Annotated in this window: 377 protein-coding genes and 28 pseudogenes (2 of these 405 cut by a window edge); 253 read left to right on the forward strand and 152 right to left on the reverse strand. The window is 71.9% G+C overall.

Annotated features, from left to right (window positions below):
- Together V4Y03_RS30965 and V4Y03_RS30970 are read left to right on the forward strand one after the other, a co-directional pair.
- Positions 1–711: the 3' portion of a lamin tail domain-containing protein gene (locus V4Y03_RS30965; RefSeq protein ID WP_332437353.1), read on the forward strand. It extends 633 nt beyond the left edge of the window; the window shows 711 of its 1,344 coding nt (coding positions 634–1,344); its start codon lies off the left edge, out of view; it ends in the stop codon at positions 709–711.
- A gap of 193 nt (positions 712–904) precedes the next feature.
- Positions 905–1,855, forward strand: a complete 951-nt coding sequence (locus V4Y03_RS30970; protein ID WP_332437753.1) for an endonuclease/exonuclease/phosphatase family protein — start codon at positions 905–907, stop codon at positions 1,853–1,855.
- 50 nt (positions 1,856–1,905) lie between these two features.
- Here the strand turns inward: V4Y03_RS30970 and ligA are convergent, their stop codons facing one another.
- A complete protein-coding gene (ligA, locus tag V4Y03_RS30975) occupies positions 1,906–3,993 on the reverse strand; it encodes an NAD-dependent DNA ligase LigA (RefSeq protein ID WP_332437355.1) in 2,088 nt (695 codons plus the stop codon).
- Positions 3,994–4,248: 255 nt separating this feature from the next.
- On the opposite strand from ligA, the gene V4Y03_RS30980 reads away from it, so the two are divergent.
- The 20 genes from V4Y03_RS30980 to V4Y03_RS31075 all read left to right on the forward strand — a co-directional run bounded on the left by V4Y03_RS30980 (position 4,249) and on the right by V4Y03_RS31075 (position 35,955).
- A complete protein-coding gene (locus V4Y03_RS30980; RefSeq protein ID WP_317874038.1) occupies positions 4,249–5,001 on the forward strand; it encodes a D-Ala-D-Ala carboxypeptidase family metallohydrolase in 753 nt (250 codons plus the stop codon).
- 325 nt (positions 5,002–5,326) lie between these two features.
- Positions 5,327–6,184: a DUF4132 domain-containing protein gene (locus tag V4Y03_RS30985; protein WP_332437356.1), complete on the forward strand. Its 858-nt coding sequence runs from the start codon at positions 5,327–5,329 to the stop codon at positions 6,182–6,184.
- Positions 6,181–11,103, forward strand: coding sequence for a DNA-binding protein (locus V4Y03_RS30990; protein ID WP_332437357.1), 4,923 nt, complete (start codon positions 6,181–6,183; stop codon positions 11,101–11,103). The genes V4Y03_RS30985 and V4Y03_RS30990 overlap by 4 nt, the downstream gene beginning before the upstream one ends.
- 343 nt (positions 11,104–11,446) lie before the next feature.
- Positions 11,447–12,601 (forward strand): ATP-binding protein, encoded by a 1,155-nt coding sequence (locus V4Y03_RS30995; protein ID WP_317878869.1) that lies wholly within the window; start codon positions 11,447–11,449, stop codon positions 12,599–12,601.
- Entirely contained in the window at positions 12,598–16,551 is a 3,954-nt protein-coding gene (locus V4Y03_RS31000; protein ID WP_332437358.1) for a DUF5682 family protein, read from the forward strand. The genes V4Y03_RS30995 and V4Y03_RS31000 overlap by 4 nt, the downstream gene beginning before the upstream one ends.
- On the forward strand, positions 16,548–18,482 hold the full coding sequence (locus tag V4Y03_RS31005; protein ID WP_332437359.1) for a hypothetical protein: 1,935 nt from the start codon (positions 16,548–16,550) through the stop codon (positions 18,480–18,482). The genes V4Y03_RS31000 and V4Y03_RS31005 overlap by 4 nt, the downstream gene beginning before the upstream one ends.
- 158 nt (positions 18,483–18,640) lie before the next feature.
- Positions 18,641–19,273, forward strand: a complete 633-nt coding sequence (locus tag V4Y03_RS31010; protein ID WP_332437360.1) for a maleylpyruvate isomerase family mycothiol-dependent enzyme — start codon at positions 18,641–18,643, stop codon at positions 19,271–19,273.
- A gap of 170 nt (positions 19,274–19,443) precedes the next feature.
- Positions 19,444–20,253: a hypothetical protein gene (locus V4Y03_RS31015; protein WP_332437361.1), complete on the forward strand. Its 810-nt coding sequence runs from the start codon at positions 19,444–19,446 to the stop codon at positions 20,251–20,253.
- 294 nt (positions 20,254–20,547) lie between these two features.
- Entirely contained in the window at positions 20,548–23,352 is a 2,805-nt protein-coding gene (locus V4Y03_RS31020; RefSeq protein ID WP_332437362.1) for a hypothetical protein, read from the forward strand.
- 476 nt (positions 23,353–23,828) lie between these two features.
- Positions 23,829–26,141, forward strand: coding sequence for an ATP-binding protein (locus tag V4Y03_RS31025; protein WP_332437363.1), 2,313 nt, complete (start codon positions 23,829–23,831; stop codon positions 26,139–26,141).
- Between the two features lie 473 nt (positions 26,142–26,614).
- The gene (gene ectA / locus V4Y03_RS31030; protein WP_332437364.1) at positions 26,615–27,223 is read left to right on the forward strand and encodes a diaminobutyrate acetyltransferase; all 609 of its coding nucleotides are present in this window, start codon (positions 26,615–26,617) and stop codon (positions 27,221–27,223) included.
- A 58-nt stretch (positions 27,224–27,281) separates the two neighbouring features.
- Entirely contained in the window at positions 27,282–28,589 is a 1,308-nt protein-coding gene (gene ectB / locus V4Y03_RS31035; protein ID WP_317877043.1) for a diaminobutyrate--2-oxoglutarate transaminase, read from the forward strand.
- A gap of 122 nt (positions 28,590–28,711) precedes the next feature.
- Positions 28,712–29,119: an ectoine synthase gene (locus V4Y03_RS31040; protein WP_317877042.1), complete on the forward strand. Its 408-nt coding sequence runs from the start codon at positions 28,712–28,714 to the stop codon at positions 29,117–29,119.
- A gap of 89 nt (positions 29,120–29,208) precedes the next feature.
- Positions 29,209–30,108, forward strand: a complete 900-nt coding sequence (gene thpD / locus V4Y03_RS31045) for an ectoine hydroxylase (RefSeq protein ID WP_332437365.1) — start codon at positions 29,209–29,211, stop codon at positions 30,106–30,108.
- Positions 30,109–30,150: 42 nt separating this feature from the next.
- A complete protein-coding gene (gene ehuB, locus V4Y03_RS31050; RefSeq protein ID WP_332437366.1) occupies positions 30,151–31,086 on the forward strand; it encodes an ectoine/hydroxyectoine ABC transporter substrate-binding protein EhuB in 936 nt (311 codons plus the stop codon).
- A gap of 19 nt (positions 31,087–31,105) precedes the next feature.
- Positions 31,106–31,906, forward strand: coding sequence for an ectoine/hydroxyectoine ABC transporter permease subunit EhuC (ehuC, locus tag V4Y03_RS31055; protein WP_332437367.1), 801 nt, complete (start codon positions 31,106–31,108; stop codon positions 31,904–31,906).
- Positions 31,906–32,541 carry an ectoine/hydroxyectoine ABC transporter permease subunit EhuD gene (ehuD, locus tag V4Y03_RS31060; protein WP_317877047.1) on the forward strand — a complete coding sequence of 212 codons (636 nt, stop codon included), beginning with the start codon at positions 31,906–31,908 and terminating at the stop codon, positions 32,539–32,541. The genes ehuC and ehuD overlap by 1 nt, the downstream gene beginning before the upstream one ends.
- On the forward strand, positions 32,531–33,367 hold the full coding sequence (ehuA, locus tag V4Y03_RS31065) for an ectoine/hydroxyectoine ABC transporter ATP-binding protein EhuA (protein WP_443079900.1): 837 nt from the start codon (positions 32,531–32,533) through the stop codon (positions 33,365–33,367). The genes ehuD and ehuA overlap by 11 nt, the downstream gene beginning before the upstream one ends.
- A 554-nt stretch (positions 33,368–33,921) precedes the next feature.
- Positions 33,922–35,445, forward strand: coding sequence for a SulP family inorganic anion transporter (locus V4Y03_RS31070; protein ID WP_332437368.1), 1,524 nt, complete (start codon positions 33,922–33,924; stop codon positions 35,443–35,445).
- A gap of 318 nt (positions 35,446–35,763) precedes the next feature.
- On the forward strand, positions 35,764–35,955 hold the full coding sequence (locus V4Y03_RS31075) for a hypothetical protein (RefSeq protein WP_332437369.1): 192 nt from the start codon (positions 35,764–35,766) through the stop codon (positions 35,953–35,955).
- Positions 35,956–36,014: 59 nt separating this feature from the next.
- Here V4Y03_RS31075 and V4Y03_RS31080 read toward each other — a convergent pair whose 3' ends face one another.
- Positions 36,015–37,274 carry a sensor histidine kinase gene (locus tag V4Y03_RS31080; protein ID WP_443079901.1) on the reverse strand — a complete coding sequence of 420 codons (1,260 nt, stop codon included), beginning with the start codon at positions 37,272–37,274 and terminating at the stop codon, positions 36,015–36,017.
- A gap of 193 nt (positions 37,275–37,467) precedes the next feature.
- Between V4Y03_RS31080 and V4Y03_RS31085 the strand changes: the two genes are divergently transcribed.
- From V4Y03_RS31085 to V4Y03_RS31095, 3 genes are all read left to right on the forward strand, one after another.
- Entirely contained in the window at positions 37,468–37,746 is a 279-nt protein-coding gene (locus V4Y03_RS31085) for a polyprenyl synthetase (protein ID WP_317878624.1), read from the forward strand.
- A complete protein-coding gene (locus V4Y03_RS31090) occupies positions 37,736–38,791 on the forward strand; it encodes a polyprenyl synthetase family protein (RefSeq protein WP_332437370.1) in 1,056 nt (351 codons plus the stop codon). The genes V4Y03_RS31085 and V4Y03_RS31090 overlap by 11 nt, the downstream gene beginning before the upstream one ends.
- Positions 38,792–38,908: 117 nt before the next feature.
- Positions 38,909–40,072 carry an oxygenase MpaB family protein gene (locus tag V4Y03_RS31095; protein WP_317878843.1) on the forward strand — a complete coding sequence of 388 codons (1,164 nt, stop codon included), beginning with the start codon at positions 38,909–38,911 and terminating at the stop codon, positions 40,070–40,072.
- A 216-nt stretch (positions 40,073–40,288) separates the two neighbouring features.
- Here the strand turns inward: V4Y03_RS31095 and V4Y03_RS31100 are convergent, their stop codons facing one another.
- The 18 genes from V4Y03_RS31100 to V4Y03_RS31185 all read right to left on the reverse strand — a co-directional run bounded on the left by V4Y03_RS31100 (position 40,289) and on the right by V4Y03_RS31185 (position 59,671).
- Positions 40,289–41,146: an amidohydrolase family protein gene (locus V4Y03_RS31100; RefSeq protein ID WP_332437371.1), complete on the reverse strand. Its 858-nt coding sequence runs from the start codon at positions 41,144–41,146 to the stop codon at positions 40,289–40,291.
- Positions 41,143–41,454, reverse strand: a complete 312-nt coding sequence (locus V4Y03_RS31105; protein ID WP_332437372.1) for an L-rhamnose mutarotase — start codon at positions 41,452–41,454, stop codon at positions 41,143–41,145. The genes V4Y03_RS31100 and V4Y03_RS31105 overlap by 4 nt, the downstream gene beginning before the upstream one ends.
- Positions 41,451–42,239 (reverse strand): LutC/YkgG family protein, encoded by a 789-nt coding sequence (locus V4Y03_RS31110; protein ID WP_332437373.1) that lies wholly within the window; start codon positions 42,237–42,239, stop codon positions 41,451–41,453. Before V4Y03_RS31110 ends, V4Y03_RS31105 begins: the two co-directional genes overlap by 4 nt.
- Complete coding sequence (locus V4Y03_RS31115; RefSeq protein WP_332437374.1) at positions 42,236–43,717, reverse strand: LutB/LldF family L-lactate oxidation iron-sulfur protein; 1,482 nt, start codon at positions 43,715–43,717, stop codon at positions 42,236–42,238. The genes V4Y03_RS31110 and V4Y03_RS31115 overlap by 4 nt, the downstream gene beginning before the upstream one ends.
- A gap of 55 nt (positions 43,718–43,772) precedes the next feature.
- Positions 43,773–44,510, reverse strand: coding sequence for a (Fe-S)-binding protein (locus tag V4Y03_RS31120; protein ID WP_332437375.1), 738 nt, complete (start codon positions 44,508–44,510; stop codon positions 43,773–43,775).
- Positions 44,507–45,562, reverse strand: coding sequence for an aldo/keto reductase (locus tag V4Y03_RS31125; protein WP_332437376.1), 1,056 nt, complete (start codon positions 45,560–45,562; stop codon positions 44,507–44,509). The genes V4Y03_RS31120 and V4Y03_RS31125 overlap by 4 nt, the downstream gene beginning before the upstream one ends.
- Entirely contained in the window at positions 45,559–46,323 is a 765-nt protein-coding gene (locus V4Y03_RS31130; protein ID WP_332437377.1) for an SDR family NAD(P)-dependent oxidoreductase, read from the reverse strand. The genes V4Y03_RS31125 and V4Y03_RS31130 overlap by 4 nt, the downstream gene beginning before the upstream one ends.
- Positions 46,320–47,714 carry an enolase C-terminal domain-like protein gene (locus V4Y03_RS31135; protein ID WP_332437756.1) on the reverse strand — a complete coding sequence of 465 codons (1,395 nt, stop codon included), beginning with the start codon at positions 47,712–47,714 and terminating at the stop codon, positions 46,320–46,322. Before V4Y03_RS31135 ends, V4Y03_RS31130 begins: the two co-directional genes overlap by 4 nt.
- A gap of 286 nt (positions 47,715–48,000) precedes the next feature.
- The gene (locus V4Y03_RS31140) at positions 48,001–48,672 is read right to left on the reverse strand and encodes a FadR/GntR family transcriptional regulator (RefSeq protein WP_317875346.1); all 672 of its coding nucleotides are present in this window, start codon (positions 48,670–48,672) and stop codon (positions 48,001–48,003) included.
- Positions 48,673–48,725: 53 nt separating this feature from the next.
- On the reverse strand, positions 48,726–49,619 hold the full coding sequence (locus V4Y03_RS31145) for a sugar phosphate isomerase/epimerase family protein (protein ID WP_332437378.1): 894 nt from the start codon (positions 49,617–49,619) through the stop codon (positions 48,726–48,728).
- A 104-nt stretch (positions 49,620–49,723) separates the two neighbouring features.
- Positions 49,724–51,181 (reverse strand): polysaccharide lyase 6 family protein, encoded by a 1,458-nt coding sequence (locus V4Y03_RS31150; RefSeq protein WP_332437379.1) that lies wholly within the window; start codon positions 51,179–51,181, stop codon positions 49,724–49,726.
- A 132-nt stretch (positions 51,182–51,313) separates the two neighbouring features.
- The gene (locus tag V4Y03_RS31155; protein WP_332437380.1) at positions 51,314–52,696 is read right to left on the reverse strand and encodes an alpha-L-fucosidase; all 1,383 of its coding nucleotides are present in this window, start codon (positions 52,694–52,696) and stop codon (positions 51,314–51,316) included.
- A gap of 79 nt (positions 52,697–52,775) precedes the next feature.
- The gene (locus V4Y03_RS31160) at positions 52,776–54,044 is read right to left on the reverse strand and encodes an enolase C-terminal domain-like protein (RefSeq protein ID WP_332437381.1); all 1,269 of its coding nucleotides are present in this window, start codon (positions 54,042–54,044) and stop codon (positions 52,776–52,778) included.
- Positions 54,041–55,012, reverse strand: a complete 972-nt coding sequence (locus V4Y03_RS31165) for a 5-dehydro-4-deoxyglucarate dehydratase (protein WP_332437382.1) — start codon at positions 55,010–55,012, stop codon at positions 54,041–54,043. Before V4Y03_RS31165 ends, V4Y03_RS31160 begins: the two co-directional genes overlap by 4 nt.
- A 50-nt stretch (positions 55,013–55,062) precedes the next feature.
- Positions 55,063–55,929, reverse strand: coding sequence for a carbohydrate ABC transporter permease (locus tag V4Y03_RS31170; protein WP_317875341.1), 867 nt, complete (start codon positions 55,927–55,929; stop codon positions 55,063–55,065).
- Complete coding sequence (locus V4Y03_RS31175; protein ID WP_332437383.1) at positions 55,926–56,927, reverse strand: carbohydrate ABC transporter permease; 1,002 nt, start codon at positions 56,925–56,927, stop codon at positions 55,926–55,928. The genes V4Y03_RS31170 and V4Y03_RS31175 overlap by 4 nt, the downstream gene beginning before the upstream one ends.
- On the reverse strand, positions 56,924–58,249 hold the full coding sequence (locus V4Y03_RS31180; protein WP_317875339.1) for a sugar ABC transporter substrate-binding protein: 1,326 nt from the start codon (positions 58,247–58,249) through the stop codon (positions 56,924–56,926). Before V4Y03_RS31180 ends, V4Y03_RS31175 begins: the two co-directional genes overlap by 4 nt.
- A gap of 411 nt (positions 58,250–58,660) precedes the next feature.
- Positions 58,661–59,671 (reverse strand): hydroxyacid dehydrogenase, encoded by a 1,011-nt coding sequence (locus V4Y03_RS31185; protein ID WP_332437384.1) that lies wholly within the window; start codon positions 59,669–59,671, stop codon positions 58,661–58,663.
- Between the two features lie 259 nt (positions 59,672–59,930).
- Here V4Y03_RS31185 and V4Y03_RS31190 point away from each other — a divergent pair, with 259 nt between their 5' ends.
- Together V4Y03_RS31190 and V4Y03_RS31195 are read left to right on the forward strand one after the other, a co-directional pair.
- Positions 59,931–60,812 carry a fumarylacetoacetate hydrolase family protein gene (locus V4Y03_RS31190; RefSeq protein WP_317877546.1) on the forward strand — a complete coding sequence of 294 codons (882 nt, stop codon included), beginning with the start codon at positions 59,931–59,933 and terminating at the stop codon, positions 60,810–60,812.
- Positions 60,813–60,824: 12 nt separating this feature from the next.
- Positions 60,825–61,439, forward strand: a complete 615-nt coding sequence (locus V4Y03_RS31195; protein WP_332437385.1) for an SGNH/GDSL hydrolase family protein — start codon at positions 60,825–60,827, stop codon at positions 61,437–61,439.
- A gap of 21 nt (positions 61,440–61,460) precedes the next feature.
- On the opposite strand, the gene V4Y03_RS31200 is transcribed toward V4Y03_RS31195, so the two are convergent.
- Positions 61,461–61,805: a calcium-binding protein gene (locus tag V4Y03_RS31200; protein ID WP_332437386.1), complete on the reverse strand. Its 345-nt coding sequence runs from the start codon at positions 61,803–61,805 to the stop codon at positions 61,461–61,463.
- Between the two features lie 349 nt (positions 61,806–62,154).
- Here V4Y03_RS31200 and thpR point away from each other — a divergent pair, with 349 nt between their 5' ends.
- Positions 62,155–62,772 carry an RNA 2',3'-cyclic phosphodiesterase gene (thpR, locus tag V4Y03_RS31205; protein ID WP_317877550.1) on the forward strand — a complete coding sequence of 206 codons (618 nt, stop codon included), beginning with the start codon at positions 62,155–62,157 and terminating at the stop codon, positions 62,770–62,772.
- Between the two features lie 121 nt (positions 62,773–62,893).
- The gene (bla, locus tag V4Y03_RS31210; RefSeq protein WP_332437387.1) at positions 62,894–63,826 is read left to right on the forward strand and encodes a class A beta-lactamase; all 933 of its coding nucleotides are present in this window, start codon (positions 62,894–62,896) and stop codon (positions 63,824–63,826) included.
- Between the two features lie 457 nt (positions 63,827–64,283).
- Here bla and V4Y03_RS31215 read toward each other — a convergent pair whose 3' ends face one another.
- The 5 genes from V4Y03_RS31215 to V4Y03_RS31235 form a co-directional block, all read right to left on the reverse strand.
- The gene (locus V4Y03_RS31215) at positions 64,284–65,417 is read right to left on the reverse strand and encodes an FAD-dependent monooxygenase (RefSeq protein WP_332437388.1); all 1,134 of its coding nucleotides are present in this window, start codon (positions 65,415–65,417) and stop codon (positions 64,284–64,286) included.
- A gap of 136 nt (positions 65,418–65,553) precedes the next feature.
- Positions 65,554–66,120 (reverse strand): GTP-binding protein, encoded by a 567-nt coding sequence (locus V4Y03_RS31220; RefSeq protein ID WP_332437389.1) that lies wholly within the window; start codon positions 66,118–66,120, stop codon positions 65,554–65,556.
- A gap of 6 nt (positions 66,121–66,126) precedes the next feature.
- The gene (locus V4Y03_RS31225) at positions 66,127–66,483 is read right to left on the reverse strand and encodes a DUF742 domain-containing protein (RefSeq protein WP_317877555.1); all 357 of its coding nucleotides are present in this window, start codon (positions 66,481–66,483) and stop codon (positions 66,127–66,129) included.
- Between the two features lie 65 nt (positions 66,484–66,548).
- Positions 66,549–66,986 (reverse strand): roadblock/LC7 domain-containing protein, encoded by a 438-nt coding sequence (locus V4Y03_RS31230; protein WP_317877554.1) that lies wholly within the window; start codon positions 66,984–66,986, stop codon positions 66,549–66,551.
- Positions 66,983–69,748, reverse strand: a complete 2,766-nt coding sequence (locus tag V4Y03_RS31235; protein WP_332437390.1) for a sensor histidine kinase — start codon at positions 69,746–69,748, stop codon at positions 66,983–66,985. The genes V4Y03_RS31230 and V4Y03_RS31235 overlap by 4 nt, the downstream gene beginning before the upstream one ends.
- A 511-nt stretch (positions 69,749–70,259) precedes the next feature.
- On the opposite strand from V4Y03_RS31235, the gene V4Y03_RS31240 reads away from it, so the two are divergent.
- From V4Y03_RS31240 to V4Y03_RS31265, 6 genes are read left to right on the forward strand one after another with little or no spacing between them, the layout of a single operon-like run.
- Positions 70,260–70,640 carry a hypothetical protein gene (locus tag V4Y03_RS31240; protein ID WP_332437391.1) on the forward strand — a complete coding sequence of 127 codons (381 nt, stop codon included), beginning with the start codon at positions 70,260–70,262 and terminating at the stop codon, positions 70,638–70,640.
- A complete protein-coding gene (locus V4Y03_RS31245; RefSeq protein WP_332437392.1) occupies positions 70,633–71,100 on the forward strand; it encodes a hypothetical protein in 468 nt (155 codons plus the stop codon). The genes V4Y03_RS31240 and V4Y03_RS31245 overlap by 8 nt, the downstream gene beginning before the upstream one ends.
- Complete coding sequence (locus V4Y03_RS31250) at positions 71,097–71,882, forward strand: methyltransferase domain-containing protein (RefSeq protein WP_332437393.1); 786 nt, start codon at positions 71,097–71,099, stop codon at positions 71,880–71,882. The genes V4Y03_RS31245 and V4Y03_RS31250 overlap by 4 nt, the downstream gene beginning before the upstream one ends.
- Positions 71,879–72,241: a hypothetical protein gene (locus V4Y03_RS31255; protein WP_332437394.1), complete on the forward strand. Its 363-nt coding sequence runs from the start codon at positions 71,879–71,881 to the stop codon at positions 72,239–72,241. The genes V4Y03_RS31250 and V4Y03_RS31255 overlap by 4 nt, the downstream gene beginning before the upstream one ends.
- Positions 72,241–72,888, forward strand: a complete 648-nt coding sequence (locus V4Y03_RS31260) for a hypothetical protein (RefSeq protein WP_332437395.1) — start codon at positions 72,241–72,243, stop codon at positions 72,886–72,888. The genes V4Y03_RS31255 and V4Y03_RS31260 overlap by 1 nt, the downstream gene beginning before the upstream one ends.
- 17 nt (positions 72,889–72,905) lie before the next feature.
- Entirely contained in the window at positions 72,906–74,381 is a 1,476-nt protein-coding gene (locus tag V4Y03_RS31265) for a radical SAM protein (RefSeq protein WP_332437396.1), read from the forward strand.
- A 58-nt stretch (positions 74,382–74,439) separates the two neighbouring features.
- Here the strand turns inward: V4Y03_RS31265 and V4Y03_RS31270 are convergent, their stop codons facing one another.
- A complete protein-coding gene (locus V4Y03_RS31270) occupies positions 74,440–75,030 on the reverse strand; it encodes a hypothetical protein (RefSeq protein ID WP_332437397.1) in 591 nt (196 codons plus the stop codon).
- A gap of 222 nt (positions 75,031–75,252) precedes the next feature.
- On the opposite strand from V4Y03_RS31270, the pseudogene V4Y03_RS31275 reads away from it, so the two are divergent.
- The 11 genes and pseudogenes from V4Y03_RS31275 to V4Y03_RS31325 form a co-directional block, all read left to right on the forward strand.
- A pseudogene (locus V4Y03_RS31275) lies at positions 75,253–75,624 on the forward strand (aldo/keto reductase); the annotation flags it as partial.
- A 241-nt stretch (positions 75,625–75,865) separates the two neighbouring features.
- A complete protein-coding gene (locus V4Y03_RS31280; RefSeq protein ID WP_332437757.1) occupies positions 75,866–76,240 on the forward strand; it encodes a hypothetical protein in 375 nt (124 codons plus the stop codon).
- Between the two features lie 433 nt (positions 76,241–76,673).
- Entirely contained in the window at positions 76,674–77,138 is a 465-nt protein-coding gene (locus tag V4Y03_RS31285) for a hypothetical protein (protein WP_332437786.1), read from the forward strand.
- A gap of 212 nt (positions 77,139–77,350) precedes the next feature.
- The gene (locus V4Y03_RS31290; protein ID WP_443079902.1) at positions 77,351–79,384 is read left to right on the forward strand and encodes an ATP-binding cassette domain-containing protein; all 2,034 of its coding nucleotides are present in this window, start codon (positions 77,351–77,353) and stop codon (positions 79,382–79,384) included.
- Between the two features lie 77 nt (positions 79,385–79,461).
- The gene (locus V4Y03_RS31295) at positions 79,462–80,931 is read left to right on the forward strand and encodes an NUDIX domain-containing protein (RefSeq protein WP_332437399.1); all 1,470 of its coding nucleotides are present in this window, start codon (positions 79,462–79,464) and stop codon (positions 80,929–80,931) included.
- A 249-nt stretch (positions 80,932–81,180) separates the two neighbouring features.
- On the forward strand, positions 81,181–82,440 hold the full coding sequence (locus V4Y03_RS31300; protein WP_332437400.1) for a protein-L-isoaspartate O-methyltransferase: 1,260 nt from the start codon (positions 81,181–81,183) through the stop codon (positions 82,438–82,440).
- A gap of 26 nt (positions 82,441–82,466) precedes the next feature.
- Positions 82,467–83,288 (forward strand): class I SAM-dependent methyltransferase, encoded by an 822-nt coding sequence (locus V4Y03_RS31305; protein WP_332437401.1) that lies wholly within the window; start codon positions 82,467–82,469, stop codon positions 83,286–83,288.
- A gap of 101 nt (positions 83,289–83,389) precedes the next feature.
- Positions 83,390–83,542: pseudogene (locus V4Y03_RS31310) on the forward strand (NUDIX domain-containing protein); the annotation flags it as partial.
- 47 nt (positions 83,543–83,589) lie between these two features.
- Positions 83,590–84,513 carry a phosphotransferase gene (locus V4Y03_RS31315; protein WP_332437402.1) on the forward strand — a complete coding sequence of 308 codons (924 nt, stop codon included), beginning with the start codon at positions 83,590–83,592 and terminating at the stop codon, positions 84,511–84,513.
- Positions 84,514–84,545: 32 nt separating this feature from the next.
- Positions 84,546–86,918 (forward strand): methyltransferase, FxLD system, encoded by a 2,373-nt coding sequence (gene fxlM / locus V4Y03_RS31320; RefSeq protein ID WP_332437403.1) that lies wholly within the window; start codon positions 84,546–84,548, stop codon positions 86,916–86,918.
- The gene (locus V4Y03_RS31325) at positions 86,915–87,244 is read left to right on the forward strand and encodes a hypothetical protein (protein ID WP_332437404.1); all 330 of its coding nucleotides are present in this window, start codon (positions 86,915–86,917) and stop codon (positions 87,242–87,244) included. The genes fxlM and V4Y03_RS31325 overlap by 4 nt, the downstream gene beginning before the upstream one ends.
- Positions 87,245–87,407: 163 nt before the next feature.
- Here the strand turns inward: V4Y03_RS31325 and V4Y03_RS31330 are convergent, their stop codons facing one another.
- Complete coding sequence (locus V4Y03_RS31330) at positions 87,408–87,611, reverse strand: hypothetical protein (RefSeq protein WP_332437405.1); 204 nt, start codon at positions 87,609–87,611, stop codon at positions 87,408–87,410.
- Positions 87,612–87,646: 35 nt separating this feature from the next.
- Here V4Y03_RS31330 and V4Y03_RS31335 point away from each other — a divergent pair, with 35 nt between their 5' ends.
- Positions 87,647–88,444 (forward strand): hypothetical protein, encoded by a 798-nt coding sequence (locus tag V4Y03_RS31335; RefSeq protein ID WP_332437406.1) that lies wholly within the window; start codon positions 87,647–87,649, stop codon positions 88,442–88,444.
- Between the two features lie 73 nt (positions 88,445–88,517).
- Here V4Y03_RS31335 and V4Y03_RS31340 read toward each other — a convergent pair whose 3' ends face one another.
- The 3 genes and pseudogenes from V4Y03_RS31340 to V4Y03_RS31350 all read right to left on the reverse strand — a co-directional run bounded on the left by V4Y03_RS31340 (position 88,518) and on the right by V4Y03_RS31350 (position 92,244).
- A complete protein-coding gene (locus tag V4Y03_RS31340; RefSeq protein ID WP_332437407.1) occupies positions 88,518–90,410 on the reverse strand; it encodes a pentapeptide repeat-containing protein in 1,893 nt (630 codons plus the stop codon).
- Between the two features lie 78 nt (positions 90,411–90,488).
- A complete protein-coding gene (locus tag V4Y03_RS31345) occupies positions 90,489–90,701 on the reverse strand; it encodes a hypothetical protein (protein ID WP_317873812.1) in 213 nt (70 codons plus the stop codon).
- A 713-nt stretch (positions 90,702–91,414) separates the two neighbouring features.
- Positions 91,415–92,244 (reverse strand): annotated as a pseudogene (locus V4Y03_RS31350) (IS5 family transposase).
- Positions 92,245–92,325: 81 nt separating this feature from the next.
- On the opposite strand from V4Y03_RS31350, the gene V4Y03_RS31355 reads away from it, so the two are divergent.
- Entirely contained in the window at positions 92,326–92,847 is a 522-nt protein-coding gene (locus V4Y03_RS31355; protein ID WP_332437408.1) for a hypothetical protein, read from the forward strand.
- A gap of 10 nt (positions 92,848–92,857) precedes the next feature.
- On the opposite strand, the gene V4Y03_RS31360 is transcribed toward V4Y03_RS31355, so the two are convergent.
- Entirely contained in the window at positions 92,858–93,733 is an 876-nt protein-coding gene (locus V4Y03_RS31360; protein ID WP_317879112.1) for an IS5 family transposase, read from the reverse strand.
- Between the two features lie 99 nt (positions 93,734–93,832).
- On the opposite strand from V4Y03_RS31360, the gene V4Y03_RS31365 reads away from it, so the two are divergent.
- The 5 genes from V4Y03_RS31365 to V4Y03_RS31385 all read left to right on the forward strand — a co-directional run bounded on the left by V4Y03_RS31365 (position 93,833) and on the right by V4Y03_RS31385 (position 100,869).
- A complete protein-coding gene (locus V4Y03_RS31365; protein WP_332437409.1) occupies positions 93,833–94,765 on the forward strand; it encodes an NUDIX hydrolase in 933 nt (310 codons plus the stop codon).
- Positions 94,766–95,700: 935 nt separating this feature from the next.
- On the forward strand, positions 95,701–96,597 hold the full coding sequence (locus V4Y03_RS31370) for a hypothetical protein (RefSeq protein WP_332437410.1): 897 nt from the start codon (positions 95,701–95,703) through the stop codon (positions 96,595–96,597).
- On the forward strand, positions 96,594–98,327 hold the full coding sequence (locus V4Y03_RS31375; protein WP_332437411.1) for a hypothetical protein: 1,734 nt from the start codon (positions 96,594–96,596) through the stop codon (positions 98,325–98,327). Before V4Y03_RS31370 ends, V4Y03_RS31375 begins: the two co-directional genes overlap by 4 nt.
- Positions 98,324–100,465 (forward strand): integrase, encoded by a 2,142-nt coding sequence (locus V4Y03_RS31380; RefSeq protein WP_332437412.1) that lies wholly within the window; start codon positions 98,324–98,326, stop codon positions 100,463–100,465. Before V4Y03_RS31375 ends, V4Y03_RS31380 begins: the two co-directional genes overlap by 4 nt.
- A complete protein-coding gene (locus V4Y03_RS31385) occupies positions 100,462–100,869 on the forward strand; it encodes a hypothetical protein (protein ID WP_332437413.1) in 408 nt (135 codons plus the stop codon). Before V4Y03_RS31380 ends, V4Y03_RS31385 begins: the two co-directional genes overlap by 4 nt.
- A 76-nt stretch (positions 100,870–100,945) precedes the next feature.
- Here the strand turns inward: V4Y03_RS31385 and V4Y03_RS31390 are convergent.
- Positions 100,946–101,059, reverse strand: a pseudogene (locus V4Y03_RS31390) (transcriptional regulator); the annotation flags it as partial.
- A gap of 38 nt (positions 101,060–101,097) precedes the next feature.
- Between V4Y03_RS31390 and V4Y03_RS31395 the strand changes: the two are divergent.
- The 7 genes from V4Y03_RS31395 (at position 101,098) to V4Y03_RS31420 (ending at position 107,187) form a co-directional block, all read left to right on the forward strand.
- Positions 101,098–101,838 carry a hypothetical protein gene (locus V4Y03_RS31395; RefSeq protein WP_332437414.1) on the forward strand — a complete coding sequence of 247 codons (741 nt, stop codon included), beginning with the start codon at positions 101,098–101,100 and terminating at the stop codon, positions 101,836–101,838.
- 129 nt (positions 101,839–101,967) lie between these two features.
- Positions 101,968–103,158: a permease gene (locus tag V4Y03_RS31400; RefSeq protein ID WP_332437760.1), complete on the forward strand. Its 1,191-nt coding sequence runs from the start codon at positions 101,968–101,970 to the stop codon at positions 103,156–103,158.
- Between the two features lie 93 nt (positions 103,159–103,251).
- Positions 103,252–103,959, forward strand: a complete 708-nt coding sequence (locus tag V4Y03_RS33985) for a methyltransferase domain-containing protein (RefSeq protein ID WP_443079903.1) — start codon at positions 103,252–103,254, stop codon at positions 103,957–103,959.
- 313 nt (positions 103,960–104,272) lie between these two features.
- Positions 104,273–104,707 (forward strand): GFA family protein, encoded by a 435-nt coding sequence (locus tag V4Y03_RS31405; RefSeq protein WP_332437415.1) that lies wholly within the window; start codon positions 104,273–104,275, stop codon positions 104,705–104,707.
- Positions 104,708–105,020: 313 nt separating this feature from the next.
- Positions 105,021–105,173, forward strand: coding sequence for a hypothetical protein (locus V4Y03_RS31410; protein ID WP_332437416.1), 153 nt, complete (start codon positions 105,021–105,023; stop codon positions 105,171–105,173).
- A gap of 114 nt (positions 105,174–105,287) precedes the next feature.
- Positions 105,288–105,620, forward strand: coding sequence for a GFA family protein (locus V4Y03_RS31415; RefSeq protein ID WP_332437761.1), 333 nt, complete (start codon positions 105,288–105,290; stop codon positions 105,618–105,620).
- A 466-nt stretch (positions 105,621–106,086) separates the two neighbouring features.
- Positions 106,087–107,187, forward strand: a complete 1,101-nt coding sequence (locus V4Y03_RS31420) for an ISL3 family transposase (RefSeq protein ID WP_332437417.1) — start codon at positions 106,087–106,089, stop codon at positions 107,185–107,187.
- Here V4Y03_RS31420 and V4Y03_RS31425 read toward each other — a convergent pair.
- Both V4Y03_RS31425 and V4Y03_RS31430 read right to left on the reverse strand, forming a co-directional pair.
- Complete coding sequence (locus V4Y03_RS31425; protein WP_332437418.1) at positions 107,087–108,556, reverse strand: MFS transporter; 1,470 nt, start codon at positions 108,554–108,556, stop codon at positions 107,087–107,089. The genes V4Y03_RS31420 and V4Y03_RS31425 overlap by 101 nt on opposite strands.
- Complete coding sequence (locus V4Y03_RS31430; protein WP_332437419.1) at positions 108,553–109,755, reverse strand: M20 metallopeptidase family protein; 1,203 nt, start codon at positions 109,753–109,755, stop codon at positions 108,553–108,555. The genes V4Y03_RS31425 and V4Y03_RS31430 overlap by 4 nt, the downstream gene beginning before the upstream one ends.
- 104 nt (positions 109,756–109,859) lie before the next feature.
- Here V4Y03_RS31430 and V4Y03_RS31435 point away from each other — a divergent pair, with 104 nt between their 5' ends.
- On the forward strand, positions 109,860–110,960 hold the full coding sequence (locus V4Y03_RS31435) for an Lrp/AsnC family transcriptional regulator (protein WP_332437420.1): 1,101 nt from the start codon (positions 109,860–109,862) through the stop codon (positions 110,958–110,960).
- On the opposite strand, the gene V4Y03_RS31440 is transcribed toward V4Y03_RS31435, so the two are convergent.
- The 3 genes and pseudogenes from V4Y03_RS31440 to V4Y03_RS31450 all read right to left on the reverse strand — a co-directional run.
- The gene (locus tag V4Y03_RS31440; protein WP_332437421.1) at positions 110,917–112,059 is read right to left on the reverse strand and encodes an RNA-binding protein; all 1,143 of its coding nucleotides are present in this window, start codon (positions 112,057–112,059) and stop codon (positions 110,917–110,919) included. The genes V4Y03_RS31435 and V4Y03_RS31440 overlap by 44 nt on opposite strands.
- Before the next feature lie 75 nt (positions 112,060–112,134).
- Complete coding sequence (locus V4Y03_RS31445; protein ID WP_332437422.1) at positions 112,135–112,395, reverse strand: hypothetical protein; 261 nt, start codon at positions 112,393–112,395, stop codon at positions 112,135–112,137.
- A gap of 362 nt (positions 112,396–112,757) precedes the next feature.
- Positions 112,758–112,892: pseudogene (locus tag V4Y03_RS31450) on the reverse strand (transposase); the annotation flags it as partial.
- A gap of 173 nt (positions 112,893–113,065) precedes the next feature.
- On the opposite strand from V4Y03_RS31450, the gene V4Y03_RS31455 reads away from it, so the two are divergent.
- A complete protein-coding gene (locus V4Y03_RS31455) occupies positions 113,066–113,560 on the forward strand; it encodes a DUF3237 domain-containing protein (protein ID WP_332437424.1) in 495 nt (164 codons plus the stop codon).
- 137 nt (positions 113,561–113,697) lie between these two features.
- Here the strand turns inward: V4Y03_RS31455 and V4Y03_RS31460 are convergent, their stop codons facing one another.
- Positions 113,698–114,642: a transposase family protein gene (locus V4Y03_RS31460; protein WP_332437425.1), complete on the reverse strand. Its 945-nt coding sequence runs from the start codon at positions 114,640–114,642 to the stop codon at positions 113,698–113,700.
- Positions 114,643–114,793: 151 nt separating this feature from the next.
- Here V4Y03_RS31460 and V4Y03_RS31465 point away from each other — a divergent pair, with 151 nt between their 5' ends.
- On the forward strand, positions 114,794–115,606 hold the full coding sequence (locus V4Y03_RS31465) for a phytanoyl-CoA dioxygenase family protein (protein WP_317872967.1): 813 nt from the start codon (positions 114,794–114,796) through the stop codon (positions 115,604–115,606).
- A 645-nt stretch (positions 115,607–116,251) separates the two neighbouring features.
- Here V4Y03_RS31465 and V4Y03_RS31470 read toward each other — a convergent pair.
- Positions 116,252–116,941, reverse strand: a complete 690-nt coding sequence (locus V4Y03_RS31470; RefSeq protein ID WP_332437426.1) for a TetR/AcrR family transcriptional regulator — start codon at positions 116,939–116,941, stop codon at positions 116,252–116,254.
- Between the two features lie 107 nt (positions 116,942–117,048).
- Between V4Y03_RS31470 and V4Y03_RS31475 the strand changes: the two genes are divergently transcribed.
- Positions 117,049–118,482 (forward strand): amidase, encoded by a 1,434-nt coding sequence (locus V4Y03_RS31475; protein WP_332437427.1) that lies wholly within the window; start codon positions 117,049–117,051, stop codon positions 118,480–118,482.
- 251 nt (positions 118,483–118,733) lie between these two features.
- On the opposite strand, the gene V4Y03_RS31480 is transcribed toward V4Y03_RS31475, so the two are convergent.
- Positions 118,734–119,045 carry a hypothetical protein gene (locus V4Y03_RS31480; RefSeq protein ID WP_332437428.1) on the reverse strand — a complete coding sequence of 104 codons (312 nt, stop codon included), beginning with the start codon at positions 119,043–119,045 and terminating at the stop codon, positions 118,734–118,736.
- 144 nt (positions 119,046–119,189) lie between these two features.
- On the opposite strand from V4Y03_RS31480, the gene V4Y03_RS31485 reads away from it, so the two are divergent.
- Together V4Y03_RS31485 and V4Y03_RS31490 are read left to right on the forward strand one after the other, a co-directional pair.
- The gene (locus V4Y03_RS31485; RefSeq protein WP_332437429.1) at positions 119,190–119,459 is read left to right on the forward strand and encodes a DUF6204 family protein; all 270 of its coding nucleotides are present in this window, start codon (positions 119,190–119,192) and stop codon (positions 119,457–119,459) included.
- Positions 119,460–119,530: 71 nt separating this feature from the next.
- Positions 119,531–120,079 (forward strand): DUF2087 domain-containing protein, encoded by a 549-nt coding sequence (locus V4Y03_RS31490; RefSeq protein WP_332437430.1) that lies wholly within the window; start codon positions 119,531–119,533, stop codon positions 120,077–120,079.
- Positions 120,080–120,517: 438 nt separating this feature from the next.
- Here the strand turns inward: V4Y03_RS31490 and V4Y03_RS31495 are convergent, their stop codons facing one another.
- Entirely contained in the window at positions 120,518–120,886 is a 369-nt protein-coding gene (locus V4Y03_RS31495; protein WP_332437431.1) for an esterase-like activity of phytase family protein, read from the reverse strand.
- Positions 120,887–121,148: 262 nt separating this feature from the next.
- On the opposite strand from V4Y03_RS31495, the pseudogene V4Y03_RS31500 reads away from it, so the two are divergent.
- Positions 121,149–121,978 (forward strand): annotated as a pseudogene (locus V4Y03_RS31500) (IS5 family transposase).
- A gap of 112 nt (positions 121,979–122,090) precedes the next feature.
- The gene (locus tag V4Y03_RS31505; protein WP_332437432.1) at positions 122,091–122,321 is read left to right on the forward strand and encodes a hypothetical protein; all 231 of its coding nucleotides are present in this window, start codon (positions 122,091–122,093) and stop codon (positions 122,319–122,321) included.
- A gap of 229 nt (positions 122,322–122,550) precedes the next feature.
- On the opposite strand, the gene ltrA is transcribed toward V4Y03_RS31505, so the two are convergent.
- Both ltrA and V4Y03_RS31515 read right to left on the reverse strand, forming a co-directional pair.
- Positions 122,551–124,311 (reverse strand): group II intron reverse transcriptase/maturase, encoded by a 1,761-nt coding sequence (gene ltrA / locus V4Y03_RS31510; RefSeq protein ID WP_332437433.1) that lies wholly within the window; start codon positions 124,309–124,311, stop codon positions 122,551–122,553.
- A gap of 869 nt (positions 124,312–125,180) precedes the next feature.
- Positions 125,181–125,642, reverse strand: a complete 462-nt coding sequence (locus V4Y03_RS31515) for a MarR family winged helix-turn-helix transcriptional regulator (protein ID WP_443079904.1) — start codon at positions 125,640–125,642, stop codon at positions 125,181–125,183.
- A gap of 90 nt (positions 125,643–125,732) precedes the next feature.
- Between V4Y03_RS31515 and V4Y03_RS31520 the strand changes: the two genes are divergently transcribed.
- The 5 genes from V4Y03_RS31520 to V4Y03_RS31540 all read left to right on the forward strand — a co-directional run bounded on the left by V4Y03_RS31520 (position 125,733) and on the right by V4Y03_RS31540 (position 129,660).
- The gene (locus V4Y03_RS31520) at positions 125,733–126,452 is read left to right on the forward strand and encodes an SgcJ/EcaC family oxidoreductase (protein ID WP_332437434.1); all 720 of its coding nucleotides are present in this window, start codon (positions 125,733–125,735) and stop codon (positions 126,450–126,452) included.
- Positions 126,453–126,531: 79 nt separating this feature from the next.
- On the forward strand, positions 126,532–127,011 hold the full coding sequence (locus V4Y03_RS31525; protein WP_332437435.1) for an SgcJ/EcaC family oxidoreductase: 480 nt from the start codon (positions 126,532–126,534) through the stop codon (positions 127,009–127,011).
- Between the two features lie 12 nt (positions 127,012–127,023).
- The gene (locus V4Y03_RS31530) at positions 127,024–127,803 is read left to right on the forward strand and encodes an SDR family NAD(P)-dependent oxidoreductase (RefSeq protein WP_332437436.1); all 780 of its coding nucleotides are present in this window, start codon (positions 127,024–127,026) and stop codon (positions 127,801–127,803) included.
- Between the two features lie 523 nt (positions 127,804–128,326).
- Positions 128,327–128,782 carry a hypothetical protein gene (locus V4Y03_RS31535; protein ID WP_332437437.1) on the forward strand — a complete coding sequence of 152 codons (456 nt, stop codon included), beginning with the start codon at positions 128,327–128,329 and terminating at the stop codon, positions 128,780–128,782.
- Positions 128,783–128,820: 38 nt separating this feature from the next.
- Positions 128,821–129,660 (forward strand): transposase family protein, encoded by an 840-nt coding sequence (locus tag V4Y03_RS31540; protein ID WP_332437438.1) that lies wholly within the window; start codon positions 128,821–128,823, stop codon positions 129,658–129,660.
- Between the two features lie 48 nt (positions 129,661–129,708).
- Here the strand turns inward: V4Y03_RS31540 and V4Y03_RS31545 are convergent, their stop codons facing one another.
- Positions 129,709–130,077, reverse strand: coding sequence for a VOC family protein (locus V4Y03_RS31545; protein WP_332437439.1), 369 nt, complete (start codon positions 130,075–130,077; stop codon positions 129,709–129,711).
- 201 nt (positions 130,078–130,278) lie between these two features.
- Here V4Y03_RS31545 and V4Y03_RS31550 point away from each other — a divergent pair, with 201 nt between their 5' ends.
- From V4Y03_RS31550 to V4Y03_RS31565, 4 genes and pseudogenes are all read left to right on the forward strand, one after another.
- A complete protein-coding gene (locus V4Y03_RS31550) occupies positions 130,279–130,749 on the forward strand; it encodes a hypothetical protein (protein WP_332437440.1) in 471 nt (156 codons plus the stop codon).
- Between the two features lie 17 nt (positions 130,750–130,766).
- Complete coding sequence (locus V4Y03_RS31555; RefSeq protein WP_332437441.1) at positions 130,767–131,132, forward strand: hypothetical protein; 366 nt, start codon at positions 130,767–130,769, stop codon at positions 131,130–131,132.
- Between the two features lie 31 nt (positions 131,133–131,163).
- Positions 131,164–131,259 (forward strand): annotated as a pseudogene (locus V4Y03_RS31560) (IS5/IS1182 family transposase); the annotation flags it as partial.
- A gap of 110 nt (positions 131,260–131,369) precedes the next feature.
- Positions 131,370–131,849, forward strand: a pseudogene (locus V4Y03_RS31565) (ISAzo13-like element transposase-related protein); the annotation flags it as partial.
- A 2-nt stretch (positions 131,850–131,851) separates the two neighbouring features.
- Here the strand turns inward: V4Y03_RS31565 and V4Y03_RS31570 are convergent.
- From V4Y03_RS31570 to V4Y03_RS31580, 3 genes and pseudogenes are all read right to left on the reverse strand, one after another.
- Positions 131,852–132,394, reverse strand: a pseudogene (locus V4Y03_RS31570) (transposase); the annotation flags it as partial.
- Positions 132,395–132,941: 547 nt separating this feature from the next.
- The gene (locus V4Y03_RS31575; protein ID WP_332437763.1) at positions 132,942–133,787 is read right to left on the reverse strand and encodes a PaaX family transcriptional regulator C-terminal domain-containing protein; all 846 of its coding nucleotides are present in this window, start codon (positions 133,785–133,787) and stop codon (positions 132,942–132,944) included.
- Positions 133,788–133,822: 35 nt separating this feature from the next.
- On the reverse strand, positions 133,823–134,458 hold the full coding sequence (locus V4Y03_RS31580) for a GNAT family N-acetyltransferase (RefSeq protein WP_332437442.1): 636 nt from the start codon (positions 134,456–134,458) through the stop codon (positions 133,823–133,825).
- A gap of 112 nt (positions 134,459–134,570) precedes the next feature.
- Here V4Y03_RS31580 and V4Y03_RS31585 point away from each other — a divergent pair, with 112 nt between their 5' ends.
- The 4 genes from V4Y03_RS31585 (at position 134,571) to V4Y03_RS31600 (ending at position 137,202) form a co-directional block, all read left to right on the forward strand.
- Positions 134,571–135,683: an alpha/beta hydrolase family protein gene (locus V4Y03_RS31585; RefSeq protein ID WP_332437443.1), complete on the forward strand. Its 1,113-nt coding sequence runs from the start codon at positions 134,571–134,573 to the stop codon at positions 135,681–135,683.
- 342 nt (positions 135,684–136,025) lie between these two features.
- Complete coding sequence (locus V4Y03_RS31590) at positions 136,026–136,253, forward strand: hypothetical protein (protein ID WP_332437444.1); 228 nt, start codon at positions 136,026–136,028, stop codon at positions 136,251–136,253.
- Positions 136,246–136,818, forward strand: a complete 573-nt coding sequence (locus V4Y03_RS31595; RefSeq protein WP_332437445.1) for a transposase — start codon at positions 136,246–136,248, stop codon at positions 136,816–136,818. Before V4Y03_RS31590 ends, V4Y03_RS31595 begins: the two co-directional genes overlap by 8 nt.
- Before the next feature lie 81 nt (positions 136,819–136,899).
- On the forward strand, positions 136,900–137,202 hold the full coding sequence (locus V4Y03_RS31600; RefSeq protein WP_332437446.1) for a hypothetical protein: 303 nt from the start codon (positions 136,900–136,902) through the stop codon (positions 137,200–137,202).
- Between the two features lie 263 nt (positions 137,203–137,465).
- On the opposite strand, the pseudogene V4Y03_RS31605 reads toward V4Y03_RS31600, so the two are convergent.
- Together V4Y03_RS31605 and V4Y03_RS31610 are read right to left on the reverse strand one after the other, a co-directional pair.
- Positions 137,466–137,969: pseudogene (locus V4Y03_RS31605) on the reverse strand (IS630 family transposase); the annotation flags it as partial.
- A 77-nt stretch (positions 137,970–138,046) separates the two neighbouring features.
- Complete coding sequence (locus V4Y03_RS31610; protein ID WP_332437447.1) at positions 138,047–139,531, reverse strand: insulinase family protein; 1,485 nt, start codon at positions 139,529–139,531, stop codon at positions 138,047–138,049.
- A 70-nt stretch (positions 139,532–139,601) separates the two neighbouring features.
- Here V4Y03_RS31610 and V4Y03_RS31615 point away from each other — a divergent pair.
- Positions 139,602–139,862: pseudogene (locus V4Y03_RS31615) on the forward strand (HNH endonuclease); the annotation flags it as partial.
- 1,173 nt (positions 139,863–141,035) lie between these two features.
- Positions 141,036–141,554 (forward strand): hypothetical protein, encoded by a 519-nt coding sequence (locus V4Y03_RS31620; protein ID WP_332437448.1) that lies wholly within the window; start codon positions 141,036–141,038, stop codon positions 141,552–141,554.
- Positions 141,555–141,612: 58 nt separating this feature from the next.
- Here V4Y03_RS31620 and V4Y03_RS31625 read toward each other — a convergent pair whose 3' ends face one another.
- Positions 141,613–142,368: a transposase family protein gene (locus V4Y03_RS31625; RefSeq protein WP_332437449.1), complete on the reverse strand. Its 756-nt coding sequence runs from the start codon at positions 142,366–142,368 to the stop codon at positions 141,613–141,615.
- A 170-nt stretch (positions 142,369–142,538) separates the two neighbouring features.
- Complete coding sequence (locus V4Y03_RS31630; protein ID WP_332437450.1) at positions 142,539–142,802, reverse strand: hypothetical protein; 264 nt, start codon at positions 142,800–142,802, stop codon at positions 142,539–142,541.
- Positions 142,803–143,135: 333 nt separating this feature from the next.
- Between V4Y03_RS31630 and V4Y03_RS31635 the strand changes: the two genes are divergently transcribed.
- Positions 143,136–144,464: a hypothetical protein gene (locus V4Y03_RS31635; protein WP_332437451.1), complete on the forward strand. Its 1,329-nt coding sequence runs from the start codon at positions 143,136–143,138 to the stop codon at positions 144,462–144,464.
- A 26-nt stretch (positions 144,465–144,490) separates the two neighbouring features.
- Here V4Y03_RS31635 and V4Y03_RS31640 read toward each other — a convergent pair whose 3' ends face one another.
- Positions 144,491–144,634 carry a hypothetical protein gene (locus V4Y03_RS31640; RefSeq protein ID WP_332437452.1) on the reverse strand — a complete coding sequence of 48 codons (144 nt, stop codon included), beginning with the start codon at positions 144,632–144,634 and terminating at the stop codon, positions 144,491–144,493.
- Between the two features lie 846 nt (positions 144,635–145,480).
- Here V4Y03_RS31640 and V4Y03_RS31645 point away from each other — a divergent pair.
- The 3 genes and pseudogenes from V4Y03_RS31645 to V4Y03_RS33990 all read left to right on the forward strand — a co-directional run.
- Entirely contained in the window at positions 145,481–147,175 is a 1,695-nt protein-coding gene (locus tag V4Y03_RS31645) for an alpha/beta fold hydrolase (RefSeq protein ID WP_332437453.1), read from the forward strand.
- A 309-nt stretch (positions 147,176–147,484) separates the two neighbouring features.
- The gene (locus V4Y03_RS31650; RefSeq protein ID WP_332437454.1) at positions 147,485–147,829 is read left to right on the forward strand and encodes a hypothetical protein; all 345 of its coding nucleotides are present in this window, start codon (positions 147,485–147,487) and stop codon (positions 147,827–147,829) included.
- Between the two features lie 116 nt (positions 147,830–147,945).
- A pseudogene (locus V4Y03_RS33990) lies at positions 147,946–148,597 on the forward strand (IS3 family transposase); the annotation flags it as partial.
- A gap of 203 nt (positions 148,598–148,800) precedes the next feature.
- On the opposite strand, the gene V4Y03_RS31665 reads toward V4Y03_RS33990, so the two are convergent.
- The 8 genes and pseudogenes from V4Y03_RS31665 to V4Y03_RS33995 all read right to left on the reverse strand — a co-directional run.
- Positions 148,801–150,120 carry a phthiocerol/phthiodiolone dimycocerosyl transferase family protein gene (locus V4Y03_RS31665; protein ID WP_332437455.1) on the reverse strand — a complete coding sequence of 440 codons (1,320 nt, stop codon included), beginning with the start codon at positions 150,118–150,120 and terminating at the stop codon, positions 148,801–148,803.
- Positions 150,121–150,702: 582 nt separating this feature from the next.
- Positions 150,703–151,208 (reverse strand): annotated as a pseudogene (locus tag V4Y03_RS31670) (ISAzo13 family transposase); the annotation flags it as partial.
- 156 nt (positions 151,209–151,364) lie between these two features.
- Positions 151,365–151,688, reverse strand: coding sequence for a hypothetical protein (locus V4Y03_RS31675; RefSeq protein WP_332437456.1), 324 nt, complete (start codon positions 151,686–151,688; stop codon positions 151,365–151,367).
- Positions 151,689–151,696: 8 nt separating this feature from the next.
- A protein-coding gene (locus tag V4Y03_RS31680) for an IS5 family transposase (protein WP_332437764.1) occupies positions 151,697–152,523 on the reverse strand; the annotation gives its coding sequence in 2 pieces (ribosomal slippage) (positions 151,697–152,184 and positions 152,184–152,523; 828 coding nt in all).
- A gap of 687 nt (positions 152,524–153,210) precedes the next feature.
- Positions 153,211–158,850 (reverse strand): glycosyl hydrolase family 18 protein, encoded by a 5,640-nt coding sequence (locus tag V4Y03_RS31685; protein ID WP_332437457.1) that lies wholly within the window; start codon positions 158,848–158,850, stop codon positions 153,211–153,213.
- A gap of 1,584 nt (positions 158,851–160,434) precedes the next feature.
- Positions 160,435–161,610 carry an FAD-dependent monooxygenase gene (locus tag V4Y03_RS31695; RefSeq protein WP_332437458.1) on the reverse strand — a complete coding sequence of 392 codons (1,176 nt, stop codon included), beginning with the start codon at positions 161,608–161,610 and terminating at the stop codon, positions 160,435–160,437.
- Positions 161,611–161,959: 349 nt separating this feature from the next.
- Positions 161,960–162,658: an alpha/beta fold hydrolase gene (locus tag V4Y03_RS31700; RefSeq protein WP_332437459.1), complete on the reverse strand. Its 699-nt coding sequence runs from the start codon at positions 162,656–162,658 to the stop codon at positions 161,960–161,962.
- Between the two features lie 772 nt (positions 162,659–163,430).
- Positions 163,431–164,495: pseudogene (locus V4Y03_RS33995) on the reverse strand (helix-turn-helix domain-containing protein); the annotation flags it as partial.
- On the opposite strand from V4Y03_RS33995, the gene V4Y03_RS31710 reads away from it, so the two are divergent.
- Positions 164,437–167,202, forward strand: a complete 2,766-nt coding sequence (locus V4Y03_RS31710; protein ID WP_332437461.1) for a helix-turn-helix transcriptional regulator — start codon at positions 164,437–164,439, stop codon at positions 167,200–167,202. The pseudogene V4Y03_RS33995 and the gene V4Y03_RS31710 sit on opposite strands and share 59 nt — an antisense overlap.
- A gap of 178 nt (positions 167,203–167,380) precedes the next feature.
- On the opposite strand, the gene V4Y03_RS31715 is transcribed toward V4Y03_RS31710, so the two are convergent.
- Positions 167,381–169,621 (reverse strand): MMPL family transporter, encoded by a 2,241-nt coding sequence (locus V4Y03_RS31715; RefSeq protein WP_332437462.1) that lies wholly within the window; start codon positions 169,619–169,621, stop codon positions 167,381–167,383.
- 124 nt (positions 169,622–169,745) lie between these two features.
- Between V4Y03_RS31715 and V4Y03_RS31720 the strand changes: the two genes are divergently transcribed.
- The 4 genes and pseudogenes from V4Y03_RS31720 (at position 169,746) to V4Y03_RS34005 (ending at position 171,309) form a co-directional block, all read left to right on the forward strand.
- Positions 169,746–170,336, forward strand: a complete 591-nt coding sequence (locus V4Y03_RS31720) for a TetR/AcrR family transcriptional regulator (RefSeq protein WP_317873108.1) — start codon at positions 169,746–169,748, stop codon at positions 170,334–170,336.
- A 150-nt stretch (positions 170,337–170,486) separates the two neighbouring features.
- Positions 170,487–170,714: pseudogene (locus V4Y03_RS31725) on the forward strand (DedA family protein); the annotation flags it as partial.
- Positions 170,702–170,932 carry a hypothetical protein gene (locus V4Y03_RS34000; protein WP_443079905.1) on the forward strand — a complete coding sequence of 77 codons (231 nt, stop codon included), beginning with the start codon at positions 170,702–170,704 and terminating at the stop codon, positions 170,930–170,932. The pseudogene V4Y03_RS31725 and the gene V4Y03_RS34000, both read left to right, overlap by 13 nt.
- Positions 170,929–171,309 (forward strand): hypothetical protein, encoded by a 381-nt coding sequence (locus tag V4Y03_RS34005; protein WP_443079906.1) that lies wholly within the window; start codon positions 170,929–170,931, stop codon positions 171,307–171,309. The genes V4Y03_RS34000 and V4Y03_RS34005 overlap by 4 nt, the downstream gene beginning before the upstream one ends.
- Positions 171,310–171,423: 114 nt before the next feature.
- Here the strand turns inward: V4Y03_RS34005 and V4Y03_RS31735 are convergent, their stop codons facing one another.
- The 3 genes from V4Y03_RS31735 to V4Y03_RS31745 all read right to left on the reverse strand — a co-directional run bounded on the left by V4Y03_RS31735 (position 171,424) and on the right by V4Y03_RS31745 (position 174,422).
- Positions 171,424–171,966, reverse strand: a complete 543-nt coding sequence (locus tag V4Y03_RS31735) for a flavodoxin domain-containing protein (RefSeq protein ID WP_332437463.1) — start codon at positions 171,964–171,966, stop codon at positions 171,424–171,426.
- A 262-nt stretch (positions 171,967–172,228) separates the two neighbouring features.
- Positions 172,229–173,383: a site-2 protease family protein gene (locus V4Y03_RS31740; RefSeq protein WP_332437464.1), complete on the reverse strand. Its 1,155-nt coding sequence runs from the start codon at positions 173,381–173,383 to the stop codon at positions 172,229–172,231.
- A 160-nt stretch (positions 173,384–173,543) separates the two neighbouring features.
- Positions 173,544–174,422 (reverse strand): slipin family protein, encoded by an 879-nt coding sequence (locus V4Y03_RS31745; RefSeq protein ID WP_317873111.1) that lies wholly within the window; start codon positions 174,420–174,422, stop codon positions 173,544–173,546.
- A 462-nt stretch (positions 174,423–174,884) separates the two neighbouring features.
- Here V4Y03_RS31745 and V4Y03_RS31750 point away from each other — a divergent pair, with 462 nt between their 5' ends.
- From V4Y03_RS31750 to V4Y03_RS31765, 4 genes are all read left to right on the forward strand, one after another.
- On the forward strand, positions 174,885–175,820 hold the full coding sequence (locus V4Y03_RS31750; protein WP_317873112.1) for an ATP-binding cassette domain-containing protein: 936 nt from the start codon (positions 174,885–174,887) through the stop codon (positions 175,818–175,820).
- The gene (locus V4Y03_RS31755) at positions 175,817–176,644 is read left to right on the forward strand and encodes an ABC transporter permease (RefSeq protein ID WP_332437465.1); all 828 of its coding nucleotides are present in this window, start codon (positions 175,817–175,819) and stop codon (positions 176,642–176,644) included. The genes V4Y03_RS31750 and V4Y03_RS31755 overlap by 4 nt, the downstream gene beginning before the upstream one ends.
- A 496-nt stretch (positions 176,645–177,140) precedes the next feature.
- On the forward strand, positions 177,141–177,335 hold the full coding sequence (locus V4Y03_RS31760) for a hypothetical protein (protein ID WP_332437466.1): 195 nt from the start codon (positions 177,141–177,143) through the stop codon (positions 177,333–177,335).
- 26 nt (positions 177,336–177,361) lie between these two features.
- Positions 177,362–177,802 (forward strand): CBS domain-containing protein, encoded by a 441-nt coding sequence (locus tag V4Y03_RS31765; RefSeq protein ID WP_332437467.1) that lies wholly within the window; start codon positions 177,362–177,364, stop codon positions 177,800–177,802.
- 291 nt (positions 177,803–178,093) lie between these two features.
- Here the strand turns inward: V4Y03_RS31765 and V4Y03_RS31770 are convergent, their stop codons facing one another.
- On the reverse strand, positions 178,094–178,984 hold the full coding sequence (locus V4Y03_RS31770; protein ID WP_332437468.1) for a UbiA family prenyltransferase: 891 nt from the start codon (positions 178,982–178,984) through the stop codon (positions 178,094–178,096).
- A gap of 79 nt (positions 178,985–179,063) precedes the next feature.
- Here V4Y03_RS31770 and V4Y03_RS31775 point away from each other — a divergent pair, with 79 nt between their 5' ends.
- The 5 genes from V4Y03_RS31775 (at position 179,064) to V4Y03_RS31795 (ending at position 183,413) form a co-directional block, all read left to right on the forward strand.
- Positions 179,064–180,128, forward strand: coding sequence for a type III polyketide synthase (locus V4Y03_RS31775; protein ID WP_332437469.1), 1,065 nt, complete (start codon positions 179,064–179,066; stop codon positions 180,126–180,128).
- A gap of 6 nt (positions 180,129–180,134) precedes the next feature.
- Positions 180,135–180,656, forward strand: coding sequence for an isoprenylcysteine carboxyl methyltransferase family protein (locus V4Y03_RS31780; RefSeq protein ID WP_332437471.1), 522 nt, complete (start codon positions 180,135–180,137; stop codon positions 180,654–180,656).
- On the forward strand, positions 180,653–181,666 hold the full coding sequence (locus V4Y03_RS31785) for an NAD(P)/FAD-dependent oxidoreductase (protein WP_332437472.1): 1,014 nt from the start codon (positions 180,653–180,655) through the stop codon (positions 181,664–181,666). Before V4Y03_RS31780 ends, V4Y03_RS31785 begins: the two co-directional genes overlap by 4 nt.
- A gap of 314 nt (positions 181,667–181,980) precedes the next feature.
- Positions 181,981–182,556 (forward strand): DUF6529 family protein, encoded by a 576-nt coding sequence (locus V4Y03_RS31790; RefSeq protein WP_332437473.1) that lies wholly within the window; start codon positions 181,981–181,983, stop codon positions 182,554–182,556.
- Between the two features lie 266 nt (positions 182,557–182,822).
- On the forward strand, positions 182,823–183,413 hold the full coding sequence (locus V4Y03_RS31795; protein ID WP_332437474.1) for a COG4315 family predicted lipoprotein: 591 nt from the start codon (positions 182,823–182,825) through the stop codon (positions 183,411–183,413).
- Positions 183,414–183,575: 162 nt separating this feature from the next.
- Here V4Y03_RS31795 and V4Y03_RS31800 read toward each other — a convergent pair whose 3' ends face one another.
- The 3 genes from V4Y03_RS31800 to V4Y03_RS31810 form a co-directional block, all read right to left on the reverse strand.
- On the reverse strand, positions 183,576–183,776 hold the full coding sequence (locus V4Y03_RS31800) for a hypothetical protein (protein ID WP_332437475.1): 201 nt from the start codon (positions 183,774–183,776) through the stop codon (positions 183,576–183,578).
- A 91-nt stretch (positions 183,777–183,867) separates the two neighbouring features.
- Positions 183,868–184,233 carry a UBP-type zinc finger domain-containing protein gene (locus V4Y03_RS31805; protein ID WP_332437476.1) on the reverse strand — a complete coding sequence of 122 codons (366 nt, stop codon included), beginning with the start codon at positions 184,231–184,233 and terminating at the stop codon, positions 183,868–183,870.
- Between the two features lie 36 nt (positions 184,234–184,269).
- Positions 184,270–185,274, reverse strand: coding sequence for a LysR substrate-binding domain-containing protein (locus V4Y03_RS31810; protein WP_332437477.1), 1,005 nt, complete (start codon positions 185,272–185,274; stop codon positions 184,270–184,272).
- A 261-nt stretch (positions 185,275–185,535) separates the two neighbouring features.
- Here V4Y03_RS31810 and V4Y03_RS31815 point away from each other — a divergent pair, with 261 nt between their 5' ends.
- The 11 genes from V4Y03_RS31815 (at position 185,536) to V4Y03_RS31865 (ending at position 197,387) form a co-directional block, all read left to right on the forward strand.
- The gene (locus tag V4Y03_RS31815) at positions 185,536–186,951 is read left to right on the forward strand and encodes a 2-hydroxymuconic semialdehyde dehydrogenase (protein WP_332437478.1); all 1,416 of its coding nucleotides are present in this window, start codon (positions 185,536–185,538) and stop codon (positions 186,949–186,951) included.
- Positions 186,948–187,763 (forward strand): 2-keto-4-pentenoate hydratase, encoded by an 816-nt coding sequence (locus V4Y03_RS31820; protein ID WP_332437479.1) that lies wholly within the window; start codon positions 186,948–186,950, stop codon positions 187,761–187,763. Before V4Y03_RS31815 ends, V4Y03_RS31820 begins: the two co-directional genes overlap by 4 nt.
- Positions 187,760–188,503, forward strand: a complete 744-nt coding sequence (locus tag V4Y03_RS31825; RefSeq protein WP_332437480.1) for a 2-keto-4-pentenoate hydratase — start codon at positions 187,760–187,762, stop codon at positions 188,501–188,503. The genes V4Y03_RS31820 and V4Y03_RS31825 overlap by 4 nt, the downstream gene beginning before the upstream one ends.
- Positions 188,500–188,943 (forward strand): RidA family protein, encoded by a 444-nt coding sequence (locus tag V4Y03_RS31830; RefSeq protein ID WP_332437481.1) that lies wholly within the window; start codon positions 188,500–188,502, stop codon positions 188,941–188,943. Before V4Y03_RS31825 ends, V4Y03_RS31830 begins: the two co-directional genes overlap by 4 nt.
- A complete protein-coding gene (locus V4Y03_RS31835) occupies positions 188,940–189,512 on the forward strand; it encodes a 3-hydroxyanthranilate 3,4-dioxygenase (protein ID WP_332437482.1) in 573 nt (190 codons plus the stop codon). The genes V4Y03_RS31830 and V4Y03_RS31835 overlap by 4 nt, the downstream gene beginning before the upstream one ends.
- On the forward strand, positions 189,509–190,531 hold the full coding sequence (locus V4Y03_RS31840) for an amidohydrolase family protein (protein ID WP_332437483.1): 1,023 nt from the start codon (positions 189,509–189,511) through the stop codon (positions 190,529–190,531). Before V4Y03_RS31835 ends, V4Y03_RS31840 begins: the two co-directional genes overlap by 4 nt.
- The gene (locus V4Y03_RS31845; RefSeq protein ID WP_317875097.1) at positions 190,528–191,442 is read left to right on the forward strand and encodes an acetaldehyde dehydrogenase (acetylating); all 915 of its coding nucleotides are present in this window, start codon (positions 190,528–190,530) and stop codon (positions 191,440–191,442) included. The genes V4Y03_RS31840 and V4Y03_RS31845 overlap by 4 nt, the downstream gene beginning before the upstream one ends.
- A complete protein-coding gene (gene dmpG, locus V4Y03_RS31850; protein ID WP_332437485.1) occupies positions 191,439–192,530 on the forward strand; it encodes a 4-hydroxy-2-oxovalerate aldolase in 1,092 nt (363 codons plus the stop codon). Before V4Y03_RS31845 ends, dmpG begins: the two co-directional genes overlap by 4 nt.
- A 131-nt stretch (positions 192,531–192,661) precedes the next feature.
- A complete protein-coding gene (kynU, locus tag V4Y03_RS31855; protein WP_332437765.1) occupies positions 192,662–193,891 on the forward strand; it encodes a kynureninase in 1,230 nt (409 codons plus the stop codon).
- Positions 193,892–194,071: 180 nt separating this feature from the next.
- On the forward strand, positions 194,072–195,841 hold the full coding sequence (locus V4Y03_RS31860) for a hypothetical protein (RefSeq protein WP_332437486.1): 1,770 nt from the start codon (positions 194,072–194,074) through the stop codon (positions 195,839–195,841).
- Positions 195,842–196,013: 172 nt separating this feature from the next.
- On the forward strand, positions 196,014–197,387 hold the full coding sequence (locus tag V4Y03_RS31865; protein ID WP_317875100.1) for an amino acid permease: 1,374 nt from the start codon (positions 196,014–196,016) through the stop codon (positions 197,385–197,387).
- 224 nt (positions 197,388–197,611) lie between these two features.
- On the opposite strand, the gene V4Y03_RS31870 is transcribed toward V4Y03_RS31865, so the two are convergent.
- Complete coding sequence (locus V4Y03_RS31870) at positions 197,612–198,664, reverse strand: protein kinase family protein (protein WP_332437487.1); 1,053 nt, start codon at positions 198,662–198,664, stop codon at positions 197,612–197,614.
- Between the two features lie 366 nt (positions 198,665–199,030).
- On the opposite strand from V4Y03_RS31870, the gene V4Y03_RS31880 reads away from it, so the two are divergent.
- Positions 199,031–199,180, forward strand: coding sequence for a hypothetical protein (locus V4Y03_RS31880; RefSeq protein WP_317875102.1), 150 nt, complete (start codon positions 199,031–199,033; stop codon positions 199,178–199,180).
- Between the two features lie 324 nt (positions 199,181–199,504).
- Here the strand turns inward: V4Y03_RS31880 and V4Y03_RS31885 are convergent, their stop codons facing one another.
- A complete protein-coding gene (locus V4Y03_RS31885) occupies positions 199,505–200,080 on the reverse strand; it encodes a hypothetical protein (RefSeq protein WP_332437488.1) in 576 nt (191 codons plus the stop codon).
- Between the two features lie 1,302 nt (positions 200,081–201,382).
- Between V4Y03_RS31885 and V4Y03_RS31890 the strand changes: the two genes are divergently transcribed.
- Positions 201,383–204,004, forward strand: coding sequence for an SdrD B-like domain-containing protein (locus V4Y03_RS31890; RefSeq protein WP_332437489.1), 2,622 nt, complete (start codon positions 201,383–201,385; stop codon positions 204,002–204,004).
- A 113-nt stretch (positions 204,005–204,117) separates the two neighbouring features.
- Positions 204,118–204,960 (forward strand): hypothetical protein, encoded by an 843-nt coding sequence (locus V4Y03_RS31895; RefSeq protein WP_332437490.1) that lies wholly within the window; start codon positions 204,118–204,120, stop codon positions 204,958–204,960.
- A gap of 176 nt (positions 204,961–205,136) precedes the next feature.
- Here V4Y03_RS31895 and V4Y03_RS31900 read toward each other — a convergent pair whose 3' ends face one another.
- A complete protein-coding gene (locus V4Y03_RS31900) occupies positions 205,137–206,426 on the reverse strand; it encodes a right-handed parallel beta-helix repeat-containing protein (protein WP_332437491.1) in 1,290 nt (429 codons plus the stop codon).
- 111 nt (positions 206,427–206,537) lie between these two features.
- Here V4Y03_RS31900 and V4Y03_RS31905 point away from each other — a divergent pair, with 111 nt between their 5' ends.
- From V4Y03_RS31905 to V4Y03_RS31925, 5 genes are all read left to right on the forward strand, one after another.
- Entirely contained in the window at positions 206,538–207,740 is a 1,203-nt protein-coding gene (locus tag V4Y03_RS31905) for a Dyp-type peroxidase (RefSeq protein ID WP_332437492.1), read from the forward strand.
- Positions 207,741–208,412: 672 nt separating this feature from the next.
- Positions 208,413–209,507, forward strand: a complete 1,095-nt coding sequence (locus V4Y03_RS31910; protein ID WP_332437493.1) for a UDP-glucuronic acid decarboxylase family protein — start codon at positions 208,413–208,415, stop codon at positions 209,505–209,507.
- A 108-nt stretch (positions 209,508–209,615) separates the two neighbouring features.
- Positions 209,616–211,505: a glycosyltransferase family 2 protein gene (locus V4Y03_RS31915; protein ID WP_332437494.1), complete on the forward strand. Its 1,890-nt coding sequence runs from the start codon at positions 209,616–209,618 to the stop codon at positions 211,503–211,505.
- Between the two features lie 34 nt (positions 211,506–211,539).
- Positions 211,540–212,562 (forward strand): UDP-glucose 4-epimerase GalE, encoded by a 1,023-nt coding sequence (galE, locus tag V4Y03_RS31920; RefSeq protein WP_332437495.1) that lies wholly within the window; start codon positions 211,540–211,542, stop codon positions 212,560–212,562.
- Between the two features lie 47 nt (positions 212,563–212,609).
- Positions 212,610–214,046, forward strand: coding sequence for a UDP-glucose dehydrogenase family protein (locus V4Y03_RS31925; protein WP_332437496.1), 1,437 nt, complete (start codon positions 212,610–212,612; stop codon positions 214,044–214,046).
- 208 nt (positions 214,047–214,254) lie between these two features.
- On the opposite strand, the gene V4Y03_RS31930 is transcribed toward V4Y03_RS31925, so the two are convergent.
- From V4Y03_RS31930 to V4Y03_RS31940, 3 genes are all read right to left on the reverse strand, one after another.
- Entirely contained in the window at positions 214,255–215,877 is a 1,623-nt protein-coding gene (locus V4Y03_RS31930) for a right-handed parallel beta-helix repeat-containing protein (protein WP_332437497.1), read from the reverse strand.
- Between the two features lie 179 nt (positions 215,878–216,056).
- Positions 216,057–216,998, reverse strand: a complete 942-nt coding sequence (locus V4Y03_RS31935; RefSeq protein ID WP_332437498.1) for a hypothetical protein — start codon at positions 216,996–216,998, stop codon at positions 216,057–216,059.
- A gap of 201 nt (positions 216,999–217,199) precedes the next feature.
- Positions 217,200–217,511: a hypothetical protein gene (locus V4Y03_RS31940; RefSeq protein ID WP_332437499.1), complete on the reverse strand. Its 312-nt coding sequence runs from the start codon at positions 217,509–217,511 to the stop codon at positions 217,200–217,202.
- 66 nt (positions 217,512–217,577) lie between these two features.
- On the opposite strand from V4Y03_RS31940, the gene V4Y03_RS31945 reads away from it, so the two are divergent.
- Positions 217,578–218,264 (forward strand): response regulator transcription factor, encoded by a 687-nt coding sequence (locus tag V4Y03_RS31945; RefSeq protein WP_332437500.1) that lies wholly within the window; start codon positions 217,578–217,580, stop codon positions 218,262–218,264.
- A gap of 6 nt (positions 218,265–218,270) precedes the next feature.
- Here V4Y03_RS31945 and V4Y03_RS31950 read toward each other — a convergent pair whose 3' ends face one another.
- The 4 genes from V4Y03_RS31950 to V4Y03_RS31965 are packed head-to-tail and all read right to left on the reverse strand — an operon-like array spanning position 218,271 to position 223,895.
- Positions 218,271–220,004, reverse strand: coding sequence for a sensor histidine kinase (locus V4Y03_RS31950; RefSeq protein WP_332437766.1), 1,734 nt, complete (start codon positions 220,002–220,004; stop codon positions 218,271–218,273).
- A 51-nt stretch (positions 220,005–220,055) separates the two neighbouring features.
- Positions 220,056–222,677 carry a cation-translocating P-type ATPase gene (locus V4Y03_RS31955; RefSeq protein WP_332437501.1) on the reverse strand — a complete coding sequence of 874 codons (2,622 nt, stop codon included), beginning with the start codon at positions 222,675–222,677 and terminating at the stop codon, positions 220,056–220,058.
- Between the two features lie 7 nt (positions 222,678–222,684).
- Entirely contained in the window at positions 222,685–223,221 is a 537-nt protein-coding gene (locus tag V4Y03_RS31960) for a universal stress protein (RefSeq protein WP_332437502.1), read from the reverse strand.
- The gene (locus V4Y03_RS31965; protein WP_332437503.1) at positions 223,218–223,895 is read right to left on the reverse strand and encodes a universal stress protein; all 678 of its coding nucleotides are present in this window, start codon (positions 223,893–223,895) and stop codon (positions 223,218–223,220) included. The genes V4Y03_RS31960 and V4Y03_RS31965 overlap by 4 nt, the downstream gene beginning before the upstream one ends.
- Before the next feature lie 247 nt (positions 223,896–224,142).
- Here V4Y03_RS31965 and V4Y03_RS31970 point away from each other — a divergent pair, with 247 nt between their 5' ends.
- From V4Y03_RS31970 to V4Y03_RS31990, 5 genes are all read left to right on the forward strand, one after another.
- Positions 224,143–224,766 (forward strand): CBS domain-containing protein, encoded by a 624-nt coding sequence (locus V4Y03_RS31970; RefSeq protein WP_332437504.1) that lies wholly within the window; start codon positions 224,143–224,145, stop codon positions 224,764–224,766.
- Between the two features lie 637 nt (positions 224,767–225,403).
- A complete protein-coding gene (locus V4Y03_RS31975) occupies positions 225,404–226,057 on the forward strand; it encodes a CBS domain-containing protein (RefSeq protein ID WP_332437505.1) in 654 nt (217 codons plus the stop codon).
- Between the two features lie 53 nt (positions 226,058–226,110).
- Positions 226,111–227,445 (forward strand): nicotinate phosphoribosyltransferase, encoded by a 1,335-nt coding sequence (locus V4Y03_RS31980; RefSeq protein ID WP_317872826.1) that lies wholly within the window; start codon positions 226,111–226,113, stop codon positions 227,443–227,445.
- Between the two features lie 504 nt (positions 227,446–227,949).
- Positions 227,950–228,555, forward strand: a complete 606-nt coding sequence (locus V4Y03_RS31985) for a CBS domain-containing protein (protein WP_332437506.1) — start codon at positions 227,950–227,952, stop codon at positions 228,553–228,555.
- A 5-nt stretch (positions 228,556–228,560) separates the two neighbouring features.
- Entirely contained in the window at positions 228,561–229,220 is a 660-nt protein-coding gene (locus tag V4Y03_RS31990) for a DUF4389 domain-containing protein (RefSeq protein WP_332437507.1), read from the forward strand.
- A gap of 252 nt (positions 229,221–229,472) precedes the next feature.
- Here V4Y03_RS31990 and V4Y03_RS31995 read toward each other — a convergent pair whose 3' ends face one another.
- From V4Y03_RS31995 to V4Y03_RS32020, 7 genes and pseudogenes are all read right to left on the reverse strand, one after another.
- A complete protein-coding gene (locus V4Y03_RS31995) occupies positions 229,473–229,610 on the reverse strand; it encodes an HAD family hydrolase (protein ID WP_332437767.1) in 138 nt (45 codons plus the stop codon).
- A gap of 44 nt (positions 229,611–229,654) precedes the next feature.
- A pseudogene (locus V4Y03_RS34010) lies at positions 229,655–229,723 on the reverse strand (hypothetical protein); the annotation flags it as partial.
- Between the two features lie 670 nt (positions 229,724–230,393).
- Complete coding sequence (locus V4Y03_RS32000; RefSeq protein WP_332437509.1) at positions 230,394–230,897, reverse strand: flavodoxin domain-containing protein; 504 nt, start codon at positions 230,895–230,897, stop codon at positions 230,394–230,396.
- Entirely contained in the window at positions 230,894–231,355 is a 462-nt protein-coding gene (locus V4Y03_RS32005) for an Hsp20/alpha crystallin family protein (RefSeq protein WP_332437510.1), read from the reverse strand. Before V4Y03_RS32005 ends, V4Y03_RS32000 begins: the two co-directional genes overlap by 4 nt.
- A gap of 64 nt (positions 231,356–231,419) precedes the next feature.
- A pseudogene (locus V4Y03_RS32010) lies at positions 231,420–231,845 on the reverse strand (PEP/pyruvate-binding domain-containing protein); the annotation flags it as partial.
- A gap of 128 nt (positions 231,846–231,973) precedes the next feature.
- On the reverse strand, positions 231,974–232,981 hold the full coding sequence (locus V4Y03_RS32015) for a universal stress protein (protein WP_332437511.1): 1,008 nt from the start codon (positions 232,979–232,981) through the stop codon (positions 231,974–231,976).
- Complete coding sequence (locus V4Y03_RS32020) at positions 232,978–233,883, reverse strand: universal stress protein (protein WP_332437512.1); 906 nt, start codon at positions 233,881–233,883, stop codon at positions 232,978–232,980. Before V4Y03_RS32020 ends, V4Y03_RS32015 begins: the two co-directional genes overlap by 4 nt.
- A 224-nt stretch (positions 233,884–234,107) precedes the next feature.
- Between V4Y03_RS32020 and V4Y03_RS32025 the strand changes: the two genes are divergently transcribed.
- The gene (locus V4Y03_RS32025) at positions 234,108–234,965 is read left to right on the forward strand and encodes a universal stress protein (RefSeq protein ID WP_332437513.1); all 858 of its coding nucleotides are present in this window, start codon (positions 234,108–234,110) and stop codon (positions 234,963–234,965) included.
- A 233-nt stretch (positions 234,966–235,198) separates the two neighbouring features.
- On the opposite strand, the gene V4Y03_RS32030 is transcribed toward V4Y03_RS32025, so the two are convergent.
- Both V4Y03_RS32030 and V4Y03_RS34015 read right to left on the reverse strand, forming a co-directional pair.
- Positions 235,199–236,098, reverse strand: coding sequence for a universal stress protein (locus V4Y03_RS32030; protein WP_332437514.1), 900 nt, complete (start codon positions 236,096–236,098; stop codon positions 235,199–235,201).
- Positions 236,099–236,230: 132 nt separating this feature from the next.
- A complete protein-coding gene (locus V4Y03_RS34015) occupies positions 236,231–236,515 on the reverse strand; it encodes a DUF1918 domain-containing protein (protein ID WP_442809460.1) in 285 nt (94 codons plus the stop codon).
- Positions 236,516–236,713: 198 nt separating this feature from the next.
- Between V4Y03_RS34015 and V4Y03_RS32040 the strand changes: the two genes are divergently transcribed.
- The 6 genes and pseudogenes from V4Y03_RS32040 to V4Y03_RS32065 all read left to right on the forward strand — a co-directional run bounded on the left by V4Y03_RS32040 (position 236,714) and on the right by V4Y03_RS32065 (position 241,675).
- Positions 236,714–237,391, forward strand: a complete 678-nt coding sequence (locus tag V4Y03_RS32040; protein ID WP_332437516.1) for a CBS domain-containing protein — start codon at positions 236,714–236,716, stop codon at positions 237,389–237,391.
- A 23-nt stretch (positions 237,392–237,414) separates the two neighbouring features.
- Positions 237,415–239,082: pseudogene (gene acsA / locus V4Y03_RS32045) on the forward strand (acetate--CoA ligase); the annotation flags it as partial.
- 172 nt (positions 239,083–239,254) lie between these two features.
- Complete coding sequence (locus tag V4Y03_RS32050; protein WP_332437768.1) at positions 239,255–239,875, forward strand: 2-oxo acid dehydrogenase subunit E2; 621 nt, start codon at positions 239,255–239,257, stop codon at positions 239,873–239,875.
- Positions 239,872–240,141 carry a phosphopantetheine-binding protein gene (locus V4Y03_RS32055; RefSeq protein WP_030319842.1) on the forward strand — a complete coding sequence of 90 codons (270 nt, stop codon included), beginning with the start codon at positions 239,872–239,874 and terminating at the stop codon, positions 240,139–240,141. The genes V4Y03_RS32050 and V4Y03_RS32055 overlap by 4 nt, the downstream gene beginning before the upstream one ends.
- Positions 240,141–240,821 carry a CBS domain-containing protein gene (locus V4Y03_RS32060; RefSeq protein ID WP_317872815.1) on the forward strand — a complete coding sequence of 227 codons (681 nt, stop codon included), beginning with the start codon at positions 240,141–240,143 and terminating at the stop codon, positions 240,819–240,821. The genes V4Y03_RS32055 and V4Y03_RS32060 overlap by 1 nt, the downstream gene beginning before the upstream one ends.
- The gene (locus V4Y03_RS32065; RefSeq protein WP_317872814.1) at positions 240,818–241,675 is read left to right on the forward strand and encodes a universal stress protein; all 858 of its coding nucleotides are present in this window, start codon (positions 240,818–240,820) and stop codon (positions 241,673–241,675) included. The genes V4Y03_RS32060 and V4Y03_RS32065 overlap by 4 nt, the downstream gene beginning before the upstream one ends.
- Positions 241,676–241,685: 10 nt before the next feature.
- Here V4Y03_RS32065 and fdhF read toward each other — a convergent pair whose 3' ends face one another.
- The 3 genes from fdhF to V4Y03_RS34020 are packed head-to-tail and all read right to left on the reverse strand — an operon-like array spanning position 241,686 to position 246,306.
- Entirely contained in the window at positions 241,686–244,379 is a 2,694-nt protein-coding gene (gene fdhF, locus V4Y03_RS32070) for a formate dehydrogenase subunit alpha (protein WP_332437517.1), read from the reverse strand.
- Positions 244,376–246,070 (reverse strand): NADH-ubiquinone oxidoreductase-F iron-sulfur binding region domain-containing protein, encoded by a 1,695-nt coding sequence (locus V4Y03_RS32075; protein WP_332437518.1) that lies wholly within the window; start codon positions 246,068–246,070, stop codon positions 244,376–244,378. Before V4Y03_RS32075 ends, fdhF begins: the two co-directional genes overlap by 4 nt.
- 53 nt (positions 246,071–246,123) lie before the next feature.
- Complete coding sequence (locus V4Y03_RS34020) at positions 246,124–246,306, reverse strand: SHOCT domain-containing protein (protein ID WP_443079907.1); 183 nt, start codon at positions 246,304–246,306, stop codon at positions 246,124–246,126.
- Between the two features lie 217 nt (positions 246,307–246,523).
- Here V4Y03_RS34020 and V4Y03_RS32085 point away from each other — a divergent pair, with 217 nt between their 5' ends.
- Both V4Y03_RS32085 and V4Y03_RS32090 read left to right on the forward strand, forming a co-directional pair.
- Positions 246,524–247,270 (forward strand): ABC transporter ATP-binding protein, encoded by a 747-nt coding sequence (locus V4Y03_RS32085; RefSeq protein WP_332437519.1) that lies wholly within the window; start codon positions 246,524–246,526, stop codon positions 247,268–247,270.
- Between the two features lie 2 nt (positions 247,271–247,272).
- Positions 247,273–250,209, forward strand: coding sequence for an FtsX-like permease family protein (locus V4Y03_RS32090; protein WP_332437520.1), 2,937 nt, complete (start codon positions 247,273–247,275; stop codon positions 250,207–250,209).
- 188 nt (positions 250,210–250,397) lie between these two features.
- Here V4Y03_RS32090 and V4Y03_RS32095 read toward each other — a convergent pair.
- Positions 250,398–252,133 (reverse strand): annotated as a pseudogene (locus V4Y03_RS32095) (SulP family inorganic anion transporter).
- Between the two features lie 355 nt (positions 252,134–252,488).
- Here V4Y03_RS32095 and V4Y03_RS32100 point away from each other — a divergent pair.
- Positions 252,489–252,976, forward strand: a pseudogene (locus tag V4Y03_RS32100) (transposase family protein); the annotation flags it as partial.
- A 17-nt stretch (positions 252,977–252,993) separates the two neighbouring features.
- Here V4Y03_RS32100 and V4Y03_RS32105 read toward each other — a convergent pair.
- The gene (locus tag V4Y03_RS32105; RefSeq protein WP_317872807.1) at positions 252,994–253,290 is read right to left on the reverse strand and encodes a DUF2188 domain-containing protein; all 297 of its coding nucleotides are present in this window, start codon (positions 253,288–253,290) and stop codon (positions 252,994–252,996) included.
- Between V4Y03_RS32105 and V4Y03_RS32110 the strand changes: the two genes are divergently transcribed.
- The gene (locus tag V4Y03_RS32110) at positions 253,289–253,429 is read left to right on the forward strand and encodes a hypothetical protein (protein WP_332437521.1); all 141 of its coding nucleotides are present in this window, start codon (positions 253,289–253,291) and stop codon (positions 253,427–253,429) included. The genes V4Y03_RS32105 and V4Y03_RS32110 overlap by 2 nt on opposite strands.
- Here the strand turns inward: V4Y03_RS32110 and V4Y03_RS32115 are convergent.
- The 3 genes from V4Y03_RS32115 to V4Y03_RS32125 all read right to left on the reverse strand — a co-directional run bounded on the left by V4Y03_RS32115 (position 253,407) and on the right by V4Y03_RS32125 (position 255,056).
- Entirely contained in the window at positions 253,407–254,528 is a 1,122-nt protein-coding gene (locus V4Y03_RS32115) for a glutamate--cysteine ligase (RefSeq protein WP_332437522.1), read from the reverse strand. The genes V4Y03_RS32110 and V4Y03_RS32115 overlap by 23 nt on opposite strands.
- A gap of 154 nt (positions 254,529–254,682) precedes the next feature.
- On the reverse strand, positions 254,683–254,856 hold the full coding sequence (locus V4Y03_RS32120; RefSeq protein ID WP_332437523.1) for a CsbD family protein: 174 nt from the start codon (positions 254,854–254,856) through the stop codon (positions 254,683–254,685).
- A gap of 41 nt (positions 254,857–254,897) precedes the next feature.
- A complete protein-coding gene (locus V4Y03_RS32125; protein WP_332437524.1) occupies positions 254,898–255,056 on the reverse strand; it encodes a hypothetical protein in 159 nt (52 codons plus the stop codon).
- Between the two features lie 385 nt (positions 255,057–255,441).
- Here V4Y03_RS32125 and V4Y03_RS32130 point away from each other — a divergent pair, with 385 nt between their 5' ends.
- The 6 genes from V4Y03_RS32130 to pspAB all read left to right on the forward strand — a co-directional run bounded on the left by V4Y03_RS32130 (position 255,442) and on the right by pspAB (position 260,065).
- Complete coding sequence (locus V4Y03_RS32130) at positions 255,442–256,131, forward strand: HemK2/MTQ2 family protein methyltransferase (protein WP_332437525.1); 690 nt, start codon at positions 255,442–255,444, stop codon at positions 256,129–256,131.
- On the forward strand, positions 256,115–256,441 hold the full coding sequence (locus V4Y03_RS32135) for a CDGSH iron-sulfur domain-containing protein (RefSeq protein ID WP_443079908.1): 327 nt from the start codon (positions 256,115–256,117) through the stop codon (positions 256,439–256,441). The genes V4Y03_RS32130 and V4Y03_RS32135 overlap by 17 nt, the downstream gene beginning before the upstream one ends.
- Positions 256,438–257,484, forward strand: a complete 1,047-nt coding sequence (locus V4Y03_RS32140; protein ID WP_332437526.1) for an iron-containing redox enzyme family protein — start codon at positions 256,438–256,440, stop codon at positions 257,482–257,484. The genes V4Y03_RS32135 and V4Y03_RS32140 overlap by 4 nt, the downstream gene beginning before the upstream one ends.
- Before the next feature lie 345 nt (positions 257,485–257,829).
- On the forward strand, positions 257,830–257,985 hold the full coding sequence (locus V4Y03_RS32145) for a DUF6131 family protein (protein WP_317872800.1): 156 nt from the start codon (positions 257,830–257,832) through the stop codon (positions 257,983–257,985).
- Between the two features lie 483 nt (positions 257,986–258,468).
- The gene (gene htpX / locus V4Y03_RS32150; RefSeq protein WP_332437527.1) at positions 258,469–259,380 is read left to right on the forward strand and encodes a zinc metalloprotease HtpX; all 912 of its coding nucleotides are present in this window, start codon (positions 258,469–258,471) and stop codon (positions 259,378–259,380) included.
- A gap of 28 nt (positions 259,381–259,408) precedes the next feature.
- Positions 259,409–260,065 carry a PspA-associated protein PspAB gene (pspAB, locus tag V4Y03_RS32155; protein ID WP_332437528.1) on the forward strand — a complete coding sequence of 219 codons (657 nt, stop codon included), beginning with the start codon at positions 259,409–259,411 and terminating at the stop codon, positions 260,063–260,065.
- A 210-nt stretch (positions 260,066–260,275) separates the two neighbouring features.
- On the opposite strand, the gene V4Y03_RS32160 is transcribed toward pspAB, so the two are convergent.
- Positions 260,276–261,568, reverse strand: a complete 1,293-nt coding sequence (locus V4Y03_RS32160) for an MFS transporter (RefSeq protein ID WP_332437529.1) — start codon at positions 261,566–261,568, stop codon at positions 260,276–260,278.
- A gap of 188 nt (positions 261,569–261,756) precedes the next feature.
- Here V4Y03_RS32160 and V4Y03_RS32165 point away from each other — a divergent pair, with 188 nt between their 5' ends.
- The 8 genes from V4Y03_RS32165 (at position 261,757) to V4Y03_RS32200 (ending at position 268,467) form a co-directional block, all read left to right on the forward strand.
- Entirely contained in the window at positions 261,757–262,080 is a 324-nt protein-coding gene (locus V4Y03_RS32165; protein ID WP_332437530.1) for a rhodanese-like domain-containing protein, read from the forward strand.
- A gap of 85 nt (positions 262,081–262,165) precedes the next feature.
- Positions 262,166–263,554, forward strand: coding sequence for an MBL fold metallo-hydrolase (locus V4Y03_RS32170; RefSeq protein ID WP_317872795.1), 1,389 nt, complete (start codon positions 262,166–262,168; stop codon positions 263,552–263,554).
- Between the two features lie 323 nt (positions 263,555–263,877).
- Positions 263,878–264,459: a rhodanese-like domain-containing protein gene (locus V4Y03_RS32175; RefSeq protein ID WP_317872794.1), complete on the forward strand. Its 582-nt coding sequence runs from the start codon at positions 263,878–263,880 to the stop codon at positions 264,457–264,459.
- Positions 264,456–265,349, forward strand: coding sequence for a sulfite exporter TauE/SafE family protein (locus V4Y03_RS32180; protein WP_317872793.1), 894 nt, complete (start codon positions 264,456–264,458; stop codon positions 265,347–265,349). The genes V4Y03_RS32175 and V4Y03_RS32180 overlap by 4 nt, the downstream gene beginning before the upstream one ends.
- 76 nt (positions 265,350–265,425) lie before the next feature.
- Positions 265,426–265,668, forward strand: coding sequence for a metal-sensitive transcriptional regulator (locus tag V4Y03_RS32185; protein WP_332437769.1), 243 nt, complete (start codon positions 265,426–265,428; stop codon positions 265,666–265,668).
- 200 nt (positions 265,669–265,868) lie between these two features.
- Entirely contained in the window at positions 265,869–266,495 is a 627-nt protein-coding gene (locus V4Y03_RS32190; protein ID WP_332437531.1) for a CBS domain-containing protein, read from the forward strand.
- A gap of 336 nt (positions 266,496–266,831) precedes the next feature.
- Positions 266,832–267,455 (forward strand): CBS domain-containing protein, encoded by a 624-nt coding sequence (locus tag V4Y03_RS32195; RefSeq protein ID WP_332437532.1) that lies wholly within the window; start codon positions 266,832–266,834, stop codon positions 267,453–267,455.
- Positions 267,456–267,477: 22 nt separating this feature from the next.
- Complete coding sequence (locus tag V4Y03_RS32200; RefSeq protein ID WP_332437533.1) at positions 267,478–268,467, forward strand: Acg family FMN-binding oxidoreductase; 990 nt, start codon at positions 267,478–267,480, stop codon at positions 268,465–268,467.
- Positions 268,468–268,501: 34 nt separating this feature from the next.
- Here V4Y03_RS32200 and V4Y03_RS32205 read toward each other — a convergent pair whose 3' ends face one another.
- Genes V4Y03_RS32205 through V4Y03_RS32215 form a run of 3 tightly spaced genes read right to left on the reverse strand, consistent with a single transcriptional unit; the run spans position 268,502 to position 272,741 of the window.
- Positions 268,502–270,892, reverse strand: a complete 2,391-nt coding sequence (locus V4Y03_RS32205; RefSeq protein ID WP_332437534.1) for a glycoside hydrolase family 65 protein — start codon at positions 270,890–270,892, stop codon at positions 268,502–268,504.
- On the reverse strand, positions 270,889–271,662 hold the full coding sequence (locus V4Y03_RS32210) for an HAD family hydrolase (RefSeq protein WP_332437535.1): 774 nt from the start codon (positions 271,660–271,662) through the stop codon (positions 270,889–270,891). The genes V4Y03_RS32205 and V4Y03_RS32210 overlap by 4 nt, the downstream gene beginning before the upstream one ends.
- Positions 271,662–272,741 (reverse strand): zinc-dependent alcohol dehydrogenase family protein, encoded by a 1,080-nt coding sequence (locus tag V4Y03_RS32215; protein ID WP_332437770.1) that lies wholly within the window; start codon positions 272,739–272,741, stop codon positions 271,662–271,664. The genes V4Y03_RS32210 and V4Y03_RS32215 overlap by 1 nt, the downstream gene beginning before the upstream one ends.
- A 173-nt stretch (positions 272,742–272,914) precedes the next feature.
- Here V4Y03_RS32215 and V4Y03_RS32220 point away from each other — a divergent pair, with 173 nt between their 5' ends.
- Complete coding sequence (locus V4Y03_RS32220) at positions 272,915–273,142, forward strand: hypothetical protein (protein WP_332437788.1); 228 nt, start codon at positions 272,915–272,917, stop codon at positions 273,140–273,142.
- 61 nt (positions 273,143–273,203) lie between these two features.
- Positions 273,204–274,055: an MBL fold metallo-hydrolase gene (locus V4Y03_RS32225; protein ID WP_332437536.1), complete on the forward strand. Its 852-nt coding sequence runs from the start codon at positions 273,204–273,206 to the stop codon at positions 274,053–274,055.
- A gap of 3 nt (positions 274,056–274,058) precedes the next feature.
- Here the strand turns inward: V4Y03_RS32225 and V4Y03_RS32230 are convergent, their stop codons facing one another.
- The 8 genes from V4Y03_RS32230 to V4Y03_RS32265 all read right to left on the reverse strand — a co-directional run bounded on the left by V4Y03_RS32230 (position 274,059) and on the right by V4Y03_RS32265 (position 281,203).
- A complete protein-coding gene (locus tag V4Y03_RS32230; RefSeq protein WP_317872784.1) occupies positions 274,059–274,652 on the reverse strand; it encodes an Rv1733c family protein in 594 nt (197 codons plus the stop codon).
- 48 nt (positions 274,653–274,700) lie between these two features.
- Positions 274,701–275,660, reverse strand: coding sequence for an Hsp20 family protein (locus V4Y03_RS32235; RefSeq protein WP_332437537.1), 960 nt, complete (start codon positions 275,658–275,660; stop codon positions 274,701–274,703).
- Between the two features lie 312 nt (positions 275,661–275,972).
- Positions 275,973–276,878 carry a universal stress protein gene (locus tag V4Y03_RS32240; RefSeq protein WP_332437538.1) on the reverse strand — a complete coding sequence of 302 codons (906 nt, stop codon included), beginning with the start codon at positions 276,876–276,878 and terminating at the stop codon, positions 275,973–275,975.
- Between the two features lie 270 nt (positions 276,879–277,148).
- Positions 277,149–277,874: a helix-turn-helix domain-containing protein gene (locus V4Y03_RS32245; protein ID WP_332437539.1), complete on the reverse strand. Its 726-nt coding sequence runs from the start codon at positions 277,872–277,874 to the stop codon at positions 277,149–277,151.
- A complete protein-coding gene (locus V4Y03_RS32250) occupies positions 277,874–278,527 on the reverse strand; it encodes a universal stress protein (protein WP_332437540.1) in 654 nt (217 codons plus the stop codon). The genes V4Y03_RS32245 and V4Y03_RS32250 overlap by 1 nt, the downstream gene beginning before the upstream one ends.
- 158 nt (positions 278,528–278,685) lie before the next feature.
- Positions 278,686–278,910, reverse strand: a complete 225-nt coding sequence (locus V4Y03_RS32255; RefSeq protein WP_332437541.1) for a transposase — start codon at positions 278,908–278,910, stop codon at positions 278,686–278,688.
- Between the two features lie 20 nt (positions 278,911–278,930).
- On the reverse strand, positions 278,931–280,469 hold the full coding sequence (locus V4Y03_RS32260; RefSeq protein WP_332437542.1) for a HAMP domain-containing sensor histidine kinase: 1,539 nt from the start codon (positions 280,467–280,469) through the stop codon (positions 278,931–278,933).
- On the reverse strand, positions 280,466–281,203 hold the full coding sequence (locus V4Y03_RS32265; RefSeq protein ID WP_317872777.1) for a response regulator transcription factor: 738 nt from the start codon (positions 281,201–281,203) through the stop codon (positions 280,466–280,468). Before V4Y03_RS32265 ends, V4Y03_RS32260 begins: the two co-directional genes overlap by 4 nt.
- A gap of 287 nt (positions 281,204–281,490) precedes the next feature.
- Here V4Y03_RS32265 and V4Y03_RS32270 point away from each other — a divergent pair, with 287 nt between their 5' ends.
- The 6 genes from V4Y03_RS32270 to V4Y03_RS32295 all read left to right on the forward strand — a co-directional run bounded on the left by V4Y03_RS32270 (position 281,491) and on the right by V4Y03_RS32295 (position 287,143).
- Positions 281,491–282,861 (forward strand): ferredoxin reductase family protein, encoded by a 1,371-nt coding sequence (locus V4Y03_RS32270; protein WP_332437543.1) that lies wholly within the window; start codon positions 281,491–281,493, stop codon positions 282,859–282,861.
- 54 nt (positions 282,862–282,915) lie between these two features.
- The gene (locus V4Y03_RS32275; RefSeq protein ID WP_332437544.1) at positions 282,916–283,329 is read left to right on the forward strand and encodes an FMN-binding protein; all 414 of its coding nucleotides are present in this window, start codon (positions 282,916–282,918) and stop codon (positions 283,327–283,329) included.
- Positions 283,322–284,107 carry an FAD:protein FMN transferase gene (locus V4Y03_RS32280; protein ID WP_332437545.1) on the forward strand — a complete coding sequence of 262 codons (786 nt, stop codon included), beginning with the start codon at positions 283,322–283,324 and terminating at the stop codon, positions 284,105–284,107. The genes V4Y03_RS32275 and V4Y03_RS32280 overlap by 8 nt, the downstream gene beginning before the upstream one ends.
- Positions 284,108–284,168: 61 nt before the next feature.
- Positions 284,169–284,402, forward strand: coding sequence for a hypothetical protein (locus V4Y03_RS32285; protein WP_332437546.1), 234 nt, complete (start codon positions 284,169–284,171; stop codon positions 284,400–284,402).
- Positions 284,403–284,489: 87 nt separating this feature from the next.
- Positions 284,490–285,881: a GH1 family beta-glucosidase gene (locus tag V4Y03_RS32290; protein WP_332437547.1), complete on the forward strand. Its 1,392-nt coding sequence runs from the start codon at positions 284,490–284,492 to the stop codon at positions 285,879–285,881.
- Positions 285,878–287,143 (forward strand): MFS transporter, encoded by a 1,266-nt coding sequence (locus V4Y03_RS32295; RefSeq protein WP_443079909.1) that lies wholly within the window; start codon positions 285,878–285,880, stop codon positions 287,141–287,143. Before V4Y03_RS32290 ends, V4Y03_RS32295 begins: the two co-directional genes overlap by 4 nt.
- A 91-nt stretch (positions 287,144–287,234) precedes the next feature.
- On the opposite strand, the gene V4Y03_RS32300 is transcribed toward V4Y03_RS32295, so the two are convergent.
- Complete coding sequence (locus V4Y03_RS32300; protein WP_317875507.1) at positions 287,235–287,429, reverse strand: lipopolysaccharide assembly protein LapA domain-containing protein; 195 nt, start codon at positions 287,427–287,429, stop codon at positions 287,235–287,237.
- Between the two features lie 270 nt (positions 287,430–287,699).
- On the opposite strand from V4Y03_RS32300, the gene V4Y03_RS32305 reads away from it, so the two are divergent.
- From V4Y03_RS32305 to V4Y03_RS32420, 24 genes and pseudogenes are all read left to right on the forward strand, one after another.
- Positions 287,700–288,413, forward strand: coding sequence for a response regulator transcription factor (locus V4Y03_RS32305; RefSeq protein WP_332437548.1), 714 nt, complete (start codon positions 287,700–287,702; stop codon positions 288,411–288,413).
- A 141-nt stretch (positions 288,414–288,554) separates the two neighbouring features.
- A pseudogene (locus tag V4Y03_RS32310) lies at positions 288,555–288,892 on the forward strand (agmatine deiminase family protein); the annotation flags it as partial.
- Between the two features lie 168 nt (positions 288,893–289,060).
- Positions 289,061–291,376 (forward strand): M9 family metallopeptidase, encoded by a 2,316-nt coding sequence (locus tag V4Y03_RS32315; protein ID WP_332437549.1) that lies wholly within the window; start codon positions 289,061–289,063, stop codon positions 291,374–291,376.
- A gap of 468 nt (positions 291,377–291,844) precedes the next feature.
- Positions 291,845–293,323, forward strand: a complete 1,479-nt coding sequence (locus V4Y03_RS32320; protein WP_317875504.1) for a sugar transferase — start codon at positions 291,845–291,847, stop codon at positions 293,321–293,323.
- An 82-nt stretch (positions 293,324–293,405) separates the two neighbouring features.
- Entirely contained in the window at positions 293,406–294,722 is a 1,317-nt protein-coding gene (locus V4Y03_RS32325; RefSeq protein ID WP_332437550.1) for a nucleotide sugar dehydrogenase, read from the forward strand.
- The gene (locus V4Y03_RS32330) at positions 294,712–295,977 is read left to right on the forward strand and encodes a glycosyltransferase family 4 protein (protein ID WP_332437551.1); all 1,266 of its coding nucleotides are present in this window, start codon (positions 294,712–294,714) and stop codon (positions 295,975–295,977) included. The genes V4Y03_RS32325 and V4Y03_RS32330 overlap by 11 nt, the downstream gene beginning before the upstream one ends.
- Positions 295,974–297,374, forward strand: a complete 1,401-nt coding sequence (locus tag V4Y03_RS32335; RefSeq protein ID WP_332437552.1) for a polysaccharide biosynthesis protein — start codon at positions 295,974–295,976, stop codon at positions 297,372–297,374. The genes V4Y03_RS32330 and V4Y03_RS32335 overlap by 4 nt, the downstream gene beginning before the upstream one ends.
- The gene (locus tag V4Y03_RS32340; RefSeq protein WP_332437553.1) at positions 297,371–298,900 is read left to right on the forward strand and encodes a Wzz/FepE/Etk N-terminal domain-containing protein; all 1,530 of its coding nucleotides are present in this window, start codon (positions 297,371–297,373) and stop codon (positions 298,898–298,900) included. The genes V4Y03_RS32335 and V4Y03_RS32340 overlap by 4 nt, the downstream gene beginning before the upstream one ends.
- Positions 298,901–298,903: 3 nt before the next feature.
- Positions 298,904–300,838, forward strand: a complete 1,935-nt coding sequence (gene asnB / locus V4Y03_RS32345) for an asparagine synthase (glutamine-hydrolyzing) (protein WP_332437554.1) — start codon at positions 298,904–298,906, stop codon at positions 300,836–300,838.
- Between the two features lie 16 nt (positions 300,839–300,854).
- Positions 300,855–303,044, forward strand: coding sequence for a bi-domain-containing oxidoreductase (locus V4Y03_RS32350; protein ID WP_332437555.1), 2,190 nt, complete (start codon positions 300,855–300,857; stop codon positions 303,042–303,044).
- Positions 303,041–305,029, forward strand: coding sequence for a heparinase II/III family protein (locus tag V4Y03_RS32355; RefSeq protein WP_332437556.1), 1,989 nt, complete (start codon positions 303,041–303,043; stop codon positions 305,027–305,029). Before V4Y03_RS32350 ends, V4Y03_RS32355 begins: the two co-directional genes overlap by 4 nt.
- Entirely contained in the window at positions 305,029–306,603 is a 1,575-nt protein-coding gene (locus V4Y03_RS32360; protein WP_332437557.1) for a right-handed parallel beta-helix repeat-containing protein, read from the forward strand. Before V4Y03_RS32355 ends, V4Y03_RS32360 begins: the two co-directional genes overlap by 1 nt.
- Before the next feature lies 1 nt (position 306,604).
- Positions 306,605–307,828, forward strand: coding sequence for an O-antigen ligase domain-containing protein (locus tag V4Y03_RS32365; protein WP_317877024.1), 1,224 nt, complete (start codon positions 306,605–306,607; stop codon positions 307,826–307,828).
- A gap of 7 nt (positions 307,829–307,835) precedes the next feature.
- Positions 307,836–309,047: a glycosyltransferase gene (locus V4Y03_RS32370; RefSeq protein WP_332437558.1), complete on the forward strand. Its 1,212-nt coding sequence runs from the start codon at positions 307,836–307,838 to the stop codon at positions 309,045–309,047.
- Entirely contained in the window at positions 309,044–310,279 is a 1,236-nt protein-coding gene (locus tag V4Y03_RS32375) for a class I SAM-dependent methyltransferase (RefSeq protein ID WP_317877022.1), read from the forward strand. The genes V4Y03_RS32370 and V4Y03_RS32375 overlap by 4 nt, the downstream gene beginning before the upstream one ends.
- Entirely contained in the window at positions 310,276–311,091 is an 816-nt protein-coding gene (locus tag V4Y03_RS32380) for a glucose-1-phosphate cytidylyltransferase (protein ID WP_317877021.1), read from the forward strand. The genes V4Y03_RS32375 and V4Y03_RS32380 overlap by 4 nt, the downstream gene beginning before the upstream one ends.
- Positions 311,088–311,735 carry a PIG-L deacetylase family protein gene (locus tag V4Y03_RS32385; protein ID WP_317877020.1) on the forward strand — a complete coding sequence of 216 codons (648 nt, stop codon included), beginning with the start codon at positions 311,088–311,090 and terminating at the stop codon, positions 311,733–311,735. Before V4Y03_RS32380 ends, V4Y03_RS32385 begins: the two co-directional genes overlap by 4 nt.
- Positions 311,736–311,738: 3 nt before the next feature.
- A complete protein-coding gene (locus V4Y03_RS32390; protein WP_317877019.1) occupies positions 311,739–312,764 on the forward strand; it encodes an NAD-dependent epimerase/dehydratase family protein in 1,026 nt (341 codons plus the stop codon).
- Between the two features lie 59 nt (positions 312,765–312,823).
- Positions 312,824–314,077, forward strand: a complete 1,254-nt coding sequence (locus tag V4Y03_RS32395; protein ID WP_332437772.1) for a DUF4910 domain-containing protein — start codon at positions 312,824–312,826, stop codon at positions 314,075–314,077.
- A gap of 5 nt (positions 314,078–314,082) precedes the next feature.
- Positions 314,083–315,393 carry a hypothetical protein gene (locus tag V4Y03_RS32400; RefSeq protein WP_332437559.1) on the forward strand — a complete coding sequence of 437 codons (1,311 nt, stop codon included), beginning with the start codon at positions 314,083–314,085 and terminating at the stop codon, positions 315,391–315,393.
- Positions 315,390–316,337: a glycosyltransferase family 2 protein gene (locus tag V4Y03_RS32405; RefSeq protein WP_317878345.1), complete on the forward strand. Its 948-nt coding sequence runs from the start codon at positions 315,390–315,392 to the stop codon at positions 316,335–316,337. Before V4Y03_RS32400 ends, V4Y03_RS32405 begins: the two co-directional genes overlap by 4 nt.
- Positions 316,334–317,557 (forward strand): polysaccharide pyruvyl transferase family protein, encoded by a 1,224-nt coding sequence (locus V4Y03_RS32410; RefSeq protein WP_332437560.1) that lies wholly within the window; start codon positions 316,334–316,336, stop codon positions 317,555–317,557. Before V4Y03_RS32405 ends, V4Y03_RS32410 begins: the two co-directional genes overlap by 4 nt.
- Positions 317,554–318,105, forward strand: a complete 552-nt coding sequence (rfbC, locus tag V4Y03_RS32415; protein WP_317878347.1) for a dTDP-4-dehydrorhamnose 3,5-epimerase — start codon at positions 317,554–317,556, stop codon at positions 318,103–318,105. Before V4Y03_RS32410 ends, rfbC begins: the two co-directional genes overlap by 4 nt.
- A 7-nt stretch (positions 318,106–318,112) precedes the next feature.
- Entirely contained in the window at positions 318,113–319,432 is a 1,320-nt protein-coding gene (locus V4Y03_RS32420) for a glutamate-1-semialdehyde 2,1-aminomutase (RefSeq protein ID WP_332437561.1), read from the forward strand.
- Positions 319,433–319,475: 43 nt separating this feature from the next.
- Here V4Y03_RS32420 and V4Y03_RS32425 read toward each other — a convergent pair whose 3' ends face one another.
- A complete protein-coding gene (locus V4Y03_RS32425; RefSeq protein WP_332437562.1) occupies positions 319,476–320,171 on the reverse strand; it encodes a phosphatase PAP2 family protein in 696 nt (231 codons plus the stop codon).
- Between the two features lie 209 nt (positions 320,172–320,380).
- Here V4Y03_RS32425 and V4Y03_RS32430 point away from each other — a divergent pair, with 209 nt between their 5' ends.
- A complete protein-coding gene (locus V4Y03_RS32430; RefSeq protein WP_332437563.1) occupies positions 320,381–320,932 on the forward strand; it encodes an NADPH-dependent FMN reductase in 552 nt (183 codons plus the stop codon).
- On the opposite strand, the gene V4Y03_RS32435 is transcribed toward V4Y03_RS32430, so the two are convergent.
- Together V4Y03_RS32435 and V4Y03_RS32440 are read right to left on the reverse strand one after the other, a co-directional pair.
- Positions 320,929–321,216: an SHOCT domain-containing protein gene (locus V4Y03_RS32435; RefSeq protein ID WP_332437564.1), complete on the reverse strand. Its 288-nt coding sequence runs from the start codon at positions 321,214–321,216 to the stop codon at positions 320,929–320,931. The two genes, V4Y03_RS32430 and V4Y03_RS32435, sit on opposite strands and share 4 nt — an antisense overlap.
- A 56-nt stretch (positions 321,217–321,272) precedes the next feature.
- Positions 321,273–321,719 carry a DUF6325 family protein gene (locus V4Y03_RS32440; protein WP_332437565.1) on the reverse strand — a complete coding sequence of 149 codons (447 nt, stop codon included), beginning with the start codon at positions 321,717–321,719 and terminating at the stop codon, positions 321,273–321,275.
- Positions 321,720–321,935: 216 nt separating this feature from the next.
- Between V4Y03_RS32440 and V4Y03_RS32445 the strand changes: the two genes are divergently transcribed.
- The 6 genes from V4Y03_RS32445 (at position 321,936) to V4Y03_RS32470 (ending at position 328,722) form a co-directional block, all read left to right on the forward strand.
- Positions 321,936–324,806 (forward strand): LuxR C-terminal-related transcriptional regulator, encoded by a 2,871-nt coding sequence (locus tag V4Y03_RS32445; RefSeq protein WP_443079910.1) that lies wholly within the window; start codon positions 321,936–321,938, stop codon positions 324,804–324,806.
- 182 nt (positions 324,807–324,988) lie between these two features.
- Positions 324,989–326,656: an MFS transporter gene (locus V4Y03_RS32450; protein ID WP_332437566.1), complete on the forward strand. Its 1,668-nt coding sequence runs from the start codon at positions 324,989–324,991 to the stop codon at positions 326,654–326,656.
- A gap of 114 nt (positions 326,657–326,770) precedes the next feature.
- Positions 326,771–326,971, forward strand: a complete 201-nt coding sequence (locus V4Y03_RS32455) for a hypothetical protein (RefSeq protein WP_332437567.1) — start codon at positions 326,771–326,773, stop codon at positions 326,969–326,971.
- Between the two features lie 59 nt (positions 326,972–327,030).
- A complete protein-coding gene (locus V4Y03_RS32460; RefSeq protein WP_317876420.1) occupies positions 327,031–327,693 on the forward strand; it encodes an HdeD family acid-resistance protein in 663 nt (220 codons plus the stop codon).
- A gap of 114 nt (positions 327,694–327,807) precedes the next feature.
- Positions 327,808–328,263 carry an SHOCT domain-containing protein gene (locus V4Y03_RS32465; RefSeq protein ID WP_317876421.1) on the forward strand — a complete coding sequence of 152 codons (456 nt, stop codon included), beginning with the start codon at positions 327,808–327,810 and terminating at the stop codon, positions 328,261–328,263.
- A gap of 33 nt (positions 328,264–328,296) precedes the next feature.
- On the forward strand, positions 328,297–328,722 hold the full coding sequence (locus tag V4Y03_RS32470) for a DUF7144 family membrane protein (protein ID WP_332437568.1): 426 nt from the start codon (positions 328,297–328,299) through the stop codon (positions 328,720–328,722).
- Between the two features lie 191 nt (positions 328,723–328,913).
- On the opposite strand, the gene V4Y03_RS32475 is transcribed toward V4Y03_RS32470, so the two are convergent.
- The 5 genes from V4Y03_RS32475 to V4Y03_RS32495 form a co-directional block, all read right to left on the reverse strand.
- Positions 328,914–329,708, reverse strand: a complete 795-nt coding sequence (locus tag V4Y03_RS32475; RefSeq protein ID WP_332437569.1) for a DUF4389 domain-containing protein — start codon at positions 329,706–329,708, stop codon at positions 328,914–328,916.
- A 170-nt stretch (positions 329,709–329,878) separates the two neighbouring features.
- Complete coding sequence (locus V4Y03_RS32480; RefSeq protein ID WP_332437570.1) at positions 329,879–331,603, reverse strand: acyl-CoA dehydrogenase family protein; 1,725 nt, start codon at positions 331,601–331,603, stop codon at positions 329,879–329,881.
- A gap of 59 nt (positions 331,604–331,662) precedes the next feature.
- On the reverse strand, positions 331,663–332,232 hold the full coding sequence (locus V4Y03_RS32485; RefSeq protein WP_317876426.1) for a PadR family transcriptional regulator: 570 nt from the start codon (positions 332,230–332,232) through the stop codon (positions 331,663–331,665).
- Positions 332,233–332,317: 85 nt separating this feature from the next.
- Positions 332,318–333,454, reverse strand: a complete 1,137-nt coding sequence (gene zapE / locus V4Y03_RS32490; RefSeq protein ID WP_332437571.1) for a cell division protein ZapE — start codon at positions 333,452–333,454, stop codon at positions 332,318–332,320.
- 247 nt (positions 333,455–333,701) lie between these two features.
- Positions 333,702–335,180 (reverse strand): glutamate-cysteine ligase family protein, encoded by a 1,479-nt coding sequence (locus tag V4Y03_RS32495; RefSeq protein WP_317876428.1) that lies wholly within the window; start codon positions 335,178–335,180, stop codon positions 333,702–333,704.
- A 267-nt stretch (positions 335,181–335,447) separates the two neighbouring features.
- On the opposite strand from V4Y03_RS32495, the gene V4Y03_RS32500 reads away from it, so the two are divergent.
- The 3 genes from V4Y03_RS32500 (at position 335,448) to katG (ending at position 341,589) form a co-directional block, all read left to right on the forward strand.
- Complete coding sequence (locus V4Y03_RS32500; protein WP_332437572.1) at positions 335,448–337,598, forward strand: DUF4139 domain-containing protein; 2,151 nt, start codon at positions 335,448–335,450, stop codon at positions 337,596–337,598.
- 6 nt (positions 337,599–337,604) lie between these two features.
- Positions 337,605–339,185: a mucoidy inhibitor MuiA family protein gene (locus V4Y03_RS32505; RefSeq protein WP_332437573.1), complete on the forward strand. Its 1,581-nt coding sequence runs from the start codon at positions 337,605–337,607 to the stop codon at positions 339,183–339,185.
- Positions 339,186–339,399: 214 nt separating this feature from the next.
- The gene (gene katG / locus V4Y03_RS32510) at positions 339,400–341,589 is read left to right on the forward strand and encodes a catalase/peroxidase HPI (protein WP_332437574.1); all 2,190 of its coding nucleotides are present in this window, start codon (positions 339,400–339,402) and stop codon (positions 341,587–341,589) included.
- Positions 341,590–341,739: 150 nt separating this feature from the next.
- On the opposite strand, the gene V4Y03_RS32515 is transcribed toward katG, so the two are convergent.
- On the reverse strand, positions 341,740–342,579 hold the full coding sequence (locus tag V4Y03_RS32515) for a DUF1684 domain-containing protein (protein WP_332437575.1): 840 nt from the start codon (positions 342,577–342,579) through the stop codon (positions 341,740–341,742).
- Between the two features lie 327 nt (positions 342,580–342,906).
- Positions 342,907–343,968 carry a GlxA family transcriptional regulator gene (locus V4Y03_RS32520; protein WP_332437576.1) on the reverse strand — a complete coding sequence of 354 codons (1,062 nt, stop codon included), beginning with the start codon at positions 343,966–343,968 and terminating at the stop codon, positions 342,907–342,909.
- A gap of 99 nt (positions 343,969–344,067) precedes the next feature.
- Here V4Y03_RS32520 and V4Y03_RS32525 point away from each other — a divergent pair, with 99 nt between their 5' ends.
- Complete coding sequence (locus tag V4Y03_RS32525) at positions 344,068–344,904, forward strand: dienelactone hydrolase family protein (RefSeq protein ID WP_332437577.1); 837 nt, start codon at positions 344,068–344,070, stop codon at positions 344,902–344,904.
- A 15-nt stretch (positions 344,905–344,919) separates the two neighbouring features.
- Here the strand turns inward: V4Y03_RS32525 and V4Y03_RS32530 are convergent, their stop codons facing one another.
- Complete coding sequence (locus V4Y03_RS32530) at positions 344,920–345,993, reverse strand: chitinase (protein ID WP_332437578.1); 1,074 nt, start codon at positions 345,991–345,993, stop codon at positions 344,920–344,922.
- Positions 345,994–346,310: 317 nt separating this feature from the next.
- Between V4Y03_RS32530 and rox the strand changes: the two genes are divergently transcribed.
- On the forward strand, positions 346,311–347,741 hold the full coding sequence (gene rox / locus V4Y03_RS32535) for a rifampin monooxygenase (RefSeq protein ID WP_332437579.1): 1,431 nt from the start codon (positions 346,311–346,313) through the stop codon (positions 347,739–347,741).
- A gap of 83 nt (positions 347,742–347,824) precedes the next feature.
- Here rox and V4Y03_RS32540 read toward each other — a convergent pair whose 3' ends face one another.
- From V4Y03_RS32540 to V4Y03_RS32555, 4 genes are all read right to left on the reverse strand, one after another.
- Positions 347,825–348,709 carry a geranyl diphosphate 2-C-methyltransferase gene (locus tag V4Y03_RS32540; RefSeq protein ID WP_317876243.1) on the reverse strand — a complete coding sequence of 295 codons (885 nt, stop codon included), beginning with the start codon at positions 348,707–348,709 and terminating at the stop codon, positions 347,825–347,827.
- Between the two features lie 15 nt (positions 348,710–348,724).
- On the reverse strand, positions 348,725–350,050 hold the full coding sequence (locus V4Y03_RS32545) for a family 2 encapsulin nanocompartment cargo protein terpene cyclase (protein WP_332437580.1): 1,326 nt from the start codon (positions 350,048–350,050) through the stop codon (positions 348,725–348,727).
- Positions 350,051–350,344: 294 nt separating this feature from the next.
- Positions 350,345–351,757, reverse strand: coding sequence for a family 2B encapsulin nanocompartment shell protein (locus V4Y03_RS32550; RefSeq protein WP_332437581.1), 1,413 nt, complete (start codon positions 351,755–351,757; stop codon positions 350,345–350,347).
- Positions 351,758–352,113: 356 nt separating this feature from the next.
- Positions 352,114–353,034, reverse strand: a complete 921-nt coding sequence (locus V4Y03_RS32555; RefSeq protein WP_332437582.1) for an SMP-30/gluconolactonase/LRE family protein — start codon at positions 353,032–353,034, stop codon at positions 352,114–352,116.
- A 76-nt stretch (positions 353,035–353,110) separates the two neighbouring features.
- On the opposite strand from V4Y03_RS32555, the gene V4Y03_RS32560 reads away from it, so the two are divergent.
- The gene (locus V4Y03_RS32560; RefSeq protein ID WP_317874670.1) at positions 353,111–353,569 is read left to right on the forward strand and encodes an Lrp/AsnC family transcriptional regulator; all 459 of its coding nucleotides are present in this window, start codon (positions 353,111–353,113) and stop codon (positions 353,567–353,569) included.
- A gap of 23 nt (positions 353,570–353,592) precedes the next feature.
- On the opposite strand, the gene V4Y03_RS32565 is transcribed toward V4Y03_RS32560, so the two are convergent.
- A complete protein-coding gene (locus V4Y03_RS32565) occupies positions 353,593–354,045 on the reverse strand; it encodes an SRPBCC family protein (protein ID WP_332437583.1) in 453 nt (150 codons plus the stop codon).
- A 234-nt stretch (positions 354,046–354,279) separates the two neighbouring features.
- Between V4Y03_RS32565 and V4Y03_RS32570 the strand changes: the two genes are divergently transcribed.
- The 4 genes from V4Y03_RS32570 (at position 354,280) to V4Y03_RS32585 (ending at position 358,440) form a co-directional block, all read left to right on the forward strand.
- Complete coding sequence (locus tag V4Y03_RS32570) at positions 354,280–355,059, forward strand: hypothetical protein (protein WP_332437584.1); 780 nt, start codon at positions 354,280–354,282, stop codon at positions 355,057–355,059.
- Between the two features lie 121 nt (positions 355,060–355,180).
- The gene (locus V4Y03_RS32575) at positions 355,181–356,272 is read left to right on the forward strand and encodes a sugar ABC transporter substrate-binding protein (protein WP_317874667.1); all 1,092 of its coding nucleotides are present in this window, start codon (positions 355,181–355,183) and stop codon (positions 356,270–356,272) included.
- A 102-nt stretch (positions 356,273–356,374) separates the two neighbouring features.
- Positions 356,375–357,154 carry an ATP-binding cassette domain-containing protein gene (locus tag V4Y03_RS32580; protein ID WP_317874666.1) on the forward strand — a complete coding sequence of 260 codons (780 nt, stop codon included), beginning with the start codon at positions 356,375–356,377 and terminating at the stop codon, positions 357,152–357,154.
- Positions 357,151–358,440 (forward strand): sugar ABC transporter permease, encoded by a 1,290-nt coding sequence (locus tag V4Y03_RS32585; protein WP_317874665.1) that lies wholly within the window; start codon positions 357,151–357,153, stop codon positions 358,438–358,440. Before V4Y03_RS32580 ends, V4Y03_RS32585 begins: the two co-directional genes overlap by 4 nt.
- Before the next feature lie 237 nt (positions 358,441–358,677).
- Here V4Y03_RS32585 and V4Y03_RS32590 read toward each other — a convergent pair whose 3' ends face one another.
- Together V4Y03_RS32590 and V4Y03_RS32595 are read right to left on the reverse strand one after the other, a co-directional pair.
- Complete coding sequence (locus V4Y03_RS32590; RefSeq protein ID WP_332437585.1) at positions 358,678–360,417, reverse strand: BCCT family transporter; 1,740 nt, start codon at positions 360,415–360,417, stop codon at positions 358,678–358,680.
- A 140-nt stretch (positions 360,418–360,557) separates the two neighbouring features.
- The gene (locus V4Y03_RS32595; protein ID WP_332437586.1) at positions 360,558–361,580 is read right to left on the reverse strand and encodes an aminoglycoside phosphotransferase family protein; all 1,023 of its coding nucleotides are present in this window, start codon (positions 361,578–361,580) and stop codon (positions 360,558–360,560) included.
- Between the two features lie 168 nt (positions 361,581–361,748).
- On the opposite strand from V4Y03_RS32595, the pseudogene V4Y03_RS34025 reads away from it, so the two are divergent.
- From V4Y03_RS34025 to V4Y03_RS32610, 3 genes and pseudogenes are all read left to right on the forward strand, one after another.
- Positions 361,749–361,961: pseudogene (locus V4Y03_RS34025) on the forward strand (GntR family transcriptional regulator); the annotation flags it as partial.
- A pseudogene (locus tag V4Y03_RS32605) lies at positions 361,954–362,805 on the forward strand (amidohydrolase family protein); the annotation flags it as partial. The pseudogenes V4Y03_RS34025 and V4Y03_RS32605, both read left to right, overlap by 8 nt.
- A 30-nt stretch (positions 362,806–362,835) precedes the next feature.
- A complete protein-coding gene (locus V4Y03_RS32610) occupies positions 362,836–363,093 on the forward strand; it encodes a hypothetical protein (RefSeq protein ID WP_332437789.1) in 258 nt (85 codons plus the stop codon).
- Here the strand turns inward: V4Y03_RS32610 and V4Y03_RS32615 are convergent.
- Both V4Y03_RS32615 and V4Y03_RS32620 read right to left on the reverse strand, forming a co-directional pair.
- Positions 363,049–363,492, reverse strand: a pseudogene (locus V4Y03_RS32615) (phosphoribosyltransferase family protein); the annotation flags it as partial. The gene V4Y03_RS32610 and the pseudogene V4Y03_RS32615 sit on opposite strands and share 45 nt — an antisense overlap.
- A 296-nt stretch (positions 363,493–363,788) precedes the next feature.
- Positions 363,789–364,337, reverse strand: coding sequence for a hypothetical protein (locus V4Y03_RS32620; RefSeq protein ID WP_332437587.1), 549 nt, complete (start codon positions 364,335–364,337; stop codon positions 363,789–363,791).
- Positions 364,338–364,400: 63 nt separating this feature from the next.
- Here V4Y03_RS32620 and V4Y03_RS32625 point away from each other — a divergent pair.
- Positions 364,401–364,745, forward strand: a pseudogene (locus V4Y03_RS32625) (transposase); the annotation flags it as partial.
- Positions 364,746–365,068: 323 nt separating this feature from the next.
- Here the strand turns inward: V4Y03_RS32625 and V4Y03_RS32630 are convergent.
- A complete protein-coding gene (locus V4Y03_RS32630) occupies positions 365,069–365,935 on the reverse strand; it encodes a GNAT family N-acetyltransferase (RefSeq protein ID WP_332437588.1) in 867 nt (288 codons plus the stop codon).
- Between the two features lie 76 nt (positions 365,936–366,011).
- On the opposite strand from V4Y03_RS32630, the pseudogene V4Y03_RS34030 reads away from it, so the two are divergent.
- Positions 366,012–366,323, forward strand: a pseudogene (locus tag V4Y03_RS34030) (hypothetical protein); the annotation flags it as partial.
- A gap of 155 nt (positions 366,324–366,478) precedes the next feature.
- Here V4Y03_RS34030 and V4Y03_RS32635 read toward each other — a convergent pair.
- Entirely contained in the window at positions 366,479–366,853 is a 375-nt protein-coding gene (locus V4Y03_RS32635) for a VOC family protein (protein WP_317874660.1), read from the reverse strand.
- Positions 366,854–367,213: 360 nt separating this feature from the next.
- Between V4Y03_RS32635 and V4Y03_RS32640 the strand changes: the two are divergent.
- Positions 367,214–367,951: pseudogene (locus tag V4Y03_RS32640) on the forward strand (hypothetical protein); the annotation flags it as partial.
- Positions 367,952–368,057: 106 nt separating this feature from the next.
- Here the strand turns inward: V4Y03_RS32640 and V4Y03_RS32645 are convergent.
- From V4Y03_RS32645 to V4Y03_RS32660, 4 genes are all read right to left on the reverse strand, one after another.
- Positions 368,058–368,735 (reverse strand): hypothetical protein, encoded by a 678-nt coding sequence (locus V4Y03_RS32645; RefSeq protein ID WP_332437589.1) that lies wholly within the window; start codon positions 368,733–368,735, stop codon positions 368,058–368,060.
- Positions 368,736–368,965: 230 nt separating this feature from the next.
- Positions 368,966–370,006, reverse strand: a complete 1,041-nt coding sequence (locus V4Y03_RS32650) for an NAD(P)-dependent alcohol dehydrogenase (RefSeq protein ID WP_332437590.1) — start codon at positions 370,004–370,006, stop codon at positions 368,966–368,968.
- A gap of 53 nt (positions 370,007–370,059) precedes the next feature.
- On the reverse strand, positions 370,060–370,833 hold the full coding sequence (locus V4Y03_RS32655) for an SDR family NAD(P)-dependent oxidoreductase (protein ID WP_332437591.1): 774 nt from the start codon (positions 370,831–370,833) through the stop codon (positions 370,060–370,062).
- Positions 370,834–370,962: 129 nt separating this feature from the next.
- On the reverse strand, positions 370,963–371,610 hold the full coding sequence (locus V4Y03_RS32660; RefSeq protein ID WP_332437592.1) for a TetR/AcrR family transcriptional regulator: 648 nt from the start codon (positions 371,608–371,610) through the stop codon (positions 370,963–370,965).
- A gap of 240 nt (positions 371,611–371,850) precedes the next feature.
- On the opposite strand from V4Y03_RS32660, the gene V4Y03_RS32665 reads away from it, so the two are divergent.
- The 6 genes from V4Y03_RS32665 to V4Y03_RS32690 all read left to right on the forward strand — a co-directional run bounded on the left by V4Y03_RS32665 (position 371,851) and on the right by V4Y03_RS32690 (position 378,079).
- Positions 371,851–372,519, forward strand: coding sequence for a beta-glucanase (locus tag V4Y03_RS32665; protein WP_332437774.1), 669 nt, complete (start codon positions 371,851–371,853; stop codon positions 372,517–372,519).
- Between the two features lie 119 nt (positions 372,520–372,638).
- Positions 372,639–373,391 (forward strand): hypothetical protein, encoded by a 753-nt coding sequence (locus V4Y03_RS32670; RefSeq protein ID WP_332437593.1) that lies wholly within the window; start codon positions 372,639–372,641, stop codon positions 373,389–373,391.
- 254 nt (positions 373,392–373,645) lie between these two features.
- On the forward strand, positions 373,646–374,548 hold the full coding sequence (gene argB / locus V4Y03_RS32675; RefSeq protein ID WP_332437775.1) for an acetylglutamate kinase: 903 nt from the start codon (positions 373,646–373,648) through the stop codon (positions 374,546–374,548).
- Between the two features lie 262 nt (positions 374,549–374,810).
- Complete coding sequence (locus tag V4Y03_RS32680) at positions 374,811–375,863, forward strand: iron-siderophore ABC transporter substrate-binding protein (protein ID WP_332437594.1); 1,053 nt, start codon at positions 374,811–374,813, stop codon at positions 375,861–375,863.
- A 15-nt stretch (positions 375,864–375,878) separates the two neighbouring features.
- Positions 375,879–376,913 (forward strand): FecCD family ABC transporter permease, encoded by a 1,035-nt coding sequence (locus V4Y03_RS32685; protein ID WP_443079911.1) that lies wholly within the window; start codon positions 375,879–375,881, stop codon positions 376,911–376,913.
- Positions 376,910–378,079 (forward strand): FecCD family ABC transporter permease, encoded by a 1,170-nt coding sequence (locus tag V4Y03_RS32690; protein WP_332437595.1) that lies wholly within the window; start codon positions 376,910–376,912, stop codon positions 378,077–378,079. Before V4Y03_RS32685 ends, V4Y03_RS32690 begins: the two co-directional genes overlap by 4 nt.
- Before the next feature lie 104 nt (positions 378,080–378,183).
- Here V4Y03_RS32690 and V4Y03_RS32695 read toward each other — a convergent pair whose 3' ends face one another.
- A complete protein-coding gene (locus V4Y03_RS32695; RefSeq protein ID WP_332437596.1) occupies positions 378,184–378,762 on the reverse strand; it encodes a histidine phosphatase family protein in 579 nt (192 codons plus the stop codon).
- A 343-nt stretch (positions 378,763–379,105) separates the two neighbouring features.
- Here V4Y03_RS32695 and V4Y03_RS32700 point away from each other — a divergent pair, with 343 nt between their 5' ends.
- The 5 genes from V4Y03_RS32700 (at position 379,106) to V4Y03_RS32720 (ending at position 386,272) form a co-directional block, all read left to right on the forward strand.
- Positions 379,106–379,333 carry a CbtB domain-containing protein gene (locus V4Y03_RS32700; protein ID WP_317878483.1) on the forward strand — a complete coding sequence of 76 codons (228 nt, stop codon included), beginning with the start codon at positions 379,106–379,108 and terminating at the stop codon, positions 379,331–379,333.
- A gap of 14 nt (positions 379,334–379,347) precedes the next feature.
- A complete protein-coding gene (locus V4Y03_RS32705) occupies positions 379,348–380,214 on the forward strand; it encodes a CbtA family protein (protein WP_332437597.1) in 867 nt (288 codons plus the stop codon).
- Positions 380,215–380,433: 219 nt separating this feature from the next.
- Positions 380,434–384,903 carry a DEAD/DEAH box helicase gene (locus V4Y03_RS32710; protein ID WP_332437598.1) on the forward strand — a complete coding sequence of 1,490 codons (4,470 nt, stop codon included), beginning with the start codon at positions 380,434–380,436 and terminating at the stop codon, positions 384,901–384,903.
- A 104-nt stretch (positions 384,904–385,007) separates the two neighbouring features.
- Positions 385,008–385,610 carry a hypothetical protein gene (locus V4Y03_RS32715; RefSeq protein WP_332437599.1) on the forward strand — a complete coding sequence of 201 codons (603 nt, stop codon included), beginning with the start codon at positions 385,008–385,010 and terminating at the stop codon, positions 385,608–385,610.
- 197 nt (positions 385,611–385,807) lie between these two features.
- Entirely contained in the window at positions 385,808–386,272 is a 465-nt protein-coding gene (locus tag V4Y03_RS32720) for a nuclear transport factor 2 family protein (RefSeq protein ID WP_332437600.1), read from the forward strand.
- Here V4Y03_RS32720 and V4Y03_RS32725 read toward each other — a convergent pair.
- On the reverse strand, positions 386,256–387,230 hold the full coding sequence (locus V4Y03_RS32725; protein ID WP_332437601.1) for a MerR family transcriptional regulator: 975 nt from the start codon (positions 387,228–387,230) through the stop codon (positions 386,256–386,258). The two genes, V4Y03_RS32720 and V4Y03_RS32725, sit on opposite strands and share 17 nt — an antisense overlap.
- Before the next feature lie 169 nt (positions 387,231–387,399).
- Positions 387,400–387,966, reverse strand: a complete 567-nt coding sequence (locus V4Y03_RS32730; protein WP_332437602.1) for a GNAT family N-acetyltransferase — start codon at positions 387,964–387,966, stop codon at positions 387,400–387,402.
- A gap of 89 nt (positions 387,967–388,055) precedes the next feature.
- On the opposite strand from V4Y03_RS32730, the gene V4Y03_RS32735 reads away from it, so the two are divergent.
- Positions 388,056–388,580: an AAA family ATPase gene (locus V4Y03_RS32735; RefSeq protein WP_317877454.1), complete on the forward strand. Its 525-nt coding sequence runs from the start codon at positions 388,056–388,058 to the stop codon at positions 388,578–388,580.
- 100 nt (positions 388,581–388,680) lie between these two features.
- Here the strand turns inward: V4Y03_RS32735 and V4Y03_RS32740 are convergent, their stop codons facing one another.
- The 4 genes and pseudogenes from V4Y03_RS32740 to V4Y03_RS32755 all read right to left on the reverse strand — a co-directional run bounded on the left by V4Y03_RS32740 (position 388,681) and on the right by V4Y03_RS32755 (position 396,498).
- A complete protein-coding gene (locus V4Y03_RS32740; protein ID WP_332437603.1) occupies positions 388,681–393,546 on the reverse strand; it encodes a hypothetical protein in 4,866 nt (1,621 codons plus the stop codon).
- A 90-nt stretch (positions 393,547–393,636) separates the two neighbouring features.
- The gene (locus tag V4Y03_RS32745; RefSeq protein ID WP_332437604.1) at positions 393,637–394,377 is read right to left on the reverse strand and encodes a hypothetical protein; all 741 of its coding nucleotides are present in this window, start codon (positions 394,375–394,377) and stop codon (positions 393,637–393,639) included.
- A 127-nt stretch (positions 394,378–394,504) separates the two neighbouring features.
- Positions 394,505–394,942 (reverse strand): annotated as a pseudogene (locus V4Y03_RS32750) (LysR family transcriptional regulator); the annotation flags it as partial.
- Between the two features lie 119 nt (positions 394,943–395,061).
- Positions 395,062–396,498, reverse strand: coding sequence for a polysaccharide lyase 6 family protein (locus tag V4Y03_RS32755; protein ID WP_332437605.1), 1,437 nt, complete (start codon positions 396,496–396,498; stop codon positions 395,062–395,064).
- A 476-nt stretch (positions 396,499–396,974) separates the two neighbouring features.
- Between V4Y03_RS32755 and V4Y03_RS32760 the strand changes: the two genes are divergently transcribed.
- From V4Y03_RS32760 to V4Y03_RS32775, 4 genes are all read left to right on the forward strand, one after another.
- Entirely contained in the window at positions 396,975–398,630 is a 1,656-nt protein-coding gene (locus tag V4Y03_RS32760) for an outer membrane protein assembly factor BamB family protein (RefSeq protein ID WP_332437606.1), read from the forward strand.
- 4 nt (positions 398,631–398,634) lie between these two features.
- Positions 398,635–398,889, forward strand: a complete 255-nt coding sequence (locus tag V4Y03_RS32765; RefSeq protein WP_332437607.1) for a hypothetical protein — start codon at positions 398,635–398,637, stop codon at positions 398,887–398,889.
- Between the two features lie 44 nt (positions 398,890–398,933).
- Complete coding sequence (locus V4Y03_RS32770) at positions 398,934–400,730, forward strand: choice-of-anchor D domain-containing protein (protein WP_332437778.1); 1,797 nt, start codon at positions 398,934–398,936, stop codon at positions 400,728–400,730.
- Between the two features lie 83 nt (positions 400,731–400,813).
- Positions 400,814–402,193 carry a hypothetical protein gene (locus V4Y03_RS32775; RefSeq protein WP_332437608.1) on the forward strand — a complete coding sequence of 460 codons (1,380 nt, stop codon included), beginning with the start codon at positions 400,814–400,816 and terminating at the stop codon, positions 402,191–402,193.
- A gap of 164 nt (positions 402,194–402,357) precedes the next feature.
- On the opposite strand, the gene V4Y03_RS32780 is transcribed toward V4Y03_RS32775, so the two are convergent.
- Positions 402,358–402,738 (reverse strand): nuclear transport factor 2 family protein, encoded by a 381-nt coding sequence (locus V4Y03_RS32780; RefSeq protein ID WP_242426965.1) that lies wholly within the window; start codon positions 402,736–402,738, stop codon positions 402,358–402,360.
- Positions 402,739–402,941: 203 nt separating this feature from the next.
- Here V4Y03_RS32780 and V4Y03_RS32785 point away from each other — a divergent pair, with 203 nt between their 5' ends.
- Entirely contained in the window at positions 402,942–406,382 is a 3,441-nt protein-coding gene (locus V4Y03_RS32785; RefSeq protein ID WP_332437609.1) for an AfsR/SARP family transcriptional regulator, read from the forward strand.
- A gap of 89 nt (positions 406,383–406,471) precedes the next feature.
- Here the strand turns inward: V4Y03_RS32785 and V4Y03_RS32790 are convergent, their stop codons facing one another.
- Positions 406,472–406,678, reverse strand: a complete 207-nt coding sequence (locus V4Y03_RS32790) for a hypothetical protein (RefSeq protein WP_317876203.1) — start codon at positions 406,676–406,678, stop codon at positions 406,472–406,474.
- 314 nt (positions 406,679–406,992) lie between these two features.
- Between V4Y03_RS32790 and V4Y03_RS32795 the strand changes: the two genes are divergently transcribed.
- The 17 genes from V4Y03_RS32795 to V4Y03_RS32875 all read left to right on the forward strand — a co-directional run bounded on the left by V4Y03_RS32795 (position 406,993) and on the right by V4Y03_RS32875 (position 439,202).
- Entirely contained in the window at positions 406,993–408,516 is a 1,524-nt protein-coding gene (locus V4Y03_RS32795; RefSeq protein ID WP_332437610.1) for a helix-turn-helix domain-containing protein, read from the forward strand.
- A 135-nt stretch (positions 408,517–408,651) separates the two neighbouring features.
- Positions 408,652–415,215, forward strand: coding sequence for an amino acid adenylation domain-containing protein (locus tag V4Y03_RS32800; RefSeq protein WP_332437611.1), 6,564 nt, complete (start codon positions 408,652–408,654; stop codon positions 415,213–415,215).
- On the forward strand, positions 415,212–416,003 hold the full coding sequence (locus tag V4Y03_RS32805) for a thioesterase II family protein (RefSeq protein ID WP_056557895.1): 792 nt from the start codon (positions 415,212–415,214) through the stop codon (positions 416,001–416,003). The genes V4Y03_RS32800 and V4Y03_RS32805 overlap by 4 nt, the downstream gene beginning before the upstream one ends.
- A gap of 80 nt (positions 416,004–416,083) precedes the next feature.
- Positions 416,084–417,118: a TauD/TfdA family dioxygenase gene (locus V4Y03_RS32810; protein WP_317878801.1), complete on the forward strand. Its 1,035-nt coding sequence runs from the start codon at positions 416,084–416,086 to the stop codon at positions 417,116–417,118.
- A 7-nt stretch (positions 417,119–417,125) separates the two neighbouring features.
- Positions 417,126–418,994, forward strand: a complete 1,869-nt coding sequence (locus tag V4Y03_RS32815) for a non-ribosomal peptide synthetase (RefSeq protein ID WP_332437612.1) — start codon at positions 417,126–417,128, stop codon at positions 418,992–418,994.
- A gap of 201 nt (positions 418,995–419,195) precedes the next feature.
- On the forward strand, positions 419,196–423,047 hold the full coding sequence (locus V4Y03_RS32820) for a condensation domain-containing protein (RefSeq protein ID WP_443079917.1): 3,852 nt from the start codon (positions 419,196–419,198) through the stop codon (positions 423,045–423,047).
- A 130-nt stretch (positions 423,048–423,177) separates the two neighbouring features.
- Positions 423,178–423,519, forward strand: a complete 342-nt coding sequence (locus V4Y03_RS32825) for a hypothetical protein (RefSeq protein ID WP_332437614.1) — start codon at positions 423,178–423,180, stop codon at positions 423,517–423,519.
- A gap of 256 nt (positions 423,520–423,775) precedes the next feature.
- Entirely contained in the window at positions 423,776–431,011 is a 7,236-nt protein-coding gene (locus V4Y03_RS32830; RefSeq protein WP_332437615.1) for an amino acid adenylation domain-containing protein, read from the forward strand.
- A 61-nt stretch (positions 431,012–431,072) separates the two neighbouring features.
- Positions 431,073–431,279 (forward strand): MbtH family protein, encoded by a 207-nt coding sequence (locus tag V4Y03_RS32835; protein ID WP_317878765.1) that lies wholly within the window; start codon positions 431,073–431,075, stop codon positions 431,277–431,279.
- 153 nt (positions 431,280–431,432) lie between these two features.
- Positions 431,433–431,855 (forward strand): cobalamin B12-binding domain-containing protein, encoded by a 423-nt coding sequence (locus tag V4Y03_RS32840; RefSeq protein ID WP_317878764.1) that lies wholly within the window; start codon positions 431,433–431,435, stop codon positions 431,853–431,855.
- A complete protein-coding gene (locus V4Y03_RS32845) occupies positions 431,852–433,219 on the forward strand; it encodes a methylaspartate mutase (RefSeq protein WP_332437616.1) in 1,368 nt (455 codons plus the stop codon). Before V4Y03_RS32840 ends, V4Y03_RS32845 begins: the two co-directional genes overlap by 4 nt.
- Positions 433,220–433,302: 83 nt before the next feature.
- Positions 433,303–434,313, forward strand: a complete 1,011-nt coding sequence (locus tag V4Y03_RS32850; protein WP_317878831.1) for an asparagine synthetase A — start codon at positions 433,303–433,305, stop codon at positions 434,311–434,313.
- Entirely contained in the window at positions 434,310–435,689 is a 1,380-nt protein-coding gene (locus V4Y03_RS32855; RefSeq protein ID WP_332437617.1) for a glutamate synthase-related protein, read from the forward strand. Before V4Y03_RS32850 ends, V4Y03_RS32855 begins: the two co-directional genes overlap by 4 nt.
- Positions 435,686–436,102, forward strand: a complete 417-nt coding sequence (locus V4Y03_RS32860; RefSeq protein ID WP_332437618.1) for a hypothetical protein — start codon at positions 435,686–435,688, stop codon at positions 436,100–436,102. The genes V4Y03_RS32855 and V4Y03_RS32860 overlap by 4 nt, the downstream gene beginning before the upstream one ends.
- Positions 436,103–436,264: 162 nt before the next feature.
- Positions 436,265–437,521, forward strand: coding sequence for an MFS transporter (locus V4Y03_RS32865; protein ID WP_317877890.1), 1,257 nt, complete (start codon positions 436,265–436,267; stop codon positions 437,519–437,521).
- 7 nt (positions 437,522–437,528) lie between these two features.
- Positions 437,529–438,290, forward strand: coding sequence for a 4'-phosphopantetheinyl transferase family protein (locus tag V4Y03_RS32870; protein ID WP_317877889.1), 762 nt, complete (start codon positions 437,529–437,531; stop codon positions 438,288–438,290).
- Positions 438,291–438,452: 162 nt separating this feature from the next.
- Positions 438,453–439,202: a dienelactone hydrolase family protein gene (locus V4Y03_RS32875; RefSeq protein WP_332437620.1), complete on the forward strand. Its 750-nt coding sequence runs from the start codon at positions 438,453–438,455 to the stop codon at positions 439,200–439,202.
- Positions 439,203–439,226: 24 nt separating this feature from the next.
- On the opposite strand, the gene V4Y03_RS32880 is transcribed toward V4Y03_RS32875, so the two are convergent.
- The 3 genes from V4Y03_RS32880 to V4Y03_RS32890 form a co-directional block, all read right to left on the reverse strand.
- Positions 439,227–439,532 (reverse strand): hypothetical protein, encoded by a 306-nt coding sequence (locus V4Y03_RS32880; protein ID WP_332437621.1) that lies wholly within the window; start codon positions 439,530–439,532, stop codon positions 439,227–439,229.
- Positions 439,533–439,723: 191 nt separating this feature from the next.
- The gene (locus V4Y03_RS32885; protein WP_332437622.1) at positions 439,724–441,118 is read right to left on the reverse strand and encodes an NAD(P)/FAD-dependent oxidoreductase; all 1,395 of its coding nucleotides are present in this window, start codon (positions 441,116–441,118) and stop codon (positions 439,724–439,726) included.
- Between the two features lie 184 nt (positions 441,119–441,302).
- Positions 441,303–442,226 carry a PaaX family transcriptional regulator gene (locus V4Y03_RS32890; RefSeq protein ID WP_332437623.1) on the reverse strand — a complete coding sequence of 308 codons (924 nt, stop codon included), beginning with the start codon at positions 442,224–442,226 and terminating at the stop codon, positions 441,303–441,305.
- A 157-nt stretch (positions 442,227–442,383) separates the two neighbouring features.
- Between V4Y03_RS32890 and V4Y03_RS32895 the strand changes: the two genes are divergently transcribed.
- The 4 genes from V4Y03_RS32895 to V4Y03_RS32910 are packed head-to-tail and all read left to right on the forward strand — an operon-like array spanning position 442,384 to position 446,231.
- Complete coding sequence (locus V4Y03_RS32895) at positions 442,384–443,322, forward strand: SDR family NAD(P)-dependent oxidoreductase (protein ID WP_332437624.1); 939 nt, start codon at positions 442,384–442,386, stop codon at positions 443,320–443,322.
- Positions 443,323–443,333: 11 nt separating this feature from the next.
- Entirely contained in the window at positions 443,334–444,206 is an 873-nt protein-coding gene (locus V4Y03_RS32900; protein WP_317876089.1) for an amidohydrolase family protein, read from the forward strand.
- A 9-nt stretch (positions 444,207–444,215) separates the two neighbouring features.
- The gene (locus tag V4Y03_RS32905) at positions 444,216–445,742 is read left to right on the forward strand and encodes an acyl-CoA synthetase (protein WP_332437625.1); all 1,527 of its coding nucleotides are present in this window, start codon (positions 444,216–444,218) and stop codon (positions 445,740–445,742) included.
- A 33-nt stretch (positions 445,743–445,775) separates the two neighbouring features.
- A complete protein-coding gene (locus tag V4Y03_RS32910) occupies positions 445,776–446,231 on the forward strand; it encodes a MaoC family dehydratase (RefSeq protein WP_317876091.1) in 456 nt (151 codons plus the stop codon).
- A 115-nt stretch (positions 446,232–446,346) separates the two neighbouring features.
- On the opposite strand, the gene V4Y03_RS32915 is transcribed toward V4Y03_RS32910, so the two are convergent.
- Positions 446,347–447,069 (reverse strand): TetR/AcrR family transcriptional regulator, encoded by a 723-nt coding sequence (locus V4Y03_RS32915; RefSeq protein WP_332437626.1) that lies wholly within the window; start codon positions 447,067–447,069, stop codon positions 446,347–446,349.
- A gap of 95 nt (positions 447,070–447,164) precedes the next feature.
- Here V4Y03_RS32915 and V4Y03_RS32920 point away from each other — a divergent pair, with 95 nt between their 5' ends.
- Complete coding sequence (locus V4Y03_RS32920; protein WP_332437779.1) at positions 447,165–448,799, forward strand: amidohydrolase; 1,635 nt, start codon at positions 447,165–447,167, stop codon at positions 448,797–448,799.
- Here V4Y03_RS32920 and V4Y03_RS32925 read toward each other — a convergent pair.
- The gene (locus V4Y03_RS32925; protein ID WP_332437627.1) at positions 448,766–449,848 is read right to left on the reverse strand and encodes a LacI family DNA-binding transcriptional regulator; all 1,083 of its coding nucleotides are present in this window, start codon (positions 449,846–449,848) and stop codon (positions 448,766–448,768) included. The genes V4Y03_RS32920 and V4Y03_RS32925 overlap by 34 nt on opposite strands.
- A gap of 131 nt (positions 449,849–449,979) precedes the next feature.
- On the opposite strand from V4Y03_RS32925, the gene V4Y03_RS32930 reads away from it, so the two are divergent.
- Genes V4Y03_RS32930 through V4Y03_RS32950 form a run of 5 tightly spaced genes read left to right on the forward strand, consistent with a single transcriptional unit; the run spans position 449,980 to position 455,243 of the window.
- Positions 449,980–451,620 (forward strand): ABC transporter substrate-binding protein, encoded by a 1,641-nt coding sequence (locus V4Y03_RS32930; RefSeq protein ID WP_332437628.1) that lies wholly within the window; start codon positions 449,980–449,982, stop codon positions 451,618–451,620.
- On the forward strand, positions 451,620–452,573 hold the full coding sequence (locus tag V4Y03_RS32935) for an ABC transporter permease (RefSeq protein WP_317876095.1): 954 nt from the start codon (positions 451,620–451,622) through the stop codon (positions 452,571–452,573). The genes V4Y03_RS32930 and V4Y03_RS32935 overlap by 1 nt, the downstream gene beginning before the upstream one ends.
- A complete protein-coding gene (locus V4Y03_RS32940; protein ID WP_317876096.1) occupies positions 452,570–453,442 on the forward strand; it encodes an ABC transporter permease in 873 nt (290 codons plus the stop codon). Before V4Y03_RS32935 ends, V4Y03_RS32940 begins: the two co-directional genes overlap by 4 nt.
- Positions 453,443–453,447: 5 nt before the next feature.
- Positions 453,448–454,434, forward strand: coding sequence for an ABC transporter ATP-binding protein (locus V4Y03_RS32945; protein ID WP_317876097.1), 987 nt, complete (start codon positions 453,448–453,450; stop codon positions 454,432–454,434).
- Positions 454,435–454,439: 5 nt separating this feature from the next.
- A complete protein-coding gene (locus V4Y03_RS32950) occupies positions 454,440–455,243 on the forward strand; it encodes an ABC transporter ATP-binding protein (RefSeq protein ID WP_332437780.1) in 804 nt (267 codons plus the stop codon).
- A 36-nt stretch (positions 455,244–455,279) separates the two neighbouring features.
- Here the strand turns inward: V4Y03_RS32950 and V4Y03_RS32955 are convergent, their stop codons facing one another.
- Positions 455,280–456,794, reverse strand: coding sequence for an alpha/beta fold hydrolase (locus V4Y03_RS32955; RefSeq protein WP_332437629.1), 1,515 nt, complete (start codon positions 456,792–456,794; stop codon positions 455,280–455,282).
- 187 nt (positions 456,795–456,981) lie between these two features.
- Here V4Y03_RS32955 and V4Y03_RS32960 point away from each other — a divergent pair, with 187 nt between their 5' ends.
- Positions 456,982–457,905, forward strand: a complete 924-nt coding sequence (locus tag V4Y03_RS32960; RefSeq protein WP_332437630.1) for a helix-turn-helix domain-containing protein — start codon at positions 456,982–456,984, stop codon at positions 457,903–457,905.
- Between the two features lie 27 nt (positions 457,906–457,932).
- Here V4Y03_RS32960 and V4Y03_RS32965 read toward each other — a convergent pair whose 3' ends face one another.
- The gene (locus V4Y03_RS32965; protein WP_332437631.1) at positions 457,933–458,565 is read right to left on the reverse strand and encodes a GNAT family N-acetyltransferase; all 633 of its coding nucleotides are present in this window, start codon (positions 458,563–458,565) and stop codon (positions 457,933–457,935) included.
- A gap of 173 nt (positions 458,566–458,738) precedes the next feature.
- Between V4Y03_RS32965 and V4Y03_RS32970 the strand changes: the two genes are divergently transcribed.
- Positions 458,739–459,545, forward strand: a complete 807-nt coding sequence (locus V4Y03_RS32970; protein ID WP_443079918.1) for a VOC family protein — start codon at positions 458,739–458,741, stop codon at positions 459,543–459,545.
- A gap of 91 nt (positions 459,546–459,636) precedes the next feature.
- Here the strand turns inward: V4Y03_RS32970 and V4Y03_RS32975 are convergent, their stop codons facing one another.
- A complete protein-coding gene (locus V4Y03_RS32975) occupies positions 459,637–461,103 on the reverse strand; it encodes an MFS transporter (RefSeq protein ID WP_332437633.1) in 1,467 nt (488 codons plus the stop codon).
- A gap of 120 nt (positions 461,104–461,223) precedes the next feature.
- On the opposite strand from V4Y03_RS32975, the gene V4Y03_RS32980 reads away from it, so the two are divergent.
- A protein-coding gene (locus V4Y03_RS32980; protein ID WP_317877757.1) for a MarR family winged helix-turn-helix transcriptional regulator crosses the window boundary here: on the forward strand, positions 461,224–461,373 show its start. 306 nt of this gene lie beyond the right edge of the window; 150 of the gene's 456 nt are visible here — the first part of the coding sequence; the start codon lies at positions 461,224–461,226; its stop codon lies off the right edge, out of view.

A 461,373-nucleotide genomic window follows, 5' to 3' on the forward strand; every position in this document is an offset into this window, starting at 1 on the left:
CCGACGGGGTCAGGAAGCCCCGACAGCGAGGGCGTCACGCTCACGGGTACGGGCTCGGCGGGTGGCGTGTTCGTGGCGAGCGAGCGGAACGGTGACGCCTCCGGCACCAGCCGTCTGTCGGTGCTCCGCTACGACGCGACCGGGACGGCGGGCACCCTCACCGCGGCCAAGGAGTGGAACCTGACCTCCGACCTGTCCTCGGTGGGGTCCAACCTCGGCTTCGAGGGCATCACCTGGGTTCCCGACGCCGCCCTGACCGGTGCCGGGTTCAAGGACGCGTCGACCGGCGCGGCCTACGACCCGGCCCGGTACGGCGCCCACACCGGCGGGGTGTTCTTCGTCGGCGTCGAGGGAACCGGCACGGTCCACGGCTATGTCCTCGCGGACTCCGGAGCCTTCACCCGGGTCGCCACCGTCAGCAGCGGGATGAGCGGGGTCATGGAGGTGCAGTGGGAGCCGGGAGCCTCCCGCCTGTGGGCGGTCTGCGACGACACGTGCGGCGGGCAGCACCGGACGCTCCAGGTGAACGCGGCCGGCGCCTTCGCCGTCACCGCGGTCTACAACCGTCCCGCCGGCATGGCGGACCTCAACAACGAGGGCTTCTCCGTGAGCGGCGCCGAGGCGTGTGCCGGTGGCTCCAAGCCGGTGTACTGGTCGGACGACAGCAACACCGGCGGTCACGCCCTGCGCAGGGGCACCATCACCTGCTGACCGGTGGCCGTACGGCTACGTACCCCTTGCCGGAGCCGTAGCGGAACCCGATCCCTCTCTCGGTTCGTCCTGATCAACGACGCCGAGGGAGGGAACGAGGGTGGGGACGAAGGAGACGGGGGCGGACCGGGAGCCGGAGAAGGACCGGGAGCAGCGCCGGGGCAGGGGCCGTCCGGGCCGGCTCCGGGGCTGGGTGCGTGGACCGGGAGGCTGGACGCGCGGTCGCGGTTCCGGGCGGGTGATCGCCGCACTGGCCTGTGTCACGGCGGGGCTCCTCGCCTTCCATTCCGTCCTGCCCAACTCCCCCGGTCGGCTGGGCAGTCTGCTGGAGTCCTTCCTGCCGTGGCTGGGGCCGGTGGTCGTCCTCCTCGTCGTCCTGGCGCTGATCCGCCGGTCCGTCGTGGCGCTGGTGGCCCTGCTGCTGCCCGTCGCCGTCTGGAGTCATTCGTACGGCGTGCTGCTGCTCCCCTCCGGCTCGCCGAACGGGCGCGAGCTCGTCGTCGTACAGCACAACGTCAGTGACGAGAACCCCGATCCGGCGGGAACCGCCCGTGCCCTCGCCGCCGCCGGGCCCGATCTGATCGCGCTCCAGGAGCTGGTGGATCCGGCACGGCGGGAGTACGAGGCGGTGCTCACCCCGGAGTACCCGTACCACGTGGTGCATGGCACGGTCGGCCTCTGGTCCCGCCATCCGCTCGCCGATGCGCGGCCGTTGGACATCAAGCCCCGGGACATCGCGGAGGGCTGGAGCCGCGCGCTGCGCGCCGTGGTGCGCACGCCGTCCGGGGACGTCGTCGCGTACGTGGCGCATCTGCCGTCCGTACGGGTGGGGGCCGGCGGCCTCGCCTCCGCCCGGCGCGACGAGAGCGCCGGACTGCTGGGCCGGGTGCTGGCCGCCGAGAGGGCGGACAGGGTGGTCCTTCTCGGCGACCTCAACGGGACGGTCGACGATCGTGGCCTGGCGCCCCTGACCTCGCGGCTGGGCGCTCCCGAGCGCGGCTTCGCGTTCAGCTTCCCGGCCGGTCTGCCGGTGGCCCGCATCGACCAGGTCCTGGCGCGCGGGGCCGTGGTCCGGTCGATCCGCACGCTGCCCGCCACCGGCAGTGACCATCTTCCCGTGACCGCGAGGATCGCCCCGCGCTGACGCCCCGCCGCGGCCGTCCGCCCGTGATGGAACGTGCTTGTGGCCTCACCTCACGTCAGGCAGTCCGCGACCAGTTCGGCGAAGGCTTCCGGTGCGAGCACCTCCACTCCGAGTTCGGCGGCCTTGACCGCCTTCGAGCTGGGCTTGCCGTTCGCGGACGGGGCGGCGACGAGGATGGACGTCTTGGCGTTGACGCTGCTTCCCGCTCGCCCGCCGGCCTTCTCGATCAGGGCGTTCATCTCGGAGCGGCCGAACCCCTCCAGCGGTCCGGCCATCTTGCCGGTGACCACGACGACCTTGCCCTCCAGCGGTCCGCCGCCCTGGCCGGCCGACGGGTCCTCGGGCTCGGTCATGTTGACCCCCGCCGCGATCAGCTTGTCGATGACGGGGGCCAGCGCGGCCACCTGCTCGACGATGACCGGGGCCTTCTCCGGGCCGATGCCCTCCACGTCCTGCATCTCCGCCGCGTCGGCCCGGCGTATCGCGTCCATGGTGCGGAAGTGACGGGCGATACGGCGGGACATGCTGCGGCCCGTGCCCAGGACGCCCAGGGCACAGAAGACCCGGTTGAGGGGGCGGGTCCTGGCGGTCTCGATCTGCTCGGCGAGCTTCGCGGCCCGCTTGGCGCTGCCGGAGGCGGCGGTGAGCTGGTCGACGGTCAGGGTGAAGAGATCCGCGATGTCCGTGACGTCACAGGAGCCGACCAGGGCGGCCACGTACGTCCTGCCGAGGCCGTCGATGTCGAGCATCTCGCGCCCGGCGGCGTACTCGATCAACGCCGGGAGGGCGCAGGCGGTGCCCTTGGCGCAGCGCCACCGTTCCTGGCGCTTGTCGATCGCGCCGTCGCAGTGGGGGCAGGTCTCCGGCAGCGGCACCTCGCGCGCTCCGGCGGGGCGGAGCGCGACCACGGCGGCCTGGACGCGCGGGATGATGTCACCGGCCTTGTAGACGGTGACGGTGTCGCCGAGGTGGAGGTCGCGCCGGCGGATGTCGGCGGGGTTGTGCAGGGTGGCCCGGGTCACGGTGGAGCCGTCGATCTCGACGGGGGCGAGGATCGCGGTCGGTGCCAGGACCCCGGTGCGCCCGACCTCCCACACGACATCCTCCAGGACGGTCTGCCGCTCGACCGCGGGCAGTTTGACCGCGATGGCCCAGTAGGGGAACCGCGTACCTGTGCCGGCCGCCGTCTGCTCGGCGGTGTCGTTCAGTTTGACGACCACGCCGTCGATGCCGACCGGCAGCTCCGCGCGCGTGGCGGCGATCGCGTCGATCCTCCGCTGGGCCTCGGCGAGGTCGGGGACGACGGCGAGGCCCGCGGGGGAGGCCGCCGTCGTGCACACGCCGGCGGTGGCCACCGCGGACAGCGTCTCGGCGTGCGTCGCCGCCGCGTCCTCGGGCGGGAAGGGTGTCCCGTCCAGTTCGACCGCGCCGTAGGCCCAGAAGGTCATGCGGAGCCGGTACGGGCGGTCCTTCGCCCTCAGGGTGCCCGCGGTGCCGTTGCGGGGGTTGGCGAAGACCTGCGCGCCGTGGGCGGTGCGGACCTCGTTCGCCGTCTCGAACTGCTCCTGGGTGAAGGCGACCTCGCCCCTGACCTCGACGGTGACCTCCTGCTCGAGCTGTTCGGGGAGGCCGTCGATCTGGCCGATGACATGGCTGACGTCCTCGCCGTGGCTGCCGTCCCCCCGGGTGATGACCTGGACGAGGCGTCCGGCGCGGTACCGGGCGGCCACGGCCGCGCCGTCGATCTTGGGCTCGACGGTGAAGCCGCCGGCAGGAGCACGGCCCAGCCGGCGCTGGACGGAGGCGCCCCAGGCCACCAGCCCTTCGGCGTCGAAGACGTTGTCCAGGCTCAGCAGCCGGGTGGTGTGCGCGATGTCGCCGGCCGGGGCGGCGCCGTCGGCGACAAGCCCGGTGGGAGAGTCCGTGGCGACCTCGTCGGGGTTCTCGCGCTCCCAGGCCAGCACGGCCAGCCGAAGCCGGTCGTACGCGGTGTCGTCCATGACGCTGTCACCGTCGTCGTAGTACTGCCGCGAGGCTTCGCGCAGGCTTCGGAGCGCGGCCTCGTACTCGTCACGGTCGGTCAGCACGGGCAGGTCGGGCAGGCCGGACATCGCCTCAGCGGCGGGAGAAGTCGTCATGGAGAGATCTTCTCGTGGGGGTCTGACATCGGTGCCCGGAGCGGGTTCGGCGGCCCTGGCCCCGGCGGTCCGCATGCCACTCGCCACCTCCCGATCCCCCACTCGCGGACGTCGTGTGCGGGCGGTTGCCCCGGCGTCGTCGGAACGACGAACGGCGGTCGGCTCGGCGTGGTTGACGCGCGTCGACCGGGGCGTCAATCTCGGGGGGACTCTCATCCCTGGGTCATCTCGGATCCGTAAGGCCATGGAGGATCGATGTTCCGACGCTCCCCGAGTTTTCCGCCCCTGCGCCTACTGCTCTCGATTGTCATGATCATGACTGCATCCTTGACCGGGGTGATGGCGACCGCCGGCGCCGCCCAGGCCGACGGCTGCTACACGTGGTCGCGCACCCTCTCCCAAGGCACTTCCGGCGCCGACGTCACAGCCCTGCAGGTCCGGGTGGCCGGATACCCCGGCTACGGCGGGGTGCTCGCCATCGACGGCGACTACGGACCGGGCACGGCAGCCGCCGTCAAGCGCTTCCAGAGCGCCTACGGACTCGCCGCCGACGGCGTCGCCGGACCCGCGACGTTCAGCAAGATCTACGCGCTCCAGGACGACGACTGCACCCCGATCCACTTCACCTACGCCGAACTCAACACCTGCAACACCACCTGGGCCGGAGGAGCGGTGAGCGCGGCGACCGCCAAGTCGAACGCCCTGCGCACCATGTGGAAGCTGGAGGCCCTGCGGCACGCCCTCGGCGACCAGAGCATCCGCGTCACCAGCGGCTTCCGCAGCCAGGCCTGCAACGCCGCCGTCGGCGGTGCCTCGTCGAGCCGCCACCTCTACGGAGACGCGGCCGACCTCGGCTCCGGACCGCACTCACTGTGCCTCCTCGCACAGCAGGCCCGCAACCACGGCTTCAACGGAATCCTCGGCCCGGGCTATCCGGGGCACAGCGATCACACCCACGTCGACCACCGGGACGGCCGCTTCTGGTCCGCTTCCAGCTGCGGCATCTGACGCGTACTCACCCGCCCCTCGTACGCCCCTCGTACGCCCCTGAATCTCCCCTGATTCGTCCCTGCCTCATCCCTGGCTCATCCCTGGGCCGGTCCCCGACCATCCCTGATCCCGCGTCTCCCGCCGCGCCTCCGCCCACCCCTCCCCCGCCTGGCGGGGGAGGGGGTGGGCCCGCGTCACGAGGGGAGTCCGCCGTCTTCTCCGGCACCCGGGCGGGCGTTGTCAGTGGCTCTGGATAGTGTCCCGGCATACCGCAGTTCAGGGGCGTCGTCCCCATGGTTCGAGCTGCGCGGATTCTGACCGGACAGGCGGAGGGGCACGGCTCATGGCGTGGCTTGCAGCGGGTGAGGGATACGAGATCACCCTTGATGACGGACGGGTGGTCGCCCGGCGTTCCGGGGGGCGGCAGTTGAAGAGCCTCCCGAAGGCCTTGCGCGACCATCCGGAGACCGACCGGCTGCGGCAGCTCGGCGAATGGCTGGACCGGCACGCGGCCGCGTGCGTGGCGCAGGTCGACACCTGGATGGTGTCCTCGCTGCCGGTGCCGACCGAGCTGATCGCCCGGGTGTGGCCGGACGAGGCGTGGCAGTCCGCCCTCCGTGACATGGCCGTGGTCGGCGACGACCCGGACGAGGTCGGCTTCCTCCGCGACGTCACCGCGGACGGTGAGCTGAAGACGGTGGACCTCGACGGCGAGACCGTACGGCTCTCCCCGCGCACGGTGACCCTCCCCCATCCCGTGCGTCTGCCCGACCTGGACGACGTCCGGGACTTCGCGGCCGAACTGGGCATCACCCAGCGGGTGGAGCAGATCCACCGCGCCACCTGGGCGAGGCCCACCGCCGGGCACGCGGAGACGGCGACGGAGGTACGGGACTACGCGGGAGGGAAGTTCGCCTCGCGCTTCGGGCTCGCGGCGCGGGCCACCGGGCTCGGCTACCGCGTGTCCGGCGGCTACGCCACGTGCAAGGTGCGCGACGGGGGCCGCGGCACGGAGGCGTCCGTCTGGATCGGCGAACCGTACTGGGAAGGGGAGTCGGAGACCGGCGCCCTGAGCTGGCACGACGAGGAAGGCCGCGCGGTGCGGCTGAGCGAGGTCGGGCCGGTGGCCTGGTCCGAGGGGATGCGCATGGCCGCGGCGCTGTACGCCGGCCGCACGATCGAAGAGGGTGAGAACGCGTGACCGGCACGACCGTTTCCGTCAACACGGAGCTGCTGAAGGCCGGAGCCGTGCTCCCGGCCGACACCGAAGGGGCGGGCGAGGCGGCTGTCGAGCTGACCGCGCGGACCTACCGCCACGCGGTGCTCGGGGAGGAGCGGGTCGTCGTCCGGCTCGCCGCCGCCGAACTCGGCCCCGCCGAGGACCTCGCCACGGGTTTCCTCGGACTCGAACCGCACGGGAACCCGGTCGTGGTGGGCCTCGGCCAGCGCCAGGAACTGGGCTTCCCGGAGTGGGTACTCGTCCACCACCCGGCGGACGGACACCACGCGCTGGCGGTCGTGCCGGAGCTGGACCGGCTGGCCCGGCAGGCGAAGACCAAGCCGAAGGCCGCCCTCGACGCCTGCCACGAGCTGGCCGGACGCCTCGCCTCCGCCGTCCCGCACTTCCTGCCCGTCTTCTACGAGCAGAGCGCCCGGGTCTTCCTCGGCGTCGAGAACACGACGTACGCGGGCCAGTTGTTCGGGCGCGCCCGCACCAGCGAGGCGCAGCACGGTCTGTCGGTCGACGAGGACCGGCTCGACGCCGTGTTCCTCGAGTTCGCCCTGGCCGGCGCGCTGCCGGTGAAGGTCCTCACGAGCTACGGCAAGGAGCTGTCCGCCCGGCTGTCGCCCGCCGAGGCCTACGCGCGCTTCCGGCGGCTGTGCGTGCGCCGGACCGCCGGCGGACTCGCACCGTCCGCCCAGGCCGCCGTGGAGCTGCGGCGGCTGGCCCGCGCCGCGGGTCTGTCCGCGAGCGAGGAGGAGCAGGAGTACCTCGGCGAACTCCTCCCCCTGCCGGCGACGCTGCGGGCGGCTGCCGGCTGGTGGAAGGCGCACCGCGCCGCGCTGGTCGCGCTCGCCCACCGCGTCCCGTCGGTGCGGGGCACGCTGCTGTCGATGACGCCGCCGGGGGGTGAGACCGAACTCAGCGACCTGTGGCTGGACATCCTGGTGGAGTCCGGGGCCGACGCGGGTCTCACCGACGCGGGCGTGCCGCAGGAGGAGAGCTGCGCCGACGGTGCGGCCGGCTGGCTGGAGCGCTTCCACAACGCCCGGCACCAGGGCTGGGGCACCCGTCCGACTCCGGCGGTCCTGCTGGAACTGGTGACCCGGGCGGCCGGGCGGCTGCGGGCCGATCTGGCGGCCCGGCCCGAGGGCGGGGACGCCCTGCGGATGGGCGTCGAGGACGTGAACCTGCTGGATCTGCTGCTCGCGCTGGAGATCCCGGTCGCCGACCCGGCGGCGCCCGGCCGCAACCGGAGCCACGAGGCCCTGGGCCTGGCGGACTGGGCGCGCGGCGAGCACCGCCGGGACCTGGTCGCCCTCGCCGCCGACCCCCGTTTCCGTCCCGCGTTCCGCGCCGGCGCGAACAAATTCAACGACGCGAGCACCGGGGCGTACGTGCTGCGGCGGCTCGCCGAGACGGACGGTGGCCGCCCGATGCTCGCCGAGTGGGTGCGCGAGGTCGCCCGCGATTCGGCGGCGGCCGGACTGCCGGGACTTCCGGGCGCGATCGCGCGCCTGACGTGGCTGCCCGTCGAGGCCCTCGCGCTCGCGCCGCAGGAGGTCGCGGCGGCGGCCGCCGCCGATCTCGGCGAGACGTTCGCGCGCACCCTGCGCGGCGGTCTGTGGGAGGAGCTGCACTGGCCGGCGTGGGAGGAGGCGCTCGCGGAGCTGGCTCCCGGGCGCGACCGCAGCGACAGGTTCGACGGTCTGACGGTCGTCGAGGCCTGGCCGTACCTGATCGTGGCCAATGCCGTGCAGGTACGGGTCATCGACGCCGACTCCACCGTGCTCACGCACGATCTGCGCGTACCTTCGGGGCAGTCCCACCGGTTCGGGTTCCACTACGTGGACGGCGCCCTGCTGGTGTTCTGGCGCTCCTACGGGCGGAGCGAGGAGCCGCAGGGCTACTGGCACACCGCGCCCGACAGGGTGTTCCCCCTGGACGGCGGCGCCGACTACTGGTCCATGCGTTCCTCTCACGTCAGTCTGCCGCTGCCCGGCGGTGGCCGCACCACCGGCGGCGGAGTGCTGCACCGCGGCGACACGAAGGTGCCCCCGGAGCGACCGCTGGTGTCCGACGGCACGGCGTACTGGGTGTGGCAGGCGGAGGACCGGCACGGCGAGAGCGGTTGGGTCGAGTACGACCCGGTGCGGGGCGGGTACGGCCGGCGGTCGCAGCCCGGGTTCCTCGCCGACGCGCTGGGTGCCCACGGTACGGGGGCCGAACTGGTCGCCCACGTGTCGTGGCTGCGCCCGGCACCGGCGGTCGGGGGATCGGCGCTCGGCACGTCGAAGGACGGGCTGATGGGCTGGCGCGTCGTACGGCTGCCCCGCAACGGCTGGCAGGCCGAGGACACCGCCGGGCGGCGCGTCGTGCTGCCCGAGGGCTCCGACATGCCGCTCGCGGCGCTCACGTTCCCCGGCGACGACCGGCCGAGGGCCGTGAGCCAGCAGTGGCGGGTGCTGTCGCTCAGCGACCCGGAGGGCGTGGTCACGGCGAAGACCGACGGCACCCTCAACCAGTTGTACGGGACGGCCGCCGCACCGCTGCCGCCCCTGTCCCACCTGTACGCGCTGCGCACACGGGACGCGGCGGGATCGGCCGTGCTGCGCGGGGCGGACGCCGGGACGGCCGGCACCCTCCTGAAGGCGGCTGCCGCCGCGGAGCGCGCGGCGGACCTGCCGGAGCTCGTGAGCAGCGCTCTGCCGGAGATCTCCGCGCCCGAACTGATCGCGGGTGTGGTGAAGGTGCTGCACTTCGCCGTCCAGCAGCAGAAGGCCCTCGACTCCGTGGCCGAGCGGCTCGACCCGGCGGCCGAGCCTGAGGAGGTCCGCCGGGAAGGCCCGGCCGACCGTCTGCTCGGCACGGCGCTGAGCGGCCTCGCCGACTCCGGGTACTACCATCGGGGCTCCGACGCGGACCTCGCCCACCGCTTCCTGGAGGAGCTGGCCTCGGTACGGGCCGATGCCACCACCGTGGCCCGACCGGGCCGGACGCACTTCGACCTGCCGTCCCTGCCGTACTCGGGGCTGACCTTCACCTCCCTCCTCGACGAGCCGGCGGCGATCGCGTACCGCGCCTTCGCCCCCGGCAGTGCGGACGAACACCGGGCCGCGCTGCTCGACGTCCTCGGTCGGATCGACGCGCTGGGACTGGCCTCCACGGCGGGCTCGGCCGCGCACTGGCGAAGGGTGACGGTCCACCTCGGCTCGTCGCACCTGCACAACCCGGACGGCCGGGAGCACGGGATGTGGCACCGCTGCGTCCTGCCGCTCGGCGGCGGGTCGGTGCTCGGGGTCACCGAGCGCAACCAGAGCGTGCCCGACGGGCGGGAGTTCGGGGCGCTGCTGTACGACCCCGCCGGCCGATTCGAGGTGCCCGGCCCCTACTCCCTGCGCGCTGCCGCGCCGGTCGGTGACCGCGCGCGTGACGCCGAGTGGCTGACCGCCTTCCTGCGGGAGGCGTCGTCCCGTGCGGCGGTCCCCTTCCTGCCGGAGGCGGCGGAGGAGTTCGGGCGGCTCACCGGGGCGTCCGGGGCGCTGGCCCGGCTCGTGCTCGTGGGCATGCCCGACGTGGACAGCTGGGAGGACAACTTCCTTCCGGCGGACCTGCGCAAGACCCTCGGCCTGAAGGTGGCTGAGGCGCGGCAGGCGCGCGACGAACTGCGGACGCTCTCCGTCGAGGTGCGCCGGGCCGTGGTCGCGGCGCTGCTTCCCGAGGACCCGGCGCGGCTGTGGAGCGTGGGGCCCGACGTGGCGGCGGCGGCAGCCGTGTGGAACGCGCGCGTGGGACGTCGTGCGCAGGTCCCCGACTGGCTCGCCGCGGAGGCCTCGCGCGGTGCGCGCGTCGGCTGGCCCGTGCACCGGGCCCTCCCGGCACTGATCGACCCCGCGACGGCGCCGGAGCTGAGCGTCGACGTCGCGTGGCACATCGCGGGCGACCGTCCGGCGACCGTGGCCCCGGCCGAGGATCCGTTCACCTCGTCGGTGCTCACGGGCTCGATGGGCCTCGCGGCCTGGATGGCTCACCGGCTGCCCGCCGGCGATCCCCTGCGAGCGGCGCTCCCCAGTGCGCTCACCGCCGTTCGGCAGCGGCTCGCCTCACCCGACCTGCTGGTGGCCGTGGGCCACTACACGAGCCTCCCGGCGTTCCGCAAGGTGGCGGGCGCGCCGACCGAGAAGGCACCGGGTCACGAGCGGTACGGCGCCGTGCTGATGGCCACGCAGGACGACCAGCCCCAGCCGGCGCTGCGGACCGCCCTGCTCGACTCCACCGGGTCCGACCCGTACCTGGTGGCGCTGCGGGACCCGGACCAGGAGGAGACCGCGGTGGAGGTGGCGCTGCGGCGCGCGCACGATCCGGTGTTCGCGCGGCTGCTGGCCGATCCGGGCGCGCCCGCGGCCGGCGAGACGGGCCCGGACGGCACCTGGTGGCCGCAGGATCCGTCCCGCTCGGTGCCCGCGCTCGTGGCGGAGGTCGCCGAGGCCCACGGTCTGGGGGCGGACGCGGCCGTGCTGTACCTGATGCTGCTGGCCATGCCCGACCCGACCGACCGCAACACGGCACGGTGGACGGGGTGGAAGCCGGCCCGTCTCAAGACGGCGCGCGCCGAACTGGAGGCCGGAGACCTGGTCGTCTCGGCCGTACGGGCCCGGGCCGGCCGCTCCCTGTTCCTGCCCGGCGCGTGGGCCGAACAGTCGGCGCCGGTGCTGCCCGTGGAGCAGTGGAAGCTGTCGATGTACGGGCCGGTGGCGGGCAGTCGCCCGGTGCTGGGTGCCCTGGTGCCGGTCGAACCCGTCGCGGAGCTGTTCGCCCGCGCGTGGCAGCGGATCCTGGACGGGGACGTTCCGCGGTTCGAGGAGCTGAAGGTGCGGCGGACCAGACGGCGTCGCTGAGGGGGCCGTGGGCCCGGGACCGGCGGGTCGTCGCCCGCCGGTCCCGGTGAGGTGGCCGTTCCGTGAGACTTCGGGCACGGGCCACCTGGTGCGGCGGTGCGGGTTCGCGCGGTCGTACCGCGCGGACCCGGCATCGGCGCGGCACTCCGCTCTCGGAGTGCCGCGCCGGGCCGCCCGCCTCCGTTCCATTCGCTTCGCCTCTCCCTACCCCTCCGCACGCCCCCGGTCCGTGGCTGTACGACGGCCCGTGACCGAGGTGAGTTCGCACCCGCACCGGTTCTCGTGCTCGTATCCGCACGCGTAGCTGTATCTCTTTCGTCTCGCACACCCGGAGGACTTCCGTATGACCGTCACCGAACAGGCCGTGCCGGCCCGGCAGGTTCAGCCGGCCGAGGAGCGCCATGCCGCCGAGCTCGCCTTCCTCGCCGCTCAGGACCCGGGCCCGCGCCCGCCCGGCTGGGCGCTCACCCCGCGCGCCGTCGTCACCTTCGTGTGCGGCAGCGACGGCGTGGAGCTCGCTCTGCCCGGGCGTCGGGCCGGACTGCCGTCGAAGCTGGCGATCGCGCCGAAGTTCGTCGGTGAGCGCGCCCTGGTGGAGCGCTGCGTCGTCACCCTCGCCGGGGAGCGCGGACTGCTGCTCACCGGCGAACCCGGTACCGCCAAGTCGATGCTGTCGGAGCTGCTCGCGGCCGCCGTCAGCGGGACGAGTGCCCTGACCGTTCAGGGCACGGCGGGCACCACGGAGGACGCTTTCCGCTACGGCTGGAACTACGCCCTCCTGCTCGCGCAGGGTCCGACCCCGCAGGCCCTGGTCGACTCCCCCGTGCTCGCCGCCATGCGTACCGGGCGCGTGGTGCGCGTGGAGGAGATCACCCGCTGCCTGCCCGAGGTGCAGGACGCCCTCGTGTCCATCCTGTCCGACCGCCGGATCACCGTGCCCGAACTGACCGCCACCGAGGACGCGGTGGTCGGCGCCGCACCCGGCTTCACCGTCATCGCCACCGCCAACCTGCGCGACCGCGGGGTCTCCGAGATGTCCGCCGCGCTGAAGCGCCGGTTCAACTTCGAGACGGTGGGCCCGATCGCGGACGCCGACGCCGAGGCCGTCCTGATCCGGCGTCAGGCGGTCGCGGCGGTCCAGCGGGCGGGCGCGTCCTTCGGGGTCGACGACGCCGTCCTCGACGCCCTCGTCACCGTCTTCCGGGACCTCCGTTCCGGTCGGTCCACCGAAGGCTGGGACGTCGAACGGCCCGGCACGGTGATGTCCACCGCCGAGGCCGTGCAGGTGGCGGCGTCGTTGGGCGTCGCGGCCGCTTACCTCCCGGGCGGTGATGTCCTCGACCTGCTGCCGGGCCACCTGCTGGGTGTCGTACGGAAGGACGATCCGGCCGACCACGCCCGGCTCCTGGGGTACTGGGACGGCCCGGTCCGGCGCCGGGCCGAGGGCGGCTCGGCGATGTGGCGTCGGCTCTGGGACCTGCGCGGGAGCCTGCGTTGACGACCGTCGATCCGCGGGCGGCCGTGGACGCGCTGGCCGCGTCGCGCGAGCCGTACCTGCTCGGAGTGCGCCACCACAGTCCGGCGCTGGCCGCCGTGGTGCCCGCCCTGCTGGACGAGGCGGGCGCCGAGGTCGTCTGCGTGGAACTCCCGGCCGACTTCCAACCGTGGCTGGAGCATCTGGCGGACCCGGAGACCGTCGCCCCGGTCGCCCTGGCCGGGGCGGGCGAGGGCGGAGGCCTGGCGTTCTACCCGTTCGCCGACTTCTCCCCGGAGCTGGCGGCGGTGCGGTGGGCGCGGGAGCGCGGGGCGGAGGTCGTGTGCTGCGACCTGCCGTTGGGCGATCCGGGCTGGTCACGGGAGACCGTGCCGGCTACGGGTCCTTCGGGTTCCGGCGAGGACGGGGACTCCGTGGATGTCGCGGGCTCTGTGGATGTCACAGATTCCGACGATGTCGCGGGGTCTGCGGATGTCGCGGGTTCCGACGATGCGGCCGGCACCGGGGCGGGTGGGGATGCCGAGGAGAGTGCGCGTCGCGAAGGGCCGGGCACGGACGGGCGGGAGGGACGCCGTTCCTTCGCCGCCGCGCTCGCCGCCGCCGGCACGGGCCGGGACGGTGAGGACATGTGGGACCGGGCCGTGGAGGTCCTCGCTCCCGGCTGCCCCGCCGAGGCCGTGCGCCGCGCGGCCCTGGGCGTGGGCTGGGCCCTGCGTGCCGACGCCGACGTGCCCGCGACCGATCTGGCCCGCGAGGCCCGGATGCGGCAGGTCGTCGCGGCGGCCTCGGTGGGAGGGCGCCGGGTCGCCGCCGTGATCGGCGCGTTCCACGCCCCCGCGCTGATGGCCCACCCGGAGCCGGACGCGGATACGGATACGCGTACGGAGCCGACTGCCAGCACGGCTACGGAACTGACCACGGACGCGGGCAGCGACACCGGCAATGGCACGGACATCGGCACCGGCACCGGCACCGGCACCGCCTCGGACGGGGTGAACGTCCGGCGTCCGGGGGCGGCCGACGCCGGACGCCCCGGCGGCCCGCCTGACCGGAGCGGGTCGGGGGGAACGAGCGCACTCGCGCCCCGTGGCGCGAGCAGCGCCGCGGTGACCTCCTTCGTCCCCTACTCGTTCGATCTGCTCGACTCCCGGTCCGGCTACCCCGCCGGTATCCGTGACCCGCTCTGGCAGCAGGCCGTACTCGCCGCCGCCGGTGACGCGGACCGTATCCGTGAGGCGGCCGCCGTCGCGGTGACGGGCGTCTGCCGGGAGATGCGGCGCGCCGGCCACACCGCCGGTACCGGTGAGGCCGCCGAGACCCTGCGGCTCGCCTGCGACCTGGCCACGCTGCGCGGGCTGCCCGCCCCCGGGCGCGGCGAACTGCTGGAGGCGGTCACCACCGTCCTCGGCCAGGGTGAGCCCCTCGGCCGTGGCCGGGCGCTGGCCCGGGCCCTGGAGGCCGTGTTCGTCGGCACCGCGCGGGGGCGGATCACCCCGCGCGCGCCCCGTTCCGGTCTGGGCCCCTCGGTCGAGGACGAACTCGCCCGGCTACGGCTGCCCGGCGCGGGCGAGCGGGAGCCGCGCGAGGTCCGCCTCGATCCACTCCGGTCGCCGCTCGACAGCCGGCGTGAGGTCCTGCTGCAACGTCTGCTGGTCATCGGTGCCTCGTACGGCGAACCCCTCACGGTGGCCGCCACCGGCGACGGCACCGCGCTCGGCACCAAGTGGCGTCTGCGGTGGACGCCCTCCGTGTCGGCGCGCCTCGATCTCGCCGGAGTCCGCGGGGTGACCGCGGCGCAGGCCGCCGCCGGCGCGCTGGGCGAGACCGCGCGTCGTGAGGCGGCCGACGGTGGACCGACCCCCGCGCAGACCCTGACCGGGCTCACCGCCGCCGTCCGCTGCGACCTGCCCGACCTGGTCGACGCACGGCTGCGCGAGGCCGGCGCCGTACTGCCCGACACTGCCGAGCTGCCCGAACTTCTCGAAGCACTGGACCTCCTGGAGGGCATACGGCGCGGACACCACCCCGGCACCACCCAGGACGCCCGCGCCATGGCCGAGGCGCTCACGGGCGAACTCCTCGACGCCGCCGTACGGTCCCTGCCGGGTCTGGCCGGAAGCGAAAGCGCCACGGACGCGCGGGCGCTGGTGGCGCTGGCGGACCGGACGGCCGCCCGGCACCTGGGCCTCCGGCTCGACCGGGCCCTGGCCGAACTCACCTCGGGGGCCGGGCCGTTGATGCAGGGCGCCGCCCTCGCCGTACGGGTCATGCTCGACCTGGATCCGGCCGCCGGGCTGGGCGCGCGCGTGGCCGACTGGCTCGACGGTGCGACCGCGCCCGCCGCCCGGCGTGCGCTCACCAAGCGCCTCGCGGGACTGCTGATGGCCGCCGGACCGCTACTCCAGGCGTCTCCGGACGCGCTGACCCCGCTGCTCGACGGGGTCGAGGCCCTGGTCGACCAGGAGTTCCTGGACCGGCTCCCGGCCCTGCGGGGCGGGTTCGACGCTCTGACGCCCGCCGCGCGGGACCGGCTGCTGACGACCGTGACCGAGCGGCTCGGCGACCGGCTCGACCTCTCGCTCGACGCGCCACCCGAGTTGCTCGCCCTCTGGGCCGCCGCCGACGCGGCGGGACTCGCCGCGCTGAAGAGGCTGGCCCTGGCCGTGCCGGACGCGTCCGGGGGTCCACGTCTCGCGACGGATGCCCGCGACGCGGCGGTCACCGGGGCGAGGACGGGGTCGTCGTCGGGGTCGTTGTCGGGGTCGTCCCAGCGGTCGGTGCCGAAGGGGGAGTCTGAGCAGGCCGAGCAGGACCGAGGCCAGGGGCCTGAGCGGCTGCTCGGGCATGCCGATCGGTGGCGGCTCCTCCTCGGCCGCCACAAGGAACGGCTCTCGGCGGACGCACGCCGATACGCCCATGCGCTGGACGAGCTGTACGGCGGCGGGCGGGGCGAGGGCACCGACGACGTCGACGGCGGGTCGGGTCAGGGCGGAGGGCAGGACGCCTCCTTCCCCACCGCCCGGGAGTGGTCGCAGGAGCTGGAGGCCCTCTTCGGAGCCGACGTACGGGAAGAGGTCCTCGCCGAGGCGGCGGACGCGGGACGCTCCGACGTCCTCACCCAGCTGGACCCGGCGGCGGTACGCCCGTCCGTCGAGCTGCTGAGTTCCGTCCTCTCCCTGGCCGGCGGGATGCCCGAGGCGCAACTCGCCCGGCTGCGCCCGCTGGTGAAGCGGCTCGTCGACGAACTCGCACGGGAACTGGCCACCCGGCTGCGCCCGGCGCTCTCCGGTCTGGCCACGCCGCGCCCGACGCGGCGCCCCGGCGGTCGGCTCGACCTCGCCCGTACCCTGCGCGCCAACCTCGCCCACACGCGGCGTACGGACGACGGCCGCGTCGTGGTCGTACCGGAGCGTCCGGTCTTCAGCACACGGGCGAGCAAGGAGGCGGACTGGCGGCTGGTCCTGGTCGTCGACGTCTCCGGGTCGATGGAGGCGTCGGTGATCTGGTCGGCGCTGACCGCCGCGGTGCTGGGCGGCGTTCCGACGCTGTCGACGCACTTCCTGGCCTTCTCCACCCAGGTGGTGGACCTCACCGACCGGGTCGACGACCCGCTGTCACTCCTGTTGGAGGTCCGGGTCGGCGGCGGGACGCACATCGCGGCGGGGCTCGCGCACGCCCGCTCTCTGATCACCGTGCCGAGCCGCACCCTCGTCGTCGTGGTCAGCGACTTCGAGGAGGGCGCGCCGCTGTCTGGGCTGCTGGGCGAGGTGCGCGCGCTCGCCTCCTCCGGTGCGCATCTGTTGGGCTGCGCGGCGCTCGACGACGCCGGCACGCCTCGCTACTCGGTCCCCGTGGCACGCCAACTCGTCGCCGCCGGTATGCCGGTGGCCGCCCTCAGTCCGCTCGCCCTCGCCCGCTGGGTGGGCGACCGCCTCCGTGGAGAAGCCCGTTGAGCACCGATGCCCTGCCTCCCGTCGCCCCCGAGGTCCTCGCCGAGGCCGTCGAACAGCTCAGCGCGAGGCTGCGCAAGAAACTCGACGCCGCGATCGAGAGCTGCACGGCGAACATCGCCGCGGCGGCCGACGGATCCGTGGACGTGCCCTTCGGTGAGGACGCTGTCGTCAGTCTGCGCCCCGGCCCGTCCGGAGCGATCGTCGACGCCGGGCAGGCGGTCTGTACGTGTCTGCTGGCCCCGCGCTGCCTGCACCGGGCGGCCGTCCTGGGAGCGGCGCCGATCGCGGAGATGGGGGCGCCGGGCGAGCTGGGGGCTTCGGACGAGCTGAACGGTTCGAGCGGGACGGACCGGTCGGACGGGTCGAGCGGGTCGAGCGGGACGGACGGCTCGGAGGGCGCCGGGGGCCGTCGGCTGGAGTCGGGCGGCGATTCGTCGGCTCGGGGCGGCTGTGCGGGCGGCGACGTCCTCGCCGTCGGTGCCGAAGCGCCGCACGAGCCGGCCCCCGCGCTCACCACCGCTCAGGTCCGGGCCGCGACCGCGTTGTGGCAGGCGGCGGCCGAGGCACTGGCCGCAGGTGTCACCGCTGGCGGGGCCGTGGTCCAGGCCGAGTTGCTGCGCGCCGCCCACACCGCGCGGCTGGCAGGGCTGCCCCGGGCCGAGGCCGCCGCTCTGCGCGTCGTACGGGGGTTGCGGGCCGCGCGGGAGAGCAGTCAGGGCCAGCGGCTCGGGGACCTCACGGGCGCCTTCCGTGAGCTCCTCTCCGAGGCCGCTCTGCTCGCCTCGGGATCGGCCGGTGCCGGTGCGACCGGCTCCGTGCGCCGTGCGTACGGGGAGGGCGGCAGCCTGCGGGTGTACGGCCTGTGCCGGGAGCCGGTGCTGTCCGCCACCGGGTACGGGGGTGTCGCGACCCATCTGGTGGACCCTGCCGGTGCCTGCTACACGGTGTCCGACGTACGTCCGGGAGGCCTGGCCCGCGCCAAGGGGGCGGGGACCGCGTCCGTGGCGCTCGGTGGGGCCGTCCTCGACCACGGCGGGCTGGCGCGCGGTGGGCTGCGGATCGTCGGCGCCACCGTGTCCCCGGACGGGCGGCTCGGGGCGGGCCGGGGCGTGAGCGCGACGCCGGTGCGCGGGGTGGAGTGGTCCGAGGAGCCCGTCGCCGCGCTGTTCGCGCGACCGGTGCACGAGGCGATGGCCGCCGCGCTCGACGCCGGTTCCTCCGAGGGCGACGGGACCGCGGCGCCTCTGCTGGGCTGTGATGTCGTGGTAGTCGGCGCGGCCGGGGAGTATCTGGTGGCCCGCGTGGCCGATGACGGTCCGCTGCTGCGGCTGCGCCCCGCGCACCCTCATCCGGGGCTGCCGCACGCCGCGAACCTGCGCAGGCTCGCGCAGTGTCCGGGGCTCGCGTTGCGGGTGCTCGGCCGCCCGGACCTGGAGCGGGCCGCGACGCTCCGGCCGCTGGCCGTCGGCCCGGTGCCGGGGGCCTCGCACACACTGCGACTGCCGGAGGAGTGGCTCGGTCGGGCCGATCTGGGATACGACCGCCTTCAGGGCGGCCACTTCCCGGCCGAGGGGACCGGAGCCGAGCCGACGGGGCCGGTGACCGCAGGGCCGGATCCGCTGGCGGACGCGCCGTTGTGGCGGGTGCGGCGCCTTCTGGAGACGGGGGTCGCGGGCGGGAGACGCGCCGTGGCCGAGGCCGGTCGCGGTGCGGAGACGGCCGCCTTCGTCGTACCGCTGCGCAGGGCGGGACTCGGCGGGGCGGCGCAGCTGGCGGAGGCCGTGATGGCGGAGGCGGACCGTCGCCCCCGCGACGCCTTCGGCCGGCTCACCGACGCCTCGGCCGAAGGATACGCCCGGGCGTGGCTGGCCTCGGCGGTCCATCTCGCGGCGGCGGAAAGGTCGCTGGTGGCGGCTTCGTGGTCCCGATGAGTGGGGAGGCGCGCGCTGCCACTGCTGGCGCGTCCTGTGCGGGACAGTGCGCCCATCGGGCCCGCCGCAGGGCGGCGCCGCGCCTCCGGGCGATGATTTTCCGCCACCTCGGAAGTCCTACGGGCAGACGCTGCGGGCCACGAGGACAGGAAGAGGTCATGACGGAGGACGTGTGGACACTGGTGCACGCCGAGCGGGCGGCCCTGATCGGGGACCTCGTACACCTCGATGACGAACAGTGGCGGCAGCCGTCGCTCTGTGACGGCTGGACCGTGCACGACGTGCTCGCCCATCTGATCGACACCGCCCGGACGACGCGCCTCGGGTTCGTGATCGCTCTCGCCCGTGCGCGGCTCGACTTCGACCGCCAGAACACGATCGGCGTGGAGCGTGAGCGCGGGGACACGCCGCAGGAGACCTTGGAGCGGTTCCGCCGGGTGGCGTCGCGCAGGTCGACGCCTCCGGCGCCCCTCGACAGCCGGCTCGTCGAGGAGGTCGTGCACGGCGAGGACATTCGCCGGCCGCTGGGGCTGAGTCGTTCCTACCCGACGGAGGTCGTCATCAGGTCGCTGCGGCTGCAGGCGCGGACGCCGGCGGCGTTCGGCGGAGCGAAGGAGTTGGTGGCCCGTGCCCGGCTCACGGCGACGGACGCCGACCTGTCGGTCGGCGCCGGGCCCGACGTGCGGGGGCCAGTTCTCTCCCTGCTTCTGGCCGTCTCGGGACGCGGGGTGGCCCTGGAGGATCTGGAGGGGCCCGGCGTCAGCACACTGGCGGCGGGCCGACCTTCGTAACGGGGAAGTCGCCGTACGCCCCCGGACCCGGACGCGGGCCCGGATCCGGACGGCGGAATGATCAAGCCGAGGAAGAGTTCCTCGGCGGCAGGGAAGGGGGCTGCGGTGGTGCTGCGGCGGCCATCGGCGCCCCTGGTCGGCGTATCCGCGAGTGAGGGAGGGGAACCGTCATGAGTGTGCGCCTCTATCTGGACAGCGCCCTGGAGCCCCGTACACCGGACGGGTCGGCGGGTGAACGGGCCGGTTCCTTCGACGGGGCGATGGAGCTGGAGGCCAAGAACTGGCCTCCGCTGCTGTGGTGGGCGATGTTCGGCCCCGGCGACCTCATGGAGGCGAGGATCGCCGACACCGAGGACGCCGGTACCGAGGAGCACGCGGAGTTGCTGAGCGAGTGGGGCGATGCCACGTACCCCTACCTGGTGGTCGACCAGCGGACGGCGCTGTCGCGGCTGCACGCCCGGCGACAGGGACTCGTCGGTCGGCTCGGCGAGCGGTACTCGCCCCTCTACGACGAGTTCGCCGGGCTCATCGAGGCCCGGTTCGGCCCCTACGTTCTGCTGCGCACCGAGGCCTTGGCCGACGGCGGTGACGGCGGCATCCGCCTGCTGTTCGAGGAGACCCTGTCCGAAATGGAGCGCCTCGACGCCGATCCCACCACGACGGCCGGACGGCGCGTGGACGGACTGATCTCGGATTTTCAGCGGTGGCAGCACATGGATCCGGTCTGGCTCCTGGCAGGCGCGGGCGACGGATGGCCGAGCGCCGCGCTGCGGGAGCACTTCGCCGCCAACTCGGGCAGGCGGTCGTCCAGCGGGGGTTCCGGGCGGTCGACCGCTGTGGGGTGGTTGTGGGGCGTCCTCTTCGTGGTCTGCGCCATCGGTGCGTACTGGCTCACCGAGCATGTCTGGCCCGTCGTCACGGTTGGTGCGGTCCTGGCCGTGGTGGTGGTCGCGCGGTTTGTCCGGCAGCGGCAGGGCTGAGCGGGCAGACCCGCTCAGCAGGTCAGTGCTCAGTGCATCGGCCACCCGCCACCCGCCACGATTCGGCCACCTCGCACCCCATGAGGCAACCCCCGAAGCCCCGTTGCCCTCTCTCGGACGGGGCTCTGTTCGTTCCCGGGCACCCGGCACCCCGTACCCGGGCCCCGGGCCAACGGCGGCGGCTGCGGCTGCGGCTGCGGCTGCGGCTGCCCCATCGGCGCCGGAGGCGCCCCCTGCCTCCATGAGATCGATCGAATCGCGAGGAAGACCACTTTGATACGTGTCATACGTGGCATGACCGCCACGACCGCCTCCTTACTCGCCCTTGCCCTCGTGTCACCCGGGTCCGCTCACGCCCTGCCCGCCCCCGGCGGGTCGTCCGTCGCCCCGTCCGTGGGCCGGTACGGGGAGTCCGAGCTTCCCGAGGGCTGGCAGGTCGTCGGTGGCGGTACGGGTCGGCAGTTGGTCTGGACGGCGTCCGAGCCCGTGCCCATGGGCGATGCCCGGGTCGAGTTCCACGCGGGTGACCGGCTGCTCGGCATACCCGTGGCCCAGCGGGACGGCCGGTCCTTCCGGTTGCCGCTGGGGGACTTCCGGCTCACCGAGGGGACGCGGTTGCGGGTGACGGCCGGTGGGCGTCGGCTGGACGCGACCGGACCCGCCCGTTCCGCAGGCGCCCGGCCGCCCGCTCCCGCCGCGCCGCCGGAGGCGCCGCTTCCCGCGAACCGGGTGGATCCCGGGACACCGGGCCGCTACCGCACCGTCAGCGGCTCCTACGATCTACCGTCCGTGCGGCTTCCCGGGTTCCCCGAGCCCGTCGAGATGCGCGCCACGGTGGTGGGACCGGCCGACGCACCGGGCAAGCGGCCGGTGGCCCTCTTCCTGCACGGCCGCCACGACACCTGCTACGCCCCTGGAACCGAGGAGATGAACGGTTCCTGGCCCTGCGCGGACGGAACCCGGCCGATACCGAGCCACGAGGGGTACCTGCGCGCCCAGCGGCTCCTGGCCTCGCAGGGGTACGTGACGCTGTCCGTCTCCGCGAACGGCATCAACGGCCAGGACTACCGGGCCGAGGACGGCGGCGCCCAGGCCCGCTCCTCGCTCGTACGGCTGCATCTGGCCCGTTGGGCGGCCTGGTCCGCGAACAGGTCGGCCGCTCCGGCCGCCGTACGCCGCACTTCCCCCGCCGACCTGTCGCGGGTGCTGCTCGTCGGCCACTCCCGGGGCGGCGAGGGAGTCAACCGGGCCGCCCTCGACAGCCTCAACCCGGCGCCCGCCGACCAGGACGGCTACCGGGGTCCCGTCCGGTGGAAGATCCGCGGCACCGTCCTGATCGGCCCCACGATCTTCGGCAACAACCCGGCCCCCGACGTGCCCTCGCTGACCGTCCTGCCCGGCTGTGACGGCGACGTGTCCGACCTCCAGGGCCAGAACTTCGTCGACGGGACCCGGGGCGTCAGCCGGGGTGCGGCTCTGCACAGCGCCGTCTACGTGGTCGGCGCCAACCACAACTTCTTCAACAGCGAGTGGACCCCCGGCCAGGCCGAGGCGCCGGCCTACGACGACTTCTCCTCCGAGGACGGCGCCGACCCGGTCTGCTCGCCGGGGGCGCGGACCCGTCTGACGGCCACACAGCAGCAGGCCGCCGGCGCCACCTATGTCGCGGCGGCGGCCCGGCTGTTCGTCGGCGGTGACGACCGGGTCCGTCCGCTCCTCGACGGCACGGGCCGCCGCGCGCCCTCCGCCGGCCCGGCCCGCGTCCTCGCCCATGCCGTCGGCGCGAACCGTACGCCGGCCTTCCTGCCGGGTCCCTCGGTGACCGTGTCCGGCGGCGGCAGGCTCTGCGCCCAGGTCGACCCCGACGCCGCCCGCGCCTGCCTGTCCCCGGAGGCGGGTGGTCTTTCGCCGCACTTCGCGTATTGGGAGGCCAATCCCGAACCGGGCCGTGACGCCGTCGCGATGGCGTGGTCGAGGCCTGGTGCGCCCGTGAGGGTGCGCTCCACCCGGCCCGTCTCCCTGGCGGGTGCCGAGTCCCTGGCCCTGCGGCTGATCGTCCCGCCCAACAGTGCGGGCACCGAACTGGACGTGAGCGTCACTGACGGCTCGGGGCGCCGCGCGCACCTGGGCCGTACCCGGATCGACGGACTGCCCGGCAGCGAGCGGACCGCCTCCTCCTGGGCACGCGAGGTGCGGGTGCCGCTGTCGGCCGCGGTGCGCTCCCGTCTCGATCTGAAGCGCGTCACGACGCTGGAGCTGACCCCGCGTGGTGGCGCCGGTCGCGCCTGGCTGATGGACGCGTGGGGCTGGCGCCCCGGCACCCCCGCCGTGCGCCCCGCCGCCCTCGCGCGTGTCGACATCGGCCGTCTCAGGGTCGCGGAGGGCGACTCCGGCGTCCGCACCTACCGGGTGCCGGTGCGGGTCTCGGGCCAAGGCAGCGGTCAGATCCGTCTGTTCGTCCCCCGGCCCGACACGGGCGAGTTCACATCCCGTGTCGTGACGGTGCGTCCCGGACGCCACGACATCGACGTGCCGGTCGAGGTGCGCGGCAACACCCGTTACGGCTACGACGTCACACACGACGCGTTCGTCAAGGCCGTGCGCGGGACGGTGGTCGGCGCGCACCGGGGCGGGGTGACCGCGCTGAACGACGACGCCGTACCGGCGGTGAGCCTCACTCCCGTCGCGGACGACGTGCCCGAGGGCTCCGCCCTCACCTGGCGCGTGACGCTCTCCGAGCCCGCCGATGTCGACATCTCCGGCGGCATCACCTTCCTCCCGCCGGCCGCCGGTACGGGACCGTCTCCGGGGCAAGCGCCGGAACTGTCCACGGCGGACGTCGACCGGGCGTGGCTGCTGGACCACCTCGGCGAGGTTCCGGAGCCGGCCGTCCCGCTCTCGCGCATCGAGAACGGCGGCCTGTACCTCGGCGTCGACATCCCCGCGGGCGCCACGAGCGCGGAGGTGACCGTGCCGACGGTCGAGGACGGCGTCAGCGAGCCGGTGGAGTCGATGCGGGGGCAGCTCACCACGTACGACGGGGCTTGGGAGCCCGTGCCGGGCCCGGAGTTCACAGGACGGGTGCGGGACGAGCCATGACGTGCGCGGGTCGGGAGGGACGACTGTCTCGCGTGCGCCCCGTCGGGACTTACGCCTGTCGGGACTTACGCCTGTCTCGCGTGCGCCCGTCGGGACGTACGCCCGTCGTCACGTACCCGTAGTGCCGTACGGCGTGCCTGAGGCACGCGCGGGCGCCTGCGCGCCCTGACGTACGCGCCGCGACCTGCCACGGAGGCGGGCAGCGGGCCCCGGGAAAGGGTCCGTTGCCCGCCTCCGTCGCTTCCCGACGCGCCTGCGGCGCGATTCACGCACAGGCATACGACCGCTCCCCCTGGGGTGTGATCCGGAGCGTACCCGCGCCACTCGGCGTACCGCTCGCGCGTTGTGGTTGCCGTGACGCCTCTTGCAGTGACGGTTCTGCAAGCTGGGCCTGCGGCTTTCCCGCCGCACGGCGAGGCCTCCGAGGTGGCGTCCTCAAGGGAAGCGATGGCACCGAGGTCGTGAGGTACCCCCATGTGTGGACACGCGCCGAAGGCTTCGACGACGGGCCCGGCAGCCCGTCGGGCCTGGAGGCGGGCGGCCTGCTGGGCCGCTCCGGGGAACTCGCGGAACTGCGTGCCGCCCTGGCCGGACACCGGCAGGTGACCGTGACGGGGGCGGCCGGGGTCGGCAAGAGCCGACTCGCCGTGGCCGTCGCGGCACCCTTCGCCGACGGTCCCTGGCAGGACATGGTCCGGGTGCGGTGGCACGACGGCGTGCCCGTCGGACCGGGCGCCCTGGCCGCGCGGGTGGCCCGGGCGCTCACCGCCGCCGCGGGAGCGCCGCCGGGCACGAAGCCCGGGCACGTCACCGCCGCCGCGTACGCCGCGGCCTCGCACGGACTCCTGCTGGTCCTGGACGATGTCGACCCCGTGCACGCCGAGTGCGCGGGCCTGGTGCAGCGCCTGCTCATGGCCGCGCCCACGCTGCGAGTCCTCGTGACCGCGCGCCGCGCGCTCGGACTCGGCGACGAACGGGTGGTGCGGGTGGCGCCGTTGGCCGTCAATGCGCCTTCGGGTTCGCCGGATCACGCACCCGCCGTCGAGCTCTTCCTCGCCCGCGCGCACGGCTGCCCGCCGGTGGCGGAGGGAGACATGCCGGACGTGCGGCGGGTGTGCAGACTCCTGGAAGGGGTTCCGCTGGCGATCGAGCTGGCGGCCGGCCGGCTGGGCGACCGTACGGTACGACAACTCGCCGACCGCCTGGAGACGGACCAGTGCTGGCTGGCCGGTCCGGGTCCGGCCCTCCGGCGCCACCGGTCCCTGCGGGCCTCCATCGGCGCGGTGCACGCGCTGTGCGATCCGGCGGTACGCAAGGTCTGGCACCGCGCGAGTGTCTTCGCCGGGTCGTTCACCGAGGAGGCGGCGGTTCGTCTGTGCGCGGGCGGCGAAGTCGAGCCGCAGCACGTGCCGTCCTGCCTGGCGCTGCTCAGCGCGACGGGGGTGCTCCAGGTGATCGGCGAGCCGGGTGCGGTACGCCGTCCGCGCTATCGCATGGCGCGTGCGGCGCGCGACTTCGGGGCCGAACGGCTTCGCGGGGCAGGGGAGTCGCAGCATGCGCTCGCCCGGCACGCGATCCACTTCCGGGGGGTCGCGGCGGTCGCCGAGACACTGTGGCACATGGGGCTCCAGCGCCAGGCGGTGCGGATCGTCCTCGACGAGCACGACGAGCTGATGGCCTTGGCCGAGGGGGCGCTCGCGGGCGCCGCCCACGCGCACGACATGCCTCGCGCCGAACACGCGGCCGGTGCCGGGCACTCCGACGGCGCCGGGGGCGCGGCCACCGCCGTAGACACGGCGGATGCGGACGCCGCGCACCCAGCCGATGCCGGGCACACGACCGCCCCCGACACGACGGCCGATCCCGAGAACACGACCGACCCCGCCCCGACGGCCGATCCCGAGAACACGACCGGCTCCGCCCCGACGGGCGATGTCGAGCACGCAGCGGGCTTCGACCGTTCAACCGGTTTCGAGCACACGGCCGATGCCGATCGCACGGTCGAGGCCTGCCACGCCGCCTGCGCCGAGCGTGTCGAGGCGGCGGTGGAAGCCGTCCTGCACCTGTGGTTCTGGTGGGCGGTGCACGATCGCGGCTCGGAGGGTGGCCGTCTCCTGCTCGGTCTGCTCCCCCACCTCCCCGCCGGCAGTCCTCTGACGGCGCGTGGGCGATGGCTGGCGGCCTGGCTGGTCGCGGCGCAGGACCCCCGGACGGCACATCGGCTGCTTGACCTCGCATGGCCGGCCGCCGTCATGGCCGGGGACGACGCCCTCGTGGGCCGTATCGCCCACGTCCACGGAGCGCTCGCCTGGCAGCGGCGCGACCGGGAGGCGGCCTCCCGCTCCTACCGCCTGGCCGCCGACACCACTCCGGAAGGGGCTTACGGCGGCCCGTCGCCCGCCGTCAGCCTGGCGGCCCTGTCAGTCGTACAGGCAGATCATGATCCCGAGGCCGCCGCGCGCACGGCGGACCTCGCGCTGGCCCGGCCGAGCGGCGCCGACGACCTGTGGGCCGCCGCCCTCGCCCAGTACGCCCGCGCCTTCGCCGACCACCGCGCGGGCCGCACGGGCCGCGCGTGGCACCGCATCCGGCGGACGCTGGCGCGCCTGGCCGACGAACCCGGTGCCGCGCCACAGGCCGTCACGGCGCTCCGTCAGTTGCTCGACCACATCGAAAGCGCCCGGGACGGCTCCCACAACCCGTCGGATCGGCACCGGCCGTTCGTCCCGACCCCACGCACCGGGGCATGGCCGGCACACACCGCCGAGGACGGCGCCGGCCGCCTTTGACCCGCCGCTCGCAAGCCCGCCTGAACGGACGGCAGGACGGCGAGGTGGCACGGCGACGCCCCGCCCGGGTTCCACGCCGGCGGGGCGCCGGTCCCGAGCAGCAACGAGCAGCCAGCACGCGTGACTAAGGACCCCTCCACGGTAGGTCCAGGGTCTGACAATCCCGCTCCCCCGACCGGTGTCCGCGTGGTCGGAGCAGCCGCCCCCGAACCCGTACACCTGACCCCGTACGGGCGTCCCAAACCCGAAATGCGGGACTGTCTCACATCAGATGGGGAGGCGAGCAGTCCATCGACAATGCGTTATCCAGCCGTTATAAACACAAGATATTCGCTGGTTTGGGGTGGTTTTCCTTGCCTTCGGGGGTGCATTGGCGCCGGTGAGCGTCGTCGTGCATCTATCACGCGCGCTCTTGGGCACACAACCCCTCCGCCCCAGGAAGTTCCCCTCTTCGCTCGGTAGCTTCGGCGCACATGACCACCGCCCATGTGACCTCCCCGATCACCGGCCCCGGCCACTCCGCCGGATCCGAACGCGACCCCCGACGCGACCCCCGACGCGGCCCCGAGGCCAGGCCCGATCTCGGCGTCGGCCTCGGACGGGCCCGTGTGAGCGACGGTTCCGGGCTGTGGCGGATCGCCCGTGACTCGGGGGAACTGGACGTCAACTCGCCCTACAGCTACCTGCTGTGGTGCCGGGACTTCGCCGACACGACCGCCGTCGCCCGCGACGCCGAGGGGCGGCCGGTCGGCTTCGTCACCGGGTATCTGCGCCCCGACGCCCCCCGCACGCTCTTCGTGTGGCAGGTCGCCGTCGATGGTTCGCACCGCGGAACCGGGGTAGCCGGAGCACTGCTCGACTCCCTGGCCGCCCGCGTCGCGGCCGAGCACGGGCTCGACCGGATGGAGGCGACCGTCACCCCGGGCAACGCGCCCTCCGACCGGATGTTCCGCTCGTACGCGCGCCGCCACGGCGCGACCGTGACCCAGGAGGTCCTGTTCCCGTCCACGGCCTTCCCCGGCCCCGACGGCACCGGACACGAGCCCGAAGTCCTCTACCGCATCGGGCCCCTGACGTACTGACCCCCGGCACGGCCCCCCGACCAGCATTCACCCGCACCCGCACCGATCCTGGAGAGACGTGACCGCCCTCACCGACATCATCGCCGCCCCTTCCGTCTTCGAGACCGTCGAATCCGAGGTCCGCAGCTACTGCCGCGCCTGGCCCGTCGTCTTCGAGCGCGCGAGCGGGAGCCGGCTCTACGACGAGGACGGGCGTCCCTTCCTCGACTTCTTCGCCGGCGCGGGCTCCCTCAACTACGGCCACAACAACCCCGTCCTGAAGCGCGCGCTCCTCGACTACCTCGCGCGTGACGGCGTCACCCACGGCCTGGACATGTCGACGACCGCCAAACGGGACTTCCTCGAAGCGTTCCGTACGACGGTCCTGGAGCCGCGCTCCCTGCCCTACAAGGTCATGTTCCCCGGCCCCACCGGCACCAACGCCGTCGAGGCCGCCCTCAAACTCGCCCGCAAGGTCACCGGGCGCGAGACCGTCGTCTCGTTCACCAACGCCTTCCACGGCATGTCCCTCGGCTCACTCGCCGTCACCGGCAACGCCGCCAAGCGCGCCGGCGCGGGCGTCCCGCTCAACCACGCCACCCAGATGCCGTTCGACCACTACCTCGGTGGGCGGATGCCGGACTTCCTCTGGTTCGAGCGGCTCCTCGGCGACCCCGGCTCCGGTCTCGACCACCCCGCCGCCGTCATCGTCGAGACCGTCCAGGGAGAGGGCGGCGTCAACGTCGCCCGCGTGGAGTGGCTGCGGCAGCTCGCCGACCTGTGCCGCCGTTGGGACATGCTCCTCATCGTGGACGACGTCCAGATGGGCTGCGGCCGCACGGGCGACTTCTTCTCCTTCGAGGAGGCGGGCATCGTGCCCGACATCGTCACCCTGTCGAAGTCCATCAGCGGCTACGGGCTCCCCATGGCCCTGTGCCTGTTCCGCCCCGAGCTGGACGTCTGGCAGCCGGGCGAGCACAACGGCACGTTCCGCGGCAACAACCCCGCCTTCGTGACCGCGACCAAGGCCCTGGAGACGTTCTGGGCCGACGGCACCCTGCGCGAGCGCACCCTGACCCGCGCCGGACGCGTCGAGCACGCGCTCCTCGACCTGTGCGGCGAGGACGGCCGCACGGCGCTCCGGACCCGGGGCCGCGGTCTGGTCTGGGGCCTGGAGTTCGGCGACGGCGAGCGGGCCGAGGCCGTGTGCCGGCGCGCCTTCGAGCTGGGTCTGCTCCTGGAGACGTCCGGGCCGCACGGCGAGGTGGTCAAGCTGCTGCCGCCGCTGACGGTGACGGACGACGAACTCGACGAGGGCCTCGGCATCCTGGCCCGCTCCGTCCGGCACACGGCCGACCTCCGCACGTCAGACCGCCGCGCCGCCTGACCCCGGCACCCGACACCCCACGTCGCGCCCGGCTCCACATCGCCGACCCCGAGCGCGCCGCAACGCGTCAGGCCCCGGCGTCCGTTCCCCCCACCCCACCCCCGACAGAAAGGCGATCCCTCGTGATCGTGCGTTCCTTCGACGAACTCGACGGCACTGAAAGGCATGTGAAGGCCGCCTCCGGCACCTGGGAGAGCAAGCGCATCGTCCTGGCCCGTGAACGGGTCGGGTTCTCCCTGCACGAGACCGTGCTGTACGCGGGCACCCGTACCTCCATGTGGTACGCGAACCACGTCGAGGCCGTCGTCTGCACCGCCGGTGAGGCCGAGCTCACGGACCTCGAGACGGGCCGTACGTACACGATCGTGCCCGGAACGATGTACCTGCTCGACGGGCACGAGCGGCACACCCTCGACGTCAAGCGGGACTTCCGCTGCCTCTGCGTCTTCAACCCGCCGGTCACCGGCCGTGAGGACCACGACGAGAACGGCGTCTACCCGCTGCTCACCGAGCCCGAGCCCACTGCCTGAGCCCACCCGCCCGAACCCCGGCACCCCCGCACCCTCGCACCCTCGCACCCGACGACCCCCCGCACGAGACAAGGAAGGCACCGCCTCTCATGACCTCCGCCCCCGCCCGTCCCGTCGACCTCTACCCGACCCGTGGCACCGAGGAGCAGCTGATCGGCCGCAAGGACCCCGTCGTGTGGTCCGCGCCCGGCACCGCCGGGCCCTTCTGGGCGCGGGAGCTCGAGGAGTACGAGCGCGACGGGTTCGTCACCGTCGACGAGCTCGTCACCCCGGAGGAGGTGGAGGTGCTCCGTGACGAGCTCGACCGGCTCGTCACGGACCCGGCGGTCCGGCAGGACGAGCGCGCCGTCGTCGAGCCCGACTCGCGGGAGATCCGGTCCGTGTTCGAGGTGCACCGGATCAGCGAGGTGTTCGCCCGGCTCGCGGCCGACCCGCGCGTCGTCGGGCGCGCCCGTCAGATCCTCGGTTCCGATGTGTACGTCCACCAGTCGCGGGTCAACGTCAAGCCGGGCTTCGGCGCCAGCGGCTTCTACTGGCACTCCGACTTCGAGACCTGGCACGCGGAGGACGGTCTGCCGCGGATGCGGACGGTCTCCGTGTCGATCGCCCTCACCCCGAACCACAGCACCAACGGCAGCCTGATGATCATGCCGGGTTCGCACCGGACGTTCCTGGGCTGCGCCGGCGAGACGCCGCGCGACAACTACAAGAAGTCGCTCCGTATGCAGGACGCGGGGACGCCGTCCCACGAGGCCCTCACCACGTTCGCCGACGCCTGCGGCATCCGCCAGTTCACCGGCCCCGCGGGCTCGGCGACCTGGTTCGACTGCAACGCCCTGCACGGTTCGGGCGACAACATCACCCCGTACCCGCGCAGCAACGTGTTCCTCGTGTTCAACAGCGTCGAGAACCAGCCGGAACTGCCCTTCGCGGCGCCGGTGCGGCGGCCGTCGTTCATCGCCGCGCGGGACATCGCTCCCGTCGGATGACCCTCGCCGCCCATGGTCCGCACGACAAGGAAGGGGACGTCCATGTCCCGTCAGGATGACGGCCGGGGCCGCTCGCCCCTCGACCGCCGCGGATTCCTCACCAGATCGGCGCTGCTCGGTGCTGCCGCCCTCACCCCGGCGTTCGTGACGGCCTGCAGCCGCACCGAGGCGGGCACCGGGGCACCGAAGGGCGACGCGGACCTGCTGGCGAAGCTGCGGAAGCAGGGCTTCGTGCGGGTGGGGTTCGCCGGTGAGGCGCCGTACGGGTTCCAGGACGGCGGCGAGCTCGCCGGCGAGGCCCCGACGCTCCACCGGGAGATCTTCACGGCGCTGGGCGTCCGCGAACTGCGCCCGACGCTCACCGAGTTCGGCACGCTCATCCCTGGTCTGCTGGCGGACCGGTTCGACGTCGTGAGCGCGGGCATGGCCATCACGCCCGAGAGGTGCGCGAAAGTCCTGTTCTCCGAGCCGGAGTTCATCTCGCCGACGGCGCTGATGGTCCGCGAGGGGAACCCGAAGGGGCTGAGCGACTTCGCGTCCTGTGTGGCGCGGGGCGCCACCGTGGGGGTGCTCACAGCGGCCGTGGAGGCCTCGTACGCCAAGGCGGCCGGCGTGCCGGACGGCTCGGTGAAGACGCTGGCCAAGCAGCAGGACGGTCTCGACGCGCTGCTCGCCGGCCGGATCGACGCCTTCGCGCTGACCGGCATCTCGCTGCGCTGGCTGGCCCGTACGAACCGGGGTGCGGCGGTGCAGGTGGGCGCGCCGTTCGTGCCCGTGGTGGACGGGGTCGAGCAGTTCAGCGCGGGTGGCGCGGTGTTCCGGCAGGGGGCGACCGGGCTGCGGGACGCCTTCGACCGGGAGCTGGCGAGGATAACCGGCGACCCGGCCCGGTACGTACGGCTCGTCGGCCGCTACGGGTTCACCGAGCGCGAGGTCCCGCCCCGCTCCCTGCGGACGGCCGATCTCTGTGCGGCCTGAGCAGGTGACAGAAACCCTCATGTCGCACGGGCAGTGGGCCGAAACCCTCGTGTCGCACGGGCCGTCGGCCGGAGCCCTCTCGCTTCCCGAGCAGGTGGCCGGGACTCCTCTGCCCCCTGCGCGGGCGTCCGGCGCCACCGAGGCCGCTCCCGGGTTCCTCGCCGAGCTGGGGAGCGCCCTGCCCCGGCTCGGGGAGGGCCTGCTCGTCACGGTGGAGGCGACGGTCCTCGGGGCCGCGCTCGCCCTCGTCCTGTCCTACGCGCTGGGGCTCGCGGCCGGTTCCTCGCGCGGGCTCGTACGCGGCGGGGCGCGGGTGGTCGTCGAGTTCTTCCGGGGCACCTCGCTGTACGTGCAGCTGTTCTGGCTGTTCTTCGCGCTGCCCATGCTCGGCTTCCGGCTGGAACCGCTCGCGTGCGGTGTCCTCGCGCTCGGGCTCAACTTCGGGGCGTACGGGGCGGAGGTGGTGCGGGGCGCGGTCGCTGCGGTGCCGGCCTCGCAGAGCGAGGCGGCGGTCGCGCTCGGCATGCGGCCGGGGCTGCGGCTGAGGCGGGTGGTGCTGCCGCAGGCACAGGCGCTGATGATCGCGCCGTTCAAGAACCTGCTGGTCCAGCTGCTGAAGGCGACCCCCTTGCTGTCGCTCGTCACCGTGCCCGATCTGACCTTCGAGATCGACCAGTTGCGGTCCGCGACCGGTGACACGGCCGCCGCCTATCTGCTGCTCCTCGCGGTCTACGGCGCCGTGGCCGCCGTACTGAGTCTGCTGATGAACGCCCTGGAGCGGTCCGCGAAGGCCCGCCTCGGGCAGGGAGGTGGTGCGTGATGTGGGACGGTGACGCGGCCCTGACCGCGCTGCCCGTCGTGCTCAAGGGCTTCGGGGTGACCCTGGCCGCGACCGTCCTCGGTTTCGTCGTCGCGGCCGTCCTCGGCCTGGTCCTGGCCGTCGTGGGGCGTGCGGCGCCCCGGTGGGTGGCCGCGCCGGTCGGCGGTGCGGCGGCGTTCGTCCGCTCGACGCCGCTGCTCGTGCAGCTGTTCGCGGCCTGGGTGCTGATCCCCGCCCTCGACCCGCTGGCGCTCGGCGTGCTCGTCCTGGGCGTGCACTACGCCACGTACCTCTCCGAGGTGTACCGCACGGGCATCGACGCCGTACCGAAGGGGCAGTGGGAGGCGTGCACGGCGCTCTCGCTGCCGCGTCACCGGACGTGGCGGGCGGTGGTGCTGCCGCAGGCGGTGCGGAACGTCCTGCCGCCGCTCGGGAACTACGCCGTCTCCCTCTTCAAGGAGACGCCGCTGCTGTCGGTGATCACCGTGCACGAGATGGTCCACGAGGCGAACACCTTCGGCAGCACGCACTTCGCCTATCTGGAGAGTTTCACCCTGGCCGCCGCGGTGTTCCTGCTCGCGAGCTGGCCCACGTCCCTGCTCGTACGACGACTGGAGGCACGCCTTGCCCACTGAGCGGCTCTCGAAGACCCCGGGGCCACGGCCGGACCCGCCCGCCGTGGACGCGGTCCCGGACGCGGTCCGCTTCGAACGGGTCACCAAGCGGTACGGGGACCACACCGTGCTCGACGGCCTCGACCTGTCCGTGGGGCGCGGCGAACGCGTGACGCTGATCGGGCCGAGCGGCTCGGGCAAGACCACCATCCTGCGGCTGCTCATGACGCTGGAGCGGGTCACCGAGGGCGTCATCCACGTCGACGGGCTCCCCTACTCCCACACGCCCTCGGGTTCCGACGGCGGCAAGCCGGTGCCGACGAGCGAGCGGGAGCTCGCGACGCGGCGGCGCCGGGTCGGCATGGTCTTCCAGCAGTTCAACCTGTTCCCCCACATGAACGTGCTGGAGAACGTCGTCGAGGCGCCCGTCCACGTGCTCGGCGAGAGCCGGGAGGCGGCGGAGGCACACGCCCGCGACCTGCTCGGGCTGGTCGGCCTCGACGACAAGATCGACGCCCGGCCCACCCGGCTCTCCGGCGGGCAGCAGCAGCGGGTGGCCATCGCCCGCGCGCTCGCGATGCGGCCGGAGATCCTGCTGCTCGACGAGGTGACGTCCGCGCTCGACCCGGAGCTGGTGGCGGAGGTCCTGGACGTGCTGCGGGGCATCGCGCGCGACACCGAGATCACACTGCTCTGCGTCACGCACGAGATGGGCTTCGCCCGTGATGTGTCGGACCGCATCCTGATGTTCGACCAGGGCCGGATCATCGAGTCGGGAGCGGCGGCCCGACTGCTCGACGCACCGGAACACGAACGGACGAGGTCGTTCCTGCGCTCGGTGAGGTGAGATCTCGTACGGGAAGACGGTTCGTGCGGTCCGGGTCCGTCTCGTACAGGGTGCCGGATCGTACGAGATCACGGTCGCGCGGGGTGGCGGCCCGCACGAGGGGCGGGCCCGAACGGCGTGGCGGCTCGTACGAAGGGCGGGACCGTACGGCGTGGCGGCCCGTACGAAGGGCGGGACCGTACGGCGTGGCCGCCTGTACGAGGTGACGGCTCCCGCGGGTGACGGCGAGCGGCCGACGGGGATCCCGGTCGCCCCGAGTCCGGCGTACGCGCTCCCCAGGTAGAGTCGGCGGTCGGCGAGGCCGGTGGACCGGCTGCGCGCCGTTGCTGTGGCCGGGCCGACGACGCTCCTGGTGAAGACCCGACCCCGCTGGAGAGAAGCGTGCGCGACCCCGTGGCCTCCGGCGCCGCCGTCTGCCCTCCGTGAGGGCCTGCCCTCGGCCGTGAGCCCGGGCCGTGCTCACTCCCGCACGGCTCCTCGTCCCCCGCGTTTCCTTCCCGCACCTCCCGGCCTGCCGTACGGGGGTGTGCCCGAGCACGACAGGTTCCCTCTCCTTGCCCTCCCTCGCTTCCCGCCCGGCCGTCGCGCCGCGCACCAGCTCGCGCCTGCGTCGTCTCGGGCCGGACTGGCTGTCCGATCCGAAGGTCTGGCGTACCGAGGTGCTGGCCGGTCTGGTCGTCGCCCTCGCGTTGATTCCCGAGGCGATCTCGTTCTCGATCATCGCCGGTGTCGACCCGGCACTCGGTCTCTTCGCCTCCTTCACCATGGCGGTGACGATCTCCGTCGTCGGTGGCCGACGGGCGATGATCTCCGCCGCGACCGGCGCCGTCGCCCTCGTCATCGCGCCGCTGAACCGTGAGCACGGGCTCGGGTACCTGATCGCCGCCGTCATCCTCGCGGGCGTCTTCCAGATCGTGCTGGGGCTGCTCGGGGTCGCGAAGCTGGTGCGGTTCGTGCCCCGCTCGGTGATGGTCGGGTTCGTGAACTCGCTCGCGATCCTGGTCTTCATGACCCAGCTGCACGAGCTGACGGACGTGCCCTGGGCCGTCTACCCGCTGCTCGCCGCCGGCCTGGCGCTGATGGTGTTCCTGCCGAAGGTCACCACGCTGGTGCCCGCGCCGCTCGTCTCCATCGTGGCCCTCACCTCGCTGACCGTAGCCGCCGGGATCGCGGTGCCGACCGTGGGCGACAAGGGCGCCCTGCCGACCTCCCTGCCGGTGCCCGGTCTGCCGGACGTCCCCTTCACCACGGACACGCTGACGACGATCGCGCCGTACGCCTTCGCGATGGCCCTGGTCGGGCTGATGGAGTCGCTGATGACCGCCAAGCTGGTGGACGACATCACCGACACGCCGTCCGACAAGAAGCGCGAGTCCGTCGGCCAGGGCATCGCCAACATCGTCACCGGCTTCTTCGGCGGCATCGGCGGCTGCGCCATGATCGGCCAGACGATGATCAACGTGAAGGTCTCCGGCGCCCGAACGAGGCTCTCGACCTTCCTCGCCGGCGCGTTCCTGATGGTGCTGTGCCTCGCGTTCGGCCCGGTCGTCTCCGACATCCCGATGGCCGTCCTGGTCGCCGTCATGATCATGGTGTCGTTCGCGACGTTCGACTGGCACTCGATCGCCCCGAAGACGCTCCGCCGGATGCCCACCGGTGAGATCGTCGTCATGGTCCTCACGGTCGTGGCCGTGCTCGCCACCCACAACCTCGCCGTCGGCGTCGTCCTCGGCTGCCTGACGGCCGTGGTGATCTTCGCCCGGCGCGTCGCCCACCAGGCCGAGCTGACCGCCGTCCCCGATCCCACCGGCACGACCGTGGTCTACCGGATCAGCGGCGAACTGTTCTTCGCCTCGGCGGGCGAGCTGGTCGGCCGTTTCGACTACGCCACCGACGCCGGCAGGATCGTCATCGACCTGTCCGGCGCGCACGTCTGGGACGCCTCGTCCGTCGCCGCCCTCGACATCGTCGAGAGCAAGTACGCGCAGCGCGGGAAGACCGTCGAGATCGTCGGCCTCAACGACCCCAGCGCCCGGCTCCACGGCAGACTGAGCGGCGAACTCGCGGTCGGCCACTGACCGTCACTCCGCGCGTCGAAGGTGAACGGCTGCGGGCGTGACCGGTGGCCGGGTCGCGCGCCGCCCCTCGCGGGGCGGCGGTCGGCGGCCCGGCCGGTCGCCGGTCACGCCCGGTGGGTCAGATCCTCGTCGACAGCGGGACCGTGATCTGCTTCAGCCAGCTGCCGGCCGCGAAGTCGCCGGGGGTACGGAGGGGAGCGGATCCGCCGTCAGAAGCGGGTGAAGCCCGAGGGCGGGGCCTCGTGCGGGGCGCCGGGCAGGAAGTCGAGCGCGCCTCGTGCTGCGCTCCCTCGACGGGTCCGGGTGCCGGAGGACACGATGGCGGTCGCGGGCTCCGGCTCCGAGCACGCCCGCAACAGCCGCCCGGCCAACTCGGCGCTTGAGCTGAATCCGGTCGACAGCTCGGCGGCCCTGCTGGACATCCTCCAGTGCCTCATCGCCGGGACCCCCGCCACGGCGCCCCGCCTCACCGAGGCGCGCTTCCGGCCGAGGGCGTCCACACGAAGGTGACGTGACGGGTCTCGGCCGGGGACCCGGCGCCTCCGGCTCCCCCCTGCTCACGCCCCCGCTCAGACCTCCGGTGACGGATGGAGCGGGATCGCGGCCGACAGTACGGTGCCCTCCCCCGGGGCGGATTCGACGGTGAGTTCGCCGCCGAGCTGCCGGACGCGGGTCCGGATGGCGGGGAGGCCGTGGCCGCGGGACGGGGACGGCTCGCCCTGGTCCGGGGCGGCCGGGTCGAAGCCGTGGCCGTCGTCGGAGACGTCCAGGACGACCTGGTCGTCGAGGTAGGTCAGGGCGAGGGCGGCGGTGGTGGCGCCGGAGTGTTCGCGGACGTTGGCGAGGGCGCCCTGCGCGATGCGCAGCAGGGCGGACTGGACGCGGTCGGGCAGCGGCGCGGTCGGGGTGCCGTCGATGTGGCAGTGGACGGTGAGCCGGTCGCCGTTCTCGCGTGCGGCGAGGGTCCGCAGGGCGTCGTCGAGGCCGCCGCCGTCGGCGAGGTCGGCGGGGGCGAGGTCGTGGACGAAGCGGCGGGCCTCGGTGAGGTTGTGCTCCGCGATGGCGGTGGCGGTCAGCACATGGGTACGGGCCGTCGAGGGGTTCGCGTCCCAGACCCGGTCGGCGGCCTGGAGCAGCATCTGCTGGCTGGACAGGCCCTGGGCGAGGCTGTCGTGGATCTCCATCGAGAGGCGCTGGCGCTCGGCGAGGGTGCCCTCGCGGCGTTCGGTGGCGGCGAGTTCGCGCCGGGTGCGGATCAGGTCGTCGATCAGTTCGCGCTGGCGGCGGGCCTGGCGGTCCATCTGGACGAAGACGGCGATGGCGATGGCCGCGATGGCGGGAGGGGCGAGGAGGACGTCGATGTCGACCCGTCCCGCGAGCCGCAGGTGGGCGATGACGGAGGTGGCGGTGACCAGGGCGATGAGGGCGATCGCGGCCGGCATCGGCAGGGTGCGCAGTCCGATGAGGAAGAGCGGGACGGCGCACCAGCCGAAGCTGGGCGCCAGGATCACCAGGGCGAGCCAGACGGCCACGATCGCCCCGAGCCAGACGTATCGGCGCCGGGTCGGTCCCGGTCCCAGGAGCGGTTCGAGTACGTAGAGGAGGGCCAGGGCCGCCGCGAGGGAGACCACCCAGGGGGCGAGGTTCTCGCCCGTGTGGCGGACCAGGAAGCGGGTGAGGGCGGCGCCCAGGAGCAGGAGGAACGCCACGTACAGCAAGGCGCGGAGCCGGACGTCGCCCGGTGCCGTGGTGTCCTCGGGGTAGCCGCCACCGGTCCTCACGATGCCCTGCCTTCTAAGCTCATGGGGTGAATGCACCAAACATCCCATGAGGCGTGGCCGACGGCGGTGCAGGGGTGGCCCCGTGCCCTCGCCGTCGGCGGGGCCGTCCCGCCCGTCAGCGGTCGAGCGAGGTGATCACTCGTTCGTGAGTTTCCGCGTGGTGCGGGCCCGCGCGCCGCCACACTGCCCACGGCGGCGCGTGACCTGCGCCGTTCCGAAGCACTGTGGGTGGGGAGACGGAATGACGCGGGATGGGGGGCGGCGCGAGGGGCCCGGCGAGCAGGCGGTGCTGCTCGTGGCGGGACTGGCGGACGTGGCGGTGAGCACGCTCGGTTCGGCCCTGGGGCTGGTACGGGGTCTGGCGCGCCGCTCGGACACGGCGGAGCTGGTGGCGGACGCCGAGCAGGACCTGATGGCGCGCGGCCGGCTCGTACGGGACCGCTACGCGGCCGTCCCTCCGGCCCACCTGGAGGTCCTCGCCCGGCACGTGCTGGCCACGCGGGTGCGCGATGGCGACTGAGCAGTGGGAGCCGGCCGCGTTCAAGGCGCGGGTCGACGAGGTGCTGCACCGGTTCGTCGCCGACGAGGCCGACCTGCTCGCGGCCGTCGATCCGGCACTGGGGCCGGTGGCCGAGCAGGTGGAGGCGGCGGTCGCGGTCGGCAAGCGGCTGCGGGCGGCGTTCTGCTACTGGGGCTGGCGCGCCGCGCGGCAGCCCGACAGCGAGGCCCTGCTGCGGGCGGCTGCCTCCATGGAGCTGGTGCACGCGGCGGCGGTCGTACACGACGACCTCATCGACGACAGCCCGTTGCGCCATGGGAGGCCCACGGCGCACATGGCCCTCGGCGCCGCCGTGGGCCACCATCCCCGGGCGCCCGAGGCGGCCCGGTCGCTCGCGATGCTCGTCGGCGACCTGCTGATGTCGCTGGCCGGGCAGTTGTTCGCGACCAGCGGTCTGCCGGCCGCCTACCTCGGCCGGGCGCGCCCCCTGTGGGCGGCGCTGGCCCGCGAGCTGATCGCCGGTGAGTGCCTGGAGATCCTCCACACCGGTGCCGTCCCTGACACGGCGGCCTCGCTGAAGGTCATCCGCTACAAGACCGCCAAGTACACCGTCGAACAGCCGCTGCTGATCGGCGGCGTCCTGGCCGGGGCGGGCGGGCGGCTGCGCGAGGGGTTCAGCGCGTACGGGCTTCCGCTGGGCGAGGCCTTCCAGCTGAGGGACGATCTGCTGGGCCTGTTCGGTGACCCGCGCCACACCGGGAAGGCCAACGCCGACGACGTACGCGGTCACCGCCCGACGGCCCTCCTCGCCGAGACCTGGCGCGTCGCGGGAGCCGACGAGCGCGCGCGGTTGCGTGCCCTGCTGGGCCGGCCCGATCCGGACGAGGACGGTCTGGAGGCCGTACGGGAGGTGATGCGCCGCCTCGGGACGCCCGACCGGGTCGAGGGCATGATCACCGCCCGGGTCGAGGAGGCGCTCGGCGCCCTCCACGAGCTGGACGTGCCCGCGCCGGCCGCCTCGGCGCTGACCGGGCTGGCCCATTCGGCGGCGGTCCGCCTGTCCTGACCACGTGACCCGGGCGCCTCGCGGGGACGGCCGGTGCCGCCCGCCGCCACGGCTCCTCCCCCTTCACCCGCGCCCCACCCCGTCCGTACCCCTCGCCCCCGTTCAAGGAGTCCTGTCATGTCCCCCACCGAGGCGTCGATGAACGCCCTGCGGCAGAGCGGCGACGAGCTCGCCGACGCCACCGTCGCCGCGCTCTTCGAGCGCGGCGAGTCGGGCACCTTCAACACCCTGATGCGCTTCGTCTCCACCGCCGGCGCTCCGCTGCCGGACGGGCTGCCCGAGGTCGCGAAGGAGTACCTGCGGGCCACCGAAGCCCCACCGTCCTGGGTGGACTGGGACGAGATGGAGAAGGCGCGGCTGTTCTTCATCGACAACAACGTGCACATCTCGACCGCCCTGTCCTTCGCGTCGATGCCCGCCTGCTACCTCGTCCCGCACGTGGCGAAGCTGCTGTCGACGACACACGGACTGAACTACCCGTCCAACAGGATGGCGGCGACCGGCCAGTTCACCGTCCAGCTGATGCGGCCCGACGCCTTCGAGGCGGGCAGCCGCTTCATCCCCGCCGCGCAGAAGGTCCGTCTGCTCCACGCCTCCATCCGTCACCACCTGGTCCGCGAGAACCGCTGGGACGTGGAAGCGGCGGGGGTGCCGATCTGCCAGGAGGACATGATCGGCGGGCAGATGTTCTTCTCGATGCTCGTACTGGACAGCCTGCACCGGCTCGGCATCCACATGTCCGAGGAGGGGGCGGCCGCCTACTACTACGCGTGGCGGGTGGTCGGGGCCATGCTCGGCGTCGACCAGGAGGCCGTGCCGAAGACCCTCGACGAGGCGCGGGACTTCCTCGACCGCTACATGGTGCGGCACATGGGGCCGTCCCCGGAGGGCGCCCATCTGACCCGGCAGCTGATCGACCTCTACGAGGACATCGTGCCCGGCACCCTGTTCGACCCGGTGGTCCCCGCCCTGGTCCGCTACCTCGTCGGGGACACCTGCGCCGACTGGCTGGAGGTCGCCGCCACGCCCTGGGACACCGTCGTGAAGGCGGTGCCGCACCTCCTGGGCGTCCTGGAGACCATCGAGGACCGTTCCCCGCTGGGCGGCTGGGCCCTGGACCGGCTCGGCCATCTCACCACCCTCTTCGAACTGTCCTCGCTCACGCGCGGGCGGGTCATGCACTACGCCGTCCCCGAGAACCTCAGGGAGGAGTACGGCATCGCGGGCGCGGCGCCCCGCACCCGGCGCTGGACCCCACCGGCGGCGACGGTCTCCCCCTGACCGCTCGCCGGCCGCGGGTGACACCCACGTCGACGGCCCTGGATACCGCTGCGAGGGCAGCAGACGCGATCAGCATGGCCGTCGGCGAGCGGGTCGAGGAGCCCACGGAGCTGGAGCACCTCCTGACCGCCCGCTGGGGCCTGCACAACTCGTACTTGGGCCGGTCGCTCTACCTTCCGAACACCCACCCCCGCCGGCCACACTGCGCGGCGCCGGCTACGTCTCCAGTCGGTACGTCTCCACGGCCGTGCCCCCGAACACCGCCCGGCGTTCCGTGCCGCTCAGCGCGTCCGTGAGTTCCCCGGCGGTCGCGAGCGTCCGGCCGTAGGACGCCGCCAGGGTGCACACCGGCCAGTCCGAGCCGAACATGAGCCGGTGCGGGCCGAAGGCGTCGAGGAGGGTGTCGGTGTACGGGCGCAGGTCCGGCACCATCCACGTCCGCGGGTCGGCCTCGGTGAGCAGGCCCGACAGTTTGCACACGGTGTTCGGCAGATCGGCGAAGGCGCGCAGCCGGGCCGCCCAGGGTTCGAGCCCGCCGCTCGCGATCGGCGGCTTCGCCGCGTGGTCGAGCACGAAGGTCAGTCCGGGCAGCTCCGACACCGCCGCGGTCGCGGCCGGCAGTTGGTGCGGGAGGATCACGAGGTCGTACGCGAGACCGGCGGCGGCCACCGCCCTCAGGCCGCGCAGGACGTCGGGGCGCAGCAGCCACTCCGCGTCGGGTTCCGACTGGACCTGGTGGCGGATGCCCACCAGGTGCCGGCCGCCGGGCCGTTCCCGTAGCGCGGCCAGGGTGTCGGTGACGCCGGGGGCCGTGAGGTCCGTCCAGCCCACCACCCCGGCGACGAGGTCGCTGTCGCGGGCCACGAGCAGCATCTCCGGGGTCTCGTCGGCCACGGTCACCGTCTGTACGAGCACGGTGGCCGTCACCCCCGAGGCATCGGCCTCCGCCTTCAGATCGCTCTCCGCGAAGGTGCGGCGCAGCGGGGCGAGCGAGGGACCGGTGATCCAGTCCTGGTCGCGTACGGAGAGGTCCCAGAGGTGGTGGTGGGCGTCGACGAGCAGGGGGGCGTTCACAGCTGCCACACCACCGGCAGCCCGGCCCCCGCGCCTTCCTCGGAGTAGTCGTGCACGACGTCGAGCAGTTCGGCCATGCGCGTCTGCCAGGCGATGTTGACGGGCAGCTTCTCCAGTTCGGCGAGGAGCCGGGCGTAGTCCTCGCAGTCGATCAGGTGGAAGAGGTCCGTGCCGCTGCGCCAGATCGTCCAGGAGGTACAGCCGGCGGCGCGGATCGCCACGGTCAGCTCGGCGGGTACGTCGCGGTGCGCCTCCTCGTAGGCGGCTACGCGGTCCTCCCGTACGCGGGTGTGCAGGGCGATCCTCATGTGCGGGCTCCAGGGGTGTCGGGCGTCTCGGGGGTCTCAGGCGTCTCGGAGGTCTCCGGAGTCTCAGGCCGCGCTGGGGTCCCAGAGGTGACCAGGACGATGTCGAGGATCCGGGGCCCGTGCACGCCTTCGACGCGGCGCAGCTCGATGTCGCTGGTGGCCGAGGGGCCGGAGACGAGGGTCAGGGGCCGTCGGGGGTCCAGGCGCGCGAGGGCTTCCGGCACGTCGGGGACGATCTGCTCGGGGTGGACCACGCAGAGGTGGTGGTCGGGGACCAGGGTCAGCGCCCTGCGGCCCTGGCCGGGGCCGGCGTCCAGGACGACGGTGCCGGTCTCCGCGATGGCGACGGCCACCGTGGTCAGCGTGCTGTCGACGGCGTCGAGCTGTCGCACGGTCAGGGGCGGGGCGTCCCGGACGAGGTCCGCGTCGGTACGGGTCAGGAATTCCGGCGGGAAGCCGTCGGGGACGACGACACGCCGTACGCCCCGGCGTTCGAGGAGGGCGGCCACGGTCCGCGCCACCTCCTCCGGGGCGCAGCGCACGACGGTGGCGCGGTAGTCGCCGACGCGTTCGGCGAACAGGGTGACGATGTCGTCCGGCGGCGTGGTCCGGAGGTACGCGCGCGGGACGGGGACGTCCGCGGGTGTCTCGTCGGCGGGGACGTCGCCGAGGGCGGCCCGGATACGTCCGAGTACGGCCGCGCGGCCGGTGTCCGTCCGGTCGTGGCGGTCGTCCTCGGCGGGGCTGGTCCCGGGGCGGGGTCGGTCCGTCCGTTCGTCGGTCATCGGCGCTCCCTGTTCTCTCGCCACCAGGTGCGGAAGGTCTCTCGTGCGGGCGGTGGGGTGTCCCTCGTCGCCGACCAGCGGCGCAGGGGGCCGGGCAGGCGTCGGATGCGTCCGCCGCGGGTCGTCAGCCGCCCGCCTGCGGCGGCGGCGCGCTGGGCGATGCCGAGGAGCGTGGGCGAGTCGAGGACCGCCGACGCGGCGGCCATGGCCAGGGCCTCCGGCGTGGGCAGGGCGCGGCGGTCCCGATCCGCCTCGACGACCCGGGCCCGCAGGTGGACGAGTACCTCCGGGATGTCGATCTTCACCGGGCAGGCGTCGTAGCAGGCGCCGCAGAGGGTGGAGGCGAACGGCAGGGACGGGGCCTTGTCGACGCCCACGAGCTGCGGGGTGAGCACCGCGCCGATGGGCCCGGGGTACACGGAGCCGTAGGCGTGCCCGCCGGTGCGCTCGTACACGGGGCAGACGTTGAGGCAGGCCGAGCAGCGGATGCAGGCGAGGGTCTGCCGGCCGACGGTGTCCTTGAGGACGTCGGTGCGGCCGTTGTCGAGGAGGACGAGATGGAAGTCCTGGGGACCGTCGCCCGGGGTCACACCCGTCCACAGCGAGGTGTACGGGTTCATCCGCTCGCCCGTCGAGCTGCGGGGCAGCAGCTGCAGGAAGACCTCCAGGTCGGCGAAGCGCGGGACGACCTTCTCGATGCCCATGACCGTGATGAGGGTCCTGGGCAGGGTCAGGCACATGCGGCCGTTGCCCTCGGACTCGACGACGGCGACCGTGCCGGTGTCGGCGGCGGCGAAGTTCGCCCCGGAGATCGCCACTTCTGCCGTGAGGAACTTCTCCCTCAGATGGAGTCTGGCCGCCTCGGCGAGCGCCTTGGGGTCGTCGTCGAGGTCCTGCGGCGCGGCTCTGCCCCAGTCCCCCATGCGCGCGGCGAAGACGTCCCTGATCTCGGCGCGGTTGCGGTGGATCGCGGGGACGAGGATGTGCGACGGCCGGTCCTCGCCGAGCTGCACGATGAGTTCGGCGAGGTCGGTCTCGTACGCCGTGATCCCGGCGGCTCCGAGCGCCTCGTTGAGGCCGATCTCCTGGGTGGCCATCGACTTGACCTTGACGACCTCGCGGGCGCCGGTGGCGGTCACCAGGCGGGCGACGATGCGGTTGGCCTCGGCGGCGTCGCCGGCCCAGTGGACGGTGCCGCCCGCCTCGGTGACGCTGCGTTCCAGTTGTTCGAGGTAGTGGTCGAGATGGCGTGCGGTGCGGCGTTTGATCGCGGCGCCGGCCTCGCGCAGCTCCTCCCAGTGCGGTACTTCACCGGTCGCGTCGAGCCTTTTCGCGCGGATGGTCGTCGTGGCGTGCCGGAGGTTGTGGCGGAGCTGAGTGTCCGCGAGGGCGGTGCGGGCCGCCTCCGGGAAGGCGGGGGTGCCGAGCCAGACCCGGCCGTCGTTCGCGTCCAGGCCGCCGCCGCTTCCCCGGCTCACCGCGCTCCCCTGTCCCGTTTCGCCGTGCTCGTCCGGTTCACGGCGCTCTTCCGGTTCACGGCGCTCCCTCGGTCGTTGCCAGGATCTCCGCCAGGTGCATGATGCGTACCCCGCTGTTCAGCCGGTCGAGGCCGCCGCCGATGTGCATCAGGCACGAGTTGTCGGCGGCGCACAGCACTTCGGCCCCGGTGCCCAGGACCCGGCTCATCTTGTCGGCCAGCATGGTGGTGGAGGTGTCGGCGTTCTTGAGGGCGAACGTTCCGCCGAAACCGCAGCAGGAGTCCGCCCCGGGCAGTTCGACCAGCTCGATGCCCTTGACCGCGCGCAGCAGACGCAGCGGCCGGTCCTCCAGTTGTACTCCGCGCAGCGAATGACAGGTGGGGTGGTAGGTGACGCGGTGCGGGAACGCGGCGCCCACGTCGGTCACGCCGAGCACGTCGACGAGGAACTCCGTCAGTTCGTGGACCGCGGGGACGACGGCGGCCACCGCGTCCCGCAGGGCCGCGCCGCCGAGCTGCGCGGCGATCACGGGGTGGTTGTGCCGGATCATCGCCGCGCAGGAGGCGGAGGGCGTCACGATCGCGTCGTAGCCGGCGAAGACGCGGGCGAAGCGCTCCACCAGGGGAAGGGATTCGGGGCGGTAGCCCGTGTTGAAGTGCATCTGCGCGCAGCAGGTCTGTTCCTGGGGGAACTCGACGGTGTGGCCGAGCCGTTCGAGGAGGGTCACCACCGCTCTGCCGGTGCCGGGGAACAGGGTGTCGTTGACGCAGGTCACGAAGAGCGCGATCCTCATCGGCGCCTCACCCCCGCCCCCGGGAGGGGGGCTTCGGAGGGCAGGTGGCCCTCGCCGCGCAGCTCGTCCCAGAGCGCCGCGGGGATGTCCAGGGCCAGCAGGTCGACGGCGTCGGTGACCTCCGCGTCGCTGCGGAGCCCGAGGAGGACGCCCGCCACGGCGGGGTGGCCGAGCGGGAAGCGGGCCGCCACCGCCCTCAGGGGCACGCCGTGGCGGTCGCAGATCTCCCGCATCCGGACGGCTCGCCGCAGCGTGTCGGCCGGGGCCGTGGCGTAGTCGTACGTCGCACCTGGGCGGGGGTCCGCGAGCAGGCCCGAGTTGAAGACCCCGCCGGCGACGATCGACACGCCCCGGCGGCGGGCCTCCGGGAGGAGTTCGGCCAGGCCGCTCTGGTCGAGCAGGGTGTAGCGCCCGGCGAGCAGGACGACGTCGATGTCCGTCTCGGTGACGAACCGGGTGGGCACCGCGGTCTGGTTCATGCCGACGCCGACGGCCCGTACGGTCCCTTCGGACCGCAGGCGTTCCAGGGCGGGGCAGGCCTCGCGCAGGGCCTGTTCGGCGTGGTCGTCGGGGTCGTGCAGGTAGACGGTGTCGACGCGGTCGAGTCCGAGCCGTTCGAGGCTCTCTTCGAGACCGCGGCGGACGCCGTCCGCGCTGAAGTCCCACACCCTGCGGTACGCGGCGGGCACCGCGAAGCCGTGGGCGAGGTCGTCGCCGGTGGCGTCGGGGGCGGGCACGAGGAGGCGGCCGACCTTCGTCGAGACGGTGTACGAGTCCCGGGGCCGGTCCCTGAGGAAGGCGCCGAGGCGGCGCTCGGACAGGCCGAGGCCGTAGTGGGGTGCCGTGTCGAACGAGCGGACGCCCCGGTCCCAGGCGGCCTCCAGGGCGCGGGTCGCGTCCTCGTCGGTGACGTGCCGGTAGAGGTTGCCCAGGCCGGCCGCCCCGAAGGCCAGACGGGTCGTCCAGGCGGTGGACCGGCCCAGGGGGACGCGAACGGGTCGGGTCGGGTCGGCGGGACCGACGGGTTCGGTGTCCTGCTCCCGGGTGCTCATGTGGTGGCCTGCCGCAGCCGGAGTCCCGCCATGCCGCCGTCGACGGCGAGGGCGGTGCCCGTCACCGAGCCGGCGGCCGGGGAGGCGAGGTAGACGACGGCTGCCGCGACCTCGTCCGCGCTGACGAGACGGCCGGTGGGCTGGCGGGCGCTGAGCGCCGCGCGCTCGGCCGCCGGGTCCTCGGCCGCGTCCAGGAGGCGGGCGACCCAGGGGGTGTCCACCGTGCCGGGGTTGACGCAGTTGACCCGGATGCCCTCCCGGACGTGGTCGGCGGCCATGGCGAGCGTCAGCGAGAGCACCGCGCCCTTGCTCGCCGAGTACAGGGCCCGCTGGGGGAGGCCCGCGGTGGCCGCGATGGAGCAGATGTTGACGACGGCGGCGTGCTCGGAGCGGCGTAGATGGGGCAGTGCGGCGCGGGTCGTCCGGACGACACCGAGGACGTTCACGTCGAGGACACCGTGCCACTGGTCGTCGGGGTTGTCCTCGACGGTCCCGGCCGCGCCGATGCCCGCGTTGTTGACGAGGATGTCGATGCCGCCGAGGGTGGCGGCGGCCGATTCGACCGCCGTACGCACGGAGGTGTCGTCGGCCACGTCGGCGCGGACGGCGGTGAGCGTGTCGGGGGCGGCGTCCGGGTTCAGATCGAGGACGGCGACGGCGACGCCCTGGGCGTCCAGCAGGCGGGCGACGGCGAGTCCGATGCCGGAGGCGCCGCCGGTGACGACGGCCCGCAGGCCGGCGAGCGGGGATGCGGTGGTCATGCCGTCACCTCCACGGCGTCCGCAGCCACGGCGCCCACGACGGCGGCTCCTTCGGCCGCCGAGTCGTCGGCTCTCGTGTCGTCGGCCGTGCCTTCGGCCTGGTGTGCGAGGTCGGCGGCCCAGAAGTCGCCGTCGGGGAAGGCGAACGTGGCGATCGACTCGGCCCGCATGTCCGCCGAGAACCCCGGGGCCAGGGGTGCCGTGTAGCTACCCTCGCGTACGACGGCCGGGTGGGCGAAGTGCTCGTGGAGGTGGTCGACGAACTCGATGACCCGGTCCTCGGTGGTCCGGCTGAGCGCCACATAGTCGAACATCGCCAGGTGCTGGACGAGTTCGCAGAGTCCGACGCCTCCGGCGTGCGGGCAGACGGGCACGTCGAACTTCGCGGCGAGGAGCAGTATCGCGAGGTTCTCGTTCACCCCGCCGACCCGGGCCGCGTCCAGCTGGACGATGTCGACGGCGTCCGCCTGGAGGAGTTGTTTGAACACGATGCGGTTCTGTACGTGCTCCCCCGTGGCCACCTTGACGGGGGCGACCGCGGCCCGTACGCGCGCGTGCCCCAGGATGTCGTCGGGGCTGGTGGGCTCCTCGACCCAGTAGGGGTCGAACTCGGCGAGCGCCCGGGTCCAGTCGATCGCCTCGGCCACGTTCCACCGCTGGTTGGCGTCGACGGCGAGGCGTACGTCCGGGCCGACGGCCGCCCGCGCGGCACGGCAGCGGCGTACGTCGTCGGCGAGGTCCGCCCCCACCTTCAGCTTGATCTGGGTGAAGCCGGCGGCGACGGCCTCCTTGGCCAGCCGGGTCAGCTTCTCGTCCGAGTAGCCGAGCCAACCCGGCGAGGTCGTGTACGCGGGGTACCCCTGGGCGCGCAGCGTCCGCTCGCGCTCGGCGCGGCCCTCCTTGCCGCGCCGCAGCAGGTCGAGCGCCTCCTCGGGGGTGAGCGCGTCGGTGATGTACCGGAAGTCCACCTGCGAGACGAGCCATTCGGGTTCGGCGTCGGCCAGGAGCTGCCACAGCGGCTTGCGCTGCCGCTTGGCGGCCAGGTCCCACACGGCGTTCACCACGGCGCCTACGGCCATGTGCATGACGCCCTTCTCGGGTCCGAGCCAGCGGAGCTGGCTGTCGCCGATCAGCGCGCGGCTGACAAGGCCCGGGTCGGCGCAAAGCTCCTCCACGGAGCGGCCGATGATGTGCGGGCGCAGTGCTTCGATCGCGGCGACCTGGACATCGTTGCCACGTCCGATGGTGAAGGTGAAGCCGTGCCCCTGGGGGCCGTCGGGCTCGTCCGTGCGCAGCACGAGGTAGGCCGCGGAGTAGTCGGGGTCCGGGTTCATCGCGTCGGACCCGTCGAGTTGGCGGGAGGTCGGGAAGCGGATGTCGTAGGTGTCCATCGCGATGACCCGCGTGATGTCAGTGGACAACGGGGTTCCTTTCACACCTGGGCTGCGCGCCCGGCGTTCGGCTTCGTCTGCACGAGCTACGCGGGGCGGCCCCAACCATCAGCACAGATCGGGTGATTGGCCTGTCGAGCGAGAACGATACGGCGCCCGCGAGAGGTCAGGCAAGTAGACATCGGATGTTTCTTTCGCTCTCCGGGTGTCGTCGACACCGGGAACGACAAAGGGCGTTCGCCCCCCGAGGAGCGAACGCCCGGTCTCCGGCCGTGTGCGACCGGCCTCACAGCACGCTGTCGAGCCACCTCACCACATTGGAGATGTGGATCGTCGCCCACGCCTCCGCCGTGCGCGCGTCGCGCGCGGCGAGGGCGTCCAGGATCGCCCGGTGCTCCGAGATCGTCCTGGCCACGGCCGTCTCCTCGGTGATGCCGCGCCACAGCCGGGCCCGTACGGTCGCCCCGGAGATGCTGTCGAGCAGCGAGCACAGCAACGGGATCCCGGAGGCCGCCGCGATGCGCCGGTGGAACTCCAGGTCGCCGGCGACGAGTTCGTCCAGGCTCGGCGAGTCCCCGAGCCCGTCGAGCAGTTCACCCAGCTCCCGGATCTCGTCCTCGGGTATGCGGTCCGCCGCCAGGGCCGTCGCCGCCGGCTCCAGGATGCCCCGTACCTTCAGGGCCTGGAGCGCCTGGTCGTCCTGGTGGAAGTCCAGGACGAACGAGACCGCTTCGAGCAGCAGGGGCGGTTCCAGGCTGGAGACGTACGTGCCGTCCCCCTGCCGTACGTCCAGGATGTTCAGCAGGGAGAGCGCCTTCACCGCCTCCCGCAGGGAGTTGCGGGAGAGGCCCAGTCCGGCGGCGAGGTCGGCTTCCTTGGGAAGCCGGTCCCCCGGGCGCAGCGCACCGGAGACGATCATCTCCTTGATCTTCCCGATCGCCTCGTCGGTCACTGCCAAGGCATCCTCCTGTGCGCGGCAAAATACATCGGATGTGTCTGTCGGCCGCCACCCTACTCCAGGGCGGATCGGAGCCGACCGGAACCGGCGGCACCGGCCCCCCTGCGTACGGGGGCGGGTGCCGCCGTACGCCGTAGCGTCGCCGCCTCGCGTCCCAGGACGGCGGGATCGTCGTCCGGCACGAACTCCAGGAGCGCTTCCCTCGGCCGTGGCCGGCCGGCGAGCAGGCCGAAGGCCCGCGTCCAGAGCTCGTCACGGGCGTCCAGGGGCAGCCGGTGGTTGTCCGGCCACCAGGAGAAGACGTGGACGGCGCTGACGCGTTCGGCCAGCGCGGCGAGTCCCGCGAGCGCCTCGTCGTCGGGGGCGTTCAGGGGCGGCTGCCAGTAGGTGGTGATGTTGTCCACCGACGCGGCACGGGGGTCGCGCGGTTCCTCCAGTTCCTCCAGGAGCCGGAGCGTGGAGGACACCGAGTCGGTCAGTGTCCTGATGTGGAACTCCAGGGCGAGTTCCAGGCCCTGGTCCCGCGCGATCAGCGCCGCCGCCCGCAGGCCCTCGGTGATGCGGGCGCGCTCGCCCTCCGTCACCTCGGCCGATCCGGCCTCCCCCGCCCAGACCCGGACGCGCGGCGCTCCGAGCGTCACCGCCGCGCGGGCGACCTCCGCGAACCCGGGGAGTTCGTCCGGGAGTCCGTGGAAGTACGAGCCGTAGGAGCAGCACGTCATGCCGTGGCGTTCGGTGGCTTCGCGGACGGCGCCGAGGGCCTCGGGGTCTCCCGGTGGCGCGTGGACGTCCGCTCCCCACTCGATCACCGCGAGACCCGCGTCCGCGGCACGACGGACGACCTCCAGGGCGGGCAGCCGCCGGAAGGTGACGGAGCAGAGGCCGAGCGGGGGCGCGGGAACGGCGGCCGGCCCGCACGAGAGGTGGCGCGGTGGGTCCTCGGGCACGTGCGGGCCTTCCGGTCGAAGGGGCGGGCGGGTCGGGCGGGAAAGGCGGAGGGAAGAGGCGGCCGGTACGCGCGCGTACCGGCCGCCCTGCGGCACTGGTCCGGTCAGGGTGCGTGCGGGCCCACGTCCGCCGGTGTCAGCGGCCGGTTCTTCGCGGGCACGGTCGCGTACTCGTCGGCGCCGACGTCGCGACGGCCGCCGCGCGGGTCGCCGTCGATGTCGTGGGTGACGGGTGCCGGGTACAGGGTGGCCGCCCCGATCGCCCGGCTCGTACGGGAGAGGCGGTGGACGCCGTCGGGACCCGCGACGAGCCGGGGGTCGGCCCGCAGGAAGCCTCCGGCGGGGATGTTCCCGTCGCCCGCGGCCCCGAACAGGATGTTGCCCTGCCAGGTGAAGCGGACCGTGTTCGCCATCTCGACCAGGTTTCCGCTCCCGCCGACGAAAAGGTTGTCGGCGACCGTGACGTCACGGGGTTCGTGCGGGCGGTGGCTCTCGCCCGAGAGCCCGCCCGCGTTGTCCAGGAGCGTGTTGTGGGCGATGAGGATCCGGTCGGGCGCGTCGTTGCCCCGGCGGTCCGCGGCCGATTCGCCGGGGACGTGGTCGCGCTCCGAACCGCTGCCGATCACCATGGCGCGCCCGGAGAGGCCGGCGAGGTAGTTGTTGACGATGACGTGGTCGTTTCCGTAGATCCGCAGTCCCTCCTCGCCACCGATCAGGTAGTTGCTGTCGACGAGGGTGCCGTTGCCGTGGCGCAGGACGATCCCGCCGAGGCTGTCGCGGATGGTGTTGTGCCGGATGACGTTGTCGGAGCTCTTCACGGAGATCGCCTCGGGATCGCCGTTCGCCCGCTCGAACAGGTTGTACTCGACGACCGCGTGCGCGCTGGAGAGGGCGCGGGGGCTGACGCCGAGGCGGATCGGTTCGCCGCCGTTGGAGCCGGCGAAGGTGTGGTCGGAGAAGTGGTTGCGGTGGATGTGGACGCGCTGGGCCATGCCCTCGCTGCCGTCGCCCTCGATGCCGAGGTAGATGCCGAGCGTGCTCTTGCCGTGGAAGTGGTTGCGGTCCACGACGGTGTCGTCGGCGCGCACCATGACCCAGTGCAGGCCCTCGATGTCGGCGAGCTGGAGGTCGTTGCGGGTCAGCCTGATGTGCGAGCAGCTCGGCGGGAGGTCCAGGGTGGTGCTCTGGCGGAAGGAGAAGCCACTCAGGGTGATGTGGCTGGAGTCGTCGAGGACGAAGCTCCGCTCCCCGCGCAGCACGACGCCGCCCCGGGACGCGGCGACGATCGTGATCGGCGCGCCCCTGGAGCCGTGCCGGCCACGGACGGTCAGGGGCCGGTCCGCGGGGACGGTGTAGTCACCGTCCGCGACGACGATCCGGGTTGCCGGACCGGCGGCGTCGATCGCCTTCTGGAGTGCGTCGAGGGAGCGGACCTCGACGGCACGGCCCCGGTGGTGGGCGTGTGTGGCCGACGTGGCGCTCGCGTACGCGGGCCCGGCGAGGGGCAGGGCGGCCGCGGCCGCCCCCACCGCGGTGCCGGTGAGGAACGTGCGTCGTTGCATGGTGCCTCCGTGATCGGTCGGAAGGGGTTCCCGGGCGGGATCGGTGCCGGGACGGGGTGGAGCTGGACGGGCGGGCCGTTCTCCGACGGATCCGTCACGTAGTGCCCTGCGACGGGTCCGTCACGACGTGCCTTACGACGGGTCCGTCAGGAAGAGTTCGATGACGGGTACCGGGGTGTCGGGCCGCCGTACGGGGAGCTGGAGGGTGAGGGTGCCGGCCGGCTGCCCGCCCATCTGGGTGTTCATCGCGGGGCGGTCCGGGGCCGGCGGGAGCCGCACGATCTCGGAGGCGTCGTTCAGGAGCTGGGCGTGGCGCACCCGGCCTTCGAGTCCGGGCAGGTGCAGATGGCGCAGCGGCCAGGCGAAGAGGTGGACGTAGAGGCGGTCGCCGCGCTGCGTGTACCGGCAGTCGGCGGGCGGAGTGAACGCGGAGGGGCCGCAGCCGCGGACGGACCGTTCGTGCAGGTCCGTCCAGCGCCCGATCTCCTCAAGGGCGGCGGTATCGCGGGGGTCGAGGTCGCCGCGGCCGGTGGGGCCGACGTTCAGGAGGAGGTTGCCGCCCTTGGAGACGCCGTCGACGAGCATCCGGACGAGGAGGTCGGGGCTCTTGTGGTCGAGGTTGTCGCGGTCGTAGCCCCAGCTGCCGTTGAGCGTCTGGCAGGCCTCCCAGAGCACCGGCCGGCCGTCGGCGGTCATCGGCTCGGACGGCTGGTACTGCTCGGGGGTGACGAAGTCCCCGGGGAGGCCGGCGCGGTCGTTGACGAGGATGTGCGGCTGGAGTTCGCGGACCATGGCCAGGAGGCGGGTGGCGTCCCAGTCGTCGGGGCCCTTGCCGCCCCACCATTCGGGGCGGCCCGCGTAGGAGAAGTCGAAGAAGAGGTAGTCGATCCGCCCGTACTCCGTGAGGAGCTCGCGGACCTGGCCGTGCAGATAGCGCTGGTACTCGCGGATGTCGCGGTCCGCCGCCGCGGCCTTGAACTCCTCGTCGTCGCGCTGCGGGTGCGTGCCGTCGACGGGGAAGGAGGGGTGGTGCCAGTCGATCAGGGAGTGGTAGAAGCCGACCTTGAGTCCTTCGGCCCTGCACGCCTCGACGAACGGCCCGACCAGGTCGCGGCCGTGCGGGGTCTTCGTCACCTTGTACTCGGTGAGGGCGCTGTCCCAGAGGCAGAAGCCGTCGTGGTGCTTGGTGGTCAGCACGACGTACCGCATGCCGGCGGCCTTGGCCGCCCTGGCCCAGCGGACCGGGTCGTAGCGGTCGGGCTCGAAGTGGTCGAAGTACACCTGGTACTGCTCGTCCGTCAGCCTCTCCCGGTTCTTCACCCACTCGTGGCGGGCGGCGAGGGAGTACAGGCCCCAGTGGACGAACATGCCGAAGCGGTCGTGGGTGAACCAGGTCGTGTCCGGCGCGGCGCCCGCTTCGGAGGCGGAGGTGGCCGCGGGCGCGCCGGGGACTGCGGCTGCGCCATCGGCGGTCGAGGGAGCGGTCGACGCGTCGTCGGCGCTGGTGGTGGTCATCGGGCATCGCTCCTGTGCGGTCGGAGGCGGTCGGGGCGCAGACGTCAGCGGGTTCCCGGAGACGGGCGGGGCGGCGGGCTCAGCGGGGTTCGTGGACGTCCTCGCGCAGCCGTACGGAGGGCGCCACGCGCGCGAGGTACCCGGTGTCGTCGCGGCGGGTCAGTCCGCAGGCCAGGTACTGATCGTGCAGCCGGGCGAGCGCTTCGCGGTCGAGTTCCACGCCGAGGCCGGGGGTGCGCGGGACGGTGATCGCGCCGTCGACGAACTGCCAGGGCACGGTGACGACGTCGTCCTCGGGCCGCTTCCACGGCCAGTGGGTGTCGAGGTCGTGGCCGATGGCGGGGGTCGCGGCGGCCAGGTGGACCATCGCGGCCAGGCTGATGCCCAGGTGGGAGTTGGAGTGCATGGACATCTCGATGCCGAAGTTCCGGCAGCAGGTGGCCAGGTGCTGCGAGGCCTTGAGTCCGCCCCAGAAGTGGTGGTCGCCGAGCAGTACACCGACCGCGCCGACCGGGACGGCCCGGGTCAGCTGCTCCCAGGTGACCACGCACATGTTGGTGGCGAGCGGCATCGGGGCGACGCGGGCGAGGTCGGCCATCGCGGGGATGCCCGCGACCGGGTCCTCCAGGTACTCCAGTACGCCCGACAGCTCCTCGGCGACCCCGACGGCGGTCTCCGGGTCCCAGCTCGCGTTGGGGTCGAGCCGCAGCGGGTGGTCCGGGAACGCCTCGCGGAGCGCCCGGATCGCGGCGACCTCCTCGTCCGGGGGGAGCACACCGCCCTTGAGCTTGAAGGAGCGGAAGCCGAACCGGTCCGCCATGAGACGGGCCTGTGCGACCAGCCCCTGGGCGTCCAGGGCCGGCCCCCAGGCGTCGGGTGACTGCCCGGGGTGTGCGGCCCACTTCGCGAACAGGTAGCCGCAGAAGTCGATCCGGTCGCGGGTCGCCCCGCCGAGCAGGTCGGAGACGGGCCTGCCCAGGTGCTTGCCCTGGAGGTCGTGGCAGGCGACCTCGAACGGTGAGGTGACGCTCGCGACGGTCTTCTCGGCGCCGCCTTCGCCGATGAGGCCGTGGGCATCGCGTGCGACCCGGCCGCCGACGACCGCGCCGACCCGCCGGGACAGTTCGTTGAGGTCGAAGGGGTCGAGGCCGGTCAGTTCGTCGGCGGCGGCGCGCAGCAGTTCGAGGTGGGCGGCGTCGCCGTAGCTCTCACCGAGCCCGTACGCGCCGGTGTCGGTCCGCACCTCGATCACGGCGCGGAGTGCGTACGGCTCGTGGACTCCGACGGCGTTGAGGAGCGGCGGGTCGGCGAAGGCGACGGGGGTGATGACGACGGTGGTGATCTTCACGAGGCCACCGCCACGGACTCGTCCAGGGCAGCGGCGGAGGCGGCGGGGCCCTGTGCCTCGGCCAGTGCGCGGCGTCCCTCGTGGAGCAGCTCCCGCAGTCGTTCGACGTCGTCCGGGGCAGCGTCCACCAGGGGCGCCCTGACGTGTCCGACGTCGAGCGAGCGGAGTCGGGCTCCGGCCTTGACGAGGGCGACGGCGTAGCCGGGGACCTTGTCGCGGAGTTCGGTCAGCGGCAGGTAGAAGCGGGCGAGGAGGCGTTCGGTCGTGGCGGTGTCGCCGGCCGTCAGGGCCGTGTGGAAGGCGCGGGCGATGTCGGGGGCGAAGCACAGGACGGCGGAGGAGTAGTCGCGGACGCCGATGGCCCGGCAGGCCGCGGCGCTCACCTCGGCGGTGGGGAGGCCGTTGAGGAAGGCGAAGGACTCGGCGCGCGGGTGGCCGCTGGTGCGTACCGCAGTGACCATGCGGGCCAGCATGTCGAGGTCGCCGTTGCCGTCCTTGATCCCGGCGATCCCGGGGACGGAGAGGAGGCGGAGGGCGGTGGACACGCCGATCCCGGCCAGTCCCCGGCGGTAGACGACGACGGGCAGCCGGCCGGCGCGGGCCACGGACTCCGCGTAGGCGAGGTAGCCGTCCTCGGTGCCGCCGACGAGGTACGGCGGGAGCAGCAGGATCCCCTCGGCGCCGGCGTCCGCGGCGGCGGTGGCCGCCGCCCTGGCGTTGCCGAGGCCGCCCCCGGCGCCGGCGTACACGGGTACGCGCCCGGCGACGACCTCGACGGCGCGTCGTACGACCTGGGTGTACTCGGGTCCGCTGAGCGAGGAGTACTCCCCCGTGCCGCAGGCGACGAAGAGCGCCGCCGGTCCGTGGGCGAGCTGGTCCTCTAGGTGGTCGGCGAGCACGGTCGTGTCGACCTCGTCGGCCGGGGTGAACGGCGTGAGCGGGAAGGACATCAGGCCGGACGGGATCACGGGAGGTGGTCCTTTCGTGAGTTCGGCGGTACGGGGGGGGGAAAGCCGGGTCAGCCCTTGAGGGCGCCGCTGGACAGGCCGTGGACGAAGGATCGCTGGAAGAAGAGGAAGACGATCACGGACGGCAGCAGGGCGAGGAGGGACGCGGCCATGACGACGCCGGGGGTGACGAGGGGGTCGACCCTGAGGGTGCGCAGGGCCAGCGGCAGCGTGTAGGAGGACGAGTCGGTGGCCACGAGGAGGGGCAGCAGGTACTGGTCCCAGATCATGGTGAAGCCGAAGACGCCGATGACGCCGAGCGCGGGCTTGCACATCGGGAGGATGATCTGCGCGAAGATCCGCAGGTCTCCGGCGCCGTCGATGCGCGCCGCCTCCTCCAGTTCCTTGGGCACCTCCTTCATGAACTCGGTCATGACGAGGATGGAGAACGCCCAGGCGCCGACGGGGACGATCATGCCGGCCAGGGTGCCGATCAGGTTGAAGTGGACGACCGGCAGGTCGGCGAGGATGACGGACAGCGGGATGGCCAGGATCTCTTCCGGCAGCATCAGCGTCGCCAGGATCGCGACGAACACCAGGCTCATCCCCCGGAACCGCTTCCGGGCGAGCGCGTAGCCCGCGAGGACGGAGACGGCCACCTGGAGCAGCAGCCCGAACCCGACGACGAAGAACGAGTTGAGCAGGTACTTCAGGACTCCCTGGTCGAACGCGACCGTGAAGTTGTCCACGGTGGGGTCGGAGGGGATGACGCTGAGCTGGGTCGGGTCCTTGACGTGGTTGAACGCGCTGACCAGGAGGGCCAGGAGCGGGCCCGCGAACAGCAGCAGGACCATGAGGTAGGTGACGGCCTTGAGGACGCGGCCACCGGCGCTCCGGCTCTCGGTGAGACCCAGCGCGGTCTCGGTCGGCGCGCTCATTCGTTACCCCTCCGTCGGAACAGGTGGACGCCGACCGTCAGGAGCAGCGTCGCCAGGAACAGCAGTACCGCTCCGGCGGCGCCGACGCCGAGCCGGTTCTGTTCGAGGCCCAGCTTGTAGATGACGGTCATGACGACCTCGGTCGAGCCGTCGGGGCCGCCGTTGGTGAGCAGGAAGACCTCGGTGAAGACCCGCAGGCCGCGGATGGCCGCCAGGATGAAGAGGATCGTGAGGACGGCCCGCAGTCCGGGGACGGTCACGTGGCGGATGCGCTGGAACCTGGACGCGCCGTCGACCTTGGCCGCCTCGTACAGGCCGCGGTCGACGCCGGCGAGACCCGCGAGGAAGATCATCATGTCGTAGGGCGCGCCGCGCCAGATGCCGGTGATCATGATGGAGACCATCGAGCTGTCGGGGTCGTTGATGAATCCCGACGGGCCGAACCCCACGAGGCCGAGGATGGAGTTGAGCATGCCGTCCTGGGTGGGGTGGTACATGATCCGCCAGAGTTCGGCGACGACCGCGATCGGCACGACGACCGGCAGGAACGCCGCCGAGCGTACGAAGCCGAGCTTGCGGCCCTGTCCCTCCATGAGCAGGGCGAGGGTGAGGCCGAGCAGCATCGACCCGAGGGTCTGGCCGACCGCGAGGACGACGGTGTGCCAGGCTGCCTCACGGAAGCCGTCGGAGGTCAGGACGGTGGCGTAGTTCTCGCCGCCGACCCACCGGTTGCCCAGATAGGGCCGGACGTCCTGGAAGGACATGGCCAGCGCGCTGGCCATGGGGATGAACTTGAAGTACAGGAAGAGGATCAGGGCCGGGGCCAGGAACAGCCACGGCGTCCACCACCGGCCGCCGCGGCGGCTGCGCACCCGTCGGGAGACGGGCCGTCCGCCGGGGGGCGCGGTCGTGGACCCCGCCTCCGGCAGGCCGTCCGCCCGGGCGGTGGAGCCGGCCGCCGCGGGGGCGGCCGACTTCACCTGGTCGACGCTCGTCATCCGGCGATTCCCTGCTCCTGGAGGATGTCGGCGAGCTTCTTGTCGAGTTCGCGCAGCTTGGCGCCGGCGTCGAGGGAGCAGTCGGCCATCAGGGCGTTGACGGTCTCGGCGGTGACCTGTCGTACGGGGGTCCAGTTGGGGATGGACGGGGCGTAGCGCCCGGAGGCGCGGTAGACCTCGGCGTACGTCTTCCAGCGCGGGTCGGGACGGACCTCGGTGACGTCCACCGTCTTGTTCACGGGGAGCTGGACGGTGGAGCCGTCCTCGCCCTGCATGCCGAGCTTCTGGCCATCGGCGGAGATGGCGTAGCCGGCGAAGGCGTCCTGTCCTGCCATGTTCTCGGAGCCGGCCATCAGGTAGACGGAGCCGCCCTCCGCGAGCACGGTGGCGTCCTTGGGGCCCTTGGGCATGGGGACGACCTCGTACTTGTCCTTGCCGAGCGACTTGTCGAAGCGGGGCATCAGATAGGGGCCGACGACGAACATGCCGGTCCTGCCCGCCTCGAACGTCTCGTTCGTCGGCGGGGTGTCCATGGTGACGGCGCCGGGCTGGATGGCCTTGCTGTCGCAGCCGAGGGCCCGGAACCAGCGCACCGCCTCCATGGACTCCTTGCTGGTCATGGACGGCTTGTACTTCCCCTGGCCGGCCTCGGTGATGAAGTCGCCGCCGGCGGCCCAGAGGAAGTTGGAGAAGTACCAGGAGGCGTAGCCGCGCTTGGTGGAGAGCGGGGCGGCGAGTCCGTACGTGTCCTGCTTGCCGTTGCCGTCGGGGTCCCGGGTGGTGAAGGCCTCGGCCATCGCGGCGAGGTCGTCCCAGCTCTGCGGGGCTCCGAGCTTCAGCTTCTCGCGCCAGTCCTTGCGGATGAGGAGGGCGCCGGCCTGGGCGGAGTACGGGATGCCGAACTGCTTCCCGTCGACGCTCTTGCCGGAGTTGAGGCCCTGCTCGACGAGGTCCCCGCTGCTCTTGATCTTGCTGAGGTCGATCTCCCTGAGCAGCCCCTGACTGTGCATGGAGCCGAGCTGGGTGACGTCGTTCATGACGATGTCGGGCAGGTTCCGCTGGGCGGCCCGCTGCTGGAGCTTCGTCTCGAAGTCGTCGAAGATCGCCGTGACCTTCACCTTGTGGCCGGTGGCCTTCTCGAATCCGGCGACCAGCCGCAGCGTGGCCTTCTCGCCGGCGCCGCCGGGGGTGGTCCTGGTCCACAGCTCCAGTTCCGCCTTGGCGTCCTGCTTGGCGTCCGTACCGGCAGGGCCGGACGTACAGCTCGTGAGGGCCAACGCCGAGGCGAGAATACCCGCGCCGATCCATCGCGTTCTCTGCATCACCACTCCTGTTCGCCGCCCTCGGCAGCTGGCCTGTAAGCGCTTGCCGGGGACGCTAACGCGCGGCCGATCGGGGGTCAATAGTCCGATGACTGAAAAGAGTTGGGGGTGGGATATTCATGTTGCGCCGGAAGCGCACCGAAGGCCCTTCGGAGTGCCCATCACCCGCTTGAGCAGTCAGGGAGCGGGGGTTGAGGGCGAGGTGCCGTACGACGGTGACGGGACGACGGTCGGGCGACCGCCGGCCAAGCTTCCGTCAAAGATCCGATGTATGTCCGGGGCAGAGGCTCCCGGGCCTCGATATTCAAGCCAGCACAGGCGCGAGGGCCCGGCTGACGGGTCTCCGCGCCCGGGGCGCGGCTCTCACTGCGGGGCCCTGTTCGCGGCTCTCCGGGCCCGGCGCGCGGCTTCCTACGCCCTGGTCGCGGCCCTGGTCGGTTCCACGGCGTGGCGCAGGGGCTCGCCGTTCACCAGTCGGCGCAGTTCGTCACGGACGAGTTCGCCGAGACGGGCCCGCTCCCCGCCCATGGCGCCTGCGAGATGGGGGGTGAGGACGACGTTCGGCAGGGTGAACAGTGCCGAACCGGGGTCGGGCGGCTCGGGCCAGGTGACGTCGAGCACGGCGGTGAGGTCGGAGCGGTCCCAGAGGACCCCGATCACCTCCGGCTCGTTCAGGACGGCGCCGCGGGCCGTGTTGATCAGGGTGGCACCCTCGGGGAGGAGGGACACCAGCCGTCTGCCGACGAGGCCTTCGGTCTCGGGGAGCAGCGGGGCGTGCACGCTCACGACGTCACACGTCGAGAACAGTTCCTCGACGCCGGTGAGCCGGACGCCCAGCCCGCCGGCGAGGGCCGGGTCGATCACGGGGTCGCAGGCCAGCACCTCGACGTCGAAGTGCCGCAGGTGCTCCGCGACGAGCCGGCCGATCTCGCCCAGACCGAGCAGGCCGACCCGGGAGCCGTATCCGCCGGCCACCCGGGGGTCGTGCGGGAACTTCCCGCGGGCGGCCACCTCGCGGGCCTGCCGGTGGACCTGTTTGAGGCCGAGCAGGATCTGGGCGAGGCTGAATTCGGCGACCGGGACGGCGTTGGCCGCCGCCGCGGTGACGATCGGGACGCCCCTGGCCCAGAACTCCGGTGTGGTCAGATGGCGCACCGAACCGGCGGCCACCATGACCGCCCTCAAGCGTGGCGCGTGGGCGAGGAGTTCCGCGTCGAGGACCGGCGCTCCCCAGCCGGTGAGCAGCACGTCGACCTCCTCCAGGACGCTCGGATCGCGCCGGAGGGCTTCGCGGGTGAGGGCGGGGGTCCGGAGGTTCACCAGGCGCCCGATGTCCTGGAGGACCGGCGCCGGGTAGACATCGGCCCTGCGCCCTTCTTCCATGACCAGTTGGGCGTTGAGCATCCTCGTCGTGTCTGCCATCGGCTCGGCCTCCTGGGGCGTGGCGGTCTGGGCGCCGGCCGGCCGCTCCCCCGGGGTCGGGGCGCCGTGAGGCGCGTCGGCGCGGTACGGGAGCGGGTGCCGGGAGCGGCCGTCGGCGCGCCACACGATACATCGGATGACACCTCGGGGCGATGGGTGGATCGCTCCCCCGCCAGTAACTACCTCTGGACAAAACGCCAGTTGATTGGTTGCATTCCCGGGTCGATACATCCGATGTATAACGTGAAGGGTGGCTGGCATGCGCGTGCTGAGAGTCGGAGAGGCGGGGGCCGAGCGCCCCGCGGTCCTCGGTGGGTCGGGTGAACTCCTCGACGCGTCCGGCGTCCTCGACGACATCGACCACCGCTCCCTCGCCGACGGCGCCCTCGACCGCCTCGCGGGCGCGGTGGCCGCCGGGGAGCTGCCCGTACTGGACTCCGGAATGCCGCCCGCTCCCGGCGCCGCGACCGGCGTACGGATCGGGGCGCCGGTGGCACGCCCCGGAAAGGTGGTGTGCATAGGCCTCAACTACCGTGACCACGCCGAGGAGACGGGCGCCGCGATCCCGGCCGAGCCGGTCGTGTTCATGAAGGACCCCTGGACGGTCTCGGGGCCGTACGACGACGTGCTGGTCCCCCGCGACAGCGTCAAGACCGACTACGAGGTCGAGCTCGCCGTGGTGATCGGCAGGACCGCGCGCTACCTGGAGAGCGACGAGGACGCCCTCGCGTGCGTCGCCGGGTACGCCGTCTCCCATGACGTCTCCGAGCGCGCCTTCCAGCTGGAGCGCGGCGGCCAGTGGGACAAGGGCAAGAGCTGCGAGACCTTCAACCCGCTCGGTCCGTGGCTCGTCACCCCCGACGAGATCCCCGACCCGGGCAAGCTCGCCCTCCGGCTGTCGGTGAACGGCGTCGAGCGCCAGAACGGCACGACGGCGGACATGGTGTTCCCGGTCGCCGAGATCATCCGCTACCTGAGCCGGTTCATGGTGCTGTACCCCGGCGACGTCATCAACACCGGGACCCCGGCCGGTGTCGCCCTCGGCCGTCCGGAGCCGCGCCCGTACCTCCGCCACGGGGATGTCGTCGAGTGCGGGATCGACGGGCTCGGCATCATGCGCCACACCTTCCGACAGGCCTGAGAGGACGCCCACGTGCAGTTCACCCCGTCCGACCGGCTGCTCTTCGTCGGAGACTCCGTCACCGACACCGGGCGCGACCGCGAGGACCCCTCGTCCCTCGGCGCCGGCTATGTACGGCTGGTCTCCGAGGCGCTTCCCCCCTCGGTGACGGTCCTCAACCGGGGGGTCAACGGGAACCGCGTCCGGGACCTGGAGGCGCGCTGGTCCACCGATGTCCTCGCGCTCGGTCCGACGGTGGTCACCGTGCTGATCGGCATCAACGACACCTGGCGCCGCTACGACCGGGGCCTTCCCAGTCCGTTGCCGGAGTTCGAGGCCGCCCTCGGCCGGGTTCTGGCCCTCGCCGAGGAGAAGTGCGCCGCGCGGCTCTTCGTGATGACGCCGTTCCTGCTCCCGGCCACCCCCGAGCAGGAGACCTGGTTCGAGGACCTCGGTCCTCGGACGGACGCCGTCCTGCGGGCCGCCGCCGCCCGGGGCGCGACGGTGGTACGCACGGACCTGGCGCTGCACCGCGCCGCCGAGGAGCACGGGGCGGCGGCCCTCGCCCCGGACGGCGTCCACCCGACCCCGCTCGGCCACCGCGTGGTGGCGAAGGCCTGGCTGACGGCGGCGGGGGCGGGGGTGTGACGACCGGTCGGGGCGGAGGGATCAGGGGCAGCTGATGCGGATGCCGCCCGGGGCGGTGGTGCGGGTGTCCGTGCCCATGCCTCCGCCGGCGGTGCCGTTGCCCGCGACGCCGTCGGTGGCGATGAGCCGGTCGTTGCCGTAGGAGCCGGTCAGAAGGTCGTGGCCCGGGCCTCCGTCGAGGGTGTCGTCGCCGTAGCCGCCGTCCTCGTCGTCGTTCCCGTATCCGCCGTGGACGGTGTCGTTGCCGTAGCTCGCGCGGATGATGTCGTTACCGCCGAGGCCGCAGATCACGTCGTTGCCTAAGCCGCCGTTCAGGGTGTCCGCGCCGCTCGTGCCGATGATCGTGCAGCCGCGTGCGTTGTTCACGGAAGTCGTCGCGGTGGCGGCGGGCCCCTCTGGGGCCGGTCCGACGGTCTCAGCTCTACGTGGGTCATGGCGTTGCGTGGGGATACGGGGGGGGCAGCGCACAGCTTCCTGGTGGCGGGCGACCCGTTCCCGTCGGCCGTCCCGGACCAGGCTCACCGGACCCCGGGAACCACCCCCGCGAGGGAGCGCGCGGGGCGCGGTCCGACAGCCCGCTCTTCATACGGTGGGAGTCCCCCGAGACCGGTGTCCCGGGCGGCTGACCGGCCGGGACACCGCGTACCCTCACATCGCGGGAGTGGCGTGCGGGACCGGGGTTCCGGGCGCGGGCAGGGCGAGCGGGGAACGGAAGATGACTCAGGCACACGGGCGGGCGACGGACTCCGAAGGAGACGGACGGGACCGGGCGGCCACCGTACGCGTGTTCATCGCCCTCGCCCCGCCCGACGTGGCGAAGGACGAGCTCGCGCGCGAGCTGGGGCCGGCGTACGAGACGTACCCGCGCATGCGATGGAACCGGATCGAGGACTGGCACATCACGCTGGCGTTCCTCGGCGAGCTTCCGGCCGCGACCGTTCCGTCCCTGCGGCCACCGCTCGCGGAGCTCGCCGCCTCGCACCGGCCGGTCGAGCTGGCGCTGCGGGGCGGCGGGCACTTCGACGAACGGGTGCTGTGGAGCGGGATCGACGGGGACCTGGAGGGACTGCACCGGCTGGCCACCGATGTCCGCACGGTGGTCAGGGAGTGCGGTGTCGCCTTCGAGGACCGGCCGCTGCGGCCCCATCTGACCCTGGCGCGGGCACGGCGGGACGATTTGTCCAGCGTGGTGACGGTGGCCGCCGGACTGGCCGGGTTCACGGGGCACGGCTGGCGGGCGGAGCGGCTGCATCTGGTGGGCAGCGACTTCGGACGCGGTCCGGGACCGATCCGGTACCGCGACATCGAGGCCTGGAGCTTCGACGGGCGTTGAGACCCGCTCGGGGCGGCGGTGGGGCTGTCGGTGCGCCGCCATGCCATGCGGTCCTGCGAAACCGGACGGGGGGCCGTGTGCGTGGTTGCCTGTGCAGTGATCGCTCTGGAAGGGAAACTCCTTGTCCACCTCGTCCAGCACAGGTTTCGGCTCGTCCCGTCGTGCCGCTCTCGCTCTCGGAGCCGGCGCGGCCCTGACCCTGGCTCTGCCTCTCGGCGGCTCCGCGTACGCCTCCACCCCCGGGAGCGAAGACATCGGCGCCCGGCTGCGGGAGCTCGAAGCGCGGCACTCCGCGCGCCTCGGGGTCTACGCCCATGACGTACGCGCGGGGCGCACGATCACGTACCGCGCCGGAGAGCGGTTCCCGATGTGCTCGCTCTTCAAGACGCTCGCCGTCGCGGCGGTGCTGCGCGACCTCGACCACGACGGTACGTTCCTGGCGCGGCGCATCCGGTACACCGAGGCCTACGTCCGGCGGTCGGGCTGGTCCCCGGTGACCGGGAAGTCCGAGAACCTCGCCCACGGCATGACGGTCTCCGCGCTCTGCGACGCCACCCTCAGATTCAGCGACAACACCGCCGCCAACCTCCTGCTGCGCGAGCTGGGCGGTCCGACGGCCGTCACACGGTTCGCGCGGTCGGTCGGGGACCGCACGACGCGCCTCGACCGCTGGGAGCCCGAGCTGAACTCGGCGGAGCCGTCGCGGGAGACCGACACGACCACCCCCCGGGCCATCGGCCGGACCTACGGGCGCCTCGTCCTCGGCGGCGCGCTCGCGCCCCGGGACCGGGAGCGGCTCACCGGCTGGATGCTCGGCAACACGACGAGCGTCGAGCGGTTCCGCAAGGGGCTCCCCGCCGACTGGGCGCTCGCCGACAAGACCGGCGGCGGACGGTACGGCACCAACAACGACGCGGGCGTCACCTGGCCGCCGGACGGCGGGCCGATCGTGCTGGCGGTGATGACCACCCGGGACGCGGAGGACGCGCCTCCCGTCGACGCGCTGGTCGCCGAGGCGGCCTCGGCGGTGGCGGCGGAGCTGCGGTCCCGGTAGCCCGGAAAGAGGCCGCGATAAATGGGTTGAGCGTCGTCCCGGGCTTTCCTAGGCTGTGGTCACACGCTGAAAGGAGGTGATCCGAGAACATGGTTTCTTTTCGGATTCGTGAGGTGACTGCGGGCTAACGGCCTGCCGTCGCACTCTGTGCACCTCGGCAGGCCGCCTGCCGAAAACCACGCAGTCACCCGACCCGTGGGCCGCCGGTACTCCGGCCGGCTCCCGTCCGAACTCGAGCGGACGGGACCAAGGCCCACGGGTCGTCTGCGTTCCCGGACCGACCGGCTCCGGCCCCGGCCCGGCGGCGAGGCCGAAGATCTCGCGGACGGTCGTGCCGTACGTGATCAGGTCCATGGTCCCGATCGACGCCCGGGCGGCCGGCGAAGGAGAGCTACCCGCATGCGCGTCGCGCCCCGGTCTCGGGCACCGGGGCGCCGACGCGCATCCGGAGCCCCTGCTAGTAGGGCTTCGCCAGGACGTGCGCGGCGCCCGGGATGCCGATCTCCAGGAGGGCGTTCTCGTCCGCCGTGGTCGACGCACCCATCTCCTGCTTGAGGATCGCGCGCGACATCGCCTGCACCCACATCGCCCGGGGGCGGCGCCGGGCCTCCCAGGCCTCCAGCGCGGCCGGCACGGAGTCCGCCTCGTCGAGGGACAGGGCCAGCACGAGGGCGTCCTCGACGGCCATCGCCGCACCCTGGGCCAGGTGCGGGGTGGAGGCGTGGGCGGCGTCGCCCGCGAGGACCACCCGGCCCACGTGCCAGGGCTCCTCGACGGTCACCTGGGAGATGCGGGAGTAGACGACGGCCGAGGGGTCGGTGACGGCGGCGAGCGCCTCGGCGACGGGGCCGGAGAACATGGCGAGCCGCTTCGCGAGCTCCTCGTGCGCGTGCTCCGGGTCCGGACGGAAGTCCTCGGCCTCGGCGAACACGGCTCCCAGGTACATGAGTTCGTCCGTGATCGGGGTGAGCAGGGCCTTGGCCTCCTGGCCGGCCGTGCCCATCACGACGCCCTGGACGTCGGCATGGCGCGGCATGGTGACCCGCCAGTTGGCGAATCCGGTGTACTCGGGCGCGTACCGGTCCCCGTAGAGGCGGGTGCGCAGGGGGGAGCCGATGCCGTCGAAGCCGACGACGAGGTCCCAGCGGCCGGTGGAGCCGTCGGAGAGCCTCACGTCGACGCCGGTGCCGTCGTCGTCGAGCTCGGTGATCGTCGCGGCGAACCGGACCGTGGCGCCGGCGGCGACGGCGGCGTCGCCGAGGACCTTGGCGAGAGCGGGGCGCGGTATGCCGTTGCTCGCCGGGACGTCCTCCATGCGCGGCTGCGGAATGCGGGCGAGAGTGTTGCCGGCCGGGTCGGCGATCGTCAGGGCCTCCCACTCGAAGCCCGCTTCGAGGCAGGCGTCGAGGACGCCGATCTCACGCATGACGTGAAGGGCGTTGGACGGCTGGATGATGCCGACGCCGAGCGCGTCGAGTTCGTCGCGGAGTTCGACGACCTCCACGGTGTGGCCGCGCCGGGCGAGGGCGGTGGCGAGCGCGAGGCCGCCGATGCCTCCGCCGTGGATCAGGACGCGCAGGTGTGATGCCATCTCGGATGTCTCCAGAACGTGACGGTGAAGGGGAGGGGTGGTCGCGGAGGTGGAGGTCCGCGGGGCGGGGGCCTTGTCTCGGGGGGCCTGGCCGCGAGGAGGGGGCGGTCGCGGGGTGGGCCCGGGCCCGGGTCGGTCAGACCGGCGCCGGGAGCCTCATCAGGTGGTCGACCAGGGCCAGGAGCACGTCCTTGTCGAAGGAGCGCTGCCGGACGTCGCCGATGAGCAGCGGAACGTGCGGATCGAGGTCGAGCGCGGTCCTGATCTCCTCGACCGTACGGGTGTTGTGGCCGTCGAAGCAGTTGATGGCGACGACGAAGGGGATCGCCCGGCTCTCGAAGAAGTCGATGGACGCGAAGCTGGTGTCGAGGCGCCTGGTGTCGGCGATGACCACGCCGCCGAGAGCGCCGTTGACCAGGTCGTTCCACATGAACCAGAAGCGTTCCTGGCCGGGCGTGCCGAAGAGGTACACGACGAGTTCGTCGCTGACCGTGATGCGCCCGAAGTCCAGGGCGACGGTCGTCGTCTCCTTGGCTCCGATACCGGCCAGGTCGTCCACGCCGACGCTGGCGGTGGTGAGGTACTCCTCGGTGCGCAGCGGTGCGACCTCGCTGACCGCGCCGACGAGGGTGGTCTTGCCGACGCCGAATCCGCCGGCGACGAGGATCTTGACGGCGGCAGGGGCCGCCTGAGTGCTGATCATGGGATTTCAGAGTCTCCGGAGTCCGTCACGGACGGCGGCCAGCAGGCCGCCGTCGGCGCCCCCCGCCGCCCGCGCCACGACAAGTGGCGCCCGAGCGGACAGCAGGCGCTGGCCGACGAGGTCGGCCAGCAGGATCTTGGTCACCGACACGGGGAGGTCGAGACCCGCAGCGACCTCCGCGACCGCGGCCGGCCGGCGGCAGAGTTCGAGGATCAGCCGGTGTTCCGGCTGGAGGCGCCCCGGACGCAGCGGCCGGCCGCGCTCGTCGAGGGGCTGCTCCACCGTCGTGAGGACCGTGATGAGGGTGAAGTCGTCCCGCTCGGGGGCGGTACGGCCGCGGGTGATGGTGTACGGGCGCACCATCGTGCCCGAGGCGTCCTCCTCGGACTCTTCGGTGTACTCGGTGGACCCGTACTCCCAGCCGGTGTTCACACGCCCTGCCCGACCCCGGTGCCGAAGGCGTCGAACTCGGAGCGCACGGGGGTGGCGAGCTTCTGGCCGACCTGCTGGACCAGGTTGTGCATGGCGAGCGACATGACCTCGGCGTCCACCTCCTGCGAGGCGACGACGGCCAGGTGGGTGCCCTGCCCGGCCGAGATGATGAAGAGCCAGAGGTCGGCCAGCTCCACGATCACCTGGTGGACCACGCCGCCGTGGAAGAGCTGTCCGACACCACGGGCGAGGCTCTGCTGACCGGTGCAGATCGCGGCGAGGCGCTCGGCGTCGGCGCGGTCGATGGTCCGCGAGTGGCTGACGACCAGGCCGTCGTCGGAGAGCAGTACGGCGTTGCGGGTCTCGGCCACGGAGTCCACCAGGCCGTCGAGCAGCCAGTCCAGGTCCTGGTGGGTGGCGGTTGTGCGAGTCATGACCGTTCTTCTTCTCTCGTGGTGCGGGTGGGTGCGGGGGGCTCGGGCGCGGATCCGGGTGCGGGGAGCTGTCCGGTGTCCTGGTCCGTGTGCGTACGGGTGGCGCGCGACCGGCGCTGGAAGGCTCCGATCGTGGCGCTCGCGCGGCGCGGGACGGGCCTGAGCAGGGGGTCGTCCTGCCAGTTGAGGGGCGGTGCCGGGGTGGCCGCGGGGGCGGGAGTGGGAGCGATGCGGAGCTCGTCCACCAGGCTGGCCTGGCGCACCCGGCGCGGAAGCGGCGCGTCCGCGACCGGCGGATGCTGCTCGGGCGACCCGTAGGGGTGGTTCCCGGCGTACGAGGGGGGCGTGGGCGGCGCGTACGCCGGGACGCCCTGCGGGAGGGCGTGCGGACCGGGCTGCGCACCGAACGGCTGCCCGGCCTGCGCCGGGGCCTGCGGGACGGCGTGCGGCGAGGGCGCGGCGTGGCGTGGCGCGGTCCGCGCCGGCGGGAAGGGCTGCGGCGCGGAGTGGTGCTCCGGCGACGGGTGGGGCAGGGCCTGCGACAGGGGCTGGGGCGCGGGCTGCGCCTGGACCTCGTCCTGGGCCTGCTGGTGGGGCCTGTTCAGAGCAGTCACATCGGCCAGCGCTCGTCCCTGTACTCGGGTGGGCAGGGCGTCGTCCCGCGTGTCCGCGGACTGCGTGGGCAGCAGCGGCGTGATCACGGGAGCGGGTTCGGAAGGGGACATGGGCATGGGCTCGGGCGCCGGCTGTCCGGGAAGCGGGGTGACGACCGCCCGGGGAGCGGGGCCCGGCACGGAGGCGTCATCGGGGACGGCCACCGGGCCGATGCCGGCCGCGTGGCCGCTCTCGGCTCCGGGTCCGGTGACCACGTACTCCTGGGGTACGAGCACGACGACCCGCGTGCCTCCGTACGCCGAGACACGGAACTCGACCCGCAGCCCGTACTGGTTCGCGAGCCGCGCGACGACGTGCAGTCCGAGCCGGATGTCGTCGCTGTGGGCGAGCAGGTCCATCCGGGCCGGCCGGACCATCAGCTCGTTGGCCTCGGCCAGCTGCTCCGCGTCCATGCCCAGGCCGCGGTCCTCGACCTCGATGGCCAGTCCGTGGCTGACCTGGGCGACCCTGATCTCGACGGGGCTGGGCGGGCGGGAGAAGACGAGCGCGTTCTCGGCGAGTTCGGCGAGGACGTGCGCGACGGGTCCGACGGCTCGCGCCGCGAGCCAGGGGCTGCCGTCGAGGTCCACCACGACGCGGCGGTAGTCCTGCACCTCGCCCTGGGCGGAGCGCAGCACGTCGAGCAGCGGGACCGGCTTGCGCCAGCGCCGGTGCGGGGCGCCGCCCGCGAGGATCACGAGGTTCTCCTCGTAGCGGCGCAGGCGCGCGGTCAGGTGGTCGAGGTCGAAGAGGCCGTCGAGGATCTCGGGGTCCTCGTGCCGGCGCTCCAGCTCGTCCAGCTTCTTGAGCTGCTGGCCGATGAGCTGCTGGGTGCGGCGGGCGATGCGCTGGAGGAGCCGTTCGAAGCCGCGGTGCTGGTCGGCCTGCCGGACGGCGGCCTCGATGGCGCTGGTGCGGGCGAGGTTGAACGCCTCTCCCAGGCGGGTCAGTTCGTCGGAGGCGCGGTCGCCCACGTCCTGCCGGACGGCCTGCGCCTCGGCCTCGACGTCGATGCGCTCGCCCTGGCCGAGTCGTTCGACGACCTCGGGCAGCGCCTTCTCCAGGGCCTCGGCCTGCTCCTGGAGCCGGCCGATGCGCAGCCGCAGGGTGCGGGTGAGGCGCCAGGTCGTCCAGATGACCGCGATGACGGCGAGCAGGCCGATGATCGTGGTGAGCGCCATCCGGGTGAGCAGCGAGAGGACGCTGCCCTTGCCCTCCTCGACGACGAGGGCGGTGCGGTGCTGGAGGAGCTTCTCGATCTCGGGCGTCAGGGAGTCCATGGCGCCGCGCCAGCGCTGCTCGCCCGCCGGGAGGGCGACCGAGCCGTCCTCGGCCGGCGGGGCCGGGCGCAGGACGGCGTTCTCGATGTCCGTCTTGGCCTTCCACGCGGGGCTGTCGACGATCGCGCTCCACATGGCCTTCTCCTCGGCCGGGAGGAGCGGTACGACATGGGTCGAGGACAGGAACGTCTGGCCGGACACCGCCTGCCGGAACTCCTTGACCTCCTCGGGGGTCAGCTTCCGGTCGCGCCAGCCGCGGGCGAGGAGGGCGTCCGAGCGGGACACCATCTCCTTGACCCAGAAGAGGTCGACGAGGGGCTGCGAGAGGGTCGTGATGCGGCCGTTGTCGACCCGGCTGAGCGCGGCGAAGAGTTCGAGGTCGACGGCGATCAGATCGGTGTAGTAGTCGTACACGGCCTTCTGCTGGTCACTGTCGCCCCCGTCCACGAGGGAACGCTGCACCGGCAGCTGGCCGATCGCGTCGCGCGCGGTGGCGACGGCGTCCAGGACCTCGGCGGGGGCGTCGCCCTCGCCGACGTCGGAGAGCACGCGGAAGCGCTCGACCGCCTCGTCGGTCCGTGCCCGCTGTCCGGTCAGCGCGTCGGCGGCGCCGGGGGTGCGGGCGAGGACCTCGGCGCTGAGCCGCCGCTCCTCCTGGAGGCTGAAGTACACGAGGTTGGAGGGCTGGCCGGCCTTCTCGGCCAACAGTCCTTGGCCAGCCTGCCTTTGGAAGTCGAGGAAGGTCTGGCCGCTGGTGACGCCCCAGAGGGCGACCAGAGCGATACCGGGGACGAAGGCGAGGATGAGCAGGGCGGTCCCCAGCGACATCGATGATGTCGCACGGGTCCGCCGTGACGCGCGCGTGCGCAGGGCATGCTCCTTGGGGTGGAGCAGTCTGACGACTACTCAGGTACTCGGGTGCTCGTGCTCGAAGACTCGGTGATCGGGCGTGGCGGCACTCGGCCGAAGTCGATGTCCTGACAGATGCCACGCCCCAACGCGTGCATATTAATCACGCCTTGATTACACGTGATCCCCGGGTCCACCACAAGCGATCACAAGTCGACTCACTTCGACGCACGTTCACCCCGCCGCCACGCACCCGACAGCATGTCAGCCCCCATGCACGGGCAGGACAAAGCGCCTCATTCCGTGTGATCACCGGCGCCTCCACGCGGCCACGGTCGACTCCCGTGCGCCCACCACCCACTCCCGCACACGTCACCACCACCGCCACCGCCCCCCCTGCAGATTATCCGCGTTTACGCTTATGGCGCGCATGCAATTATTGCGAAGGCATAAAAACGGCCGAATCAAGCAACTTCGAAAGGGGTGAGCCATGCCGCTCGCACTCCTCGCCCTGGCCGTCGGCACCACCAGCCGGAGCTTCGAGTTCGCGCTGGACGAGCTGCGCGAGGGCAGCGCCCAGGTCACCGACCGGGGCGTACTCGGCACCAGCTACCAGCTCGCCGACGGCCCCGAGATCGTCGTCCTCGGGCACGGCATGCCGATCAATTTCCACTACGCCGAGTCCCTGTCCAACCGCTACGTCGACCTGGTCTTGGCAGGGCACGCGGTCGGCGCGGTGGCCCTGGCCGGCGGGGACGATCGGCTGCATCCGGGCCACAACGTGGCCGCCACGAACCAGATCCTCGCCGAGTCGGGCATCGTCGACGACTACTACCGTCTCTACGGACCGGCCGGCGGCGGACGTGGCTGAGCGGATCTTCACCCTCGACGACCTCACCGGCGTCCGATCGGTGTGCGGGTGTCTGGCGTGTCACTTCGGCGCCGTGTTCGCCGAGCACCTCACCGTCCTGCGCACCGGATACCCCGGCACCGTCACCACGCTGGGTCACCGCGGAGCCGCACCGGGCAGGACCGCCGTGCCGCCCTTCCTCGCCGTACGCCTGAGTGACGCGCCCGTGGACATCGTGGTGTGGGAGGAGATGCGCCCGGACCAGCTGAGGGCCTGGCTCCCGTCCGTCGACGCCCGGGCCCGGGTGCCGCAGCTGGCCGGCCGGATCCCGCGCCTCGTCCGTATCCGCCAGGCCATCCGCGCGGGCACGTTCACCCCCTCGGGCCCGGCGGGCGACGCCCTGGCCACCGGCGGCCGTTACTCCTCGTTCCGTTTCCTCGTCGAGCACTGGACCACTCTCAAGAAGGAGTTCACCCCATGACCACTGCCCCCTCCTCCGACTTCGCGACCGTCGGCACCGGCTACGCCGCCTACTCCCGGGCCGGCCGCGGGCGCCTGCGGCACGACATCACCGCACGCCGTGTCCTGGCCGAGCTCGGCGACCGGCAGGCCCGGGTCCTGGACGTCGGCTGCGGCGACGGGGAGATGGTGCTGCGCCTGGCCACCGCCGGACACCTCGTCTCCGGCGTGGAGAAGTCGCCCGGCATGCTCGCCTCTGCCGCCAAGCGGATCGCCACCGTCCCGGAGATCGCCGACCGGGTCACCCTGACCGAGGGCGACATCTACAACCTGCCCTTCGACGACGCCACCTTCGACGTGGTGGTCTGCCACGGCGTCGTGATGTACCTGCCCGACTCCGTTGCCCCGCTCGCCCACCTCGCCCGTCTCGTCGCCGCCGGCGGCGTCCTCAGCGTCCTGACGAAGAACCAGCTGGCCGTGGGCGTGCGCGAGGCCCTGTCCGGCGACTACGCGTCGGCCCGTGCGCAGATCGAGAGCGGGCAGGCCGCCAGCGTGGGCAACCTCGGCATCACCACCCGGGGCGACACCCCCGAGCACCTGGACGACCTCGCCCACGCGAACGGGCTCACGCCGCTGCCGTGGCAGGGCGTGCGGATCTTCCACGACCACCGCAACGACTGGAAGCCCACCGAGAACGAGTACCGGGAGGCGCTCGAGACGGAGTGGGCGGCCTCCAGCCGCAGCCCGTACCGCGAGCTGGGCCGCCTGGTGCACGCCGTGGCCCGCCGCGAGGCCACCGCATGAACACGCCATCGGCCATCACGCCGCTGCCGATCGGCCACCTCGCCCGGGACCTCGCGTCCCGGGCGGGGCAGCCCATGCCGGCCCTGCGCTGCTACGAGTCGCTGGCCGCCCTGTGGATCCGCTCTTGCGACACCGGCCTGCCGGGAGCGAGGGTCCTGCGGGACATGACCCTGCGCGCGGGCCGACGGCTCGCGGCCGGCGAGGACACCCTCATCGCGCCCGAGATCGACCGCATCCCCAGCGTGCTGGCGAGGGACGAGTCATTCGTGCGGATGCCGGCGTCCGCCGCGACAAGCAGCCCCCGACCTGGAGCTGAGCGCACCGGCCCACGATCCGCACTCTCTGAAGGGCACTCCTGATGAAAGACTCCCCGGTCCGGGAACAGGCCGTACGGCTGGCCACTGTCCTGGAGCACGCGTTCCCCTCGGCGCCGCCGATCGACCCCGGCGACACCCAGGAGATCGGTGCTCTGGAGCTCCTGCTCCTGACCCCCAACGACCTTCGCACCTTCATCGAGGACCGCTACGCCGGGCACGCCCTGCGGGTCCGCGTCACCGGCACCCTCGACCGGCGGCTGGTGCTCCTGGAGGCCAGCGGCGGCTGGTGGACCCTGGCAGACCTGTCCGGCCGGCCGCACTCCGGCAGGGCCTGGTCGGAGTGGCCCCGCTCCCGCCTCCTGATCGACGAGCCGGACTCCTGGCTCTCGGCCGCCGTGCTCGACGAGAGCGCGGTGGAACGCCTCAGCAAGCCCGACGTGCTGCTCGCGAACTTCCCCCTGCCCCGCTTCCCGCTCGGCATCAGCGACGTGGCCCGAGCCGCGCGTGCCACCATGACCGGCACCGTTTCCCTGGTCGACATGCAGCTGGGCACCACCCTGGAGGACCTCCTCAAGCAGGTCACCACCGCGCCCCGGACATCCTCGGCATCAGCGCTACCTTCGGCCAGCACGACCTCCTCGAAGAAGTCCTCGACGCGGCCTACGCGTTACCCGAGCCGCCTCTGGTGATCGCCGGGGGCAGTCTGGTGGCCCGCAACGAGGGCCTGCTCCTGGCGAAGTACCCGAAGCTCCTCATCGCACGGTCGGCCGGCGAGCCCACCATGCAGGGCCTCCTGGGCTACTGGCACGGTGAGATCGCCCTCACCGACATACCCGGGCTCGGCTACAACGGCGCCCCGCGCGGAGGCGGACTCGGCATCGCCGCCCGCCGGACGGCCAAGCTCCGCGCCGCCGTCGCCGCCGCCGACATCCTGCCCGAGCTCGACCTCCTCCGCCTCACCCTCCAGATGCACGGCGTGGCCCAGCTGGAGATGAGCCGGGGCTGCACCAACACCTGCTCCTTCTGCCCGCGGGGGCACAAGGGCATCTGGAACGGCCCCGACCCGCTGGCCGGCTGCTGGATCCTGGACTGGATCCGTCGCGTCTTCGAGGAGATCCCCCAGGTCTCGCGGACCGCGTACCTGGTCGACGAGGAGATCATCGGCCGCGGCGAACAGGTCGTGCCCCGCATCCTGGCCGCCGCGTTCCACCGGGCGGGCTTCCGCTGGGAGTCGAGCTGCCGCATCGACCAGGTCACGCACCCCGACATGGACGAGACCTGGCACATCGAGCGGGTCGCCATGTGGCGCACGCTGATGGACCTGGGGCTGCGCCGGATGCTCTTCGGCGTGGAGTCGTGCGTGGACTCCATCCTCGACCGGTTCAACAAGGAGAACACCGCCGAGCAGAACGCGGTCGCGATCCGCACACTGTCCGCGCTGGACGTGCCCACCCGCTACACCTACATCACCTTCGACCCGCTGATGACGCTGGAGGAGCTGAAGGAGACGCACGCCTTCCAGGGCCGCACCGATCTGCTGCTGCGGCCGCAGCCCGGACTGCCGGCTGCCGACATCGTGCACGGAGTCCGCGACGAGACGTGGGTCGCCGAGCACACCACCGGCCGGGCGCTGCACACCGGGATCAGCTACATGCTCGTCAGCATGGAGTCCCTCATCGGCGCCGCCTACACCCGGATGGCCGCCGCCGAGGGCCCCACCGGGGCGGAAGAGCCCCTGATGGGCCGGGTCGCCTGCCGGTACCTGGACTGGCGCATCGGCGTGGCCAGCAACTGGGCCCAGCGCTGGGTCGACCGCCACTTCTCCCTCGACTACACCTTCAAGAGCCTGGAGAAGGTCCTCGACAATGCACCGCGGCATGCCGTCCGGCAGGCCCGCGTCGTGCTGAAGGACGCCGCCTACCAGGTTCTGGGCGACCTGATCGCCGCGATCGAGCACCACGATCTGGAGCAACCGGAGCAGGAACAGGTGCTCGCCTCGCGGATCGAGGCGGCGCTGGAAGAGCGGGCCGGAAGTCTGCGCGGGCAGATGGCGTCCACGGTGCGCGAGGTCACGACCTACCTCACCGGAGAGCACGCGGCCACGCTGGCCCGGGTGCACAGCCGGTGGGAGGCGGCGAGCGGCTGGGAGCTGATCAACGCAGGGGACTCGTGCGCGGACTGAGCCGGCGCCGAGCCTGGGTGCCCCGCCGCACTGCCGCGGGGCACCCAGGCCGTCGCGCTCACGCGCCGCCGGTCTTCTCCGGGATCGGCACCCAGTTGAACTCCGGACAGAAGCGGGCGTACGTCGTCAGCTTCCAGGTCGCGTACTCCTCGCTCCGGCCCGAGCTGCGCAGCAGGTGCTTGACCCAGGTGTGCGCGATGCGCTCGTCCAAGGTCATGGTCACGTCGATCTGATCGAGCATCCGGCAGGCGACGGCGAAGTCCTCGACCTCGAGCGCGCTCAGGTCGATCTCGATGCCGTCCAGCCCGAAGGAGAAGACGAGCCGGGAGGTGGAGTAGCGGGTCTTGCGCTCGCCCAGGAACGTCGTGTGCGGCGCGAGAGCCGCCCGCAGGCGGTCGCGGTCCTCGACCGGGTAACCGATGCCCAGGTCCAGGTCCGAGGTCTCCAGATTCAGGCGGGTGCCGAAGGAGCCGACATCGCGCGGCTTGTGCCCGGTCCACTCGCTGATCATGGCGGCCGCGTCGGCGCGCACCCGCTCCAGGCGGTCGTCGTGGACGCGCATCTCCTCGTAGAAGGCGCGGGCGCGGGCGAACTCGGCGTCGGTGAAGTCGCCGCGGTCGACCCAGCGCCGCTCGGCGATCGCGTTCAAGTCAAGTTCGGTGAAGGGGGGGTTGTGTCGTCACGCGAGGCACCATACTCACTCCCCGAAGCGAATCATCAGTGTTTGCTACTAATTGAGAATTAAGAGGTACTTCCTGTGAGTGCTCCCTCCTCCATCGCGCGCCGCACGCTCGCCCGCGGCTTGTCCGTTCATCCGACCGGGATCGGCGCCTGGGCCGTGGGCGGCTCCGACGACAACCTCGGGCTGCCCATGGGCTGGGGCACGGCCGACGACACCTCCTCCCGCCGCGGCCTGGAGAGGGCCCACGAGCTCGGCGCCAACCTCATCGACACCGCCGACGTGTACGGGCACGGGCACTCCGAGCGGATCATCGGTGATCTCGTCGCCACCGTCCCCCGCGACACCGTGGTGCTGTCCTCCAAGGTCGGCTACCACCGGGGCACCGCCCGGCACGCCTACCTCCCCTCGGCCATGCGCCGCCAGCTCAAGACGAGCCTGGAGAACCTGCGCACCGACCGTCTCGACATCTACTTCTTCCACAACGCCGACTTCGGCGAAGACGACCGCTACCTGGACGAGGCCGTCGCCCAGATGCGCGACTTCCAGCGCCAGGGCCTGGTCACCGCAGTCGGGATGCGCGGCCCGCACCGCCACGCCACCGAGCGGGTCACCGTTGCCAAGGAGAAGCGCGAGGACAAGTACGCCCGGTTCGCCTACCTCGCCGAGCAGATCCGCCCGGACTACCTCGCGGCCCGATACAACGCCCTGACCCCACCGCCCGCCGACGGCCGGCCCGACATCTTCGCCCTCGCCTCCTCACTCGACGCGAGTCGTACTGATCAACAAACCGCTCGCCCAGGGCCTGCTCACCGGCAAGTACGACCCCGAGCACCCGCCCGTCTTCACGCCCGGCGACCACCGGCTACGCAAAGCCTGGTTCACCCCGCAGGCGCTGCAGATCATCCAGGACGGTCTCGGCCCGCTCCGGGAGCACTTCGGCGACAGCCCGGCCGCCCTGACGCGTGTCGCGCTCCAGGCGTGCCTCCAGCGAGCCGAGAACGCCGCGGTCCTCGTCGGCTTCACCCGCCCCGAGCAGGTCACCGAGAACCTGACGGCCGTCGGCCTCCCTCTGACCGGCGACGAGCTCGCCTTCGTCCGCGACACCCTCGGCCGCCTCCAGCAGACCCTGGACGCGCACAGCGAGGTCTTCCTCGACGAGAAGGAAGCCGGCCGATGAACCCCGCCGCGGAGCAGCTGTCCCTGCTCGCCACCGACGAGCCCGCCCACCAGCCGGCCACCGACGCCGTGCTGCTGCTGCTGCTGCTGCTGCTGCTGCTGCTGCTGCTGCTGCTGTTCAACGCCCAGCACGCCTCTGCGGAACGCTCGTGCCGCCAGGCCGCATGGATCGCCGGCCAGGAGGACGCCGATATCGCAGTCCTCACCGAGGTGTCCTCCACCCAGGGCGGCGACGCCCTCGTCACCGCGCTCACCGAGCGCGGGTACGCCACCGTGATCGCTCCCCAGCCGTCCACGCCCGACTACCGCACGGTCATCGCCTGCCGGACCAGTACCGTCCGGCCTGTCCCCAGCCCGGTCACCGTCACACCCCATCGCGCCCCGGCGGCCCGCGTCACCGTCGGCGGCCACGACATCGGAGTGCTGGCCTGTATGTGCCCTCTCGCGGCCCGAAGGAGCAGCGCAACATCGCCAAGCGCGCCTTCCAGGAGGCGGTCACCGAGAGCCTGCCGCGGCTGCGCGCCGCGTTCCCGGACATGCCCGTCATCGTGGCCGGGGACCTCAACGTCATCGAGCGCGGGCACCAGCCCCCGCACAAGGTGTTCGGCGAGTGGGAGTACGCCTTCTACGACTCCTTCCAGGCCGCCGGCCTCATCGACGCCTTCCGCCATCTCCGCCCCGACGAGGTCGCCCACTCCTGGTTCGGGCTCACGGGCAACGGCTTCCGCTTCGACCACCTCTTCGTCTCCACACCCCACGCTGACCGCGCCCTGGCCTGCGACTACCACCAGGAAGCCCGCGAAGCGGGGCTGACCGACCACGCGGTCATGACGCTGCGCCTGGGCCTGCCGTCCACCCCGGGCGAACAAGGCGAAGCCCCAGCGACGGGCGCTGGCTGACAGCCGACCGCCGCAGCGACCGAACGTCGGCGTTTCGGCCAATCGCCCCCGAGCCGTGGGCCCTTGCGCGGCAAGGGTCGGTGCACTGCGCACCCTCGGAAAACCGCTGAATCACAGGGCACACAACGCGTCCGAAAGGAACAGATGCTCGAAATCATGCGGCGTCGTTGAACACACCGACGCCACCACCACGTCCACGAGGGGGGAACGCATTGCCGTCAGTCGAATCAGGCAGCGACAAGAGCGCGAGCGGACCGAAGGCCGAAGCCACGGACAACATCTCGGACGCCGAGCGGGAGCTGTACGGGGGCCGGCTGCGCTACGACCAGTCCTACATCCGGCACGAAGGCGCGCTGACCCGGCTGAAGTTCGGGCACATGGCGGCCGCGCTGCCGCACATGGTGGGCATGGTGCTGCGCACCGGCTGGAAGGCGGACCGGCGCGCGCTGATGGGGGTCGTTGCGGCCGAGATCGGGCAGGGCGTGACGGCCGCGTTGGGCCTGGTGGCGGTCAACGGCGCCCTGGCGCAGTTGTTCGCCGACGGTCCGACCGTGGACAAGCTCCGCGACGCCCTGCCGTCCCTGGTAGTGCTGGCGGTCGCGGCGGTGGCCGGCGCCGTGCTGTCGGCGTGGTCCACGGCGATGTCGGGCCGGCTGGAGCCGCAGGTGGAGCGGGCGGTCTCCGCCCGTTACTACACGGCCGTCACCGGTGTGGAGGTGGAGGCGACCGAGCGGCCTGAGGTCCAGCGGGTCCTGGAGGCGGGGAAGTTCGGCACGGACTCGGCCCGCAGCATGCTGCGGCTGTCGGTCGGGGTCGGCAATGTGGTGATCGGCATGGCGGCGGCCGCGGCTGTGCTCGCGTCGCTGCACTGGGCGTTGTTGCCGATGTTGCTGGCGATCGCCCTGCCCAAGGGGTGGGGCGCGGTCCGCAGCGCGCGCCGTGACTACCTCTCCCGGATGAACTGGGTCGACCACCGCAGGGCGATCGCGTCCCTGCTCGCCTATCTGACCCGCCCGCACGCCGCCGGTGAGCTCCGCGTGCACGCCGCCGGCGCGAAGCTGCTGTCCAGCTACGAGGAGATGTCACGGCAGACGGAGACGGAGCAGCGGCGCCTCGCCCGGGCGCAGGCATCGACGGACCTGGTCGCGGGAGCGTTCGCCGGTGTGGCGTCGCTGGCCTGCTACGGGCTGCTGTGGTGGCTGCTGTCGACCGGTGGCCTGCCGCTCGCCGTCGGCGGGACCGCGGTGATCGCCATCCGGACCTCGACAGCGCGGCTCACGTCGCTGGTGCAGCAGGTCAACCGGCTGTACGAGGAACTGCTGTTCCTCACCGACACCGAGGACGCCATCAAGGTGGCAGGCGAGAACGCGATTCCGCTCACCGGTGCCCCGCTGCCCGCATCTGTGCGGGAGGTGAGGACGGAGGCGGTCTCCTTCACCTATCCGGGCGCCGACGGTCCTTCCCTGCAGGGCGTGAGCGTGCGCGTGCCGCGGGGGAAGGTGACGGCCCTGGTGGGCGCGAACGGCTCGGGGAAGACCACCCTCACGAAGGTGCTGGCCGGACTGCTGCTCCCCTCCGAGGGAGACGTGTGGTGGCTGGGCGAGTCGGGCGAGCAGGTCGAGCTGCGTGAAGCCGACCGCGCCCAGATCTTCGCCGAAGTCGGACTGCTGGCACAGGACTTCCCGCGATGGGAGATGACGGCGGCCGCGAACGTGGCCATCGGTGCCGGCGACCGCCCCCGCGACATGGACCGCGTCCGCAAGGCCGCCGACGAGGTGGACGTGCTCGAACTGGTCGAGGGCCTGCCGCACGGCTGGGACTCGATCGTGTTCAAGGGCTACGAGCGCGGTGTCCAGCTCTCGGGAGGCCAGTGGCAGAAGCTGGGGACAGCTCGAACAAGATACCGCCAGGCGCCGTTCCTGCTGGTCGACGAGCCGACCAGCGCCCTCGATCCCCATGCGGAGATCGCCGCGTTCAAGGGGCTGTGGTCCCTGGCCGAGGAGGGGCACGCGGTCGTGCTCGTCACCCACCGGCTCGCCGCGACCATGCACGCCGACCACATCTACGTCCTCGATCAGGGCAGCGTCGTCGAGGACGGCACCCACGAGGACCTGATGGCCCGCACGGGCGGCCTGTACCAGGGGATGTTCACCGCCCAGGCCGCGCAGTACGGGATCGCGGCGGCACCCGACGGCGTTCCCGGCCCCCGCGGCGCCCATCCGTCCGGCCACGAGACGGCGAGCTGACCCACCCGAGCGCCCCCCTTTTTCCCTCAGCCTGCCCGCCACCCCGCCCCCACGACTTCGAAGGCGAGACGACGACCATGTCCCCCAGCTCCACCGCGATCCGCAGGACCGTCGAGGCGTACCTCGGCCGACACCCCGGCGAGCGTGACGCCCTGGCCGAGCTCCTCGCCGCACTGGACCGGCCTGTCGACGCGACCGCCCGGACGACGCAGCCCGGGCACGTCACATGCAGCGCCGTCATCATCGACCGGCAGGGCCGGGTCCTGCACATCCGGCACCGGGCCACCGGCGGTCTCATGCTCACCCCGGGTGGCCACATCGAGCCCGAGAACCGCACCCTGCTCGCCGCGGCGCTGCGCGAGGCGGCGGAGGAGACCGGGATCGCGAAGGGCGCCCTGTGCCTGACCCGGCAGCTGCTCGGCTCTCCGATCGACATCGACGTCCACGACATTGACGCCAGCCCGTCCAAGGGGGAACCGGCTCACCGCCACTACGACTTCCGCTACGCCTTCTACCTCGCCGGCGAGGAGCCGCCGACGATCGTGCTGCAGGACGAGGAGGTGTCCGGTGCCCAGTGGCTCCCGCAGCCGGAAGTCACCTCGCCGACGCTGCGCGCGAAACTCCTCGCGGCACGGCTGGACGGCAGGCCGGCGCCGGTGAACGCTTCCGCGCTGATCCAGGACGGGACCGGTCGGTACCTGCTTCATCTGCGTGACCACAAGCCCGGCGTCATCTGGCAGTCGGGGGCGTTCGCCCTTCTCGGCGGCGGCCGCACGCACGACGACCAGAGCCTTGAGGACACCCTGCTGCGGGAGCTGTCCGAGGAGGTGCCCGACCTCCGCCTCGAGGACTTGAAGCCCTACACCGTGGAGTCCGCCACCAGCGTCGACGGCCTCAGCGTCCCGCTCCAGGTCTTCGCCGGCCGGTGGCGCGGCAACCCCGACCGACTCGCGCTGCACGAAGGTGTGCTTCTACGCTGGTTCGCGGTCGACGAACTGGACCGGCTGCGCCTGAGCCCGGCCACCCGGAACCTGATTCGTCGGCACGCGGCCGAGAATCCCCCGGGCAGCGAGCCGGCCGTGGCTCCTCCCGTCTGGGACGGGGGTAGCAGGGTGGTGTTGAACGGCGTCGGCGTCCACCTCCACCTCGAAGACGCCGAAGGCCGGGTGCTTCTCGGCCTGCGTCACCCCAAGTCGAAGTACGCGGGCGACACCTGGCACTACCTCGCCGGGCGGTGCGAGCAGGAGTCCGCGCTCTCATGCCTGGTCCGCGAGGCGTGGGAGGAAGCGGGGCTGGTCATCGACCCCGCGGACGTGGAGCTAGTGCACATCGTGCACGTCGTCGACACTCCGGGCAGCCTGCCCCTGATGCAGCTCGTCTTCCGGGCTCGCCGGTGGGAGGGCACCCCTGAGGTTCGCGAGCCCGACAAGTGTCTGACCTGGCGGTGGTGGCCGCGGCACGAGCTCCCGGACCGCCTCGTCTCATACACCCGCACGGCCATCACCGCGATCTCCGAAGGCCACCTCTATTCCCAGCTGGGCTGGTGAGCAGGGTGAGCACACCCGCCGGTAGCGGACCCGGCCAGCGGGCCCAGGCCACGCCCACGCACGTGCTGCGGGAGCGCCTGGCGGAGCCGAGGGAGGTACTGCGTGCCGTCCTGCACTGAGACCCCTTCCGCCACCTGGTACGTACGGACGACGCCCACGATCACTCGCTCGGAGGCGATGCCACGTGAACAAGATGCCGAACTCGGGGCCAACCCCGCTGCCGCAGCCTCCGCTCCCTTGGAGTGCACCGTGGTGACGGACTCCGCCGCGCCCACCGTGCCCTTCCTTCCGCCGCAGTCCGCCCGCGACACATCCGCGGCTGTGGCCGGCCGGGTGGCGATGGTCGCCCGGCTTGAGGAGAGCGGAGAGCTCGGCCCCGGACCGGTGCGGGAGGCCCTGCTCGCGCTGCCGCGCCAGATCCTGATGCCCCAGGCGTACGTGCGGCGCAGCACCCCGGACGAGATGCCGTCGCGCTGGGATCTGCTGGACTGGTCCCGTCCGGGTGACCGGAACGAGCTGCTGGAGCGGCTGCACAGCGGGGACAGTGTCGCGATCCAGCACGGCGGCGAGCCGGTCCTCGGGCGTGCTGCCGAACCGCGCCGTGGGGGCGTGATGACCGCGATGTCGAGCACGATGGGCCTGACCGCCAGCCTGCTCCAGCAGCTGGACCTGCGGCCCGGGCAGCGTGTGCTGGACGTCGGGACCGGCGCCGGGGTGACTGCGGCGGTTGAGTGCTTCGTGTGCGGCGACGCGGGTGTCGTCACCCTCGACATCGACCCGCACGTCACCGCGGCCGCCCGCGATCGTCTGTATGCCCTGGGCTTCCGACCGGCCGCGGTGACCGGGGACGGCACCGCCGGGTGGGCCGACGAGGGTGCGTACGACCGGATCTTCGTCTCCTTCGCCGTCCGCCGTGTGCCGAAGGCCCTGGTGGCGCAGCTGACGCCGGGCGGGCTCGCGCTGATGACGCTCGGCACGTCGTCGCCGTCGTGGCCGGGCCTGGCCGTGATCCGCAGGCTGCCGGACAGGACCGTGGAGGCGGAGCTGCGGGCGGTCGAGTTCGGGCACCGCGCCGGTGCCGGCTTCGACCGGCTGTTCCTGTCCGCCCGGTTCCGGGCGACGATCGCCGCGGCCGACGGGTGGACTCAGCGCAGCCGGCTCGCGCCGCCAGCGGACACGGCGCGCGGCATGTGGCTGGCTCTGGACCACCTGCACCCGGGCTTGGTGCGCCACTTCGGTGCCGAGGACCTGACGATCGGCGCGCCCGAGTGCCGGTCGTGGATGCGCGTGAACGAGGCCGGCTACCGCCGGTGGGACGTGACGACCTGTGGCCCCCGGGACATCTGGGCGGAGATCCAGGATGTCGCCGGCCGGTGGCGGGCGGCCGGTGAACCGGACGTCTACCGCCTCCACTTCGACACCGACGGCATCCAGCGGGCCACGAGCCTGAACGGCGCCCTGACCTGGCAGCTTCCCCCCGTTCCTGGCGAGACTGGAGATTCGCGATGACACGCCCCGACCAACCGGCCTCTGCGGTGGTTTCGGACGATGCCCTGTTCGGGCCCGAGGCCGCCGACTACGCCCGCTATCGTCCCGGCCTTCCGGACGCCGCGGTCCGTCTCCTGGCCGCCACTCAGCACGGCGTGCCCGACCCCGTCCTGTTGGACCTGGGGACCGGTACTGGCCAGGTACCGCGCGCGCTGCTGCCCGTCCTGCACCGGCTGGTGCACATCGACCTGGTCGACGTGAACGAGTCGATGCTGGAGGCGGCCCGCGCCGCACTCGAACCGGTCAACAGCGTGTGCACGGTCGACGTCTTCACCGGCGCCGCCCACACCTTCACCCCCGCCGCGCCCGGCCGGGCGCCCACTCTGATCACCTGCTCCCGGTCCTTCCACTGGATGTCCCGCCCGCAGGTCCTGTCCATGGCCGGCCGGGTGGCCGCACCGCACGCCGTCGTGGCGATCATGGGTGACGGCAGCCTCTGGACCCACCAGGCCGACTGGACGGCCGCCCTGCGGGAGCTGATCCAGAGCTACCTCGGCGAAGACCGGCGCGCTGGCACCCGTGGCACGTACGCCGGGCCGGGCCGCTCCTACGAGGACGACCTCGCCGACTCGGCGTTCAGCGAGGTGACCGAGCATGCCTTCCCCGTCGCCCGCACATGGAAGTCCGAGGACGTCCTCGGATATCTGCGCACCACCAGCTTCGCCCGCCCCGCCCTGTTCGCCGGCCGTCACTCCGCGTTCGAGGCCGCCGCTCTCCGGCTGCTCCAGGAGCATGCCCGCGGCGGCGTCCTGAAGGAGGACGCAGTGTTCACCGTGCTGCTCGCGCGCCGCCCCGGCGGTGACGCGTGAGCGACACCCAGCGGCACACCGAACCGCTCGACGTCCACCTAATCGCCGTGCGCGACGGCCCGGCGGGCCCTGAGGTGCTGCTGTCCCGGCGGGCCGGAAATGTGTACGCGCCGGGCTGCTGGCATCTCGTGTCGGGGCACTTGGACGGCCCGTGGGAGGACATGGTCACCGCCCTGGTGCGCGAGACCCGGGAGGAGTCCGGTGCCGTCGTCGACCCGGCAGACGTCCGGGCGGCCGTCACCGTGCACCACCGATCCCCCGCCGACGGCGCCCGGATGGGAGTGTTCTTCGAGGTGAAGCGGTGGGACGGCACCCGGCGGTCATGGAACACCATGTGTGCGACGCCATGGGCTGGTTCTCCTTCGATGCCCTACCTGATCCGATGGTGGCGTACTGCCGGGCCGGGTTGGATGCCTACCGGGCCGGCGCGCGGATGGCCGTGCACTTCCAGGACCGGGGGGAGAGCCGTGTGTGGCGGGTGGACGGTGCCGAGGGCGGCGAGTGGTACATCAAGACCCACCAGAACGACCGCTTCCACCAACGTGAAGTGGCCGCCCTCCGCAGCTGGGTCCCCGGCCTCGGGGCGGCCGCACCCCGGCTGGTGGCCGCCGACCCCACGCTGCGGGCCGTCGTGCTCACTGCGGTGGGCGGCCGAACCCTGCACGGTACCGTCCACCCGCCCGAGCAGCAGTGCCGGATCTTCCACCGCATCGGGCAACTCGCGGCGGCCATCCACCACAGCGCCCCGCCCCGGCCGGCCGCCGACAGCCTGCCTCTGGGGAAGCTGGAGCGCCACCTCGCGGGCGCCCTGCCCCACCTCGCGCCCAGCGACGAGAAGTTCATCCGCGCCACCGCCGAGAGGGCTGCCGGCCTGGCCCCTTTGAAGACGGTGCCCACACACGCCGACTTCCAGCTCCGCAATCTGCGATGGGACGAGACCGCTGACGCCCTCTACGTAATCGACTTCGAGCGGTCGGAAGACGGCCCGGCCGTGCGGGACTTCGTACGGCTCTCCGACGCCTGGCACGGCCGGCCCGACCTCTTCCAGGCCGTGATGGACGGCTACGGCCGCCTCTTCACTCCGGAGGAAGAGGCCCAGCTGACGGTCTTGTCCTTCCTCGATGCCGTCTCCGGCATCTCCTACGGCACCGCCCACGGTGATCCCGAGCTGGTGGAGCGCGGCCTGCGCACCCTGGCCCGGCTGCGCACCACCTCACGCCCCTGACCACCGCCCCGTCCACCACGAGGAGCAGCACGTTGACGTACACAGCCCGCGACGAGTGGGAGCAGCACTACGGCGAGGGGAAGGGGTGGCGGCAGCTCGGTGAGCGCGAACAGCAACTTCTTGCCGAGCACGCCCCGGTCCCCGAGGGCGGGGGCCGGGCCCTCGATGTGGGCTGCGGGACGGGAGAGCTGGCCGTCCACCTGGCCAGGGTGGGTTACACCGTGGACGCCCTCGACTTCGCGGACAGCGCGATCGCCCGGGCCCGCGAGGAGTACGCCGGCATCGAGGGCGTGCGCTGGCTGCAGCTCGACATCGAGCGCGATGACCCGGCCCCGCTGCACGAGGAGGGGTACGACCTGATCACGCTGCGGCTGGTGTACCCGTTCGTGAGGGACCGCGGCCGGACCGTTCACGGGCTGCGCGGGCGGTTGCGCGACGGCGGCGCGCTCGTCGTCATCACCCCGATCGTCGAGAGCACGCCGGAGGAGCGGCGCGGGATCGCCCTGGACGAGGATGAGATCACGCTGCTCGGTGCGGGCTGGGCGACGGTGGAGCGGCTGGACGCGGACGGTCTGGCCTTCCTGGTCATGCGCGGGCCGTGCCACCTGGACACTCGGGCCGTCGAGAAGCGGCCGACCACCGGCCACGCCCTGACCGGAGCGCTTGCCGTCGTCACCGACGACGCCGGCCGGGTCCTGCTGGGCCGCTCCCGGCGCGGCATGCTCGAGCTGCCCGGCGGCAAACCGACGGGCCCGGAGGACTTCGCCGCCGCAGCGGTCCGTGAACTCGCCGAGGAGACCGGGCTGGTCGCCGATCCGGCCGACGCGCACGTGGTGACGATGCTGGCCGACGACAGCCACGGGGTCCCGCGGCTCACGGCCGTCGTCCGCGTCACCGCGTGGACGGGCAGACTCACCAACCCAGAACCACAGTTGTTCGACCGCTGGGAGTTCTTCGACCTCCACGCCCTCGCCCGCGTCGGGGACGTGTTCGTCCCGGCCGCGCTCGCGCTCGATGCCGTGTGGCCCGGCGTCATTCCCGGCCTGCCGTCCGTCGTGTCCTACTCCATCGCCTCCGATCAGCCGACCATGCCGGGGGAACCGACCGAGGCCGGCCGGCTGCGCGCGGCGATGGCCCAGACCGTCATCGACGGCGGCTGGGCCCCGTCCCAGCGGGTCCAGGAGGCGCTGCGGGCCGTGCCCCGGCATCGTTTCGCGCCGGAGGTGAACCTCGCGGACGCGTACGAAGGCGGCGACCGGGCTTTCATCACCCGCCGCGACGAGGCCGGGGCGGTGATCAGCTCGGTGTCCGCGGCCTGGTTGCAGGCAGACATGATCGAGCACCTGCGGTTGAAGCCGGGCGCGGTCGTGTTCGAGGCGGGGTCCGGGGGCTACAACGCCGAGCTGATCGCCCACGTTGCCGGATCCGGCGGGCGGGTGGTCACCGTCGACATCGACCCGTGGGTGGTGCGCCGTACGCGCCGGTTCCTCACGGAGGCCGGCAGCGGCCGCGTCACGGCCGTCGAGACGGACGCGGCCCTCGGCGCGCCCGCCCTTCTCGTGCCGCGCGGCGGCTTCGACGGCAGCGTGATCACCTACAACTGCTGGGACGTTGCCCCGGCCTGGCGGGAGCAACTGGCCGAGGGCGGGCGTCTGGTCCTGCCGCTGGAGATGGGCGGCTACACCCGGGCGGTCACCTTCGAGCGGCGCGGGCAGGTGCTGCACGCCGCCCACTTCACCTACTGCGGCTTCGTCCGCGACCAGGGGCAGCAGGCTCGCGCCATCCCGGTCGTCCCTCTTCTCGACGGGGGGCTGACGCTCCGCTTCGAACACGGCACCGCAGCCCAGACGGCGGGCCTGGAGGAGGCGCTGCGCGGACCGCGGCACGAGGTCGCCACCGGCATCACGATGGGGGCGAACTCCTACTTCGGCTCCCTGCAGCTGTACGCGGCCACCACCCTGTCCGGCTTCTGCCGCCTGGCTTCCCACAGGGAACCGGACGAGGGCGTGACCGGCATCGCGAAGGACCGCGACGCCCCCGCGATCGTCGGCGACGCCTCGCTCGCCTACCTGATCCACGTCCAGACCAAGTACGGCGACAGTCCGGAGCACAAGGAGTGGGAGTGGGTCGCCCATGCCTTCGGCGAGCAGGGACCTGAACTCGCCGAGCGGCTGGCGGCCACGGTCCGGGCCTGGGACCGCCATGTGCGCGCCGAGGACAACGATGAGCATGCCGAACCCGTCCTGACGGTCCACCCGGCCGGCACTCCTGACGACCTGCTGCCTGCTGGTGATGTCCTCGACAAGGAGACCAGCCGCTTGGTGTTCCGGTGGCCGGGGCGTGACCTGGTGCTGCCCCGGCCCGGCGAGCACCCTGTGGCCGGCGTCGTGACGGAGGGGGCGTGACCGTGGAGCAGCCGGTTCGGGACGCGGTGTTCGTCGCTCCGGCGGAGCGCGACGAGAAGGACCGGATGCGGCGCGTGCACGCGGCAGCCGCCCGGCAGTTCCAGGTGTCCGCGTCGGGCCCGGAGGTGTGGGGGTGGCAGGGCCGCACCCTGGGACGCCGGGCCGGGGACTGCTGGCTGCGAGTCGTCTCCACCACGAAGGACAAGGCCGGCGGACGCTCTACTTGGCGACAACTACGGTTCGCCGGACCGTCCTTGGCGAACGACAGCGCGAGCCGTCGCGATCTTCGCGGATCGCCCGGAGCTCAGTCCGCCAGCCGTACTTGAAGGTCAGGCGACGATCTTCGATGTTGAGCGGGACTGGCGCCCGCTGGCTGGAGCCGTGCTGCCGGCCCCGCTGCCGCCGGTGAAGTCCCTGCTGGCGGACTTCGCCCAGTACACCACCGAGAACCGCTGGAACCGGTCAGTCCACGAGTCCAGTGCTCGGGTTCTACGAGTGGCCGCCACCTGGCTGGGCGCCGACACCGTCTTCCGCGAGGACGATCTTCAGGCGTTGCACCGCGTGCTCGGCAGCCTGGGACGCATTCGCGGGCTTGTCGCCTTCCTGGATCAACGTGGACAGCTCGTCACCTCGTCGCCGCGGCGCAGCGGCGATGAGGCTTTCGTCCAGCGCACCATCGCCGCCCTCCTCCACGAATCAGCGATGAAATCGGCACGTGGGTCGGGGTCTTGCGTGGCGCTAGCAGGCCCCACCACCGCGTCACCGACTACGCCACCCTGCGCCGCTACCTCATCTACCTGGCCAAGCCACTCACCGACTGGACCACCCGCTACACCACCTTGCGCCAGGTGACGGAGGCCGACGTCACGGCCGCTGTCACTGCGGTCAAAGGCCCACGCGCCCACGAGCGCGCAGTGGCGGCCCGGTCGCTCTTTCGAGCCCTAAAACACGCCAAGCTCGTCTTCGTCGACCCCACCCGTGGCCTCCGCATCACCCGTCAGGAACTGCTGCCCACAACCCTGGCCACCGACCGGCTGGCCGGGCTCTTGGAGACCAGCTCCAACCCTGCTACCCGCCTAGTTCTCGCCCTGGTCGCCCTCCACGCAACCAGCGGCACTGACCTGCGCAACCTCGTCCTCTCCGACGTGCTGCTTACCCGACGGCAACTTCTGATCCGCCGCCCCCACGGCCGTCACGTCGTCCACCTCGACGACACCACAGCCGCCCTACTGCACGCCTGGCTCCGCTACCGCCATCAGCGTTGGCCACGCACCGTCAACTCACACCTTCTGGTCACTCAACAGACGGCCAACTCGACCGATCCGATCTCTGCGGACTACGTCTCCAGGCGCTTCGATCCCGCTGGTCTGACTCTGCGCGCAGTTCGCGCCGACAGGATCCTGGACGAGGCCCGCGAGACCGAAGATCCCGTCCACCTCGTCCGTGTCTTCGGAATCTCCATCACCACTGCCATGAAATACATCCACACGGCCCACCCCCACCGCGGCGGCACCATCCCTCGATGACGACCTTGGGGAGTATCGGCTCGGTGGATAGCGGTTGGGTGTTCAGTTTGCTGAACACTCTCGGGTCGGGTGATCAGCGTTTGATGCGTCCACGGATGGCGAGGACGGCGAGGGCGAGGAGGGCGGGTTCGAGGATGCGGGAGGTCATCTCGATGTAGGTGCCGGTGGTGGTGAGGTCCTGGCCGCTGGAGCGGAAGACCACGGAGTTGAGCGTGACATTCAGGGCTTTGTCGAAGCGTTTACTGGTGAACCTGTCCCCGGTGGGGTTCTTCACGTCCTGCTTGTCGATGATGAAGGTGACGGTGCCGCCGCCCACCGGGACGGTGCCGGTGGCTTCCTGTTTCGGGGACGACATCGGCAGGCCGAAGGCCATCAGCAGCACGATGGTGGCGAGCATGGCGGCGGCGAGCCAGCCCAGGGCGCGGCCGGCACGCAGACCGTAGCCGGAGAGCAGCCAGTAGGCCCATAGCAGGCGGCGTTCGGCTTTCGGGGTGCCGGTGCGGTCGTGGCGGCGCATCTCGCACTCGCCGTAGTAGAAGTCGGCGGCGCCGGGTTCGTTCTTGCCGTCCTCGAACGCCTTGCGGAGCTGCCGGTACAGGGAAGCGATGTCGTCGGGGTCGGGGGTCCGGGCGGGGTCGGGGTGGTGCGGGCCGGTGCGCCACCGGCGGGGCTCGGGCGGGGTGCCGGCGGGGGCAGAGGACTGTCCAGCGGTCTGCGCCCGCCAGTGCTGCTCCTCTGCCAGCGTGCGCCGACGGGTCCAGCGGACCGGGGATAAGCCCTTGCGGTGCCAGCCGGTGGGGGTGAAAGCTAGGGCGGTGCGGCCCTCCAGTCGGAGCTGGTCGAGGTGGAAAGCCCCGGAGAACAGGCAGTCGGACAGGTCGGTGTCGGTCAGGACCAGATGCGCGGCGTCCACGCCCTGCACCGACACCACCCGCACCGCCCCGCTGCCCGACAGCGTGCTCTCATCCGCAACCGTGCCACCTGCGGTGGTGAACGGGGTGGGGTGAGCGGTGACGGCGAGCGGGGCCTCCAGCACCGCATGCCCAAGATCCACGGAAGCATGGCGAACCCGGACGGCTGCGGTCGACTGCCAACGGGCACGCGTACACCGCACCTGCCTCGCCGCTACCTCCAGCGTCACCGGCGCCCCGAACATCGCTCCCGACAAATCCACGGTCCCCCCGCACACCACCGGCCCCCACCAGGAAGCCACCAAGAACTGCGCGTCGCTGAACCAGACGTCGCCGGAGAACTGGGTCCTTCTGAACTTGGCGTCGCCGGAGAACTGCACCTCGCTGAACTCGGCGTCGCCGGAGAACCGCGCCGCTATAAACCCGGCGTCGCCCGAGAACTGCGCCCGCTTGAACACGGCGTCGCCGGAGAACCGCGCCCCGCCGAACCAAGCATCGCCGGAGAACCGCGCCCTGCCGAACCAGGCGTCGTCGGAGAACTGCGCCGAGCTGAATCCGGCGTCGCCGGAGAACCGCGCCCCGCCGAACCTGGCGTGGCCGGAGAACCGCGCCCTGCCGAACCAGATGTCGCCGGAGAACTGCGCGCCGTCGAACCCTGCGGCGCCGGAGAACTGCGCGCCGTTGAACCCTGCGGCGCCGGAGAACTGCGCCCCGTTGAACCCTGCGGCGCCGGAGAACTGCGCCCCGTTGAACCCTGCGGCGCCGGAGAACTGCGCCCCGTCAAACCAGGCGTCGCCGAGGTGGGGGTATGCGGTGGTGGGGTCGCGGACGGCGTCGAGGAGGCGGTTGAGGAGATCTTCGGTGAAGGGGGTGCCGCGGTGGTCGATGTCAGCGCCGGGGGCCAGGCCGGCCAGGTAGGTGTCGCGGGCGGTGTCGGTCAGGTGGGCGAGGCAGGTGGTGTGACCAGGGACCCAGATGCCGCGGCAGCCGACTGGATCGGTGGGGTGGGCGCCGTGGGCGCAGTGCAGCCAGGACGGTGCGGGCGGGGTACTCATGGGGTGACGGCTCCAGGAGGGAAGAGTGCCGGGTTGCTGCCCGAGCAGATAGCAGCGGGGCGGGACGGAGGTGCGGGGTCAGTCGCGCCCAGGGCGGAACGGGTTGTAGGCGGTGTACGGGTTCTCGTCTGTCTCGCCGCGGCGGTGGCGCTCGGCCTGGTAGGCGGTCCAGGCATCCGCGCCCTGGCGGATGGACTGCGCGGGCGTGCCGGTCCGGGCGCAGAACTCGGCGTAACCGAGGTCCGGCTCGGCCAGTCGCCGGCGCCGCTCCGCTCGGCTCGTCCCGGACACGCGCCGCATCAAGGTCCTCGACCGCGCGGGCGCGGGCCAGTTCTTCGACGTCGAACGCGACACGCCGCAGCACGGCCGCCACCCTCGCCAGATCCACGACCACCGCGTGTCGGTCGGGAAAATCGGCTTCGGGCCGCAGGTTCACCACCGGCGGGAAGCTCTCCTGTTGAAGGGGCTCGACCCACTGCGCGCACTGGAGGATCCAGCCGGCCTCGTCCACCAGTCGCCCCGCCACAGCCGCCCGCCCCACCAGCTCCGTGTCGTCACCGGCATCCAGGTCCTCCGGCGGGCCAGCCCGCCGCCCGCAGTTCCCCCAGTTCGGCATCCAGCACATCCACCGCAGCATCCCGGGTGAGCTGATGCACCCGGGTCGGCGACAGACCCGCCGCCTCCGCGGCCTTCCGCACCGACACACCCTCGGCCCGCGCCGCAACAAGCGCCCAGAGCCGTTCCTGCTCCGCCTGATCCAACCGCCACGTGGCCCGCCGCACCCGCGCCAGCACCCGCCGCTCCCGCCGGAACTTCCCCAGCCAGTCACCCCTCACCCGCCACAGCCTGCCAGCCTCACACGGCTCCGTACGGGCCGTTCAGCAAACTGAACACCCAACCGCTACCCGCCACAGCGATACTCCCCAAGGCCGGATGACAGGCGGGTGTCTCTGAACTCGTCGGTGCAGAGCGCCCTGCTGCCGACTAGGCCCTGTCGTCAAATGTCACGCCCACATCAGGAGTGAGGCGAGGGTGACAGCTGCTTCGTAGGACTGGGCGGTCTTGTCGTATCGGGTGGCGATGCCCCGCCACTGCTTCAGGCGGTTGAAGCAGCGTTCCACGACGTTGCGGTGCTTGTATGCCTCGCGGTCGAAGGCCGGCGGGCGGCCTCCGCGGCTGCCTCGCCGGGCCCGGTTGCGGACCTGGTCGGCCCGCTCGGGAATCGTGTGCGGGATCCCGCGGCGGCGGAGCCAGGCACGGATCGCCTTCGAGCTGTAGCCCTTGTCTCCCAGCACGTGATCGGGCCGGACCCGGGGCCGTCCCGGACCGATCCGGGGCACCCGGATCGCCTCCATCACCGCGGTGAACCGGGTGCAGTCGTTGGTGTTGCCGCCCGTGACGACGAAGCCGAGCGGACGGCCCCGCCCGTCGCAGGCCAGGTGGATCTTGCTGGTCAGGCCGCCTCGGGACCGGCCGAGGGCCGGGTCGCGGAGCCCCTTTTTCGGGCCCCGGCCGCGTGCTGATGGGCGCGGACGACCGTGGAGTCCACCGACACCAGCCACTCGATGTCGCCCGCCGCGTCCGCCTTCGCCTGCGCGGCCCGCAGCATCCGGTCGAACGTCCCGTCCGCCGCCCACCTGCGAAAACGCGTGTGGAGCGTGGCCCACGGCCCATAACACTCGGGCACATCCCGCCAGGCCGTCCCGGTCCGGAACTTCCACACGATCCCGTTCAACACCCTGCGATCGTCCAGCCGCTTCCGCCCCCGCAACGACACGGGAAGCAACGGCCGGACGAACTCCCACTCGGCATCAGACAGCTCATGACGACGTATCACGCAACCATGATCCACCAGCGGTGATCATTTGAAGACACCGCCTAGGGCGTGTGTCGGAAGTGCTCTAGGTTGGCTGATGTGAGTGCGCGGGGGCGGAGTTATCGATACGTCGGACCGGTCGATCTGGAGGATGCCGTCCGGCCTGGCAGCGGCGGGTGCCGGATCAGCTCGACAGCTGAATTCGGCGATTGGATCGCTGGGCGATCGGCGGCGGAGCTGGCCGAGCCGTTCACCTTCGTGGTCGGCACGGACGGTGCGCTTCGGCTGGCGCCACGTCGGAGCGAGCACGTGGCCTGTGCCGGCGGAGACATGGTTCTGAGTGCCGGCGAGATCGGTTTCGTGCGCGAGGCCGACCAGTGGGCCGTGAGCGAGATCAGCAACCAGTCCACCGGCTATTGCCCCGACATCGGCTCCTGGTCGGAAGTCGCTCGTGCTCTGGACGACGTAGGGCTCGAACGACCCTCCGGCTTCACCCACGAAGTGGTGTTCCGGCGGTGCCCCGACTGCCAGGAACACAACATCGTGCGCGAGGACGACTTCGTCTGCGTCTTCTGCGGCAGCAATCTGCCGGAGACGTGGAACGTGGATCCCGCCGTATGACGGCCGAGGTTCACAGCCACTCGTTGATGGCAGCGACGAGGACAGTCGCCTCGTAGCGGACCGCGAGTTTGTCGTACCGCGTGGCGACGGCGCGGTGTCTCTTGAGCCGGTTGATCCCGCACTCGACCGCGTGGCGTTCGCGGTAGTCAACCGGGTCGAAGCGCGGCGGTCGGCCGCCGCGAGAGCCGAGCTTCCGACGGTTGCGGGCATGGTCGGCCTTGTCCGGGATGGTGCAGCGGATCCCGCGGCGGCGCAGGTAGGCACGGTTCTTGCGGGAGGCGTACGCCTTGTCGGCCCGCACGCGATCGGGCCGGACGCGTGGCCGGCCTGGTCCGATGCGGGGCACGCGGACCTTGTCCAGCACGGGTTCGAACTGCGGCGAGTCCCCGCGCTGTCCTGCCGTGATCACGATCGCCATGGGCTTCTGGCCCTGCTCAACCGCCAGGTGCAGCTTGGTGGTGAACCCGCCGCGCGAGCGTCCCAGCCCGTGATCAGGGAGCTCGGTGAAGATGCCGCCCGGTGGTTCCTTCTGCCGGTCGCCCTGCTTGCGGGCCCCGGCCGCATGCTGGTGGGCGCGGCAGACCGTGGAGTCGACGCTCAGGTCCCACGTGATCGCCCCCTTCGCCTCCGCCAGGGCCTGGAGTCGGCTGAGGATCCGGTGCCAGGTGCCGTTCCGCTGCCATCGGCGGAACAGGTCATAGACCCGGCCCCACGGCCCGTACTCGACGGGGACGTCCCGCCACGGGACACCGGTCCGGACCCGGAACCGTATGCCGTCGATCAACTGCCGCCGGGGCCAGACAGGCGGCCGACCTGCCTTCGTGCCCTTCGGTAGCAGCGGCTCCAGCACCGCCCACTGCTCGTCCGTGAGATCTCCCCGCCCCATGAACCGTGATCATTCACAGTCCAAGATCCACTTTCGATACACGGCCTAACGCGCGGGTTCGCGCGACTGAGCGGCCAGAAATTCGCGAACCCGCCCGCTTTGCCGGGCGGCGCCGTCGACGAGAACGAGTCCCCTGCCCAGGGCGCCGCGCGGGAACTGCGCGAAGAACTCGGCGTCACCATGACCGTCGACCGCGGACTGGCCGTGGACTGGGGCAGCGCCGACAGTATCGACGCGCCCGCCGACATGCGCTTCCCCGGCGAGCTCCTCCATGTCTTCGACGGCGGAGTCTGGGACGACGACCGGATTGGAGAAATCCGTCTACCGCCCAGCGAGATCACCGCGGTCGAGTTCGTCGAACCCGCACGGCTGCCCGAGCTGCTCTCCCCGGCCGACGCCCGACGCGCCCTGTCCGCGCTGCGGGCCCGGATCAACTCCGCCGGCACGGCACTCCTTGAGAACGGCCAACCCATCGCCCCCGGGGTCTTGGACCGCCTCGGCGTCTTGCGGACCGCCCGCCCGTTCTACCGCTACACCTGGCACCCCGGACCGGCCCCGCACGACCTCACCGTCACGCAGGTGTGGGGCTGGCTGTTCGCGCCGGACGGACGCGTCCTGGTCCTCCTCGAACCCGACACCGCAGTCGCCATCCTGCCCGGCGGCGCACCCGAGGAGCAGGACCACGACGACGCTGTAGCCACCCTGCGCCGCGAAACCGAAGATGAAGCAGCCGCCAGGATCATCAACCCGCTGCTCCTGGGACACGTCACCGACCCCGCCGCCCAGCGCGGATACCTGCGCTACGCCGCCGCACTCACCGAAATCGGTCCCGCCCAGCCCGACCCCGCCACCGGCCACACCCACACCCACACCCGCATCCTGGCCACTCCCGAACAAGCCGCCGAACTCTTCGACTGGGGGGCGGCCACCGCACACCAACTCGCCGCGGTCCACCAGGCCCGCCGACAACTCGGGCTCCCCCGGGCCACCCGCCAGCCCGTCACCGAACTCACCGACCCCATCACCCGGTAGTCCGTCCGCTTCCGCTCTCCCCCACCTTCCCGAGGAACCCATGAACCCCTTGCTCCGCACGACAACGCCCGCCTCTGATGACCCCGCTCTGCCACCTGCAGCTCTTCCGGTCCGGCCCGCGCCCGCTCCGGGTGCCGCGGCGGCAGGGCTGGAACTGGAGCGCCGCACGGGACACTGCCAGTGCGGTGACATCGCATACGAGGTGCTCGGCACGCCGGACGACCCGCACACCTGCTTCCCTGATGATTGAGTAAGTTCAAGGGACTCGTAGGGGTGGCAGATGGACGAGTGGTGGCTGGTGTTCGTGCCGGATCCGGATCGGTGGGGGCCGCTGCCGAAGGAGGGGGTGCTGGGGGTCCGCGACCTGCCAACCGCCTTGGACGCGGTGGGACTTCGCCCGGGCGATCCGGTCTTTGTACGGCCTGATTTCGTCGTGGACGCAGAATTGCTGCAGTTCGCTCTCTGGCCCGATTTCCGCGACCTTGAGAGAGAATCGCGTCGGAATTACGCGACGGATATCCGGCTGCTGCTGTCGTGGCTTTGGCGGCGGGGGAGTTCACTGGCGGGCGGCGACCGACACGGATTTGCGGGCGTACAAGGAATGGCGCGTCGATTCGCCGTTGAATCCGCAGCGAGTCGGCGGTGCGAAGTGGAATCGGGAGGCAGCTGCGCTGACCCAGCTCTACAAATGGGCGAAGGTGAGTCCTCTCCCGTTGGACGTGGGGCGTCGCGCGGACCGTGAGGCAAGTGCGCGTAGCTCTCGGGTGTCGTGGCTGACGCCGCGGACCTGGGGTCTGTGGCAGGACCTGGGGCTGCGAGGACTTGGCCGCGATGGGGCACCGTTGCCCGGTTGGGACGGCAGAACCGAACTGCGGAACGCCTCGTTCGTTGGGCTGGCGCTTAGCTCGGGCCTGCGGCGGCAGGAAGCCGGGGCGATGCTGACGTTCGAGGTGCCGACCCGGCGCCTTCGGTCTGGACGTTACTGCCATGGCCAGGTGGCCAGCGCGCTGTCGCGGTCGAAGCGTGACCGCACGTACTACACCTCGGTCGAGTCGGTGCGCCAGCTCGGTGCCTACAGCGAGTCCGAGCGGACGTGGGCTATCCAGCGTGCCCAGCAGGAGGGCCGTTACGAGAAGCTGTCGCTGATGCGTCTGGTCACGAAGGTGACGCACGGCCGGGCTCCGGTCGTGCACTGGGTGGACCGGGCCGGGGTGGCAGGCCGGCGAGAGTTGAGCCTGATGGACTGGCGCGAGCGGCAGTGGCTGTTCGTCGAGGGGGCGCACGGGCCGGAGCCGGCGTGGCTGTGGTTGACCGAGCAGGGCATGCCGATGTTGCCGGACCGATGGAACACGGTGTTCTGGCAGGCCAATCAGCGGTGCGAGGAAGCTCTGTTGACGCCGGAGGAGCGAGAGATCCCGCGCCCGCTGAGGTCGGCTGCGGTACGGGGGAAAGCTCCGTACGCGAGCCCGCATGCCGCGCGCCACTCCATGGCGCTCTACATGCTGATCGTGCTGAACGAGCTCATGGACAAGAAGTACGGGCTGACCGTGGCGGACCGACGCGACTTCGCTCAGCTCTACGGCGACCCGTGGTGGCTGGTGAAGACCTTGTTGGGGCACCGGGACGTCGAAACGACGAAGGAGCACTACCTCAACCCGGTCATGCACATGCAGCTGGAGTCGATCCTCGCCTTCGACAACGAGGACGAGCACGGTGAGACGGACCGGACGAAGGATCTGAACGGCCTGTTCGCCCAGCTGGCCCGGGAAACCTCCGGGATCCAGGACATTGAGCTGCTGGTCGACGCCCTGCCCATCGCGGCGGCATCGTGAGCGGGCGGGGACGCAAAGCCGTCCTGCCGCCGCCGGACTTCCAGGCAACCGAGCGAATAGCCGCCGACGGACTGCAGGCCACCGTGGTGAATAAGGAAGGCTTCGAGCGCGTCTTCGATTTCGCCGCGATCGCCGTGCCGCAGCCGATGCGCTGCTCCCTTGCGCGAGCGTTCGCCGCGCAGTCCATGGGGTGGAACAGCCACGCGAGCGGTGAGTCATATTGGCGATCCATCGAGGTCTTCGCCCGGTTCCTCAAGGACCAGGGCCAGCCGGCCGAGGACCTGGGCGACCTCACCTCCGCCACGCTCCGGCTCTGGCGCAACAACCACAAGGACACGCCCGGCGGGCGCGAGGCCCTGGGCAAGATACGTACGCTGTTGAAACGCGAGCCGCGGCTGTCGCAGGGCCTGGCTGCGGAGGAACTGGCCCGCCCCGTTCCGAAGAAGGGCAAGCCGTCCAAGCAGTCCTACCGGCCGTCGGAGCGCGACCAGGTGCTGCTGGCCGCCGAACGGCAGTTCCGGGCCGCGCTGCTGCGGATCCGGGAGAACACCACGTGGCTCGCCCGCTACCGGGCGGGTGCACTGGACCCGGACAGCCGTGACTGGAGGATCGGGGCGACCCTCGAACACATCGCCGCCACGGGCGAACTGCCCGGATACCCGGACAAAAGCGGGAAGGTCTACACCCGAGCCGAAGGGCTGCTGCGCGGAAAGAACCGCGGGAAGACGACGGGCCGGCTGTTCCTGAGCCGGTCGGAACTGACGGCCCTGGCCGTGATGATGACGGACCGCTACGGCTGGAATCTGTCGGTCTTCGACCGTCTGCACGTGCCCGTCACGACCCCGTCCGCGGGAGAGATCGCCACGGTCACCTACGAGGTCCTGGTGGAGAAGCGCCGCTCGGGCGAGGGGCGCTGGTTCGACACGGAGAACTACACCGACTCCGGTGCGGACTCGCCGGGCCGACTCATCACCCAGGCCCTGGAAGCCACGGAGCCCGGGCGAACCTTGGCCGCCACGCTGTCACCGGGACACGACCTTCTGATGGTCGCCCGCAACCGGCGTCGTACCGACGTGGACTCCAATCTGGACCGGCCCCGGAACGTCGGCCCGCTGTGCTTCGGGGTGTCCAAGGCCGATGCACGAGTATGGGCGAGCTCTCACAAGATCGGCTCGCCCTTCCAACGCGCCCGCAGGACCACCGTCACCACAACGGGCAAGCCGCTGCAGCACAAACGTGGCACCCACGAGAGCGTCTACGTCCTGCCCGACGAGAACGTCCAGCAAGCCGCTGTGGACGTGATTGCGGCCGGCGCCGAGGAAGCCCTCGAACAGGCCCGCGACTACACCTTCAAGGGGCGCCTCGCGAACGCGGCCGACGCGACCCACCTGGAGACCGCGACCGCGGACTGCTCGGACGAGGAGACCAGCCCCTGGCCAAATCCAAGCGGCGGCTGCGGCGCCGACTTCCTACTCTGCCTGTCCTGCGAGAACTCCCGGGTCCACACCGGCCACCACCCGCGTCTCGCGCTCCTACGCCGCCAGTTGATATCGCTCCGCTCCAGCTGGCCGGAGAAACTCTGGCGCAAGCGATGGGACGAACATCTCCAGCGACTCGATGACCTGCGGATAAAGGTCAACGAGAACACCTGGGACGCCGCTCTGGCCCGGATCACCGACCGCGACCAAATGATCGTCGACCACCTACTCAAGGGAGACCTCGCCCCGTGACGACAGCCCTGACCCTCGAGGCCGATCCCTACATCCTTCCCCTCCCGGGGCTGGAGAGCCCGGTGGTCCTGGACCGGTGGATCAGCGCCGGCAACACCCACCCCAACTCCCCCTACAGCGAAGACGTCTGGTCGATGGGACCGCTGACCGACAATCCCGGGGACAGCGTCCACAAGATCAATTTGAAGAGGTGCCCCGCCTCCCTGCGAACCGAGTTCAGGCGCCTCATCTGGGTCCTGATCAACGGCGAGCTACGCCCCACCTACGTGCAGGAACGGGGCTTTCAGAACCGGGGACGCGACGGCGTGATCAGCATGCGCGACAACATCCTGCAGTGGTTGAAGTTCGCGCGCTGGCTCGACCGGCAAGGCGTGTCCCAGCTCAGCGACTGCACCGTGGAGGATTGGAAGGCGTACGCCGCCGCGCGCACCAGCGGCTGCACTCGCGATCATGCCCTGACGGTTCTGCGCTGGCTCTCGGACCTGTGGGCCTTCGACCAGCTGTCCGTCAGCCCCTGCGGTATTACGCAGCCGCCCTGGGAGAGCGAGGGCATCGACGACTACCTGCCGGCCGCGAAGGGGGAGGCGGGCGGGGAGAACAAAACGGAGCCACTGGACCCGACGGTGATCGGTCCCTTGCTGACGTGGTCGATCCGCCTGGTCGAGGACTTCTCCGACGACATCCTGGCCGCCTGGGCCGAGCGCCGCCGCATGCACGCCCGTGTGAAGGCCACCCCGAGCACCCGAGTGGGCCTCGCGGCCGTCAAAAGCTACCTTCAGCCGCTGCTCGCTTCCGGGGCTCTCCTACCTGCCACCGTGAGCCGAAAGCACGGCATCACCCTGGCCCACCACTACGTCGCCGCGGTCACGGGAGCCAGCTGGAACCAGGTCCACGCATTCGTTACTCGGCGCGGGCTCCGTGCGCTCGCCGCCCGGCGGCCCGGCCCCAGCCCGATGCAGGTGCCGGTGATGGGTCGGATCGAGGGGCGGCCCTGGCGCGAGTTCATGGACTATGAGGAGACGCCGATCCTGGTGCGTCACCTGGCCACGGCCGCCGCCATCGTGATCTTGTATTTGACCGGGATGCGCCCCCAGGAGGCTCAATCGCTGCGGTCCGGCTGCTGCCCCGATCCGGAACCCCACGAGGACGGCTCCATGCCGCGGCATCTGATCCGAGCCCACCACTACAAGAACGTCCGCGACTCCGACGGCCACCACGTCTCCGCTGGTGAGGAGCGGGCCGTCCCCTGGGTCGCGATCACCCCCGTCGTCAACGCCATCCGGGTCCTGGAACGCATCGTCCCCAAGGGCGAGCTCCTGTTCAGCTCCACCCACCACGATGTCGTCTCCCAGCGCAAGCACCACGGTGCGCTGAAGCGCGCCAGCCTGGGCCGCCGCGTCGAGAATCTCGTGTCGTGGATGAACCAGGAGGCCACCGCCCAGGGCCTGCCCGCCCAGATGGTGCCGGAGGACCCGCACGGCAACCTTGGCTTGAGCCGTCTGCGCAGAACTTTGGCTTGGCATATCGCCCGCCGCCCCGGCGGTCTGGTCGCCCTCGCCATCCAGTACGGACACATGCGCACCGCCCTGGACGCCCGCACCTCCACCGGCTACGGCAACCGCGGTCGTCGGGGGTTCCACGGGGAGCTCGACGTCGAGACCGCTCTCGCCGCCGCGCAGACCGCAGCGCGGCTGCGCGACGCCGCGGCGGCCGGCGAGAAGATCTCCGGTCCCGCCGCTCGACGGGCTCTCATCGGAGCAACCTCGATCCCCAGCTTCGAAGGCGCCTTGACCACCCCGAAGGCCGCCGCCAAGTTCCTCGCGCGCGACGGCCTCATACTCTTCGACAACCCGGACGCGTTCCTCATCTGCGCCTTCAAGCGCGACACCGCCCTGTGCGACCCGGATCCCGGGGCGACGGCACCCAACCAGTTCGCCTGCGAGCTCGGCTGCGGCAACGCGGTCCGCACCGACAGTCACGCGCAGGCGGCGCGAGAGCACGCTGATCGTCTCGATGCGAGGGCAGCCCTGATGCCCCAGCCCCTGGGCGACCGGCTTCGCCTGACCGCCGCCCGGTTCCGCGCTCTCGCCGACGCCCACGACTCTGCCGCCCAGTCCGTCGAGGAGGCCATCGCATGAACCAGCAAGACGAGGACGAGCGTTCCCGCATCCGCTCGGCCATGGACCGCCTCCTGGCCGGCCAGCCCACCTGCTCCAACGGCAGCCTCACAGTGGTCGCGCTCGCCGCCGAGGCCGGTGTCCACCGCATGGCGCTGCAAAAGCGCCACGCCGACCTCAAGGAGGAGTTCTACGCGCGGGTGCGTACGGAAACGCACCAGACGCCGGAGGTCGAAAGGCGGCTTCGCAAAGAGGTGGTCCGCCTGAAGGGAGCTCTCAAGGACTCCCGGGCCGCTGAGGCCCAGTCCCGGCATCGAGCGGAGCAAATGGCCCTCGCGGCAGCCGTTCTCATCCTCCGGCAACCCGATGGCCAAGACCAGCCCGTCCCCGACAACGTCATCCCGCTCCGCCCGTCCGGCGATTAGAGAATAGAGCGCCTCTTCACTCTCCATCGTGAATGCCGATGCTGAAGGCCAGACGCAGGGTGCTGAGGGGTCCGCGCTACTTCGTCGCGGCTGATGGCTCCGTGCCCGGCGTGTCCCGTAGCCCCAGACGGAGGTGCTCGACGTGGAAGAGTGCCTGGTCGAGGAGTTCGGCGACGTGGTGGTCGTACAGAGTCCGCCTCGGCGACGGCATCCCCGTCCATGGGCGACATGCCCGGCATGGACCACATGGCTGCCGGCAACGGCCTGTCCGACACCAAGGACGGCTACCGCCTCACCAGCACGGACACGACCCTGACGGCCGGAAAGCCGGCCGCTTACCGGTTCACCGTCACCGGCCCGGACGGCAAGCCGGTCACCGGCTTCGCCGTCGACCAGACCAAGCGGATGCACTTCTACGCCATCCGCTCCGACCTGACCGGCTTCCAGCACATCCACCCGACCATGGCCGCCGACGGCACCTGGACCGCCGACCTGGACACGCTCGCGCCCGGAGCGTGGCGCATGTTCACCTCCTTCACCCCCGACAGCGGAGCCGGCAAGGACACCGCGTTCGTCCTGTCCCGCACCGTCTCCGTCCCGGGCACGGCGACGAAGACCCCGCTGCCGGCCGCCGCCAAGACCGCCGAGGTCGACGGCTACACCGTCACCGTCAAGGGCGAGCCGATGGCCAAGATGGCGCACCCGCTGACGGTCACCGTCACCAAGGACGGCAAGCCCGTCACCGATCTCCAGCCCTACCTCGACACGTACGCGCACCTGACCGCCCTCCACGAGGGCGACACCGCGTTCGCGCACCTGCACCCGACCACCAAGGTCAACGGAGACCACGGCGGACCGGAACTGTCCTTCAACGCGGAGCTGCCGACCTCGGGGAACTGGCAGCTGTTCCTGCAGTTCCAGACCGGCGGCAATCTCCACACCGCGGCCCTGACCCTCAACGTCGGCTGAACCCCAGCGGGGCGCCACCCACCGGGTGGCGCCCCGCCCTTCCCGACCCTCTCGCCCGGCGCCGTGCCGTACAGGTGCGACGTGTCGATGGGCCCCATGCCGTGCTCTTCTCGGAAGGCTTCAGGGATGATCCACGCCGTACTACACGCACTGTCGATCGCCGGTTCCATGACCTGGGAAATCACCTGGGCCCTGATCCTGGGCTTCGCCCTGTCCGCGGTCGTCCAGGCCGTCGTCCGCAAATCCACCGTCGTCTCCCTGCTCGGCGACGACCGGCCCCGCACCCTGGCGATCGCCGCCGGCCTCGGCGCGGCGTCCTCCTCGTGCTCGTACGCCGCGGTGGCGCTGGCCCGCTCGCTGTTCCGCAAGGCCGCGAACTTCACCGCCGCGATGGCCTTCGAGATCGCCTCCACCAACCTCGTCGTCGAACTCGGCGTCATCCTGGCGCTGCTGATGGGATGGCAGTTCACCGCGGCGGAGTTCGTCGGCGGCCCAATCATGATCGTCGTCCTGGCAGTGCTCTTCCGGCTGTTCCTGCGCGACAAGCTCCTGCGCGAAGCCCGCGAGCAGTCCGAACGCGGGCTGGCCGGCTCCATGGAGGGACACGCCGCGATGGACATGTCCGTCCAGCGGGAAGGCTCTTTCGCCCGGCGGCTGCTGTCGCGCGAGGGCTTCACCTCCACAAGCCACGTCTTCGTCATGGAGTGGGCCGCGATCCTGCGCGACCTGGTCATCGGCCTGCTCATCGCCGGCGCCATCGCCGCCTGGGTGCCCGACTCCTTCTGGCGCACCTTCTTCTTCGACGGCCACCCGCTGGCTTCCAAACTGTGGGGTCCGATCATCGGCCCGCTGGTCGCCATCGCCTCGTTCGTCTGCTCGATCGGCAACGTGCCGCTCGCGGTGGTGCTGTGGAAGGGCGGCATCAGCTTCGGCGGCGTCGTCGCGTTCATCTTCGCCGACCTGCTGATCCTGCCGATCCTGAACATCTACCGGAAGTACTACGGCGCGAGGATGGCCCTCTTCCTGCTCGGCACGTTCTACCTCGCCACCGTCATCGCCGGGTACATCGTCGAGTTCACCTTCGGCGGCCTGGGCCTCATCCCCGACCAAGCCGACGCGAAGATCCCCACGGAAGGCATCACCTGGAACTACACCACCTGGCTCAACATCGTCTTCCTCCTGCTGGCAGCCGCCCTCCTGGTGCGGTTCTTCCACACCGGCGGCAGGGCGATGCTCCGCATGATGGGCGGATCCCCCACCGCCGAACACGACCACTCAGCACACCACCCCGGGGAGCAGCACGAAGGCCACCACCGCTGACCGCCACCGCCGGCTCCACCCAGGGGTGGAGCCGGCGCTCCGTCCCCGGGCCGTTCCGCCCGCGCCCCCGCCGTGCTCAACTGGCACCCGTGATTGCCACATTGCCCCGGATCCTGCCCAGCCCGGAGGACAAGCCGCTCCCGCCCGAGGGAACGGCGAACGCCTTCCGGGCCTTCGCCCGCGACCTGGCTTCCGGCCGGCGCGCCTGGACCGCCGCAGAAGCCGGCTTTCTCGGCGGACTCTTCGACCAGCTCGCCGCAGACTGGGACAGCACCCAAGCTCGCGACCGCCTTCACGTCCGTACTCAGCCTCGACCTGTCCGAGCAGATGCTCCACCAGGCCACGGGCCGATCCCCGGCCCGCGTACGCGGCGACGCCAGCGCCCTGCCCGTGGCCGACGCGTCCATCGCCGCCGTCGCCGCCATCGACATGCTGCTGTTCCCCCACCGAAACCGCCCGGGTCCTGGCCCCGGGGGGCGTGCTCCTGTGGATCAACCAGCTCGGCCAAGACGGCCCGCTGTACCTGTCGGCCGAAGATGTCAAGGCGGCTCTACCTGGACGCTGGACGGCAAGAGAAGCCGAAGCCGGCTGGGGAACCTGGGCCCTGCTGCGACGGCCGTCACCGTGAGCCGCAGGTCCCGGCGGATCAGTAGTCGACGTGTGCAACGAGAACAGCAGCGAGGAGCCGATCGCGATCAGCATGCGCGCCAGACTGGGCCGCTCTCCTCCGGGGTGAGGAGGAACTCGTTGAGGACGGTTGTTGCGAGGAAGACGAGCGCGCGGCATCGAAGCCCCCGGTAGCCCTTGCTGCTGCACCTCACCGAGTGGCCGCGGTTCTCCCCACATCGACCCGCGCCGCCTCGCCACCGAACCACCACCCCGCGCGTCATCGACGGCCGCGGCACCCTGAACGCTGGCACCTGGCGCGACGCGGGATGGACCGTCCGCGCCCTCGGACGCCCCTGAGCCGCGGGTTCGTCGCCCGGCCCGTGACGCCCTCCGCAATCGGCGCACGCCGGGGCCACGCCAGAGCCTCCAACGGCGTCCTGGCGATCATGGAAGCGATGGCACACTGATGGGCCCAACTTGCCTATTTTGCCCGGGAGATCACCTGATGAACGCCACCCCCGCCGACGCCCCGGTAGCCGAAACAGCCGGGGAACGTACCGGCGGCTGCCTGTGCGGCCACATCCGCTTCACCACCCGAGGGCCGGCAGTTTTTGCCCACACTTGTGCATGTGGGCACTGCCAGAAGCTCGGCGGTGCCCCCTTGATGTGGTGGGTGGGATTCGAGACGGTCACCTGGACCGGAGAGAGCGAGCCGACCTGGTACGAGACCTTCGAATGCGAGGCGAAGCGCGGCTTCTGCCCGACCTGTGGCAGCCGCGTCGCGGCGATCGACAGCGACATCCCGGAGATTGGCATCAACGTCACCGCCCTCGACGACACCAGTGGCCCAGACCTCGTGCCGATCCACGCGTCCTTCCGTGACAACGCCGTGCACTGGCTGCGCCCGGTGCCAGAGACCGAGCACAGTACGGCCGGTTGACCGCCCGTCCACTGGTCGGCAACGTCACCTGCTCCCTCGATGGCCCCGGCCGGCATCCCGTTCTCGCTCGCGAGCAGGGCGCGAACTCCCGGGCCGGGGCCCGCCGGGGGACATGCTCAGCCAGGACGACGGAGAACGCTGCGAGCGCCGTGCGGCGGTCCAAGACAGTCCAGGGGATGCTCAACCGGAGCGACTCCAGAAAGGAGTTGGGCTACTTCCTAGAGGAATTCTGGCCGTCGACGCCTGCCGAGACGAAAACGTGAGACCACAACCCAGGACTTTGAGAATTCCGGGCGGCTACGAAGCTGAGTGAGTGAAGCACCGGGCCATCAGTGATGAATTGAGAGCCGCCCGCCACATGTTCCTCTCCATCGGAAACATGCTCCGCAACGGGAACGCGAACAGGTTCATCAATTTCATCGAAGCGGCCTACATCACGCCGGTGAACAAGGCACAGTCGACCTGACAGGAACCCGCTAGTCCAGACCGTTGGGTGGCCGTCCCATCCCTTCCACAGCCACCACCACGCGCCACCATGCCGAGGAGGCACAGGAGGTGAACACTTGCACTTAACAGGGAACTGTGTTCCTGTGAACATGAAACCCGCATCTCCGGCGGCCCCGCCGTGCTCTGGGTCGGCTTCCACAAGAACGGACTGAAGTGGACCGGTCCCAGCGGTGAACCCACCTGGTTCGCGACCTACCCCACCCTCAAGCGGGGCTTCTGCCCACGCTGCGGGACCCATCTCGTCTCCGTCGCCAACGGCTCGGACACGGTCATGGTGACCGGCTTCAGCCTCGACGACCGCAGCGGCACCGATCCCGTTGGGCACTCCTTCCGCGAGGAAGCCGTGCCGTGGATGAACATCACCCTCGCCCCTGATCCGTGCGCCTCGCAGCCTGCCGCACCCTGACCCCTGCTCCGCTCAACCGCGCGACCACCGACATCTGTTGACCGTTACCTGGCTGGCCTGCGTCGCGCACCCGGCACGAAGGCATCGCCGACTGCAGCGGTGCCGGCGCCTGGCCAGATGAGATCGGCGATCAGAGCGTCCCGTATGAGGGTGTGGCGGCCGTGAGGAAGGCGGGTGGGTATGGACAGCCACCGGGTCCGTTGCGGATCTGCCAGGGCGGCCAGGCGGGTGCCGTGCTGATAGTCGCGGCGGTTGTTCGCGGGGGCCTCCTGCTGTGGCGCGGGCCCAGGATCCGTCGTCGTGCAGCATGTAGGCGGTGCGGGAGCTGGCTTTGTTCACTTCAAGCGGTTCTGGCTCAGCTTTCGTGCAGGGGCCACGGTGAGTGACAGCTGAGCATCCCTGGGCGGCTTGCGAAGTCGCCCGAAAATAGGCGTTGGTCAGTACTGCTGGGCTGACAGTCCGGACCGTGGAAGAGGTCGTGCTCCGGTTGAAGGAGTTGTTGTTCCCGGCGATCGCGGACGTCGCGGTGGTGTCGGTGGACGTGGATATCGAGATAGTGCGTGTTGACGCGCTATGCACCACGGTCGGCGCCGCCTGCCCGGGATGCGGAGCCTGGTCGACCCGGGTTCACAGCTCCTACCTGCGGTTTCCCGCTGACGCGCCGAGCGCCGGACGACGCGTCGTACTCCAGTTACGAGTTCGGCGCTTCCGATGCGGGAACAACGTGTGCCCCCGCGGGACCTTCGCGGAACAGATACCCGGCCTCACCCGCAGGCACAGCCAGCGCACCGAGCGACAACGTTCCACCCTGGCCGCAGTCGGTCTCGCCCTGGCCGGCCGGGCCGGTGCCCGGCTGGCTGCCGTCCTCGGCGTGGCCGTCAGCCGGAGCACGGTGTTGCGCCTGATCGATGCTCTTCCCGAGCCGGAGGTGCCAGCGCCGCGGGTAGTCGGCGTCGACGAGTACGCCACCCGCAAGGGCCGCCACTACGGCACCGTCCTGGTCGATGTCGAAACCCGCCGCCCGATCGACCTGCTCCCCGACCGGGAAGCATCAAGTCTGGCCGCGTGGCTCGCCGAGCGTCCCGGCGTAGAGGTCGTCTGCCGGGACCGTGCGCCCTTCTTCGCAGAAGGCGCCACAGTCGGAGCGCCTCAGGCGATCCAGGTCGCGGACCGATGGGACCTCTGGCGTAACCTGAGCGAAGCCGCCGAACGAACCGTCGCCCAGCACCGCCAGTGCCTCCGAGCCCTCGTTCCTGAGACCGCCAGCCTTGGGCCGGAGCCCGCGTCGGAAAGTAAGCCGTCCAGTTCTCCCTGGCCGATGGGCCACCGGTTCGCCGAACGCACACGCGCCAAGCACGCCACCATTCACGCACTGCTGGACGCTGGGCACAGCAAGCGGTCCGTGGCCCGGCAACTCGGCATGAGCCAACCAGCAAGGCAACCGCCTCCCGGCTCGCAACGCTCAGTCACTGCTGCACGGAACCTGTGCCAGAACCAGTGTCTGAACGGCGGTTCTTCGCCGCACCCGAGGCATCCGTCCGACGATTGGTCAGGACGTGGAGTATGAGCGCGCCCACGCACAGCAGCGCGCCCAGTCCCCAGATCGTCAGATAGGCGGAGAGCGCTGGGACGTCCGTGTCCCTGACGACCAGGGAGCCGAGGACGACGGCCGAGCCCGCGCCCGCGACGCTGCCGCCCAGGGTCTTGAGGTTGTTGTAGACGGCGGTCGCACTCGCCGTGCGGTCCGGGGTGCTGCGCTCCACGATCAGTGTGGGCAGGCCGCCCATGGCCAGGCCCATGCCGAAGCCGGAAACCGCGGAAGCCAGGGCGAACAGCGGCAGCGTGGTGTGGCCGGCGATCAGCCCCACGTTGCCTGCGGCCATCAGCGCGAAGGCGAGCAGCAGGACGCGACGGTAGCCGGTGCGGGCCGCCACTCGGGCCACGAGGCTCGCCCCGGCGAAGGCCAGGACGTGGGGCACCGCGCCCCACGCGCTGATCTCCCAGGTCGTGAGCCCGAATCCGTACCCCTCGTCGGCCGTCGACGCGGCAATGTACGAGATGGCGACTGCCTGCCCACCCAGCATCACGGCGCCGAAGACGAAACCGGAGACGTAGTACGGCGCGGACCGGGGGTGGGCCACCGCCCGGACGTCGACCAGGGCGTGCGGCCGGTCCCGTTCGAGCCGGACCCACCAGGCGAGCAGAGACAGGGAGAGAACGAGGCCGCCCAGGGTGAGCGGCGAGGTCCAGCCCCACGCCTGGCCGCGCGCCGTCGTGCCGAGGAACAGCAGCAGCGCCAGACCGAGCAGCAGTGCTCCTGTCCAGTCCATCCGGCCGGGCGCTCGCGTCCGGGACTCGGGGATCGCGCAGTACGACAGGACCACACAGGCGCACGCGATCGCGACGAGGACGCAGAGCGTCGCCTGGACGCCACCGGTGAGTTCGAGCAGGGGGCCCGCCAGGCCGTGGCCGAGGAGCGAGCCGAGGGTGAGCGCGCCGACGAGAAGCCCTACCGCCCGCCGCGCGCCCTCGAGGTCGAGCCGGTCCCGCACGAGACCGATCTCCAGTGGCAGCAGCGCCGCCAGCGGACCCATCAGGGCACGACCCACCAGCAGCACCGTCAGATTCGGTGCGAGGGCCACCAGGACGGTGCCCGCAGCGACACAGACCAGCGCGATCCGGACCAGTCGACGGTGCCCGTACAGATCGCCGAGGCGCCCGAACACCGGCACCCCCACCGCGGCGGCCAGGAACTGGACCGCCATGTACCACTGCGCCTGCGACGCACTGATGGACTGCCAGTCCTGCACGGCGGGCACCAGCGCCGGGCCCGATCCCTGGAGGAAGCCACTGACCAGCTCGAAGACGACCAGCAGACCCACGACGGCGGTGACCCGGGGCGCCGCCGCCTCCTCCGTCCCGCGCGGCGCCCTCACGCGGACGCCCCGGCGGCGAGCCGCCGCTCCGCGAGCTCGGCGAGCAGCGCCGCCTGGCGGTGGAGCACCCGGTCGTCGAACATGGCCCGCGGGGAATGGTTCTGCGGCGCCTTTTCCACGTCCACGCCCTCGGGCGCCGCGCCGACCAGCAGCATCGCGCCGGGCACCTTGTTCAGCACCAGGGAGAAGTCCTCCGAACCGCTCGCGGGCTGGGGGGCGTGCCACACCTCGCCCGGGCCGAACAGGTCGCGCGCCGTCTCCAGGGCGAACTCCGTCGCGGCCGGCTCGTTGACCGTGACCGGGTAGAGCATCTCGTACTCCACGTCCGCCTCCAGGCCGTGCGCGGCCGCGATCCCGCGCACCAGGCGCGGCAGCCCCTGGGCCAGCCGCTCGTGGTTGGCTTCCGAGTAGCTGCGTACGGTCGCCTCGAACTCGGCCGTGTCCGGGATGACGTTGTGCTGCGTACCTGCGTGCAAGCGTCCGACGGTCACCACCACCGGGTCGAAGATGTCGAAGGTACGCGTCACCCAGTTCTGCAGCGCGGTCACCATCTCGCAGACCGCGGGCACCGGGTCCTTGGTGTGGTGCGGGGCCGAACCGTGCCCGCCTTCGCCCCGCACCGTCACCCGCAGGACGTCGGATGCCGTCATGACGGTGCCGGGCCGGGACGCGACCCAGCCGCCCGGCAGGCGGTTGGCCGACACATGGAGCGCGAAGGCCGCGTCGAGCCGCTTGCCCGCCGCGTCCAGGACACCCTCGTCGATCATCGCGCCCGCGCCGTTGTGCCCCTCCTCGCCCGGCTGGAACATGAACACCACATCGCCCTGGAGGCTCTCCCGGCGGTCCGCGAGCAGCGTCGCCGCGCCGACGAGTCCGGCGGTGTGCAGATCGTGCCCGCAGCCGTGCATCCGGCCCGGCACCTCGGAGGCGTACTCCACCCCGGTGAGTTCGTTCACCGGCAGTGCGTCCATGTCGCCCCGCAGCAGGACCGCCCCGCCGGGACGGCCACCCCGCAGCACGGCCGTGACGGAGGTCAGCTCCCGGCCGAGCGTGATGTCGAGCGGGAGACCGTCGAGCGCGGCGAGGACCTTCTCCTGCGTACGCGGCAGCCGCAGACCGAGCTCCGGCTCGCGGTGGAGCGAGCGGCGCAGCCGCACGAGATCGGGCTGGAGTTCCCTGGCGCGTTCCAGTACGGACATGCTGCGTCAACCTCCTGGTACGGTTCCGGCTTTCGGTGAGGCAAGACTGAAGTACTCACCATCCTGTCGGCTCTGAATCGCAGGAAACACGCAAGGAGCATCGAATGACGCAGCATTCCGCACACGGCGTGGTACGGGCGCTCGACGACGTCGACCAGGCCCTGGTGCACGCGCTGCAGATCGCCCCACGGGCCGGGTGGAACGAGATCGGCGCCGTACTCGGCCTCGACGCCGTGACCGTGGCCCGCCGCTGGCACCGGCTCACCGAAGCCGGCGCCGCCTGGATCAGCTGCTCCCCGTCCCCCGCCCTCGCCGCGGCGGGACAGGGACTGCTCGCCTTCGTCGAGGTGGACTGCGCCAGCGGCAGCCTGCTGACCGTGGCCCAGGCTCTCGCCCAGCTGCCCCACGTCACTGCCGTCGAACACGTCAGCGGAGACCGCGACCTGCTGCTCACCGTGATGGCCCCGGACCTCGCGGCACTCACCCACTGGATGACCCGCGGCATCGGCACCATGGCGGGCATCGTCGCCAGCCGCACCCACCTCGCCAGCACCGTCTACACAGAGGGCAGCCGCTGGCGGCTGCGCGCCCTCGACCGCACCCAGATCGCCCGCCTCACCGACACCGACACCGCCCGCACCGAGGCACCCGTCTTCCCGCTCACCGACCTGGACCACGCCCTCGTCGCCGCCCTATCCATGAACGGCCGCGCCACCTACCGCGCGCTCGCCGACGCCTGCGGGGCGAGCCCGGACACGGTCCGCCGACGACTCGGCCGGCTCTTCGCCGCCGGCACGCTCCAGACCCGCTGCGAGGTCGCACGCCCCCTGTCTGAGTGGCCGGTCACGGTGATCCAATGGGGGCGCGCGGCCGCGGGGGAGCTGGAACGCGTCTCGCGCGGAGTCACCGGCGCCCGGGAGGTACGGCTGTGCGCCGGCGTCACCGGCCGGAACAACGTCCTCATCATCGCCTGGGTGAAGTCCCTCACCGACGTGCAGCGCTTCGAGGTACGACTCGCCCAGCGCGTTCCCGGCCTGGAGATCACCGACCGGGCCGTGGCCCTGTGGCCGCTGAAGCTCAGCGGCCATCTCCTCGACGAACAGGGCTACCGCATCGGCGGCGTCCCTCTGGACGTTCGCACCGCCGGAGCAACCCCCGGCCCTAGCCTGGAAGGCTGGGAGTCCAGCCGCTCTCTGTGGCCGTGAGGGGGTTGCATGGGACCCCCTGGGCCAAGTCGCCGAGGGATCGCTCGGCCTGCCAGCGGGCCCGCACCACGCCGTCGCTGTCAGGCACGACAGCGGAGAACAGAGGAACACGATCATCGGCGTACACGGACAGAAGCGCTGCAGCGTCGGCACCGGCTATCCGAGCAGCCAGCTCCGGTAACTCGTCTTTGTCAGCGACGGCGCTGTGGATCTGGCCGTCCTCGCCCTGCCAGACACCCTCGATGAGGCCCTCGGCAGGGAGGGCTTCGAGGACGGCAGCGATGTCGGAGGACAGGTCCGGCCACACGGCCAGGCGGGCGCGGGGAGCGAGAGCGGCGCGAACCGTATCGATGGTGTCGCTGGTGAGGCGATGCCATCGCGAGGCGTTCTGGACGTACACCTCTTCCAGGAGTCCCGCGCGACCGCAGGCAACTGCCCCGTGCAGACCAGCCCAGAAATCGTCGTCGCCCGGCCGTAGGACGCCGTCCTCCTCGGGTACGAAGTCGTAAGGGGAAGCGTCCAGGCGTTCTGGGAACAGCCCGAGCTCACGGGTGCGGGCAAGTGCTACGTGGCAGGGCCGACTGCTGCCGACGTAGAGGTACTGGTCCCACCCGACGTGCACAGCGAACGCCCCCTCCGCCTCCAGTCGGCACCAGGCACCGCTGTCCCGCAGCATGAGCCGCACCAGCTCTACCCCGGTGTCCAGCGACACCTCTGCTCCGTCGTGGAAGCCGGCGAGACCGCCCGGGAGGAGCGTGCCGAGACCGAAGCCGTCCAGAGGCGCCTCAACACCGAAATGGACGAGCGACGAAACCTCTGGCTCGCGGACAGACAGACGGTCGATACCGGCATCCGCGGCAAACGCCTGAAGATAGGCCGCCTCGACCTCGCCGTGATCGCTGATGGTGTCCTCGGCGCCGGTGTAGTGCCCGTGAACGTCAAGCTCGACGGGGTCGTACTTACTGACGCGATGGACGTAGGGGAGTTGCACGCCGCCATCTTCCAGCGCTCCCTGAGGAAGTGCCACGGATTTGAGACAGGGCGTCGGCACGCGCTCTGAGACCCCACCCAGAACCTGCTGGTCAGTACGCCGCTCCATGACACGAGCCCCGAGACCCTACAGGCGTGCTCCCAGGCTATGCAGAACCCGCCCGTGATCGCACGCCCCCTGCGGCTATCCGGTGACGCGGACCCGAAGCTCGTACCGGGCGCCGCCGCTGATCGCCTCCGCCTGCTCGGTGAGGTCGGCGGTCGTAAAGCCGAGGAGAGCGCGGTCGGCGGCCGCGCGGAGCAGAGGCACGATCTCGTTGACCGGCCGGCCCCGGTGCGAGACGGCGAGGTCGGCGAAGGCCTGCTGATATGAGGTGCCGTATCTGCGGGTGGGGTCGGCGAGGAGGTGGTGCATGTCGCTCGCGGGGATGGTGATGTCGCCCATGACGGCTCCCGTACGTCCGCTCGTCTGCGGTGTGGACGCGGTTGTTCCGTCGGGGCTGCGGGCACCCCACACGTATGGACGAGTAGAAGATACGGCGGGCGATACGGGACGCACAGAGGGACTCAGGCTTCCCTCAGACCCCCTTCGAAGCCTGGATTTTGATCATCGTGATAGCAGTCGTGGTCTACCGCCATGGCTGGCCCTGGAACTGGTAACCGCAGGCGAGGACTTCACGGCGCCCCCTGGCTGAGCCAGGTGTGGGCGACGGCGATGGTGACGATGAACGCCCAGTCGGCGTCCCAGCGGCCGTAGGACCAACCACAAGGGCAGGTGGCTACGTACTGCCACCTGCCCTGGAATTGGAGATCGGCGCGTCGTTCGTAGCGGTTGCGGAGCCGTTTGAACTGGTGCAGCCAGGCGAAGGCGCGCTCGACCACCCAGCGCACCTTTCCCAGTCCGGAACCGTGAGCGACGCCGCGCCGGGCGATCAACGCCGTACGGAGCACCGGCCCAGGACGGAGAGGTCTGAGGGTTCTGTCCTCTGGGGTCGATGGCCGCTGAGCTGCAACGGTGCAGAGCCGCACTATGTCAACACCATTGACCGGGCTGAGCATGGCTTGTCTAGGATCTGGCATACCGCCACGCCAGCCCCACAGCCTTACGGAGTACCGTGATTTCCCCAGAGCCACAGACCGCCGCATGGCCGGGTTTCACCCCCGCCCTCAACTTCGCCTTCGAGGTCCGCGCCTTCCTCGCCCCCTCACTGCACATCGGGCACGGTTCCGGCGAAATTACCGAGTACGTCCCCATCACCGGTGGCACTGTCGATGGCCCCCGCCTGCGCGGCACTGTCCTGGCCGGCGGCGGCGACTGGTGCGACAGACGCGGCGGGGTCTACCAGCTCGACGCCCGATACCTCCTTCAGGCCGATGACGGCGCGGTCATCGACATCACCAACCGCGGTTACTACCACGAGGACGACCCCACCGCCCCCGCCCAGTACGACGGCGCCCTGCAGGTGTCCGAGGCAGGTGTGTACTACCGAACCTCCCCCGTCTTCCGCACCGCCGCCCCCGCCCATCTCTGGCTCGCCCGCACCGTCTTCATCGGCCTCGCCCGCGGCGACGACTCCGAAGTCGCCATCCGCTTCTACTCCGTGACCTGACCGCCGTCGCGACAAGCCGCAGAGGAAAGCCTCCCGGGAGCGTCCAGCTGGAACAGCCGCCGATCGTGCCGGCGGGCCCTAACGAGCTCGTGCATGGTTAGCGGTGGTGCGTCGAGGGGTGCGGTTCCGCCTCGTATTCACATTCGCTCATCGGCTGCGAGGGTGATGGTTTGCTGGTGTGACAGCAGATCGGCGATGGCTTGGACGGTGTCGGTCATGTGCTCGCGGCGGCCGTGGTGGCGGGCGAGCGCTCGCCACTTCTTCAGGTGCGCGATGCCGTGCTCGACCCGGATGCGGCGGGAGGAGTGAGCTTTGCGCCGGCGTTCGTGCATCTCCTCATACCAGTCGGGGGCGTCCTTCTTGAACTTGCGGTGTGGCGGCGTCACGACTCCACCGCCGGTCTGGGCGCCGAGCCCTTGATAGCCGGCATCGGCAAGGATTTCGACAACGGGCCCGTCCGCCAGGAGTTTGACCAGCCCTAACTGGCGGGCATGGGTGATGTCCGCGCAGCTGGCCGGCTGGGCCGGGCTGCAGAACAGCAGCCTTCCGCCGGCGTCCGTGACGACCATGGACTTCACCACGTTCTGTCCATTCTTGCCGGAGATGAACTTCTCCCGGTCCTTGCTTCCCGCGGCGGGTCTTCGGACCCGGATCTCGGTGCCGTCGATGATCCCGGTCTGCCCGCTCGCGCCGAGATAATCGACGACCTCGGCGAGACTACGGAGCCGGACGCCAGGCGCGATGGTGCAGCCTCTTTCGGAGAGCAGTGGCCGCACCTCACCGATTGCACGCGTGACGGTGGAACGGTCGACACCGAACCAGCAGGCCAGTACATCGTGGGTGGCACCGTGGCGAAGGTGGACGAGCGTGGCCAGCAGCCGATCGACGAAGACCAGCTTGCGCTTCGCCCCGGCGCCCACCGCCCGGCGCCGCGCTCGCGACGCGAGCCCAGCCTGATGCCGTTCATGCCACAACGGGCCTACCTCGGCAACGAGTTCAGCCATCACCTCGGACGCCAGCCCCGTGATCTGTCGACCTCGGATGATCGCCGCACGTACCCGGTTCCCCACCACACAGACCATGTCAACAATCACAGCCTCGACGCACCACCGCTAACCACGCACGAGCTCGTTGGGCGGCGCACGCCGCCTGACCGCGCTGCGGTGATCACCCGACAAAGGCGGTACGGAGAATGTCGGGTGATCGGGGCAGGTATCGCCGCACGATGGGGGCATGGATGACACGACCTTGGTTTCCCGTTTCCTCCGCGACGGTTTCGTGAAGTTGGAGGGCGCCGTCGCGCCGCGCGTGGCCGCAGACTGTGCGCGGCTGCTGTGGCGGGAGACGGGCTGCGACCCGGACGACCCGTCGACGTGGACGCAGCCCGTGCACTGGGTGGGCGGCATGGCTCAGGGACCGTTTGCCGCCGCTCCCAACTCCCCGTCCCTGCAACACGCGTACGACCTGCTCGTCGGCACGGAACGCTGGGAGCCGCGCTACTCGCTGGGCACGTTCCCGCTGCGCTTTCCGCACGAGGAGGAGCCGGACGACGCGGGCTGGCACATCGAGGGAAGCTATCTGCCGGAGGGCGAGAGCTGGTACTTCACGAATCTGCGCTCCCGGGGCCGGGCGCTGCTGATGCTGTTCCTGTTCAGCGAGGTCGGCGAGGAGGACGCCCCGACCCGGATCCGGGTCGGTTCACACCTCGACGTGCCGAAGGTGTTGGAGAAGTACGGGGAGGACGGGGCGAGCGGCCTGACCCTCGCCCCCGATCTGGTGGCGGCGTCCGACCACCGGCCACTCGCCCTTGCGACCGGGTCCCCGGGCGACGTCTTCCTGTGCCATCCGTTCCTAGTGCACGCGGCGCAACCGCACCGTGGGGTGCGGCCACGCTTTATGGCGCAGCCGCCGCTGATGCCGGCAGCACCGTACGAACTGGAGCGGGCCGACGGCGCGTACTCACCCGTGGAGATTGCGATCCGCCGGGGTCTTGGACAGGACGCTCCCGGTCCAGACAGAGACCGCACCGACCGCAGCCCCGGATAGACAGGCTTCGCGACCATCGCCGGCAAGGTGGTCGTGAAAGGGGAAAGAGAAAGGAGGCCGGGCATGCTGGAGCGGCTGAACCAGGCCATGGAGCACATCGAGGGCCATCTCGACCAGGACCTCCAAATGGGTCAGCTCGCGGGCGGCGGCCAGGACGTGAGTGGAGTCGGTGCGCTGCCGCCCGTGCTCCCTGAGCACCCGACGGACCTCACCCGCTCCAGGGCCAGGTCGAGAAGGCTGTCGGCTCGATCGCCCTCGCGCAGACGGTCACGACGGGTTCGGACCCGTGCAGCACAAGTCCAGCGTGGTCAAGAAAGCCTGACCGCGCACGACCTCGGACCATCGCGGGCCGAGCACCGATACAGGTGGTCCTGTCCTCGGCGGAGGATGGGACCACCTGTCTGTTTGCACCTTGGTTCGCGCGGTGGGCCCACACGTCCTTGCGTCTGAAGGCGGCAAGCTGGAGCGAGAGGGCGTGGACAGCCATGGTGACGGCGTTCGATCACGGCAACGAGTACACCTACGCCGTCAGACGGTAGCCCTCATGATCGCGAGGACCTCGTCGCGCAGAGAGTCCGCGTGGGCCGGCTGCCAGCCGGGCACATTTCCATAGAAAGCAGGACAGGTCGCTCTCGACTCGCCGCCCTATGTCTGGACCGGGGTGCTCGAATGGTGGACAGTGAGTGAGTTGGCGGGCCGACTGCCCGGGGCGTGCGCGGCGGTGTGACCCGATGCGGCATGGCGGTCCCAGAGGTTGTCCAGGTGCGCGTGGAGGACGTCCTGTGCCTCCTGCGAGGTGAGGCGGCCGATGAGGACATGGGCGGTGAGGCCGTCGGCGAGGGCGAGGAGGGCGTGGGCCTCGCGCCGCGGGTCGACGGGCACGGTGCTTCCGGTGCTCTCGCCGACTTCCCGGATGAGCCGGGTGAACGTATCCAGCAGGGGTGCATAGCCGGCCTTCAGAGTGTCCGCGAGCGGCTCGCTGACCGCGGCCTGTGCGAGGAAGGCGAGCCAGACCCGTGCCTCGGCGTGGCGCTCCTCCCGGAGCAGCGCGACTTCGGTGACCGCGTACCCCAGGGCGGTGGCGGGCGACTGGGCCGGGCTCCGGACCAGACTCGCCCGGGCGCGTTCGGTGACCCGCTCGCCGATGCTCCCGAGGGTGAACACGAGCATCTCCTCCTTGCTGCGGAAGCAGCGCTGCACGGCGCCCATCGACACCCGCGCGCGAGCAGCGACGTCGCGCAGGGTCACGCCCTCAAGGCCGTGCTCGTCGGCGAGGAGGCAGACCGCCTCGGCGATGCGATGGCGCCGTTCCTCGTGGTCAACCTGCCTGGGCATGCCCGGGACCTCCATGGTGCGGCGCTCTATTCGATGCGGTCGTATCGGTTCCCAGGATGCAGTTCCGATGCAAGCGCATCGGAACGTGAACGAGGAGGACGGGAGTCATGGGGGATGCCCTGTTGAAGCTGACGGCTGCGGCGCAGGCGGAGGCGGTGCGCGGAGGCGAGGTCTCCGCCGCCGAACTGGTGGAGAGTCATCTGGAACGCGTCGCCGAGATCAATCCGGAGGTGAACGCGATCACCCAACTGCTGGCGGAGCGCGCCCGGGAGGCAGCCGGACGGACGGACCGGCGGCGGGCGGCCGGTGAGGAGCTGGGGCCGCTCGCGGGCGTGCCGTTCACAGTGAAGGAGTCCACGGCCGTCGAAGGCGTGCCGACCACCTTCGGCACCCCGCGCTTCCGTGATCTGGTCGCGCCGGCGGACGCGCCGCCGGTGGCCCGGCTGCGGGCGGCCGGGGCGATCCCGATCGGGCACAGCAACCTCCCCACCCTGATCCTGGCCGGGATGCACACGCGCAGCGAGCTGTTCGGGGACACGGTCAATCCCTGGGACCGCGGCCGGACTCCCGGCGGATCGAGCGGGGGTGACGCGGTGGCCGTCGCCACGGGCATGGCCGCCCTCGGGCTCGGCAACGACTCCGGCGGATCGGTGCGGGTCCCGGCCCAGTTCTGCGGTGTGACCGGACTGAAGCCCACCACAGGCCGCTTCCCTGCCGACCACCGGATCCCCGGCCAGGGCGACCCCGGACCCGCCTCACAACTCCTCGTCACCGACGGGCCGTTCGCCCGGAGCGTGGGCGATCTGAGGCTGGCGTACGAGGTGCTGTCCGGTGCCGATCCGAGGGACCCCCGGGCCGTGCCCGTGCCCGCGTACGGGGAGGCCCTCCCCGGGCCGGTGAAGGTCGCGGTCGTGGCGGACCCCGGCGGGCACGGCGTCCACCCCACGGTGCGCGCGGCCGTCGCGGCCGCGGCCGACGCGCTGCGGGACGCCGGGTACGACGTACGCGAAGTGCCGGACGTGCCACGGCTGGACGAGGCGCTGGACGTCTACGGGCGGCTCACCGTGACCGAGTTCGCCCCGAGCTGGCCGGTGGTGCGCGAGCTGCTCGGGGAGGGCGGCGACCGCTACGTCGGGAGGATACTGGAGCGGACCCCGCCCGCGAGCGCGGACGAGTTCATGAAGCTCATGGGCGTCTGGCTGAACATCCGCCGCTCCTGGGCCGAATTCCTCGACGAGCACCCGCTCCTGCTCGGCCCGTCGTTCACCGAACCGCCCGTCGAGCCCGGTCTGGAGTCGCGCGACCGGGCTGGGTGGGACCGTGTCGAGTCGGGAAAGCGCCTGTGTACGGTGACCAGCTTCGTGGGCGTGCCGGGAGTGGCCGTGCCGACCGGAACGGCCGACGGGCTGCCGACCGGGGTCCAGATCATCGGGCGCGCGTTCCGCGAGGACCTGTGTCTGGCCGCGGCCGAGTCGATCGAGGACCGGCTCGGGGTCCTCACGCCGGTCGACCCGCGAAGGGGCGCTCGGACCGCCGGATGAGCCCCCGGGGCCACAGCGACCCCGCGGGCGGCCGAACTGACCGACCCAGCCGCCGTTTCCCAGGTCCGCACGTCCTTCTAACACGATATCTCCGCCAGATGGGAGAAGGCCCAGAAGATCACCGACCCGGCCGCCCTGGAAGAGGCCGGGTCGGGATGCCTCGCGGACTACGTGCGCTGATCTCGGGATTCGTCCCACCGGTCATCCCCGGGGGCTTCTGCCGGCCCCCTTGTCTCGTATCCGACGATGCATCAGGAGGCGACACCCGTCAGCAGAGCCGGGAACTCACCCGCGAGCAGCTGCTGCAGGCCGCGGCCGAACTCTTTGCAGAGCACGGCGTCAACGACACCTCGGTCGAGTAGATCGTCGAGCACGCCAGCTACACCCGCGGCGCGTTCATCGCCGCCTACAGCGAGGCTCTGTACTGGGGGGCCGGCGGCCTGGTGCTCGTCACTGGCCTGCTGTTCCTCCTGCCGCACCGGACGCGCGACCGGAGCAGGGTGACCCTCCACCCCCAAGGAGTGCTCGCCCCCGGCCGCCAGGCCGGCCTGCTGCTCTGCCATCGACTGACGCCCGGCCAACTCGGCTTCGCGCTCATGGGAAGCGGGCCGATGACCGAATCCACGCTTGGAGAAACACAGTTATGAGCGCCACGACCTACCAGGTCAACACGCACGGCAAGTTCGCCGAGCTCACGGATGAACAGCGTGCGTCCCCTGATCGCAGGGGCGGGCGAGCACGACCTGTTCAAGGCCCGGTTCACCGAGGAGGGCACCATCACCTACGAGCCGTCCCTGCGCACCTTCGCCTTCCGGGTCCTCATCCCGGCGGGCGAGGAGGACACCGAGGACCTTGTGATGGGCCAGGCCGAGGAACTGGCCGCAGCCGCCATCCGCAAGCTCGGGGGCGAGTACCGCGACCTCAGATCGGTCACCACCGACCTGTCCAAGATCAAGGTCAAGCGGAAGGGCCGTTGAGCCCCTTACGGAACCGGCCACGGCCGGGCCCACGGGCCGGGCAGGCCCTCAGAAAGGATGCGTTCCCTCTGATGACACCCGAGCAACTCGCCATCGAGCTGGCCGATCCGGTGCTGCGCCGGGTCTTCTCAGCAGCCGCCCTCGGCGCGTCGACCTCCGCGGAGATCCTCTCCGCCTCGGGGCTCGGCGCACCGCAGGCCGCCCCGGCCATCGGCCGGCTCGTCCGCAGCGGACTGCTCGTCCAGGGGCGCGGCTCGCTGGCCCTGCAGGACGACGCACTCACCGCGGCCGCGGAGACCGCCGCCCAGCGTGTGGCGGAGGAGACCGCCGCCGACCAGCCCGACCCGCAACTGCGCGGCCACATCCGCGGCGGCGTCCTGGTCAACGTGCCAGAGGAGGACGCCGCCGCCCGTCGCGCGGTCCTCGGGCACGTCGCCGAAAGTACTCTCGCCGTCGGCGACGACTACGACGAGCGGACCGTGACCGACCGCCTGCAGCCGTGGTGCGAGGGCGGCGCACTGGACGCCGTCTCGTTGCGGCGCGCCCTCGTCGACGACGGACTCCTGGCCCGCGAGTCCGGATGCTACCGGCTCGCCGCCCCTGTGGGCACCGCCCAATGAAGACCGAGGACGGGCCGCGCGGGAGCTCGGGCCGTCAATTCGGCTGCGGCAACACGGCGGGTCCTCGACCGTGTGACCATGGCCGGGTTCGCTTCGGAAGCGGAACTGCCGTTCGCGTCCACCCGGCCATTTCCCACCCAGCTCGACGGCATGCTCAGCCGGACAACCTACAGACCTGCTGCGCTCGGCCGATTGAAGTCAGGGGCTCAGGACGGTCCCATTGCCGGGACTCAGTACAGTGGCCATGCTCCGTCGCCACCAGAATCCATTGTGCTCGCAGGGGTCGGCGGCGGTCACCAACGGCGCTCGGAAGGAGCGCTTCCGCACAGCAAGTGCCGTGGTCATGGGCTGTCTGGACGAGTGCCTCGCTACAGGGGTTGGTCGGGATCGGCTCGGGTGAGATGGACGGTCAGGGCCGGTGGTGCCATGGAACTCATGTCATGGCGGTACGGCTGTCGAGCCAGGTGCCCCGGTTCCAGCACCTCGGTTGTCTTGCGCTCTGGCGCACGCGGGCGTGGCCCTCGGCGTTCGACGAAGGACGAGCGCGACGATCTGAGTGACCTCTTCCTGCGCGAAGTTGTCGTCGCTGGCCAAGAGCAGAGTTCGTTCGCCGCCCGGCAGGGTCGGGCCCCAGGTCATGCCCTCGGTGTTGTCGACCGTGGACAGGCCCAGGTCGTGGAAGTCCGCGACCAGCTTCTTGCGCATCGGCACGACCTTCTGTCCGGCCAGGGAGTCCATGTCCCGCACCTCGAACGCGCCGTGGGTGGTGGTGTCATTGACGCGGATCTCGAAACCCGCGCCTGCCACCCAGGTACGTTCGAGTACGAGGTAGCGGCCGGGGGTCTTCGGGGAAGGCGAGGATCGCGGGCCGGCCGGTGTCTGTGGCCCCAGGGCTGGACGGGTCGGGCGCGGCAAAGATCTCCTCAAGGGGGTAGGCGAACTGGCCGAGCACGTCGCCCTTCCGGATCTGCTGGGCGAAGCGGATCAGGGCGCCGTGATTCAGGTCGGGCTCCGAGCCGTCCTAGGCAGTGTCTTCAAATGATCACCGCTGGTGGATCATGGTGTCGTGATACGCCGCCATGAGCTGTTTGATGCCGAGTGGGAGTTCGTCCGGCCGCCGCTGCCCGAGTCGTTGCGGGGGCGGAAGCGGCTGGACGACCGCAGGGTGCTGAACGGGATCGTGTGGAAGTTCCGGACCGGGACGGCCTGGCGGGACGTGCCCGAGCGTTACGGCCCGTGGGCCACACTCCACACGCGTTTTCGCAGGTGAGCGGCTGACGGAACGTTCGACCGGATGCTACGGGCCGCGCAGGCGAAGGCGGACGCGGCGGGCGACATCGAATGGCTGGTGTCGGTGGACTCCACGGTCGCCCGCGCCCATCAGCACGCGGCCGGGGCCCGAAAAAGGGGCTCCGCGACCCGGCCCTCGGCCGGTCCCGAGGCGGCCTGACCAGCAAGATCCACCTGGCCTGCGACGGGCGGGGCCGTCCGCTCGCCTTCGTCGTCACGAGCGGCAACACCAACGACTGCACCCGGTTCACCACGGTCATGGAAGCGATCCGGGTGCCCCGGATCGGACCGGGACGGCCCCGGACCCGGCCCGATCACGTCCTGGGCGACAAGGGCTACAGCTCGAAGGCGATCCGCGCCTGGCTCCGCCGCCGCGGGATCCCGCACACGATTCCCGAGCGGGCCGACCAGGCCCGCAACCGGGCCCGGCGAGGCAGCCGCGGAGGCCGCCCGCCGGCCTTCGACCGCGAGGCATACAAGCACCGCAACGTCGTGGAACGCTGCTTCAACCGCCTGAAGCAGTGGCGGGGCATCGCCACCCGATACGACAAGACCGCCCAGTCCTACGAAGCCGCCGTCGCCCTCGCCTCACTCCTGATGTGGGCGTGACATTTGACGACAGACCCTAGCCCGGCCGGGCCCGACCTGGCTCGCTGTCCTCATCTTCAGCGGCTACCTGCAGTGGGCGACGGCGACATGCATTGGCACCACCCAGCGCTCCGTGCAGCAGCAGACCAGTCCCGGGCGACTCCGCTCTCGAGTCCAGCAGACCGGCCTGTGGCTGACCACCGGCACACTGCCGGTGACCGCCCTGGCCGCCGGCGCCCTCACCGCCCTTATCAGCGTCCGCACCGTGATGGCCATCGGCACGCTCGTCCTCATGCTGTCCGTGGGGCTCCTGTGGCGCTCACCTGTCCGGCATCTGCCCGCCATGGACGAGGGAGCCCGGTGAAGGGCTGTCCCCTCCGCAGGCGGGGGCGTGTCTCTCCCGACCTCCGCAGCGGCATCGTCGGCGTTTCGGCCAACCACCCTTCACTGCACTCCTGTTGCGGGAAGCGGGTCGATGCTGTGGTCGGGTAGCCGGATCACGTTGCCGTGACCCGGCCCCCTCAGAACCGGACGTGCGAGCTTTCCCCGCATCCGGCTCAAGCAAGCCCCATGGGCTTCGCAGGCCAGCAGGGCTATGCGGTCCGATTACTGTCGCCAGCGTGGTGCTGGCGGTGGCATTCGGAGTGCACGAGGCGAAGGTTGTTCCGCTCGTCCGTGCCGCCGTCTCGCCGGTAGGTGAAGTGATGCTTGTGGAGCATCTTCTTCGAGGCCGCGAACCAGTTGATCCACTCGCGTGGGCTGTCCGGTTCGTACTCGGCTCCGACGATCAGCGCCTGCTTGCAGAGAGGACAGAGCCCCTGCTGCCGGACCGCCAGGAGAAGACTCGTCTTGTCCATCGGCGGCGGCGCTTTCCTGCGGCGGCGGTCCCGCCAGTACTCGGTCAGCTCGGGGTCGTCCGGGGACGCTCCGCCCTTGACGAGCTGGTGGCGGACGATGCCGGTCCAGGCGAATTTGATGAGGAAGGCGCCGCTGTCACGGTCGCCGAACACCCACCGGTCTCGCCGGGACGGGTGGAATCTGCCGAAGTACCGGGCCGCGACCCAGTGACTCGACTTGTTGCGGTGTCGGCGCCTGGCCCATTTGAAGGTCAGCCGCCACATGTAGTGATCCAGCGACGAGAACGTCGTCGTGGACGCCACCGCCCGGTAGTAGGCCGCCCAACCGCGAACGATCGGGATCAGCCTGCGCAACACAGCCTCGGCATTGGACCCATGTAGGGCCTTCGCCTCGGTCCGCAGTCGCGCCCGGAGCCTCGCGCAAGCCGCTGTGCTCGGCTTGATGATCAGCCTTCCGCCCGTGCGGCGGACGGTGAAACCGAGGAAGTCGAACCCCTTATCGAGGTGGACGACATGGGTCTTCTCCTCGTTGAGGCGAAGACCCCTCGGCTCCAGCCAGTCCTCCAGCCGGGCCCTGACCTGGTGCACCTGTTCCTCGTCGTGACAGAGCACGACGAAGTCGTCGGCAAACCTCACCAGCACCGGAGTGCCCGGCATGGCGCCGGGCTCACGCCCGGCCCGCACCGTGTATTGGCACCCTGCGGCCTGTTCCAGTCCGTGCAGAGCAACGTTCAGCAACAGCGGGCTGATCACACCGCCTTGAGGAGTTCCCTCCTCGGTCGGTGCGAACCGGCCGCGGTCGATCACGCCCGCCTTCAGCCAGCCTGCGATCAGGTCCCTGGCGGGGAACTGGCCGAGCATGGTCATCAGGTGGTCGTGGTCAATACGGTCGAACGCCGCCGACAGGTCCGCGTCCAGGACCCACAGACGCTTCGGGTTCTTGCCCTTCACCGTCCAGAAGATCGCGGATATCGCGTCCTGACAGCTGCGGCCGGGCCGGAAGCCGTAAGACCTCGGCTCGAACCGCGCTTCCCACTCAGGCTCCAGCGCGTTCTTCACGCGAGCCTGGAGAACCCGGTCACGGATGACCGGAATACCGAGCGGTCGTTGCTTCCCGTTGCTCTTCGGGATGAACACTCGCTTGACCGGCCTGGCCTTCCAGGGCTTCGACGACCGATGGATCTCGGCCGCCAAGGTGCCTCTCGCCTTCGGCGTGAGGGCCAGTTCCCCGTCGATACCAGCGGTCATGCGACCACTGCTCTGCTGCGTCACCCGCTTCACGCTGACCAGCGTGTTGCTGCGGCTCCGCAGCATGAGCTTCTGCAAGTTGCGGACCTTCTTCAGGTCCCCGTCCTGCGTCGCCTTGAAGATCCTCTGCCTCAGCCGCCGTACGTTCTCCTCGCAGGTGGCCCAGTCGATGCCGTGCCAGTCGAGCAAGTCGTCCTCGGGTCCGTTCACCGCAGACGAGGGCATCACGACAGGTGCCGTGATCTCCATGTCCGCCTCCGGTGTCTAACTTGTCCCTTGGTTCGAGCGTCGTTGCAATGGTGACTTCAAAGGCTCACCTGATCCACGTGGGCGCCCTTTCGGGCCGGGCCACCAGGACCCGTATCCGGCGAGTTATGCGAGAGCGGGTGAAGGTCCCAACTCTCGGTTTCCTCCGGCCTTTCGGCCCGCCGGCCTTCGCTTCTTCGATCTTCCTTCGCCCGCCGGGGACTTCAGCCTCCCTTGCGGTCGGCCTACCAAGCCAGTGGCTTGGACCCCGTCGGGGTTTCCACGTTCCGCACCAGTAAGACGCGGCTGGGGTGGGCGCCCCCTCTACCCCGGGACCAGCGGTGTCCTCCCTCCGGGCTCAGTTACCCGAAGGTCGCTTGGCGCCTTCCAGCACCGGGTCCGGTGGCCGCCGCCAACACGCCATCGACGCGGCCTTAACGTCACGGGGCATCATCGAGGGTTCACTTGCGTTCACCCGTCCAGCCTTCCCCTCGCCTGTTGCACCCCGATGGCCGGGACGCTCTTGGGCTTGAACGCTCCGCTTCACACCCCGCCGTTACCAGCGACGCATGGGAGCGCGAGGACGGACCTTGGACACTGGCCCGAAGTTCAGCCGATCGATACCTCCTTCACGTGGCTGTCCTTACTTACCTGGAGCGACTTCGTGTCGCACACCGAGTGCGCTAGTTGGCGGGTGATATTCCCTTCGGTGCAGGTCGCCAGCATGCGGAGGGAACTGGTTGGCGGATCTTGAAGGCGATAGTTGACGGGCGGGCATCCGTCCACGAATCCCTCACCGTCCGCGTGGAGTTCGACCACGAGACCCGGCACCGCACCGACGTCGCCTGGACGATCGCCGAGGCGTCGGCGCTTCAGTCGGCGTTGTGGGTGCGCAGCTGCTCGGCGGCTTCCTGGTAGGCGTCGGCGGCGCGGGCGAAGTAGTCGAAGAGGACTTCGAGCTGCTCGGGCGAGTAGCCCCTGAGGAGCTGGCCGATCCGCTGCCGGGCCGGGGTCATGACCCGGTCGAGGTCGGCGGGCTTGCCGATCGGTTCGACGATCACCTTGCGGCGGTCTCCGGGGTCCGGGGCCCGGCGCACGTAGCCGGCCTGTTCGAGGCGGTCGATGAGGCGGGTGGTCGGCCCGGTGGTGAGGCCGGTGCGGGTGCCGAGCTCGCCGGGGGTCATCGGGCCGGTCAGTTGAAGGATGTTCAGCGCGTAGAGGTCGGTGGCGCCGAGCTCGCAGGCCTTGGCGCTGGCATGGCCGTGCAGCATCACGGCGCTCAGGTACCGGCGGTAGACCTCACTCGCATCGGATGGCACGGCAGGCGTTGACACGGGCTCCTCCACTCCCTAATCTCTTCCTTAGCGAAGAGAAATCCTCAACGAAGAAACTTCTTCAAAGAAGTTACCATGGAAGGGGAGACCATGAGCACCGTCACCACCACCGAGGCGACCGACCCGACGGGCGAGCCGACCGACCTGAAGAGCGCCCCGACCAGTACCGGGAACGACCGGCGCACCAACCGTCGGCGCACCGTCAAGCGCACCCTCGGCATCACCGCCCTCACCCTCGCCGTCGCCGCGGCCGGCGGGTACTTCTGGCTGGACGCCACGTCCGACGTCCGCAACCTCGGCCAGACCGACTGCACCGCCGTCATCCCCGCCGTCACCGCCACCCCGGCCGGCACGCCCACCACCGACGATCACCGTGCCGTCTGCGACACCATCCGCGCTCTCACCGACGCCTGGGGCCGGGGCGACGCCACCGCGTACGGCGAACAGTTCACCGTCGACGCCACCTACACCACCTACGTCGGCACCCACTACCAGGGCCGCCGCGACATCGCCGACGCCCACCGCGCCCTGTTCGACGGATTCGTCAAGGACACCAAGCTCGCCGACTCCTTCCTCGGCGTCCGCTTCTACGGGCCGGACACCGCCGTCGTCACCAGCCGCGGCGACACCTACAAGGGCGGTACGCCCAAGAAGCCGTCCGAGCTGACCAAGACGCAGTCCTACACGCTGGTCCGCCAGAGCGACCACAGCTGGCGCATCGCCTCCTTCCACAACACCCAGCGCCAGAACGTGATGGAGCGGCTCTCCTTCCTCTGGGACTCGGCGACCATGCCCGAGGCCGAGAAGTGACCGACCGGCTCCGCCCGCACACTGGCACCCCGCGCCTGCACGCCACCACCGCCGCACACCCCACCCGGAGGACGGCACGATGACCGCCAACCACCACACCACCGACCCCCGCGCGACCGACGCGGCCGCGATCCGCGCCCTGCTGGAGCGCGGCGCCGCAGCCTGGGCCGACGGCGACGGCACCGCGTACGGCGCCTGCTTCACCGAGGACGCCACCGACGTCACCTACGTCGGCACCGTCTACCACGGCGGCAAGGAGATCGGCCGCGCTCACCAGGCCCTGTTCGACAGCTTCCTCAAGGGCACCCGGCTGATCCTCGACATCACCGACCTGCGCTTCTACGGCACCGGCGCGGCTGTGGTCGTCACCCGCGGCGACGTCCGCAAGGGCGGCACCCCGAAGCAGGACGGCAAGCAGAGCAAGCTCGCCACGTACACGGTAGTGCGCGAGGCCGACGGCCGGTGGCGGATCGCCGCCGTCCAGAAGACCCAGCGCAAGCCCCTGATGGAGGCCGTCTCCTTCCGCTTCCAGCCGGCCACCCGACCCACCGCGAACTGAGACGCAGCCATCATGACCACCACCCAGCCGACCGCCGCGACACTCCGGCCGTCCGACACCGCCCACCGCCCCACCGCCCTGGTCACCGGAGCCAGCGCCGGCATCGGCCGCGCCTTCGCCCGCCGCCTGGCCGCGAGCGGCCACCGGGTGATCGCCGTCGCCCGGAACGAGGAGCGACTCCAAGCCCTGATGGCCGACCTCGGCCCCGGCCACGACCACCTGGCCGCCGACCTCGGCGACCCCGACGGCCTCCACAAGGCCGCCCAACTCCTTGCCGACCGACGCGTCCACCTCCTGGTCAACAACGTGGGAACCGCCACCACCGGCCCTTTCGCCACGACCCCACTCACCCACGCCCACGAGATGCTGCGCCTCAACTGCGAGGCCCTCGTCACCCTCTCCCACGCCTTCCTCGCCCAGGCCCGCCCCGGCGACGCCCTGCTGAACGTCTCCTCCACCCTTGGCCACACCCCGCTGCCGGACCTCGCCGTCTACAGCGCCACCAAGGCGTTCGTCACCGCCTTCTCCGAGGCACTCTGGTCCGAGCTCCGGGCATCCGGCATCCACGTCCTCGCGCTCTGCCCGGGCATGACCGCCACCGAGTCGCAGTCGCACGACGAAGCACCGGCCGCCCTGGTGCAGACCCCCGAGCAGGTCGTCGACACCGCCCTACGCGCCCTGCGCCGCCGCAGCCGCCCCACGGTCGTGCCCGGCACGGCCAACCGCCTCCTCCTCGCCGCCGCCCGCACCCTCCCCCGCCACCGCACACTCACCGCCCTCGCCCGCACCTGAACCACCCGCACAAACGCGAAACAGGCCGGATCTCCGAGCAGCCCAAGACACCGGCCGAGCGGTAGTCCGGCAGGCCGCCGCGGAGGCGACGGCACCATCCCAAGGCGCTCCCCTACCGCTGCTCGAGGGACGCATGGACGGGGATGAACGACGAGCCGGCCAGCGGGCTCACCAACGTCATATACCGGGGCGAACAGTACGAGGACGACGCGCATGCGCAGTTCGGTGGCGAGCGGATCGCGCAGTACGGCGTCGACGGACCGCACGGCTGGCTCAAACCTTGCGCTGGCCGAGGCAGCCGCCCGCGAGGCCGGGGGCCAGGCAAAGGGGCCCCGGCCTCGCCTCATGGCCTGACCTTAATGAAGCTCCGCCATCTTGAAGTAGCTGTTCAGGGGTCTGGTGTGACGTTGTTCCGGGGTGCTCGTGCTGGTCGTGGGCGGAAGTCTGGGGTGTAGATCGTCAGGCAGGGCGGGTTTGCGGATTCCCGCCCGTCGTCGAGCGGGCCGCTCCTACGATCCGGCGCATGATGGACCCCGAGGTGCTGAAGCGGATCACCGCGCGACGTGCAGAGCTGGACGAACTCGAAGAACAACTGGCCAAGCAGCTGGCGGAGGTGCGGGCCGAGCGGGACGAGCTCGCCGTGGCCGAGCGGGTATTGCAGCGGATGAGCGAACAGATCGCTAACGAACGAGCCGAGGCCGGGTCGCCGGTCGTTCACGTGGCCGGTCGGGCGGTGCGACTGGTCCCGGACCGTGGTCCGGGGGTGGCTGAGTCCGCACTGCCGGCGGAGTACCAGCGCATCCTGGCCACCGTGCGGCAGGCCGCCGGCCCGGTCGCAACCCGGCAGATCGGCGAGATGCTGGGCCTGGACACCGGGGTGCGAGGCAAGCTGGAGCCGCTGCGCGGGAAGCTGACGAAGCTGGCCGACCGCGGCTGGCTGCACAAACTGCCCGACGGACGGTTCACCATCCGCGCATGACGCGTAACCGGGGTGCCCCCGGCGGCCGTTGGAATTGTGTGACGAAAACCAAAGAGCACGCCGGGGACACCTTGTCCCTGGTCTACCAGTGCCGCCTGCCGCTGTCCACGCACACCGTCAACCACCTCGCCGACCTGCTGCGACGCCACTTGAAGGCGATACGGTCGAGGTGGCGGACACTGTCGCCCGGGAGGATCGCGGTGATCGTCCTGGCCTTGCTGCGGCACGACCAGCGCCTGGCCGACATGGCCAGCGGCAACGACGTCTCCGCCACCACCGTCCGCCGCTGGCGAGACGAGCTGATCGCCCTGCTCGCCGCGAAGGCCCCGCGCCTGGACCGCGCCCTGAAGAAGATCGCACGGCGGGGCGGGGAGGTCGTCCTGATCGACGGCACCCTCATCCCCACCCAGCGCCGCACCGGGACGGCGAACCTGCCCAACTACTCCGGCAAACACCACCGCCACGGCCTGCACGTCCTCGCCCTCACTGACGAGCGCGGCCGCCTGATCTGGATCTCCGCCGCCCGGCCCGGCCGCACCCACGACATCACCGCCGCCCGCCGCGACCACATCCTCGACCATCTCCGCGCCGCCGGCCTGGGCGCCCTGGCCGACCTCGGCTTCATCGGCCTGGACGACGATCCGGACGACCCCGTGGTCGTCACCGGCTTCAAGGCCACCCGCGCCCACAAGCTCAACCCCGCCGAGAAACAAGCCAACCGGGTCCTGGCCGCCGGACGCGTCCCCGCCGAACGCGGCTTTGCCCACCTGAAGAACTGGCGGATCCTCACCAAGCTCCGTACTGACCCCGCCCGCGCCACCCACCTGTTTCGCGCGGTGCTCGTCCTGACGAACATCGAGGCCACTACCGACAACTGATCTCTACCGCAGGTAGCCCACGATCAGCACATGCCCTCCGGAACAGCGTCACCGGGCCGGGATCGGCTGAGTGAGGTTCACCGGGTTGCCGTCGGGGTCCTGGACGTGGGCGACGCGCTGTCCCCACGGCATGTCGTTGGGGCCGCTGCGGACCGAGCCGCCCAGCGCCGCCACCCGGCCGAGCGTCTCGTCGACGTCGTCGACACCGATGCTGAGCAGGATCCGCGACGCCGCCCCAGTCCCCGGGTCCGCCTTGGCCACCAGCCCGAGGTCGGTGTCGCCGATGCGCAAGCCGAGGTAGAAGAACGGGCCTTCCGCCGGTACCCGAAAGATCTCCTCAGCGCCGAACAATTTCGTATAGAAGCCGATCAGAACGTCAAGGTCGGCAGACAGGATCACTGGCTGGATGGTGGACATGGCACTCCTGTCGAGAACGGTCGTGTCGCTGGGTAGACCGTTCGAGGACGGTGAACTCATCGGCACAACCACCCCGCCGGACGATCTACACCCCAGGCTTCCGCCCACGACCAGCACGAGCACCCCGAAACGGGGTCACACCAGACCCCTGACCAGCCACTTCAAGATGGCGGAGCTTCATTCCTTGCATGCGCAGCCGAAGTGGCTCGCCTGCTGGACCTTGAGGCCGCGGCCGACATGCCTGAAGACCGACGTGCGCGGCACCTGGCCGGAGCCGCACGAAGGTCACTGCTGGAACGCGCCACCCTGCCCGAGGAGTTCTTCCATCCGCTGATGGCTGCTGCTGTCTACGACCCGGATCCGAGCTTCTGCCGCTGGTTCGTCGAGCCGGCGCTCTACGCATTCGGACGGCGCAGGGTCATGACAGCATTGCTCGGCTATCTCCGCACGGGCACAACCGCGGAGCAAGCAGGTGCCCGGCGCGCCTGGTACTGCGCCCACCTGCCACTACGCGCTGACCGGTCACCGGCCTACGCGCCCCGCGGAAGTCGCGAACCGGCCCTGGATGAAGTGGACGACGTGGTGAACCAGTGGCGGAAGTCGTCCAGTACCCAGCAGCGTGATCACAGTGCCTCAGAGAGCCACAGGGGCCCTCGTCAGGCGTTCTCCTGAGCTGCGACACTCTGTGCGTGAGCTATCCCGCGCCAGACCAGCTGTCCTCCGCCGAACGCGCCTTCATGATCAACGCCACCGAGATCGACATCCTCCCCGGTGTTTGGGGTGACCTCGACGAGCCGCTGGTCTCAGGGCCTGCCTCGGCTCTCGTCCCGATCCTCCTCCCCCTCGTCGACAGAGGATGGATCGAAGTGTGCCGGGTCGTTCCCTGGACAGCGGCGGATGGCACTCTCGGAGCGCAGCCTGGTTCCCCTATACCGAAGCAGGACCTTCCCGCTGTCCTGGCGGACGCCGAGAACTGGGAGTACCCGCCATCCGGCACGTGGCTGGGGCGCCTCACACTGAACCTCACCGAAGCGGGACAGAGGATCCCCCGCTGACACGCAGCCTCAACGACACCCCTCCGCTCCCTGGAAGATCCTCCGCGACTGCCGCCTCAAGGACGAGGGCGTTCACCACCCCGTGCTCGGCATCGCCCGCCTACACAACCTCACCCTCGCCGGATGAGGCACAGCGTCGCTGGTCAATCGGCATGCCGTAGATCATTTACGGGACAGCCCTTAGGGTCTGCCGATCATCAAGGTGTTGCTTCCAGAGCTGGGGCTCGTTGGTGTCGTATGCGCATCCCGGACGAGACTCGTGATCAACTTGCCGTGAAGTTCGCGGTGTTGTTCCCACACCTGGACGAACGACAGCGGCGGCTGCTGATGGCCGCGGAGGCCCGAGGACTGGGCCATGGCGGCATTCGGGCCGTGGCCCGGGCGGCCGGGGTGAGCGGGACGACGATTCGCAAGGGCATGTCCGACCTGGAGACAGGCCAGTTCCTGGCCGGGCGGGTGCGGCGGCCGGGCGGCGGACGCAAACGCGTCGCGGACCTCGACCCTGGACTGCGGGGTGCCCTGCTGAGCCTGGTCGAGCCGGACGAACGTGGTGATCCGATGTCGCCGTTGCGGTGGACGACGAAGTCGACCCGCACGCTGGCGGCCGAGCTGACCCGTCAGGGTCACCGGGTCGGTGCGGACACCGTTGCCGGTCTGCTGCGGCAGGAGGGGTTCCGGCTGCAGGCCAATGCCAAGACGCTCGAGGGCAGCCAGCATGCACGTTGGACGACGTCGCGGACCTGGCTGGCGGTGACCGCGGCCAAGTCGGCGCCGGGCTCCAGCCGGATTGCGTCCAGCAGCGCGGTCCACGAGGTCCAGCCGGTCTCCAGCGCGGCGACGATCGAGTACGGCCAGCCGGGCACCATCTGGTGCTTGCCCAGGCCCCATCCGAAGGTATGACAGAAGGAGCGGTCCGAGGAGGTGTCGGCGTCCGGCCGCAACCAAGGGGAGACGTCTACCGCCAGCACCAGCCGACCGTCGCCGGCTCAGGGAAGCGGGACATTGGTCAGTGCCCGCCGCAGCCGGGCGACGTCGATCCGTCCGTGGTTGATCCCGGAGTACAAGGCCCCGTGCCCGCGCCGATGCTCGGGAGCGAGCGCCAGGTCCACGAGGGTGCGGACCGGACCGTCGGTGCACAATAGCGCGTCGCGGAGCTCGAACAGGGCGTCGCTCCGCGCGGTCAGGCACGCGTATAACTCCGACCGGAACTCCGCCACCACCGTGAACGCGTCTCGTTGAACCTCCTGCTCGACCAGTCCCACGATCCCGGCCTCCGTGCTCCGTTGTCGCTCAGCACAGGATCGGCCCGCGGCCCCTCACACATCTGGTGAACTGGGGAAATATCGAACAAGTTCGAGCCCCGTTCGACGGCGGACCTTAAACGGCAAGCTGAGTACCTGTGTCTATAGGTCCGGGCGGCGTTTTGCCAGGTCAGGAATCGAACAGGGCTGAGCGCAGAGGCTGTCGGCGAGCCGGATCGCCCTCGTGAGGAGGAACGGACGGCTGGCTGGCGCGGCTTGGAAGTCGAAGACGCGGATGAACGGGCCGGTGAACAGCGGCAGAGGCCAGGTGTAGGCGGCGGCGTGGGCGAATCCGCTGACAGGCTGGTCGGGGCCGTGGGAATGTGGGGAGACGATCCGGTTCCGGGAGGTCCGGGCCGCGCTCTTCCTGTAGGCGTACACCCGAACATGCACCGGTCGGTACGAATCAAAGTGCACAACCTTGATCTGACGCCTGTCCGTCCGCAAGGGCAGGTGGCCTCGCGGTGCCTTCGCCCATCAGGCACGACCCGCGCCGTCCGTTCCGTCTTCAGTGCGTGGTCTGGTCTGCTGCTTCTCGGGTGATGTCGGCGTAGAGGCGAAAGAGAGTCGGGCGGGCTTCGCCCTGGTCACGTTCGTGCAGGGCCGCCCAGCACTGGGCGATGAGCTCCCGGGCCTGGGTGCCGGGCCAGGGCCGGGGCAGGAGCTGAGGCGGCAGCAGCGGGTCGGGCTCTATGGCGCGGGTGAGTTCGGCAGCCAGCTCGACAGCGATGGTGAGGAGTGCGGATGAGGAGAGTTCGGCAGGGCCGGTGAGCCGGGCGAGGCGGGGCTGGGCGATACGGCTGAGGCGGTGGTAGCGGTCGGCGATCTCCTGCAGGGGCCATAGACGTCTGGCGAGTTCGGCAGGCTCTTGGGTGTCGCCCCTGCGCAGGTCCGTCGTGGTGAGAAGGGTGAGCGCGCCGTGGGTGCCGAGGCGGTGGGCGGCTTCTTCGACGTACGGTTCCCATGTGTTGGCGCAGACGTACAGTCCGCCCTGGAGCGGGGCGCCACCGAGGTGGACGAGCGTCTCGCGCAGGGCGTCCCGGGCGGTGCGCGCCGATTCGGGCACCGCGAAGGCGGCCAGGTGCCAGACGCCGTCCCAGGGCGCGAGCCCGGCGTCCTGTTGGAATGCGTGCCGCAGGAAGTCCACGTTGGGGGCGAGGGCACGCTTGGTGTCCGTGGTCGCGTGCAGCTCCGCCTTGCGGCCTCGGCCCTCGTGGGTGAATCGGCCTTCGGACACGAGGCGTTTGATGCACAGCCGTACCTGCTGGTCGCTCATGCCCAGGGTGTTGGCGACGGTATACAGCTCGTCCGCGTCGACGGTGCCGTCCTCGCGGATCAGCGCGTGGACGAGCATGCGGGTGGGGACCTCGACGTGGTCGGTCTCAGCGCTCACAGTTCTCTCACTCCTTTTGTTCCGACCGGGCGGTGCATGGGGGTCACCGCGCCGAATCCGAGCAGTCCGCGCAGGTAGGGCGTGTGCTCGGTCCGTACGGCCGTGAAGCCGCGCCGCTCGTACAGGGCCCTGGCGCGCGGGTTGGTGTCGATCACGTCCAGTCTGATCTCCCGGCAGTCCTGCTCCGCCGCGACGGCGGCTACTTCCTCGATGAGCAGGCTCCCGACGCCCCGGCCGCGCATGTCCGGATCCACGGCGATGCCGTCCATGACGAGCTGTCCGGGGGCCGGGTGACGTTCGAACAGGGCGAGGAGCAGGAGTCGGTGCAGTCCTCGCAGGTGTCCGTATGCGCGCAGTACGGCGCAGGCCGATCCTCCGGTGAGGGCCCGCCCGTTGTGCTGGTAGCCGGCGAGGCCGACGAGCTGCCCGTCCAGGAGTGCGCAGACCGCGCGATCGGCGTTCAGATGGGCGGCGATGAAGGGCACCGCCTTGCCCGGCGGGTTCAGGGCGGGACCGAGTTTGCGGCCGAAGGCGTCCCAGTACAGCTCGGCCGCCCGCCGCTCGGCTCCGGCCGGAACGCCCCGCCGCACTGTCACCGGTCCAGTGCCGGTGCCTGTCACGTCCAGTCCCATGCCGTGCCCCTTTTCTCGCTGCAACCCCCACCTAAAACTACCATTCTCGTGACGATCGTGCTGGCCGTGATAGTTTTAGTGTGCCCGGACCCGAACAAAGGGGACAGATCCCATGTGTCCAAAGATCCGGCCCGGACGGCGCGGACTCCGTATCGCCGTGTGGTCACTCGTCACGGCCCTGGTCGTGACTGCCGGCCTCGTCGGTGTGGTGCTGTGGCAGAACTCCTACGACATGGACGAGCAGCGGGTCACGATCCGCCACGGCGGCCACACCCTCAACGGCGTACTGGCCATCCCCAGGGACGGCCGCAAGCACCACGGCCTGGTCGTGTACGTCCACGGCGACGGCCCCGTCGACGCCACCCACGACGACGGTTACAAGCCCATGTGGGAGGCGAACGCCAAGGCCGGGTACGCCTCCCTGTCCTGGGACAAGCCCGGCGTCGCGGGTGCATCCGGCGACTGGCTCGACCAGTCCATGGACGACCGGGCCAACGAGGCAGCCGCCGCCATCGCCTGGGCCCGCGCCCGCCCGGACATCGACGGCGACCGGATCGGGCTCTGGGGCGCCAGCCAGGCGGGCTGGGTCCTGCCGAAGATCGCCGCCAAGACGTCCGTGAGCTTCGTCATCGCCGTCTCGCCCGCCATCAACTGGCTCCAGCAGGGCCGCTACAACCTCCTCGCCGAGCTGCGCGCCGACGGCGCATCAGCAGCCCGCACCAAGGCGGAGGTCGCCAAGAGCGACACCACCCTCCGGCTGCTGGAACGCCAGGCGACCTTCGAGGAGTACGTCAAGGCGATGCGCGGCGACGCGGACGGCATGACCGCCGACCGCTGGGGCTTCATCTCCAAGAACTACACCGCGGACGCCACACAAGACCTCCGCGCCCTGCGCGGCGTACCGGTGCTGCTGACCCTCGCAGGCCATGACATCAACGTGGACACCGCCGACACGGAGCGCATCTACCACAAGGTGCTGGACGCAGGTGGCGCATTGACGGTCAAGCATTACCCGGACGCGACCCATTCACTGCTCAAGCAGTCCATTGAGCAGTCGGACCTCAAGATCACGCTCACCGCGCTCTTCTCCCCACACTCGCTCTTCGCGGACGGATTCCTGGACAGCCAACGACAGTTCCTCAAGGAACTCGGCCGAGGCAGCCACGCCACTCCCGCAAGCTCGGCCCGTGGTGCACGTTCACGTGTACCACCTGGTGCACTTTGACGGCTCTGGCAAGATTTTCGTAGCCGGAGATCATCTCGGTGACACGGTCAGCCGGTCCGCAACGCGGGCAGCCTGTGGCTGTGCTCTGTTGAACTGGCATCACTGCTACCGCAGTTAGCTGATGTGCTGGTCGTGTCGGTTGATGTCTCTGATACTGGTGTGGTGGTTCGCGCCCGTACGAGGTCCGGTGTTCCCGCGGCATGTACGGGGTGCGGCTGGCTCAGCGAGTGGTGCCATAGCCGCTATGTACGGCGCCTGGCCGACGTCTGTCTCGGGGGCCGACCTGTGCGCATCGACTTGTCCGTACGCCGTCCGTACTGCGAAAACGCAGTGTGCCCGAAGGTGACCTTCGCCGAACAGACAGCGGGGCTGACCGTGCGCTACCAACGGCGGACGCCGCAGTTGCAGAGTCTGGTGGAGGATGTCGGTGTGGTGCTGGCGGGCCGTGGCGGTGCCCGGATGTTGCGGATCTTGAACATCCGGCTCTCGCGGTGCACCGTCCTGTCCCAGCTGATGCGGGTGCCGCTTCCGCCGCTGGAGACGCCCCGGGTGCTGGGGGGGGGTGGATGACTTCGCGCTCTACGGCGACACCTACGGCACCCTCCTGGTCGACGCCACCACCCGGCTCCCGCTCACTCTCTGGGAAGGCCGCGATGCCGACCAGCTCAGCCGGTGGCTCCGCGAGCACCCCGGTGTCGAGGTCGCCTGCCGCGACGGGTCCCTCACCTACCGGCAGGGCATCGCGGGCGGAGCGCCCGATGCGGTGCAGGTCAGCGACCGCTTCCACCTCTGGCAGGGCCTCTCCCGCCGCGTCCAGGACATCGCCTCCGCCCACCGCGGTTGCCTGCTCGCGGCACTGCCCCCGGCCGACGAGAGCGATTCCGCACCGGCCGAGGTTGCCGGGAACACCGCGAAGGACACCCGGGCCGCACGCCACGCCCGCAGACTGTTCGAGGCCGTTCAGGCCCTGACCCGCACCGGCCGGAGCCACAGCTCCCTGGCCCGCGAGCTCGGCCTGGACCGCCGCACGGTCGGCAAATACGCCCGGGCCCGGACCTGGCAGGAGGTGATGCGTCGCCCGCCCCGCAAGCCCTCCACCCTGGACCCCTACCTCGACTACCTGCAGCAACGCTGAGACGAGGGACAGCACAGCGCGAAGATCCTGCACGAGGAGCTCCAGACCAAGGGCTACCTCGGCCACTACCAGCGCGTGAAGATGGCCGTCGCGCCTCTCAGACGGGGCCTGCCCCTGGACGAACCACGCGAGCGACCGCCCTCACCACGCGAAGCGGCCCGCTGGATCACCACCCACCCGCACCGACGAAACCTCCACCTCAACGACCGCCTGCCCCGGCTCCTGGAGCACTGCCCTGAACTCAGGCAGACTCCCGACCTGGTCCGCCGGTTCGCCGCCATGCTCGACAACCACGACGGGACACCCCTCCAGGACTGGCTGGACGGCCTTGCAGGCAGCGGCCTGGCCCCACTCTCCGGCCTCGCCGGAGCCCTTCGCGACTAGCCTCGGCGCCGCTGTTCACGTACGAGTCGATGCTGACCGAGTAGCCGGCCCCGGTGGTGAGGTCGGGGCGGCTTCCGTGACCGTCCTCCGCGAGGCGCTCAGCGGTGAGGAAGACGATCGACAGGGCCCTGCCCTCTCTGGTGAAGCACAGGTCGACGGGCAAGAGAGTCATCCGTGCCGACTCCGGAGCGGGCACGGGCCAGTTCTACCAGCATCCGTGACCCTCGCTCCTGACGGTGAGCGTGGCACTTTGGCGACAGACCCTAGTCTTCTGAGTCAGGAATTCTGTTCAGATATGAGGCGAGGCGTTCGAGGATCTCATCTGCGGTCGTGGTCCAGACGTAGGGTCTGGGGTCGGTGTTCCAGGCGGCGGTCCAGGTCCGGATGTTCTGTTCCAGGGCCTGGACGGTCTTGTGGACCCCTCGCCGTATCTGTTTGTTCGTCAGCTCGGCGAACGATCGCTCCACGAGGTTGAGCCAGGACGATCCGGTCGGTGTGAAGTACAGGTGGAACCGGGGGTGGGCCAGGAGCCAGGTCTTGATGGCCGGGGTCTTGTGGGTGGCGTAGTTGTCGAGCACCAGGTGGACCTCGAGACCGTCCGGCACTTCCCGGTCGAGCTTGACGAGGAACTTCTTGAACTCCTCGGCCCGGTGGCGGCGGTGGAGTGAGCCGATGACCTTGCCGGTGGCGACCTCTAGGGCGGCGAACAGGGTGGTGGTGCCGGCACGGACATAATCGTGCGTGACGCGTTACGGCACTCCGGGCAGGTGGATCGTCCGCAGCCATGACCGCGTTGCGATCGATGACCTGCGACTCGTCGTGCACCAGCCGGAACTTCCCCTGTTCAGTCGTCCTCGTGGGTACGGAGGCTGGAGGTCTCGTAGCAGAGCGAGGCCGGTATGGCGGCGTCGATGGCGGCGACGGCCGGGCCGGTCTTCGCCCACAGGTCGGGGACGACCGGGATGTGACAGCCACTGCGACCGAAGACCACGCGCCCCGAACCCTGGATCTCCACGCCGACCACCTCTCTGAACGGCACATGATGCACCTCGCCCTCGCCGTCGCGTGACCACAGGCCGGTGGCGCCGACGCCGAGCCGGGCCGTGCGGGCGGCGGACGAGATGGCCCGGTCAAACAACGAGGGCTTGAACACGCGTACGTCCGAGGGGAGCTCCTGGAAGTCGGCGCAGCCTCCGCGGGGCAGCGGGGTGCCGTCGGGCTGCCGCAGCTCCACATCCACCTCGCACGGGACGACGAGCAGGGCAGTGGCGAGTGCGGTGCTGAACGCCTGCACCGCCTGTTCCGGAGTGACCTTCGTCAGGGCGTCCAGCCGGGTCGGCGCGTCCTTGTAGTCGAGGCCCCGCAGCAGACACGCCGCCGCTTCGGTGAGCTCGGAGGTTGTCGACCGTGGGTCCAGCCAGACCTCACGGAATCCGGCCACCTCCTCCGCGAGTTCCTCCGCGGTGACTCCTGTGGCGGCCATGCGCAGCGCCTCCTCCCAGATCAGCTCGGCGACGCGCTGCTCCTGACCCTTTCGGGTGTCCAGGCTGAGGGTGAACTCGCCGGACTCTGGCCCTGCGTGGGTGCGCGTGGCGTCCACCTCGTACGACAGGCCCTCCTGATGCCGGGCCCTCTGCCTGAGCCGTTCCTGGAGCACCGCGTGGGCGAGTACGAGCGCGGGGTCGTCGAGATCACCGCTGAGCGCGATTCCGGGACCGGGCACTTCGGCCTGGAACCAGGCCGGTCCTGACTGCACCGGCTGTGCGGTGCCGCGGTCGGGGCGCGTGCCCCGTGGCAGCGGAAGGCGAAGTCCCGTCGGGGGCGGGCCTGTCAGGAGCAGGACAGCGTTGTCCGCGTGGAAGCACCGGACGGCTGCGTCCCGGACCGCCTCGGCGGGAATGCGGTCGGGGCCCGGCCCGGCCCAGGAGGCCAGTCCCACGCCGACCGCGCCGTATCGGAACGACAACAGCTCCGCGGTGGTCGGGTCGGTCGGGCTGGAGCCCTCGGCGGCGAGCACGCCGGCCTCGCGGTCCATCCGGTCCAGCGGCAGGTCGGAGAGCGTCTCGCAGACGCTGGTGAGGAACTCGGCGACCTGCTTGTTGCTCCCCGAAGCGGTGAAATCCGTGAGGAAGAGCGTCACCGACGCGTTGTGTTCGTGATGCAGCCTCGGCAGCGTGCTCATCGCCAGGTGCTCGATGAGGTGTGTGACGCCGATGGTTCGGAAGGTCTCGTCGCCCGCACCGCGGCCGAACACGAGGGCCGCTTCGAGAGGGCCGGGAGTCTTCACCCAGAGGACGGGCACACCATCGATCACATCACGTTGCAGCACAGTGCGATCATATGACCAGTGGGCGGGAGGTCGGGGCGGGACCATCCCACGGTCCCCCGTGGAGCCCGGCCGCCGCGAGGCCTACGCGAACGACCAGTCCAGCCCGGACACCCTGATCGCGGTGACCGCCGCCTCCAACCGGTCCAAGGCGGACAAGGACCCGGCCCAGTGGCTGCCGTCCGACGGCTCCTACCACTGCACCTACGCCGCGACCTGGGTCGCCACCAAGCTCCGCTGGGACCCGGCCGCCGACGAAGCCGAGCAGCAGGCCCTCCTCGGCCTCGCCGAGGACTGCCCCACCACCACCGTCACCTACGAACCCATCCCGTAACGCCCCCGCGAGACGAGGAACGGCCTCGCCGAGACCGGAACGCACTGTGCCCCCGCCGAGGGCGCGAGGGGTCACACGGGAGGCGCACCAACGACCAGTCGGCCCGACCACCCAAGCTCACCGTAGCGGGGTCCCGCCACCGGCCCGAAGCTGCCGGACGTCGATGACCCGGACGGACGACAGCACGCATCACGCCCTTGACGGACTACGGAAGCCCCGGCGCCTCGACGGGCCAGCAGCGGGTTGGGCATCGGCTGACAAGGGAGACCTCTCGGACTCCATCAACAGACGCATCCCGGACCGGACACAATCAGGGGCCTCGGGGTCGCCGGAAATTGGGTCTGACGCGGTCCCCGCAGGCCTCCGGCCGCCCTCCGACAGTGGTGCGCGATCCCTGGGCCGACCTTCTCCAAGCAGGTGCCCACCCGCCCGTTCACGCCTTCGGCGAATAGGGCCTGACCTGGTGTTTTCAGAGATCCGCCTAGGCTGGGGGCTCCGCTGGAGACACCATTGGGGGGACTTGATGAGTGACAACGACAACCCGTACGACGCCAGCCGCATCCAGGTGCTGGAGGGATTGGAAGCCGTTCGGAAGCGGCCTGGAATGTACGTCGGCTCGACCAGCCAGCGTGGCCTGCACCAGATCGTGTTCGATGTCGCCGAACGGGCGGTGAACGAAGTCCTGGCCGGCCGTGCCAGCGCCGTCGAGGTCACCATCACGTCCGACGGCGGCGTACGTGTCGCCGACGACGGGCCCGGTGTCCCCTTCGAGGCCGCCGGGGACACCAGCGGTCCCGGCCTCGAAGCTCTGCTGACCCGCATGCACCTCGGGGTGGCGGAGCCGGGCGGCCGCCACGCTGTGGCCATGAGCCTCTTCGGCATCGGGCCCTGTGTCACCAACGCCTTGTCGAGTCGCCTGACAGCCGAGGTGCGGTGCGATGGAGTCCACTGGGTCCAGGAGTACGCGCGGGGCGTCGCGCTCGCCCCGCCCACCAGCGCAGGACCGACGACCAGAAGCGGGACCACCATCGTCTTCTGGCCCGACACCGACATCTTCGAGACGACGGAGTGCTCGTTCGCGGTGCTGGCAGAACGCTTCAGAGAACTGGCCTTCCTCAACCGGGACCTGGACATCTCGCTGACCGACGAACGCCCCCGGGCCGGTCCCGATCAGTGCGGTACCGGTTCCCGGGCGGGGCTCGGGACTTCGTCGCCTTCCTCGACGCGCAGGAAGGAGCGTCCGTTCACCCGGACATCATCGGCTTCGAGCGCGAAGACCCGAGGATCGCCGGGACAGTCGAGGTGGCCCTGCGGTGGCGTGACTCCCCCGAGGAGTGGCTCCAGGGCTACGCCAACAGCGAGCCCACACCCCACGGCGGCACGCACATGACAGGATTCCGCGACGGGGCGGCGGCTGCGGTCAACGCGCACGTGCGGGAGCGGCGGCTCCTGGCGGAGGCAGCCCCCGATCTCAGCATCGACCAGATCGGCGCCGGGCTGACGGCGGTCGTGTCGGTGAAGCTGGACCGGCCCGAGTTCTCGGGCTCCACGCGCGGCGTACTGGACGGCGCCGCTGTGCGCACCAGCGTCGCCGATGCCGTACGGGAACACCTCGGCACATGGCTGGAGAGGCACCCGGAGCAGGCCGCGGCCATCATCGGCCGGATCATCCAGGGCGCCCGCCAGGACTAGCTAACGAGCTCGTGCACGGTTGGCGGTGAGACGTCGGGGTTCCCAGCGAGGCTGGTGTTCACATCTGTCGTGCAGGCGTCAGGTCTGCGGTCTGCTGGTGGGAGAGCAGGTCGGCGACGGCCTGGACCGTGTCGCTCATGTGCTCACGGCGGCCGAGGTGGCGGGCGAGAGCCCGCCAGTTCTTCAGATGGGCGATGCCGTGCTCGACGCGGATCCGCCTGGAGGAATGGGCCTTGCGCTGCCGCTCGTGCATTTCCTCGTACCAGTCCGGAGCGTTCTTCTTGAACTTGCGATGTGGTGGCGTCACCACGCGTCCGCCGGTCTGGGCGCCGAGGCCCTGGTAGCCGGCGTCCGCGAGGATCTCCACCGCTGGACCGTCCGCCAGGAGCTTGACCAGGCCCAACTGGCGGGCATGGGTGATGTCCGCGCAGCTGCCTGGCGTGGCTGGACTGCTGAACAGCACCCGTCCGTTCTGGTCGGTCAGGACCATGGTCTTGACGGCGTTCTGCTTGTTCTTCCCGGAGATGAAGGTGTCCCGGTCCTCGCGTCCGGCGGCCGGACGGCGGACCCGGATCTCAGTGTCGTCGATGATGCCGGTCTGCCCACTGGCGCCGAGGTGGTCGATGACTTCCGCCAGTGTCCGCAGCCGGACGCCGCGGCTGATCGTGCACCCACGCTCGGCAAGCAAGGGCCGCACCTCGCCGATGGCCCGGGTGATGGTGGAACGGTCCACGCCGAACCAACAGGCCAGCACGTCATGGGTGACTGCGTGACGGAGATGGACGAGCGTATCCAGGAGCCGGTCGATGAACACCAGCCGGTGCTTCGCGCCGGCCCGGCCCCGGCCGCCCTCCCGGCTCGAAAAACCGGCGACCGGCTCCCCGCTACGACGTCGGACGCGTCCTTGCCACCGGCGAGTCCTCCACCCGACCCGCACACCACAAGGTCGGCACGAAGCCCCGACGCACTGGCGGGTCGGCAAGCTCAGACTGATAGCAGGAATCCACCGATCTGGTATTCCAGCCTTTCACGGAACTCCAGGTGCGGGATGGCACTCCGCATCGCCGAGTACAGCGCGGGCGGCACTTCGTAGACCGCGGTCTCGAGGAAGTCGTCGTCCCGAGCGGGGAACAGGTCCCTGACCCTCAGGATCTCAACTCGGTTGAGGCCAGCGACATGTGCGGCTTGCTCGTCGCTGCCCCAGCCGATGAGGTCCCACCCAAGGGTTTCGGTGTTGATGTCGTTCACGCACCTGCGGTAAGCGCGAACTGCCCATGAGGTTAAACGGCAAGCTTACCGCTCCTGGTACAGGCCGGCCGCGGCCGCATGCTCCAGGAGGGTGCCGCATGTGGGGGGGGCGCCGGCCGGGAGAGTTCGGCGGCGGTCATCAGGGCGTGCCGTACCTCCCTGCTCAGCTGGAACAGCTGTCGGCAGCAGGTAACTGGCCACTTCGTAGTGCCGGAGTGGCCAATCTACCTTTTTCAGAGAGCAGTTGGCCGGTTGCGCCCCGGACGGTCTCTCCTCTCGGGCACCATACGCAGCGGAAGTGATCAACTACTTTAAGCAACGTTTGGAGGAGAGATGCCTCGGAAGCCCGGTCTCCCCGAGATGGTGACCATGCTGCACGCCGCCGTTCTGCACGGGGACCAGAGCCTGCGGGAAGTCCTCACCGAGAGCTTCGACAAGGTCGACGGTTCCGGTCGTACCGCCCAGGCGGCGACCTCCCGGGCCGTCACGGACGGGCTCACCCGGGTGTTCGACGAGGTCAACCGATTGCGCAAAGACGTCAACAGCGCCGTCAAGCCCGCCTCCAGCGACATCTTCACCAGCAAGGCCGAGGAGGTCACCGGCCTGCTGCGCGCCGAGCTGACCGAACTGCGCACCACCCTCAACCACCTCAGCGCCCTCACCCTCACCCCACCACCCCTCGCCTCATCCGGAACGCCCGCCGCCTTCACCGGCCCGGACGTTCCGGGCACACTCCTTCAGCCGTCGGTCCCCGCCCAGCGCGGCCCCGACCAGGAAGACCTCGCCCACGGCTCCCCCGCCGTACCCGGGCACGGGACCAGCGGCGGGCAGGAGGTCGGCTCGGAGACCATCGGCACGGCCGGGGCACAGGGGCCGGGTGACGGCACGGCCGGGGAGGATCCGGCAGCCGAGACCGCGCCGGAGGTGACCGCGACGGCGTTGTCGGAGGAGTCCGTGCGCCAGACCGTCCGCGAGGTCTTCGCCCAGGAGCTCGCTCCCCTCATCGAGCGGCTCACCACCCAGGCCTGCGCCGAGGCCGACAAGCAGCCTGACGGCGACGTCGCCGAGCAGCTGCGCGAGACGGTCCGCGAGGCCGTCGGCCAGGCCAAGGAAGAACTCACCACCGTGCTCGGGGAGACCCGCGCCGGCTTCAGCGCCCTGACGCAGGAGCTCGCCGGACTGCGTACGGTCGTCGACCAGCTTCAGGCCCGCCCCGCCGAAACCCCCGAGCCGGTACAGGTGAGCGAGGAGCACACCGCCCTGCTGCGGTCCGCAGCCCTCATCTCCTCCGCCGATCTGCGCTGCCACCGCGACACCTGGGAGTTCCTCACCACCCGCACCGCCGGCCACCCCCACTTCCGCGTCCCGCCCCGCGTCACCGACGAGGCCGACGAGCGCGTCTTCGCCCCGCTGTCCGGCCGCTCGCTGATCGCCCTGCTGATCAGCCTGCACAACGTCACCAGCAGCCCCTCGGACGGCAGCGGCGACCACGAACTCGCCGCCACGCTCTACGAGCGGATCGAGCAGTGCCTGACACACCTCAGCCCCGGCGACGGCGACCGCATCACCATCACCCTCGACGACCGCGTCACCCCCGAACCGGACGCCGACGGCGACGACCAGGACGGCGAGAGGCGGACGCAGAACGGCTGGGGAGCGTAAAGGGGAGCCCCGGCCTGCGAAAGCGCTCATCCGGCCTGGCGAAGTGCGGGCGCGGCGGCCGGTACCGGTCGTCCTGCGCGTTCGGCGCGGGCCCGCAGGATCGCGGCGACGCGGACGGCTTCGTTGGCCTGGCGCTGCTGGTCGCAGATGTCCTCGAGCGACGTCGGCACCTCCTCCTGGTCCTCCTCGACATCGGGGAAAACCTGCTCGGCGAGCTCGCGGCGGGCCCGTTCCTGCCGAACGACGGCCGCGGCGAGGTCCCAGGGTGCTCATGGGCGGCTCAACGAGAGGGCCGGTCAGCGGATGCCTTGGAACCCGGGACCGAGCCCGCGCCGTCGGGGCCGGCGTTCGGTACGCGCGGTCCGGGCGCGCCCTGCGTCGTCGTGGACGGCTCCGGTTCCGGCTCCGTCTCGGCGTCGACCGGCAGCCCCAGGCGCCGGCGGGCCGCAGTGGTCGGGGCCGTCACTGCAGTCAGGGCCTCGCGGACCTCCGGGCCGAGCCCGGCGAGCGCGTCGGCCAGGGTGTCGATCGCGACCAGGGCGTCGTCGGCTGCCGCCGGACTCCAGCCGGAGCCGGCCGTGGCGTCCGCGAGCTCGCACGCCGCCTCCGCGACCTGGTTGGCCTACTTCTCGACGCCGGGTCCTGCCCGGTCCACCAGCCCCATGCCGACCACAACACCACGAACGGCCCCGAGGACACTCACCCGGCCCGGCGCGCTCGTCGCGAGCCCGCTGGATCGCGGCCGCACAGACCTCTTCGGCGTCCCGGCGCTGCTGGGCACGGACTTCCCGGAGACCGACGCCTTCCTTGCGTGCGTGGGCCCCTGGCTGGCGCCTCCGGCTGCGCCCGGCCATCCTCGGCCAAGCTCTGGCATGTTGTCCGTCTGGAGGTTTGCACGGCGCCAATCATCCGTTCGGGTGGCCGGCGTGGAACATTTCCCCAAGGTGATCTTGGCGGTGTGAGCATGTGTCTGGCACTTTGTCGCCATCCCAATTTCACAGAAGGTGGGTACAGCCATGTCTGTCGACGGAACCCCGGAGACGCCGTTCGCGCTCAGCGCCGACGACCTCGCGAAGCTCGACGCGATCCGTGAGGCGCTGCTGGACCCGTCGCCGCGCCGGATCGGCCGCCTGGATCAGTGGGGTCTGGCCGACGAGTACGAGGTGTACGCGGAGATCGGCCTGTACTCGGAGGTCTCCCTCACGATGGCGGACGGGACGGTCCTGGACGCGTCGCTGAGCGTCCCGCGGAACCTCGCCCCCGGGCAGACCTGTCCCGCGGTCGTTCTGCCCGCCCCGCTGGTCGGCATCGGGCATCGGGCCTACCTCGGCATGATCGGCCGCTGGGCGCTGGGCGGCTATGTCGTCCTGGCCTACAGTCAGCGCGGTCTGGCCAACTCCACGGGCGAGATCCACGTCGCAGGTCCGCAGGACGTCGCCGACGCCACCGAGGTGATCGACTGGCTGGTCCAGCAGGACGCGGTCGACGCGGACCGGATCGGTTTCTTCGGCGCCTCCTATGGCGCCGGCACGAGCCTCCTCGCGGCCGCCAAGGACCAGCGGATCAAGGCCGTCGCGGGCACCAGCGCCTGGACCGACCTGTTCGCCTCCCTGTACGAGAACAGCACTCGTCACCTCAAGGCGTTCGAAGCGCTCGTGGGGCTCTTCGGCGAGGACCGGTGCTCGCAGGAGTTCCGCGAGATCATCCAGAAGATCCGCGCCAACACCATCGACGACGAGGTCAGGAAGTTCGCCGAGGCACGGTCGCCCAAGAACCACCTCAAGGCGTTCAACGACGCCGCGACGCCTATCCTCCTGACAACCGCCTGGCACGAGACCATCTTCTCGGTGCCCGCAGTCATCGACTTCCACAGCCGTCTGACCGGACCCAAGACGCTCCTCGTCCAGGTCGGCGACCACGGCAACGCCGAGCTCCCGGGCCTGTTCGGCCTCCCCGCCAAGCCCACGGACATGGCCTACCGGTGGATGGACCACCACCTCGGCGGCACCGCCGGCGACGGATTGACTCCACGGTTCGACGTCCGCTCGGAGTACATGTTCAACACCCTCTCCGACCTCCGCCACGCCTCCTGGGCCGACTACGCCCTGCCGAAGAAGCGGTTCCACCTCGCCGACGCGGCCTCCGGACAGAGCGACGGACAACTGGTCGAGGGCACCGCGGCGGCGGGCTGGACCCGTTCGGTGAAGGCCACCGGCACGGGCACCGACGTCCTCGTCGCCCCCCAGCTCATCCAGACCGGCCTCGCCGAACGCCTGGGCCTGCCCCACGTCTACAAGACGGCCGACATCGACCGCGGCCTCGCGGCGGTCTTCGCCACCACGCCGCTGGAAACGGCCGCGCGCGTACGCGGCGATCTGGAACTGCGGGTGACGGTGAAGCCGCAGCAGCCGGACGCCACGATCGTCGCCTACCTGCTCGACCACAACCCGGCCACCGGCAGGGCGCACATCATCACCCACGCCCCCTACACCTTCACCGCCGAGCAGGCTGGCCAGGCCACCACCGCGACCTTCCCCCTCCAGCCCGCCGACTACGTCCTGGCCAAGGGCCACCAGCTCCAACTGGTCATCGACACCCACGACCCCCTCTTCACCGCCCCCAACACCACCACCCCGGTGTTCACCATCGACATCACCTCCCCCAAGGGCACCGAGTCCTACCTCGACATCCCCCTCCACCCCGTCGACTGACTCCGCCCCCGGCACACCGGTGCGGCCCGCCCGAACACGAACGGGCCAGCCGCACCGTCACCGCCGGTGGTGTTGGTGGCGAACGCGATGAGCCGTAGTCCGTCGGCGTCGGTGAAACGCAACTGGGCTCCGGGGTGGGGCCGTTCCTTGCGGACGATCAGTCGCATCCCGTGTCCCACGCGCCTCGGGTAGCGGGGAAGGCGGGAGGGGGCGCCCTGGGTGGGCCCTCCCGGGATCCCGGTCCTGCTCTGCGGTCTCCTGGATGAGGTAGCCAGCCCCGCGGCTCTGCCCGTACTGGAGAACGTCCTGATGAACAGCGTCTTCCACGTAAGCGCCGTGATGCCGGCCATCCTGCCCTTCCTAATTCGCCTGGCAGCTGTCCCTGACATCGCGGTGCGGTCTGACCTGGTAGCACTCTTGATTCTCGCCGCAGATCTGTCTTTGCCCGTCGACATCGACGATGAACGCCAGGTGCTGCTGTTTGGGAAGGACTGCGATCACCCGGAACGCGAGTGGTGCAGGGCCGCCTTCGCCGCCCACGCTTCCGACCTGCGCGCGTTGCTGGAGGAGGGAACCCTTCCGGACGGACTGATCAGCGTGGACGACCGCGAGTGCCTGCTCAGGGCTGTGGAACCGCAGCGATGTCCATCCTGACTGTCCGCAGGGCGGCACCGCGGCCCGTGAAAAGATCTTGCGGTGTCTGGTGTGATTACGGCGTCGGAGCCTTCCTGGATAGCCCCGTTCACTGGGCTGAGCCCCCGCTGTTTTGGCAGCGTGTCGCCAGGATCATGCGGACGTCCGGAATCCAAGGGGTCCGCCTGCGCCGCCGGCACCGCACCACCGTCCCCGACACGGCCGCAGCCAAGGCACCGGACCTGATCGGCCGCGACTTCACCGCCGACAGCCCGAACACGAAGTACGTCGGCGACATCACCTACCTGCCCATCGAGGGCGGGAAGTTCTGCTATCTCGCGACCGTCATCGACCTTGCCTCGCGCCGTCTGGCCGGGTGGGGCCATCGCCGACCACATGCGCGCGGACCTCGTCACCGACGCCTTGGCGGCAGCGGTCCGGACCTGCGGCAGCCTCGCCGGATCGATCGTGTACACCGACCACGGAGCCCAGTACACGAGCAGGGCATTCGCCGAAGCCTGCAGGTCAGCAGGGGTTCGACGAAGCATGAGTGCGGTCGGGTCCAGTGCGGACAACGCTCTCGCGGAGTCCTTCAACGCGGCCTTCAAACGCGAGAAGCTCCAGGGCCGAAGGAGCTGGCCCAACCAGCGCCAGGCCCGACTCGACGCCTTCCGATGGCTCAACCGCTACAACACCCGACGCCAGCACTCCCGCCTCGGACACCGCAGCCCCATCACCTACGAAGCCACACTCGAAGCACCACCAACTACGCTGGCATCAGCCGCATAACCCGTGTTCAGGATTCGGGGTCAAGGCCCGTACTCCTCACCGGGACGGGAGGCCCGTTGGCCGGCGATGAACGCTCGGTGGGCCTCGATCGTCTCGGCAGGGTAGACCGCTATCGGTAAGTCCGGCTATTGGAACTTGCGGAATGCCTTCCGACGACCGTGTTTCCGAGGCAGTCCGGGGCGGGTTGCCCGCGCGTTCGGTGTTCACGTCGTCGGCAAGTCGGTGCGGACGGCCGTAGCCGAGGTGACGGCGTCCCGAGCTGCTCGCATCGTTGGCCGCGGCTGCCATGCTCTCGGATCGTGCAGGGCGGCGCGCACTGTGCGGGCCACTTCGTCGATCTGAGTGTCGGTGTACCAGGCCCTGCTGTAGGTCAGGTCGATGGCCAGGCGGCTGCGGTAGCGGCTGACGACCGCGAAGACCATCGGCACGTGGCCGAGCGGTGCCAGCCGCACGTCGGCGATCCGCAGCCCGTCGGGCAGGATCGGTTCGGCGATGGTTCCCACGTTGGTGATGACCAGGCTGGGCGGGTGCTGGTCGAGCATGTAGGGGAAGGCGGCCAGTTCCATCGCCGCGGCCCCGCTCTCCAGATCGGCGCGCAGCCGGGTATCCAGGTCGCGTCCGGCTTCGACCGGGTGCGCGTGGTCGTCGACCATGAGGCGGATGGAGGTGGTGGTGGCCGCAGACTGCAGGACCTCGGCCGGCATCGGCGGGGAGAGTCTGCGGCGCATGTCCACGGCCGTGGTGCACAGCAGCCGTACCGGCCCGCGTGCGGGGAACAGGGTGCGCAGGCTGGTCAGCAGGATGCCGCTGACCAGTGCGTTGACGGTGAGTGAGGCGTCACGGGCACACTGCACGAGCCGCTCGCAGCGGTCGGCATCGGCTTCGATGCCGATGACACGGAAGCTCGGATCGCTGCCGGGGCCGCCGTTGCGGGAGGCCGGGGCGGGCAGGAGCGCGGGCGGGGACTGGATGTCCAGCCGGGCGCGTTCGGCGACGAAGTCGCGCAACTGCCGTGGGGAGAAGCGGGCCGCGAGGACGTCGTCCAGTGCCGGGCCCAGCACCGGCTGGACGGGATCGGCGGACACCTGCCGACCAGCGGACAGGTCGGCGTAGAGGGCCCACAGGCGCTGGTGGAGGGCCTGGTAGCTCATCGCGTCGGCGAACGCCCGCGGCAGCGTCATCACCACCCGGGCGCGACCGGGACGGTCCGGCTCACGCAGCACCGTGACCCGCAGCAGCGGGCCCCGCTCCCAGGTGAGGGGCGCGTTGATCTCCTCGTTCAGATCAGCACCGTGTCCCAGGACCGGCCCTGGGCCCGACTGGCCAGTACGGACCAGCTGCCGGCCCTGCTCGTCCCCGGCGGTGATCGTGCCGGCCAGTAGCGGATAGCAGGCCACCAGCCGGGCCAGCGCCCGCGACAGGACCTCCTCGTCCAGTTCGCCGACGACCTCACTGTGCAGGACCAGCCGAACACCGGCCGCCGCGATGGCTGCCTCGTGCGGCGCCAGGAAACGCTCCACCATGCTCTACCCCTCTGCCCGACAGACAGCAGCACCATCACTCCTGACGGGAACCCCGGGCGCGGAATCGGCCCCTGCTTCACCTGGACGGGTGACAGAGCCGCAATGCGATCCCGCTCCTTCGGCACCGCAACCAGGAGCCGATCCCCGGCAGGGCCGCCCCAACAGCACATATGTGCGGCTCCGCGTCCGGGGTTGTCGGCGCGTCAACCTCGACGCACCATCCGCCCCCGCGGCCGGAGCCCACTCCGTGGCGCAGCCCGAATCGCTCGCCCCGATCCGCCTTCTGATCGCGCGACACCTGGCGCCCGGTGGTAGTGCCGAGCCGGTCAGCTGATCCCGCCACAGGAGTCGAACGGGTCGTGGCGGGAGGATCGGGCGCCCGTGTTCCGCGCCGTCCCGGTCGCGAAGATTGACGCCGTGCGCACCGCGTACCGGAGGGCCGCTCGATCGCCGCCCGCGACCACACCGTCAGGCGCGTCATCCGTACTGCCGTCGCCGACCCTGCCTGAGCACGCCGTCGTCGACCAGGACGCACCCGCTCCGGAGCTGCCGGTCGTCGGGCCTTGACCCAAGGCCCTAGATGTACTGCCCCACCAGTTCCTTCTTCTTGGTATCCACGCTGATCACCGCGTCTGCCGCGTCCCGGTGGGCGCGGGCCTGCTCGTTGATGTAGCGGAACTGGGCGTCGCGGTCCGGATGCTAGGCACCCTCGATGGTCTTGGCGTTGGACTGCAGACTGAAGCCCACCTCGCGCACCAGGTCACCGACAGTGTCCGCGCAGACGCGGTGCCCCTGGCGGGTGAGCTCGGCGGCGAGGTTACGCGTTGACTTCGTCGTCCAGCGCAGCGGCGACATCGGGTCCCCACGCATGTCCGGCTGGACCAGCTCAAGCAGCCCGCGGTCCGCAGGCCCGCGTCCAGGTCAGCGGCCTTCTTCCGCCCGCCGCCAGAACGGCGCACCCGGCCCAGCGGCGCCTCGCCCGCCTCCAACTCGTCCACGCCTTTGCGTACCGTCGCCTCGCTGACGCCGGCCACCCGCGCGACGGCCCGGATCCCGCCGTGCCCGAGGATCCGAGCCTCGGCGCCCATCAGTAGCCGACGCTGGCGCTCGTCCAGATGCGGGAACAACACCGCTAACTTCGGGGCGAGTTGCTCACGAGTCGACTCGGATATGCGCGTACCACATCAACGAGCCGAATCACGGGAAGCAACACCTTGATTCTCTGCGAGCCCTTAGAGGTCATCTCATTTGGTGGCTACGTGTGGGGAATCCGCGACAAGTTGAGCCATCTCGCGCAGGCGGTGCCAGTACTCAGGGTCGTCCGCTTCGCTGAGTACAGGTATGACCCGGTCTAGACGGGCGATGCAGCGAAGCAGAATGCTTCGACCCCGCGCTTCGAGCTCGCCGCCGTTCTTGGTCCACGTGAGAACACAACCTGCGGTGTCCGAGTCCAGCATCACCAGGTCGAAGCCGGCCCGGTCCGCGCCACCCAATCTAGAAGGAAAGGGAAGTTCCATAAACTCTTGGTACAGGCGTGATACGGCCTCAACCGCAGTTTCTTCGCTCACGCGGACCATCATGGCGCAGCTTTCACAACGCCTGGAGTCGTCTTGAGTCTGCGGTAGCAGATGAGGGTGCAGGCGATGCTGGTGAAGGCGAGGAAGTGGTCGGCTTTGCGTTCGTAGCGTCGGTGGAGGCGCCGGCAGCCGGCGAGCCAGGCCATGGTGCGTTCGATGGTCCAGCGATGACGGCCCAGCCGCTGCGAGGACTCGACGCCCTCGCGGGCTATGCGATGGGTGATGCCACGCTCGCGTAGCCATCGCCGCAGGTGGGAGTAGTCGTAGCCCTTGTCGCCGTGGAGCTTGCCCGGTTTGCGCCGCCGGGGCCCGCGGCGGGAGCGGATCGGCGGTATGCCCTTCACCAGCGGGATCAGGGCCTGCCTGTCGTGCAGATTCGCCGCCGAGATCCCGACAGAGATGGGCAGACCGGTCCGCTCAGTGATCAAGTGGATCTTCGAGCCGTACTTGCCCCGGTCCACAGGATTCGGACCTGTCAGGTCCCCCTTTTCAAGGCCCGCATGTTCACCGAGTCGATCGCGCAGCGGGACCAGTCCAGCTCGCCCCGGGACCCGAGCTCGTCGAGGACCAGGCGGTAGAGCTTGGCCCACACCCTGGCCTTCGTCCACTCGGAGAAGCGCCGGTGGGCTGTCGCTCCCGACGGCCCGAACGACGCGGACGGCAGCTGCTGCCACGTACAGCCCGACGTGGCCACGAACACGATCGCGGCCAGCACCTCCCGGTCACCATGCCGACGCCGACCACCACTCTGAGGCCGCGAAGGAGCCTCCGGCACCACCCGCTGGAACAGCTCCCACAACTCGTCCGGCACCAGCCGCTCAACAATCCCCACCACGGCCTGCAGCCTACCGAGCCAGCCAAATGAGATGACCTCTTAGTCGGGCTTGGATCCACCACGAGGCCAAGGTGGGTCCAGGCTCCGAGCTGCGGCGACGTCGTTGCGTTGATCCTCTGGGTCGAGAGGGAGGCCGAGTCGGAGTCCGCGTCGGGCAGCCGGACGCACCAGGTCTTCACGTTCGCGCAGTAGCCCATGTAGAAGGCGCTGTGCCGGTTGCCGTTCTGCCCGAGGACAGTGGCATTGAGGGAGCCAGCAGCGTCGAGCCGGGCCCAGGCCGTGACGGTGTAAGGCGACAATGTTTCGACCACCTGCTTGGCGGTGGATGCGGCCCCCTGGCTCGCGGTCGACAAAGACAGGGCCTTGTCCTGAGTCTTTGTACCGTCTGACGCCGCGAATTCTCCGCGGCGGCCGTGGTCGGTTCGTGTGGCTCCAGATGTGGTGAGCGTCAGGTTGTTTTGCAGTGCGGGATCCGTCGTCGAACTGTCGTACGCGACACCGTCCGCCGAGCGCCATGCTCCTGGAGGGGACGGGCGGGCGCGGCAGGGAGCTGGTCCCCGGTTTCGCGCAGCAGTTCGGAGGCGTTGCCGTAGGTGCGGGTCCAGCCGATGGGGCCCGCTGACCACGGGGCGCACCGAGGGTGGGCCGCGGCAGTGCCGTGACCCACCCTCGGATCCCTCAGGAGGTCGGGCCGAGCTTCTTCCAGGGCCGCCCACCGTTGGCCTCGGCCGTTCCGGGCACGGCGGTCGTATACCACTGCGCGTACCAGCGGAAACCCTGGTACGTCACGAACGCCGCCGTGGAAGCGGCCGAGTCCCCGCTGAGCAGCCGCGTGCCGCGGTCGGTGGAACCCCCCGAAGCCTCGAGGTCGTGGCCGCCGGTGCGCGAGCGGAGCTTGAACAGCCCATTGTGCCGGGGGCTGCTGGGCGCCGCTTCGGAGCCGTCGTCGTTGACCGGGACAAGCTGCCATGTCTGCTCGGCGCGCCCGTCGCACTCTTGGGAGGCGACATCCTGACGCCCACTCGTGGCGGTCAGACACAGTGCGCCGCTGCTCACGCTGTACAGGCCCTCGCCCACCGAAGTGAAGCTCCAGTACTGGTTCGGGTTGTCCTCCATCAGCTCGACGAGGTGGGCGCGGTTCTCCGCAGGGTAATTGTCGACCATCATGGGGCGGCCGGCGGGGCTGTCGCCGTATTCGAGCATCCAGCCCTTGCCTCCCTTGTCGTACATCCGCCACAGGCGGCCGCCGTCCGGGCGGTAGACCTGTCCCTGCTTCCATTCGGGTGCCTGGCAAGCAGACCCGGCGGTCGGGGCCAGCGGGCTGACCGCATTGATCTCTCGGCGCCGGTCACCGGTGGAGCCGTACTGCCTGCCCCCGATGGTGAACGTGACATTGGCGGGGCCGGTGATCGGCAGGTAGTAGGTGAGGTCGATGTCCTGGGATCTGCCGGATGGCAGGTCCTCGCAGTAGCCGAGCGTGAAGGTGAGTCGGTGGAAGTCGCCTTTCAGACCACCCTCGTTGGGGCCGGTGTGGCCGGGGGTTAGGGTGGTGATCGCCTTGTAGTTGCCGTCCTTGATGTTGGGCGGGGTGGATGTGGGCAGGTCGAGGGCGATCTCGGTGCCCTGGGCGAGGGTGACGCCGGAGTTGTTGGTGATGCGCAGCTTCGGGCGGACGGGGTAGAAGTCGTTCTCCCCTGTGGGGAAGTCCACGAGTTCGGCCGTCACGTCGATCACCTCCCGCGGCTGGGCCCTACCGCCGGCCTTCGCGTTCCCATAGGCCGCGGATCCTCTCAGAGCCTGGTCGAGACGGGCGGTCAGGTCGTACCCCATGCCCCACTCACCGCCCGCCCGGAGCGTGTAGTCGCCCGCGAGTTCCCAGATCATGGCTCCGCCGATGCCCCGGTCGGCGATGTAACTGGCCTTCGCGTCGACGGATCGCTCGTTCTCGGTGGACAGGAACACCTTCTTCGAGCTGTTCCACAGCCATGATGCCTGCAGTGCGTCCGCGTACTGCTCGGCGTAGGTGCCGGTCAGCCGGCCCGTGGCGCTGCCGGGGTCCACTCCATAGGACCGCAGATATCCGGGCGAGACACCCGCCTGAAGGTTCTTCGTGTGCCACAGGGGGTTCGACCCGGACGCGACCTCGCGGCCGTCCTCCGTGTCGTGCCAGATGTTGTCGATGCCCACGGCGCCGAGCCCGCACGCCTGCGCGTTGGCGGGGCCTCTGCCTCCCGTGCCGCGTGGGCAGTTGGCCTGGTCGGGCATGGCGGCGGTGCCCCACAGCCCGTCCGTGCCGCCCTGGACGTCGCGCCAGCCCCGGGTGTAGTACGGGATGCCGAGGTTGATACGGCCCGGGGGCAACGCTCCGCGGTAGTAGTGGTAGGCCCAGTCGACGTTGAAGTATCCGTGCTTCTGGAAGTCCTTCGTGTTCGCCCCTTGGTCGTCATAGATCCCGGCGGCGGCGAGTTCATTGTCCCGCCCGTCGTCGTACAGCGGCGCCTGCGGGCCGACAAAGCTGTTCCACGCGCCGTGCAGGTCGTACGTCATGACGTTGACGAAGTCCTGGTACTGCAGGGCCTGTCCGGCGTCCAGGCCGCGGAGCAGGTAGCCGGAGCCCGAGCCCGCCGAGGCGAGGAGATAATACCGGCCCTTCTCCGCTCCTGCCCGGTCCAGCTTCTCCCGCAGTGTCTTCATCAGCGCGTTGTACCCCGCGGTGAGGCCCTTGCGGCGCGGGTTGGAGACGTCCCAGTCGGCGGGGTTGCCGGTGTTGGGCAGGGCGGTGGGGTACTCGTAGTCGATGTCGACGCCGTTGAATCCGTACCGGTCGAGGAAAGCGGTCACCGAGTCGGCGAACGTGTCGATCCCCGCGCGGTTCACGCTGCCGTCGGCGTTCGTGGCCATGGCGTAGAAGTTCCGCGTGTCCGCCCAGCCGCCGACCGAGATCAGTGTCTTCACGGCCGGATGCTTCTTCTTGTAGCCGTTCAGCAGATTGAAGTGCCCCTGGTAGGGCAGTGCGGGATCCATCCTGTTCTTCTCACCCGGCCAGGTCATGCCGGTGGCGGGGTTCTTGGGATCGGCTGGGTCCCCGATGCTGATCCGGTCGTCCTCGACCCGGGCGAACGCGTAGTTGATGTGGCTCACCTTCGACCACGGAATGTTCGACACCAGGTACTTCGGGTCGCCGCCGGCGCCCGTGCGCCACCCGGTGAAGTAGCCAACCACGCGCCGGGTCCGCCCGTTGCCCACCCATTCACGGCCGTCGGTGTCGTACACGTCGCAGTAACGGGTCGCCACGCCCTCGGTGGCCGCCATGCCCTCGGGCCGGCAGTCGCCCGAGACCGGCGGCTTGGTGCCCCGGTCTTCGGGAGAGGCGTCGAAGGGGTCGCCCGCGTCCCCGTCCGGCCTGGGCTCCGCCCCTGTGGGAGGAGTCACGGTCCACTGCTGGGCGGGCGAGGCGTTGCAGCCCCACAGCTGGAGCTGCCGCCCGTCGCCCGACACGGAGTCCGGCACATCGAGGCAGAGACCGGCGTTGACGTTCCGCAGCCCCCGGTCGGCGGTGCGGACCCACTTCTGGGCCGGGCTGTCGTTACACACCCACAGCTGCACCTTCGTGCGGTACGCCGTGCCGGAGTGGTCGGCGTCCAGGCACTTGCCGAGCGCCTCGACCGTGCCCGGCTCCGTGAGCTGCCAGGTCCTGGCGGCGCCCGCGGCGCAGCCGCCGAGCCGGACCGGGGTGCCGTCGGTGTCGACGTCGCCCGCGACCTCCAGACACCGGTCGTCGAGCCCCTTCAGCCACCCGGTCGCCGGTTCCGGCTTCGACTCCGGGTCCGCCTGAAGACCCGGAGCGCGCCACCGCTGCACGGCGCTGTCCGCCGCACACGCGTCGAGACGCAAAGTGACATCGGCGCCCGCCGCGGTCAGGCACCGCCCGCCGCCGCGCACCGTCGCCCAGCCGTCCCCGGCGTCCTCGATCTGCCACCACTGGTCGGGATCGGCGTCCGTGGCCTCGGCGAGCACCGCCTCGTGCCCCTCCGTCTCGTGCGCGAGCACCGGACCGCCGTCCAGTGCACTCCGGATCCGCCAGCCGTGCGGGCTCGACTCCAGCGTCCAGGTCTGCGCCGGATGATCCTTCCCCTCCTTCGCCTTGACCCGGGTGCCCGGCGTCGGGTCCGCCTGGTCGACGTCGGCGACCAGGCCGTCCACGGCGGACTCCAGATGTCCGCTCACCTCGCCGTCCCCGCCGGATTCGGGATCCCGCGGCGGAACGGTCGCCAGGGTGACGTACCAACGCTGTTTCGGGTCGGCGCCGTCGCACCGGTCGAAACTGACCCAGTGCTTCGCGCTGGTGCTGGACTGCGCCATGCAGAAGACTGCGTCACCGTCGCGTGCCTCGAACACCGCCGACCCGTCGGGCTCGCCGGAGTCGCGGACACGCCACTCCCAACCCTCTTTGCCCTTGTCGATGGTGGCCCACTGCCAGTTCGTGCCGCCGTCCCCGTGCAGGACCTTGCGGTGAAAGGCGTTGATCAGCCGCGCCGGGGTGGTCGAGGTGTCCCACAGCCAGCGCTCCAGACCGAGCCCGGACTCCTGCCGCCAGGTGTGCGCCCAGACCGAGGCCCTGTTGACCGGCCGCAGCTTCTCGCCGTTCGCCACGTTCGTGATGAACAGCGGACGGCCCTCGGACTGCTGGAAGACGTCCGCGGAGCCGGGCGCCTGCAGGCTGACGCCCGGCGGCAGCGGATCCTCGTCGTCGCACCGCAGGGGGACGTACTCCCACAGAGCACCGGGAGCATGGTCCTTCTTCTCCCAGACACAGTGGCGCCAGGGAGAAGCGACCGGCTGGTCGCTGTCGTTGGCCGGCTCCGTCCCCGGCGGGCCCAGGTGCAGGGGACCCGTATGGTCCGTCACCACGGCCTGGTCGCTGATGTTGAAGAGGTTGCCGTTCACGTCGAAGCGCCACAGCTGCGCGTCGGACGGGGTACCGCTGTCGCAGCCCGTCACCGCGATCTCAGGGGCGTCCGCGGCCGCCTCGGTCGCCCGTCCGCTGCCCAGGGCCGTCAGGCACCGCCGTCCGCCCGCTCCGCCTGCCTGTAACTGGCGGTAGAGCCGACCACTGCGCCGTACCGTGGAATTTCCCGCCTGCCAGAAGGCGCCGAGGCGATCCAGCTGGCCCTCGTCGACGGTGCCGTCACGATCGCCCATGTACTGCCCGTCCCTGCGGTGCATGAGCGTGCTGACCGTCTGGGTGGCGTCGTCCTGCGTGGCCACCGGAACGATATTGAAGGCCACAGGGCGGTGGTCCAGGCGGTTCGGGTCGCCGATGACGCGGGCCTCTGGCTCGGTAGGGTCGGCGTCGGCCTCGATCCGACCGGCCACGCCGAAGTCGTACTCCTGGTTCGCCCCGCCGTTGCGGGGGAAGTAGGTGGGCTGCCCCGCCGTGACGAGCCTCTCGTCGGCACCTAGCTCGGTGTTGCCCAGGAACTGCTGGGGCGTGATGTTGAAGTCTCCGGCGATGAAGACGGGCTGGGTCGGGACCGCCGCGGTGATCGCCTGGATGAGTACGCTGGCGTCGTTTCGGCGCCTCCCGGCAGCGTCGGGGGACGTTGCGTTGTCCGCGTGGATGGTGTAATACCAGACACCCTCCACCTGGATGCCGAATGCAGGACGGGGGGAGTTGGCGCTGCGCCAGAGGAGTTGCCCGTCCGGGTCGGTCGGGCCGCCGGGCGGGATCACGGCCGGGAGAACATCCACGGCCGTCGCCTCGGTGTCGGTGATGATGACACGTGCCCGGTGATCGTTCGCGGCATCGAGCATGTACACGTAGTAGGTCGGCCCGCCACCTTGTGGCTGCCAGCGGAAGTTCACCCGCGCGACGGTCGTGGCCGTCGTGATGTCCCTGAACCGGGTGCCGTCCGGGACCATGCTGAGGGTGATCCGGTCCGCCGATCCCCGGCCGTTGCCTGCGGCGAAGAACTGCTGGACGTCGGCGACGGTGCTGCCGATGCCGTTGGGAGCGCCGAGGTCGGTGTGCTCCTGCAGCATCAGGATGTTGGCTGGCCGGGGCTCTCCCCCGACCGGCTGACCTGTATGTGTGCCAGCCAGCAGCCGGGGTATCTCGTCCCGCCACTTGTCCGACGCGCCCATGTTCATGTTCCACGAGACGACGCGCTTACCGCCGCCGTCGGCGGCCCGCGCGGGGCCGGCCGCAGGAACGAGGGCAAGCAGGCCCGCGAGAACAGACAGCGCGGCCAGCAGGGCGAGTTGGCGTACCCGGTGCAGGTCGGGGCGCGACGAGGCGCCCGGGATTCTTCTTCTCACAGCTCTCTCACTTCGGGTGACGTCGGACGCCGAACCGTTTCACCTGGTGCTCGACAACGAATAAACGTCCGTTCAACGCGTAGGAATGCGTCACGCCCCGCAGTCCACTGAGGCACTCGGGTCCCGGATACTCGAAGATCGAACTGCGCGCGCTGGCGGGGGCCTGGACTCGCTGCCCCGCGGGATCGCGATGCACCCATGCGGCGTGATCCTCTCCCCCAGCACCACTCCAAGGACGAGGCCGAGGTGCCCGTCTGCCTGGCACCCTGGCTGCCCCATCGACGTGACACTGCCTTCCGGCCGCACGGCGCCCGTACTCGCTGCGCGGCGACACCGCCGACGGCGTTCCGTATCGCGGTACGCCGCCCGATCGGCCAAAGCTGCACGGCCGCGCTTGGGAAGCGGGCGAACTGTCAGGTCGCGGTCAGCGTCCACGCCGCCACCGACACCGCTTCGTGCCGCTGGACCGGGAGTTGTACCTGCCTCGGGAGTGGACGGATGAACCGGGCCGTTGTCGCCGGGCCGGGGTCCCGGACGGCACCGCGAGCACTTTCCGTCCACGCGGCCGAGGCCGCTGCCGCGGGCCACTTCGCCGAGGTGGCTTGGCGGCAGGGCAGCAAAGGCACGATGACCTCACGGTTCGCGGTCCTGGCCCTGCGCGCGGCGGGCAGGCAGTAACTGGCCGCCGCCCAGGCGGCAGGCGGCAGGCGGCAGGCGGCAGGCGGCAGGCGGCAGGCGGCAGGCGGCAGGCGGCAGGCGGCAGGCGGCAGGCGGCAGGCGGCAGGCGGCAGGCGGCAGGCGGCAGGCGGCAGGCGGCAGGCGGCAGGCGGCAGGCGGCGCACGCAACCAGTGGGACGGTGTCCTGCCCGTTTCCACCGTGCTGGTCGAGTGGCCTGCTGACCAGGAGATTCCGACCGGCTTCTGGATATCGAACCTGCCGCCGGAAACTCCCCGTCACCCTGCGACGGCTCGACCCCGAAGCCCACACTCCGGCCTGACCCTCTACCAGGTCCTCGACACCCTCCACGACCTGCTGCGGTGCTGGACCGGCACCTGCACCACCTGCCGGCCGACCCCTGCCCCGCAACCGAACCAGACGAAGAACCTAACGAAGGACTACTAGCCTCGCCGTTTCGGTTGCGGTGATGAGGCGTCGTTGAGGGGCAACTGTCGGGTGACCGACGCGATTTCGGTGTTCGGGCATGGCGGAGCCCCGGCGACTTTCTCTCTCGTGGCGCGTTGGATCGCGGCATGCGCCGTGGCGACCTGTCGGCCCGCCCCTCGCTTGTGTGCCAACTCGCCGCCGCCTCGGGCCATCGGCCAGAGGTCCTCTCCGTGCCGACCAAGATCCGGGCCATACGCGGACCAGCCGCCTGCAGCTTGGCCGAATCGTGGCCGTTTCCGCTGGCCAGCGGCCATGCGAGGCGTGTACCACCAGTGGACCAAGAACCTGCTGGTCTCGTACTCGCCGAAGAAGCCGGGCTTCTTCCAAGGATATGGAAAGAGGCGCCTCACCCCGATTGACGCGGTCCCACTCCCCCAGCGGCTCTCGCGGTCAAGCCCGCTCGGCCTCTTGCGCGGCCCTCACCGCATCAGGTCTGCGGCATCACCGGGGACCGTCCACGTCGGGTGAGTATTGACCTGCGCCACCATGGCCTGGGCCAGGTCCTTGTAGCGGTTCACGATCGACTCCGCCTGGCCGACAGGCAGGGGCTCGCCGTGCTCCGCGGCTCGCGCGATGATCGCTTCCGGTCCCAGGTCCCGGTTGGCCAGCACGACCGCGTTCACGGTGTCTCGCCGCATGCGGTCGTAGCGGCGGAGCGCCGCCGCCGGGTCGCCTTCCCGCGCCAGGTACCAGGCCAGGACTCGGGCGTCGACGATGGACTGCGATCCGCCGTTCATGCCCATCGGGAACATCGGGTGGGCAGCATCGCCAAGCAGGGTGACGCGCCCGGAACTCCAGCTCGGTAGCGGGTCGCGGTCGAGCATGGGGTACTCGAACACCGCCGAGGAGCGCTCGACCAGCGTCTCCAGGTCAACCCACGGCAGGTTCCATTCCGTCACGCCGACGCGGGCCTCCGCCGGCGTGATGCGGCGGTTCGTGCGATCCAGCGGCGCGGCCGACCGCTCGCGCCGTACTTCCAGGACCCAGTTCAGCAAGGCGTCGCCGCCTTCGACGGCCGGGTCCTCGATCGGGTAGGCGACGAACTTCGCTCCGGGGGTGCCTCCGGCCACCACGATCGAACGGCCGTCGAGGACGTGCGGGTACCGCGCGATTCCGCGCCACATGTGGACGCCGTTCCAGTGAGAGGGGCCCTCGTCCGGGTAGAGCTGGGCGCGGACGGCGGAGTCGATCCCGTCGGCGCCGATCAGCACGTCGGCATCCTCCCTGATCGGCCCGCCGCTGGTGCGGTCCACGAAGTGGGCCCGGACGCCGTCCGCCGTCTGCTCGAAGCACCGGAACAGCCGGCCGGTGCGAAGGAAGTCCGGCCCCAGGCGCTCGTGAACAGCTGCCAGCAGCATCAGGTGCAGGCGGCCGCGGTGGACGGAGTACTGCGGCCAGTGGTAGCCGGCCGCGAGTCCGAGCGGTTCCTCCCACACCGGATCGCCCGCCCGATCGCGGTAACTGAGGCGGTGCGGGGGCAAGGCGACCGCGGCCAGTTCCTCGGCCAAGCCGAGTTCGGTGAGTTCCCGGACGGCGTGGGGCAGCAGGTTGATCCCCACACCGACCGCCTCGATCGACCGTGCCGCCTCGTTCACCCGAGGCCGGAAGCCCGCGGCGTGCAGGCTCAGGGCGCAGGTCAGCCCTGCGATCCCCCCCGCCCACGATGCTGACCCTCATCGGTTGCTCCTGCCTTTCGTCTGCGGTGGTACGAGGCACCCGGGTATGTACGACCGTGACCGCGGTCTTCCGTGGTGCCCGTGATCCGGCCCGATCCTGCGGACCGGATCCGGTCGAAGAAGGCACAGCCGGTGGCCTCGGCGGCGTCTTCGATGAGCCGGTCGGTGATGCCCGGGTGGCTGATCATGGGGACGTGGGACGCCCCCGGCACCTCGACGACGCCGCGGGGCCGCCTCTCGGGCGACGACGGGAGTTCGACGACAGGCCCTAGGCCTGGCCGTTGACTCCCCGGGTGGCCTGGGCGATGGCAGCCGCCACCACGGCGGGGCGAGACACGTAGACGGCGTGGCTGCCGGGGGTCTCGGTGACCGTGGCCTTCGCCCGCTCGGACATGGCGCGCTGGGCGGGTGGCGGGATCATGCGGTCGTCCGTGGCGACCAGGTACCAGGACGGCTTGGTCTGCCAGGCCGGCTCGGAGACCGTGCCGCCCAAGGCGTCGACGCCCCAGGGGACCTGGGAGTCGGCCATGAACGCCGCCACGTTCTCGGGCACGTCGGCGGCGAAGGATGCCGCGAAGCGGTCCCGGTCCAGGAACAGGAATCCGTCCTGAGGCGGCAGGATCGGCGGGACCGGCGCCCCGGGCGGCGGGTCGGCGATCAGGGAACTCACGGACTCGCCCTCGTCCGGGGCGAACGCGGCGATGTAGGCGAGCGCCGCGACGTTCGCGTGGGTGCCGGCCTCGGTGATGACGACACCGCCATAGGAGTGGCCGACCAGCACGGCCGGCCCGTCGAGGGCGTCGAGGACCTGGTGGGTGGCGGCGACGTCGCCGGCCAGCGTCAGGGTCGGGTTCTGCACGACGGCCACCCGGTAGCCGTCGGCGGTCAGGTGGTCGTAGACCCCCTGCCATCCCGATCCGTCCACGAAGCCACCGTGCACGAGCACGATGTTCCTGATGGTTGCCATGATCGCTCCTGAGTCGGAGGGACAGACCATTCCGTCTGTCCCGGTGCACCCGAGCCAAGTCGCGGGGAGGAGGAAAGGCCATGCAGAACAGCACGCAGAAGTACGCCCGGAATCCCGGCGATCCGTGTCGATCGCGTGCCTCGATCGGCCGCCGGCGAGCTGGGCTGCACCGAAAGGACCGGGCCGGAGGGCTGCTACGGGGCGCCCGCCGCGTCAGGTCGCCGAAAGCAGCGGGAGTCACCGCAGAGCACGGTACGACGGCATCAGAGGCGGGACGGCCCTGACCGCGCCGGGACGGCCGGCCGGACAGCGAGGCCGTCCGCAGCAGCCACGACGTCACCCTCCCCGTCACCGCCTCCCGCTCGGCCGCGTCCTCGTCCTCATGGAGCCGGTCGCGGGCGAACAGGCGGACCAGGTCGTGGAAGCGGTAGCGGCCCGCGGCACCGTCGTGGAGCAGGCCGAGGTCGACGAGCTCGTCGAGTGCCTCCCAGGCGTCCTCGATCGACACCCCGGAGGCGGCTGCGGCCAGGGCGGCGTCGAAGCCCTCTCCCGGTACTGCGGCCAGCCGCCGGAACATCCGCCGGGACGAATCGGCGAGTTGCTCGTACGACATCCGGAACGCCTGGGCGATCTTGAGGTCCCCCGCCTTGAACTGATGCAGCCTGCTCTCCTCGTCCACCAACCGTTCGGCAAGCTCGGCGGCGTCCCATCCGGGCCGGCTGACCAGCCTGTTTCCGATGATCCGCAGGGCAAGCGGCAGACCGCCGCACAGCTCGGCCAGCCGCGTGAGGGCCGGTTCCCCGTCGGATGCGGCACGTCCGCCCAGGATCCCGGTCAGCAGTGCGGTGGACTCCGGCATCGCCAGGGGTCCGAGGGCAAGCCTGCGTACGCCTTCCAGACCGGCGAGCAACCGTCGGGTGGTGATCAGGGCCCGGCCCGCGCCCCCTCCCGGCAGCAGCGGACGCACCTGCTCCTCCGACGCGGCATTGTCGAGGACGACCAGCACCCGTTTGTCGCGCAGCAGCGACCGGTACAGGGAGGCGCGCCCCGGCACGTCGTCCGGGACCTGCCGCTCAGGGGCACCCAGGGCACGAAGGAGCGACCGCAGCGCGTCGCCGGCGGGCAGCGGCTGCCGGGACATGCCGCACAGATCGAGGAAGAGCACTCCGTCAGGAAAGCTCGGCCGGACGGCATGGGCAGCACGGATCGCAAGGGCGGTCTTGCCCAGCCCCGCTGAGCCGGTGATCAGTCCCACCAGTCCGACACCCGGCGAACTCTCGTCGTACACGAGTTCGCTCAGCCACACCATCTCGGCTGTTCGGCCGGTGAAGTCCGGTAGCGATCGTGGCAGTTCGCCCAACCCGCTCGGGCGCGTCCGGCGGTCGCGTACCCGGCCTTCACGAGCCAGTTCGGCGAACTGCTCCCAGGCGTTCCCCGTCAGCACGAGTGCGTCCGCCACGGCGGCCACGGTCCTCTGCTGGGGCCCCTTGCTCCGCCCGCGCTCCATGTCCGAGAGCGCCCGGGCACTGACCCCCGACATGCCGGCCAGCTGTTCCAACGTCAGTCGTGCAGCGCGTCGATGACCGCGCAGCACTTCTCCGAAACCGTGGCGTCCAGAAATGGAGCACACTTCCTCTCCCCTGCACGACGTGGTCCGCCGGGCGGACGAAGTCACGTCGAGAACGGTAGAATCCGGGCGGACATTGCCGCTTCCGTCATGTGACGTAGGCCCGATCGACACGTCGTGCGGCCCTCTCCGGGCGCGGTAGGGGGCGAACGTGACCGACCGGCCCCGCGGAGATGCGGACGGCTCCCTGATCGGCCGGGAAGCCGACATGGAACGGTTCGGCTCCTTCCTGGCGGGCGTCCCGCTCCACGGCGGATCGCTGGCTCTGGTCGGAGACCCCGGTGTCGGGAAGACGGCACTTCTGACCGCTGTCGTACGGCAAGCCGAAGCCGCGGGAATGAGGGTGCTGCAAACCGTCGGCGTGCAGTACCGGGCGCAGGCCGGTTACGGCGCGCTTCGGCAGTTGTTGGCCTCGTTGGCCGAGGTCCACTCCACAGCGATGCGGATGCCTGACCTCGCCGGAGTTCTCGGCTCCGAGCGGTGCGCGGCACCCGGCCACGACGTCGTCACCGAAGCTGTGGTGTCGCTGGTGGCGGGACTCTCCCGTGACGCCCCCACCCTCCTTGTGCTGGACGACGCGCAGTGGCTGGACCGGCCGAGTTCCGTCGTCCTAGGGCATGTGGCACGGCGTCTCCCGAATACTGGCACGGGGTTTCTGTGCACGGTCAGACTGGGAGAGGAGAGCTTCTTCGACCACAGCGGGCTTCCCCTGCACGAACTGGGTCCGCTCAGCGAGACCGCCTCCGACGAACTGCTCCGCCGCCGCTTCCCGGCACTCGCCACACGGGTCCGGCGGCGTCTGATCGCCGAAGCCGAGGGAAATCCCCTGGCCCTGCTGGAACTTCCCACAGCGCTCACGGAGTCCCAGCGGATCACTGTCCGGGCCCTGCCGAGCCACATCCCGCTGACCCGGCGGCTCCAGTCGACGTTCGCCTCCCGCATCAGCGCCCTGCCGCCGGCCACGCGGCACCTGCTCCTCGTCGCCGCGCTGGAGGGCAGCGGGAACATGCTCGTCGTGCGCCGCGCGGTGTCCGGGCGGTGCAGCCTGAAGCACCTGGCTCCGGCCGAGCACACGCAACTCGTCCGAATCGACGACTCGACCGGCCGATTGAGCTTCCGTCACTCGCTCATACGTTCCGCTGTGGTGGAGCTGTCGACCAGCGCACAACGTCGCAACGTCCACCGTGCACTCGCGGAAGCCTGGACGGCAGTCCCCGAGCAGCGGGCCTGGCACCTGGCGCAGGCAGCTGAGGGACCCGACGAACGGATCGCCGCCCTGCTCGAAGAGGTCGCCGACATCAGCGCCCGTCGAGGTGACGGCCCGAATGCGGTGTCAGCACTGGTACGCGCCGCCGAACTCAGCCCGGACGCGACCTCGTACGCCCGGCGGCTGGCCAAGGCGGCGTACATGGGCGCGAACCTCACCGGCGATGTCGGCGACGTACCGAGACTGCTCGAAGACGCCCGCCAGGCCGCCCCCGGCGCGGAGTCCCCGGCGGTCGCGGTGGCCGCGGCCATGTACCTGCTCAACAGCTACGGGGACATCGACACGGCCCACCGTCTGCTGTCCGGCGCTATCGCCCTGCAGCCCGAACCGTACGATCTCACCGACGCCACCCTGTACGAAGCGGTGTCCACCCTGTTGATGGTGTGCGTCCACGGCGGTCGACGCGAGCTGTGGACGGACTTCGACAGGGCGCTGGCGAAATGCGCTGCGGTGCCGGACACCCTGGAACTGCTGCGGTCCACCTTCGCCGACCCCGCCCGTGCCCGCCCCACCGACTGGGAACGGCTCGACGCCGCCATCCGCGCCCTTCCCGGCACGTCGGATCCGGTGCGGATCGTACGGATCGCTACGGCCGGCGCTTACGCGGACCGCCTCGGCGAGATGGAGGAGCCGCTGCGGCTCACGGCCCGCGGCGGCCTGAGCGGGCAGAACATCTTCCCCGCCATCCAGGCTTCGTTCCTGTGGAGCAGCCATGCCTGGTTCACCGGCCAGTGGCCGGAGCTGCGGCAGGTGGCCCAGCAGGGACTGCGCTGGTGCGAGGAACTCGACTATCCGCTGCGTTCCTGGACCGGCAAGTTCGTGCTGGCCTGCGTACACGCGGCCTGCGGCGAGTACGCGGCTGCCCGCGCCCTCGCCGATCAGATGGACCAGTGGGCCGGCTCCCGCCGCGGCCATGCCGTCAGTTGCTACGCCGCCCATGCCCGCACCCTGATCGCCCTGTCACAAGGCGACTTCGAACAGGCCCACCGCCACGCCGGCAAGGTCACACCGGCCGGAGCATTCGCGCCCTTCGCCGGGCACGCGGTGTGGACGATCCTCGACCAGGTGGAGGCGGAGGTCCACACGGGCCGCCGCGCGAAGGCCGCCGAACACGTGAGGGCGGCCCGCGCCGCCCACCTCGAAGCGGTGTCACCACGGCTGAACATGGTGCTGCTCGCCTCGGCCGCCATGGCGGCAGAGCACGACGACGAGGCCGTACGGGGCCTGAGCGCGGCCCTGGCCGTCGACGGTGCCGGACGCTGGCCCTTCGACAACGCCCGCATTCACCTGTACCTCGGCGAGCGACTCCGCCGCAGCAAGGCGCCGGCCCGGGCCCGCACGCACCTGAGCGCCGCCGCAGAAGCATTCGAACGGCTTGGCGCCCACCCGTGGGCGGACCGGGCCCGCAAAGAGCTCCGCGCCTGCGGCACCCCCGTGCCCCCGCCCGGAGGGTCCACTTTGACACCGCAGCAGCGGGAGATCGCCCGCCTGGCGGCAACCGGCCTGACCAACAAGCAGATCGGAGAGAAGCTCCGACTGTCACCACGGACCGTCTCGACCCATCTCTACCAGCTCTTCCCCAAGCTGGGCATCACCACCAGGGCCGCACTGCACGACGCCCTGGAACAGCTGGACCACTTCCCGGACTAGCCAGTCCCTGTCGCGACTACGGCGAGCACGCCGTTCCGTGGGTGCAGCAGACCGGCACCCGCTGGACACCGGCTTGCTCGCCGATCTGACACGCATCGACAACAACCCGCGAAGAGGCGGAGTCGGCCAGAGCTGCCCGGCGCCGGTGCGGCGCCGGGGGCTGTATGCGGGTGCTCCGCTAGCGAGAAGGAGTGGGACGCGGGCCCGCGGCCGGTGTGGCAGCGGGCTCGGCGGGTGTGGCAGGCGTCCTGGGATGTGTGGGGCGTGCGGGCCACAGGGCGTGGTCGCCGAAGAGGTGGACGAGGGCGGGAACCAGGAGTGGCCGGATGAGGAAGGTGTCCAGCAGGATGCCGAAGGCCATGGCGAAGCCGAACTGGAAGAGTTCGCGGATCGGTTGGGTCATCAGGACGGCGAATGTCGCCGCGAGGATGAGGCCCGCCGAGGAGACGACGCCGCCGGTGCGAGTGAGGGCGGCGCTGATGGCCTTGGCCGGGGGCAGGGTGCGCAGTTCCTGCTTGAACCGGCTCATGATGAAGATGTTGTAGTCGATGCCCAGTGCCACGAGGAACACGAAGATGTATGCGGTGACCCGGTTGCCGATGCCTTCGTCGCCGAGGACGGTCAGGGTGAAGAAGGTGGTGGCGCCCAGGGTGGCAAGGAACGACAGGATGAGCGTCGCGACCAGGTAGAGCGGCGCGAGGAGCGAGCGCAGCAGGAGGACGAGCACCGCTGTGACGACGGCCAGGACCAGAAGCACGATGAACGTCGTGTCGCGGTCGAGGGCGGAGCGGATGTCGGCGTTCTGCGCCGTTTCACCAGCGATGAGCACCGTGGTGTCCTCCACGTCGGCCGCGTCGGCCGCGGCCCGCGCGGCCTCCTTGAGCGGACCGATCGCGTCGAGCGCCTTCGAGCTGTACGGGTCGAGGTCGAGGACGACCTCGTAGAAGACGGTTCTGCCGTCCTCCCCGAAGCGGGGACGTTCTCCGACCCGGCTGACACCGTCGGCTTCTGCCAGCGCGGCGCCGATGGCAGCGGCCGCGGGGGTGGAGCGCAGGTCGTCCTGGGAACGGACGACGACGGTGCTGGGCGCGATCTCGCCGGGCCCGAAATCCTCCTGGATCAGCCGCTGCCCGCGCTCCGACTCGGTGGCGGTGCGAAATCCGCTGAGGGTGTTGAAGCTCTCGTGGTAGCCCAGCAAGCCGGCGCTCATCACCACGAGCAGCGCGACCACGGCCGAGGCGACCCGGACCGGGGCCCGCGCGACAAGAGCGGCGATGCGGTGCCAGACGCCCGCGCCGCGACCGCGTTCGGCGGCCTTGTCCACGCCCCCCGGCCAGAAGACGCTTCCGCCCAGCAGGAGGATGAGCGCGGGAACGAAGGTGAACGCCACCAGAGCCATGGCAGCCACGCCGAGGGCAAGGTACGGCCCGAAGCCGCGCAGCGCCGGGGAGACGGCCACGAGCAGGGCGAACATGGCGAGCACGATGGTGGACGCACTGGCGAGGACGGATTCGGCGGTGCGCCGCACGGCGGTCTGCATGGCACGTGGGCGGTTCGGCTCGTCGAAGAGGGCCTCGCGGTAGCGGGCGGTGATGATCAGCGCGTAGTCCGTGCCCACTCCGAACAGTAGCACGGTCATGATCGAGGCCGTTTGGGAGCTGACCGTGATGATTCCGGCGTCCGCGAGGAGCGCGCCGGTCGTCTCCGACACCCGCATCGCCACACCGACGGCGAGGAGGGGCACGAGGGCCATCAGAGGTGAGCGGTAGATGGCCAGGAGGATGACGAGAACGAGCAGGACGGTGGCCAGAAGCATGACCTTGTCACCGCCGCTGAAGACCTTCACGGTGTCGGTGGCGATTCCGGCGGGGCCGGTCACGGCGACTTCAGTGGGCCCGGCACGGTCGGACGCGAGGGAACGCACCCGGTCGACAGCGTGCTGAAACGACTCGTCCGAAGGACTGCCGGTGATGGGCACGATGACCAGCTGACTGCCGCGGTCCCGCGAGACCAGTTCGGCTGCGGCGTCGGGAGTGGTGACCGTGGAGATCACGCTCGTCACCTGGTCGGGCCGGGCGGTTTCCGACAGGGCCGAGGTGATCCGGGAGACGGCGTTCCTGGCGCTCGCCGCAGCGTCGGCGCCCTCGCCGCGCACCACGATGACCGCCGGCGTCGCGTCCTGGCCCGGAAGCTGTGCGCGGACGAGGTCGCGGGCCTTCATGGAGTCCGAAGCGGCGGGTGGAAGGTTGGCGGAGGCGTTGTCCTCGACGGATTCGAGAGAGGGAGCAGCCCCGGCGAGAAGGCTCGCGATCAGAACCCAGAAGGCCACCACGACGGCGGCACGTCTCTTCGATCCCAGGAGACATCGGACCATGCGGAAGTACATCGGTTGCATCAGGAAGCCCTCGGCCGGAAGCACGGACAGAACTTAGAGACAGGGGTGTCTCTAAGTTGGCGCCAAGCTAACACGCGCTCCCGCGGCGTCCCGGACGAGGGGGTAGATTGCGGTGAGACGGCGCAATGCCCGAGGCGGAGCGGAGAGAATGCCCAGAATCGAAGCCGACAGTGTCCGCGAGCACCGGGCCCAGCGGCTCGCTCAGCTGATCGACGCGGCTGAGGCGATCCTGAACGAGGCCGGCGTCGAGGGCCTCACCGCCGGCGCGGTCGCCGCGCGGGCCGGCATCGCCCGCAACAGCATCTACCGTTACTTCGACTCCATCGACGACCTGCTCGAACTCGTCGTGACCCGCGGGTTCCCCGCCTGGGTCGACGCCGTGGAGAGGGCCATCGCGGCCGAGACCACCCCCGTGGACCAGGCGGCCGCCTACGTCAGGGCCAACCTCGAACAGGCCGCGCGCGGCGCCCACCGTTGGTGGGCCTCGCTCTCACGAGGCTCGCTCTCCGCGTCGGCGCGGGAGCGCGTGAGGAACCTGCACACCTCGCTGCACGAGGCACTCGCCGAGGTTGTCCGCGAGCTGGGCCATCCGCAGCCGGAGCTGACCGTCGCCGTGCTCCAGGCCGTCGTCGACGCCTGCATCCGCAGAATCGACCAGGGTGACGAACTGGCGGCCGTGTCCGACTTCGCGGCGAGTGCCACGCGTCGACTGCTCGCGACCGAGGGCCGCACCGCGTAGGACCAGATCTGGATGCGTCCATCGCGTGCTGCCTTACGCCACCTGCATCGCGTGCGGCGGCACCACGGGTGTTCCGGGGTGGTGCCGCCGTACGGGATTCTCTCTGTCCGATGGGACGGAACGGGTCACGCGAGGGTGAGGAAGAGTCTCCTTCCGGCGCGCGCCTTCACGACATGGCAGGTGCTCGGTGGCCTGATGTGGACGGTAGGGCTGGTGCTTGCCGGATACGCGCTCGGCGCTTCGGTGCCGGACATCGACCACTGACTCCTGCCGATCATCGCCGTGACCGTCGCCATCTCCCTGATCCCCGTCGGCCTGGAGCTCGCCCGCTCCCGGCGTGCCCGCCGGACCAGAGGGAGCACCCGATGCCCGAGCTGATCGCCGGAGCAACCGTCCACGCGAGCCCGGTGGCCTTCGACTGCTCGGGCATCGACGGGACGGCCCACCTCGACGTCGTCCACACCGCGCAGGCCACCCCGACGTGGCTCGACCACTTCATCAGCGGCCACTCCGCGTACGGCCTGGTCCTGTTCGCCTGGTGGCGGGCCCGCAACCAGGGCCTGAGGGGGCCGCCCGGGCACTCGCCGTACCGTTGATCACCGTCGCGGCGTTCGCCGTCAGCAGCCGGCTGAAGCTGGTCGTGCGCGAAGCCCTCCCCTGCCAGTCGCTCCATGTGACGGCCCTGGAGGCGTGCCCGGCCCCGGGCGACTGGTCCTTCCCCAGCAACCACCACCCTCGCGGCGGCGGCGGCCGTCGCGCTGCTGTTCGTCTCGCGGCGGCTGGGCAAAGAAGCTCCGGTTCTTCTGAGCACCGTCGCCAGACCATGCCGTACGACCGCACCGGCGGAACCTTCGAGGTGACCGTGGAGCCCGTCCGTCGTGAGCCGGCCGATCAAGGCTTCGGCATTCTGTCCGAGATCGACGTCCCGGCCAGGCTCAAGGCGAAGCCGGCGACGACATGGAGTCTTACCTGATCCCCCAGGGTGCGACGCCGCACTCGCCTCCCGCGCGGAAGGCGGTGCGTGAGCGGGCGAACGCCGTTCCGGCCGACCTGCCCTCCGCGAGGGCCGGTCGGCCGTGGGAGGCCGTCAGTCTGCGGGGCCGCGTGCGGGCAGAGCCGTGAGCTGCCTTGCGATGTCGTCCGCCCATGCCTCGACCGCCGCCCAGTCCCGGTGGTCTCCGTAACGGCAGCCGAGCAGACGGAAGAGCACAGCCCCCTTGCGGTCCAGGTGTTCGCGCCGGATCACGCCCGAGAAGCGCCGATGCTCCCGGGGACGGACGACGTCGACGAGCGCGGCGACACGCGGCTGCACGGCGCGGTCGGCCAGCAGGCGCAGGAGCCTGGGCAGGGCGGCGGTCATCCCGACGCTGAACATCCACACCGGCTGCTCACGCAACCCCTCGGCGCCGGCCCGGACGGCGGCTTCCGCCTTCGGCAGCCAGGCTCCGTCATGAACCGCGCTCCCCATGACGAACGCGTCAGCCTTCGGAAGCCCCTGCCCGCCGAGGGCCGAGGCCAGCGCCCGCACGTCGACATGGTGACCGTGGGTTCTCAGCCGAGTGCCGATCCGCGAGGCGATCTCCTGCGTGGAGTGATGCTCGGAGGCGTACAGGATGCGTACGAATACCATGGTTCTGCCTCCGTGTCCGGGGCCCGCCGCGAAGGCGGCGGCACGAAGCGGAAGAAGTAGGTCCGGGAAGTCCTCTCTGGAGGGCCGCGCAGGCGACCGCCGCATCAGCCCGGACTGCCTGCGGCTCTTCCATGATCGCCTCCTGGGTCGCATGAGTCCGGACACGTAGAGGCGGACGTCCCACGTGCAGGATCGGCGTTTCCTGATCCATCGGCAGGACAGTGCACGCGTTCGCCGGACCTCTGCACGCCGACGTAGGGCATCACGTACCCCGGCCGCCGCCGCGCCCGCGCGGAATGGTCTTCATCAGCCACGTGACGGTGCGGCTGACGTCCGACGCGGAGACGATGCCGACCAGCGCGTCCTCGTCGAGCACCAGGACGCGATGCTCGGCGCCCGGCTGCATACGTGGCAGCAGGTCAGCCAGGGGATCGTCCGCCTCGACGACCGTGACCTCCGCCAGCGGCATCATGACCTGCTCCACGGTCACGGCGTGCCGCTGCTCCTCCGGTTGCCTCTTGGCCAGGTCCAGGGTCATGAGGCCGACGGGCGCGGCGCCCTCGCCGGTCACCGGGAACGCCGAATGGCGATACCGGTACCGCGGATCGGCCAGGAAGGCAGCCACCGTGAGACCGGCGGGAACCGTGACCGGATCCGGTGTCATGGCCTGCCGGACCGGGATGCCCGAGAGAACGGCACGCAGCTGCGCCTGCTGTCCCTCCACGGTGGCCGCGGCGACCAGGAACCAGCCGATCATCGCCAGCCACAGCCCGCCGAAGACGTCTCCCCGCACGAACAGGAACAGTCCCAGCACCATCAGGAACCAGCCGAAGGCACGGCCGGCCGACGTCGCCCCCGCGGTCGCGCGGAGCCGGTCCCCCGTTCGCCACCACAGGAAGGCGCGCAGCAGACGCCCGCCGTCCAGCGGAGCGGCCGGAACGACGTTGAAAACCGCCAGCAGGATATTGATCGCCGCGAGCCAGGCCAGCGCCTCGACCGCCAGCCCCGGCGCGGACGTCGTGTCGAGCAGCCACGCGGCGAGCGTGAAGAGCCCGCCGAGGAGGAGACTGACCAAGGGACCGACGCCCGCGATCCGCAGCTCCGCGCCCGGGTTCGGCGCCTCCGACTTGAGCCGTGCCACGCCGCCGAGCAGCCACAGGACGATGTCGTCCACCTCGACCCCGTTACGCCGGGCGACGATCGCGTGCGCCAGCTCGTGCGCGAGCAGGGAAGCGAAGAAGACCACGGCGGTCAGGATCCCGACCGCCCAGTACACCGGCCAGCCGTGGCCCGGATGGGTATCGGGGAGGCGGCCTCGTGCGAGCCCGAAGGCGATCACGGCGAAAATGAGCAGAACGCTCCAGTGGACCCCGATCCGGACTCCGGCGATCCGCCCCAGAACGAACGTCGGCCGCATGCTGCTCTCCCAACGTCGGATGTGTGACGGGTCCACGGCCGCCGCGCCCGCTGGTGCGGACGTCGACGTCTGCGGACGGACTCCTCGTGTTCGGTCTTCTCCAGAATCTCTTCGGCTCTCCGTCGGGCACCGCGTGCCGCGTGTCACTCCGTGATCGGGTCTACGCGGAGCGCTTGGCTTCGGTCGCCTCGTCCGGTGCCGCTACGCCGGCCGGCTTGCCCAGGTCGAATGCCGATACGGCCTTGGGGGCGGGCGGCGCCGTGGCGGCGGCGTTCGCTTCGCGGGCGAGGAAGGCGCCGAGGTCCCCGATGGTGCTCATCAGCGGTGCGGGGAAGACCACGGTGGTGTTCTTGTCCACACCGATCTCGATCAGGCTCTGCAGGTTACGGAGTTGCAGGGCGATCGGGTGATCCATCATCGTGTCGGAGGCGTCACCCAGAGCGGCAGCGGCCTGGGCCTCGCCCTCAGCGCTGATGATCTTGGCGCGCTTCTCCCGCTCGGCCTCGGCCTGCCTGGCCATCGCGCGCTTCATGGACTCCGGCAGCTGGATGTCCTTGAGCTCGACCAGCGTCACTTCGACACCCCACTCCACGGTGGTCACGTCGAGCATCTGACGGATGTTCAGGTTGATACGGTCCGTCTCGGAAAGAGTCTGGTCCAGCGTGTGCTGTCCGACGACCTTACGAAGAGTGGTCTGGGCGATCTGGTTGATCGCAGCGTTCACATTCTCGATCGCGACGACCGACTTGACCGCGTCGACCACACGGAAATAGGCCACGGCCGAGACATCGACGCTGACGTTGTCCTGGGTGATGATGCCCTGGGACTGGATGGGCATCGTGACGATGCGCAGCGAGACCCGGTGCAGGACGTCGACGAACGGGATGATGAACCGCAGCCCGGGCTCGCGCGTGCCGATCAGCCGGCCGAACCGGAACAGGACGCCCCGCTCGTACTGCCGGACGACACGTATCGCCATCGCGATCGTGATCAGCACCAAGACGACCAGAATCACCACGACGGTGATCAGAATGGTCATGTCTCGCTCCCTCCGAGGATGCGCTGCGGCGGGCGGTCGCGAGAACGAAGCATCGCCTCGGTCGGCGTCTGGCAAGGGACCGCTTGCCCGGTCACACTGCGAGGCTGCCCCATTCGGCCCGCCGCACGGTAGGGCCGACCGGGCCTGTGTCGGCCCCACCCGGCCCCCGTACCCGCTCGTCCGCCGCCGAGGAGTCGGCGGCGGCATACGGTACGGTCCGCGGGCGTCCGGCGGCTCCGGGCTCCGCCATGACGCGCGGTGGCACATGACGCCGTCCCGGGCAGCTGTGGGACCGCTGGCCGGCGCCTTGCTCGCCACGCCCGTGGCCTGCGTCGTGCGCGAGCCTCCGAGCCCGGAGGGGCAACGGTGACGGCCCAGGGCCGGCTCTCCCTGTAGGCGTCAGCGGGCCGCCGGGCGAGAATGGAAAGGGACAGGTTCTCCGCTAGGCCGGAAGGTGAGCCGGTGGACCAGGCAGCGATCAGCGTGACCGGTCTGGGCAAGCGATTCGGGACGGTGACGGCACTGGAATCAGTGGACTTCGATGTCCGGCCCGGTACGGTGTTCGGCCTCCTGGGACCCAACGGCGCGGGCAAGAGCACCGCGATCCGGATCCTGACGACGATCCTGCGCCCCAGCTCGGGCCACGCGGAAGTCCTCGGGCACGACGTGGTCGGCGAGGCGGCGGCCGTGCGGGACCTGATCGGGCTCGCCGGGCAGTACGCGGCGGTGGACAAGAACCTCACCGGCCGGGAGAACCTGCGGATGATCGGACTCCTCACCCACCTGCGGCATTCCCGAATCCGCGCGCGGGCGGCCGAGCTGCTGGAGCGGTTCGACCTCACCACCGCGGGCGACCGCCCGGCGCGGACCTATTCCGGCGGTATGCGACGACGTCTGGACGTCGCCGCCGCGCTCGTCCCCGACCCGCCGGTCCTCTTCCTGGACGAGCCCACCACGGGCCTCGATCCCCACAGCCGCAACGCCCTGTGGGACATGATCCGTGAACTCGTCGATGACGGAACGACCGTCCTTCTGACCACGCAGTACCTGGAGGAGGCCGATCGCCTCGCGGAGCGGGTGGTCGTCATCGACCGAGGCAGGGTGATCGCCGACGACACCCCTGCCCTTCTCAAGGCGCGCCTGGGCGGCACCGTCATCGAGTTCGCCATGGGGGAGGCGGCGCGCGCCACGTCGGCGGTCGAACTGCTGCGGGGACACTTCGCCGGTTCACCCCGTGCCGAGGGACCGCGGGTCCGCCTGACCTCAGCCGACGGATCCCGCCAACTGCTGGACGTGCTGCGACTGCTCGAGGCGCACGGCCTGGTTCCCCACAGCGTCTCCGTACGGGAAGCCAGCCTCGACGACGTGTTCCTCCAGCTGACCGGCGGACGCCCATGACCCGCTCGGCCACCGAACTCGCGCGGCGCCCCGCACCGCTCGTCCCCTTCGGGACGCGATGCGCGCGGGCCGCCCAGGACGGCCTGACCGTCGCCTGGCGGAACCTGATCGCCCTGCGACGCGTACCGCGACTGCTGGTGTTCTCCACCATCCAGCCGCTGGTCTTCGTGCTGATGTTCCGGTACGTCTTCGGCGGCGTCGTCACCCCGTCCCTTCACGGAGTCAGCTACGTCGACTTCCTGATCCCGGGCATCTTCGTGCAAACGGCGGTCTTCGGGGCGATGAACACGGCCATCGGCCTGGCCACCGACATGCAGACCGGTCTGATGGAGCGATTCCGGTCGCTGCCGATGGCCCGGTCGGCGGTGCTCGTGGGGCGCACCACCGCGGACCTCGTGCGCAACGTCTTCGTGGTCTCGCTGATGACGGGGGTGGGGTTCGCCATCGGGTTCCGCATTCACGCGGGCGTGCCGGCTCTTCTGGGCGGCATCGTGCTGGTGCTCGCCTTCGGTTTCGCGATGTCCTGGATCTTCGCGGTGGTCGGCATGGCGGTGGGGGACCCGGAATCCGCTCAGGCCGCCGCGTTCCCCGTGCTGGCCCCCCTGGTCTTCGCCTCCGCGGCGTTCGTCCCGGTCAGCACCATGCCCGGATGGCTGCAGACCTTCGCACAACACCAGCCGGTGTCGCAGACGGCCGAAGCCGTCCGGATCCTGGTTCTCGGAGGGCCGGCCGCACATGCCGTCTGGCAGGCGCTCGCCTGGGACGCGGCCATCGTCCTGGCATTCGCACCACTGGGCGTCCGGCTCTACCGCAAGGCCGTGTGATCCCCGGCGAGACGGGAAGCGCCCAGAGCTGCCCGGCGATGGCGTCCGCCCGGGTCCCGACCGCCGTCCGGTCCCCCTCGTCTCCCTCGCGACACCCGAGCGGACCAAAGAGCACGGCCCCCGTGCGGCCGGGCATCCGCGCCGGCCGCACACCCGTCCGGCGCCGATGCTCCCGGGGACGGAGGACGTCGACGAGGGCGGCGGCACGCGGCATCGGACCCACCGCGTTCCAGAGGCGTGCCACGTCGTGGCAGCCCGCATGCGCGACAGGACGCCATGGGGTACTTCTCGGAGAGGAGAGCGGTGTGGTTCAGCGGTCAGGTGCCGACGCCCGCGTGTACGTCCATCCCGGCGTCGTACGAGACCGCCATGACACGGACGCTGACGCCCGTACGGCACCGGACCTCCGGTCTTGCGCCGCCCTCGTCCCGATCCGGACGAGCGCCCTCTCCCCCTCGCGCAAGAATTCGTCACCCGCAAGGAAGGGAAACCTGTCGTGACCGAGGACAACGCCCCGAGCGAGCACGAGAGACTGCGCGTCCTGGAGGCCCAGGTGCAGGTACTGGCTCAGGCCGTCAGAGCACTGGCCGACGGCCTGACGGAGATTCCCTCGGAGGACCCCGACAGGGAGAAACAGGCGGCCCGCGGGGCCCGGCTGGCCCATGAGCTCCTGCTCTCCGAAGGGCTGTAGGCCGGCGGATGAAGGTCTCCGAGTCGATGAGCCGTCCGGCTGTGTCCGTCCCGACGGAGACGCTCGTCGGGCAGGTCGCCCGGGAGATGGCCGAGTACGAGGTCGGCTCCGTGCTCGTCACAGAGGGCGGCACACTCCGTGGCATCGTCACCGATCGGGACCTCGCGGTGCGCGCTCTCGCCCGAGGCCTGGACGCGGACGAGCGGGTGGACGCGGTGATGACCTCGCCCGTGATCACGGTGAGCGTCACCGACGACATCCATGTGGTCTACCGGACCTTCCGTACGTCCGGGTTCCGACGCCTGCCCGTCCTCGACGGTCACCGGATCGTGGGCATCCTGACCGTGGACGACATGCTCATCGATGTCTTCCAGCGGCTGGCCGATCTGCTCGGCCCGGTCGCCTGGAGCGTCCTTGAGGAACCACACGGGCTTCCCTCGGCCGACGCGGACCCGGAGGAGACCTGAGCGACCCCGTCCGCCGGTGTCCTGGCGGTCATCCCGTCGGCCGATCGCATCGGTCATCCCGGTCGGTCGCACAGGGATACCGTGGGACTCCGGTTCGTCGCAAAGGTGCTCGCCGCCGGCCGTCCTCGAACTCCACGACCACCGAGGTCGCTCTGCTCCAGCTGTATGTGGTCCTCCTCCTGCTCTGCGCGGCCAGGGTGGTGCACGAGGCCGCAGCGATCAGCCTGGGAGTAGCCGCGGTCACCGCACCCCGGGCCGGATCGGTCACGTGACCGCCGCGTGCGCACCTTGTCAGGTGAGAGCGGCGCCGCGCAGCAGGAGCAGGGCGACGTCGAGGGCAGCCAGGGCGAGGGTGGCCAGGAAGGGCAGCCGGCTGTGCGGATCGGAGCCGGTCGGCAACGCGACGGCAAGCGCCAGCGCGCCGGTGACGGCGAGGGAGACCCAGCCAACGGTGCCAATCCGCTCGCTCGGTCCCAGGATAAGAACGACCGCCCCGGCGAGCAGCAAGCCAGCGGCCAGGAACCTCGCGCGTAGCGGCCCGAGGCGCTGAGGCAGGCCGCGAACGCCTGTCCGCAGATCCCCGTCGATGTCAGGCAGGACGTTGGTGACGTGGGCGCCCATACCGAGCAGTGCGCCGGCCGCCACTGCCCATCCCGCGGGCCGGGGGTGGCCGGGCGATGCGAGGGTGACGAAGGCGGGGAGCAGCCCGAAGGCCACGGCGTAGGGCAGCCAGGAGAGCACCGTGCGCTTGATGCCCAGGTTGTACGACCAGGCCGCAGCGACCCCGACCAGGTGGGCCGTACCGGCTGCGAGGCCGTTCGCCAGCGACAGTGGGACGCACAGCGCGAGCGCGCACCCGGCGGCGACGGCCACGGTCCGCGGGTGCGCCGCGCCGGTCACGAGCGGCTTGTCGCTCCGGCCGGTGGCGAGATCCCGGCTCAGATCGACACGGTCGTTGCACCAGCCCACGGACAGCTGCCCGGTGAGCACCGCCGAGGCCACCAGTGCGCTTCCCGCCACGCTCCGCCCCGAGGTGGCGGCCAGTGCGGTGATCACGACGGTGACGGCGATCGACGGGGCAGCGTGGGAGGCGGCCAGCAGCCCCCGGACCGGCCCGCCCTGTCTGAGAGGCGATGCTACGGCCGCGGCTTCGCGCGCCCGCTGGGCTCTGGCGGTGTACACGTCCCCATGCTAGATCGAGCAAACCGCCGAATCCCGGTCATTTTGTGATGAATAGTCAGGTCGAACCTATTCTGGCCCGATGACCAGAATCGCGGCTGTCCACGGGGTGCTCCCGTCGCACCGGTACGAACAGGGCGAGATCGCAGAAGCCCTGGCGGCGATGTACCTGCCACAGGACTCGGAGCGTGGTGTCCTGGAGCGGCTGCACGCCACCTCCACGGTCGGCACCCGTCACTTGGTCCTGCCGCTGGAGCGCTACCGGGAGCTGAGCAGTTTCGGGCAGGCCAACGACCTGTTCATCGAAGCCGGGCTGCGGCTCGCCGAGCAGGCACTGACCGGCGCCCTGGCGGCGGCCGGGCTGGCGGCCCAGGACGTCGACCTGGTGATCTCCACCTCCGTGACGGGCATCGCCGCGCCCTCGTTGGAGGCCCGGCTGGCCGGGCGCGTGGGCCTGCGGCCGGACGTGAAGCGCGTGCCGATCTTCGGTCTCGGCTGTGTCGCAGGTGCCGCCGGCCTGGCCAGGCTGCACGACTACCTTCAGGGCCATCCCGAGCAGGTCGCGGTCCTGCTCTCGGTCGAGCTCTGCTCGCTCACCCTGCAACGCACCGACACCTCCGTACAGAACATGGTGGCCGGTGCGCTCTTCGGGGACGGCGCCGCAGCGCTGGTGGCCGTCGGCCGTGAGCACCCACGCCGCCAGGAGTACGCGGGCCCGCAGGTGCTGGCCACCCGCAGCCGGCTGTACCCGGGCACCGAACGCGCGCTGGGCTGGGACATCGGCGACACCGGCTTCAAAATCGTGCTCGGCGCCGAACTGCCCGAACTGGTCCGCCTGCACGTCGGCGAGGACGTCCGGTCCTTCCTCGCCGAGCACGACCTGAAGCCGCCGGACATCACCGGCTGGGTCGCCCATCCGGGCGGGCCCAAGGTCCTGGACGCCCTGCGCGAGACACTCGGACTGGACGGCGCCGCACTTGAGCTGACCCGACGTTCGCTGGCCGAGGTCGGCAACCTCTCCTCGGCCTCCGTGCTGCACATCCTGCGCGACACCCTCGCCCAGCGCCCGCCGGAGCACGGCAGCCCTGGCCTGCTCCTCGCCATGGGGCCCGGCTTCTGCTCCGAACTCGTCCTGCTGCGCTGGTAGGCCCGCGTGCTCCCCTACACCCTGCTGATCCTCCTGGTCGCCGGCGAACGCCTCGCCGAACTCGTCGTCGCGCAACGCAACGCCACCTGGAGCCGGGCGCGCGGCGGCGTCGAGTACGGCCGCGGCCACTACCCCGTGATGGTCCTGCTCCACACCGGCCTGCTGGTCGGCTGCCTGGCCGAGGTCCACCTCGCCCACCGCTCGTTTCTGCCCGCCCTCGGCTGGCTCATGCTCGCCCTGGCGCTGGGCGCCCAGGCCCTGCGCTGGTGGTGCATCGGCACACTGGGGCCACGCTGGAACACCCGAGTCATCGTGGTGCCCGGCCTGCCGCTGGTCACCAGGGGGCCCTACCGGCTGCTCAGCCATCCCAACTACCTCGCCGTCGTAGCCGAAGGGGTCGCCCTGCCCCTCGTCCACAGCGCCTGGCTCACCGCGACCGCCTTCACCCTGCTCAACCTGCCGCTTCTCGCCACCCGACTGCGCTGCGAGAACACCGCCCTGACCCGCTGCGCCCCGGTGCCGGCGTGATCGACCTGCTGATCGCCGGCGGCGGACCCGCCGGTCTCGCCACCGCGATCCACGCCGCCACGGCCGGACTGGAGGTGGTGATCGTCGAACCGCGACCGACTCCGATCGACAAGGCATGCGGCGAGGGCCTGATGCCCGGGGGCGTCCGTGCCCTGGCCGAGCTGGGCATCACGGCGGCCGGGCAACCACTGCGCGGCATCCGCTATCTGGACGGCCACCGGCTCGCCGAGGGGCGTTTCCGGCACGGTACGGGCCTGGGCGTGCGGCGGACCGCTCTGCACGCGGCGCTTTCCCGACGAGCGGCGGAACTCGGGATCCCGGTCCTGTCGCTGAAGGTCGGCACCGTCCGGCAGGACGCCCGAAGCGTCACCGCTGCCGGTCTCACCGCCCGGTACCTGGCCGCCGCGGACGGCCTGCACTCCCCCATCAGACGGCAGCTGGGCCTCGAACTCCCCGACCCGCGAGCACCCCGGCACGGGCTGAGGCGGCACTTCGCGGTGGCGCCCTGGACGGACTGCGTCGAGGTGCACTGGTCCGCGCTCGGCGAGGCATACGTCACCCCACTGGGCCCGGACTTGATCGGCGTGGCCGTCCTGACCGGCGAGCGAATGCCGTTCGACGCACTGCTGACGGCGTTCCCCGCGGTCCTCCGCCGCCTTCCCGCTCGGGCCGCCTCCGCCGTCCGCGGTGCCGGACCGATGCGCCGACGGGTCCGGGCCAGAGTGGCCGGGCGGGTCCTGCTTGTCGGTGACGCCGCCGGCTACATCGACGCGCTCACCGGCGAGGGCATCTCCCTCGCACTCGCCGGCGCCGCACACCTGGTGCGCTGTGTACGCGCCGACCGGCCGCAGGAGTACGAGCAGGCATGGCGACGCACCACCCGACGCCACCGCCTGCTCACCGAGGCGCTGCTCCGGATCCGCGCCAGCCCCTTGTTGGCCCCGCGGATCGTCCCGCTGGCCACCCGCGCTCCCACGGCATTCACCGCCCTGGTCAACCACCTCAGCTGACTGTGACGGCTCCGGCCGCCCGACAGGCGCACGAGCGACAGGCCGGCCGCGTCCCGGAACAACCGCTCCAGGTCGCCGCCGCCAACACAGGTCGGGCCCGTCGGCTATTCGGCGTCGCCCTCAGAACAATTGACTTCCGGCCCCGCACCGATTGAAAAGCGGTCCGGCACGCGTTGCAGGTTCGCGCCGCATTCGCGTTGTATAACTGACTTACCGTCAAAAAGCATCCAGGCAGAAGGCGAGTTCCGCCCGAGCCGAGTTCGCGTGCTCAGGGCGGCCACCGCGCGCACAGACTGTTGGATGGAGGGCCCGTCGTGAACGGGAAAGCGAAGCGAAACACCCACCAGATCACCACGCTGGCCACGGCGGTGGGTCTGGCCGGCGCCGTGACGCTGGCCTTGTTCCTGATCGGCCGCAACGTGACGCCGGATTATGCGGCCGGGCTGTTCGGACAGCACCTGACCGACGCAGTTCGACTCAAAGCCCGGCTGGCCACGGTGATCCTCGGCCTGGCGGTCGTCCAGCTCGTGCTCGCACTGTGGATGTATCGTCGACTTCCAGGCACCGCGAGGGAATCGACAGTTCCGGCAGCTGTCCCACGCACGCACCGGGTGATCGGGGCACTGGCGTTTCTGGGCACCCTCCCCATCACCGCCCACTGCATTCAGACCTACGGAGTCGAGCTCACCCCTGTTCGCGCCGCGATCCACTCCCTGTCCGCATGCTTCTTCTACGGGGCGTTCGCGGCCAAGGTGGTGTTCGTCCGCTCTCGGCGATTGGCGGGCTGGATGCTGCCGCTAGCGGGCGGCACGCTGGTGGTGACTGTTGTTGTCGTCTGGTACACAAGCGCGTTGTGGTTCTTCGACGGCTTCCACGTGCCAGGTTTCTGAATTCGAATGCCCGCGGACCCTTCGGTGTGATCAGGATCCAGCCGATTGGGTCCGGGCCGTATCACTGTCCTCCCACGCCGATGTCAACGGACCTCGCAGTGAGGGCAGTCGGGCGCATTTGCTGCCTCTTGGTCACCCGCACGAGTGAAGGTCGCCGCGGGGCGGATCGCCTGGGGGAGCGGGTCGGGCATCGGTACGTAACGTGCTTCGGAGAGTCGCCGTCGGCGATCCGTGCCACCGCATCCCCCAGGGCCAAGAGGTCTGTCATGAATCGTGTCATCACCCTTGCTGTCGGTATGGCCGCCGTTGCGGTCTGTGTCTCCGGATGCAGCAGTTCCAGTACCACGTCTTCATCGACCCCGAATCCGAGCGCCAGCACCCCGACGACCACCGCAGGCTCCGCCTCCGCCGCTGCCAGCAGTAGCGCCTCCGCATCGACCGGCAGCGCCGCCACGGTGAAGACGGCGAGTTCGCCGCTGGGTCAGATCCTGGTCGACGGCTCCGGCAGGACGTTGTATCTGTTCAAGGCCGATACCGGGACGACCTCGACCTGCAACGGCGCCTGTGCGCAGGCTTGGCCGCCGCTGACCACGACCGGGACACCTCACATCAGTGGGCTGTCCTCGTCCTTGGTCGCGACGACCGCCCGATCGGACAACTCGACCCAGGTGACCTTCAACGGCCACCCGCTCTACTACTTCGCCGAGGACAAGAAGCCCGGAGAAACCAACGGTCAGGATGTCAGCGCCTTCGGCAATTCGTGGTACGTGGTCAGCCCCAGTGGTGACGCGGTCACCAGCGAGGCCTCTGCGTCGGCTTCACCGTCGGCCAGCTCCAAGAGCGGCAACGGCTACTGAGCAGGGTCGGGGACCGGCGTACTGACTGATGCTCCGTCCGAGACGCCATCAACCGGTTTGGCCGGCACCATCCGTCGAGACATGTCGATCGGTTCCCTACTTCTCGGGGACACCGGAACGCCCCGGCCGGAATCTGGGCTCCGGCCGGGGCGAGGGGCGTCGTCAGACGCTCCAGATCTCCTTCATCGTGTCCACTTCGCCCTGGGCGTTCAGCGTGACCTCGTAGACGTTGCCGTAGCAGCCGTAGGGCTCTTCCACCTTGGGGTAGTCGTCGGTGGGAGCTCCGATCTCCTGGGCATGGCAGCGGTCGATATGCAGCGCCAGCTGCTCGCCCCGGATGAGAGAGCTCAGTGACGTGATCATGATTGATCGACGGAGCTTTCTACACCACGGCGTTGTTGAAAGGCCAATCGACGGGGCACGGTGCGATCCGCTCCGCTCCCCGACAGCGCGGCTAGCGCGGCGTCCGCCCTGGCTGCCCCAGCCGGTTCTCGGTGCGGCGAACGAGGAACACCTCGTCGGTGAAGCACCAGGCCCAGTCCTCGTCCGGAGCGAGTGAGCGAACGACCGGATGTCCGCTGAGGACGTGGTGGTCGTACGCGTGCGTGCCCCGGGAACTGTCACAGCACCCGACATGTCCGCAGGTCGCACACCACCGCAGCCGCACCCAGGTCCAGCCGCGCGCCTCACACTCCGGGCAGACGGCCGGCCCGGCCGGCAGTGGCGCGTCGGACCCTGCGAGGAGGTCCAGGTGCGTGCAGGGACGCCCGTACGGCCGACCACCGTCGGGCGCGACCACCCATCCGCCGTCACCTGCCATCCGCCCGCCTCTCCCTCGTCAGACCGCCTCCGGTCCTCAGGCCGAACCGTCCGTACATGATGCGTTCGGCGCGAGGGGCCGTGACAGATGCACCCCCTGGGCTTCCGGCGGCCCGCAGAGGGTCTCGCGCAGCAGGGCCGCTTCGCGGTCGAGGTGGTGCAGCAGGGCCTGCAGGGCCGGGGTGCGGGTGCGGTGCGCCGCCTCCGTGGTACCCACCGTGCGCCCCACCGAGGGGAGTTCGACCGGCAGAGCGGCGAGGTGTTCGTCGGCGCGCAGGACCAGCTCGGGGAGCAGCGCGACCATGTCCGTCTGGAGCAGCAGCGCCCGCATGGTCAGGATCGACGTGCACTCGACCCGGTCCGCGGGCAGGGCGAGGCCCCGGTCCGCGAAGAGGGCGCCGAGCTCCTGACGCAGGGCGGTCTGTTCGACCGGGAGGATCCACGGGAAGGCGAGGGTGTCCGTGAGCGTGACGTCGGAGGCCTCCGAGAGCGGGTGGCCGGACCGGACGGCGAGCCGGATGCGTTCCCGGTACAGCCGCCGCTGGCGCAGTCCGTCCCCCTCCTTGGGGGCCGGTCCCACCCGGCCGACGATGACGTCCAGTTCGCCTGCCAGCAGTGCCGGATGGAGGACGTCCGGTGTCCCCTCCCGTACGACGACGGTGACCCGGGGCCGTTCCCGCTTGAGCTGGGCGACGGCACGGGGCAGCAGCACGTTGGTGCCCGCGAGGAGCGCGCCGACGGTCACCGTTCCCTCCCGGCCCTGGCGCAGCCCGGTGAGGTGTTCCCCGGCCCGCCGCATCTCGGCGATCACCGCGCGGGCGTGCTCGGCGAGTGCCTCTCCGTAGAGCGTCGTCCGCATGCCGCGCGGCATGCGGACGAAGAGCGGCAGGTCGGCGATGCCCTCCAGTTCGCGGAGGGTGCGGGTGGCGGCGGGCTGGGTGAGGTGGAGGGTCTCGGCCGCCCGGCCCACGCTGCCGTGGTCGACGATCGCGACAAGGAGGGTGAGGTGCCGGAACTTCAGCCGGCCGTCCAGGAGATCCATCGCCGGGGACTCCTTCCGTTTCCGTGAGCGGTCGGACGCTCGGGCCGATCGTACGGTCAGGCCGGTCAGGCCGGTCAGGCCGGTCAGGCCAGCCGTGCCGCCGTCGGGCCCGCCGGATTCCCTCATACCCGAATCGGTATGAGTCCAGCGCCTTTTGGCATTGGTTCGGTATGGCTCGGTGGGCGCAAGATACCGGCACACGCCGGGGGCCGATTCCGAGGCCCCGGCCTGGCGACGGAGGTCTGCAAGGTGCGCTCACCTGTGCGGCATTACGTGGGGGGCGGGTTCGACGCGTCGGGCGTCCCCTTCCCGCTCTTCGATCCGGCCCGTGGGATCGTCGTCGGCGAAGCGCCGTCGGCTTCCCGGGAGTTGGTCGACCGTGCGGTGGGCGCGGCGCGCGAGGCACTGCGCGGCCCGTGGGCATCCCGGAGCCCGGCGGACCGTTCGCGGCTGCTGCACCGGATCGCGGACGGCATCGAGCGGCGCTTCGACGAGTTCGTCGATGCCGAGTGCGCGGACACGGGGAAGCCCCGCGAGCTCGCCTCGACGGTCGACATCCCGCGTGCGATCGCCAACTTCCGGTCGTACGCGGACCTCCTGGCCGGTCGCGGCGAGCGGTCCTGGCACACGGCCACCCCGGACGGCCGTGGCGCGCTGAACTACACGGTGCGCAAGCCGCTGGGCGTGGTAGCGGTGATCTCGCCGTGGAACCTGCCGCTGCTGCTGCTCACCTGGAAGGTGGCGCCCGCCCTCGCCACGGGGAACACCCTCGTCGCCAAGCCCTCCGAGCTGACCCCGGGCACGGCGTGCCTGCTGGCGGAGGTGATGGCGGAGGCCGACGTGCCGGCGGGCGTCTTCAACGTCGTCCACGGCGGTGGTGCGGACGCCGCGGGGCAGTGGCTCACCGAGCATCCCGGGGTGGACGCCATCGCCTTCACCGGGGAGTCGCGCACGGGCGGGGCGATCATGCGCGCCGCCGCCGCGCGGCTGGCCCCCGTCTCGTTCGAGCTGGGCGGCAAGAACGCCGGGCTCGTCTTCGCCGACGCGGATCTGGAGCAGGCCGTGGCGGGCACCCTCCGCTCGTCGTTCACCCACAGCGGGCAGGTATGTCTGTGCACCGAGCGGGTGTACGTGGAGCGGTCGGTGTTCGACGCGTTCGCCGAGGCGCTGGCCGCCGGTGCCCGCGCGTTGAGCGGCTACGGCCCGATGGTCTCGGCAGCGCACCGCGACAAGGTCCTGGGCTACCTCGACAAGGCCGCGGCCGACGGCGAGGTGCTCGCGGGAGGTGGCGCGCCACGGTTCTCCGACGACCGGGACGGTGGCTTCTGGGTGGAACCGACCGTGCTGGCGGGGCTCCCGGAGGACCACCCGGTGGTACGGGAGGAGATCTTCGGGCCCGTCGTCCATCTGGCGCCGTTCGACACCGAGGAGGAGGCGCTGGCGTACGCGAACGCCGGGCCGTACGGGCTGGCCGCCACCGTGTGGACGGGAGACGTCGGCCGGGCGCACCGTGTCGCCCCCGCCCTCGACGTCGGAATCGCCTGGGTCAACACCTGGAACCTGCGCGACCTCCGCACCCCCTTCGGAGGCGTGAAGGCCTCCGGGATCGGCCGCGAGGGCGGCGATCACTCCCTGGACTTCTTCTCCGAGCCGATGAATGTGTGCGTGAAGCTGTGAGCACGGTGGACGAAGCGGTGGCGAGGGCCGCGGCGCGCCTCGACACGGCGCGCCTGACGGGCGTTCCCTGCGAGCCCGTCCGTGATCTGCTGCCCTCGGGGGACCTGGCGGCCGCCTATGCCGTCCAGACCGTCCTCGGCGAGCGCCGGATCGCGGAGGGACGCCGGGTCACCGGCTGGAAGATCGGTCTGACCTCGGCGGCCGTGCAGGCCCAGCTCGGCGTCGACACGCCGGACTTCGGCCGTCTGACGGACGACACGGCCGTGCCGGACGGCGCGGAGATCCCCTGGGGCACGGTGCTCCAGGCGCGGGCCGAGGCCGAGGTCGCCCTGGTTCTCGAACACGACCTCACCCATGAGCGGCACACCGTGGCCGACGTGATCCGGGCGACCGCGTTCGCGGTGCCCGCCGTCGAGGTGGTGGGCAGCCGGATCCGTGACTGGGACATCTCGGCCGTGGACACGATCGCCGACAACGCCTCCAGCGGCGCGTACGTCCTGGGCACCCGCCCCGTACCGCTGCGGGAACTCGATCTGCGGACCGTCGGCATGGTCCTTGAGCGGCGCGGTGAGCCCGTATCCACCGGGGCCGGTGCCGCCTGCCTGGGGAATCCACTGCACGCCGCCGTGTGGCTGGCCGACACGCTCGCGCGGCTCGGCCATCCGCTGCGCGCCGGGGACACCGTGCTCACCGGCGCGCTCGGCCCCATGACCACCGTCGAGCCCGGTGACGTGCTCGAAGCCCGCATCGACGGCCTCGGTTCGGTGCGCGCGGCCTTCGGGCGCACCGGGCGGGAGGGAGACACCCGATGAGCATCACGGCACTGGCCGAGGCGCTCGACTCGGCGGCGTGCGAAGGCCGTCCGCTGGCCGGCGGCGGAAGCGGTCTGAAGGACGTCGGGGAGGCGTACGCCGTCCAGGAGGCCCTGGTCGCCCGGCGGCTGGCCCGCGGCGAGCGGCTGACCGGCTTCAAGCTGGGCTTCACCAGCGTGGCCAAGATGCGGCAGATGGGCGTGTCCGACCTGATCCACGGGCGGCTGACGGACCGGATGGAGATTCCCGACGGTGGACGGTTCGACGCCTCCGGTCTCATCCACCCCCGGGTCGAGCCCGAGGTGGCCTTCCTGCTCGGCGACACGCTGCGCCCCGGAGCCGACCCCATGGCGGCGGTCGCGGCCGTGGCCCCCGCGCTGGAGGTCATCGACTCCCGGTACGACGGCTTCCGGTTCTCGCTTCCCGAGGTGATCGCCGACAACACCTCCGCCGCGGGGTACGCCCTGGGGCCCTGGAGCGCCCCGGGCGACCTGGGCAACCGCGGTGTCCTGCTGGAGCTCGACGGTCGCCTGGCCGAGGCCGGTTCCACCGCCGCGATCCTCGGGCATCCGCTGCGGGCCCTCGCCGCCGCGGCCCGGCTCGCCGGTGCGCTGGAGCCCGGCACGGTGATCCTGGCCGGTGCGGCGACCGCCGCCGTACCGCTGCCGGCCGGGACGCATGTACGGGCCACGGTCGCCGGCCTCGGCAGCGTCCGGTTCACCACCGGGGAGGGCGCGTGATCGTGCCCGGCGCCGCGCCGCCCCGCGGCCGATTCCCCCACTTCCGGCGTGCGGGCGACCTGGTCTTCGTCTCCGGTACGAGCGCGCGGCGCCCCGACGGCACGTTCGTCGGCGCGAGCGCCGACGCGATGGGGGTCACGGACCTCGACATCCGTGCCCAGACCCGTGCCGTGCTCGACAACATCGCGCGTCTGCTGGCCGCGGCGGGCGGCGGCCTGGAAGACCTGGTCTCCGTCACCACGTACCTGGTCGGCATGAACGACTTCGGCGGCTACAACGAGGTCTACGGCGAGTACTTCGACGAGGGCGGTCCGGCCCGCACCACCGTCGCCGTCCACCAGCTCCCCCACCCGCACCTGCTGATCGAGATCAGCGGCGTCGCCCACATCCCGCAGCACACCCCCGTGTCCCCCTCCCGGAGCAAGGAACCGCGCCCATGACCATGAGACCGTTCAACCTCCAGTCCTGGATCGAGGAACACCGCCACCTGCTCAGGCCGCCGGTCGGCAACGTCCAGATCTGGCAGGACGCCGAGCTGATGGTGACGGTCGTGGGCGGTCCGAACCGCCGCACCGACTTCCACGACGACCCGATCGAGGAGTTCTTCTACCAGCTCAAGGGCGACATGGTGCTCCGCGTCATGGACGAGGAGGGGAGCCCGCCGCGCGACATCCACATCCGTGAGGGGGACGTCTTCCTCCTCCCGCCGCACGTGCGGCACTCCCCGCAGCGGCCGGAGGAGGACAGCATCGGCCTGGTCGTCGAGTTCGCCAGGCCGCACGGTCAGCGCGACGCCTTCGAGTGGTACTGCACCGAGTGCCACCACCTGGTGCACCGCAGCGAGGTGCAGCTCACCTCGATCGTCGACGACCTCCCGCCGGTGTTCGACTCCTTCTACGGCGACGAGGCCGCGCGCGCATGCGGGAACTGCGGCGCCGTGCACCCGGGCAGGGACTGGCCCGAGGAGCTGCGTCCGCGCACCCGTCGCGACGAGGCGGGCGGCGCATGACCGTCGTCGACATCCACGCCCACGTCTTCCCGGAGATCGGCCGTGCCGAGTCGCGGCGGCTCACCGGCGCCGACGACGGCCCCTGGCTGCGGACCACGGACGGTCCCGACGCCGGGATGATGATGTCCGGATCCGTCGAGTACCGGCCGGTCCGCCGCACCCTGTGGGACCCGGCGGAGCGCGTCGCCGACCTGGACCGGCTCGGCGTGGACATCCAGGTGCTGTCCAGCACCCCGCTGCTCTTCGGTTACGGACTGGAGTCCGGGCGCGCCACCGACTGGTGCCGTACGGTCAACTCCCGCCTCCTCACGTACGGTGCGTACGCCCCGCACCGGCTGGCCCCGCTGTGCCAGGTGCCGCTCCAGGACACCGAGGCCGCCTGCGCCCTGCTCAGCGAGGCGATGCGCGAGGGGTTCCACGGTGTCCACATCGGCAACCACCTCGGCGACCTCGACCTCGACCACGGGGCGCTCCTGGAGTTCCTCACGCACTGCGCCGACGAGAACGCGGCCGTCCTGGTCCATCCCTGGGACCTGCCGGCCGGCCCGCGTTTCTCCCGTTACATGCTGGCCTGGCTGGCGGGCATGGCCGCCGAGACCCATCTGACCATCCTGTCGCTGATCCTGTCCGGCGCCTTCGAGCGTCTGCCGGCCTCGCTGCGGCTGCTGTTCGCCCACGGAGGCGGCAGCTTCCCGTACCTCCTGGGCCGGGCCGACAACGCGTGGCACCGCCGTGACCTCGTCCGCGCCGACAGCCCCCACCCGCCCTCGCACTACACCCGGCGCTTCTCCGTCGACTCGGCCGTCTTCGACCCCGGCGCGCTGCGCCTGCTCGTGGACGTGATGGGCGCGGAGCGGGTCCTGCTCGGCTCCGACCATCCCTTCCCGCTCGGCGAGGAGGAGATCGGCCGGCTGGTGCGGGACAGCGCGCTCACCCCGGACGAGACCGAGGCCGTCCTCGGCGGCAACGCCGTCCGCTTCTTCGGTCTCGCCCCGCTGCTGAAGGAGGCCGTCCGATGAGAGCAGCCGTGATCGGATCGGGCAACATCGGCACCGATCTCCTCATCAAGATCGTCCGGGGCTCGGGGAACGTCACCGCCGCCGCGATGATCGGCATCGACCCGGAGTCGGAGGGGCTCGCACGGGCCCGCCGGCTCGGTGTGCGGACCAGCGCGGACGGTGTGGCGGGGCTGCTGGCGCTCGACGACTTCGACGACATCGGCATCGTCTTCGACGCCACGTCGGCAGCCGCCCACCACCGGAACGCCGCCGCGCTCGCGCCGTACGGCAAGCGGATCGTCGACCTCACCCCGGCGGCCCTCGGCCCGTACGTCGTCCCGCCCGTCAATCTCGACGAGCACCTCGACGCCCCCAACCTGAACATGGTCACCTGCGGTGGCCAGGCCACCGTCCCGATCGTCGCCGCCGTCTCGGCGGTGGCACCGGTGCACTACGCGGAGATCGTCGCGTCGATCGCCTCGCGGTCGGCGGGCCCCGGCACCCGGGCGAACATCGACGAGTTCACCGAGACCACCGCCCGCGCCCTGGAGCGGGTGGGCGGCGCGGCCCGGGGCAAGGCGATCATCGTCCTCAACCCGGCGGAGCCGGCACTGCTGATGCGCGACACCGTGCACTGCGTCGTCGACGACTGCGACACGGATCGGGTGGCCGCCTCGGTGCACGCGATGGCCGCGTCCGTCGCCGCGTACGTGCCCGGCTACCGGCTCAAGCAGGAACCGCAGTTCCGCGCGCTGCCGGACGGTGATCCGCACACGCGCCTGGCCGGGGGCGGGCGGCTGCTCGTCTCCGTCTACCTGGAGGTGGAGGGCGCCGCCCACTACCTCCCGGCCTACGCCGGAAACCTCGACATCATGACCTCCGCCGCGCTGCGCACCGCCGAGCGCCTGGCCGAACGGAGTCCGGCCCGATGACCTCGGTCTACGTCCAGGACGTCACCCTTCGCGACGGCATGCACGCCGTGTCGCACCGCTACACCCTCGACCAGGTGCGGGCCGTCGCGGCCGCGCTGGAGGCCGCCGGTGTGGACGCCGTCGAGGTCGCCCACGGCGACGGCCTCTCCGGCTCCTCCGTCACCTACGGCCCCGGCGCGCACACCGACTGGGAATGGCTGGAGACGGCGGCCGAGGTGCTCGACCGGGCCAGGCTCACCACCCTCCTGCTGCCCGGTGTCGGCACGGCGGGCGATCTGCGCCGCGCCCACGCCCTCGGGGTCACGTCCGTGCGCGTCGCCACCCACTGCACGGAGGCGGACATCTCCGCCCAGCACATCGGTCTGGCCCGGGAGCTGGGGATGGACGTGGCGGGCTTCCTCATGATGTCCCACATGGCCCCGCCGGCCGAACTGGCCGCCCAGGCACGCCTCATGGAGTCGTACGGCGCGCACTGCGTCTACGTCACGGACTCCGGCGGCCGGCTGACCATGGACGGCGTACGGGACCGGGTCCGCGCGTACCGCGACGTCCTCGACCCCGCCACCGAGATCGGCATCCACGCCCACCACAACCTCGGCCTGGGCGTGGCCAACAGCGTCACCGCGGTGGAGGCGGGCGCGTACCGCGTGGACGCCTCGCTCGCGGGCCAGGGCGCCGGCGCGGGGAACGCGCCGCTGGAGCCGACGGTGGCCGTCTTCGACCTGATGGGCTGGGAGCACGGCTGCGACCTGTTCCCGCTGATGGACGCGGCGGAGGAGCTCGTACGGCCGACGCAGGACCGGCCCGTACGGGTGGACCGGGAGACGCTGACCCTGGGATACGCCGGGGTGTACTCCAGCTTCCTGAGGCACGCGGAGGCCACCGCCCTGCGACACGGTGTCGACACCCGGGACCTGCTCGTCGCGGCCGGACGGCGGCGGCTCGTCGGCGGGCAGGAGGACCTGCTCACGGACATCGCGCTGGATCTCGTCCGCGACCGTGACGCCGCCGCGCCCGCCCTCGCCCTGGCCGCCGCCTCCCTCTCCCGTACCCCCTCCCCCGCCGCTTCTCTCGCACCCACGGAGTGAACCTCGTGCCGACCGGAAGACCGATCGAACACCTCGCCGGAGCATGCTTCGCCCACCGCACCGCGACGCCTGCCGCACCCACCGAGGCGCTCGACGCCGCCGCACTGGACACCACCGCGCTGGAGGCCGCCATGCTCGACGCCGCCGCGCTGGACGCCGCCGACCCGCTCGCCCACGTCCGCGACCGCTTCCTCCTCCCCGAGGGAGTCGTCTACCTCGACGGCAACTCCCTCGGCGCCCTTCCCGCCGCCGTCCCCCCGGCGGTCGAGGACGCCGTGCACCGGCAGTGGGGCACCGACCTGATCCGCTCCTGGAACGCCAACGGCTGGTGGGAGGCCCCGGTACGGACCGGCGACGCCATCGGCCGGCTGATCGGCGCGGCCCCGGGGCAGGTGGTGGCCGGGGACTCCACCAGCGTCCAGCTGTTCAACACCCTGCTCGCCGCCGCCCGGATGCGCCCCGGCCGACGGCTGCTGCTGACCGATCCCGACCACTTCCCCACCGACCAGTACATCGCCGACTCGGTGGGGCGGCTCCTCGGCCTGGAGGTCCGCCGGGTGCCCGCACGCGAGGCCGCCGCGGTGCTGGCCGCCGAGGGGACGGACGTCGCCGTCGCCGCCTACGCCCCGGTGGACTACCGCACCGGCGAGCTGTACGACATGGCCGCGCTCACCGCCGCCGCGCACGCCGCGGGAGCCCTCGCGCACTGGGACCTGTGCCACGCGGCGGGCGCCCTGCCGATCGCACTCGACGCCGTGGCGGCGGACTTCGCGGTCGGCTGCGGCTACAAGTACCTCTCCGGCGGTCCCGGGGCCCCTGCGTTCGCCTACGTCGCCGACCGTCACCAGCGGGCCTTCGATCACCCGGTCACCGGCTGGCACGGGCACGCGGAGCCGTTCGCCATGGCCGGTACGTACGCCCCCGCCGCGGGCATCACCCGGGCCCGCATCGGAACGCCGGCCCTCCTCTCGCTGGTCGCCCTGGAGGCCGCGCTGACGGCGTACGACGGTGTGGACATGGAGTCCGTGCGGGCCAAGAGCCTCTCGCTGACCGGGTTCTTCCAGCAGTGCGCCGACACCCTCCTCGACGGGATGGGCTTCACCATGGCCACCCCGCGCGAGCCCGGGCGCCGGGGCAGCCAGGTCGCCCTGCGGCACCCGGAGGCGTACCCGCTGGTCGCCGCGCTCACCGCGCGCGGGATCATCGGCGACATGCGCGCCCCGGACCTGCTGCGGTTCGGCTTCAACGCCCTCTACGTCACGCACGCGGACGTGCTGCACGCCGTGTGCGCGCTGCGGGACATCGTGTCCACGGGTGCCCACCGGGCCGCCGCGTTCCAGCAGCGGGCGACGGTCACCTGACCGGTTCGCACGACCACCCGGCTCGCGCGATCCCCGAGGTCACCGCATCCGCGTGACCGCCGCGCGACCGGGTCCACGCCGGTCGGTCCCTTTCCGTACCGGCGGGCCGTGCCGTGCCTCCGCGCGGCCGGCGCCCCTTCGCACGTCCACTCTCCGCCGCCGAGAACCCGAGGACAGCCCATGCGATCCCTCCGCACACGAACGACCCTGGCCGCGGCAGTCGCCGCCGCCACCGCCGCGACCCTGCTCGTGCCGGGCGCTTCCGGCGCCACCACCGCGACCGCCGCCACCCGCGATCCGAACATCCCCGAGGTCTGCGCCGACCGCCGCCCGGAGCCGGCGGACCCCGGCGCGTACGGCATGCAGTTGGACGACACCTTCCGCCACCCGGCCCTCACCCCGGTCGACGAGGAGCACGAGCACTCCTTCCCGGGCCGCAACGAGGCGTACGACACCCGCTCGTACATCAAGAACATGAAGGTCGAAGCCGCTTACGAGGGAGAGGACTTCACCCCCGACTACTTCCACACCTGGCAGAACATCGTCGACTTCGACGGCCGCCGCTACATGTTCCAGTACGACCGCTCCGAGGGTCGCGTCTACGACATCACCGACGTGAGGAAGGTGAAGGTCGTCGAGCGGATGAGCCGCGGGGACGTGGACGGCGACGAGACGAGGTCCAACGGCGACTGGGCGGCCAACGACTACTGGGGCGCCTCCACCATCCAGTGGAACGACAAGCTCCGCGCGTACGTCATGGTGCAGAGCTTCGAGGACAAGCGGCAGATCCAGGAGCTCACCGACGACCCCGCGCACGACAAGTACAGCAACCCGGAGGGCGTCAGGAAGCTGCGGGAGAAGCCGGGGCTCAAGGGCTTCAAGGTCTTCCGCCTGGACGGTCCCCGCAAGAAGGACTGGAAGCTCCTCGCGACCGTCTCCACCGACGCCACCCAGAAGGACCCCCTCGGGAGCGACCCCGACACGGCGCAGCAGGGCTCCGGCTCCCTCGACACGCCGTACTGGACCGGCCGGCGGTACATGTTCATCGCGACGGCTCCCGACGACACGTACTCCCGCACGGAGTACCCCACCAACCTGCACTCGGCGGGCTACCAGTCCTGGGACATGGCCGACCCGGCCCACCCGAAGCTCCTCGACACCTGGCACCTGCCGGGCCAGCGGACGGGTGAGGACGCGGCGTACCGGAAGAACCCGCGCTGCGGCAACCGGACCAGCTGGATGGGCGCGCGGATGCCGCTGTTCATTCCCAAGCCCGTGGAACAGGGCGGGCGTTACGCGTTCGCGGCCATGGGCGGCTACGGCCTGACCGTCCTCGACATCTCGAACCCGTCCGACATGAGGACCGTGAGCCACCTGGACCTGCCGCCGTCCGTCTCGGGCACCGAGGGCGACAACATCGACGTCTCCCAGTACGAGAGGACCGGAATCATCTACTACTCCGGCTACCCCCTCACCGAGGACTGTTACGAGCCGTACAAGGACGTCTACCAGATCGACGCCAAGGACCCGAAGAACCCCCGCGTCGTCGGCGTCCTGCCCCGCCCGACCCCGCCGCCGTCGGCCGGCTTCACCGACTTCTGCCAGCGCCGCGGCAGCTTCGGCCCCAAGCGGACCGGCTCCTACACGAACCCCGGACGGCACACCCCCGGCGTGCTCGGCTACGGCTTCTACAACGCGGGCGTCCAGTTCTTCGACGTCTCCGACCCGGCCGCGCCGAAGATCGACGCGTACTTCGTGCCGAAGGCGTACGGCACCGGGACGCCGGACTACGCGTACGGCAACCAGACGCACGGCGTGTACGTGGAGTGGGACCGCAACATCGCCTGGGTGCTGACCAACCACGGCATCTACGCGCTGTCCTCGCCGAAGGTGCTGGGCAAGCCCGACCTGAACCGGCCCGAGAAGCCTTTCCGCACCAGCGAGTTCTGATCGCGGATCCGCCCCGTCCGCTCCCGCCCCCCGCAGCACTCCCGCCCCGCACCCGTACGGAAGGACACCCGCCATGGCCGCTCCGGAAAGACCCGCCCAGGCCCCCACGCCCTCTCAGGCTCCCGCCTCGCCTCCCCCTCCCGCCTCATCTGTCGGCGCGCACGGCGAGCCCGTGAAGGACACGGGCCTCGTCCGCTCCCTCACCCATCGTCAGACGACGATGATCGGCCTGGGCTCCGCGCTCGGGACGGGCCTGTTCCTCGGCTCCGGGTCGGCGATATCCGCCGCGGGACCCGCGGTGATCATCTCGTACGCGATCGGCGCCGTCCTGGTCGCCGTCATCGCGGTCCTGCTCGGCGAGATGTCCGCCGCGCATCCGGTGCAGGGCTCGTTCGGCGCCATCGCGCACCGGTACCTGGGCCCCTGGGCCGGCTTCGTCACCCGCTGGACGTACTGGTTCAGCGCGGTCGTGGTCATCGGTACGGAGGTCGTCGCCTCCGCGCTCTACATCCGCTGGTGGTGGCCCGGCGTGCCGATGTCGGCGGCCATCCTCGCGATCGCGACGCTGGTGCTCGCGGTCAACATCATCAACGTGAAGTCCTTCGGCACCACCGAGTTCTGGCTGTCCGCCATCAAGGTGACCGCGCTCGGAGCGTTCATCCTGTGTGCCGCCTTCCTCGTGTTCTTCGGCCTGCCGGACCACGAGGCCACCGGCTTCGCGCACCTCACCGACGACGGCGGGTTCGTGCCGCACGGTCCCAAGTCCGTCTGGATCGCCATGTCCGTGGTGATGTTCGCGTACGCCGGATTCGAGGTCGTCGCCATCGCGTCGGCCGAGGCCACCGACCCGCAGCGCTCCATCCGCACCGCGATGCGCCAGCTCGCCTGGCGGCTCAGCGTCTTCTACGTCCTGGCGATCACCCTGGTCGTGGCTCTGATCCCGTGGCAGCGTCTGGCCGCCGGTGACGGCAGTGTCGAGGCGAGCCCGTTCGTACGGGTCTTCTCCGACATCGGCGTGCCCGCCGCCGCGACACTCACCAACCTCGTCGTGCTCGTCGCGGCCGTCTCCGCCGCGAACGCCCACCTGTACGGTGCCTCCCGGCTCCTGCACTCCCTCGGCGACGACGGCCTCGCCCCGGCGCCCCTGGCCCGTCTCACCTCGCGCGGCGTCCCGGCCAACGCCCTCGCCGCCTCCACCCTGGGCATCGCGGCCGCCGCGCTGCTCGCCTTCTACGACGTCGCCGGCGTTTTCGGCATCCTGATGTCGATCGCGCTCTTCGCCGTACTGCTCGTCTGGCTGCTGATCCTCGCCTCGTACGTCGCCTTCCGGCGCCACCGGGACGCGCATCCCGAAGAGTTCACGGGGTTCAGCATCCCCGGAGGGAGCAGGCTCGCCCTCGTGGCCGGGGCCGGCGTGCTGGCCGTCGCCGCCACCGCGATCGAGGTCCCGGACATGCGCCAGGCGGCGGGCGTCGGGCTCACCTTCACCGTGGTCCTGCTCGGCTGCTACGCCCTGACCGTCTTCCGCCGGTCCCGAAGGACCTGAGGGACGGCAGGCCGAAGACCGGCGGTGCCGCCGTCGCACCGGTGACGCCCGTGGGGCCCCCGCAGCACTGCGGGGGCCCCGTGTCACGCTCGGTGAGCCACGTCGGTCAGAAGCGGTCCTGCCGCTCGGGGAGGCCCGGAGGCGTCTGCGGCGGGAGGTCCAGACGGTTCTGCGCCTGGGCGGGCGCGGCCCGGCAGGTCTGCGGAAGCTACCCGACGGCGGGTTCACCACCCGCCTGTGACCGGCTGCCGCGCCAGCGGATGGGGAGCTGCTCGGCTCTCCTGTTGAAACTCGCGATAGAAGTTGCCCATCACCGCGGCGACGGGTGCGTGACGGACAAGGAGCGACGCGACCGACGCGGGAACCCCCTCCGGAGGCACCCCTTGGGCGCACGCATTCACAAACGTTCTGCGTTCTTCCGGTGTGTGTCCGTAGAGAGCGACGGCCAGCCAGTTCACCAGGTGGGTGACGGCGTAGTACTGGTCGTAGGTGCGGTGCTGGTCGAAGAACTCGGCCTCGTCCCGTGTGAGGTCGAAGCGTGAGGAGATCGCGAGGCCGTAGTCGGTGAAGAAGAGCTGTCGGCCGTCGGTCAGGATGTTCTCGAAGTGGGCGTCGAAGTGCAGAAGCCCGCGGGCGTTCATGAACGAGATGCCGGCTTTCAGCTCGTCGTCGACCATGGCGCAGGACCGCTCGGCCGCCTCGTCGCTGGCGCCGATCTGGACGCCCAACCAGTCGTGCAGGTTCTGCGGGATGTATTCCAGGAACAGCACAAGGCTTGCCGTGGAATGCTGGAGAGCTTCGATCCGCCGGCGTACCGCTGATCCGCCTCCCCAGTAGGCGACAGCTCGATCCACATCGGCCAGTTCCTCGGGCAACGGCCGGCCGGAGTCTGGGATCACCCGCCAGTGGTGCATCAGGGGAAATCCCTCGTAGTCTCCCGCGACCACCCAGTTCGTCGTCATGGTGTGCGCGGCCAACTCCCGCCAGGCCCCGAACCCCGGGCCGCCGACGGTACCGATGCCGTAGTGACAGAAGGCCGGGAGTCCGAACAGGTCTGCGGTGGACTGAACATGTTCCGGCCGTCGCTCCAGATCGGTCAGCCGTACCTGCTTGACGAAGACCCGGGTTCCCTCGACGTCCAGCAGGACCGTTCTCCCGCCGATGCCCGACCCCAGCGGTGCGCCGGCGTCCACGAACTCCCGCAGACCGCGGTCGCTGTACAGCGCCAGCGATGTGGAAACGGCGCCGTGGGCGGCCAGACGCGCACCGCGGGACATATCAGGGCCCTTCACTCACGCCTCCAACCGTGCCCCGCCTCTTGTTCAACGGCTCCGGACGGGGGCCAAAGACCACCCTCCCACGTCGGAGCCGATGAGATGCGGCGTAACTGGTGCTGTTTCAGGTGCCGTTGAGGCCATGTGAAGAAGACCGAAGAGCCTGCCGAGAATTCCTGCGCACCTACTACCAGTGCCGTATATCGCTGTCCACGCGCACCGTCATCCACCTCGCCGGTCTGCTGCGACGCCATCCGAAGCTGATCCGTTCCGGGTGGCGGATCCTGCCGCCTGGAAGGATCGCGGTGATCGTCCTAGCCGTGCTGCGTCACGACACCAGCGCCTGGCCGACATGGCCGGCGCAACAACGTGTCCGAGTCCACCGTCCGCCGCTGGCGCGACGAGCTGATCGGCCTGCTCGCCGCGCAGGCCCCACGCCTGGACCGTGCCTTGAAGAAGGCCGCCAAGAAGGGCGGGGAGATCCAACCGCGTCCTCGCCATCGGACGCGCACCGGTTGAACACGGCTTCGCCCACCTCAAGAACTGGCGGATCCTCACCAAACGCCGCGCCGATCCCGCCCGCGCCACCCGCCTCCTGCGCGCGTTGCTCGTCCTGACGAACCTCGAAGTCAATCATGTCCGACGGGTACCGCCGGCGGCAGGTGGTGGCGCCCCGACCGAACCGACAGCCCACGCGAGAACATGCTTCTTCTGAAGCGGAGTTGACACCCGGAGCTCGGGCAGGGTGGAACGACGCGGGGCTCCTGGCGGCGCGGCCGGATCGACAACCGCTGCATCCGCCGGAAGCCCCGCCGCGTTTCCGCAGCCTGCCCGACAGCATCCTCAGGCGCCCAGAAGCCGTTCCGACAGCTCTTCGGCGAAGCGTGTCCGGTAGACGCTGTAGACGATGGTCTCGGGGGACTGACAGCCCCTGTGCTCCGGGTCCGTGACAGCCCCGTCCCAGGGAGCCACCTCGTCAGGGAGCAGTGACGTACGGCCGAGATACGCCTGCGCGACCTCTTCCAGGCCGAGTTCCCCTGCCGTCACCAGCCGCCACAGTCCGCGGCCCTGCCCGACCACCCACATGCACAGGTCTTCGGTACTGTCCTCGGACCAGATGTCCCCGTCGACGCTCACGCCTTTCGAGAAGTCGACCAGCGCCTCTGCCGCGTCCAGGTAGGCGAGCGCGAAGTCCTCGAGAACCTCCCGGGGCTGCGACCCCAGCCACGACTCCAGGGCAGACAGACGCGGTCGTGTCGCTTCCAGGACTTCCCAGAACCAGTCGGGAACATGATCCGATTCCACTTCGGCTCCCACCTCGACGGCTGCGGTATCCGCCCGACCGTACAGCGGGCCGGAGCCCGCGGTCACTCCAGCCCTCCCGTCGCCGGACAGCGCGCTGACCGTCCGCGCGGTCACCGGTCTACAGTCAGGTGCCGAGGCATGCGAACCGTTCCTAACGGCCGTCACAACGAGCCAGGTGACCAGGAGCTTCCCAGTGCCGCCCCGCGCTCCGGACCGAAGAGGTCAGCGGCTTCGAGTGGTGGTCGTTCGAGGACTCTGCCTCGCCGACCGTCCGCGCCGGCGCGGCTAGCGTCAGCCGTCGTGGTGGCCGTAGGCACCGAGAATCTGCTCGGCGTTCTCGCCCCGGAAGACCTCGTGCACATGCAGGTGCTTGGAATCCTGGTACAGACGGGGTTCGTGGTCACCGAGCACGACCCGTGCTCCTTATCGGCCCTTGCGGCCGTCTCGCGTACCGGACCGAAGACAGCGACGAGCACTTCGCGTGCATCGTGCGAGGGCGGACGTTCGCGGACCGTGCACCGACGCATCGACCACCGCCCTTCCGCCGTGGCAGCACGGCCCGCGTCACCTGCGGAACGAGGTGGAGACCGCGTACGCCTGGTGGACCCACACCGGCCGGCCCGGACCCGACCGGTTCGGCCTGACGGTCAACGCCACCAGTGGAACCACATGGTTGGACAACCCGGATCAGCCCGTCCCGCTGGCCGACTGACCGCATGACACCCCGCTCGGGCGCTGCCCCTCCCCGTGGCGCACGAGCGGGGTTCTCGACGTCTGGATCGCGGTCATGCGGTGAGCAGGACACGCCGACGCCATGCTCCCCGAACTCGGCGACATATTGTCGTCAGTCAATCAATCGCCGCTTTCTACAGCGACCGATACGCACTCTCGTTTCTCGGTTCTGGCACAGATCTTGGGGAGCGGTCGCGGAGTCACCGGGGCAACAGCATGGGTCGGGTCAGCCCCAGGGCCCTTCCGGAGTTCCGGACCACCTCGCGGGCGTCAGAATGTTCTAAGGGCGAACAGTGTGGCGTCAATCGCGTAGCGGAACATCCCCTGAAATCGCTTTCGCGCCTGCGGCCTGGGAAAAGGCCGCCGAAGGAGGGGCGTGCGGAGGATGTTTTCTTCATTCCTTCACGATGTTATGTAAAGCCCCCCTAAGATCGCTGACGAGACGGTTATCCGCATCTCTGTGTACTCCCTCATGAGCCGGGCGAAAGCCCCTTACAGTGCTGAGAGCAGGGGATGACATTCACATATGACGCCGCCAAGAGAGCCACGCCCGACCCGCGAAGGCCTCGGTGGGGCGTGCTCGGCCGCCGTACCGTCGGCTGTCTGGGCCTGCTCGCCTTGGGAATCGGCAGTGGCACGTTAGCCGTGGCTCCTGCGGCGTATTCGCAGGCAGATGAAGGATCCGTGACGGTCCGGGTGATCCGGGCCGTGGACGACAGCGGTGTGTGGACACCCGCGCTGGAGCCGGGCATCGCCGGCGTCAGGGTGACCCTCACCGACGACGCGGGAGTGGGCGTCGAGGAGGTCACGGCGGCCGACGGCACCGTGACGCTCACTCCTCCGGAGGCCGGGGCCGCCAACGGCAAGTACCGCGTCCAGGTGGTCAACCCGAAGCCGGGTGTGCTGTTCCCGGCCTTCGCCTCCCGTCAGGGGCTGGAGGGTGCGCCCGACCGGCTCAGCAGCAACGAGGAGTTCGTCGACCTCTCCGGCGGCAAGAGCGTGGCCTACACCACCGGACTGTGGAGCCCCGCCGACTACTGCCAGAAGAACGCGCCCTTGGTGACGACCTGCCAGCCCGCCACGCGTGAGGGCGGGACACAGCGCACGCTGGTCTCCTTCCCCTACTCGGCGCGCGGCCAGGACGGCGTCGACGTCAACGTTACGAACGTCGCCACCAACGCCGAGACCGGCACCCTGTACGGCATCGCGTGGAGCAAGGCCGACAAGCGGGTGTTCTCCTCGGCGGTGGCCAAGCGCACCACGGACTACGGTCCGGGCGGCGCCGGGGGAATCTACGTGACCGACCTGGCGCAGAAGAAGACCACCCTCTTCACGGTCGTCCCGGACGCGGGCACCACCGCGCACGGCCCGGGCACCGACGACGCCTTCCTGACCGTGCCGGGAAAGGAGAGCCTGGGCGGCATCAAGGTCACCGACGACGGGCAGGACCTGCTCGTCGTCAACCTCAACAACCGCAAGCTCTACCGCTACGACGCCAAGGCGGCGACGGCGTCGGCGCCCGAGGCCGCCACGGCCATCCCCGATCCGGGCTGTCCGGCGGCGGCGGACTGGCGTCCGTTCGGCCTCGGCCTGCACGACGGCGTCGGCTATGTCGGCGGGGTGTGCTCCGGTGAGTCAACCGGGAAGTCCTCGGATCTGCGTGCCGTGGTCCTCCCCTTCGACATCGCCACCGGCGCGTTCCAGCGGCCGGTCCTCGACCAGCCACTGGACTACCCGCGCCAGTCCACGGTCGGCGCGCCGCCGTGCGACGGAGCGGGCTGGTTCCCCTGGACCGGGACCTACCCGACCTCCCAGAACGGCCAGGCGTGCGCGACCTACATCGCCCAGCCCGAACCGCAGCTGGGCGAGGTCGACTTCGAGTCCGACGGCTCCATGCTGCTGGCGTTCCGCGACCGCTTCGCCGACCGCGCACCGGCGGGACCCGCTTCCGGCTCGGTCGGCACCGTGATGTCCGGCGGCGACCTGAACAAGGCCTGCCTGGTGGACGGCGCGTACGTGATGGACACCAACAACGGCTGCGGGCTCTCCCCTCGGGGCACCCGGTTCTTCGACACCAGCCGGATGGGTTCCCACCACAACGCCTCCTTCGCGGGCATGGCGTTCTCCAAGGTCGAGGACACCATCGCGACCTCGGGTTTCGACCCCAACAGCACCGCCTTCGGATACGGCACCACCTTCAACAAGCGGGACGGCAGCCAGGACCCCAAGTCCGGTCTGCGTCTCAACCCGGCCCGCTCGGTGGCCCCGTTCGGCAAGGGCGCCTCGATGGGCGACCTGGAGGTGCTCTGCGACCGCGCCCCGCTCCAGATCGGCAACCGGGTCTGGTACGACCCCGAGCGCACCGGCCTCCAGAAACCGGGCCAGCGGCCGGTCGCGGGCGCGACCGTCCACCTGTACGACGAGACCGGCAAGCTCGTGGGGACGACGGTGACGTCGCCGCGCGGCGAGTACTACTTCGACGACTCCAACGTCGCCGGCGGCCTCCAGCCGAAGACCAAGTACACCATCCGGCTCGACAACCCGGCCGACTACGCCAAGGACGGGCCGCTCCATCAGTGGGTGCCCACCAAGGCGGGCGTCGGCGACAACCGCTTCATCGACTCCAAGGGCGTCGTCCCGCCAGGGGGGAGGTTCCCCGAACGGGCGCTGACCACCGGCGGGCCGGGGCAGAACGACCACACGTACGACTTCGGCTTCCGGCAGCAGGAGGGCGCGCTGCGCCTGGTCAAACAGGACCAGGGCGGCAAGACCCTGGCCCGTGCCACGTTCCAGCTGTGGAAGGAGACGAACGGCTCCGAGGGCCTGCAGATTTCCGGCGCCGCACCGGACACCCGGGTGGGCGGACCCTGCGTGACCCGTGGCGACGGACGCTGCGGGGGTACCGGCACGACGGGCACCTACTACTGGCAGGAGGTCAAGGCGCCGGACGGCTACGCCCTTCCGAAGGAGCCGGTGTTCGGGCCGCTGGTGCTGACCTCCGACAACCTCGACCGCGGGGTCTCGGTGACGGCGGTCAACAAGCGGCTCTCCAAGCCGACGCCCAAGCCGACACCGACGTCGAAGCCCAAGCCGACCACGCCGGCACCGGGCGCTCCCGGTGAACCGGGACCCCCTGGTGCGCCGGGGGCACCGGGCGCCCCGGGTGACGGCTCCGGCTCGGGTGGTCTGGCGGCCACCGGCACCAGCCTGGCGGGTCCGTTGGCGGCGGGCTGCGGTGCGCTCGTCGTCCTCGGCGCGGCGCTGGTCGTGACGATGCGGCGCAAGCGAAAGGGACAGCAGCCCTAGCGCTTGAGCGGGGCGACCGGCACCGGTGACCATCCGGTCCGGCTCGGGCGGGTTCACGGACCAGAGGTCCGTGAACCCGCCCTCCTGTGCGACCGACGAGGGAGAGCGAGCACATGATGAGGAAGAAGAGGAAGCCCGGCGTCCGTGAGCCGCGCCGGGCCCTCTGGTTCAGAACGCTGGCCGCGATCACGGCGTGCGGCGCCGTGGTGGGCGGCCTGGTGGCCTGGCGCGCCTTCTCCGCCGGCACCGTCACGGACCGGCCGGTGACGACGGAGGAGGCGTCCAGGCTGGCGCTGTCCCGGCTGGGCCTCTACCGGGCCAGTCCCGTGGCGGTGACCCTCACCACCGCCGAGGGCGGCGACGTGGTGGTGCGGGTCCAGGGGGTCGTGGACTACCGGAACCACAGGGCCGTGGGGACGTACCGGGTCACCGGTGCCTCAGGGACATCGCGGCCCTCGGGAGCCGCAGGCCCCCCGTCGAAGCGGCTCGACCAGGGGCTGATCGTCTGGGACGCGGGCGGCCTCGGCCTGGCACCCGCGCCCGAGGGCGACGGCAGCCCGTTCTGGCAGCAGGCCGAGCGTGTCCCGCGCTCCGGCTGGTCCGGGCGCTCCTATACGTCCGACCCGCTGGACGCGGGGCTCCAGTTGCTGATCGGGCTGGGCGCGGACCGCCCCGACAACCCGCTGCTGCTCGCGCAGTCCGGGGCGCGCTGGCTGGCGCGCGAACGCCTCGACGGCCGTGACTACGACCGGTTCGCGGGGCCGCGGGCCCAGGGTGCCGCCCGGGGCACGGGACCGGACGGCGGACGGTCGCCGCTGACGTACTGGGTCGACGGCGACGGCGGGCTGCGACGGGTGACGATGCGGATGCCGGGACTGGGTGTCCCGGCCACCCTGGAGTTCTTCGGACGCGACGGCCGCGCGAAGCTCCCCGAGGCGCCGTGGATCACGCGTTGATCCGGCTCCTGGCCCCGGCACGTCCCTCCACCCTGGAACGGGGTGCCGCGGACCTGCCGGACCGGGCTCGGGGCGGTGGGGGCGACCGGTCGAGCCCCGTCTCGGACCGCCCGGGCCGGCTCGGGGCCGTGGGAGACGACCGGTCGAACCCCCGCCTCGGACCGCCCGGATCGTACTCAGCGGGCGCGCGGCACGGCCTCCGCGTTCTCCGGGAGCGGGTAGGCGGCCGGGTCGACGGCCCCGGGCAGACCGGTCGCCGGACGGCCCGGGGCCCCTGGGTCCGACAGGGGCGGCTGGGCGGGCGGGGCCGGTACCTCGTCGAACGGGATGCCGGGTGGTACCTGCACCGGGGTCGTCCGGCCCTCGGACGGCACCTCACCGCGGCGGGGGGTGCCGCAGCCCGCGAGACGCTCCAGGGAGGCGGGGCTCTGCGTGGCGGGCCGGTTGCCCGTGAAGCAGTTGCCGGGGTCGGCCGAGGCCAGGACGAGATCGGTGCCGTTGCCGGTGGCGCGGTTGTCCTCGACGCGGTTGCCGCTCGCCGGATGGCCCGGCGGATCGGTCACGACCACCCCGGCCGCCCGGTTGCCCCGGACCAGGTTGCGCTGGACGCGGTTCCCGGTGCCGCCGCCGATCCCGATCCCGATGCCGAAGCCCCCGTCCGCCTGCTCGGGCGTGTCGGGCGCGTTGTTGTCGACGACCGCGTTACCGGCGATCACCGCGCCGCGCTGCGGGGCGAGGGCCTCCAGGTCATTGGAGTTGACCGTGATGCCGACCCGGTTACGGGCGACCCGGTTGCCCAGCACGAACAACCGGTCCGACGCGTTGGTCAGTTCGACGCCGACGGCGTTGCGCTCCACGGTGTTGTCCCGGACGACGGTGTCGCAGGGCTTGCACTGGCCGACGTAGATGCCGGAGTCGGCGTGCCCGGAGGCGTACGAGCCCTCGATCACGCCGTCGCGCGCGTCGAAGGCGTAGATGCCGTACAGGCCGTTGTCGTACGCCGTCACCCGGCTCGCGCGGAAGCCCCGGAGAGCGGGGAAGCGCTTGGTGTCCAGCGGGTCGTAGGCGGAGCCTCCGGCGCCGCGCTGTTGCAGTCGTTCGTCGGTCACGCCGGTGAACAGCACGCCGTTGGCGAGATAGCCGCGCACGGTGAGGTTCTCGACCACCGAGCCCGCACCGGTCACGGTGATGCCGTTGGCCAGTCGCACACCGCCGTCGAAGACCACCTTGTTGCGGTCCGTTCCGCGCAGCACCACACGGGGCTTGGTGACGCGCACGCTCTCCCGGTACACGCCCGGACCGATCAGCACCGTCTCGCCCTCGCGCGCGGCGTCCGCCGCCTCCTGCACGGTGGGGTAGTCCCCCGGGACACGCAGCACGCTCCCGGCGGGATGCCGCGCGTCGGAGGACGCCGTCTCCGGACCGGAGCAGCCGGTGGCGGCCAACGCGACCGCGACGACGAGCACCGACAGCCGCCGAGCCGTCCTCCACCCGCCCGATGGGCCGCCCGGACGTGCCAACGGGCCTCGTGAACACAGGATTTGCATGGATGTTGTTTTATCGTCTCCAATGAGCCCATGCCCACCGATCAGGGAAAAGAACAGGATTCATCCCGGCCCTCGGCCCGGGTGGGGCGGCGCCGGGCACTTCTGGCCGGCGGAGCGGTGCTCGCGGCCGGGATCGGCGCGGCGGGCGGTGAACTGGCGCGCGGCGACCGCGCGGACGGCCGATCCTCCGACGGCGCCCCCGCGGGTCCGATCCCCTTCCACGGTCCCCGGCAGCTGGGCGTCACGGCCCCTCAGCAACCGGCCACGCAGCTGCTCTCCCTGGACCTCCCGCGGACCTCCGCCACCGCCGACCGGACGACCCTGCGCGACGTCCTCGGCGCGCTGACCGGCACGCTCGCCGCCGCCGCGTCCGGCGCCCCGCCGGACCCCCGGCTCCAGGGCGGTGACACGACCCGGCTCACCTCGCTGGTCGGCGTCGGGCCCGCGCTCGCCGCCCGCCTCCGTCTCGGCGTCCCCGCTTCCCTCACCGAACTGCCGTCCTTCCCCGACGACCGCCTCGACCCGCGCCGCAGCGACGGCGACCTCCTGGTCCAGCTGTGCGCGGTCGACCGCTGGACCCTCACCGTCGTCGCCGAGCTCGTCGCCGCCGCCGCGCACGGCGCCGGAGCCACGACGCGCTGGACCCAGTCCGGTTTCCTCCCTCACACGGCCCCCGGCACCACCCCCCGCAACCTCTTCGGCTCCAAGGACGGCACCGCCAATCCCGACCGGACGGCGGCCGAGCGGTGGGTCTGGGGCCCACCCGGAGCCCACCGGAACGGCACCGTGCTGGTCTACCGCAGGATCCACATGGACGTCGCGGGCTTCGCGGCCCTCCCGGAGGCGCACCGCGACCGGGCGATGGGGCGCCGTATGCGCGACGGAGCCCCGCTCAGCGGCACGGCGGAGCACGACGAGCCGGACGTCTACGCCAAGAACCCGAACGGCTCCTACGTCATCCCCGCCACCGCCCATGTGCGTCTCGCCAGCCCGCGCTTCGACCGCGGCGCCCGTATGCTCCGGCGCAGCTACAGCTACGACGACGGCCCGGCCGACCGCGGACTCCTCTTCTGCGCGTTCATGCGCGACCCGGAGCAGTTCACCCGCGTCCAGAACCGCCTGTCCGCCCGCGACGCCCTCAACCCCTTCCTCGAACACCGGGCCTCGGCCGTGGCCTACGTCCTGCCCGGCGCCCCGAGCACCGCAGTCCTCGGCGAACAGCTCTGGACCTGAAGCCGGCCGGGGCGAAGTGCCCGGAGATCCGAGGGCGCCGTGCCGGCATCCGAGCCGGTCAGAGCGATCCCCACTCGCTCCGGGGCGTGGTTGAGCCGCGTGGTGAACCGTGCGTACGGGGCGGCCAGCCGGGAGAACGGCTCGGCGAACGTCCGGCGCGGGCAGTCCGCCGACCACCTCGACCGTACCGAACGCGGCCGTGCCGCCTCGGCCTCCACCTCGTCGATCCCTTCGAACACCAGCGAGCCCCAGAACGGTGCGTCGGTCCGCATGACCAGCACCCCTCACCGTCCACAACCGACCGCATCAGCTGTCGACAGGCACCTGAGGGAGCGTCGATTCCGACCGTCCTCCGACGCGGCGGGCACGAGGGTTGTCCGAGGGCGGTCTCGCACACCGATTCAGACACGTGCGGGTGACACCGTCTGATTACGCCGTTCGGCATGCGACCTAACCACGAACTGCGCGGTGGAGCCGAACGCTCCCCCGCACGTCACCCGCCGATCAGCCCAGCCGGCGAATCGCTTCCGCAGAAATGACCACACATGCCCATACTCTCGTTCTGCGTCTTCCGGGATGGCTCTGTTTTTCGGATCTTCAGGTCATTCCGTCGTTCGATTATCCGTGCGAGCGGATCTTTAATTCATTCCGCTTCTCATCCCTGGAGAACACATGCGCGTTGCCGTGACCGGTGGCGGTGGTTTCCTTGGGTCACACCTGTGCGAGGCGCTTCTGCGGCGCGGCGACTCCGTGGTGTGCCTCGACAATTTCTCGACGGGCGACCCCGAGAACATCGCTCCTCTCCTGGCCCACCCGGCCTTCGAGTTCCAGCACGCCGACGTGAGCGAGTCCGTGAAGGTCGCCGGCCACGTCGATGCCGTCGCCCACCTGGCCTCCCCGGCCTCCCCTCCCGACTATCTGCGCCACCCGCTGGAGACGCTCGCGGTCGGAAGCCGCGGCACCGAGAACGCCCTCCACCTGGCCCTGCGTCACAGCGCGCGCTTCATCCTCGCGTCGACGAGTGAGATCTACGGCGATCCGCTGGTCCACCCGCAGGAGGAGACGTACTGGGGCAACGTCAACTCCATCGGCCCCCGCAGCGTCTACGACGAGGCGAAACGATACGCCGAGGCAGTCTCCGCCGCGTACCGCCGCACGCACGGAGTCGACGTCGGCATCGCCCGGATCTTCAACACCTACGGCCCCCGCATGCGCCCGCACGACGGTCGTGTGGTGTCCAGCTTCATCACCCAGGCCCTGACCGGCGAACCGCTCACCATCTACGGCGACGGCGGGCAGACCCGAAGCTTCTGCTACGTCGACGACCTGGTCCGAGGCCTGGTCGCGCTGCTCGACTCCTCCGAACTGGGACCCTTCAACCTCGGGAACCCGGTCGAGCGCTCCGTCTCCGAACTCGCCCGCATCGTACTGGAGATGACCGGCTCGTCCTCCGAGGTGAAGCACCACCCGCTGCCGGTCGACGACCCGGTCCGCCGCCGCCCGGTCATCACCCGCGCCCGCGAGGTACTGGGCTGGGAGCCGGAGATCGACATCACCGAGGGCCTGCGTCGCACCGTCGCGTACTTCGGCGCCCACCCGGATCGCCTCGTCGCCTCGGCCGCGTCGATCCGCGGCGGCCAGGACGAGACGGTCCCCCTGGCCGCGGCGACGCCGGCGCCCCTCACGCCGCAGTCGATCCCCGGCCCGGCCGGCGCCGCCACCGGCGTCGCGGCCTCCGCGCCCGGGGCCACCGTCGCGGGTGGCTGACCCAAGGGCCGCGGCGGGCCTCCTGCCGGTCCCGCCGCGGCCCCGAGCCCGCCGGGCCTCCTCCCCCGGGCCTCTCACCCCGTCGCAACGCCTGGAGAACCTGCTGCCATGACGTCGTTGGAGCAAGGTCCCGCCCATGGGACCGGCACCGCCCAGGAACCCCCGCTCCCCTCACCGGCTCCCGGCTCGCCGGCGGAGTGGGAGGCGCTGGGCGCGGAGATCCACAGCCTGTCGAACGGCGCGGTGGCCTCCATCGGCCCGGACGGCCCCGTCCTCGCGCGCCCGGCACACGGATTCACCACCCGCCCGTCCAGCTTCGTCCGGGCGTTCTCACGCTCCGACCGCTTCCTGGTCGCGCTGCTGTCCCTCGGCTGGGCGGCCTGCCTGGTCTGGTTCTGGGTCTGGTGGTTCGAACCGTCCCACCGCATCGGCTGGACAGGGCTGATCATCAACAGCGCCCTCCTGCTGTACCTGACCTATCTGCCGCTGCACTTCCTCGTCGCGCTGCTACGGATGCGCCGCTTCGATCCGGCCGTCGAGGTGCCCGGCCTCCGCACCGCGTTCGTGGTCACCCGCGCCCCGTCCGAGGGCTGGGACATCGCCCGCCGCACCCTGGAGGCGATGCTCCACCAGGACTTCCCGCACACCTACGACGTCTGGCTCTGCGACGAGGACCCCACCGAGGAGATCCTCCACTGGTGCCGCGCCCATGACGTGAACGTCTCCAGCCGGCGTGGCCGCGCCGACTACCACCGGGCCCAATGGCCCCGGCGCACGCGGTGCAAGGAGGGCAACCTCGCCTTCTTCTACGACCACTGGGGCTACGACCTGTACGACGTGGTCGCCCAGCTCGACTGCGATCACGTCCCCGCGCCCACGTACCTCACCGAGGTCGTCCGCCCCTTCGCCGACCCTGCCGTCGGCTACGTCGCGGCCCCCAGCGTCTGCGACTCCAACGCCGACGAGTCCTGGGCGGCCCGCGGCCGGCTGCACCGTGAGGCCATGTTCCACGGGCCCGTGCAGCTGGGCCACTCCGCCGGCCTCGCCCCGGTCTGCATCGGCTCGCACTATGCCGTCCGGACGAAGGCGCTGCGGGACATCGGCGGTCTGGGCCCCGAACTCGCCGAGGACTTCTCCACCTCCTTCCTGCTGACCTCGGCCGGCTGGCAGGGCGCGTTCGCCATCGACGCGGACGCGCACGGCGAAGGTCCCCTCACCTTCGGTGCGATGATCACCCAGGAGTTCCAGTGGTCCCGCAGCCTGGCCGTCATGCTCCTGGGCATGCTGCCGCGCCACCTGGGCCGGATGCCCCTGAGGCTCCGGGCGCGCTTCGCCGCGGCGCTGATGTACTACCCGCTGCTCGCCGGCGCCACGGTCATGGGCGTCCTGCTGCCGCCGATCGCCGCGATCACCGGCGCTCCCTGGATCGACGTCAACTACTTCGCCTTCCTGACGCACTTCTGGAGCCTGTCCGTCTGGCTGATCCTGCTGACGCTGCTCTGCCGCCGCCGGGGCCTGACGCGCCCCAAGGACGCCCCGGTCTTCAGCTGGGAGATCTGGCTCTTCGGGCTCTCCCGGTGGCCGTACGTGGCCTGGGGCGTGCTGGCCGCGGTGATCCAGAAGCTGCGGCCCCGCCAGGTCACCTTCAAGGTCACCCCGAAGAGGCGCGACGGCCTGGAGCCGCTTCCGCTGCGCGCCGTCGCCCCGTACCTGCTCATCACGGTCTTCCTGTCGGGCTCGGCCCTCGTCGGCCAGTTCACCGGTCCCGCCGTCGGCTACGTCTTCCTCTGCCTCCTCGGCTCCGCCTCGTACACCGCGGTGACGCTGGCGATCGGCGCGCTGCACGTCAAGGAGACCGCGCGAGCCACCGGGGTCCCCGCCGTCCGGGCGCTGCGCACGGCCGCACTGCCGCTCCTCGCGGGCCTGCTGTCGCTGTTCCCGCTGGGGCTCGCGGCCGTCGTCTTCCCCGCCTACCTCACCGGCTTCTACGCCTGGTGAAGGCCCCTGCGACCGATCGAGAAATGAGGTTCCCGTGCCCCAGACCGTCCTGGTCACCGGCGGCGCCGGTTTCATCGGCAGCCACACCTGCGTCGAGCTCCTCCGCGCCGGACACGAGGTCGTCGTGCTCGACGACCACTCCAACAGCTCGCCCGAGGTCCTCGAACGGGTCGCGAAGATCGCGGGCCGCCCCATCGCGGCGGCCCACGTCGCGGACGTACGGGACCGGCGGGCCCTCGACAGCGTCTTCACGAGCCACCCGATCGACGCGGTGATCCACTTCGCCGCGAAGAAGGCGGTCGGCGAGTCGGTGCGGATCCCGCTCGCGTACTACGACATCAACGTCGGCGGCACGACGGCCCTGGTCTCGGCCATGCACGACCACGGCGTGCACCGGCTGGTGTTCTCGTCCTCCTGCTCGATCTACGGCGACGTCACGACCGTCCCGCTGACCGAGGAGTCGCCGGCGGCGCCGACCAACCCGTACGCCACCACCAAGTGGACCTGCGAGCAGATCCTCGCGGACGTCTGCCGGCATGTGCCCGAGCTCCGGGTACTCGCCCTGCGGTACTTCAACCCGGCCGGCGCCCACCCCACCGGACTCCTCGGCGAGGACCCGAGCGGCGTGCCGAACAACATCATGCCGTTCCTCACCCAGATCGCCGTGGGCCGCCGCGACGAACTCAGCGTCTTCGGCGACGACTTCCCCACCCCCGACGGCACCGGGATCCGCGACTACGTCCACGTCGTGGACGTCGCCGAAGGGCACCGCACCGCCCTGGACCACATCGACGACGAGCCGGGCATGAGGGTCTTCAACCTGGGCACCGGGCGCGGCGCGTCCGTCCTGGAGCTCGTACGCACCTTCGAGGAGGTGTCGGGGCAGCCGATCCCGCACAGCGTCACCGGGCGCCGACCCGGCGACGTCGCCGAACTCGTCGCCGACCCCACGAAGGTCGCCTCGGCCTGGAACTGGACCGCCCGGCACGACCTGGCCGCCATGTGCCGTGACGCGTGGACCTTCCAGCAGCAGAATCCGCACGGCTACGCGCCTTGACCCGTCGCGTCGTACACCCCACCCGCGCTCAGACAGGAGAACACCGTATGCGGTTGACCGTCATCGGAACGGGCTACCTCGGAGCTGTGCACGCCGCGTGCATGGCCGACATCGGACACGACGTCCTCGGTGTCGACGTCGACGCCGAGAAGATCGCCGCCCTTGCCGAGGGCCGGCCCCCCTTCTACGAACCCGGCTTCGACGAGGTCCTCACCCGCGCCCTCGCCTCCGGACGGCTACGCTTCGGAACCAGTCTGCGCGAGGCGGCGGTACACGGCGAGGTCCACTTCATCTGCGTGGGCACGCCGCAGCAGGCCGGCTCCCACGCGGCCGACCTGCGATACGTCGACGCCGTCGTCGACGGGCTCGTGCCGCATCTGCCGGCCTCGTGTCTGGTGGTCGGCAAGTCGACCGTGCCGGTGGGCACGACCGCGCGCCTGACCGCCCGCATCGCGGGGCTCGTCCCGTCGGGCGTACGGGCCGACGTGGCGTGGAACCCCGAGTTCCTGCGTGAGGGCTTCGCGGTCGAGGACACCTTGCGGCCGGACCGGATCGTCGTCGGCACGGTCGGCCGGGAGCCGGACGAGACGCTGCGCCGGCTGTACGCCCCGATGCTGGACGCGGGCGTCCCGTACATCGGCACCGACCCGAGCACGGCCGAGCTCGTGAAGGTCGCGGCCAACTCCTTCCTCGCCACGAAGATCTCCTTCATCAACGCGATGGCCGAGGTCTGCGACGCCGCGGGCGCGGACGTGGTCACCCTCGCCGACGCCCTCGGCCACGACACCCGGATCGGCCGACGGTTCCTCAACGCCGGCCTCGGCTTCGGCGGCGGCTGCCTGCCCAAGGACATCCGGGCCTTCACCGCTCGCGCCCAGGAGCTCGGCGTCGGCCCCGCGGTGGCCTTCCTGGACGAGGTCGACGAGATCAACGAACGGCAGCGGACGCGGACCGTCGCCCTCGCCCGCCGGCTGGCCGGGGGCGACCTGACCAACCGCCGGGTGACCGTCCTGGGCGCCACCTTCAAGCCGAACAGCGACGACGTGCGTGACTCGCCGGCGCTGGCGGTGGCGGCGGCGCTGCACCGGCAGGGCGCCGACATCCGGGTGCACGATCCGGAGGGCACCGCGAACGCGCGCCGCACCCACCCGGAACTGCGCTGCGAGGCAGACCTCCTGACGGCCTGCCAGGGAGCGGAGCTCGTTCTGCACCTCACCGAGTGGGAGCAGTACCGCGAGCTGGACCCGGTGAAGCTGGCCCTGGTGGTCCGCACGCCGGTCCTCGTCGACGCGCGCAACGCGCTACCGCACGACGAGTGGCGGGCCGCCGGCTGGACCGTCAAGGCGCTCGGCCGTCCCGCGCCGGCGGACCGGCCGCCGGCCGCTCGGGCGGGGGAGCCGCTGCGGGCCACGATCGCCTCGCCGGCCGTCGAGGCGGACCGCACCACCACCCTGTCCCCGGCGCTGCCGACCGGCAGGGCCTAGACCGCCTCCAGTACGCCGACGCCGCCCCGCCCGCCCGGTCCTGGACCGGGCGGGCGGGGCGGCGTCGGCGTACTGGACCGGGCGGGCGGATCGGCGCCATGGCACGTCCGGCCGCCGAGGACGTCGCGGGGAACGCGCCGGGGAGATCGAGGGGAGCCGGCCCGCGCCGGCTCCGGAGGCCTCGGTGTCCGGCTCGGTGGGCGGTGCGCTACTGCGCGGCGCCGGGCCGCAGGACGTCCGGGAGCCGGTTGCCGAAGTAGTCGACGGGGCCCGCGTCGACGCCGGATGCCTGCGGGCCCATGCTCACGGACACCTCGCCCTCGCACCGCGGCACCAGGTTCTCGGCCCCGGCGGGGTCGGCGACGGGTACGGTCAGAGCGCGCAGGCACGGGTCGTCGCCGGTGCCGGTCGGCTCACCGTCGAGGAGCTCCTGACCGGAGGCGGTACGCCAGTCAGCGAGGTCGGTGTAGCGCCGACTCCCCCAGCCCAGAGACCAGGGGCCCTCGCTGTAGTAGACGTTGCCCCGCAACTGGTGCGTGCCGGGGAGGTACGACGACTCGGTCTCGATCAGGGGACCCCCGTCGGTGGCGAGGATGTTGTCGTGGACACTCACGCCGGTCATGCCGTCGCGCAGCCGCAGAGCCGGGGGCCGGCTTCCCGCCGCCTCCGCGGAGGCGAGATCCCTGGTCCGCATCACGACCGTGTTGTTGTAGATGTCCACGTTCTTCATCCGGGAGCCGTAGGCGACGATGCCACCGTACTCGGGGAGCTTCCGCGCGTCGTCCCAGCTCATGTTGAAACGGACGACGTTGTCCCGGTGGGCGCCGGTCGCCTTTCCGGAATAGACGAGGAACCCCGGCCCGTCGTTGCCGTAGGCGAGGTTGTACTGCATGACCGATCGGGACACATTGTTGTCGAGGCCGAAACCGCCGCCGTCCACCCGGGATCCGGTCCGGTTTCGGTAGGAGCGGTTGTTCTCCAGAACCACGCCGGTGGCGTCGTACACCCAGATGCCCTCGGGGCCCTCTTCGGCGTCGGCCGCGGAGCGCGCGCCGTTGTCATGGGCCACCGAGCGCAGCACCGTCGCGTCCCGGACGCTGCCGAGGGCGATGCCGCTTCCGGTGTTGCGGCTGTCACTGCCCGGGTCACCGGTGTTGGAGGACGCCGTGACCCGCTCGATCCGCAGCCCGGAGTGCGCGTAGACCGGACTGTCCGCCTTGAACTCCGGTCCGTAGAAGACGAGTCCGGCCTCCAGGTTGTGGTGCACGGAGACATCGCTGACGCGCACGTCGCTGTAGCCCGTGACGGCGTCGCCTTCCGCGCCGACGCTGATCCCGTTCTGGAAGCCGCGCGCCTCCACGTTCACGATCCTGACGTGGGCGAGCCTCCGCTCCCCGGGGCGGGTGGCACGGAAGGCGATCCCGACACCTTCGCGAAACGCCTTGCGGTCGCCGACCAGCGCGATGTTCCTGATCTCCACACCCGCGGTGTCGTGCACGGTGATGCCGGAGGTGCCACGGGGCGCGATCGTGGCCCGGCCCTTGCCGTACGACTCGATCACCACCGGCCGCGCCGCGCTGCCCGCCTCGCCCTCCTCCAGGGTGACGCTGCCGCGGAACCGTTCGCCGCCCTTGAGCCGGAGCCTGTCACCGGGCTGGAAGTTCGCGGAGTTCGCGTGGTCCAGGGTCCGCCAGGGCTTCTCCGGTGACATGCCGTCGTTCTCGTCGTCGCCGTCCGGACTCACGTAGAAGGTGAACGGACCGCCGCTCGCGGGGCGGGCGGGCCGGTAGACCCCCGGCACGTCGCACCCCGTGATCAGCAGGAGCACCACGGCCGAGACTCCCGCCGCGGCCCTCCTCGTCCGGCTCCGCTTCACCGCGTTCACCCGCACCCCCTGGGGGACGTTCCAGCGCCCTATCAGGCATATGAAGTAGCAGAGTGTCAGAAAAAGGACATAAGAAACGCCGACAAGCGTGCGGCATCCGAGTCACGTGTGGGGCGTCAACGTCTTCAGGGCGGACGTGTCCCGACGGCGCTCAGGGCTTCACAGCGGTCAGCGTTGCGCAGACGAAGGTGTTGGTCGCGGCCCGCCCGGACGGCGCCCCGATCTACGTCATCCTGGACAACCTGTCCGGGCTGAATGCTTCCGACCAGCAGGAAGGCTCCGTCCGCCGCCTTGCCGGATCCACTTCTGGTGCTCTGGGCGCTCACACCGTACGAAACGGCTGGACGGAGCCCCTGTGAAGGCCCGTCCTGGCGCTGCTTCAGGCGAGGACGTTGACGGCGCGGGCCACCACCAGCCCGAGGATGAGGAGGGAGACAAGGGACTGGACGCCCATGGCGATCTTGGCCCAGGGCGCCAGGGGCATCACGTCGGTGGGGCTTGAACGCGGTGGCGTTGGTCAGCGCGAGGTAGAGGTAGTCGACGTAGCGGGGCCGCCAGCCGACGCTTGCCAGTTCGGGGCTGAGCTGCTGGGGGAAGGCAAGCGCGGGCGTACGGGGCATGTGGTGGGCGCGGGCGGCGGCCCCGCCGCTGTCGAGTTCGAAGTACAGCAAGGAGAAGGCCAGAACGGTAGAGGCCCACACGGTGCCGCCCGACCGCAGCAGGCTGGTGGCGGATGCGGTCTCCTTGCCACCGTGGAGGATGTCGTCGATCAGCTGGATGGTGGACCAGACAGCGCTGAACGCGAGAACGCCCACCAAGGCGATCGACATCGTACGCAGCACCGTCGAGCGCCGGTCGATCCGGCCCGGGTCGCCGGCGATGAGCGCGAGCAGAAGCAGTCCCTCGACGGCCGGGAGAACCCAGCGCGGAGCCAGACGGAGGTCGTCGGGAAGCAGTATGGTCAGCGCCATCGCGGTGACGACGGCCGTGGCCATCGGCCAGCGTGCCTCACCGAAGGCCTCCTGCTGACTCGGGCTCGCGGTTGGCTCGGTGATGCGTCCGGTCACGGTGGCGGGCCCTTCCGGTCGAGTGCGGGGTGGTTGTCGCCGTCCTGCGGGCCCGGCGTCCGCGAGCAGGGCGGCGAGGGGGACTCCGCGCTCTCCGGAAGATATAGCGGGCCGGTGGGCGGGCCGCGCATGGCACGCTTCGGCGCCACACCCCACGTGGTGGTGGCGCCTCGGAGGGGTAGGCCTCACGTGTCCCAGGCCTCAGACGGCTGTCAGCGCCGCCTCCGTCAGACGCAGGTGCGGCCGAAGAGCGCTGTGACCGTCGTCCGTCGGCCTCACCCCACGCGTGTCGCGTGCGTGGACCAGCCAGGACTCTTCGACCGCGTGCCGGAAGACGGCGGCACTCCCCCAGGCACCGTCGACGCGGCCGCCGCGCCCGGCGGCGTCACCGTCGGACGAATTCGCCGAAGCGGCCAAGGCCGGAGCCCTGCGGGCCGGGGAGCTCATGTCGAGCCCGGCCGTGACCGGGCGGTGGAGGGTGTTGTCGACGTGCGGATGGCTCTCGGTGCCCACGAAGACGCCGCATGACGGACAATCCTTGTGGGGGCGGATACGAACCCACCGACCGCAGGGGTCGCCATGTCCGATCTGCCGGCAGCCGCCACACCCGCACGGGTCTTCCTCGTCGATGACCACGAGGTCGTCCGCCGGGGCCTTCGCGACCTGATCGACGACGAGCCCGACATGGAAGTGGTCGGCGAGGCGGCGACGGCGGAGCAGGCACTGGCCAGGGGCCCCGCCCTGCGGCCGGACGTGGCGGTCCTCGACGTGCGCCTGCCCGACGGGGACGGCATCTCGGTGTGCCGGGAGCTGCGGTCTCGAATGCCTGACCTGGCGTGCCTGATGCTGACGTCGTTCGACGACGAGGACGCTCTTCTCGACGCGATCATGGCTGGGGCGGCCGGGTACGTCCTGAAGCAGATCAAGGGGTCGGATCTGGTGGCGGCGGTACGGACCATGGCCACCGGGCAGTCGATGCTCGATCCGGCCACCACGGCCCGGCTGATGCACTCGCTTCGCGACCCCGAGGCGGCGAATCCTCCGGAGGACGAGCGGCTCGCTGTGCTGTCCGACAGGGAGCGGTCGGTACTCGAACTCATCGGCGAGGGGCTCACCAACCGGCAGATCGCGAAGCGGCTCTATCTGTCGGAGAAGACCGTCAAGAACCACATCTCCCGGCTCCTCGGCAAGCTCGGCGTGGAACGCCGCGTACAGGCGGCCGTCATCGCCGCGCAGGTCCACGAGCACGACGCCGAGGGGACGTAGAAGCCTTCATTTCAGCTCGGTCGAGAGTGGGATCCGCCACTCGAGGACCGTGCCGCTGCCGGGCGCCGCTCGTGCGTGGACCGAAAGCGTGCCGCCCAGCCGCTCGGCCCGTTCGGACAGGTTCTGCAATCCGCTGCGGCTGCCGCCGTGCGGTATGCCGACGCCATCGTCACTCACCGTCACCGCCAGCACGCCGTCGTCGGCCACGATCGACACCTCCGCCGTTCGGGCCCGGGCGTGCCGTGCCACATTGGTGAGGGCCTCCCCGAGGACGGCGAGCACCTCCTCGGCCGCTTCCGTCGGTACGTCGGTGTCGATCAGGCCCTCCATTCGCAGCGCCGGAGTGAATCCGAGCGTCGTCGCCGCCGAATCCACGGCCTTGACCAGGCGCCTTCGCAGTTTCGGGGCGGTTCCCGGGGTGTCGTGTTCCCGGAGGCCGAAGATCGTCGATCGGATGATCTTGATGGTGGCGTCGAGATCGTCGATGGCCCGGGCCAGTCGGTCCACGGCCTCCGGGTGCTCGACGAAGCGCCGGGCACTCTGCAGGGTCATCCCCGTGGCGAACAAGCGCTGGATCGCCAGATCGTGGAGGTCTCGGGCGATCCGGTCGCGGTCCTCCAGAAGGCTGATCTGTTCGGCGTCACGACGGCGGTCGGCCAGTTCGAGCGCCAGTGCCGCCTGGCCCGCGAATCCGGGAAGCGCGGTGACCTCGACGGTCGCGAAGGCGGGCCGCCCGTGACACCGCGCGAGGATCAGCACCCCTCTGAGTTGCTCCTTGGTGCCGACCGCGACGGCCACTGCCGGTCCGTACCCCTTCCACCGTTCGGTCTGCATCGTGATGGTCGGTTCGTTCTCGACGTCGGCGACCGTGACCAGACCGTCCTGCGCGAGGGCGGCCTCGACCAGGGTTCCTTCGCTGTTCGGGAGGACGACGCCCCGGTGCGTCTCGGCGCCCTCGCCGCTGGCCAGCGAGCCCCGCAGCTCGCCGCCCGGTCCGACCAGGTAGAAGACCCCCATGTCGGCGCCCGCGATGTCCACCGCCTGCTCCAGCATTCCGCCGAGGACCTCGGCCTCCTCCGCACCGGACAGAAGGGCGCTGGTGAAGTCGGAGCTGGCGGCCAGCCAGCGCTGACGCAGGCGGCCCTCCTCGTAGAGGCGGGCGTTCTCGATGGCGATGCCGGCCGCGACGGCCAGAGTCGTCACGACGGCCTCGTCCTCGGCGTCGAAGTCGGCTCCTCCGCGCTTCTCCGTGAGGTAGAGGTTGCCGAACACTTCGTCGCGGACCCGGATGGGGACGCCCAGGAACGTGTGCATCGGCGGATGCTGGGCCGGGAAGCCGTACGAGGCCGGGTGCTCGGACAGCTCGGCGAGGCGCAGCGCCTTGGGGTTGCGGATCAGTTCGCCGAGGATGCCGTGTCCGGACGGCAGCGCGCCGATCCGCTCACGGAGTTCGTCGTCGATGCCGATGGGGACGAATTCGGAGAGTTTCCGGTCGTCACCGATGACGCCCAGGGCTCCGTACTCGGCGTCCACCAGAGTCACAGCCGACTCCACGATGTCGCGCAGCACCTGCGGCAGGTCGAGTTCGCGGCCCACGGACATGACGGCTTCGAGGAGCCCGTTGAGCCGGTCCCTGGTGCCACGCACCTCGTCGATACGCACCTGGACCTCGTCGAGCAGCTCGTCCAGTCGCAGCCGTGGCAGCCGTGCACCTGCGGGCTTGGTGTCCTCCCGGCCCATCGAGACCTCCGGCTGCATCGAGCGCCCGGGCTCCACCCGTGGCGCGCACCTTCACCGTAGTCCGGATGAACCACCCGTTCCTGTCGGGCGCCCTGGGTGGAAGGCGGTCCGTACGACGCGGGCCGCCACGAATCCGGCGGGCGCGCACGCGAGAGCGATCCCGGCGCCCGCCCAGCCGAGTGGCTCGGTCTCCAGGATCGAGTTCAGGAAGGGCACGTACAGTGCTGCCGCCGCCAGAAGGGCAGAGGCGAGGACGGACAGAGGGAGGAACGGGTTCTCCTTGCTCAGAAGTCGGGTGCGCAGTCCCAGGGCGACGCCGAGCTGCGCGGCGAGCAGGGCGAGGAAGAGCACGCTCTGCCAGGCCAGGTCCAGTGCCTGGGCGGCGAGGCCTGCGCCGAGGGAGGCCGCCGCGACGACGGCCGCGAGAAGGAGCAGCCTCTGCCAGGCGCCACCGCCGAGAATGTGCTGGTCGGGTGGGCGCGGAGGGCGGTGCATCGCTCCCGGGGACGCGGGTTCGGCGCCCATCGCGACGCCGGTGAGGCCGTGTGTCAGAAGGTTGATCCACAGGATCTGGCCGGCGCGAAGGGGCAGCGGCAGCCCGAGCAGCGGGCCGATGAGCATCACGAGGATCTCTGCCGCGCCGCCGGCCATCCCGTAGACGAGGAAGCGGCGGATGTTGTCGTAGACACGCCTTCCCTCCTCTACGGCCGCCACGACCGTCGAGAGCTCGTCGTCGGTGAGGACGAGGTCGGCGGCCTGCCGGGCGACCTCCGTGCCGCGTGCGCCCATGGCGACGCCGATGTCGGCGCGGTGCAGGGCGGGACCGTCGTTGACCCCGTCGCCGGTCATGGCGGTCACCGCTCCCCTGGCACGCCACGCCTCCACGATGTCCAGCTTCTGCTGGGGGTCCGTACGGGCGAAGACCCGCACGGAGGTGAGGTCGGCGACTCGGCCCGCGGCCACGTCCGCCCCGGTGACGACGTGGCCTTCCGTCTCGCCGCGGTCACCCAGGAGTGCGACCTGGGACGCCACCGCCCGAGCCGTCGCCGGGTGGTCCCCGGTGATGAGGACGGGGGTGATGCCGGCCGCCCGGCAGGAGGCGAGGGTCGCTGCGGCATGCGGTTTGGGCGGGTCGCTGAGCGCGACGAGGCCGAGGAGCGCGAGCCCCGCCTCCGCCTCGGTGAGGATGCTCGGGAGGTCGTTCCGTACGCCCGAGGCGACTGCGAGCACGCGGTATCCGCGGGCGGCCAAGCGCGCGGCCTCCTGGTGGGCCGCCGCGAGTACCTCCGGAGGATCCCGCAGGACCGCAGGATCGAGGACGGCTTCGGGTGCGCCCTTCAGACAGACGAGCACCCGGTCTCCATCGGCCTTGTGGAGGGTGGTCATGCGTCTGCGGAGGCTGTCGAACGGCGCTTCTCCGATCCGGGGGCTGGTCACCGACAGCGCCTCCGGCTCCGGGCAGCCCGTCTTGGCAGCGGCCGCCAGCAGGGCGGCTTCCATGGGGTCGCCCAGAGCCGTCCAGCGGCCGTCGGGCCTCCGGTCGTCCGCCGGGCGCAGCGTGGCGTCGTTGCACAGGGCGGTCACGGTCAGGAGCTCCGTCAGGGGCTCGAGATCGTCCGATTCCGCCGGTCTCCCGGCGACGAGGACCTCGCCCTCGGGTTCGTACCCCACGCCCGTGAGCTCGGCGCTCACCCGCGGTGTCCAGACGTGCTGGACGACCATGCGGCCCTCGGTCAGGGTGCCGGTCTTGTCGGTGGCGAGGACGGACACCGAGCCGAGCGTCTCCACCGCGGGCAGCCGCCGCACCAGAGCGTGCCGGGCGGCCATGCGCCGGGCTCCGAGTGCCAGGGCCAGGGTGACGACGGCGGGAAGGGATTCGGGGACCGCGGCCACGGCCAGGCTGATGGCGGTGACCGCCATCGTGGCCAGCGGGAGGCCCCGCACCAGGCCGAGGGCGAAGACCAGGACGCACAGGGCGAGCGTCACGGCCGCGAGGACGCGCCCGAGAGCGGCGAGGCGGCGCTGCAGCGGGGTCGGCTCGCGACGTTCATCGAGAAGGGCCGCGATCCGGCCGAGCGCGCTGGACACCCCGGTCGCCGTGACCATGGCCACGCCCCGGCCGCGGACGACGACCGTGCCCGCGCTCAGGGCCGCTCCGGCGTCCTTGTCGACGGGCACGGACTCCCCGGTGAGCATGGACTCGTCCAGCAGAACGGCGGACGCCTCGGCGAGCTCGGCATCGGCGGCGACGATGTCGCCCTCACCGAGCAGGAGGACATCACCTGGAACGACCGCCGCTGCCGGAAGGTCGCGGACTACGCCCTCGCGCCGTACGCGCGCGTGCGGGGCGGTGAGGGCCGAGAGTGCGGCGACGGCGTTGTCCGCCTGGATCTCCTGTGCCACACCGACGGTCGTGTTCACGAGGACGACCAGTCCGATGACGATCGCGTCGGGATGGTCACCGATCGCGAGGGTCAGTACGACGGCCCCGAGCAGCACCATGATCAGCGGGTCCGTCAGTTGGGCCAGGACCCTGCTGTGGAGCCGTACGGGCCTTCTCGCGGTGACCTCGTTGGGGCCGGTGTCGGCCAGCCGACGGGTGGCCTCCGCCTCGGTGAGCCCCGTGGTGTCCCGAACCGAGGCGAGTGCCCGGTCCGCTGCCGACGCGGTCATGGTCCGCTCACCCCACGGGGACGGTGATCACCGGGCAGTGGGCGCGATGGAGCAGGCCGTGGACGACGGAGCCGACGCGCATCCCGGAGTACCCGCCCCGGCCCCGGCGGCCGACGACGACGGCCACCGGGCAGTGCGCCTTCGCAGTGACCGGTACGACCTGGGAGCCGGCGCTCAGGAACTCCTCGGGGCGGCTGAGGTGCCGTGATCCGAGCACGATCAGGCAGGCCTGGTCCGACAGAGCGGCCAGGGATGCCGCCGGGAACCCGTCAAGAAGGGAGGAGGTGGTTTCGATGTCCGGCTGCCGGGCGTGCGCCCAGGCGAGTGCCGTACGCAGAGCCTCCGTACCGGCCTTCCGCTGTGCCAGGTGCCGAGGGGTGTCGTCGACGTGTCGGGTGTCGTGCCGCGGGGGTACCGCGACCACCAGGCGCAGTCCCACGCCTCGCAGGTGAGCCTCGTCCGCGGCCCAGGCGAGGGCCATGTGCCAGTTCTTGACCGGGTCGACACCGCCGACGATGTCACGGCGATCCGTGGTGCTGGTCATGACGTGCTCCCGTGTCCGGGCCCTTGCCGGGGAACGAGCTCCTCAGGGCAGTGGGCGTGCTGCAGCGGGCTGAGCGCGGTCCGGCCGAGGGCGGGTCCGAGGTATCCGGGCGAGAGCCGGCCACCGACGAGGTACCTCGCGCAGCAGGCCTCGCGTGCCGCCGCACGGGCGCAGCCCACGTCGGCCTCGTCCCGCACCGCCGCGAGAACCACGCAGGCGTCGACGGGCTCCGCGGTACCGCGCACCATGGCCACCGGCGTGGAGGCTCCGGCCGCGGCCTGAAGGCCGACGGATCCGAGCGACAACGAGGGGAACCCGCCGAGGCCCAGGTGCCCGACGCCGATCGTGCCGGTCAGGGCGGCGGCGCCGCGCAGCCCGTCGGCGGCCCCGCCATCGGTGAGTTCCGTGACGACCGTGAGCCCGGGGTGGCGCGCCGTGATCGCCTCGGCGGTCCGGTCGAGCAGTTCCCTTCCCGCCTGCCGGTTCCTGGCGATCTCCGCCCGGGACAGAAACGGGGCCTGTGCGTCCGTGCCGGCCGCATGGACGAGGAAGAGCGTGCTGCCCCGCAGGGCCGCCTCCGATGCCGCCCGCATCACCGCCGTGCGTGCGGACGATGCTCCGTCGACGCCGACGACGACCCTGCTGGGGCCGGGACAGGCCGGGGTTCCGTCCATTGCTCCTCCTCACGCGGTCCGGGGGACGCCTTCCACCCTGGCAGCTGGTCCCGAGCGGCCGCAGGGCCGCTGGGGCCAACGACGGGGCCAAAGGTCCTACACGGGCGGGGCTGAGCGCGGGCCGGCGGCGACGAGTCCGTTCGGGCCTGAGGGTGGACCATTCGGCCCTCGCCGCCCCCGAGCGGGCGGTGGAGGGTGGTGTCACAAGACAGCACACCGGCCGAACCCCCGAACAGGAGGCGCGGTGATGAAGCACATGAAGGTCGGCGGTCTGATGAGCGACGACGTGGTCTCCGCCGTCCCCGCGACCTCGTTCCGGGAGGTGGCGAAGCTGCTCGCCGAGCACGACATCAGCGGGGTCCCCGTCGTGGACGACGACGACCATGTCGTCGGAGTCGTCTCCGAGAGCGACCTCCTGGCCCGCCACGAACTCACCACCCGGGAGCTGATGACCACGCCGGCCGTCACCGTTCACGCCGAGGAGACGGTGGCGGACGCCGCACGGCTGATGGTGCGCCGCGGAGTCGAACGCCTGCCCGTCGTCGACGAGGAGGAACGACTGGTCGGCATCGTGACCCGCCGCGATCTGCTCTGCGTCTACCTCCGCCCGGACGCGGAGATCCGGCGCCGCATCCGTGAAGACGTCCTCACGGACACCATGGACCTGCCCGGGAACACGGTGGACATGCACGTCCTCGACGGCGTGGTGACGCTGGGAGGCCGCGTCCGGCGGCGGAGTCAGGCCCTGACGCTCGTCGGACTCACCGAACGCGTCGACGGCGTCGTCGCCGTCGTGGACCGGCTGTCCTTCCACGAAGACGACACCCGCCTCGCCTCCTCCACCCGGACTCCGGGCGACATCTCCTGGTGACTCACCGCAGACATGACGAACCGTGTCCGCCACCGCTCTGACCCGACCGCTCGTGACCTCGCTGAGGGAGGACGCCGCCATGGCACCCTCCCTGCACAACGCACAGCCCTGGAAGTTCGTGTGCGGGACGGGCGCGGGCGTCATAGAACCCACCACGACCACCGTGTCGGCGGGGTGCACCGCGCCGTTCATGACCCCGACCTCGCAGGCGGTGGGGAAGACTCCACCGGCTGCTGCCCGACCCGCGCGATGCCGTGGTCGTGGTCGGCTTCGCCACCGCGGGGAACCGGGCCCGGGACCTGGTGGACGGGGCCCGGACGCTGAAGATGTTCGGCGAGTACGTGCCAGTACGGGCCGAGGTCGCGCGTTGCGCGATCGCATCGACCGCGAACTCGGCTGGACAGCCGTCGTACCCCGCTCCGGGGAGGCCGTCCTGGCCCGCTGACCGGGGCCCAACGGTCCCGGCTGTGACCTGCTCGGCCCTACCTGGGCAGGACCGCCGCGCGAGAGTCTGTGAGGGAGGAGAGCTGGAGGCGCACCATGAACACCATGAGGATGCCGCCGAACGAACTCGCTCCGGTACCCGCAGCCGTTGCGGCAGCGCCGGCGCGCCGAGCCCGCACGTAGGGGAAGAGCGATGACACCTCAGCCGTTCACCGTCGCCGACGTGATGACCAAGAAGGTCGTCGCCGTCCGGCCCGGCGCGGACTTCAAGGAGATCGTCGATGCCATGGAGCGGTGGAAGGTGACCGCCGTACCGGTCATCGAGGGCGAGGGCCGCGTGGTCGGGGTGGTCTCCGAGGCCGATCTGCTCCTCAAGGAGGAGTTCCACGACCACCGCCCCGGTCTCGTCGAACAGATGCGACGGCTCGACGCCACCGCCAAGGCCGGTTCTCGCCGGGCCGAGGACCTGATGACCTCGCCCCCGGTCACTGTCACTCCCGAGGCGTCCCTGCCCCAGGCCGCCCGCCTCATGGCCGCCCATCGCGTGAAGCGGCTGCCGGTCGTCGACGCGAGCGGCGTCATCCAGGGCATCGTGAGCCGGTCCGACCTCCTCAAGGTGTTCCTCCGCCCGGACGAGGAACTCGCCGCCGACGTGCGCCGCGACGTCGTCGAGCACCTTTTCCCACTCTCGCAGCGCCGGGTCGACGTCCGCGTCGACGCCGGAGTCGTGACGCTGTCCGGCCAGGTCCGCGACGGCGCGCTCATCCCGCTCGCGGCCCGCCTGGCCCGCGCTGTCGAAGGCGTGGTGGACGTACGGTGCGAGCTCACCGCCGAGGGGCGGACCTAGCCATGTCCGGCCGTTCCGGTACAGGTCACCGGTCCGCCGCGCATGCTCGAAGCATGTCCCCGGTCACCAGCACCGACCTGTACGAGGTCACGATGGCGCTCTCGTACCTGCGGGAAGACATGCGGGCGCCTGCCACCTTCAGCCTCTTCGTCCGCGACCTCCCCCCTGGCCGCGGATTCCTCGTCGCGGCGGGGCTCGAACCGGCCCTCGACTATCTTTCCCGGTTCCGGGTGGGCCGCTCCGACGTCCTGGAGTTCGCGGAGGCCCTGCGTCGGCCGGTCGAGGACCTGGAAGCGCTACACGGCCTGTCGTTCGACGGCCAGGTCCGCGCCGTACCCGAAGGACGGCTCGTCCTCGCAGGTGAGCCGCTCCTGGAAGTCACCGCGCCCCTGCCGCAGGCCCAGCTCGTGGAGACGTACCTGCTGTCCCTTCTCTGCCACCAGACGGCGGTCGCCTCCAAGGCGGCGCGTTGTGTGCTCGCCGCCGCCGGGCGGCCCCTGGTGGACTTCTCCCTGCGCCGGAACCACGGACCCGAGGCCGGCATGCAGGCGGCGCGGCTCTGCGCCCTGGTCGGGTTCGCGGGCACCAGCAACGTCGCCGCCGCGACCCGGTACGGCATTCCCGCCTCCGGCACCATGGCCCACTCCTACATCGAGGCCTTCGCCTCGGAGGAGGACGCCTTCCGCGCCTTCGCCCGCACCCATCCGGGTCCCGTGACCTTCCTGGTCGACACGTACGACACCGATCGCGGGGTGGCGACGGCCGCGCGCGTCCTCGACGACTTGGGACTCGGCCCGGGCTGCGGAATCCGCCTCGACAGCGGCGACCTCGGAGCGCTCGCCCGACGTGCCCGTACCGCACTCGACGCGGCGGGGCTGAGAGACGTGCAGATCATCGCGAGCGGCGGCCTCGACGAGTACGCCGTCGCCACGCTCGTACGGGACGGGGCACCCGTCGACGTCTTCGCCGTGGGGACGAAGGTCGGCACGGCCGCCGACGCCCCGTATCTGGACGCGGCGTACAAACTGGTCGAGTACGACGGGCGGCCCGTCATGAAGCTCTCGTCGGCGAAGATGACGGCTCCGGCCCCGAAGCAGGTGTTCCGCGGACACGACCTCCGCGACGTCATCGGCCTGGCGAACGAGGAGCCGCCCGAGGGCACGGAGCCACTGCTGCGGACCATGATGCGCGGCGGGCTCCGCACGGAACCGCCCGACACTCTGGCAGCCGCCCGCGCCCGCTTCGAGGCCGACGTCGCCGCCCTGTCGGAGGCCGCGGGCCGCATCGAGGACCCTGTGCCACCGGTACCGGTCGTGTCCGCCCGGCTGTCGGCTCTGACGACCGTCGTACGACACCGGATCGAGGCGCGGACGCGAGCCGCGCGGTAGCACCGGGAACATCCGGCGGGGGCTGCCTTTGGCACCCGACCCGCCACGGAGGTCCGAGCAGGCTCGTGATGCAGCCGGGCGACCGCCCAGGCCCTCGACTCCGACGGCGGCTCCGCTCTCCCGGACGGACTCGCCTCGGCCCTCTCCACGATCACGGTCGACTTCCCGCAGTACGCCGAGACGTACTACTTCCACGACGGGGACGAGAACACGTCGCTGCCCGGACAGCTCCGCTACGCCCTCGGCCTCGCGGACCAGGCCGGCGGGGCGCACCACCCGGACGTCAGGCTCTCCGCGTCGGTACTGCGTAGGGCAAGGGAGGACCTGGCCGTCGTGCTCGACGAGCGCTTCCTGCGCACGGGCGAGGGGCCCGAGCGGGTCTTCGCGGCCTACGCCGACGACCACGGGCAACCCCAGGGACCGGACGGCCCTCCCCAGGGCGGCGGCAGCGGGCGATCCTGAATGTGGGGGCCGCCGGTCGAACGCGCGAGAAGGTGACGAGCGATGAGGCACCGCAGCGTCGCGGATCTGATGACTCCTACGGCGGTCAGCGTCGATCCGGGCACGACGTTCAAGGAGATCGCACGACTCCTGGACGAGTTCGACATCACCGCGGTGTGCGTGGTGGACGAGTCGAACCGGCCACTGGGCGTGGTCTCGGAGGCGGACCTGGTACGCCGCCGTGCCGCCGGGGCCGTACTCGACACCGCGGGCGCCCTCATGTCGAGCCCCGCCGTCGTCGCCCGACCCGAGTGGAGCGTGGTGCGGGCCGCCCGTGTGATGGACCGGTCCGGGGTCAAGCGCCTGCCCGTGGTCGACGACGACGGGCGCCTCGTGGGTGTGCTCAGCCGCAGTGACCTCGTCCAGCTCTTCCTGCGTCGGGACCGGGCGATCCAGGAGGAGATCATCGAGGACGTCGTCACCCACACCCTGGGGCTGAGCCCGTCGGCCCTCTCGGTCGAGGTCGTGGACGGCCGGGTCACCCTCAGCGGCACGGTCAGCCGCCGCAGCCTCGTGCCGGTGCTCCTCAGGCTCTGCAACAGCGTCGATGGTGTCGTGGGGGTCGTCGACCGGCTCAGGTACGAAGACGACGACCTGTCGAGGAAGTGACGATCATGGACATCCCTGGCGCCCCGCATGGTCCCGTGACGGTATCCGCCGAACTCGACAGCCGGCTGTCCCGCTGGCTGTGGCTGGTCAAGTGGATCCTGGTGATCCCGCACTGGATCGTGCTGTTCTTCCTCTGGATCGCCTTCTTCGTGGTGACGGTGATCGCGTTCTTCGCCATCCTCTTCACCGAGCGTTTCCCCCGGGGCCTGTTCGACTTCAACCTCGGCGTGCTCCGCTGGTCCTGGCGCGTCTCGTACTACTCGTACGGGGCCCTCGGCACCGACCGCTACCCGCCCTTCAGCCTGGGCCCCGAGCCGGACTACCCGGCCCGGCTGGACATCGCCTACCCGGAGCGGCTCTCCCGCTCGATGGTCCTGGTCAAGTGGTGGCTGCTCGCCATCCCCCAATACCTCGTGATCGCCTTCTTCACCAGCGGCATGCACGCGGGATGGTGGAGCAGCGGCCTGATCACCCTGCTCGCGCTCATCGCGGGCTTCGCCGTGGCCTTCACCGACCGGTATCCGCGTGACCTGTTCGCCCTGATCGTCGGCCTGAACCGCTGGGTCCTGCGCGTCGCCGCCTACGCGAGCCTCATGACGGACGCCTACCCGCCCTTCCGCCTCGACCAGGGCGGCCACGAACCGGGGACGGCCGACGTCCGCTGACGGCGCCGCCTGGCGCGCCGCAGCTCGTCCGTGCCCCACACCAGGACCGGGAACGTCGCGACGAGCAGGACGACGTCCAGAGGAAGGGCGGCCGTGCCGAAGGTGGCCGTGGTCGCCGTCGCGTAGGCATGGTGCAACGGGCTGCCGGTCCCCGTTGGGTCGCCCGGCTGCCAGCCCGCGCGCCACAGCACGTAGAAGTAGCCGCCATGACGAGGACCGCCGACGTGAGACGCAGGTACCCCAGCTCCGGATTTACATTCCGATGCCAGCCTCCCGGGCGACGGCCGCGGCGGTGGCGCCGTTGTCGCCTGTGACGACGTGTACCCGGATCCCGGCCTCGTGGCAGCGGCGTACGGCCTCCGCCGCCTCGGGGCGCGGCGGGTCGTACAGCCTCGCCGTACGTCGTTCGGTCCGTGGACGGCGAGGCGCCGGGCGGCCTCGCTGGCCGAGAGACCATCCGGGCCCGTGGCGAGTTCACGAACACAGCCGGGGCAGCGGTTCACCGGGGTCGAAGGGCAGCGCCTGGGTGGAGGAAGAGAGCCGCTCCGGGCCGGTACGGCTGCCGACACGGTCAGTCATCGTCGTCCCCCACACCGCTGTCCCGGTGGAGTCGGCCGGACCATACGGGTCCACTCGCGTTCCCAGGCAGCGAGCCGGTGACCTTCGGTCCGCCGTCGGACGAGGAGGGCCACGGCGGCGCCCGTCACCCCTGTGACGCCTGCCGCCGCCACGCCGCCCGACATCGAGGTCAGGGCGCGGTCGGAGGCACTTCCGGGGGGCCGGGCGGGGGACCCTGCGTCGTCCACCCAAATCGTCACGGTGCGTCCCTCCGGCGTCCGGGGCGGGACGGGGATGTTCCCGGACCGGCGGACGTTCTCGGGCGTTCCCACACCGCCCGTGCGACGGCCTGCGGCTTCGTGCCGTACCGGGTGGCGGCGGACGGGTCCTTCGCCGGCCCGGTGGTGGTCGCGGTCACCTGATGCCGGTGCGCGGCGAGTTCACGGTCGGTCTCGGATCCCGCCGACCACAGGCTCCCGGCGACCACGGCACCGCAGATCACAGCGATCAACAGCACGAAGACCAGAGCGACGCGCCGGTCCCGCTCCCCGAGTCCTGGTGGAGCATGCCGCACCTCCCGTCGGGGTGGCCTCGCCCACCTGTCAGAGGCCCCTTTCAGTGGGTGGCGTCGAGTTCCGTTCCGATGTGGTGGGCCCATGCCCGGATCCGTTCCGGGTTGCGGAAGTCGCCGCCCTTGCCCCGTCTCACCATCGCGCGGGCGACCGGATCCGACGTCTCGGCAGTCACGGCGCCACCGAAGGTCATGTGCTCACGGGCACCGAGCTTCTTCATCCGCCGGGCGACCCCTCGTACGGGCGGGATGTCGTGCTGCTCCGCGGAACTGTCGACGGGACCGCTGCTGAACAGCCAGAGAGGTCGGTGCCTGAGCTGCTCGGCGTTGCGCCGGGCGCACCGTCGTGCCTTGCCGGTCCAGTGCCCGGCGTAGAGGGCGCCGCCGAGGACGACCCCGTCGTAGGCGCTCACGTCGGTGACGGTGTCGGCCGGCAGGACGACGGTGTCGAAGCCGTCGTCCCGGAGCGTCCGGCCGATCTCTTCGGCGATTCCCGCGGTCGCACCGGCTTTGCTGCCGTAGGCGACCAGGACACGTCTGGCGTTCATGACTCCGCTCCCTCGGCAGGTTCACCTGCCCGCTTCACCGGAATGGTCCGGGCGGACGTCGTGTCCTCCTCGTCGGGCATCGGGATGCGGACGGTGAGGATGCCGTCCGCGTACGACGCCTCGACGTCGTCGGCGGGGATCGTGGCCGGAAGGCGCACGGTCCTGCGGAAGGATCCGTAGCGGAACTCCGAGTGCTCCTTGTCCTCCTCGCTCTCACTGTGCTCCGCACTCACCGTGATGAGGTTGTCGTCGACGGTGATGCCGATGTCGTCGTTCGGGTCCATTCCCGGCAGCTCGGCCCGCAGCACGTACACGCCGTCGCCGCTGGTCAACTCGACCGGGATGGAGTGGGCGGCCGTCGCGGGTCGCCACCCGGGCAGCCCCGGAAACTCCCGGCTGAACCAGTCGTTGAAGTCGGGGAAGAGGCTGTGCCTGCGTTCCACCTTGCCTCCGGCCATTGCTCTGCTCCTCGTGTCGGGGCCCTGGACGGTCGTCGTGGACCCGAGTAGGTGCCAGGTACGTCTCCTGCTGCCCGGCGAAACCCGCTTCGGGCAGGTCCTCCGCCGTCGCACTGCTGCGCACCGCCACCTCGGGCGACTCCCGGCCGGCCTCCTCGGCCAGCCGCTCGTACGCTTCGAGCACGGCGTCCCGCAGAGGCGCGGGCAACGGCTCCACGAGGAAGAGGGACCGGATGGCCGCCCCGACCTGATCGAGCGGGGCACCCTCGTGCAGTCGGTCGATCTGTGCTTCCACGCGACGGCGGAGGTCTCGGGAACCGAGCAGTTCCTCGTACGCTTCGGCGGTGGTGGCGAATCCCGGAGGGACGCGGATGCCCGCGTCTCCGAGCCGGGTGGTCATCTCGCCCAGCGAGGCGTTCTTGCCACCCGCTCGGCCCACGTCGTGCCGCCCGAGTTCCGTGAACGGTACGACGTGTCGTATCGGTCCCATGGTCTCCTCCACAGCTCTCGGGCCTCCTCAGTACGGCAGGGGCCTGCCGGACGGCGTGCGCAGGTCGAGCGGAGCGGGCCCGCGGGGGCGGCCCGGCCGGGGGCTGATCCGGATGCGCTTCATGACGCTCACCTCTCCGCGGAACCGGTCGATGGACCGGGGGCGTCCGCTCGCCCCGGCGTCCCGCGTGGAGGTGGTCTCGTCCCAGTGCCGAGCGGGGCAGACACCGGCCGGTCGGCCGTACCGGAACGGGACCGGTCGGCCCGTGCCGGGTCGCCCGTCCGGCGCTCGCGCTGCGGGAGGGGGACGGTGATCACCGGACACGGTGCATGGTGCAGCAGGCCGTGGACCGTCGACCCCGGCCACGTGCCGGAGTGGCCGCCACGGCCTCGGCGACCGACCACGAGTGAGAGGGATTCCTGGGACGCCAGGGCAAGTTGTTCGACCGGGTGTCCCCGCAGGACCTCTTGGGAGACGGCGACATCGGGATATCTCTCCGCCCAGCCGGCCACCGATTCGGCGAGCAGCCGGCGCCGCTCGGCCAGACCCTCTTCACCGTCGTCGTGGGTGAGGACGGGACGGGGCCGGACCCAGACGGCCCGCAGCCGTGCCTCACGCAGGCTCGCCTCCTCGACGGCGAAGGCGACGGCGGCCCGTGAGGCCTCGCTTCCGTCCACGCCGACGACGACGGTCAGTGGGTGCACGGCGGTGTGCTCAGGTGATCGGACCACGACGACGGGGCAGTCCGCCCGTGCCGTGAGGGGGACGGCCACGGAGCTCTCGCTGAACGTCTCGGCCGCTCTGCCGAGACGGCGCGAGCCCACGACGACGAGTGCGGCGTGCGCCGCCATGTCGCGCAACACGGTCGCCGGCACACCGTTCACGCGTTCCGTCGCGATCCGCAGACCGTCGTGCAGGTACCGGACGAGGTCCTCCGCGTTGGCGATCGCCGACTCCGCGCGCATGCGCAGCGCGCTCCGGCGGGCGGGAGCGTCGTACCGCAGTCCACCGTGGGCAGGGGGTACGGCGACGACCAGCCTGAGCACCAGTCCTCTTCGTACGGCTTCGTCGGCGGCCCAGACGAGAGCGGGGACCGACTGGTCCCGGGGGGCGACACCGAGCAGTATCTCGTTCACGTCTCCTCGACCCGGGTGGCGAAGGCGGGTGGGACGATCTCCACCGGGCAGTGGGCGTGGTGGAGCAGGGTGTGGGCGACGCGCCCCAGGGAGGGTCCTACGCCCAGGGCGCGGTGTTCTCTGCCCATCACCAGCAGATCGGTATGGGCACTCGCCTCCACCAGGATCCCGGGCGTGCTCGTGCCCGTCTCGACGTGATGGCTGACGATCAGCCGGGGATAGAACTCACGCACCAGGTCGCCGAGCGACTTGATCTCGTGTACGCGTTGTCGCGCGATCCCGTCGAGGTCGTCCAGCATGGTCGCGACGCTGCCGACGTGGGTGAGCAGGTTCCAGACGCTCACCAGCCGCAACGCCGCCTTGCGGGCGTCGGCCTCGGCGGCCGCGACGAGCAGCCAGCCGAGATCCGAAGCACCGTGTACGGCTGCCGTCACCGAGCCCGACGCGGGACGGTCACCGTCGCCACGGACCACGATCACGGGAACCTCGGCGCGGGCCGCCACACCCAGACCGACGGAGCCGAGCATGAGGGCGGAGAAGCCGCCGAGCCCCCGGTTGCCCACCACGATCGTGCCCCGGAGGCCGGCGGCCGCCAGGAGACCGGCGACCGGCTCCTGGCGGCCCAGCTCCTTCGTGACGGCAACGTCCGGAAAGAGGTCACGGACCGCGGTCGCGGTCTCGATGAGCAGGTCGCGACCCGCTTCACGTACCGCCTGGATCGTCTCGGCGTTGGAGAAGATCGCCCGGCGGTCGGTGTCGGCGGCGTGGACGAGATGCAGGGGCCGTCCCCTCCGGCCCGCCTCGTCGGCGGCCCAGACCACGGCCGCGCGCCCGGAGGGGGACCCGTCGACTCCCACGACGACGTTGCCCAGCTCCGGTCGGGCGGGGGTCTCGCTGGTCATGGCTCCTCCTCCGGGGTACACCCGAGGCTCGGGAGCGCGTCCCGAGGGGCGGCATCTCCCACACTGGCACCGTGGTGGGCCTCCTCGGGATGGGCCGTTCGGCCCTGATCGAGCCCTGCCCGGCCCTGCTGCCGGAAGCAACGGGGCACCAACCTGAAAGGCGAGATGCCCTGTCCGATCCGGACCCGGGACGGGTGGACCGGACTCGACGAGGGAGGCACGCCATGACAGCCCAGGTCACCGTCGGTCTGGACGGCTCCGATGAAAGCCTCGCCGCCGCCCGTTGGGCCGCGACGCAGGCGGTGCTGCGGGAAGTGCCCCTCAGGTTGGTGCACGTGGAGGAGTGGCCGAACACGCCGGAAGTGCCCCTTGCCTTTGCCCGCACCCTGGACGAGCGGACCGAGAGGCTGATGCGAGAGGAGACGGACCGGGCGCGGAAGAACCATCCCGACCTCGAGGTCATCACGGAGAATGCGCGTGGCCGGGCAGCCGAGGAACTGACGGCCGCCGCGAACGAGGCGGATCTGACGGTCCTCGGTTCGCGCGGGCTCGGCGGCGTCCGCGGCTTCATCGTCGGCTCGGTCTCCCTTGCCGTCGTCGGCGCGGCCCGACAGCCGGTCGTCCTCGTACGCCCGGAGGACAACCGGGCAGGTCTCGGGGGCGGCATCGTGGTGGGCGTCGACATCCACCACCCGTGCGACGCCCTGCTCGCGTTCTCCTTCTCCGAAGCCGCCCGGAAGGGCACGCCGCTGCGGTTCCTCCACAGCTGGACGCTTCCCGCCTCGTACGGCTACGCGGCCATGGTGGACCCGGGGATCGGTGAGGAGCTGGGCGGCCACTTCCTCGGGGGGCTGAACGACCTGCTGGTGCCGTGGCGGAAGCGGTACGCGGGCGTGGAAGTGGAGGCCAAGTCGGTGGTGGGCTCGTCCGCGCACCAGCTGGTCGAGGCGTCACAGACCGCACAACTCGTCGTCGTGGGGCGCCGGAGCCGCAATGTGCCCCTCGGCCCGCACCTCGGGCATGTCGCCCACGCAGTCATCCACCACAGCCCCGCGCCGGTCGCCGTCGTCCCTTTGACCTGAGCGGACGGGAACGACTCGGTCTTCAACCGCGCGCGGATGGATGCCATCTCGCTCGGCGTTCTACGGGTGCCGCCGGCTGATGGATGTCGCGTAGACGCTGGGAGCGGAATGGGCGCCAGCGGCGCAGGCGCGGGAGGCGTCGGTGACGACGGACAGCCGGGTGCGCCTGGACGCCACACGGCGGCCGAGGTCGCTCCCGGCGTGCGAGGAATGCGGCTCACCGGGCGTGTTCCTCACTGGTCTTCTTCCGTGGCCACGGGACGCAGCTGGGGTACGACGGCGACCGGACACGAGGCGTGGTGCAGGGCGCGGTGGGCGACCCTGCCGAGCTCCAGGCCGACGAGCCCGTCCCGGCGTCTGGCGCCGACGACCAACAGGTCGGCGGCGGCGGAGCGCTCGGTCAGTATCTTGTGGGCGGGGCCCTCGACCGAGCTCCTGCGCAGGCGCACCTGGGGGTGTTCGGACGCTGCGGCCTCAAGGGCCTTGTCGAGCAGCTCGGAAGCCCCTTCCGTGAAGTAGGCCGCCCCGGCGCGCCTCATCAGCAGGTGGTCGGCCGGTTCATGGGCCGGCCGTCGCCAGGTGCGGACGACGTCAAGTTCCGCGTCCCGTACGGCCGCCTCACGGAAGGCGAACCGCACGGCCGGCGAGTCCAGGTCGTGCTCGCCGACGCCGAGCAGAACGCGCCCGTGGCGTGCGTCCAGGGCTTGCCGGTCCCCACGGACGACGATGACCGGGCAGGGGGCTCGGGCGGCCACGACGAGACTGACGGAGCCGAGCAGAAGGCCGGCGAAATCGCCGCGCCCGCGGGACCCGACGACGAGGATCGCGCCCGTCCCTCCCTCTCTGAGGAGCGCACTGGACGCGTCCTCGGCCAGGACGTCCGTAGTGACGGGGAGGGCGGGTGCACGACGGCGGGCGCGTCCGGCCGCGGTACCGGCGATGTTCTCGGCGAGCACCTGGCCCGAGGGTCGGTCCGTGGTCCAGGCCGGCACGACCCCCTCGTACCGTTCCCACATCGAGGCATGGACGATGCGCAGGGGAAGCCCGTGCCGTACCGCTTCGTCGACGGCCCAGTCCAGGGCTGTGAGACTGGCGTCGGACCCGTCTACTCCCACCACCAGGGGCGATTCCATCGTGCCCACCGCCTTTCCGGGTCGTAAGGTGGCCTGCTGCCACGCTCGCACCGGGCGGAAGCGACCGGATAGGGCCGGTCGGCCCCGGGCACGGCCCGCCCGGACCAGGTGTGGTGGCTGCGACGGCGGAGTTCACGACCGCGTTGCGGCCTTCCCGGGTCCGGCCTCTCTCGTGCCGTACGGCGGAAAGTGCTGGACGCGCGCGTCCGGGCCCGGGAACACCTCGGTGACCCGGCCCGTGTCCGACCATCGCACATCGAAGGGCGGAGTGCCGTCCGGATGGTGGAGCCCGACGATCTCACCGTCACGCCCCTCGTCCCCGACCGTGGCACCACCCACGATCAGCCGGTCGCCGACGCGAGCCCACAACCCGGCGCGGGGCTTCTCCTGACCGTCCCGTTCTCCGGTTCCAGCCATGGTTCTCGCCTCCCGGCACGAGCGCCTGCCGCGGTCCTCCCGAGACGGGCTCCCTCGCCTTCTCCACCGTGCGTCCCGGCAGGCCGGCCGCCATAGGGGCCGAAAGTCCCGGAAGGGGACCATTCGGCACTGCCCCGGGTGGGCTGCGCGCAGCAGAGTGAGAACTGGCGCGGCCTCGTCCCCTGAAGGAGGACCGTCATGCAGCACCGCACGGTTTTCGAGGTGATGACCCACGATGTGGTCACCGCAGCCCCAGAGACCTCGTTCAAGGAGATCGCCCGGCTCTTCGCCGACCACGACGTCTCGGCGGTCCCGGTCGTCGACGCCGACCGACGCCTGCTCGGTGTGGTCTCGGAGGCCGACCTGCTGCGTTCCACCGCAGAGCTCCCCGACCTGGAGGGCCGTTGGGCGGGTGTCCGGCTGCTGTCCCAGGAGCGAGGGATGCCCGATGCGGAGACGGCCGCCCAGCTGATGACCTCGCCGGCCGTCACGGCACAGGCGAACTGGAATCTCGTCGAGACGGCTCGGACGATGCAGCGCAAGGCTGTGAAGAGACTGCCCGTGACCGACGAGACCGGTCGGCTCGTCGGGATCATCAGCCGTAGCGACCTGCTGCGGCCCTTCCTGCGCGGTGACACCGCGATCCGTGACGAGATCGAGCACGACGTCCTGGCCGACACGCTGCGCCTGGCCCCCGACACGATCCGCGTGACCGTCGACGACGGAGTCGTCAGGCTGACGGGCCGGGTCGACGAGCGCGCCGACATCCGCGTGATCGTACGGCTCTGCCGATCGGTCGACGGAGTCGTCGCCCTGCACGAGTCGATCGAGTACGCCTACGACAACCTCGCGCTCGACGTGGAGCCACCGCGATGAACGCCCTGTGGGTGGCGCCGGTGATGCCCGACTACGACAGCGCCCGGGCCGCCTTCTCCTGGCGACGGGAGCGGTCCCGGCTCGCCGGGCTGCCGGACGGCGGCATCAACATCGGGTACGAGGCGGTCGACCGGCACCTGCGCGAGGGCCACGGCGAACAGGTCGCGTTGCGCTGCATCGCCCGCGACGGATCCGTCCAGACGGTCGGCTTCGCCGGGCTCGCAGCCGAGAGCTCCCGCTTCGCGCACGTTCTGGAGACGCTCGGCCTGGAACGCGGCGAGCGGGTGTTCACCCTCCTCGGCCGCCGGTTCGAGCTGTACAGCACCGTCCTCGGAACGCTACGGGCCGGCCGCGTCGTGTGTCCCCTGTTCAGCGCCTTCGGGCCCGAACCCGTCGCACTGCGCTTGGAGCTGGGCCACGCCCGGGCGCTGGTCACGACCCGCGAGCTGTACGAACGCAAGGTGGCCCCGGTACGGGCCCGCCTTCCCCACCTGCGGCACGTCCTGCCTCTCGACCCCGGGGCCGACCCGCCCCCGAACACCCTCTCCTTCCCCGCTCTCACGGCCGCCGCACCGGACGCGTACGCAGTGGGGCCGACCGGTCCGGCGGAGCCGGCACTGCTGCACTTCACCAGCGGCACGACAGGCCCCCCCAAGGGCGCGGTACACGTACACGAGGCGGTTATCGCCCATCACGTCACCGCCGCCTACGCACCGGACCTGCACGAGGGCGACGTCTTTTGGTGCACCGCCGACCCCGGCTGGGTCACGGGCATGTCGTACGGCATCATCGCCCCGCTCACCCACGGGGTGACGACCGTCGTCGGCGAAGGGGACTTCGCCCCGAAGCGCTGGTACCGCATCCTCGCCGACCAGCACGTCACCGTCTGGTACACCGCCCCCACCGCGCTCCGCATGCTCATGCGGGCCGCACCACGCGGCGACGAGCCGACGCCCGCCGCGCGGCACGACCTCTCGGCGCTCCGGTTCGTCGCGAGCGTCGGAGAGCCTCTCAATCCCGAGGCCGTGCACTGGGGCCAAGAGGCTCTCGGGCTACCCGTCCACGACACCTGGTGGCAGACCGAGACCGGTGCCATCATGATCGCCAACTTCGCGGCCGACCCCGTGCGGCCCGGTTCGATGGGCCGCCCCCTTCCCGGTGTCGAGGCCGCCGTCCTGGCATGCGGCGAGGACGGCCGGGCCGCGATCACCGGCGGGCGGGTCCATGTCCTCCGGGAACCGGGTGCCCAGGGCGAGCTCGCCCTGCGGGCGGGCTGGCCGTCGATGTTCCGGGCCTACCTGCACGAGCCGCACCGTTACGAGGCGTGCTTCGCCGACGGCTGGTATCTGACCGGCGACCTCGTCAGCCGCGACACCGGCGGCTGGTACTGGTTCGTGGGCCGCGCCGACGACGTCATCAAGTCCGCGGGGCACCTCATCGGGCCCTTCGAGGTGGAGAGCGCGCTCATGGAGCATCCGGCCGTCGCCGAGGCCGGTGTCATCGGACGCCCTGATCCGCTGGCCGGCGCGATCGTCAAGGCGTTCGTGCTGCCGCGTCCCGAGTATCCGCCCGACCCCGAACTGCGGCGCGACGTCATGGCGTTCGCCCGCCGTCGCCTCGGACCGGCCGTCGCCCCCCGGGAGATCGAGTTCGTCGAGGACCTGCCGCACACCCGCAGCGGCAAGGTGATGCGCCGCCTGCTGCGGGCCCGCGAACTGGGCCTGCCCGAGGGCGATGTGTCGACGCTGGAGACACCCGAACCGGCCGCCCATCCGTGCGGACGACGTCCGTTCCGCCGCAGCCGCCGAGGGCGCACCGCGGGCGGCCGTCCCGAATGCGGCACGGGCGGCGACCGCCCGGCTGATGAGCCGGTCCAAGCGGGAGATCCCGCATTTCTACCTCTCCACGACCGTGGACATGGCAGCGGCCCTGGAGTGGATGCGCGCCCGCAACCGCGAACTGCCCTTGTCCGCCCGCCTGGTGCCCGCCGCACTCATGCTCAAGGCCGTCGCGCTGGCGGTGCGGAAGGTGCCCGAGCTCAATGGGCATTGGGTCGACGACGGCTTCGTTCCGGCGGAGGACGTACGGCTGGGCGTCGCCGTCTCTCTGCGGGGCGGTGGTCTTGCCGCACCGTCCCTCGCCCATGCCGACACGCTCTCCGTGGACGAGGTGATGGCCGCGCTCAAGGACCTGGTGGCGCGGGCACGGGGCGGACGGCTCCGGGCGTCCGAGACCGCCGACCCCAGTCTCACCGTCACGAACCTCGGCGACCTGGGCGTCGAGGCCGTGTTCGGCGTCGTCTACCCGCCGCAGGTCGCGCTCGTCGGCCTCGGCCGGATCGTCGAGCGGCCGGTGGCCGTGAACGGGCTGCTGGGAGTACGCCCCGTGGTGACGGCGACGCTGTCCGCCGACCACCGAGCCGCCACCGGCGCACGCCTCCTGACCACCATGGACCGGCTCCTGCAACAACCGGAGGAACTGTGAACCACGACCAGGCGAAGGCGTTCGTCCGGCAAGCCGTGCAGCGTGTCGTCCCCGACGCCGACTTCACCGGGCTCGATCCCGGCGTGTCCCTGCGGGACACGTTCGAGATGGATTCGCTGGACTTCCTCGAGTTCGTCGAAGCCCTCGCCGAACGCAGCGGTACGGAACTCACCGAGGACGACTATCCGGCCCTCGACACCTGGGACGGCTGCGCCGCTCGCCTGGTGGCCGAGGCCGGTGCGTCCGCACAGGGAAGGAGCGGATGATGCGTCACCGCAGGATCGACCGGCTGATGACCCGTGAGGTGGTGAGCGTTCGCGGCGACACTCCGTTCAAGGAGATCGTCCGCACGCTCTCGGAGCACCAGGTGACCGCCGTACCCGTGGTGGACGGCGACGGCCGGGTCGTCGGGGTGGTGTCGGAGGGCGATCTGCTGCGCAAGGCCGCCGACCAGGCCGCCGCACCGAGTGGCATGCCGGCCGTTCCGGACCTGGAGACGTGGGAAGAGGCGAAGGCCGAGGGAACACGGGCCGAGGAGCTGATGTCGGCCCCCGCGGTGTGCACCCGCCCGGAGTGGACCGTGGCCGAGGCGGCACGGCTCATGGAGGTCCAGGGAGTCAAGCGGCTTGTCGTCGTCGACGGCGACGACCACCTGCTGGGCATCGTGAGCCGTCGCGACCTGTTGGCCGTCTACCTCCGCGAGGACGACGACATCCGCCGGGAGATCGTCGAGGACGTGCTCGGTGACACGCTGCGTCTCGAAGCGACCGCCCTTGCCGTCGAGGTGCACGACGGGCGGGTGGAGCTCGGCGGGAAGCTGCCCTTCCGGGGCATGGCGCCGGCGATCGAGCGCATGTGCGCCACGGTGGACGGCGTGGTCTCGGTCTCCCGCACCCGCCTCACGTACGACGTCGACGACACCGAACGAGGAGGTGGACGGTCATGACGCGGAGCATCGTGGTCGGTCTGGACGGCACCGAACAAGCGAAGGCAGCCGCGGAGTGGGCGGCCGAGGAGGCGCTGCTGCGCAGCACGGACGTGCGTCTGGTCTACGCGAAGGAACCAGTACCGGAGGCCGCTCTGTCGCTTGTGGAGTGGGAGTCCGAGGAGCCGTGGGCCAGGGAGATGATGGCGCGCACCGCCGGTGAACTGCGTGAGCGCCGTCCCGGCCTGTCGGTGACCTCCCAGGTGCTGGCTTCGGGGCCCGTTCCGGGTCTCGTCGCCGCGGCCGAGGAGAGCGAGCTGCTGGTCCTCGGCTCACGGGCGCTGGGCAGTGTGGCCGGCTACCTGCTCGGTTCGGTCGGCCTGACGGTCGCCGGTGTCGTCGAGCGTCCCGTCGTGCTCGTACGGGCCGTGAGCGCGGACCGTGCTCCACGGGGCCCCGTCGTGGTCGGGGCCGATGTGCGGCAGCCCGTGGACTCCGTGCTGGGCTTCGCCTTCGAGGAAGCCGCGCGACGGCACACCCAGGTCCTCGTCGTGTACGTGCAGCAGCTCCCGCTGCACGCGGGAATGGGGCCCGGGATGGTCCCGGACCTGAGGCTTTCCATGGGGCCGGAGATCGAGCGTTCGGTGGAGGTCATGCTGGCACCGTGGCGGGCGAAGTATCCGGACGTCGAAGCGGTCGCCCGCGTGGCGGTCGGATCGGCCGGGCTCGAACTGGTGGCGGAAGCCCGGGAGGCCTCCCTCGTGGTGGTGGGCCGGCGTACCCGCCGTTCGACGCTCGGCGCGCACATCGGCAGTGTGGCCCACGCCGTCCTGCACCACAGCCCAGTGCCCGTGGCCCTCGTTCCCCACGACTGATCGGTGCCGGTCAGTCCTCGGACACCGTCCGACGCAGCCGTACCGCCGTGACCTTGTACTCCGGACACGAGGTCACGGTGTCGGCATGCTCCGAGGTGAGGGAGTTGACGCCACTGGCCGGGAAGTGGAACGCGCAGAAGACCTGCCCGGGAGCAAGCTCCATCCCTACGCGGGCGACGAGTCGCGCCTGTCCGTGACGGCTCTCGACGATGACCGGAGTTCCGTCCCGCACACCGAACCGCGCGGCGTCCTCCGGATGCAGGTCCAGGCGGTCGTGCGGGTCGAGAAGAAGGTTGCCGCCGCGTCGGGTCATGCTCCCGGAGTTGTAGTGGGCCCATCGACGCCCGGTGACGAGCACCAGAGGATAGTCCTGGTCCGGTTCTTCGCCGGGCGGCAGATAGGGGGCCGCCGACAGGTGCGCGCGCCCGTCGGAGGTGGCGAACTCGTCGGCGTACAGAGTTCTTTCGCCTGGTCGGTCCGGATCGGGGCAGGGCCAGGGCACGGCCCCCTCCCGGTCGAGCCGCTCGTGCGAGAGACCCGCGAGGAGAGGTGTCACACGTCCGCACTCCACGAGAGCCGCGGCTGGGGTGGGGCAGCCCAGGTCGGCACCGAGGGCATCGGCGACGGCGTGCACGACCTCGAAGTCGGACCGTGCCGTGCCCGGCGGTTTCACCGCTTGCCGTACGCGCTGGAAGCGGCGGTCGAAGTTGACGAAGGTCCCCTCCTTCTCCAGCCAGGAGGCCACGGGCAGGACGACATCGGCACGCCGGGCGGTCTCGCCGAGGAAGAGCTCGTTGACGACGACGAGCGGGCAGGCGTCGAGGGCCTCGGCCACGCGTCGGCTGTCGGGGTCGGTCGCGCACACGTCCTCGCCGATGATCCACAGCGCCCGCAGGCGGCCTTCCCGGGCCGCCGCGAACATCTCGGGGATGCGCAGCCCTGGCGCTGGTGGGACCGGGCGGCCCCACACCGCCTCGGCGCGGGCGCGGGCCTCGGGGTCGGTGACCCGGCCGTAGCCGGGGAGCAGATCGGGCAGGGCGCCCATGTCGGAGGCGCCTTGCACGTTGTTCTGGCCGCGCAGGGGGCTGATGCCGAACCCGCGGCCGATGCCTCCGACGGCTCCGCGCAGGATGGGGAGGTTCGCCAGGGTACGTACGCCGTCGGTGCCGTGCAGATGCTCGGTGACACCGAGCCCGTACAGGACGGCCGGACGTTCGGCACGGCCGTAGAGTCGGGCGGCTCTCCTGATGTCGTCGGCCGGGACTCCGGTGATCCTGGCGACCCGTTCGGGCGGGTAGTCGGTCAGCAGGTCGGTGAGTTCGCGCAGTCCGGTGGCCCGGTCGCGGAGAAAGCCCGGGTCGGTCATGCCTTCGTCGACGAGGACGTGGGCGAGGCTGTGGAAGAGGGCGACGTTCGTACCGGGGCGAGGACGCAGGTGTACGTCGGCGTGACGAGCGAGGCCCACAGCACGGGGGTCGGCCACGATCAGGGAGGCGCCCGCAAGTGCCCGCTGGAGGAGGCGGGCGCCGACGACGGGGTGGGCTTCGACGGGATTGGCGCCGACGACCAGGAGGCAGTCGGCGGTCTCGACGTCGTCGAAGGCGTCGGTGCCGCCGGCGCGTCCGAAGGAGGCGGTGAGTCCGGCGGCGGACGGGGCGTGGCAGAGGCGGGAGCAGTTGTCGACGTTGTTGGTGCCGATGACGGTCCGCAGGAACTTCTGTACGAGGTAGTTCTCCTCGTTGGTGGCACGGGCGGAGGAGATCGCGGCGACCGAGTCGGGTCCGCCGTCGAGGACGGCCGCGCGCAGGCCGTCGGCGATTCGGGTCACCGTCTCGTCCCAGGTCGCCGGTCGTAGTTCGCCGTTCTCCCGGATCAGGGGCTCGCCGAGACGTTCGGCGGAGCTGAGGTATCCGTACGCGAAACGGCCCTTGACGCAGGCGTGGCCCCGGTTGACGGGCCCGTCCCGGGCGGGGAGCACAGCGGCGACACGGTTCTCACGGACGACGACGTCGAGGGTGCAGCCGACTCCGCAGTAGCCGCAGGTGGTCCGCACACGGTCATGGGGAGCCTGCCGCGAGGTGAGGCCCTGACCGGGCCCGGGCTGGGTGATCGCCCCCGTCGGACAGGTGTCGACACAGCCGCCGCAGGACACGCAGTCGGAGCCGGCCCATGGGCCGCCGGTTCCCGGGGCGACGACCGTGTCGCCACCGCGTCCGGTGAGGGTGAGCGCGAAGGTGCCCTGGACGTCCGCACACATGCGGACACAGCGCCCGCACGCGATGCACAGGTCGCGGTCGAGGTGCACGTACGGGTGGCTCTCGTCCCGGCCGCGCGCGGGGTCACCGGCCGCCGTGTCCGCGGGGATCCCCAGGGTTCGGCACGCCTCAGCCAGTTCACTCCGAGCGCTGTCGGCGAGCGCGTGCGGCGGGAGCGCCGAGGCGATGAGGGCGACGGCGTCCCGGCGCAGGCCGCGCACGCCCTCGTCGGCGGTGTCGACGGTGAGCCCCGATGTGGCAGGCGTGACGCATGCGGCGACGGTCCGCCCGTCGGCGCGCACCAGGCAGGTCCGGCAGGAGCCGGCCGGCCGGAGACGGTCGTCGTGGCAGAGGGTGGGCAGGTCGGCTCCGGTGGCACGTACCGCGTCGAGAAGTGAAGCCCCTGCGGGCAGTTCGACCGGAACGCCGTCGACCTGGAGCCGGGTCATGGGTCCCATCCTTCCAGCGCCGGACCGTAGGCGCGGGCCAGGCTGCGGACGGCGGCGGGCACACGGCGGCCGAAGGCGCAGAGACTCGCCTCGCCCATCAGCCGTGCCAGTTGCCCGTAGGACTCCCCCGGCCCGGTCCGGCCCTGCGCGAGTGCGAGCCCTCGCCGGGTGCCGATCCGGCAGGGCGAGCAGGCTCCGCAGCTCTCGTCGGCGGCGAACTCCCAGATGTGCCGGAGGAGTTCGTGCGGGTCGACGGCGGCGTCGAAGGCGACCATGCCGGCGTGCCCCAGGGCGGCGCCGTGCTCGGCGAGCGCTGCCGTGGTCAGGGGGACGTCGAGCGCTGTCCCGGCGAGGAAGCCACCGAGGGGCCCGCCGATCTGGAGGGCGACGAGCTCGCGGCCGTCCTTGAGGCCACCGCCGAACCTGGTGACGAGCTCTTCTACAGGAGTGCCGAGTTCGGTCTCGTAGGCCCCCGGTCGGGCGAACCGTTCGGACAGGCAGACCAGTTTGGTGCCGGTTTCGTGCGGGACTCCGCGTCGGGCGTAGGAAGCTCCGCCGTGGGCGACGATCCAGGGCACGGCCGCCAGGGTCTCCACGTTGTTGACCACCGTCGGCATGTCCCACAGGCCGTGGTCCGTGGGGTAGGGAGGCCGCGGGCGGGCGCAGCCGCGAGCGCCTTCGAGGCGGGCGATGAGGGCGGTCTCCTCGCCCGCGACATAGGACCCGGCTCCTTCGACGATCTCGACGAACGGCCGCGCACCGGCCTGCTCGACCGAGGCTGCCAGGTCCCCCTTCTCCGTCGCGCGCTCCACCTCTTGCCGGAGCCGGGCCATGGCTTTCGGGTACTCGGAGCGCACCAGGACGATCCCGCGCCGGGCGCCGCAGGCGAAGCAGGCCAGGGCGAGTCCCGTGAGGACGCGCTCGGGGTCCTCCTCCATGAGCAGCCGGTCGGCGTACGAGCCCGGGTCGCCCTCGTCCCCGTTGGCGACGACGACCGTGTCCGGCCTTCCCACCGCCGCGTCCCACTTGTCGGCCACCGGGAATCCGGCGCCGCCGCGCCCGCGCAGCCCGGAGACGGCGATCTCCCCCCGTACGTCCTCGGGTCGCAGCCCGGCCACGGACTCGCGCCACACGTCCCAGGCGGACTGCCCGCCGACGATGCCGGCGAGCAGGACGGGCGCCCCGGTGGTGTCGGTCGCGGGGATGTCCGGCGCGCATGGTTCCGCCCGCCCACGGAGTTGGTCGGCCAGGTCCGGGCCCGTACGGGGAAGGGCGCCGTCGAGGGCGGCGGGACCCGCGTAGCAGTAGCCGAGGCAGTGCGCGGTCTGCAACGAGGTCGAACCCGTCTCGTCGGCCGTGCCCGCCCTCACTCCGAGTGCCTGTTCGACCTCCGCCAGGTGCTGTCCACCCCGCGCGGCGAAGCACGCCGTCGCGGTGCACACCCGCACGTGCCGCTCACCGCGTGGAGCGGCGAGATCGGCGAAGAAGGTGGCGGGGCCGAGCCCCGCGGCGGCCGGCAGTCCGGCTGCGGCCGCGACCTGGGGCGCCCACGCCCCGGGCCCATCGGCGGTACCCGACCTGGCGCGCTCCAGGGCGGCCGGCAGCAGCCCCCCGCGCCCTCCGTGCCGTGCGGTCAGCTCACGGAGCGCGTCCATGCGTCCGCCCAGCTCCCCGGGCATCCGACCGGCCATGCTCCCAGAGTGACCGGCGACGCCCCCACTCGCATCCCGGCCGGTCACGGGTTTCACGGTTCCCCGCCGCGCAGGGCGGTCAGGCGCCGACGGTACTCCTCCTCGTCGATCTCACCGCGCGCCAGTCGCTCGCCCAGGATCTGCTCGGCCGACGTCGCGGGCCGGGACCCCGACGGCCGTTCCCCAGGGCGGGCAATGGTGCGGAGGAGCATGGAGCGGTCGACAGCGTCGCGCACGACTACACGTGGGGATTCGTCCTCCTCGCCGTTACTGCGACCGGCGCGGGAACCCTGGCAGCCACCGCTGTCCGGCGACGCTCCCGGGCGGGCGCAGACGCCTGACCATGGTGGCGAAGCCGCTCAAACGGTCCTCGCGGTGACCCGACGATTGGGCCGTTCGGCCCCCTTCCGGGTCTGGGTGGCCCGTAGCCGCCGGTTCCCTCCGGAGGTTGGTATGGAAGACATGAACGCCGGCCAGGGACTCCTCGTCGCCACCGGGGTCCGGAAGATCTACCGGACGGGCTCCGTGGAGGTCACGGCCCTGCTCGACCTGGATCTCCTCGTGCGCCACGGGGAGATGGTGGCGGTCATGGGACCGTCCGGCTCCGGGAAGACCACGCTCCTGAACTGTCTGTCCGGGCTCGACGACATCGACGCCGGCCGGGTGGAGGTCGACGGCCACGACCTGTTCGCGATGTCGGACGCGGCGCGCACCGAACACCGGGCCCACACCATGGGCTTCGTCTTCCAGGCGTTCAACCTCATCCCCGTCTTCTCCGCGGTGGAGAACGTCGAACTTCCCCTGCTCCTCGTGGGCACCCGGACGCGTGAAGCACGTCGCCGGGCGCTGGACATGCTTGACCGGGTGGGCCTCGGCCACCGGGTCGAGCACCGGCCGAGCGAGATGTCCGGGGGTGAACAACAGCGGGTGACCATCGCGCGCGCCCTCGCCGGCCGCCCGGCCATCGTGTGGGCGGACGAACCCACGGGCAATCTCGACAGCGCCATGGCCGACCAGGTCATGGACCTGCTGTGCGAGCTCAACCGGGACGAGGGCCAGACGATCGTCCTGGTCACCCACGACAGCGCCATCGGCGCGCGCGTCCCCCGACTGATCCGCATGCATGACGGGCAGCTGGTCGACGACGTCCGCCGGACCGTCACGGACCGAGCCCCGATCCCCGACGCCCCCTTGGGCTGACCATGTACCCGGATCTCCTCATCCCACTGCTCGCCGCCTTGGCGCTCGCTCTCGCGGCGCTGGTGCTGGTCGCCGTCCGGCAACCGGTGTCACGGCGGCTGGCCTTCCGGCAGGTCGCCCGCCGACGCACCGAGGCGGCACTGGTGATCGGCGGATCGATGCTCGGAACGGCCATCGTCATCGGGGCCCTGGTCGTCGGCGACACCCTGAACTTCTCCGTACGGCAGGAGGCGTACCGGACCTTGGGGCCCGTGGACGAACGTGTCGTAGCACCCCCCGGCCCGACCGGACGCGCCGTGACGCAACGGATGGCCTCCCTGGCGGGCGATCCCGACATCGACGGACTGCTGAACGCCCAGGCCACCCAGGCATCGGCGGTCAGCGGTGCCGGCGACCGCACGGTCGCCGAGCCACGCGTCCTGGCCTGGCAGATGGACTTCGACAAGGCGGCGCGCTTCGGCTCACCGGGTGGAGACTCCGGACTCGGCGGGCCGAACCCGAAGCCCGGCCAGGTCGTGGTCAACGAGCCGCTGGCCCGCTCCCTGAGCGTGAAGGCCGGTGATCCGGTCACGCTGTACCTGTTCGGAGCTCCGGGGACGTACCGGGTCGAGCGTGTGGTGCCGGAAGCGGGCCTGGCCGGTGTAGGCCTCGGCGGCAGGATGAACCGCGACGTGTTCCTGGCACCGGGGACCCTGGACTCCGCCGCCCGGGCCGCCGGTGCGGAACCACGCTCGGTCACCTTCGTCTCCAACCGAGGCGGCGTCGAACGCGGCGAGGCCCTGACCGGCCAGGTGACAGCCGACATCCGGCAGGCTCTGGGCCCCCTCGCCGGGCAGACGGAGATCGAGACGCCGAAGCAGACGGTCCTGCGCGACGCGAAGCAGGCCGGGAACTCCCTCGGCGCGCTGTTCCTCATGATCGGCAGTTTCAGCATCATCGCCGGCGCGCTGCTCCTGGTGAACATCTTCGTGATGCTCGGCGAGGAGCGGAAGTCCCAGATGGGCATGGTGCGGGCCGTGGGGATGAAGCGCTCGCGGCTCGTCGGGTCGTTCACGCTCGAAGGGGCGACGTACGCGTTGCTGTCCGCGCTGCCGGGCGTGGCCATCGGGGTCGCCGTCGGCTGGGGCGTCGCCGTGGTGGCCGCGCAGATCTTCCAGGGCTGGTCGGTCGGCGGAAGCAGCATCCGCATCGCCTTCGCGATCACTCCCACGAGCGTCCTGAACGGTCTGGCCATGGGCCTGCTCATCGCCTTCGCCGCGATCCTGGCCACCAGCGTGCGCATCAGCAGGTTCAACATCATCGCCGCGATCCGCGACCTCCCCACCACACCCGGCCAGGGACCGCGCCGCCGGCTGCTCGCGGTCTCCACCGCCCTGGCCGTCCTGTGCGCGTTCGTGGCCGTCCCGGCCGTGGCGCGCAGCCAGCCCGACGCGACGTACCTCATGCCGGCGCTCGCGCTCGCCTTCGCCACCCCGGCGCTCCTGCGGGTTCTCCCCCGTCACACGGTCACCACCCTGGTCGCGGGAGCCGTCCTCGCCTGGACGCTCCTGGCACCTGTCATCCGCCCCCGGATCTTCGACACACCCTCGATGTCCGTGTACGTCATCCAAGGCGCCCTGGCCGCCTTCTCCGCCGTGGTGCTCGTCAGCGACAACCAGAAGACCCTGCTGCGCCCCGTACGACGGCTCCTCGACCGCCCGTCCGAGTCCGGTCTGGCGGCGCGGCTCGCCGTCGCGTACCCGCTGGCCAAGCGCTTCAGGACCGGCGCGACGCTGGTGATGTACACGCTGATCGTGTTCGTCCTGGTACTCCTGACGGAGATCTCGGGGATCATCCGCGCCGGCGTCGACGGAGTCGTCGCCGACGCCACCGCCGGATACTCCCTGCGACTGGACTACAACCCGCAGGTCGCCGGCGACCGGCTGCTCGCCGATCTGCGCGGCGGCCCGTCGGCCGCCGGGATCGCCGACGTGACACCGCTGCTCAACGCCACAGGGCGGGCCACCGATCCGGGACACCGCAGCCCCCGACCGCTCGACGCCGCCGTCGTCGGAGTGCCCGACGACGCGATCACCGGCATCACCTTCCGGGAACGGCTGCCCGGCCTGGCCAACGATGCCGCAGTGTGGCACGCCCTCTCCGCCGACCCCCGCTACGTCGTGCTCGACGGCTTCTTCGGCAGCACCGGCGGCCCGGCCGGCGACTTCTACGACCCCGGCGACACCCTCACCCTGACGGATCCCCGGACCGGCCACAGCGAACAGAAGGTCATCGCCGGTGTGCTCAGCAACGGGTTGGTCTTCTACCCGGGCACCGGGGCCAGTTCGACCACCTACCCCGTGGTGTTGAGCGAGCAGGCGACGCGCGAGCTCTTCGGCGCCCAGGCCCAGAACGCCTCCGCACTGGTGAGAACCAGCCCCGGCACCTCCCCCGACGCCCTGGCGACCCGACTCCAGGGCGAGAAGCTGTCGTCCAGCCTGGTCGCCACGCCCATCGAGTCGGACATACGCCGCCAGTTCGACTCCAGCACCGCCTTCTTCCGCCTCATGCAGGGCTTCCTCGCCCTCGGCCTCGGCGTGGGCATCACCGGCCTCGGCGTCGTCATGGTCCGCGCCGTACGCGAACGCCGCCGCACCATCGGCATCCTGCGGGCTCTCGGCTTCCGGGCACGGACGGTCCAGCGGTCCTTCCTGTGGGAGAGCTCCTTCATCGCCGTGGAGGGAATCGTCCTCGGATCGCTGCTGGGCGTACTCACCACCTGGCTGATGTACAGCAACAGCGCCGCATTCGAGGGCCTCGAAGGAGGATTCCCTGTCGAATGGACCAGCATCTGCGGCCTGGCGGCAGCCACGTTCGCCGCGTCGCTCCTGGCCACGATCGGGCCGGCGCGCCGCGCGGCCGCCATCCGCCCCGCGCTCGCGGTCCGCGTCACCGAATGAAGAGCACCCCGTCTCGTACGGCGCTGCGGGGCCGGCCTCGGCTCCGAGCGGAACGCGCCGGCGCGCACTCAGCGCCCGGGTTCGCCCGCTGAGGTCAGAGTGAGGCGAGTTCTGCTTGCCCCGGGTGGTAGATGAGAACCCCGCGAGCCTCACTGCGCTGCCCAGTAGTGGCTGAGGGGCGGTGCATCCTAGTCAGGAGAACCGTCTTCGCGGGTGCGGTGCCAGTCCTGGTACGCGGCCACCGCCGTGGGCAGTGTGGGGAAGATCAGATCGGCACCGACCGACTCGGCCAGCCCGTAGGCGACGAGATCGTCGCGCAGATCCTGTTTCACGCGCGCCATCGCGAACACGATGCCTCGCGCGGACAGTTCACGGCGCAGCTCGTCGACGGAGTCCAGCCCGGTGATGTCCACCTCCACATTGGCCTCGGTATTGAGCACGAACCAGTGGACGGGCCCGGACTGCTCCGCGACGGCGGCGAGTGCACGGCGCCGAAAGTTCTCGGCGTTGGCGAAGAACAGCGGCGAGTCGTATCGGTAGACGAGAAGCCCAGGAATCGTACGCGCCTCCGGATAGTCGTCGACGTCGTGCATGCCGGCCACGCCGGGCACCAGCCCCTGGACGGCATCGTGCGGGCGCGCGACCCGCGTCAGCAGCTCGGCCACCGACAGACCGACCGCCACCAGCACCCCGTACAGAATGTCCAGGGACAGCACACCGCACAGGCAGCCGACGGCCAGCAGGAGTTCCCTGCGACGGAAAGAGGCCAGCCGCCGGAAGCCTGCCAGGTCGATCATCTTGACGGCGGCGTAGATGACGAGGGCGCCCAGCACCGCAACCGGAGTGAGGCTCAGCAGCGGGCTGAGGAACAGCAGTACGGCCAGAACGGCCGCGCCGGCGGTCAGCGCGAGTACACCTGACTTCGCGCGCCTGTGGAGTCCGCCAGCGCGGTGCGGCTGGCACTGCTGCTCACCGGGAACCCGCTCAGGACGCCCGCGCCGAGGTTCGCGGCGCCCAGGGCCAGCAACTCCTGGTTGGCGTCCAGGCTCCCGACCTCGTCGCCGGTGGCGAAGGCACGCGCGGTGAGGATGACATCCGTGTAGCCCACGAGGAGGAGACCGAGCGCCGGAACCATCAGCCGAGACAGCTCGTCGACGTCCGGCAGAGCCGGGTGGGGCAACCCCGCCGGTACGTCTCCGATCACGGCGATGCCGTGCTCGTCCAGGCCGAACACCGCCACCGCCGCGGTTGCGAGCCCGACCACCACCAGCGGCCCAGGCACCGCATGCAGAAAGAACGGAAGGGCGAAGAGGAGGACGAGGGCGGTGACAGCGACGGCGATCGTCGCGGGCCGGGCCTCGGGGAGGTTCTGTACGAAGGACACCAGCTGTGGAAGGAAGCCTGACCCCGTGGTGCTCACGCCCGTCGTCTTCGGCAGCTGATCCACGATCATGATCAGCGCCACACCCGCGAGATAGCCGACCAGGACCGGCCGCGAGAGGAGATCGGCGACGAAGCCGAGCCGGGCTGCCCACGCCACCACGCACAGCACCCCGACCGCGACCGCCAGCGCGGCCGCCAGTACGGCATATCGCCCAGGATCCCCGGCGGCGAGCGGCGCGACAACGGTCGCGGTCATCAGCGCGGTCGTCGACTCCGGCCCTACCGACAACAGCCTCGACGAGCCGAGCAGCGCGTACAGCACCAGAGCGGGCAGAATCGCCCACAGCCCGGCGACGGGCGGCAGCCCCGCCACGGTCGCGTACGCCATGACCTGCGGCACGAGATACGCCACGACGGTCACACCCGCCAGCAGGTCGCCGCGCAGCCAGGAGCGCTCGTAGCGGGCGAGGGCAGCGATTCCAGGCGCTCCGGGTACCAAACGGCGCCACCCCGGATCGCCGTGTCGGGCGTGCTGCGACATGAGGCTCCTCTCCCTCACCGCTTCAAGACCTCACGGACTCTGTCACGGCCACGAGAACCGCAGGTCCCACCACGCCGCCGCCCACTTGCTCCAGGCGCGTCTCGCGGACCATTCGCGGTCCAACGTCCTCCACGTCTGCGTCCCCGCGTCTCAGGGCACCGCCAGAACCTGGTTCGTCGTGCCCAACGATCCGTCCCGCGGACGCCGCCAATCGGACGTGGAGCGGCAGCCGGCCCGGGTTCAACGGGTACGACGGAGCCTTTTCCAACCTGCCGGTGTGGCTGGCAGGTTGGGGCACCCTGCTCGAGGTGAACGACGAAGCTCCTGGTGGACGGGTTCACGACCAAGATCACCCGTGCCGACCAGGAGCTTTGTTTACCCATCGGCGATCGATCTGTCCAGCGCGCACCTTCGTCACCTTGCCCGGTACCTGGCCGCTCACCGCCGCAAGCTCGGCACCCGATGGCGTCGCATCACGCCGAGCCGGCAGGCGCTTCTGGTCCTGGCTCACCTGCGCTGCGGCGACACCTGCGCTCAGCCGGCCGCCGCGTTCGGCATCGGGATCGCGACCGTCTACCGTTACGTCAGCGAAGCGATACAGGTCCTGGTCGCACTCGCCCCCAGCCCGGCCGAGGCGATACGGACCGCACGCCGGCCGGCCTTCGTAATCCCCGACGGGACGCTCCTCCCGATCGACCGGATCGCCGCCGACACCCCGTACTACTCCGGCAAGCACAAGCGCCACGGCATGAACGTCCAAGTCCTCACCGACCCATTTTCGGAAGGCTGCCGTGGGCTTCGCCCGCGCTCCCCGGTCCGGCATGCCGCACGGCGGCGGCCAGGACAGGAAGCGCGCTGCCCTAGAAGAGGCCCCCGCGTTCCCCTGCCCTGCGGCCACGTTCATCGGGGGATGCCGCGGGGGCGTCGCCGTAGGTGTAGGCGGTTCTGATGTGCCCGTCGCGGGCATGAACGACGACCTGTGCGGGGGTGTGCTCCTTGGCATGCCGGCGTGCGGAGTCGATCGCGTCTCTCTGGGTCCGGTGCGGCTCGTGCAGCAGCCGGCGGCCTTCCCTGCCCTCGACCTGCCACTTCACCCCCGCGGCCGCCGCCCGCTCGCCGGACGGTGCGACGTGGTAGACGGTCCGTTTCGCAGCCATGATCCTTCTCCTCGCCTTCCAGGCGGACGCCCGGCGCCGGAGCGCCGCCGCCCGCTACGAAGCCGGCTTCGTGGCCTGGGGCTTCCTCGCGCCCGCCTCCTTCGTCGGTTCTGGCATCAGGCTCGGGAGTCGCTCGTGATTCGCGCGCACTGGGTGACCACCGAGGCGAGACTGCCATGCGTACGCAGGAGCTCGCGCTGGATGCGAGCCCCATTGCCCCCTTCCAGCAGACCCGCGACGCCTTCGCGGACCCGTTCGTCGTCGCCGCTCTCGACCAAGGCGTCCCGAACATGGGCGTACAGCGCCCGGACGACCTCCGCCGCCGACGCCTCCTTCATGGTTTCGGGATGGAGGAGGGGGCCGTCCACACCCGAACGGCCGGCCTGCCATGCCGCCAGCCGCAACAGGTCCGTGCTGACGCGGGAGGGCGGATCTCCTTCGCGCCAAGCCTTGGCGGCGGTCTCGACGAGGGCGCGCACCAAGGCGGCGAGGAGTACGGGCGTCGACGCTTCGAGGCACACGTCCGCCACTCTGACTTCCACCGTGGGGTAGGTCGCGGACAGCCGGGCGTCGAAGTAGACCATCGCCTCGTCTCGCAGGACTCCGGTGTCGAGCATGGCACGGACCTGCTCGTGGTAGCGATCGGCCGAGCCGAAGACGTGCATGGGGCCGGCCGAGGGCAGCCTGTTCCACACCCGGCTGCGATAACTCGCGTACCTGCTGTCCTGCCCCTGCCAGAAGGGCGAGTTCGCGCTCATCGCGGTCAGCACGGAGAGCCAGGGCCGGATCCTGTCCAGTACGGCGACACCTTCCTCGTCAGACTCGACCGAGACGTGGACGTGACAGCCGCAGGTGAGTTGCTCCTGCGCGGTCAGGCCGAACTGTTCGCCCAGCCACGCGTATCGCTTGCCCGCGTTCAGCGAGGGCCGGGCGGGGAGCGGGGAGGTAGCGAGGGCCGCCACGACGGCGCCTGCGGACGCGGCGTGCCGACAGGCCTCGACGCGGCACCGGGTGACTTCATCCCCGAGTTCGCCCATCTCCGTCACCGGTTTGGTGGCGAACTCCACCTGTTCCTTCTGCAGTTCCTTCTCGAAGGCGTGTCCTGGCGCGCCGTCACCGCGCGGCCGCTGCCCTGCGGACCGGTCCGCAGCCGCGAGGACAGCGCCGACCAGAGCGAGGGGCTCCCCACTGCGGGCATGCACGAGAAGCAGCTCTTCCTCCACACCCACGCTTCTCATCCAGCCACCGCCGTTCGCCCCTCTCCTTGAGCGGGAGGACATGCCGTTTCAGGATGGGCACCTCCTCGGCGTTCGGGGGCGAACAACTCTTCGCCGACTCACCGTGCTCGGCACCCACCGCGGCTCCTCGACCACGGCTCACACCGCTGGCGGGTCAGCCCTTGAAGACGTCCTTGACCTTCTCCTTGGCCTGGCGGGCGTCCCCCTTCGCCTTCTCCGCACGTCCCTCGGCGGTCATGCGTTCGTTGCCCACCGCACGGCCCGCCGTCTCCTCGAGCTTGCCCTTGGCCTGCTCGGCCTTGGCCCGGCCCTTCTCCTTGCCCGACATGACCGACCACTTCCCTAGCGAATTAGAACTATCCGTACATATTAGTTCTGACCGGGCATGCCTTTCGAGAAACCTGACGAAGCACCGTTCCGCACCACCGTGCCGAACGAGAGACCCAACACGGCGAGCCGGGCGATGCCGAACGCCGTCGCGGTCCGCCACACCTGACCGGACAGAGCGAACAACCGCTCGATTTCCACCCTGGCCACCTGGCACCCCCGAGACCGTCCCCGAGCCGCTGCCCGAGCCCGCACCCGCACCCGCCCTTGCGACTCCAGCCAGGAATACGTGTGGTCGGAGAAGTCGCAGCCCCCCTGCGCCCACCGTCCGCGGCCCGCCAACGCACCGACAGGTGATGCGGACGCACCGAGCAAGCGGACGACGTAGCTCCGCGCGACAATGGAGCAGTGTCCTGACACGAAGGAGTCCCTCCCGTATGTCGGCGGCCGAGCAAGGCGGGCGACCCCGTTCCCTCCGAGTCGCAGGAAACGGCGAACGCCGGTGAGGGGGTCGCGATCCCGGACACTCGTTTCCTCGTCATCGACGACGTTTCCCACCCCGACGGCCCCAGAGATCCGGAGGCTCATGGTGCCCACTACGGCTCTGCGCTTCGGCACGCCTCCCGGACGGCTCATCGCCCTGCCTGGCGTCTACCGCCCGCAGGCCGACACCAGGCTCCTCGCGGAGGCTCTCTCCCACGAACGGATGGACGCCGGCACCGCCGTGCTGGACATCGGCACCGGAACAGGTGCTCTCGCCCTCTCCGCAGCGCGTACCGGGGCCCGAGTCGAAGCGGTCGACGTCTCGTGGCCCGCGGTCATCGCGGCCGGCCTGAACGCCTTCCGGCAGGGACTGCCACTGAGAGTGATGCACGGCGATTTCGCGACCCGTACCCAGGGCCGACGCTTCGATGTCGTCCTCACCAACCCGCCCTACGTTCCCTCGGTGAGCCCCCGGCCGCCGTCGCACGGGGCGGCCCGCGCCTGGGACGCCGGCCCCGACGGGCGGAGAGTCATCGACCGCGTCTGCGCGTGTGCGCCGGCCTTGCTGCGACCCGGCGGGGTCCTGCTGATGGTGCACTCCGGGATGTGCGGTCCACCGGCCACCGTGGCCCGTCTGGAAGCGGGCGGGCTGGCCGCCGAGGTGACGGCGCGTGCCTCGGTCCCGTGGGGTCCGGTACTGCGTGCGCGGCGGACCTGGCTGCGGAGGCAGGGCCTGGCGGGCGACGGCGACGAGCGCGAGGAACTGGTGATCATCCGTGCCGCGCACCCCTGACGGTGCGGCGCCGGGCTCCATCACCGCGGCGGCCGTCGAAGCACCCTCCGCCGCGGCCCCGTCGGCCACCTCCGCGACCACCCCGATCCCCTCGCGTCCCGCCCGCCGGATCGCCATCGACCCGCAGGGCCCGATCCTGATCGAGGGCCCGGTGGAAATCGTGCTGGCCGACGGAACTCTCGCCCGATCCGATCGGTTCATGGTCGCGGTCTGCACGTGCCGCCGCAGCCGTGCGTATCCCTGGTGCGACACCAGCCACCGATCCCGCGAGCGAGCCGTCGCGCCCACCGAGGACGGGAGACCCCGATGACCCCTCCCAGCCCGAGCGCCCCGGAAACCACCACCGGCCCCTGTCTCGCCGCCGCGCGGGGCGACCTGTCGAGCGCCGTGGAGAGGGCCTTGCGGACCGACCGGCCGCCCGCGTACACCGAGGCCAGCATCCGAAGAGCGGACCCTTGGGGAGAAGACCTCCAGCTCGCGCTGTACCTGCTGTACGAACTCCACTACCGGGGCTTCGAGCGCGTCGACGACGATCGCGAATGGGACCCGGACCTGCTCCGTCTGCGGCAGGAGTCGGAATCCCTGTTCCTCGACGCGCTGCGCGCCACACTCACCGGTGGGCCCCGATCCGTCGAGGATGCCTTCGCCCCGCTGCTCGTCGAACAGGTGAATCCGGCCGGCAGCGTCACCCACTACCTGGAATCCGAGGGTGAGCTGTGGCAGTTGCGCGAGTACGCCGCCCTGCGCTCCCTCTACCACCTCAAGGAGGCGGACCCGCACGCCTGGGTCATCCCGAGGCTGACCGGCCGAGCCAAGGCCGCGATGGTGGCCGTCGAGTACGACGAGTTCGGCGCCGGTCACCCCGAACGCATCCACGCGCGGCTCTTCGCGGAACTCATGACCGACCTCGACCTGGATCCGACCTACGGCCACTACCTGGACCACGCCCCCGCCCCGCTGCTCGCCACGGTCAATCTCATGTCCCTCTTCGGACTCCACCGGGCCCTGCGCGGAGCCCTGGTCGGCCACTTCGCCTGTGTCGAGGTCACCTCGTCTCCCGGCTCCCGGAGGCTCGCCAAGGCCGTGCGTCGCTGCGGCGCGGGGCCGGCCGCCGAGCACTTCTACGCAGAGCACGTCGAAGCGGACGCCGTCCACGAACAGGTCGTACGCCGTGAGGTCATCGGAGGTCTCCTCGCCGACGAACCCGCACTGGAGCCGGACATCGCCTTCGGGTGCGCGGCGACCGTCCTGCTGGAGGACGAACTGGGTGCCCACCTGCACGAAGCCTGGGCGTCGGGGCGCTCAGCGCTCCGCAGTCCCTTGCTGCCTACGGAGCCGAGGAGCCGAACGTGACCGGCCTCGACGGCTTCACCGACGTGCTCGACTACCCGATGTACGCCGTCACGGCGGCAGCACACGGCGAGCAGGGCGGCTGCCTGGTGGGCTTCGCGTCACCGTGCTCGATCGAGCCGCCCCGTTTCATGGTGTGGATCTCCACCGCCAACCGCACCTCACGCCTCCCACCTCGCCGTACACGCCCTGCGCCGCGACCAGAAACAGGTCGCCGACCTCTCCCCAGGACACCCGGCCTGAGATCACGGTGCCGGACCGTCCCCGGCCGAAGCTCCGGTCCCGCAAGCCACGAGCGGAAGTGACGCCTACGCTGAGAGGGAACCTTCAGAGGAATCGGAGGACTCCATGATTGTCCTCGGCATCATCTTGCTCGTGATCGGCCTCGTGGCCGGCATCGGTATTCTCTGGACCATCGGGATCATCCTCGTGGTCATCGGCGCCATCCTCTGGATCCTCGGCGCGGTCGGTCACAAGGTCGGCGGACGCCGGCACTACTGGTAGTGACGGCCTGACGCCTTCCTCCTCGGGCCGGCGGAACGACTCGTTCAGAACGTGTTGCGAAGCCGCAGCCCCTCCGGACGGCCGTCCGGATCGACCAGGACGTGGTCCGATGCCCCGGCCCGACGCAGCGCCTTGAGATACCCCCGTGCGATGCTCCGCTCCCCGTCGGGGGCGAAGGGCACCCGAGCAGCAGTCGGTTCGGATACGTGCGCAGCACCTGCACGGTGTGCGTGCCGCACGGAAGCGCCACCACGGCCGCTGTACGGCGACGGCCTCCGAGACACAGGGCCGGGCCCTGTCTCGGAGGCTGCGAGGGCACTGCCGACGCGCCGTCCGCCGACGCTGCCGCATCTGCGGTACCCACGCCGGCCGTGAAGCGGTGCTTTCGCCTTCCTGGCCGCACGGAGGACACTGGCAGAGGGGGAACGTGTGGAGTGCGCCTGCGGGCCGCCCGGACCCGCAGGCCCGGAAGAGGGTGCTCGGATGCCCAGAACTCGGCCACGATCGCGTTACGCCCCGGACCGGGGGCTCTCCGCCCGTATGGCGACCACGATGTTCTTGATCGGACTGCTGTACGTGGTCTTCGTCGGCGCCCTGCTGGTACTTCTGCGCGGTTCCTGGCCCGTCATCCTGCTGGTCGCCGGTGCCCTGTTCATCGCGCAGTTCTGGTTCAGCGACAAGATCGCCGCCGTAGGCATGGGCGCGCGCGAGGTCACCCGGGAGCAGGCTCCGGAGCTGCACGGCACCGTGGACCGGATCTGCGCCCTCGCCGACATGCCCAAGCCGAAGGTGGCGATCGCCGACAGCGACGTGCCCAACGCGTTCGCCACCGGACGGGGCGAGAAGACCTCTCTGGTCTGCGTCACGACCGGGCTGCTGCGGCGCCTGGAGCCGGCGGAGCTGGAAGGCGTCCTGGCCCACGAGATGTCTCACGTGGCGCACCGTGACGTCGCGGTGATGACCATCGCCTCGTTCCTCGGCGTCCTCGCCGGAATCATGACCCGTGTCGCGCTCTACAGCGGACTCGGCCGGAGCCGCGACAGCAACATGGCTGCCGCCGTGATCCTCATCCCTCTCGTGAGCGGAGTGATCTACGTGGTCAGTTTCCTGCTGACCCGCGTACTCTCCCGATACCGCGAACTGGCGGCCGACCGGGCTGCCGCGCTGCTCACCGGCCAGCCCTCGATGCTCGCCTCCGCACTCGTCAAGGTGACCGGCAGCATGGGGAAGATCCCTACTCGCGACCTGCGCAAGGCTGAGCCGTACAACGCCTTCTGGTTCGTGCCCGCCTTCGCCTCGGAGGAGAGCCTGAGCCGACTGCTGTCCTCCCACCCCACCCTGGAGCAGCGACTCGACCAACTCGCCCGGATCTCGGACCAGCTGGGACAGGCGTGAGGGGCCCGGACTGGAAAGGGGCAAGGCTGTGGGAATCCTCGACAGCGTTTTCGGGCGCAGCAAGGTGCTACGGCCCGACCTCGACCGCCTCTTCGCGCTGCCCGCCGCCGCCCTCACCCTCCAGGCGGGCACCGGTTTCGCTCCGACCGGCGCGGGATCCGTCTGCTTCTCGGGGGTGGAGGGCGGCTCCTTCACCCGTCTGAAGGAGGAGGTACGGGACCTGCTCGACGTGGACGCGGTCGGGGGCGGTGCGCGTGGCGCGAGTGGAGCCGCCGCCCCAGCCTCGTTCTCTCGGGACGCGTACGGCTACACCTGGCTCGTCGCCCGCCGCCCCGCCGACGACGTGGTCACACTGGTCAATGACCTGCACGCGGTCAACACCCTGCTTCAGGAGGCAGGCTTCGGACCCCACCTGCTCTGTTCCCTGACCGCGTTCCGCGCCCCCGTGCACGCACACGAACTCGCCCTCGTCTACCTCTACAAGCGCGGCACCTTCTATCCGTTCGCACCCCGCACCGATCGCCGTGAGGCCCGCGACAACGCCCTGGAGCTCGAGGTCCGAGCCCTCCTCGCGGGCGACCTCCCCATGGAGCCGGACCTGGAACGCTGGTTCCCCTTGTGGGGTGCTCCGGGGCTCGGCGGCGGGGACGGCCGCGTCGAGAGCATGCCGCGTACGGATACCTGAGAGGCACCGATCCGCATAGCGACAACGGCAGCGCATCGGCGAGGGGCTGGGGCTGCGGCCGTGGCGGTGGCGGTGGCGGTGGCCAGGACGAGATGCCAGGTGCCGCCTTGCGACACGGGGGTCCGGCCCACGTTGCCGGGGATCGTCGGGACTCCGGTCCGCAGGGTCGCCGGGCTTGCCGGCGGGAGTGGGAGCGAGGGCGCGCGGGGGTCACTGCCGTTCGGGGCGGTCGGTCATCCAGCGGGCGGCCAGGAGGCCCGAGATCGCGGTGAGGGCGGCGGCGGCGAGGACCGTGGCGTTCAGGCCCAGCGCGTCGGCGAGGATGCCGGCCGTCAGGGCGCCGGCGGCGTAGCCGATGTCGCGCCAGAAACGGTACGTGCCGAGGGCGTGGGCCCGCCAGGAGGGGTGGGCGTGGTCGGAGACAGCGGCGATGAGCGCCGGGTAGACGAGTGCGGTGCCGAGGCCCAGGCCGACGGCGGAGAGGACTCCGGCGAGAAAGGGGCGGTCGAGGAGTACGAGCGCGAGGAGGAGCGCCGCCGCCTGGACGAGCATGCCCGTCACGACGAGCGGCTTGCGGCCGACCCGGTCGGCGAGGTGGCCGGCCGGGATCTGGCCGATGCCCCACAGGAGCGGGTAGAGCCCCTTGATCAGGCCGATCGCTGCGATGCCGAGTCCGTGGTCGGCGAAGAGGAGCGGAAAGACGCCCCAGGTCAGGCCGTCGTTGAGGTTGTTGACCAGGCCCGCCTGACTGGCCCCGCGCAGGGACCGGTCCCGCCATGACGTACGGGCGAAGGTCTCCTTGAAGGACGGCCTGCCGTTCTCGCCGCTCGGTGGCGCCGGGTGGCGGGAGAGTTCGAGGGCCAGGTGGGCGGCGGTGTCCTTGGCCAGGAGGGACAGTCCGAGACCGGCGGCGAGGAAGACCACGCCGATGAGCTCGGGGGCGGGGCGCAGCCCGTAGTGGGTGGCGAGATAGCCGGTGAGCAGGGCGGTGGCGCCGACCGAGACATAGCCGGCGGCTTCGTTGAGGCCGGTGGCGAGCCCCCGGCGGGCGGGCCCCACGAGGTCGATCTTCATGTTGACGGTCATCGACCAGGTCAGCCCCTGGTTGACGCCGAGCAGGACGTTCGCGGCCACGATCCACCACCACGAAGGCGCCCAGGCGAGGACGAACGGCACGGGCGCGCCGATCAGCCAGCCCGCCAGCAGGAGCTGCCTGCGCCGGAAGCGGGCGGTGAGCACGCCGGCGGCGAGGTTCGTGAGTGCCTTGGCGAGGCCGAAGGCGACGATGAACGAGAAGACGGCCAGGTTCCCGGCGAGCCCGAAGACCTCGGTGCCGATCAGGGGGACCGTCGTCCGCTCCAGACCGACGAGCGCCCCGACCGCCGCCGTGACGAGGACGAGCAGGACGAACTGCGCCCTGTTCTCCCGAAGGCCCAGCCGCACGGTGCCGGGCGAGGGGGTGACAGGGGGTGGGAGCCGCCTCGCCGTGATCCCTCGTGCCATCTCGCTCTCCCCTATCCATTCCGATAACCGCAGACCACCATACCCCCATGGGTATTTTTACCCTCCCCTTCAACGGAGGATCGGACTGTGACGCTCGATACCCCTAGGGGTATTTGACTTCCCTCGCCGCCCCTGTCTACAGTCGGCGGCGTAAGTACCCCGGGGGGTATCCGAAAGGGTGATCTTCCATGCGTGAAGTGGATCTGGACGTCTTCGCCTCCGAGCTGGCGGAGGGCGCCTTCGCCATCGACGTACGAGAACCGGACGAGTACCGCGACGGCCACGTACCCGGGGTCCGCCCCGCACCGCTCTCCGAGCTCGGCGCCCACCTCGCCGCGTTCCCCGCCGACCGTCCCGTCTACGTGATCTGCGCCAGCGGCAACCGGAGCGCCTGGGCCGCGGAGCACCTGGAGGCCGTCGGCGTCCGCGCGGTCTCGGTCGCGGGCGGCACCTCCGGGTGGGCCCGTACCGGCCGCCCGATCGTACGCGGCACGGACGCCCGGGCCGCCTGAACGGCCGGCCTCCCACCCTCACCGCACTTCTTCCCGTCTCGCGGGGCTCCGCTCCGCGCCCGCTTTCTCCGTCGAAAGGTTCGCCGTGTTCTTCGCCCAGTACTACCTCGACTGCCTGTCCCAGGCGTCGTACATGATCGCCGACGAGAAGACCGGTCAGGCGGTCGTCGTCGACCCCCGCCGGGACGTGTCGGAATACCTCGCCGATGCGCGGGCGCACGGGTTCACCGTGGTCGGCGTCATCAACACCCACTTCCACGCGGACTTCGTCGCGGGCCACCTGGAGATGGCCGACGAGACCGGTGCGTGGATCGGTTACGGCTCCCGTGCCGAGACGGAGTACCCGATCCGTCACCTCGCCGAGGGAGAGCGGATCGCCCTGGGTGACGTGGTGCTGGAGGTCATGGAGACCCCGGGTCACACCCCGGAGTCGATCAGCGTCCTCGTCTACGAACACGCCGACGACGCCGTCCCGTACGGGGTCCTGACGGGTGATGCCCTCTTCATCGGTGATGTCGGCCGCCCCGACCTGCTGGCATCGGTGGGCGTCACGGCCGAGGAGCTGGGCAGGATGCTGCACGACAGTGTGCAGAACAAGCTGATGGGCCTCGCGGACGAGGTCCGCGTCTTCCCCGCCCACGGCGCCGGCTCGGCCTGCGGGAAGAACCTGTCGACGGAGAAGTCCTCCACGATCGGGGAACAGCGGGCCACCAACTACGCCTGCGCCCCGATGGGCCGGGAGGAGTTCGTCGCGCTGGTGACGGCGGGACAGTCCGCCGCACCGGGCTACTTCGCCTACGACGCCGACCTCAACCGCAAGGAGCGGCCCCTGTACGACTTCGCCGCCACGGCCCGTCCGCTGTCCCTGGAGGAGTTCACCGGGCTGCGGGCAGGTGGCGCGGTGGTGGTCGACGCGCGTGATCCGCAGGAGTTCGCGGCCGGGCACCTGTCCGGTGCGGTGAACGTGCCGGCCGACGGCCGGTTCGCCGAACAGGCCGGCACCGTCCTGGACCCCGCGGAGGAACTGGTGGTGATGGCGCCGCAGAACCGGGAGGAGGAGGTCGTCACGCGACTCGCCCGCATCGGCTTCGACCGTGTCGTGGGCTACGTCCGCAACCCCGAGGACGCCCTGCGGGTGCTGGAGAGCGAGGTCACCCCCGCCAGCCGCCTCACCGCCACCCACCTCAAGGCCGCCCTCGCCGGAGACAACCCGCCGCTCGTGGTGGACGTCCGCACCTGCGGCGAGCGCGAGGCCAACGGCTTCATCCCCGAGGCCCTGCACATCCCGCTGAGCGAACTGCCTTCCCGGATCGGCGAACTCCCCTCCGACCGGCCGCTGGTCCTGCACTGCGCGGGCGGCCACCGCTCCTCCATCGCCGCCAGCCTCCTGCGCCACCGCGGCATCGAGGACGTCTCCGACATCCTCGGCGGCTGGGCCGCCTGGGCCCTCGCGGCCGAATCCGCCGAGGTCTGAGCGCACCCGACCGCTCACGAACCGCCGTCGGGCGCGGGTCATCCGGGTTCTTCCCGCCGTGCACCGACGGCCCGCAGGGGAGCCGGGGCCCCACTGCTCCGCGCCTCTCACCCGCGGTGGAGCCGGGGGCCGCACTGCCCCCGCTCTCCCAACCCGCGGAAGAGCCGGGAGCCGCACTGCCTCCGCCGCTCCTCCGACCCGTCGTGGGCGGGGCCGCCCCGCCCCGCCCACGACGGACCCCTTCACCCTCTCCGCCCGGGCCGCCGCCACAACCCCCGGCCCTCTCGCACACCCCCACCCCTATACGCCTTCCGGAGTCACGCATGAGCGCCGAGCGCACCATCCAGTCGATCACCCCCGCCGTCCTGCACCGCCTTGTCCAGGAGGGCCGTGCGCCACGCCTGCTCGACGTGCGCACCCCCGGCGAATTCCGTACCGCCCACATCCCCGGCTCGTACAACGTGCCGCTGAGCACCCTGCGCGAGCACCGCGCGGAGCTCCGTTCCCACCTGGACGAGGAGGTGGTGCTCGTCTGCCGTTCCGGGCAGCGGGCGAAGGAGGCCGAGCAGGCCCTCGCCCAGGCCGGTCTGCCCAACCTCCGTGTCCTGGAGGGCGGGATCATCGCCTGGGAGGCGGCGAGTGCTCCCGTGAAGCGAGGCCCCGAGCGGTGGGACATGGAGCGCCAGGTCCGCCTCGTCGCGGGCTCGGTCGTCCTGGCCACCGGACTCATCGGCATCGCCGTCCCCGGTGCCCACCTCGTCGGTACGGCGATCGGCGCCGGCCTGACCTACGCGGCGCTGAGCAACTCCTGCGCCATGGGCGTGCTGCTCTCCAAGCTCCCCTACAACCGCGGCCCGCGCACCGACGTCCGCAGCGTGATCGCGGAGCTGCGGAGCGCGTCATGACCGCCCTCATCGTCGCGGTCTCCCTGCTCATCGGCGTCAGCCTGGGCATCCTCGGCGGCGGCGGGTCCATCCTCACCGTCCCCATCCTGGTCTACCTCGTCGGACAGGAGACCAAGGAGGCCATCGCCACCTCGCTGTTCGTCGTCGGCGTCACCAGCCTCGCCGCCCTGGTCCCGCATGCCCGCGCCCATCGGGTCCGCTGGCGGACCGGCCTGCTCTTCGGCGCCTTCAGCATGGCCGGCGCCTACGCGGGCGGCCGGGTCGCCGAGTACATCCCCGGCACCGTCCTGCTCATCGCGTTCGCGCTGATGATGCTCGCCACCGCCTACGCGATGCTCCGCAAGCCGCGTGACGGGGCGAAGAAGGCACGGCCCGCCCACAGTGACCTGCCGCTGAAGCACATCGCGGTCGAGGGCCTCGTCGTCGGCGCCGTGACCGGCCTGGTCGGCTCCGGCGGTGGGTTCCTCGTCGTTCCGGCCCTGGCCATACTCGGCGGACTGCCGATGGGCATCGCGGTCGGCACCTCGCTGCTGGTCATCGCGATGAAGTCCTTCGCCGGACTCGCCGGCCACCTCTCCGGCGTCTCCATCGACTGGGGCATCGCGATGACCGTGACCGTGGCGGCTGTGATCGGCAGCCTGATCGGCGCCCGCCTCGCCGGACGCATCCCGCAGGACGCGCTGCGCAAGGCGTTCGGCTGGTTCGTCGTCGTCATGGGTGTCTTCGTCCTCGCCCAGCAGCTGGACACCGCCGTCTGGACCCACCCCGCCACCTGGGCCGTACTCGGAGCCGGGGCGACGGTCGCGGTCGCCACCCGACTGCGGAGGCACTCAAAAACGTCGCGCCCTCAGCCGACAATCCGTGTCCACCAGGACGCGGCACCGAAATAATGTAGAGACGCATGCTCCAAGGCGTGCCCGGTGGGGGTGAAGGAGGAGAATTCCTGTGCAGGTGGACGAAGAATCGATGAGGCCGGTCCTGAACCGGCTCAGGCGGGCGCAGGGGCAGCTGGCCGCCGTGATCGCGATGGTCGAGTCCGGCCGGGAATGCGAGGACGTCGTCACTCAGCTCGCGGCCGTCTCCAAGGCCCTGGACCGGGCCGGATTCAAGATCGTGGCGAGCGGAATGCGCCAGTGCCTCGCTGAGGGTTCCCAGACCCCGCCCATGACGCAGGAGAAGCTGGAGAAGCTCTTCCTCACCCTCGCCTGATCCTTCTTCCCTCCCGGCCGAACAGGGAGAGGGAAAAAGCCGCTCGGCCGGTCCAGAAGCAGGACGAGAGGGCCATCCGGCCCTCCTCACCATCGGCCGGTGAGGGGAGACTCGGTAGGGAAGACCCTCAGGAGGCCGCATGAGGCCGTGTCGCTCTCCGGCGTCGTGCGACCGCCCCGCCCAGTATTGCGGAGAACACGATGCCCTCCTCGAAATACACCGTCAGTGACGTCATGACCCACACCGCCATCGCCATCGGACGTGACGCGCCCTACAAGGAGATCGTCGCGCTCCTGGACCAGTGGAAGGTGAGTGCCCTGCCCGTTCTGGAGGGGGAAGGACGGGTGATCGGGGTCGTGTCGGAGGCCGATCTGCTTCCGAAGGAGGAGTTCCGCGTCGACGAGCCCCGCCCGGACGAGTTCCCCGCGGCGTCCAAGGCCGGCGCCGTACGGGCCGGGGAACTCATGTCCAGTCCGGCCGTGACCGTCCACCCCGACGCGACACTCGCCGAAGCGGCACGGATCATGGCGACGCGGAGGGTGAAGCGCCTGCCCGTGGTCAACGGCGTCGGCATGCTGGAGGGCGTCGTCAGCCGGAGCGATCTGCTGAAGGTGTTCCTCCGTACGGACGCCGAGATCGAGGAGGACATCCGCCACTCCGTGCTCGGCGAGGCGGCGGCGCCCGTGGGGCTGGATGTGAGGGTCACGGACGGTGTGGCCGTGATCGGTGGGACGTTCTCCGACCGATCACTGGTGCCGCTGGTGGCCCGCGCCGTGCGGGCTGTGGAGGGCGTCGTCGACGTCCGCATGGATCTCGATGCCCCTTGAGAGGCTTCATGACGGACAACCCTGGTGGGCGCGGGCACGTACCCGACCGACGGCAGGGGTCGCCTCGGGTACCACCCGCTGCCGGATTCCACGCGCGCGCGGACCGACAGGGTGCCGCCCAGCCGCTCGGCCCGCCCGGACAGGGTGGGGGCGACCACGGACAGCGGAAGGAACGGGTTCTTCCTGGTCAGCAGCCGGGCACGGGCGGGTACCCGCCATACGAGTCCGTTCGGGCCTGAGGGTGGACCATTCGGCCCTCGCCGCCCCCGAGCGTGCGGTGGAGGGTGGTGTCACGGGACAGCACACCGGCCGAACCCCCGAACAGGAGGCGCGCTGATGAAGCACATGAAGGTCGGCGGCCTGATGAGCGACGACGTGGTCTCCGCCGTCCCCGCGACCTCGTTCCGGGAGGTGGCGAAGCTGCTCGCCGAGCACGACATCAGCGGGGTCCCCGTCCTGGACGACGACGACCATGTCGTCGGAGTCGTCTCCGAGAGCGACCTCCTGGCCCGCCACGAACTCACCGCGCGGGAGCTCATGACCACGCCGGCCGTCACCGTTCACGCCGAGGAGACGGTGGCGGACGCCGCACGGCTGATGGTGCGCCGCGGAGTCGAACGCCTGCCCGTCGTCGACGAGGAGGAACGACTGGTCGGCATCGTGACCCGCCGCGATCTGCTCTGTGTCTACCTCCGCCCGGACGCGGAGATCCGCCGCCGCATCCGTGAGGACGTCCTCACGGACGCCATGGACCTGCCCGAGAACACGGTGGACATGCACGTCCTCGACGGCGTGGTGACGCTTGAGGGCCGCGTCCGGCGGCGGAGTCAGGCCCTGACGCTCGTCGGACTCGCCGAACGCGTCGACGGCGTCGTCGCCGTCATGGACCGGCTGTCCTTCCACGAAGACGACACACGTGTCACATCCCCCACCCTGACTCCCCACGACGTCTCCTGGTAACCCACCGCAGACAGGACGAACCGTGCCCACCACCGCCCTGACCCGACCACTCGTGACGTCGCTGATCGAAGACGCCGTCACGGCTCCCTCCATGCACAACGCACAGCCCTGGAAGTTCGTCCACAGGACGAGCACCGGAGTCATCGAACTGCACGGGGATCCGCTGCGCGGCATGCCGCACGAGGACCCGGACCACCGCGCCCTCCACCTCGGCTGCGGCGCCGCCCTGTTCGGCCTGCGCGTCGCCGCCGTGCACCGGGGCCTGCACCCCGTGGTCCGACTGCTGCCCCATCCGGACGCCCCTTGGCATCTCGCCGACGTACGCGTCGATGGCCCCGACGACGCCGACAGCGAACTGGGCATCCTGCATGACGCCCTGTCGCGCCGGCACACCAGCCGCTTCCCCTTCACCGAGGAGCGGATCCCGACCGAGGTGATCGACGGTCTCCGTACCGCGGCCTTCCTGGAAGGCTGCCGACTCGTCGTACCGGGAGCGTGGCACACCGACACCGTCATGGATCTCGTCCACGCCTCCGAGCTGTTCGAGGCGGCGGACGAGGCCGTACGCGCGGAGATCGCCGCCTGGACGCGCACGGGGGCGGCCGGGGAAGGCCCCGGCACCGAGGGCATCCCCTCGTACGCCTTCGGCCCGCGGCAGTACGACGTGACCTCCCCCGTCCGGGACTTCGGCGCGCCCCGCCAGGTGCCCGGCCGCGCCTCGGCGCGCTTCGAGAAGACGCCGCAGCTCGCACTGCTCGGCACGGTCGGCGACACCCCGGAGGATTGGCTGAAGGCAGGTCAGGCCATGGACCGGGTTCTGCTGCAGGCCACTCTCGACGGCCTTGCCACCTCCCTCATGTCCCAGCCGCTGGAATGGCCCGAGCTCCGTTCCGACGCACGCGATCCCGGTTCGACGATCGGCTTCGTCCACATGGTGTTCCGTCTGGGCTACGGCCCCCATGGGCGGGCCACACCGCGCCGTCCGGTCTCCGAGGTGCTCGCCTTCGACTGAACCGCTCCTCCCGGATCCCGGACGAATCCACTTCTCACAGACGGAACCAGCGCTCCTGGCCGGGTAGGACGGTCACCCTCCGGTCGCCAGGGAGAATGACGGCGAGCGGGCCCGCCGGCGAGGCGGGAACCCGGATGGCCAGCCGACCGGGAAGTACCCGCAGGCTCACTCCTCGATGACGGCCGACGCACAGGGTGAAGGTGAACCTGGGGATCTCCGCCAGCGGCACCGGAGCCACGCGAAGGCCCTCCGGCCCCGTTTCGAGGCCGGTGATCCCGCGTTCGACGAGGTCGACCGTGCCGGCCATCGCGCCGAGATGGATGCCCTCGCCGGTCGTTCCGCCCTGGACGTCGGCCACGTCGGCGAGCAGGGCCTCCTCGCAGTACCTCCAGGCATCGGCACCCATCTGCCGGGCGAGCACCCAGCCGTGGACGAGGCTGCTGAGCGTCGAGCCGTGGCTGGTGCGCCGCAGGTAGTAGGAGACGGTCGCCCGCCACACCTCGTCGTCCAACGGGTAGCCGAGCCGGCCGAACAGGCCGTGCAGCTCCTCGGGCCGGAAGAGGTAGCCGAGCATGAGGGTGTCGGCCTGCTTCGACGCCTGGTAGCGGTTGACCGTGTCGCCCTCGGCCTCCAGGATCCGGTCGAGTCGGCGTATGTCGCCGTAGCGGGCGCGGTACGCCTCCCAGTCGAGCTCCGCGAGGTCCCCGTATCCCTCGAACTGGCTCACGACACCCTGGTGGAACGGCACGTGGAGGCGGCGGGAGACCTCTTCCCAGTGAGCGAGTTCGCCGTCGTCCAGCGCCAGTTGCTCCGAGAGTTCCGCGCGTCGGGCCGCGGGCAGTTCGCCGAGCAGGTCGAGGCCGCGGGCGAGCACCCAGGCGGCGGTGGCATTGGTGTAGGCGTTGTCGTCGATGCCCGGGGTCGCGGCGTCGGGATAGGCGTCGTGGTATTCGTCGGGTCCCATGACCCCGCGGATGCGGTAGCGGCCGAGCTCCGGGTCGAACGTGGCGGCCCCGGCCCAGTACCGGGCGACCTCGAGGAGGATCTCCGCCCCGGCGGAGTGGAGGAATCCACGGTCGCCGGTGGCCTGCGCGTGCCTCCAGACGTTGAACGCGACAGCCGAGCCCACATGCCGCTGGAGCCGGGAGTGGTCGGCCAGCCAGCGCCCTGAGCGTGGGTTGAGGTGCAGGGCCTGGGTCTCCTCCCGACCGGAACTCGCGCTCTGCCATGGGTACATGGCTCCCCGTCGGCCCGCGAGGCGGGCGGCCTCACGGGCGGCCGGCAACCGCCGATGCCGGTACATGAGCAGCGCCCGGGCCACCTCGGGGAAGTGGAGGTCGAGGTAGGGCAGGACGAAGAGCTCGTCCCAGAACACGTGCCCCCGGTACGCCTCACCGTGCAGACCTCGCGCGGGAACGCCCACGTCGAGGTCCGCCGTGTGCGGCGAGAGCGTCTGCAGCAGGTGGAACACGTGCAGCCGCAGAATACGGCCCGCCTCTCCCGGCACGGACAGCTCGCCCTGCTCCCAGACACGCTGCCAGGCCGCCTTGTGGGCGGAGAGGAGCCGGGAGAAGGAAGGAGCGCGAGCGATCACGTCGGTGGCCGCCGAGAGCGGTTCGGCGGCGGGCCGGTCCATCGAGGTGCGCAGTGCCAGGGTCTTCACGACCCTCGCCGTGCGGCCGGGGCCGACGGGCATGCGGTACGTCTGTACGGTGCCGGTCCCGGTGGCCGTTTCCCGCACGGGCCGCGCCGGGCTGGTGACCGTGCGCACGGCCATGGCGACGCTGATGCCCGGGTCGGCGGTACGGCAGGAGATCCACGCGACACCGTCGGGCTCGAATCCGGTCCGGTGGTCCGTGAGGTGACGCCCGTCGAGGTGCCGGTAGCGCTCCACCCCGAGGTTGGTGACCGTGCCGTCAAGGACGGAGCGCACCTCGACGGCGCCGCTCCAGCCGTAGGCGCGGAACACGGTGCACTGGGCCGCCAGCGCGGAGTCTCCCATGTGCACGATGCGGATGTGGCTGACGCGCAGGCCCCGCCCGAGGGCGTCCTCGAAGAACAGACGCCGGGTGAGCACACCCGCGCGGAGGTCGACACGGATGTCGCAGTGACGCAGTTGCCCGTCGTCGGGGGTCAGCCAGTCGCCGGCCGGCCCCACGTCCGGCAGGCAGCGGTAGCGCAGCAGCGTCCAGTTCGGAAGGTTGACGAGATCCTCGTTGTCGACCCGTTCGCCGGCGACGACCGAGGTGAGCCGGTCGTAGCAGCCGGCCAGGTAGGTCCCGGGGTAGTGCGGGCCTCCGGCCGGGCACTCGGGAGCGGAGCCCCGGGTGGCGAACCGGCCGTTGCCGAGCGTGCAGAGCGCTTCGACCAGCGGCTCGCGCGCCGGGTCGTAGTGGTCGTACGCCCACGTCCAGGCGGTGGTCATCCGCGCTCACCCCAGACGCTCCCGACCAGCGTGGTCAGATCGGGAACGACCAGGTCGGCACCCTGCTCCCGCAGGAGGGCGGTGGTGCTCCGCAGCGGGGTGCGGTCGACTCCGACGACGAGCCCGAAACCGCCGCGACGTGCCGCCTCGACTCCGGCGAGTGCGTCCTCGACGACCGCGGTCTCGCGCGGGCGGCTGCCGAGGAGGCCCGCCGCACGGAGGAAGAGCGCGGGATCCGGCTTCCCGGCGAGGCCGAGCCTGGCGGCGTCCCCGCCGTCCACGATCACCGTGAGGAGACTGCCGAGCCCCGCGCCATGTATCAGTGCCCGGGCATGCCGGGAGGCGGACACGGCGGCGCACGGCACTCCCGCCGTGCGGAGGGCCCCGAGAGCCGGCCGGACGTCGGCGAAGGCCGTGACGCCCTTCCGGCGGAGCAGATCGACGAATGCCTGTTCCTTGTGTGCCGCGACGGCCCAGACCGTGCCGTGGCCGGGGGCGTCGTGGGGATCTCCCGGTGGGAGGTGAAGGCCGCGGGCGGCGAGGAAGGCGGCGGCGCCGTCGTACCGGGACCTGCCGTCGACGAACCGGCGGTACTCGGCGTCCGCGTCGAAAGGCGGCTGGGGCCCGCCGCCGGGCGCCAGCCGGTCGAGGCAGGCGTCGAACGCGGTCTTCCACGCCTGCGCGTGCACGGCGGCCGAGTCGAGCAGAACGCCGTCGGTGTCGAGGACGACGCTCTCCGGCGGCCGAGAGCCAGGGCCTCGGCCGTTCATCAGGCCGCCGGCGCGTCGGGGACGCTCACGACCGTGTGCTGCGGGCCGCCCAGCGCGACCTTGATGGCGCCGGTCTCGGCCGCTCCGCCGAACACCTCGTACGCCTCCTCCATCTGCCCCAGCTCGAACCGGTGGGTGATCAGTTCCGCCGACGGCAGCCGCCCCGCGGCCATCATGCGCAGCAGCATGGGAGTGGACGAGGTGTCGACCAGCCCGGTGGTGATGGTGACGTCCTTGATCCACAGGTCTTCGAGGTGGAGGACCGCCGGCTTGCCGTGCACTCCGATGTTGGCGACCCTGCCGCCCGGCCGGACCATCCGCGTACACATCTCGAACGCCTCCGGGACACCGACGGCCTCCATGACGACATCGGCCCCGAGACCGTCGGTCAGATCCGCGACGAGCTGCTCGGGGCCTTCCTTCGCGTTCACCGTGGCGTCCGCGCCCAGGGCACGGGCGGCGTCCAGTCGCGACGCGGCCAGGTCGACGGCGACGATCCGGCTCGGACTGTAGAAGCCGGCCGTGGCGATGGCGGCGAGACCGATGGGACCCGCGCCGACGACGACCACCGTGTCGGCGGGGCGCACGGCACCGTTCAGAACCCCGACCTCGTAGGCGGTGGGGAAGATGTCGGCCAGCAGAACCGCGTCGGAGCCCCCGATCGAGTCCGGCAGCGGATGGACGGACAGGTCGGCGAAGGGCACGCGGACGTATTCGGCCTGTGTGCCGTCGACGGTGTGGCCGAGGATCCAGCCGCCTCCGCCGCGGCACTGCCCGTAGCGGCCTTCACGGCAGAACCGGCACCGGCCGCAGGCGGAGATGCAGGAGACCAGGACGCGGTCTCCCGGTCGCACCGAGCGGACGTCGCCGCCGGTCTCGACGACGGTGCCCACCGCTTCGTGTCCGAGGACCCGGCCGGGCGTCACCTCCGGCACGTCGCCCTTCAGGATGTGCAGGTCCGTGCCACAGATCGTGACGACGTCGACCCGTACGATCACGTCGGCGGGGTCCTCGATCCCCGGGTCGGGTACATCGCGCCAGGCGATCTCACCCGGCCCCTGGAAGACGAGCGCCTTCATCGCGTCCACCTGCTTTCTCTCGCGCGTAGCCTCGGTCCCCGTCACCAGGCTCTGTGGAACCCTCCGCCCGCACATGAGCCGGTCGGCCCCCGAAACGGGCCCGCTCGGACCCTCCGTACGGGCCGGTCCGGGTGTCACGTTGGGGACCGGTCCATGCCGAAGGAGGGCCGACCATGACCGAGGCAGCCCCGAACGCCCCTCGCAGCACTCCGCGGCCCGCACTGCTCAGTTTCCTGGGCGGCGTGGGCACCGTCACCGGCAGCAAGTTCCTGGTCGAGAGCGACCATGCGCGAATCCTCCTCGACTGCGGTCTCTTCCAGGGTTTCGCGACCCTGCGACGCCGCAACTGGGAGCGGTTCGCCCGCAGAACGCGCTCTGCTCGGGGTCCCGGGAGTCGGTGACGACCAGGATCTCCTCGAACTTCGCGCCGCACGACGACAACCGCCGGACGAGCGCCGCACGGTGAAGGTCTCGAACGGGGACCTGGGGCGGCCCGGGCACCCGCTGCTGCCGCCCGAGCCGTTCTCCGGCGCCGACGCGCTGCTCATGGAGTCCACGTACGGCGACCGCCGCCACGACCAGGAGTCCGCCCGCTCGGGGTTCGCCGCCGTGATCGCCCGGACTCTCGCCCGGAGCGGCACCGTCGTCATCCCCGCCTTCGCCATCGACCGCACCGAGGTCGTCCTGCACGAGCTGACCCTGCTGCGCGAGAGGGGTGTCCTGCCCCGGTCGGTCCCCGTGTACGTGGACAGCCCCATGGCCCTGGCCGCCCTGGACGTCTACCGGGACGCGGTAAGCGAGCGCTCCCCCGAGCTGCGGCCGGAAATCCTCGCCGAGGGAGCTGCCGCGCTGAGCCCGGAGCCGTTCCTCGCCGCGCGTACGGTCCAGGAATCCATCGGGATCAACGAGGTCGGCGGCCCCGCCGTCATCGTCTCGGCGGCCGGCATGGCGACCGGCGGCCGTGTTCTGCACCACCTGCACCGGCTGCTCCCGGACCCGCGCAACGCGGTCGTCGTGGTCGGCTTCGCCGCGGCCGGCACCCGGGCGCGGGACCTGGTGGACGGTGCCAGGACGCTGAAGATGTTCGGCGAGTACGTGCCCGTACGGGCTGAGGTCGCCGACGTACCCCACTTCTCGGCCCACGCCGACGCCGACCAGATCCTCGACTGGCTGCGCGGCGCCCCTCCCCCGCATACCACCTACCTCGTCCACGGCGAACCGGCCGCGTCCGAGGCGTTGCGCGACCGCATCGACCACGAACTGGGCTGGGCCGCCGTCGTACCTCGCTCGGGTGAGGCCGTCCTGGTCCGGTGACGGTCAGTCGTCGTCGGCCCCCGGAGAGCTCCCCCGGCGGAGCCGGCCGGACCACACGGGTTCGACCTGCTCCCACTCCCGTTCCCAGGCGTCGAGCCGACGGGATCCGGTCCGCCGTCGTACGAGGACGAGGGCGCCGGCCCCGATCGCTCCGACGGAGGCCATGGCGACGCTCCCGCCCGAGAACGAGGTCAGTGCGCGGTCGACGGCGCTGCCCGCAGGGCGGGCGGGGGTGCCGGCGTCATCCACCCAGATCGTCACCGTGCCGCCCCGGGGCGTCCCTGAAGGGACGTGGACGGTGCCGTACCGAAGGACGTGGTCGGGCTGTTCCCAGACCGCGGGTGCGACGGACTTCGGCGTCGCCCCGTACCGGGTGGCGACGGGCGGGTCCTTGGCAGGCGCGGTGGTGGTCGCCCGCACCTGGTGGCGGTGGGCGGCGATTTCACGGTCGGCCCTGGCTCCGGTGTTCCACAGGCTCGCGGTGGCCACGACGCCGCAGATCAGGGAGATCATCAGGACGAGGACCAGTGCGGCGCGAGCGCCGGGTCCCCACCCGGACGGCGTGGGTCGCGGGTCCGACCGCTTGTGGTGGTCCATGTCGCACCTCCGGGCGGAGTCGCCTGCCGGACGGGCCGCCGGCACCTGTCAGCGCATGGTGCCGAGTTCGGTTCCGATGTGGTGGGCCCACTCCCGGATCCGTTCCGGGTCGCGGAAGTCTGCGCCCTTTCCGTGGCGGACCAGGGACCGGCTGACGCGGCCCGGGGTCTCGCCGGTCACGGCGCCCCCGAAGGTCATGTGCTCCCGGGCGCCGAGGCTGTTCATCCGGCGGGCGACACCGGGTACCGGCGGGATGTCGTGCTGCTCGGCGGAGTCGTCGAGGGGGCCGCTGCTGAAGAGCCAGACCGGGCGACGGCGGAGCTGGTCGGCGTTGCGCCGTACGCACCGTCGCGCCTTGCCGTTCCAGTGCCCGGCATAGAGGGCCCCGCCGAGTACGACTCCGTCGTAGCCGCTGACGTCGGAGACGGTGTCGGCCGGCAGGACGACGGCATCGAAGCCGTCGGCCTTGAGCGTCCGGCCGATCTCGTCGGCGATCCCTCTGGTCGCGCCGTGCTTGCTGCCGTATGCGACCAGGACTCGTCGGGGGTTCACGACGTGGCCTCCTTCGGGCGGGGTGCCGCCTCGCTTCACCGGGATGGTGCGTGCGGCGCCCGTCTCCTGCTCGGGCAGCGGTACGCGGATGGTGAGGATGCCGTCCGTGTACGACGCCTCGACGTCGTCGGCCGGGATCGTGCCCGGCAGACGTACGGTTCTGCGGAACGATCCGTAGCGGAACTCCGAGTGCTCCTTGTCCTCCTCGCTCTCGCTGTGCTCCGCGCTCACGGTGATGAGGTTGTCGTCGACGGTGATGCTGATGTCGTTGTCCGGGTCCATTCCCGGGAGCTCGGCGCGCAGTACGTACACACCGTCACCGCTGTTCACCTCCACCGGAATGGAGTGAGCGGTCGTCGCGGGTCGCCATCCCGGCAGCCCCGGAAACTCCCGGCTGAACCAGTCGTTGAAGTCGGGGAAGAGGCTGTGCCTGCGTTCCACCTTGCCTCCGGCCATCGTTCTGCTCCTCGGTTCGGGGGCCCAGGACGCTCGCCGCGGACCTGATCCCGTACGGACAGGCGGTGGACCGGGTTACGGGGCCGGTCCGCCTCCGTAACCCCATCGTCTGCCCGCGAGGTCACGTCGCGCAGCGTCCAAGGGGGCTGTCCGGCGGGGCCGAACGGGCCGCACCTGGACCGACCGGCCCATGGCGCCACGGCTCCGGTGCTGTCAGCGGCGGATCTCCTCGACGGAGCGCCCGCCCGAGGCGTGGCGTCCGGGGCCGGGGTCGGTCGCGCGGGAACGGGACCGTTCCGAGCAGTGTCTCGTTCACGTCTCCTCGACCCGGGTGGCGAAGGCGGGTGGAACGATCTCCACCGGGCAGTGGGCGTGGTGGAGCAGGGTGTGGGCGACGCGCCCCAGTGACGGGCCCGCACCCAGGACACGGTGTTCTCTGCCCATCACGAGCAGATCGGTATGGGCACTCGTCTCCACCAGGGTCCCGGGCGTGCTCGTGCCCGTCTCGACATGGTGGCTGATGTCGAGCCCGGGGTAGAAGTCGCGTACACGGTCGGCGAGCGCCTTGATCTCGTGCACGCGCTGCCGCGCGATCTCGTCCAGGTCGTCCAGCATGCTCACGACGCTGCCGACGTGGGTGAGCACGTTCCAGACGCTCACCAGCCGCAACAGCGCCTTGCGGGCGTCGGCCTCGGCAGCCGCGACGAGCAGCCAGCCGAGATCCGAAGCACCGTGTACGGCCGCCGTCACCGAGCCCGACTCGGGGCGGTCGCCGTCACCACGGACGACGATCACGGGCGCCTCGGCGCGAGCGGCCACGCCCAGACCGACGGAGCCGAGCATGAGGGCGGAGAAGCCGCCGAGCCCCCGGTTGCCCACCACGATCGTGCCCCCGTGGCCGGCGGCCGCCCGGAGACCGGCGACCGGCTCCTGGCGGCTCAGTTCCTTCGTGACGGCAAGGTCCGGAAAGCGCTCCTGGACCGTGCTCGCGGTCTTGATCAGCAGGTCGCGGCCTGCTTCGCGTACCGCCTGGAGCGTATCGGCATGGGCGAAGAGCGCACGGCGGTCGGTGTCGGCGGCGTGGACGAGACGCAGGGAACGGCTCCGTCGGTCCGCCTCGTCGGCGGCCCAGAGAGCGGCCCTGCGCCCGGAGGGAGACCCGTCGACCCCCACGACGACATCGCCGAGCTCCGGTCGAGCGGGGGTCTCGCTGGTCATGGTTCCTCCTCCGGGGTACGCCCGGCGCTCGGGAGCACGTCCCGAGGGGCGACACCTCTCACGCTGACACCGTGGCGGGCCTCCCGGGGATGGGCCGTTCGGCCCCGATCGAGACCTGCCCGGCCCTGCCTGCCAGGGGGAGGACTGGCCGAACCCTCCCGACGCGCCCCTGCCGTACGCCCGCACCTCGGCCGAGCGGGCGGAGAGTCTCCTGCGGGACGAGGGGGACCTCGTACGGAAGGACCACCCTGGCCTGCTCGCAGTCGGCGATCACTGTCGGGGCGGGTCTTGGCCGGCGGACCCGGACGGTGTGCCGGGCGCGCCCGGCACCCGGATGCGGCGGCCGGTCACCCGGCGCGGCGAGAGCGTCACCACGGTGTCCCGCCCGTCCCCGGCCCACGGCTCCGAGTGGATCGCGTCCCTGATCCTCCGTACCGAGGTCTCGTCCGACACCCTTCGTACCGGACCGACGAGGAGCACGCTCCAGCCCTGGCTGAAGGCTTCGTCCAGGCGATCCTCCTCGAAGGCGACTTCCGCGCCGGAGGCCGCGCCGCGCGCGAGGGACGAGTCGGCGGCCGTCATGAAGACGATCTCCCGGTCGACGACCTGGTAGTTCACGGGGATCACCATGAGCCCGTCCCGTCCTTCGACGGCGACCCGGCCGACGCCGTGGCCGTCGAGCAGCTCCCAGCACTCGGCTTCGCCGATGTCCTCCATCTGTGCGCGGTACCCGGCGCGGGCTCCTCCGGGTGCGAGGTCCGCCGTGGACCCGGTGAGATCCCGGACGGTGGTCTCCAGGGCGTTCGCGAGCCGGACCAGGAATTCGATCCCCGGAGTGGACACCCGCTCCTCCACGTAAGCGAGGAATGCGGGGGTGGTTCCGGCCCGCTCGGCCACGTCCTCCCGGGACAGGCCGAGTTCTGCGCGCCTGGCCGCGACGCGGCGGCCCAGATCGCTCGTGGCGTGTGGGGTATGACGGTCTTCGGCCGTGTTCATCACCGCTCTCCTTCCATCCGCTCCGGACGCCGCTGGGACACGACGGCGACCGGACGATCGGCGTGGTGCAGGGCGCGGTGGGCGACCCTGCCCAGCTCCGGACCGACGAGCCCGTCCCGGCGCCGGGCTCCCACGACGAGCAGGTCGGCGGCGGAGCGCTCGGTCAGCACCCGGTGGGCGGGTCCCTCGACCGTGGTCCTGCGCGGGCGCACCCGGGGATGCTCGGACGCCGTGTCCGCCAAGGCCTTGCCGAACGGTTCGAAAGACCCCGCGAAGTGGGGTCCTCCGTCCCCACGCAGAAGGCCGGCGAAATCGCCGCGCCCGCGGGACCCGACGACGAGGATCGCGCCCGTCCCTCCCTCTCCGAGGAGCGCGCTGGACGCGTCCTCGGCCAGGACGTCCGTGGTGAGGGGGAGGTCGGGTGCACGGCGCCGGGCGCGTTCGGCCGCGGTGCCGACGATGTTCTCGGCGAGGATCTGGCCCGACGGCCGGTCCGTGGCGCAGGCCGGCACGACTCCTTCGTGCCGTTCCCGCAGCGAGGCATGGACGATCCGCAGGGGAAGCCCGTGCCGTACGGCTTCGTCGACCGCCCGGTCCAGGGCCGTGAGACTGGCGCCGCACCCGTCGACTCCTGCCACCAAGGGCGGTTCCATCGTGCCCACCACCTCTCCGGGGTCGTGTGGTGCCTGCTGCCACGCTCGCACCGGGCCGAAGGAGCCGGGTAGGGCCGGTCGGTCCCGGGCGCGGCCCGCACGGACCACATGGGGAGGCGACGCGGTGACACGAAGGGAGGAGGGGCTCCTCCTCACCTTCACGAAGACCTGCCACGGCCGTCCCGAGACCGACGCTCATGCCTTCCACCATGCGTCCCGATCGGCCGCTGGTCATGGGGCCGACCGGTCCGCACCCGGTGAAGAATCCCGTCGATCACCTGCCGATGATCACGCCACCTGCCACAACGTCTGTTGCTGACCGGCAGGAACGGCCGCAGCCGTTCCCACTCCGCATCGCTCAGATCACCCCGCCCCGTGCCCACAGCAACGACCCGAGCACGGGCTAGTCACATGATCGGCCGGACAAGTCCTGGGCTTCGCCGCCGTCCCCGTCGTGGACGCCGTCGTCGTCGCGCCGCGACGGCAGTCGCAGAGTGAAGCGGGTGTGGCCGGGGCGGCTGGTGACTGTTGCCCGGCCGTCGTGGGCGCGGGTCACGGCGTCCACGATGGCGAGGCCGAGGCCGGTCGAGCCTGTCGCGCGGGAGCGCGAGGAGTCTCCCCTGGTGAACCGGTCGAAGACGCCGGGCAGCAGCTCGGCCGGGATGCCCGGGCCATCGTCCGTGACGGTGAGGACGACCCCCTCCGCGTCGGCGGCGAGGCCGACGGTGACTCGGGTACCGGCCGGTGTGTGCCCGCCCGCGTTCGCGAGGAGGTTGCCGAGGACCTGGTGGAGGCGGTCACCGTCGCCGGTGACATGGACGGGCTCCTCGGGAAGGTCCAACTCCCACAGGTGTCCGAGGTGCCGGGCGGTCGCGTCCGCCACGGTGTCGAGAACCACCCGGGTCAGGTCGACGTCGTCCCTGCGCAGGCTGCGTCCCGCGTCCAGCCGGGCCAGCAGCAGCAGTTCGTCCACCAGGAGGCTCATACGGCGGGACTCGGCGTCGATCCGTTCGAGGGCGTGCCGGACATCGTCGGGCAGGGTGTCGCCGTGGCTGCGCAGTACGAGTTCGGCGCGGGCCCGTACCGTGGCCACAGGGGTGCGCAGTTCGTGTCCGGCGTCGGCGGCGAAGGTGCGCAGCCGTTCCTCGACCACATGGCGGCGTTCCAGGGCGTCGCCGACATGGCCGAGCATCCGGTTGAACGCACCGGTGAGCCGGCCCGCCTCCGAATCCGGCCGGGTGCCGGGCAGCGGCGGCGGCATGGCGACCTGCCCCGCGGCGAGCGGAAGCCGGGTCACCTCGTCCGCGGTCGCGGCCAGTCGTTCGAGGGGGCGCAGGGAGAACCGGGTCCAGGCCGCGGTGGCCACCCCGGTCGCGGTGAGGACGATCGCGAACACGATCGTCTCCACGGCCGCGAGACGCTCCACCGTCTCCTCGACGGGGTGCAGGGGCAGCCCCGACAGCAGGACGTCGCCGTCGTCGCCGCTCCAGGCCGCGACACGGTACGCCCCGAGGGACGTGAGGTGCACGGTGCGGGGCCGGGCGTCCGCGGGCACGGCTGCGAGCGCCCGCGCGTCGTCGGCGGTCAGCGGCACCCTGACGTCGCTGGTTCCGCGTACCACAGCGGTCTGCGCGATCCGGCCCCGCAGCAGTCGGACCCCGAGCGTCCCGTCGGCCTGCCCCCGGGTGTCTCCCCCGCCGTCGGCATCGGGCCGGTCCTCGTGTTCGAGGCTGACGGCGAAGCGGCCGCCGCCCACCACGATCTGCTGGTCGAGGCGGCTGACCAGGAAGCTGCGCAGGGCGAGTACGGTGACCAGGCCGACGATGAGGCACGCGAGGGCGAGAAGCACGACGAGCCCGGTGGTCAGCCGGGCACGGAGCGAGTGCGGCAGGCGGGGTCGGAACCGCCACCCGCGGACACGTGACGGGCGCCGCGCGGTCATCGGCGCTCGGGGCGCAGGACGTAGCCGACGCCGCGCACGGTGTGGATGAGCGGCGGGCGGCCGGCGTCGATCTTCTTGCGGAGATAGCTGATGTAGAGCTCGACGACATGGGCGCGACCACCGAAGTCGTACCGCCAGACGTGGTCCAGGATCTGCTGCTTGGACAGCACTCGGTGCGGATTCCGCAGGAGGTAGCGCAGCAGCTCGAACTCGGTGCGGGACAGGTCGACGGGAACGCCGCCGCGGGCGACCTCGTAGCCTTCCTCGTCCATGACGAGGTCGGCGAGGACCAGACGCGGTCCACCGCTTTGGGTGACCTCCGCGAGCCCGGCCCGGCGCAGCAGCCCCCGGAGTCTGGCCAGCACCTCCTCAAGGCTGAACGGCTTGGTGACGTAGTCGTCGGCGCCCGCGGTGATCCCGGCGATCCGGTCCTCGACGGCGTCGCGCGCGGTGAGGAAGAGGACGCACAGGGTCGGACGGGCCGCGCGCAGCCGGGCCAGCACGTGCGGGCCGTCGTGGTCCGGCAGCATCCAGTCGAGAACCACCGCGTCCGGGCCGAAGGTCGCGGCGACGGCGGTCGCCTCGGCGGCTGTTCCCGCGGTGCGCACCTCCCAGCCTTCGGTGCGCAGGGCTGCGGCCAGCACCTCGGTGAGGTCCTGCTCGTCGTCGACGACCAGCACCCTGGGACGGGTGCCGTCGGGGCGGCGCACCTCGGTACGCGGCGATGGGTTCATGGTCCTTCCAGGATGCCGGACGACGCTCAGTCGCAGATCCGCCCCTTCCTCTGAGTTTCCTCTGAACAGGTCGCCGCCGCCCGCCCGTGCGCCGTCCGGGCCCGCTCGCGTCCGGGGCCGGGGGGGCCGCACGGTCCGGGGCAGGCGGGCCGCTCGGCGCGGCCGTCCGGGGCGGGCGGGCCGCTCCCGCGCGGGGTCCGGTTCAGAGGCTTCTCACAGGATCACGGACCACAGTGGACGCGGCCCCGGCGTCGTGCCGGGTCACGGGACCGAAGGCGAGGGAACGGATGAGCACGGAAGTCGCACGGACGGCGCGGCCGGGCGGCCGACGTCGTGCCGGCCGGACCGCCGCCCGGTCCGCGACCGTCGTGGTGATCGCCGTCCAGGCGGCGATCTGGGCCGGGGCCACGGCGGTGCTCGCCCTGTGGTGGGTGGACACGGCCTCGGTGGTGGGGCCTGCCGGCTGGTTGACCGGCGCGGGCCGGATCACCGGTCTGCTCGCGGGATACGCCTGCGCGGTACTGGTCGTTCTCATGGCGCGGGTGCCGATCCTGGACCGCACGGTGGGCACGGACCGGATGGCGCGCTGGCACGCGGCGGTGGGCCGCTACACCATCGGGCTGACACTGGCCCACGCGGTGCTGATCATCGAAGGCTACGCACTCATCGGCCGGACGGATCCGGTCACCGAGGGTGTCCGGGTGGTCCTGCACTACCCGGACATGCTCAAGGCGACGGCCGCGCTGTTGCTCCTGCTGCTCACGGCGGTGGTCTCGGCGCGCGCCGCACGCCGCCGGCTGAGCCACGAGACGTGGTTCTACCTGCACCTCCTCACGTACGCGGCGATCTTCCTCGCCTTCGGCCATCAGCTCACGAACGGTGCGCAATTCGACCGGCCGGCCGTGCGGGTCGGCTGGTACGTGCTGTACGCGGGGGCCGCCGCTCTGGTCGTCCGGTACCGGCTGCTCGCGCCGGTGCTGCTGGCCCGGCGCCATCGGCTGCGGGTCTCCGAGGTCCGCCGGGAGGCCCCTGACGTGGTGTCCGTCGTCGTCACCGGCGAGCGACTCGACGAACTCACCGTCCGACCGGGCCAGTTCCTCCGCTGGCGGTTCCTGGTACCGGGGCTGTGGTGGACCGCGTCGCCGTACTCGGTGTCCGCCGTCCCGGACGGACGCAGCCTGCGCATCACCGTGAAGGCGCTGGGCGGCCACAGCGCGGCACTCGCCAGGGTCCGACCGGGCACCCGGGTGTCGGCCGAGGGCCCGTACGGCGCCCTCACCGCGGACCGCGCGGCGGGACGGCCCGCTCTGCTGCTCGCGGCCGGGGTGGGCATCACCCCGCTGCGGGTGCTGTTCGAAACGCTGCCGGGGGATCCGGTGCTGATCCACTGGGCGCGACGGCCCGAGGACCTGGTGCTCCGACACGAGATCGACGCGATCGCCGCACGGCGGAACGCACGCGCCTACTACTCCGTCAGCCATCCGGCGGGCTACCGCCTGCCGTTGGACGCCGCCACGGTGCGCAGCCTGGTCCCGGACGTCGCGGGGCGGGTCTGCTACCTGTGCGGACCACCCGGCTGGGCCGCGGCGGCGGAGGCGATGCTGCGCGAGGCGGGGGTGCCCGCCCGCCGGATCCACCAGGAGTCGTTCACCTGGTGAACCCGCCGGGTCGACCGAGACACCTGCCCGCCCACCGATCCCGAGAAGGCCCCCATGCGCCGTCTTCTGCTCTCCGTCGCGGTCACCGTGGCCGGAATCTGGTCTCTGCTCGCCCTGAAGCCGCATCAACCGGCCGTCGTCGCGGCCCCGCCCCGGACCGGTTCCGCCGGCACGACACCGGACGGCCCGGCGTCCGGCACGTACACCGGGGACGTCGTCGACACCCGGTACGGGCCGGTGCAGGTGCGCGTCACGATCGCGAACGGACGGCTCGCCGACGTCCACGCGGTCAGGACCCCGTCGGAGAACGAACGCGACCGGGAGATAGCCGGCTACGCGGTGCCGACGCTCACCGGCGAAGCCCTGACCGCGCAGAGCGCGCACATCGACACGGTGTCGGGTGCCACGTACACCAGCGAGGGCTACATCCAGTCCCTGCAGAGCGCGCTGGACCAGGCCCATGGATGACCGGACCGAGGCCGGGGCGGTCCCCTGGCGGCACGCCGAACCGGTGATGGGCACCGTGGTGTCCTTCACCCTGCGCCACCCTCGGACGCCAGAGATGCGGGCCGCGCTGGGCGAGGCGGTGGCGCTGCTGCACGAGGTCGACCGGGAGTTCTCCCCGTTCCTGCCCGACAGCGCCGTGAGCCGCCTGCGGCGTGGCGAGTCGGGCCGAGCCGACACCGCTCCCGCCGTACGGCGGGTGCTGGAACTGTGCGACCTCGCGCACAGCCGCACCCGGGGCGCCTTCGACGCCTGGGCGGACGGCCGGCCCGATCCGTGCGGTCTGGTGAAGGGCTGGGCCGCCGAACGGGCCTGGCAGGTGCTGCGGAAGGCGGGCGCCACCGATGCGTGTGTGAACGCGGGCGGTGACGTACGGGTCGGTGGCGCACCGGGACCCGCGGGCGTCTGGCGTACCGGGATCGCCGACCCCAGGCGCCCGGGGCGGCTGCTCGCGGTGGTGGGGGGACGAGATCTCGCGGTCGCCACCTCCGGCACGACGGAGCGGGGCGCGCACATCATCGACCCGCGCACGCGGGCACCGGCCACAGAGCTGCTGTCGGCGACGGTGACGGGCCCGGAACTGTTGTGGGCCGACGTCTACGCGACGGCGGCGATGGTCCTGGGCGCGCGCGAGGCGCATCGGTGGATCACCACTCTGCCGGGGTACGCCCTGCTCACGGTGGCGGCGGACGGCGAGGCGCGGGCGTCCGGGAACTTCCCGTTCCTCGCTTCGTCCGGGTAGGGGCCGGAGCCGCGCCGAGGACGCCGGGATCGGCGCGGGCGGCGCGATCGGCGCGGGCGGCGTGACCGGCGCGATCGGCGTGACCGGCGCGATCGGCGTGACCGGCGCGATCGGCGCGATCGGCGCGATCGGCGCGATCGGCGCGATCGGCGCGATCGGCGCTCCCCTCTGGTCGCGCCACCGCCCGGTGCACACCGGAAGCCGACCGGTCCCGCACCCGTCCCCGTCGCACCTCCACCACCCCCGCATCGGTCGTGACACCTGTCGGCCTCCCCCGGCGTCGCGAAAAACATGAGACTTGTTCACTTTCCATTGACAGGGCACACCCGGTGACCCGAAAGTGCCGTGAGCAACTGCACGCCGCCGATCGAAGCGAGTCCTCATGACAGCGCCCGTACCCGAGTTCCCGGCCGGATTCCTCTGGGGAGTCTCCGCCTCCGCCTTCCAGATCGAAGGCTCACTCACGGCCGACGGCCGCGGACCGTCCAGCTGGGACGCCTTCACCGGGGAAGAGGGGCGCGTCAAGGACGGTTCGCGCGCGGACGTGACCACCGACCACTACCGGCGTTACCGCGAGGACGTCGCGCTGATGGCCGAACTCGGCGTCGGCGCCTACCGGTTCTCGGTCTCCTGGTCCCGCGTCCTGCCCGAAGGGCACGGCCGCGTCAACGACAAGGGGCTGGACTTCTACGACCGGCTCGTCGACGAACTGTGCGCCTCGGGGATCACCCCGGTGCCCACGCTCTTCCACTGGGACACCCCGCTCGCCCTGGAGAAGGACGGCGGCTGGCTCAACCGGGACACCGCCGAGCGTTTCGCGGCGTACGCCTCGGTGGTCGCGGAGCGGCTCGCCGACCGCGTACCCCGATGGATCACCATCAACGAACCCGCCGAGGTCACCCTCCTCGGCTACGGCCTCGGCGAGCACGCCCCCGGCCGGCGCCTGGTCTTCGACGCCCTGCCCGCGGCCCACCACCAACTCCTCGCCCACGGACTGGGCGTGCAGGCGCTGCGCGCCGCGGGCGCCCGCGAGATCGGCATCGCCGCCTCCCACAGCCCCATCTGGACCGCCGGCGACAGCGACGACGACCGCGCTGCCGCCGAGCTGTACGACACCCTCACCAACCGTCTCTTCGCCGACCCCATCCTGACCGGCAGCTACCCGGCGGGCCTTGGCTCGCTCCTCCCCGGCCCGGTCGAGGAGGACCTCAAGACGATCTCGGAACCCCTCGACTGGTACGGGATCAACTACTACAACCCGATGCTCGTGGGCGCCCCGCAGCCGACCGCCGCCGCAGCCGCGGAGGCGTCCGCCGGCTCTTCGTTCGGCGGCATCGAGATTCCGCCGGACCTCCCCTTCACCATCGGGCAGATCGAAGGACGCGAACTCACCGACTTCGGCTGGCCGGTGGTCCCGGACGGGCTGCGCGAACTCCTCGGGATCATGCGGGAGCGCTACGGCGACCGGCTGCCGCCCCTCTACATCACCGAGAACGGCTGCTCGTACGGTGACGGGCCGGACCCCGAGACGGGGCGGATCGACGACGCCCGCCGGGTCGCGTACCACGACGGTCATGTGCGCGCGCTGCACGAGGCGATGGCCGAGGGCGCCGACGTCCGCGGCTACTTCATCTGGTCGATCCTCGACAACTTCGAGTGGGCGGAGGGGTACCGGCAGCGCTTCGGGCTCGTCCACGTCGACTACGAGACGCTGGCACGGACGCCCAAGGAGTCGTTCGCCTGGTACCGCGACCTGATCAAGAGCGGCAGGTGACCGCCGAGGGGACGACGGCGGAGGGAACCGCCGCCGGCCCGGTCCCCGAGCCCGGTACTCCGGCCGGTGGGCGGTGGGTGGGCGCGCTCTCCCTCGCCAACCTCGGGGTCTGGGTCGGCTGGTTCGGCCCGCTGCAACTGCTCCTGGCACGCCAGGCCGAGCACCTCACGCCCGACCACAAGGCGTCAACCCTCGCCCTGGTGACGGGAGTCGGAGCGGCGGTGTCGATGGTCGCCAACCCCGTCTTCGGCGCGCTCTCCGACCGGACGACGGCGTCCGTGGGACGGCGGATCCCCTGGGTGGTCGGCGGAGTGGTGGGCGGTGCGGCCGGACTCCTCGTCCTCGCCGCGGCGCAGAGCGTCATGACGGTGATCGCGGGCTGGTGTCTCGTTCAGCTCGCTCTCAACGCGGCCTTCGCCGCGCTCACCGCGGCCGTCCCCGACCAGGTGCCGCAGCGGCAGCGCGGTCTCGTCGGCGGCTGGCTCGGCGTCTCCCAGGTCGTCGGCATCCTGGTGGGCACGGCGCTCGCCACGGTCGCGGGCGGGGTGGTCGGCGGGTATCTGGCCTGCGCGGTCTTCACGGTGCTCGCGGCCGTTCCGTACGTCGTGATGCGGCGCGACACCCCGCTCCCCCCGGCCGCCCGGCCGGCCTTCCGATGGCGGACCTTCCTCGGCGGCTTCTGGATCGATCCGCGCCGCCACGCCGACTTCGGGTGGGCCTGGCTCACCCGGTTCCTGATGAACCTGTCGTACTCCATCAGCACGATGTACCTGCTCTACTACCTGACCGACGCCGTGCGCTACGACGGCGACGCGGACAACGGCGTACTGATCCTCACGGCGCTCAACGCGCTCACCCTGCTCTCCACGGTGGTGATCAGCGGCATCCGGTCGGACCGCAGTGGCCGACGGAAGTCCTACGTGATCTGGTCCGGCCTCGTCATCTCCGCGGCCACCCTGCTGCTCGCGGTCTGGCAGACCTGGACGGGAGCCGTCGTCGCGTCGCTCGTGCTCGGCCTCGGTTTCGGCGTGTACACGGCCGTGGACTTCGCCCTGCTCACTGACGTGCTGCCGGCGGCGGAGGACCGGGGCAAGGACCTGGGCGTCATCAACATCGCCAACGCGCTCCCGCAGGTCCTCGCCCCCGTGATCGCGGCCCCGGTCGTCACCCACTTCGGCGGCTACACGGCCCTGTACGCCTTCGCGGGCGCCCTGGCTCTCGCGGGGTCGGTCCTGGTACGGCGCATCCGGTCGGTGCTCTGAGGCGTGTCGCGGCCGGGGCGTCCGCGGTGCGGGACGACGCGGCCGGTGTGGACGTAGGCGCCGTCGCCCGGCAGGGCGGCGGCGCCTGTCGTCACCGTTGCGCGCGGCGGCGGGCGATGAGCAGGCCGAGGACGATGCCCACGAGGAGGGTGACGGTGAGGACGATCCAGAGTGGCAGCGTGACCGTCGGGACCCACAGCCTCAGGGTGACCGAACCGGTGTTGACCGCGATGAACCAGATGGCCAGGGCGGCGAGGACCACGAAGCCGATGGTGCGCACCCGCATGTCCCGCCCCTTGACCGTCAAGGTCGACGGTCCATGCGACTTCCTTGTGGTGTTCTGGGACATAGATCCCATTATCAGCTGAAATCACCTCCTGGTCGACCGCACCGCCCCTGCGAGCGGGCCACATTCCTGCTTCACTCGAAGAGAGCCCGCCTCTCCACCGGCTCCCGAGAGAGCCCTGCGCTCTCCACCGGACTCCGGAGGAGAGTCCTGTAACCCTCCGGACCCCGACGGCGTCCGGCCGAAGTCCCTCCGACTGCGACGGTCGCCATGCCCAGACTCCTGATCGTGGAGGACGACGCGGCGTCAGCCCTGGCGCTGCGGGAACTCCTCGTGGGGCGGGGGTACAAGGTCGCGCGTGCCACCGACGGCAGGGAGGGCCTCCGGCTGCTCTTCGAGGAGAAGCCGGCCCTCATGGTGCTGGACGTCATGCTGCCCGAGCTGGACGGCTGGGCGGTGCTCGCGCGGGCCCGGGACTTGAGCGACCTGCCCGTCCTGATGCTCTCCGCGCGTGACGACGTCGGGGACCGTGTCCGTGGACTGCGCGCGGGCGCCGACGACTACCTGGTGAAGCCCTTCGACGGCGAGGAGCTGCTGGCGCGCGTGGAGGCGCTGCTGCGCCGCTCGGGATCCGGGAGCCGCAACTGGGGCGGCGAAGTGGTGGGCGAGCATCTGCGGCTCCTGCCCGACCGGCGGACCGCCCTGTGGCACGGCGGTCAGATCCGGCTGAGCGACATCGAGTACCGGCTCCTCCGGCTCCTGGTCCGCAACCGGGGGCGGGTGGTCACCACCGAGCAGTTGCTCGACCGGGTGTGGGACGACACGAGGGCGATCGGTCGCGACCGGGTGAAGTTCGCCGTGCTGCGGCTGCGGCGCAAGCTGCGCGAGGAGGCCGGGCCGGGCGTGAAGGGGCCGATCGAGGCGGTACGAGGCGTGGGGTACCGGTTCGTCGCCCCCGAGGAGGACGAAGGCCCCGCGCTGTAGGACCGAACGGCTTGAGGCGAAGGCCACGACCGCGGTCCTGGGCGCATGAGCAACCGAGGGCCAACCGAGCCGGACGGTTCCGACAACCGTCGCCATCGAGGCTCGTCGCATGAACACGCTTCCCGTCCACAGCATCGCCGATGGTCGCGCTCCTCGGACCGGGCCATGTCCGTACTCACCGGGGCGACCGACGTGCGGGGCCGCGCGTTCGAGGTCATCGACCTCCCGCAGCCCGACCCCGGCCTGATCACCGGCCACACCGACGACTTCCTGCCCACCTACGCCAACTTCTACGTCGGCAACGACGCGGTGTGCATGCCCGAGTTCGGCGACCGGAAGTCCGACGACCGCGCCGGGGCATCCTGCGGGAGCGGTTCCCCCGGCGGGAGGTCGTGCGGCTGAACATCGACACCATCGCCACTGGTGGCGGCGGGATCCGCTGCGCCACGCACGACCAGCCCGGAAAGCCGGTCGAGTAGCCGCGCCCCGGGGGGCCGCGCGGGGAGTCGGGCAACTTTTCTGGGGCTGCGGGCATTAAATCCGGCCAGAAGTCTTCCAGAACAATGCGACATGTGAAATTTTACAGGTCGCTCGTCAACTGCCCGTGTCCCAGCACGTGGCCACAGCGGCCTCGGAGGCCCCCACAGATGCATCCCTTCCGCATATCGAAGAACCGCGCGCGAAGACTCCCCGCGCTCGGCGCAGCCGTCTTCATCACCCTCGGCCTGTTCGCACCGCAGAGCCAGGCCGCCCCCGTGGGCGACACGACTCCGGCCACCGCTCACGCGGGTGGCGCGGCGCCGCGGGCGATCCCGGTCCCCAAGTCGCCCCATGCGATCAGCAAGAACCCCCGCTTCCGGCTCTCCTCGCAGGACCGCGCCGAGGAGTCCGGTCCGGCGGCCGCGCCCGCCCTCAAGACGAGCAAGTCGTCGCTGACCGCCACGGCGGACGCGTGCCCCGACCTCTCCGGCGTCATCAACGCCACCGGCAGCGCGCTGGTCCAGCAGCTCAAGGCCCTCCCCCGGATCGACTGCACCTACCCGCTGTTCAACCTCACCGGGGAGAACGCGCGGAAGGCCTTCCGCGAAGACCAGATGGTGACCGTCGCCAACGCGCTGCGCGACGGCTCCGCCTCCTACGCGGGCAACAACAGCACCTCGATCGGGCAGTTGGTGCTGTTCCTGCGCGCCGGCTACTACGTGCAGGACAACAACGCGGCCGTCGTCGGCGACTACGGCACGGCCCTCGGGGGTGCGGCGCGCGGCGCGCTGGACGCCTACTTCGCCTCCCCGCGCAGCAAGGACGTCACGGACGCCAACGGCGAGATCCTCAACGAGGTCGTCACGCTGATCGACAGCACCCACGAGGCGGGCCGGTACGCCGGTTTCGTGAAGTGGATGCTGGGCAGCTACAACGGCACGTGGCCCGGTCAGATGAACCTCTCGATGCAGCACGTCGAGTGGGTCGTCGAGAACGGCTTCAAGGCCAAGAACGACGACCGCGGCTGGCGGGCCGCCCTCAAGGCCGACCCCGCCTTCCTCGACACCTGGGCCGGCTTCATCACCCGCAACGAGGACCAGCTGAACCGTCTCGACGTCGTCAGCAACGTCGGCCGGTACCTCGGCTACGCCCTCGACGTCCCCGAGCTCAAGGACCGGGTCCGGCCGCTGCTCAAGGACCTGATCAACCGGTACCCGAACGTCGGCCCCACGGCGCCGATCACCATGAACCTGGGCTGGTACACGCGCCAGTACGACAAGGGCAACTGCGCGGCCTACGCGATCTGCGACCTGGGCGAGCGGGTACTCCCCGTGGTCCTGCCGATCCAGCACACCTGCACCCCGGGCCTCAAGATCCGCGCCCAGGACATGTCCCCCGGTCAGCTGGCGAGCACCTGTACCAGCCTGATCAACCAGGACGCCTACTTCCACCGGATCATCGGTGACAAGGGCGCGATCCCCGGTGACGTGAACACCAACCTGGAGGTCGTCGCCTTCGACGACTACACCCAGTACGCGCTGTACGCCTGGGCCATCTACAACATCGACGTCGACAACGGCGGCATGTACGAGGAGGGCAACCCGGCCGTCCCCGGCAACCAGGCCCGCTTCATCGCCCACGAGGCCAGCTGGATCCGCCCGGAGTTCCAGATCTGGAACCTCAACCACGAGTACACCCACTTCCTCGACGGCCGCTTCAACATGTACGGCGACTTCGAAGCGGGCATGACCACGCCGACCATCTGGTGGGTCGAGGGCATCGCCGAGAACATCTCGTACGGCTACCGCAACGAGCGCAACGCCGACGCGATAGCCGAGGCCGGCAAGCAGACGTACAAGCTCAGCGAGCTCTTCGACACCGTCTACGGCCAGGACGAGGACCCCGAGGTCAGCTCGAACCGGGTCTACCGCTGGGGCTGGCTCGCGGTCCGCTACATGCTCCAGAAGCACCCCGCCGACGTGCAGACCGTCCTCGGCAAGTACCGCGCCGGTGACTGGGCCGGGGCCCGTACCGTCCTGAAGCAGACCATCGGCACCCAGTACGACGCGGACTTCGCGACCTGGCTGACCACCGACTGCGCGACGAACGACTGCGGTCCGCTGCCGGAGGCCGCCACGGTCGCCGCCGCCCCGCTCTGCACCATCAGCGACCCCCGCCAGTTCGACCAGAACTGCCGCCGGGACAACCTCGCCGCCGCCACCGGCAACTACAGCTACCACTTCATGTACCTGCCGGCCGGCGTCAAGCAGCTGACGATCACCAGCACCGGCGGTACCGGCAACGCCGACCTGTACTACGGCGGCGGCAGCTGGGCCACCACCACCGGCTACCAGGCGAAGTCCACCAACGCCGGCAACGGCGAGACCCTGACGATCGACAACCCGCCGTCCGGCTGGGTCTACTTCAGCCTCGCCGCCGCTCAGGGCTTCAGCGGGGTGAGCCTCTCCACGCAGACCAAGTGAACCGGTTCGCCGGTGCCCCTCGGGGCACCGGCGAACGTTCCGTTTCCCCCGGGCTCCACCACCTGAACGACTCCCGGTCTTGAACACAAATTTCCCACATTCCCTCTTCAAGTCCCGCCCCGATGCTCTAGATTGACCGTGCTTCAGCTGTTCGGACACAAGGCGACCAATAAGGATCCAAAGGTCCGGCATCACGGAAGGCCGTCAGTCGCGGCCCCGGCGCCGGACGTGGGGATGATCGGTTCCGGGAGCCCCGTAAGGGGCCTCGGGTGCGGGGAGCACCCGAGGTCTCGAAGGGTTCCCGGTCGCGCACGTGGAGACGCCGGCAGGGCACGCGAGTCCGCCGCCGGCCTCCGTCGTTCACGAAACACCGCAATGACCGGCAGTCGTGCGCCGGGGGGTGGGGACCTCCGGTGAGGAATCAGTGCGAGGCGAACACGTCGTACCACTGGGAACCTGGGGGGTTCTGTGCGGCAAGGGGGATTAGCCAGCCCTTTTCCGTCGGCGCGCGAGCGTCTGGCGGAAGGGGCGATCGACCAGCCCACGATCGAGTGGGAACAGCGGTACCGCCGTACCGTGATGATGAGCGACACCGTGGCCACCGCCTTCGTGGTGGCGGCGATCGGTGACTTCTTCGGGGCCCGGGACGCGGCCAACTGGCACGAGAAATGGGAAATCCTCGCCTGCTGCACCGAGTTGCTGGTGCTGGCGGCGCTCGCGGTGAACCGCTCATGGGCTCCGGCCGTGCTCGGCCAGGGTGCCGAGGAGTTCCGCCGGCTCGGACGCTCGCTGTTCGCGGCGACCGTCGTCCTTGCCCTCGGCGGGATCGCCCTGACCTCGCGCAACATCAAACTCTGGATATTCGTCGCGATCCCCGCGATCGCGCTGGTCACCATGACCGCGCGGTATCTGCTGCGGCTCTGGCTGCACAGACAGCGGAAGGAAGGGCGGTGTCTGCGCCCGGTGCTCGCCGCCGGGAGCCCGTCCACCGTGAGCGACCTGATCACCCGGACCCGTAACTTCCCGCACCTCGGCTGGCGGGTCGAAGGGGTGTGCACGACGGACGGGCTCGGGCCCGACGGAGACCAGGTGGACGGGGTTCCGGTGGTCGGCCGACTGGCGGACGTCGCCAACCACGTCCGCCGCGACGGCTACCGCGTCGTCGCCGTCACCCCGGACCCGCACTGGTCTCCCGACCGGCTGCGGCGACTGGCCTGGAACCTCGAAGGCAGTGACGCCGAGATGGTCGTGGCGCCCGTACTGATGGAGGTGGCCGGCCCGCGGCTGCACATCGACGCGGTGCTCGGGATACCGCTGCTGCGGCTCAGCATGCCGACGTTCACCGGGGGCCGCCGGGCGGTCAAGGGAGTCGTCGACCGGGCGGGCGCGGCGATCCTGCTCATGCTGTTCGCGCCGCTGATGGCGTTCGTCGGACTGCTGGTGCTCGTGGACAGCCGGGGCGGGGCGTTCTACCGCCAGCGCCGGGTCGGCAAGGACGGCCGCGAGTTCACCATTCTCAAGTTCCGCACCATGGTCACCGGGGCCCACGGGGCACGGGCCGCGCTGGCCGACCGCAACGAGGGCGCGGGCCCGCTGTTCAAGCTCCGCCGGGATCCGCGGGTGACCCGGGTGGGTGCGGTGCTACGCCGGTACTCGGTCGACGAACTGCCGCAGCTCTTCAACGTGCTCACCGGATCGATGTCGCTGGTCGGTCCGCGGCCTCCGTTGCCCGAGGAGTCCGCCGCCTACGGCCCGGACATCCGGCGGCGGCTGCTGGTCAAGCCGGGGCTGACCGGCCTGTGGCAGATCAGCGGTCGCAGTGACCTGCCGTGGGAGGAGGCGGTCCGACTCGACCTGCGGTACGTGGAGGACTGGTCGCTCGCCCTGGACACGGTGATCTTGTGGAAGACGCTGCGTGCGGTGCTCCACGGGCAGGGGGCCTACTGATGCACGGGGGGCGGCGTCGTCCCCGTACGGACGGCGTGTGGACCGCAGGCCGGGAGGGCCTGCCTGGGGGGAGGAACGGGTCGTGAGGGTCAGCGTTTTCGGGCTCGGTTATGTGGGCTGTGTGTCGGCCGCGTGCCTGGCCGACATGGGGCACGAGGTCATCGGGGTGGACGTGAACCAGGTCAAGGTCGACCTGGTCAACGACGGCAGGGCCCCGGTGGTCGAGGAGGGGATCGGCGAGCTCGTCGCCGAGGTCGTAGGGACCGGCGCCCTGCGCGCCACCGACGACGTCCGCGAGGCGATCATGGCGAGCGAGGTGTCGCTGGTCTGCGTGGGTACCCCGTCGGAGCCCAACGGCAGTCTGTGCACGACGTACTTGGAGAGGGTGACCGAGGAGATCGGCGAGGCGCTGGCCGAGCGGGGCGGGCGGCACACGGTGGTGTTCCGCAGCACCATGCTCCCGGGCACCTGTCTGAACCTGCTCGTGCCGATCCTGGAGAAGCACGTCGGCGGCACGGCCGGCGTGGACGTCGGGGTCGCGGTCAACCCGGAGTTCCTGCGCGAGGGCACCAGCGTGCGGGACTTCTTCGACCCGCCCAAGACCGTCATCGGCGAACTCGACGCGGCGAGCGGCGATGTGGTCGCGGGGCTGTACGAAGGGCTGCCCGGCGAGGTGTTCCGGGTGCCGGTCCCGACGGCCGAGGCGATCAAGTACGCGGACAACGCCTTCCACGGCCTCAAGATCGGCTTCGCGAACGAGCTGGGCGCGGTGTGCCGGGCGCTCGGGGTCGACTCGCACCAGGTGATCGACGTGTTCCTGGCCGACCGCAAGCTGAACATCAGCCCCGCCTATCTGCGGCCCGGCTTCGCCTTCGGTGGCTCCTGCCTGCCCAAGGACCTGCGCAGCCTGGTCCACGCGGCGCAGCGGGCCGACGTGTCGGTGCCGATCCTGTCCCATGTGCTGCCGTCCAACTCCGACCATCTCCAGCGCGCGGTGGAGCTGGTCGAGCGGACCGGGAAGCGCCGGGTCGGCCTGTTCGGGCTCTCCTTCAAACCCGGCACCGACGACCTCCGTGAGAGCCCGCTCGTCGAGCTGGCGGAGAGACTCTTCGGCAAGGGCTACGACCTGCGGATCCACGACGCCAACGTGAGCCTCTCCCGGCTGCTCGGGGCGAACCGCGAGTACATCGAGACCCGGCTGCCGCACCTCGCGGAGCTGCTCGCGGACTCCGTGGACGACGTCCTCGAACACGCCGAGGTGTGCCTCGTGGGGACCAGGGACCCGGCGGTGCTCGCGGCGCTGCCGCACGGCGGCGATCCGGTGATCATCGACCTCATCCACCTTCCCGACGCCGAGCAGCGCCGGGCCGAACCGGGGTACGTGGGCCTTGCTTGGTGAAGAGACCAGTGGCGACCGGCCGGGACGGCGCGCGCTGATCCTGGTGGAGAACCTGTCGGTGCCGTTCGACCGGCGTGTGTGGCAGGAGTGCACGACGCTGCGCGACGCGGGCTGGGAGGTGCACGTCATCTGTCCGCAGGGGAGCAAGCGGGACACGGAGCCGGAGGCGGTGATCGACGGGGTGCGGATCCACCGCTACCCCTTGCGCGCGGCCACCGGCGGTCCGGCCGGCTATCTGCGGGAGTACGGCTCCGCGCTGTGGCACACCTTCCGGCTGGCCCGCAGGGTCGGCCCGGTCGACGTGGTCCACGCCTGCAACCCGCCCGACCTGCTGTTCCTGCCCGCCCTGTGGATGAAGCGGCGCGGCGCCCGGTTCGTCTTCGACCAGCACGACCTGGTGCCCGAGCTGTACCTCTCCCGGTTCGACCGCGGCGAGGACCTGCTCTACCGCGCCGTGTGCGCGCTGGAACGGCGGACCTACCGGGCCGCGGACGTGGTGATCGCCACGAACGAGAGCTACCGGGACGTCGCGGTGCGCCGGGGCCGGAAGCGGCCCGAGGACGTGTTCGTGGTGCGCAGCGCGCCCGACACCGAGCGCTTCCACCCGGTGCCGCCCGAGCCGGAGCTGAAGCGCGGCAAGCCCCATCTGCTGTGCTACCTCGGCGTCATGGGCCCGCAGGACGGCGTCGACTACGCCTTGCGGGCCCTCGCGAAGCTGCGCGACGAGGTGGGCCGTACCGACTGGCACGCGGTGTTCGTCGGAGCCGGGGACACCTTCGACGCGATGGTGGAGCTGTCCCGGGAGCTCGGGCTCTCCGAGCAGGTGGAGTTCACCGGGCGCGTGCCGGACGCCGACCTGGTGCGCTACCTGTCCTCCGCTGACGTGTGCCTCTCCCCCGACCCGTGCAACCCGCTCAACGACGTGTCGACCATGAACAAGGTCCTGGAGTACATGGTGATGGGCCGGCCGATGGTCTCGTTCGACCTGCGGGAGGCGCGCGTCTCCGCCGGGGACGCCGCCGTCTACGCGACCGCCGACGACGAGAGCGAGTTCGCACGGCTCATCGCGATGCTGATGGACGATCCGGAGCAGCGGGCCCGGATGGGGAAGACCGGCCAGGAGCGGATCAACGGGCCGCTCGCCTGGCGGAACTCCCAGCGCGCACTGCTCGCCGCCTACGCCGCCGCCTGCCGTGACCGGCCTGCGGTGCCGGGGGGCGACCCGGACCGGGCAGGGACGAGGCCGCGCCGTTGAGCGACGACACGATACGTCTGGTCACCCTCGGGCGGATCATCCGTCGGCGGGGGCGGCTGCTCACCCTCCTCGCCGTGGTGGGGGCGCTCGTCGGCTACGGCGCCTCCGTACTGTTCCCGCCGCGCTACACGACCTCGGTGTCGGTGCTGCTGCCGGGGGCGTGGGAGGAGCGCGAGCTGCTGACCCAGGCGCAGGTCGCGACCAGTTCGGTGGTGGTCGACCGTGCGGCCGCCACGCTCCGCTGGGCCGGGGTCGACGGCATCGAGCTGCGGGACCGGCTGACCGCCGAGGCCGCCGACGGGAACATCATCAAGATCTCGGGCACGGCGGAGACCCCGGAGCGCGCGCAGCGGCTCTCCGACCAGGTGGCCGAGCAGTACGTGGCGTTCGCCACGCGGATCGTCGGTGACAGCAGCGATCCCGAGGCGGCGGCGCGGCTCGACGCGCTGCGGAAGACGGTGGTGCAGACCAGCCGCCGGATCAACGAGCTGGCCGATTCGTCCGGTTCGGGGCGGAGCGTGGAGAGCGTGCAGACCCGCACCGAGCTGGAGGGGCTGCGGACCGCGCTGCAGGAGTCCGTCGACAAGCTGGACCAGGCAGGTCCGACCGCCAAGAAGGCCAACATGGTGGTCATGGGGGCGGCGGCCCGGCCGGCCGGCGAGGCGCCGCCGACCAGGACGCAGCTCATCGCCGGAGGGGCGCTGCTGTTCTTCCTGCTCGCGGTGGTCGGCCATCTCACCGCCGCGCGGATGAGCCGCCGGCTGCGCACCGAACCGGAGATCGCCGCCGCGCTCGGCTCGGCTCTCCTCGGCACCGTCGACGTGCCCGGTGGTCGGCCCGCGCACCGGCCCAAGGGCCCTGGGTCGATGTCATGGCTCCGACGGCTTCTCGGCATCGACGTCCGCTGGGACGTGCCGGGCCCCCGGGCGTCCGGCGACGAGGCCGGCCGGCGGATCCGCTACCGGCGGGTGTGCGCCCGGCTCCGGGACCGGCTGCCCGCCGCCCGCAGCGTGCTGGTCGTCGTCCCTGACGGCGACGAGATCGCCCTGCGGGCCGCCGGGGAGCTGGTCGCCGAGGCCGGGACCGATCCTTCCCCGGGCACGGGCTACCCCGCGCTGCGGACGGTGGGGGTCTCCGTGTCCCGGCCGATGATGCCGGACCGCGACGAGGAGTCCGGGGCCCTGGTCGTGCTCAGCGCGGGCAGCTGGACGGCGGGGGAACTCGCCGGGATCGCCGAGGCGTGCGCGGACGCCCGTCACGAGGTCGTCGGCATCGTCCTCGTCGGCACGGTCCGGGACCGGTCGAAGCGGTCGGCCGGCCGTCCTCGGGATTCGGCGCCCCGGGAGGCCGGGCCGGCGTTCGCGGTGGGCGAGAGCACGTCGGGAGGCGCACGGTGACGACGCGCAGGACTTCGGAACCCTCGGAGCCGTCGGCCGCCGCTCCGCTCATCGACCTGCAGTCGCTGGTGGTGGCGGTACGGAGGCGGCGGCGCCTCTGGGGTTCCCTGGCGCTCCTCGGCCTGGTCCTCGGCGCGGCGGTGGCGGTCGCGCTGCCCCAGCCGCCGACCGCGGTGACCAAGGTGCTGGTGGCTCATCAGGAGGACCAGCCGAACGACCCCGGCACACTGATCCGTACCGATGTGGCGCTGCTGCAGACGACACTGATCGCCGAGAACGCCCTGGATTCCCTCAAGTCCTCCGAGAAACCCGAGGACTTCATGAAGGACTACACGGGTTCCGGCGTGACCAACAACCTGCTGCGGATCGATGTGACGGGTGACAGCGACGCGGAGGCGGTGGCCCGCGCCCAGGCGCTGGCCGATGCCTTCGTCGCGGACCACGTCCGGCGGATACGGCAGGTCGCGGACGCCGACGCCAAGGCGCTGCTCGACCAGCGTGACCGGCTGCGGGGGGAACTCGCCCAGGTCAACAAGGACATCGGGGACGGTTCGCCGGAGGGCGTGCCGAAGGCCTCGGCGAACATGGAGTCGCTCTTCGCCCGCCGGGCCGAACTCACCTCGCGGATATCCGACTTCGGTCAGCGCGCGGAGGAGGCGCGGATCGGTGCGCCCCGGCTGATCGCCGGTACGCAGATCGTGGACGCCCCGCGCGCGGTGCGGCGCTCCCTGCCCAGGGCCGTCGCCACCGACGCCGGGATCGGGCTCGTCCTCGGGCTCGCCCTCGGGCTCGCGGTGGCCGCGGTCGGCACGGTGGTGGCGGACCGCCCGGTGCTGCGCCGGGAGATCGCGGCGCACCTCGGCGCCTCGGTGATCGCGGAGCTGCCCGGCCGCTCGGGCCGGCGGTGGCGGCGCCGGAGGAGCCGGGAGGCACGGGCCAGGCTCACCAGATCCCTGGCCCGCACGGTGCGCGGCTCCGCGGAACCGGTGTCGCTGCTCGAACTGGGCTGTCCGCGCGCCACGGGCGGGATCGCCCTGGACCTCGCCGGGGAGCTGGCCGCGGACGGTCCGGTGGTCGTCGTCGACGATCTGCCCGGACCGCGGCTCGCCGACCGCCGCCCGAAGCCGGGAGGCCCGGTCGTGGTCGGCGTCGAGCACGCCGGGGCCGTGTCGCCCCAGGAGCGCAGGCTCGGCGTGGGCTCCGTGGCGCCCGGCGCGGCATGGAGCGACCTCCCGTACCTCGGCACGCGGACGTTCCTCGTCGTGCGTGCCGGGCACGGCAGCGTCGCCTGGCTGCACACGGTGGCGCGGCAGCTCGCGGAGCAGCGCGTCGCGGTGCTCGGTGTGGTGGTGATCGACCCCGATCCGCGTGACCGGAGCGACGGCACGCTGTGGGACGGACCTCGGGCCGCGCCCCGCGGCCCGGACGAGGGGCCGGTCCGGCAGAACGGGACGGGCCGGCGGCGCAGGGAACGGCTGCCGATGTGGGCGTCGACAGGACCCGACAGTGACCAGGAGGTGAGGTAGGACATGTGTGGCATCGCAGGTGCGTACCGGTGGCCGGACGGGAAGGCCGTGACCGACCGGCTCACCGACACCCTCGCCCACCGGGGCCCGGACGGGGCGGGCCGGTACAGCCATCCCGTCGGTGACGGCGAGGTGCACCTCGGGCACCGCCGGCTCGCCATCGTCGACCTGTCGGGGACCGGCGCCCAGCCGATGGCCTCGGACGGCCTCGTCCTGACGTACAACGGCGAGCTGTACAACGCGCCGGAGCTGCGTGCGGAGCTGACGGCCGCCGGGGTGCGCTTCCGCGGTACCTCCGACACGGAGGTGCTTCTGGAGGCCTGGCGGCGCTGGGGCACGGACTGCCTGCCCCGGCTGCGCGGCATGTTCGCGTTCGGGATCTTCGACGAGCGGACCGGGGAGCTGGTGCTCGCCCGCGACCAGCTCGGCATCAAGCCGCTGTTCCTGCTGCGGCGCGGCGAGGGTCTGGTGTTCGCCTCCGAGCTGAAGGCGCTCGCCGCCGTGACCGGCGGGTCACTGGAGGTAGACCACGCGGCCCTGGTGGCCTCGCTGCTGTACTACTGGGTGCCGGACTCGCGTTGTGCGTTCCGCGAGGCGGAGAAGCTGCCGCCGGGAAGCTGGCTGCGGTTCCGGCCGGACGGCCGGGTGGACCGCGGCCGGTTCTGGAACCTGAGGGAGGTCGCCGCCGAGGGCCGGGAGCGGGCCCGTTCCGGTGAGCTGCCGGATCTCGCCGCCGTGGTCGAGGAGTCGACCCGGCGTCATCTGCTCTCCGACGTCCCCGTGGCGACCTTCCTCTCCGGCGGTCTCGACTCCAGCTATCTGACCGCGCTCGCGGCCCGGGAGCGCCCGGGGATCTCCGCCTACACGATCGGGTTCCGCGCGGAGGACGCCAGGTTCGAGGCGATGCCGGACGACCTGCGGTACGCGCGGCAGGTGGCCGAGCGGTTCGGGGTCGATCTGCACGAGATCGAGATCGCGCCGGACGTGCTGGACCTGCTGCCCCGGATGACGTACCACCTGGACGAGCCGATCGGTGATCCCGCCGCGATCAACACCTTCCTGATCTGCTCGGCCGCCCGGGAGGCCGGGGTCAAGGTGATGCTCTCGGGGATGGGGGCCGACGAGCTGTTCGCCGGGTACCGCAAGCACCTGGCCAACCGGATCGCGCTGCGCTACCAGCGCGTCCCTCGGCCCCTGCGGCGCGGCGTGTCGGCGGCCGTGGGCCGGCTGCCGGTCGCCTCGGCCCGGCGGGGGTACCGGTCGGTGCGCTTCGCGAAGCGGTTCCTCTCCTTCGCCGATCTGCCGGAGGAGACCGCGTTCCGGCGGAGCTACACCATGTACGACCGGGACGAGCTGCTCGCCCTGATCGATCCGGACCTGGCGGGGACGGTCGACGACGTGCTGACCGAGCACGCGGACGTCTACGGGGACAACGACCTCGACGACTTCGTCAACCGGATGTGTCTGGCCGACGCCCGGATGTTCCTGCCGGGCCTGAACCTCGCGTACACGGACCGGTCGAGCATGGCCGCGTCGACCGAGGTGCGGGTGCCGTACGTGGACGTCGAGGTGGTCCGGGCGGCGTTCGCCGTGCCCGGTGACCGCAAGATCGTCGGCCGGCAGGGCAAGGCCGTCCTCAAGGAGGCGGCGGGTTCGGTCCTGCCCCGGGAGATCGTGTACCGCCCCAAGGGCCTGTTCAGCGCCCCCTTGCGGGCCTGGATGAGCCGGGATCTGGCGCCGCTGGTGCGCGAGGTGGTGCACGACGGCCTGCTCGTCGGTTCCGGGCTGCTCCGCCGGGACGCGCTGGCGCGCATGGTCGCCGCGGACGCCGCCGGACAGCAGGACTACTCCAAGCATCTGTGGCATGTGCTGACCCTCGAGTACTGGTATCGCGGCGCGACCTCCGGGTCCGGCCAGAGCGCTTCCTTGACTGCGTAGAGACAAGAGGACTTCGGTGAAACAGGTCGTACAGAACTACAAGAGCGGCGAGCTGACGGTGCTGGACGTGCCGGTGCCGGGGTGCAAGCCGGGCGGTGTGCTGGTCAGGACCGCCTACTCGCTGATCTCCACCGGGACCGAGCTGATGAAGGTGTCCGAGGCCGGCATGTCGATGCTGGGCAAGGCGCGTTCGCGGCCGGACCAGGTGGCCAAGGTCGTCCAGAGCGTCGCCACCAACGGGGTGCCCGCCACCTACCGCAAGGTGATGGGCAAGCTGGACTCGTACACGCCGCTCGGCTACTCGCTGTGCGGGGTGGTCGAGCAGGTCGGCCCCGGGATCGACGATGTGAAGGTCGGCGACCTCGTGGCCTGCGCCGGCAACGAGCACGCGCTGCACGCCGAGCTGAACTGGGTGCCGAAGAACCTCTACGCCCGGGTGCCGGAGGGCCTCGCGCCCCGGCACGCGGCCTTCGGCACCGTCGGGTCGATCGCGTTGCAGGGCGTCCGCCAGGGCGAGCCGCAGCTCGGTGAGGTGGCGCTGGTCATCGGTCTCGGGCTGATCGGCCAGCTGGTGGTGCAGCTGCTCGTCGCCTCGGGCGTCCGCGTCATCGGCGTCGACCCCGATCCGGCGCGCTGCGACCTCGCCGAGCGGCTGGGCGCGGCGGCCTGCGGCGATCCGTCCTCGGCGGGCGTGGCGAACGCCGTCGCCGAACTCACCGACGGGCACGGGGTGGACCAGGTGTATCTGGCCGCCGGCGGGGACAGCAACCAGCCCGTGGAGCTGGCCGCCCGGATGAGCCGGGACCGAGGCCGGGTCGTCGACATCGGCAAGTGCAGCCTGGACCTGCCGTGGAACGCGTACTACGAGAAGGAGCTCGACGTCCGGTTCTCCCGCAGTTACGGCCCCGGGCGCTACGACCCGGAGTACGAGCTCGCGGGGCGGGACTACCCGATCGGCTATGTGCGCTGGACCGAGCGCCGCAACCTGGCCTGCTTCCTCGATCTCCTCGCCCGGGGCAGCGTCGACGTGGAGCCCCTGGTCTCCCATGTCGCCGACTTCGACGACGCCGTCGAGACGTACCGGAGTCTGAAGGACGGCGATCTGAAGGCGGTGGCCGTGCTGTTCCGGTACCCCGAGGACACCGCGGCGGCGGAGGCTCCGGCGGTGGCCGTGCCGGTGGTGAGGCGGGGCGCCGGTGGTGCGTCCGCCCCGGTCCGCGCCGCCGGGAGGCCGGTGCGGCTGGCGTTCGTCGGCGCGGGGAACTACGCCACCTCGATGCTGCTGCCGCACCTGGCCGGGCGCGAGGGCGTCGAGTTGTCCACGGTCGTCACCACGACGGCGCTGTCCGCGGCCAACGCGCGGCGGAAGTTCGGCTTCGCCTCGGCGACCACCGATCTCGACGCCGTGCTCGGCGACAGCTCCGTCGACGCGGTGTTCGTGGTCACCCGGCACAGCTCGCACGCCGAACTGACCCGGCAGGCGCTGCTCGCCGGGAAGACGGTGTTCGTGGAGAAGCCGCTCGCCCTCGACCACGAGGAGCTGGCCGGCGTGCTCGCGGCGGTGGAGGAGTCCGGCAACGACCGGCTGCAGGTGGGCTTCAACCGCCGGTTCGCGCCGATGCTGCGGGAGGCCCGGCAGCGGTTCGGTGCCCGGACGGGTCCGGCGAGCCTCCGCTACCTGGTCAACGCGGGCCGCCTCGACCACGGCAGCTGGTACCTCAGGCAGGGCACCGAGGGCACCCGCTTCGTCGGCGAGGGCGGGCACTTCGTCGACACGGCGAGCTGGCTGCTCGGGGCCGATCCGGTGTCGGTGTACGCGGTCGGCACGGCCGGCAACGAGGACCTGCAGGTCGTGCTGGGCTACCCGGACGGCTCCACCGCCACCATCAGCTACGTCACCACCGGCGCGCCCGGCTTCCCCAAGGAGACGCTGGACCTGGTCGCGGACGGCAGGGTGCTGCGGCTCGACGACTTCGTCCGTGCCGCCGTGTACGACGGCGGACGCAAGGGGTGGGGCTCCTCGCGGCTGCCCAAGGCCCGGGACAAGGGCCAGTCCGCCGAGCTGGCCGCGTTCGTCAGGGCCGTACGGACCGGCGGGCCGATGCCGGTGCCGCTGGAGTCGCTGGTCGCCACCACCACGGCCACCCTCGCCGTACAGGACGCCCTGGCGGGCGGTGCTCCGGTGTCGATGGCGAGGACGCGATGACCGTGAGCTCGGGAAGTCCGGGCTGGTACCTCCGGCGGCTGTCCCGGATGGGACCGGCGGAGGTCGGCGGCCGGGCGGTCGACGCGGCGCGCAGGCGGCACTGGCGGTCGGCGCGGCCGAGGGTCCCGAGGGTGACCGGCGCCCGGTTCACCGCCGTGCTGCCCGCCGGGACGGTCGCCTCGATCGCCCCGGACGCCGCGAAGCGGCTGGTCGCGGAGGCGGACCGCCTGATGGCCGGGCACGCCGAGTTCTTCGGCGTGGAACGCGACGACCTGGTCGACCCGGACTGGTGGTACGACCCGAAGACCGGTCGCCGTGCGCCCTGGGGCTACGCCTTCGACGTCCCGTACCGGGAGGAGGAGGCGGTCGGGGACATCAAGCAGATCTGGGAGCTGTCCCGGCACCAGTACCTCACCGTGCTCGCCGCCGCCTACGCGGTCACCGGGGACGAGCGGTACGCCGAGCGGGTCGCCGGTCACCTGAGGTCGTGGTGGGCGGCCAACGCGCCGCTGCGCGGGGTGCACTGGACCAGTGGCATCGAGCTGGGCATCCGGCTGCTGTCCTGGGTGTGGGTCCGCCGGCTGCTCGACGGCTGGCCCGGTGCGGCCGACCTGTTCGAGGACAACCCGGTGGCGCTCCATCAGATCTGGCACCACCAGCGCTGGCTGGCCGGCTTCCCCAGCCGGGGGTCCTCGGCGAACAACCACGTCATCGCGGAGGCCGCCGGCCAGTTCGCCGCTGCCTGCGCGTTCGACTGGTTCCCGGCCTCGGCGCGCTGGCGGGCCGAGGCGCTGCGGTCCCTCGACCGGCAGCTGCGGAGCAACACCTTCCTCTCCGGCCTCAACCGTGAGCTGGCCACCGAGTACCACGGGCTGGTCCTCGAACTCGGCCTGGCGGCGGTGGCGGAGGCGGACGCCTTCGGGGTGCCGGTGCCCGCGTCGGTCCGGCTGGTGCTGCTGCGGATGACCGACGCGCTGGCGGCCGTCGTGGACGGGCGGCTGCGTCCGCCGCGCCAGGGGGACGCGGACGACGGCCACGGGCTGGTGGTGGACGGTGCGGGCACGGACCGCTGGGGCTCGCTGCTCGCCACCGGGGACGCCGTGTTCGGGCGGCTCGGCTGGTGGCCGGAAGTGACCGGCACCGATGTGCGCACCCCGCTGCTCGCCGCGCTCGTCCGGCCGTACGCGAAGGGCGGGACCGCATCGGCCGTGTCCCGTCCGGCGGGCCGGCCGGGACATTTCGCCGACGCGGGCATGACCGTCCTGCGGGGTCCGGAGGGGATCTGGTGCCGCTGCGACGGCGGTCCGCACGGGTTCCTGTCCATCGCCGCGCACGCGCACGCGGACGCGCTGTCCGTGGAGGTCCGGCACGACGGCGTCGACGTGCTCGCCGACCCGGGGACGTACTGCTACCACGGGCAGCCCGAGTGGCGGCGGTACTTCCGGTCGACGCTCGGCCACAACACCCTGGAACGGGACGGCGCCGACCAGTCCGTCTCCGGCGGCCCGTTCCTGTGGACCCGGCATGCCCGCACCCGGATCCTGGTCGCGGGCCCGTCCGACGTCTCCGACGGGGGGACGGCCCGCTGGTCCGCCGAGCACGACGGCTACCAGGGCTCCGTGCACCGCCGCCGGGTGGAGCTGACCGCCGAGAGCCGGGAGCTGCGGGTGGTCGACGAGGTCCACGGCGAGCGCGGGCCCGTGCGCCTGGCGTTCCACCTCGGCCCGGCGATCGGTGCGGAGCTGGTGGGGAACCGGGCGGTGCTCGTCTGGACCCGGGACGGCGAGGACCGCTCCGCGGTGCTCGATCTGCCCGGGGAGCTGTCCTGGCGGGCGCACCGCGGCGAGAGCGACCCGCCGCTGGGCTGGTACTCCCCGGGCTTCGGGCGCAAGGAACCCGCCACCACCCTGGTCGGCACCGGCTTCACCGAAGGCGCGGAGGGCTTCACCACGGTCCTCAGGTTCCGCGCCCGGGAGGACGTGTGATGATCGAGCGGCGGCGCCGGACGGTGCCGACGGCGCCGCTGGTGCTGCTCCTGCTGGCGGCGACCGGCTGCACGAGCGCGTCGGACGCCCCGGCGGGACCCACGGGTACGCGCTCCACGTCCCGGGCGCCGGCCCCGTCCGGGGTGCCCTCCGGCTCCGGTGCGCCCGCCACCGCCGTCGCGCGGGTGTGCGCCGAGCCGGCCGTCGGGCCGGCGAAGCCGCCGCCGGGGGCGGTGACGGTCGACCCCGCGGTGGTGGGCGACCTGGCCGCGAAGACCGAGAGCAGCCCCCCGGGCACCACCTTCTGGCTCCGGCCGGGCACCCACACCCTGGAGCGTGACCTGTATGCCCAGGTCATACCCAAGGAGGGGAACCGCTACCTCGGCGCGCCCGGCGCGGTGCTCGACGGCCGGAAGGTCAACCAGTACGCGTTCGGGGGCACCGCCCGTGACGTCACCCTCCGCTTCCTCACCGTGCAGCACTTCGTCGCGCCCAACAACGAGGGCGTGGTCAACCACGACATGGCCGACGGATGGGTGATCGAGCACGCGAGGATCCAGTACAACTCCGGCGCCGGGCTGATGGCCGGTGCTCGCCAGCAGCTGCGCGGCAGCTGCCTGCGCGACAACGGGCAGTACGGGATGAACGCCTACAAGACCGGTGACTCCATCAAGGGTCTGGTGGTCGAGGGCAACGAGGTCGTGGGCAACAACACCGACGACTGGGAGCGGCGGGAGCCGGGCTGCGGCTGCACCGGGGGCATCAAGTTCTGGGCCGTGGACGGCGCCGACGTACGGGGCAACTGGGTGCACGACAACCGCGGGGCCGGGTTGTGGGCGGACACCAACAACAACGACTTCCTCATCGAGGACAACGTCATCGAGGGCAACGACGGCGCCGCGCTGATCTACGAGACCAGCTACAACGCGGTCGTCAGGAACAACACGATCCGGCGGAACAACTGGGTCGAGGGCCGCGACGCCGCCGGGCAGGGCGACGACTTTCCGTACGGCACCGTGTACGTCTCCGAGTCCGGCGGGGAACCCCGGGTCCGGGCCCGAACGGACAGGATCGAGATCTACCGGAACCTGCTGGAGGACAACTGGTCCGGGATCACCCTGTGGGAGAACGCCGACCGGTTCTGCAACAGCGCGGCCAACACCTCGACCGACTACTGCACCTTGCTGGTGAAGGACACCGGCCGCTGCGCGCCGCCGGCGATCTCCCGCGCCCCGCTGTACGCCGACTGCCGGTGGAAGACCCAGCGGGTGGACATCCACGCCAACCGCTTCGTGCTGGACAAGTCCGTCGTCGGCTGCACGGTGGGCTGCGACCGGATGGCGGTGCTCTCCAACCACGGCACCGATCCGGACTGGTCGCCGTACCGGGGCGAGCGCGTGGCCGAGGCGATCACGGGCGGGCAGCAGAACCGCTGGCACGACAACGTCTACGTCGGACCGTGGACGTTCGTCGCCCACGACGCGGGCCGGACGCTCGGTTTCGGGCAGTGGCGGGGGGCGCCGTACCGGCAGGACGCGGGCAGCACGATCCGCGTACGGGACGGTGGTGGTTGAGATGGCCGGGGACCACAGGTCGAAGTTCGTCGGTACGGCGTGGGCGCTGCTCGCCCTCAACACGCTCGGCTCCGCCGGGGCGAAGACCGTCGTCCCGCTGCCCCGCTCCCTCATCCAGATGGCCACCATGGGCGCGCTGGTCGCCGCGTTCGCGCTGGCGCTCGCGGCCAATCTCCAGCTGCGCATCCGGCCCAGCGCTTTCGTGTTCCTGCTGACCCTGCTGCTGGTGCCGAGCGTGATCTCCAGCGTGCATCTGGAGGTCGGCTTCGGCGCGCTGTTCCGCTGTGCCCGGCTGGCTCTCTTCGTCGCCACGCTGTGGCTGCTCAGCCGCTGGTGGGACGGTGGTCTGACGTTCGTCCGCCATCACATCCGGATGTACTTCGCGGTGCTCGGGCTGGTGGCCGCCGGTCTGGTCGTCTCACCGGGCACGGCCATGCCCGAGTACTACGGCGGGCGTCTGGTCGGCGCGCTGTGGCCGCTGACTCCGCCGCAGATCGGGCAGTACGCGGCGGTCGTCATCGGGCTCACCGTGCTGCTGGCGCTGAACCGCCGGATCACCGGACCGAGCGCGGCGGTGATCATCGTGCCCTCGCTCGTCCTGCTCGCGATGACCCATACCCGGACGGCCACCCTCGGTCTGATCATCGGGCTGGTGCTGGCGATCGGCTCGCTGGTCCTGACCAGCGGGGCCGCCCGCCGGTTCTTCGCCTGGGCGGTGCTGAGCGCCACGGTGGCCGCGGTGGTGTTCGGTTCCGCGCTGCGGGCCTGGTTCCTGCGCGGGCAGAGCCAGCAGAACCTGTCCAACCTCACGGGCCGGGCCAAGGTCTGGGACGCCCTGCTCGCGGCGCCCCGGACGACCTCGGAGCGTCTGTTCGGCACGGGTCTGGGCGACAAGTCGTTCGACGGGCTGCCGATCGACAACAGCTGGCTGGCCGTCTACGACGAGCAGGGCCTGATCGGCGTCACCATCGTGGCCGCGATGGTCATCGTGCTCGGGGCCGTCGCGCTGCTGCGTCCGCCCTCGCTGCCGAGGGCCTGCGCGATCTTCCTGATCAGCTACTGCGCGCTCTCCTCGTACACCGAGGTCGGTCTCGGCGACGCCTCGGCGTATCTGCTGCATCTGACCTTGGCCGCCTCACTGCTCGTGGTGCCCGCACCCGTACCCGAGCCGCTGCCGGCGGTCGACGTTCCCCGACAACGCGTCCCGCGATGGGCCCGGAGGTGACCTGACCATGCATGTCCTTGTGGTGCACAACCGCTACTCCTCGGCGCAGCCGAGCGGGGAGAACAGGGTCGTCGACGAGGAGGTCGGGCTGCTGCGCGCGGCCGGCCACCGGGTCGACCTGTTCGAGCGGCGCAGCGACGACATCGCCGCCCGGTCGCTGCTCGGCAAGGTCGCGGTGCCGCTCCTGGTGCCGTGGAACCCGGCGGTCCGCACGGAACTCGCCGCCCGGCTCCGTACCGAGCGGCCGGACGTGGTGCACGTCCACAACGTCTTCCCGCTCCTGTCGCCCGCGGTCCTGGCCGCCTGCGCCGACGCCGGTGTGCCGGTGGTCGCCACGCTGCACAACTACACCCAGGTCTGCCCGCCGGGCACGCTGCACCGGGACGGCCGGGCGTGCACCGAGTGCGTGGGATCGGCGGCGGCGCTGCCGGCCGTCCGGCACGGCTGCTACCGGAACTCCCGGCTCGCGACGGTTCCGCTCGCGGTCAGCCTGTCGGTCAACCGGCGGCGGTGGTGGTCCGGTGTCGAGCGCTTCCTCTGCATCTCGGCGGCGCAGCGCGACATCCTGGTGCGGTCCGGCATGCCCGCCGAGCGCCTCGCGGTGAAGCACAACTTCGTGCCCGACCCGGGTACCGCCCGGACGGGCGACGGCGAGCATCTGCTCTTTCTCGGCCGGCTCGCGGAGGCCAAGGGCGTGCGGCTGCTGATGACCGCGTGGGACGTGCTGGCGGCGGACGGCGGGGTGGGCGTGCCGCTGGTCATCGCCGGTGCGGGGCCGCTGGAGGCGGAGGTGACCGCCTGGGCGGCGGGCCGGGACGACGTGCGGTACGTCGGCCTGTACGACCCGGCCCAGTGCCGGGAGGCGGTGTCGCGGTCGGTCGGGGTGGTCGCCCCGTCGATGGCCCAGGAGACCTTCGGCCTGGTGGTCGCGGAGGCGATGGCGGCCGGGGTCCCGGCCGTGGCCGCCGGTCACGGCGCCTTCGTGGAACTCGTCGAGGACGGGGTGACCGGGCTGCTGCACCGGCCGGGCGATCCCGCATCGCTGGCGTCCTGTCTGCGCCGGATCACGGCCGGACCGGACCGCAACAGGGAGATGGGCCGGGCGGCCCGGCGCCGCTACGAGCGGGGTTTCAGCCCGGCCGTCGGTCTGGAGCGCCTGGTGGAGGAGTACCGCACCGCGACAGCGGGTCGGACGGAATCAATGGGGGGTAGCAGATGACACGATGCCGACTCTGCGGCTCGGCGGAGCTGACGAGCGTCGTCGACCTGGGGGCGACGCCTCCGTGCGAGAGCTTTCTCGCCGCGGACCAGCTGGACCGGCCGGAGCCCGCGTACCCGCTGCACCTGCGGGTGTGCACGGAGTGCTGGCTCGCGCAGATCCCGCCGCTGATCACGCCGGAGGAGACGTTCGAGGAGTACGCGTACTTCTCCTCGTACTCGACCTCCTGGGTGGAGCACGCGCGGACCTTCGTGGCCGACTCCGTGGAGCGGCTGGCTCTCGGGCCCGACGCGTTCGTGGTCGAGGTCGCGAGCAACGACGGGTACCTGCTGAAGCACGTGGTGGACCGGGGGATCCGCTGCCTGGGCGTCGAGCCCTCGGTGAACGTGGGGGCGACGGCGCGGGACGCCGGTGTGCCCACGGTCACGGAGTTCCTGAGCCCGGAGACCGGTGCGGCCGTCCGCGCCGAGCACGGCCCGGCGGACCTGGTCGTGGCCAACAACGTGTACGCGCACATCCCCGACGTGGTCGGGTTCACCCAGGGGCTGCGTGCCCTGGTCGCGGACGACGGCTGGGTCTCGATCGAGGTGCAGCACCTGCTGACGCTGATCGAGGAGAACCAGTACGACACGATCTACCACGAGCACTTCCAGTACTACACGGTGGCGTCGGCGATCCGGGCGCTGGCGAGCGGCGGACTGGCGCTCGTGGACGTCGAGTTGCTGCCCACGCACGGCGGCTCCATCCGGCTGTGGGCCCGGCCGTCCGAGGTGGCCGGTGAGCCGTCGCAGCGCGTGTCCGAGGTGCTCGACCGGGAGAAGGCCGCCGGGCTGCGGGACCTCTCCGGCTACGCCGAGTTCTCCGCCCGGGTGGCCAAGGTGCGCCGGGACCTGCTGCGGTTCCTCATCGAGGCGGCCGAGCGCGGCGAGACGGTCGTCGGCTACGGCGCCCCGGGCAAGGGCAACACCCTGCTCAACCACTGCGGGATCCGGCCCGACCTGCTCGCGTACACGGTGGACCGCAACCCCTACAAGCACGGCAGGTTCACCCCGGGCACCCGCATCCCGGTCCTGCCGCCCGAGCGGATCGCCGCCGACAGGCCGGACTACGTCCTCGTCCTCCCGTGGAACCTGAGGGAGGAGCTGACCGAGCAGTTGTCCTTCGTCCACGAGTGGGGCGGCCGGCTCGTCTTCCCCATCCCGGAACTGAGCGTTGTCGAGGTGAAGTCATGAAGGTCGTACTGTTCTGCGGCGGATACGGGCTGCGGATGCGCAGCGGAGCCTCCGACGACGTGCCCAAGCCGATGGCGATGGTCGGCCCGAGGCCGCTGATCTGGCACGTCATGCGCTACTACGCGTACTACGGGCACACGGAGTTCATCCTGTGCCTGGGGTACGGGGCCGACCACATCAAGAACTTCTTCCTCAACTACGAGGAGACGACGTCCAACGACTTCGTGCTGCGGGGCGGGCGGACCGAGCTGCTGTCCACCGATATATCGGACTGGACGATCACCTTCGCGCAGACCGGCATGGAGTCGCCGATCGGGGAGCGGCTGCGCCGGGTGCGGCACCATCTGGACGGCGACGAGATGTTCCTCGCCAACTACGCCGACGTGCTCACCGACGCCCCGCTGCCGGAGATGATCGACCGGTTCTCCCGGCGCGACGCGGGTGCGTCGATGATGGTGGTGCCGCCGCAGTCCTCGTTCCACTGTGTGGACCTGGGCGACAACGGCCTGGTGGGGGGCATCACCCCGGTGAGCGAGCTGCCGCTGTGGGAGAACGGCGGCTACTTCGTGCTCCGCCAGGAGGTCTTCGACCACATCCCGGAGAACGGCGACCTGGTCGCCGACGGCTGCGCCGAACTGGCCAAGCGCGGCCGTCTGGTGGCGCACCAGCACCGGGGCTTCTGGAAGCCGACCGACACCGTGAAGGAGCGGGCGGCGCTCGACGAGGCGTACGCCAGGGGCGAGCGCCCGTGGGCGGTGTGGGAGCGGGACGGCGTGACCGTCGCCCCGGACGGCTCCGGGGCGCGGGCGTGATCCGGCTCGGGGGCGGGCGCGTGGAGCGGGTCGTCGCGGTGGGCGCGCACTGCGACGACATCGCCATCGGCGCCGGGGGCACGCTGCTCACGCTGTGTCTCGCACGGCCGGGGCTGCGCGTCGACGCGCTGGTGCTCTCCGGCGGTGGCGGTGAGCGGGAGCAGGAGGAGCGGGCCGCGCTGGCCGCCTTCTGCCCGGGTGCCGATCTGCGGCTGACCGTGCTCAAGCTGCCGGACGGCCGCCTTCCGGCGCACTGGGACGAGGCGAAGGCCGCCGTCGAGGAGCTGCGCGAGCGGACCGATCCGGATCTGGTGCTTGCCCCGCGCACGGAGGACGCCCATCAGGACCACCGCGGCCTGGCGCGACTGCTTCCCACCGCGTTCCGCGACCATCTCGTGCTCGGCTACGAGATCGTGAAGTGGGACGCCGATCTCGGCCGCCCGGTGGCGTACCAGCCGCTGTCGCCGGAGATCGCCGAACGGAAGGTGCGGCTGCTGCAGGAGCACTATCCCTCGCAGCGGCACCGGCCCTGGTACGACCGGGAGGCCTTCCTCGGGCTCGCCCGGATTCGCGGCATCGAATGCCACGCGCGCTACGCCGAGGCGTTCGCCGTCACCAAACTCACTCTCGACCTGGGGGAATGAACCTTGCGCGTACTGCTGACCGGGCACCAGGGCTATCTGGGCACCGTCATGGCTCCCGTCCTCGCCGCCGCCGGGCACGAGGTCGTCGGCCTCGACGCCGGCCTGTTCGCCGACTGCGTGCTCGGGCCGACGCCCGCTGATCCGCCGGGACCCCGGGTGGACCTGCGCGACGTCACGGCCGAGCACGTGGCCGGGGTGGACGCGGTGATCCACCTGGCCGCGCTCTCCAACGACCCGCTGGGCTCGCTGGCGCCGGACCTCACCTACGACATCAACCACCACGCTTCCGTACGGCTCGCCCGGCTGGCCCGCGAGGCCGGGGTGCGGCGCTTCCTGTACGCGTCGACGTGCTCGGTGTACGGCGCCGCCGGCGGCGACGAGCTGGTGGCCGAGGACGCGCCGCTGCGGCCGGTCACGCCGTACGCGGAGTCCAAGGTGCGGGTGGAGGACGACCTGCACGCGCTGGCCGACGACGGGTTCAGCCCGGTGTACATGCGCAATGCCACGGCCTTCGGCTACTCCCCCAGGCTGCGCGCCGACATCGTGCTGAACAACCTGGTGGGCCACGCGCTGCTGTCCGGCGAGGTGCTCGTGCTGTCCGACGGCACCCCCTGGCGTCCGCTGGTGCACGCCGCCGACATCGCGCGGGCCTTCGCGGCGGCGCTGGTCGCGCCCCGGGAGGCGGTGCACGACCGGGCGTTCAACATCGGCAGCGAGGCCAACAACGTCACGGTCGCGGAGATCGCCGGGCAGGTCGCCGAGGCGGTGCCCGGCTCGAAGGTGCGGATCACCGGCGAGAACGGCGCCGACCCGCGCTCGTACCGGGTGGACTTCTCCCGGTTCCGCGCCGCGATTCCCGGCTTCGACTGCGAGTGGACGGTGAAGCGGGGGGCCCTTGAACTCGCCGACGCCTACCGGAAGTTCGACCTGACCAGGGAGGACTTCGAGCGACGCTTCACCCGTCTGGCCGTGCTGCGCGCGGCGTCCGAGGCCGGCGCGGTCGACGACACCCTGCGGTGGCGCCGGTGACCACGGCCGACGAGGAGAACGACGCGGTCGCCCGGGGGGCGCGCGCGGCCGGCGACCGGATGCACGAACTGGTGGAGCGGCTGTACCCGCTGTGCCGGAGCATCACGGGCGACGGTGTGCGCGCCACCCTGGACATCGTCGGCGAGTACATCCCGCTCCAGGTGCACGAGGTGCCGACCGGGGCGCGGGTGCTCGACTGGACGGTGCCGCAGGAGTGGAACATCCGGGACGCGTACATCGCCGACGGCTCCGGCCACCGGGTCGTCGACTTCGCCGCGTCCAGCCTGCACGTGCTCGGCTACAGCGTGCCGGTGGCGCGGACCATGCCGCTGGCCGAGCTGCGCGGGCATCTGCACACCCTGCCGGACCAGCCGTCCTGGGTGCCGTACCGCACCAGTTACTACAAGCCGGAGTGGGGGTTCTGTCTGGCGCAGGAGACCCTGGACGCGATGCCGGACGGCGAGTACGAGGTGTGCGTCGACTCCACCCTCGCCGACGGCCATCTCACCTACGCCGAGCACGTGGTGCCCGGGCAGGTGGCCGAGGAGGTGATCGTCTCCTGCCACGTCTGCCATCCGTCGCTGGCCAACGACAACCTGGCGGGCATCGCGGTGGCGACCTTCCTGGCCCGTGAGCTGGCGGAGCGGAACCCGTACTACACCTACCGGTTCCTGTTCGCGCCCGGCACCATCGGGGCGATCACCTGGCTGGCCCGCAACGCGGAGCGGGTGGACCGGGTCAAGCACGGACTCGTGCTGGCCTGCGCGGGAGACCGGGGCCAGCTGACGTACAAGCAGAGCCGGCGCGGCGACGCGGAGATCGACCGGGTGATGCGGCACGTCCTGGCCGCGTCCGAACGCCCGCACCACGTCAACGAGTTCACCCCGTACGGCTATGACGAGCGGCAGTTCTGCTCACCCGGGTTCGATCTCGGCGTGGGCTCGCTCACCCGGACCCCGTACGCCGGTTACCCCGAGTATCACACCTCTGCGGACAACCCGGACTTCGTCTCCCCGGAGGCGATGGCGGACACCCTCGCCGTCTGCCGCGAGGCGTTCGCCGTGCTCGACCGCAACCGGCGGTACGTCAACCTCAGCCCCTACGGCGAGCCGCAGTTGGGCCGGCGCGGGCTGTACGAGGCGCTCGGCGGGCGCAGCGACACCAAGCAGGCGCAGATGGCCATGCTCTGGGTGCTCAACCTCTCCGACGGCGGGCACAGCCTGCTGGACGTCGCCCAGCGGTCGGGGCTGCCGTTCGACACCGTCGCCGCGGCGGCCGACGCCCTGCGCGGCGCCGGGCTGATCAAGGCATGACGCCCATGGCCGCCGAAGGAGGGAATACGACGAAGCCACCGGCGGAGGCCGAGAGCACCCGCCCGGCCGCCCGGCGGGCCGTCGCGGGGCGGCTGTCCTGGGGGTTGGCCGACCAGGCGGCCTCCAGCGTGTCCAACTTCGCGGTGGGCATCTACGTCGCACGGTCGCTGGGGCTGACCGCCTTCGGTGTGTTCAGCCTGGCCTGGGTGACCTACGGCGTGGTGCTCAACGTCTCCCGCGGCCTCGCCACCGATCCGCTGGTGGTGCGCTTCAGCGGTGTTCAGGCCGCGTCCTGGCGCACGGCGGTGGCCCGGTCGTCGGGTACGGCGCTCGGCGTGGGCGCCGCCCTCGGCGCGGCGTCGCTGGTGTTCGGCCTCGCTCTCGGCGGCCGGGTGGGGGTCGCGTTCGCCTGCCTCGGTGTCGTACTGCCGGGGCTGCTGCTCCAGGACGCCTGGCGGTTCGCGTTCTTCGCCGCCGGTGCCGGGCGCAAGGCGTTCGTCAACGACATGGTGTGGGCGGTCGTGCTCGTCCCCGCCATGGTGGTGGCGGCCCGTGAGGGCAGCGTGGGCGCCTTCGTGCTCGCCTGGGGGGTGTCCGCCGCGGTGGCCGCGGTGTACGGCGTCGTCCAGTCCGGCATCCGGCCCCGGCCGGCCGGAGCACGCGAATGGCTGCGCGAGCACCACGACCTCGGCTCCCGGTACCTGGTCGAGAACGTCACCAACAGCGGTGCGAGCCAGCTGCGGGCGTACGGGCTCGGCGCGATCGTCGGGGTCGGCGCGGTGGGGGTGGTCCGGGGCGCGGAGCTGCTGCTCGGCCCGTTCCTCGCCGTGCTGATGGGGCTCTCCCTGGTCACCGTCGCGGAGGCGGCGCGGGTGCTGCGGCGGGCCCCGCACCGCCTCGCCGCGTTCTGTCTGCTGCTGGGCGGCGGACAGGCCGTCGCCGCGACGCTCTGGGGCGGGGCGCTGCTGCTCGTCCCGGACCGGCTCGGCAAGCTGGTGCTCGGCGGCGTCTGGCACTCCGCCTCCCAGCTCATCGTGCCGGTCACCCTCGGCGTCGCGGGCGCCGGGCTCGGCACCGGCGCGGCGGCCGGGCTGCGCGCGCTCGGCGCGGCCCGGCGCAGTCTGCGCAGCCAACTGATCGCCTCCGCCTGCTACGTCGTCGGCGGACTCGGTGGCGCCGCCGCGGCCGGCACGGCCGGCTCGGCCTGGGGCGTGGCCGCCGCCACCCTGGGCAGCTCGGCCGTGTGGTGGCTGCAGCTGCGTGCCGCCCTGCGCGAGCACCACCGGAATCCCATCCCCGAAGTGAGGACCTCATGACCGCCCGCCCCAGGCTGAGCATCGGCCTGCCCGTGTACAACGGCGAGGAGTACCTCGCCGAATCGCTCGAAGCCCTGCTCGGCCAGACCTACGAGGACTTCGAGCTGGTCATCTCCGACAACGCCTCGACCGACGGGACCCGGGACGTCTGCCGTACGTACGCCGCGCGGGACTCGCGCATCCGGTACATCCGGCTGCCCCGGAACATCGGCGCCGCACCGAACCACAACTACGTGTTCACCGAGTGCCGCGGCGAGCTGTTCAAGTGGGCCTCGCACGACGACCTGTACGCCCGGGACCTGCTGCGGCGCTGCGTGGAGGCGCTGGACGAGCGCCCCGAGGTGATCCTCGCCCACGCCGACCAGGCGGTCATCGACGGCGAGGGCCAGGTGAAGGTCCCGTACGAGTACGGGCTCGCCACCGCCTCCCCCCGCCCGCCGGAGCGCTTCCGCAGCATGCTGTTCGAGCCCGGCGGCGACGACTTCTACGGGGTGATGCGGGCCGACGTGCTGCGCCGGGTGAAGCCGCACGACAGCTACCACCACGCGGACCGCACGTTCGTCGCCGAGATCGGCCTGAACGGCCCCTTCCACCAGGTGCCGGAGCTGCTGTACTTCCGCCGGGACCACCCCACCCGCGCCGAGCGGGCGAACCCGTCCAAGCGCTCCCGGTGCGTCAACCTGGACCCGCGCCGGGCGGGCCCGCTGCACCCGACGCCCCGGCTGCTCGCCGAGTACGTCTGGGGCTTCGTCGCGGCGATCCGGCGGGCGCCGCTGTCCCCGGCCGACCGGCGCGCGTGCTACCGGCACCTGGCCGAGTGGGCGGGCAGCCGGGCCCGTCCCGGCGCCGGGGAGCGGGTCGAGGACCGCGCGCCGGTCGATCCGGCGCTGCTCACCGTCTCCCTCGACGCCATCGTCGCCGGGCGCGAGGGGAGGCGGGCGTGACTCCGGTGCGCGTCGGGGTGTTCGGCCTGCTCGGCTCCGGCAACCTCGGCAACGACGGCTCGCTGGAGGCCGTGCTCGGTTACCTCCGCGCCGAGCACCCGCAGGCGGCCGTGGACGCGCTGTGCGGCGGCCCCGAGACCGTCGCGGCCCGGTACGGCATCCCCGCGACGCGGCTGCACTGGTACCGCGGGGAGTACCGGACCGCCTCACGGGCGGGCGCGATCGTGGGGAAGGGTCTGGGCAAGCTCGTCGACGTCTTCCGCACCGCCGCCTGGGTGCGCCGGCACGACGTGGTGATCGTGCCGGGCATGGGCGTCCTGGAGGCCACGCTGCCGCTGCGGCCGTGGGGATTCCCGTACTCGCTGTTCCTGCTCTGCGCCTCGGGCCGGCTGCTCGGCACCCGGGTCGCACTGGTCGGGGTCGGCGCCGCCGCGATCCGCGAGCGGCCGACGCGGGCCCTGGTGCGCTGGTCGGCCCGGCTCGCCGCGTACCGGTCGTACCGGGATTCCCTCTCGCGCGACGCGATACGGGCGATGGGCGTGGACACCGCGCGCGACGAGGTCTACCCCGACCTCGCGTTCGCCCTGCCCACGCCACGGTCGGGCACGCCCTCGGGCCCGCCGGGCACGGTCTGCGTCGGCGTCATGGACTTCCACGGGAGCAACGACGACCGCGACCGCGCCGAGGAGATCCACCGGCGCTACGTCGAAGGGACGACCCGCTTCGTCCGCACGCTCGTCGGGGAGGGCAGACCGGTCCGGCTCCTGACCGGCGACGCGTGCGACGCGACGGTGGTCGCCGCGATCCTCGACGCGGTGGACTCGCCGCTGGTCACCGCCGCCGACGCGGCCTCGCTCACCGACCTGATGCAGGAGATGGCGGCGGCCGACACCGTGGTCGCCACCCGCTACCACAACCTGGTCTGCGCGCTGAAGGTCGGAACTCCGACGCTCGCGCTGGGCTACGCGGCGAAGAGCGACGCCCTCATGGACCGGATGGGCCTGGCCGTGTACTGCCACCCGGCGCGCGAGGTCGACGCCGACCGGCTGCTCGAACAGTTCCGGGCCCTGGAGAAGCGGTCGGCCGAGCTGCGGCAGACCCTCACCGAGCGGAACCTCGCCGCCGCCCTGCGCCTCCAGCACCAGTTCGACGCCCTGACCGCGGCCCTGTTCCCGGGGGCCGCCCACACCCACGCACCCGCGTATCGAGAGGCTCCATGAAAGCGACCGCAGTACCGGAGATCGCCGGCGCGTACCTGTTCGAGCCGACGCCGTACGCCGACGAACGCGGCTTCTTCAGCCGCACCTTCGACGCCGACGTGGTCCGCTCGGTCGGCCTCGACCCGGGCGCCTTCGTCCAGGACAGCCTGTCCCGCTCGGTCCGGGGCGTGCTGCGCGGCCTGCACCTGCGCTCCGGCGACGGTGAGGCCAAGCTCGTGCGGTGCTCGTACGGGAGGATCTTCGACGTCGTCGTGGACCTGCGGCCGGACTCGCCGACCTACCGCAACCGGGCCTTCTTCGAACTGTCCGACGAGACGCAGACGACCCTGTACATCCCCGCGGGGTGCGCGCACGGCTTCCAGGCGCTGACCGACACCGCCGACACCTCGTACCGGATCGACCGGCCGCACGATCCGGCCGAGGACGTGACGATCGCCTTCGACGACCCGGAGCTCGCCATTCCATGGCCGCTGCCGGCCACCTCGATGTCCCGGCGGGACCGGGAGGCGCCGAGCCTCGCCGAGGTCCTCAAGCAGAAGGAGAGCTGAGAGAGCCGTGACCACCGAAGAGTTCGAGCTCCCCAGGTCGCGGCAGGCGAACGAGCGGCTGCACGCCCTGATCCCCGGCGGCGCGCACACCTACGCCAAGGGCGACGACCAGTACCCCGAGGGCCTGGCACCGGTCATCAGCCACGGCCGGGGTGCCCATGTGTGGGACGTCGACGGAAACCGCTACATCGAGTACGGCTCCGGCCTGCGGTCGGTCAGCCTCGGGCACGCCCACCCGCGCGTGACCGAGGCGGTGCGGCGCGAGATCGACCGCGGCGGCAACTTCGTCCGGCCGTCGATCGTGGAGGTCGAGGCGGCGGAACGCTTCCTCGCCACCGTGCCGACCGCCGACATGGTCAAGTTCGCGAAAAACGGCTCCGACGCCACCACCGCCGCCGTGCGGCTCGCCCGCGCCGTCACCGGGCGCCCCCGGGTGGCCCTCTGCGGCGACCATCCGTTCTTCTCCGTCGACGACTGGTTCATCGGTACGACGCCGATGTCGGCGGGCATCCCGGCCACCGACCTCACGGTGACGTTCCCGTACGGGGACCTGCCCGCCACGGAGGAACTGCTCACCCGCCACGAGGGCGAGATCGCCTGTCTGATCCTCGAACCCGCCACCCACACCGAGCCTCCGCCCGGGTATCTCGCCGGTCTGCGCGAGCTGGCCGACCGGCACGGCTGCGTGCTGGTCTTCGACGAGATGATCACCGGCTTCCGCTGGTCGGAGGCGGGCGCCCAGGGCCTGTACGGCGTGGTCCCCGACCTCTCCACCTTCGGCAAGGCGCTGGGCAACGGATTCGCCGTCTCCGCGCTGGCCGGGCGCCGCGAACTGATGGAGTGGGGCGGGCTGCGCCACTCCGGCGACCGGGTGTTCCTGCTGTCCACCACGCACGGCGCGGAGACCCACTCGCTGGCCGCCGCGATGGCGGTGCAGACCACGTACGCCGAAGAGGGCGTCACCGCGCGGCTGCACGCCCTCGGCGAGCGGCTGGCCGCCGGTGTCCGCGGCGCGGCCGAGGCCATGGGCGTCGCTGACCACCTCGTCGTACGGGGCCGGGCCAGCAATCTGGTGTTCGCGACCCTCGACGAGAGCGGGCGGCCGTCGCAGGAGTACCGCACCCTGTTCCTGCGCCGGCTCCTCGCGGGCGGGGTGCTCGCCCCGTCGTTCGTGGTGAGCGGCGCGCTCGGCGAGGACGACATCGACCGGACCGTCGACGTGGTGGCCCAGGCGTGCGCGGTGTACCGGAAGGCGCTGGACGCCGGGGACCCCGGCCCCTGGCTCGCCGGGCGGCCGGTGAAGCCGGTGTTCCGCCGCTCGGTGTGAGATGAGATGAGGTGCGGCGGCGCCGCCGTGACGTGCGGAAGCGTCAGCGGCGGGCCCGCCGACCGGCGTCGGCCGTCCGCTCGGCGGTGCGTCCGGCCAGCCGGTCGGCCGTCCGGTCCACCAGCCACGCGGTCGCCGGAACCACCGCCAGCGCGGTGGACCAGCCGCCGAGGGCGTCGGTCGGGTAGTGCGCGCCCAGGGCGACCTGCGCCCAGCCCATGGCGGTGCCTGCGAGCAGCCCCATGATGAGTACGAGCGAGGTGCCGGCCGTTCTGCCGAGGCCGAGCCGGCCGGTCACGAGCAGCGCCACCACCAGGGCGAACGCGGTGAGAAAGGCGGTGTGCCCGCTCGGGAAGGACAGGTTCTCCTCGCCGTGGATGGTGCGTCCCACCAGGGACTTGAGGAGTTTCGTCGTCCCCACCGCCAGGCCGACGCCGCCGACGACGAGCACCGCCGCGCGGGGCAGGCGCAGCAGCAGACAGCCCGTCACCGCGGCCACGACCAGCGTCGCCGCTCCCACCGGCTCCCCCAGGAAGTCCACGGCCAGCGCGACGTCCCGCCACGGCGGCGCCACACCGTCCACCGCCGCCAGGATCCGCGCGTCCACCCTGCCGGGGGCGCCGGCATCCGCGTACAGCACCCCGAGCGCGAGGACCACCAGCGCGGCGAGGGCCGCGACCGGCCCGAGCCACGCGCGCAGCGGCGCGGGCAGTACCGGGGGCGCCGGGCGGCCGGTCACCGGCCCACCGTGCCCGGTCGGTCCACGGTGATCCACCGGCTGTCGGTGACCTTCGACTCCGCCGTGCGCAGCAACGTCCACTCCCCCGGTCCCCCACGGACGGTCCCCCGACCGTCCCCCGGGCACCCTAGCCAACAGCGCGGGCGCGCACAGCGGGTGGCCCGAAGGAGCGCATGCCCGGAGAAGCGTTCGAACGGTAGGTTGAGCCGGTGACCACTTCGCCCTTGATCCTGCTGCTGTCGGGAAGCCTGCGCTCCGGGTCCACCAACGAGGCCGTGCTGCGCACCGCGCAGGACCTGGCGCCGTCCGTGAAGGTGCGTGCCGTCCTGTACGACGGTCTGGCACGGCTCCCGCACTTCAACCCCGACGAGGACGCCGACCCGCTGCCCGCCCCCGTGAGCGAGCTGCGCGCGGCGATCGACGCGGCGGCGGGGATCCTGATCTGCGCCCCGGAGTACGCGGGCACGCTGCCGGGTTCCTTCAAGAACCTGCTCGACTGGACGGTCGGCGGAACCGAGATCTGCGACAAGCCGACCGCCTGGATCAACGCGGCCGCCCCCGGCCGGGGCCAGGGCGCGGACGCCACCCTGCGGACCGTACTGGGCTACACCGGCGCCGACATCGTGGAACCGGCCTGTGTGAGGCTCCCGGTCGACCGTGGGAAGGTCGACGCGGAGGGTCTGATCACCGACCCGGACGTGCGCCGCGACATCGCCCGGGTGATGGACCTGCTGGCCACGGGGACGACCACGACCGGCTAGCCGAGGATGCGGCGCTTCTGCGCCTCGAACTCCTCGGCGGTCAGCACGCCCTGTTCCTTGAGCTCACCCAGCTGCTTCAGCTGGTCGATCTTGGAGGTCATGTCGTCACCGGCGGGCGCCGGGGCCGGTGGCGGCGGCTGCTGGGGCTGGGGCTGCTGCTGGTACTGCGGTTCCTCCTGCTGCGCCCAGCGTCCCGCCTGCCGGCGTGACACACGGTTGGACACGGCGGTGGCCGTACCCGCCACCACGGCGGTACGGGCGACGCCACGAAGAAGTCCGGGCATGTTCAGTCATCTCCCAGGAACACGAGATACGGAGCGGGCAGCGACGACGGCACGGTTCACGCCGCCTCCTCCGCCGCCTCCAGCGAGGCCAGCAGCGCCTGGACGGGAATCCGCCCGCCGGCCACCACCTGGCCGCCACCGCGCCGCATGGCCCGTGCGAACGGGGCCGCCCACACGTTCTCGTACACGATGATCCCGGCGGAGTTGCCGGGCTCCAGCGCACCACCGGCATCGTCGATGTCGCTCTGGTCCAGCAGCCCCGACGAGGCCCCCTCGAACACCGAGAGGTCGATCTCGCCCCCCATGTCCCTCAGTTCCAGCACGGACACCGAACCGTCCTCGCCCTTGCGGACGAACAGCAGGTCGAGCACCCGGATGATGCCCCGGTCGACCAGGTCGACGAGCAGGGGGAACCCCTCACCCGTCATCCGGCTGCCGGGAAACTCGACGATCAGGTAGTCGACGGGCCCCATGTCCTGGAGCTCCCGGAAATCCTCGCTCATCGCCACTCCTTCACCTTCGGGGCCCACGCCCCGGGGCGCGGGAGGCACTCCTGCCATTCCAACACCACCCGCCATCCCCCGCACCTGTTGTCCCCTCGCCCTCGGAGCAGGTGCCGGACGCCCTCCGCCCGGCCCGCCTTCCGCCCGGACCGTGCGCCGAGCCGCGTATCGGCGGATCCTGGAGGAGGGAGCGCCGAAGGTCGACCGGTACGACGGATGGTGACGGTGAGCGCCGTGGCAGAGACCGACGAGTACCCGCCGGGCGACGCCCGCACCCGGACCGATCCCCCGGGCGACCCGCTCGGCGATCCCCTGGGTGACCCCCTCGGCGATCCTCCGGGCCCGCCCCTCGGAGACCCCTTCCTCCGGACGCGGATCGTGCCGCCGACGCGGCCCGCCACGTTCCTGCGGCGGCAGCGGCTCGTCGAGCACCTCGGCCGGGCCCGTGGAACGCCCCTGACGCTGGTGAACGGCCCCGCCGGGGCCGGCAAGACCCTGCTGACCGCCGACTGGGCGGCCACCCTGGGCCGCCCGGTCGCCTGGCTCACCGCCGAGGCCGGGGACGAGCGCCCGGCGGTGTTCTGGACGTACGTCCTCCGGGCCCTGCGCGGCAGCGGTACGCCCCTGCCCCGCGCGCTGGCGGTCCCGCCGGACGCCGCCGAGGTGGACCCCAGGCTGCTGGAGGCACTCGCGGCCCGGCTGAGCGAGCTCGCCGAGCCCGCGGTGCTGGTCATCGACGAGTTCGACCGGGTGACCTCCCCGGAGGTCGCGGAGCAGCTGGCACTCGTCCTGCGCCACGCCGGCCTCGGCCTGCGCCTGGTCATCGGCAGCCGCACGGAGCCCCTGATGCCCCTGCACGACTACCGGCTGGCCGGCCGGCTGACGGAGATCCGCGCCGCGGAGCTGGCCTTCACCCGTGAGGAGGCCGGCGCCCTGCTCGACCTGCACGGTCTGAGCCTGTCGGCCGAGGCGGTGGGCTCCCTGGTGGACCGTACCCGCGGATGGGCCGCCGGCCTGCGGCTCTGCGCGCTGGCCGCGCGCGAGAGCCCCGACCCGGAGGCGTACCTCAAGGAGTTCGAGGCGGACCGGAGCACGGTGGCGGACTTCCTGCTCGCGGAAGTGCTCAAAGGACGGCCGGAGGAGGCCCAGGACCTGCTGCTGCGGGTCAGTGTCCTGACCCGGTTCAACCCCGACCTGGCGAACGCCCTCACCGGCCGGATCGACGCCGAGCCGCTGCTGTGCGGGCTGGTCCGCGAGAACGCCTTCGTCGAGGCCCTCGGGCACTCCTCGTACCGGCTCCACCCGCTGTTCAGGGAGATACTCCGGGCCCATCTGCGGGAACGACTCCCCGCCCTGGAGCCGGAACTGCACCGCAGGGCCGCCCGCTGGCTGCGCCGTTCCGGGTCCCTGTACGAGACGCTCGCCCACAGCACCGCCGCGGGCGAATGGGGCTTCACCGCCGCCACGCTCGTCGAGGACCTGGCCATGGGGCAGCTCTTCACCGGCCTGCGCTCCGACGACCTGGTCCGGTTGTGCTCCGAGATGCCGCCCGAGGCCACGGGCGTGGCGCCGGAGCTCGTACGGGCGGCCCTGGACCTGTCCCGGTACGACCTCCCCCGCGGCCTCGTCCATCTGCGGCGGGCCGGGGAGGAACTCGCGGCCTCCCCTGCCCCGGACGCGCCCGCCGCGCAGCTCGGCCGGGCGCTCCTCGAAGCGCTGGCCGGTCGGCTCACGGGCTGTCCCGAACGGGCCGAGCAGGCAGCGGAGGCAGCCGTACGGCTGAGGCAGGAGGTGCCCGCCCGGCTCCTGGACGGACACCCCGAGCACGGGGCGCTCCTGGGGACGCATCTGGGCTCCGCGCTCCTGTGGGCGGGGCGGTTCGAGGACGCGCGCGCCGCCCTGACCGCCGTGGCCGAGACCTCCCGCTCGGCCTCCGTCGCGCTCCCCCTGGAGGAGTCGGGAGAGCACCTGGCGCTGATCGACTACCTGAACGGCTGGCCCGGCAGGGCCGAACGCAGGGTGCTGGCCGGGTCGTCCGAGGCGGAGCGGCACGGCCCGCCCCCGCCGTCCGGGTCCGGGTCCGGCCTCCGACCCGAACCCGGTCCCGGAACCGGCCCCGAGCGCGGTCCCGCCCCCGAGCCGCCTCCCGAGTCCGGCCTCGGCGCCGGACTGGGACTCGGATTCGGCCCGGGGCAGGGGCTCGGGCGCATCGTCCTGGCGGCGGTGGCCGTGGACCGGGACGAGCTGGACCGGGCGCGGGCGCTCCTCGACGAGACGGCGCAGCTCGACGCGACCGCGCACGATCCGGTGACCGCGGCGGGACTGGCCCTCGCCCTGGGCCGTCTCCTGCTGGTCCAGGGGCATCCGCGCGCCGCCGCCGCGGCGGCGCACCCCGCGGTCACCGCCGCCGTCGACTCGCCCTGGGCGGCGAGCCACGAGGCGCTGCTCGTCTCAGCGGCCCACCTGGCCGAAGGGCGGGCGGAGCAGGCCGCCGAGGTACTCGACGGCGTGTCCATGGATCATCCGGCGTGTGCCGTGGAGGCGGCGCGGCTGCTGCTCGACGCGGGCCGCACCGGAGCGGCGGCCGAACTCGTCGACGGCGTCCGGGCCGGCGGCCGGACCGGACCGGCGGTGACCGTCCGGGCGGCGCTGGTCAGGGCGCACATCGCGGAGGAGGCGGGGGACGGCGACACCGCGCGCAAGCTCGTCGCGCAGGCGCTCCTCGACGCCCGGCGCGAGCGGCTGCGGCGGCCGTTTCTGGACGCCAGGCCGTGGATACGGCACCTCCTGGCCGCACCGCCCCTGCGGGAGCTGGCCGCCGGGTGGCTCGCTCCCGGCCCGGCATCGGCAGGCGCTCCGGGGGCGGGTGAGGCGGGTTCCGCCCCGCTCACCGTGGTGGAACTGAGCGAGCGCGAGCGCGATGTGCTGCGGCGGCTGGCCCTGATGATGTCGACGGAGGAGATCGCCGCCGACCTGTACCTCTCGGTGAACACGGTGAAGACCCATCTCAAGGGGGCCTACCGGAAGCTGGCGGTGAACCGGCGCAACGACGCGGTGCGCCGCGCGCGCGAGCTCCGGCTGCTGTGAGCCCGAGGCCCGCGCGCCGCATCCCGCGCCTGCCCTGCCTCCCCCGACCGCCCCGCCTCCCCCGCGACGGGTGAAGCGCCGTGCCGGTCCCTCCGCTCCAATGGGACGGGCGGCAGGCCGCTCCGGGCCGCCGCACGGCCGGCACCGTCCGTGGCCCGGCCTGAGAGGGCGAGGTGGACAGCGTGAGGCGCTGGAGCGCTCTGATCGTCCTGGGGACGGCGCAGTTCCTGATGGTGCTGGACTCCTCCGTCATGAACGTCTCCATCAGCCAGCTGGTGGAGGACTTCGACACCGAGGTCACCGCCATCCAGGCCGTCATCACGCTGTACGCGCTGGTCATGGCCGCGTTCATGCTCATCGGCGGACGGTTCGGGGACATCCTGGGGCGCCGCCGGGTGTTCCTCCTCGGGCTGGTCGTCTACGCCACGGGGTCGGCACTGACCGCCGTGGCACCCACCCTGTGGGTGCTCACCCTCGGCTGGTCCGTCATCGAGGGGCTGGGCGCCGCCCTGGTGCTGCCGGCGATGGCCGCCCTCGTCGCGGAGTCGTACCGGGGCCGGGACCGGGCCGTCGCCTACGGGGTCATCGGCGGTCTCGCCGGCGCCGGAATCGCGATCGGCCCGCTGCTCGGCGGCTGGGTGACGACATACCTCACCTGGCGGCTGGTCTTCGCCGGCGAGGTCGTGGTCGTCCTGGCCATCCTGTGCGCGCAGCGGGTGATCCCGAAGACCCCGACCACCGGCCGGCGGCCCCGTCTGGACGGCGTCGGCGCCGCGCTCTCGGCGGCGGGGCTGGGGCTCGGTGTGCTCGGCGTACTGCAGAGCAGCACGTGGGGGTGGGTGGAGCCGCGCAATCCGCCCTTCACGATCTTCGGGTTCGCGCCGACGCTGTTCGTCGTCGCCGCCGGGATCGTCCTCCTGCTGCTCTTCAGGAGCTGGGAGCGGCGGCGCGAGGAGAAGGGCGCCGACCCCCTCGTGCATCTGTCCCTGCTGCGCAGGCCGACGCTGCGCTCCGGGCTGATGACCCTCGTGAGCCAGAACCTCATCCTGCTCGGGCTGTTCTTCACGATCCCCCTCTACCTCCAGGTGGTGCAGGGGTTCAACGCCTTCGAGACGGGGGTGCGGCTGCTCCCGGTGTCCGTCGCGATGGTCGTGGTGTCGCTGTCCGGTACGGCGCTCGGGCGGTGGGTGGGGCCGCGCCGGGTGGTCCGGCTGGCCCTGGTGACCCTGCTGGGCGCCGTCGTGTGGCTGCTGGCCACCATCGACCCGGTCATCGACGACGCGCAGTTCGCCGGCGCCATGGCGGTGCTGGGCGTGGGCATGGGGCTGCTGGCCTCGCAGCTGGGCAACATCGTGCAGTCCAGCGTCGGCGAGGGCGAGCGCAGCGAGGTCGGCGGGTTCCAGTTCACGGCGCAGAACCTCGGCTCCGCGCTGGGCACCGCGCTCATCGGTTCGATCCTGATCGGCTCCCTGGCCAATGCCTTCACCACCCAGGTGGCGAACGACCCCCGGCTTTCCGACGAGGCCCGCCACCAGACCGGTGTGGCGCTGGAGGCCGGGATCAACTTCGTCTCCACCGATCAGGTGCATACGGCGGCCGAGGAGGCCGGGTTGCCGGCCGCGGAGGTCGACGCCGTCACGGAGTCGTACGCCTCGGCGCAGCTCGACGGGCTCAAGGCGGCGATTCTCGCCACCGGTGGCATCGCCCTCGCGAGCTTCGCGGTGACACGGCACCTGCCGACGGGCCGTTCCGCGGGGCCGGACGCCGCCTCCCCGCCCGGCGCGGGCCCCGAGCCCGACACGGGAGCGGACGAGGGCGTGGACGGAAACGGGGACAGGCCGGTGTCCTGAACCCGGGCCGCCGACTCACCTGTACGAGGTGAGGCGGGCGGCGCGTCCCCTGCGCACGCTCGTAGGGAGAGAGTCGCCCGTCCGTCTCCCCAGGCCACCGCGGGAGAGCTGCTGATGCACTACGAGATCCGCGTCGAGGGTCACATGTCGGACACGCTGGCCAACGCGTTCCCGGAGTTCAGTCATGTGGTGATGGCCGGCCAGACGGTGCTGTTCGGCCCCGTCGTCGACGAGGCGCACCTGTACGGGCTGCTGGCCCGCCTCCAGTCGCTGGGCCTGCACCTCGTGGAGATGCGCCGGCTGCCGGGGCACTGATGCGCCCGACGGGACCCGGCGCGTCGAGAACCGTGATCCCGACCGAACGAGGAGGAGACATGACCACGTCGCCTGGCCCGGCGCCCAGCGCCGGACCGGAACCCATGGCCGGCGGCGCGCCTTCCGCGCCGGACCCCGCGGACCAGCTGGCGCGGCTCGGCCGCTCGTGGACCTGGATCATGGGCGCGGCCGTCGCGACCCTGGTGCCGGGCATCCTGGCACTGGTCTGGCCGGATGTGACCCTGCACGTCCTGGCCGTGCTCATCGGTCTGTATCTGCTGGTGATCGGGGTGTTCCGGTTCGTGGCCGTGTTCGCGCGCGAGGAGTCCGGCGAGCGTCTGCCGGGGCTGCTCCTGGCCGTGCTGTGCGTCCTCGGCGGGGTGCTGTGCCTGCGGAACCCGCTGCAGACGATCGCCGCGCTCTCCCTGATCGTCGGCGCCGTCTGGCTCGTCTCGGGCATCTTCAGCCTCTACACCGCCATCTCCACCAGGAACCTGCCGCACCGCGGTGTCGTCATGGCCGTCGGGATCCTCGGCATCGTCGCGGGAATCGTGGTCCTCGCGCTGCCCTCCGAGTCGGCGCAGGCCCTGACGCGGCTGCTGGGCCTGTGGCTCGTCCTGCTCGGCGCGGCCGAGGCCGCGGTCGCCCTGGCGTGGCGGTCCACGCTCCGCAGGGCGGGCGTCAAGGGCGGCCGGGACGAGACCGGGACGGCGGCCCCCTGATCACCCACCGGGGGCCCGCCCACTCACCCGTGCCGGGTGAGGCACCCACCTCCTCGCCATGGGCACGCTGAAGAGGAGAGCCGACCGGAGGTCGGCCGCCGGATCGGAGGAGACATGTACCTGGCGTACGACTTTCCGCTGCTGAGCACCTTCTGGGCGCTGCTCTGGTTCTTCCTGTGGATCCTGTGGTTCGTGCTCCTCTTCCGGATCATCGTCGACATCTTCCGCGACGACGACATGAACGGATGGGCGAAGGCGGGCTGGCTGGCCTTCGCGATCCTGCTGCCCTTCCTCGGCGTCTTCGTCTACGTGATCGCCCGCGGCAAGGGCATGGGACACCGTGAGATAGCGCAGGCCCGAGCCCAGCAGAAGGAGTTCGACTCGTACATCCGCGAGACCGCGTCCGCCCCCGCCCGGCCGAGCAGCGTCGACGAACTGGCCAGGCTGTCCGAACTCCGCTCCCGGGGAGACATCACCGACGAGGAGTTCCGCCAGGCGAAGGCGCTGGTCCTGACCGAGAACGGCCCGGCCGTGAGCTCCCCTCCCACGGAGACCGCCCCCGGGCACTGACCCCCTGTCCGGCACACGAATCGAGGCATCGAGATGGCCGCCACGCACACTCCGCACGCGGTACACACGACGAGACAGGCATGGGCCGGCGGGGTGACGATCTTCGCCGCCGTCATGCTCGGCATCACCGGTGTCGTCGGGATCTTCCGGGGCATCATGGCGATCGCCGAGGACGAGGTATTCGTCAACACGCCCAACTACGTCTTCAAGTTCGACCTGACCAGCTGGGGCTGGATCCACCTCGCCCTGGGTGTCGTCGCCGTGATCGTGAGCCTGGGACTGCTCCGGCCGACGATGTGGGCGCGGGTGGCCGGCGTGGGCATCGCCGGACTCATCATCATCGCCAACTTCATGTCCCTGCCGTACTACCCGGTCTGGTCGGTCCTCATGGTCGCCATGTCGGGGTTCGTCATCTGGGCACTGTGCGTGGGCGGAGGGGACAGGACCACGACGGAGTGAACGGGAGTGCACCGGGGGCGGCCGGGGCGGCGGCGCGGGGCGACCCTCACCGCCGCTCCTCGGCGTCCCACTGCTCGTGCGCGGAGCGGACGCGGTGCCACAGCTCCGCCCTCGCCGTGGCGTCGACGTCGGTGAGGTCCAGCCGGAACACGCCGGTCAGTACGTCGTACCAGTCGTCGGCCGCCCTGCCCTTATTCCGTCGCCGCGGCCGGGCTCGGGGAGGCCGCGTGGTAGTCGTCCGAGTCGCTCCGGACCGTGCCGGAGGTGATGTGTCCGGCGAGTCCGAGAAGCAGGAAGAGCCAGACCAGAACCTGTGCGGGCGTACCCAGGACGAGCGGCCGGGTGGCGGACGTCGGCTGCGCGGCGGCGGGCTGGGGGGTGTCGCCCAGGAGTCCCTTGGGGTACACGGGCGTCAGCATCATCGCGTAGGCGGTCAGCCGCATCCGGTACCGGACGACGGCCGCCGTGGCGCCGAAGACCGGCTCGGGCAGGCGTCCCAGGACGATGCCGATCAGCCAGAACACCCAGCCGATCGCGAACCAGCCGGTCTGCGCGAGGCTGGCGACGATCGAGGCCGGGATCATCAGGATCAGCCGGAAGAACACCGCCCAGCGGTTGAGCGGAGTGCTGCGCAGCTCGATCCGGACCGGGTGGCCGGGGGCTTCGAAGGAGAACGGCGGGTAGCTGTCGACGAGGAGGGTCGCGCTCGCCAGGACCCGTGTCTGGTAGGCGAGGACCGAGCCGAGGAAGGACGCGATCGGATCGGGGAGCCGCCCCAGGACGAGTGCGCTGAACCAGCCCGCGATCGTCACGAAGAACGCCGCGAGGGACAGTACGGCGACAACGATGAACTGCGGCACGAGCAGCAGCCAGCGCAGCAGCACCGTCCAGCGGCGCTGGCGGCCCGGTGGGGGCACGTCGAGGACCGGGCGCCATTCACCGCCGTCGAGATCGTCCGAGGTGCGGGGGTCCCAGCCTGTCGCCATGGTCGGCTCCGTCTCCTCCTGGATTCCGCGGTCACCTCGATGGTGGCGCGGCCCGCCCGGCCCCGCACCAGGACAGCGGCCACTGGGGGGGACGGCGGGGGAAGGAGTGAGGGCGGCTCCGCCCCGAACCGTGACGCGCGTCGGCGGCTCGCGGGCAGGGGCCGGGTCCGCTACTCGGCCATCTCGTACGCGCCCGAGAGCGCCTCGACGTCCTTCCAGACCCGGGCCGAGCGCGCCGCGTCGACGACCGGGCGACGGACCGCTCCGAGCGCCCAGGCCTGCTGCGCCCCGGTGGCGGAGTCCTTGCCGTGGAGTTCGACGGCGTGCGCGGAGAAGTCCCGTACGAGTACGGCGAACAGCTCGTCGAGGACGTCCTCGTCGAGTTCCGTCAGGCGGGCCTGCTCCAGGACCAGCTGCCCGTGGACGACGAGCGCGAACAGCTGGCCGACGGCGAGCAGCAGGTCCAGGTCGCGGCTCTGCTCCTCGTCGGGCGCGGCGGTGGTGACGAACGCGCAGAGGGCGTCGGCCTGCTCACGGAAGCGGCCGACGTTGGGCAGGTGGGCGTACGCCTCGTACGCGGGCCGCCAGTCGTGGAAGCGTACGGATCCCAGGCCGCGGGCCGGGCCCTGCCGGAAGAGGAAGGTGTCGTCCGCGCCGTCCAGGCGGGTCGGGACGGGCTCGTACGCGGCCGGGTCGAGCAGGTGGTTCCGCATGAACTTGAGGATCAGCGCCAGGTTGACGTGGACGGTGCCCTCCAGCTTCGGCAGGCCGCGGATCTCCACCGCCGCCTGGGCGAAGTAGTTGTCCTTCTCGAAGCCCTTGGCGGCGATGACGTCCCACATCAGGTCGATGACCTTCTCGCCCTCCGTGGTCACCTTCATCTTCGTCATCGGGTTGAAGAGGAGGTAGCGGCGGTCGTCGGGTCCTGCCGAGCGGAAGTAGTCGACGGCGCGGTCGCTGAACAGCTTCATGCCGACGAGCCGGACGTACGCGTCGGTCAGCTCGCGCCGCACGTGCGGGAAGGCGGTGACGGGACGGCCGTACAGGACGCGGTTGTGGGCGTGGGTGACCGCCTCGTACATCGCGTGCTCGCAGATGCCGATCGAGGCGGTGCACAGGTTGAACTTGCCGACGTTGACGGTGTTGAGGGCGGCGTCGAAGGCGGCACGGCCGGTGTGCAGGACGTCCTCGGCGGCCACCGGGTAGTCCTCAAGGCGGAACTCGCTCACGAACTTCGACGAGTCGACGACGTTCTTGACGAGGTGGTACGCCGGGTGGCGGCTGTCGGCGGCGAAGAAGACGTACCCCTCGGGGCCCTCGACGTCGGTGCGGCGACCGAAGACGGAGACGAGTCCGGCGGCGTTGCCGTTGCCGATGTAGTACTTCGAACCGGTGGCCCGGAACCCGCCCGTGGCGTCGGGCTCCAGGAGCATGTCGGTGGAGTAGATGTCGGCGCCGTGGGACTTCTCGGAGAGGCCGAAGGCGAACACCTCGCCCTGGGAGAGGAGTCCGGCGGCGCGGGCGCGGGCGGCCGCGTTGCCGCTCTGCCAGACCGGGCCGAGGCCGAGGACGGTGACCTGCCAGGCGTACCAGTAGTCGAGGCCGTAGAAGCCGAGGATTTCGTTGAGGGCGGCGATGCGCGCGGTGTCCCAGCGCTTGTCGGACTGCCCCACGGCGGCTTCGGCGGAGGGCGTCAGGAAGGTCTCGAACAGTCCCTCCTCGGCGGAGAAGGCGAGGAAGTCGCCCAGCCAGGCCCGGGTGCGGTAGTCCTCGATCAGCCGGCACCTGCCGCGCGCCTCGAACCAGTCGACGGTGGCGCGCAGCAGCCGCCGGGTCTCGGGGTCGAAGTGCGCGGGGTCGTAGGTGTGGGGGTTGAACAGCGGCGAGTCGGCCATGTGCTCCGCCTTTCGGGTCCGGTGGACGAGGGGGTCGGTCGGGTTCGGGAGGGCGCCTCTCAGTGCCCGGGGGCGAGCCGGTGCAGGGTGGCGAGGACGTCGTCGAGCCAGGCGAGCGTCATCCGCTCGTACGCGATGCCGCCGCGCAGCACGACGTGCTGGAGTTCCCGGCCCGCGTCGGGCGGGCCTCCGGCCGCGCCGGGCGCATCGGGTCCCGTGAAGTCGCGCTCCTCACCGGCGAGGTAGTGCGCGAGGCGTTCCGTGTGCGCCTGCCTGTGCCGTTCCACCTCGTGGATCAGAGCGGCGGGGTCGTCGAAGGCCGCGCCCCGGATCTTCACCGCGAGGTCGTGCCGGAGGCTCTCGGGTTCGACGGGCCGGTGCAGCCAGGCGGACAGGGCGCTCCGGCCGGGGTCCGCGACGGAGTACTCCTTCTTGTCCGGGCGGCCCTGCTGGGGCACGTCCCGGACGTCGATCCAGCCGTCGCCCTCCATGCGCTTGAGCACGCGGTAGATCTGCTGATGGCTGGCCGTCCAGAAGTAACCGATGGAACGCTCGAAGCGCCGGGCCAGCTCGTAGCCGGACCCGGGCTTCTCCAGCAGGGACACGAGAATCGCGTGTTCGATCGCCACACCGGAATCTTTCTGTGCAACTCGTTGCATAGACAAGTCGGCGCGGCCGGATGAGACGCGGCTCACCGCGGGAGGGGCCCGCTCGCTACGGTGCGACGTCCGCGCGCCGTCCGCGCCGGAGCATCGCCAGGCGGCTCGCCGTACGGTCCAGGTCGCGCAGGAGGCCGGAGTCCTCGGACAGTCCGGCCAGTGGGTCGGCGCCGATCAGGACCAGGCGTATGTCGCGGTCGCAGCAGACGTCCACCAGGTTGGCGAAGCGCTGGCGTCCGTCCGCCGTGCACGAGGCGAGCGGGGGTACGTCGTCCAGGACGAGGGTGCCGAATCGCTCGGCGAGGGCCAGGTAGTCGGGCACCGCGGTGGTGGCCTCGCACAGTGCGTCGAAGCCGAACCACACCAGGTCGGCGCGGGCTGCCTTGGCGGACAGCTCGCGATGGTGCGCGGCCACGAGAACGGCCTCACCGGGCCGCGGCGCGTCCGGTCCCGGCTCGCCCGGCAGGGCGTCGGCCCCCTCCGTCAGGACGCCTCCTTCCGTGAGGTGGGCCCCGTCCGTCAGGCGGGCCCCTTCGGCGAACCTCCGTGCGCCGTGGGCCGGCGCGGGGAGGCGCCGGAAGTCCGTCGGGCCGGACACGTCGAGGACGTCCATCCGCTCCTCGATCCGCTGGATCGTGGGCTCGAAGAGATGGTGGTAGAGGGGGTCGGGCATCAGGCCGGCGGGTGGGTAGTTGGAGGTGGTGACGAGGGTGATGCGCCGGTCGAGGAGTGTCCGGAAGAGCCGGGCGACGAGCATCGCGTCGCCCGCGTCGTGGGCGTGGAACTCGTCGAAGACCAGGAGCCGGCAGTCGCCGAGCAGTTCGTCCACCGCCCGGTCCACGGCGCTGTGCCCGCCGTCGCGTACCTGACCTTCACGGGCCACGCCGTCGTGCAGGGCGCGGAAGAAGTCGTGGAAGTGCAGCCGCCGCTTGCGACGGAGCGGCAGGCCGTCGAAGAAGGTGTCCACGAGCCAGCTCTTGCCGCGCCCGACCGGGCCCCACACGTAGAGGTTGCGGGGCGAGGGACGGGACCGGCGGAACAGGCCACCGGTTCCGGCCAGTTCACCGGCCAGCAGGCTGAGCCGCTCGACGGCCCGCTCCTGGGCCGCGGAGAGGGTGAAACCCCGCTGTTCCGAAGCCTGTTGAAAGTGGCGGCGCATGGCCTCGTGCTGCTCGCGTGTCTTCTGATTCACGCGCGGGGAGACTAGCACCGGGCATGAACACGCCTGTCGCCGAGGTGCGTTCGGCCACGGCTTGTCCATCGCGTAGCGGGCCTGTTCGAGCCGGCGCCTCCACGTAGAGGAAGCCGCACAGCGAGAAGGTGCCCTCGGCGCCGCGCGGGCCGTCGGGGGACGCCTCGGGGTCGTACCGGCAGACGAGGCCGTCCGTGACGAGTCCACGCCCCATGGCGTCCGCGACGCTGCGTTCGCCCGGCCCCCGTCAGTCCACCGGCCAGGTGTGGGCCGGCGCGTTCAGATGCATGTACTCGACGTACTGCTCCGTCATCCGCCGCAGGGCCTCGTGCCGGTCGGCGTGCCCGTGCTCCTGGAGGTGACGGACCGTCTCCGCCTGCCACACGGCGCCGTTGCGCCCGGTGACGCACCGCTGCTCGATGACCCCGAGGAGCGGCTCCCGCCGGGCCGCGTCCAGACCCATCCGCTCCAGGCCCCGGTCCGCCAGCGGCAGCAGGCGCCGCAGCACCAGCTCCGTCACCGGGACCTCGCCCGCCCCGGGCCAGTACAGCTGCGCGTCGATGCCGTGCCGCGCCGCGGTGTGCAGGTTCTCCTCCGCCGCCGCGAAGGACATCCGCGACCAGACCGGCCGGTCCTCGTCGACGAGGGCGCGGACCAGACCGTAGTAGAACGCGCCGTTCGACAGCACGTCGGCCACCGTGGGGCCCGCCGGCAGGACCCGGTTCTCCACCCGCAGGTGGGGGACGCCGTCGACCACGTCGTACACGGGCCGGTTCCAGCGGTAGACCGTCCCGTTGTGCAGGGTGAGCTCGGAGAGGGCGGGGGTCCCGCCGCGCGCGAGCGTCTCCTCCGGGTCCTCGTCGTCGCACAGCGGCAGCAGCGCGGGGAAGTACCGCGCGTTCTCCTCGAAGAGGTCGAAGACGGAGGTGATCCACCGCTCGCCGAACCACACCCGCGGCCGGACCCCCTGCACCTTGATCTCGTCCGGCCGGGTGTCGGTGGCCTGCTCGAACAGCGGGATGCGCGTCTCGCGCCACAGCTCCTTGCCGAACAGGAACGGCGAGTTCGCCGCCAGGGCCACCTGCACGCCCGCCACGGCCTGCGCGGCGTTCCAGCAGCCGGCGAACTCGTCCGGCGCGACCTGCAGATGGAACTGGGTGCTGGTGCACGCCGCCTCCGGCGTGATCGTCCCGGCGTAGGTCCGCAGCCGTTCCACGCCGTCGACCGAGATCAGCAGGTCTTCTCCCCGCGCGGCGAAGATCTGTTCGTTCAGCAGGTGGTAGCGCGGGTTCTCGGAGAGCGATTCGGGGCCCGTGTCCTTCAGCTCCAGCGTCGGCAGGATCCCGATCATGACCAGGTGCGCGCCGATCGCCGCCGCCTTCTCCTCGGCGTGGTTCAGCGCGCCGCGGATCTCCCGCTCCCAGGAGTCGGGGCCGCCAGCCGCCAGCCGCCGGGGCTCGATGTTGATCTCCAGGTTGAACCTGCCGAGCTCGGTCGACCAGGAGGGGTCCGCGATCGCCGCCAGCACGTCCGGGCCGCGCATCGCGGGCTCGGCGGCGCCGTCCACGAGGTTCAGTTCGATCTCGAGACCCACCTGTGGCCGTTCGAAGTCGAAGCGCGACTCGCGCAGCATCCGCGCGAACACGTCCAGGCAGGTGTGCGCCTTGTTCCGGAACCGGCGACGGTCTTCACGGGTGAAATCCAGCGCCGGGACATCACGTCCCATCGGTCTCTCCGGGTCTGGTCGGCACGGACCCCCACCCCTCAGCGTCGCACTCCGAAGGCTGCCCAACCACCGAAGCCCGGCCCGGCGCCGTCCCGTCCCGTCCCGTCACGCCAGGTCCGGGCCACGTTCGGGGCAGGTCCCCGGGTTCCGGGTCCTCCGGTCGCCGCCCGCCCACGTACCGCCCCGGCGTAGGCTTCGCCGGAAAGGACGCTGTGGGGCACGGGCCGGTCTTGACCGGGCCGGGCGGGGATGGACGGGGGCGGGGCGATGACGGCCGGTACGGAACGGACGACAGGTACGGCGGGGACGGCGACGGGCACGCCGGGGACGTGGGGTTCGGCCCTGGATTCGGTCGTGGTGTACGCCCAGGGCGCGCTGTGCCGCCGGCTGGCCCGGGGCGCCGTACCGTCCGACGGCCGGGTACGGGTGACCGGGCTCCCCCGCACCCTGGACCCCGGCTCGCTCCGGGCGCGCGTCCTCGGCGCCTCCGGCCTGCGGGTGACCGAGGCCCGGATCGAGGTCGGGGCGGAGCCGCTCGACACGGACGACGGTTCCCGGGACGCCCTGCGGCACGAGGTGGAGCGGCTGCGTGACGCGGCCTCGGCCGTGCGGGGACGCCGGGACCGGCAGCTGGGCCTGATCGCCGAGGCCGGCGGACTGCACCCGGTGGCCCCGGCCCGCAAGCGCGACGACCCGCACCGCCGTACGCCCGTCGACGCATGGCTGGAACTCGCCGATTTCGTCGACGCCCGACTGGCCGGACTGCACACCCGGCTCGACGAGCTCGAAGAGGCCCTGGAGCACGCCGACCACGCGTTCGACGTCGCCTCGGACCGGCTGGCCCGCGCCTCCGACGACGCTCCGCCGGCGCACGTGGAGACGACGGTCTCCGCGGTCCTCACCCTCGCCGGGGACGGATCCGACGCCGAGGCGGAGGATGTGGAGCTGGAGGTGGAGTACGGCGTCCCGGGCGCCGTCTGGGTCCCCGCGTACCGGCTCACCCACCGTCAGGGCGACGGCACCGGGCGGCTGGTACTGCGCGCCTCGGTCGCCCAGCGCACCGGCGAGGACTGGACCGGGGTGCGCCTCGCCCTCGCCACCGCCGACCTCCGGCGCCGCACCGACCTGCCGAAACTCCGCTCGATCAGGATCGGCCGCCGCCAGGAGGCCCCCGCTCCGTCCGGCTGGCGTGAGCCTCCGACGGGCCTCGCCGACCTCTTCACCGGGTACGAGGCCGCCGGCCCCCGGCCCCTCACGGCAGGCGGCTTCGCTGTCGGCGCTGCCGCTTCCGCACCCGCCATGGCCGGGGACACCGGCATGGCCGTCGGCGGCGCCGCGCCCGGCTCGTATCCGCCCCCGTCGACAGGGCTCCCCGTCCCCGGCGGCGCGTACGGCGCCGCCCCCGACGCCTTCGGCGGTGCGGGGTCGCCCGACTTCGCCCCCCCGCGCCCCGCTGCGCCCGGCCTGGCCCGGACCGCCCGCCCCGCCTTCGGGGGGCCGCCGCCGGCCCACGCCGCCGCTCCCGCTCCCGCTCCGCCCGGCGGCATGCCCGTGCCGCCGCCCCCGCCTCCGGTTCCCGGTCCACCGCAGCCCAGCGCGGACGACCTCGACTACGCCTCCCTCGTCCTGAGCGGCCCCGACGGTCCGGGCGAGCGCCGGGGCCGGCTGTTCCCCGGGACCGGCGTCGACGCGGTGGCCGTCGAGTACCGCCGCCGTGCCGAGGCCGTGGCCTTCCTGCCGCTGCCCGGACACGCCGTGCGCCCGCGAGAGTCGGCCGGTTCCTTCGACCACCGCTTCGACGCCGTCGCCCGTGTGGACGTCCCCTCGGACCGCACCTGGCACACCGTCACCGTCGCGGAGATCCCGGTCGGCCTGCGCACCGAGTACGTCTGCGCGCCCTCCGTGGAGCAGACCGTGTACGCGACGCTCGTGCTCTCCAACGCCACCGGTCAGGCCCTCCTCGCGGGCCCGGTCGAGGTCACCGTCGACGACGAGTTCCTGCTGACCGCCGCTCTGCCCACGCTCGCCCCCGGCGGCGTCAGCCGGGTGGGGCTCGGCCCGGCCGAGGGCATCCGGGTCACCCGCCGCGCGAACCTGCGCGAGTCCACGGCGGGCCTGCGCAACAACGTCACCGTGCTCGGCCACCACGTCCACGTGGAACTGGCCAACGGGCTCAAGGGGCCCGCCGCCGTCGAGGTCCGCGAACGGGTGCCGGTGACCTCCGATCCGGACGTCCGGATCGAGGAAGACGCCGACTGGGCCGCTCCGGACGACGGGGCCGGACCCGAACAGCACGCCCCGGGCACCCGTATCTGGCGGGTCGAGCTGCCCGCCGGCGCCACCACCGTCCTCGACGGCCGTTACGAGATCCGCATCCCGGCCGGCAAAGCCCTGGTCGGCGGCAACCGCAGGAGCTGAGACACCATGTCCACGGCCACGAAGACCATCGCCGTCACCGCCGTCCCCATCCCCGTCACCGCCGTCACCTGCCTTGAGGACCGCGCCCACATCGAGCGCACCGTCGTCCTCGACCTGGAGGCCGGGGTCCAGCGGCTGCGCCTCGGACCGATCGCCGCGACCGCCGTCGACCGTACGCTCCACGCCGAACCGGCCTCGGGCCCTGCGGCCACGGTGCTCGACGCCCGTGTCGTGCGCGCCTGGACCCCGCGCGGGCCGCGCCCTCCGGCCGACGACGACTCGGCCCTGCGCCACCGCGCCCACGCCCTTGAGGAGGAACGGCGCGGCCTGGAGCAGCGCCGCGACCGGCTCCGCACCCGGCTGGAACTGCTCGGCAGCCTCACCACCGACCTGCTCCGGGAGATCCGCGAGGGCGCGGGTCACGGCGAGACGGAGGGGACCCGCTGGGCCGCCGAGCTGGACCGGGTGGACACCGAGCGCGACACGTACGGCGAGCGGCTGCGTACCGTCGACGCCCGGCTCGCCTCGCTCGCCCGAGAACTCGCCGATGTCCAGCGGGCCATGGAGCTGGCCGAGGAGGAGCCCGCCGAGCTGGTGGCCCACGTCGAACTGACCGTGGACGTCTCCGCCGCCGGGCCGGTCGGGCTGCGCCTGAGCCATCTCACCCCGTGCGCGCTCTGGCGCCCCGCCTACCGGGCCGTGCTCGACGGCGACTCCCTGACCCTGGAGTCCGACGCGGTGGTCTGGCAGCGCACCGGCGAGGACTGGTCCGACGTACGGCTGACGCTGTCGACGGCCCGTTCGGCGCTGGCCACCGATCCCCCGCACCTCGGCGAGGACCGGCTGACGCTCAAGGACCGCACGTCGGCGGAGCGCCGTACGGTCGACGTGGAACTGCGCGAGGAGGAGATCGGCACGCTCGGCCCCGCCCCCGCCGTGCTCGGTCTCCCCGGGGTCGACGACGGCGGCGAGACCCGTGTGCTGCACTCCCCGGCGCCCGTCTCGGTGCCTTCCGACGGCCGCGCCCACCGGGTGCCGCTGTCCGCGTTCACCACGGTCACGAGCAGTGAGTACGGCTGCTCGCCCGAGGTGTCGCCGCTGGTCACCCAGGTGGTGCGGTTCGACAACCGGTCGGGGCACCCGCTGCTCGCCGGCCCCGTGGACCTGGTCAGGGGCGGGGGCTTCAGCGGTCGCGGCACGCTGGACTTCACGACACCCGGCGCCCCGGTCGAGCTGGCCTTCGGCAGCCGTGACGACCACCGGGTCGTCCGCCGCACCAAGGAGTCCCGCGACACGACCGGGCTGACCCAGCGGACCGTGGTCACGCGCACGGTCCGGCTGCACGTGTCCCGGTTCTCCGCCCCCGGGGAGCGCGAGGCCCGGACGGTCGTGCTGCGGGAGCGGATCCCGGTCTCCGAGGTGTCGGCGGTGGAGGTACGGCTGCGCGGGGAGGCCTGCTCCCCCGTGCCCGACGCGGTCGACGCCGAGGGCATCGTCCGCTGGGACGTCACCCTCCCGCCGGGCGGCCGTCGTACGGTCACGCTGGTCTACGAGCTGACGGCGAGCGCGAAGGTCGCCGGGCTCTGACGTCCGCCCCCGGCCGCTCGGGCGTCCGGGGGTGACTGACCGTCGCCTTGGGGTGCCTCCGCGTGTTCTCTCCGTCGTGCGGTCCGCCGTGAGCGACCATACGGACGCCGCGTCGCGCGCTCGACACCGAAGACGCAGCCGACACCGGTGGCGCAGCCGGTGCCGGGACGGGCGGCCGGCGGACGGAACCACCGCGACAGGAAGAAGGACGGACGTGTCCGGCAGCGAGAGCGAGAACCCGGCAATCCCCTCCCCCACCCCCACGGATACCCGGCCCAGGACGAACCGCGACTGGTGGCCGAACCAACTGGACCTCCAGGTGCTGCACCAGCAGTCGCCCCTGGCCGATCCCATGGACGGGGACTTCGACTACGCGACGGAGTTCGCGACCCTGGACGTCGAGGCCCTGAAGCGGGACGTCATCGAGATGATGACGGCTTCGCAGGACTGGTGGCCCGCCGACTACGGCCACTACGGGCCGCTGTTCATCCGGATGAGCTGGCACGCGGCGGGCACGTACCGCATCGAGGACGGGCGGGGCGGCGGCGGCTCCGGTGCGCAGCGGTTCGCGCCGCTCAACAGCTGGCCGGACAACGCGAGCCTCGACAAGGCACGCCGTCTGCTGTGGCCGGTGAAGCAGAAGTACGGCCGGAAGCTCTCCTGGGCCGACCTCCTGGTGTTCGCGGGCAACTGCGCCATGGAATCCATGGGGTTCAAGACCTTCGGCTTCGGGTTCGGCCGGGAGGACATCTGGGAGCCCGAGGAGGTCTTCTGGGGCCCCGAGGACACCTGGCTCGGGGACGAGCGCTACCGCGGCGACCGGGATCTCACCGGCCCGTTCGGCGCCGTGCAGATGGGCCTGATCTACGTCAACCCCGAGGGCCCCAACGGGAATCCGGATCCGGTAGCCGCCGCCCGGGACATCCGCGAGACCTTCCGCCGCATGGCCATGAACGACGAGGAGACGGTCGCGCTCATCATCGGCGGCCACACCTTCGGCAAGTGCCACGGCGCGGTCGACCCCTCCTGTATCGGTCCGGAGCCCGAGGCCGCCCCCATCGAGCAGCAGGCCATCGGCTGGCGGAACACCTGCGGCAGCGGCAAGGGCGCCGACGCGCTGACCAGCGGCCTGGAAGGCGCGTGGACCTCCGAACCGACGAAGTGGGACAACGGCTACCTGGACAACCTGTTCCGCTACGACTGGGAGCTGACGACGAGCCCGGCCGGCGCCCAGCAGTGGACGCCCACGGACGCCTCGGCCCAGGGCACCGTGCCCGACGCCCACGACCCGTCGAAGCGGCACGCGCCCATGATGCTGACGACGGACCTCTCGCTGAAGCTGGACCCGGTCTACGGTCCGATCGCCAAGGGCTTCCACGAGAACCCGGAGCGGCTCGCGGACGCGTTCGCCAGGGCCTGGTACAAGCTGCTGCACCGTGACATGGGGCCCGTGTCGCGCTACCTCGGCCCGTGGATCCCCGAGCCGCAGCTGTGGCAGGACCCCGTCCCCGAGGCCGGCCACCCGATGGTCGGGGACGCCGAGGTCACCGCGCTCAAGAGCGCGGTCCTGTCCTCGGGGCTCTCGCTCGCCCAGCTGGTCACCACCGCCTGGGCGGCGGCGGCGAGCTTCCGTGGCACCGACAAGCGCGGCGGAGCGAACGGGGCCCGCATCCGGCTCGCGCCGCAGAAGGACTGGGAGGTCAACGACCTGCCCGAGGTCGCCCAGACCGTGCGGACCCTGGACGGGCTCCGCCAGGAGTTCGACGACGCGCAGTCCGGCGGGATGCGGATCTCGCTCGCCGACATGATCGTCCTGGGCGGCTGCGCGGCCGTCGAGCAGGCGGCGCGGAACGCCGGCCACGACATCACCGTCCCGTTCTCCCCGGGCCGTACGGACGCCTCGCAGGAGCAGACCGACGTCGAGTCGTTCGCCGTGCTCGAACCCCGGGCCGACGGCTTCCGCAACTACCTCAGGGCGGGCGAGAAGCTCTCGCCGGAGACGCTGCTGCTGGACCGTGCGAACCTGCTGACGCTCACCGCCCCCGAGATGACGGTCCTGGTCGGCGGCATGCGGGTCCTGGACACCGGTTTCGCGCGGTCCCGGCACGGTCTGTTCACCGACCGGCCGGGGGCGCTGACGAACGACTTCTTCGTGAACCTGCTGGACATGGGCACGGAGTGGAAGCCGTCGACGGCGACCGAGAACGTGTACGAGGGCCGGAACCGCGCCACGGGCGAGGTCCGGTGGACGGCCACCGCCGCCGACCTCGTCTTCGGCTCGCACTCCCAGCTCCGGGCCCTCTCGGAGGTGTACGGGTCCCGGGACGCGGGAGGGAAGTTCGTCCGCGACTTCGTGGCGGCGTGGGACAAGGTCATGAACCTCGACCGGTTCGACCTCGCCTGAGAGCGCCGCTCGCAACGGAGACCGCTGCCCCGGTCCGAGAGCGCCGCTCTCGACCGAGGTCGCCGCTCCGGCCCGAGAGCGGCGCTCCGGCCCGAGAGCAGTGCCCCGGTCGGCCGTATGCCGGCCGGCCGGGGCCGCGCGCTCACGGGGTCACGGGTTCACGGGCCCCCGCTCATGGGGGATCTTCTCCCCCGCTTCGACGGCGACGGGGAGCCGGTTCTCGGCCGGCGGCAGCGGGCAGGTCGCGAAGTCGGTGTAGGCGCAGGGCAGATTGCTCGCGCGGTTGAAGTCGAGGTGCACCGTGCCGTCGGGTCCCGGCGCGTCGATCCGGAGGGAGCGGTTGGCCGCGTAGGTGGTGACGCCGGAAGTGGCGTCGGTGAAGAGGACGGTGAAGCCGCCGGGCGTGTACCCGTTGAAGGCCGTCAGGCTCAGCTCCTGGCCGTCGAGCCGGAAGTCGATCCGGCCCGGGGCGTCGTACACGTGCTTCAGTCCTTCGACGCTCGCGCCGACGGTGGTCGGGCGCGGTTCGGCGAAGGGGACGTACCGGCCGGTGACCGCCCAGCGCGGATCGGGCGCGTACGCGGGCGTTCCGCCGAAGGCGGCCCGCAGCGGATGGCCGGGGTGGCGAGGCCGGACCACATGGTGGCCGCCGCGCTTGGCGACCTCGATCACCGCATCGCCCCAGACGGCGTCGACGCCGCCGCGCTCGGGGACGAAGCCGAAGTCGTACCGACCCCGGACGGCGGTCCCGTCCACGAGAAGTTCCGTCCCCTCCTCCAGTTCCACGGTCACGCCCCCGGGTCCGGTCGACCAGAGTCCGGGGGCGTCGGGGACGCGCTGCGGCTCGGCGGTGAGCCAGTGCAGTCCCGTGATGGCGAGGAAGCCGTGCTCTGCGGCGAGCCGGGCGTCCTTGCCCCGGTGCCACTCCTCCCATTCCGCGGTGAACAGGTCGGGGTCGGCGGGCGGCTCGGGGGTGTTCCGTACGCTCATGGGTCCTCCAGGTGTGGTGCGCGCGTGCGTGGGCGCGGGTCGTGGCTCGCTGCACGGGGAGGCCGCTCGCGCCGAAGACGACGACGGGTCCGTACGGGGTCCCGCACGGGTCCGTCCGAAGGGCGCGCTCAGGGTGTGCCGGGGGCGCGGTGGTCGCGCGGGCGACGGCCGGCTGCCGGGACGAGGGCCTCGGTGTCAGCCGGAACAGGACGTGGTCGTGACGCGCACGTAGTCCACGTGTCGGCGCGTCACGAGCGGGGTCATACGACCAGCAAAGCACAACTCCAGGACCGTCGTGCGGTGTTCTTCCCGAATGAGATCGCCCCCCTAGACGCCGTCGTCCGGGGCGGCCGTCCCGGCCGTGCGGCGGAAGGCGGTCCGGTGGGCGCTGGGCCGGTGGCCGGTGTGGCGGGCGAAGAGCGCGGCGAAGGTACCGGGGTCCTGGTAGCCGACGGCCGCGGCGACGGCGGCGACGGTGCGGTCGGTGGTCTCCAGGAGGTGGCGGGCGCGGCGCACCCGGGAGGCCTGGAGATGCGCGAGCGGGCTGTGTCCGGTCTCTTCGGCGAAGCGGCGCAGCAGGGTGCGGGTGCTGACCCGGAAGGCGTCCGCGAGCGCGGCGAGGTCGTAAGGCTCGGCAAGGTTCTGGTCGAGCCGCCGCATGACCCGCTGGGAGAACTCCCGGCCCGGCTGTGGGAGGAGCCGGGGGTCGACGTACGGGGTCTGGGAGCTCCGGGCGTCGTCGACGAGGGTCAGGCGTGCGGTGGTACGGGCGACCCGGGCGCCGCTGTGCCGGCGGATCAGGTCCATCGCGAAGTCGTACATGGCGCTGAACGCGGCCGTGGTGGTCACCCCGCTGTCGGTCACGACCAGGTGCTCGGGCCGTACGTCGGCCTCCGGGCAGCGCCTGGCCAGTTCGCCCGCGTGCAGCCAGGAGGTGGTGGCCCGGCGGCCGTCGAGGAGCCCGGCCTCGGCGAGCAGGAACGCGCCGACGCAGAGGGAGACGACGGCGGTGCCGCTCGCGGCCTGCGCGCGGATCGCCGCGATCTCGGGGGTGAGCCGGGCGAGCCGTTCGTCGAGGTCCGCGTCCGGCCGGAGTTCGAAGCCGGGGACGACGAGGACGTCGACCTCGCGCAGCGGCCGTACGTCCAGGACCGCGCCGCCCGAGGCGGTGACCCGGCGGCGGGGCGAGACGACCGTCACCCGGTAGCCGGGCGCGTCGGGCCCGGCGATGTGCCCGGCCATCGTCAACAGGTCGGGGACGCCGAACACTTCGGACGCGAAGCAGTCCGGGTAGGCCAGGATCCCGATGCGCAGCGCGCCCGGGTCGGCGTCCGCCCGTACGAGGTCCGCCGCGGCGATCTCGCCCGCCTGCCGAGTCGTCTCCACCATCGCCTCCTGCCTCCCGCCCCCCTCGCGTGGCGAGATTACCCCTGACCCAGGCGATCCCGCCCCTCACACGGCGGGCGGCCACGGGGCCAGGCTGACCACATGAGAGACGACGATCCGATCGACGACTTCACCCGCCGGAGCATGACCGTGGAGGGGGTGGAGAAGACGGTGTACGTGGCCGGGGCGGGGCCCGCGGTCGTGGTGCTGCCCGAGATGCCGGGCATCAGTCCCGACGTCCTGCGGCTCGCGCGCTGGGTGCGGGACGCGGGCTTCACCGTCCATGTGCCCTCCCTGTTCGGGACGGACGGCGCCTTCCCCACGGTCGAGGGCGGTCAGGAGGTCGTCCGCCGCGCCTGTGTCAGCGCCGAGTTCCGGGCGTTCGCCGGGGGCGGCACCAGCCCGGTCACGCGCTGGCTGCGCGGCCTGGCCCGTCGGGCCCACGCCGCCTGCGGCGGGCCGGGGGTGGGCGCGATCGGCCTGTGCTTCACCGGCAACTTCGCCCTCACCATGGCCCTGGAGCCTTCGGTGATCGCGCCGGTGGTCAACCATCCGTCACTGCCGCTCGACGACCCCGGCGGGCTCGAACTCGACGAGGCGGACGCACGTGCGGTGCGCGACCGCCTCGCCCGGGACGGACTCACCGTCCTCGCCTACCGCTTCGAGGGCGACCGCTGGTGCACGGGGCAGCGTTTCGCGGCCTATCGAGCGCTGCTCGGCGAGGCCTTCGACGGGCGCGTCCTCCCGGACGGCGCCGCCAACCCGGCCCCGCCGCCGTTCTTCGGCGAGGTGGTCGGCACCCCGCACAGCGTCGTCACCGCCCACCTGGTCGACGAGGCGGGCCATCCCACGGTCCGGGCCCGCGACGAGATCCTGGCCTTCCTCGCCGACCGCCTGCACCCGCACGGGAACCCGGGACCGTCCCAGGAGCCGGCCTGATCCGGAAGACAGTCCCTAGCGACCCTGGAGCGCCTTGACGTTGTCGCCGAACGTCCAGCCCTTCGACCCGTCCCAGTTCGCCGACCAGGTCATCAGGCCCTTCAGCCCACCGCCGTAGTGGTTCCAGGCCTGGGCGACCGCGGACGGTGCCATGTGGCCGCCGCCCGCGCCGGGCTGCGCGGGGAGCCCGGGGACCTGCTTGTCGTACGGCACCCGGATGGTGGTGCCCTGGATCACGAGGCCCCTGTTCAGGCAGTCGGTCTGCGCGACGAACCCGGCGACGGTCCCGGCGGAGTACGAGTCGCCCGAGCAGCCGTACATGCTGCCGTTGTAGTACTGCATGTTGAGCCACCACAGGCGCCCGTTGTCCGCGTACTTCTTGACGATCGGCAGGTACGCGCCCCAGATCGAGCCGTAGGCCACGCTGCCCCCGGTGACGTACGCGGTCTCGGGGGCCATCGTCAGCCCGAAGCCCGCGGGCATGCGGGCGAGGACGCCGTCGATGATGTGCACCAGGTTGGCCTGGGAGGTGGAGAGGGTGCCGATGCTGCCGCTGCCGACCAGGCCGGTCTCGATGTCGATGTCGATCCCGTCGAAGTTGTACGTCTTCAGGATCGGGACGACGGTCTCGATGAACCGGTCGGCGACGGCCCGGGAGCTGAGGTCGATCCCGGCGGCGGCGCCGCCGATCGACAGCAGGAGGGTCGCGCCGGCGGCCTTGGCCCGGCACATCTCCGCCGGGGTGGCGACCCGGACGGTGCTGTCCATGCCGTCCTCCCACAGCACGGTGCCGTCCGAACGGATCACGGGGAAGGCGGCGTTGATGACGTTGTAGCCGTGGGCGGCGAAGCGCGGGTCGTCGATGGGGGCCCAACCGAAGGGCGGGTGGACGCCGTTGGCCGCGCCGTCCCAGTTCTCCCAGTACCCTTGGAGCACCTTCCCGGCGGGCTTGGGCTTGAGGGCGCAGGTCTCCGCCGCCGCATCGGACGCGGAGGCGGGCGCGGCGAGGGCCGGGGCGGCGAGGGCGGCTGCCGTGAGCAGGGCGGTGAGACCCGCTCCGAGGACACGGGGGATCCGGAGGCCAGGCATGCGTGCTCCTTGGGACGTGGGGGGATGGTCCTAGGCATGGCGCGCGTTCCAGCAGACCGTAAGTTGGTCCAGACCTTTCGTCAACCACCCCGGAGAGCCCTTGTCCCCGCCGGACGACCCCACGGCGGACGGACAACAAAAAGGGCAAGGAAGTCAGGGACTCCTTGCCACTATCAAGATATAGCGCAAGGGGGGCCTTGCGGCAAGGCCCCGGTCGTGGGTCAGAATCTGCGGGCAAAGCCACTACCTGCGAAGTTCATCGATTCGCGGAATATGCGCCTTGCGGACCAGACGACTTCTCGAACGGGGCTCTTCTCATGATCGACGTGATCGTTGCCGGTGGCGGGCCGACCGGCCTGATGCTGGCCGGCGAGCTGCGGCTGCACGGTGTGGAGGTGCTGGTCCTCGAGAAGGAGACGGAGCCGACCGTGCAGTCCCGCGCCCAGGGGCTCCATGTGCGCAGCATCGAGGTGATGGACCAGCGCGGCCTGCTGGACCGCTTCCTCGCCGTCGGCCGGCAGGTCCGGGCCGGTGGGTTCTTCGCCGGGCTCGCCCCCGAGTGGCCCGAGCGCCTGGACACGGCGCACTCGTACGTCCTCGCCATCCCGCAGGCCGACACCGAGCGCCTGCTCACCGAGCACGCCGTCGAGCTGGGCGCCGAGATCCGGCGCGACTGCCGACTGGTCGGGCTGAGCCAGGACGCCGACGGGGTGACCGTCGAGCTGGCCGACGGAACGCAGCTGCGCACGCGGTACCTCGTCGGCTGTGACGGTGGCCGCAGCACGGTCCGCAAGCAGCTCGGTGTCGGCTTCCCCGGCGAACCCTCCCGGGTCGAGACCCTGCTCGGCGAGATGGAGCTCGACGTCACGCCCGAGGAGCTGGCCGCCACGATCGCCGAGGTCCGCAGGACCCAGCAGCGGTTCGGCGCCATGCCGCTCGCGGACGGGGTGTACCGCGTCATCGTGCCCGCCGAGGGCGTGGCCGAGGAGCGTGGTGCCACACCGACGCTCGACGAGTTCCGCGAACAGCTGCGGGCGTTCGCCGGAACCGACTTCGGCGCGCACTCGCCGCGCTGGCTCTCCCGCTTCGGCGACGCCACCCGGCAGGCCGAGCACTACCGGGTCGGCCGGGTGCTGCTCGCCGGCGACGCGGCGCACATCCACCCGCCGACCGGCGGGCAGGGGCTCAACCTCGGCATCCAGGACGCGTTCAACCTCGGCTGGAAGCTCGCCGCCGAGGTGGCCGACTGGGCGCCCGAGGGACTCCTCGACAGCTACGAGTCCGAGCGCCACCCGGTCGCCGCCGACGTGCTCGACAACACGCGCGCGCAGATCCAGCTGATGTCGACGGAACCGGGCCCCCAGTCGGTGCGCCGGCTCCTCGCGGAGCTGGTGGACATCGAGGAGGTGAACCGCTACCTGATCGAGAAGATCACCGCCATCGCCGTCCGCTACGACCTCGGCGAGGGCCACGAACTCCTCGGCCGGCGTCTGCGGGACGTGGAGCTCAAGGGCGGCCACCTCTACGGGATGACGCACGCCGGGCGCGGACTGCTCCTGGACCGGACCGGCCGCCTCTCGGTGGCGGGCTGGGAGGACCGGGTCGACCACGTCGTCGACGCCGCCGAGGAACTCGACGTACCGGCGGTGCTGCTGCGCCCGGACGGCCACGTGGCGTGGGTCGGCGAGGACCAGGCGGACCTGAACGCCCACCTGCCCAGGTGGTTCGGCTGCCCCAGCACCTCGTAGCACCGAGGTCTCCGCGTACGGAGACGGGCCGGCGGGCCGGATCCGTCGGACGACGGGTCCGGCCCTCCCGTCGGGGCGTCCGGTCAGACCCGGTCGGCCGCGATCAGGACGTACTGGAAGGAGCCGTCCTTGTACGACTCGATGAACGCCTCCTCGATGCCGGTGACCAGCGACGACGTGGCGCGCAGCTCCCAGTACGGCAGCGTGTCGGGCGTCAGGTCGATGACGGCCTGCGGGACGAGGCGGTTGTCGGCCATGGCGCGCAGGTACTCGCGGCGGGAGTGGATGTTGCACTCGAAGTGCGCGTTGATCTGGGAGACCCACTTCGAGGGCTGGCCGTAGCGCGGGTTCCAGCAGCCGGTGATGGTCACGTAGCGGCCACCGACCTTGAGGAAGCGCGAGTGCTCGGCGAAGAGGTCGTCGAGGTCGACGTACATGGTCGACTCGTTGTTCCACGAGCCGGCGATGGTGCCCTTCTCGAAGGGTGTGTCGAGCATGTTGCAGACCTGGGCGTGGACGTGGTCGTCGATGCCCAGCTCCTTCGCGCGCCGGTTGCCGAAGTCGGCCTGCGTGGAGGAGAGGGTGACGCCCTCGACCTTGCAGCCGAAGCGCTGGTGGGCCATGACGCTCGAACCGCCGCGACCGCAGCCCGCGTCCACCAGCGTGTCGTCCCGCCCGATGGTGCCGAGGTTGTCCAGGAGGACCTCGGCCTGCGCGGACTCCAGGCGGTGCAGCTCGGCGATCAGCTTCTTCTCGTACTCGCTGTCCTCGGTGTCCCCGAGCGCGGAGTGGTCGACGGCGCCGATGCCGTAGTGGTGGTGGTAGAGCCCGTCCACATCACCGAGGCGCAGGTTCACCGGCCTGGCCTCGGCGTTCCAGTAGCGGGCGATGTCACCTTGGTACGGCGTCGCCGGGGACGGGACGAACGCGGAAGTACCGTTGAGAGTGGTGAACTCGGTGCTGGTCACAGATGATTCCGTTTCTTACCAGAAGTCGGGCAGGCTGTAGCGGTAGGTGTTGGTCTGGTGCCAGTAGTGGTTGCCGTCGACCCACACGGCGACTCCCCGCAGGAAGCGCAGCACGCTCGGGACGGGGCAGGCCTCGGCGAGGGCGGCGGCTTCGGCCTCGAAGTCGCGCATCAGGTCGTTGTGGACCTCGACGGCCTTCAGGTAGCCGTCCCGGTCGGAGAGGCCCTCCCGGTCGGCGATCACCACGGGCAGGTTCAGATGGGTGCCGGGACTGGCGAGTTCCTTCATGTACGAGTAGAGGTCGTTCACGATGGTGGTGGCGTTCCCGGCCAGGGCGAGGACGCGCTGCATGGCCGGCTGGGCGTGCAGGTCCGCCGGCAGTTCGTAGCCGCCGACGGTGTCCGTGATCGTGGGGCAGGGGCGGAAGTTGTTGAACTGGCGCATCGCCAGGTACTCCCACACCTCCGGCACGTGGTCCGTCTCGGACCAGGCGGCCTCCGCGAGGTAGCCCAGGTGGAGCCGGGCCATGTCGTGGCGGAAGCGGTCGGCCTGGGAGGGGGTGGACTGCTTGACGAAGTAGTCCATGGCGGAGCGGTACGCGCGGCGCGGGGCGTCGGCGTGGAGCGACTCCGCCCACCCGGGCTCGTACTCCTTCGTCGTGTGCAGGGGGTCGAGGGCGGTGTGGGCGAGGAGCAGCCGCCCGCCGAGTCCGATGGGCGAGCCGCCGTGGTCCTCGCAGTAGCAGTCGTCGACGGCGTTCTCGGCGACCATCAGACGGGTGGCGACCATCAGGTGCTCGACCGTCGGGGCGTCCGGGTGGCAGGCCACCATGTAGCGCCCGACGGAGAAGCCGTCGAACTCGCCCTCCCAGTCGTCGGGGTAGAGCTGCACCTCGTCCAGGGCCCAGGCCTTGATCCTGCGGCTGACCTCGTCCACCCGTACCGGGTCCGGATCGGGGACGGGGTGGAAGTAGAGGCCCGGGATCGGGCGGCCCTGGGCCGGGGCGGCGGGTGCCGGAGACTCCGGCGCGGCCGGTGCCTCCGAGCGCCGGGCCAGGGACAGGGCCGCCGTGCCCAGTCCGGTGGGTCCGCTCAGGACCCACGCCGGGGCGAGGGCCTCCGGCGCGGATACGCCGACGGCCTCGGCCGACGGAGCGGAGACGACGCCCGGCAGGGCGGGAGCGACGGCCGGCGGGGCCGGGGCGGCCGTCGTCGGCGTGGCGACGACGGCCCCCTCCCCCACGGGCGTCGCGATCTTGAACTGGGCGAGCACATGTGCCCCGAAGTGGGCCGCGGCGGAGGGCAGGCTCGACTGCAGAGGGGAAGGCCCGGGTTCGGGCATCCTTGACTCCTCGGTGAGATAAGTGGACTGTCCCGGACCCCGGGCACTCCGGGCCGGCCCGGGAAGATCCGGACTGTCACGGCCGCCGTGGCGGCCGGCGGGCGGCCCGACGACAGGCCCTAGGGCCTGTCGTCACACTCCCGTCGTCGCCCGAAGGGCGGCCCCGCGGCGTCTGGTGCGTGCTCTCGGCGTGCCGGGCGGAAGCCCTCGTACTGGACGTACTCGGGCTTTCGCCCGGTGCGGCGAGAGCGCGTGCCAGGCGTCGTGGGGCAGGCGGGAGTGTGACGACAGGTCCTAGTCGCGCCTGCGGGCGATCTGCACGTTCTCCAGCACGCCCAGCGCGTTGGGCACGAGGATGGCGGCGGAGTAGTAGGTGGTGACGAGGTAGGACATGATCGCCTGCTCGCTGATGCCCATGAAGCGGACCGAGAGGCCGGGCTCGTACTCCTCCGGGAGGCCGGTCTGACGCAGGCCGATGACGCCCTGGTTGTCCTCGCCGAGACGCATCGCGAGGATCGAGGTGGTGTTCTCCTGGCTGATGGGGATCTTGTTGCACGGGAGGATCGGGACCCCGCGCCAGCTCGGGACCTGGTGCCCGTCGAGGTCGACGGTGTCCGGGTACAGCCCGCGGGCGTTCCACTCGCGTCCGATGGCCGCGATGGCCTTGGGGTGGGCGAGGAAGAGCTTGGTGCCGCGGCGGCGGCAGAGCAGCTCGTCGAGGTCGTCCGGGGTGGGCGGGCCGGAGTGGGTCTGGATCCGCTGCTTGAAGTCGGCGTTGTGGAGGAGGCCGAACTCGCGGTTGTTGACGAGCTCGTGCTCCTGGCGCTCGCGCAGCGCCTCGACGGTGAGCCTGAGCTGCTCCTCCGTCTGGTTCATCGGCCCGTTGTAGAGGTCGGCGACCCTGGTGTGGACCCGCAGGACGGTCTGGGCGACGGAGAGTTCGTACTCGCGCGGCTTGAGCTCGTAGTCGACGAAGGCGCCCGGCAGCGCGATCTCGCCGGTGTGGCCGGCCGACATCCCGATCTCGGCCTCGCCGTGACGGTTCTGCCGCTGGAGCGGCAGCGAGCTGAACTCCTGGAGGTGGGCCCGCAGGCCCGGCGCCGAGGCCTGGACGGCGGCGAACTCGGCCCGGGAGAGGGTGAGCAGCGTGCCGGAGGTCTCGGCGGTGGCGGTGTAGTCCCATCGGGCGTCGGCGTCCAGAAGGGCGTTCTCACCGAACCGGTCGCCGTCGGCGAGCACGGCCACGGCCACGGCGTCGCCGTACTTGCCGACCGAGGTCTGGTTGATCCGGCCGTGGGCGATCAGGTGGATCTCGTCGGCGGGCGTGCCGCGCTCGACCAGTACCTCTCCGGCGCTGAAGTCGCGCTGGACGCAGCGGCCGGCCAGGGCGTTCAGCACCTCCTCGTCCTCGAAGCCGCGCAGCAGCGCGAGTTCGCCGAGCTCGCGCGGGATGACCCGGACGTGGGCGCCGTCCTGGACGAACTCGATGCGCCCGTCCCCGACGGTGTAGCTGAGCCGGCGGTTGACCCGGTAGGCGCCGCCCTTGGTCTCCACCCAGGGGAGCATCCGCAGCAGCCAGCGGGAGCTGATCTCCTGCATCTGGGGTGCGGACTTGGTCGTGGTGGCGAGGTTCCGGGCAGCCGCGGTGCTCAGGCTGGACTGCTTCGGCGCGTCCAGCTGTGCGTCCGGGCTCGTGTCAACGCTCATGGGGCGGGCTCTCCTTGGGAGGCGTGTTGACGGGCACATGGCTGTGCCGGTCGGAGTGAGGAGAAAGGGGGAGAAATCTCTGGGAATCCGTCCAGATCCCGGGGAACAGTAACGACCGGTACCGCCGTGCACCCCATCGGATCGAAGGCATTACCTCGAAACGGGGATCTTGCTCCGTAAGAGGTTTAAGTGGGCGAACAGCGGTATTCGGTCGGCCTGGCCGAGAGTCCTCCGATGCACGGGCGCACGCGGCGAGTTCGTGCACATACGGATCCGGCCGCCCCTCCGTGGAGGGACGGCCGGATCGAGGGGGTGGGGCTCCGCCGCCGCCCGGAGGGCAGGGCCCACCCGGCGGGTCAGCGGGCCACGCGGGGAAGTCCGGTGACGCTCATGACCAGGGAGTAGAGCGAGCTGGTGGCCGTGATGAACATGCGGTTGTTCTTCGGCCCGCCGAAGGCGATGTTGGAGACCGGCTCGGGCACCCGCAGCCGGCCGATCAGGGTGCCGTCCGGGTCGTAGCAGTGGACGCCGTCCTCGAAGGCGGCCGCCCACAGCCGCCCTCCGTCGTCGAAGCGGATGTTGTCGAAGCCGCCCTGGGCGCGCTCGGCGAAGACCGTGCCGTCGGAGAGGGTGCCGTCCTCGCGCACCTCGAAGGCGCGGATCCGGCGGCCCCGGGTGTCGGCGACGTACAGCCGCCGTTCGTCCGGCGAGAAGACGATGCCGTTGGGACCGCCGAAGCCGTCCGCGACGCGGCGCACCTCGGTGGTGACCGGGTCGATCCGGTAGACGTCGCAGCTGCCGATCTCGCTCTCGGCGCGATGGCCCTCGTAGTCGCTGGTGATGCCGAAGTCCGGGTCGGTGAACCAGATCGAGCCGTCGGAGCGAACGACCGCGTCGTTCGGACTGTTGAGGCGCTTGCCCTCGAAGCGGTCGGCGAGGACGGTCACGCGTCCGTCGTGTTCGGTACGAGTCACCCGCCGGTTGCCCTGCTCACAGCTGATCAGCCGGCCCTCGCGGTCGAGGGTGTTGCCGTTGACGTGCCCGGCCGGGTTGCGGAACTCGGTGACCGCCCCCGAGACCTCGTCCCAGCGGAGCAGGCGGTCGTTGGGGATGTCGCTCCAGATCAGCTGCCGCCAGGCGGGCAGGTAGAGCGGCCCTTCGGCCCAGCGGCAGCCCGCGTGGAGCCGTTCGAGGCGCGCGTCCCCGAAGGCACAGCGTCCGGTGCGGAAGCGCTCGTCCAGAATCACATACGGATCGACGTCGATGTCGCCGGTCATGACCCACCCCTACCCATGATCCACTGAATGACATTCGGAACGATCTCAGTATGACAGGACAGGGTATGGTTCCGGCATGGGAATGACGGACGGGATACTCGACGGAACGGACCGGGCGCTCATCGCGGAGCTCCAGCGGGACGCCACGCAGGCGTACGCCGCGCTCGGCAGGACGGTCGGTCTGTCGGCCGGAGCGGCGCACGAGCGGGTGCGGAAGCTGCGGGAGCGCGGCGTGATCCGGCGGACCACCGTGGAGGTCGACCCGGCCGCGCTCGGGCGGGACGTACTGGCCTTCGTCATGGTCGACTCGACCGCCTGGATGGGGGAATCGGCGGAGGCCTTCGCTGCCATCCCCGAGATCCAGGAGGCGCACGTCATCGCGGGCAGCGCCTCGGTCCTGGTCAAGGTCCGCACCCCCACAACGGTCCAACTCCAGGACGTGCTGCGGCGGTTGTACGCGATCGAGGGTGTGAGCGGCACCCAGGCCACGGTGTCCCTGGAGACCTTCTTCGAGCGTCCGGTCTCCGCTCTCTGATCTCTGACCGGGGGCAGGCCCCGTCAGGCGGTCGCGCCGCTCTCCAGGATCCCCTTGAGGGTCCGCTCGTCCCTCGGCATCTCCTTCCGCACGTGCGGCCGGACGACCAGGGGGACGAGGGCCTTGCCGATGCCGTGCCCCTCGAAGTCGAGGGAGAGCGTCACGCGTGAGCGCTCGCCGTCCTCCAGCGGCATGATCGTGCCCCGGATGTCGCCGCGCACCGGTCCGTCGATGCCGTGCACGTGCCAAGACCGCGGCGGGTCGAGTTCGATGACCTGCATGGTCGAGGTCATCACCCGACGTCCGAGCCGCCGGGTGACGGCGACCTTGGAGCCGACCGCCAGGGGTTCGTTCCCGATCCTGCGGACCGAGACCGCGCTCTCCTGCCACTCGGGCAGGTGCTCGGGGTCGGTCACGTAGGAGAAGACCTCCGTCGGCCGCCGGGAGATGTCGATGGTTTCCGTGATGACAGGCATGACGCCCTCTTCGTCCCACAGGAGTCCCCGCCGGTACGTGTTTCTCGGCGCGTCCCTCGAAGCGTTCCCCGACGCGGGGCTCGTTGGCGCTTCGTACAAATCGTCCCACGGACGGGGAGGACCCGGCAACGGGCGGCGGGGCGTCGCGGGGATCTGAGTAGCGGTACTCATGCCGGAGCCCGCCGACGGCGGGACCATGGCGCCAGACCGGGGAATGGGCGCGGAGGGGGCGGCATGAGCAAGGTCGTGGGCGTGTTCGTGGCCGCGGGGCTCGCGGTGGGCGCACTGGTGCTGGCGTACGCGGTGGGGGTACCGCCCGGGACCCTGCTGGCCGTGGGGGCGGGTACCCTCGGCCTGCTCTGGCTGCTGCTCCTCCTCACCGCCCCCTGGAACCTGTACTTCCGGGCGCAGGCGGTGCTGGCCGAGATCGCGGTCAGCAGGGAGAAGGGCATCGACGTCGCCGGGGAGCGGGACGGCGAGGCGCGGCGCATCGCCCGCGTGATGCTGCGGGTGGCCGTCGCCGGGCATGTGGTGACGGCCGCCGCGGCGCTTGCCGTCGCCGCAGCGACGGGCCGCGGGGCGGGTTACTGGTTCGCCGGGTTCTTCCTCCTGAGCACGTTCTTCCGGCCGGCGGGCGCGTACTTCGGGCAGTTGCGGCGCAGGCTCCGGGTGCTGCTCAGGGACGTGACGTTCCCGCGCGACGACGTGGTGGCGCTGACGGGTCGGGTGGCTGCCCTGGAGAGCGGGGCCACGGTCCTGGACGGCAAGGCCGAGGAGCAGTACAGGGCCCTCGCGGAGCTGCGCCGCACCGTGGACGCGGTGGGGCTCTCCGCACACGGCCGCGCCGACGACACCGACCGACGGATCGAAGCGCTCGCACGGGAGTTCGAGGCGACGGTGAACCGGCTCACCGACAACGAGGAGATCATCACCGGTCTGAAGGCCTTCCTGAGGCTTCTCCGGGCCACCGACGCGCGGGATGCCGCACCGAGCACGGCGACGCACGGCCAGTGAGGGGTGGGGTCACCCGCTTGCCGGTCTCCGGCTTGACGCTAATGTCGATATATAGGCCAGATGTGCATCCTCGTTCCCGCGCTCACGAGAGGTGGGAAGGGGAGTGCGAAAGGAGCCTCCCATGACCCGTACATTGCGGGGCGCGATAGCCCTGGCCGGAGCCACGGCCTTCTGCCTGGGCGCGGTGGCGACCAGCGGGGCGGCCCAGCCGGGCGCGGCCCCGGCACAGCAGGGCGAGGTGAAGATCGGCCTGCTGCTGCCGGAGAGCAAGACCACGCGGTACGAGAAGTTCGACCGGCCGTACATCGAGGCCAAGATCCAGGAACTGGTTCCCGGGGCGCACGTCGACTACTACAACGCCGCCGAGAGCGCCACCACCCAGCAGCAGCAGGTGAACACCGCGCTCGCCAAGGGCGACAAGGTGCTGATCCTGGACGCCGTGGACGCCAAGTCGATCCAGTCCTCGGTGCAGAAGGCCCATGACGCGGGCGTGAAGGTCGTGGCGTACGACCGTCTCGCGCAGGGTCCGGTCGACTCGTACGTCTCGTACGACAACCACAAGGTGGGCGAGCTCCAGGGCAAGGCCCTCCTCGCCGCGCTGGGCGACAAGGCCAAGAGCGGCGAGATCGTGATGCACAACGGGTCGCCGACCGACCCGAACGCGGCCGAGTTCAAGGCCGGCGCGCACTCGGTGCTGGACGGCAAGGTGAAGATCGGCAAGGAGTACGACACACCGAACTGGGACCCGAACAACGCCAACCAGCAGATGTCCGGCGCCATCAGCGCGCTCGGCAAGGACAAGATCGTCGGCGTCTACTCGGCCAACGACGGCCTGGCGGCCGGTATCGCCACCGCTCTGAAGTCGGCGGGCATGAACGTGCCGCTGACCGGCCAGGACGCGCAGCTCGACGCGATCCAGCGCATCCTGCTCGGCACCCAGACGATCACGGTCGAGAAGCCGTACAAGCCGGAGGCGGACATCGCGGCGACCATGGCCGTCAACTTCGCCCAGGGCAAGCCCCTGCCGGCCGACCTGACGCCCACGACCGCCACCAGCGGCAGCGGTCAGAAGGTCCCGGCCACCCTGCTCACGCCGATCGTGGTCGACAAGAGCAACATCAAGGACACGGTCGTGAAGGACGGGCTGTACACCGTCGCGGAGATCTGCACTCCGACCTATGCCGCGGCCTGCAAGGACGCCGGACTCCAGTAGCCGGTCCGCCGGCCGACCCCAGCTGTCGGCCGGCATCGGACGCCGGGCACCAGCAGCCGTCGGCCGCCAGCGGTCGCGGCACGTCTCCAGGAGGCGGTTCCCTTGCCGGAGTCACCCGTGCTCACCCTGCGGGGAATCTCCAAACGGTTCGGCGCCGTCCAGGCGCTGCAGGGCTTCGACCTGGACGTGCATCCCGGTGAGGTGGTCGCGCTGGTCGGCGACAACGGCGCCGGCAAGTCCACCGCGGTCAAGGCGATAGCCGGGGTGAACCCGCCCGACGCGGGCGTGATCACCTGGGAGAGCCGGCCGGTCTCCATCAGCCGGCCGCACGACGCCCAGAACCTCGGCATCGCCACCGTCTACCAGGACCTGGCGCTCTGCGACAACCTCGATGTGGTCGCCAACCTGTACCTGGGCCGCGAGCTGCGCCGCTTCGGCGTCCTGGACGAGGTGCGGATGGAGCAGCGGGCGCGCGAGCTGCTCGACACGCTGTCGATCCGCATCCCGAGCGTCCGCATCCCCGTCGCCTCGCTCTCCGGCGGTCAGCGCCAGACGGTGGCCATCGCCCGTTCGCTGATCGGGTCGCCGAAGGTGGTGATCCTGGACGAGCCCACCGCCGCGCTGGGCGTGGAGCAGACGGCCGAGGTCCTCGACCTGGTCGAGCGGCTCCGCGAGCAGGGTCTCGGGACGATTCTGATAAGCCACAACATGGTGGATGTGATGGCGGTCGCGGACCGCATCGCGGTGATGCGCCTCGGCCGCAACAACGGCTTCTTCGACAGGCGCTCCACGACCACGGAGGAGATCATCTCCGCCATCACCGGGGCCACCGACAGCGCCGTCACGCGCCGCCAGGCCCGTAAGCGGGAGGAAGAGCGATGAGACGCGACCGGGGCCGCGGCCCCTCCGGCGCCGACGACGCCACCCGCGAACCGGCGTCCGGTGCCGTGCCGGCCGTCGACACCCGTCTCCTCGTCCGCGCGGAGGGCGTCAAGGGGTACGCCGACGAGTTCCGGCGCAAGATGCGGAGCGGAGAGCTGGGCTCACTGCCCGTCGTCCTGGCCGTGATCATCATCTGGACGGTGTTCGGCAGCCTGAACAGCACCTTCCTCTCGGCCCAGAACCTCTCCGACCTCAGCCAGCAGATCGTCGGCACCGGCATGATCGCCGTCGGCATCGTCTTCGTTCTGCTGCTCGGCGAGATCGACCTCTCGGTCGGATCGGTGAGCGGTCTGTGCGCCGCGATCTTCGCCGTGCTCAATGTCATCAACGGCATGAACCAGTGGGTGGCGCTGCTCGTCGCCATCGCGGGCGGCGCGGCCGTCGGGCTCATCCAGGGGTTCTTCTTCGCGAAGGTCGGCGTGCCGGCGTTCGTGGTCACCCTCGCGGGCAATCTCGCCTGGAACGGGCTGATGCTCCAGGTGCTCGGCAGCAGCGGCACGGTCAACATCCCCGGCGAGAGCATCGTCTCGAAGCTCTACTCGACGATCTACCACAGCCCGGCCGCCGCCTATGCGGCGGCGGCCGTGGGCGTCGGACTGTTCCTGGCCGCCTCGCTGCTGGACGCCAACCGGCGCCGGAGAGCCCGGGTGCCGTTCCGGCCGGTCGCCGAGATCGTGCTGCGTACGGTCGCGCTCGCGGCGATCGCGTTCGCCGCCGCGTACATCCTCAACAGGTACCAGGGTCTGCCGCTCGCGCTTCTGATCTTCCTGATCCTGCTGGTGCTCCTGGACTTCGTGCTCCGGCGCACCACGTACGGCCGCCGGATCTTCGCGGTCGGCGGCAACATCGAGGGCGCGCGCAGGGCGGGCATCAGCGTGCCGTTCGTGCGGATGACCGTGTTCTCGATCGCCGGGACGATGGCCGCGATCGGCGGCCTCTTCCTGGCGGGCCAGATCCAGTCGGCGAGCCAGACCTCGGGCGGCGGCAATCTCCTGATGAACGTCATCGCCGCCGCCGTCATCGGCGGCACGAGCCTGTTCGGCGGCCGGGGCTCGGTGTGGTCCGCGCTGCTCGGCGCACTGGTGATCGGGTCCATCCAGTCGGGCATGAACATCATGGGCGTCAGCAACGCCGTCCAGTTCATGATCACCGGCTCGGTGCTGCTGGCCGCCGTGGTCGTCGACTCCTTGTCCCGCCGCACCCAGAAGGCGGCGGGGCGGGCGTGACGGGAGGGGGTCGCGACCGGTGGTCTGAGCGTGTGTGCCAGGCGGGCCTCTCCGGCACGGCTTAGGGCCTGTCGTCAAACTCCCGCCTGCCCCACGACGCCTGGCACGCGCTCTCGCCGCACCGGGCGAAAGCCCAAGTACGGTCCAGTACGAGGGCTTCCGCCCGGCACGCCGAGAGCACGCACCAGACGCCGCGGGGCCGCCCTTCGGGCGACGACGGGAATTTGACGACAGGCCCTAGCCCCTGTCGTCCGCCGACCCCGGGGAGCCGGGGCCGATACGCAGCTCGAAGTCGCCGTCGTACTGCTCGTGGCCAGCGATCACGGCGAGTTCGACGACCTCGACCCCCACCTCGCCGCGCACGATCAGCGGGTCCTTGCGCAGGTCGCGCATGAGGGCCACGCACATGCCGATCATCACCAGGACGAACGGCGCCGCCACCAGGATGGTGAGGTTCTGCAGGCCCGCGAGCGCGTCGCCCTGCCCGTCGCCGATCAGGAGCATGATCGCGGCGACCGCCCCGGTCACCACACCCCAGAACACCACGACGAGTCGGGCGGGTTCGAAGGCGCCGCGCTGGGAGAGCGTGCCCATGACGATCGACGCGGCGTCGGCGCCCGACACGAAGAAGATCCCGACGAGGACCATCACGAGCAGACTCATCGCGCCGGCCATCGGGAACTCCTTGAGCACGCCGAAGAGTTGCCCCTCGGGGGTGGTCTCCCCCGCAAGTTCGCCCTGCTCGCTGAGCTTCATCGCCGTACCGCCGAAGATCGCGAACCACACGAGGCTGACGGTGCTGGGGACCAGGATGACCCCGCCGATGAACTGGCGGATGGTCCGGCCCCGGCTGATCCGGGCGATGAACATCCCGACAAAGGGCGTCCAGGAAATCCACCACGCCCAGTAGAAGACCGTCCAACTGCCCAGCCAGCTATGGATGTTCTGGCCGCTGGTCGCCTCGGTGCGGCCGGCCAGCTGGGCCAGGTCACCGACGTACGCGGCGATCGAGGTGGGGAGCAGGTCGAGCACGATGATGGTGGGGCCGGCCACGAAGACGAAGACGGCGAGCACGGCCGCCAGCACCATGTTGATGTTGGAGAGCCACTGGATGCCCTTCTCCACACCGGACACGGCGGACAGGACGAAGGCCACGGTCAGTACGGCGATGATGGCGACGAGCAGCCCGGTGCCAGCCTTCTCCATCCAGCCCAGCTCCTCGAAGCCGCTGCCGATCTGGAGCGCGCCGAGCCCCAGCGAGGCCGCGGAGCCGAAGAGCGTGGCGAAGATGGCCAGGATGTCGATGAACCGCCCGGGTCCGCCGTACGCCCGCCGCTCCCCCATCAGCGGGACGAACACCGCGCTGATGGTCTGGCGGCGGCGCCGCCGGAACGTCGAGTACGCGATGGCGAGTCCGACGACGGCGTAGATCGCCCACGGGTGGAGCGTCCAGTGGAAGAGGGTGGTGGCCATCGCGGTCTGCATCCGCTCCGCCGAGTCGGCGGGGTGGGTGCCGGGCGGCGGGGTGCCGTAGTGGGCGAGCGGCTCGCTCACCCCGTAGAACATCAGGCCGATGCCCATGCCCGCGCTGAACATCATGGCGATCCATGACACCGTCCGGAACTCCGGCCCCTCGCCCTCCTGGCCGAGGGTGATCCGGCCGTAGCGGCTGATGGCGAGCCACAGCGCGAAGACGACGAAGCCGGAGGCCGCGAGCATGAAGGCCCAGCCGCCGTTGCGGATCAGCCCGTCGAGCAGGCTGCTCGACGCGCTCTCCAGGCTGTCCGTGGCCGTGGCACCCCAGACGACGAAGGCCACGGTGAGGACGGCGCTGACACCGAACACGATCCGGTCGGTGCGGGCGTGATGGTGGTGGTCGGGGCGGCCAGGGAGGTCCGCCGTGACCGGCAGCCCTTCCCTGCCGCCCCGTTCGGCACCGGTTCGGCGCCCGTCCGGCCTCTCGTCTTCCTGCGACACAGATGACACCTTTCGCGGAAAAGCGGCATTTCATCAGATACATGATGATGTCTCTGTAAGGCAGTACCACAGGCGGGGCCGAACTCCAGGGACCAACAGGCCTCCGGGGCTTGACGGGCGGGGAACCGGAGCCCTCCCCCTCACCGCTCCGGCCCCCAGAACACGGTGGCCGGGGCGAAGAGTTCACGCACCCAGTACGCGCTCGCCTCGGCGCATCCGGTCGTCGGCGTACCGGGGAAGAGGCGGAACCACGAGGCCGCCCTGCCGATGGCTGCGAGGCGGGTGGCGAGCGCCGCCGCGCGGCGCAGCTCCGGAAGGGAGTGACCGAGGTCGGTCCACGGGTCCAGATAGGCGTCGCGCAGCCGGTGCGTGTACGCGGGGCCGTGCCGCTCCCGCACGGTGCGCGCGGGGATCAGAAGGCTGCCGAAGGGGTGGGCGACGAGGGCGTCACCCCAGTCGAAGAACGAGAAGCGGCCCGGCGCCGGGGCCAGGACCTGGGCGTCGTGCAGGTCGCAGTGGTCCAGCGAGTCCGGGATGCCGTACGCGTCGAGTTCCGCGCACCAGTCGAGCAGCCGGGGCCGCTGCTCCCGGAACGCGGTCCGGGCGGCCGGGTCCAGGCTCGCGTTGTCCTCGACGAGGCCGTCGAACAGAAGCGGCAGCGCGGCGGTTCGGGCGCGCGGCACACCGAGGGCGGCCAAGCGGTCCGCATACGGGATCAGCGCCCGCTGCATGCGCGCGTACTGACCGAGCGCCCGCGTCCAGTCCTCCGCACCCGCGCCGCCCGCGTCGAGGACGTGCCGGAAGAGGGGTCCGCCGTCGGGGAGGAGGATCCAGCCCTGTCCGGCGTCGACCGCCAGCGGCGCCACGACGTGCTCGGGCACCCACTCGGCGAGCGCGCCGCCGAGTGCGGCCTCGAACGCGGCGGCCGGAGCACTGGCCTTGAACCACACCGCGTCCCGCTCTCCGGCTCCGGTCCGGAACCGCACGATGACCGACCAGGGCCTGACCCGGACTTCGCGGGGTCCGGACTCGCGCAGGCCCTGCCGGGCGAGCTCCCGCTCGGACCAGCCGAGGGCGGCGGCCCGCCAGGCCTCGTCCTCCCAGGGGGTGACCGCGTCCGCGAACCGACTCCGGTCGACCGTCATGGAGATCTCATGTGACATCGGATGATTCGATCACCGAGGGGCGTGGGCGGCACGCGAATTTCGGCGGCGTGGGAGCGGGCGGGGTGGGAGTGGGCGCGGATGTCGCGATGCCCGCGGCTCGCAGAGGGCTCGACGTATCCTCGGGCCCGGGCAACCCCACAACGCGTACGGAAGAGGTCGGAACAGGTGGCGGACAGACGCAGGACCGGCTCGCCGGCCGGGACCCCGACCCACACCCCGCCCCAGAGCCGGCCGCAGCCCCAGCCCCCGGCGTCGCTCGGTACGCGCGCGCGTGAGGCGGTCCTGCAGCGGATCGTCGACCGGCGGTACGCCCAGGGCGCGCGTCTCGTCGAACGGGAGGTCGCCGAGGAACTGGGCATGTCCCCCGTACCGTGGCGCGCGGGCGATGCGCGCCCATGCCGACGTGGCCCCGGCGTACGGTCTGGCGGGTCCGGAGGGCGTGGCCGAGGCGCGTGAGAGGCTGCGGCACGCGCTGGACGTGCAGATCGTCGCGTTCCCGCAGCACGGTGTCGTCCGTACACCGGGTACGGCCGCACTACTGGAGCAGGCGGCGCGCAAGGGGCTGATCGACATGATCGGCGGCATCGACCCGATCGGCTTCGACCAGGCGCTCGACGAGCAGCTGGACATCGTGTTCGGGATCGCGGACCGGCAGGGCGTCGGGGTGGACATCCACCTGCACGACCGGGGCGAGAAGGGTAGGCGGGCGATGCGTGGCATCGTGGACCGGACGCGTGCGCTCTCGCTCGCGGGCAAGGTGACGGTCAGCCATGTGCTCTGTCTTCCGGGGCTCAGTGATCGTTAACTCGGCTCCATAGCGGCCGACTTGGGTGCCCAGGACATCGCCCTCACGACGATCGCTCCGTCGGACTCCCTGGTGCTGCCGATCGCGCGCCTGCGGGAGTACGGGGTGCGGGTGGGCCTCGGCTCCGACGGGGTGCGGGACTCGTGGAGCCCGTTCGGAAACGCCGACATGGTGCACCGCGCGCACATCCTCGGGTGGGTGACGGACGTCCGTCTGGACGAGGAACTGAAGGGCTGTTACGACGGGGGCGCGGACGTGATGGGCCTGGCCCACGCCGACTTCAAGGCGGGCGCCCCGGCCGACTTCGTCCTGGTCAGGGGCGAGTGCCTGCCCCAGGTGGTCGTGGACATGCCCCGGCGGGACATGGTGGTGCACGGGGGCGTCGTGGTGGCCCGCGACGGCGAGTTCCTCCACTGACGAACCCTGGGCCGGCCGGACGGACTCGTCGTGGGCCTCGTGGTAGACATCCGCTTCGCCCCCGTCCTCCGCTCGAAGCAGGGAGAAGCCTTCCTCCGGACCGCCCGCCACCACGTACGGCTTCGTCACCTGCCGAAGCCCTTCGACGTCAGGACTGCCGTCCCAGGCCGGAAGTTCGGCAGCGGTGACAACGCTGCGGACGCCCAGATCCGCCCGCCGGGCCGGGGCCGTCTGGTCGACGACGACGGAGCAGCCGGCCCACTGCCCGCCGCACTTTTCGACCATTGACCGCACGGCCGACGCCTGGCTGCCCGTCTCGATCCAGTCGTCGACCAGCAGCACCCGGTCCCCGGGGCCCACCGCCGCCCGCTGCAGACGCAGTTCCTGGCGAGTGCCCCGATAGTCGGGGTCGCTGCGCCAGGTGACCTTCTCGCCCGGGAAGATCCCCTCGCCCTTGCGTACTGCTACGAAGCCGACGCCGAGCTCGACAGCCACCGCCGCGCCGAGCAGGAATCCCCGCGACTCGATGCCGCAGACGGCCGTGACGCCGTCGTCCCGGAACGACCCGGCCAGGCCCCGGACCACCGCGGCGAGCGCCCCAGGATCGCGGAATATCTGCCAGACGTCGGCGTGGCCGCCGATCCACCGGAAGTGTTCGAGGGCCAGGGCACGTGCGTGAGACGTCATGATCGCAAGTCTGCGGGTGGACTGGCAGTCCAGGCGACCGGACTGTCATTCGGGGAACGCAGACTGCCGGGCGACACACCGCCTTCGCCGTGATCCTGATCTGGACCCGAAACCGACCAAAGTGCCAGGCCCTGGGAGCCGTCTGACAATTTGAGTCGGCTCAGGCCGGGGCGGCCTCGTAGCGGAGCTACTGGGGGTTTCGGCCGTACAGTAGGCGGCCTTCCTGCCCGACGACGGGCAAGGAGGGGTAGTTCCGGACCAGACGGGCCAGCCCGGCGAGAGGTGTCAGGAAGGCCCTAATCCCAGCGGCTCGGATCATGGACGGCCCGGATCCACTGGGCCTCGAACTCCTCTCGGCCGATCACGAACGGCACCCACGCGGGGTCGTAGCGATCCACACACGGAGGGTTGAAAGGCCAGTCCTCCGGAGTGCTCTGGTAGGCCGCCCCGTCCTCGGTCAGCTCGACCTGGCGGAGCCGACGACCGTCGGGGCCGACCTCCATCAGGTAGACCATCGGGTCGTCGTCCTCGTCCCAACGCCGGCGCAGGTACAGCAGGTTGCGGCCGGCCAGGGCGCCGAAGCCCGGCATGCTGCGCTGGGCGTCCCGTTCGGCTCGAGCCTCGGCCAAGCCGGCCGGTGTGGTCGGTCCGTCGACGTCCGCCTCGTCGAGGTCCCACGTCTCGGCCTCCGCACGGGTGGCCTCGGTATGCACGACCTCCACGTCGGCAAAGGTCTTCAGCACCTCCTGTTCGGACCGGGCGTGGACCCACCACCAGGCGCCGCCCATACCGTAGTCGTGCAGAACCAGAAAGCGCGTCTTCGATGTGCTGTCAGAGGGGGCCACCCGCACACCCTAAGGCGTGCCCAATGAGTTGATCTCGGGGCAGGTCGAGGTGAGGTCACGGACATGGCGTGGGAGCGAACAGCGCCCCTTTCGCCGCTGGTGGACGGGCGTGGGCACCCGTAGCGGGACCACCGCCAGATGGCCAACGGCGCGCTGTGGCGTCTGCGCGCCGGGGCTCCGTGGCGTGACCTACCGGAACGTACGGGCCGTGGCAGACCCTCCATGAGCGGTACTACCGCCGGGAAGCGGACGGACGGGACGAGGCTGCTGGAGCACGTCCGAGTCCCTGAAGACGCGGTGGGCCGGGTGGAGGAGACCGTCTCGGTCGTCTCCACGATCAACCGGGCACGCCAGCATCGTCACGTACCTGCACGTGCTCCAGCAGGCTCGCGGTCCGAATCGCGCACCGTGTCTGCCACGAACCGGCTGAGCCGATAGGTGCTCTGTTCCACGGGGCGTCGGCAATGATCGGCCTGCTCGGCACGAGGACCCCGCGACTGGACCGTGCCCACGACATCACCGCCGGCCACGCCCCGTCGAACACTGCTTCGCCCCCTCAAGGACTGGAGCATCCTCACGAAGCTCCGCACCGCCCCACCCATGGCCGGCACGAGCACCCAGTAGTTGAATCACACCATCGCGCATGGCCCGGTGTCAGGCGGCCCGGGTCCGGAATCGCATTTAGGCGATTGCCGGGCAACCGGGTCCCCTTGCCGACCGGCCGCATGCTGTCAGTCCGTCCGGATGCGGTCCCGTACCTCCGGCCGTGCCTCGAACCCGGCCGCCTTGTACGTGGCGATGCCACCGACGTTGGAACTCAGCGTGCAGACGCGCACGCTCGACGAGCCCATCTCCCGCAGCGCGGCCGCCCCGGCCACGGTGATCGCCCGGCCGTAGCCGCGACCGCGGTGGTCCTCGTGTACGCCCATCGGCTCGACCAGCCCCGGCTTCCCCGGGCCGGCCGACCACACCGTCACCACCGCCGCCACGCTGCCCTGATCGTCATAGGCGCCCAGACAGCGGGCGTCCTCGTAGAACGGTCCCGCCGACATCGCGTGCCAGTACTCGCGCGTAGGCCTTGACGTGTTGAACGCCGACCGCAGGACGTCGGCGAAGTCCTGCGCCTGCTCCGGGCCGATCGCCCCGATCCGCACGCCGGGGTCCTCCACCGGCTCCGCGAGGTCGCGGAAGAGCGGCGTCCACGGCTCGTCGACCCCCCAGCCCTCCTTGGCCAACAGGTCGTGGAGCAGCAGGCCCGGCGGCGCCTCGATCGACACCGCTCCTGCCGGCAGCACGCCGCGCTCAGGAAGCGAGAAGTCCTCAACGAGCCGCCGCGCCAAGCCCTCGTCCTGGAAGGCGTCCGGAGCGACCGTCATCCGCACCACCGTCGGCGAGTCCAGAATCCCGACCGCGAGGATCCGCCCGTCCCGGCTCCAGGTCCGGACCACCGCGGCCGTCTCGGCCGTTCCGAACCGGTAGTTCCAGCCGATGTCCCCCGAATGCAATTGCATCGGCGCTCCGTCGTACTGCCATACCCGCAGCGCGGCCATGACCTCGCGCACCCCGTCGACCGCCGGCGTTCCCAGCACAATCGTCATAGCCGGGATCAGACACCCCACCCCGAAGCCCCGCAACCGATTAACCGACCGGTAGTGCACTCGCAGCTGCCCGACGAACTTGCAGAAGGAACCACCCGGCGGCGTGTGTACCGAGCCCGGTGATCACGGGCTGGGACGCTGGCGCGGCGGATTCACCACCAAGCTGCACCCTCGCCGTCGAGCATGCCGACCAGGCCCGCAACCGTCAGAAGCTCGGCTCCCACGACGGCCGGGCCGCCACTCGTCGATCCGGCCGGCTACCGGGAGCGTCACGCGGTCGGGTGCGGGATTCAACCGCCTCAAGAGGTACCGCGCTGTCGCCACGCGCTACGACAAGCCGGCGGTCCGCTACGAGGCGACTGTGCTGGTCGCAGCGATCAACCATTGACTTCCTCCGGGCGTGAACCGGCCACCCGGCGTCTGCGGCATTGGCTTGCCGCAGGCGCCGGCCAGTCCCCGTGGGCGGGGAATACAGCCCCCGCCCCTCAGTGGTCACCCGCCCGTCGGGGGCGGTCGTTCACCCGGTCCGGACCCCCGCCTGCTCTAGAGGTACGGTCGCGTGATCAGTTCGAAAGCGTGCCCTGCCGGGTCCTTGAAGTAGACACCTCGGCCGCCGTGTTCGGTGTTCGTTTCGCCGGGGCGCTTCATCTGCGGGTCTGCCCAGTGCTCGATGCCCTGGTCGCACAGCCGCGCGTACGCCCGGTCGAAGAGTTCGTCGTCGACGAGGAACGCGTAGTGCTGCATCTGGATCTCGACCGGGGGCTCGGCGAACTGGATCAGTACCCCGTCGGCGAGCTGGACGTTGAGGAAGGGACCCCAGGACGGCGCCTCGGGGAGTTCCAGCAACTCCCGGAAGAAGCGCGCCGATTCCTCGCGGTTCTTCGCCGCGATGATGGTGTGGTTGAAGCTGACTGCCATGTGGATGACCTCGCTGTGGATTCGGCTTGAAAGGGACTCTCAGTGCTGGAGCACTGGGGGTCCGCGCGCCGATCCGCCGGGGTGCCTTCGCGGCACCCGCAGAGCGATCAGTCGTCCACCGGATGGCCCGTCTGTGTGTGGCGTCGAAGCGCCGGTCCGGTGTTCACGTCGAGCGACGCTACTTGACCGATCTCGCCGTGGCAAGGCGGTATCCCGGCATGCACGGGACCTTGCCACTCCCCCGGGTCCCCTATCGGCCCGCCATGGAAAGCCTTTTCCATACCCTTTCCGGACGGCCTTCTCAGGGTTGCCCCGGGGCGGGTCATTCCCGACCGTTCACCGACGAGAAGGACGGCGAGCGTGCGACGGCCCATCCCACTTCGACTGCACGCGGCACTGGCCACCCTGGCCCTCACCGCCGCCACCGGCGTGGTGCTTTCGATGCCCCAGGCATCGGCGGCGACCGGCGGAGTCACCGGATACGCGACCCAGAACGGCGGCACCACCGGAGGCGCGGGCGGGCAGACCGTACGGGTCACGACCGGGACCGCGATCCACACGGCCCTGTACAACCGGGCGAGCAGCAGCACCCCGACCACCATCGAGGTCGAGGGAGCCATCAACCACGCGAACACCGCCAAGGTGTCCGGCCCCAGCTGCGACACAGCCAACCCGGCCGGCCCTGACCCGCAGTCCAACACCACCGTGGCGATCCCGTACGCCCACACCCTCGACCCGGCCGCGTGCGTGCCGGACGTCGTCGGCCGAACAACCGCTGCCCGTAGGGGACTTCAGGTATCGGACGGCAACTGCTCACCGCAGACTCCCGCGCCCACCACCCCCACCCCGAGTTCGCCCGCTCCTACGACCCCCACCCCGTCGCCCGCGAGCGGACCCATCCAGCCCGGCGGGACCAACCTCGGCATCGGAGCCGACTCGGACGGTTCGAGCAAGGCCGACGGCACGAGCTCCGGCAAGGTGCGGGACGCCGACCCCGGCACCTGCTGGCCACCGGCCGGTCCGACCGGTTCCGTGTCGATCAAGTGGGGTACCGCCACCACTGTCTCCGTCCTCGCCATCCGCGAGGCGACGGGGTCCGGGGCTCCCTGCGCCGGACCGACGCACCGTCGCGAGCGGGGTGCATCCACCATCGCGAGCCGCAGCCGATCAGCTCCCAGCTCCCCAACTGCCCAGCCCTCAGCCCTCAACCAACGAACTCCCGGTCGCCATACTGCACTTGGGCTTCACCCCAGTCCGCCCCCAGAGCTTCCGTGAACGTCCGGGCCAGCGGCAGGTCGGCGATCTCCGCGATCAGTACGAGCCGTCCGTCGAGCGTCACCGAGCCGCCGCCCAGCTTCTCCCGCGCCTCCGGGTCCGCGACGAGGCCCTTCCTCAGATCGCTCGCCTTGACGCCGGGCACCTCGATCTCGACCGCGTCGGTCTCCGGCGACGTACGGGGCAGGCAACGGAAGGTGAGCACGGCCTCCTGGTCGTACTGCTTCGCGATGATGCCCGCGATGTCCCTCAGCCTTTCGGGGCCGACGCGGTTGACGTCGAACTCCCGAGAGCGTTCGTACGTCGTCTGCTTCAGCTCGTCCGACCAGAAGACGCCGTCGAGGAGCGTCGAGTCGCCCGGCCTGGCGCCGTGGGCGCGGATGATCCCGCGCACCTCGTGGTCGAAGTGGCGCAGCCGGGTCGTGAGCCGGGGGTCGTCCGGGTCGGTGATGATCGCGGTGTTGTCGGTCGCGAAGATCTCCGCCGCCGGACAGCTCGGGAGGACGGGGCTCGCGTACGTGCTCTGCGCGCCGGTGATCCCGAGCAGGAGGGCGGCTACGCCTGTGGTCAGGAGGCGGAACGGTCGGCGGGGGGTGACGTTCTTCATGGCGTGATCAACGAGCCGGGGCGGGGACCGTTGCGTACGTCGCCGTCAGCCGTGCCGGGCAGGCGGGGCGGCCGGCGTCGCGCGGTGCGTGGTGGCCCTCGTCGACGCCGGGTCGATCAGGGGCTCGTGTTCGCGTCGACCTGCGGGGCAGGTCCGTGCGCGCACCCCGTCGAGTGTCTTGGATTCAGCGCATCCGAAACACTCGACGGGGCGATCGGCACGGGTCGCGTTCAGCCGTGGGGCAGGATCACCGCGCGCCCGTTCACGCGCCCTTCGTGCAGCCGCTCGTAGGCCTTCGGCGCGTCGTCCATGCCGTACGTCTCGACGTGGACGTCCACCGCACCCGAACGGGCCAGGTCGAGCACCTCGATCAGCTCGGCCCGGGTGCCCCAGTACGGGGAGGTCACCGAGACCTCGTACGGCAGGGCCCCGAACCCGACGGGGAGCGCGCCGCCGCCGAGTCCGACGATGGTGACGTCACCCTCGACCGCGGCCATCGCGCCGGCGGACGTCACCGTGGGCTGGGCTCCCACGAAGTCGAGGACGACCTCGGCGCCCCGGCCGCCGGTCAGTTCACGGACCGAGGCGGCGGCCTTCGCGTCGGACAGGACCGTCTCGTGCGCGCCGACGGTGCGGGCGAGGGCGAGCTTCTCCTCCGTGACGTCCAGGGCCACGACCCTGGCTGCGGTCATCGCGCGCAGGAGCTGGATGGCGACGTGGCCGAGACCGCCCGTGCCGATCACGACGGCGGTGCTGCCGGGGACGAGCTTCGGGAGGGACCGCTTGACCGCGTGGTACGGGGTGAGGCCGGCGTCCGTGAGCGGTACGGCCCGCACGGGGTCGAGGTCGCCGAGCGGCACGAGGTGACGGGGGCTGTCGACGATCATGTACTCGGCGATGGCACCGGGGGCGCCGAGCCCGGGCGGCATGATGCCCAGCTCCGCGGCCCGCAGGCAGTAGTTCTCCTTGCCCTGGGCACACATCGCGCAGGTGCCGCAGCCCCAGGGGCCGTACACGGCGACGGCCTCACCGACGGCGAAGCCCTCGGCACCGGGGCCGAGGGCCGCGACGGTGCCCACGCCCTCGTGTCCGAGGGTCAGCGGCAGCGGGAACGGCAGCTGGTCGGCGGACCAGCTCATGACCGCGATGTCGGAGTGGCAGACGCCGGCCGCGGTGACCTTCAGGAGCACCTGGCCGGGCCCGGGCTCCGGGTCGGGGACGGTGACGACCTCGGGCGCGGCGCCCACCGTGCGGTACTGCAATGCCTTCATGACGCTTTCCTCTCCAGTTCGTTCGTGTGCGGTCCCGACCGGTGCCGACGGCCTCAGCGGGCCGCGTAGGCGCCGTCGACCAGGTGGTAGCTGCCGTGCACGAAGGACGCCCGCTCGGAGAGCAGGAACGCGACGAGCTCGGCGACCTCCTCCGCCCGGCCCAGCCGCCCCGCCGGATGCAGGGCCACCAGGGCCTCGTACGCCTCCTCGCCGACCCCCGCGAGGAGGGGCGTGTCGATGTATCCGGGGCCGACGGCGTTGATACGTACCCCCTGGGAGGCGTGTTCGAGTGCCGCCGTCTTGGTGAGGCCGACGACGCCGTGCTTGGCCGCGACGTAGGCGGCGCTGCCCGCGGAGCCGTTCGTGCCGAGGATGGAGGCCATGTTCACGACGGCGCCGCCGCCGGAGGCGAGGATCGCGGGCAGTTCGTGGCGGAGCGAGTAGAAGACGCCGTCCAGGTTGGTGGAGACGACGCGCCGCCATTCCTCGGCGGGGGTCTCGACGATCGGGGCGGGGTCGCCGGCGACCCCGGCGTTGTTGACGGCCAGGTGAAGGCCGCCGAAGGCGGCGACCGTGGCCTCGACGCCGGCCTGTACGGAGGCGTCGTCGGTGACGTCCATCCGTACGGCGAGGGCGCGGGCGCCGTCCTCGGTCAGCTCGGCGACGGCGGCGGTGGCGCGGTCGGCGTTGTGGTCGGCGACGGCCACGGCTGCACCCGCGTGGGCGAGACGGCGGGCGACGGCGAGTCCGATGCCGGAGGCGCCGCCGGTGACGAGCGCGATCCGGCCGGCGAACTCCTGGGGGTGGGTGGTCGGGGAGAGGGTCATTTCGGGTCCTTGGAAGCGGGCGGTGGGCGGGATGGTGGTTCAGGTGGGTGGGAGGGACGTCGGGGCGCCTGGCCCCTGCCCTTCCTACGGCGGCTCGGCCGGTGGCGGCTCCGCCGGTGACAGCTCGGCCTACGGCGGCTCGGCCGGTGGCGGCTCGCCCGGCGGCGGCTCGGTCCCGAGGAGGGCGAAGGCCTCCTCCACCAGGTCGGGCAGCGCCTCCGGGGCGCCGCCGGTCACCCAGGCGCGGGTGGCCGCCATGAGCGCCGCCGCGCCGGAGCCGACGGCCACGGCGGGCCTCAGGTCACGGGCCGCGTCGGCGTCGATCCGGTCGGCGACCAGCCGCACGGATGCGGCCTCCCCCTCCAGAAGGATGCGTCGGAGCACGGCGCGCAGGGGCGCCTCGTCCTCGGCGAGACGGAAGACCTCCCGTACTCCCGTCCTGCGGTGCCAGGCCGGGACGGCCGGGTCTGAGAGCCAGACCCGCAGGGCCGCCCGGTAGGCGGTGAGCGGGGTCTCGCGCGCCGGACGGGCGGCGAGGGCGTCGTTGATCCGTACGCAGTCGGCGCGGATGCCGTCGAGGACGGCCTCCTCCTTGGAGGCGAAGTAGCGGCTGAAGGTGCGCCGGGAGACTCCGACCGCGTCGGTGACGTCCTCCACGGAGACTCCGGCCGTTCCTCGCTCCAGAACGAGCCGGAGCGCGGCCTCACCCAGTGCCTCGCGGGTCCGCGTCCCCTTCGGGCCGCGCCTCGGGCTTCGGCGTTCTCGCTCCGTACTCATATTTGCACCGTACACCTATTAATGTCGCAGTGGGACATTCCGGATAACTCGGGTAACCCCGACGACGGAAGGACCCGTGACGACTTGTCGCCAATCACCGTTTTCGATGGTCTGCGCAGTGCATGGTGGGGGTTGCCCCACCGGAAGGAGCGTGCCGTGCTGTCCGACCTCTTCGACCGCTTGTTGAGACGCGGTGCCGGATCCGGCCCCGTCACAGGAACCAGCCCCGGCCCCGGCGGCATCGGGCGTCCCAGGTCGCCCGGGACCCTCGTCCTCGACGCCGACTTCTCCTCCGCCGCGCAGTGGACCGCCGGCCGTTCCTGGGCCTATCCCGACGGCGGGCCGACCAACCCGGGCGACAACAAACTCGACCACCTCGTGGACGACCCCACGTACAGCCGGACGGGGCTCTTCCGGGCGACCCGCCGGAGCGACGGGTACTGGGACGCGGGGCTGCTCACGACGGAGGGCAGCCCGGAGGGCTTCCTGGTGCGCGCGGGTGACGTACTGGAGGCGCGGGTGCGCCTGCCGGAGGAGACGGGCGCCTGGCCGGCTATCTGGACCTGGCTCGACGGCGGACAGGAGATCGATGTCTTCGAGTACCACCCCGACAATCCCGACCTGCTCGAACTGTCGAACCGGATCCGGGGCCGCCACCACTACTTCCGGGACCCGGCCGTCCGCCCCGGGGCGTGGGTCGACCTGCGGGTCGACTTCGGCTCACGGAACGTCGTCTGGTGGGTGAACGGCGCCCGGGTCTTCGACGACCGCCGGGGGGTCGGACGTTCATGGCGGGCCCACCTGATCGTCAACCTCTCGGTCTGCGCGGGCCGGTACCATCCGGCGCCGGACGCCGACGCGTCGGAGATGTCGTACGAGGTCGCGGAGTTGCGCGTGTACCGCGACTGACACGTCGTCGCGCGCGTCGCAGGGGGCAGCGGGCTCCGCGGGAACGGGTGTTGCGTAGGCTCGAACAGAGCGTTCCGCGCCCGCGCACCACGCTGTCCCGTACGACGAGGAGGACCCCCATGAACACCGCCGACGAGGGACGGCAGCAGCAGCTGGACGCGGCCAGCGTCGTCAACGCGAAGAAGACGCTCCTCCAGCTGCTCGCCCGCGCGGGCGTCTACACCGGCGACGCCGAGGAGCTCATCGGCCTCGTCGAGGCCGGCGCCCTCTCTCTCGCCCACGCGGAGCTCTCCGGGATCCGGGAGAACCCCCCTCAGGGGACGGGGAAGGAGAGCGGGAACGGGGAGGAGTACGCGTCCGGGTGGGCCGACGGCGCACGGGCCGCCGCCGACGCGCTCGGGGTCCTCTCCGAGCAGGCCCTGATCCGGGCCGTCACCGCGGGCCCGTCGTCCGACGCCGGTGACGAGCACTCCCCCGTCGGCAGGGCGGAGATGGAGCGGACCAAGGTCGCGGTCACACCGCTGTACCTCTCGTTCAGTGACGTCTCCGACCTCGACCCCGAGGTCACCGAGCAGGTGCTCGGCGCCGTCCTCCGTACGATGAGCCCCCGTCAGCGGGCCGGGTACCCGGGGCGCCTCACCGAGTTCACGTCGGCCCATCACGGCCATCTGGAGCGGCTGTACGCGGAGTACGGGCCCGGCAGCCCGATCGCCGTCCACGGCCGGTACTCCCTCGTCCACTCCCCCACCAGCGTCGCCGTGCTGGAGCGGCTCGCGGCGACGCCCTCGGCCCTGCACGAGGAGTGGGACGCCGCCGAGCTGCCGCCCGCGTGGCTGGACGGGCTGACGTCCGCCTGGGGTTCGCCCGCCTGAGGGAGCGGCGGCGGCACGCCGACTCGTACCCCCGCCCGCCCGGCGAATCGTTCTTCCGTCTGCCACCACGGGGCAAGGGTCCGTCCACGGTCGCGGTACCCGATTCCCGCACGGTGCACGTGCGGGGTGGCCGTCGATCCGAACGCCCGCCACTCCGCCTCCCCCGGCCTGCCCGAAGGGCCTGGCCCGCCCGTGAATGGAGTGGCTCCGTGACCGTCACCGTGACCGCCGCCCGTGAACTCCTCACCCACGGGATGGACGACGGGGTGGCCTCCACTTCGGTGCCCCGGGGCCGGACCGTCGTCGTCAAGTGCGGCGGCAGCACCCTCGTGGACGCCTCCCTCCGGCGCTCGTTCGCGCAGGACGTCGTCGAGCTGCGGCGCGCGGGGCTTCACCCGGTGGTGGTGCACGGCGGCGGTCCGCAGATCAGCGCGATGCTCGACCGGCTCGCCCTGGAGGTCCGTTTCGAGGCGGGCATGCGGGTGACCACTCCGGAGACCATGGACGTGGTCCGCATGGTCCTGACCGGCCAGGTCCAGCGGGAGCTGGTCGGCGCCATCAACGCCCACGGGCCCTTCGCCGTGGGCCTGTCCGGGGAGGACGCGCACACGCTGACGGCGGAGCGCCGCCCGGCGCTGGTGGACGGGCGCCCCGTGGACATCGGCCTGGTCGGCGATGTCGTGGCCGTGGCTCCGGACACCGTCAGGAACCTGCTCGCCGACGGGCGCGTCCCGGTGGTCTCCCCCGTCGCGCGCGGCAGGGACGGTCGGGTCTACAACGTGAACGCCGATCTGGCGGCCTCGGCCCTCGCCGTCGCCCTCGGCGCCGACCGGCTCGTGATGCTCACGGACGTTCCCGGGCTGTACGCGGACTGGCCGCACAGCACCGAGGTCGTCGCGCGCCTGACGGCCGGTGAACTGGACGCGCTGCTACCCGGTCTCGCCGGCGGAATGCTCCCGAAGATGGAGGGCTGCCTGCGCGCCGTCCGTTCGGGCGTCGGGCGCGCCCATGTCCTCGACGGACGGGTCCCGCACGCGGTGCTCCGGGGCGTACTCACCGAGGAGAACCCGGGCACCACGGTCCTGCCCGACCCGGCGGCCGACGGCTCGGACAGCTCAGACGGCTCAGACGGCTCAGACAGCTCAACCGCCGCCTGACGGGCGCGACACCTGTACCCGTACGGGCAGGCCCCCGACACCCGTCCCTGTACCCGCACCCGTACGGGGACCAGCACCACCACCCGTACCGACACCGGTACCGCCCGCTCTCCGGCCCCGTCCTCTGGCGCCCAGCCCCAGCCGGAGATAGGTTAGGCTCACCTAACAAGCGCCTCGCGTTGGCCGCTGCCCCGCACACACCTGTCTGTGGGGGTGTCAGGCGGGGCGGCAGTACACCCCTGCCCGGAGACAAGGATCCACCATGCCTTCTGTGTTCACCCCCGTTCGCCGCCGCGTCCTCGTGGCGGGTGCCGCCGCGGTCTCGCTCGGCCTCATGGTGACCGGGTGCGGCTCGGACGACAAAAAGGACGACGCCGCGGGCTCGGCGGCCAAGGCCCCGGCGGGTGCTTTCCCGGTGACCATCAAGAGCGCGCTCGGCGAGGCCGTCATCAAGGAGAAGCCGAAGCGCGTGGTGACCCTCGGTCAGGGCTCCGCGGAGACCGCGATCGCGCTGGGCAACGTCCCGGTCGGCATCGAGAGCTACCCGTGGGGCAGCGACAAGACCGGCTACCTGCCCTGGATCCACGACGCCGTGAAGAAGTCCGGCGCGACGCTGCCCAAGCAGTTCGACGGTGGCGAGGAGCTCGACATCGAGGCCATCACCGAGCTGGAGCCCGACGTCATCCTCGCCCCGTGGTCGGGCATCACGCAGAAGCAGTACGACATCCTCAAGGACATCGCGCCCACCGTCGCCTACCCGGACAAGGCGTGGAGCACGAACTGGGACCAGCAGATCGAGATCATCTCGAAGGCGCTCGGCCAGCCGGAGAAGGCCAAGGAGCTGACGTCGAAGATCGACAAGCAGCTCACCGACGCCGCCGCGAGCCGTCCCAACTACAAGAACGTCACGTTCTCGTACATCTACAACACCGGCCCCGGCACCCTCGGCATCTTCAAGCCCGAGGAGCAGCGCGTGTCGATGGTGTCCAAGCTCGGTCTGAAGGTCGACCCGGTCGTCAACACGTTCAAGGAGACCGACGGCACCGACTCGGCCCTGATCGGTCTGGAGAACGCCAACAAGCTGTCCGCCAGCGACATCGCCTTCACCTTCTACATGGACGACAAGTCCCGCAAGGAGATCGAGGCCCAGCCCCTGTACGCGGCGATCCCCGCCGTGAAGAAGGGCGCGCTCGTGTACAGCGACGACCAGCCGTTCGTCACCGCCTCGTCGATGATCAACCCGCTGACGGTGCCGTACAGCATCGAGCGCTACCTGCCGATGATCGACAAGGCCGTCGCCAAGGCCGGGAAGTAACCACAGGTCCACAGCGTGACCACCATCTCCCGGATCGGCCAGGGCCCCGCCGTCGTACGGCGGGGCCTCGGCCGGCATGCAATCGCCGCCGTCCTGTGCCTGGTCCTGCTCGCCCTGGCCCTGTTCGCCAGCGTGATGTTCGGCAGCAAGCCGACGTCCTTCGGCGACGTCCTGCGGGTCATCACCGGTGACGCCGACGACTACACCCGTACCGTCGTCGAAAGCCGCTACCCCCGTACCGTCCTCGGAGTGCTCGCGGGGCTCTGCCTCGCCGTCGCCGGCACCCTGATGCAGGGCATCACGCGCAATCCGCTCGCCGAGCCGGGGCTTCTCGGCATCAACGCCGGCGCCTCGGCGAGCATCGTCGCCGCCACCGCGTTCCTCGGCGCCTCCGGGCAGCGGGAGACCGTCTGGTGGGCCCTCGCGGGCGCGCTCGCGATCGGTGTCGTCGTCCATCTCCTCGGTACCGCAGGCGGAGGCGGCGGCCCGGTGCGGCTGGTCCTCGCGGGCGCTGTCCTCTCCGCCGTCCTCGCCGCGTTCATCCAGGCCGTCGCGCTGTCGAGGCCCCAGGTCTTCGACACCTACCGCTACTGGGTGGTGGGCGCGCTCGGCGGGCGCGGCTACGACGCGTTCTGGGCGGTCCTGCCGTTCGCGGCGGTCGGCTTCGTCCTCGCCCTGCTGCTCGCGCCCGGCCTCAACGCCATGGCCATGGGCGACGACAAGGCCGCGTCCCTCGGCATCAGCCCGGCCCGCGTCAAGGGCGCCGGGCTGCTCGCGGCGACCCTGCTGGCCGCCGCCGCGACGGCGGCCGTCGGCCCCATCGCCTTCGTCGGCCTCGCCGTCCCGCACATGGTCCGGGCGCTCGTGGGCGCCGACTTCCGCGCCCAGGTCGTCTTCACCTCCCTCGCGGGGCCCACGCTGCTGCTCTTCGCCGATGTCATCGGCAGGGTCCTGCTGCGCCCCCAGGAACTCATGGTCGGCGTCGTCACCGCCTTCGTCGGTGCGCCGGCCCTGCTCTTCGCCGTTCGCCGTATGAGGGGGGCTTCATGAAGACCGCCGCCGACCGGGCCGGGCTTCCGGACGCTTCCGTCGACCAGGACACGGGTACGGGCAGGGGCTCCTATACGGGTACGGACACGGGCTCCGATACGGGTACGGGCTCCGCTGCGGGCGGCGGGCAGCGGCCCCCCGCACGCGGCGTCCTGCGGATCGGCCCGTGGATCGCCGTGCCCGTACGCCGTACCTCCGTGATCGCCGCCGTGGTGACCCTCCTGCTGCTCGCCGGGGCGGCCGTGGCCACCCTGTCGATGGGGCGGCTCGGCATCGGCCTCGCCGACCTTCCGTCCGCCCTCGCGGGCGAGGCGACGGGCAAGAACGCCTTCGTCCTCAATCGGCTGCGCGGCCCGAGGCTCGTGGTGGCCATCGCCACCGGCGCGGCCTTCGGTCTGTCCGGGGCGCTGTTCCAGTCCGTCACCCGCAACCCGCTGGGCAGTCCGGACGTGATCGGGCTCGGCGCCGGTGCCGGTGCGGGGGCCGCGGCGGCGGCGCTGTTCCTGCCCGATGTGCTGCCGGTGCCCGTCGGGGCGCTGCTCGGCGCGGTGCTCGCGATGGTGGTCGTGTTCCTCGCCACCGGGACCGGATTCCGCAGCCCGGGACGGCTCGTGGTCGCCGGTATCGGCGTGGCCGCGATGGCGACGGCGCTGACCCAGTACGTCGTCTACTCCGTCGAGCGCGACAAGGCCAGCGCGCTGACCGCGTACATCAACGGCAGCCTCGCCGCCCGTTCCTGGGACGACGCGACGACCATCTGGACGGTGCTGCTGCTCTCCCTGCCGTTCGCGGCGCTCCTCGCGCGGCCTCTGTCCGTCGGCGAGATGGGCGACGACCTCGCCACCGGCCTCGGTGCCCGGCCGGGCCGGACGGCCACCGCGGCGGTCGCGCTGTCCATCGTGCTCTCGGCGGCGGCCGTCGGCGTCGCGGGACCCATCGCGTTCGTCTCCCTGACGGCGCCGCAGATCGCCAAGCGCGTCACGCGCAGCGGCGGCCCGCACCTGGTCATGTCGACCCTGCTGGGGGCCCTGCTCCTGGTCCTGGCCGACCTCACGGCGCAGCAGCTGCCGCTGTTCGACAACCTGCCGGTCGGTCTGTACACGATGGCCCTCGGGGGCACGTACCTGGGCTATCTCCTGCTGAGGGAGTGGAAGCGCCCCGTGTGACGCGGGCGGTGAGGCGGAGGAAGTGCGGCGTACGGCCCGGGTCATCCCGATCCGGGCCGTACGCCGATTCCGTTCACGGCCGATGGAGAGGGCCGCCGGTGGTTCTACTCGGATTCGGGGCGGAGGGTCTCGCCGACGCGTAGGTTCCAGCGCCCGGCACGGCCACTGAAGTGGACGGCGACCAAGGGGCGGACGTCGAGCCGCAGGGCGGCCTCGTCCGGGGCCGCGAGCGCGTGGACCGTCGCGGCGCGGATCACGTCGGGTTCGGCGACGACGTGGACGCGTCCGGAGCCGGCCTGGAGGGTGTCGAGCCAGCCGCCGACCCGTACGCGGAGGTCGCGCAGGGACTCCCCGCCGTGGGGTGCCGCCGTCGGGTCGGACAACCAGGCGGCGACGGCGGGTTCCTCGGCGGCGGCGACGGCCGCGAGGGACCGGCCGCGCCACCGTCCCATGGAGCAGCCGGCCAGTTCGGCCACCGCCTCGGGGGCGAGTCCGAGGGCCCGCGCGGTGCGCAGGCAGCGCGCGGACGGCGAGCAGTACGCGCGCGTGGAGGCGGCCACGGCGGAGGCGACGGCCTCGGCGCGCGCGATGCCCTCGTCGTCCAGGGGGCTGTCGTCGTCGAAGCGGACGTCGCGCAGCGCTCCGCTCGTTCCGGGGGAGATCAGCGTCAGCCGGACGGTCATCGGGGTCCTTCTCGGTCGGCGAGGGGCGGGCGCGGCGTGGGGCGAGGTGAGGGGGCGTGGGTTTCGGTGGGGGGTGTGATGGGGCGTGCAGGGGGAGCGTACGGGGGGCCGGGGCGGGTGATCCATGCCTCACGCCCTTGGCGGCGGACTCGGCGCGCGGTACCGTCGGGCGACATTTGAAGAACGTGACGACGGCGAGACGGAAGTCCGGTGAGAACCCGGTACGGTCGCGCCACTGTATGCCGATGCACCCCCTCCCGAGGTGGGGTCACGGCGAGTCAGACCCGTGGACCGTCGTCCTGCACCACCGATCGGGACGCGAGTTCCCGCAGGAGGTTCCATCATGGCCGAGGCCGTCGTGTCCGCTGCCGTACCCACCCCTTCCGTGACCGTTCCGGCTCCGCTGCCCGTCCGGGCCGTCCTTCCCTGGGCCTTCTTCGTCGGCCTTCTCGCGCTCGTCGCGCTGTACTTCGTGGGCGCCGAGCAGGGCGCCACCTCGCTGATCGCGGGCTCCGACGTGCACGAGTGGGTGCACGACGGACGTCATCTGCTCGGCTTCCCCTGCCACTGAGAGGCGATACGCGCATGCACGCCTCAACAGTCAGATCACTGCTGGTCCGTGGGATGCTCGCGGGCCTGATCGCCGGACTCTTCGCCTTCGCCGTCGCCTACGTGGTGGGCGAGCCGCCCGTGAACGGTGCCATCGCGGTGGAGGAGGCCCACTCCGCGCAGGCGCCGCACGCTGGTCATGGCGGCACCACGGTCGCGGAGTCCGGGAAGTCCGTGGGGTCCGGGGAGTCCTCTGCGGCCGGACACGCGCACGAGGGTCAGGCGGAACAGGAGGAAGCGGCGGTGAGCCGTACCGTCCAGTCGACCCTGGGTCTCGCCACGGGCGTTCTCGTCTACGGTGTGGCGCTGGGCGGCATCGCCGCGCTCGCCTTCTCGTTCGCGCTGGGCCGGATCGGCCGGTTCAGTCCCAGGGCGACGGCCGCGCTGACGGCCGGAGCGGCGTTCACGACCGTGTATCTGGTTCCGTTCCTGAAGTATCCGGCGACTCCGCCGGCCGTCGGCAACCCCGACACCATCGGGAAGCGCACCACCCTGTTCTTCCTGATGATCCTGCTCAGCGTGCTCCTCGGCGTCGCGGCCGTGATCGCGGGCCGGCGGCTCGCACCGCGTCTCGGCAACTGGAACGCGAGCCTGGCCGCCGGCGCCGGGTTCGTCGTCGTGACCGCCGTCGCCTTCGCCGTACTCCCGCCGAACGACGACGCGGTCCAGGCGAGCTTCCCCGCCGCCCTGCTCTGGGAGTTCAGGTTGGCCTCGCTGGCCATCCAACTGGTGCTGTGGGCCGTGTTCGGAGTGGTCTTCGGCATCCTCGCCCAGAAGACGCTGACGGAACGGACGGCCGCCGCCGCTCCGCCCGCCCCGCTCACGGCACCCCTCGCGGACTGACCGCCGACGGACAGGACCGCCGGACGGCAGGACTGACCGCCGATCCAGCCACGTCCCCAGCACCGCCCCGTACGCGCTCCGGCGCGCGGGGCGGTGTCACGTTCGCGACAACTGCGGCCATAACGGCCATGGTTGACCGATTTGGCGTCTCTCCCCCACCCCACCTCCATATACTGAGCGCACACGTCCCATCACGTTCTGCATGCGGAGGGTCCCCTCTTGCGTGGTCGCGCTCAGCCGACCGACGAGATCCGGCGCGTCGGAGGTCTCGCGGACACCGCGCCACGACCGCCCTGGCACGAACGAGCCAGGGACGCCGTCGTGGCGGGCCTCTTCGACGCCGACCTCGCGTCCGAGGCCGAAGGTCTCGCGCGGGCGGGCCTGTTGACGCGGCGGGACCTGCGCGTGCTCCTTCTGGTGACCGACGACCATCCCGGGTGGCTCCCGGCCCGAAGGCTTGCCGTGGAAGCGCTGCGGGACATCCCGGAAGCGCCGCAGCAGGTGCTCTCCGCGCACGCGCGGATCGAGCACTGGCCGCCGGTCGCGTACGAGGAATCCGCGAGTCACCAGCCCGACGGGCGCGTGCGGCACACGGCGGCGGTACGGCTCGGGCCACCCGACGGACCGGTGACCGGCCCGGCCCGGAGCGGGCCGACGGCGGCAGTGGCCCGCCGGTCCGCCGCCCACGCCCTGCTCCACCGGCTCGCCGGCGTCGAGCCGAGCGACCTCGCACCCGGACACTCCGAACAGGGGCAGGGGCGGCTGTCGTTCCGGGGGTTGAGCACCGAGGTCTTCGAGGCGCTGCTCCACTCCCGCGTATCGGAACAACGGGAACCAGGCGCGGAGTTGCTGGCGGAGATCGCCCGCCGGGCCGACTCCGCGCAGCTGCGACAGCCACACATCCGGCTTCTCCTGCTCGACGCCCGGGGGCCCGCCTGGCGGGAGCCGCGCATTCTCGCCCTCCGCCTCGCTGCGGGCGAGCGGACGGCGCCCGCCGCACTGTTGCGGCGGCACGCGGACGCCCGGGGCGCAGAGCTTCGAAACACCGTCGTCGCGACCGACGGGGCGTTCTCCTGCCGCTGGAGCTGGGACGGTGGCGACGGGCGTACCGTCGACGGCGCCGAGCGCACCGCGCACGAACATCGGGAGGCCGTGCACCGGGGCGCGGTCGCGCTCCTCGCCGAACTGACGGGCCTGCCCGAGCCCGAGCAAAGACGAGCGGACCAGGAGACCGGGGCGGCCCGCAGGACTCCGCGCATCCGGCCCGTCCCCGCTGGTCAGGATCCGGTGAAGTACCTGAACAAGTACACCCAGTTGGACATGATCTCCAAGCCGGGTTCGACCTTCACCACAGCCCCGAAGAGCGTCCTCTGCTCGTACACCTGCACCCTCGTACGCACCGGGGTGGAGGTCTCGGTCAGTCGTCGGGAGAAGACGAGGGCGGATGCCCGCCGCGCCGCCGCCTCCGCCCTGCTGGCGGAGCTGGCCGCGCTCGACGCCGAACCCAGTGCTTCCGGTGCCGTACCGCCGCAGGCGACGGGGTCGGGCCGCTCGGTGTCGGACTCACCGAGTGTCGCACCGGAGGCACATGAGGAATCCGAGGTCCGCGAGCTCTCTCAACTCCCGCCGGTCTCTCGAATCGCTGCGATCCCCGCGGTGGGAGCCGCTGAGCTCGTCGAGCCGGGCGAACCCGTCGAACCCGTCGAAGCCGTCGAGCCCGCCGAGAAGGCCCGAGCCGCCGTCGCGAGGGCGCTTGCGGCCGGATGCGCCCTCGCCTTTCTCCCCGCTGACGGCGAGCCCGCCGGGCTCCTCCTCCACCGGGCCGACGCCGCGCCGATGCCGGGAAACCCTCCTCCGGCCCCGCTCGCCGTGACGCGCCGCACGCTGCTCCCGCCGCAGACTGCCAGCCCCTCCCCTGCCCCAGGCCGCGTCCGGGTCTCGGGGTGGCGGGTGCCGCTGGCCCACGCCGTACCCGTACTCCTGCGCCGGGACCGCGAGGCCGCGTGGCATCCCACGGCGGCGGGGTGGGCGGAGGCGGCCCGACTCGGGCTCGGGGCCGTTTCCGCCGGGCTCGTCCACCCGGCGCTCACCGCCGATGGGGTGGACCGGTGGCGGGTCGGGCCGCTGCCCGCCGCCACCGTCAGCGCCGTGGGGGAACTGGTCCGCCGGATGGCTCCGTACGTCCACGCCGTGGCGGTCGACGGCGGCGGGCACCCGGCGGCCGGGGAGGACGCCGTGCCGGCGTTCCTCGACGCCCTGGCGGACGGCGTGCTGCGTACCCCGGCGGCTGCCCTCTTCGGCAGCGGACCGTTCCTCGGACCCACCGGCGGCCCTCTGCCGGAAGCTGATGTCGTGGCCGTGCGGCCGTGGCTGGACGCCGTGGAGGACGTGCTCGACGACGGCCCGCCTCCCGGGCTCGTCGTCGAGTTCGCCGAGCCCTCCGAAGAGGAGGCCGCGGCCGGACGGCTGACCGCCCGGCTGCTCGTGGCCGTCGACCCCGCCCGGCCGGACGAGGCGGTGGCCGCCGACGTACTGCGCGGTCCGGCCCCTGTGGGAGGCGTCGAGCCGCACCACCTGCGCGCGCGAGTACGCCGTCGGCTGGAGCGCGCGACCAGGCAATGCACCGGTGCGCTCGACGGGCTGCTCCCTCTGCCCGCCCGGTTCGTACTGGACTCGGCGGGAATCGGGCAGCTGCTCGAATCCGAACAAGACCTGCAAGAGGTGGGGTTGACGCTTCGGTGGCCGCCCGCCCTGCGCGACCTGCTGTCCGCCGGCACGGTCGTCGGGGCGGACCCGTACGAGAACGCCGACGACGACAAGGGTCTCGACGTCGAGATCCATGCCGGGGGCGCCTTCGATGGCGCGCCCAGTCACGACACCCCCGCTCCCGGATTCCCGCTGCGCCCCCGCCCCGAGGGCGGTGCGCCTCGGTTCAGCCTCCGGGCGCTGCTCGACTTCCGCTGGCAGTTCGCGCTCGGGGAGGACGTGCTGAGCGAGGCCGAACTCGATGAACTCGCCGAAGCCACCCGCCCCCTCGTGCGGGTAAGGGACCGTTGGGTGCTGCTCGATCCCGTGACGGCAGCGCGCGTACGCCACCGGGAGATCGGCCGGCTCTCCGGGGTCGACGCACTCTCCGCGGCCCTCACCGGCACCGTCGCCGTCGACGGCCTGACGGTGCCGTGCCGGGCGGGTGGCGGCCTCGCCGTCGTCGTGGACGTGCTGCGGCGCGGCGAGCACACCACCCCGGTGCCCACGCCCACCGGACTCCACGCGCGGCTGCGCGGCTACCAGGAAAGGGCGTTGGCCTGGCTGGCGCACACCGGCGGGATCGGGTTCGGTGCGGTCCTCGCGGACGACATGGGCCTGGGCAAGACGCTCACGGCCATCGCGTACACCCTGCACCGTCACGAGAACGGGCACAGCGGCCCGGTCCTCGTGGTGTGTCCGTCCTCGCTGGTGACCAACTGGGAGCGGGAGTTCCGCCGGTTCGCGCCGCACCTCGACGTGGTGGTCCACCACGGCACGCGGCGCGGTCTCGACGCCGCGGGCGACCGGACCGTCGTCCTCACCACGTACGGTGTGCTCCGCCGTGACGACGAACTCACCTCGCGCAGCTGGGACTTGGTCATCGCGGACGAGGCCCAGCACGCCAAGAACCACGGCTCCGCCACCGCCCACCGGCTGCGGGCACTGGACTCCACGACGCGGCTGGCCCTGTCCGGGACTCCGGTGGAGAACAACCTGTCCGAGCTGTGGTCGCTGCTCGACTGGGCGAACCCGGGGCTCTTCGGCCCGCTCAGGACCTTCCGCTCCCGGTACGCGGCTCCCGCCGAGCGCGAGCCGGACGGTCCGGCCGCGCGGGCGCTCGCCCGGCTGATCGCACCCTTCCTCCTGCGTCGGCGCAAGACCGACCCGCATGTCGCTCCCGAGCTGCCGGCGAAGGTCGAGACCCGGCGGATCGTCGAGCTCACCGCAGAGCAGGTCGCCCTGTACGAGGCCGTCGTCCGCGAGACGATGGAGCAGATCGCCCAGTCGCCGTCCCTCGCACGGTCCGGTCTGGTGTTCAAGCTCATCACGGCCTTGAAGCAGATCACCAACCATCCCGCGCACTACTGGGGCGAGGAGCACCCAGGCCCGTCCCGGACAGGGGAGTTCGCCGCCCGGTCGGCGAAGCTCGAAGCCCTGGGCGAGCTGGTGGAGTCGATCACCGGGCGCGGTGAGGCGATGCTCGTGTTCACCAGCTACGTCACCATGGGCCGTCTCCTCACCGATCACCTCACGCACCTCGGCCACCGCCCCCTGTTCCTGCACGGCGGTCTGAACACGCGGCAACGGCAGGAGTTGGTCGACGCCTTCCAGGCGGGCGGTTCACCGGTGTTCGTCCTCTCCGTGAAGGCGGGTGGCACCGGCCTCACCCTGACCAGGGCGAGTCATGTCGTCCACTTCGACCGCAGCTGGAACGCCGCCGTCGAGGACCAGGCTTCCGACCGCGCGCACCGGATCGGGCAGCGCCGGACCGTCACCGTCCACCGACTCGTCACGAGGGGAACGATCGAGGACCGGATCGACCAACTCCTCACCCATAAAAGGGCCTTGCAGAACACGGTCCTCGGGGCGGGCGAGTCGGGGGTGGCCCGACTGGGCGACCGCGAACTCACGGAACTCGTCGCGCTGGGAGGCCCGTCGTGATGCGGGAGACGTCCGGACGCGAACGCGGGGACGGGGTCGGGGCCAAGCTCTCGCTCGGGGCCGGGGCCCAGCGCAGGAGGGATGCCATTCCCGTACTGGACAGGGTGACGACTCCTCCCCCGCCGCCACTCCCGACCCTGGACGCGCTCCGGGCACTCGTCGCCGACGCGGCGCATCGCGCGGCTGCCCTCCTGGCGACCCAGGGCGGCGAATCCACCAGTGACGGCGACGACGGAATCGACTACGGCGGGTACGGCATCGACGAAGTCACCGCCGACATCGCCCGCTTCGTCGCACAGAGCGGGGACGACGTCCATACGGGTCCCGCCGCCGCTCACCTGGGGATCGGCGTCGGGGAAATGCGGCGGCTCGCGACGGCCCATCGCTACGGCGGCCGGGCGGCCGTCGCCACCTGCCTCGCGCCACGGCACGCCGATCCCGATGTGCTCGCCGCCGCCGAGCACGCGGTCCAGCCGCTGCGCCCCTCGCCCACCGCACCCGTCGAGCGCCACCACAACCACCTCACCGATGCACCCGCCCGCGTCCAGCTTCGTTACGGGCCCGACAACCGCTGGCACCCGTACGTCGAGCGCTACGACATCTGGCACCCGGCCGGCCCACCGAACACCGACCCGGCCGCCGCGTACAGAACGGCCCGCACGGCCCTCCGCGGGCCAGGCGCACAGCCGAAGCCACCACGTCACTGAACCAGGCCCACGCACACCTCAGGCCGCCCGGGTGTCGTCGACCATTCGGCATATCTCCGGTCTCGTTGTCACGCTTCACCTAGAGTGCGGATGGGGTGGCACCAACTGGAGTGCCGTAAGCGGACTTTGGATCTGCTTTTCTGATCCGCCACCCGAATGAACTCGTCCACGCGTCGACTGAACGGAGTCCCACCGCCATGCCGGACGACACGACCTCGGCCAACCTCGGCCCACGCGAGGTCCTGGCCCGCTTCCAGCGGGCGATGCTCGACAAGTCCGCGGACGACCTGGCCGATCTGTACGCGGTCGACGCCGTCCACGAGTTCCCCTTCCTCTTCCCCGGCGCACCCGAGCGCTACGAGGGACGCGAAGAGGTCCGTACGGGCTATCGAGCGCTCTGGGGCGCGAGCCCGGCGCAGCCGCGGGAGATCCGCGAGGTCGCCGTGCACGGGAGCACCGACCCGGAGGTGATCGTCGTCGAGCAGGTCGTCTCCGGCACCGTCACCACGACCGGCCGGCCGTTCGAGTTCCCCGGTCTCCTCGTGATCCGGGTCCGGGACGGCCGGATCGCGCATGTCCGCGACTACATGGACGGACTCGGCGTGGCGCATGCGATGAACCGACTGACCGCCGTGGCCGGCAGCCTCAGCAACGGCGGCTGAACCCCCTCGGGGCAGCGCGCAGCCGGGCGCGAAGCGCCGTGGCGGACCAGGCGAACGCGGGTGCCAGGCATTCCGGCGCGGGCCAGCCGTTGACGACGGCCAGCAAGGAGAGGTACCGGTCCCGGCGAGGATCGTTCATCTGGTCAAACCGCGCTGCGAGACGCAGGTGGAGATCGCTGGGGCCCGACGGGGGCGGACTGCCGAGGATGTGCGCGTAGTGCGCCGCGAGCGCCGCGACGATCGGCTCCGCGTCGGGTGAGTCCGGTGCGACACCGGCCTTGAGCGCCGGCGTCACCCGAGCCCGAACGGCTTCGACGAGGATCCGGAGCGGGCCCGTGGTGTCGTACGGGGCCCGGTCGGCCACCAGGTCCTGGGCCATGCCGTGCATCGACGCACGGAAGTCCTCGTCCTGGAGCAGCTCGGCCAACTCGACCCACGCCTCGATCTGTTCGGGCGTGGCATCGTCGGACATCTCGGGAACCAGCGAGCGGGTGACCGCCGCGAGCACGGGATGATCACGCAGGCCGTCGAACACCGAGCCGAGGAAGTCGTCGATCAAGCGCTGCCGTTCGGCCTCGGACAGTCGTGCGAGCTTGTGCATGAGCGTCATCTCCTGAGGAGTCGAACCGCGTCTGGCCACCGCAGTCAGCACGGCGCGGTGCTGCCGCAGGACCCGGATCTGTAGCTCCAGGGCCTCGGCATGCGTCGCCGCGACGTCCGCGAGCGCGACCTCCCGCTCCATGATCTTGCGGATCGTGGCCAGGTCGACGCCCAGCTCGCGCAGGGTGCGTACGAGGCTGATGCGGGCGATGGCATCGGAAGGGAAGCGGCGATAGCCCGCAGGGGTGCGGTCTGCCGGTGGCACGATCCCGGAATCGGCGTAGAACCTGATGGCCTTCACCGTCAGGCCCGTCCGCCGTGCCAGATCGCCGATCGAGTAGAGCGTCTCGCCGTCCATGCCCCTCACCCTGGTGTCTCCCCTTACGGGAGACGCAAGCTCCGTCGCACATCACCGCCTCGTTCCGGACGGCGCGGCCTCGAACGGTCCGGCTCCGCCACGCACGCCGGGACCGTCTCGTAGGAGAGATCACGAAGCGCCGGGGGTGTCGTCGCGCCTTCGTGTGCGGTCAGCCTCTGCGGCGGAGGTCCAGCATGCAGAAGACCTTGTCGTAGCGGCTTTCGCCCACGGCGACGAAGTCGGGGAGGCGGCCGTATTCGGTGAAGCCCAGTGTCCGGTAGAGGTGCAGGGCGTGGGTGTTGTCGCCACGGGCGTCCAGGGTGAGGACCTCGATGTCCGCCTCCCTGGCGTCGGCGACCAAGGCGGCGGTCAGCGCCCGGCCGACACCGCGACCGTGGGCAGCCGCGTCCACCGCGATCTTCTCCAGATCGGCGTGGGGCCGATGGGTCGGTCGGGCGTAGCGCCGCCAGTAGCCCAGCCCGACCAGCCGGCGGTCGAGGTAGGCGGTGCGCAGGGCCGCGTCTCCGGCCCGAACCGCAGAGAGGACATGGCGGAGGAGTTCCTCGACCTCGTCCCGCGAGGGTGGCTCGACCCAACCCAGTGCGGCACCACCGCTGACGAGATCCGCCAGGATCCGGTGGGCCGACTCCGCGAAGGCGGCCTCCAGCTCCGGATCGGAGGTCAGCGCCATGGCGTCGAGGACGGTGAGCTGCTCAGTGGGTGCACCGCTGGTCATGATCGGCAGCATAGCCAGCGCGGATCCCGGCCGAGGTCCGGGGGAAAATACGGTGGTCGTACGCCCGGCCCACCTGACACGATCCGGGTGTGACCACGTTGTTCCTGATGGTCGGCCTGCCAGGGGCCGGCAAGACCACGCGGGCCCGGCAGCTCGCCGAGGAGTACGGCGCGCTGCGGCTGACGCCCGACGACTGGATGCTTCCCCTCTTCGGCGAGGCGGATGCGGACGGCAAGCGCGACGTGCTGGAGGGGCGCATGCTCTGGCTCGCCCTGGAAGCGGTCAGAATCGGCACCGACGTGGTGGTGGACTTCGGCTGCTGGTCCCGGGACGAGCGGTGCGCGATCCGCCGTCTGGTGGAGGCCGAGGGCGTGCGCTTTCGCATGGTCTACCTGCCGGTGGACGAGGAGACCCAACGCACCCGCCTCGCGCATCGCCGGGCCCACGCACCCGAGGAGTCGCTCCCGATGGCCGAGGCCGACATCCCGCACGCGCGGGCCCTCTTCGAGGAGCCCGACGCGTCGGAGCTGGAAGGCCGCGAGGCAGTCGGCCCGCCCTCCGGCTGGGCGAGCTGGCGGGACTGGGCCGCCGACCGGTGGCCGTCTTTCGCGTGACTGACTCCACCGAGCGGTACGCCGTACGGTTCGCCGCCGAGGAAGCCGTGTTCAGGGCACCGGGCGTCGGGCTCAACCCCGTCGCCCGGCGTCCCCCTTCTCAGGCCCGCCCTTCGCCACCGCGCTTCCACGCCTCGGCGAACATCTCGTGCAGCGGTGCCGTCGGCAGTATCCGTACGAACGGGGCCTCGATCTGGTTGCCCCACAGCGGTCTCACCTGGTGGCTCGCCAGTTTGACCGTCTCCAGGGGCAGGTGCGGAGCCTTCAGTTCCGTCCAGTCGCCGGGCAGGAACACCGTCCGGCCCGCCCGTGCCCGTTTGGCCTCCGTCACCGCGCCGGTGGTGAGGAGTTCCGCGCGCACCTCCGCGTGCCGCTTGGTCGTCCAGCCGTTCCACCTCCGCACGTTCCGGTCGGTGGGTGCGGCGAGCGTCGCGATCTGGAGGTAGAGCGCGGCAGCGTCCGTACCGACGCCGAACTCCTCGGCCGCGCGGGCGACGAGTTCCGGGCAGGAACGGCGGGGGTCCGCCTCGTAGGCGCCTTCCGGGACCGCGCCCGAGCGGGCCCGGCGCATCATCCTGTCGAGTCCGCCGCCTTCGAGGAGGAGGGCCACCCGGTCGAGTTCCTCGCCGAGGTCGGTGACCTCCCGGACCCGCCGCCACACCTCGGGGTCGGCGCACCGCGCGGGGCGGAGGAAGGAGGTGCCGCCGGGTGCGCACACCACGAGGGGCCCGGAGTCGTACGCGGTCATGGAGGGCCGTTCACTCTTGTCCTTGCGCCGGTCCATCGACACCGGGAGCTGTCCGGGCCCGAAGCGTTCGGCGATCCGCTCCGAGGCGTCCCTGACCCGGACCCGGGGCAGTTCGAGGAGCAGTTCCGGACGTGCCAGTTCGGCCCGCAGCCGGTCGTGGAGGGCGGTCGCGCCCGCCGTCGCGGGATCACCGGCGGGCCGGTCGGTCCACGCCCAGACGAGAGCGCTCGCCATCTCCCCGAGCGACAGCCCGACCCGGGTGCCGTAGGGCGCTTCGACGCCCTCCGGCGGCAGGGCCCGCACCTCGACGCCGAGGCCGTACGAGGGTGCCGCGAGGTCCCAGTCGGCGGCGGGCACCGTCGCGTCCCGGGCCGCCTCGTAGCCGCCGGCCAGGCGCCGTGCCCACACCTCCGGGAGGCCCAGGTCGGATTCGAGTGCGTCGGCCGCCTCGTCGTGGACGGCGGGCAGCGTGCCGACCCGTTCGCACCATGCCCCGGCCATCCGGGCCACGGCCGCCTCCATCCCGCCGGGACGCCACAGCTCGGCCGGGTCCTCCGGCACGGCGGCGGCCAGGACGGCCCTGCGGCCCGCGCAGCCGAGCCGCCCGCGCAGTTCCTCGTACGCTTCCACCGTCAGCGGCGTCGCCTTGTACGGGGCCTTGCGCGCCAGGCCCCGGTCCTCGTCCCGGTCGTCCCGGCCGACGAGACCCGCGAGCACCAGCCGGGCCAGGGGGCGGCGTACACCGGTCAGTTCGGCGAACCGCGTGGCCGTCGACTCCGGCAACGGGAGCGGGCCGTGCGTCTCGATCGCCGTGATCAGTTGCCGCAGTCTGGTGGCGTCGTCCCGCTCCACGCGGACGAGCCGTGCCCCGGCGCAGGCCGTGGGCACCGGGTCGCCGCCCTGTTCCGTGGCGGGTGCCACGAACCAGTTCACCGATCCGCCGTCCCATACGGCGGCGGACGCGACCGGTGTCCCGCTCTCCCGCAGTCGTTCCAGTGCCTCGGCGTCGGAGGTACGGCCCACCCACCATCCGCGGCCCGGGCGGGCGAGCGGCTGGTCGGCCCAGGTGTCCAGGAGTGCGAGCAGCGCGGCCCGGTCGGTGTCGGGGGTCGGTGCCACGGCCGCCCGCCAGGCCACGGCGTCGATCGCCCCGAGCAGCTGCGACCAGTCGTGCGGCGGCGCGGGCGGGGAGAGGCGCCGGACCTCCTCCCCGATCGTCCCGGCCAGGCAGGCGCCGTCGGCGGCCAGCGCGCTCAGTGTCGCCGGAAGTGCCGTGTCCGGGGTCCGCCGCCAGGTGTCGCGCTCCCCGCTCGCGACGAGGCCGAACAGCGCGGGCACCAGCTCGGTGTCCGGGGCGGACCCGCGCGGCAGGGCCGGAGGCGCCTCCGCGAGGAGGGTGACCCGCCGGTGCAGGGCCAGGCGGCGGTCCTCCACGCGCGCGGCCCGCCCGGCGACGGCGGCCACGGCGTCGACCAGGACCGGTTCGGTGATCTGCGGCAGCTCGCGCGCGACGGCCGTGCGCAGTGCCTCCGCTCCGTCGCGTGCCGCCGCGAGCAGGTTGTCCGCCGTCTGCCTCCCTACGGTCCTCAGGGCGCGGGAGCCGCCGACGTCCCGGGTCCGCAGCAGGTACCAGAAGGCGGGCGGCAGGGCGACGCCGCCGGAGGCGGTGACGCGCCGGGCGGGCCGCACCCGGGGGTGCGCGGGCGAGTGGTGGCCGTCCAGCTCCCAGAGGAGTACGCCGTCGGAGGTGTACGCGCGCACGCCGGTCGGGGTCTCCGCCTCGGCGAGGACCACGACCTCCGCCGGACGTCCCGGCACGTCCACCGCGCCGCCGCCCGGTCCCGTTCCCTCCGGCGTGCCTCCCGCATGGCCCTCCGGCGTGTCTCCCGCCGTGCTCTCCGGCGGCGCCCAGAGGCCCCAGGGCCGCTGGCCCTGCCGGTCGATGTCGAAGCGGGCGGAGCGCCCGTCGATGCTCTCGACGAGGTAGTGGTCGGGTGCGGGGTCGCGGTGCCGGGTGCGGAACAGCACCCGGGTCCCCACCAGGCCGTCCCGGCTGCCCAGGGGCGAATCGGTGAGGCCCGCGGGGAGCGGGGCCAGGTGGAGCGCTCCCGGAGCGAGGGCCATCCCCTCCTGGGAGGGTGCCGCTGCCTGATCGTCGCCGGGGAACTCGGGCCGGTCGGTGCCGTCCCGGGGCTCACCACTGACCGCGTCCACGGCCCGCCACGGGCTCTTCTCGTACACGCCGTTGGTCCAGATCCGCGATCCGTCACCGACCTGCAGTTCGTAGCGGTCGATCCCGCCCGTGCCGCCCGGCCTCAGCGCGCGCAGACCGCCGTGCCTGCCGCCGCCGTCGGCGGTCTCGAACTGGAAGCCGTACGCCCCGTCCAGCTTGCCGCCGAACGGCACGAGGCCCCCCACCTCGTCCGGCGTGAACGGCTCTTCGGGGCGGTCGGCCCAGACGGCGGTGTCGCAGTAGTACGGGTTCTCCTTGAGGGTCCAGCTGACCAGGAAGGAGCCGCCCACGTAGTGGACGGCGAACATGGTCGCGGCCTCCGGGACGGTGAACGCGCAGGAGCCCCGCACCCCGTCCGGGGCCACGGCGACCGCGCGGTCCCGACCGAACACGGTCAGCACCGGCCAGGTCGAGGTCACCCCGGCCACCCCGGGCAGACCGGCGGCCCCGACACCGTCCGCCGACCCGGCCACCGAGCTCTCCACCGAGTCCGCCCGCGCCGCATCCGCCGCGAACTCCGCGTACACCGATTCCAAGGCCGGCCACGCCAGTTCCTCCGGCAGGCCCGCCGCGAGGGAGCGTCGCAGCGCGCCCGCCGCGTCCGCGCCCGCGAGCGCCTCGGCGATGCCGCCGAGGGCCGTCACGGTGGGGCGGTCCAGCACCGTTTCCAGTTCGGCCACGGCCTCCTCCGCGCCCGCGAGGCCCCCGCCGCCGACCGTGTCGACGAGCTTGCCGACCCGGCCGGCCACTTCGTGGGCGATGCCCTCGTTGCCCGGGAGCAGCGTCACCGCCGAGCCGGGCTTGGGTACGCGGGTGCCGAACCGGTCGCACCTCAGGTCCGCGTGCACGGTCCCTTCGAGCCGGGGGCCGAACACCGGGTCGGCGGCGAGGGCGGCGAGGTCGCGCCGGGACCGCTCGCCCCAGAAGCGCATCCGGACCTCGGGCCCGGGGTCGACGACCGTGGCCCCGGCGGCGAGGCAGGCGTCGAGGACGTCGGCGTCGAAGCCCTGGTAGTAGTGCCGGGTGGTGTGCACGGTCACCGGGTCGCCCGCTGCCCGCAGGCGCGGGCCCAGCCGGCCGACCAGGTCGAGGAACTCCGGCGGCAGCGGCTGCCGTCCGACGCCGCCGCCGGACTGTCGCGCGTACTGGTACATGTGGACGAACCGGCCGACCCAGTGGTGCAGTCCGCCCTCCGGCATCACCCGGCCGGCTTCGAGCGCGTCCGTCGCCCCGCAGGCGATCAGCATCCGCAGCCACGGCCCGCCGTCGGTGACGCTCTCCGGGAAGACGTCGAGGAGTCCTGCCGCGACCTCGTCGGTCGGCGGATGGGCCGTCAGGACCGGTTCGGCGGCGATGAGGAGCGCGTCGGGCACCGACTTCTCCCGGGTGACCGAGACGATGGCGCCGACCAGTCGGGCGACCTCCTCCTCGCCGTGCCCGGCCGCCTTCGCGGAGGCCCGTACCCGGCGCACCAGATCCGCCGGGAGGTCGGCCTTCGACCCGGCCCACGCGCGCAGGAAGGCGTCCAGTGCCGCGTGTGCCTCCACCGGTTCCAGGGTGTCGGCGAGGAAGCGCTGATGGGCCCCGAACTCCTTCGCCGGCATGGCCCCGCCGGTGGCGAACAGCAGCCCGTTGGCGCGGCGGTAGGCGGGATCCACGGGCAGCCCGTGCTGGGCCTCGGCCGCTCGGGCCGCCACGTACGCCCTGCCGCCCGGCCGGCTCCCGTACCCGATCAGCCGGTGTCCCACGGTGTCCCAGAACCACGGCAGGTGGGCGGGCGGCAGCCGTCGCGCCCGCGCGGCCATGGCGTCGACGAAGGCGCCGGGCTTGGTCCAGGAGCGGTTGAGTTCGGCTCCCATGTCCGCGATCAGCTCGCGCGCGACCGAGGCCGCGCCCGGGTCGTGGGCGGCGACCCAGTCGGCGTACGCGGTCGAGACGTGCGCCCTGCCGTTGACGGGCACCAGGGATTCCAGCGAGGCGATCATGATCCGATCCTGGCACGGGCCACTGACATCGCCCCGGGCGGCGGGGGGTTGAGCTGAGGGGGCGTACGGCCGAGTCGTACGCCCCGGGGGTCACTTGCGCAGGGCGCCGGCGACGAAGTCCCGGGTCCAGGGGACGGCGGAGTCGATCGGGAGGTACTGCCCGTCCGCCGGGAAGAAGTCGACGACGCCGGCGGCCCCGTAGTTCGCCCAGAAGCAGGTGGTCATGGGGAAGGTGTCGGTGACGTTCTGACGGCACTTCACGACGAGGGCGGGGCTCGTGGCGGTCCTGGCCTTGCCGGTGAAGTTGCGGCCGTAGCCCGTGGCGAGTTCCGTGGAGGCGTCGAAGATCCCGTTCAGCGCGGCGGCCGGGTCCGGCACGTTCTCGTACAAATGGGTCCTGGCCGTGAACATGGGCGCCGCAGCCGAGATCGTGCCCTTGCTGAGGACGTTCCTCCGGCCGCCGAAGCAGGACACCTCGTCGGCGATGTCCTGGCTGTCGCCCTCGATCTCCTTGAGGCCCTCGTCGCCGGTGACGCGCATGTCGAGGTCGCTGCCGTAGTGGAAGCCGCCGTCGCCCTCGTCGCAGACGAGGCCTTCGAGTTCCGGGACGGCGACGGCCTTGTAGCGGGTGCCGGGGTCGGCGGCGAGCTTCTCGTCCGCCGACCCGGGGCCGGCGGCCGTCGCCCCGCCGGCCGAGGGCCCGCCGGCCGTGGCCGCACCGCCCGAGGCCGTACCGACCGTATGCGTACCGCCCGGGGACGCGCCGGATCCGCATCCCGCGACCGCCGTCACCAGGACGGCCGCGGCCATTGCCTTCCGAAACCCGCTCATACGCCGACTCCCCCGCGAAGCACCCGTGTTGATCATGATCGCGTGATCATACGGGGGACACGGAAGGGATGCCGCGACACCCCCCTCGGACTCGCGGCACCCCGGTCAGCGACCGGCGGTCGTCACAGGCGAGGGCGAAGTCCAGCCGTCCGGCGACGACTCCGCAGGCGATCTCCCGCTCCGACCACGAGGTGTACGTGGAGACCGGGGCCCCCGGGTCGGTGCGGGCGATCCGGTCGGCCAGGCTGCCGAGGGGCGGTCCGTGGGTGCCGCCGAGGCGGTATCCCTCGGCGCCCTCCCGCGCGAACCGCGCGGCTTCTTCCTGCAGTTCGCGGACGGCGGGGAGCACGACCCGGGCCCGGTCGAGGACCAGGTCCCCGAGCGCGGTGATCCTTACGCCCTCCCGTCCGCGCTCGAACAGGACGCCGCCCAGGGCCCGTTCGATCCGCTTGAGCCGGGCGCTGAGCGCCGGTTGCGCGAGTCCGAGGACGGTGGCGGCGCGGGTGACACTCCCCGCGTCCGCGATGGCCCTGATCGTCTTCAGATGCCTCAGCTCCAAGTCCATACGCAGAGCTTGACGCCCCCGCCCCGAGAGGTCCGGACCGGAGCCGGAACACGCGCCCGCGCGGGCCGCACCCGACCGGCCGTCGCCCCTCGGAGCGTCGGGCGTCAAATCCCGTTACGTCAGGCCGCGTTCGGGCCCACGTCCGCCGGGGTGAGCGGACGGCGGGTCGGCGCCAGGGTCGAGTACTCGTCGGCGCCGATGTCGCGGGCGGCGCCGCGTGCGTGGCCGTCGATGTCCTCCGGCACGGACGTGCCGGTCAGAGTGGCGGCGTCGATCGCGGGGCTGCCCGCGGCGAGGCGGTACACGCCGTCCGAGGAGGCGGCGAGGCGGGGGTCGACCCGGGTGTAGCCGGAGGCCGGGATCGTGCCGGCGGTGGCGGCGCCCCACAGGATGTTGCTCTGCCAGATGAAGTCGGTCGTCGCCCCCATGGCGACCAGGCTGCCGGAGTCTCCGACGAGGAGGTTGTCGGCGACGACGACGTCCCGGGGTTCGTACGTCCGGGTCTCACCCGACAGCGAACTCTTGTTGTTGCGGAGGGTGTTGTGCACGATCACCGCGCGGTCGCAGGCGTCGTTGCCGCGCCGCTCGTCGGTGGTCTCCCCTGCGGTGTGGTCGCGGGTGGTGCCGCTGCCGATGACGAGGGCGCGGACCGTCAGGTCGGCGAGGTAGTTGTTGACGATCAGGTGGTCGTTGCCGTAGAGGCGGATGCCTTCCTTGCCACCGATCAGGTGGTTGCCGTCCACCGTCGTGCCGTTGCCGTGGCGCAGCACGATGCCGCCTCGGCTGGACCGGATCGTGTTGTAGCGGACGGTGTTGCCGGAGGACTTCACCGAGATCGCCTCTGGGTCTCCGTCGCACCGCTCGAACAGGTTGTACTCCACCTTGGCGTCCGCGTCGGACAGCGCGCGGCTGCTCACGCCGAGCCGGATCGACTCGCCGCCGTTGGCTCCGGCGTAGCTGTGGTCGGAGAAGTAGTTCCTGAGGATCTGGGTGCGCTGGGCGATCTCCGTGGTGCCGGGGCCGTCGATGACGACGAAGATGCCCTCGGTGGTCTTGTCGTGGAAGTGGTTCCGGTCGAGCTTGGCGTCGTCGCCCTCCACGAGGACCCAGTCGACGGGGGTCACCTCGGCGAACTGGAAGTCGTTGCGGGTGAGCCGGATGCCGGTGCTGTTCACGGGGATCGTCAGGGTCCCGCTCTGGCGCAGGGAGAAGCCGCTGACGGTGATGTTGCTGGAGTCGTCGAAGACGAAGCTCCGCTCGCCGCGCAGCACGGCGCCGCCGCGGGACTGCGCGACGATGGTGATCGGCGCGGCGGTGGTGCCGTGCCGGCCGGTGACCTTGATGGCGCCGCCCGCCGGGACGGTGTAGGTGCCGTTGGCCAAGACGATCCGGTCGCCGGGGACGGCCTTGTCGATCGCGCTCTGGAGCGCGCTCAGCGAGGTGACCGGGTCCGTCGGCGCGGCGGCGGACGCGCCGCCCGCGAGGAGTGCGTCGAGGGGGACGGCGGTGACCGCCGCGCCGATCAGGGAGCCCTTGAGGAACGTCCGTCGCTGCATGCTGCCTCCTGGAGGGGGTGTTGCGCGGGGGGTGCGTCGGCGCCGGGGCGGGGGCCCCGGCGGGGAGCCCCTGACCGCCCCGGGGCCGAACGGAAGGGATCCGGGGCGGGCCCCCACGGCCCGCCCCGGATCCGGTCTGTGCGGACGTCGAGCACCGGCGCCACGGCCATGGGGCGGGCGCCGGTCCCGGACCGGATGTCGGGGACCAGTGTCCCGGCCGTCGCTCACGTCTCACTCACGTTCCGCTAACGCGGTGGGCGGCGGCCTCCGTTCGGGTGGACCTCGCGGATCCGGCGGGTCACGGGTGTGGGCACGCGGGGCTGACCGGTTCACGATGGGCCCGCCGGGGCGCCGCTCCTCGTCCCGTGCGCCGACTCGTGTTCTTCCCGTAAAGCCCCGTACGCCCGCGCGTGTTCCCGTGAACCCTCATGCACGCACGCGTGCTCTCGTGGAGCCTCAAGCCCGAAGGTGGACAGATGGCCGGCCGACGCAGGGCGATCGCCCAGTTCCTGACACTGGCCCTGGCAGCCGTGACCGTGGGCACGGCGGGTGTCCGTCCCGCCGCCGCCGTCGTGGCGCGCGCCCCGGCGCCGCGTCCGGTGGCGCCCGCGCTCGCGCGGGCCCCGGCCGCCGACCGGACGACGATCTCCCATGACGACCTGCGCACCGGGTGGGACCCGGACGAGCCGGGGCTCGCCCCCGAGCAGGTGTCCGCCTCTGACTTCGGGCAGCAGTTCTCCACCACCGTCGACGGCCAGGTGTACGCGCAGCCGCTGATCGTGGGCCACACGCTGGTGGCGGCGACGGAGAACAACAAGGTGTACGGGATCGACGCGGCGACCGGCAGGATCGGCTGGACGAAGGACTTCGGGGCGCCCTGGCCCGCTTCGGCGGTCAACTGCGGGGACCTCGTCCCGAACGTCGGGGTCACCTCGACCCCGGTGTACGACCCGGCGAGCAACGCCGTGTATCTGACGGCCAAGGTGAACAACGGCCCCGACGTCCAGCACCCGAGCTGGTACGTGCACGCCCTCGACCCGGCGACGGGCGCCGAGCGATCGGGCTGGCCGGTGAAGGTGGCGGGCGCGCCCGTCAACGATCCGGGCCGGGCGTTCAACCCGTACACGGCGGCCCAGCGTCCGGGGCTGCTCCTGATGGGCGGTTCGGTGTACGCGGCCTTCGCCTCGCACTGCGACCGGGGCCCGTACGTCGGGTACGTCCTGGGTGTCAGCACCACGACGCGCCGGACGACGCTCTGGGCGACCGAGGACTCGTCCGCGAACGGGATGGCGGGCATCTGGATGAGCGGGGGCGGGCTGGTCTCGGACGGCCCCGGCCGCATCCTGTTCTCGACGGGGAACGGTGTCTCCCCCGCGCCGGGTCCGGGCAACCGGCCGCCGGGGCAGCTCGCGGAGTCGGTGGTCCGGCTCGGCGTGAACAGCGACGGCACGATGTCGGCGCAGGACTTCTTCAGCCCCTCCGACGCGCCGCTGCTCGACCAGAACGACACGGACCTGGGCTCGGGCGGTCCGGTGGCCCTGCCGGGACCCGCCTTCGGTACGAGCCGGAATCCGCGGCTGCTGGTCCAGATCGGCAAGGACGGGCGGCTGTTCCTCCTCGACCGGGACGACCTCGGCGGCCGGAGCCAGGGCGCGGGCGGCACCGACAAGGTGCTCGGCGCGTTCGGGCCGTACGAGGGCGTCTGGGGGCATCCGGCGGCGTACGGGGGTCAGGGCGGTTACGTGTACACCGTCGGGAGCCGGGGGCCGCTGCGCGCCTTCGCGTACGGGCTCACCGGCTCGGGGCTGCCCGCGCTCAGCAACACGGGGAGCAGCTCGGCGCTGTTCGGCTACACCTCCGGGTCGCCGATCGTGACGTCCACGGGCACGAACCCGGGTTCGGCGCTGGTGTGGGCGGTCGCGGCGGACGGCGCGAACGGTGCCAACGGGCAGCTGCGCGCGTACGACGCGGTGCCCGTGAACGAGGCGCTGCGGCTTCGCTGGTCGGCGCCGATCGGGGTGGCGGCGAAGTTCTCGGTGCCGGTCGCGGACGGCGGACGGATCTACGTGGGCACCCGGGAACGGCCAGGTGAAGGCCTTCGGGCGGCCGGCCAACACGGCTCTGACGGGTGAGCCGGTGGACGTCGGCGAGGTCGCGGTCGGCGGATCGGGCTCGGTGACGGCGACGGTCACGGCGTCCCGTGACGTGACGATCACGGGGGTGGGCACGCCCACGGGCAGCGCCTTCTCGGCCTCGGCCGACGGGCTGCCGCGCACGCTGCGGGCGGGCGAGTCGTACACCGTCCGGGTGGCGTTCTCGCCGGCGGTTCCCGGACCCGACACCTCGGCCCTGACGTTCACGACGAACCTCGTGACAGTGCGCTCGGGCTGACCGGGTACGGGACGAAGCCGGGTCTCGTCGCGTCGCCGGGCACGCTGGACTTCGGGACGGTGGCGACGACGACCCGCAAGGCGCTGGGGGTGACGTTCACCAACACCGGGACGGCGGACGAGACGATCTCCGGGGTCTCGCTCCCCGGCGCTCCGTTCTCGGCGTCCGACCCGCCGCCCGCCGGTACGGTCGTGCCGCCCCGGCAGTCCGTCACGGTGCAGGTGGCGTACGCGCCGACGGACGCCGGAAAGAACACCGGGACGCTCGCCGTCACGGGGCCGAACGGCACGGCGTCGGTCGCGCTGACCGGTGAGGCGGTGACCGGGCGGGCGCAGCTCACGGTCACGCCCACGTCGACCGACTTCGGGGCGGTGAAGGTCGGCGAGTCCGTGACCCGGACCTTCGACATCAGCAACACCGGGAACATCCCGCTCACCCTCACCAAGGCCAAGCCGCCGGCGGCGCCGTTCCATGTGACCAATCCGATCAGCGAGGGCCAGGTCCTCGGGCCCGAGGATGTGGTGCACCAGGCCGTCACCTTCTCCCCGACGTCGATCGGGGCGGTGACCGCCGCCTACGAGCTGACCTCGAACGACGGGCGCGGCCCGCAGAACGAGTCGCTCAAGGGCTCCGGTGCCGCCGGGGCCGTGGTCACCGTGCCGTCGCCGGGCGCCGGCGGCTGGAAGCTGAACGGCTCGTCGCGGATCTCGGGGAACGACCTCCAGCTCACCCAGGCGACCGCGTCCCAGCGGGGTTCGGCGGTCTGGCCCGTGCCGGTGCTCACCGACGGGCTCAAGGCCTCCTTCACCACGGTCATCGGCGGCGGAACCGGCGCCGACGGGCTCACCTTCTCGCTGCTGGACCCGGCCCGGACCACGTCGGCCGCGCTCGGCGGCGTCGGCGGCGGCCTCGGCTACGGCGGGCTCCCGGGCGTGGCCGTCGCCTTCGACACGTACCGCAACCCCGGTGATCCCTCGGCCAACTTCGTCGGGGTCGCCACCGGCGGCACCGGCTCGACCCTGACGTACGCGGCGACGACGTCGAGCGTGCCGAACCTGCGGTCGGGCACCCACACGGTCGCGGTCGGCGTCACCGGGAAGACGGTCACCGTCTCCGTCGACGGCGTGCAGCGGCTGCGGACCACGGTCGCGGCGCTGCCGCCGACGGCGCTGCTCGCCTTCACGGGCGGGACCGGCAGCCTGACCGACATCCACGCGGTACGGGGTGCGGCGATCACCGCCGCCTCGTACGCGCTGCCGCCGCCGGGCCCCAACGGGTGGACGTACAACGGAAGCGCGGCCCTGTCCGGCACCTCCCTCGTCCTCACCCCCGCCCAGCCCGCTCTGACGGGTTCGGCGGTCCAGGCGACCGCCGTGCCCTCGGCGCGGCTGAGGGCCCGCTTCACCGCCACCCTCTCGGGCGGCACGGGCGCCGACGGCATGGCCCTGCTGCTGCTCGACGCGTCGCGGACGACGCCCAGGGCGCTGGGTGGCGGGGGCGGCGGGCTCGGCTTCAGCGGACTGCCGGGCGTGGCGGTCACCCTGGACACCTACCGCAACCCCGGGGACCCTTCGGCGAACTTCGTGGCGGTCTCCACCGGGGGAACGGGCTCGGCCCTGCGGTACGCGGCGACGTCGACGGCCGTGCCGGCCCTGCGGACGGGCAGCCATGTGGTCGACGTCGATGTCACCGCCGCCGGGCGCCTCCTGGTCCTCGTGGACGGTGCCCAGGTCATCGACGTGGCGGTCACGCTGCCCCGGAACGTGCTGGTCGGATTCTCGGGCGCCACGGGCGGCCTGACGGATCGTCACACGGTCTCGGGGGTGCGCGTCGGATACTGAGCCGGGAGCGCGCACCGCGCCTCCGGTAGTCTGCTCGACTTCCGCACACGTACCCGATCTCTCCAGTGAGGCGAGCGACGTACATGAGCAAGCTGAGCCGCATCTACCTGGACGCGTGCCTGCGCGAGGACGGCGGACTCGCCGACGCCGTCGCGCGGGCCGAACTGCCGCCGGCCTTCGACGAGGCCTGGCGCGCGCACCTGCTGCCCCGGCCGTGGTTCGTGAGCGCCGCCGAGACGGCGGCCTTCGCCCGGGACCTGGAGGGCCTTTTCGACCTCCTGGTGTCGTTGCCCCTCCGGCTCTTCGACGGTGATCTCGACCGGTACGCGGCGGAGATCGGGATCGGTCCCGCGCTCGCGGCGCTGCTCCGCCGGTGCGGGTCCGGGGTCCCCGCGAAGCTGGGCCGCGCCGACGCGTACCACGACGGCACGGCGTACAAGCTCCTGGAGTTCAACCTCGGCAGCGAGGTCGGCGGTCTCGACATGGCCGTGTTCAACCGAGGGCTGCTCGGTGTCCCCGAGTTCGGCGCCTTCGCGCGCGAGCACGGGCTCGACCACGTCGACATCGCCGCGCGGACGGCGGCCGTCCTGCGGGACCGGGCGAGGCCGGCGCTGTCCGGTGGCGCGGAGCCGGTGATCGGGCTGATCGAGGGGCGCGGTGGTGTCGCCCCGTACGGGAGGCTGATGCGGGCCACGGTGGAGGCGATGGCCGAGCAGGGTCTCGACCTGCGGATCGGGGAGATCGGGGACGTACGCACCCGGGCGGACGGGAAGCTCACCCTGGACGGCACTCCGCTGGACCTGGTGCTGCGGAACTTCGCCGCCGGTCAGCTGCTGGCGGATCCGGAGGGCCCGGAGGCCGCGGAACCGTTCTTCCGGGCCCACGAGGCGGGCCGGACCGTGCTCTTCACGTCCCTGGAGAGCGGCTACTACGCGAACAAGAGCGCGCTCGCACTGCTGACGGACCCGCGCTGCGGCGATTCCTTCGACGCGGCGGAGCGGGCACTCGTCGAACGGGTCCTGCCGTGGAGCCGGGCGCTGGGCGGGGGCGGTTCCGGCTCCGGCCCTGGCTCCGGCTCCGGGTACGGCTCCGGAGGCGGCGATCTGGTGGATCTCTGCCGGGAGCGGCGGGAGCGGCTCATCCTCAAGCCCGGGGCCGGGTACGGCGGTCTCGACACGTTCGTCGGCTGGGAGTCCACCGAGGCCGACTGGGCCGAGGCGCTCCGGGTCGCCGTGGAGCGCGGCGGCTATGTGGCGCAGGAACGCGTCGTACCGCACCCCGAGCCGGTCCACGACCCGGCGACGGGCGCTGTCGACGACTGGATCGCGGCGATCGGCATCTTCCTCACCGACGAGGGGTATGCGGGCGCGCACGCGCGTGCCAACCGCGCCGACGGGGGTGCGATCGTCGGGATGAGCAGCAATCCGGACACACGGATGGTGGGTGTGTTCACACATCCCTGAGGGGAGCGGCGGGTCAGCTCGCGCCGTCCTTCTTCCAGGGGCCGACGGCGGGCCTCCCCGTAGTGCCGATGTCGGCCCCGGTCGCGGCGGCGACGGCGTCGCCGCCGCGGAGGTCACGTCTCCGGTGACAGGCCTGTACCGGGCGGCGGACCGGTCACGGATCCTCAGGGCGCCACGTGGTAGTAGCGGCGACAGCCGCGCAGCATGGCCTCCGGCGACAAGGTGAACACGTCGACGAAGGGAAGCTCACCGACGCGCCCCATCACCACCACGCTGTCCCCCTCGGCCACGATCCGGTCGAGGGTGTGGCGGGCGGGCGGCACCAGGCCCTCCCGGTGCATCCGCAGCACCTCGGCGCGCCCCTGCCCCGGCGGGGCGTCCGGCCGGCGCAGCTCCACGTCCTCGTGGAGGAGCGATCCGAATCCGTCCACATCGCCGTCGTCGAGGTAGTGATAGGCGAGCCGTACGTGGTCGACCCCCGCCGCTGTGACCATGCCGCCCACCTCGCGCCCGCCGCCCCGCTCACTGTCTTCGCTGCTGCTCACCGGCCGTGTCCTTTCGTGCGTCCTCGGACACTCTGCTCCGGCCGTGCAACCCCGAACTATCGCAGGGCTATCACCGGACAGCAGCGACACGCTCCCCACGGAAACTCCACGGCATGGACAAAAGCCGTTCGGTTCCAGGAGACTGACCCGGCAGTCGCCTCGATCACCCCTCTCCGAGCGCCGGACCCCGACCTGGGAGACGTATGCCCGACTCCGTCAGCGGAGTACGCCCCGCTTCTGAAGGCCCGGTCTTCCGCATCCTCGGGCCGTTACAGGTCACCGGTCCACGGGGGCCGGTCCGTGTGCCGCCCGGCCGGCAGGAAGTCATCCTGGCCGCCCTCCTGCTGGAGGCCAACCGGGTGGTCAGCACCGACTATCTCGTCGATCTGATCTGGGACGACGAACCGCCGGACACCGCCCGTACGCAGGTGCAGATCTGTGTGTCCCGGCTGCGGAAGCTGTTCGCGGGGGCGGGGCTCGACGCCGCCATCACCACCCGGCCGCCGGGGTACGTGCTCAAGACCGACGGCGAGAGCGTGGACTCGGCCCTCTTCGCCCGCGAGGTGGCGGAGGCGCGTGCGCTGCTCCGGTCCGGCCGTCCGGCCGATGCGGTCGAACGGCTGCGGGCCGCCGAGGCGTTGTGGCAGGGGTCGGGCCTCGACGGGGTCACGTGCGACACCCTCCGCAGCAAGGCCCTCCAGTTGGACGAGGAACGGCTGACGGCCGTGGAGACCCGTATCCAACTGGAACTCGACCTCGGGCGCCATCACCAACTGGTCGGCGAAGTTCAGCTGTTGGTACGGGAGCACGCACTGCGCGAGCGGCTGCGCGGCCAGCTGATGCTGGCCCTGTACCGCTCCGGGCGTCAGGCCGAGGCCCTTGAGGCGTACCGGATCGGCCGGGAACTCCTCGTGGAGGAACTCGGCCTCGAACCCGGCGAGGAACTGCGCGGGCTGGAAGCGGCGATCCTCTCCGGGGATCCTTCGCTGCGGTCGGCCGGTGCCGAGGACCGGATCGGGTCGACGCCCCCCGGCCACACCGCCACCGGAAACGGACTCGCGGGTGCGGGTGCGGGGCGCGATGGCGACCGGCTGTCCGGACGGCGTGCGGACGGCACCGCCGACGACGGCCGATGGGACGGCCGTACGGGTGCGGGGTCGGGATCGGGTGTCGGATCCGGTGCCGGTTCGGGGCCCGGGCGGTACTCGGGCGCGGAGTCGTATCCCGGTGCGGAGACGTACGGCGGTACGGGGTCGGGTTCCGGCACGAGCGGTGGGACCCGTAGCGGCATCACGGGTCACACCGGTGGCGCCGGTGTCCTGGGCGCCGGCGGCCTCGTGGGCAACACCGGGCTCTCGGTCACGGTGGGCACCCCCGGTATCGACGCAGCCCATGCGGGATCGGCGGCCGGATCCGCATCGGGAGCGTCCGCCGCGCCTGTCACGGAGGCTCAGGAATCCCTCGCGGCTCCCCCGTCGCGTACGGCCCCGGGAGCCGTGGCCGGGGCTGGCGAGGAGATTCCGCGCCAGCTCCAGGCCGACACCGCCGACTTCGTCGGTGACGAGGAGCAGATGGGCGCGATCGAGCGCGCCCTGATCGGCGACGGCCAGCGGCGGGCGGTGGGGGTCGCCGTGATCGTCGGCAAGCCCGGCACCGGCAAGTCCACCCTGGCCACCCATATCGCGCACCGCATCGGGGAGAATCGTTTCCCCGACGGTCAGCTGTACTGCGACCTGCGCGGCACCACGGCCGCTCCCGCCACGGCGGCGGAGGTGCTCGGCCGTTTCCTCCGGGCCCTCGGCATCCCCGGCCCGGTGATCCCCGAGTCGCTCGACGAGCGGGCCGAGATGTACCGGACGCTGCTCGCCACCCGGCGCGTGCTCGTCGTCCTCGACGACGCGGCCTCGGAGAGCCAGGTCCGGCCGCTGCTCCCGGGCACCCGCAGCTGCGCGGTCCTGGTGACCAGCCGGCTGCGGATCACCGGGCTGCCCGGCGCGTACCGGGTGGAGCTGGACGTCCTCGACACCGAGCGCGCCCTGGAACTCCTCGTCCGGGTCATCGGCCCCGACCGGGTGAGCAGGGAGTCGGTGGCCGCCGAGGCGCTGATCAGGACGGTGGGCGGGCTGCCGCTCGCGCTGCGGATCGTGGCCGCCCGGCTGGCGGCGCGCCCGCACTGGACACTGGCCTCGATGGTCCACCGGCTGGCCAACGAACGGCACCGGCTCGACGAGCTGACCCACGGCGAGATGACCATGCGGGCCAGCCTGTCGCTGACCCACGACGGACTGGGCGCGGAGGAGCGGAAGCTGCTGCGGCTGCTCAGCCTCGCCCAGGGACCCACCCTGCCGGGCTGGCTGGCCGGCGCCCTCCTCGACGACGGCCGCCCCTTCCCCTCCGACCTGCTCGAACCCCTCGTCGACGTACAGATGCTCGATGTGGTGGGCGTCGAGTCGACCGGCGGATTCCGGTACCGGTTCCACGAGATCATCCGGGTGTTCGCCCGCGAGCAGCTCGCGGCCCACGACGAGCCGGCCGCCCAGTCGACCGCGCTCGGCCGCATGATGGGCGGCTGGATGGCGCTCGCCGAAGAGGCCCACCGGCGCATCTACGGCGGGGACTTCACCCTTCTGCACGGCCGGGCGCCCCGCTGGCAGCCGCCGCGCACGGTCGTCGACGAACTGCTCGTGGATCCGCTGGAGTGGCTGGACAGCGAACAGGCCAACCTGTGCCAGGCGGTGGAGCACGCCGCCCGGGAGGGGATGGACGAGCTGAGCTGGGACCTCGCGACGACGCTCGTGACGCTGTTCGAGGTGCGCGGCCATCACGACCTGTGGGAGCAGAGCCACGAGCAGGCGCTCGCCGCGGTGAGACTGGCGGGCAACACTCGTGGCACGGCGGCCCTGTTGAGTTCGATGGGTTCACTGCACCTCAGCCGCAGCCAGCACGAGGAGGCCCGGCAGAACCTGACCACCGCGCTGGGTCTGTTCGCGGAGCTCGACGACGCGCACGGACGCGCCCTGTGCCGCCGCGATCTCGCCCTCCTGGACCGGCTGGGCGGCGCCGACGACCGCGCGCTCGACCTGTACGGGCTGGCGCTCGCGGACTTCGACCGGGCCGAGGACCCGGTGGGACGGGCGAACGTCCTCACCCACAGCGCGCACATCTGGATGCGGCGTGGTCAGGACTCCACCGCCCAGTCCCAGCTGGACGAGGCCCTGGGGATCTACCGCTCGGTGGGCTACACGGGCGGGCAGGCACGGACGCTGCGCCGGGTGGGGCAGCTCCTGTACGGGCGGGGCGAGCACGAGCAGGCGGTCCGCACCTTCAGCGAGGTGCTGGAGCTGTGCCGTGAGCGCGGTGACGTGATCGGTGAGGGGCATCTGCTGCGGGACCTGGGCCAGGCGCACGCGGCCATGGGCCTGGACCGTCTCGCGCGGGACTTCTACGACCGTTCGCTGACGGTGCGCGAACAGATCATGGACCAGGGCGGATCGGCGCTGGTACGGCTCGACCTGGCGCGGGTGCTTGCCCGTTCGGGCGAGCGGGACCGGTCGAGGGGACTTCTGGAGAGCGCCGCCCAGACCTTCCGGGACCGGAACATGGGCCCGGAACTACGGGAGACGGAACTGCTCCTCGGAGGTTGAACGCGGCGGCCGGGGGGGCCGCCCGGGTGACTGTCGGGCGCCGGCAGGGTGACTGTCGGGCCGGCCTGGTGGCCTGTCGGCCGGCGGGGTCAGTCCCAGGGGTCGTTGTTCGTGGCGCTCGGGGTGGGGGTCGGCGTCGGCTCGGCGGCACCGTCGAGCGGGGCCGCCGGGGCGGTCTGCGTCGTACCCGAGGGAGTGGTGACGTCCTCGGCGTGTGCCGCCTGGGTGCCGAGGACGGCCGCGCCGGCGACGGCGGCGGTGAGGAGAGCGGTACGGAGGGCCTTGGTGAGGCTCATCTGAGTGGTCCCTTCGGCTGTGGGTGCGCTGTCTGGTTCTTGTTTCCGCTGCGTGCTTCGTTCTCTGTGGGCACCACACTAGGAAGCGCCGGAATCCCCGTACCGCCCCCGCCCCTATCGCCGCGTTATCACGGCACGGACCGGCGTGATGCCGTGATAGCGACCGCTTTCCCCGCTCCATTGCCGGGGTGATGTTCCGCCGATAGCGCGAGTCGAACGATGGGAACAGGAACCGGACGGTGACCGCCCCACGAGGAGGGGCACCGGCCAGCACCTGCCCAGGGGGTTCCCCACCACGACTCGCGGGAGCGCAGATGAGCATGACCGGCCCGTCCACCGCGGCAGCCGCAGGCCCCTCCACCACGCAAGGGAGCGCCCGCCTCGGCGCCCTCATCAGGAGCCACCGGCTGCGGATCGGCCTCACCCAGCGGGAGCTGGCCGACCTGTCCACGATCAGCGTGCGGGCCATCCGCGACCTGGAGCAGGGCAAGGCCCGGCGTCCCCGCACCGACACCGTACGGCTGATAGCGGACGCGTTGCGGCTCGGTTCCCGCGCCCGGACCGCGCTGGAGGCGGCGGCCCAGCAAGGGCGGTGCTCCACCGGGTCCGCCGGGAGCTTCCTGGACGCCGAGCCGCCGGCCCCGCCGACGGCGCTGCACGGGCTCACGGGCCGGGACGCGGAGACGGAGGCGATGGTGAGGGAGCTGTCCACGTCGGCGGAGCGCCTGGTCAACGTGGTGGGGCTGAGCGGGGTGGGCAAGACCCGGGTGGCCCTTGAGGTGGCGAACCGGCTGTACGCGGCGGGGCTTCCGGTGCTCTGGTACGCCTTCCCGGGTGCGCCCCGGGACTATCTGGAGGCGGCGGGTGCCGGGCGGGCGGACCGGCTGGTCCGCGCGGCCGTGGAGCACCTCTTCGGCGCGCCGGACGGCACGGACCGGGGCGAGGCCGAGGGGCCGGCCGGACAGGGGGAGTCGCTTTCCGAACTGGTCGGGGACCGGGCCGTGTTGCTGGTGCTCGACGGCGCTCCGGAGCGGGCGCCCCGCTTCGACCGGCTCACCGGGCTGATGCGGGAGTGCCCGGGGCTCAGACTCCTCGTGACCTCCGAGCAGCCGTGGCAGGTGCCGGGCGAACGCCCCTTCCTGCTGGGCCCGTTGGAGGTTCCCGCCGCACCTTCGCCCCGGTCGCCGGAGCCGTCGGGGGCGATCACCTCTCCTTCGGTGCGGCTGTTCCTCGACCATGTACGCCGGGTGCGGCCGGAGTTCGTGCTCCAGGGGTCCGATCTGGCCGAGGTGGCCCTGATCTGCCGTCGGCTCGACGGGCATCCGATGGCGCTGGGCGCGGCGGCCTCGTGGCTGGCGGTCTGCGACCTCGCGACGCTCCGGGCGAGCGTGGACGGAGACCCCGCGCCGCTGCTCGACCACCTCGCGGGAGGCGACGGCGGACTGCGGTTCCGGGCCGCGCTGCGCCGTGCTCTGGTCCGGCTCTCCGCCGGACACCGGGAGCTGCTCGCCACGCTGTGCGCGAGGACGCCGGGGGCGGGCGGTGGTGACGACGAGGGCGGGTTCGGGCTCGACGAGATCGTCCGGCTGACCGGGCTCGGACTGCCGGAGTGCGGACGCATGGTGCGGGACCTGCTGATCAGCGGGGTGATCCGGCCCAGCCACGAGGCCGGCCGGTCCCGGTTCCGGGTACTGCAACTGGTCCGCGCGTTCCACCGTGCGGCCGACGGGGCCGTCGGGGCTGGTGGGGTCGATGGGGCCCCCGGGGTGGGCGCGGTGAGCGACCGCGCCGAGGTCGAAGGTGCCGGGCCCGCCGCTCTGGCTGCCGCCGCGCACTGAGCTGCTGCCGGAGTGCCGGGGCAACTGCCGCCCGTGGCGGGGCCCCCGGGTTTGGATGACATCGGCCGGTTGGTGCGCGGAACGCCCCGGAGTCGGCCGGCCCTCGCACCCCCGTCTCTCACAAGGAGCTCGCTCATGGCGTCCGATGCTGGTACCGCCCCCGGTGCGACAGCCGTGCGGCTGCCGCTGTCGGCAGCGCAGCACGACATCTGGATGGCACACCACCTCGACCCCACCGGTCGCCGCTACAACATCGGCGAGTACCACGAGATCCGGGGCGCGGTGGACGAGGAGCTGTTCGCCGCCGCCTGGTACCAGCTGGTCCGCGAGGCGGACGTGCTGCGGATCCGCAGGACCGAGGCGGACGAGGAGGGCGTCTGGCAGATCCTGGACGCCGAGCCGGGTGACCGTCGCATCGAGTCGGTGGACCTCAGCGGCGCCGCCGACCCGGAGGCGGAGGGCCGTACGTGGGTCAGGCGCTGTCTCGCCGCCCCCTACGACCTGGCCGCCGGTGAACTGACCCGGCACGCGCTCGTCAAGCTCGGCGAGGAGCACTTCCTCTACGTCAAGTGCTATCACCATGTCGTGCTCGACGGGATGGCGTCGTCCCTCCTCGACCAGCGGATCGCCGAGTTGTACGGGAAGGCGCTGGCCGGGGAGCCGTGGGGCCCGACGCCGTTCGGGGCGCTGCCCGAGCTGCTCGCCGAGGACTCCGCCCACCGGTCCTCGCCGGAGGCGGCGGCCGAGCGCGCCCACTGGGCGGAGCACCTGGCCGGAGCGCCGGAGACCCCTCGGATCGCCGAGGGCCGCACGACGGGCGTGCCGGACGACGGGGTGCCGTTCGTGCGCCGGAGCGCGGTGCTCGGCCCCGAGCGCGCGGAGCGGCTGCGCGAGGTGGCCCGCGCGCACCGCACCCGCTGGCCGATGCTGATGGTGACGCTGGTCGCCGCGTACGTCCACCGGATCAGCGGGCGTACGGATCTGACGCTGGGCCTTCCGGTGACGGGGCGGACCACCGAACTCTCGCGCCGGACCCCGGGCATGGCGTCGAACGTGGTGCCGCTGCGGCTGACGGTGGATCCGGGTGGACCGCTCTCCGCGCTGGTGCGGTCGGTGGTGGCGGAGTCACGGCACGGGCTGAAGCACCAGCGGACCCGCTACGAGGACATGTGCCGCGACCTGGGCCTGGGCGAAGGAGCACGGCGCCTGACCGCGCCCCTGGTCAACATCATGGCCTTCGCCCCCGAGCTGGACTTCGGGGGCCAGCCGACGCTGACGCACAACCTGAGCAACGGCCCGGTGGAGGACCTCGCGATCGGGGTGTACGACCGGGGGCCGGAGGTGGGTGTGCGGGTCGACTTCGACGCGGCACCCGAGGTCTGCGACCTCGTGGCCGTGGCCGATCACCAGGACCGCTTCCTGCGCTTCGTGGACACGGCGCTTGACCGAATGGACCGCACCGTACGGGAGTTGGATCTGCTCGACCCCGCCGAGCGCCGTCTGCTGCTTGAGGAGCGGGCGGGTGTCACGGTCGAGATCGGGGACGGGACGCTCGCGGAACTCTTCGAGGAGCAGGCCCGGCTGCGGCCCGAGCACCCGGCCGTCGTCTTCGGTGAAGAGACCCTGAACTACGGGGAGCTGAACGGGCGGGCGAACCGGCTCGCCCATCACCTGATGGCCGCCGGGCTGCGCCGGGGAGACCTCGCCGGTGTCCTGCTCGAACGGAGCAACGCCTTCGCCGTCGCCGTACTCGCCGTCATCAAGACCGGCGCCGGATACGCCCTGCTGGACCCCGAGTTCCCCGACGAACGGCTGGCGAACACGGCGTCGGACGCCCGGATCGCCGTACTGGTCGGCGACGGCCGGCAGGCCGGTCGTCTGACGGGGCCGTGGCACACGGTCCTGGTGGACCGGGAGGCGGACGCGATCGGCGCACGGCCGACGAGCAACCCGGAGACGGTGGTGACGACCGACGACGTGGCCTGCGTGATGTTCACGTCGGGGTCCACCGGACGCCCCAAGGGCATCCTCTCCTCCCACCGCAACCTCGTCTCCACCCTCACCCACCAGACCTACTGCACCTTCGGACCCACCGAAACCTTCCTCCAATGCTCACCCGTCTCCTGGGACGCCTTCAGCCTCGAATACTGGGGCGCCCTCCTCCACGGCGGCACCACCATCCTCCAACCCGGACAACGCCCCGACCCCACCCACATCACCGAACTCACCCAACAACACCCCATCACCATGCTCCAACTCTCCTCCAGCCTCTTCAACTACCTCACCGACGAACACCCCCACACCTTCAACACCACCCACACCACCTACACCGGCGGCGAACCCGCCAGCCCCACCCACACCCACAAACTCCACACCCACCACCCCCACCTCACCATCACCAACGGCTACGGCCCCGCCGAATCCCTCGGCTTCACCACCACCCACACCATCCAACCCACCACCACACCCCCCACCACCCACCCCATCGGCACCCCCCTCACCAACAAACACACCTACATCCTCGACACCCACCTCAACCCCACACCCCCCGGCACCACCGGCGAGCTCTACCTCACCGGACACGGACTCGCCCACGGCTACCACCACCAACCCACCACCACCGCCACCCACTTCACCCCCAACCCCTACGGACCCCCCGGCACCCGCCTCTACCGCACCGGAGACCTGGCGTACTGGGACTCCGAAGGCCGTCTCCACTACGCAGGCCGCACCGACGCCCAGGTCAAGGTCCGCGGCTTCCGCGTCGAGCCCACCGAGATCGAGACGGTCCTCACCGGCCACCCCGGGATCTCCCGCGCGGCGGTCCTCACCCACCCGGACCGGCACGGGACCCCGCAGCTCGTCGCCTACGTCACGGTCGAGCCGACGGGCGTCGGAACGGCCATCGGCACCGGCACCGGCACCGGCAGCGACACCGCCGAGCCGGCGCCCGGACCGCAGGAGGTGCGCGCCTGGTCGCGGACGCTGCTGCCCGAGCACATGGTCCCGGCGGTGGTCGTGGTCATGGACCGGCTGCCGCTGACGGCCAACGGCAAGATCGACAAGCGGGCCCTGCCCGCCCCCGAGCTCGACACGGCCGTCACCGCCGACGGGGGCCGGGCTCCGCGCACCCCGGTGGAGGAGATCCTCTGCGGGCTGTTCGCCGAGGTGCTCGACGTGCCCCGGTCGCTCGGCGCCGACGACAGCTTCTTCGACCTCGGCGGGCACTCCCTCCTCGCCGCCCGCCTCACCGGCCGCATCGCGACGACGCTCGACGCCCGGCTCACGATCCGTGACGTCTTCCAGCATCCGACGCCCGCCGCGCTCGCGGCACGGCTCGCCGACCGGGGCGGCCGGCCGGCCCTGCCGCCGCTCACCGCCGAGCAGCGCAGCTGCGAGCTGCCGCCGCTCTCCTTCGCCCAGCAGCGGCTGTGGCTGATCTCCGACATGGAGCAGGGCGGCACCTCGTACAACGTGCCGATGACCGTACGGCTCGAAGGCGAGGTGGACGCCGGGGCTCTGCGGTCCGCGTTCGCCGATCTGGCGGCCCGCCACGAACCGCTGCGGACGGTGTTCGTACGGGTGGACGGCGAGCCCCGGCAGCGCGTCCTGCCGGCCGGTACGGACCGGCTGGTGTTCGAGTGCCGCCAGGTGGACCCGGCGCGGCTCGACGAGGCCGTGACGGAGGCCGCCGGTCATGCCTTCGACCTGGCCGTCGAGTGCCCGCTGCGGGTGACGCTGTTCGATCTCGGGGCGGACCGGTACGAGCTGCTCGTACTGCTGCACCACATCGCGACGGACGGCCAGTCGCTCGCCCCGCTCTTCGCGGACCTGTCCACAGCCTACGCGGCCCGAGGGGCGGGCGCCGCCCCCGAGTGGCCGACGGAACTGCCGGTCAGGTACGCCGACTTCGCGCACTGGCAGCGACGGGTGCTCGGTCATCCCGGGGACGCGGAAAGCCCGCTGGGCCGGGACCTCGCACACTGGCGCCGTACCCTCGACGGGCTGCCCGAGGAGCTGGGGCCGCTCCACGACCGGCCGCGGCCCGCGGTGGCCACCCACCGGGGCGGCCTCGTGCCGGTCGACTTCGGACCCGACCTCTACGCCGGGATCACGGCGCTGGCGCGCCGGGAGCGGTGCACGCCCTTCATGGTGGTGCACGCCGCCCTCGCGGCGACGCTCACCCGGCTCGGCGCGGGCACGGACCTGGCGCTCGGCGCCCCGGTGGCCGGCCGTCCGGACGAGCAACTGGCGGGCCTGGTGGGCTTCTTCGTGAACACCCTGGTACTGCGCACCGACACCTCCCGCGACCCGAGCTTCCGTGAACTCCTCGGCCGGGTCAGGGCCGCCGATCTGGACGCGTACGCCCATCAGGACACGCCGTTCGACCTGGTCCTCGAGGCGGTGAACCCCGTGCGTTCGCTGGCCCGGCACCCGCTGTTCCAGGTGTGCCTCGCGCTGGAGAGCGGTGCGACACCGGGGCCGGTGCTCGCGGGGGCGCGGACCCTGCGGACGGCGCCGGTGTCCAACGGCTCGGCCAAGTTCGACCTGGAGTTCCTGCTCTCGGGGGACGACGAGACGGGTCTGACCGGTGCCGTGGTGTACGCGACGGACCTCTTCGACGCCTCCACCGTCGAACGGACGGCCGCGATGCTGCGGCGGGTCCTGGAGCAGGCGGTGGCCGAACCGGGGCAGCGGCTCAGTCGGTTCGAGCTGATGGACGGGACCGAGCGGCGGCGGCTCCTCGCGGAAGGCAGGGGTGCCGAGGCCGAGATCGGGGACGGGACGCTCGCGGAACTCTTCGAGGAGCAGGCCCGGCTGCGGCCCGAGCACCCGGCCGTCGTCTTCGGGGAGGAGACCCTGAACTACGGCGAGCTGAACGAGCGGGCGAACCGGCTCGCCCATCACCTGATGGCCGCCGGGCTGCGCCGGGGAGACCTCGCCGGTGTCCTCCTCGAACGGAGCAACGCCTTCGCCGTCGCCGTACTCGCCGTCATCAAGACCGGCGCCGGATACGCCCTGCTGGACCCCGAGTTCCCCGACGAACGACTCGCCTCAAGCGCCGATCGGGCCGGGATCGCGGTCCTCGTGACGGACAGCACCCAGGCCTCGCGCGTCGAAGGCCCCTGGCTCACCCTCCGGGTGGACACCGAGGCCGGAGCGATCGCGGCCCGGCCGGCGGAGAACCCGGGAATCCGGCTCACCCCTCAGGACATCGCCTGCGTGATGTTCACGTCGGGATCCACCGGACGCCCCAAGGGCATCCTCTCCTCCCACCGCAACCTCGTCTCCACCCTCACCCACCAGACCTACTGCACCTTCGGACCCACCGAAACCTTCCTCCAATGCTCACCCGTCTCCTGGGACGCCTTCAGCCTCGAATACTGGGGCGCCCTCCTCCACGGCGGCACCACCATCCTCCAACCCGGACAACGCCCCGACCCCACCCACATCACCGAACTCACCCAACAACACCCCATCACCATGCTCCAACTCTCCTCCAGCCTCTTCAACTACCTCACCGACGAACACCCCCACACCTTCAACACCACCCACACCACCTACACCGGCGGCGAACCCGCCAGCCCCACCCACACCCACAAACTCCACACCCACCACCCCCACCTCACCATCACCAACGGCTACGGCCCCGCCGAATCCCTCGGCTTCACCACCACCCACACCATCCAACCCACCACCACACCCCCCACCACCCACCCCATCGGCACCCCCCTCACCAACAAACACACCTACATCCTCGACACCCACCTCAACCCCACACCCCCCGGCACCACCGGCGAGCTCTACCTCACCGGACACGGACTCGCCCACGGCTACCACCACCAACCCACCACCACCGCCACCCACTTCACCCCCAACCCCTACGGACCCCCCGGCACCCGCCTCTACCGCACCGGAGACCTGGTCAGGCGCAGGGCGGACGGCGCCCTCGAATACCTCGGGCGCGCCGACGAGCAGGTGAAGATACGCGGCTTCCGCGTCGAGCCCGGAGAGGTCGAGGCGGCCCTCCTCGGGGACGAGTCCGTCGCCCAGGCGACGGTCCTGGTCCGCACGGACGGCGGCCCGCGCCGGCCCGACGACGGACAGAACAACGGACCGGGCGACGAGCCGGGCGACGAGCCGGGCGACGGGCCGGGCGAGAAGATCCTCGTCGGGTACGTCGTCGCCGACCCGGCAGGCCCCGCCCTCGACCCGCTCGCGCTGCGGGAGCGACTGCGCGGTGTCCTTCCCGAGCACCTCGTGCCCGCCAGGATCGCCGTCCTCGACCGGCTGCCGCTCACCGCCAACGGCAAGATCGACAAGCGGGCCCTGCCCCGGGTCGACGCACCGTCCCGCGCCGCGGGTGAGGGGCGCGCCCCGCGCACGCCGGTCGAGCGGACCCTGTGCGCCCTGTTCGCGGACGTGCTCGACGCGCCGGGCCCGGTCTCCGCCGACGACAACTTCTTCGACCTCGGTGGGCACTCCCTCCTCGCCGCCCGCCTCACCGGCCGCATCGCGACCGCGCTCGACTCCGTCCTCACCACCCGGCTCACCACCCGCGACGTCTTCCTGCACCCCACCCCCGCGGCCCTCGCCGCGCACGTGGCGGCCCGGAGCGCCGCTCCGGCCAAGCGGGCCAGGCCCGCGCTGCGCCGCCGTACCCCCGGCGACACCCACACCGATCGGAGAAGTTCATGACCCACGACCCGCGCCCCGCGCCCGAGGACGTCGTCTGGGACCTGCCCGGCAGCGGGCCGCACCGGCTGTCGCTCCTGGTCCTCCCCCACGCGGGCGGCAACGCCCACGCGTACGCCGAGTGGCGGGCGCACCTGCCGGCGGACGTACGCCTGCTCATCGGCCAGTACCCGGGCCGCGGCGCGCGCTTCTCCGAGGACCTGCCGGAGTCGGTGGACGACCTGTCCGGACCGGTGGTGGAGGCGCTGCCGGCCGACGCGGGTGAGCTGGTGGTGCTCGGCCACAGCATGGGCTCCCTGGTCGCGTTCGAGGTCGTCCGCGCCCTCCAGGCGGCCGGCCGTACCCCTCGCGCCCTGATCGCCTCGGCCTGCCGGGCCCCGTTCCTGGCGAACCCGTGCGCCGTGCATCCCGAACTCCTCGACGACGACGCCCTGGTGGCGGCCATCAAGGAGCGCGGCGGCACCGACGACTCGATTCTCGACGAGCCGGAGCTGCGGGAGATCGTCCTGCCGTCGATCCGCGCGGACTTCGCCATCGACGACGTGTACCGCTGCGCCGACCCGGCGGCCCGGGTGGACTGCCCGGTCACCGTCATCGGCGGCGACGCCGATCCGGTGGCGCCGGCGGAGAACCTGCGCCACTGGGGCGAGGTCACCGAGCACGCCTTCACGACGGAGGTGCTGCCCGGCGGTCACTTCTACTTCCAGCAGCAGCTGGACGCCTTCTTCGCCCTGGTGAACCCGGTGCTCGACGCCGCCGTCGCCCCGGCCCCGGCCCCGAGCGCGGTCTGAGCAGGCGTCCGCGTTCTCTCGCCCGTACGCCGCACCCCCTCCCCCGCATTCCTTCCGCACCCACCGATCCGAGGACTCCCATGACCACCTACGCCGAATCGACCACGGCGCCCACGCTCGACATCGTCCGCGAACCCGGCAAGCCCGTCGTCGTCCACACCCCCGCCTTCGACTCCATGGCCGAGGCCGCCGCCTGGCTCGACAGCCGGCGGGACGACGTACAGGCCGAACTGCACCGCTCCGGCGCCGTCCTGCTGCGCGGGCTGCCCGTCACCGACGCGGCCGACTTCGCCCGTGCCCGGGACGCCCTGATCCGTGAGCGCGCCGGATACAAGGAGAAGGCCACCCCGCGCACCGACTTCGGCGAGGGCGTGTTCTCCTCCACCGACCTGCCGGCCGTCCAGCCGATCCGGCTGCACAACGAGAACAGCTACACCCTGGACTTCCCCGGCGTCCTCCTCTTCGGCTGCGTCACCGCGCCCGCCGAGGGCGGGGCCACCACGGTCGGCGACATGCGCGAGGCCCTGCGGCTGCTCCCGCCGGAGCTGGCCGAGCGGTTCGCGCGGGCCGGCTGGCTCCTGGTGCGCAACTACTCCGAGCTGGCCGGTCTCCCCTGGTACAAGACCTTCGCCACCGAGGACAGGTCCGTGGCCGAGGCGTACTGCCGGGAGAACACCGTCGGGTACGAGTGGCTGGACGACGACTCGATGCGGACCACGCAGCGCCGCTCGGCCATCGTCACCCATCCGGTGACCGGCGAGAAGGTCTGGTTCAACCACTTCGCGTTCTGGAACAGCCGCACCCTCGACGAGGACGTCCGGGAGGTCCTGCTCGACACGTACGGCGAGGACGGCCTGCCGTTCTCCACCTATCTGGGTGACGGGACCGCGCTGACCGACGCCGAGGTCGACACGATCAACGACGTGTACGACCGCGTCACCGTGCGCGAGACCTGGCAGCGCGGCGACCTGATGCTCGTCGACAACATCCTCTGCGCCCACGGCCGCGAGGCCTACGCGGGCGACCGGAAGATCCTCGTCGCCATGGGCGAGCCGGTCGCGCTGGCCGACTGCCGCCCGGAGACCGCCCCTTCGACCGCCCTGTACGGGGAGTGAGCCCGAGATGACCACCGTTCTGCCCGCGCGCGCCGCCGCGCCCAGCCCCGTGACCGCTTCCCCCGTCACCGCCTCCCCCGCCCCGGCCGCTGCCGCCCTCCCCGCCGATCTGCTCACCCGGCTCGCCGCCGTTCCCGGTGGCCGTACCGCCGTGGTCGCCGCCGACCGCGAGCTGGACTTCGCCGCGCTGCGCGCCGAGGCCGCCCGTATCGCCGGCCGGCTCGCCGGCCTCGGCGTCGGCCCGGAAAGCGTGGTCGCGCTGTGCCTGCCGCGCGGCGCCGACCTCGTCGCCGCGCTGATCGGCACCCTCACCGCCGGGGCCGCCTATCTGCCGGTCGACCCGAACCTGCCCGCCGACCGGCGCCGCTACCTGGTCGAGGACGCCCGCGCCGACCTCGTCGTGACGGCCGGCCCCGGGGCCGAGCCGCTCACCGAGGGCGTGCCGCACCTGACCGCCGCCGAGCTGAGCGCGCCCACGGCCGGTTCCGACGTGTTCCGGCCGGTGCCCGTGCCCGCCGACGCGCTCGCCTACGTCATCTACACCTCCGGCTCGACCGGGCGCCCCAAGGGCGTGGAGGTCGGCAGGGCCGCCGCCGCCGCGCTGCTCACGGAGCTGGAGGAGGCGGGCATCGCCGTCACCGACGGCGGCCGGGTGGGCTGGAACGCGTCCCCGTCCTTCGATGCCTCCGTGCAGCAGTGGGTCCGGCTGTGCCGTGGCGACGCCCTGGTGATGATCGACGAGGAGACCCGGCGGGACCCGGCGCTGCTCGCCGCGTTCGTGGACGCGCAGGCGCTCACGGACCTGGACCTCACGCCCTCGCACGCCGACCCCCTGCTCGACCTGCTCACCGCCGACGGCGGGCCGCGCCCGCTCACCCTCCTCGTGGGCGGCGAGGCGGTTCCCCCCGCGCTGTGGGACCGGATCGCCGGGCTCGGCTCCGCTGGAACGATACGAGCGGTGAACCTCTACGGGCCCACCGAGTGCACGGTCGACTCCACCGCCGGATGGATCGAGGGCCCGGGCCGCCAGCCGCACATCGGGACGGTCCTGCCGGGCCTGCGCATGCGGCTCCTCGACGAACGGCTCCGGCCGGTGGCCGAGGGCGCGACCGGGGAGCTGTACCTCGCCGGGCCCCGGGTGGCCCGCGGCTACCGGCGGCGCCCGGCGCTCACGGCGGACCGGTTCGTCCCGGACGTCGAGGACCCGGCGGGCGGCGGCCGGATGTACCGGACGGGTGACCTGTGCCGGATGCTCCCGGACGGGAGCCTCGTGTACCTGGGGCGCGCCGACGGCCAGGTGAAGCTGCGCGGCCACCGGATCGAACTCCCCGAGATCGAAGCCGCGTTGACGCGCTTCGCCGGGGTGGCGGAGGCCGCCGTGATCGTACGGGAGGACCCGGCCGGAACCCCTGGGCTGGCCGCGTACTACCGCCCGGCCGGCGGCGCGGAGGTGTCGGCGGAGGGGCTGCGCGAGCTGCTCGCCGCCGAACTCCCCGCGTACATGGTGCCGTCGGCGTTCGTGGCGATGGACCGCTTCCCGACGACCCAGAACGGCAAGCTGGACCGGGCCGCGCTGCCCGCTCCGACGGCCGGGACTGCCGCGCCGGCCGACTCCGCCGCCATGGACGAACTGTCCGGCACGGTCGAGCGGTTGATCGGCGGAGTGTGGGCGACGGTGCTGGGCGCCTCGCAGATCGGCCCCGAGGACAACTTCTTCAAGCTGGGGGGACATTCGCTGCTCGCGATCAAGCTGGTGTCGCGGGTACGGGCCGAGCTGAAGGTGGCGCTTCCCGTCAAGGCCGTCTACGCGAACCCGCGCCTGCGCGACCTGGCGCGGTACATCGAGGAACTGCTCGCCACCACCGAGGACGCCTGAGCCGTCGCCGGGCCGCGGGCGCCACCGCCGGGACCTGAGCCCCGCCCGGCCCCGGCCCGGATTCCGACCGCCGGCCCCGGCCCACGTTCCGACCGCCGGCCCCGGCCCGCGTTGCGACCGCCGGCCCCGGCCCGCGTTGCGACCGCCATCCCCTCCCTCCCCCCTCTCCCGTAGCCGCACCTTCACCCCCCGAGGATGACCGTGATCCCCCTGTCCTTCGCCCAGCGCCGTCTGTGGTTCCTGAACCGGCTCGACGGCCCGTCCTCCACGTACAACGCGCCGGTCGTGCTGCGGCTCGACGGGGTCCCGGAGCTTCCGGCGCTCCGGTCGGCGCTCGGGGATCTCGCCCGGCGGCACGAGGTGCTCCGCACGGTGTTCCCGGCCGGCCCGGACGGTGAGCCGTACCAGGAGGTCGTGGCGGAGCCGGACATCACCCTGGCGGTACGGGAGTGCCCGGCGGCGTCCCTGGAGGAGCTGGTGGCCTGCTTCGGCCGGGAGTCCTTCGACATCGGCACCCAACTGCCCTTCCGTGCCGCACTGTTCCTTCCCGAGGGCGGGCCCGGTTCGGTGCTCGTGCTGCTGCTCCATCACGTGGCCACGGACGGGTGGTCGCTCCGGCCGCTGCTGCGGGACCTGACGGAGGCGTACGCGGCCCGGCTCGCCGGGGCGGCGCCCGAGCAGGAGGAGCTGCCGGTCCGGTACACCGACTACACGCTGTGGCAGCACGAGGTCCTCGGGGACCCGGCGGACCCGGACAGTCTGGCCCGCGAGCAGCTGGACCACTGGGCGGCGGCCCTGGAGGGGCTGCCGCCGGTGACGCCGCTCCCGGCGGACCGGCCGCGGCCCACGGAGCCCAGCCACCGGGGCGGGACGGTCACCGCGGAGGTCGGCGCCGAGGCCCACCGGGGGCTGCTGGGACTGGCCAGGGAGACGGGGACGAGCCTGTTCATGGTAGTCAGGGCGGCGCTCGCGGCGGCACTTTCCTCGGCGGGCGCGGGCGAGGACATCGCGATCGGGACGCCGGTCGCGGGGCGGCCCGAGGAGGATCTGTACGACCTGGTGGGGTTCTTCGTGAACTCCCTGGCCCTGCGCACGGACCTGTCGGGTGATCCCACGGTCGCGGAGCTGGTGGCGCGGGTGCGGGACACGGACCTGGCGGCGTACGCGAACGAGGAGCTGCCGTTCGACCTCCTCGTGGAGCACCTCAATCCCGACCGGTCGCTGTCCCATCACCCCTTCTTCCAGGTGATGTTGAGCATGCAGAGCGCCGACGCCCCGGCGCTTGCGGCGCTCGGCCCCGTCATGGGGACGGTGGAGACCTCGGACCTGGCGGCGGCCAAGTTCGACCTGACGGTGGTGTGCGCCGAGCGGCACGGGCCCGCGGGCGACCCCGACGGTCTGGAGGTCGGCGTGCAGTACGCGACGGACCTGTTCGACGAGGGGACCGCGCGTCTCCTCCTCGATCTGTACGTCCGCGCGCTCACGGCCTTCGCCGGCCGTCCGGGCGCCCGGCTGGGTGAACTCGCCCTGGTCGGCGGGGACGAGAGGGCGGAGCTCGCCGCCCGGCACGAGCGGCTGGCCGTCGCCGAGGCGGAGCGGCGCGCCGCCGAGTCGCGTACGGGAGCGGGGGCGGGGGCCGAATCGGGTGACGGTGCGGCCGTCAGCCCGCTCGGGGAGATCCTGTGCGGACTGTTCGCGGAGGTGCTCGGCCTCGAACGGCTCGGCGCGGACGACAACTTCTTCCGGTCGGGCGGGCATTCGCTGCTCGCCGGCAAGCTGATGAACCGGGTGCGCGCGGTCATCGGCAGGGAGGCGGGCATCCGTGACCTGTTCCTGGCGCCGACGCCCGCCGGTCTGGCCCGCCGCATGGAGGAGCGGGGCGGCGGCGCGGAGAAGCGTCCGGCGTTGCGTCCGGTCCCGGCCGCCGAGCGGCCCGAGCGGCTGCCGCTCTCGTACGCCCAGCGGAGCCTGTGGTTCGTGGGGCAGCTGGAGGGACGCAGCGCCACGTACAACATCCCGCTGGTCCGCCGACTGGAACGGCCGCTCGTGCCGGGGGCGTTCGCGGCTGCGCTCGCGGACGTGGCGGAGCGCCACGAGGTGCTGCGCACGGTCTGTCCGACGGTCGCGGGAGAGCCGTACCAGGAGATCCTGGCCGGTGTACGGCCCGTCCTCGGCCTCGTACGGGCCGGGGACGCGGCGGAACTGGCGGCCGAGGTGGACAGGGCGGCCGGGCACGTCTTCGACCTGGCGAAGGAGATCCCCTTCCGGGCCACCCTGATCGACTGCGCGGAGGACGGCGGCCAGGTCCTGGTGCTGCTCGTGCACCACATCGCCGGGGACGGCTGGTCCACCGACCGGCTGCTGGCCGACCTCTCCGAGGCGTACGAGGCGCGGCTCGCGGGCCGCGCCCCGGGCTGGGAGCCGCTGCCGGTCCAGTACGCGGACTACACGCTCTGGCAGCGCGAACTCCTCGGCGACGGCGACGGCTCCGAGCCCGGCAGGAACGACGGACTTCTCGCTACCCAACTGGCGTACTGGAAGAAGGCGTTGGACGGACTTCCGCCGCTGATCGCGCTGCCCACCGACCGGCCGCGCCCCGCCGAGCCCACCCACCGGGGCGCCCTTGCCCCCTTCCGGCTGGACGCGGAGACCCATCGGGCCCTGGCGCGCACGGCGCTCGCCACCGGAACGACCCTGTTCATGGTGGTGCAGGCCGCGCTCGTGGCGCTGCTGAGCCGCCACGGGGCCGGACCCGACGTCGCCGTGGGCACCACGGTCGCCGGGCGGGGCGACGAGGCCCTGAACCGGCTCGCCGGCTTCTTCGTGAACACGCTGGTGCTGCGGACCTCCGCGGACGGCGATCCGCGCTTCACCGAGCTGCTCGGCCGGGTCAGGGAGGCCGACCTGACGGCCTTCGGGCACCAGGACGTGCCCTTCGACCGGCTGGTGGAGCATCTGAACCCGCACCGGTCCTCCGCCCACCACCCGCTGGTGCAGGTGATGCTCCAGGTGCACACGGCCGGCGGCGCGGCGGCGGATACGGCCCTGTCGGGCACGCCGGTCCCGTTCGGGGCGCACACCGCGAAGACGGACCTGACCTTCGCGCTGACAGCGGGCCGCGACCGGTCCGGCGAACCCGGGGAGCTGACCGGCGTACTGGAGTACGCGACGGACCTCTTCGGCCCGGACACGGCCACACTGCTCACGGAAAGGCTGGTCGCGACGCTCACGGCGGTCGCCGCCGACCCCGAGCAGCGGGTGGAGGACCTGGTGTACGGCGAACCGGCGGCCGGCGCCGACGCCACCGGCGGCCTTCTTCTCGACCGGCGGCAGCGGCGGGTGCCGGTCGGAGTGCCGGGCGAGCTGTACGAGCGCGGCGCGGTGCCGCTGCCCACGGGGCGGCGGGGCGTACGCGGCACCGACGGTGTCCTGCGCGTGCTCGGCGACACCACGGTGGGCGGCTACGTCGTCGAGCCCGGACGGGTGGAGGCGGCGCTCGCCGCGCACCCCGCGGTGTCGGAGGCCGTCACCGCCGTGCGCGAGGACCGGCTGCTCGCCTACGTGGTCGGGCGGCCCGGCGCCGTGGCGGCCGACGGTCCCGCGCTGCGGGCCTGGGCGGCCGAGCGGCTGCCGGAGTACCTGGTCCCCGCCTCGGTGGTGACGCTGCCCGAGCTGCCGCTGACCCCGGACGGCCGTACCGATGTGGCCGCCCTCCCTGAACCCGGACACGAGCCGGCCGCGAAGGCCGCCACAACGGGCGGGGCGCCGTGGGAGGAGCGGGTGGGCGCGCTGTTCACGGAGCTGCTCGACGGGCGCGCGGTCGGCCCGGACGACAACTTCTTCCGCGTGGGCGGGCATTCGCTGCTCGCGGTGCAGCTGGTGAACCGGGTGCGGGCGGACCTCGGCCGCGAGATCACCCTGCGCGAGGTGTTCCGGCACCCCACGGTGGCGGCGCTGGCCGCGCGCCTCGCCCAGCCGGCCGCACAGACCCCGCCGAAGACGCCGGCGCTGCGGCGCCGTACGCGGGGCGGGGCGCGGGTGCCCACCGCCTGACAGGGAGTGTCCCCCCTAACCTGGGTTCATGCAGCACGGTCGTCGGCGGGATCGGCGCCCGGCCCGCCGAGCGGGCCGGGCGCCGGTCCCGTTTCCGTCCGGGCCGCCGGAGGTCGAGGGTGCCCGGGTCGTGCTGGTCGGGTACTTCTCCGCGAAGGAGAAGGGCTTCGGGGCGCTGATGGACGCCGCCGCGGAGGCGTTGTCCGCGCGCGGGGCGCGGGTGGTGGGCCGGTTCACACAGCGGCGCGGTGTCTCGGACGGCGGGGTCGCGAGGATGGCGCTGCCGTTCTCCTCGCGGACGCTGCTGCGGCTCGGAAAGGTCCGCGAGGTCTCCGAGGCCTGTGCACGGACCCGCGCCGACGCGGCGGTGTTCCTGCCGTCACTGACGGAGCGCCAGCGCCGTGCACTGACGGACGCGCTGGGCTGCCCGGCGGTGGGTCTGGACGAGGTGCTGGGCGGGGACGAGGGCTGACCCCGGCGGGGGGGGGAGAGCGCGGCCGGGCTCCGGGCTCCGGGCTCCGGGCTCCGGGCAATCCGTACCGGACCGGCTCCGGCGGGTCCTGGTCCGGCAGCAACCACCGCTCCGGCGGCAGTATCGCCCCTCGATTCTGCCGCGAGGACTGCCCGCTCCCCCGGTGGGCCGCGCCTAGCGTGGAGGCACGGAGGCGAGTGGCACGGACGACGCCACCGGCCCCGCCCCCATCCCGTTCCCGCCTGGAGGATTCACGATGCCCGCACCCGAGCCGATGTTCCTCGACGGCGGCCCCGCGGTGCGGCCCGCGCCGCGCGTGCTCGACCTGATCGACGCGCGGGTCGCGGCGGACCCCGGGCGGCTCGCGCTCGTGCACGGCGACGAGCGGCTGACGTACGGCGAGCTGGCCGTGGCGGTGGCCGAACGGGCCTCCGAGCTGGCCGCGCAGGGTGCGTGCCCCGGCCGGCTGGTCGCGGTGCACCGGCCGCGTGGTCTGCGGGCGATCGTCGGTCTGCTCGCGGTGCTGCGGACCGGCGCGGCGTATCTGCCCCTGGACATCCAGGCCCCGGACGCCCGCAACGCCGCGATCCTCTCCGATGCCTGCGGGGCCGACGCGCCCGAGCCGGCGGAGGTCGCCGCGCGGGGCGAGCTGGTGCTCGGCGGGCCGGGCGCCCCCGAGGACGCGGCGTACGTCATCTACACCTCGGGCTCGACCGGGACGCCCAACGGCGTGGTCGTCGGGCACGGTTCGCTGGCCCACTTCGTGGCCGGGGCGACCCCCGCGTACGGGATCGACGGCGAGGCCCGGGTGCTGCAGTTCAGCCCGCTGCACTTCGACGCCAGCGTGCAGGAGATCTTCTGCACGCTCGGCGCCGGCGGGGTCCTGGTGCTCCGCACCGACGACATGCTCGACGTACGGGAGCTGCTCGCGGGCTGCGCCAGCCACGCGGTGAGCGTGCTCGACCTGCCTGCCGCGTACTGGCACGAGCTGGTCTACGCCCTCGAAGCCGGTCTCGTCACCCTTCCGGACTGCCTGCGCACGGTCCTGATCTATGGCGAGGCCGCGCTGCCCGAGCGGGTGGCGCAGTGGTGCCGGACGGTGCGCGGACGGGTCCGTCTCCTCAATGTGTACGGGCCGACGGAGACCACGGTCGTCGCCACGGTCGCCGATCTGTCCGCCTACGACGGCGGTCCGGTGCCGATCGGCCGGCCGCTGCCCGGTGTGCGGGGCGCCCTCGTCGACGGCGAACTCTGGCTGCTCGGCGGTGGTCTGACGCTGGGCTACCTGGGGCGTCCTGAGCTGAACGCCCGCCGGTTCACCACCCTGGGCGGCGAGCGCGCCTACCGGACCGGGGACGTGGCGAGCTTCCGCGCCGACGGCCAGATCGACTACCACGGCCGTGTCGACGACGAGGTGAAGATCGGCGGCCAGCGGATCGACCCGGCCTCGGTGGAGTCGGTGCTCTCCGGCCACCCGGGGGTCCGGGAGGTCGCCGTCGTCGCCCAGGAGGCGGAGGCCGGTGTGAAGCGGCTCGTCGCCTTCGCCGTGGTCGAGCCGGGGGTCGGGGCCGAGGAACTCCGTGATCTGGTACGGGAGTCGATGCCGGCCGCCGCCGTGCCGAGCACGGTCGCGCTGGTGCACGAGCTGCCCCGGACGAGTTCGGGGAAGATCGCCAGGAAGGTGCTGCGGACCACCGATCCCTGCCCGCCGCTGGTCCTCCTCGACGAGGCCGACCGGGTTCCGCTGTCGGCCGCGCAACGCCGCCTGTGGCTCCTCGGCCGCATGGAGGGCCCCTCGGCGACGTACAACATGCCCGTCGTGGTGGAGCTGGACGGGCTGCCGGACACCGCCGCGCTGGCCGCCGCGCTCACGGACCTCGTCGAGCGCCACGAGGTGCTGCGGACGGTGTTCCCGGCCGCCGACGGCGAGCCGTACCAGCATGTCCTGGACGCCGCCGCGCCGGTCTTCACCGTCGAGCGGTGCACCCCGGAGGAGCTGGCCGGGCGGGTCGCCGCGCGGACCGCCGAGCCCTTCGACCTCACCCGCGAGCGGCCCTTCCGGGCCCGCCTCCTCGACGCCGGCGACGGCCGGTCCACGCTCGTCCTCCTGCTGCACCACGTGGCCGGCGACGGCTGGTCGGTCGAGCCGCTCCTCCGCGACCTGGCGGAGGCCTACACGGCCCGTCTCGCGGGCCGGGCCCCCGACCGGGAGCCGCTGCCCGTCCAGTACGCCGACTACACCCTCTGGCAGCACGAACTCCTCGGCGAGACCGACGACCCCGAGAGCCTGACATCTCGTCAGCTCACCTACTGGCAGGGCACCTTGGCCGGGATCCCGGCCGCCACGCGGCTGCCCGTCGACCGGCCGCGCCCCGCCGAGCCCTCCCACGACGGGGCCACGGTCACCGCCCGGCTCGACGCCGACATCCAGGACCGGCTGGCCCTGGTCGCGGCCGAGCACGGCGCGAGCATGCTGATGGTGCTCCAGGCGGCGCTCGCCGTGACCCTGGCCACCACCGGCTCCGGCACCGACATCCCGCTCGGCACCCCGGTGGCGGGCCGCTCCGACGAGGCCCTGGGCGATCTGGTGGGCTTCTTCGTCAACACGCTGGTCCTGCGCACCGACACCTCGGGCGAGCCGACCTTCGGGGAGCTGATCGACCGGGTCCGGGACGCCGACCTCGCCGCGTACGCCCATCAGGAACTCCCCTTCGACGTCCTGGTGGAGCAGCTCAACCCCGAGCGGTCCCTGGGCCGGCACCCGCTGTTCCAGGTGATGCTGACCGTGCAGGGCGGCGCGCCGGGCGGGGAGCGCGCGTTCGCCCTCGGCGGGCTGGGCGGGCGCTTCGCGGACAGTGGTCTGCGGGTCGCCAAGTTCGATCTGATGGCCTCCTGCTTCGACGGCCGGGACGAGGCGGGGAAGGCGGACGGGCTGGAGATCTGGCTCCAGTACGCGACCGACCTCTTCGACGAGCCGACCGCCCGGCTGCTGCTGGACGTGTTCGAGCGGGTGCTGCGCGCCTGCGCCGCCGACGTCGCCGCCCGTCCCGCCGCGCTGTCGCTGCTGTCGCCGGAGGAGACGGCCGGACTCGAAGCGCGCCGCACGGCCGTCGCCGAGCTGACCGCCGCCCGCGAGGCTGCGGAGGCGCGGCACGCCGGGGACGGCTCCGGACCGGCCGCCGCCGCGCACCAGGAAGCCCTTCAGGGGCTGTTCGCCGAGGTGCTCGGGATCGAACGGGTGGGCGCCGACGAGGACTTCTTCTCCATCGGCGGTCACTCCATGTCGGGGGTGCGGCTCTGCAACCGCATCCGCGCGCTCCTCGGCGTCGAGGTCCGCATCCGTGACCTGTTCCTCGCGCCGAGCCCGGCCCGGCTGGCCCGCCGCATCGCGGAGGGCGGGGAGGGCTCGGACGGTACGGAAGGCTCGCCCGCCTCCGGCGCGACGGCCCCGGACACGGACGCCTCCGGTTCGGAAGGCGGGCACGGGGCCGCCCCCGAGGGAACGGCCGCCGGTCGCACCGGCTTGCGCCGCGGCCCGCTCGTCCGGGCCGCCCGGCGACCCGAGCGTCTGCCGCTGTCGTACGCGCAGCGCCGTCTGTGGTTCGTGAACGAGCTGGAGGGGGCCGGTCCCTCGTACAACATCCCGATCGTGCTCCGGCCGGCCCGCCCCCTGGAGCCCTCCGCGCTCGCCGCCGCGCTCGCGGACGTCGCCGCCCGGCACGAGGTGCTGCGGACCGTCTACCCCGCCGTCGAGGGCGAGCCGTACCAGCACGTCCTGGAGGGCGTCCGGCCCGTCCTCGACGTCGCGGACGTACCCTCGGCGGAGCTGGACGAAGTGCTGGCCTCGGCCGCCCGGCACGTCTTCGACCTGGCGCGGGACGTGCCGCTGCGGGCCTGGCTGATCACCCCCGACGACGGCGGCGGCCAGGTGCTCGTGCTGCTGCTGCACCACATCGCGGGTGACGGCTGGTCCACCGGGCCCCTGCTCGCCGACCTGTCGCTGGCCTACGCGGCCCGGCTGGCCGGCCGCGACCCCGGCTGGGAGCCGCTGCCGGTCCAGTACGCCGACTACACGCTCTGGCAGCTCGACGCGGCGCGCGACGGCCGCAGCGAGCGGGATCTCGCCTTCTGGGAGCGCCAGTTGGCCGGGATGCCGCCGGTCCTCGAACTGCCCGTCGCCCGCACCCGGCCGGCCGAGGCCACCCACCGGGGCGCCCGTGTCCCGGTGGACATCGGGCCGGGGACGCACGCCGCGCTGACGCGGCTGGCGAGGGAGACCGGCACCACCCTGTTCATGGTGGTGCAGGCGGCGCTCGCCGCCACCCTCACCCGGCACGGCGCGGGCACCGACCTGCCGCTGGGCACGATGGCCGCGGGACGGGAGGACGAGGCACTCGGCGGGCTCGTCGGCTTCTTCGTCAACACCCTGGTGCTGCGCACCGACACTTCGGGCGACCCGTCGTTCCGGGAGCTGCTCGGCCGGGTCCGGGACACCGACCTCGCCGCGTACGCCCATCAGGAGCTGCCCTTCGACCGGCTGGTCGAGCAGCTCAACCCGCGCCGTTCCACCGCCCACCACCCGCTGGTGCAGGTCATCGTGCAGCTCCACCAGGACTACACGGCCGGGCTCGGCGACGCGGCGCTCGCCGGCACCCCGGTTCCGGTGGAGAACGGTTCCACCAAGTTCGACATGACGCTGGCCCTGTGGGAGACGCACGGCTCGGACGGCGCCCCCGCCGGTCTCTCCGGCGGTCTGGAGTACGCCACCGACCTGTACGACGCGGCGACGGCCGGTCTGCTCGCCCGCCGGATGGGGGCGACCCTGGAGGCGGTGGCGGCCGATTCCGGGCTGCGGGTGGGCGAGTTGGGGCGGCTGACGCCCGAAGAGCGGCGACTGCTGGTCGAGGAGCACAACGACACGGCCCATGACACCGCCGCCGAGGGGCCGTTCGGTCCGGGGCCGGTGCACGTCCTGCTCACCGAGCGGGCCCGTCGTACGCCGGACGCCCCCGCCGTGACCTTCGGCGCGGAGACCCTCACCTACGCGGAGCTCGACGCGCGGGCCGACGCCCTGGCGCACCGGCTGATCGCCGCCGCCCCCGGTCCACGCCCGGCCGTGGGTGTGCTCCTGGAGCGCGGCCCGCTGCTGATCGTGGCGGCGCTCGCCGCCCTCAAGTCCGGTGCGGCGTACGTCCCGTTGGACCCGGCGCTGCCGGAGGCCCGTATCGCGATGATGCTCGCCGACTCGGGAGCCTGCGCGCTGATCACGGACTCCTCGCTCGGGGACTCGGCCTCCGTGGTGGGGGCGCGTGCGGCGGGACTGCCGGTCGTCGTGGCCGACGCCCACGGCGAGGAGGCTCACGTGCCGGGCGCTCCTGGTGTCCCGGTCGCCGCCGACGACCTCATGTACATCATGTTCACCTCGGGTTCCACCGGCCGGCCCAAGGGCGTCGGGGTCACCCACGCCAACGTGACCGCGCTCGCCGCCGACCGCGAGTGGAACGTCGCCCATCACGCCCGGATGCTGGTGCACTCGGCGATCGGCTTCGACGCCTCCACGTACGAGCTGTGGGTGCCGCTGCTGCACGGCGGCGAGCTGGTGATCGCCCCCGGCGACGGCGCCGACCTGGCCGAACTCGACCGCACCGTCCGGGCCCACGGGGTCACCGCCGCCTACTTCACGATGGGCCTGTTCCATGTGATGGCAGACGAGGGCCTGGACACCCTGCGCCTGCTCAAGGAGGTCTGGACGGGCGGGGACACGGCCTCCCCGAGCGCGCTGCGCCGGGTCCTCGCGCACTGCCCGGACACCGTCCTCGTCCACTCCTACGGCCCGACGGAGACCACCTTCGCCTCGCACAACCAGCGGTTCGGCATCGCGGACCGGGAGCTGCCCGGGGTGTACCTGGGGCGCCCGATGGACAACACCCGGGGCTACGTCCTGGACGAGCGGCTGCGTCCCGTGCCGCCGGGGGTGCCGGGGGAGCTGTACGTCGCGGGTTCCCATGTGGCCCGGGGGTACGTGGGCCGCCCGGCGCTCACGGCCGAGCGTTTCGTGCCGGACGCGTACGGCGCGGGTGAGCGGATGTACCGCACCGGCGACCTGGTCTGCTGGACTCCCGGGGGCGAGCTGCGGTTCCTCGGCCGCGCCGACGGCCAGGTGAAGCTGCGCGGCTTCCGCATCGAGCCCGGGGAGACCGAGGAGGCGCTCGCCCGCCACCCCGCCGTCGGACAGGCCGTGGTCGTCGTCCGCGAGGACCGGCCGGGCGAGAAGGAACTCGTCGGCTACGTGGTCCCCCGCGCCGGCGGTACGGTCACCGGGGCCGAGGTCCTGGCGGTGGCCGCCGCCGAACTGCCCGCGCACCTGGTGCCCGCCGCGGTCGTCGTCCTCGACGCCGTACCGCTGACCGTCAACGGCAAGCCGGACCGCCGGGCCCTCCCGGCGCCGGAGCGGCGCGCCGCGACGACCGCCGGACGGCGCCCCCGGAGCGCCCGCGAGGAGGTCCTGTGCGGCCTGTTCGCGGAGATCCTCGGTGTGCCGGAGGTCGGCATCGACGACAACTTCTTCACCCTGGGCGGCCATTCGCTCCTCGGGGTGCGGCTGGTGAGCCGGATGCGGACGGTCCTCGGGGTGGAGCGCGGGGTCCGCGACCTCTTCCGCACCCCGACGGTCGCCGGGCTGCTCCGGGCACACGAGGAGGAGGGCGCCGACGGCGGCGCCATGGGGGTGCTGCTGCCGCTGAGCACGCGGGGCCGCCGCCGGCCGCTGTTCTGTGTGCACCCCGGGACGGGGGTGGGCTGGTCGTACGCGGGCCTCGCCCGGCACCTCGGCGACGAGCAGCCGTTGTACGCGCTCCAGGCCCGCGCCCTGGGCGAACCGGGGTACGCGCCGGGGAGCGTGGAGGAGATGGCCGAGGAGTACGTGGAGCGGGTCCGGCTCGTGCAGCCCTGGGGTCCGTACCGGCTGCTCGGCTGGTCCTTCGGCGGCACGGTGGCGCACGCCATGGCCGTACGGCTCGCGGAGCTCGGCGAGCGGGTGGAACTGCTCGCCCTGATGGACGTCCACCGGACCGGCCCCGGCACCCCCGGGCACGCCCGCGCCCTCGCGGACGCGGCCGGCGGCCCCGACCTGTCGGACCCGGTGGCGGTCGCCGCCGCGATCGAGGCGCTGCGCCGGGAGGATCCGGTGCTCGCCGGGTTCACCGACGCGGAGCTGCGGGCGGTGGCGGGCGCCTCCCGCACCCACGGGGAGCTGATGAGCCGCTACGTGCCCCGGCGGGCCGTCACGGACACGGTCTTCTTCACCGCGCACCGGTCCGGCGAGGCCCCGGGTGAACTCGCGGATTCCTGGCGCCCTTTCCTCGACGGGCCGCTGGAGAACCACTCCGTGGATTCCACCCATCTCGCCATGACGGAACCCGAAGCGCTGCGGACCATAGGCCGTGCGCTCGCCAGCAAGCTCGATTCGTTCAGCATTTCGCACACGCACTGAAATCCCGTCCGAAAAATCCAGAACACGCCCGCGCACATTCACAGAATTCAAGGAGACCGAGATGACGAACCCCTTCGACGACACCGAGGGCACCTTCCACGTCGTGGTGAACGACGAGGGCCAGCACGCCCTGTGGCCGACGTTCGCGGACGTTCCCGCAGGCTGGGAGGTCGTCCTTGAGGCGGCCGGCCGCGAGGACGCGCTCGCCTACGTCGAGCTGAACTGGACGGACATCCGGCCGAAGAGCCTCCTCGCGCAGTACGCGTGACGCGTTTTCGCATCACGCGTGAAGAAGGAAGGGCCGGGCCCCGCGGATTCCCGCGGGGCCCGGCCCTTCTCCGCTTCCCGGCTTCGTATCACTGCCGCGAATCTGCCGCTCCAACTTCCCCTGGCACCGCTTTTCGAATTCTAGGGTGAAGCCATGAAGATTCTGCTGACCGGCACCGCATCCGATTCCCACACATGGAATCTGGTCTATCTGCAGCTCCTCCTGGAGGAGCTCGGGCACCGGGTCGTCAACATCGGCCCGTGTGTGACGGACGACCGCCTGGCCGCCGCGTGCCACACGCACACGCCCGGCCTGGTGGTCATCAGCAGCGTCAACGGGCACGGCTACCGCGACGGCCTGTCGGCCGTGCGCCGGCTGCGCACCGAGCCCGGCCTCGGCACGACGCCCGTCGTCATCGGCGGCAAGCTCGGGGTCGCCGGCACCCGGGACCCCGAGCGGGCGGCCCGCCTCATCGAAGCGGGCTGCGAGGCGGTGTTCGACGACGGGGACGTCGCCGGGCTCCGTACCCTCGTGTCCGGTCTGGACCGCTCTCGGGCCCTGCGGGTCACGGCATGACCAGCGGCATCCTGACCCCGTCCGCCCGGAGGGGGACGGCCGGTCCGGCCGACACCCCGGGTGTGCCCGCCGCCCGCTCCTTCGGGGCGTTCGTGGCGGCGGCCGCCGCCGACGGCCGGCTCGTCGTCCAGCCCCGGATGGGCTTCAGCGACCCGCATCTGATGCGGGCGGGTCTGGAGCGCACCAAGGCAGCGGCGGCGACCACCGTGGGCACCCTCACCATCGACAGCTACACCCGGGTGGGTGACGCGGCGGGCGCCCGCGCCTCCCTGGCCGAGGGGCTGCCGCTCAACGGCTACCCGATCGCCAGCCACCCCACGGCGCTCACCCGCGACCTCCTCGACGGGCTGCTCGACGCGAGCTTCCCCGTCCAGGTCCGGCACGGCTCCTCGCGCCCGGAGGCGATCATCCGCGCGCTGGCCGCGGCGGGCCTGGACGCCACGGAGGGCGGACCGGTCTCCTACTGCCTGCCCTACGGCCGCACCCCGCTCGCCGAGTCGGTCGACAACTGGGCGCGCGGCTGCGAGCTGCTCGCGTCCCTGGTCCCGGAACCCCGGGTGCCCCACCTGGAGACCTTCGGCGGCTGCATGCTCGGCCAGTTGTGCCCACCGGGACTGCTCGTGGCACTCAGCCTCCTGGAGGGACTGTTCTTCGCCCGGCACGGCATCCGCAGCGTCTCGCTGAGCTACGCCCAGCAGACCGATCCGGTCCAGGACGAGGAGGCGGTACGGGCGCTGCGCAGGCTCGCCGCGGAGTTCCTCCCCGCCGAGGTGGACCGGCACGTGGTGCTCTACACGTACATGGGGGTGTTCCCACGGACCGCGCACGGGGCGACCCGGCTCCTTGAGGCCTCCGCCCGGCTCGCCGTCCGGTCCGGGGCGCACCGGCTGATCGTGAAGACGGCGGCCGAGGCGCATCGCATCCCGACCGTCGACGAGAACGTCCGCGCGCTGGAGACGGCCGCGTCCACGGCCGTCCTGACGGAGCACCCCGCCGGGGGCACCCCGCCCGCCGGCGCCGGCGGGCCGGACGGGGCCGACAGCGAGGTGTACGCGGAGGCCCGCGCGTTCGTCGAAGCGGTCCTCGATCTCGACGCCGACCTCGGCCGGGCGCTGCGGACCGCCTTCGCCCGTGGCCACCTCGACGTCCCCTACTGCCTGCACCCCGACAACGCGGGCCGGTCCCGCAGCTTCGTCGACGACCGCGGCCGGCTGCGCTGGTCGGACGCGGGGGCCATGCCGGTGGCGCCCTCGCTGGTCGCCGGCGCCCGGTCGGCGCTCACCTCGGAGGGGCTGCTCACCGCCCTCCACGGAGTGGCCGCCCGCTTCGACACGGCGCGCGAGGAAACGGCCGACCGCCGCTGAACCCGCCTCGCGCCGCCCCGAGCCGACCCGCCCCACCCCGAGCGAACCTCACCTCACCGCTTGTATCCGAACGGAGTCGTCCCATGGAACAGTTCTCTCCCCTCCTCTCCCCCGTCCCCCAGTCGCCGCCGCCCCTCGGCGAGCACCTGCGTTCGCCCCAGTTGCGCGCCGCCATGCTGGTCCAGCAGGAAGCCCTGTACGCGGCGCGGGAGTTCCTGCGCGGCGAGGGGTTCACCGAGCTGCTGCCGCCGCTGGTCGGGCCGGTCACGGACCCGGGCGGGCGGGGCGCGAAGGCCCTGGACGTGGACTACTACGGGCACCCGTACAAGCTGATGACCAGTGCGATCCTCTACAAGCAGGCCTCGCTGCACGGCTTCCCGAAGCTCTTCTACATCGCGCCCAACGTCCGTGTGGAGCCCGAGGAGACCGCCTCGACGGGACGGCACCTCGTCGAGTTCCACCAGATCGACGTGGAGATCGCCGGGGCGAGCCGGGAGGACGCGCAGGACGTGGCCGCCGGGATGCTCACCCACATCGTCGAGCACGTGTGGACGGCCGTTCCCGAGGTCCTGGCCGAACTGGGCAGGGACGAGCTGGACTTCGCCGAACTCCGTACCGGCAAGTTCGACTCGTGCAGCCACGAGGAGGCGGTCACCCGCCTGGTCAACGGCGGGCATCCGCAGAGCCCGGACGCCGAGATCGACTGGACGGGCGAGCGCATCCTCTCCCTGGAGGCCGACCGGCCCTTCTTCGTCAACGACTACCCCAAGGGCTCGCGCGGCTTCTACGACCGCGAGGACCCCGAGAACCCGGGCGTGCTGCGGAACTTCGACCTGCTGGCGCACGGCGGCTACGGCGAGCTGGTGAGCGGCAGCGAGCGCGAGGCCGACTACGCCACGATCGTCACCCGGATGCGCGAGAGCGGTGAGAACCCGGCCAAGTACGCCTGGTACCTGGACCTGGCCCGCGAGGGCATCCCGGCCAGCGCCGGCTTCGGCATGGGTCTCCAGCGGCTCGTCCGCTTCCTCACCGGGCTCGACTCGCTCTGGCAGGTCAGCGCCTACCCGAAGCTCCCCGGGGTGGTGGCTCCGTGAGCGGGCTGCGGGCGGCGGGATTCCCCGAGGGCGCGGTGCGCGCGCGGGCCAGGAACGGCACCGCGGAGGTGTTCCCTCCCGCGGGCGGGTACGGCGAGGAGCTGTACGGCCAGACCGGCGGCGTCCCGGCGGACGGACAGACAGGTGCGGGGCTCGCGGATCCGCCGCCGGACGCGTTGGACCGGGCGCGGATCGCCCCGCCGGTGTTCATGCCCCGGCGGCTGGAGAAGCTGATCGAGCTGGGCCGGGAACCGGGCCACGACGACGTGGAGCTGCGTACCGACGTGGGCGGGTTCACCAGTGAACTCCCGCTGTTCCTCTCGGCGTTCGGCTCCACCAGGGCGGGCAGCGGTGATCTGGGCGTGGCCGCCGGCCGGCAGGCGGCGCGGCTCGGCATCCCGATGGTGATCGGCGAGAACATGGTGCCGGTGCACGGCTACCGGCGGGGTGCGGGGGACGGCGTGCGCTCGGCGCTGCTCGCCCGGATCGCCGCGTACACGGAGTGCGTGGCCGACGGGGTCGGCGGGGTGGTGGTCCAGCAGTCCACCGAGGACGCCGACTCGGAGGTGTGGAACCTGGTCTACAGCGACCCGGGGACCCGCCCGCTGCTCGATTCGGGGCGGCTCGCCTTCGAGCTGAAGACCGGCCAGGGAGCCAAGCCGGGCCTGGGCGGGATGACCGTCGTCGGCCGGGCCGACGCCGAGCGGCTCGCCGGCCGGTTCACGGTCCGCGACGTGCTCGGTGACGACAGGGACGGTGACGGCCATCGCCTGCGGTGTGCCACTCCCGGCACCTTCACCGAGGAGATCGTCCGCCAGCAACTGCGGTTCATGCGGAACAACTTCCCCAAGGCCCGCACCTGGGTGAAGTTCCACCCGGGCCGTGACGTGGCCCGAGCGGCGGCGACCGCCTGGCGGGCCGGCGCGGACGCCGTCACCGTCGACGGCGCCGAGGGCGGGACCGGCTGGGCCCCCCGGGTCTTCCTGGACCAGGTCGGTCTGAGCCTGGCGGACTGCTTGCGGCTGATCGCCGCCTCGGGCGGGCGCCCCGAGGGCGCCCACGGGTGCCTGCTGGCCACCGGCCGCATGTGGGAGGGCGGCAGGGCGGTACGCGCGCTCGCCCTCGGCGCCCGCGCGGTGGGCCTCGGCCGGGCGGCGCTGATCGCGGTGGACGAGGACCCCGAGAACGGTCTCGTCCGTCTGGCCGAGGCGCTGGCCCTGGAGACCCGCCTGCTGGTGAGCGCCCTCGGCAAGTACGCGGCGGACGCCCTCGCGCCGGAGGACCTCTGGTGGCCCGGCGGCCCGTTCTCCGCCCCCGGGGCGGACCTTCCGGTCCCGGTGTCCCTGGACGCGGGCGGCTCCGGAGGCCCGTCATGACCACGCCTGGAGCACCGTGTCCCGGCGGCGACGGCCGCGGGCCGGGGGGCCGACGGCCCGGCGGGCACCCCGGCTCCGGCGGTACGGCGAGGGGCACGGGTACGGGGAGCGGCGGCGACGCGGGCCTCGGCACCGTGTGCGCGCGGTTCGCGCTCTCCGAGCTGCCCGTGGTCACCGTGCGCCCCGAGCGCGCCGGACCGGCCTGCGCCGCCGCCGGGCGGGCCCTCCGCGCGGCGGGCCGGGGCTATCTGGGGGGCCGTCTTGAGCTGCGCACCCGGGGGCCCGCGCCGCGTACGGCCCGGCAGGCGGCAGCGCTGGTCGCCGCGGAGGAAAGGGCGGCGGCACTCGCCGTGGCCTCGGCGCTGCGCGGCGGCCCGGGAACGGCCCGGCTGAGGGTCCGCCCGCGCGGCTGAAACGCACGGGCGGGGCCGCGCCCGTACCCGTACCGATGCCCGCACCCGCACCCGTACCGATGCCCGCACCCGCACCACTGTCGACATCCGCACCCGCGCATGCCACTCCTCCAGTCCCTCCCCCTTCCCGAAGACCGCGTGACACCGAGAGAAAGAGCACCCATGGCCACGACATCCCCGGCGACCGTGCACTGGGGCAAGGTGGGCGCCCTCGTGGGCGGCCAGGCCGCGGTCCAGGGCGGCAGTTTCGCCCTGCTCATCGCCATGAACTGGACCGCCGTCCAGCTCGGGGGCACCCGGGCCGTCACCCTCCTCATGCTGGCGGCGACCGTCCCCCGGGCCCTGATGCTGATCTTCGGGGGCGCGGTCGCGGACGTCCTCGGTCCCCGGATCGTCATTCTGCGGGCCACGTCGGCGCGCGTGGCGGTCCTCGCGGCCGGCGCCCTGGTGGTGGCCGAGACCGACCGGCTCTGGCCGCTCGCTCTCGTCGCCGTCGTCGAGGGGTCGCTGCTCGGCCTGACCGGTCCCGCGTCCGGGGTGCTCCTGCCGCACTTCGCCGCCCGCGAGCACCTGGCCCGCGCCAATTCGCTGTACGGGATGGTGCTCCGCGTCGCCCCGATCGCCGGCGCGCCCGCCGGGGCCTGGCTCATCACCGTGGGGCACCTGTGGGTGGCGCTCGCGGTGGCCGCGGGAAGCTGCGCCGTATGGCTGGGGTGCGCCTCGTACGTCACCCGGGGCTTCACCCGGCCGCGCCGGGAGCCCGGGGTGTCGCTGGTGAAGCGTTCCGGTGACGGTTTCCGGCTGCTCGCGGCGCATCCCCGGCTGCGGTGGATGTTCCTGGCCTCCTTCACCATGGACCTGGCCTTCAGCTGGCCGGCCGAGGTGGCGCTGCCGCTGCTCGTGACCGATCACGGCTGGGGGGTCGCCGCGGTCGGTGGCGTCCTCGCCTGTTTCGGGGCGGGGGCGCTCGCTTCGAGCGCGCTCGGCGCGGTCTTCGCGCATCGCATCCCACTGTTCGCCCGGCTGGTGGTGAGCGGCGCGGGCCTGGCCGTGGGCATCGTGGTGATGGCCCTGATGCCCTCTGTGGTCACGCTGGCGGCGGTGGCCGCCGGGGTGGGCCTGCTGTCCGGGCTGAACGGTCCGGCGATCGTGACGGTCTATCAGCAGGCTTCGCCCGAGGGGCACATGGGGGCGGCGATGTCCACCCTCGCACTGGCCGGCATCGGAACGGCGCCGGTGTCCATCGCCCTGTTCAGCACGGTCTCGCTGGGCCTCGGGGTCCAGCAGACCTGGCTGCTCTGCGGGGCGGTGGCCGTGCTCTCCCCGGTCTTCGCGCTGTTCGCGCTGCGCGCCCCGGCCTCGGCAGACGTTCCGGCCGCCGCCGTTCCCGTTCCCGACGACTCCCCCGCCACGGTGTGAGGACGCCATGACCGAACTGATCACCACTTCGCCTCCGAAGCCCCCGCCGTCCCCGCTCGCCGCCGCGCCCGCGCTGGCACCCGCCTCACTGGCCGCCGTGTACGTGGCTCCGCCGCCGGCCTCCTCGCCGGTGCCCGGCGCGCCACAGGTGTGGCTGGTCGACACGGCGGCCCACCGGGTGACCGCCGCCCGGTACGCCCCGTCTCTGCTGGACCGTCAGGAACTGGCGCGTGCCGCGGAGTTCCTGCGCGAGGCGGACCGGGACGCGTATCTCTGCGCCCATGTGGGGCTGCGCCGGCTCCTGGGCGCGTACCTCGGCCTCGCGCCCCGTGCGGTGACCGTCTCGCGCGCGCCGTGCCCGGGGTGCGGGGAGCCGCACGGCCGGCCGGTGCTGCCGGGGGACGCGCTGCACTTCTCGCTCTCCCACTGCGAGGGGCTGAGCCTGCTCGCCTTCGCGACCAGCCCGGTGGGCGTGGACGTGGAGGCGGTGCCGCCGCCGGAGACGGTCGCCGAGACCGCCGACGTCCTGCACCCCCGGGAGGCGGCGGAACTCGCCGCGCTGCCCGAGGCCGAACGCGCCCTCGCCTTCACCCGGGTATGGACGCGCAAGGAGGCGTATCTGAAGGGCCTGGGGGTGGGTCTGTCCGAGGATCCGGCCGCGGACTACGTCGGTTCGGGGCCGGTACCCGCCGCGCCGCCCGGCTGGTCCCTCACCGACGTCATCGTCCCTTCGGGACACTGCGCGGCGGTGGCGCTGAGCCTGCCGTGAGCCGGGGGCGGGGTCGTACCGGCCGACCTCGGGGCGGGTCGGGCGACGGCGGGAACAGGCCTTCCCCGACGGCTTGTTCTCGTCCGCCCCGGTCCTGAACCCGCTGGTCGTGGGCTCCTGCCCGGTGATCTACTGGCGTGAGCCCCTGGAAGGACGTACCCCATGCACACCGAGACGCTGCGGATTCCCATGCCCGACGGCGAGGCCGACGCCTTCGTCGCCTTCCCCGAAGGCGGCGGGCGCCGGCCCGGGGTGCTGCTGTACCCGGACGCCATCGGTCTGCGGCCGGCGATCGAGGCCATCGCCCGTGAACTGGCCGGGCACGGGTACTACGTGCTCGCCCCCAACCTCTACTACCGGCACGGTCCGGCGCCGGTGGTCGAGCTTCCCGAGTACCTCTCGGCGGAGGCCAGGCCCGGATTGTTCGCCCGGCTGATGCCGTTCGTCGAGGCGCTCACCACCGAGCGCGTCCTGCGCGACGCCGACGCCTACCTCGGGTTCCTCGCCTCGCGGCCCGAGGTCGACGCCGGCCCGGTCGCCGTGACCGGCTACTGCATGGGCGCCGTCCTCGCGCTGCGCACGGCGGCGGCGCACCCCGACCGGGTGGCCGCCGTCGCCGGGTTCCACCCCGGCACCCTGGTGACCGACGGACCCGACAGCCCGCACCTGCTCGCCCCGAAGGTGACCGCCGAGGTGCACTTCGGTCTCGCGGTGAACGACCTGTCGCCCGAAGCCTGCGGGAAGCTCGGGCGGACCCTGGAGACCGCGGGGGTACGCCACACCCTTGAGGTCTACCCCGACACCGTCCACGGTTTCACCATGGCCGACACCGACGCGTTCAGCGCCTCCGGGACGCGGCGCCACTGGGAGCGGCTGCTCCCGCTGCTCGACCGCGCCCTGAAGAACGGCTGAGATCCCGCCCGGCGGGCGTCCGGTTCAGCGGCGGGGAGCCTCGTGCTCGACGTACGTGCGGAGCTTCCGCAGCGTGGCGGGGTTCGGTGCCTTGACGCCGTAGGTGCGGTCGGCGGTCACCGGGGTGACGGAGATCCGGCCGTCCCGGAAGAGGGCGGTGGAGTCGGAGTCCGCGCGGGTCTCGGTGCACTGCTCGCCGGGCACCTCCTCGCACGGGCCGAGGCCGATGGCGAAGGAGTCCTCGCCGACCTGCTCGTACGCGTGCCGGACGGCCTGCCCATGGCCGATGCCCGTCCGGCGCGGCGGGCCGGCGGGGTGGCCCGTGCCCACGTCGGGGTAGTCGGCCGGGCATCAGCCGGAAGAGGCTCCGGCGGCCGTGCGGGCCGGTTCCGGAGTCGCCGGTGCGGTCGGCCGGACGTCGGGTCCGTTCATCCGGGTCTCCTGCCGCGCCGCGCCCCGGAGCGGGGTGCGGCGCGGATGACGCGCAGCGGAGGAAGAGAGCGGGCGGTGCTGCTCTCCGCTCAGCTGTCGAAGCCGAGACCGAAGCGGTCGAGGGTGCGCAGCCAGAGGTTGCGTCGGCCCTGGTTGTGGTCGGCGCGGGTCATGGCCCAGGTGGTGATGTTGATCCCGACCGAGCGGATCGGCTCGGGCGGGAACGGCAGGGGCTTGCGTCGTACGAGTTCCAGTCCGGTCCGCTCGGTGCTCTCGCCGGACAGCAGGTCGAGCATCACGTCCGCGCCGAAGCGCGTGGCGCCGACGCCGAGGCCGGTGAACCCCGCCGCGTAGGCGACCTTGCCGCGGTGACTCGTGTCAAAGAAGACACAGAAGCGTGTACTCGTATCAATGGCTCCGCCCCAGGAATGGGTGAATCGGATGCCTTCGAGCTGCGGGAAGGTCGTGAAGAAGTGCCGCGCGAGCGTGGCGAACGTCTCGGGCCGCCGGTCGTGCTCGGCACGGACCCGGCCCCGGTAGTTGTAGATCGCGTCGTAGCCGCCCCACAGGATGCGGTTGTCGGCGGAGAGCCGCACGTAGTGGAAGTGGTTGGCGCTGTCCGCGAAGCCCTGGCGGTTCTTCCAGCCCACGGCGGCGAGCTGCTCCTCGGAGAGCGGCTCGGTCATCAGCGCGTAGTCGTACACGGGCACCGTGTACGGGCGGTGGCGCCGGAGCAGGGAGGGGAACGCGTTGGTGGCGAGCGCGACGCGGCCGGCGGTGATCCGGCCGTAGGGGGTGCCGACGGTGACCACGGCACCCTGCTCTTCGAGCGAGGTCGCGGGGGTGCGTTCGTGGATGCGGACGCCGAGGCCGAGGCAGGCCTGCTTGAGGCCCCAGGCGAGCCGGGCCGGGTTGACCATGGCCACGTCGTCCTTGTTCCACAGGCCGGCGAGGAAGGTCGGGGAGTTGATCTCGGCGCGCATGGCGTCGGCGTCGAGGAACACCGCGTTGCCGCCGTAGCGGGCGGAGGCCTCGACTCCCTCCGCGAGCCATTCGACCTGGTGGGGCTCGGTGGCCACGGCGAAGGAGCCGGTGCGCTCCCAGTCGCAGTCGATGCCGTACCGCTCCAGGGTGTCCTGCATGCCCTGGAGGTTCTCGCGGCCGAGCCGCTCCAGGAGGCCGATCTCGTCGGGCCAGCGCTGGATGCCGTTCTCGAGGCCATGGGTGAGGCTCGCCTCACAGAATCCTCCGTTGCGGCCGGAGGCGGCGCCGCCGATCTCGTCCGCCTCGACGAGGACCACATCGGCGTTGGGGTCGCGCTCCTTGGCGCGGAGCGCGGTCCACAGTCCGGTGTAGCCGCCGCCGACCACCAGGAGGTCGCAGGTGGTGCCGCCGACGAGGGCGGGGGCGGGCTGTGGGCGGCGGGGGTCGTCGAGCCAGAACGGGGTGGGGGCGGCGTCCCGGAGCGAGGCGAGGGGGTCCATGGGCGTTCCTTCGGTTCGCGGAGGCGCCCCGGGCGAGGGGAAACCTCCGAATTGCCGATATGAGACTCCGCCGCGCACAGCAAGGTCAAGGGTGTTGACATAAGAGCCCCGACCGGACGCCCCCGGGGTGCCGCCGGGGCGCCCACCTGGGGCTTCGTCCGCGGCGGGCGAAGCCCCGGACGGGTTACACCCCCGGCTCCACCGACTTCTTCCGCTTCCCGGACCCCTCCGGCGGCTCAGGCTCCTCCGGCGGCTCCCAGCGGTCGAGGATCTCCTCCGCGATCCGCCGCGCCCCCGGCTCGTAGCGTCCGGAGAGCTCGCGGAACAGCGCCTCCGCGCCCACCGCCGGCCAGTCGGCGGGCAGGTGCTCGGCCGGCAGGTGCGGGTCGCGCCGGACCAGGTCGAGCCAGTCGGTGTGCAGCAGGAGCAGCCGGCCCAGGTCGTCCCGGGCCTCGGCGGGGGTGGCGCCCTCGCCCCAGCGCGCCAGGAAGTCCTGGTACTCCCCGGCGATGGCGTCGATGTCGAAGGCGGTACGGAGCAGGGGTCCCGCCTCGGTGGGCGCGGCGACCTCGCCATGGAAGGCCTTGATACGGTCGCCGAGCCCGAGTTCCGCGGCGATGGGGGCGACCTCGACGCGGCCGGGTGCGACCCAGAGGCCGCTCTGCACGGGCCCGAAGCCCGCCCAGACGAGGCGAGAGCGCAGGTCGTGGCGTTCCCGGCGCCAGGATTCGGGCAGCGAGAAGCCGACCAGGGTCCAGGTGCCGTCCCAGTCGTCGTTCACGGCGCCCGTGCGCCGGACCCTCTCCTGGCCGTCGGCGAGGACCTGGGCGGCGCGGGCGGTGAGCGAGAAGTACATCCTGCGGCCGCGCCGGTGCCGGGCCAGCAGGCCTCGGCCGACCATGCGCGTGAGGGTCGAGCGGACGGCGTCCTCACCCACCTCGACCCTGGCGAAGGCGTCGATGACGCTCGCCGAGGACAGGGCGGTGCCGGTGCCGAGGACATGAATGCCGAAGAAGCTCAGCATCAGGGACTGGGGGCGGGGAGGGACTCCGCGTCCGGCCGTCTCCGGGCCGGATTCGGGTCCCTGTTCCGGGGCGGGAGGGATCACGGGGACAGCGTAGGCGCGCGGACCGGCCTCGAACATCAATATTCGGCAGTTGATTGACCGCAGACGAGAAAGTGCCTAGCTTTGGCGCCGTCGGTGCGTGTTCCTGGCCGCGGCTCCTCGCGCGCCCCGCACCCGGCCTACGGAAGGACCCCCGCTCATGACTGATCTGGATCTCTCGGCCCACCCCGCCCGCGTGGACCTCACCGGCAAGGTCGCCGTCGTCACCGGCAGCGGCCGCGGACTCGGTCTCGCCTACGCCCGCTCGCTGGCCGCCGTCGGCGCCGCCGTGGTCGTCAACGACGTGGACGCCGAGGCCGCCGCCGACGCCGTGCGCCTGATCACCGCCGACGGCGGCCGCGCCGTCGCCGAGGTCGTGCCGGTCGGCTCCACCGAGGCCGCCGAGGCCCTGGTCGCCCGCGCGGTCGACAGCTACGGCCGCATCGACGCCATGGTCACCAACGCCGGAGTCCTGCGGGACCGGGTGCTCTGGAAGATGACCGACGACGACTTCGACACCGTCGTCGAGGTGCACCTGCGCGGCACCTTCACCTGCGTCCGCGCCGCCGTCGAGCGCATGCGCGCCCAGGGCGAGGGCGGCCGGATCGTGGTCGCCGGCTCCCCGGCCGGCCAGCGCGGCAACTTCGGCCAGACCAACTACGCCGCAGCCAAGGCCGGCATCGCCGCCATGGTGCGCACCTGGGCGATGGAGCTGGCGAAGGCCGGCATCACCGCGAACGCCGTCATCCCGGTGGCCGCGACCGCGATGACCAAGACGATCCCCGTCTTCGCCCCGCACGTCGAGGCCCTGGAGCAGGAGGGCATCGCCTTCCCCGACAGCCTGCGCAAGGGCGAGGGCTTCGGTACGCCCGAGGACGTCGCCGGCCTGGTGACCTTCCTCGCCTCGGAGGCCTCGGCCGGCATCACCGGCCAGTGCGTCGGCATCGGCGGCGACAAGCTCGCCCTGTGGTCGCACCCGCAGGAGGTGTCGGTGGCCTACGCCGACGGGGGCTGGAGCGCGGAGGCCATCGCCGCCGCCTGGCCGTCGACCGTCGGGCGCACCCCCGAGACCTTCGGCATCCCCGCCCCGAAGCTGTGAAGGGACCCGGCATGCTGGACCTCGACGAGCTCGTCGCCATCGACATGCACACCCACGCCGAGGTGTCCGAGAAGGGCGGGGCGTCGCTCTCCGCCGAGCTCGACGCCGCGGCGGGCGCGTACTTCAAGGCGGAGCACCGCCACCCGACGCTTCCGGAGATCGCCGCGTACTACCGCGAGCGCCGGATGGCGTGCGTGGTCTTCACCGTGGACGCGGAGTCCGCCACCGGCACCCCGCCGGTGCCGAACGAGGAGATCGCCGAGGCGGCCCTCGCCAACCCCGACGTGATCATCCCGTTCGCGGGGGTCGACCCGTACAAGGGGAAGGCGGCGGTCCGTCAGATCCGGCGGCTCGTCGAGGAGTTCGGGGTCAAGGGCTTCAAGTTCCACCCGAACATCCAGGCCTTCCACCCCAACGACCGCATGGCGTACCCGCTGTACGAGGCGATCGAGGAGGCCGGCGCCATCGCGGTCTTCCACACCGGCCAGACGGGAATCGGCGCGGGCGCCCCCGGCGGCGGTGGCATCCGGCTCAAGTACTCCAACCCGATGGACGTGGACGACGTCGCCGCGGACTTCCCCGGGATGCGGATCGTCCTCGCCCATCCGTCGTTCCCGTGGCAGGACGAGGCGCTCGCGGTGGCCACGCACAAGCCCCAGGTGTACATCGACCTGTCCGGCTGGTCCCCGAAGTACTTCCCGCCGCAGCTCGTGCGGTACGCCAACACGCTCCTGAAGGACAAGGTGCTGTTCGGCTCCGACTACCCGCTGCTCTCCCCGGACCGCTGGCTGGCCGACTTCGCCGACCTCCCGATCAAGGACGAGGTCCGGCCGAAGATCCTCAAGGGGAACGCCGCCGTGCTGCTCGGGCTCACCGGACACTGAGGAGTACCCATGCGCAACCAGGGCATCGGCTCCTGGCCCGCCCGCCGCGACCGCAGGACCCCGCGGCGCACCGCCCTGCTGCACGACGGCCGGTCCACCGACTACGCGGAGCTCCACGAGCGCTGCACCCGGCTCGCGCACGCGCTGCGCGGTGCCGGGGTCGGCCGCGGGGACCGGGTGGCGTACCTGGGCCCGAACCATCCCGCGTATCTGGAGACGCTCTTCGCGACCGGCCTCCTCGGCGCTGTCTTCGTCCCGCTCAACACCCGTCTCGCCGTACCGGAGCTGACCCATCAGCTGGCCGACTCCGGCAGCCGGGTCCTGGTCCACGCCGGACAGCCCGACGAGCGGATCACGGAGCTGACCGGCGGCGACGCGACGACGGTCGAGACCGTCGTCGCCGTGGCGGCGGGGCCGGGTCTGCCGTACGAGGAACTGCTCGCCGCCGCGTCGACGGAGCCGCTCGACGAGGAGGTGGGGCACGACGACGTCTGCCTCATCATGTACACCTCGGGCACCACCGGACGTTCCAAGGGCGCGGTGCTCACCCACGGCAACATCATCTGGAACAGCCTCAACGTCCTCGTGGACACCGATCTCGCGGGCGACGAGGTGACTCTCGTGTCCGCGCCGCTGTTCCATACGGCGGCGCTGAACATGAGCTGCCTCCCCATGCTGCTCAAGGGCGGCACGGTCCTCCTGGAGTCCGCCTTCGACCCGGACCGCGTCCTGCGGCTGGTGGAGCGGCACCGGGTGACCCGTATGTTCGGCGTACCGACGATGTACGACGCGATGGCCGCGGCCCCCGGCTGGGGGAGCACGGACCTGACCAGTCTGCGCACCCTGCTGTGCGGCGGTGCCCCGGTGCCGACCCGCACCGCCCACGCCTATCTGGACCGGGGCCTCGCCTTCGTCCAGGGGTACGGCATGACGGAGACGGCGCCCGGCGCCCTCATCCTGGACCGGGCCGACTCGCTGACCCGGGCCGGCTCGGCGGGCGTGCCGCACTTCTTCACCGATGTGGCCGTTCTCCTGCCCTCGGGCGAGGAGGCGGCGCCCGGCGAGAAGGGCGAGGTCGTCGTCGCGGGGCCGAACGTGACCCCGGGCTACTGGAACCTTCCGGAAGCGACCGCCGCGGCCTTCCGCGACGGGGGGCTCTTCCGGTCGGGCGATGTCGCCACGGTCGACGAGGACGGCTACGTGCGGCTCGTCGACCGCCTCAAGGACATGATCATCTCGGGCGGGGAGAACATCTACCCGGCCGAGGTCGAGGACGCCCTGCTCGGACACCCGGACGTCGCCGAGGCGGCCGTCATCGGCGTGCCGGACGCCCGTTGGGGCGAGGTGGGCCGGGCCGTCGTCGTGACCCGGGCGGGGGCCTCCGTCACCGCCGAGCAGCTGATCGCCCACCTGGAGGGCCGGCTCGCGCGCTACAAGATCCCGCGGAGCGTGGTCCTCGCTCCCGAACTCCCCCGCAACGCCACCGGAAAGCTGCTCAAGGGCCCCATCCGGGCCCGATACGGCGCCGGTCAGTGACCTCTTAGTTCCGCACCATCAAGGAGTACCACCATGTCCCTCACCGTCCACGGCATCGACGAGATCAAGGCCCAGGCCGGAGCCGACCTCGGCCACAGCTCCTGGGTCGAGATCGCCCAGCCCCGGGTCGACACCTTCGCCGACGCCACCGACGACCACCAGTGGATCCACGTCGACGCGGAGCGCGCCGCGGCCGGCCCGTTCGGCGGCACGATCGCCCACGGCTATCTGACGCTCTCGCTGCTCATCCCGATGTGGACCGAGCTGCTCCAGGTCGAGGGCGTGTCCATGGCCGTCAACTACGGCCTCAACAAGGTCCGCTTCCCCTCTCCCGTGCGCGTCGGCTCGAAGATCCGTACGCACGGCCGTGTGGTGTCCGTCGAGGACGTCAAGGGCGGGGTCGAGGTCGTCGTGGACCTGACCGTGGAGATCGACGGCGTCGCCAAGCCGGCGTGCGTGGCGCAGGCGGTGTACCGCTTCTTCGCCTGATCCGCCTCTTCGCCCGATCCACCGGAACCCGGAAGGCGCGACCGCGCGAAGCGGCCGCGCCCTTCGGGGTTCCGTCATGCCCTTCCGGAGTCCCGTCGCGCACTTCGGGGTTCCGTCATGCCCTCAGCGGGTCCGACACCCCCGGCGGCAGCAGCCCCGCCATCGCGCCCAGCGTCAGTTCCAGGGCGAAGGGGTAGCCGCTGTCGACCATGTCCGCCGCGAGCAGCGGGAAGGTCGCCGCGACGTTCGGATGGGTCTCGGGCGACAGCCTGCCGTACACCGCGTGCCACACCGCGTCGTCCGCCTCCCTCGCCGCCTTCGGCAGGGCGAGCGAAGCGGCGTCCTGTGCCGCGAAGGCGAGGGCCTGGTCGACGAACGCGTGGTAGATCCGCACGGCGAGGGGGTCCGGGAAGCCCGCCGTGCGCAGTATGCCGAGGATCCGCTCGACGGCCTGGGTCTCGTGCGGGCGTCCCGTGGTGCGGTACGCCGCCAGGACCGCCGCCTGGGGGTGCAAGAGGTAGCAGGCGTGGATCCGCAGCCCCATCGAGCGCAGGTCCTCCCGCCAGTCCCCCGTCTCCGTCCACCCCTCCTGCGCCCGGCCGATCAGCTCGTCCGCGAGGGCGAGGAGCAGGGCGTCGGTGTTGCGGAAATAGCGGTACAGCGCGCTCGGGTCGGCACCGAGCGCGGCGCCCAGCCTCCGTACCGACAGCGCCTCGGTGCCGTGCTGGGCGACCAGGCGCAGCGCCGTGTCGACGATCAGCTGCTCGGAGAGGACGGCGCCCTGCTTGGTGGGCCTGCGGCGCTGCCGGCTTCCTTCGGGAACCACACGTTCGGACATGGCCGGGACCTTACGTCAACACCATTGACGTGTAAACGGTATTCCCGCTTCCATGGCGCCACACCAACCGCCGCCTCACGTTCTGGAGCATGCGCATGGCCAAGGCCGATCTGGTCTTCACCCGGGGTCCCGTCTTCACCGCGGACCCCGCCCGTACCCGGGCGTCCTCCCTCGCCGTCGTCGGCGACAGGATCGTGGCCGTGGGCCACGACGAGGTGCGCGAGCTCATCGGCCCGAGCACCGAGGTCGTGGACCTGACGGGGAAGCTGCTGGTCCCCGGCTTCCAGGACGCCCACGTGCACGCGGTGTTCGCCGGCGTGGAACTGGCCGAGTGCGATCTGACCGAGACGGTCGGTGTCGACGACTACGTGAACCTGATCCGCGCCTACGCCGAGGCACACCCGGACCGCGCCTGGATCACCGGCGGCGGCTGGTCGATGGAGAGCTTCGAGGGCGGGCTGCCGACCCGGCAGCTGCTGGACGCCGTCGTCCCGGACCGGCCGGTCCTGCTGTCGAACCGCGACCACCACGGCGCCTGGGCGAACACCCGGGCGCTGGAGCTGGCGGGCATCACGGCCGACACCCCCGACCCGGCCGACGGCCGCATCGAGCGCGAGGCGGACGGCACCCCCAGCGGCATGCTCCAGGAGGGCGCCACGGCGCTGGTCTCCCGGCTGCTCCCGGCCAGCACGCCGAAGGACCGCATCGCCGGTCTGCTGCGGGCGCAGCGGCTGCTGCACTCGCTGGGCATCACCGCCTGGCAGGACGCCATGCTGGGCTCGCTCAACGGCCAGCCGGACCCCTCGGACGCCTACGTGGCGGCCGCGCTCGACGGTTCGCTCACCGCCCGGGTGACCGGCGCGCTGTGGTGGGACCGGGCGCGGGGTGCCGAGCAGATCCCCGAGCTGGTCGCCCGCCGCGAGAAGCTGACCACCGGCCGGTTCCGCGCGACCTCGGTGAAGATCATGCAGGACGGCGTGGCGGAGAACTTCACCGCCGCGATGACCACGCCCTACCTCGACGGCTGTGGCTGCGCCACCGGCAACTCCGGCCTGAGCTTCGTCGACCCCGAGGCGCTGCGCGGCTACGTGACCGAGCTGGACGCCCTGGACTTCCAGGTCCACTTCCACGCCCTGGGCGACCGGGCGGTACGGGAGGCCCTGAACGCGATCGAGGCCGCCGTGACGGCCAACGGGCGCCGCGGCAACCGCCACCACCTCGCCCACCTCCAGGTGGTCCACCCCGACGACCTGGCGCGCTTCGCGCAGCTGGGCGCCATCGCCAACATCCAGCCGCTGTGGGCGGCGCACGAGCCGCAGATGGACGAGCTGACGATCCCGTTCCTCGGCCCGGAGCGCGCCGCCTGGCAGTACCCGTTCGGAGACCTGCTGCGGGCCGGTGCCACGCTCGCCGCCGGCAGCGACTGGCCGGTCAGCAGCCCCGACCCGATCGCGGGCATCCACGTGGCCGTGAACCGCCGCGAGCCCGAGTCCACCGACCCGAGGGTCTTCTACCCCGAGCAGCGACTCGACCTGGTGACCGCGCTCACCGCCTACACGGCCGGCACCGCCCATGTGAACGGTCTCGACAACACGGGCAGCCTGCAGGCCGGCAACCTCGCCGACCTGGTCGTCCTGGACCGCGACATCCTCACGGCGCCGCCGGAGGAGATCGCGGAGGCCAAGGTCGAGCAGACCTATGTCGGCGGCCGGCTCGTGCACTCCGTCTGACCGGTCCCGACCGACGACTCCCGTACGTGGAGGCGGGTCGGGACGATCTCCCCGGGCACCTCGCGGAGACCGTGCTCCAGGACCGCCACCAGGTGCTCGATGCCCGCCTCCGCGACCGCCTCGGGCCGCAGGCTCAGGGTGGTCACGGACGGCGTGGTGTGCTCGGCGGTGACGTCCTCGCTCACACAGACGACGAGGAGGTCGCCGGGAACCTCGTAACCGTGGCGGCGCGCCGCCTCCAGCACGAGGGGCGGGCTCGCCTCGGCCACGACCAGGAGGGCGTCGGGGCGGTCCTTCCCGGCCCCCTCGAGGGCGGTCTCCACGGCCCGTACGACGTGACCGTTGCCCGCCGCGCCGACGCGCACGACCCGCTCCGGCAGGCCGTGCGCGGCGCACCACGCGCGGTGGGCGGCGACGACCTCGGTGTGGAAGCGGGTGGTGCTGTCGGGCACGACGAGCACCGGCCGCCGGGCACCCTGGTCGCGGAGGTGGTCCAGGGTCTCGCACACGGCGGCACCCGCGTCGACGTCGATCCAGTACGCACCCGGCCGTCCTTCGACCGAACGGTCGCTGAACACCGGGATGCGGGCGGCGATCAGGTCCTCCACGACCACGTCGTCGGCGACGGGATCGGCGACGATCACCGCGTCGAGTGACAGGTCGGCCCATTCGCTCTGCAGGGAGCCGGCGGGCAGCAGCACCACGGCGTAGCCGCGTCGCAGCGCGGTCGCCGAGGTCGCCGCGGTCAGCCGGGCGAAGTACGGGGACTCCAGGAAGCTCCACGGGGCGTCCGCGAACTCCCCGATCACGTATCCGATCAACCGGGCCCGTCCCGCGCGCAGGTGCCGCGCGGTGGCGTTGGGCCGGTAGCCCATTCTGCGCGCGGTGTCGCGGGCCTTCTCCCGGACTTCGGGGGAGAGCCTTCCGGTGCCGTTGAGCGCCGCCGAGACAGTCGTCTTGGACAGCCCCGCCTCGCGGGCCACGTCGATCAGGCGGACGCGCGGTAGGGGCGGCGAGGGCTGCCCTCCGGGCTGTGGGACATCAGTCATGAAAATGATGCTCCCACCCTCGCGACCTGCGGAAAACCGTTCCCGCAAACCCTTGTGCGGGAACGTTCCCGCATCAATACTCGCTCCATCCCCCAGCGCCCGTCACTACACCCGTAAAGGGGTGGGTCTGCATGCGCATGCCCCGAGCCATCGCGCTTCTCGCCTGTACCGCCGCTCTCGCGGCCACCACCGCCGCCTGCTCCGGCGCCACGGCCCCGCGGCCGGCCGTCGGCGGCACCGGCGCCGACTTCGAGGTCACCCCCCTCTCGCCGCCCGCCAAGGGCAACCTGGACTCGTTCACCTGGTCGCTGTACGCCGAGCCGTACACGCTCGACTACGCCCTCGCGTACGACTACCCGCCGAACACCGTCCTCGCGAACGTGTGCGAGCAGCTCTTCCGTGTCACCCCCGACATGAAGATCGAGCCCGGTCTCGCCCTGAAGTACACCCAGCCGGACCCGCGCACCCTCGTCTACACGCTGCGCCCCGGGGTGAAGTTCCATGACGGCACCACCATGACCGCGGACGACGTCGTCGCCTCGCTCAAGCGACAGATGGACCCGGCCACCGGCTCCCCCTGGGGCTCCGTCTTCAAGAACGTCGACGCGATCGAGAAGACCGGCCCGCTGGAGGTGACCCTCCGCCTCGGCAAGGCCGACATCCTGCTGAACGAGCTGATGGCCGCCTCCCCCGGCACCATCGAGAGCGCCGCCTACCTCGCGAAGGCCGGCAAGGACTACGGCACTCCCAAGGGCGGGGTGAACTGCACCGGCCCCTTCTCCCTCGCGTCGTGGGACGCCGGCTCGGGCATCACGCTCAAGAAGAACGCCGCCTACTGGGACCCGAAGCTCACCGCCAAGTCCGAGTCCGTGAAGTTCAACTTCATCGAGGACCCGGCGGCCCGCACCAGCGCGTTCCTGTCGGGCACCTCCGACGGCGGGTACATGGTGGCGTCGAACTCCTACGACAAGCTGCGCTCCAGCGGCAAGGGCTCGCTCATCTTCGGCCCGAACACCGCCGCGTCGAACATCGCCGTGCTCGACTTCCACGGCCCGCTCGGCAACCTCAAGGTCCGCCAGGCCCTCTCCATGGCGCTCGACCGGAAGAACATCATCAAGGCCGCCGCCGGCGGTGTCGGCGTCCCCGCCAAGGCTCCCGCCGCACGCGGCGCCTGGGCTCTGTCCCCGGAGAAGACCGCCGCGATCTACGACACGCTGCCCGAGCCCGTGTACGACATCGAGGCCGCCAAGAAGCTCATCCAGGAGGCCGGTGTCTCCGGCCGCACCATCACCCTGGCGACCAGCACGCTCGCGCCCGAGATCAGCGTCGTCGCCAACGCCGTCCAGGACGCCGGCCGCAAGATCGGCCTCGACGTCAAGCTGAAGTCCGTCGCCCCCGAGGCGTACAGCAACATCTTCGTCGACCCGAACGCGCGCGAAGGGCTCGACCTGGTCATCACCCAGGGGTACGACAACACGCCGGACGCGCTGGAGTTCTACCAGTACCTGCGCACCGGGGACTTCGGGAACTACGGCAACTGGTCGAACGCCGAGTACGACGTCGCCTTCGACCGGGCCAACTCGGAGCCCGACACCGCCAAGCGCGCCGACAAGACCGCCGAGCTCCAGAAGATCGCACTGCGCGAGCTGCCGATCCTCTCCGTGTTCGAGGCGCCCTACTCGGTCTTCCTCGGCAAGCGCATCACCGGTGCCCCCACCGGCATAGCCCAGCTGTACTACCCGTGGGCCGCGACGATCGGGGCCGCGAAGTAATGACCCGATACCTCGTCGGCCGGCTCCTCGGGCTGGTGGCGGTGCTGTTCGTGACCTCACTCGTGGTCTTCGGCGCCATCCACCTGGCCCCCGGCGACCCGGTGACCTTCCTGCTCCACGGCCGCCCCGCGACGCCTGAGGCCGTGGCGGCCCTGCGCACCCAGTACCACCTGGACGACCCGATGGCCGTCCAGTACGCGAAGTGGCTCGGCGGCGTCCTCACGGGCGACTTCGGCACCTCCGCCCAGTTCCACCAGGACGTGACCGACCTGATCGCCTCCCGGCTGCCCGGCACGGCCCTCCTCGTCGCGTACGCGGCGCTGCTCGTCGCCCTGATCGGCGTGGGCTCCGGCATCCTCGCCGCGCTGCGCCCCGGCCCGCTGGACCGGACGGTGCTCATCGGCACGGGCGTCGCCACGGCGACCCCGTCCTTCGTGACCGCCATCGCGCTGGTGTCGCTCTTCTCGGTGCAGCTGGGCTGGTTCCCCGGCCCCGGCGGCACCCCGGTGGGCTTCTCCCAGCAGATCTACCACCTGACCCTGCCCGCCTTCGCCCTGGCGATGACCTTCGCGGGACTGCTCGCCCGGGTCACCCGTACGGCGATGCTCGACGAGCTCGGCCGGGAGCACGTCGAGGTGGCCCGCGCCCGCGGTGTCGCGGGCCGGACCGTGGTCCGCCGGCACGTCCTGCGCAACGCCCTCGGTCCGGTCGTCACGGTCGGCGGCACGATGCTCGCCGGCCTCCTCATCAGCACCTCGATCGTCGAGACCGCCTTCGACGTGCCCGGACTCGGCTCGCTGCTCGTGTCGTCGGTGACGGCCCAGGACTTCGCGGTCGTGCAGGCGATCACCCTGCTCAGCGTCGCCGCCTTCGTCCTCGTGAACCTCCTCGTCGACCTTCTCGCGCCCCTCATCGACCCCCGGCTGTCGCTCCACGGGGAAGGCTCCTCATGACCACCACCACCACCTCCACGGTGCCGTACCGCAGGCCCGGTCTCCGCCGGCTGCGCGTCCTCGGCCAGGGCCCCCTCTTCACGGTCTCGGTCGCGGTGCTCGTCGGCCTCGTCCTGGTCGCCCTCCTCGCCCCCGTACTCGCCCCGTACGACCCCGAGGCCCTCGACCTCTCGTCGAGCCTCGTCGGGACCAGTTCCGACCACCTCCTCGGCACTGACCAGTCCGGGCGGGACATCCTGTCCCGGCTGCTCTACGGCGCCCGCACCGGACTCCTCGGACCGCTGCTCGTCGTCGCCGTGTCCACCCTCCTCGGCACCCTGGTCGGCATCGTGGCGGCCTGGCGCGGCGGCTGGGCGGACACGATCCTGTCCCGCTCGATGGACATGGTCTTCGCGATCCCCGGGCTGCTCCTCGCCATCCTGCTCGTGACCGTCGTCGGCTCCGGGATGACCGCCCCGGTGATCGCCATGGCGGTGGCGTACATGCCGTACGTCGGCCGTCTGGTGCGCGGCATCGCCCGCCAGGAGAAGGCCCGCCCGTACATCGAGGCGTACCGGGTGCAGGGCTGGTCCGGGTGGACCGTCTGCGTGCGCCACCTGCTTCCGAACATCGCCCCGACGGTCTTCGCCCAGTCCGCGATGAACTTCGGGTACGCGCTGATGGACCTCGCCGCGCTCTCCTACCTCGGCTTCGGCGTGCAGCCGCCGACCGCCGACTGGGGCGCCATGATCAACGAAGGCCAGTCGGCCGTCCAGCAGGGGGCGATGCTGCCCGCCCTCGCGCCCTCCGCGTGCATCGTGCTCGCCGTGGTGGCGTTCGGCATCGTCGGCGAGGGACTCGCCGACCGGATCGCGAAGCGTGAGCGGTGAACGGCATGAAGGAACACAGCGGCACGACCCCGGTCCTGGAGATCGACGGGCTCGACGTCCGGCTCCCCGAGGGCCGCGCCGGACGGCCCATCCTGGACGGCGTCAGCCTGCGGGTCGGGGCCGGCGAGAGCGTCGGTCTGGTCGGCGAGTCCGGCTCCGGGAAGTCGGTGGCCTGCCGCAGCGTCCTCGGGCTGCTGCCCGGGGGCGCCCGCACCACCGGCGAGGTCCGGGTCGCCGGCCGTGACGTGCTCGCGATGAACCGCACGGAGCTGGCCGAGCTGCGGGCCCGGCAGGTCTCCATGGTCTTCCAGGACCCGCGGGCCTCCGTGAACCCGCTCCGCCGCGTCGGCGACTTCCTCACCGAGGGACTGCGCGCGGCGGGCACCCCGCCGGCCGCGGCCACCGCTCGGGCCCTGGAGCTGCTCGAAGCGGTCGGCATCCGGGACCCGAAGGGCGCCCTGCGCCGCCGGCCGCACGAGTTCTCCGGCGGCATGCTCCAGCGCGTGGTCATCGCCGCGGCGCTCGCCTCCGAACCCGCGCTGCTCGTCGCCGACGAGCCGACGACCGCCCTGGACGTCACGACCCAGGCGGAGATCATCCGGATCCTGACCCGCCTGCGGGCCGAGCGCGGCACGGGCATGCTCTTCGTCACCCACGACCTCGAACTGGCCGCCGCCGTCTGCGACCGCGTGTACGTGATGTACGCGGGCCGGATCGTGGAGACGCGGGGCACCGACGAGCTGTTCGACCGGCCCCGCCACCCGTACACGTCGGGCCTGCTCGCCTGCACGCCGAGCATCGAACCGGGCAGCCCCGCGCCCCGGCCCATCCCGGGACGGCCCGTCTCCCTGGCCGAGACACCGCCCGGCTGCGCCTTCGCCGCGCGCTGCGCCCACGCGCTGCCGCGATGTACCGAGGAGGCACCCGTGCTCGCCCGGCACGGCGACGGATTCGCCGCCTGCCACCGCGCCGAAGAAGGGATCACGCTGTGACCGTGTTGACGAAGGAGGGCCTCGTCGTCGAGGGCCTGCGGAAGCGGTACGGCGACCACACCGCGGTCGACGACGTGTCCTTCACTCTGGCACCGGGCAAGTCCCTGGCGATCGTCGGGGAGTCCGGCAGCGGCAAGACGACGACCGTCCGGATGCTCGTCGGTCTGGAGCGCCCCGACGGCGGCAGCGTCCGCCTCGACGGCCGGGACCGCTCCACCCGGCCCCGAGGCCGGGCCGAACGGCTGGCCAGGGCCCGCGAGATCCAGATGGTGTTCCAGGACCCGTACCTCTCGCTCGACCCCCGGATCACCGTGTCCGGCTGCCTCGACGAGGTACTGCGTCTGCACACCGACCTGGACAACGCCGCCCGTGCGGCCAGGGTCGGTGAACTCCTCGACCAGGTGGGCCTCGGCTCCCGCGAGGCGAGCGCCTTCCCCCGGGGCCTCTCCGGCGGACAGCGGCAGCGGGTCGCCATCGCGCGCGCCCTCGCCGTGGAGCCCCGGGTGCTCGTCCTCGACGAGGCGGTCGCGGCGCTCGACGTGTCGATCCAGGCCCAGATCCTGGACCTGCTGGCCACGATCCGGCGCGAGGCCGGCATCGGCTACCTCTTCGTCACCCACGACCTGGCGGTGGTCCGGCACATCGCGGACGACGTCATGGTGCTGAAGTCCGGCCAGGTGGTGGAGGCGGGCCCGACCGCGCGGGTCCTGGACGCCCCGGAGCACCCGTACACCCGGCTCCTCCTGGCCTCCGTGCCGAGGCGAGGCTGGTCCCCGGAAGAGCTGCGGACGCGCGGGGACGGAGCGTAGCGACGCGCTGTCCGGCGCGTTCCCCTGAGGCGCACATCAGTCCCGCAGCCGGTCGAGGACGGCACGCATCGCCCGTTCCACGGCCTCGCGGGACTCCTCGGTGCGGTCGGTCACCTCGAAGCCGTGGTGGCCGTTCGGCACGTCGACGATCTCGACGTCGGTGCCGTGCTTCACGGCGGCGGTCAGGAACTCCTCGACCGTCGCCGTGAAGGCCGGGTGTTCGCGTCCGGCCCGGGTCAGCACGACCGGCGGCCCGGCCGCCGGGCCGAGCGCCGCCACCGGCCGGAAGCGGGACTCCACCGTCCGCCAGCCGGGCAGTGGCGCCAGGGCGGGGTAGGTCGCGGCCAGGCACCGCAGCCACGGCGGGGGCGCGGCCAGCCAGTCCGCCGCGAGCAGCCCGCCCGTGGAGAAGAACCAGAGCGCGATCCGGTCCCCGTCGACCCGCGGGTCGGCGCGCACCAGCGCGACGGCCTCGGCCAGGTCCTCGGCGGCGAGCGGGTAGTCCGCGAGACCGTGCAGCCGGTGGTCCAGGGTCACACCGACCACGCCCAGGCTCGCCGCGTAGCGGCCGTACCCGAGGAAGAACGGGGTGTCGCGCGGGGTGGGCCGCTGGTCGGGGGCGACGGGCCCGCCGTGCACGAAGACCACGGCGGGCCGGGGCCGGTCGCCGGCCGGCAGATGGAGATCGACCCTGCCCCGGCGTTCCCTGCGCCCTTCGGGCACGTCGAGGAGGAACGGCAGGTCGTGCGCGGGCCGCTCGTGCACCTCCTCCGGTGCGTTCACCCGGTGCCCCTCCCCGGCCGCCGCGCGCAGCAGCGCCCCGGCGAGGACGACGGGGGCCGAGAGCATCGGCCAGTGGCCGGTGTCGACTTCGAGGAAGCGCACCCGGTCCTCGGCGAGCGCGAGGAACTGCGGCGGCCCCGATTCGACCAGCATCCGCACCAGGTCGACGCTGCCCCCGTTTCCGGTGCACAGGATGCCCGTGGACGGCAGCGCGGCCGCCGCACCGGTCAGCCGGAGCGGCCCGGTGAGCGTGCCGGCCGGCTGGGGCACGGCGAGGCGCACCAGCCGTTCCAGCGCCTCGGCCGGAACCCCTTCGGTACTGCCCCAGCGCGCCCAGCCGCCCGGCTGCGGCGGCGCGACCGACGCGATGTCCTCGCCGCTGCGGGCCGCCTCGGCCAGTCGTGCGCGGACCTCGGGGTCGGGTGCGGAGTCCACCCAGGCCGCGCCGTTCTCGGGGAGGGCCGTGTCGATCGAGACGATCCGGGCGACGCGGCCGGCGCGCCGGTCGGCGGCGCCGAACACCGGGAACAGGCCGTAGCCGTGCCCCACGAGGACCACCTCGGGTGCGTCGATCCCGTCGACCAGCCGCGCGAGGTACTCGACGTGCGTCTCCAGATCGGCACCGGCACCGGTTTCGTCCCTCCGCTCTCCGAGACCGGGCAGGGTCACCGGGTACGCCTCGGCTCCCGCCTCCCGCAGCAGGGCGGCCACCTCCTCCCACACCCAGCCTCCGGTGAAGGGGCCCGGCACCAGCACGAACGCCGTCATGGTCGTCTCCTCGGCACATCAGTGGGTCGCTGTGCCGCCACGCTAGGAACTCCCCCTGCGGGAGATTCAAGTCCGGGAGGGGAACGGTCTCGGGGCCGCACGGCGGGGCAGGCCGTGCCGCACACTGAAGTCGACCACCAGAGACGTACGCGGGGTTCCGGGCGGGCCCCTGAGGGGGGCTCACGTCGTGTCGACCGACGGGCTGTGGAGCATCGGGGAGCTCGCCGAACGCGCGGGGACCACCGTGAAGACCGTGCGCTACTACTCCGACCGGGGACTGCTGCCCGAGGCCGTGCGCAGCTCCGGCGGGCACCGCCGGTACGGCCCCGAGGCGCTCGACCGGCTCGTCCTCATCCGCTCCCTGCGCTCCCTCGGACTGCCCGTCCCCGATGTCGAGCGGGTCCTCGACCGTGACGAGGCCCTGGAGGAGGTCGTGTCGGGCCGGTTGCGCGAGCTGGGCGGCCAACTGGCCGCGCTGCGCTGGCGCGAGGCGTCGCTGCGGCTGGTCCGGGACGCCCCGGCCGGGGAGCGGTCCGAGCGGCTGCGGCTGGTCGGCGCGGTGCCGCTGCCGCCCGACACGACGGCGCTTGCCCGGTTCTGGCGCCGTGTCCTGCCGGCCCGGCTGCCGGGCCGGGTGGTGACGGCGGTCCTGGACTCGGTGGTGCCGACGGCTCCGGCGGAGCCGACTCCCGCGCAGGTACTGGCCTTCGCGCGGCTGCACGACCTCGTCTCGGGCCGGCGCCTCGACGAGGCCGAGGTGCGGGCGGCGCGTCCGCTGCCGGACGGGGAGTACCGGCCGGACGTGCTGTACGAGGGGCTGGCGGAGGCGTACGAAGCGGCCTGGGACGCGGTACGCGCCGGGCGGGGCCCGGCGGACGCGGGGGTCCTGGACGGCTTCGTCGCCGCCTACGCCCACGCGCTCGGGGTCCATGACACCCCGGCGTTCCGGCGCCGGCTGACCGGTCTGCTGGCGGCCCGGGAGGGTCCCCTGATCGTCCGCTACTGGAAGCTCGCCGACGCCCTGTTCGCCCCCGACGAGCCGGTCCTCGGCGTCCTCCACCACCAGCTCTCCACCGCGCTGCGGGCCGAGGTCCGGGAGCGCACGGCCTGACGCCGTCTCCCGCGCCGGTGTACGGGCCTACGCCTCCCGGGCGGCGCGCTGAGCCGCGCGGGCGGGCCGGGGTCCGGCCGCCGTGTGGAGGTGCTGGGCCCGGGGCCGGGCGGGCGGCGCGGCCCGCAGGGTGTCGGTGAGGGTGTAGCCGCAGGCCAGGGCCGTCCGGCAGGAGCCCTCGTTGCCGACGGCGTGCACGAGTTCCAGGGCGCGCCCCGCGAAGGGCCCTTCGTCGTGCGCCGCCCACCGGGTGACGAGCGTGAGGGCCCGGGTGGCGATCCCGCGCCCCCGTGCCTCGGGGGCCGTCCAGTAGCCGACGCGTACGGGTGCCGCGCCCGCGCCGGTGAGGGCGATGTGTCCGAGCGCCGGCGAAGGGCCCGTCGCGGTGTCCTCGGTGACGGCGAACGCCGCCCGGCGTCCGGCCGCCCACCCCTCGTTCTGGGCGTCCACCCAGGTACGCGCCTGCTCGGCGGTGTCCAGGTGGGTGGCGAGCCATGCGCGCAGCTGCGGGTCGCGGTGGTGGCGTACGAGCGTCCCGGCGTCCTCGTACGTCCACGGGCGGAGCAGCAGGGGGACGGTGGGGTGCGTTCGGCCGCCGTCACCCGCCCTGCGAGCCGTGCCTTCGGGGGATTCACGGAGGGTGACGTACGGAGGGCGCATGACCGGACGGTACCCGTCCGCCCGGCGTCCGGCGCACCCGGGCGGGTGGAGATCGGCGGCAGGTGGGTGAACCGGCGCATGCGCCGTCACGAGGCGGGGATGGCGCGCACGACGCACGCTGGAGGCAGGACGAGGAGGTGGTGCCGGTGTCGGGGCCGAAGACCGGGGAGGCGATGGGAGCACCGTGCTGGCTGAATCTGGCCGCACGGGATCTGGGCGCGGCGAAGGGCTTCTACGGGGCGGTGCTGGGCTGGACGTTCCGGCACGGTTCCCTGGGCGAGGCGTTCGCGGTGGCCGAGCGGGACGGCGTACCGGTGGCCGGGATCGCGGCGCTGGCCGCCGAGCCGGCGATGCCGGTGGCCTGGACGGTGTTCTTCGCCGTCGACGACGCCGATACGGCGGTCGCCCGGATCAGGGAGCGCGGCGGCACGGTCGGGGTGGGGCCGGTCGCCTTCCCGCCGGGCCGTGCGGCGCTCGCCACCGATCTGGAGGGCGCGGCGTTCGGGGTGTGGGAGGGGGAGCTGATGTCGGGCTGGCACGTCGGTGAGCGGCAGGCGCCGGCCTGGCTGGAGCTGCACACGCGCAACGCGTTCGACGCGGCGGTGTTCTACGGCGGGGTGCTCCGCTGGGCGGACGGGAGTCCGGGCAGCTGCGAGGTCTCGTACGAGCACGACGCGGTGGTGCTGCGGCGCGAGGGCGAGGCCGTGGCCCGCCTGGACAGCGGTCCGGTCGAGTCCGCCTCGTCGACTCCGCAGACGAGGCCCCGGTGGCTCGTACGGTTCCGGGTGCGGGACCTGGCGGCGGCGAAGGCCTCGGTCGTGGAGCACGGCGGGGAGCTGGTCCCGGGCGGCGAGTGGGGCGGGGTACGCCCTCCGGCGGGCGAGGACGGACGCCGGGCGGTGGTGCGGGACCCGGACGGGGCCCTGTTCACGCTGGAGGCGGAGGACCTGGGCGCCGCGCCCGGCGGGGACGGGCCGTAGGGCGGTCGCCGTACAGGCGAAGGGCCCCGCCCACCGCGTCTCGGCGGTGGGCGGGGCCCTTTCCCTGGAGGACTCTCCGGAAGTCGGGCTCTCAGGCGGTGGCCTCGGACGCGGCCACCGGAGCGCTCCCGGCACCGGCACCGGCCGGGTCGCCCGCACCGGCCGCCGCGACCCGGGCCGGGATCAGGGCGGCGACGACGGCGGCGACCAGGCCGACCCCGCAGCCGATGAGCATGGCGACGCGGAAGCCGTCCTCGGAGGGCAGCGCGTGGCCGCCGAGGGTCGTGGTCATCTGGGCGAGGACGACACCGATCACGGCGGCGGACACGGAGGTGCCGATGGAGCGCATGAGGGTGTTGAAGCTGTTCGCGGAGGCGGTCTCCCGCAACGGGACGGCGCCCATGATGAGGGCCGGCATGGCTCCGTAGGCGAGGCCGACGCCGGTGTTGCAGATGAGGGTCACGGCCAGCAGCCCCCAGGTGGAGCCCATCAGGGCGAGCGAGGAGCCGTATCCGGCGGCGATGACCAGGGCGCCGACGGAGAGCGTGACCTTGGGGCCGCGGGCGGCCGAGAGCTTGGCGCCGAGCGGCGCGAGAATCATCATCATCAGGCCGGCCGGGGCCATCCACAGGCCCATGGCCATCATCGACTGGCCGAGTCCGTAGCCGGTGGCCTCGGGCAGCTGGAACAGCTGGGGGACGACCAGGGACTGCGCGTACATGGCGAATCCGACGAGGACGGACGCCAGGTTGGTCATCAGGACGACCGGGCGGGCGGTGACGCGCAGGTCGACGAGGGGTTCGGGGGTACGGAGCTCCCAGCGGCCCCAGGCGAGCAGGACGACGACGGCGACGGCGAAGAGGCCGAGGGTGGTGGCGCTGCCCCAGCCCCAGGTGGCGCCCTTGGAGACGGCGAGCAGCAGGGCGACGAGTCCGATGCCGAGGCCGAGGGCTCCGGGGATGTCGAAGCGGCCCGTGGCGGGGGCGCGGTGGCCTGCGGGGGCGACGCGCCAGATCAGGATGCCGACGACGACGCTCAGGCCGGCGGCGACCCAGAAGAGCACGCGCCAGCTGGCGTTCTCGGCGACGGCGGCGGAGAAGGGCAGGCCGAGGGCGCCGCCGACGCCCATGGAGGCGCTCATCAGGGCGATGGAGCCGCCGAGCTTCTCGGGCGGCAGGATGTCGCGCAGCAGGCTGATGCCGAGGGGGACGACGCCCATGCCGAGGCCCTGGAGTCCGCGTCCGACGATCATCGGGACGACGGAGGAGGCGAGCGCGCAGACCACCGAGCCGGCGACGAGCGGGATGACGGAGACGAGCAGGACGCGCCGCTTGCCGAGGGTGTCGCCGAGCCGTCCCGCGACGGGGGTGGCGACGGCGCCCGCGAGCAGGGTGGCGGTGATGACCCAGGACGCGTTGGACGCGGTGGTGTCGAGCAGCTTGGGCAAGTCGCCGATGAGCGGCACCACCAGTGTCTGCATGAGTGCGGCCACGATGCCCGCGAGCGCGAGGACGCCGACGACGCCTCCGGGTCGGGCGTCGGGCTTGGAGCCGTCCACGGGTTCTCCCTCGGTACTTCTTCGGATTTTCGGAACTGTAGTGTGCATCATGCACATCGATTGCAGCATGCACAAGTTGTGCTGGATGCATGCACTCCGGCGACAGGAGAGAATGGACACATGGACAAGCCCACCCACCTGGTCGAGTTCGAGAGCATGCTGATCGGACGGCACACACACCTGTACGGGCCGCGCTCCCGGGCGGCCGGCGGCCACCTCGACCGCAGCGCGTACGTCCTGCTCACCCGCATCCGGATGCACGGGCCGATG

Origin of the sequence: Streptomyces sp. P9-A4 (assembly GCF_036634195.1) — a bacterium.
Lineage (GTDB): Bacteria > Actinomycetota > Actinomycetes > Streptomycetales > Streptomycetaceae > Streptomyces.

Excerpts from the sequence above, each read along its gene's own strand:
- V4Y03_RS31535 (WP_332437437.1), top strand. The coding sequence starts at position 128,327 with ATGATGGACCCCGAGGTGCTGAAGCGGATCACCGCGCGACGTGCAGAG.
- V4Y03_RS31575 (WP_332437763.1), bottom strand. The coding sequence starts at position 133,787 with ATGCTCGTCCACGCGCTGATCCGCGAGGACGGCACCGTCGACGCGGAC.
- V4Y03_RS32245 (WP_332437539.1), bottom strand. The coding sequence starts at position 277,874 with ATGAACACGGCCGAAGACCGTCATACCCCACACGCCACGAGCGATCTG.
- V4Y03_RS31230 (WP_317877554.1), bottom strand. The coding sequence starts at position 66,986 with ATGACTCGCACAACCGCCACCCACCAGGACCTGGACTGGCTGCTCGAC.
- V4Y03_RS31800 (WP_332437475.1), bottom strand. The coding sequence starts at position 183,776 with ATGATCACGTCACTGAGCTCTCTCATCCGGGGCGAGCAGCTGGCGCTG.
- V4Y03_RS31180 (WP_317875339.1), bottom strand. The coding sequence starts at position 58,249 with ATGCAGAGAACGCGATGGATCGGCGCGGGTATTCTCGCCTCGGCGTTG.
- V4Y03_RS31870 (WP_332437487.1), bottom strand. The coding sequence starts at position 198,664 with ATGTCCCGCGGTGCGCGTCTGGCCGCCCACGGCGCCGTTTCCACATCG.
- ltrA (WP_332437433.1), bottom strand. The coding sequence starts at position 124,311 with ATGGAGATCACGGCACCTGTCGTGATGCCCTCGTCTGCGGTGAACGGA.
- V4Y03_RS32530 (WP_332437578.1), bottom strand. The coding sequence starts at position 345,993 with ATGCCTGGCCTCCGGATCCCCCGTGTCCTCGGAGCGGGTCTCACCGCC.
- V4Y03_RS31255 (WP_332437394.1), top strand. The coding sequence starts at position 71,879 with ATGAACACGCCATCGGCCATCACGCCGCTGCCGATCGGCCACCTCGCC.
- rfbC (WP_317878347.1), top strand. The coding sequence starts at position 317,554 with ATGAAAGCGACCGCAGTACCGGAGATCGCCGGCGCGTACCTGTTCGAG.
- V4Y03_RS32515 (WP_332437575.1), bottom strand. The coding sequence starts at position 342,579 with ATGAGCGTACGGAACACCCCCGAGCCGCCCGCCGACCCCGACCTGTTC.
- V4Y03_RS32680 (WP_332437594.1), top strand. The coding sequence starts at position 374,811 with ATGCCTTCTGTGTTCACCCCCGTTCGCCGCCGCGTCCTCGTGGCGGGT.
- V4Y03_RS31260 (WP_332437395.1), top strand. The coding sequence starts at position 72,241 with ATGAAAGACTCCCCGGTCCGGGAACAGGCCGTACGGCTGGCCACTGTC.
- V4Y03_RS32265 (WP_317872777.1), bottom strand. The coding sequence starts at position 281,203 with ATGAACCCATCGCCGCGTACCGAGGTGCGCCGCCCCGACGGCACCCGT.
- V4Y03_RS31130 (WP_332437377.1), bottom strand. The coding sequence starts at position 46,323 with ATGACCACCGCATCCCCGCTCGCCGGCCTGCGGGCCGTCGTCACCGGC.
- V4Y03_RS31440 (WP_332437421.1), bottom strand. The coding sequence starts at position 112,059 with ATGGAGCGGCGTACTGACCAGCAGGTTCTGGGTGGGGTCTCAGAGCGC.
- V4Y03_RS32830 (WP_332437615.1), top strand. The coding sequence starts at position 423,776 with ATGCCCGCACCCGAGCCGATGTTCCTCGACGGCGGCCCCGCGGTGCGG.
- V4Y03_RS31895 (WP_332437490.1), top strand. The coding sequence starts at position 204,118 with ATGATGAGGAAGAAGAGGAAGCCCGGCGTCCGTGAGCCGCGCCGGGCC.
- V4Y03_RS32660 (WP_332437592.1), bottom strand. The coding sequence starts at position 371,610 with ATGAGTACGGAGCGAGAACGCCGAAGCCCGAGGCGCGGCCCGAAGGGG.
- V4Y03_RS32240 (WP_332437538.1), bottom strand. The coding sequence starts at position 276,878 with ATGACCAGCGAGACCCCCGCTCGACCGGAGCTCGGCGATGTCGTCGTG.
- V4Y03_RS32005 (WP_332437510.1), bottom strand. The coding sequence starts at position 231,355 with ATGGCCGGAGGCAAGGTGGAACGCAGGCACAGCCTCTTCCCCGACTTC.
- V4Y03_RS32115 (WP_332437522.1), bottom strand. The coding sequence starts at position 254,528 with ATGAGAAGCGTGGGTGTGGAGGAAGAGCTGCTTCTCGTGCATGCCCGC.
- V4Y03_RS32395 (WP_332437772.1), top strand. The coding sequence starts at position 312,824 with ATGCACGAACTGGTGGAGCGGCTGTACCCGCTGTGCCGGAGCATCACG.
- V4Y03_RS32850 (WP_317878831.1), top strand. The coding sequence starts at position 433,303 with ATGGAACAGTTCTCTCCCCTCCTCTCCCCCGTCCCCCAGTCGCCGCCG.
- V4Y03_RS34015 (WP_442809460.1), bottom strand. The coding sequence starts at position 236,515 with ATGGCTGGAACCGGAGAACGGGACGGTCAGGAGAAGCCCCGCGCCGGG.
- V4Y03_RS31085 (WP_317878624.1), top strand. The coding sequence starts at position 37,468 with ATGACGCGGGATGGGGGGCGGCGCGAGGGGCCCGGCGAGCAGGCGGTG.
- V4Y03_RS30995 (WP_317878869.1), top strand. The coding sequence starts at position 11,447 with ATGACCGTCACCGAACAGGCCGTGCCGGCCCGGCAGGTTCAGCCGGCC.
- V4Y03_RS32945 (WP_317876097.1), top strand. The coding sequence starts at position 453,448 with ATGAAGGAACACAGCGGCACGACCCCGGTCCTGGAGATCGACGGGCTC.
- V4Y03_RS32835 (WP_317878765.1), top strand. The coding sequence starts at position 431,073 with ATGACGAACCCCTTCGACGACACCGAGGGCACCTTCCACGTCGTGGTG.
- V4Y03_RS32805 (WP_056557895.1), top strand. The coding sequence starts at position 415,212 with ATGACCCACGACCCGCGCCCCGCGCCCGAGGACGTCGTCTGGGACCTG.
- V4Y03_RS31915 (WP_332437494.1), top strand. The coding sequence starts at position 209,616 with ATGACGTCGTTGGAGCAAGGTCCCGCCCATGGGACCGGCACCGCCCAG.
- V4Y03_RS32360 (WP_332437557.1), top strand. The coding sequence starts at position 305,029 with ATGATCGAGCGGCGGCGCCGGACGGTGCCGACGGCGCCGCTGGTGCTG.
- V4Y03_RS31215 (WP_332437388.1), bottom strand. The coding sequence starts at position 65,417 with ATGGCATCACACCTGCGCGTCCTGATCCACGGCGGAGGCATCGGCGGC.
- V4Y03_RS31805 (WP_332437476.1), bottom strand. The coding sequence starts at position 184,233 with ATGGCAGGTGACGGCGGATGGGTGGTCGCGCCCGACGGTGGTCGGCCG.
- V4Y03_RS32635 (WP_317874660.1), bottom strand. The coding sequence starts at position 366,853 with ATGGCAGTCAGCTTCAACCACACCATCATCGCGGCGAAGAACCGCGAG.
- V4Y03_RS31545 (WP_332437439.1), bottom strand. The coding sequence starts at position 130,077 with ATGTCCACCATCCAGCCAGTGATCCTGTCTGCCGACCTTGACGTTCTG.
- V4Y03_RS32690 (WP_332437595.1), top strand. The coding sequence starts at position 376,910 with ATGAAGACCGCCGCCGACCGGGCCGGGCTTCCGGACGCTTCCGTCGAC.
- V4Y03_RS31295 (WP_332437399.1), top strand. The coding sequence starts at position 79,462 with ATGTCCCCCAGCTCCACCGCGATCCGCAGGACCGTCGAGGCGTACCTC.
- V4Y03_RS31745 (WP_317873111.1), bottom strand. The coding sequence starts at position 174,422 with ATGACCATTCTGATCACCGTCGTGGTGATTCTGGTCGTCTTGGTGCTG.
- V4Y03_RS32290 (WP_332437547.1), top strand. The coding sequence starts at position 284,490 with ATGACAGCGCCCGTACCCGAGTTCCCGGCCGGATTCCTCTGGGGAGTC.
- V4Y03_RS31580 (WP_332437442.1), bottom strand. The coding sequence starts at position 134,458 with ATGGGACTGGACGTGACAGGCACCGGCACTGGACCGGTGACAGTGCGG.
- V4Y03_RS32695 (WP_332437596.1), bottom strand. The coding sequence starts at position 378,762 with ATGACCGTCCGGCTGACGCTGATCTCCCCCGGAACGAGCGGAGCGCTG.
- V4Y03_RS31810 (WP_332437477.1), bottom strand. The coding sequence starts at position 185,274 with ATGGATCTCCTGGACGGCCGGCTGAAGTTCCGGCACCTCACCCTCCTT.
- V4Y03_RS32025 (WP_332437513.1), top strand. The coding sequence starts at position 234,108 with ATGACAGCCCAGGTCACCGTCGGTCTGGACGGCTCCGATGAAAGCCTC.
- V4Y03_RS32375 (WP_317877022.1), top strand. The coding sequence starts at position 309,044 with ATGACACGATGCCGACTCTGCGGCTCGGCGGAGCTGACGAGCGTCGTC.
- V4Y03_RS31970 (WP_332437504.1), top strand. The coding sequence starts at position 224,143 with ATGAAGCACATGAAGGTCGGCGGTCTGATGAGCGACGACGTGGTCTCC.
- V4Y03_RS31840 (WP_332437483.1), top strand. The coding sequence starts at position 189,509 with ATGACCGTCGTCGACATCCACGCCCACGTCTTCCCGGAGATCGGCCGT.
- V4Y03_RS32915 (WP_332437626.1), bottom strand. The coding sequence starts at position 447,069 with ATGTCCGAACGTGTGGTTCCCGAAGGAAGCCGGCAGCGCCGCAGGCCC.
- V4Y03_RS32440 (WP_332437565.1), bottom strand. The coding sequence starts at position 321,719 with ATGAGCGAGGATTTCCGGGAGCTCCAGGACATGGGGCCCGTCGACTAC.
- V4Y03_RS32400 (WP_332437559.1), top strand. The coding sequence starts at position 314,083 with ATGGCCGCCGAAGGAGGGAATACGACGAAGCCACCGGCGGAGGCCGAG.
- V4Y03_RS32555 (WP_332437582.1), bottom strand. The coding sequence starts at position 353,034 with ATGACCGGCGACATCGACGTCGATCCGTATGTGATTCTGGACGAGCGC.
- V4Y03_RS32175 (WP_317872794.1), top strand. The coding sequence starts at position 263,878 with ATGAGCGCCGAGCGCACCATCCAGTCGATCACCCCCGCCGTCCTGCAC.
- rox (WP_332437579.1), top strand. The coding sequence starts at position 346,311 with ATGATCGACGTGATCGTTGCCGGTGGCGGGCCGACCGGCCTGATGCTG.
- V4Y03_RS31990 (WP_332437507.1), top strand. The coding sequence starts at position 228,561 with ATGGACATCCCTGGCGCCCCGCATGGTCCCGTGACGGTATCCGCCGAA.
- V4Y03_RS32220 (WP_332437788.1), top strand. The coding sequence starts at position 272,915 with ATGACCGAGGCAGCCCCGAACGCCCCTCGCAGCACTCCGCGGCCCGCA.
- V4Y03_RS31835 (WP_332437482.1), top strand. The coding sequence starts at position 188,940 with ATGACCATGAGACCGTTCAACCTCCAGTCCTGGATCGAGGAACACCGC.
- V4Y03_RS31860 (WP_332437486.1), top strand. The coding sequence starts at position 194,072 with ATGCGATCCCTCCGCACACGAACGACCCTGGCCGCGGCAGTCGCCGCC.
- V4Y03_RS31360 (WP_317879112.1), bottom strand. The coding sequence starts at position 93,733 with ATGGGGCGGGGAGATCTCACGGACGAGCAGTGGGCGGTGCTGGAGCCG.
- V4Y03_RS32965 (WP_332437631.1), bottom strand. The coding sequence starts at position 458,565 with ATGCGCCCTCCGTACGTCACCCTCCGTGAATCCCCCGAAGGCACGGCT.
- ehuD (WP_317877047.1), top strand. The coding sequence starts at position 31,906 with ATGTGGGACGGTGACGCGGCCCTGACCGCGCTGCCCGTCGTGCTCAAG.
- V4Y03_RS31460 (WP_332437425.1), bottom strand. The coding sequence starts at position 114,642 with ATGGTCTGTGTGGTGGGGAACCGGGTACGTGCGGCGATCATCCGAGGT.
- V4Y03_RS32370 (WP_332437558.1), top strand. The coding sequence starts at position 307,836 with ATGCATGTCCTTGTGGTGCACAACCGCTACTCCTCGGCGCAGCCGAGC.
- V4Y03_RS32315 (WP_332437549.1), top strand. The coding sequence starts at position 289,061 with ATGCATCCCTTCCGCATATCGAAGAACCGCGCGCGAAGACTCCCCGCG.
- V4Y03_RS32300 (WP_317875507.1), bottom strand. The coding sequence starts at position 287,429 with ATGCGGGTGCGCACCATCGGCTTCGTGGTCCTCGCCGCCCTGGCCATC.
- V4Y03_RS32215 (WP_332437770.1), bottom strand. The coding sequence starts at position 272,741 with ATGAAGGCGCTCGTCTTCCAGGGGCCGGGTGAGATCGCCTGGCGCGAT.
- V4Y03_RS32810 (WP_317878801.1), top strand. The coding sequence starts at position 416,084 with ATGACCACCTACGCCGAATCGACCACGGCGCCCACGCTCGACATCGTC.
- V4Y03_RS31385 (WP_332437413.1), top strand. The coding sequence starts at position 100,462 with ATGAACCAGCAAGACGAGGACGAGCGTTCCCGCATCCGCTCGGCCATG.
- V4Y03_RS32760 (WP_332437606.1), top strand. The coding sequence starts at position 396,975 with ATGGCCGGCCGACGCAGGGCGATCGCCCAGTTCCTGACACTGGCCCTG.
- V4Y03_RS31370 (WP_332437410.1), top strand. The coding sequence starts at position 95,701 with ATGCTGACGTTCGAGGTGCCGACCCGGCGCCTTCGGTCTGGACGTTAC.
- V4Y03_RS32525 (WP_332437577.1), top strand. The coding sequence starts at position 344,068 with ATGAGAGACGACGATCCGATCGACGACTTCACCCGCCGGAGCATGACC.
- V4Y03_RS32000 (WP_332437509.1), bottom strand. The coding sequence starts at position 230,897 with ATGAACGCCAGACGTGTCCTGGTCGCCTACGGCAGCAAAGCCGGTGCG.
- htpX (WP_332437527.1), top strand. The coding sequence starts at position 258,469 with ATGCCCAGAACTCGGCCACGATCGCGTTACGCCCCGGACCGGGGGCTC.
- V4Y03_RS32465 (WP_317876421.1), top strand. The coding sequence starts at position 327,808 with ATGTACCTGGCGTACGACTTTCCGCTGCTGAGCACCTTCTGGGCGCTG.
- V4Y03_RS31845 (WP_317875097.1), top strand. The coding sequence starts at position 190,528 with ATGAGAGCAGCCGTGATCGGATCGGGCAACATCGGCACCGATCTCCTC.
- V4Y03_RS31720 (WP_317873108.1), top strand. The coding sequence starts at position 169,746 with ATGCCCAGAATCGAAGCCGACAGTGTCCGCGAGCACCGGGCCCAGCGG.
- V4Y03_RS32105 (WP_317872807.1), bottom strand. The coding sequence starts at position 253,290 with ATGGCTGCGAAACGGACCGTCTACCACGTCGCACCGTCCGGCGAGCGG.
- V4Y03_RS32930 (WP_332437628.1), top strand. The coding sequence starts at position 449,980 with ATGCGCATGCCCCGAGCCATCGCGCTTCTCGCCTGTACCGCCGCTCTC.
- V4Y03_RS32775 (WP_332437608.1), top strand. The coding sequence starts at position 400,814 with ATGAGCAAGCTGAGCCGCATCTACCTGGACGCGTGCCTGCGCGAGGAC.
- V4Y03_RS32180 (WP_317872793.1), top strand. The coding sequence starts at position 264,456 with ATGACCGCCCTCATCGTCGCGGTCTCCCTGCTCATCGGCGTCAGCCTG.
- ligA (WP_332437355.1), bottom strand. The coding sequence starts at position 3,993 with ATGACGACTTCTCCCGCCGCTGAGGCGATGTCCGGCCTGCCCGACCTG.
- V4Y03_RS32705 (WP_332437597.1), top strand. The coding sequence starts at position 379,348 with ATGCACGCCTCAACAGTCAGATCACTGCTGGTCCGTGGGATGCTCGCG.
- ehuB (WP_332437366.1), top strand. The coding sequence starts at position 30,151 with ATGTCCCGTCAGGATGACGGCCGGGGCCGCTCGCCCCTCGACCGCCGC.
- V4Y03_RS32050 (WP_332437768.1), top strand. The coding sequence starts at position 239,255 with ATGAGCCGGTCCAAGCGGGAGATCCCGCATTTCTACCTCTCCACGACC.
- V4Y03_RS32470 (WP_332437568.1), top strand. The coding sequence starts at position 328,297 with ATGGCCGCCACGCACACTCCGCACGCGGTACACACGACGAGACAGGCA.
- V4Y03_RS31765 (WP_332437467.1), top strand. The coding sequence starts at position 177,362 with ATGAGCCGTCCGGCTGTGTCCGTCCCGACGGAGACGCTCGTCGGGCAG.
- V4Y03_RS31975 (WP_332437505.1), top strand. The coding sequence starts at position 225,404 with ATGACACCTCAGCCGTTCACCGTCGCCGACGTGATGACCAAGAAGGTC.
- V4Y03_RS32495 (WP_317876428.1), bottom strand. The coding sequence starts at position 335,180 with ATGGGACGTGATGTCCCGGCGCTGGATTTCACCCGTGAAGACCGTCGC.
- V4Y03_RS32280 (WP_332437545.1), top strand. The coding sequence starts at position 283,322 with ATGGATGACCGGACCGAGGCCGGGGCGGTCCCCTGGCGGCACGCCGAA.
- V4Y03_RS31635 (WP_332437451.1), top strand. The coding sequence starts at position 143,136 with ATGCCTCGGAAGCCCGGTCTCCCCGAGATGGTGACCATGCTGCACGCC.
- V4Y03_RS32210 (WP_332437535.1), bottom strand. The coding sequence starts at position 271,662 with ATGAACGGCCGAGGCCCTGGCTCTCGGCCGCCGGAGAGCGTCGTCCTC.
- V4Y03_RS32700 (WP_317878483.1), top strand. The coding sequence starts at position 379,106 with ATGGCCGAGGCCGTCGTGTCCGCTGCCGTACCCACCCCTTCCGTGACC.
- V4Y03_RS32480 (WP_332437570.1), bottom strand. The coding sequence starts at position 331,603 with ATGGCCGACTCGCCGCTGTTCAACCCCCACACCTACGACCCCGCGCAC.
- V4Y03_RS32895 (WP_332437624.1), top strand. The coding sequence starts at position 442,384 with ATGACTGATCTGGATCTCTCGGCCCACCCCGCCCGCGTGGACCTCACC.
- V4Y03_RS31925 (WP_332437496.1), top strand. The coding sequence starts at position 212,610 with ATGCGGTTGACCGTCATCGGAACGGGCTACCTCGGAGCTGTGCACGCC.
- V4Y03_RS32860 (WP_332437618.1), top strand. The coding sequence starts at position 435,686 with ATGACCACGCCTGGAGCACCGTGTCCCGGCGGCGACGGCCGCGGGCCG.
- ectA (WP_332437364.1), top strand. The coding sequence starts at position 26,615 with ATGACCACCGCCCATGTGACCTCCCCGATCACCGGCCCCGGCCACTCC.
- V4Y03_RS31175 (WP_332437383.1), bottom strand. The coding sequence starts at position 56,927 with ATGACGAGCGTCGACCAGGTGAAGTCGGCCGCCCCCGCGGCGGCCGGC.
- V4Y03_RS31470 (WP_332437426.1), bottom strand. The coding sequence starts at position 116,941 with ATGCCCAGGCAGGTTGACCACGAGGAACGGCGCCATCGCATCGCCGAG.
- V4Y03_RS32875 (WP_332437620.1), top strand. The coding sequence starts at position 438,453 with ATGCACACCGAGACGCTGCGGATTCCCATGCCCGACGGCGAGGCCGAC.
- V4Y03_RS32815 (WP_332437612.1), top strand. The coding sequence starts at position 417,126 with ATGACCACCGTTCTGCCCGCGCGCGCCGCCGCGCCCAGCCCCGTGACC.
- V4Y03_RS31090 (WP_332437370.1), top strand. The coding sequence starts at position 37,736 with ATGGCGACTGAGCAGTGGGAGCCGGCCGCGTTCAAGGCGCGGGTCGAC.
- V4Y03_RS31825 (WP_332437480.1), top strand. The coding sequence starts at position 187,760 with ATGAGCATCACGGCACTGGCCGAGGCGCTCGACTCGGCGGCGTGCGAA.
- V4Y03_RS32840 (WP_317878764.1), top strand. The coding sequence starts at position 431,433 with ATGAAGATTCTGCTGACCGGCACCGCATCCGATTCCCACACATGGAAT.
- V4Y03_RS31015 (WP_332437361.1), top strand. The coding sequence starts at position 19,444 with ATGAGTGTGCGCCTCTATCTGGACAGCGCCCTGGAGCCCCGTACACCG.
- V4Y03_RS31735 (WP_332437463.1), bottom strand. The coding sequence starts at position 171,966 with ATGGTATTCGTACGCATCCTGTACGCCTCCGAGCATCACTCCACGCAG.
- V4Y03_RS32570 (WP_332437584.1), top strand. The coding sequence starts at position 354,280 with ATGAGCAAGGTCGTGGGCGTGTTCGTGGCCGCGGGGCTCGCGGTGGGC.
- V4Y03_RS31405 (WP_332437415.1), top strand. The coding sequence starts at position 104,273 with ATGAACGCCACCCCCGCCGACGCCCCGGTAGCCGAAACAGCCGGGGAA.
- V4Y03_RS32085 (WP_332437519.1), top strand. The coding sequence starts at position 246,524 with ATGGAAGACATGAACGCCGGCCAGGGACTCCTCGTCGCCACCGGGGTC.
- V4Y03_RS32520 (WP_332437576.1), bottom strand. The coding sequence starts at position 343,968 with ATGGTGGAGACGACTCGGCAGGCGGGCGAGATCGCCGCGGCGGACCTC.
- V4Y03_RS31170 (WP_317875341.1), bottom strand. The coding sequence starts at position 55,929 with ATGAGCGCGCCGACCGAGACCGCGCTGGGTCTCACCGAGAGCCGGAGC.
- V4Y03_RS32650 (WP_332437590.1), bottom strand. The coding sequence starts at position 370,006 with ATGAAGGCATTGCAGTACCGCACGGTGGGCGCCGCGCCCGAGGTCGTC.
- V4Y03_RS32505 (WP_332437573.1), top strand. The coding sequence starts at position 337,605 with ATGTCCACGGCCACGAAGACCATCGCCGTCACCGCCGTCCCCATCCCC.
- thpD (WP_332437365.1), top strand. The coding sequence starts at position 29,209 with ATGACCTCCGCCCCCGCCCGTCCCGTCGACCTCTACCCGACCCGTGGC.
- V4Y03_RS31795 (WP_332437474.1), top strand. The coding sequence starts at position 182,823 with ATGAATCGTGTCATCACCCTTGCTGTCGGTATGGCCGCCGTTGCGGTC.
- V4Y03_RS32205 (WP_332437534.1), bottom strand. The coding sequence starts at position 270,892 with ATGACCACCGCCTGGACGTGGGCGTACGACCACTACGACCCGGCGCGC.
- V4Y03_RS32725 (WP_332437601.1), bottom strand. The coding sequence starts at position 387,230 with ATGGACGGCGAGACGCTCTACTCGATCGGCGATCTGGCACGGCGGACG.
- V4Y03_RS31105 (WP_332437372.1), bottom strand. The coding sequence starts at position 41,454 with ATGAGGATCGCCCTGCACACCCGCGTACGGGAGGACCGCGTAGCCGCC.
- V4Y03_RS32900 (WP_317876089.1), top strand. The coding sequence starts at position 443,334 with ATGCTGGACCTCGACGAGCTCGTCGCCATCGACATGCACACCCACGCC.
- V4Y03_RS31430 (WP_332437419.1), bottom strand. The coding sequence starts at position 109,755 with ATGTCCGTACTGGAACGCGCCAGGGAACTCCAGCCCGATCTCGTGCGG.
- fdhF (WP_332437517.1), bottom strand. The coding sequence starts at position 244,379 with ATGACCCGGCTCCAGGTCGACGGCGTTCCGGTCGAACTGCCCGCAGGG.
- V4Y03_RS32230 (WP_317872784.1), bottom strand. The coding sequence starts at position 274,652 with ATGGACCACCACAAGCGGTCGGACCCGCGACCCACGCCGTCCGGGTGG.
- V4Y03_RS31475 (WP_332437427.1), top strand. The coding sequence starts at position 117,049 with ATGGGGGATGCCCTGTTGAAGCTGACGGCTGCGGCGCAGGCGGAGGCG.
- V4Y03_RS31020 (WP_332437362.1), top strand. The coding sequence starts at position 20,548 with ATGACCGCCACGACCGCCTCCTTACTCGCCCTTGCCCTCGTGTCACCC.
- V4Y03_RS31700 (WP_332437459.1), bottom strand. The coding sequence starts at position 162,658 with ATGGCAACCATCAGGAACATCGTGCTCGTGCACGGTGGCTTCGTGGAC.
- V4Y03_RS32065 (WP_317872814.1), top strand. The coding sequence starts at position 240,818 with ATGACGCGGAGCATCGTGGTCGGTCTGGACGGCACCGAACAAGCGAAG.
- V4Y03_RS31600 (WP_332437446.1), top strand. The coding sequence starts at position 136,900 with ATGGCCGTCGCGCCTCTCAGACGGGGCCTGCCCCTGGACGAACCACGC.
- V4Y03_RS32195 (WP_332437532.1), top strand. The coding sequence starts at position 266,832 with ATGAAGCACATGAAGGTCGGCGGCCTGATGAGCGACGACGTGGTCTCC.
- V4Y03_RS31010 (WP_332437360.1), top strand. The coding sequence starts at position 18,641 with ATGACGGAGGACGTGTGGACACTGGTGCACGCCGAGCGGGCGGCCCTG.
- V4Y03_RS31945 (WP_332437500.1), top strand. The coding sequence starts at position 217,578 with ATGTCCGATCTGCCGGCAGCCGCCACACCCGCACGGGTCTTCCTCGTC.
- V4Y03_RS31950 (WP_332437766.1), bottom strand. The coding sequence starts at position 220,004 with ATGGGCCGGGAGGACACCAAGCCCGCAGGTGCACGGCTGCCACGGCTG.
- V4Y03_RS31095 (WP_317878843.1), top strand. The coding sequence starts at position 38,909 with ATGTCCCCCACCGAGGCGTCGATGAACGCCCTGCGGCAGAGCGGCGAC.
- V4Y03_RS32460 (WP_317876420.1), top strand. The coding sequence starts at position 327,031 with ATGACCACGTCGCCTGGCCCGGCGCCCAGCGCCGGACCGGAACCCATG.
- V4Y03_RS31910 (WP_332437493.1), top strand. The coding sequence starts at position 208,413 with ATGCGCGTTGCCGTGACCGGTGGCGGTGGTTTCCTTGGGTCACACCTG.
- V4Y03_RS32040 (WP_332437516.1), top strand. The coding sequence starts at position 236,714 with ATGCAGCACCGCACGGTTTTCGAGGTGATGACCCACGATGTGGTCACC.
- V4Y03_RS32445 (WP_443079910.1), top strand. The coding sequence starts at position 321,936 with ATGGTGACGGTGAGCGCCGTGGCAGAGACCGACGAGTACCCGCCGGGC.
- V4Y03_RS32585 (WP_317874665.1), top strand. The coding sequence starts at position 357,151 with ATGAGACGCGACCGGGGCCGCGGCCCCTCCGGCGCCGACGACGCCACC.
- V4Y03_RS32885 (WP_332437622.1), bottom strand. The coding sequence starts at position 441,118 with ATGGACCCCCTCGCCTCGCTCCGGGACGCCGCCCCCACCCCGTTCTGG.
- V4Y03_RS32260 (WP_332437542.1), bottom strand. The coding sequence starts at position 280,469 with ATGACCGCGCGGCGCCCGTCACGTGTCCGCGGGTGGCGGTTCCGACCC.
- V4Y03_RS32560 (WP_317874670.1), top strand. The coding sequence starts at position 353,111 with ATGGGAATGACGGACGGGATACTCGACGGAACGGACCGGGCGCTCATC.
- V4Y03_RS32455 (WP_332437567.1), top strand. The coding sequence starts at position 326,771 with ATGCACTACGAGATCCGCGTCGAGGGTCACATGTCGGACACGCTGGCC.
- V4Y03_RS31960 (WP_332437502.1), bottom strand. The coding sequence starts at position 223,221 with ATGACCAGCACCACGGATCGCCGTGACATCGTCGGCGGTGTCGACCCG.
- V4Y03_RS32865 (WP_317877890.1), top strand. The coding sequence starts at position 436,265 with ATGGCCACGACATCCCCGGCGACCGTGCACTGGGGCAAGGTGGGCGCC.
- V4Y03_RS32250 (WP_332437540.1), bottom strand. The coding sequence starts at position 278,527 with ATGGAACCGCCCTTGGTGGCAGGAGTCGACGGGTGCGGCGCCAGTCTC.
- V4Y03_RS32645 (WP_332437589.1), bottom strand. The coding sequence starts at position 368,735 with ATGAAGAACGTCACCCCCCGCCGACCGTTCCGCCTCCTGACCACAGGC.
- V4Y03_RS32720 (WP_332437600.1), top strand. The coding sequence starts at position 385,808 with ATGCCGGACGACACGACCTCGGCCAACCTCGGCCCACGCGAGGTCCTG.
- V4Y03_RS32075 (WP_332437518.1), bottom strand. The coding sequence starts at position 246,070 with ATGGCCGGTCGGATGCCCGGGGAGCTGGGCGGACGCATGGACGCGCTC.
- dmpG (WP_332437485.1), top strand. The coding sequence starts at position 191,439 with ATGACCTCGGTCTACGTCCAGGACGTCACCCTTCGCGACGGCATGCAC.
- V4Y03_RS32190 (WP_332437531.1), top strand. The coding sequence starts at position 265,869 with ATGCCCTCCTCGAAATACACCGTCAGTGACGTCATGACCCACACCGCC.
- V4Y03_RS32030 (WP_332437514.1), bottom strand. The coding sequence starts at position 236,098 with ATGGAATCGCCCCTGGTGGTGGGAGTAGACGGGTCCGACGCCAGTCTC.
- V4Y03_RS32145 (WP_317872800.1), top strand. The coding sequence starts at position 257,830 with ATGATTGTCCTCGGCATCATCTTGCTCGTGATCGGCCTCGTGGCCGGC.
- kynU (WP_332437765.1), top strand. The coding sequence starts at position 192,662 with ATGCTCGACGCCGCCGCGCTGGACGCCGCCGACCCGCTCGCCCACGTC.
- V4Y03_RS32020 (WP_332437512.1), bottom strand. The coding sequence starts at position 233,883 with ATGACCAGCGAGACCCCCGCCCGACCGGAGCTGGGCAACGTCGTCGTG.
- V4Y03_RS31395 (WP_332437414.1), top strand. The coding sequence starts at position 101,098 with ATGCCCGGCATGGACCACATGGCTGCCGGCAACGGCCTGTCCGACACC.
- V4Y03_RS32740 (WP_332437603.1), bottom strand. The coding sequence starts at position 393,546 with ATGATCGCCTCGCTGGAATCCCTGGTGCCCGTCAACGGCAGGGCGCAC.
- V4Y03_RS31250 (WP_332437393.1), top strand. The coding sequence starts at position 71,097 with ATGACCACTGCCCCCTCCTCCGACTTCGCGACCGTCGGCACCGGCTAC.
- V4Y03_RS31645 (WP_332437453.1), top strand. The coding sequence starts at position 145,481 with ATGTCTGTCGACGGAACCCCGGAGACGCCGTTCGCGCTCAGCGCCGAC.
- V4Y03_RS32275 (WP_332437544.1), top strand. The coding sequence starts at position 282,916 with ATGCGCCGTCTTCTGCTCTCCGTCGCGGTCACCGTGGCCGGAATCTGG.
- V4Y03_RS31480 (WP_332437428.1), bottom strand. The coding sequence starts at position 119,045 with ATGGCAGAGCAGCAGGCCGGCCTGGCGGCCGGGGGCGAGCACTCCTTG.
- V4Y03_RS31235 (WP_332437390.1), bottom strand. The coding sequence starts at position 69,748 with ATGTCGCTGGGGACCGCCCTGCTCATCCTCGCCTTCGTCCCCGGTATC.
- V4Y03_RS32920 (WP_332437779.1), top strand. The coding sequence starts at position 447,165 with ATGGCCAAGGCCGATCTGGTCTTCACCCGGGGTCCCGTCTTCACCGCG.
- V4Y03_RS32845 (WP_332437616.1), top strand. The coding sequence starts at position 431,852 with ATGACCAGCGGCATCCTGACCCCGTCCGCCCGGAGGGGGACGGCCGGT.
- V4Y03_RS32305 (WP_332437548.1), top strand. The coding sequence starts at position 287,700 with ATGCCCAGACTCCTGATCGTGGAGGACGACGCGGCGTCAGCCCTGGCG.
- V4Y03_RS32405 (WP_317878345.1), top strand. The coding sequence starts at position 315,390 with ATGACCGCCCGCCCCAGGCTGAGCATCGGCCTGCCCGTGTACAACGGC.
- V4Y03_RS31775 (WP_332437469.1), top strand. The coding sequence starts at position 179,064 with ATGACCAGAATCGCGGCTGTCCACGGGGTGCTCCCGTCGCACCGGTAC.
- V4Y03_RS32730 (WP_332437602.1), bottom strand. The coding sequence starts at position 387,966 with ATGACCAGCGGTGCACCCACTGAGCAGCTCACCGTCCTCGACGCCATG.
- thpR (WP_317877550.1), top strand. The coding sequence starts at position 62,155 with ATGACTCAGGCACACGGGCGGGCGACGGACTCCGAAGGAGACGGACGG.
- V4Y03_RS31490 (WP_332437430.1), top strand. The coding sequence starts at position 119,531 with ATGACACCCGAGCAACTCGCCATCGAGCTGGCCGATCCGGTGCTGCGC.
- V4Y03_RS31155 (WP_332437380.1), bottom strand. The coding sequence starts at position 52,696 with ATGACCACCACCAGCGCCGACGACGCGTCGACCGCTCCCTCGACCGCC.
- V4Y03_RS31445 (WP_332437422.1), bottom strand. The coding sequence starts at position 112,395 with ATGGGCGACATCACCATCCCCGCGAGCGACATGCACCACCTCCTCGCC.
- V4Y03_RS31080 (WP_443079901.1), bottom strand. The coding sequence starts at position 37,274 with ATGGGATGTTTGGTGCATTCACCCCATGAGCTTAGAAGGCAGGGCATC.
- V4Y03_RS31135 (WP_332437756.1), bottom strand. The coding sequence starts at position 47,714 with ATGGACACCTACGACATCCGCTTCCCGACCTCCCGCCAACTCGACGGG.
- V4Y03_RS32165 (WP_332437530.1), top strand. The coding sequence starts at position 261,757 with ATGCGTGAAGTGGATCTGGACGTCTTCGCCTCCGAGCTGGCGGAGGGC.
- V4Y03_RS31340 (WP_332437407.1), bottom strand. The coding sequence starts at position 90,410 with ATGAGTACCCCGCCCGCACCGTCCTGGCTGCACTGCGCCCACGGCGCC.
- V4Y03_RS31120 (WP_332437375.1), bottom strand. The coding sequence starts at position 44,510 with ATGAGGATCGCGCTCTTCGTGACCTGCGTCAACGACACCCTGTTCCCC.
- V4Y03_RS31190 (WP_317877546.1), top strand. The coding sequence starts at position 59,931 with ATGCGCGTGCTGAGAGTCGGAGAGGCGGGGGCCGAGCGCCCCGCGGTC.
- V4Y03_RS32800 (WP_332437611.1), top strand. The coding sequence starts at position 408,652 with ATGGCGTCCGATGCTGGTACCGCCCCCGGTGCGACAGCCGTGCGGCTG.
- V4Y03_RS32475 (WP_332437569.1), bottom strand. The coding sequence starts at position 329,708 with ATGGCGACAGGCTGGGACCCCCGCACCTCGGACGATCTCGACGGCGGT.
- V4Y03_RS32910 (WP_317876091.1), top strand. The coding sequence starts at position 445,776 with ATGTCCCTCACCGTCCACGGCATCGACGAGATCAAGGCCCAGGCCGGA.
- V4Y03_RS31740 (WP_332437464.1), bottom strand. The coding sequence starts at position 173,383 with ATGCGGCCGACGTTCGTTCTGGGGCGGATCGCCGGAGTCCGGATCGGG.
- V4Y03_RS31240 (WP_332437391.1), top strand. The coding sequence starts at position 70,260 with ATGCCGCTCGCACTCCTCGCCCTGGCCGTCGGCACCACCAGCCGGAGC.
- V4Y03_RS32060 (WP_317872815.1), top strand. The coding sequence starts at position 240,141 with ATGCGTCACCGCAGGATCGACCGGCTGATGACCCGTGAGGTGGTGAGC.
- V4Y03_RS32905 (WP_332437625.1), top strand. The coding sequence starts at position 444,216 with ATGCGCAACCAGGGCATCGGCTCCTGGCCCGCCCGCCGCGACCGCAGG.
- asnB (WP_332437554.1), top strand. The coding sequence starts at position 298,904 with ATGTGTGGCATCGCAGGTGCGTACCGGTGGCCGGACGGGAAGGCCGTG.
- V4Y03_RS32745 (WP_332437604.1), bottom strand. The coding sequence starts at position 394,377 with ATGAGCGGGTTTCGGAAGGCAATGGCCGCGGCCGTCCTGGTGACGGCG.
- V4Y03_RS31650 (WP_332437454.1), top strand. The coding sequence starts at position 147,485 with ATGAACAGCGTCTTCCACGTAAGCGCCGTGATGCCGGCCATCCTGCCC.
- V4Y03_RS32670 (WP_332437593.1), top strand. The coding sequence starts at position 372,639 with ATGAACACCGCCGACGAGGGACGGCAGCAGCAGCTGGACGCGGCCAGC.
- V4Y03_RS32925 (WP_332437627.1), bottom strand. The coding sequence starts at position 449,848 with ATGACTGATGTCCCACAGCCCGGAGGGCAGCCCTCGCCGCCCCTACCG.
- V4Y03_RS32935 (WP_317876095.1), top strand. The coding sequence starts at position 451,620 with ATGACCCGATACCTCGTCGGCCGGCTCCTCGGGCTGGTGGCGGTGCTG.
- V4Y03_RS32595 (WP_332437586.1), bottom strand. The coding sequence starts at position 361,580 with ATGTCACATGAGATCTCCATGACGGTCGACCGGAGTCGGTTCGCGGAC.
- V4Y03_RS34000 (WP_443079905.1), top strand. The coding sequence starts at position 170,702 with ATGCCCGAGCTGATCGCCGGAGCAACCGTCCACGCGAGCCCGGTGGCC.
- V4Y03_RS32785 (WP_332437609.1), top strand. The coding sequence starts at position 402,942 with ATGCCCGACTCCGTCAGCGGAGTACGCCCCGCTTCTGAAGGCCCGGTC.
- V4Y03_RS31520 (WP_332437434.1), top strand. The coding sequence starts at position 125,733 with ATGAGCACCGTCACCACCACCGAGGCGACCGACCCGACGGGCGAGCCG.
- V4Y03_RS32365 (WP_317877024.1), top strand. The coding sequence starts at position 306,605 with ATGGCCGGGGACCACAGGTCGAAGTTCGTCGGTACGGCGTGGGCGCTG.
- V4Y03_RS32550 (WP_332437581.1), bottom strand. The coding sequence starts at position 351,757 with ATGAGCGTTGACACGAGCCCGGACGCACAGCTGGACGCGCCGAAGCAG.
- V4Y03_RS32630 (WP_332437588.1), bottom strand. The coding sequence starts at position 365,935 with ATGACGATTGTGCTGGGAACGCCGGCGGTCGACGGGGTGCGCGAGGTC.
- V4Y03_RS31465 (WP_317872967.1), top strand. The coding sequence starts at position 114,794 with ATGGATGACACGACCTTGGTTTCCCGTTTCCTCCGCGACGGTTTCGTG.
- V4Y03_RS31185 (WP_332437384.1), bottom strand. The coding sequence starts at position 59,671 with ATGGCAGACACGACGAGGATGCTCAACGCCCAACTGGTCATGGAAGAA.
- V4Y03_RS31525 (WP_332437435.1), top strand. The coding sequence starts at position 126,532 with ATGACCGCCAACCACCACACCACCGACCCCCGCGCGACCGACGCGGCC.
- V4Y03_RS32120 (WP_332437523.1), bottom strand. The coding sequence starts at position 254,856 with ATGTCGGGCAAGGAGAAGGGCCGGGCCAAGGCCGAGCAGGCCAAGGGC.
- V4Y03_RS32940 (WP_317876096.1), top strand. The coding sequence starts at position 452,570 with ATGACCACCACCACCACCTCCACGGTGCCGTACCGCAGGCCCGGTCTC.
- V4Y03_RS32545 (WP_332437580.1), bottom strand. The coding sequence starts at position 350,050 with ATGCCCGAACCCGGGCCTTCCCCTCTGCAGTCGAGCCTGCCCTCCGCC.
- V4Y03_RS31075 (WP_332437369.1), top strand. The coding sequence starts at position 35,764 with ATGGCGGTCGCGGGCTCCGGCTCCGAGCACGCCCGCAACAGCCGCCCG.
- V4Y03_RS32185 (WP_332437769.1), top strand. The coding sequence starts at position 265,426 with ATGAGGCCGGTCCTGAACCGGCTCAGGCGGGCGCAGGGGCAGCTGGCC.
- V4Y03_RS31150 (WP_332437379.1), bottom strand. The coding sequence starts at position 51,181 with ATGCAACGACGCACGTTCCTCACCGGCACCGCGGTGGGGGCGGCCGCG.
- V4Y03_RS32870 (WP_317877889.1), top strand. The coding sequence starts at position 437,529 with ATGACCGAACTGATCACCACTTCGCCTCCGAAGCCCCCGCCGTCCCCG.
- V4Y03_RS31125 (WP_332437376.1), bottom strand. The coding sequence starts at position 45,562 with ATGAGCACCCGGGAGCAGGACACCGAACCCGTCGGTCCCGCCGACCCG.
- V4Y03_RS31965 (WP_332437503.1), bottom strand. The coding sequence starts at position 223,895 with ATGGACGGAACCCCGGCCTGTCCCGGCCCCAGCAGGGTCGTCGTCGGC.
- V4Y03_RS31980 (WP_317872826.1), top strand. The coding sequence starts at position 226,111 with ATGTCCCCGGTCACCAGCACCGACCTGTACGAGGTCACGATGGCGCTC.
- V4Y03_RS32655 (WP_332437591.1), bottom strand. The coding sequence starts at position 370,833 with ATGACCCTCTCCCCGACCACCCACCCCCAGGAGTTCGCCGGCCGGATC.
- V4Y03_RS32110 (WP_332437521.1), top strand. The coding sequence starts at position 253,289 with ATGATCCTTCTCCTCGCCTTCCAGGCGGACGCCCGGCGCCGGAGCGCC.
- V4Y03_RS32355 (WP_332437556.1), top strand. The coding sequence starts at position 303,041 with ATGACCGTGAGCTCGGGAAGTCCGGGCTGGTACCTCCGGCGGCTGTCC.
- V4Y03_RS31985 (WP_332437506.1), top strand. The coding sequence starts at position 227,950 with ATGAGGCACCGCAGCGTCGCGGATCTGATGACTCCTACGGCGGTCAGC.
- V4Y03_RS32435 (WP_332437564.1), bottom strand. The coding sequence starts at position 321,216 with ATGCCCGGACTTCTTCGTGGCGTCGCCCGTACCGCCGTGGTGGCGGGT.
- V4Y03_RS31665 (WP_332437455.1), bottom strand. The coding sequence starts at position 150,120 with ATGGTGGAGCGTTTCCTGGCGCCGCACGAGGCAGCCATCGCGGCGGCC.
- V4Y03_RS32565 (WP_332437583.1), bottom strand. The coding sequence starts at position 354,045 with ATGCCTGTCATCACGGAAACCATCGACATCTCCCGGCGGCCGACGGAG.
- V4Y03_RS32160 (WP_332437529.1), bottom strand. The coding sequence starts at position 261,568 with ATGGCACGAGGGATCACGGCGAGGCGGCTCCCACCCCCTGTCACCCCC.
- V4Y03_RS32500 (WP_332437572.1), top strand. The coding sequence starts at position 335,448 with ATGACGGCCGGTACGGAACGGACGACAGGTACGGCGGGGACGGCGACG.
- V4Y03_RS31220 (WP_332437389.1), bottom strand. The coding sequence starts at position 66,120 with ATGATCAGCACTCAGGCGGCCCCTGCCGCCGTCAAGATCCTCGTCGCC.
- V4Y03_RS32140 (WP_332437526.1), top strand. The coding sequence starts at position 256,438 with ATGACCCCTCCCAGCCCGAGCGCCCCGGAAACCACCACCGGCCCCTGT.
- V4Y03_RS32755 (WP_332437605.1), bottom strand. The coding sequence starts at position 396,498 with ATGCAGCGACGGACGTTCCTCAAGGGCTCCCTGATCGGCGCGGCGGTC.
- V4Y03_RS31225 (WP_317877555.1), bottom strand. The coding sequence starts at position 66,483 with ATGGTGCGCCCGTACACCATCACCCGCGGCCGTACCGCCCCCGAGCGG.
- V4Y03_RS32970 (WP_443079918.1), top strand. The coding sequence starts at position 458,739 with ATGGGAGCACCGTGCTGGCTGAATCTGGCCGCACGGGATCTGGGCGCG.
- ehuC (WP_332437367.1), top strand. The coding sequence starts at position 31,106 with ATGTCGCACGGGCAGTGGGCCGAAACCCTCGTGTCGCACGGGCCGTCG.
- V4Y03_RS31530 (WP_332437436.1), top strand. The coding sequence starts at position 127,024 with ATGACCACCACCCAGCCGACCGCCGCGACACTCCGGCCGTCCGACACC.
- V4Y03_RS32235 (WP_332437537.1), bottom strand. The coding sequence starts at position 275,660 with ATGGCCGGAGGCAAGGTGGAACGCAGGCACAGCCTCTTCCCCGACTTC.
- V4Y03_RS31905 (WP_332437492.1), top strand. The coding sequence starts at position 206,538 with ATGCCCACCGATCAGGGAAAAGAACAGGATTCATCCCGGCCCTCGGCC.
- V4Y03_RS32380 (WP_317877021.1), top strand. The coding sequence starts at position 310,276 with ATGAAGGTCGTACTGTTCTGCGGCGGATACGGGCTGCGGATGCGCAGC.
- V4Y03_RS30980 (WP_317874038.1), top strand. The coding sequence starts at position 4,249 with ATGTTCCGACGCTCCCCGAGTTTTCCGCCCCTGCGCCTACTGCTCTCG.
- V4Y03_RS32795 (WP_332437610.1), top strand. The coding sequence starts at position 406,993 with ATGAGCATGACCGGCCCGTCCACCGCGGCAGCCGCAGGCCCCTCCACC.
- V4Y03_RS30985 (WP_332437356.1), top strand. The coding sequence starts at position 5,327 with ATGGCGTGGCTTGCAGCGGGTGAGGGATACGAGATCACCCTTGATGAC.
- V4Y03_RS32270 (WP_332437543.1), top strand. The coding sequence starts at position 281,491 with ATGAGCACGGAAGTCGCACGGACGGCGCGGCCGGGCGGCCGACGTCGT.
- V4Y03_RS32955 (WP_332437629.1), bottom strand. The coding sequence starts at position 456,794 with ATGACGGCGTTCGTGCTGGTGCCGGGCCCCTTCACCGGAGGCTGGGTG.
- V4Y03_RS31585 (WP_332437443.1), top strand. The coding sequence starts at position 134,571 with ATGTGTCCAAAGATCCGGCCCGGACGGCGCGGACTCCGTATCGCCGTG.
- V4Y03_RS31755 (WP_332437465.1), top strand. The coding sequence starts at position 175,817 with ATGACCCGCTCGGCCACCGAACTCGCGCGGCGCCCCGCACCGCTCGTC.
- V4Y03_RS31955 (WP_332437501.1), bottom strand. The coding sequence starts at position 222,677 with ATGACCGCGTCGGCAGCGGACCGGGCACTCGCCTCGGTTCGGGACACC.
- V4Y03_RS31435 (WP_332437420.1), top strand. The coding sequence starts at position 109,860 with ATGACGCAGCATTCCGCACACGGCGTGGTACGGGCGCTCGACGACGTC.
- V4Y03_RS32090 (WP_332437520.1), top strand. The coding sequence starts at position 247,273 with ATGTACCCGGATCTCCTCATCCCACTGCTCGCCGCCTTGGCGCTCGCT.
- argB (WP_332437775.1), top strand. The coding sequence starts at position 373,646 with ATGGACGACGGGGTGGCCTCCACTTCGGTGCCCCGGGGCCGGACCGTC.
- V4Y03_RS31110 (WP_332437373.1), bottom strand. The coding sequence starts at position 42,239 with ATGACCGACGAACGGACGGACCGACCCCGCCCCGGGACCAGCCCCGCC.
- V4Y03_RS32130 (WP_332437525.1), top strand. The coding sequence starts at position 255,442 with ATGGTGCCCACTACGGCTCTGCGCTTCGGCACGCCTCCCGGACGGCTC.
- V4Y03_RS32575 (WP_317874667.1), top strand. The coding sequence starts at position 355,181 with ATGACCCGTACATTGCGGGGCGCGATAGCCCTGGCCGGAGCCACGGCC.
- V4Y03_RS32790 (WP_317876203.1), bottom strand. The coding sequence starts at position 406,678 with ATGAGCCTCACCAAGGCCCTCCGTACCGCTCTCCTCACCGCCGCCGTC.